We start from the raw sequence: 455,110 nt of genomic DNA, 5'->3' as shown, positions 1-455,110 counted from the left end.
CGGTGCGGGATAGCTGACGCGGCCGTTCGGCGTGTCCACCTCGATGCGGCGCAGATGCGGGTGGTTGGTGAGGTCGGCCATGGTGTTGACCTCGGCAAAGGCGATGTCGGCATCCGACAGCCGCTTCAGCAGTTCGTCGCGCGTCATCTTGCCGAAGGCATCGGCCACCGTCTTGTCGGTGAAATCGCGGTTGCGCACGCGCTCCACCATGTTGGCGACGCGCGGATCGGCCGGCAGGTCGGGCTGGTCAAGCACCTTCACGCAGAGCGTCTTCCACTCGCGCTCGCTCTGGATCGAGATCAGGATGTCCTTGCCGTCCTTCGAGGTGAACACGCCATAGGGTGCGATCGAGGGATGACGCAGCCCCATGCGCTTCGGCGGATTGCCGGCCTCCGAGTTGAGCAGCGGCACGGTGCACCAGTCGGCCATGACGTCGAACATGGAGATGCGAATGTCTGCGCCCTTGCCGGTGCGCCCGCGCGCGATCAGCGCCTCCAGGATCGCCGCATGCGCGGTGGCGCCGGTCGCGACGTCGACAATGGACATGCCGACGCGCGAGGCGCCATCAGGGTTGCCGGTGATCGAGGCAAGCCCGCTCTCGGCCTGGATCAGGAGGTCATAGGCCTTGCGGTGCGCGTAGGGACCCTCGTCGCCATAGCCGGTGATCGTGCACGAGATCAGCTTCGGATAGTCCTTCAAGAGCCGCTCGCGCGAGAAGCCGAGCTTGTCCATCGAGCCAGGCTTGAGGTTCTGGATCAGCACGTCGGCGCTCGCGATCAGCTTCTCCAGTTCGGCGCAGCCTTCCTTGGTGGCGAGATCGACCACCGCCGACTGCTTGCCGCGGTTGAGCCAGACGAAATAGCTGCTCTGGCCCTTGGCTGCCGCGTCATAGCCGCGGGCGAAGTCGCCCTCCGGCCGCTCGATCTTGATCACCTCCGCGCCGGCATCCGCCAGGCGCGAGGAGCAGAACGGCGCCGCCACCGCCTGCTCGACCGCAATCACCCTGATCCCGTCAAGTGCTCCCATGATTGCTGCCTCAGTACGAGCGGGGCATGCCGAGCACATGCTCGGCGACAAAGGACAGCACCAGATTGGTCGAGATCGGCGCCACCTGGTAGAGCCGTGTCTCGCGGAATTTGCGCTCGACGTCGTATTCCTCGGCAAAGCCGAAGCCGCCATGGGTCTGGATGCAGGCATTGGCCGCTTCCCAGGACGCATCCGCCGCCAGCATCTTCGCCATGTTGGCTTCCGCGCCGCAGTCGAGCCCGGCCTCGTATTTGCGGGTGGCTTCCCTCACCATCAGCTCGGCCGCGCGCATCGAGGCGTAGGCTTTCGCGATCGGAAACTGGATGCCCTGGTTCTGGCCGATCGGCCGGCCGAAAACGCTGCGCTCCTTGGCATAGTTCGTGGCCTTGGCGATGAACCATTTGGCGTCGCCGACGCATTCGGCCGCGATCAGGATGCGCTCGGCATTCATGCCGGAGAGGATGTAGCGAAAGCCCTTGCCTTCATCGCCGATCAGATTCTCCGCCGGCACCTTCATGTCGGTAAAGAACACTTCGGTGGTGGCGTGGTTCATCATGGTGCGGATCGGGCGGATCTCGAGGCCGTTGTTCTTGGCCTCGCGCATGTCGACGATGAACACGGAAAGGCCGTCGGTGCGCTTCTTGACCTGCTCCTTCGGCGTGGTGCGCGCCAGCAGCACCATCAGGTCGGAATGCTCGGCGCGGCTGGTCCAGATCTTCTGGCCGTTGACGATGTAGCTGTCGTTGCCTTCCTTGCGCGCAAAGGTCTTCAGCGAGGAGGTGTCGGTGCCGCTGGTCGGCTCGGTGACGCCGAAGGCCTGCAGGCGCAATTCGCCGCTCGCGATCTTCGGCAGATATTTTGCCTTCTGCTCGGCATTGCCGTGCCGCAGCACCGTGCCCATCGTGTACATCTGGGCATGGCAGCCGCCGCCATTGCAGCCTGCGCGCTGGATCTCCTCGAGGATTGCGGCCGCCGCGGACAGCTTCAGGCCCGCGCCGCCATATTCCTCGGGGATCAGCACCGAGAGATACCCGGCCTCGGTCAGCGCGTCGACGAAGGCCTTAGGATAGGCCATCTCGCGATCGAGCTTGCGCCAGTATTCGCCGGGAAACTGCGCGCAGAGCTTTGCGACGGCATCGCGGATGTCGGCGTGATCTTCGCTGTGGTGTTCTTCACTCATGGCGTTTCCCAATTGTAGCGGCAGTTAAGATAACGCCGGCCGATCCTCTGGCGTTGTGAAAACAACGCCCGCCCCCTATGCTCATTTGCTATAGCGTATGGAGTAGCCTTCGAGGATTGGCAAGCATGGATTTCCGGCAGCTCAGGACCTTCAGTTGCGTGGCGGAGCTCGGCAGCCTCTCCAAGGCGTCCGACACGCTGCGCGTGGCGCAGCCGGCGCTCAGCCGCCAGATCAAGCTTCTGGAACACGAGCTGCGCGTCGAGCTGTTCACGCGCAACGGCCGCGGCATGGTGCTGACCGAGGCCGGGCGGCTTCTGCTCGCACGCACCTCCGGCATCGTGCGGCAGATCGACCAGATCCGCGACGACATCCAGTCGGCCAAGGGGCCGCCGTCCGGCCAGGTCGTGCTTGGCCTGGTTCCGACCGTGAGCTGCGTGCTGTCGGCGCGCTTCGCGCGGCGCTGCGTCGAGACATTTCCCGGCATTTCGCTGCGCATTGTCGAGAGCTACAGCGGCCACCTGGTCGAATGGCTGCACCGCGGCGAGATGGATCTCGCCATCCTCTATGGCCGCTCGGCCGATCTGCATCTCAACGTGCAGAGCCTCGGCCGCGACAACATCGTCGCGGTCGGCCCGCGCGGCTGCGGCCTCGCGCGCAAGAAGAGCGTCGAGATCGGCTGGCTGCTCCGGCAGCGGCTGGTGCTGCCCAGTCATTCCCACGGCCTCCGTGCGTTGATCGAGCACGCCGCCGCCCAGCGCAAGATCAAGCTCAACGTCCAGCTCGAGGCGGATTCGTTTCGCGTGCTGACGAGCCTCGTGGAGGAGGGGCTCGGTTTCGCGCTGCTGCCGCCCTCGTCGGTCCACGGCGAGGTCGCGGACGGGCGGCTGGAAACCGCTGTCGTGTCCAGGCCGATGACGCGCGAGCTCATTTTCGCTTCTCCGATCGACCGCCCGGCCTCGACGGCCTCGCTGGCCATCACCGCGCTCCTGCGCGAGGAGGTCGCCGCCTGCCGCAAGGAAGGCCTGTGGGACATCAAGTTGAGTTAGATGCCGTGTCGTAGAACAGCCGCGCGCCATCTTGCCTTCGCATCTGGCGCGACCTGTCATGCCGGAATTTTATAGCTGGGCCAGGGGCCCGATCCTCATCCTGAGGAGCGCGTCTTCGCGCGTCTCGAAGGATGCAGGCCCGGCTCTCGGCCTCGCCCTTCGAGACGCGCGCGAAAGAGCGCGCTCCTCAGGGTGAGGGGATAAAGTCGAATGCGCCGCAAGGACGGCGTAATCGCTACCCCGGAATCCTCACCGGCAGCGACTCATACCCCTTGATGAAGCTCGAATAGATCCGCTTGGGCTCGCCGACCACCTCGATGCGGTCGAAGCGCTTCAGCATCTCCTCCCAGACGATCTTGAGCTGGAGTTCGGCGAGGCGCATGCCGACGCAGCGGTGGATGCCGAAGCCGAAGGAGAGGTGGGTGCGCGGCCGCGGGCGGTCGATGATGAACTCGTTCGGGCGGTCGATCGCCTCCTCGTCGCGGTTGCCGGAGACGTACCACATCACGACGCGGTCGCCTTTCGTGATCTGCTTGCCGCCGATCTCGGTATCCTGCAGCGCGGTGCGCCGCATATGGGCGAGCGGGGTCTGCCAGCGGATCACCTCCGGCACCATGGAGTCGATCAGCGCAGGGTTGGCGCGCAGCTTGTCGTATTGCTCGGGGTTCTCGTTCAGCGCCAGCACCGAGCCGGTCATGGTGTTGCGCGTGGTGTCGTTGCCGCCGACGATGAGCAGGATGATGTTGCCCATGAGGTTGTCGGGGTCCATGAAGCGCGTCGCGTCGTTATGGGCCATCAGGGACAACAGATCGTTGCGCGGGGCGGAGTTGACGCGCTCGTTCCACAGCTTGGACATGTAGGCGTAGCATTCGTCCATCTCGCGGCGGCGCTCTTCGGCCGAGGCGACGATGCCGCTCTTGGGCAGCGCGGTCGAGACGTCGGACCAGCGGGTCAGCTTGCGCCGTTCCTCCCAGGGGAAGTCGAACAGCGTCGCCAGCATCTGCGTCGTCAATTCGATCGAGACGCGCTCGACGAAGTTGAAGGTCTCGTTGCGCGGCAGGTTGTCGAGCACGGTCTGCGAGCGCTGGCGGATCAACTTTGCCAGCTCGTCCAGATGCGTCGGCGTGAACATCGGCGACACCGTCTTGCGCTGCGCCGAATGCCGGGGCTGGTCCATCGCGATGAAGCTCGGATAGTCGTAGCCTTCCGGCACGTCGCGGATCGAGATGCCGCCGAGCGTCGAGTCGGAGGAGAAGATGCCGTGGTTGGTGTCGACATGCATGATGTCGTTGTACTTCACCACCGACCAGTACGGCTCGATCGGCGCGTTGGTGCAGTAATGCACCGGCTCTTCCTTGCGCAGCCGCTCGAACCACGGCCACAGCGTGTCGTCCTGGAACAGCCTGGGGGCGCCTGGGTGGAACTGCGCGAGCGGGGTCGCGTAGGCCTCCTCGCGCGCCCGGCGCATGCGTTCGGCCTTGTCCACTTTCACCGGCGTCTGGATGTTCATGGTCGTGGCTCCAGTTGTCGCTCTTGTTTCGCCTCTCCCCGCGGGCGGGGAGAGGGAGTTGACTCATGCCGCAATCTTCACCGGCAAGGTTTCAAGTCCCTTTACGAAACTCGAATAGACCCGCTTGGGTTCGCCGACCACGTCGATATGATCGAAGCGCTTGAGGATCTCTTCCCAGATAATCTTGAGCTGGAGTTCGGCAAGCCGCAAGCCGACGCAGCGGTGGATGCCGAAGCCGAAGGACAGGTGCGTGCGCGGGCGGGCGCGGTCGATGATGAAATCGTAGGGCTTTTCGATCGCCTGCTCGTCGCGGTTGCCCGAGACGTACCACATCACGACCTTGTCACCCTTCTTGATCTGCTTGCCGCGGAATTCGAAGTCGGAGAGTGCGGTGCGGCGCATATGCGCCAGCGGCGTCTGCCAGCGGATCACTTCCGGCACGAAGCTGTCGAGCAGCGCGGGATTCTCGCGCAGCTTGCGATATTGCTCCGGATGCTGGCTCAGCGCGTAGATCGAGCCCGACATGGTGTTGCGGGTGGTGTCGTTGCCGCCGACGATCAAAAGGACGAGATTGCCGAGGAAGTTCTTCGCGTCCATGTCGCGCGTCGCCGCGCCATGCGCCATCATGGAAAGCAGGTCGCTCTTAGGAGGCTGTTCGATGCGCTCCTTCCACAGGCGCGCGAAATAGCCGGCGCATTCGGTCAGCTCGGCCTGCCGCTCGTCTTCGGTGGCGACGAGGCCGTCGGGGCCGGGAATGGTGGTGGCGATATCCGACCAGCGCGTCAGCTTGCGGCGGTCCTCCCAGGGGAAGTCGAACAGCACCGCCAGCATCTGCGTGGTGAGCTCGATCGAGACGCGGTCGACCCAGTCGAACACCTCGCCGCGCGGCAGATTGTCGAGGCACTCGGCCGAGCGGGCGCGGATGTTGAGCGCGAGATTGTCCAGATGCGTCGGCGTGAACATCGGCGCCACGGTCTTGCGCTGTGCCGCATGGCGCGGCGGGTCCATCGAGATGAAGCTCTCGCGGCGCAGGTCGGGATCGATGTCGCGGATGGTGATGCCGCCGAGCGCGGAGGCCGAGGAGAACACCGAATGGTTGGTCTCGATCTCCATGATGTCGTTGTAGCGCGTCACCGACCAGTACGGCCCGAACATCGAGTCCTTGCAGTAGTGCACGGGGTCTTCACGGCGCAGGCGATCGAAATAGGGCCAGAACGTATCGGTCCTGAACAATTCAGGATCGCCGGGATCGAATTGCTCCAGCGGCAGTGATGTCGCGCGCTCGCGCAATGCATCGAGCTTTGCCGTGCTTTCGATGGTCCCGTGCATGACCGCTCTCCCTGACGTGAACCGCGCGTTCTCGTTGAATTCTGCACTGCGGTATTTGATTTGCAATTACAGCCGGTTGTCTGCGTCGGGGCAAGGGCGAGTTTTGCCACATCCAACCTTTGCGTGAGTATCCGGCTTCCGTCACGCAGATGTGTCAACGTGATCTCCCGCACGCCGTTGGACCGGGAAACGTGCCAGAAATCGACTGGAATCGAGGCAAATCGAACCCACCCGTCTTGGGGATCGACCAATCCCTGATCTATAGTTTGACCGCAACAGGCCAACATCCCGAGGTTGCCGCCGTGAACGACATGCAATGGGCCCCCATCGGCTCCGAGCCCGTCCCGCCGCCACTGCCGCCCACGCGCGTCGACTTCGCCGGCGACCGCTCCGTGTTCCGCAAAATGGTCACCAAAGGTGCCATGCTGGAGCTGGTCACTTTCGGCTTCTACCGGTTCTGGCTCGTCACCGACATCCGCCGTCACTTGTGGTCGAACACGTCGATCGACGGCGACGCCGCCGAATATACCGGCCGGGGCAAGGAGCTGTTGATCGGCTTCCTGTTCGCGCTGGCGATCCTCGTGCCGATCTATCTCGCCTATTTCCTCATCGGTATCGAGTTCGAGCGCTGGCAGGGCTTTGCCTCGACGCCGCTCTTCATCAGCTTTTATGCCTTCGGCCAGTTCGCGATTTTTCGCGCGCGGCGCTATCGCCTGACCCGCACGGTCTGGCGCGGCGTACGGTTCTGGATGGACGGCTCGGGCTGGGCCTATTCGTTCCGGGCCATGCTGTGGGGCCTGCTGGTGTTCCTGACGCTCGGCCTGGCGCTGCCCTGGCGCGAGGCTTCGCTCGAACGCTACAAGATGCAGCACACCCATTACGGTGATCTCTCCGGCGATTTCGAAGGCGATGGCTGGACGTTCTTCAAGCGCGGCTGGTGGCTCTGGCTGCTCAGCCCGATCGCGCTGGTCATCTTCCCGCTCGCCCCGTTCTTCTATGCCGAGTTCAAGGCGCGCGAATGGCGCTGGTGGCTGGACGGCATCCGCATCGGCGGCGTCAGCCTGTCCTCGGAGCTGCCGCATAACGCATTCTACGGCCTGTACTGGAAGGTGATCGGCTGGTGGATGCTGCTCTCGATCATTTTCGCCGCCTATCTCGGCGGTGCCACCATGCTCGTCGTCAAGCTGAGCGGCCTTCCGGTCGAGCAGCTGTTCGGCCCGGACAATACCGCCAAGAGCATTCCGATGCTGGTGATGATGGTCATCGGTTATTTCGCCCTTGCGCTTGCGATCAACATCATCATGCGGGTCTATCTTCAGCGCGATCTCTGGGCCAAGGTGCTGGAAACCGTCGAGGTGCATAACATCGGAGCCGCGGCGGACGTGCGCGGCGGCGGCGAGCTCGCCAGCGCGCTCGGCGAAGGCTTTGCCGATGGGCTCGATGTCGCGGGATTCTGACCTGTGAGTGAGTTGTCCACCGAGGCTCCGGCGCAGTCCGCAAAGCCGACGATCTACTTCGACGGCGTGTCGAGCCGCAGGCGGCAGGTGACGCTGACGCTCGGTGATGCGCTCGAGATCGTTGAAGAGGGCGCGACGCCCGTTCGCTGGGCCTATGCCGACATTCGGCGTGCCGACAGTCCGGCCGGTGTCCTGCGTCTGGCCTCGACGTCCGCGCCGCCGCTGGCACGGCTGGAGATTCGCGATACTGCACTCGCGGCAGACGTGACCGTCCGCTGCATGCGTCTCGACGAGCACCAGACCACGCGCCGCGGTATCGCGAAAATCGTCGGCTGGTCGGTGGCCGCCGCCGTCTCGATCGTCTGTGTCGTGCTGTTCGGCGTGCCGCTCGCTGCCGATCGCCTCGCGCCGCTGGTGCCGAAGCCGATCGAGCGCCGCATTGGCGATGCGTCCGAGGTCCAGGTGAAGACCATCTTCGGCGGCCGCACGTGCGAAGACCCCGCGGGCAAGGCCGCGTTCACAAAACTGGTCAACCGCTTGCGCGATGCCGCCGGCCTCGACGACGATTCCATGACCGCGGGCGTGCTGCCGACCCCGGTGCCGAACGCGTTCGCGCTGCCCGGCGGCAAGGTGTTCTTGCTGCAGGGCCTGCTCGACAGGGCCGAAAGCCCCGACGAGCTTGCCGGCATCCTCGCCCACGAGCTCGGCCATCTCAAGCATCACGACAACATGCGCGGCCTGATCTACAACGGCGGCACCTCGTTCCTGATCGGCCTGCTGTTCGGCGACGTCACCGGCTCATCCGCCGTGATCTTCGCCTCGCGCAGCGTGGTCGAGGCCTCCTATTCGCGCGAGGCCGAGACCGGCGCCGACACCTTCGCCATCGACATCATGCACGCGCTCGGCCGCTCGCCGAAGCCCTCGGCCGAGCTGATGTTCCGCATCACCGGCAAGGAAGGCGGCAGCGGTTTCACGATCCTGTCGAGCCACCCGCTGACCGAGGACCGTCTCGCCCGCATGACCAAGGAAGATCGTCCCGTCAGCGGCCCGCCGCTGCTGACAGATGCGGAGTGGCGGGCGCTGAAGGGCATTTGCGGCAGCGGGAAGATCTAAATTAGGCTTCGCTCTTATCTCGTCCCGTAGGCGCGGTCGCCGGCATCGCCAAGGCCCGGCAAAATAAAGCCGTTCTCGTCGAGACCTTCGTCCACCGCGGCCGTCCAGATTGGCACGTCCGGATGCAATCCGCGCAGCCGCTCTAACCCTTCCGGCGCCGCGATCAGGCAGGCGAGGCGAATGTCCTTGGCGCCGCGCTCCTTGAGCCGGTCGATGGCGGCCACGGCCGTGTTGGCGGTGGCGACCACCGGTGTCACCACGATCGCAAGCCGCTCGCCGAGATCGGACGGCGATTTGAAGAAATATTCGACCGCGGCAAAGCTGTGCGGCTCGCGGTAGAGTCCGATATGCGCGACGCGGGCGGTCGGCACCAGGTCCATCATGCCGTCCACGAAGGTGGTGCCGGCGCGCAGCATCGGCACGAACACCAGCTTCTTGCCGGCGATCTTGGCCGAGTGCATCGTCGCCAGCGGCGTCTCGATGACGGTGTCGGCGAGCGGCAGGTCGCGCGTCACCTCGTAGCACAGGAGCATGCCGATCTCCTTGATCAGCTCGCGAAACGACTTGGTCGAGATGGATTTGTCCCGCACCAGCGTCAGCTTGTGCTGCACCAGCGGATGATCGACGACGGTGACGCCTTCCATGTAACGCTCCTAACGAAATGCGCGTTGATTGAAATGCAACGAGCCGGCGCTTCTTCCTTCTCCCCTTGTGGGAGAAGGTGGCGCGAAGCGCCGGATGAGGGGTCTGTTTCAGCAAACTCCGGCGAGAGATGTGCCCGCAGAGACATACCCCTCACCCGGCTTCGCTCTCGCGAAGCCACCCTCTCCCACAAGGGGAGAGGGTTTAAAAAACCGTGCCGTCGCTGATGACCTTGAGCGGCGGCGAACCGTCGGGACGGCGTGCGAAGGCGATGGCGCGGCCCGCGGCCCAGGTGCCGCCTTCCAGGATGCTGGCGAGCGGCAAGGTCTCAGGCGTGCGGCCGAGCTTGGTGCGAACCAGTTCGGCAAGACGATCCAGCAACGCGACGGTCAGCGCGCGCCACTCGACGACGAGCAGGGAATCCACCGCATGCGCGCGGTCGGCATCAGCGGCATCGCGCAGGCGCAGCACCGCGTGATCGACGAACAGGCCGCCATTGCGGTATTCCGCAAGTCCGGTCAGGCCGTCGATGTCGGTGACCGCGAAGCCGGAGCGCTGGAGCGGCTCGATCAGCGAATAGCTCAGCCATTGCGACAGCTTGTGCAGCGGCACGAGGCCGGCGGTCGCATCATCTGCCTTGATCGCCGGATGGCGCCAGCAATCGCCGAGCGGAATCCCGGCAAGCTCGAGCCGCGATGGCCAGATCGGCCCGAGCTGGTTCAGCACCGCGGACAGGATCGCCGGCGCGGCGATGGCGCCGCCCACAGCCTGCGCCGCGATGTGGTCGAACAATCCGCCGGGCCGCGGCGTATCGTGCAGGCCGAAAACCTCGGCGCGGTCCGCCACCTGCTTGCCCAGACGCCGCAGCAGATCCGTGCGTCCGTCGAGGCCGAGCAGCGGATTGGCGTCGCTGACCTGAAACGCAGAGGTGAGGGCGGCGAGGGGCAATTGCGCGAGTACGTTCGCATCGACCCTGAACGGCGCGCTGGCATCGCTGGAGAAGAGCCCGCTTGCGAACATGTCGAGGCTCGCGATCGCAAGCCCCTCGGACCGGCCGATGCTTTCGCCCGTCACCGCGTCACGATAGCGCCAGGCAGCGCCGGCGCCGGCATCGAGCAGCACGCTGACGATGGCAAGGTCGAACTCCGCGCGCGCCCGCGCCGCGCGATCCGGCCACGACGCGGCGTCGGCAAGGCGCGCCCAGCGATCGCCGCCGCCGAGCACAAAATGCCGCCAGCGGGCGTGGAAGGGGACGTCCAGCGTCGGATAGGCTTTTCGCGTGACCGCGAGCACCGCGTCCGCAACGCCGTCCATGCGGTCGAGATCGATCGTGAAGTGGCTGAGCCCGCCCTTGAGGCCAAGCTCGAGCATCTGCCCGGCGCGCGCGCGAACCGCTGCTGCGGTGAGCAGCGAGCGGGCCTGTTGTTCTCTGGTGTCCGCCATCAATCGATCAGTATTTTTCCAGCGAACGCCCGACCACGCCGTTCACGTCCTTCTCCGGCGCGATGTCGGTCGAGTAGTAGCCGGCAGCCTTCTTGGCCGCGATCTCGACATAGGCGTCGGCGGGAATCAGCTCCGGCGGGATCGGCACGCGCTCGACGATGTCGATGCCCTGCGAGGTCAGCGCGTCGTGCTTCATGTCGCTCATCGACAGGAAGCGGTCGATGCGCTTCAGCCCCAGCCAGTGGATGGTATCCGGCATCAATTGCTGGAAGCGCGCGTCCTGCACGCCGGCGACGCATTCGGTTCGCTCGAAATAGGCGGCGGCGGCATCGCCGTCCTCCTGGCGCTTGCGGGCGTTGTAGACCAGGAATTTCGTGACCTCGCCGAGCGCGCGGCCTTCCTTGCGGTTGTAGACGACGAGCCCGAGCCCGCCCTCCTGCGCGCCGCGCGCGGATTCCTCGATGCCGTGGATGAGATAGGGCCGGCAGGTGCAGATGTCGGAGCCGAACACGTCGGAGCCGTTGCACTCGTCATGGACGCGGCAGGTGATCTTGGTGCGATGGTCGGGCAGCTTGCTGACGTCGCCGAACATGTAGACCGTGGTGCCGCCGATCGGCGGCAGGAACACCTTCATGTCCGGCCGCGTCACCAGCTCGGGGAACATGCCGGCGGTCTGCTCGAACAGCGTGCGGCGCAGCTCGGTCTCGCCGGTGCCGAAGCGCGCGGCGAGGCCCGGCAGATACCAGACCGGATCGATCGCGATCTTCACCACCGACACGCTGCCATTGGCATGCACGACCTCGCCGTCGGCGCGCAGCCGTTTTGCGGCCAGCGCCTCGCGGATCTCGGGCAGGTCGAGCCGGGCGCGCGTCACCGCGATGCTCGGCCGGATGTCGGAGCCCTCGGCGATCTCCTTGCCAAAATTCTCGGCGACGAGATGCCCCCAGGGGTCGAGTGCGACGATCTTGGCCGGATCGTTCCATTGCGGAAACGGCCCGATGGTGGCCGCCGGAAAGGTGTTGGTGAGGTCGGGACGCCTGATGGGATCGAGCGCCCCGGCGGAGACGGCGAGCGCGCGGTACATCGCATAGGAGCCGCCATGGCTGCCGATCACGTTGCGATCCCCAGCGCGCGACACCGTGCCGATGATCGGCCCGCGGGTGCGCGCATCGGCTGCGCCCCAATGGATCGGAAAGGCGGCCTTCCTGCCCGGCTCCGGATGGGAGGTCAGGCGGATGTGATCGGTACGGTTCGCGCGGCTCATGTCCAGGCTCCCAAAAAGCCAACGGCCCGCCGCTCGGACGGGCCTGGCTCACTTTGCGTTACCAATGCGGAGCACCGGCGGCGCAAGCTCAATCCAACATATTGTAGCGGCCGACGGCGACAGACAAGTTAATGGTGCAGCGCCCGGCAAGCGTTCATCGCCAAATTCCATCGTCGGCGAACCAGCCCGGTCCGCGTGAATCCCGCGCCCTCGCTCCGGTCGAACCCTGCCGTTCGATCCGTGCGGTAGACCTAAAGATTTGAAATAGTTTTAGTTTTCCTGTTTTCAAGAGGTGTTGTGGCGATTGCGCCGCGACTGGACAGAACGTATATAATCAGACAAAGCGTATAGATCGTCTCTGCCATGGAGCCTGCCATGCCCGCCGCCAGCTACATCGACCCCCGCACCGGAAAGCTCTATCCGCTCGACCAGCCGCGCTGGTGCTCGGACGAGCGCACGCCGCTGCTGGTGACGCCGGGGGCCGGGATCTCGCGCGAGGAGATCGAGCCGCGCACGCGGTCGCTGTGGCGCTACGGGGCGGCGCTGCCGGTCGAGATCAAGAATCCGATCACGCTCGGCGAGGGCTGCACGCCACTGGTGCAGCAGCAGTGGGGCGACCTGCGCCCGCTGTTCAAGCTCGAATGGTTCAACCCGACCGGCAGCTTCAAGGACCGCGGCTCCTCCGTGATGCTGTCCTTCCTTCGGCAGATCGGTGTCGACGCCATTCTGGAGGACTCCTCCGGCAATGGCGGCTCGTCGATGGCGGGGCTGGGTGCCGCCGGCGGCATGCGCGTGAAGATCCTGGCGCCGGCCTCGACGTCGCCGGCCAAGATCGCGCAGGTGCGCGCTTACGGCGCGGCGGTGCAGCTCGTCGAAGGGCCACGCGAGGAATCGGAGGCCGAGGCGATCCGCCAGTCGAGCCAGACTTTTTACGCCAGCCACAACTGGCAGCCGTTCTTCCTCGAAGGCACCAAATCGCTCGCCTATGAAATCTGGGAAGACCTCGGCTTCCGCGCCCCCGACAACGTCATCGTCCCCGTCGGCGCCGGCAGCAGCCTGCTCGGTTGCGCCTTCGGCTTCCGCGAACTGCTGAAGGCCGGCCAGATCGCGAAGCTGCCGCGCCTGTTCGCGGCACAGCCGCAGAACTGCTCGCCGATCGATGCGAGCTTCAAGGCCGGCGTCGATACGCCGGTCGCGCGCGAGGTGAGCAAGACCATCGCCGAGGGCACCGCGATCAAGAATCCCCTGCGTCTGCGCGAGATCATCGCCGCCTTGCGCGATAGCGGCGGCGGCACCGTTGCGCTCGCCGAGGACGAGATCGTCGCCGCCCTGCGGCGACTTGCGCGGCAAGGCCTGTTCGCCGAGCCGACCAGTGCCAGCGCAGCCGCCGCGCTGGACAAGCTCTCCGCCGCTGGCGCCATCAAGGCGAACGAGGCCACGGTCGCGGTGCTCACCGGCACGGGGCTGAAGGCCGCCACAATCGTCGCCGATCTCGTGCAGTAGGGCCGGGCGATGAGCCGCAGCAAATCCGCGTCCGCCGCATCGGGCAGGGCCACGGCCGAACGAAAGCTGCTGTTCGACCAGTTGCAGCAGATCGCGCAGGGGCTGGGGGAGACCTTTGCGCCGTTCTGCGAGGTCGTGCTGCACGATCTCACCGATCCCACGAACGCGATCGTCGCCATTCACAACAACCTGTCGGGCCGCAAGGTCGGCCAGGACGCGACCGAGCTTGGCCTCGCCCGCATCGCCGATCCCAACTACGCGCAGGTGATCTCGAACTACGCCAACAGCTTCGCCGACGGACGGCAGGCCAAGAGCACCTCGATCGGCATCAAGGGCGCGGACGGTTCATACGTCGCCGCCCTCTGCCTCAACGTCGATCTGACGCTGTTCCAGGGTTTGCAGAGCGCGATCGGCCAGTTCGTCAGCGTCGATGCGCAAAACAATCCGCGCGAATCCCTCAACCCCGTCGGCGCCGACGCCATCCGCGCCCATATCGACCGGTTCGCCGCGCGCCGCGCCACCACGCCCCGCGCGCTCTCCACGGAAGACCGCCGCACCCTGCTGCGCGAATTGCGCGATGCCGGCGGCATGCAGGTGCGCCGCGCCTCCGACATCATCGCCGCCCATCTCGGCGTATCGCGCGCCACCGTGTATGCCGATGCGAGGTGAGGCGGTCCGCCAGCCGGAACGCAGTGCCGTTGCGACCATCAGCCCGCGTTGAACCTTCCGCGTCCGTCGCCCGCCTCATGGAGATCGACCTCGAGCGATGGGAGAGTTCCATGACCGCGCAGGATCCGTTTGCAAGTTTCAAGGCTGTCCAGAAGGAAGCCTGGTCGCTGTTCACGCCGATGGAGGTTTTCACGACACCGACCGCCGCCAAGCTCGTCGGTTTTGCCGGCGTTGCCGCCGGTCAAAGGCTGCTCGACGTCGGATGCGGCACCGGTGTTGTCGCGATCACGGCGGCGCGTCGCGGGGCAAAGGTGAGGGGTCTCGACCTGTCGCCGGTTCTGATCGAGCGCGCCCGCGAGCATGCGCAACTGGTGAACCTCGATGTCGACTTCGTCGACGGCGACGCGGAAAGCCTGCCCTATGGCGACAACGAGTTCGACGTGGTGCTCAGCCAGTTCGGCCACATGTTCGCGCCGCGCCCGGACGTTGCCATCGGCGAGATGCTGCGCGTGCTGAAGCCTGGCGGCACCATCGCGTTCTCCACCTGGCCGCCGCATCTGTATGTCGGACGGATGTTCGCGATGATCGGCCGCCATCTGCCGCCGCCCGAGGGCGTGGCATCACCGGTGTTGTGGGGCGATCCGAAGATCGTCGCCGAGCGTCTCGCAGGGAAAGCGAAGGATCTCTCTTTCGAGATGGACATGATGACGCCGTCGGCACTCAGCCCGCAGCATTTCCGCCGCACCATGGAATCGACGATCGGGCCCTTGATCAAGCTCGTCGCCCAGTACAAGGACGAGCCGGACAAGCTCAAGAGCTTCCGTGCCGAGTTCGAGGCGCTGATCTCGGAGTATTTCGACGCCGGCCACAACGTGATGCGCCAGCAGTTCCTGATGACGAAGGCAAGGAAGGTGTGAGGCGGCGAGAGGTAAGAATCCCTCACTCCTTCAGATCGTTCACCCGCCTCACCCAGGCGCGCACGTCGGTGAGCACGGCGGGCAGCACCGCCTTGACCTCCAGCACGGTCATGCCGGGCTTGATGCGGGGGTCGTAGAGCAGGTTGAGGATGTATTGGTCGTAGACGTCGAAATAGCCCATCGAGACGTTGTCGTTGAACATGGTCCAGGGCACGCTCGTGGTGTCGTTGATCGGACCGAGCGACTGCAGCAGCTCCTCATAGGCGCAGTCGAGGAAGGTGAAGTCGCCGTTGTCGACGGTGAGGATGACGTCGGAATGCTCGATCTCGAAATTGTCGTTCTTGCGGAAGCCGGACAGGCATTGCGGATCGAGTGAGGTGCGGATCTCGCGCGCCTTCTCCGCGCCGTAGAAGCTCGAGATGGTGCGGAACAGATCGCGGTCGCGCACGAGCTTCACCCGCACGTTCGCCGCCTCGCTGCTGCCGGCCATGGCGATGTCGAGATGCTGCACGCGCGTGCCGATGTCGGCGACGACCTTGGCGAGCTGGGTCTTGCGGTCGGCGCGGTCGCTCTCGGCGAACACGCGCACCGGCCCGTCGAACTTGCGGATGCGGTCGACGCGGCCGGCGAGGTGGTATTCGGCGCCGAAAGCGGTCTTGAGAAAACCCTCGACGATCTCGCTGTCGGTAAAGCTCTTCTTCTCGGCGCGCTGGCGCGAGGCGATCGCGGGCAATTCGCCCGCGGCGGCCATGGTAGCGGTGTCAGGCACACCGGTGAGCGCTGCGAGCGCCAGGAGGGCGATGCGGAGGGAAAGCGAGGGCGGATTCAATGCGCTCATCGTCACCCGACGCTGCCGTATTCGCGTCCCGCGCACAAGACCGCAAATTCACGCGCCCTGCGGGTTCCCGCCAATCATCTGTAGCAAAAGCGTGACAGACTTCGTGTGATCCAGCCGAAGCCGCGGCTTCCTCAACCTCTCCCGCTTGCGGGAGAGGTCGCCGCGTAGCGGCGGGTGAGGGCTCTCTCCTCCGGAGGATTGTCCCGTTGCGGTGAGACCCTCTCCCCAACCCTCTCCCGCAAGCGGGAGAGGGAGCACACCACGTGCGTGGAGGCCAATTGCGCTTCAGTTGTTCAGCACGACCACGGTGGTGCCGACCGAGACGCGGCTATAGAGGTCGCTGACGTCGTCGTTGGTCATGCGGAAGCAGCCCGAGGAGACCGCCTGGCCGATCGTCTCCGGCTCGTTGGAGCCGTGGATGCGGTACAGCGTCGAGCCGAGATACATCGCGCGCGCGCCGAGCGGGTTCTCGATGCCGCCCTTCATGTGGCGCGGCAGGTCGGGCCGGCGGGCCAGCATCTGCGACGGCGGCGTCCAGTCCGGCCACTCCTTCTTGGCGGTGATCCTGTGCACCCCGCCCCAGCGGAAGCCGTCGCGGCCGACGCCGATGCCGTAGCGCAGCGCCTGGCCGTTCTGGAGCACCAGATAGAGCCGCCGCTCGGAGGTGTTCACCACGATCGTGCCGGGGGCATAGTTGCCGGAGTAGTTGACGGTGGTGCGGGGGATCGGGCTCGAGCCGCCGCGGAAGAAGTTCGGGCCGCCGCCCATGATGTCGCGCGAGTCGAACTCTTCGGCAAAGGCGCCGCCGGCGGTGGCCGTCAGCAGTGCAATGGCGGCAATCGGCGCGGCAAAAAACCGGATCATTGTTTCCCCCAGCAAAAAAATCGATTCAACGAAGGCCACAGGCCATATTTGCCGGCATTTCGCAAGCCACGGCCCCGTGAGGCAAGTCCTTTCCGAACAAGCCAACCATTAACGAATGGCGTTACCAAATCGGCAACCGGGCCAGTTTGCCAAAAAGCGTTAGCCAAACCAGCGCGTCGCGGCGCGGGGCAGGGCCGCGATGCCCCCTATTGCTTTGACGGATGCCGCGAACAATGATTGGTCAGATGGATCACTCGAAATCGCCGGTTGTGGGAGCAAAAAGAATGAACGGTGCGGAAAGCCTGGTGCGGACGATGGTCAAGGGTGGGGTCGACGTCTGCTTCACCAACCCGGGCACCTCCGAGATGCATTTTGTCGCAGCGCTCGACCGCGTCCCGGGCATGCGCTGCGTGCTCGGCCTGTTCGAAGGCGTGGTGACGGGCGCTGCCGACGGCTATTTCCGCATGAAGGGCACCCCGGCCTCGACCCTGCTGCATCTCGGCCCGGGCCTTGCCAACGGCCTTGCCAATCTGCACAACGCCAAGAAGGCGAATTCCGGCATCGTCAACATCGTCGGCCAGCACGCGGTCTACCATATCGGCTACAACGCGCCGCTGACCTCCGACATCGAGGGGCTCGCCCGGCCGATGTCGTCCTGGGTCCGCACCTCGCCGGATTCCAAATCGGTTGCCGCTGACGGCGCCGCGGCGATTGCCGCCGCCAAAAGCGCGCCGCCGCAGATCGCGACCCTGATCCTGCCCGCCGACACGGCCTGGAACGAGGCCGACGGCATCGCCGAGGTCCCGGCCGAGCAGCAGCGCGCGAGCTATTCGCCGCAGGCGGTCGAGCAGGCCGCAAAAATCCTGCACGGCGACGGCGAGGGCACGCTGCTGCTGATGACCGGCAGCGCGCTGAGCGAGCAGGGCCTCGCGCTGGCCGAGCGCATCGCGGCCAAGACCGGCTGCACCGTGATGGGCCCGACCTTCCGTCCCAAGATGGCGCGCGGCCGCGGCCGCTTCTCGATTGATCGCATCCACTACGTGATCGAGAACGCGCTGCCGATGCTGGCGAAGTTCCGCCATATCGTGCTGGTCGAGTCCGACGATCCCGTGGCGTTCTTCGCCTATCCGAACAAGCCGAGCGTGCTGAGGCCCGAAGGCTGCGACGTCCATCGCATGACCTCCTGGGGCGAGAATTCGGTCGCGGCGCTGGAAGCGCTCGCCGGCGCGGTGAAGGCCAGTGCCAAGGACGTCAAGCCGCAGGCAGTGCAGGAGCTAGTCAAGCCGACCGGCGCGCTGACCCACGCGTCGATCGCGCAATCGATCGCCTATGCGATCCCCGAGAACGCGATCCTGGTCGATGAGTCGCTGACCACCGGCCGCGCCTTCTTCCCGCCGACAGCCGCCGCCGCGCCGCACGACTGGCTGCAGAACATGGGCGGCTCGATCGGCTTCTCCACACCGCTCTCGATCGGCGCCGCGATCGCCTGCCCGGACCGCAAGGTGATCACCATGGTCGGCGACGGCAGCGCGATGTACACGATCCAGTCGCTGTGGACCCAGGCGCGCGAGAACCTCAACATCGTCACCATCGTGTTCGCCAACCGCATCTACCAGATCCTGCGCGGCGAGTTCGACAATGTCGGCGCCGGCGAGCCCGGCCAGCGCGCCAACGACATGCTGCGGCTCGACCGTCCGACGCTGGATTTCGTGGCGCTGGCGAAGGGCATGGGCGTGCCCGGCCGCGCCGTCACCAATGCCGACGAGTTCAACAAGGCACTGGCCGAAGCCGTCGCCGAGCCCGGGCCGCGGCTGATCGAAGTTCAGATGTAGGGCGCATCATAGGGAGCGCCGAGGGCCGGGGGGCACGATGCAGACCGAGCTGAACAAGGTGATCGCGGCGCTCCGGGACTTCTACGCCCACGAAGGATTCCTGTTCGAAAAGGACATCGGCGAGCGCGCGATCACGCATCGCTTCGCCGTGCATCTGGAGAAGCAGTTCGCCGGCTGGTCAGTCGATTGCAACTACGACCGGCTCGGCGAGCGCACGCTGCATCTGCCGCACGGCACCATCGTCTCGACCGACGACCATCTGGACAAGTCGATCTATCCCGATGTCGTCGTGCATCAGCGCGAGATCCCGAACAATTTGCTTAGCGTCGAGATCCGCAAAGCGAGTAATCACACGTCGGTGACGCACGACCAGCACAAGCTGCGGGCGCTGACCGATCCGCATGTCTGGTTCGCCTGTTGGATCGGCGTGCTGCTGGTGCTGGACAAGCACCATGTGACGATGTCGGAGGTCTATGTCGGCGGCCTCGTCGATGAGCCGCTGTCGCGCTGGTTCGCGACGCGCCTCGCGGAGCTCGGCCTCGGGGCTTTGCGCTAGGGTCCGCTTGGCCAGCAGCGACGGCTTGTGACCCGAAGCCGTCGTTAACGAAACAGCGGAGCGTGTCCGCTTCGCGTCACAAGAGTCCGGCGTTAACCACCGTCAACGGGTTCCAGTCTGAGCGGGATCGCTTCGAAGTTTCTTAAATGTTGCCGGGTACCTCTCTTGGGCATGGTGACCTGGGGAAAGACATGAGCAAGCGGGCCAAACGTGGAAAGGCGAAGACGTTCGCACTACCGATGGCCGCGAGAGTTGCAGTTGGCGTCGTGGCCGTCGCCGCGTTGGGGTACGGTTTGCTGTCTCGCCCGGCGAGCGTGCAACCCATAGGGAAGCCGTCCGCACCCCAAGCCATGGCATCGTCATCCCCGGTTTACGTGGCAACTCCGGTTCATGCATCGGCGCCAGCTCCGGCTCCGATTCCGGCCCCGGCCCCGGCGCCTCTGGTCGAACCGCCAAAAGCCGCTGACGGTCCCGGCGCACTTGTCCGGCAGGTGGTTGACTACGCCAGCCACCAGACACCGGGCACTGTGATCATCGATACCCAAAACACATTCCTCTATTTCGTTCTGAACGACAGGCAGGCGATGCGCTACGGCATCGGTGTTGGCCGCGAAGGTTTCGCATGGTCCGGTGAGCAGACTGTGGCTCGCAAAGCAGAATGGCCGGATTGGCGCCCGCCTGCGGAGATGGTCTCGCGTCAGCCTTATCTGCCGCGTTTCATGGCAGGCGGTCCCGGCAACCCGCTCGGCGCCCGGGCGATGTATCTGGGCGAGACCGAATATAGAATTCACGGCACCAACAAGCCCGATACGATCGGGAAGCGGGTTTCGTCCGGCTGTATCCGGCTGACCAATGAGGACGTCGAGGACCTCTATGAGCGGGTGAAAGTCGGAGCGAAAGTGATCGTGCTTCCGGCAACCGCTGCCCGTCGGCCATCCCAGGGAGCGCCGCCTGACGCCGCTTCCCGATCGCCGGACCCGGCATCGCCGTCGAACCGGCCCTCGGCAGCCAACGCGCAGATGCTGTCATCCGGACCGAAGATCGCCGAGGCCCAGTAGCTCAGTCCTCCGTCCTCGGTCTGCAACTGAAGACAGGGAGGCAATTCAAGTCGCCGCTTTTTAGTCAGCTTCTGGACCGATAGCGGACGCTTTGCAGCACTCGGCCCCGACGGCCGCTTTTGACCCATAGGCGACATGCCGAAGTCCTGAGTGATCAGCATCACAGATCCAATACTTGCCTTTCGGCAGGCTCCGCATACGCTGCGCACGTGATGTTCGGGGCTGTGATGGGCGCATTTCGCTGGTTTTCATTGCTATTTGTCGTTTGGCTAACCTGCGGTTCGGCGCACGCCGAGCGTCGCGTCGCGCTCGTTATTGGCAATTCGGCCTACAAGAGCGTGCCGAGGCTTACGAACCCGGTTAATGATGCCACGCTGATCGGTGGCATGTTCAAGAAGGCCGGATTCGACCAGGTCGACATCAAGCTCGATCTCAATGCCGCCGAGATGCGCCGCGCGCTCCGCGACTTCGGCGGCAGGGCGCGTGAGACCGATGTGGCCGTCGTCTATTATGCCGGTCATGGCATCGAGCTCGACGGCACCAATTATCTGATCCCCACCGATGCCACGCTCGAGACGGACAGCGATGTCCTCGACGAGACGCTGCCGCTGGACCGCGCTCTGTTCGCGGTCGAGCCGGCCAAGCAGCTCCGCCTGGTCATCCTCGATGCCTGCCGCGATAACCCGTTCGCCAAAACCATGAAGCGGACGATTGCCGCGCGCGCCATCGGCCGCGGCCTTGCCAAGGTCGAGCCGACCAGCCCGAACACCATGATCGCCTTCGCGGCGAAAGCCGGCTCGACGGCCTCAGACGGGGACTCCAGAAACAGCCCATTTGCGGCAGCCCTGGTCGAGCGCCTCCCAACGCCGGGGCTCGACCTGCGTAAAGCTTTCGGCTTCGTCCGCGACGACGTCCTCAAGAACACCGGCTACAAGCAGGAGCCGTATGTCTATGGCTCGCTGGGTGGTGACGACGTTTCCCTCGTGCCTGCGGAGCCGGCGGCCACAGGACCGCAGGCGAGCCCTGATGATGCAATCCGCAGGGGCTACGAACTCGCACTTCAGGCGGGCGACCGTGACGCATGGGAGGCGTTTCTCAGGGCCTTCCCGAACGGCTTTTATGCCGACTTGGCAAAGGTGCAGCTCAAGAAAATTGCCGCCGAGGAAACACGCGCTGCGGCCGCCGACAAGGCTCGACAGGCCGAAGAGGAGAAAACCCGGCTCGCGGCCGACCGTGCCAAAAAGGTCGAGCAGGAAAAGGCAGCGGTAGCCGCCAAGGCCGCCGAGGATGCCCGTCTGGGCGCTGAGAGGGCTAAGCAGATCGAGGAGGCAAAAGCCGCCGCCGCTGAGCAGCGAAGAAAGGAGGCCGAGGCCGCCGTTGCCAAAGCGCTCGCCGAGAAGCAAGCGGCCGACAAGGCGGCGGCCGAGGCAACCGCCAAGCAGGCTGGCGAGAAACAAATCGCCGCCAACACCGAGCAAAAGGTCGCGGCCGTAGTGCCCTCTTCGACCCCGCCGGCGATGTCGCCCCAGGAAACGACGAAGCTGGTGCAGTCAGAACTCCGCCGCGTCGGTTGTCTGACAAGCTCGGCGGACGGCGACTGGAATGCGGCGTCACAACGCTCGCTGACGCTGTTCAACAAATACGCCGGCACCAAGTTCGACGCCAAGCTCGCGAGCTTCGATGCGCTGGATGCAATCAAGGCGAAGCCGGGTCGCGTCTGCCCGCTGGTCTGCGACCACGGTTTCAGGGCCGACGGCGATGCCTGCGTGAAGATCACCTGCCGCGCGGGCTATCGCGTCAATGACGACAATGAATGCGAGAAGCTGCAGGACAAGAAGCCGGTCGCGACGCGGGATGAGGCAATCAAACGTGATGAGCAGCGGAAGCGGACAGAAACAGCGCCAGCCAAGCCACAAGCGTCTGGTCAGATGATTTGCAATGGTGCGGGATGCAGGCCCGTGGGCAAAGGCTGTCGGATAGCGAGTGGATACAGCCCAGGCAACGGATCGGGTATCCTCATTCAACGCGAGGTGTGCGACTGACCATCGCGCCGGCCGCGTTCGTCGGCATGCAAACGCCTTGCTTAGGAGTGATCCCTGTGACAGATCGGCGGCTTGCCTTCCGCAAGGCTCTGGATACTCTGATCACATTATGATTTTGGGCTGCAATGGGCGTGATGGTGGGCGGTCACGGATTCGAACCGCCGACCCTCTCGGTGTAAACGAGCGCTGAGCAGACATCACTGTTCCGCTGCGCACCTCTCTCGGGGCCGACGAAGCGATGGAATAAGCGGAATGTCAGCTATTGGCCCTTAGCCGAAGGTCGATTGAGCGCGTGTCATGTCGGATGTCGGGGGCAAACCGGACGCCGATCTTACTTGGCGTCCACCGCTGCTTTTGACCCGTTGCGGACCTAGATCGATCTGAAAGCTCTTTCAGGCCGGTTGTGTGGTGCGAGCATTAACGGCTAACGGGGATGAGTGTCACCCTCATGCTTCGGCACTGCGCGAAACGTGGCGTTCGCCCGAGCGATTACACTGTCGTCGGCCTTGATTAGACTTTGCGCGAAGCAGATCGTTCTGCCGGTTTTGATCACCTCACTGTCCACGGTGAGCCATTGCCCGATCTGCGCGATGCCGGTGAAGTCGACCACAAGAGTGATCGTCGCCAGCGACGATGCCCAGCCAATCGCCTGCGCGCAGCTATAGCCCATCGCGTTGTCAGCTAGCGCGGAGATCAGCCCGCCATGAACGTTGCCACGTGCATTGGTGTGCGGCTTGGCCAGCCGTAATCCGATGATCACGGCTTTGTCCGTCTGCTTCGAATAGAGCGGTTCCCAAGGATCGGTGAAAGGGCTCTTACGGAAGTGCGGTTCGAAACCTTCGGGGATACCGGTGCTGTTCATGGTCATGCGCGAGCTCCTTTCTTGGCGAAAACCTGTGCCATTCGCTGACGATCCGCAAGAAACAATCGTACCCGTGGTTCGGCATCCAAGTGCCGCCCAAGAAAGGTGGTTTCCACTGCCGACGAGGTGATCAAACAAAGCGTAGCTCGCTGCGGTGCATAAGTCCGGAATTGATGCTGTGGACGGCTCCTCCACCGGCACGAGAGTGCCAAGGAGTGGGCGCCGTTTGAGGCTCCCACGATTCGGAGGAGCAGCCTATGCAGTCAATTTCGACGATCGGTCTGGACATCGCGAAGTCGGTCTTCCAAGTGCACGGCGTTGATACAGCCGGCCAGGTGGTGATACGCCGCCAGTTGAGGCGCCGGCACGTCCTGGCTTTTTTCCAGAAGCTGCCGCCATGCCTGGTGGGGATCGAGGCGTGCGCATCATCGCACCATTGGTCCCGCGAGCTGCAGGCGTTAGGGCATACGGTGCGATTGATGCCTCCGGCCTATGTGAAGCCCTACGGTGCGCCCCGACGGCGCGTATTACCAGTGGAGGAAGGATCCACCCAGAGAGTTGTCGATTGATCTGGTAGCTGACGAGCGGTTTGGACGAGCAATCGGACGGATCGAAGCCTCGTGACAAAGGTCGCTTTAGGCGGCCGAGCAATCCAGCGGGCCGTAACGTGAGTGAAGCCTGAGCACGCCTCGAAAGTTACGATGTGAATGCCGATCCGATCGTATGGCGGGGAAGGCCGTGCAGACAGGAAAGCAATCGACGCACGCACCTGTCTGGTTCACCGGGGTAATGGGCACGGCACGTTGGAAAGGTAGTACGGGTAATCGGGGGAGACCCGTCTTGGTCGAAGGTCGCGCCTTCAGCATTGAGTAGTCGATGGACCGGACGGGAGTCGGACAGGGTCAAAGGTACCGATGAAACCGGGTAATTCCGGCGGAGGAAAGGACCCTGACTTCAGGTGCGCTTTTGAAGATGGCGAGGGAAAGGGTAGATTGGCGATGAGCCTTGAAACGCCCGATAAGATCAGGAGCCTTCAGAGAAAGCTTTATTGCAAAGCGAAGGCGGAGCCTGCCTTCCGCTTCTATGTGCTGTACGACAAGATCTGCCGCGAGGACATTCTGAGCCATGCCTACAAGCTGGCCCGCGCCAACGCGGGTGCGCCGGGAGTGGACGGAATAACTTTCGAACAGATCGACGCGTCGGGACTCGAAGCATGGTTGGCTGGCCTGCGCGATGAACTCGTCACGAAGACCTATCGGCCCGATCCGGTGCGGCGGGTGATGATCCCGAAGCCCGGCGGCGGCGAACGTCCGCTCGGTATCCCAACAATCCGGGACCGGGTCGTCCAAGCTGCTGCAAAGATCGTGCTGGAACCGATCTTCGAGGCGGATTTTGAGGACGGAGCTTATGGATATCGCCCGCGCCGCAGCGCGGTCGATGCCGTCAAGGAAGTGCACCGGCTTATGTGCCGGGGCTACACAGATGTTGTTGACGCCGATTTGTCGAAATACTTCGACACGATACCGCACTCGGACCTCCTCAAATCGGTGGCCCGACGCATCGTCGACCGGAATGTGCTGCGGCTGATTAAGTTATGGCTGCGAGTACCGGTCGAGGAGCGGGATAGCAACGGGAAACGGCGCATGAGCGGCGGTAAGAGCAACAAGTGTGGCACGCCACAGGGCGGTGTCATCAGTCCGCTGCTCTCCGTCATCTACATGAACCGGTTCCTGAAGCATTGGCGTCTCAGCGGTCGGCGTGAAGCATTCCATGGCCAGATTATCTCCTATGCCGACGACTTCGTCATTCTCAGCCGCGGCCACGCGGAAGACGCATTGACGTGGACGAAAGCGGTGATGACCAAGCTTGGGCTGACACTCAACGAGACTAAAACCTCGGTGAAGAATGCCCGATTGGAAAGCTTTGACTTCCTTGGGTACACGCTCGGACCCCGCCACTTCCGCAATGGGGGGCGGTGGTATCTTGGCGCGGCTCCGTCGAAGAAAAGCGTGCTGCGGATCAAGAGGAAGGTCAGCGAACTGCTGACGCCGGGCAACAAGGGCGCTTGGCCCGAAGTACAAGCACGACTGAACCGCCTTCTGCGCGGCTGGTCCGCTTACTTCAGCTATGGCTCGCTTGCTACGGCTCATCAGGCCGTTGATCGACACGTCTTTGACCGCGTGCTCGCCTTTCTGCGCAGACGACATAAGACGCCAGGACGTGGCGTCAGACGGTTCTCTGATCAGATCTATGGGAACCCTGGCGTACTTGTGCTGAACCGCGTGCGCAAAGTGTCGCCGACGTGCGCCTTGTGACGAAACCTGTCGGAAAGCCGGATGCGGGAAAACCGCACGTCCGGTTTGATGAGCGGGGAGAGGAAACGGAACGCGCAACAAGCGCATCACCGCGCCTCTCCTCGACTCTACTCAAGCGGCAGAAGAACGACAGCACCGACGCGGAGGCGATTTGCGAGGCAGTCACGAGACCCAACATGCGGTTCGTGCCGACCAAGACGGTCGAGCAACAGAGCTGTTTGATGCTTCACCGGGCGCGCCATCTCTTCATCCGCCAGCAGACTGCCGTGATCAACTCAATCCGCGCCTATCTTGCCGAGTTCGGGATCATCGCCCCTGTCGGACGCAGGGGTGTCGAGCAACTGCTGGAAGTCGTCGCCGATTCAGCCGACCACCGGCTCCCCGAGGTGGCCCGTGCGTGTCTTGCTGCTCTCGGCAGTCAGTTGCGGGCACTGAAGGCTCAAATCCTGGAGTTCGACCGACGCATCATCGCCTGGCATCGATCAAGCGCGACGAGCAAACGGCTGGACGCGATCCCCGGCGTCGGGCCGGCGTTGGCAACAGCCTTGGTCGCCAGCATTGCGGATCCCAAGGCTTTCCGATCGGGACGGGACTTCTCGGCCTGGGTGGGGCTCGTGCCGAAGCAGAACTCGAGCGGGGGCAAGGACAAGCTTGGCAGTATCAGCAAGCAAGGCGATCGCTATTTGCGCAGCCTGTTCACGGCTGGCGCGCTCGCCGTGATCCGCTATGCCAAGATCCATGGCACCGATCATCGGCCCTGGCTCACTCGATTGTTGGCCCGGCGCCCCACCAAGGTTGCCGCTATCGCACTGGCCAACAAACTCGCCCGGATGGCTTGGGCGATGATGGCCAGGAACGAACGTTACAAGGAACCCGCCGCTCTCGCGGCGTGAATGAGATCACACGGGAAAACCCGGCGTGACGTAACGGTTGGGAAGGCGAACAGCACGTAATGCAGTGCCGGTCGATCCGGCGATCAGGACAACCCACATGGGCCACAGCATCATCGAATGCGAGGTATTGACCGGGACCTGATCCGCGGAGGGCATTATGGCCAGCGGTCATGAGTACCGCACAAACAGGCCGAACACATGGCTGCTCCGACCACGCTGCAAAGTGAAGATTCTTCTTGCCAACCCGGAGCCGTCCACACATGGCCCAAGGCCGAACTGGTGGCGTGTCGGTCTCGATGTCGCCTTCTGAGAGCAAACCGGACGTGACGAGTTTATGAGGACACGCCCGAGAGCTGACTGATCTTCAGGTCACTCGATGCGCGTTAGGAATCCGGTCGCTTCTCCCCGTCGCGTGCGATGACAAAAGGCCGCTCGCGTGATGCGGGCGGCCCTCGCGTCATCGTCCGCGTAGGCTCAGTGCAGCGGATCGCCCTGGCCGAGTGCGTAGGCAACGATGTCCTTCAGCGCGAAGCCGGAGCCGGAGACCGGCGTCCATTGCGGGTCCTGCGACAGCACCGAGGAATTGTCGCCGAACATCATGCCCAGGAACACCTCGGCGACGATGCGACCGCCCACGGGGCCGAGCTGCGGCGTCTTGACGGTGCCGGGGCCGCCCGTGACGGGGATCGGGACGTCGGCCGGGGACTGCCGCGCCTCGGCGAGGATGTAGGTCCAGAGCGGGCAATTGCCGGCGAACACGCCGTTCGCGATGGTTGCGATCCCGGTTTGTGGATCGCCTGCGCCGGGCTCGTCCACGGCCTTGCCGATGATGATCTGATCGTCCGTCAGCGGCGTCAAATTCATCGCCCTGGCGACCGCCTGGCCCGAGGGCAGGCCGAGCCGCCAGCTGCGTTCGAGATTGCGCAGCGCCAGCGACGACGGATTGGACGCGACTTCCGGCGGCAATTTGCGCAGCGGATCCACCAGCGAGGCATCGATGCGATAGGCGAACTGAAGTCGCTTCTTGTTGTCGGGATTGGTGTCGTCGTCCTCGACGCCGTAAGGGCGCGTGTCCAGATCGATGAAGCGGCCCCAGTCCATGGCGCGGCCCGGGCCCATGGCGCGGAAGCCGGTCAGCGCGTTCGTGTCGGGATTGTGGGGGTCGGGGAAGATCTGCAATAGCATATTGCCCGCATCGTTCAGCCGATAGCCGGGGCGGATCATGGAGTGGCCGAGACGGTAGGCCGCAACCGAGAACTCGACCGGCATGAACGGATAGGTCTTCCAGTGATAGTGGGCGAGCTTGCTGCGGTCGTATTGGCCCGCGGTCTTCAGCTCATCCAGCACGTCGGCCTTGACGATGCGCGGCAGGAAGTCGTTCAGCACGACGTACTGATAGTGGAAGCGGACGCGCTGCTGCACCTCTTCGAACGACAGGCTGTCATTGTCGTCGACCATGCGGTTGTGAAAGCGCAGCATCAGGGCCTGGAACTGCGAGACGATGCTGTTCTCGTCGTTGCGGGGATCGCCGATCAGGGCGCGGCCCTTGAAGCGCGGCAGGTCGCTGGCATCGGGCACGCCCGCGCCGGTCAGCTTCTCGCCGAGGCGGAACTTGATGCCGTCGTACATGTAGGGCTGGTCGTTCGGACCGCGGCCGTAGAGATTGTCCAGATCGAGCGCCGGCGTGCGGAAGTCGACGAGCCCGTCGGGATCCTGCTGCTTGGTCAGCGAACTGACGGGATCGAACGTGATGTCGTGGTCGATGAACTGGCCGAAATAGGTGTAGAGCGCGGGAATGCCGCTCTCCTCCGCGTCCGGTCCGTCCTTCGGCCCATCGAAATCGGCGACCATCTTGTCGGCCAGCGCCGAAAGGTTCGCGACATTGTCGGCGTCGTTGTGGCCGAATTTCGCCGGGGCGAGCTTGCGGAACATGCGGCCGAAGCGGCCTTGCGAAAGCGACGAACGCGTTGCGTTCAGGCCGCGCGGAGTAATGCTGTGGCGGCTGCTCATAAATGACCTCCCTGGAAAATCACGATGGAAACAAATCGAGCTGAAGTTGTTCGCGCTGGAATATGCAGGCTAGGCTAGACCACGCCCGCCGAAAGCGAGATAGATCACAATTGTCAGGCATCGACGATTTTTGGGGGGAGGGAGCGTTGCGGACAAGCTGCGGCAGGGCTTTGCAAATTTTTCCCAAAACGATGACGGATAACATTCTCGTCATCGACGGGCGCAAGCTGCTTGGCGCAACGTCGGTTCGCCGGGCCATCGGCGCAGTGGACCGTCTTCTCGTAAAATTGTGGCGGCGCGCGCGCGTCATGCGCGCACGCCGCAAATTCGTCAGTAATAGCGCTGCTGCGAGAACGCGTAGCGCGGGTTGACGCCGCAATAGGCCGACGTGCCGGAGGCGGTGGCTTGGCACTGCTGATAGGTCGCGAACTGGCAGTTGCCGGGATAGCCCCAGATGCGGCCTTGCAGGCAATATCTGTCGTTGGCGGCGTGGGCCTGGGCCGCCGGGAATGTCGCTGCAATCAAGGCCACGAACGATGCGAGAGTGAGGATGGTGCGACGCATTTCAGTCTCCCTTTGGGAACGGTTGGATGTGGAACACCAGCTCGAACCGCGTGTTCCGGGACTTGCCCGACACTTTGTCGTGCTTGTCTTGGTGTCCGCAGTGGGCGCTGCGTTCGACGTGCGTCTATGATGAGGCAAGCCGCGGCGAGTAATGTGATCTCGGCCACAGTTCGCGGCCGGGTTCCGGCCTACCGTCGGCGGACGTGCCCACGTTGCTCCCGGAGGCCTACGCTTTGCCTCATTCGGGTCAGTTATTTTGGAGGTTCTGATGCAAAGGTCATATTTGCTGGCTGCGACAGCAGCGCTGGCGCTTCTCATGCAAACGCCGCTCGCGCTGGCGCAGAGCGCTCCAGCCGCCGGCGGGACCCCGGCGCCTGCGGCGACGACCGCCGCCCCGGCCGCGACGACGACAACGCCGAGCGCGACCACCGACACGCCAGGCCAGCCGTCCGTTTCCAAGAAGAGCGCATCGAAGAAGCCGGCGAAGAAGAGGATGACGCGGCAGCAGGAGATCGATCATTCGGTCGACACCGGCACGGTGCCCGCGCGCTATCGCAGCTCGGTGCCCAGGCAGTACCAGCAATATATTCCGTTCGAGAAGCAGTGACGGATCGCACGGCAGCGCGGCGCAATTGGACGCGCGCGCCGCCGGTGCAACACGGAGGCGCCCTGGCCAGCGGGAGGCGGACCATACATACGTTGTGGCGATCTGCCGGAGCAGTGCTAGAGTAGGCCAAAGCCGGGGGACGTAATGAGTGACGACGTGAAGGATGCTGGCCTTGTGGCCATGATCAGCAGCATCCTGGGAGGCAACAAGCGCGCAGACGTCGTCGCACCGCCGCCGCTCACCGAGGGTCCACCGACAGCGCCGACGAATGGATTTGAGCCGGTCGAGGCGTCCATCCCCGAAGCGGCACCGGCCAAGCCCGACAATGCGTCCAATGCCGAGCCTGCGGGCGCCAAGCCGGCCGAACCGCCCGCAAAAATCGCCACGACACCGGATGGCAAGCGATTGCTGCCCGCGGAAGCGATTGCCGATCTCGTGCTCGGCGAGCTGCGCAAGCTGGACGACTTTCCCGCGTCCGGCGTCTCGGTCACGGTCTACGGATACCGGCATTGGAACGCGATGATCACCTTCGCGCCGTTCTCGACCACGTTCCAGAACGCGACGCGGTTCCGCCAGGCCATGCCGGACCTCGTCTTCAAGCTGCGCCGTTTCGTCCAGCTTGAGATATAGTCCGGGCAATCGCCCGTGAGGTGCGGACGCGCGATCCCCGGGGATTGCGGCGCGAACGCACCGCCGTTAGCCAAAACAGTACGACAGGATTTACGAATTGAGCGTCGCCTTTACCAAGGAAGAAAGCGCCGAAACCGCGTCCGAGACGCTGTTGCCGGATCGGCCGATCTCGCCTCATCCGAACTTCGTGACCGAAGCGGGCTTGCAGGCCTTGCAGACGCAGCTTCAAGAGGCGCGTGAGGCCTATGAGGCCGCGCAAGCCATCGACGACGTCAACGAGAAGCGCCGGCAGTCCGCGGTCCCCCTGCGCGACGCGCGCTATCTGACGGAACGGCTGCGCACCGCGCAGGTCATTCCCACCCCGGCCTCGACCGACACCGTCGCCTTCGGCAGCACGGTGACCTTCAGCCGCCCTGACGGCCGCGTGCAGACCTATCGCATCGTCGGCGAGGACGAAGCCGACCCGAAGGCCGGCTCGATCTCGTTCGTCTCGCCGGTCGCGAGGTCGCTGATCGGGAAGGCGGTGGGAGACGTCGTGGGAGCGGGCGCGCAGGAGATCGAGATTCTGTCGATCGGATCGTGCTGATATCGATGGTCTGTGCTGTGCCCGCGCAACAAAGCCCGATGGTTGGATGAGACGGTTTCTGTCGGGAGCGTTGCCGTTCTACGCGCTGGCTGGACTAGCCATGTGCATGTACCTCGTCCTGTACAAGACCGATCTCTTCGACTTGAACGCCATTGTCCAGGATGCGACCGGGTCACCGTGGTTTCCGGTCTTCATGTTCGTCTGCGTGCTGCTGGAGTCGGTCTTCCCGTATTTTGGCTATTTTCCCGGGACCGCCCTCATCCTGATGTCCGTGGCGCTCAATCCGAAGCCTGCGGATGTCTCCGTCTTTATCGTGGCGTGGCTGGCCATCATCGTGGGTGCCGTCCTGAGTTACGGACAGGCTCGTTTTTTCAGACCGCTGTTGCAGCGGGTTGCCTCAAAAGCGGCACTGGGCCGGTGTGAGTCCCTGCTCGACGCCTACGGTCCCTACGCGCGCGTTGCCTTGTTCGTTCACCCCAACGCGTGCGCGATGTATTTCACGGCACTCGGACTGCTCGGCCGTAACTTGACGCGAGAGATCGTCCATCTTTGCGTGGGTGCAGCGGCCTCCGTGGGCGTTCTGTTCGTCGTCGTGACCAGACTTGTATCGTCGGTAGGCGCCACCGATGATGGCGAATTGCAGCTGCTGCTGGCGGCAGCGCTGGTCGCCATCGGGACCCTCGTAGGCCTCTACGCAGCCTTGCGGCCGGCTCGGGCCGCTTGAAGCTTGCGTGCGCGTGAACCGGCGCGGTCTCGTCCCTTGCTCCGTCATTGCGAGCGCAGCGAAGCAATCCAGAGTCTTTCCGCGGAGGGATATTGGAATTGCTTCGCTGCGCTCGCAATGACGGGCTCAGGAACTCTCTCCTCGAATGCTGCCATCATGCCCCTGTCTTGCCCGACGGAGCAAGTCGATTCGGAAAAGGCGTAACCCATTGATCCGACTGATGTCGGCTACTGTGCATGGGGTTGTTTTCGACATTTTTGATTTGGGCGGGTGACGATAGCCGCCAGGCGTCGGGGATCGTCAGCAACCGGCAGGGTTCAGGAGGATGGATGGTGGGCGCACAAGGGATCGAACCTTGGACCTCTCCCGTGTGAAGGGAACGCTCTCCCGCTGAGCTATGCGCCCGGGACCATCATGCCGACGGCCGGACTTTCGGCCGGCCGGCGTATCAGAGCCCGCGATTTAGAAGTGCGGGCCGAAGGTGTCAAGTTTCGAGGCGTCCTCCGGCCCGAAAACCTTCCGTGGATCCCGCAATCCAGCGGTGAAGCCGGGTTTCGGCCCGCTTACGCACCCTGCTGGCGGGCGCGGGAGGCGTGGGCCTGGAGCGCGCGGATACGCTCGGCCAGCGTTCCGCCGCCCTCGGGCAGGGTGCCTGCGGCCGCGCCGTTGCTGGCGGCGTCGTTGGCCGGGCGCGGCGCCGGCTTCGGCGGCTGGCCGGCCTCGGCCGCAAGCAGCGCCTCGATCGGCGAGTTCGGGCCTTCGAGCTGCATCGCCAGCTTTGCGACCTCGGCGGCGATGTCGTTGATGCGCTCGCGCAGCAGCGCGTTCTCCATGCGCTCGGTCGCCCAGGAGCTTTCCGCCTGCTGCTGGATCGCGTTGATGTCGCGCTGGAGCTTGGCGCGCTCGTCGCGCGCGGTGCGGAGCTGCTCCTCCAGCGCGGCCTTTTCCGTGCGCAGCTGCTCCATGGCGGCCGACGATTTGCCGTCGCTCAAGGCGGCGATCTCGACGCGCAGCTCCTTGATGGTGCGCTCGGAGCCCTCGCTGGCCTGGCGGAGCTGGTTGTTCTCGTAGTCGCGCTCGGCGAGCAGCTTGCCTTGCGTGGCGAGGCGTCCCTCGAGGTCGGCGACGCGGCCCGAGAGCATCTCGGCCTCCTTCACCTGCACGATGAGCTGGCGATCGAGCTCGTTGACGCGCTGGCTCAGATTCTCGACGCGGCCGCGTGCATCGCCGAGCTCGCGCGAGGCGGTCTCGGATTCGGTCCGCTCCTGCGTCAGCCGCGCCTGCGTTGCGGCAAACTCCTTCTCGGCATCGCCGACGCGGTTCTTCAATTCCTCGATCTGCGCGCGCACCGCGACCAGCTCGACCTGGCGGCTCTCCGCCATCATCGAGCGGTTGGACAGTTCGGAGTTGATCTTTGCCAGCTCGTTCTGCTTGTCGGTCAGCGCATTCTCGGCGCCGCGCAATGCTTCGGTCTTGGCGCTGAATTCCTCTTCGGTGGCGCGGAGCTGCTCCTTCACCGCCTTCTCGCGCGCCTCCAGCGCGAAGATCGTGGCGTTCTTCTCGCCGAGCTCGATCTTCATGCGGTTGATGGCGTCGCTCTTCTTGCCGAGCTCGGCGAGCTGGCTCGTGGTCTTGTTCTTGAGCTGGTCGACGCTCATCTCGAGCCGTCGCGCCGACATGGCGAATTCGGCGCGGAGCTGGTCCTTGTCGGCCTGGATCTCGGCCATCGACAGCGGGGTGGCGGCCTCGAGCCGGCGCGTGGTCAGGCGCACCGCGCGGTTATGCACCAGCGGCACGATGGCAAGCCCGCACAGCATCGCGAGCAGGAAACCGATCGCCAGGTACATGATCGGTTCGACCATGGGCCAGAACTCCCAAAGCTAAGGAAAAATTTACCAACGACAATGCATGGCGGGCCGGCAAAAAGCCAGCCCCGCCCTGTTGTTAACGTGAATCCGGAATTGGACCGGTGGAGGGAGTCCTAGAACGGGTTCCAGGTCGCGCGCGGCGTGTACTTCAGGTAGCCGATATTGGCTCCCAGCCGCAGGCCGAGTCCGGAGCGGATCGGCACCAGCACGATGTTGTTGGCGGTGAGCGCCGTCATGCCGAAGCCGCCGATGATATAGGCCGAGCCGTCGAGGCCGGCGAAGCGCTGGTAGATCGCGTTGGTGGCGGGCAGGTTGTAGACCAGCGTCATGGTGCGCGCGCCGTCGCCGCCCCAGTCGAAGCCGAGCGAGGGGCCCTGCCAGTAGACGCGCAGGTCGCCGGCGTTCTTGGTGTAGAGCGTGCCTTCGCCATAGCGCAGGCCGGCGACGAAGGCGCCGGAGCCTTCCTCACCCAGGATATAGCCGTTCGGCAGGCCCCACTGGCTGACCGCCTTCTCGATGATCGAGGCGAGCCCGCGCGAGACGTTGCCGAAGAAGCGGTGGCCGGCGGTCACGAGCTCGTCCGGCCCATAGGTGGTGGGCGTCGGGGTCCGCTGCGGCGGCGGCAGGTTGGGCGGCGGCGCCTGCTGGGCGGAGGCCGGCACGATCCAGCCGACCATCGCGGCGAGCGCGAGCGCAGCAAGGCGTGATGCGAAAGTCATAAAAGAACCCCTGGTATCGAATCCGATCGCTTCCTTAACCTGACGCCAACAGGCACGGCTCTAGGTTGCGCCGGATGTCCCCTCGACTCGGATGTTATCCGCAGCAACTATGACGGCACAACGGCAGGAAGATAGCCCTTTGCGCCCCGGAATTGCCTTGATCGGCCGCCTCGTCTGCCTGCTGGCGGGCATTTTGATGGCCTGCGCATGGTTGCCCGCCCAGGCTGCCACCACCGAACGGATCGTCGTCAACCGCTTCAGCGGCCTCGCCATCGAGGGCTTCGATCCCGTCGCCTATTTCGTCGATGGCAGCGCCGTGCAGGGGACGGCTGAGTTCGAAGCGAACCTCTGGGGTGCGGTCTGGCGCTTCCGGAACGAGGGCAACCGGGCCTCCTTCCTGGCCCATCCCGAGATCTATGGGCCGCAGTTCGGCGGCTATGACCCTGCCGACATCGCCCGCGGCGTCACCATCGCCGGCAACCCCCGCTTCTTCGCGATCGTGGCGCAGCGACTTTACCTGTTCAGCCGGGAGGCCAATCGCGACGCCTTCGCCGCCAATCCGGAGCGCTTCCTCTACGAAGTCGGCAAGCGCTGGCCGGCGCTTCAGGAGCAGCTCAGTCAGTAGCGGTCTACCGCCTGCGGGTCGCCCCAGGCGATGAACTCCGGGATGATGAAGCCGGTGTCCTGCCGCTGGCCGAACAGGATCTCGCCGCCCTTGCCGTCGGTGACCTTGCCGCCGGCCGCGGTCACGACCGCGCAGCCGGCCCCGACATCCCACTCCGAAGTGGGCCCGAAGCGGGGATAGATGTCGGCGCTGCCTTCCGCGATCCGGCCGAATTTCACGGCCGAGCCGACCGTCCTTCTGACGGCATTGGGCCTGTTGTCGATGAACGCTTCGCTTTTGGGATCACCGTGCGAGCGGCTCACCGCCGCGACCCAGGGCTCGCCCGGCGCCGGCAGCTTGCGGGTATGGATCGGCTCGGCGGCACCGATGGTAGCGCCGTCAAATCTGACGCGCTCGGCGCCGCGGCCGACGATGCCGCGCCAGAGCAGCCCGAGTGCGGGTGCGCTGACGATGCCGAGCAGCGGCACCCCCTGAGTGATGAGGGCGAGGTTGACGGTGAACTCGTCGCGGCCGGCGACGAACTCCTTGGTGCCGTCGAGCGGATCGATCAGGAAGAAGCTGTCGCGGAACGGCGGAGCGGCGAGCTGGGTCCGTTCCTCCGACAGCGTCGGGATGTCGCCTGCGAGCTGCGCCAGGCCGTCCGCAATGACGCGGTCGGCGGCAAGGTCGGCCTCGGTCACCGGCGAGCCGTCCTGCTTGCCGTCGACCCGCATCGCCGCGCGGTTGACCGCGAGGATCGCTTCGCCCGCCTTCACCACCAGCGCGGTGAGCGGCTCCATCAGGCCGGATGCGGCCGCGCCGTCGATGATCCGCTTCACCTGCATGCCTCATTCATCGGCAATTCCGTTCCTGCTCGACTGATTCGCCCTGGCTTTATGGCCGCCCCGAACCGATCGCAAGCTAGCTGCCGCAGGCTTGCGAATGTTAGAACCCGCAGCATCCGTCAAGCATGCGTGATTCGCGGCGTCCAGCGCCGTGCAATTCCAGGAACCCTCCAGGACCCCATTATATGTCTGACGCCTCGTCGCCCGCGACCGCTACTGCTCCCGATATGCTCGAACTCGCCGCGTTGCTGTGCTCGCGGGTCTGCCACGATCTCATCAGCCCCGTCGGCGCCATCGTCAACGGGCTCGAAGTGCTCGACGACGATCCCAAGCCCGAGGACCGCGAGTTCGCGCTCGACCTGATTCGCAAGAGCGCCAAGACGGCCTCCGCCCGCCTCCAGTTCTGCCGTCTCGCCTTCGGCGCCGCCGGCTCCTCCGGCGCCCAGATCGACCTCGGCGATGCCCAGACCATGGCGCGCGGCCACATCGAGGACGGCAAGTGCACGATCACGTGGAATCTGCCGCGGCTGCTGCTGCCGAAGAATCGCGTCAAGCTGCTGCTCAACATGCTGGTCGTGGCCCAGCACACGATCCCGCGCGGCGGCACGCTGACGATCGATCCGGTCGGCGAGGGCGAGACGATGAGCTTTCGCATCACCGCGACCGGGCACAACGCGCGCCTGCCGCAGAACATCGCCGAGCTCCTGAGCGGCGAGCGCGGGCCCGCTGCGGATGCGCACGCGATCCAGCCTTATTATACGCGGCTGCTCGCGCAGGCCTGCGGGCTCACCGTGACGCTCGCACCGGAAGGCGCAGCCATCATCGTTACCGCTTCGTAAACGCGCGCATCGCTCTCAAGACGTTAATCGAATCTTTACGAGGCGCTTCGGCTTGTCCGGAGCGCCTTATCTCTTTGTTGGTTCCGTTCTTTTCCACATACTCAACCATTATTAAACGCTTTGCGGTGAAGCTGGCCTCATTCCGAAATGGCGCATCACGCCTCGTGCGCGCCCTCCCTGTATGAAGGCCTGTTTTCATGGATGATCTGTTGCGGGAGTTCTTGACGGAGACCAGCGAGAGCCTGGACACCGTCGACAATCAGCTGGTGAAGTTCGAGCAGGAGCCGAACAACGCCAAGATCCTGGATAACATCTTCCGCCTGGTCCACACCATCAAGGGGACGTGCGGCTTCCTCGGCCTGCCGCGACTGGAAGCGCTGGCGCATGCCGGCGAGACGCTGATGGGCAAGTTCCGCGACGGCATGCCGGTGACGGGGCAGGCGGTGACGGTGATCCTGTCCTCGATCGACCGCATCAAGGAGATCCTCGCCGGCCTCGAGGCGACCGAAGCCGAGCCGGAGGGCACCGACCGCGATCTCATCGACAAGCTGGAAGCGATGGTCGAGCAGGGCATGGCGGCAATGTCAGCGTCGGCTTCGCCGATCGCGTCAGGCTCGGCGCAGCCGATGCCGGCGGCTGGCAGCGCTACTGCTGTTGCTGACGCCCCGCCGCTGGTGCCGGAAGCTCCGGCCGCCGCTGCGCCGGCCAAGGACATGACCACGGGTTCGCTGATCGACCAGACCCTGGAGCGCCCGCTGCGCCCGGGCGAGGTGTCGCTGGACGAGCTCGAGCGCGCCTTCCGCGAAACCGCGATCGAAGCCCCAATCCCCGCGCCAATCGTCAAGGCCGCGCCCGCGCCCGCGCCGGTTGCTGAAGCTCCGGCCCCTGTTGCCAAAGAGGCTGCCAAGGAAGCTGCCAAGCCTGCCGCCAAGGAGAAGGCCGCGCCGAAGAAGTCGATGGCCGACGAGGGCGCCTCCGAGGGCGACCGCATCGCCAACCAGTCGATCCGCGTCAACGTGGATACGCTGGAGCATCTGATGACCATGGTCTCCGAGCTGGTCTTGACCCGCAACCAGCTGCTGGAGATCTCCCGCCGCAATGAGGACACCGAGTTCAAGGTGCCGTTGCAGCGTCTCTCCAACGTCACCGCCGAGCTGCAGGAAGGCGTCATGAAGACGCGCATGCAGCCGATCGGCAATGCCTGGCAGAAGCTGCCCCGCATCGTCCGCGACCTGTCGAGCGAACTCGGCAAGCAGATCGAGCTGGAGATGCACGGCGCCGACACCGAGCTCGACCGTCAGGTGCTCGACCTGATCAAGGACCCGCTCACCCACATGGTGCGCAACTCCGCCGACCATGGCCTGGAGACCCCCGCCGAGCGCCTCGCGGCCGGCAAGGGCGAGCAGGGCACCATCCGCCTCTCCGCCTATCACGAGGGCGGCCACATCATCATCTGCATCGCCGACAACGGCCGCGGCCTCAACACCGAGAGGATCAAGGCCAAGGCCATTTCCTCGGGTCTCGTCACCGAGGCCGAGCTCGAGAAGATGAGCGAAGCCCAGATCCACAAGTTCATCTTCGCGCCGGGCTTCTCGACCGCGGCCGCCATCACCTCGGTGTCGGGCCGCGGCGTCGGCATGGACGTGGTGCGCACCAATATCGACCAGATCGGCGGCACCATCGACATCAAGTCGGTGGCCGGCGAGGGCTCGAGCGTCACCATCAAGATCCCGCTGACCTTGGCCATCGTCTCCGCGCTGATCGTGGAAGCCGCCGGCGACCGCTTTGCGATCCCGCAGCTCTCCGTCGTCGAGCTGGTCCGGGCCCGCGCCAACAGCGAGCACCGCATCGAGCGCATCAAGGACACCGCCGTCCTGCGCCTGCGCAACAAGCTCTTGCCGCTGATCCATTTGAAGAAGCTGCTCAAGATCGACGACGGCGCGGCCAGCGATCCCGAGAACGGTTTTATCGTGGTGACGCAGGTCGGCAGCCAGACCTTTGGCATCGTCGTCGACGGCGTCTTCCATACGGAAGAGATCGTGGTGAAGCCGATGTCGACAAAACTGCGTCACATCGACATGTTCTCCGGCAACACCATCCTGGGCGATGGCGCCGTCATCATGATCATCGACCCCAACGGCATTGCCAAGGCGCTCGGCGCCGCCGGCTCCTCGGCCCATGACATGGGCGACGAGAACGGGGCCCATCACATCGGAAGTGGCGAGCAGACCACCTCGCTGCTGGTGTTCCGCGCCGGCTCGTCGCAGCCCAAGGCGGTCCCGCTCGGGCTCGTTACGCGCCTGGAAGAGCTCCCCGCCGACAAGATCGAGTTCAGCAACGGCCGCTACATGGTGCAGTACCGCGAGCAGCTGATGCCGCTCGTCGCCATGGAGAGCGTCACTGTTGCCAGCCAGGGCGCCCAGCCGATCCTGGTGTTCGCCGACGACGGCCGCTCCATGGGCCTCGTCGTCGACGAGATCATCGACATCGTCGAGGAACGCCTCAACATCGAGGTCGGCGGCTCCAGCCAGGGCATCCTGGGCTCGGCCGTGATCAAGGGGCAGGCCACCGAGGTGATTGACGTCGGCCACTTCCTGCCGATGGCGTTCGCCGACTGGTTCACCCGCAAGGAGATGAAGCCGTCGATGCATTCGCAGTCGGTGCTGCTGGTCGACGACTCGGCGTTCTTCCGCAACATGCTGGCCCCCGTCCTGAAGGCGGCCGGTTACCGCGTCCGCACCGCGCCGACCGCGCAGGAGGGCCTGGCCGCGCTGCGCGCCCAGAGCTTCGACGTGGTCCTGACCGACATCGAGATGCCCGACATGAACGGGTTCGAGTTCGCCGAGGTGATCCGCTCCGACAACAATCTCGGCGCGATGCCGATCATCGGCCTGTCCGCGCTGGTGTCGCCGGCGGCGATCGAGCGCGGCCGTCAGGCCGGCTTCCACGACTATGTCGCCAAGTTCGACCGTCCCGGTCTGATCGCGGCGCTGAAGGAGCAGACCGCGGGCGCCGCCGGCGCCTCCGAGCTGAGCCGGGCAGCGGCGTAAGAGCATGATCCGGAAAAGTGTGAAGCGGTTTTCCGACGAGATCATGCTCAAAACGAAAAAGCGGGATCAGGAGATACGCTGATGGCCAACAAGACCCAGTCCACCGAAGGCGCCATGGTCGAATACGTCACCGCGATGATCGGCGGCCAGCTGTTCGGCCTGCCGATCTCCCGCGTCCAGGACGTGTTCATGCCCGAGCGCGTCACCCGCGTTCCGCTGTCCTCCCGCGAGATCGCCGGCGTCCTCAACCTGCGCGGCCGCATCGTCACCGTGGTCGACATGCGCGCCCGCCTCGGCCTGCCGAGGCCCGAGGACGGCAAGGTGCCGATGGCGGTCGGTGTCGACCTGCGCGGCGAATCCTATGGCCTGCTGATCGACCAGATCGGCGAGGTGCTGCGCCTGCCCGAGGACGGCAAGGAAGAGAACCCCGTCAACCTCGACCCCCGCATGGCCAAGCTCGCCGGCGGTGTCCACCGCCTCGACGGCCAGCTCATGGTCGTCCTCGACGTCGATCGCGTCCTCGAGCTCGCGCCCGAGATGATGGCGGCCTGATACGGCGGCACTGCCGCCGACGGACTTGCAATTGGAAGTGTCCCCGCGAAGGGGACAGGAAGCAGAGGTTCACATGCGCACTTGTCTCGTCGTTGATGATTCCAGCGTCATCCGCAAGGTCGCGCGCCGCATCCTGGAGGGCCTCGACTTCCAGATCCTCGAAGCCGAGGACGGTGAGAAGGCGCTGGAGGCCTGCAAGCGCGGCTTGCCCGACGCGGTGCTGCTGGACTGGAACATGCCTGTCATGGACGGCTACGAGTTCCTCGGCCATCTCCGGCGCATGCCCGGCGGCGACCAGCCCAAGGTGGTCTTCTGCACCACCGAGAACGACGTTGCGCACATCGCGCGTGCGCTTCATGCCGGCGCCAACGAGTACATCATGAAGCCCTTCGACAAGGACATCGTGACGGCGAAGTTCCAGGAAGTCGGCCTGATCTGAGCGACCGTCCGGAGGCTGAACGGCTCCTTCGGCGTTTGTTTTCAACTGAACCGTTTCAGTCTGAGTTGGTGAGTAATGAGTGTTGCGTTCGCAGGTAATTCGACCACGGGTTCGTCGCGTGAAGCGGGACCGCTGCGGGTGATGATCGTCGATGACTCCGTCGTCATCCGCGGTCTGATCTCGCGCTGGGTCGGTGCCGAGCACGACATGGAGGTCGCAGCCTCGCTGCGTACTGGGCTCGAGGCGGTCAACCAGCTCGAACGCATCAACCCTGATGTTGCCGTGCTCGACATCGAAATGCCCGAGCTCGACGGCATCTCCGCGCTGCCGCAATTGCTGGCGAAGAAGCGCGATCTCGTCATCATCATGGCCTCGACGCTGACGCGCCGCAACGCGGAGATCAGCTTCAAGGCGCTGTCGCTCGGCGCGGCCGACTACATTCCGAAGCCGGAATCGACGCGCGAAGCGTCGGCCGCGGACATCTTCCATCACGACCTGATCCAGAAGATCCGTCACCTCGGTGCACGGCTGCGCCGGAAGCCCGCGGTTGCGAGCCCGCCGCTGGCGCCTGTGAGCCCGGCTCCGGCTGCACGTGCACCGGTTGTCGCGCGGCCCGCCGCGCCTGCACCGGCCGCCAATGCCCTGTCGTCGGGGGCGCTGTCCACGCGCCCGTTCTCGACCCAGGCCCCCAAGGTGCTGCTGATCGGCTCCTCGACCGGCGGTCCGCAGGCACTGATGGCTCTCGTCACCGAGCTCGGCCCGGTGATCGACCGCTTCCCGGTGCTGATCACCCAGCACATGCCGCCGACCTTCACCACCATTCTTGCCGAGCATCTGGCGCGTTCGAGCCGCCGGCCGGCAGCCGAGGCGGTCGACGGCGAGCCGGTGAAGCCGGGACGGATCTATCTCGCGCCCGGCGGCAAGCATATGCGCGTGGTGCGCAGCGGTGCGGACGTGGCGATCGCGCTCGACGACGGCCCCGCCGTCAATTTCTGCAAGCCCGCGGTCGATCCGCTCTTCACCTCCGCCATCGACATCTGGCACGGCGCCATCCTCTCCGTGATCCTGACGGGCATGGGCTCGGACGGCATGCGCGGCGGCAAGGACATCGTTGCCGCCGGCGGCAGCGTCATCGCACAGGATGAAGCCTCCAGCGTCGTCTGGGGCATGCCGGGCGCGGCGGCAAATGCCGGCATCTGCGCGGCGATCCTGCCGCTCAACCAGATCGGCGCCAAGGTCAACCGCCTGTTCGCGGGAGACCGCTCGTGACGCCGGTTGACTACGAGTATCTGCGCAAGTTCCTGAAGGAGCGCTCCGGCCTCGATCTCTCCGCCGACAAGCAGTATCTGGTCGAGAGCCGGCTGCTGCCGCTCGCCCGCAAGGCGAGCCTGCCCGGCATCCCCGATCTCGTGCTGAAGATCAGGAACGGCGATGGCCGGCTTGCGACCGACGTGGTCGAAGCGATGACCACCAACGAGACCTTCTTCTACCGCGACAAGATTCCGTTCGATCATCTGCGCGAGACCATCCTGCCGGGCCTGATCCAGGCGCGCGCCGCGCGCAAGTCGCTGCGTATCTGGTCGGCGGCGTCGTCGACAGGGCAGGAGCCCTATTCGATCGCGATGTGCGTGAAGGAGATGGGCGCGGCCCTGGCCGGCTGGCGCGTCGAGATCGTCGCGACCGACCTGTCGCAGGAGGTGCTGGAGAAATCCAAGGCCGGCGTCTACAGCCAGTTCGAGGTGCAGCGCGGCCTGCCGATCCAGCACCTGATGAAGTACTTCACGCAAGTCGGCGAGCTCTGGCAGCTCAATGCCGACATTCGCGCGATGGTGCAGTTCCGCCAGCTCAATCTGTTGCAGGACTTTTCCCATCTCGGCACGTTCGACGTGATCTTCTGCCGCAACGTGTTGATCTATTTCGACCAGGATACCAAGGCGGTGATCTTCGAGCGCATGGCGAAGGGGCTGGAAGCCGACGGCACGCTGCTGCTTGGCGCCGCCGAATCCGTCGTCGGCATCACCGATGCGTTCCGTCCCATCACTGAGCGCCGCGGTCTCTATCAGCTCAACCCGGCGCGCTCCGGCCGCCCCATGGGCGGACTGATGCCGCAGCCGCTGAAGATCGCCGCGGCGCGGTGATTGCCGAATGACAGGCGCTCTGAGAGAGCGCCGTCGTTGCGAACGATCGACAACATCTGACGAGATATCTTCCGTCATTGTGCGCGACGCTTCACGAGCGCTTGAGCCCTGCGAGTTACTCCGCTACCGCGCAATAGACCTCGCGCCGCGATGCAGCACGGTCGTGACCCTGACCAGCACCTGAAAGACCTGCTATGCTGCCGGGGGTCCCGCGGACGCGGGACCCCATTCCATCATGAACGGATTTGAGGAGGACACACCATGCGAATAGCTTGTGCCTCGTACTTTCTGTTGGTTGCGCTTTCGTTGCCCACGACTGCTCGCGCTGGTGAGCAAGTGCTCGAATTCAAGCTCGTCACCAGGCCGGTGGACGTCAAGGTCACCGAGGTCGCGAATGTTGAAGGTCAGACGGTCATGTCCGGCAAGATGTTTGGCGTTGCCTTTTTCAAGGATGGCCGCATCGCCGTGAAGGACTTCGTCAACTCCAGTGATTTGCTCAAGGGCTCGGGGCCCATGTTCGGCTACAGCACCTACACCTTCGACGATGGCTCCTCGATCACGGCGCGCTACGCCGGTGCGATCAAGGACGGTAAGGCAAAGGGCGAATATACGATCCTGTCGGGCACCGGAACGTACGCAAACGCGACAGGCACTGGCGGCTTCGAAAGTGTGCAAAGTGGGTTCAAGGGCGCCTTCCTGTACGACGGACGATTCATCGTCAAGACGCCCTGAGCCGACACCAGGACCTTCGCGCTCGCGTGCCCTTGCCGACGGCGTCGCGAGCGCATTTCACAAGATCGCATGCGGAAGAAAACGCGAGCCGTTGCCGGTGATCGGACTCTCGTCTTCGCGGATCGACAGGCCGCAGGGTTCGTGGTTCACCAGCCAGCTTCCGATCACCGGATAGAAGCCCGAGAAGTTCGGCAGTGGCGAGAGCGCCTGCCGCACGAAGCCTTCTGCACCATAAGGACCTGCGTGCTCGTCGAGCGGCGTTCCGCCGGACACCAGCGTGACATTGGCGCCTTCGCGCGACAGCAGCGGCTTGCGCACATAGGAGCTGCCGAGCTCTGCTGCGCGCACATCGTCCTCGAAGAAGGCCGGCAGCAGGTTGGGATGGTTCGGAAACATCTCCCAGAGCAGCGGCAGGATGCCCTTGTTGGAGAGCACCGCCTTCCACGGCGGCTCGATCCAGCGCGTCGGCGCGCTCTCGAGCTTTGCGCCGAAGGCGTCGTGAAACATCCATTCCCAGGGATAGAGCTTGAAGGCGAGTGCGATGTCGCGATCGTCGAGATCGACGAAGCCGCCAGCCTCGTCACGCCAGCCGATCGCTTCAATGTCGAGCAGCGTGGTCGAAAGCCCCGCCTGGCGCGCGGTGTCTTCGAGATAGGCCAGCGTGCCGGCGTCCTCCTCATTGCCGGTGGTGCCGGTGAGATGGACATGGCGGCCTGCACCAATCTCTTTCCAGGCTTCGATCAGCCGCTCGTGGATGGAGTTGAACTGGTCGGCGCGCACCGGGATGATACGGCGTTCGATCGCTTGTTCGAGCCAGGTCCATTGGAAGACGGCGGCCTCGAAGATCGAGGTCGGCGTATCCGCGTTGTATTCGAGCAGCTTTGCCGGCCCCTTGCCGTCGAACTTCAGGTCGAGCCGGCCGTAGAGGCTGCGGTCGTCCCGCTCCCAGCTCTCGGCGATCAGGCTCCAGAATGCCTCCGGAATCTTCAAGCGCTGCAGATGGCGCTCGTCGCCGATGATGCGACCGGCAAGTTCGAGGCACATCGCGTCGATCTCGCCGGTTGGCGTCTCGATGCCGCGCTCGATCTCGTCGAGCGTGAAGGCGTAATAGGCGCGTTCGTCCCAATAGCGTTCGCCGTCGATGGTGTGGAAGACGAAGCCGCATTGCGCTGCGGTTTCTCGCCAGTCGTCGCGCTCGGGACAGATGATGCGTCGCATGGATCAGCCACCGCCCGAGAAGCCATGGCCAAACGAGCCGAAGCCGCCGCGGCTCACGCTGCTGTGGCCCGAGTCGGATGACGTGCTCGACGAAGAATGGCTGGAGGAATCGCTGCTGAAGAAGCTCGAGCGCGACGATGAGCCCGAGCCGCCGCTGCCGCCTGAAGAGCTGCTTCTGCTGCTGCACGCGGTGCTCGTCTGCACCGCTGGATCCGTCCCGGGAGGAGAGGGCTCGCAAGTCTGCCGCGGCATCAGCGTGTAGGCGGTGGTGCCGACCGCGATCGTGCCCATCACCAGGAGCGCGACATGGCCGGAGCGCTTCACCGGCGCCCACGGTGTCGGGGGCACCGGCCGGCGTTTCCCGAACTCCCTGCTGGAGCGTTTGTCGGCCATGTCAGTAGATCATGCAGGCGGCGTTCAACAGGCCCGCGGCGAGCGAGGACAGCCCGAGCCAGATCGCGGGGGCAAGCTCGCCGGCGGCGATCCGCGTCGACAGGTTCGGCACCGGGACCTTCACGAGAAAGAACACGATGATCTGGACGATCAGCGCGATGGCCGCCCAGATCAGGCAGTCCAGCACATTGGCCGAATGCGCGATCGCGCTGATCAGCGGGGCCACGAAGCCGAGCAGGCTGAGGCCCAGCGAGATCGCCGCCGCCGGCTCGTTGTCGCGGATGAGCTGGAACTCGTTGTACGGGGTGATGCGGGTGTAGACGAACAGATACGCCACGATCGCGATCAGCCCGGTGCAGAAATAGACCAGGAAGGCGGGCAGGCCGGCGAGTGATTGCAGGATCATCGTTCCCCCATCGTGCAGCGACCATTCGTCGGCGGGGGGAGGATAGCGGTTCAACGGCGGGACGGCGACGAAGCCGCGTTAGCGTCCCCAAAAAACAAAACCCCGCCATTTGCGGCGGGGTCCAGGCTGGGAGGAGCAAGCCCTGCGGCTCGCGACGTAAACCCAGGATCAGGCGGGAATGCGCTCTTCGTGCTCGTGCGGCTCGCGCAGCACGTAGCCGCGGCCCCCACACGGTCTCGATGAAGTTGCGGCCTTCGGAGGCGTTGGCGAGCTTCTTGCGGAGCTTGCAGATGAAGACGTCGATGATCTTCAGCTCGGGCTCGTCCATGCCGCCATAGAGGTGGTTGAGGAACATTTCCTTGGTGAGGGTCGTGCCCTTGCGGAGCGAGAGGAGCTCCAGCATCTGGTATTCCTTGCCGGTCAGATGCACGCGCTGGCCGCCGACTTCGACCGTCTTGGTGTCGAGGTTGACGACGAGGTCGCCGGTCTGGATGACCGACTGGGCATGTCCCTTGGAGCGGCGCACGATCGCGTGGATGCGGGCCACCAGCTCGTCCTTGTGGAAGGGCTTGGTCATGTAGTCGTCGGCGCCGACGCCGAGACCCTTGACCTTGTCCTCGATGCCGGCGAGGCCGGAGAGGATCAGAATCGGGGTCTTGATCTTGGAGACCCGGAGTTGCTTGAGCACGTCATAGCCGGACATGTCAGGCAGGTTGAGGTCGAGAAGGATAATGTCGTAATCGTATAATTTACCGAGATCGACGCCTTCTTCCCCCAAATCGGTCGTGTAGACGTTGAAGCTCTCAGACTTCAGCATCAGCTCGATCGACTGCGCGACGGCGCTGTCATCTTCAATCAGCAAAACGCGCATGCCAGTTCCCCATAGTCGCCGCTCCTGGGCGTCAGGTCGGCCGCATTCGCGGCACTCAACAAAACGCCTTTGAACAACTGATTCGGATCCTGACAACAGATGGTTAACAAATCCTGATTCTGGAACGCAAGTCCCCCCGGTGCAATTTTTGTCGAATCGCCCTAAGGTCTTGCGCAGGAAGCAGCTTTCGTTATCCGGCTCCGTTCAAGTTCCACTTTAAGAGACGGGCCTAACCGACTCCCGCGACTCAGCCTTCTTCTGAAGGGGAGTCACGCTCAGTCACAAAGACAGTGACGCAATGATTAACGATGCGGGTAAACACGAAGTTAAGCGCCGTTCAGAAATATGGCGAAACTTAAGAGTTTCCCCGTGAAGGCCCGGGGATCACGACGACGACCACCTTATGAAGGCCCCTCCTATGAAGGCGCGCCGCTTATGAAGGCCCACCGATGAAGGCTCTGGCCGAACAGATCGGCGACATCGACGGCGTCAATATCTATGGCCGTGTGGTCGGTGTGCGCGGCCTGATGGTCGAGGTGGCCGGCCCGATCCATGCGATGTCGGTCGGCGCGCGGCTGGTGATCGAAACCGGCGCCAACCGTTCCATCCCCTGCGAGGTGATCGGCTTCTCCGGCAACAATGCTGTCGTGATGCCGTTCGCCGGTCTCGACGGCGTGCGCCGCGGCTGCAAGGCGGTCATCGCCAATGCCGCCAATCAGGTGCGGCCCTCGGCGGCCTGGCTCGGCCGTGTCGTCAATGCGCTGGGCGAGCCCATCGACGGCAAGGGGCCGTTGCCGCAGGGGTCCTCGCCGATGCCGTTCCGCAATACGCCGCCGCCGGCGCATTCACGCAAGCGCGTAGGTAGCCCGCTCGATCTCGGCGTGCGCGCGATGAACACGTTCCTCACTTGCTGCCGCGGCCAGCGCATGGGCATCTTCGCGGGCTCCGGCGTCGGCAAATCGGTGCTGCTCTCGATGCTGGCACGCAACGTGGACGCCGCCGTCAGCGTCATCGGGCTGATCGGCGAGCGCGGCCGCGAGGTTCAGGAGTTCTTGCAGGATGATCTCGGCGAGGAGGGCCTGGCGCGCTCCGTCGTCGTGGTGGCGACCTCCGACGAGCCGGCGCTGATGCGCCGCCAGGCCGCCTATCTGACGCTCGCGGTCGCCGAATATTTTCGCGACGAGGACAAGGACGTCCTCTGCCTGATGGACTCGGTGACGCGCTTTGCCATGGCCCAGCGCGAGATCGGCCTGTCCGCTGGCGAGCCGCCGACCGCCAAGGGCTATACGCCGACCGTGTTCACCGAGTTGCCGAAGCTGTTGGAGCGTGCCGGACCGGGCCTGGGGGAGGGCGCGATCACCGCGATCTTCACGGTGCTGGTCGACGGCGACGACCACAACGAGCCGATCGCCGACGCCGTCCGCGGCATCCTCGACGGCCACATCGTGATGCAGCGCTCGATCGCCGAGCGCGGCCGCTACCCCGCCATCAACATCCTCAAATCCGTCTCCCGCACCATGCCGAAATCGGCCGATCCGGAGTTCTGGCCGACCATCCAGAAGGCGCGCCAAGTGATGGCGACCTATGCCGACATGGAGGAATTGATCCGGCTTGGCGCCTACCGGGCCGGCTCCAGCCCCGAGGTCGACGAGGCGATCCGGCTGCACGAACCCCTGGAAGCCTTCCTGCGCCAGCGCAAGGACGAAAATGCCTCATTGGCGGACGGTTACCGCCAGTTGGCGCAAATCCTCGGTAATTTGGAAACGGAACGCTAACTTTGTCAGGTCATCATCCGATCCTACAGAGTAGCAGAGCCGGTCTTGGCCCCGATTGGGCCTGTGGGGAGACCGGTGTTGTCCCACGTGCAGCCAGGGGACTTCTGGGGAGTACGAGTCGATGAAGTCACGTGATACCCTCATTCGCCTGAAGAAGTTTCAGGTCGACGAGAAGCGCCGCCGGGTCACCCAGATCGAGACCATGATCGCCGACTTCCAGCGGATGTCGGTCGATCTCGAACGCGAGATCCAGACCGAGCAGGAGCGTGCCGGGATCAACGATCCCTCGCACTTCGCCTATCCGACCTATGCCAAGGCCGCGATCCAGCGCCGCGAGAACCTGACCCGCTCGGCCGACGAGCTCAAGGGCCAGCTCGACGAAGCCAAGGCCGCACTGGCCGAGGCCTTCGAGGAGCTGAAGAAGGTCGAGCTCCTCGACGAGCGCGACCAGGCCCGCGAACGCGCCGAGGAAAACGCCCGCGAGCAGGCCGACCTCGACAGCATCGGCCTGATGCGGGCTCGCATCGGCGCTGTCGCCTGAGGCGCTAGCAGCAAGAACCGCCGAAAATTCGCGAAACCCGGACCCGCAAGGTCTGGGTTTTCGTATGCGCTGTCCACAGCGTGGCGCCACGCCCCTTGGTGGTCGGCTTGGCCGCGCGCTATGGTGGTGCAGTGCCGGGGGCCTGCGCGGAACGCGCCTGAGCCTACGCGTTGGGGGGCTGAATGCTGACGCCAGCAGAGCTGGTCGGGCTGATTGAGGTGGTGGCGAAGGGCGATCAGGCCGCGTTCGAGCGCCTTTACGTCGCCACGCGCGCGAAACTCTATGGCGTCGTGCTCCGTATCTTGCGTCGGCAGGATCTCGCAGAGGAGGTCATTCAGGAGACCTACGTCAAGATCTGGAACAGCGCCGGCCAGTTCAATCCGGCTCTGTCCTCGCCGATCACGTGGATGGCGTCGATCGCGCGCAACCGTGCGATCGATATCGTGCGCAAGAAGTCGGAAGTCTCCATCGAGGAAGAGCCTCAGGCGATGGAGGTTGCAGCCGACAGTCCCGATCCGCTGGCGCGCCGGGAGATGACCGAGGAGCTGAAGCGGCTCCTTGAATGTATCGGCCGGCTCGAGCCGGACCGTCAGAGGCTCGTGCTTCTCGCCTATTACAACGGCTGGAGCCGCGAGCAATTGGCGGAGAAATTCGCCGCGCCCGTCAACACGGTGAAGACGTGGCTGCGGCGCAGCATGTTGGATATCCGCGAGTGCCTCGGACTATGAGGGTTTATGCTGTGAGGGTGGTTCTGGACTGCAAGTGATGGCCTACACGGAGGACCATATCGCGCTCGCCGCGGAGTATGCGCTCGGTACGCTCGACGCCGATGAGCGCGCGCAGGTCGAGACCATGATGGCGGTGGACAAGGCGTTCGCCGATATCGTGCAGGCCTGGGCCTACCGGCTCGGCGTCCTCAACCAGATGGTCGGCACGATCGAGCCGCGTCCGATCGTGTGGGAGAACATCAGGTCCGAGCTCGCGCGGACGGCCTTCGCGCAAGAGTCCCCCGCGCTGTCCGAGGCCTCGCCACCACCTGTACCGGCGTCGTCCTCGTTCGGAGCCGTCACGCCGGAAACGTCATCGGACCGCACGGAGCAACCGGAGCCGCAGCCTCCCCAAGCAGCGCAGCCCGAAGCCGCGCAATCCGAAACCGCGCGACCGCCGTCCGATGCGCTTTCCGACGTCGCGCCGATCTTCATGCCGCAGGTCCATGCGCCCGATCCGGACGTCGCGCGCGCGCCGCCGGCGCCCGTCGTGGACAACACCAATGTGATCCGGCTCGAGGGCCGCGTGAAGCGCTGGCGCACGATCGCATCCGCCGTCGGCGCGCTCGCGGCAGCGCTGCTGGTGACGCTGTCGCTTCAGATCTTCCAGCCCGACGCGCTGCCGGGGGCCTTGCGTCCTGCGCCGCGCATCCAGACGGTCGAGGTGAAGACACCGGCGCCGCTCGCGGCGTCTGCGCAATATGTCGCGCTGTTGCAGGGCCAGGCCGGCGGCCCGGCCTTCATCCTCACCATCGACGGCGCGACACGGAATTTCACCGTGCGCAAGGTCGGCGCGACGCCGGAGCCCGGCAAGAGCTTCGAGCTCTGGCTGATCTCCGACAAGCTGCCGCGCCCGCGCTCGCTCGGCGTGATCGGCGGCGGCGAATTCACCGCGCGTCCGCTGCTCTCCTCCTACGATGCCGATGTCGTCAACGGCGCGACCTACGCCGTCACCGTCGAGCAGGCCGGCGGCTCGCCCAACGGCCAGCCGACCTCGGCGCCGGTATTTACCGGCAGGCTGATCGAGACCGTGCCGCCGTCTCAGCCGCAGGCGCCGGCGAAGAAGTAGGTTTTCCATCGTCGTCCTGGCGGAAGCCTGGACCCACTACCCCAAGAGCTTGTTGCAAGAGTGAGCTGTGGCCGCACGGGCGAGCAACCGCACAATCCTGTGGTAATGGGTCCTGGATCGGTGCTCGCTCCGCTCGCTGGTCCAGGACGACGCTTAGAGGCATTGGGCGCGTCACCATCGTCGCGGCAGCGCTTGATCGACGCATGTCGCCCCGGTCCACCCCGCTGTCGCATTCCGACAAGCCCGGCCAAATCCAGCCCCGCTTTGAACCTCTCCGCAATTCGCGGCGTCAAATCCCCGGAATTCAGGCGGCGCATGCCGATCATGGTGCCGGAGAGGGGCGAGAAATCAAATGGATGCAGCGAAAACGCCGGGCATCTTTGTTCACCAATATGCGGGCCTGCCGATTGGTCCGGCCTTCGAACAATGGCGCGATCGGGCCTTCGGGGCCTGCGGCCTCGACATCGGGCCGAGCCATGGCGACAGCATCGATTGCCGGCTCCAGATCAGCGTGGTCGACAATATCGCGCTGGCCATTCCCGAAGGCGCCTCCGCGCAATATACGCGCACCCAGAGCCACCTTGCCGACGGCAGCGACGATCTCGTCCTGATCGCGGCCCATGCGGGCCTCGTCCGCGTCGGGCAGAACGGCCACACCGTGGAGCTTGCGCCCGCGCAGATGGTGCTCGTCGACATGGGCATCACCGGCACCGTCGGCCATACCGACGAGGATCGCTTCACCACCATCCGCATGCCGCGCCGCGCGCTGCTCGACATCAATCCGCGCGCCGAGGAGAAGCTGTCGCAAGTGCTTGCCGACGGTGCGGTCGCCGAAACCATCTTCCGCTACCACGCGCTCGCCGCCAATCACGGCCCGCATCTAGACGCCGTCGGCCAGCGCCTGACCGCGCAGCACATGGTCGATCTCGTCGGCCTCCTGCTCGGGACCGATGCCGAGCACGCAAGCCTTATGCGCGGCCATGGGCAGGCGGCGGCCCGTCTCGATCTCATGCGCGCCGACGTGATGGCCGCGCTTGGCCGCAACGATCTCTGCCTGGCGGAAGTTGCGACGCGCTCGGGCCTGAGCCCGCGCCAGGCGCAGCGCCTGTTCGAGCAGGCCGGCACGACCTTCACCGAATTCGTGCTGGAGCAGCGCCTGTTGCTGGCGCGCAAGCTGCTCGGCGATCCCCGCGCGAGAACGCGCAAGATCAGCGACATCGCGCACTCCTCGGGCTTCTCCGACCTGTCCTATTTCAACCGCGCCTTCCGCAAGCGCTTTGGCGCGACGCCGTCGGAACTGCGCGAGGCGTGAGCCGAGATCTTGTGCAGCGGCGCGCGCCGCAGCAGTTGGTCGGCAGGGGCTGTTGAGCTATATCTGCCTGCGCGGGGCAGACCGCTCGATTCTTCGGGATAACGCAGTAGGCGGACATGACGCGTATTGTCGTGCTCGGCGCCGGGTTTGCAGGCCTGTGGGCGGCCATCGGAGCTGCGCGCAAGCGCGACGAGATCGGCGCTGCCGGCCGCGACATCGAGATCCGTGTCGTCGACCGCAATCCCTATCACAACATCCGGGTGCGCAATTACGAGGTGGACCTCAGCGAGGTCGCGCTTCCGCTTGGGCAATTGCTCGATCCGATCGGCGTCACTCACGGCCTCGGCGAGGTCGAAGCCATCGATCCGGCACGGCGCGAGATATCGCTGGTCACGAGCGACGGCGAGGAGACCTTGGGCTACGACCGGCTTGTGCTCGCGCTCGGCAGCGAGGTGACGCGTCCCGACATTCCGGGCCTTGCCGACCACGCCTTCGACGTCGACACCTACATTGCGGCCCTGCGCCTCGAGGATCATCTCGTCTCGCTCGGGCGCAGCGTGCCGTCGCCGGGGCGTTCGACGGTCGTGGTGGTCGGCGCCGGCTTTACCGGCATCGAGGTCGCGACCGAGATGCCGGACCGGCTGGCGCGTGCCGGGATCACCGGCAGCCGCCCCATCATCCTGGTCGATCCCAATCCGACGGTCGGCGTCACCATCGGCGCGCACGCACGTCCCGTCATCGAGACGGCGTTGTCGGCGCTCGACATCGAGACACGCCTTGGCGCGCGTGTCGCATCGGTCGAGGCCGCCGGTGTTCACTTGAGCTCGGGCGAGTTCATCCCGGCCCAGACGGTGATCTGGTGCGCCGGGCTACGCGCGAGCCGGCTGGCCGCGAGCTTTCCAGGCGCGCGCGATCGCCTCGGGCGCCTTCTGGTCGATCCGTTCATGCGGGTTGCCGATCTGCCTGGCGTGTTCGCGGCCGGCGACGTCGCCTCCAGCGTGGTCGACGGACTGCATCCCACCGTGATGTCCTGCCAGTTCGCCCGCCCCATGGGCCGCTTCGCCGGCCACAATGTCGTGGCCGATCTCCTGGGCCTGCCGATGCTGCCGCTGCGGATCGACTGGTACGTCACCGTGCTCGATCTTGGCAGTTGGGGCGCGCTCTATACGGAGGGGTGGGATCGCGAGGTCCGCACCACCGGCGCGGCCGCGAAGGCGACGAAGCAGACCATCAACCGCAAGCGCATCTATCCGCCGCTCAACGGGAGCAAGGACGAGCTGTTCGCTGCCGCAGCTCCAACCGTGCAGACGCCGCCGCCGACCTATGGGGCGCGGTAGTGTCCCACATATCCGGTGTCATCGTCCGCGAAGGCGGACGATCCAGTATTCCAGAGACTGCAGGGGGATACGGAGAAGCCGCGGCGTACTGGATTCCCCGCCTTCGCGGGGAATGACAGCGGTGGTCTTGGCGGCATCCCGCGTGACATCCGCAGTGAAAAACATCACCCCAGACGTGAGAAAGCGCCCGTGGGGGGCGGGCGCTTTCTGTAGTCGACTTGGGGTTGGGGTCGTCTACATATCCACGTGGCGACTTTGGGGGGCTGGTAAAGAGCCGCGTGAATTCAAAAAACTCGTCAGATCTCCTTAGCGAACGAGGGATGCGTTCGAACTGGTGATAACAACCGGCTTGCCGGCCTTGATGACGCGGGCCGTCTGGGTCAGACCTTCGTCCGAACCCGTGCGTGCCGTGATGCCGAAGCCTGCCACCGCGATCCCTGCGACGAGGGCTACGACCACGATCTTCAGGTGGGTCGAGCGATCTGCGCTGTAAATCGAGTGGTTCATGGAAGGCTCCTGCCGCCATCTACCCGAAGTAGTCGCTACCCTGTTCGGGCAGGTTCATGCTTCCGGTGCCCAACAACCTAGTATTGGGGGGATTCGTTCCCAAGGGGCGATCACAAGAGCGTGACAGGACGTGAAAGATCGCGATCAAAAACGATCCTTCATCGTGTAATTTCGTAATTATTTCAATGTCGTAATGTGCTTGTCAGGCGCCTTTTCCGCATCTGGTCGACAAGGCGCCAGGAACTCAAAAACCATTTGCCTGTGGCCGAAAAACACACGGCTTCTTAAGGCAAATCAGATGCTTCCGACCGTTTTCAACCTCGCCCTGGGGTGGATTTCAGCCTGCGACAGCACGGTCGTCTGAGCGCGGAACCGCTCGACGAGAGAGCGGACGAAGGGACGAATTGCCGCAGAGGTGACCAGCACCGGCGCCTCGCCTTCGCGCGCGGCGCGCTCGAAGGCCTCGCGTACGGCGGTCATGAACTCCGACAGTTTCGAGGGCTGCATCGCGAGGCTGCGCTCTTCGCCCTGGCCGATGATGGATTCGGCGAAGGCCTGCTCCCAGCGCGCCGACAGCGCGATCAGCGGCAGATAGCCGTTGTAGGAGGTGTTCTGCGCGCAGATCTGCCGCGCCAGGCGGGCACGGACGTGCTCGACCATGGTGGTGGGATTGCGCGAGAAGGCGAGCGAGTCGGCGATCCCCTCGAGGATGGTGGAGAGATCGCGGATCGAGATGCGCTCGGCGAGCAGCAGTTGCAGCACGCGCTGGATTCCGGAGACCGTGACCTGTCCGGGGACGATGTCCTTGACCAGCTCGCTCTGCTCCTTCGGCAGCTCCTTGAGCAGCTTCTGCACCTCGCCATAGGAGAGCAGGTCCGACATGTTGGCCTTGAGCAGCTCGGTGAGGTGGGTCGAGAGCACGGTCGCGGCGTCGACCACGGTGTAGCCCTTGAGCGAAGCCTCTTCCTTGAGGCTGGCATCGACCCAGGTCGCGGGCAGGCCGAAGGTCGGCTCGGTGGTGTGGATGCCGGGCACCTGAACCTGGCTGCCGCCGGGGTCCATGACCATGAACTGGTTCGGCCAGATCTTGCCGGTGCCGGCGTCGACCTCCTTGATCTTGATGATGTAGGTGTTGGCTTCGAGCTGGACGTTGTCGAGGATACGCACCGCCGGCATCACAAAGCCCATCTCGATCGCGAGCGAGCGGCGCAGCGCCTTGATCTGCTCGGTGAGGCGGTCGGTGCCGTCGGGGCCGTTGACCAGCGGCAGCAGCGCATAGCCGAGCTCGATCTTGAGGTCGTCGATCTTGAGCGCCGCCGAGATCGGCTCTTCGGTCGCAGCGGTGCCCGGCGCACCGGGCATGCCGGCCGCGGGCGCGGCCTTGGCAATTTCGTCAGCCTTGGCGGTTGCGCGGTTGCGGTTGCGCGCGGTCCAGGCCAGCGCACCGGCGCCGGCGCCGAGCACGAGGAAGGGAATGGTCGGAATGCCCGGCAGCGCCGCCAGCACCAGCATGACGGCCGAGGACATCGCGAGCGCCTGCGGATAGCCGGAGAACTGCTTCATCAGGGCCTTGTCGGCGGCGCCGGAGACGCCGGCCTTGGAGACCAGCAGGCCGGCCGCGGTCGAGACGATCAGCGCCGGCACCTGGGTGACGAGGCCGTCACCGACGGTCAGCAGCGTGTAGCTGCGCCCGGCGTCGGCGAAGGACAGGCCCTGCTGCGCCACGCCGATGATCATGCCGCCGACGACGTTGATGAAGACGATCAGAAGGCCGGCGATGGCGTCGCCGCGGACGAATTTCGAGGCACCGTCCATGGCGCCGAAGAAGCCGCTCTCGTCCTCCAGCGCCTTGCGGCGCTCCTTGGCGACCTTCTCGTCGATCAGGCCGGCGGAGAGATCGGCGTCGATCGCCATCTGCTTGCCGGGCATGGCGTCGAGGTGGAAGCGCGCGGCGACTTCGGCGATGCGGCCCGAACCCTTGGTGATGACGACGAAGTTGACGATGATCAGGATGGCGAAGACGATGATGCCGATGACGAAATTGCCGCCCATCACGAAGCTGCCGAAGGCTTCGATGACGTGACCGGCGGCATCCGTGCCCTCGTGCCCGTGCGACAGGATCAGGCGGGTCGAGGCCATGTTGAGCGACAGCCGCAGCATGGTCGAGATCAGCAGGATGGTCGGGAAGGCGGAGAATTCCAGCGGCGCCTGGATGAACAGCGACGTCATCAGGATCAGGATCGAGAGCGTGATCGAGATCGCCAGGAACAGGTCCAGCACGATCGCGGGCAGCGGCAGGATCAGGACCACCAGGATGGTGAGGATGCCGAGCGCCAGCGCGATGTCGCCGCGCTTGAGGATGTTGACGATCTCGGTGAGGGTGGGGACGCCGGCGTTTGTGCTCCCTACGCCCTGTCCCGCGGTGACGTCGACCATGGTAGCTGCCTCCCCGCGCGACTGCCGGCCGCGCGCCCCAAACGTCTGCGCGGCGGCCGAAGGGCCGCCGTTCCGAAAGTGAGGCACCGCACTGGCGTCCACGGGGGACCTCCCGTTTTACGCGGCTGACGACACTCGACTTCACCCGGCAATTCTTGCCGGGTGTATGGTTAGCAAAGGGTTAACGAGAGGTGCGGCGGGAGGTCAGACCGGGGTGTTTCGGCCTTCCGGGTCGTCATTCCGGGGCGGTGCGAAGCACCGAACCCGGAATCTCGAGATTCCGGGTCTGGTCCTGCGGACCATCCCGGAATGACGGGGTAGGTGGCAAAGCTACTTCGCCTTCTCCATCTTCGTCACCGTGTAGCCCGAAGCCGCCTCCTCGGCTTCGAAGGTGACCTTGTCGCCGACCTTCACCTGCTTGAGCAAAGCGGGGTCCTTGACGCGGTAGACCATGGTCATGGGTTCATCCATGCCGAGGCTCTTGGCTGGCCCGTGCTTGAGCGTGATCTTGCCGGCGCTCTCGTCGATCTTCTTGACCTCGCCGCTGATCGAGGCGCCTGGCGCCGCGGCGGCACCGAAGGTCAGGCCGAGCGTCAGCGCGAGCGCGGCGGCGATGCGGGTGATCGATTTCATGGCTCTCTCCATTGCTTCACTTGACGGTGACGTGGCCGACCATGCCGTAGTCGCGATGGTCCGGGATCAGGCAGGAAAATTCGAACGTGCCGGCCTTGCTGAACTTCCAGAGGATCTCGGCGGTCTTGCTCGGGGCGAGCCGGACCCCGTTCGGGTCGTCGTGCTCCATGTGCGGATGTTTCTTCATCACCTCGGCGTGCTCGAGGTTCTCCTTGGTGGTGGCGAGCAGGAATTCGTGGTCTTCCTTGCCGCTATTGCGCAGCACGAAGCGGATCTGTTCGCCGCGTTCGACCGTGATGTTCGACGGCTCGTAGGACATCTCGCTCATCGCGATCTCGACGGTACGTGCCGGCTTCTTGGGATCGCCGGGCTCGCCGGCCGAAAAGGTCTCATGACCGTGCTGGTCATGAGCAATGGCCGGCGCGATCGAAAGCGCAGCCAGCGCGAGGGCGAGTTTGATCGTCTTCATCTTGTTCTCCAGTTGGTGGTTCATCGAAACGCTCACATCTTCATGTTCTTCATCGGCGGCGTGCCGCCTGGCTGCCGCGCCGGTTCCGCGGCCGGCGGCGTCACTTCGTAGGCGACGGTGCCTTGCGGGAATTTGTACGGGCCGGGATCGCGGTAATCGTCGCGCGCGAGGTCCTCGCGGATCTTCATCACCGTGAACATGCCGCCCATCTCGATCGGGCCGAACTGGCCGGTGCCGGTCATCATCGGCAGCGTGTTGTCGGGCGCGGGCATCTCCATGTTGCCCATCGCCATGCCGGTCGAGCCCATCGCCATGCTGTCGGGTGCGAGCTTGCCGACGGCCTTGGCGAGATCCTTGCGCGACACGCCAATGAGGGTGCGCACCTCGTGTCCCATTGCGTTCATGGTGTGATGCGACTTGTGGCAGTGGAACGCCCAGTCGCCGGGATTGTCGGCGAGCACGTCGAACACCCGCACAGCGCCGACGGGGACGTCGGTGGTCGTCTCGGGAATCTGCGCGCTCTCCGGAATCCAGCCGCCGTCGGTGCAGGTCACCGCGAAGCTGTGGCCGTGCAGATGGATCGGATGGTTGGTCATGCTGAGATTGCCGATGCGCACGCGCACCTTGTCGCCGAGCCGCACCGGCAGCGGATCGATCCCCGGAAACACCCGCGAATTCCAGGTCCACATGTTGAAGTCGGTCATCTCGTTGACCCGCGGCAGGTAGCTGCCGGGATCGACGCGATAGGTGCTCATCACGAAGACATAGTCGCGGTCGACGGGCCGGAAATTCGGGTCGCGCGGATGCACGACGACCATGCCCATCATGCCCATGGCCATCTGCACCATCTCGTCGGAATGCGGGTGGTACATGAAGGTCCCGCTCTTCTTCATCTCGAACTCGTAGACGAAGGTCTTGCCCGGATCGATGTGCGGCTGATTCAGCCCGCCGACGCCGTCCATGCCGCTCGGCACGATCATGCCGTGCCAGTGAACGGTGGTGTATTCGGGCAATTTGTTGGTGACGAAGATGCGGACCTTGTCGCCCTCGACGGCCTCGATGGTCGGGCCCGGCGACTGGCCGTTATAGCCCCACAGGTTCACCTTCATGCCTTCGGCGAACTCGCGCACCACGGGTTCGGCGACGAGGTGGAATTCCTTCCAGTCACCGTTCATGCGGAACGGCAGCGACCAGCCGTTCAGCGTGACCACGGGGCGATAGTCCGGGCCGCTGATCGGATGCAGCGGCGGCTGCATCACCACTTTGTCCATGTGAGGTGCTTCCGGAATCGACGCAGCCTGGACGCGGCCGCTGATGGCCGACGCGCTGGCAAGCGCGGCAGTGCCCAAGAATCCTCGGCGGGAATACATGCTGGCCTCCATCTCAGTGGTCGCCGTCGGCAGACGCTGCCGCGGCGATGGTGGTTGACGTGTCGCCGCCGGAAGCGAGCGAACCGCCGCCATTGACGGCGGTCTGCAAGTCGGACTGGGCGAGGAAGAATCTTTGCCTGGCATCGATGGCGCCGCGCAGCGACGCCAGGCGCTGTCGCGCCTCGGTGAGCAACGCAAAAATGTCGACCTGCATGCTGGAGAAGCGCAGCTGCATCTCCTCGGTGATGATTTTGCGCAGGGGGATGATCTCGCGCTGGTAATGACTGGCGATATCGTAGGTGGACCGGTAGGTCCGGTAGGCATCGCGCGCCTCCGAGCGAACGTTCACGGCACGCTCGGTCAGGCGATTGAAGGCGAGATTGTAAGTCTCCGCCGCTTGTCGCACGCGCACCTCACCGCCGTCGAAGATCGGGATCTGGAACTGCACGTCGAAGCCGCGTTCGCGGAACGGCGCCCCTTCCGGATCCTGGGTGCGGCGGGAGATGCCGGCGAGATCGAGCAGCGTCACGAAGCGCGTCGCCTCGGTGAGATTGAGCGATTTGGCCAGCGCCGTCAGCTCGAGCCGCGCGATCTGCAAGTCGATGCGATGGGCGACCGCGTCGGCCTCGATCGAAGGCAGCGCTTGTGGCCGGCGCGGCAATGGCGGCAACTGGTTGGGCAGACGGAAATCGAGGCCGTCGTCCCATAGTCCCATCAGGCGCGCGAGCCGTTCGCGCGTGCTCGTCGCGGCCTGCCGCGCGGTCGCGAGGTCGGCGGTGGTCTCGGCGTAGAATACCTGTTCGCGGGCCTGGTCGAGCTTGTTGATCGAGCCGGTTTCGCCGAGCTTGACGGCGAGTTGGGCCGTCGATTCCGCCGTCGCCTTCGCGTCCGTCAGCAGCACCACCAGCTCGTTGCAGGTGACTGCGCGGACATAGGCGCGGCGCACGTCGGCCGCGAGCCGCAACGTCGCCAGTGCCGCGCGCAATTGGGCCTGGCGAAAGCGGTCGCGGGCGATGTCGGAGCGGAACGGCAGGGTCGCCAGCGCGAGGATGTCACCGACCACCTGGCGCTCGATCTCGTTGGCGCCATTGCCCGATATCCGCGAGATCGAGAACACGGGATTGGGCGGCAGGCTCTGCTCCACCAGCTCGGTTTCGGCCAGCGCCAGCTCGTTGTAAGCGGCTTGCAGCCCCTTGTTGTTGAGCAGCGCGATCTGCACGGCGGTCTCGGCGGTCAGCGTGCGCGCCAGCAACCGGTGGACGGTCGCGTTGACGGCCTCGGCGCCTTCTGCCGATCGGACGAAGGCGACGTCCTTGTTGATGGTCTGGCTGGCGAGGTCCGAGACCGTCGTCATGCCGCCGTCCGGCGAGAACGCCATGCAGCCGGAGAGTCCGAACGCGGTGAGCATGAGCAGGCCGCGCGCAAGATGGTGTGCCATGGCGCGCGCCTACCTGTCCTGCTTGGGCTGCGGCGCGACGGCGTCGTTGCGGTCGCGCCACGGCGCCGGCGTCGCAGGCCGCAGGCTGGTATAGGGCGCGACGGTCGACCGATAACTGGCGCGTGCGACCTTTGCCGAGGGATCGGCAGGATCGGCGTCGGCCACTTGCGTGGTGGCCGGCATGCAGCCGGCCAGCGCGAACGCAATCACGGCCAGCAGCGGCCAGCAAATTAGAAAGAGTCGTCCACGCACCGCGGATGCGGCGCCGGACTTCGCCCCGGAAAGGGTAAGCATGATTCATCCCTGAACTGTCGTGAGACCACAGGCTCGCGCGCGCAGACGCGCGCTGGCCCTGACGTCATCGTGTCAGATCAGGCGATGGGGGGACGGTAGAGCAGGGGCGGCGCCTCGCTACGCAGGCTGACCACGATCTCGGGCGCGCAGGCGGAGATGGGCTGAAGCGGCTTGGCGACGACGGGCAGATCGGCCGGCAGCGCACTCACGCACATCATCGCGCAGCACGGGCCGACTGTTCCCTTGCCGTCATGATGATGCGGAGCAGGCGCGTCCTGCGCCGCGGTCTGGGGATGCGCATGCGGTCCGGCGTGGTCATGCGAGGCGCCGTCATGCATGTGGCCGGCTGGCGTCTGATGATGCACCGGCACGACGTCGGCGAGGAGTGCGTCGTCGAGGCACGGCGCCGGACCATTGCCCCAGGCAAGGCTTGCGGCCGGCGCGAGCACGCAGAACAGATAGGCGAGGGCGATGATCCGCCCCACCCTGATCCGCATCGATCGTGTCAATCGCAACAGCATTCCGCCGATAGGCTCCTCGCGCGGCAGTCTTGCACACGCAGATTGCAAACTAATGGCAAAGCGCGGTTTCGCCAAGCATCTTCTTACCGCAGTGCACCGCGCATGCCCAATATCACGCCACGAAGCTTGACCGTGTTCCGATCCGCGGGCCATGGTTCGGCCCGTGCACGCCCCAAATCATCCCGGACAAACATCAGACTCATTCAGCCCTGATTCCCGTCAGGCCTGGGTGCGGCTTGTCATTGCGCTTCTGATCGGATCGATCGGAGGCGTCGGCATGTGGGCGATCGTGGTCATGATTCCCGCGGTCCAGGCCGAATTCGCCGCCACGCGCGGCGCGGTGTCGCTGGCCTTCACCCTCATGATGTTCGGCTTCGGGCTTGGCGGCGTGATCGCCGGCAAGATCACCGACCGATTCGGCATCGTGCCGGCGATGGCGATCAGCATCGCCTTCCTCGGCGTCGCCAATGTGCTCGCGGGCCTGTCTGGTCAACTCTGGCAGTTCGTGGCGGCGTATTTCCTGATCGGGCTCGGCACCTCGGCGACCTTCGCGCCGCTGATGGCGGAGGCTTCGCACTGGTTCGAGCGCTATCGCGGGCTGGCCGTGACCATCGTCGCGAGCGGCAATTACGTCGCCGGCACAATGTGGCCGCCGCTGGTGAATTGGGGCCTGCAGACGATCGGCTGGCGCATGACCCATATCGGCATCGGCCTCGTCTGCGTGGGCTTGATGACGATCCTGGTGCTTGTCCTACGCGCGCAGATGGGCGGCAACAAGGTTCGCGATCATGCCAATGCACCGCCGCCGCGGGTCGATCTCAAGCTCTCGACCAATACGCTGACGGTGCTGCTCTCGATCGCCAGCATCTCCTGCTGCGTCGCCATGGCGATGCCGCAGGTGCATATCGTCGCCTATTGCGGCGATCTCGGTTATGGCGTGGCGCGCGGCGCCGAGATGCTGTCTTTGATGATGGCCTGCGGCATCGTCAGCCGGATCGGCTCGGGCTTCCTTGCCGACAAGATCGGCGGCGTCCGCACGCTGCTGGTCGGGTCGCTGGCGCAGGGCTTTGCGCTGGTGTTCTACCTGTTCTTCGACAGCCTCGCCTCGCTCTACCTGATCTCCGCGATGTTCGGACTGTTCCAGGGCGGCATCGTGCCGAGCTACGCCATCATCGTGCGCGAGGCGATGCCGGCTGGCGAGGCGGCGACCCGTGTCGGCATCGTGATCTTCGCCTCGGTGTTCGGCATGTCGTTTGGCGGCTGGGTGTCGGGCGTCATCTTCGATGCCACCGGCTCGTATGCCGCGGCGTTCGCAAACGGCGTGGCCTGGAACGCGCTGAATATAGCCATCGTCCTGACCTTGCTGATCCGCTCGCGGATGAATTCGGTCAAGGCAAGACCGGGTTTCGCGACCTAAACCGCCTGTCCCGTCTTCAGCAGCGAGCAGCCGGTGATCTTGTAACTGCCATCGGCCTGCTGCTCGAGCGTGTAGACCGCCTCCCAGGCCTCGCCATTGGCGTCGACGATGTGGACGCGCTGGGCGATCCAGTTGCCTTCGGTCTTGCTGTCGCCGAACTCGAAACTCTTGTGGCGGTAGACCGGCGCGTAGCCGTTTTGCACCATGGACATGAAGATGTCGGGCGCCGGAAAGATCTCCTTGATTGCCGGTGCGGCATAGGAATAGGCGGCCGTGGCATCGTCGCGGACGAACGCCTGCTCCTGGGCGCGGATGATGCCCTGTGCCGCGGCGACGTCGTCGGCCAGTGCGCAGAACGGGCTGAGAGCAACAGCGAGAAGGAGAAGCAAGGCTGCGACGCGCACAACAGGCTCCGCGTTGATATCCCGGCGGCCTTGATCCTAGCACGATTTTGCAGAACGCGGGACGCGCTATCGCTTCCGCTTGGGCGCCGGCGTCGCGGGCTTGGCGGCGGAGCGCGCCTTGGCCTTCGCGACGGGCTGCACGCGCAGCCCGTCGACGAACACGTCGAGCATGCGCAGCACCGAGGATTGCCAGCCGGGCTGGTCGTGCATGTAGCACATGCCGATCAGAGCCCTGAGCAGGTCTTCCGGGCTGACATCGGCACGCATCTCGCCGGCCGCGACGGCGCGGTCGAGCAGCGAGCCGATCGCCTTGGTCAGCCGGTCCATCGAGAAGGCCGCAAGTTCCGACGAGCTCTGGAACGTCAGCGCCAGCGCTGCCGACATGCCTTTTTTCGTGGCCACGAATTCGACCCCGGAACGTAGCCAGCGGCGCAGTGCGTCGACCGAGTCCTTCGCATTCTTCAACTGCTCGGCAAGCTCGCTGAGCTGCTCGACTTCGCGCCGGTATACCGCCTCGAACAGATCCTCGCGCGTCGGGAAATGCCGGTAGAGCGTGCCGATGCCGACGCCGGCGCGTTTCGCCACGGCCTCCAGGCTCGCCTCCGGACCGCCCGCGTTGAACACGGCCTTGGCCGCTTCGAGCACGCGCTCGCGATTGCGCACGGCATCGGCGCGGGGCTTTCGGGTCTGGTCGGTGTGATCGTCCATGCCGGCAATGTAGATCACGAATTGGTTAGATTGAACCCTTGCCTAGCTGCATCGCGTTGTCTGCGCATGGGCTTTTGACGAATTCCAAATATTTTTCGGCGGCCCTTGTTAAGCGGAGGGTGCCTCCGTATCTTCGTTGCGGTGCTGGCCGGTTTCCGCCTGGCCAGCACATGTCGACGGCGGCCACGGCGGTGGCGCGCCGCGCGATCACTCATGTCCATATCTGATCGGAGCCTTGTATGAACCACTCGATCAGCCTCACCGTGAACGGTGCGCGGCGCGACTTCGTCCTCGACGATCCGCGCGTCACGCTGCTCGATCTCCTGCGTGAGCGCCTCCATCTGACCGGAACCAAGAAGGGATGCGACCGCGGCCAGTGCGGCGCCTGCACCATTCTCGTCGACGGCAAGCGCATCAATTCCTGCCTCGCGCTCGCCGTCAGCCATGACGGCGCCGACATCCTCACTATCGAGGGCGTCGCGCGCGGCGACCAGCTTCACCCCGTGCAGGCCGCCTTCATTGCCCATGACGGATTTCAGTGCGGCTTTTGCACGCCCGGCCAGATCATGAGCGCGATCGGCATGATGCGCGAGGCCCAGGCCGGCGACGATCCCGAACGCATCCGCGAATGCATGAGCGGCAATCTCTGCCGCTGCGGCGCCTATGCCGGCATCGTCGACGCCGTGCGCGAGGCGCAAGAACGCATGGACGAATCCAATCAGAGGCGCTCCGCATGAAACCGTTCGATTATGTCAGGCCGGCCACGGTTACCGAAGCCGTTGCCGCCGCCGGCCAGCCGGGCGCTGTCTATCTCGCCGCCGGCACCAATTTGCTCGATCTGATGAAGGGCGGCGTCAGCCGTCCGGATCGCCTGGTCGATGTCACGCATCTCGAAGGGCTCGACGCAATCGAGCATCTCGCCGACGGGTCGCTGCGTATCGGCGCGCTGGTGAGCAACGCCGATCTCGCGCACGATGCCGGCTTCGCGAAGTCCTATCCGGCCGTCGCCGAAGCGCTGCTCTCCGGCGCATCGGCGCAATTGCGCAACGCTGCGACCGTCGGCGGCAATCTGCTGCAACGGACGCGCTGCGCATATTTCTATGACACCGCCAGCCGCTGCAACAAGCGCGAGGCGGGCAGTGGCTGCGACGCCCGCGACGGCGAGAACCGTACCCATGCCGTGCTCGGCTGGAGCGAGAGCTGCATCGCCACGCATCCCTCGGACTTCTGCGTGCCCCTGGTTGCACTTGACGCCATCGTCGAGATCGAGGGCAAGAGCGGCCGTCGCGAGATCGCACTGGACGAACTGCATCGCCTGCCCGGCGATACGCCTCAGCGCGAGGCCGCGCTCGAACCCGGCGACCTGATTGTCGCGGTGCGCCTGCCGGCTGCGGCGCGCGGCTTTGCGGCGCATGCGCGCTACCTCAAGGTTCGTGAGCGCACATCTTACGCCTTTGCCGTCGTCTCGGCCGCCGCTGCGTTGCAGATCGAAAACGGCCAGATCAGGGAGGCGCGGCTCGCGCTCGGCGGCGTTGCCGCAAAGCCCTGGCGTGCCCGCGCAGCGGAAGACGTGCTCAAGGGTGTCGCGCCCACGGCCGACGCCTTCCAGGAAGCCGCCTGGCGCGCGCTCACCGACGCGAAGCCGTCCGGCGACAATGCCTTCAAGATCGAGCTCGCCCGCCGCATCGTCGTGCGCGCGTTGACTCTCGCCGCCGCCGGTACGCCGGCGCGCCTGCCGGCGCTGCCGGCCTCTCCCTTTGCCTCGACCTCCGGAGCCATCCATGCCTGAGCTCAATCTCACCAGCGCTCCCGCCCATCTGCGCCACGGCTCGAGCATCGGCCAGCCTCTGACCCGGCGCGACGGCCTCCTCAAGGTCAAGGGTCAGGCGACTTATGCGGCCGACAATCATCCGCCCGGGATGCTGTTTGCGGTGATGGCGGTCTCGAGCATTGCGCGCGGCCGCGTGGTCTCGCTCGATGTCTCTGCTGCCAAGCGCCATCCCGGCGTCGTCGACGTCATGACACCAGACCACAAGCCGCCACTCGCGATCGACCCCGAGATCAAGACCAACCCGTTCGTGTTCCGGATGGAGGTGCTGCAGAGCGACGAGGTCCGCTACGCCAACCAGCCGATCGCCGTCGTGATCGCCGAGACGCTGGAAGCGGCAACGGAAGGCGCGGTGCTGCTGGCGCCGCGCTATGAGGCGCTGCCTGCGCTCGTCGGCCTCGATGCCGGCGAGAGCTACGTGCCGCCGGTCGTCGGCGTCGGCAATCCCACGGAAAGCCACCGCGGCGATGTCGAGGCGGGCCTTGCCTCGGCCGAGAAGCAGATCGATGCGGTCTACGAGACGCCGCCGCAATATCACAATGCCATGGAGCCGCATGCGATCGTGGCCAGCTGGGACGGGGACAATCTGTCGGTCGACATGCCGACCCAGGGCCTGATGCTCTCGCTCGGGCGCATCGCCGAGCTGTTCGGCATTGCGCCTGACAAGATCCACATCCGCAGTCCGTTCCTCGGTGGCGGTTTCGGCTCCAAGGGGCTGATGTCCGGCCCGCCGACCCTCGGCATCATGGCGGCCAAGCTCGTCGGCCGGCCGGTGAAGCTCGTGCTGCGCCGTGAGCAGATGTACGGCCCGGTCGGCCATCGCGCACCGACCCGCCAGCGGCTGCGCATCGGCGCCGACGGCGAGGGGCGCCTGACTGCGCTCGATCACCATGCGAGAACCGTGTCGAGCACGTTCGACGATTTCTACGAGCCCGCCGCCGATGCCTCGCACACGCTCTATGCGGCGCCTGCGATCCGCACCTCGCACGATGCCGTGCGCGTCAACACCGGTACGCCGCTGTTCATGCGCGCGCCGGGCGAGGCGACCGGTTCGATTGCGCTCGAGAGTGCGATCGACGAGATGGCCTGGGCCTGCGGCATCGATCCGCTCGCCTTCCGTCTGAAGAACTACGCCGAGGTCGAGCCGATCACGGGAAAGCCGTTCTCATCCAAGGCGCTGCGTGCCTGCTACGAGCAGGGCGCCGCGCGCTTCGGCTGGGCCAAGCGCTCGCTCCAGCCGCGGCAGATGCGCGACGATGCCGGTCTTCTGGTCGGCTGGGGCATGGGCACCGCGACCTTCCCGGCGCTGATGTTCCAGGCGGAAGCGCGTGCCGCGATCCGCCGCGACGGCACCGGTGCGATGGAGATCGGCGCGCATGACATGGGGCAGGGCGCCTGGACGGCACTCGCCCAGATCGCAGCCGACGGTCTCGGCCTCGATATCGATCGCGTCACGTTCAAGGCCGGAACGTCCGACCTACCCGACGCCGGCATCGCCGGCGGCTCGGCGCACACGGCGACCGCGGGCGCTGCGATCCACAGCGCCGGCGCGGCCGTAATTGCTAAGCTCGCCGCTCTCGCCACCGGCGACGAGCGCTCGCCGCTGTTCGGCGCCGGTAATGCCGGCGTGGTCGCGCGCGACGGAAAGCTGTTCCGGCGTGACGACGAGAGTCGCGGCGAGAGCTATGCCGAGATCCTCGCGCGTGCCGGCGTCGCGGAGGTCGAGGCGCGTGGCACCGGCGCGCCAAATCCTGCGGCGATGGAGGAGTATGCCATGCACGCCCATGGCGCGGTGTTCGCGGAGGTGAAGGTCGATCCCGAGCTCGGCCAGGTCCGCGTCACGCGCATGGTCGGCGCCTTCGCCGCGGGGCGCATCGTCAATCCGCATCTGGTGAAGAGCCAGCTGTTCGGCGGCATGATCTGGGGCATGTCCTTCGCGCTGCACGAGGAGGCCATCACCGACCGCCGCAGCGGCCGGATCATGAATGCCAATCTCGGCGAGTACCACATCCCCGTGAATGCCGACGTGCCGCCGCTCGACGTGATCACGGTCGAGGAGCACGACCCGCATGTGAATGCGCTCGGGATCAAGGGCGTCGGCGAGATCGGCATCACCGGCAGCGCGGGCGCGGTCGCCAACGCCGTCTGGCACGCGACCGGGGTGCGCGTGCGCCGCTTCCCGATCCGGATCGAGGAATTGCTGACGCAGTCTTGAGCGCTGCGGCGATGTCAACGAGAGCCGGGCGGAGATCGCCGCGCGGCTCTCGCCCCGCGTCGAAGCGTCAGTTCATCTTCCGCCGGAGGGCCTTGATCGCCTCTCTCTGCGTCTCGATGTATGCGGCGATGGCCTCGCGCAGCTCGCGCGAGCGGAGCTTGTCGGCATCGCGCCGAACTTCGTCGAGCGCGGCTTCTGCATTGGCGAGCGTGATCTTCATCGGCGAGCCCTGTTACGAAGCGGCCCCGGAGTGCCTAGGAGTCCGGGGCCATAACCTCAGCACCTCTGCGCCAGGCTGCTCGGCTACGGTTCGTAATATATAGAGGTTCGGCTCGCGGAAATTGAGATGGCTCAAGCTCCGTAAGATTTCGGGGGATTTTGATCCGCGTCAAAACGTCGGCGGCGTGCAGGCCGAGATCACTTCGCACGGCTTGCCGCCGACGCAGCGGAAGCGATGCGGGCGGCGGCTCTCGAAATAATAGGCATCGCCGGGATTGAGGATGCGTCGCTCGTCCTCGACGGTGACTTCGAGCTTCCCCGATATCACGATGCCGCCTTCCTCGCCGTCATGAACGAGATGCACGCGCCCGGTGTCGCTGCCGGGCTCGTAGCGCTCCTTCAAAATCTGCAGGCTGCGGCCGAACAGATTGTCGCCGACTTGCCGATACGAGATCGGCTTCTTGCCGACCTCGGTCAGCTCTTCGGCGCGATAGAAGATCTTGCGCCGGCTCTCCGGCTCCAGTGCGAAGAACTCGGCGAGCCCCATCGGGATGCCGTCGAGGATGCGCTTGAGCGCGCCGACCGACGGGTTCATCTGGTTGGATTCGATCAGCGAAATCGTCGAATTGGTGACGCCGGCGCGCTTGGCAAGCTCGCGCTGCGACAGCTTCTGGCGCGCCCGGATGAATCGCAGCCGTCCACCGATGTCGACGCTCATGCCCCTGGTCCCTGTTGCAGGTGTTGCGGATCGCGCAAATATGGACCCGCGGCCCCAGTGAAATCAATGGCTTGCAGGTCACCAGAAAAGGACTTGTTGCGCTTTGGAAGCCGTGCCTCTGCTATCCCGTCAGCAAAGGAGCGCGGCCGTGACCCTTCATCAGATTCCGAACACTATCAAGACCGACTCGTTCTGGATGCCGTTCACGGCCAACCGGCAGTTCAAGAAGGCGCCGCGCCTGTTCTCCTCGGCCGAGGGCATGCACTACACCACCGTCGACGGCCGCAAGGTGATCGACGGCTCCGCCGGCCTCTGGTGCGTCAATGCCGGCCACGGCCGCAAGCAGATCGCCGCCGCGGTCGAGCGGCAGCTGATGACGCTGGACTTCGCGCCCACGTTCCAGATGGGCCATCCCCTGGCGTTCGACTTCGCCGAGCGGCTCGCCGAGATCGCGCCGAAGGGCCTCGACCGGATCTTCTTCACCAACTCCGGCTCCGAGTCGGTGGACACCGCGCTCAAGATCGCGCTCGCCTATCATCGCGCCACCGGCCAGTCGAGCCGCACCCGCCTGATCGGACGTGAGCGCGGCTATCACGGCGTCGGCTTCGGCGGCACGTCGGTCGGCGGCATGGTCGCCAACCGCCGCGCCTTCGCGACCCTGCTGCCGGGCGTCGACCACATTCGCCACACCCACGATCTCAGCCGCAACGCCTTCGCCAAGGACCAGCCGGAGCATGGTGCCGAGCTCGCCGACGATCTCGAGCGCCTGGTTGGCCTGCACGGCGCCGAGACGATCGCCGCCGTCATCGTCGAGCCGGTGCCGGGTTCGACCGCGGTGCTGCCGCCGCCGAAGGGCTATCTCCAGCGCCTGCGCGAGATCTGCGACAAGCACGGCATCCTCCTGATCTTCGACGAGGTCATCACCGGCTTCGGTCGCCTCGGCACGCCGTTCGCCGCCAATTTCTTCGGCGTCACGCCGGACCTGATGACGACGGCCAAGGGCATCACCAACGGCACCATTCCCTGCGGCGCGGTGTTCGCGAGCCGCAAGGTGCACGACGGGATGATGGTCGGCCCCGAGAACCAGATGGAGCTGTTCCACGGCTACACCTATTCGGCGCATCCGACGGCCTGCGCCGCCGGCATCGCGACGCTCGACATCTACAAGGACGAAGGCCTGCTCACGCGCGGTGCGTCGATCGCCGAATACTGGCGCGATGCGCTGCATTCGCTGAAGGGCCTGCCGAACGTCGTCGACATCCGCAATTGCGGCCTGATGGGCGCGGTCGAGCTGGCGCCGCGCGCCGGCGTGGTCGGTGCGCGCGGTTACGACGTGATGGTCGACTGCTTCAACACCGGCCTCTATTTGCGCATGAGCGGCGATAGCTTCGCGATGTCGCCTCCGCTCATCGTCGAGAAGAGCCATATCGACCAGATGGTCTCGATCCTCGGCGACGCCATCAAGAAGGTGGCCTGATAATTGCTCTCGCCGTTGCGAAAGTTCTTCTTGCAGCGGCGAGCGTGATGCCGCGGGAGTTTGACGAAGCGTGAAAGTTCTGATCCTCGGCAGCGGTGTCATCGGTGTCACCTCTGCCTACTACCTTGCGCGTGCTGGCCATGACGTGACGGTCGTCGACCGTCAACCTGAGCCGGCACTGGAGACCTCTTTCGCCAATGCCGGCGAGGTGTCGCCCGGCTATTCCTCGCCCTGGGCGGGCCCCGGCGTGCCGGTGAAGGCGGTCAAGTGGCTCTTGATGAAGCACGGCCCGCTGGTGATCCGGCCGAAGCTCGATCCGGTGATGTGGGTCTGGCTGCTCAAGATGCTGCGCAACTGCACCAGCGCGCGCTACGCGGTCAACAAGAGCCGGATGATCCCGATCGCGGAATACAGCCGCGACTGCCTGCGCGACCTGCGCCGCGACATCGGCATTCAATATGACGAGCGCTCGCAGGGCACGCTCCAGCTGTTCCGCCACCAGGCGCAGCTCGACGGCACCGGCGAAGACATCGCCGTGCTCAAGCAATATGGCGTGCCCTTCGAGGTGCTGGGCCGCGAAGGCTGCATCGCGGTCGAGCCGGCGCTCGCCGGCGTGAAGGAGAAGTTCGCCGGCGGACTTCGCCTGCCGGAGGACGAGACCGGCGACTGCCACATGTTCACGCAGGCGCTGGCCAAGCATGCCCAGGCGCTCGGCGTGCGCTTCATGTTCAACACCGGCATCGACCGCATCGTCACCGACGGCGCACGCGTCAGCGGCGTCGTGACCAGCGCCGGCGTGTTGCAGGCCGACGTCTACGTCCTGGCGCTCGGAAGCTGGTCGTCGCGGCTGGTTGCGCCGCTCGGTATTTCGCTGCCGGTCTATCCGGTGAAGGGCTATTCGATCACGGTGCCGATCAAGGATGCCTCCGGCGCGCCGGAATCGACCGTGATGGACGAGAGCTACAAGGTCGCGATCACGCGCCTCGGCAATCGCATCCGCGTCGGCGGCACTGCCGAAATCTCGGGCTTCTCGAGCAAGCTCTATGACGCCCGCCGCGCCACGCTGGATCACTCCTTGACTGATCTGTTCCCGCGCGGCGGCGATCTGTCCAAGGCGACGTTCTGGAGCGGCCTGCGTCCGATGACGCCGGACGGCCCGCCCGTGATCGGCCCGACGCAATACGCCAATCTCCACCTCAACACCGGACACGGCACGCTCGGCTGGACCATGTCCTGCGGTTCGGGACGGGTGCTCGCGGACATGCTGTCAGGCAAGAAGCCGGAGGTCGACGTCGGCGCGCTGACGGTGGATCGGTATACGCACCGGTTCGGGTGATTGACGCTGTCATTCCGGGTCGATGCGAAGCATCGAATCCGGAATCTCGAGATTCCGGGTTCGCCTCTTCGAGGCGCCCCGGAATGACGGCAATTGACTACCCCGCCCCCGTCACGCAATTCACCCACAGCACCACGGCCTTGGCATCCTGCGCCGGATTGGAAAACCGGTGCGGCCGGCGGCTGGCGAAGCGAAAGCTGTCGCCCGTCTTCAGCGACCACGTCTCGCTGTCCACCGTCAGCATCATCTCGCCTTCAAGCACGAGGCCGGCTTCCTCGCCGTCGTGGGTGTAGAGCTCGTCGCCCGCGGAGCCGCCGGGATCGATGTGCACCAGGAACAGGTTGAGCCGGTTGTCGCTGCCCGCGGCGCTCAGCAATTGCTTCGAAATTCCGCTGCGCCAGAGTTTCAGTTCCGGCCGCTGAAGCCCGCGCGTCACCACCTGGTCGGAGGCACCGTCGGCACTTGGGTTCGAACCGAACAAAGCCGCCATGCCGACGCCGAGCACGTCGGAGAGCGTTGCCAGCGCGCGCAGCGACGGCGACGACAGGCCGCGCTCGATCTGGCTGAGGAAGCCGATCGACAGGCCGGTGCGCGCGGCGACCGTTTCCAGCGAGAATTGCCTGACGCGCCTGATATCGCGGATGCGACGGCCGACCGCGACGTCCATCGCGGGCTCGGCCGGCTTGGTCATCGCCTTGGCCGGCGCCGTCTTGGCCTTCAGCTTCCTGGCCGGCTTTGCGGCGGCCGGTTTGCGCATTCTTTTGCCACCGCTCACGTCAAACCGCTTCCTTCATGTGCATGAAAACCGCTTGCATCACCTGCGAAAGTGTGACCAAATTTTCATATTGGTGAAAATAGGCCGAAACGGCTTGGCCCGCAATGTCTGCGATCAAGACATCTGCGAGCGCCGCCAGCGGCCGGACCCAAAGGGGGATGCGATGGCGTTGAAGCGTTTTGTCCAGGCCGCAGTCGCGGCGCTCGCGATTGCCGCAGTCGTGCCGGCCTCCGCGCAGCAGGTGCTGAAGGTCGGCTCGACGCCGACGGGCATTCCCTTCACCTTCCTCGACACCAAGACCAATACCATCCAGGGCATCATGGTCGATCTCATCACCGAGATCGGCAAGGACGCCGGCCTCAACGTGCAGATCGAGCCGATGTCGTTCTCGGCGCTGATCCCGTCACTGACCTCGAGCAAGATCGACATCATCGCGGCCGCGATGTTCATCACCGCGCCGCGCAAGGAGGTCGTCGACTTCTCCGACCCGATCTACACTTATGGCGAAGGTCTGGTGGTGCCGAAGAACGACACCAAGGCCTACGCCACACAGGACGACCTGAAGGGCGAGACGGTCGGCGCCCAGGTCGGCACCGCCTTCGTCGACGCGTTGAAGAAGTCCGGCCTGTTTGCCGACGTCAAGGCCTACGACACCATTCCCGACATCCTGCGCGACGTGAACACCGGCCGCCTCAAGGCCGGCTACGCCGACTATCCGATCCTCGCCTACAACCTGAAGCAGGGCGGCTTCCCCGAGGTGCGGCTCGTCGACAGCTACAAGCCGGTCACGGTCGGCTCGGTCGGCATCGGCGTGCGCAAGGGCGACAGCGCGCTGCTCGGCAAGATCAACGCCTCGCTGGCCAAGCTCAAGGCCAACGGCACCATCGACAAGATCCTCGAAAAATGGGGCCAGAAGGCCCAGGGCTGATGGTTAGAGGCTGATCGAAGGCTGCCCGATGAAAGGCTTTTGGCACGACGCTGCCGAGTTCTTCCCGATCCTGATGAGCGGCGTCGCGCTGACGATCGTCGTCACCATCGGCTCGCTGCTGCTCTCGACGGTGCTCGGCCTGATCTGGGCGATGATGCGGGTCTCCGGCATCAAGGTCCTGTCGATGCTCAGCGCCAGCCTGATCAACGTGATCCGCGGCATCCCGATCATCGTGCTCCTGTTCTACCTCTACTTCGTGATGCCCGATCTCGGTGTCACGCTGTCGGCCTTGCAGGCCGCCATCCTCGGGCTCGGCATCGCCTATTCGGCCTACCAGGCGGAAAACTTCCGCGCCGGCATCGAGGCGATCGACAAGGGCCAGATCGAGGCGGCGCAGTCGATCGGCATGGGCTGGTGGCTCACCATGCGCCGCGTGGTGCTGCCGCAGGCGGTGCGCATCGTGCTGCCTCCCTACGGCAACGTCATGATCATGATGCTGAAGGATTCGTCGCAGGCCTCGACCATCACGGTCGCCGAGCTTGCGCTGCAGGGCAAGCTGATCGCGTCCTCGACCTTCAAGAACACCAGCGTGTTCACGCTGGTGGCGCTGATGTACCTCACCATGAGCATTCCGCTGATCCTGCTGGTTCGCCACTTCGAAAAGCGGGCGGGCAAGAAATGATCGAGCTCACCGACGTTCACAAGAGTTTCGGCAAGGTCGAGGTGCTCAAGGGCATCACGGCGAAGGTCGAGAAGGGCGAGGTGGTCTGCATCGTCGGCCCGTCCGGCTCCGGCAAGTCGACCATCCTGCGCTGTATCAATGGGCTGGAAAGCTACGATCGCGGCGAGATCAATGTCGAAGGATTGAAGGTCGACCGCGATGCGCCGTCGATCGTGAACGTCCGCACCCAGGTCTCGATGGTGTTCCAGCGCTTCAACCTGTTTCCGCATCGCACGGTGCTGGAGAACGTGGTCGAGGGCCCGCTCTACGTGAAGAAGGAGGCGCGTGCGCAAGTGCTCGAGCGCGGCCGCGCGCTGCTCGCCCAGGTGGGCCTCGCCGAAAAGGCCGACGCGCACCCGCCGCAGCTTTCCGGCGGCCAGCAGCAGCGCGTCGCGATCGCGCGCGCGCTCGCGATGCAGCCCAAGGCGATCCTGTTCGACGAGCCGACCTCGGCGCTCGATCCCGAACTCGTCGGCGACGTTCTCGGCGTGATGCGCAAGCTCGCCGACGACGGCATGACCATGGTCGTCGTCACCCACGAGATGGGCTTCGCCCGCGACGTCGCCGATCGCGTGCTGTTCATCGACGGCGGCGTCATCGTCGAGCAGGGGCCGGCCAAATCGGTGCTCAACCAACCCCAGCACCCGCGCACGCAGGATTTCCTGCGCCGGGTGCTGCATCCGCTCTGATCGGTCTTCGCCATGACTGCGCGCCTGCCTCTGCCGCCCTCACTTTATGCCGACACCGCTGTGGCGCCGGTCGCCACGCCGCCGCTCGACGTCGACAAGACCGTCTCCGTCGCGATTATCGGCGGCGGCTACACCGGCCTGTCCACCGCGCTGCATCTGGCGGAGCAGGGCGTCGAGGCCCTGGTGCTGGAGGCGCAGGAACCGGGCTGGGGCGCGTCCGGCAACAATGGCGGCCACACCAATCCCGGCCTGAAGCACGATCCCGACCAGATCGAGGCCGATTTCGGCACTGAACTTGGCCGCCGCATGATCGAGTTCTCGTACGGCACGCCGAATTTCACGCACGAGCTGATCCGTCGCTACCAGATCCCGTGCGAGGCGCGGCAAAACGGAACGCTGCGTGCGGCCTATAACGAGGCCAGTGCCGCTGCGATCGAGAAGACGGCGCAGCAATGCATCCGCCGCGGCATGCCGGTGACATATCTGAACCGCGAGCAGCTGCGCGAGATGACCGGCACCGACCGTTATATCGGCGCCATGCTGGACGCGCGTGGCGGCGACCTGCATCCCCTCAGCTATGCCCGCGGTCTCGCGCGCGCCGCGATCTCGGCGGGCGCGAAGGTGCATGGCGAGACGCCGGCGCTGTCGCTGCGCCGCGACGGCGCGCATTGGCGCATCGAGACGCCGCGCGCGGTGGTTCGTGCAGAAAAGGTGCTGCTCGCCACCAATGGCTTCACCGATGATCTCTGGCCGGCGCTTCGCCGCACCATCGTGCCGGTGTTTTCCTCGATCGTCGCCTCCGCGCCGCTCTCCGAGGAGGTCGCCCGCTCGATCATGCCGACGCGTCCCGTGCTCTACGAGAGCGGCCACATCACGGTCTACTACCGCATCGATCAGCACAACCGCCTCTTGATGGGCGGCCGCGGCCCGATGCGCTGGATCAGCTCGCCGTCGGATGTCTCCTATCTCATCCGCTACGCCGAGCGGCTATGGCCGCAGCTGAAGGGCGTCGCCTGGACCCATGGCTGGAATAGCCGGCTCGCGATCACCAAGGACCACTATCCGCATGTGCACGAGCCCGCCGAAAGTATCCTGATCTCGCTCGGCTGTAACGGCCGCGGCGTCGCGCTCTCGACCGCGATGGGCGCGCAGCTCGCCCGCCGCCTGATCGGCGGCGCCAAGGCCGAGATCGACATGCCCGTCACCGGCATCAAGCCGATCCCGATGCATGCGTTCTGGCCGGTGGGGGTGACGACCGCGGTCATCACAGGGCGCGTGCGGGACCGGCTCGGCATATGAAGAAGGCGCCGCCTTGTCAGGGGCGGCGCCTTGCAGGAATTGCAGATCGCGTCAGCAGCGGCCCTGCTTCCACAGTCCGGGCGGGCACCCGTGACCGCGCCAGCCGACCTTGCGTCCATGCGACCATCCGGGCGGCGTGCCATGGTAATGATGGCCCATCGCGTGGCCGTAACCGTGGCCGTAACCGTGGCCGTGACCACCCTTTGCAAACGCAGGGTTGGTCAGTGTGAAACCCGCCGCAATGATCAGCGACGCGGCGAGCGCAAGTTTCTTCATCATGTTCTCCAGTGGGGCGAGCGCACTTGTCCGATCAATGAACGGACTGTGCGCAGCTAAGTTCCCTGCAAATGTGGAGGAGTCGTGACGCTCGCGGAGATGCGCGATCGCGCATCGGCTCAACGCGTGCTGGCACATCCGCGCTTGCGACGTGCCCGCGGTTCACCGCTGGCACGCTCTCTCGTAAACGGACTCAGGCCTCCGCCACCGCATCGGCCCACGGCTGGAAGATCTCGACCGCGCCGGAATTGACCTCGCCCTCGCGCATCACCACGCTCGGGCAGGCGAATTTCTGCGGCAGCGCCTGCACCCGGCTCTCTTCATAGTCGAAGCGTGCGGCCAGCGCCTTGCGTGTGTCTGCCGGCAGTCTGACATCGCCGATCACGACCGCGCCCTCGCTGGCGTCGATGCGCGGCTGGTGGATCGCCGCGTCGAGGTCCATGCCGAAATCCATTGCGAACGATGCGAGTTGCATCACCGCGGGCAGGATGCGGCGGCCGCCGGAGGCGCCGATGGCGAGACGCTTGCCGTCCCTGGTCTCGGCGATGACGGGCGTGTAGTTGGTGAGGCAGCGCTTGCCCGGAGCGAGCGAGTTGGTGGTGCCGGGCGTCGGATCGAACCACATGATGCCGTTGTTCATGGCGATGCCGGTGTGCGGCGTCACGTATTTCGAGCCGAAGGACGAAAGCAGTGTCTGCGTCACCGCGGCGACATTGCCGTGGCGGTCGACGACGGAGAAATGCGTGGTGCAGGCTGGTGCCAGATATTCGGCGCCGAGCGAGCGCTTGCCGTCGGCATCGCCCATGTCCTTGAGCCGTTCGCGATAGGCAGCTTGCAGGGCGAGCGCATATTCGGCGTAGGTGGCGGCATCGGGTGCACCTGCCGGTTTCAGATTTTGCTGCAACAGGCGCAGCGCGTGCGCCAGCGTCGGTCCGGCGGTGAGCTCCGGCGTCGCAAACACCTTGCCGCCGCGATAGGGGATCGCCAGCGGCTCGCGCAGATGGGCGCGGAATGCGGCGAGGTCCTCGACCGACAGCGAGCCGCCGTCGGCCTTGATGTCGGATGCGATGCTTTTGGCGAGATCGCCCTGGTAGAAATCACGCGGTCCGGCTTCGGCGAGGTGCGATAGCGTTGCCTTCAACTTGTCCTGCGGCAGCCGCGTCTCGGACTTGATGCCCCATGGCGCGGTCGGCGGCAGGCCGTCCTTCAGGAACGCCGCCGCGCTCGCGGGATAGCGCCGGAGGTCAGCCGCCGAGCTTGCGATCGTCAGTGTGGTCCACCAATCGGCCAGCAGGCCTTCGCCGGCGAGCGCGGCGGCCGGCGCGACCAGGTCCTTCCACGGCAGTCTGGCGTGGCGGCGATGCGCTTCCTCCATGCCGGCGACGACACCGGGCACGGCGATCGCGCCGGGGCCGTGAATGTTGCGATCGTCCTTCACCCGCGGCCAGGGAAAGAGATCGGACGCTGCGCCTTCGCCGCTGAGCGGATAGTCCGCGACGCGCAGGCTCTGCGGGGCGCACATGCCGTAGTCGATTACCTCGGTGCGATTTTCCCTGGCGCGGTAGAGCACCATCGCGCCGCCACCGCCGATGCCGCTGTTCCAGGGCTCCAGCACGTTCAGCGCCATGGTGGTCGCGACGATCGCGTCGACGCAATCGCCGCCCGCGGCCAGCACTTGCGCGCCCACTTCGGCGGCCCGGCGCGATTGCGCGGCGACGATACCGCCCTTGGTCTTGACGGCAGGCTTGCGGACGGTTTGGGCGAGGCTGAACTGATGAGGCATGATGCGGTCTTGTGTCTGTCTTCGCTGGTCTTGGCTTGGTGGTGCCGACTTGAAAAGCTCCGCATTTGGCGAAGCGCGCGGACAATGGCACATTGCGGCCAACGAGAACATCCAAAGGGAGAAGCGGCATGGCTGGTGTGAAACAGGCGCGGGATGGCGCGGTCGGGATCCTGACGCTGGACGAGCCGGCGAGCCTGAACGCGATGACGCCGGACCTGCTCGGCGCGCTGGCTGTCGCCATCGGCGACATGACGCAGGACGAGGGCGTTCGCGCGCTGATCCTCACCGGCGCCGGGCGCGGCTTCTGCTCGGGACAGAATTTGAAGGCCTCCGAGGCGCTCGGCGAGGACATCGCCGCCGGCGTGATGCGCTTCTACTGGCCGGCCTTCAAGGCGCTCCGCGAATGCCGCGTGCCCGTCGTCGTCGCCGTCAACGGGGTGGCGGCCGGCGGCGGCTTCAGCCTCGCGATGGCCGGCGACATCATCGTCGCGGCGCGGTCGGCGAGCTTCATCCAGGTGTTCAGCCGCATTGCGCTGGTGCCCGATCTCGGCTCGACCTGGCTGCTGCCGCGCCTGGTCGGCCGGCAGCGGGCGCTCGAGCTGATGCTGCTCAACGAGCCGCTGACGGCGGAACGCGCCCAGGAGATCGGCCTGGTGCGGCAGGTCGTCGACGACGAGAAGCTGATGGGAGAGGCGCTGGTGCTGGCGCGCCGCCTGGCGGAGGGCCCGACGCGCGCTTTGGTCGCAACCCGCGCGCTGGTCGAGGAGAGCGAGCACGCGACCTATGAGGCCCAGTTCCGCCGCGAGATCGAGCTTCAGGCCACGATCCGGAAAAGCGCCGACGCCATCGAGGGCCGCAATGCCTTCGTCGAGAAGCGTAAGGCGAAGTTCACCGGGCGGTGACGAGCCGAAGACGTCAATGCCCGGGAGCTGCCCGGGCATAGCGAGTTTGGAGAACCGGTTTGCCGCAAGCGGCGAGACGACAGCTTCAGAGCGCGCGGTTCAGACGGCTGGCCTGATACTTGGCGTGCCATTTCGGGCCGGGGCCGCGCATGTAGTGCAGCTCGGGGCGGTAGGGGTCGCCGGCGACCCTGACCAGCGTCAGCCATTTGGTGGCAACGAAGTTCAAGGGCTGGCGGAGCAGGCTCAAGGACGCGATCAGCATGGCATCACCTCAATGCGGCTTGCCGAGCATGGCGGTGAAGGGGAGGTCGAAAATCTCCTCGCCGTCGTCGCCGCTGACATGGATCACCCAGTCGCGCCAGTCTTCCGCACCGGGCGTCAGGATCATCGAACGCATGATCTGGGCGGCACGGTCACGTGCCTCGGTCAGATTGGCTACCGCCGTGCCGTACCGATCGATCAGCGTGCCTTCGGTATTCGAGCAGTGGAAATACATCTGAACCATACACGCCTCCTGTAGAAAGCGATTGGGACGGCAAACCGATACCATCGGAAACGGTCGAAAAATATTCGGGTCGAGCCCGGTAAGGGAATCTACGGAGGTTGGTCGGCACCAAGGTCGTTACAGGTTTAATCACAGGCGGGTGATCGGCAACTGGACGGCGCGCAGGCGGCATGGAACAACCCTGGACGATACGTCCGGGAGGCCGCTGTGAACGACTTCACATTCCGCTGTGAACGCCCGAGCCTGCGCTTGTTTGCGGCGGCCGTCGTCGCAGTGCTGCTCGGCCTGGCCCCGGCCTCGTCCGAGTCGCTCAGGAAGAGCGGCTATGCGATTGGCACGGAAAGCTGCGGCAGCGGCGATCTCGCCTTTCCCAGACTCCAGATCGACATGAAGGCCGGATTTTGCGCCGGCCTCGTCGCCAGCGAGGAGGATCGCCTCAAGTTTCCGCGTTCGATCGTCCAGGTGCCCGGCCGCGACCTGTTCGTGGTCGCCGACATGGGGGGCTGGGGCCACACCGATGGGCGGCTGCTGCTGCTCGATCCGCATGCGCCGCCGGGGCAGCGATTCAAGGAACTGCTGACCGGCCTCGAATATCCGTTCGGCCTCGTGATCGGCCCGGACAAGAAGCTCTACGCCTCGACCGCGGAGGCGATCTTCCGGTTCGATCCGCTCGCGGACAATCCGCGCGGTACGGTCGAGACCGTCATCCGTCGCATGCCGGGCCGCCGGATCACGCTGCCCGACGGCACCAGGCTCGACGAGAGTGCGCATCCGCTCAAGCAGTTCGTCTTTGACAGGAACGGCCGGCTGTTCGTCAATGTCGGCTCGCACAGCGACGACTGCATCACGCCTGCGCCGATCACAAAGCCCTGTGCGGCGGCCGAGGGTGCCTCCGCGATGGCCGCGATCTGGCTGTTTACGCCGCCGTCAGGCGGCGTCTTCCCGGCATTGAGGCCGAACGACCCTGACCCGCCGCACACCGTCTACGCGCGTGGCCTGCGCAACTCGATGGCGCTGGCGCTGCATCCGAATTTCCCCGATGCCGGCTATGCCTTCCTGCAAGGCGAGAACGGCCGCGACCTGCCAGACATCTTCAAGCCCAACGAGGAGATCAACGCGATCGAGCAGGGCAGGCACTATGGCTGGCCCTATTGCTACGACCTGTCGACGCCGAGCCCCGAGTTCAGGAGCGTGCTGCAATCCGGGACCTACAAGTCGCTCTGCACGGCCAATGCGCTCTACAAGCCGCCGTTCTCGCTGCTGCCGCCGCACGGCGCGCCGCTTGCGATGCTCTACTATCACGGCGCGAAATTCCCGGAGCTCGAGGGCAGGCTGCTGGTCGGCCTGCATGGCTATCGCCCGACCGGCAGCCGTGTGCTCGCCTACGATGTCGACGACCACGGTTTTCCCAGGCCGAGCCCGGCGCCGGTGCGCTACCATGTCAGCTGCGCGGCTGATCCGACCCACAGCTTCCAGACCGACGCCGGCGAGGTCGCTGCCGCGCCGTTCGAGGAGCTGATCGCAGGCTGGCACCGCGTCAACGGCGCGCGGCCGCAAGGTGCGCCGGTCGGCATGACGGTCGCCGACGACGGCGCGATCTGGCTGGTCGAGGACAAGAACCAGACCGTGATCCGCATCGATCGTGCCGCGGGCGATGCGCCTCCGCCGCTGCCCTGCGACACGCGCAGCCAGGCGATGATCGATCAGCTCGCGGCCTTCGTCGCCAGGGACGCGCAGAACAGCGTTCGCCTCACCACGCTGCGCAAGGGCCTCGTCGAGAAGCATTGCCTCGGCTGCCATTCGGATTTCGGCCTGAAGGCAGGACAATCGGAAGCGGAGAAGGATGCGACGGTGCTCCGCTTCATGCTGTCGCAGGACGGCTGGATCTATCCGGGCGACCCCGACGCCGGCAGGCTGCGCACGCGCCTTCGCGGTCTCGGCGCGGAGAAGCTGATGCCGCCGGGCGGCGAAAGCCTGCCGAAGACCGAGCCCGGTTACGCACGCCTGCTCGATACCGCTGACCTGCTCGTTGCCAGAATGGTTCCGGGAACGCGGATGCGGATCAAGGCCGGTCCGCCGCAACGCAAGTTCTTTGGCAAAACCAACAAGGAATGCGGCGAAATACCGGCTGCCAAGGTCGTTGTCGTGACACAAAGGAGCGCTGTAGACAAACCCGGCTTCAGCCGATTCTTCCGGCCGGCCGATCCCTATCTGAATGGCGAGTGCACCGACGACGATGGCTATTACATCCGGCAGGAATTTCTGGTGCCTGTGCAGTAGCATCTTGCTCATCGCGACGCCGCCGGCCGCTGCCGAAACCAAGCTGTTCGACAGCGTGCAGGTGACGCCCGCCAGCGAATACACTTTCGGCATCGAAGGACCCGCCGCCGATCTCGACGGCAATTTGTTCGTCGTCAATCTCGGCAAGGCCGGCACCATCGGCAAGCTGCCTGCGGGCGCTGCGGCTTCGGAGCTGTTCACGACGCTCCCCGATGGCAGCGTCGGCAACGCGATCCGTTTCGATCGGAGCGGCGCGATGTTCATTGCCGATTACAAGAAGCACAACATCTTCACCATTGCGAAGGGAAGCACCGAACCTGCCGTCTGGTTTCACTCCGACGAGATGAACCAGCCCAACGACATCACGGTCGCGCGCGACGGCACGGTCTATGCGAGCGATCCGAACTGGAAGGGCCGCGAGGGCCACATCTGGCGCATCGCGAAAGCCGCCGACGGAACGGTGCAGGGGCAGGTGATGACGGCGCCCCGCGCGATGGGCACCACCAACGGCATCGATCTCAGCCCCGATGGCAAGACGCTTTATGTTGGGGAGTCCAGCTCAGGCCAGATCTGGTCCTATACGATCAGCGGCAACGAGCTCACCGGCGCAAAGCTGGTGAAGTCGTTTCAGCCCGACACCGTCGACGGGCTGCGCACCGACGTTGCCGGTCGCCTCTACGTCGCGCGCATCCTCAAGGGCACGATCGCGCTGATGAAACCCAATGGCGCGGTCGAGCGCGAGATCGCGCTGAAGGGCAAGGAGCCGACCAACCTCGCCTTCGGCGGCAGCGACGGCAAGACCGTCTTCGTCACGCAGCGTCAGGGCGGCTTTGTCGAAGCCTTCCGTACCGATCAGCCGGGCCGCGAGCACTGCCTCCAGCGCGGGCGCTGCTGAGCATCAGGCGCGATCTGCTTGCGACGCAGAGCGGTGCGACAGAGGCGGCATTCTTCTTGCTTGCATCTGGCCGCCGCAGCGATCAAGAATCTGTGGCACCGTCAAAGCGACCACGGAGTGTTTGAGTGAAAGCCGTCCATACCGAACTGCACCGCAGCCATGATCCGCAATTCTTCCTGGTTCGCGGTGTCGTCAAGCGCACCACCGAGCAGCCCGAGCGCGCCGACCGCCTGCTCAAGGGGTTGAAGGACGGCAAGCATCAACTGGTCGAGCCGACGACATTCGGGCAGGGACCCCGCGCGCGCATCCACAGTCCGGAATATCTGTCGTTCCTGAGCGAGGCCTGGGACGCCTGGACCGCGCTCGGCGATTCCGGCCCCGAGATGATCGGCAACATCCATCCCGTGCGGCATGCCGCGACCTATCCGACCCACATCGTCGGCAAGCTCGGCTGGCACACGGCCGACACCGCAGCGCCGATCGGCCCGGGCACCTGGGCCGCGGCCTGCGCTGCGACGGATGTTGCGGTCACCGCCGCGCAGATGGTGATGGATGGCGAGGACGCGACCTACGCGCTCTGCCGTCCGCCCGGCCATCACGCCTATCGCGACATGGCCGGCGGCTTCTGCTTTCTCAACAACAGCGCGATTGCGGCCGCGCATCTGCGGCTCAAGCACGAGCGCGTCGTGATCCTCGACGTCGACGTCCACCACGGCAACGGCACGCAAGGCATCTTTTATGCGCGGCCGGACGTGTACACGGTGTCGATCCATGCCGATCCCGTCGCGTATTATCCTTATGTCTGGGGCTATGCGCACGAGCGTGGCGAAGGCCCGGGCCTCGGCACCAATCTCAACATCCCGCTGGCGATCGGCACCGGCGACGACGGCTACATCCAGGCGATGGATGTCGCGCGCAAGGCGATCGAGTCCTTTGCTCCCGGCGCCCTCGTTATCGCGCTCGGCCTCGATGCCTCCGAGCACGATCCACTGAAGGGCCTTGCCGTTACCACGCCGGGCTTCCGCCGTATCGGCCAGGCCATCGCCAGGATGGGCCTGCCGACCGTGTTCGTGCAGGAGGGCGGCTATCTCTCGGATATCCTGGGTGCGAACCTGACCTCGGTGCTGGCAGGATTCGAAGAGGCGCGGTGATATCTTCGCCTCTCCCCGCGTGCGGGGAGAGGCCGGAATTTGCGACAGCAAATTCCGGGTGAGGGGGACTCTCCGCGAGTCCGACTGTCACCGTCCTCGCGGAGAGCCCCCCTCACCCCCGCAAGCGGGGAGAGAGGGAAAACTCAGAACATCCCGCTCGCCGCAAGCGCCTTGCAGACGTGCTGCATCTCGGCCTCGTCCGCGACCATGTCGAGCATGATCGTGGTCAGGCCCTTCGCCGCGAAATCCTTCAGCTTCGCGCCGATCTCGGCATAGCTGCCGACGAGATAGGGGCAGTCGGCCTGGAAGGTCAGGAACGGCAGCAGCCAATAGCCATTGTCCGCGAACTCTCCGCTTTGCCCCTCGTAAAGCCGCCGCTTCCACACGGAGTCGCTGTTCTCCACGGTGAGCGCGAGCAGCTCGCGATCATCGGGATTGTCGCGAAAGCGCGCCCTGGCCGCCTGCCGCGCCTCGTCGCGGCTCTCGCGCGCGAAAATGCCGAAATTCATCCCGGGGGCATCGAGCCCGCGATCGAGGTCCGGCGGCAGCATCTGCATCTTGATGCAGCCGGTCTCCTTCGCCACGCGCTGTGCCGCCTCGGACTGGCCCGCGATCAGAAATTCAGGCATCAGCTCCGCGGGCAGGCGGGGGCGCAGTTGCAGGTTGCTCGTACGGTAGTACCGGCCCGCGACATTCACCGGCCGCGGGCTTGAGAGCAACTGGCGCATCAGCGCGACGAATTCGCCAAGACGGACGTAGCGGTTCGCATGGGACTGGTCGTCGCCGAGGCCCTGCAAGTCGCTGACCGCGGTGCCCGTGATCATGTTGAGATAGACCTTGCGGCCGTAGAACTGCGCGAAGGAGGAGACGAATTTGGCTGCCGTGAACGGGTGCATGTAGATGGGGTTGACGGCGATCAGCGGCGAAGATCGCGTCGTCCCTGCCATGATGTGCTGGGCCATTGCCCAGGGCTCGACGAACACGTCGTTGCCTTCGAACAGCAGAATGCCTTCGAAGCCGTTGCTGTCGGCGAACTGCGCCACCCGCATCAGCTCGCCGACATATGTCCTGGGGTCGCGGTTGCGCGAGATCGCGGGGAAGACGCGCAGCCGCGAGGTCGTCATTCAGCCGCTTCCTGGAGCGGCCAGGCGTTGCGGCTGATGGGAAGGCCGCCGTCCGCACGGGAGCCGTCGGCAATCGCGAGGCGATGCGAGGGGGAGGGCGAGCACAGCGAGAAGCGCCATCCCGACGGATCGTCGGCGATGTCGGGTTTGAAGCTGATCTCGATGGCCTCGCGCGACACCTGCATCGCGAAGGCGTCGAGCGGCAAATTGAGGCCAAAGCCCCTGGCCTTCAGATAGGCCTCCTTGAGCGTCCAATAGTCGAAGAAGCGCTCGATCGCCGCCGGCTCCGGCAGGCTGCGCAGCGTTTCGACCTCCTCCGGCGCAAAGAAACGATTCGCGGTGGAGAGCGGGGCGACACGCCGCGACACGGTTTCGACGTCGACGCCGACGGCCTCATGCCCGGACACGACGCAGGCGACGCAGCCATCGGCATGCGACAGGCTGAAATGCAGCGCGATCGAGGTCGCGGGCGCAGCGACAAACGGTCGCCCGTAGCGGCCGGCCCCAAAAGACCAGTCGGAGGGAGCGACGTTGGGCGCGACCCGCGACAGTGCCAGGCGCAGCATGGCATGCGCGAAAATATATTGCCGCCGATGCCGCTCGAACACGAAGCGGTCGGCGCGGACTCGTTCGTCGACCGAGAGCAGGCGCCGGCACGCATCGGCCGCGCCCGGCGCGTCAATAGTCTCGATCAGTCCGACAAACAGTTCAATTCTGTCGTCTGCCATCAATCAGGCCCCATGGCGTCAGGCGGAGGCCAAATCCCCCGGTCCTGACGGAAGAATCAATTGAGCAAGAACCAACTGAGCGGAGCGTTGTTATCGGTCCACCCGGGCGAATTCTTGTCGATTTGCAGGCCGGTTTACGAGCTCAAGCTTGTGCGAGACCCCAACTCGCAGGCGAGCGGCCCGTTTTCCGAAAGATTCGTGCGGCGTCCCGGCCGACGAGTCTTACTTTTTCTTCTTGGCCTTCTTCGAGCCGCCCAGCATGGAAAGGCTGGCGTTGACGTCCTTCAGCGCGGACTGGAGCTTCTTCTTCTCGTCGGTCAGCAGCTTTTGCAGGGCCTTGCGGTCCTTGTCGCTCAACGAGGTGCCCTTGGTAAATTTGATGAAACCCATAACACTCCCCCGGATCAAAATAATCGTCCAAATCGAAACGCGAGAATAATCTTGCGCGCTGGCGCCAAATAATCAAGATGCAACTTGGTCATTCACAGCTTTGACGAGTGAATCTGTATTCGCCCGTGCTGTACAGGCGGTCAAGCAGCCCTGCGATCGAGCAATCGGTCGAGCGGCGTGTTGGGTTGGGCGGCGGCGGCCCCCAGCAGCGCGACGAAATCCTCCATCCACTCGCCGACCATACGGGCCTCGAGCAGTTCGCCCTTGTAATTGCATGAACCGGTGATTCCGGTCGGGCGCTCCTTGAGCATCAGCGACAGCCAGGTCTGGTCGATCGGCAGCACCGGCTGCCCCTCGCGCGCGATGTTTCCGATCGATTGCACCGCAATCTCCGGCAGATCGAGCGGCTGGCGCAGGGGATTTTGCAGCGTGAAATACACCTGGAGCAGCGCGGCCGGGTCGATCCCCTGCTGCTCCAGATGGTCGGCCAGCATGTTGAACGGCAACTCCTGCCGCGCATGCGCATCGAGCACGCTCTGGCGCACCTGCACCAAGGCTTGTGCGAACGACAGATCCGGCGTGATTTTCGTGCGGACGATCACGGTATTCTCGAACGGGCCGACGATTCGGTCGGTGTCCGGCTGGGCGCGATTGGCCATCGCGGTGGCGACCGAGATGTCGGTACGGCCGGTCCGTGCCAGCAGCAGGGCCTTCAGGCCGGTGAGCAGGCACATGAACAGCGTGGCGTTATGCTGACCGGCGAACGCCGTGAGCCGCGCGATCAGGTCGGGTTCGAGCCTGAGCGGATGGTGACCGGTGGATGCGCCCGGGCTCGCGTTGCCGTCGAAGATTGGAGCCGCACCGCGCAGATTCTCCGTCCAGTCGGCGGCCTGGCGGCGTGCGGCGTCGGTGCCGCACCACCAGCGCTGCCAGCGTGCGACGTCCGAAAAGGCCGGCGGCAGCTTCGGCAGCGGCGCTGAGGGACGTCCGGCCAGCGCCGCATAGCGGCTCGACAATTCCTCGAACAGCACGCCGATCGACCAGCCGTCGGCAACGGCATGATGCAGCGTCAGCAGCAGCACGTGATCGTCGGCATGGAGCCGCAACAGCCGTGCCCGCAACAGCGGCGGCCGCGCGGCGTCGAACGGGGTGTAGGTCTCCTGCTCGATCAGGAGATCGATCTTCCTGAGTTCGAGGGCCTGGCGCCGCTTGTTGTTGTGCGGCCGCCCGTCGCCAATGACCTCGACGGTGAGGACCGGCCCGAGTTCGCTGGGTGTGGCGATGCGGCTGATCGGCTCCCCGCCGCTCCAGCCGAACGCGGTCCGCAGCGATTCGTGGCGACGCACGATGTCGCCGAACGCCTGGGCGAGGGTGGCCGGATCGAGCGGGCCCTGGAGGCGGAAGGCGAAGGGCAGGTTGAACAGCGGCAGCCCCGGCAGGCTCTGCTCGATGCGAATCATCTGGTCCTGCGCGATCGAGAGCGTTGGAGGGCCGTTTTCAGCCAGCCTTGTTTCAGTGAGTCTTGGCAGGCTTGCAGCAGGCTTGTGCGGCTTCGCCGCCACGGCCTCGTCGACCCGCCGGGCAAGTTCCTCGATCGTCGGCGCCTCGAAGATGGTCTTGATCGGCAGCGAGACGCCGAGCGCGCGGGCGACGCGCGCCATCGCCTGGCCCGCCAGCAGCGAATGGCCGCCGAGATCGAAGAAATTGTCGGTGACACTGAGGTTCTCGACCTTCAGCAGATCGATCCAGATATCCGAGAGCACCTTTTCGGTGAAACGCCGCGCCGGCACGGCCGCATCCGGCTCGGATGCCTCTTGCTGTGCGGGTGCCAGCAGCATGGACCGGTCGATCTTACCATGGGCGTTGAGCGGCACCTGATCCATGAATAGGAATGCGGACGGGATGGCATGGCCGGGCAGTCGGCTCTTCAGGAAGTCGCGCAACTCGCTGGCGCTGACCCGGCTGCCGGGCCTTGCGACGATATGGGCGATCAGCCTGACGTCGCCGCTGGCCTCGCGGCGCGGCTCGACGATGCCGGCGCGCACACTCGGATGGTCAGCCAGCGCATTCTCGATCTCCTTGAGCTCGATGCGGTAGCCGCGGACCTTGACCTGATGGTCGGCGCGGCCGAGGCACTCGATCGTCCCGTCGGCGCGGCGGCGGGCGAGGTCGCCGGTCCGGTACAGCCGGCTAGCAGCCTGGCGCAAGAACGGATCGGGCAGGAAACGTTGCTTGTTCTGCGCGGGATCGTTGATATAGCCGCGGCCGACGCCCGCGCCGCCGATGCAGAGCTCGCCGGTCACGCCGACCGGCTGCGGCTCAAGGTTTGCGTCGAGCACGTAGAGCTGGGTGTTCGGCAGCGGCGCGCCGACCGGAACGTTGCTCGTCGCGGTCGCGGGCGGCTTGGTCAGGCGATGCAGGGAGACGTCGTCGGAACATTCCGATGCGCCATAGGCATTGATCAGCGGCACTTTCGGGCAGCGGGCGAACCAGGCGCGGCAGAGGTCGACCGGCAGCGGCTCGCCGGTCGAGATCAGGAGGCGGAGCCTCGCGAAGGCGCGCAGGATCGGCGCTTCGTCCATGCGATCGACGATCACGCGCAGCAGCGACGGGACGATCTCGAGCACGGTGATGCCTTCGCGCTCGATCTCCCGCGCGAGCAGGTTCGGGTCCTGCACGATCGCGTTGCCGCAGACATGCACGCGCGCGCCGACCATCGGCGCGGCGAGGAACTGCCAGACCGAGATGACGAAGCTTTGCGGCGCGGTTTGCGCGATCACGTCCCTGGCCGACAGCTTCAGCTCGGAAATCAGCGACGCCAGATGGTTCGACAGCCCGCGCTGTTCGATCATGACGCCTTTCGGCGCGCCGGAGGAGCCCGATGTATAGATGAGATAGGCGAGGTTGGATGCCGCGCGCCGCGCGGCGCGGGCCGGCTTGGTCGCCCCCGGCGCGATCGCGTCGTCGAGCTCGGCCACCTGGATGCGCTCGACCAGCAGCTCGAGCAGAGCCTCGACCATGGCCGATTGGGCACGCCCGATCAGCAGCACGCGGGCGCAGCTCGATCCAAGGATGGTCGCAAGCCGCGCCGGCGGCTGGTCGGGATCGAGGTTCAGGAAGGCCGCGCCCACGCGTTGCACCGCGATCATTGCGGCGAGCAGATCGGGTCCGCGCTCCGCGAGCAAGGCGACCACGCTCTCGGCACCGACGCCTTCGCGGGCCAGCCAGCGCGCGGCCGCCTGGCTGCGCCGGGCCAGCTCGCGATAGCTCAGCGATGTGTGTCCGTCCGACACCGCAACAGCGTTCGGCGTTGTCCTGGCCTGACGGTCGAAGCGTTCGCTCAAATTGCCGCGCGTGGTGAAATTGGCCGGCACGCCGTGGCCCTTCGCCAGCAGTTGCCGGCGTTCGGCTTCGGTCAGCAGCGGCAGGCGCGAGATGCGCTGTTCCGGATTGGCGATGACGGCCTTGAGCAGGGTCTTGAATTGAGCAGCCATGTCTTCGATCGTGGCCGCATCGAACAGATCGGTGGCGTACTCGAAGAACCCGGTGAATCGGCCGTCGGCCTCGACCAGCTCGAGCGTGATGTCGAAGCGCGCCACTTTTGGATCGACCTCCAGCCGCCGCGTCGACAGACCTGGAAAGCGTGCCGCCTCGATCGAGGCGTTCTGGAGGATGAACATGATCCGGAACAGCGGATTGCCGTCGCTCCGGCGTGCGATCTGGAGCGCACGTAGCACCTCCTCGATCGGGAGGTCCTGGTTGCGGTAGGCATCCAGCGTGACCTGGCGCACCCGCCGCAACATCTCTCCGAAGCTGGGATCGCCGCCGAAATCGTTGCGCAGGATCAGGGTGTTGGCGAACAGCCCGATCAGACGCTCGCTCTCGATCTGGTTGCGGTTGGCGATCAGCGATCCGGTCGCGACATCCTCATGCGAGGTGTGACGGAATAGCAGGCACTGAAACACCGCGAGCAGGATCATGAAGGGCGTGACGCCCTGGTCCTGGCTCAGCGCGCGGACGTCGCCCGAGAGGGCCCTGGAGAATTCGAAATAGTGACGGGCGCCGTGACCGCTCCAGATCTCAGGCCGTGGCCGGTCGGTCCGCAGCGGCAGCGTAGTGACGCCGTCGAGCTGCGTCCGCCAGTAATCGAGCTGTTCTTTTGCCGCCGGCGTTCGCGCCCAGCTCTGCTGCCACAGTGCGAAGTCGCGATACTGGAAAGTGGGCGAGGGCAGCGCTGCCACGCCCTTCTTGCGTGCCGCGGCATAATGGGCGGCGAGCTCCTCCCAGAACAGCCGCTGCGACCAGCCATCGGTGACGAGGTGATGCAAATTGACCACCAGCGCGTGGCTGGATTTGTCGAACGACAGCAGCGTGACCTTCAGTGGCGGCTCGTGCGCCAGGTCGAACGGATATTGCGCGAGCTTGAGCGTCTCGCGCCGGACGACCGCGACCTGGTTGTCCGCAGGGCAGGGCTTGAGCTTGATCCGCTCGAATTTTGGCGGCGATTGCAGCACAAGCTGCGCCGGCTCGCCCTGCCGTTCGACGAAGACCGAACGCAGCGCCTCATGGCGGGCGCAGATCGCGGTGAGGCTCGCAGAAAGCGCGGCGACGTCGACCAGGCCTTTGAGGAGCGCGACTTCGACGACATTATAGTTGTAGCGGGTCGGATCGAGCCGCGAGAGCAGGTACATCCGCTGCTGCTGGTACGACAGCGGCGCGTCCGCTGTCGCAGCTCCGGCCCGGCGCCAGGCCGGCAGCGCCGCTTCGCGATGGGTTGCGGCGGTCTCCAGCCGGGTCGCAAGCGCGGCGACCGTAGCGCAGTCGAAGATGTCCTCGAACGAGAAGTCGACGTTGAAGCGTTCGCGCAGGCGCGAGCGCATCTGCGTCACCGCGAGCGAGTCCGCGCCGAGCGCGAAGACGTCCTGATCGATGCCGACCTGCGGCAGCTCCAGCAGACCGGCCCAGATCTCCGCGAGCTGCGTCTCCAGCGTGGTGCGCGGCAGGCGCGCCGCATCGGCGTCCTCCGCCGTCGCGATCAGATCAGCCAGTGCGTTGCGCTTGACCTTGCCGCTGGCGCCCTTCGGCAGCGCCGCCACGCTGCGGATCAGGCTCGGCACCTTGTAGGCCGCGAGACGCTTTCGCGCGAACTTGCGCAACTGGTCCGAGGTCGCCTCGGAATTCGCTCGCAACACCACGACGGCGGCGACGTTCTCGCCGAGCTTTGGGTGCGGAACGGCAAAGACGCCGGCCTCCAGCACTGCCGGATGGCTGAGCAGGACCTCTTCCACCTCGAGCGGCGAGATCTTCTGCCCGCCGCGATTGATGACGTCCTTGATGCGGCCGACGATGAAGAGATAGCCGTCGGCATCGAGATAGCCGAGATCGCCGGTCCGGAACCAGCCGTCGCGGAAGGCGGCCTGCGTCGCCGCCTCGTCATTATAATAGCCGCGGCTCATGTTCGCGCCGCGCAGCACGATCTCGCCGTGCCCGCCGCTCGCAAGCGCGCGGCCCGTCTCGTCCATGATCGCGATCTCGGGCCCCGCGGCGCGGCCGACCGATCCGACCTTGCGCAGCTCGAACGGGTTGGCCGCGATCTGCGAGGCCGCCTCCGTCATGCCGTAGGTCTCGAGCACGGGAACGCCGAACGTTGCCTCCAGTCCGCCGAGGATCGCGGGCGCGAGCGAGGCCGAGGCCGAGCGGATCACGCGCAGCGACGAGGCCCGGGCGCGGTCCGGATTCGCTTCCGCCGCCGTCAGCAGCGCGCGATGAATGGTCGGCACCGCCGTGTACCAGGTCGGTTGCAGCTCCCGCATCCAGCCGAAGAAGGACGATGCGTCGAAACCCTCGGTGCAGATCACGCTGGAGCCCGCGGCCAGCGCCGTCAGCAGACCCGAGATCAAACCATGGGCGTGAAACAGCGGCAGGACGTTGAGCAGGCGATCGTGGGACGTGAGCGACAGCACGCGGCCGGCATTGGTGGCGGAAAGGCACACATTGCGATGCGTGAGTGGCACCATTTTCGGCCGCGCCGCCGTGCCCGAGGTCAGGAGGATGAACGCATCGTCGTCGCCGCGCGAGGCGCCGCTCGTGCTCGCCGGACCGACCGCCGGGCCCACGAACGCGCAGCCTCCGAGATCGTCTTGCGGCCCCGGCACGAAATCGATCACCGCGATATCGAGCGCCCTGGCGACGTCGCGACTGGCCGAGTTCATGTCGGCCCGGGTGACGAGCGCCGTCAGCTTCAATTCGCTGAAATAGCGTTGCAGCTCGTCCGCGGTCAGATCGGGATTGACGGGGATGCAGGCGCAGCTTGATGCGACCGCGATCAGTGCCAGCGCGCTGTCCGCGCCGCGCGGCAGCGCAACGGCAATCCGGTCAGCCGGCGCGATGCCGAGCCCGCGCAGCGTGCGGACCAGATCCTGCGTCCGCTCGCCGAGCGCGCCGTAGGTGAGGGCCGGCCGGCCAGGGGCGAGGAGGGCGGGCGCCGCCGGCGTCCTGCGGGCGTAGAAGTCGAGAAGGCCGCCGATATGGGAAAAGATCTTCGTTTCGCCGCTCGCGCCGACCGATCCCGCTCCGGATGCAATGTCCGACAATGCCATTCCTTTTTGATCTGATTGAGCTATTCTTCCTATGAGTTAGGGAACGCGTCCAGTCTGAGGTGAAGTTCGGGCCCCAAAATCTGTGGTTGAGGGGCCTAAAGCCCTTCGACGGAGTGATGGTCGGGCAGAATCACCATGCTGGAGAATGAGCCGAGCACGGGAGCGGAAGGCGGGCTGAAGCGCTGGCTCGAAGGCATCGGCCTTGCGCACTACTCCGATCTCTTCGCGCAGCACCGCCTCGATCTCGATGTCATGGCGGATCTCACCGAATCCGACCTGGTCGAGCTCGGATTGCCGCTTGGCGATCGCAAGCGGCTCCAGCGAGCGATGGCGGCGCTGTTCCAGGCTGAAACCGCGGAGGCGCCGGCCGCCGCGGCGCCCCCGCAGGCCCGGGCGGAGGTCGGGGCCGAACGACGTCAACTCACCACCATGTTCTGCGACATGGTGGATTCCACCTCGCTCTCGGTGCAGTTCGATCCGGAAGACGTGCGTGACTTGATCGCGAGCTTCCGCGAGACCTGCGTCCGCGTGGTCAAGCACTACGAGGGCTTTGCCGCCCGGTTTGTCGGCGACGGAATTTTAGTCTATTTCGGCTATCCGACTGCACATGAGGACGACGCCGAGCGCGCGGTGCGTGCGGGGCTCGAGATCGTGCGGGTGCTGTCGACCGCACGCGCGATCGAGCCGCGTGGCGCGCTCAGCCACTCGCCCGCCGTCCGTATCGGGATCGCGACCGGTCTCGTCGTGGTCGGCGACCTCGTGGGGCAGGGCACCGAAGAGCGCGACTCCGCGGTCGGAGAAACCGTGAATCTCGCCGCGCGCCTGCAAGCGCTGGCGCCGCCCAATGGCGTGGTGATTTCGGCCTCGACGCAGTCGCTGCTGAAGGGGAAGTTCGACTACCGCAATCTCGGCGTCCACGCGCTGAAGGGCATCTCGGAGAAGACGCAGGCCTGGCATGTGGTGCGTGCCTCGCGCGTGGAGACCCGGTTTGCCGCCGCGATGGGCACGCGGCTGACGCCGCTCGTCAACCGCGAGGAGGAGATCGCGCTGCTGATGGGGCGCTGGCAGCAGGTCAAGGATGGCGACGGCCAGGTCGTGGTCAAGTTCGGCGAGCCCGGCATCGGCAAGTCGCGCATCATTCAGGAGATATTCGAGCGGATCGCAGGCGACCGCCACGGACAGGTCTCGTTCCAGTGCTCGCCCTACTACACGTCCACCGCGTTCTATCCGTTCGCCGAGCAGCTCAAGTTCTCCCTCGGCCTCGACCGGGAGGATGCGTCCGCGCACTCGCTGGCGAGCCTGGAGACCGCTATCGCCGCCGCCCATGGCGACATCGAGCAGGTCACGCCGCTGTTTGCCGCGCTGTTGTCCATACCGACCGGAGACCGCTATCCGCCGCTCGAGCTGTCGCCGCAGCAGCAGAAGGACGCGACGGTCGTGGCGCTGGTCAATCATTTCCTCGGCCTCGCACGCGAGATGCCGCTCGTGATGGCCTTCGAGGACCTGCACTGGATCGATCCGACCTCCCGCGAGGTCATCGATCTCTTCGTCGACAAGGTGCAGAACGAGCCGATCCTCGTCATCATCACGGCGCGCTCCGAGTTCCAGCCCAGCTGGAATGCGCATTCGCACATCACCACCCTGGTGCTGAACCGCCTGAGCCGGCAGTTGCGCACGACGATGGTCGAGCGCGTCGCCGGGAGAGAGCTTCCCAAGGAGGTCGTCGAGGAGATCATCGTCAAGACCGACGGCGTGCCGTTGTTCCTGGAGGAGCTGACCAAGACCGTTCTCGAATCCAACCTGCTGACCGAGCGGCATGGGCGCTACGTGCTGTCGGGCCCGTGGCGGCAACTCGCGATCCCGGCAACCCTGACCGACTCGCTGATGGCGCGTCTCGACCGGATGGGGCCGTTCAAACGGATCGCGCAGATCGGTGCCACCATCGGCCGCGAATTCTCCTATGAGACGCTGCACGCAGTCGCCAATACGCCTTCGGAGCAGATCGAGGCGGCGCTCAATCACCTGGAGGAGGCGGGGCTGATCATGCGCCGCGGCCATCCGCCGGATGCGCTCTACTCCTTCAAGCATGTGATGATCCAGAACGCCGCGCATGCGAGCCTGTTGCACAGCGAGCGGCGCAAGCTGCATGCCCGCATCGTCCAGGTGCTCGCCGAGATGTATCCGGAGAAGACCGAGCGCGAGCCGGAGCTGCTCGCCCATCATCTGACCGAATCCGGCCAGAGCGAGGGTGCCGCGAGCTTCTGGCTCAAGGCCGGCAAGCAGGCGGCCAAGAGCGGCGCCAATCTCGAGGCGATCGGCCATCTGCACCGAGGCCTCAGCGTCGTGCAGGCCAATGCGCGCATGCAGGGCGCCGACGAGATGGAGCTCGAACTGCGCATCGCGCTCGGCAACGCGCTGATCGCCGCCAAAGGCTATGCGGTGCAGGAGGTCGAGGAGAACTACGTCCGTGCGCTCGAGCTCGGCCGGCAGCTCGACGATGAGGAGAATACCTTTGCTGCCACGCGCGGGCTCTGGGTGTGCCACTTCATCCGGGCGGATCTGACGCGCGCACACGATCTCAGCGTCGAACTTTTGAAGTTCGCCAAGCGCGAGCGGCTGAGCGAGCGGACGCAGCCGGCGCAGCAGACCGGCTATCTGATCGAGGCGCATCGCGCGATCGCGATGACCATGCTCTATCGCGGGCGCTTTGCCGCCTCGCAGCATCATTTGCACCGCTGCATCAATCTCTACAGCCCCGATCTGCATTCCGACCTGATGGTGCGCCACGGCACCGATCCCGGCGTGGTCTCGCTGTCCTATCTCGGCTATCTCCTGTGGTTCCTCGGCCGGCCCGACGCGGCGCGCCAGCACAGCGAACAGGCGATCGCGAACGCCGAAAAGATCCGCCATCCCTTCACGCTCGCTTTCGCGCTGGTGTTCGGCGCCTATCTCTGCCAGCATTTGCGCGACGTCGAAGGCACGCGCAATCACGCCAACCGTGCCATGATCATCGCCACCGAGCACAATTTCCTGCACTGGAAGCAGCAGGCCGCGATCCTGCGCGGCTGGGCGCTGACCCAGCTCGGCGAGGCCGACGAGGGCCTCAGCCAGATGCGCTTCGGCCTCGACGAATATGAGGCGATGGATTCCTGGCTCGCCGGCTGCTGGTTCCGATGCCTGCTCGCGGAAGCCTACGCCAAGGTCGGCCTGCGCGACGCCGCCCTTCGCGCGCTGGACGGAGCGCTGGCGACCGCAAGGCGGACCGGCGATCACTCCTACCTTGCCGAGGTCTATCGGCTGCAAGGCGAGATCACCCTGTCGGACGGCAATCCGGCGTCGGTGCAGGAAGCGGAAGATCTGTTCGTGCTGTCGCTGGAGACCGCGCGCAAGCAGGGCGCGCTGTCCTGGGAGCTCCGAACCGCCGTCAGTCTCGCGCGCCTGTCGCATGATGCCGGCAAGGGCGAGCAAGCGACGCTCCTGCTGACGCCGATCGTCGGCAAGTTCAGCGAGGGCTTCCTCACGCCGGACCTGAAGCAGGCGATGCAGCTCGTCAACGACCTTCGCGCGGATGCGCCCGTTCGGGAACGGATCGATCCCTGACATGAGCGATCTCGCCGCCGCGCGTGCGCGCTACGTGGAAAGAATCGCAAAGCGCGAGCGGATTTCCTCCAAGCGCCTGCTCGAAGCGCTCGCCGCCGTGCCGCGCGAGGATTTTCTGGCGAGAGGGCCCTGGCGCATCAAGAGCGAGGCGGCGCGGAGCTATCGGCTGACGCCCGACGCCGATCCCGTTCATCTCTACGACAATGTGCTGGTCGCGATCGACGCGCGCCGCAAGCTCGACACCGGCCTGCCGAGCCTGTGGGCGCATTTCATCGATTTGCTCGACGTCGGGGACAAGGACCGCGTGGTCCAGATCGGCTGCGGGCTTGGCTATTTCTCGGCGGTGCTGTCGAAGATCGTCGGTCCGAAGGGCAGCGTGCGTGCGATCGAATGCGACGAGCGGCTTGCAGCCCGTGCCGCGAACTTTCTTCGCGCCTATCGCAATGTCGAGGTCGTCCAGGGCGACGGGTGTGAGGACATCGGCGCGCCCGCCGACGTCATCATCGTGCATGCCGGCTTCTCGCATCCGCATCCGCTCTGGCTCCAGTCGCTCCGCCCGCGCGGCCGCCTTCTGGTGCCGCTGACCCAGCGGGACCGCGAAGGTGCCGTCATCAGGATCACGCGCAGGGGCAAGGGGTTCGAGGCCGAGCCGGTCCAGCAGATCAGGATCTTTCCCGGCCGGGGTCGCGGCACGACCGCGCTCGACGACCGCGTCGCCGACTGGTGGCAGCGCGCCTCCGCGCTGGCGCCGCTGCGGTTTCGCGGCATCGAGCAGGGACTGCCGTCGGATGGCTGATGCTTCGTTTCATTTTACCTTGATTGCGAATGTGAGTATCCAGCGCCCCCCGGTGCGGTTATGACTATGGCTTGATGGCCATTCGAGCACGCTCCATGCATTCCGTTGCACTGCTGACTGCCAGCTATGCCAAGGATATCGAACGCTTTTCGCTGCTCAGCGAGAGCATCGACACCTGGCTGACGGGATATACGCGGCATTATGTTCTCGTTAACGATGAGGACGTGCCGCTGTTCGAGCGGTTCGCTTCCGACAAGCGCGTCATCGTTCCGGCCTCGCGGTACTTGCCGAAATGGCTCTGGGCGCTGCCGCCGGCGCTCCAGTTCATCAGCAAACGACGCGTCTGGCTGTCGCTGCTGTCGTCACCCGTGCACGGCTGGCACATCCAGCAGATGCTGAAGATCGCCGGCGTCCTCAATGCGCCCGAGCAGCGCGTCTGCATCCTGGATTCAGACAATCTGTTCTTCCGCGAATTCGATGTCGGCCAATATGCCGGCGGTGAGAAGACGCCGCTGTTTGTCACGCGCAAAGGGATCGACGCCGACCACCCGTTACACGTGCTGTGGCTCCGCACCGTCGATCAGCTTCTCGGTATCAAGGAGCGCTCGTTTCCGGCGGACGACTATGTCGGCAACGCGCTGGTCTGGGACAAGGATACTGCGCGCGCGATGACCGACGCCATCAAGTCGGCGACTGGCCTCGGCTGGGCTCTCGCACTGTGCCGGAAGAAGAAGTTTTCCGAGTACCTGCTCTACGGCCACTTCGTCGCCAATTCGCCGGAGCATCTGGCAGCACATCGGGTGACGGAAGACAGCATCGCGGTCTCGCATTGGGATGACACGCGTCTCGACCGCCCGGCCATCGAGGCGATGATGCGCGCCGCCTCGCCCGAGCAGGTCGCGCTCTGCATCCAGTCCTATTCGTCGACCTCGATCGACGATATCCGCGATGTGTTTCGTCTCAGCTCGCGCGACCGTCGCGGACCGAGCCTGTCTCCCGATCATATGGGAGACGAAGCCGAGTTCGAGACGCCGAAGACGCGCTAGAACAAGCTGCCCTCAAACGTCCCTCGTGAACCTGCTGATGACGTCCATGAACGGCTTCGGCCTGAATTCGCCGTCGAGCGGCAGGGGACGGTTCGGCTGCTTGTCCGCGCGGGCGAAGGTGCCGTTGATCCAGCTGTAGCGATCCGAGAGGCCCCAGGTCAGGATCGAGCGCACCGGGCCGCTGGTCGAGATCGCGGTCAGGAGATCATCGACACGCTTGGCGACGATGGCGTCGCGCTCGGCCGGGTTGCCCGTCAGCTTCTGATCGTCCACGTCGAGCTCGGTGACGAGAACTTCCAGCCCCCACGAGCGCAGCTCGGTGACGAATTCGGCGAGCCCATGGGTGTCGATCTCGAGCTCGGCATGCAGATGCGACTGCAATCCCACGGCGTGCAGCGGGACACCTTGGTCGAGCAGCTCCATGATCAGGTTGCGGTAGGCAGCGCGCTTGGCGATGAAGGAGTCCTTGGCCGACTCGATGTCGTATTCGTTGATCGCGAGCTTGACGAAGGGATCGGCCGCGGCCGCCGTGCGGAAGGCGAGCGGGATCCAGTTGTTGCCGAGATGCTGCGTCCAGAACGTGTCGCGCCGGTCTTTCGGACTGCGGGGATTGTCCGGGATCGGCTCGTTGACGACGTCCCACGACGTCAGCTTCTCCTTGTAGTAGGAGACGACGGTGCCGATGTGGTCGAGATACGCACGCTCGACGCCTTTGGCGTCCTTGATCTGCTTGGTCCAGTCTGGAATGTCGTGATACCAGGCCAGCGCATGCCCGCGCATCGTCAGATCGTTCGCCCGCGCGAAATCCAGGATCGCGTCAGCGCGCTCGAAGGCAAACGTGTGCGCGTCCGGGCGCAGCATCGGCCATTTCAGCTCGAGCACCGGCACGACCTGCGTGCAATAGGTGCTGATGGCTTCGCCAAGCCGCGGATCGGCCTGCAGGTCCCAGAGCGTTGCCGCTGCACCAAATCCCGGACGGCGCTGGGCAAGTTTCGACGCCGGCAAGGCTGACGCGGATCCGCCCGCCGCAAGCGTTGCGGCAGTGCCGAGAAGGAATTCGCGTCTGTCGAGCCTGGCCACGGCATTCCCTCGGGAACCAATGCGCCATCGTACCAAGCGGCGCCGTGCAATGCCGGGGTTTCGTCGTGTTGGGTTAACCTTTGCCGGGTGTCCGGTGCGTCAACCCATGGGCCGCTGCATCGCTGTTCCGGCGCGTTCACGCGCTGGAAAGCGTCTTAAGGCGCCTGAATGATGGTCTCTTATCAGTGATCTGTGGCTCCGGTTCGAGGAAAGGGCAAATTTAACGCTAACGCGCGAAATCCGCCGTGCTGCTCCATTCGCGGCCCGATTTGCAGACTTATGTGACACTCTTCGGGGATGCTGCGGCGCAGTCCGATCGCCACCCCAAGGTCCAACTGATCAACGGCCGCAAAACTCGCATGACCGCTTCCGGTCCCGTGCCCGCATGCTGAACCGCCATTTCTCCATCTACCTGGTCGCCTATATCCTGCCTGCGGCGGTGGGCTTCTTCGCGGTCACCGCCTACACGCGGCTGCTGACGCCCGCAGAGTACGGCGTCTATGTCGTCGGCATCAGCCTTGCCGGCATTCTGGGTGCGATCTTCTTCGCCTGGATCAAGCTGTCGGTGTCCCGCTATCAGGCGATGTCGGCGGAGGTGGATTTTCGCGCCACGGCGATGGTCGCCTTTGGGCTCACGGCCGCGGTGCTCTGTGCCACGACCCCGCTGGTCTTCCTGTTCCGCAGCGACGTCAGCGTCGAGCTGCTGCTCGCCAGCATGTTCGTCGCGATCATGGCCAATGCGGTCGATGTCGGCCAGGAGTTCGAGCGCGCCAAATTGCGCCCTTACCGGTTCGCGGCGATCTCGATCGTGCGCAGCGTATCGAGCGTGGGCTTCGGCCTGCTCGGGATCTGGCTCGGCTGGGGCGGCATGGGCCTGCTCGCGGCGTTCGGGCTGGGCTCGCTGACCGGCATCATCCTCAATCTCGTGGGCGACCGCACCAGGATCGCGCCTTTCCAGCGCAGCCAGTTCATGCAGCTGGCGCGCTACGGCCTGCCGCTGACGCTGGCCGGTCTCTCGGTCGCGCTGTACTCGACCTGCGACCGCCTGATCGTCGCTTATCTCCTCGGCAAGGACGCCGCCGGCATCTTTGGCGTCGCCGCCGATCTGCCGCGCCAGTTCATGGTGATGATCGCCTCCAGCGTCGCCGCGGCGACCGTGCCGCTCGTGTTCCGATCGCTGTCGGAGAAGAACAATGAGACCACGCGCGAGCGGTTGACCGAAAGTCTCGAACTGCTGCTCGTCGTCGTCGCGCCCGTCGCGATCTGGCTGGCGCTGGCGGCGGACCAGGTCGCAGGCACGCTGGTCGGCGTCGACTTCCGCGCCGGCGTGTCGGCGCTGCTGCCGACCCTGGTGCTGGCCCGCTTCTTCGGCATCGCCAATCAGTTCTACGTCCAGATCAGCTTTCAGCTCGCCGAGCGGCCGTTCATGCTGGCGGCGCAGTCCTTCCTCACGCTGGTGGTGAGCGTCGCGCTGATGTTCGCGCTGGTCGCAGGTTACGGCCTCAACGGCGCGGCGCTGGCGACGCTTGCGACCGAGGCGATCGGCTTCGTCGTCGCACTCGTCCTGATGCACCGTGCCCATCCCGTGCCGTTCGACGTCAATCGTCTCGCCGGCGTTGCCGCCTCCGCCGCAGCCATGGCGGCTGCGATCCTCGTCGCGCGATCGCAGGTCGACGGCACCGGCCTCGTCGCGCTGGTCATCGTGAGCCTTGCGGGCGGTTTCGCTTACGCCGCCGCGGCATGGCTTCTCAATGTCGCGAACGTGCGAACGCTGTCGCTGCGTGTTCTGCGAACCTTCAACCGGAAGGCGCTGGGCGTCTAGCCGCGGTGTCTGCCGAGGCAACCGGGCCGGGCTCCAGGCGGCGGGAACTTTGCTCGAGCGAGCAATATTGACCAGTAACTTCGGCCCCGGCGGCTCATGCTGGCTGTATCACCGCCCCTTATCGGCATCTATCGGTGACTGAGAGTGCTGTAACGCTCCCGCCTGATCTCGAGGGTGCATCGCATGCATTTGCAACATTCCCACTCATTCGGTTCGTCACTTGCATCAGACCGGCGGCCGCGCTGTCCCAGGTGCGGCGAACCCATGAGCTTGGTGAGGATCCCCGGCTCATCCGCCTTTGACATCGGAACGTTCGCGTGCGCCTGCCTTCACATTCGTGCTGCCGCAGTCGAAACCGATCCGATGAGATCGGCCGCGGCCCTCTGGCTCGCCAGTCACGATTTGAGGCCACCGACCTGAGCGGGTGCCCCCGAATGGAGGACCTGGAAGACTTCATCCACCTCGAAAACCTCAAAATCCTCAGACGGCAGATCGATCTGGCCAAAGACGACGTCCGGCGGCAATGGCTCATGATACGTCTGGCCGAGGAGGAGGCGAAAGGCCGGGTTGCGACCCGATAGGCGGTCGCCGGCGTACCGCCAAAGGGCCGTCGATGGGAGATGTGTGGTGAGCGGATACATATTCAACAACAGGGGAATCCGCGCCGGGGTTCTGAACGGCACATCGATCTTCGACCTCACCGGCAAGAAAGTCTACGATCTCCGGGGGAACAATATCTATCGTCTCTCGGGCGAGTTGGTCGGCCATACGCTCGACGCGTCGGGTGCTGACAAGCGTCTGGACCGCGACAGCGAAGCGCTGCTCTCCGTCCTGCGAGCACCGGAGCCTGACGAGCCCGAGAACCGTCCCGCTCCGCAAAGGCAGCCATCTGACAGCTTTGCGGAAGCAATACGTCTGCGCCGGCAGGTCTCGGACACCCCGTCCGATCGTCCCAAGAAAGGATGATCCTGCATTCCGAGAGCTTCACGAACACTTCGCACAGGCCCGCAACGACACCCGATGCGGGCCCGGTCACGCCGAAAATCTATTGCAGCGGCGACCGCATCCCGGTCGCAGCATCGTAGACCAGGATTTGCAGCATTGGGAATCTGCCGAGCAACTCGGCGCCGGCTTCTCGGGCAGCAGTTTCGCTGTCGTAACGGGTCTTGAAGTGGCCATCGACCACAAGCGTGAAGCCATCGGCCGGTGCGACGTCAGCCCTTTGAATGATTCTCGGCGCGATCTCGTCGACGTGCGCGGTCGGCTTTTTCATGGGGTACCTTCATATCGTTGCAGGAGGCGGCTCGAGGCGTTCTTGCCCCCAACTGTCTCAGTCGTCCCTCACGATCTCAGGCTTGTCATACAAGACCGCGTTCAGGAGGGAACTGTGAACCTCGATCTTGCCGTTGTAGGTGATAAAGCCGAGCTTGCGAAATTTGTTCATGAAAAAGCTGACGCGTGAGCGGGTCGTCCCGATCATCTCTGCGAGCGTCTCCTGACTGACCTGCGCCGTGATGGGCTGCGTAGCGCCATCCTTGCCAAAATTCGCCAGGAGCAGGAGAAGACGCGCAAGCCGCTTCTCGCTCGAATTGAACAACTGGTCGATCAGGTCTTCTTCGATGCGGCTGTTTCGACTGAGCAGATACTCCATGAACAACTCGGAGAACTTTGGCTCGCCCTTGAGTATCGCAAGCATAGCCGATTTCGCGATCGACGTGACCAGGCATTGCTCCATCGCCACCGTTGTCGAAATCCGCAAGGGATGGCCGTTCAGGCAACCTTCGCCGAAGAATTGTCCGGGCTCCATGATTCCGACCACGGCTTCCTTGCCCTGCTCGGAGACGACGAGAACCTTGATCCTGCCCTTCTGGATGTAGAAAACCGTGTCCGCGGCGTCGCCCTGCGAGAACACGACCTGGTTCTTGTCGAATTTCAGTATGGCTTTGCCCTCGCCGACCTTGGCGAGAAAGAGTTTTGGATCGAACGAGCTTTTCGCCGCTTTTAGCATAACGTCGTCAAGAACCTGATGGAGGGGGCTTCAGTTTAGCAGGGCCGGGGCCGGGCGCGTTAGGCAAATCTTGCGTCCGCCTTCGGGCCCCCCGGTGATCCCGGCCAGGCAATTGTGGCGGCGGCCTCGGCCGGCTCGCCATACGGCTCGCCTGCGCTCTCAATGCCGTACGACCGTCTGATGCCGGTCCTTCATGAGTGCGGCATCCAGCTCCGTTTGGCTGACCGAGTAGAACTGGATCAGTAATTGGGGGGCAGACCTCGCGGGCGTCTGAAGCAGCGTCGCCACGCGCCGATAGGCGATCCTCGACAACCCTTCGATCTGCTCGTCGTCAGTGACGACGACATATTCACCGGCGGGCTGAGTGCCCTCCAGGCCCTGAAGGACGAAGGGATTGGCGAACGAAACGGTGGTCCGTGTTGTTCTGATAGTCAAGGTGAGATCTCCTGGACGAACTGCAGAGGCGTCAGCCGCGCCACTTGTCGACCCCTCTTCGTGCCGGTCGAGGGACGGCCATCAGAGAGCCTATCGGTTGGCTCGCTCTGCTGCAGAGCAAAATTGCTCAGCTTTGAAGGAATGGTCCGCAACTGATCCTGAGCCGCGCGCCGATCATACGATCGGCATCTGAGCAGTTTTGCACATCATCCGCCCTTGCCCGGGTCTAGTCTGACGGGTGACGGAACACTGCTTGGTCGTCCGTTGGTGAGGTGAAAATGAACATATCTGGTGAAAGCCTTCTCGTCATATTGGCTGTGGGCATCGCGGCCGGTTGGCTTGCGGGCCAGATCGTCATGGGTACGGGCTTGGGCCTGGTCGGCGATCTCGTCGTGGGAATAGCGGGCGCCTTCATCGCGAGCTGGTTATTTCCGCAGCTGGGAATCCATCTCGGTTCGGGGATCGTCTCGCAGATCATCGACGCCGCGGTCGGCGCGGTCTTGCTGCTCATGATCATCGGGCTCGTCCGCGGACGAAGCCGATGGGGCGGAAGCTGGGGCGGCGTTTGGCGCAAACGCTGGTAGGCGGGCATCGTGAGAGTCTGCCTGGAACGAACGTCGCCGGGACTACTTGGTGATGGCGACCGGATATGATGCCCACTCATCATACCCGATGAATGGCGGCCCCGGTTCGCACCCCCGTGCTGGGGCCGCTTCCTTGAGCGTTCCCCTTCAGCTGCTATTTGGCTGATCTCATCGGGTCGTCCATGGATATCTTGTGGACGTTCCCGCATTTGGCACATTCGAAGATTCGAAGATTGGGACCGTCGCAGCTTGCCCCGACGTGGATCAGCATCATGCGGCTCTGGCAGGCCGGGCAGAGTGGCCGGGGTATCGGAATCAGCGTCGGTTCTGGACGAGCATAGACCTCGGACATATGAAGCTCCTGCCCATATGGCGGGGTACGCTGTACCCGAAGCCGCCGCCGATGACAGCCGATTCGCCGGCTGCGTCATGGCCAGCATGCCGCGCTCGCGTGTCAGCTTCAGTTCAATATTGCTCACATTGCCGGAAAATCGCCGGCCGGTCGGTGAACATCTCCGACCTGCGTCCCTTCCCATCTCAGTCGCGGTGTGTCATGGGGGGCAGGCCAATTCGGCGGGACGCCGGCTCCCGGCGTGAGCAATATTGCTCAGCAGGACATCCAGGCTCGGATCAATATGAGTGCGTGCGGGGCAGGACCTCAGAACTGCTGCCGGAGGCGTCCGTGGGCGATAACGATACTTCTTCGGCGGACATCGGGAACAGACCAGAAATGACTGAGAGAACGCCGGAGATCCGCGCGACGGCGCGGATGCTCGCCCGCTACCGCGAGCCCGACAGTGCGCGCGGTGTCCTCGAGCTGGCGATCACGGCGGTGCCGCTCGTCATCATCTGGGTTCTGATCTGGGCCGCTCTTGATCACGGCTATTGGTTTGCCCTGCTGCTCGAGGTGCCCGCGGCGGGTTTGCTGGTCCGTCTCTTCATGATCCAGCACGATTGCGGACATGGCTCGTTCTTCCGCGGCCGCGTTGCGAACGATTGGGTCGGCCGCGCCATCGGCGTGATGACACTGACGCCATACGATTACTGGCGACATAACCATGCACGCCACCATGCGAACTCCGGCAATCTCGATCACAGAGGCTCGGGCGACATCGATACGTTGACCGTGCGCGAGTTTCGCGATCAGCCCCTATGGGGTCGGATGCTGTACCGTTTGTATCGCCATCCCCTCGTGATGTTTGGCGTCGGTCCCTCGTATTTGTTCATCTTGAAGCATCGCTTGCCGGTCGGGCTGATGCGTGTTGGCTGGAAGCCCTGGCTGAGCACAATGGGCACGAACGTCGCGATCGCGGTTCTCGTCGGCGCGATGATCCGGCTGGTCGGCTATGGGCCGTTCCTGCTGGTTCACCTGCCGATCATCGTTCTGGCGGCGTCGATCGGTGTCTGGCTGTTCTACGTCCAGCACCAATTCGAGCACACCCACTGGTCCCACGACGAGAACTGGAATTTTCACGACGCTGCGCTGTACGGCAGCTCGCACTACCAATTGCCGGGTGTCTTGCGATGGTTCACGGCGAATATCGGCGTCCACCACATCCATCATTTGTGCAGTCGAATTCCCTGCTATCGCCTGCCGGACGTGTTGCGGGACCATCCGCAACTCGCCGGCGTCGGACGGATTACGCTGCTCCAGAGCTTGCGGACCGTGCGGCTGACCTTGTGGGATGAGGAGCGCTTGCGGCTTGTCTCCTTTGGAGAGGCAGCCTTGACCTCAATCGCCTCGCCGACGCCGGCGGCCGCCTCGCGGCGAGGCCGCTGAGGGTCGTGAAGGTGCGCGCCCCGCAGTGGTGTTTACTGCCGAGGTTCGGCCGGAAGGTGCCGGGCGTTTAGCCACCATTCTCAACCAAAGCCTGCCGGTTCAAAGAATATAGGCCGGTTTGCGCCGCACCGTTGTGATCCGGGTCGTGATCGCCGCGGCGCTCCACCGCAACGGGGGGAAAACCGGCGGATCCGCCCCCTCCAAGGCGGACATTCTGCCGCAGCGATCGCCGCCAGCCTCGGACCAGCCTTGGCCGGGAGCCACCCTTCCGCCCGCGCGAGCCGTCGTATATGAGAGATTTGTCGTTGGAACGTGCCAAATATCGCCACAGACGGAACGTATGGCGGCTGCGATTTCTTAATCCAAAGATCGCAATCTGAGACCTAATCGACATGAGCGCGGACTGGCATTTCGACCGGGGCATGGCATGAAAAACCGACTGACGACGGCGCAATCCACCCTGGCGATGCGGCGTTGGGCCCCTCCCGGCAGGATCGCGCTTGCGGCGTTGGCCGTGCTTGCCGTGGTGAACCCGGCGGCCGCGGCCAAGCAGGCGCGCCAGCCGGCCGAGGCGGTGGCGCCGCGCGAGGCCGGCGAGCCGATCATGGCGATCGTGTCGATCAAGAGCCAGCAGGTCACCTTCTACGACGCCGACGGCTGGATCCTGCGTGCGCCGGTGTCCACCGGCACCACCGGGCGCGAGACGCCGGCCGGCGTCTTCGCCGTCGTCGAGAAGGACAAGGACCACCACTCGACCATGTATGACGATGCCTGGATGCCCAACATGCAGCGCATCACCTGGAACGGTATCGCGCTGCATGGCGGGCCGCTGCCGGGCTATGCCGCCTCGCATGGCTGCGTGCGGATGCCCTTCGGCTTTGCGGAGGGGCTGTTCGACAGGACCAACATCGGCATGCGCGTGATCATCTCGCCGAACGACGCGGCCCCGGTCGATTTCAACCATCCCTCGCTGTTCGTGCCGAAGCGCGAAGCCATTGCGGCGGTGCCGAGCCGGGCCGACAAGCTCTCCGCCGAAGCCGAGGAGGCGACCCGGGCCGCCGACGAGGCCAAGAAGGCCGCGGCGATCGCCGCGAAGGAGGCCGCCTCGCTTCCCGCCTCGCTGCGCAAGCTGGAACAGCAGAAAGCCCGCGCCGATGCCGAGCTTGCTTTTGCCGACAAGTCGCTCGCGGCGGCAAAGACCGATCAGGCCCGCGCCAAGGCCGAGGAGCTGAAGCAGAAGGCCGCCACCAAGGCTGCCGATGCGACAACGCAGCTCGACACCGCCAAGGCCGCTGCGCAACCGAAGCGCGACGCCGTCGCCGCCACGAAGGAGGCCGCGAAGGCGGCTGCGACCAAGAAGGCCGAGATCGTGAAGGCTGCGACCGACGCAAAGCTCGCGCTCGAGCCGGTCTCGGTCTACGTCAGCCGCGCCACGCAGAAGCTCTATGTGCGGCGGAACACGCACAAGCCGGCGCCGGATGGCGGCGGCGAGGTGTTCGACACCAGCATCGAGGTCCCGGTCACGATCCGCAATCCCGACCAGCCGCTCGGCACGCATATCTTCACGGCGATGGCGAAGAACGATACCGGCCTGCGCTGGAGCGTGGTCACGATCGAAAACGGCGACGATGCCAAGGACGCGCTCGATCGCATCACCATTCCGCAGGACGTTTGGGATCGCATCGCGCCGACCGCATTGCCGCGTTCGTCGATCATCATCTCGGACGAGCCACTGAGCAGCGAGACCAACTACCGCACCGAATTCGTCGCAGTGCTGAGCAACCATCCCCAGGGCGGCTTCATCACGCGCAAGCCGACCGCGCCTCCGATGGACATTGCGAGCGACGACAGCTGGGACAATGGCGGCAACGGCTTCGGCTTCTTCTTCCAGCGCGATCCGAACCCGCAACCGGTCAATCCGCGCCGGCAGCGCGGCGGCCAGTACCCGTACTATCAGCCGGCGCAGCCGATGCCGCGGAGCTTCTGGTAGGACGCGCAGCCGTCGGGGAGCGAGCTCTCCTTCGACTAAGGTCGCGCCGTGATCACCAGGGCCTGAATCCTGGCTTCGACGGGGCCGGGCCCATGGCGCATTCGGATCGCCTCGGCAACGGCGTCCGTCGCGGCCTCAAGCTTGCTCGCATCCCTTGCCTCGATCTCGTTTCGCAGCGGCGTCCCCTGGCAGTATGCGAACGCCACATATTCGGGTGTCGGCGCGCGGCTCACGGCAGGAAGCGTTTCGATTGAGATGTGGCGGAAGCCCGCTTGCTCCAGATCGGCGTTGATGACGGCCTTGTCGTGATAGCCGTGCGGCGTCCGCGCCATGAAACGCGGCGGATCGTCGGGAAAGATCTTTCCGAGCACGGCCGTCGCCTCGTCGGCGAACACGTTCTCCTCGATGCGGTCCCAGACGTTGAACACGAACGTGCCTTCCGGCCGTAAGACCCGCTTCGCCTCGGCGTAACCCTTGATGCGATCCGGAAAGAACATGGCGCCGAACTGGCAGCAGACCACGTCGAACGCTGCGTCGTCGAACGGCAGCGCGATGGCATCCGCCGGGCGCCAGGTAATGCGATCGTCATCGGCCTGGCGCTGCGCCGCGACCGCGAGCATCGGCTCGTTGAGATCGGTCGCGACGTAACGGATGCCGGGAGGCAGCGCTGCCGTCACGGCCCGCGTCACGGCGCCGGTGCCTGCGGCGGTTTCCAGCAGCGTTGATGGGGAGAGCGCGGCGACACGCCTGGCGATGTCGGCGGCGTAGTGGGCGAAGATCAGCGGGACGAGATACTCGTCGTAGATTTTCGGGATCGAGCCGGCGAAGACCTTGTCGGTAGAGGACATGTTTGCCTCGCTGAAGGTTCGGACACGGGATCAAGCTACCATGGAACGCCATCTACCGGGCGAGCAGCGATGTGAACCCCGCCGGTTCCTGCATCGCCTTGCGCGCTTCGAGAAGGTCCGCGTCGTTGGTGGCATTCGCGAGCTTGGGTGCGCGTTGATAGGCCGAATTGCCCATCACCAGCGCTATGCGCTGGTCGGCCAATGCTGCGGTCGGCTGGAAGGCGAGCGCCAGGCGCTGAGAAGAAATAGAAAAAAGAACTTCATCACGGCCCCCGAGCCGGGATTGCAATGTCGGCGAGAATATCCGACCGGGGCCGCAATACAATTTCTATTTGATTTCGTCCGGCGCTTGCTGTCGCCGCAAACCGGCGAAGGTTCTAGGACTTACCGCCGCCGACCTCCCGGATCGGCCGCGATCCGTCCCAGTTCATCGCCGCCTGCCGGACCTTCTCGAAGAACGGCCCCTTGGTGCCGCTGGTGTCGGAGATCTCGATCACTGTTCCCGGATGCGCCTGGGTGTCGAAATAGGCAAAGCGTCCCTTGTCGCCGCCGATCTGGCCCTCGTGGCCGATCCTGTAGCCGAGCGCGAGCGCCTTGTCGTAGAGCGCCTGATAGTCGTGGCTCCAGTACGACATGTGCTGGAGTCCTTCGTGGCCGGCGTCGAGGAATTCCTTGTACAGCGAGGGCGCGTCGTTGCGCTGCTGGATCAGCTCGATCTGGAGATCGCCGGAATTGGCGAGCGCAATGCTCATCTCTATGCGAGAGTCCTGGCCGCGATGGCGGAACCAGTCGGTCCGGACGCGGTCCATGTAGTACCAGGGGCCGACGCCCATCACCTCGATCCAGTGCCTCATCGCGGCGTGGATGTCCCGCACCACATATCCGTTCTGGCGCACCGCGCCGAAGATGCGGCTCATGCCCGCGCTCCTCTTGCCTTGTTCACTTGACCTGGGTTCACTTGACCTCGATGCCGGCGTCCTTGGCAACCTGCTTCCAGGCCGCGATGTCGCGCGCGTTGATGTCGCGCTGCTCCTCGCCGGGGACGAATTGCGGCGTGATTCCGAGCGCCAGCAGCTTCTCCTTCACCTCGGCATCGCCGAGCGCGTCCTTCAGGGCCGCCGAGAGCTTCTTGGCGACCGGCTCGGCAAGGCCCGCCGGCGCATACATCGCCCAGGACAGGCTGCGGTCGAACGCCACGCCCTGTTCCTTGTAGCTCGCGACGTCGGGCAGGCTCGGCGAGCGCTCGCCGCAGGCGGCCAGCGCCTTGATCGAGCCGTCCTTCACCAGCGGCGTCGCGGTCGCCATGTCGAGTGTCGCAAGCGAGATGTGGCCGCCGAGCAGGTCGCCGGCGAGTTTCGCGATGCCGTTGAAGGGCACGTGATCCATCTTGATGCCGCTCTGCTGCATCAAGATCTCCGCGCAGAATTGCCCGGTCGAGCCGACGCCCCAGCTGCCATACTGGATCGGCTCGCCCTTCCTGGCGAGCGCAATCAGGTCCTTGATGTCATTGGCGGCAAAGTCCTTGGTCGCCACCAGCATGATCGAGGAGGTGCCGACGCGGCCGATCGTCGTGAAATCCTTGATCGGATCGTAAGCCAGCTTTGGATAGATCGCGGGCGCCAGCACATGCGTGGTCATGCCGCCGACGGTGATGGTGTAGCCGTCGTTCGGCGACGCCGCGACCATTTGCGTGCCGAGCGTACCGGCCGCACCCGTGTGGTTCTCGATATAGATGCTCTGCCCGAGCGTCTTGCCCATCCTGTCCGCGAGCAACCGGCCGACCACATCGCCGCCGCCGCCAGCCGCGTAAGGAAGCAGCATCCTGATCTTGTGGGTGGGGTAGGCGGCGGGATCCTCGGCCCGGACGGGCAACGCCGCCGACAGCAATGCGAGAAACGAAAGCGTGACGGTGCGCAGCATCATGATGGCTTCCCCTAATCCTCGAAACGAAATCTGTAAGTGTCGCCATGCCGGATCACGCGTCCGGCGGTCGGCGCGGGAAAATGGCCGGTGAGCAGATAGCTCGGCGTATCTGCGAGCTCTTCCAGCAGCGCCATCCGCGTCGCGACCGCCGCGGCCGGATCGACATCGGCGGCATTGGACAGCCACGGTGCGGCGCACTGGATCGGGTGATGGATGACGTCGCCCGACATGACGGCGTGATCGTGGCCGCCGTTGAGGTGGATCTGCATGTTGCCGGCGGTGTGGCCCGGCGCCGGCGCGAAGCGCAAGGCCGCGTCGCGGTCATCGAGCAGGCGATGGTCTGTCTCGACGAATTCGGCGAGGCCGGCCGCGACCACCGGCAGCACGGAGTCTTCGAACGAGCCGTGGTTCACCGGGTGCTTCGGTGCGGCATAGTGCGCCGCCTCGAAATGCCGGTACTCCTCGCGTCCCATCAAATAGCGCGCGTTGGGGAAGGTCGGCACCCAGCGGCCGTCGAGGAGCCGCGTGTTCCAGCCGACGTGATCGACATGCAGATGCGTGCACATCACGAAGTCGACCTCTTCAGGCGCAACGCCAAGCGCCCGCATGTTTTCGAGATAAGGCTGGTTGAGGTCGTTCCAGACCGGGACGCGCGGCCGTTTCTTGTGATTGCCGCAGCAGGTATCGACGATGGCGGTCCAGCGCGGCGCGCGCACGAGATAGGAGTGGTGGCTGAGGATGAAGCGGCCGGTCCCCGGCTCGATATAGCGGTGATCGAGCCAGCTCCGGTTCTCCGCGATCACGGCTTCGGTGACGTTGGCGAACAGCCAGCTCTTGTCGAAGGCAAGCGAAGCGATCTCGCTGATGAGATCGACCCGCATGCCGCCGACCTTGACCTGCCGCATCGCTCAGTTCTTCAGGAGTTCGCTGAACGGCACCCAGCGCGTGCCGTCGAAGCGGATCAGTTGGAGGCTCGTCATCGGCGTATAGCGCTCCGGCGAGTTGTTCACCGTGGTGCCGTTAATCAGCATCGGCAGCTTGACGTCCTTGAGCGTCGTCGCCTGCTTCATCACATTGGCGCGGGTGAGGTCGTTGCCGGATGCCTTCAGCACGGTGACCAGCGTCTGCGCGATGGTATAGCCATAGACGTTGAGCCAGTCGCTCTTGTTGGCTTCAGGCAGGTACTTGTCCATAAAGGCGAGCCACTCCTTGTAGCCGGCATCGTCCTTCAGCGCGGGGTCGGTCGCGTCCTTCAGGTACTGGCTGGAGATGATTCCGGTGGAATTGTCCCTGCCGGCGGGCTCCAGCACGCCGCTGATCGAGGCCGAGACGTTGGAGATGATGGTCACGGGCTTCCACCCGATCTCGCCGATCTTGCGGATCGCCTGCGCCGCAAACTTCGGCGTCGCCGCAACCAGCACCACATCGGCGCCAGCAGTCTTCAGTTGCAGGATCTGCGTGTCCACGGTCGGCGCCGTGGTCTCGTAAGCGGCGCGCGCCACGATCGCTTCGCCACCGCCGAGCCCTTCCTCCAGCGCCTTCAGATAGTCCTTGCCGAGATCGTCGTTCTGGTAGAGCACGCCGATCTTCGCATTGGCATGGCTTGCCTTGATGTACTTGGCATAGGCGATCGCCTCGTCGCGATAGGTCGGCTGCCAGCCCACGGTCCACGGAAAGTTCTTCGGATCGTCCCACTTCGCGGCGCCCGAGCCCAGGAAGAGCTGCGGCACCTTGCGATCGTTGAGGTATTTGTGCACGGCGCTGTTGGTCGGCGTGCCGACGCCGCCGAAGATCAAGAGCACTTCCTCGCTCTCGACCAGCCGCCGCGTCTGCTCCACCGTCTTCGGCGGGCTGTAGGCGTCATCGGCGATGATCATCTGGATGCGCCGCCCGTTGACGCCGCCATCGTCGTTCACCTTGCGGAAATAGGCCTCGGCGGATTTCGCGATCTGCGCGAAAGCCGAGACCGGGCCGCTCAGCGGCGCGGTGGTGCCGATCTTGATGGTCTTGTCGTCGGCGCCGGGATCGTATTTTGCGCTTTGCGCCTGGGCGATGCTTGCCGCGAGCATGGGCAACAGGATGCAGGCCGCGGCCAGGCGAAGGCGGGCAAAGCGCGCCATGAGGTCGTCTCCCCAGATTTGCTCTCCGCCTCTCAAGGGAGCGGAGTTGAAACGCGAGAACAGGGCCCGCAACCGGATTTGCGGGCCGCGACCGTAGCCGCCAGACTGGCAAACGAACGATCGTTCGTACGGTTGACTAGCGAACGATCGTTCGTTAGTCAAGTCGCATGGCTGTCCACACCTCCAGCGCGGCGGCAGCGGCTGCGCCCACCACCCGCGAGCGCATCCTCTCCGAAGCGCTCAACCTGTTCGCGCAGAGCGGCTATGGCGGCGCCTCGATGCGCGAGCTCGCGCGCCGTGTCGGCATTCGCGAGAGCAGCCTCTACAATCATTTCGCCGGCAAGGCCGCGATCCTGGAAGCGATCGTTGCCGAGCACGGCCCTGCCAGCTCGGCGAGCCGGCTGGAGGAGCCGCGCTACAAGCAGCTTGCGCGCCAGCCCGCCGCGTTCTGCCGGCAGTTTGCCTTGGACCTCGTCGAGCAATGGTCCGATCCGCGCGAGCATCAGTTCCAGAAGGTGATCACCGCCGAGCGAAACCGCGTGCCCGGCATCCGTGCCAAGTTCGCCGACCATTTTTACGCGCGCGAGCAGAGCCTGATGACGGATTACTTCCGCGGCTTTGCGCTCGCGGGCCTCGTCTCGACGCCGGACCCGCGCGAGACCGCGCGGCTGTTCGCGGCGGGCCTCATCTATATCCGCCTCGAACATTACGTGATGGGCGCGACGCCGTCGTCGCGGCCGAAGGTGATCGAGGCGATCGACCGCTACCTCGCCTTCTTCCTGTCGCTGATCGCGGCAGGCAATGACGACAACAAGAAACGAAAGCCCAAGGGAGAAACGCGTGGCAAGGCTGCCCCTGATTGATCCGGAGACGACGAGCGGCGACATCCGCGCGTCGTTCGACCGCATGCCGGTCAAGCTGAACATCTTTCGCATGATGGCTCATGCCGAGGCCAACATGATCCCGGCGATGCGGCTCGGCAATTCGATCCTGCACAAGCAGAAGCTCAGCGCCGTCAACCGCGAGCTCTTGATCCTCCAGGCCGCCCAGCTCGAAGGCGGCGCCTATGAGTGGCGCCAGCATGTTCCGATCGCGCTCGGTGTCGGCTGTACGCAAGCGCAGATCGATGCGGTCGAGCGCAGTGACTACGATGCAGCCGGCTTAAGCGAGGCTGAGCGCGCGCTGCTCAAATTCGGCCGCGAGGTCGTCGAGAACGTCCGCGTTCCCGAGGCGACCTTTGCCGCCATGCGCCGCCACTTCAGCGACCAGGAGGTCGTGGAATCCATCGTCGCGCTCGGTTTCTACATGATGATGGCGCGCGTCACCGAGGCAACGGAAACCGATCTCGATCCCGCGGCGGGCATGAAGGTCTATGACGGCGGTAAGAAGCAGGGCGGCTGACATGACGGAAACCGAGACCAAGCCGGAGCGTTACGTCCGTCCGCCGAGCGCGGAATCGCTGGGCGAAGCGCCGGGCAGGGGGCGCCTGAGCGGCCGCCGCATCCTGATCGTCGGCGGCGGCCAGCGCGTGTTCGATGCCTTAACCGATCCGATCGGAAACGGCCGCGCCATGAGCATCCTTTGCGCGCGCGAGGGTGCGAAGGTCGCGGTCGCCGATCTCAACCGCACCTCGGCCGAACAGACGGTGAGGCGCATCACCGCCGAAGGTGGTGAGGCATTTGCCATTGCCGCCGACGTCACGTCCGAGCCCGACGTCGTCCGCATGATCGACGAAGCGCACCGCGCGATGGGTGGGCTCGACGGCATGGTGCTCAACATCGGCACCTTCGGCAAGGTCGGTCTCGATGCCGTCAGCCCCGAGGAGTGGAACCGGATCTACGACGTCAATGTCCGCGGCCCCATGCTGTGCTGCCGCGCCGCCATGCCGAGATTCGACGATGGCGGCGCCATCGTCTTCATTTCCTCGATCGCCGCGCTGAAAGCCGGTTCGCAGATGGCGGTGTACGATTCCTCCAAGGCCGCGCTCGGCGGCCTCATGCGCAACATCGCCCATCTCGGCGCGCGCCGCGGCATCCGCGCCAACCTCATCTATCCTGGCCTCGTCGACACTCCCAACGGCCGCGAAGCCGGCGCCGGCCGCCCCTCGCGCGGCAAGGGCCATGTCCCCTTCGGCCGCCAGGCGACCGCGTGGGAGATCGCCTATGCGGTGCTGTTCTTCCTGTCGGACGAAAGCGTCTATGTCACCGCGCAGACGCTCGCGGTGGATAGCGGCCTGAGCGGGATGTGATCGGAGCGGTCACTGCGTGGCGAGGCTACGACCGCGACGAGTGCCTGGAAGCACGATGCCCCTTCAGCGTCGCCCTGGCGAAAGCCAGGACCCATAACCACCGTCGGATGTGGCTACGGGAACTCGCAGTTGCCCCTTCGCACCACAACCTCTCCCTGGGCTAATGGGTCCTGGCTTTCGCCAGGACGACGGCGCGTCCCCAGATTCAGATTGCACGCGCTAGCCATTCCCTCTAATTACTTTGTACAACTGACCAAATAAGATGGTCGCACGCCGAATGGCGCGATCGAGGATGGAAGCGCAGCATGTCGCAGGACGGATTTGGACTGGCGGGTGTCATGGGCATGCCGGTTGCGCATTCGCGCTCGCCCGTCATTCATAATTATTGGCTGAAGGCGCACGGTATCCGCGGCAGCTATGTCCCGCTGGCGGTGAAGCCGGAGCGGCTGGAGGATGCGCTTGACGGGCTGATTGCGCTCGGGTTCCGCGGCTGCAATGTCACCATGCCGCACAAGCAGACGGCGATGCCGATGCTCGACTGCGTCAACCAGACCGCGAAGCGCATCGGCGCCGTCAACACCATCGTCGTCGAGGCGGACGGCACGCTCTCCGGCTTCAATAATGACGGCAACGGTTTTGTGCAGAGCCTGCGCGACGCCAAGGCTGACTGGCGCGGCGATGCCGGGCCGATCCTGCTGCTCGGGGCAGGCGGCGCCTCGCGCGCCGTGGTGGTGGCGCTGCTCGAAAATGGCGCGCGCGAGATCCGCATCGCCAACCGCACCGCGCAGAAGGCGCAGGCGCTCGCCAGGGATTTCGGCTCCGCAATCAGCACCGTCGCGTGGGATGACCGCGGCGCTGCGCTCGGCGATGTCGCCCTGCTCGTCAACTGCACCGATCGCGGCATGGTCGGCAAGGCCGCGCTGGAGATCGACCTGTCGCGCTTGAGGCCCGAAACGCTCACCGCCGATCTCATCTACACGCCGCTGGAAACGCCGTTCCTGGCCGAAGCCCGCGCGCGCGGCTGCATCACCGTGAACGGGCTCGGCCTCTTGCTCAATCAGGCCCGGCTCGCTTTCAAGGCTTGGTTCGGCGTCATGCCCGACGTGACGCCGGAGTTGGTCAAGGCCATCGAAGCGACGTTCTGAACCGCCGGGGAGCTTTGCGCCATGACGCTGCCGGTGTCCCCCAGGATCGACTGCCACATCCACGCCATCGATCCCGCCCGCTTTCCCTATTCCGCCGATACGCCGTACCGGCCGAGCGGGCAGGAGATCGCGCCCGCGGTCCAGCTTCTGCGCGCGCTCGACGCCTTCGATGTCCGCCACGCGCTCGTCGTCGCCACCAACACCGGCTATGGCAGCGACAGCCGCATCCTGCTCGATACGTTGCAGCAGGGCGGCGGCCGCTTTCGCGGTGTCGCCGTCGTCGAGAACGACGTCGACATCAGCGAACTCGAACGGCTGAAGGCGGCCGGCGTGATCGGCGTCGCCTTCAACGTGCCGTTCCACGGTGCCGCTTACTACCAAGAGACCGCACCACTGCTGGAGAAGCTGACCAGCCTCGGCCTGTTTCTCCAGATCCAGGTCGAGCAGGACCAGTTGCTCGACCTGTTACCGCTGATCGACAAATCAAATGTGCGTCTGGTGTTCGATCATTGCGGCCGGCCCTCCGTTGGGCAGGGATTGCAGGGCAAGGCCTTCCAGGCGCTGCTCGAGATCGGCCGCGAGCGAGACGCGCATGTCAAGCTGTCAGGCTATTACAAATTCTCGCAGCAGCCGCATCCGTATCAAGACGCCTGGTCGTTCATCACGGCGCTGGTCGAGGCCTTCACGCTCGACCGTTGCGTCTGGGGCTCGGACTATCCGTTCCTGCGCGCCCCAGAGCGGCTCGATTACGGTCCGCTGCTCGCGGTGCTGACACAACTGTTTCCCGACCCCGGCGATCAGCATCGCCTGTTGTGGCGAACGCCGGCACGGCTGCTCGGCTTCGACGGCGGGACGGATCAAGCGAGATAACAACAGAGCAAAATGGGAGGGAGGACGTCATGAGGCACTTTGCAGGGCCGGTTAGCATCGCGGTTGCGGCATCGCTGTGGGCGAGCGCGGCCTGCGCGCAGAGCACGGTCTACATCCCCGACGTCATCGAGCTGTCCGGCCCCGGCGCCGTCTCCGGCACCAACTGGCGCGACGGCGTCGCGCTCGCGGTCGACGAGATCAACAATGCCGGCGGCATTCTGGGCCGGAAAATCCAGACCGAGCATCTCGACACCCAGAGCAATCCCGGCATCTCGCGCGCGCAGGTGCAGAAGGTTTTGGACAAGGACCCTTACGTCGTGCTCGGGCCGATCTATTCAGGCTCGGTCAAGGTCAACATGGCGCTGACGCAGGCAGCCGAGATTCCGCAGATCGTCGGCGCCGAGGCCGCCGACATCACCACGCAAGGTAACCCCTGGATATTACCGCACGGCCTTCGGTCAGCAATTCTCGATGCCGAAGATCGCCAACTATCTGCACGACAAGCTCAAGGTGAAGACGGTCGCGCTGGTCTGGGTCAACAATGATTTCGGCAAGGGCGGCCACGACAACTTTCTGAAGGAGATGAAGGCGCGCAATATCGAGATCGCGGCCGATATCTCCACCGAGCAGGGCCAGGTCGATTTCGGCTCCGACGTCATCAAGCTGAAGAGCGCCAAGGCCGACGCGATTTTCGTCTATACCAATGAAGAGGAGTGCGCCCGCTTCCTGATCGAGGCGAAGCGGCAGGGCTTGTCGACGCCATTGTTCGGCGAGACCACGCTGCTGAGCCAGAAGGTGGTCGAGCTCGCCGGCCCCGCCGCCAACGGCGTGCGCGGCCATGTCGGCCTTTCCGCCGACGCTCCGATTCCCGCCATCGAGGACTTCACGAAGAAATTCAGCGAGCGCTACAAGTACCGGCCCGACCACAACGGCATCAAGGGCTACACCGCGGTCTATCTGGTCAAATACGTCACCGAAAAGATCGGCAAGTTCGACAGCAAGGCTTTTGGCGCCGCGATGAAAGGCCTGACCCTGAGGCCCGACAAGGCGCCGGGCATGCTGATGGAAGCGAGCTGGGACCAGAACGGCGACATCGACCGCGCCAGCTTCCTCGCCGAGATCATCGACGGCAAGCAGAAGATCATCGAGACATTGCCGAAGCTGAAGGCGGGCAAGGGCGAGTGAGGAACGCCTCGCCCGCGCGATCGCTCCGCCCTCAGAGTTCGTCGAGCGCAGCCCAGTGCGGGACGTGCGCGGCGAGCTTGTCGAGCAGGCGCTCGAATTCATTGCGCTCGGCCCGCGTGAGGCACGCGAGCATGGCACGCTCCCGCTCGCGCAGGGCCGGGATGTATTGTGCGTAGAGCGCCCGCCCGGCCGCCGTCATGAACAATTGCTGGCGGCGGCTGTCCGTCTTGTCGGCGGCACGCCGTATCAGCTTCTTCTTCTCGAGCGCGATGATTCCGCGGCTGATGTTGGCCTTGAGATGGCCGGAGAATTCGCAGATCTCGCTCGCGGTCACGCCCTCTCGGAAATCCAGGAAGATCAGGGTGACGATCTCCGGCCGCGTCAGGCCGAATTCCATCTCGATCCGCCGGAATGACGGCTCGCGATAGAAGTTCAGCACGTAGCCCATCCTGTAGGCGATCTGGAGTTCGGTGCCGCCTATCACCGCCGCGAGCGGTTTTCGCTCGGGTGAATGGCTCCCGGTGGTGCCGTTCGTCGATTTTCGAGATGGTCTCATATGAGACTTTCTGGTTGCTTTTCGATCCGGCTTGATCTTAACATCGCTGCGAGGCCCGCAAGAACGGCCGTCGACGATAGTTGTGGAGGATCGCAGGAGCATGCCGCTGGCCGGGCAGAGGGTGATGGACCTGTCGTGCGACGGCGAGGTCCGGTGCTTCCATGCGGGAACGCCGGAGCATCCAGTCTATGTCGACCAGGTGCGATCGTCCCACGTGGCCTTGCGCAAAATGCCTGTTGTCATGGTCCATGGCGCCGGTCACACCGGGACCTGCTATCTCGCCACGCCGGATCGGAGACCGGGTTGGGCGCCGCGCTTTGCTGCGGCTGGCCGGGACGTGTTCGTGCCGGACTGGCCCGGTCACGGCCGTTCGCCGTCAGGTCCGGACTTTTCGCGGCTTGGAACGCGGGATGTGGCGACGTCGCTGCTGGCGCTGATCGAAGAAATCGGGCCGGCCGTGCTGCTGGTGCATTCGGCGAGCGGTCCGATGGCCTGGTGGATGGCCGAGCGGCGTCCCGATCTGGTCCGCGCCGTGGTCGGCATCGCCCCCGGTCCACCGGCCAATCTGTTGCGCGATCTGCCCGACGATCCGGCAGCGATCCGCGCGCTGCGCGATGACGCCAGCGCCGGTCATCCCGTTTACTCGAGCGAGGATGCGCCGGTATGGCTGACGGCGGACTTTGCCGCCGCCTATTGGGCCAACGGGCCGCGCTTTCCGCATCACGCGTTCGAAAACTACTGCCGCTCGTTTGCGCCGGAGAGCGCGCGAATCCTGAACGAGCGCTTCAACATCGGCGGACGGGGGCTCAGGATTGCTGATCCCGAGCGTCTGCGGGAAAGGCCGATCATGATCGTGACCGGGGACCGCGACCCGCGCCATCCGCGCGAGGTGGATGCGGCGACGGCGAGCTATCTCGGCGCCGAGTTCGTCTGGCTTCCGGATCGCGGCATCGAGGGGAACGGCCACATGATGATGATCGAGGACAACAGCGATGATCTCGCCGCCATGATCCTGGCCTGGCTCGATACGGTCGGATGCTGAGATCCCGCGCCTTGCAGGCACATTGGAGGATACCAAGGATGAGACGGATTGCATGTGTCCTTCTGCTGCTGGCGCAGCCCGTCGCGGCACGGGCGCAGGTCAGTGGTGACGTCGTCAAGATCGGCGTCCTCACCGACATGGCCGGCGTGACCGCCGACATCACCGGCAAAGGTTCGGTCGTCGCCGCCGAGATGGCGGTGAGCGAGATCGGTGGCGCGGTTCTCGGCAAGCCGATCCAGATCGTCTCGGCCGATCACCAGCACAAGGCCGATGTCGGCACGGCGATCGCCCGGCGCTGGTTCGATGTGGAGGATGTCGATGCGATCGTCGATGTGCCCAATTCCGGCGTTGCGCTCGCGGTCCAGAGCCTCGCACGCGAGAAGAAGCGGATCGTTCTCTATTCGGGGCCGGGGACGACGGCGTTGACCAACGAGCAGTGCTCGCCCTACGGCTTCCACTGGACCTACGATACCTATGCGGTCTCGCACGGGACCGCGTCCGCGGTCGTCAAGGCGGGAGGCGGCACCTGGTTCATCCTGGCGTCGGACTATGCCTTCGGCCATCAGCTCCAGCAGGACGCGACCAGCGTGATTGCGGCCTTGGGCGGCAAGGTGCTGGGCAGCGCGCGCCATCCGCTCAATACGCCGGACTTCTCCTCGTTCCTGCTGAGCGCGCAATCCTCCGGCGCCAAGGTCATCGGCCTCGCCAACGCCGGCAATGACACCGTCAACGCGATGCGGCAGGCCGGTGAGTTCGGGCTGGTGCAGGGTGGCCAAAGCCTCGCCGCGCTGATCCTCTTCCTCCAGGACGTGCACGCGCTCGGCCTTAGGGATGCGCAGGGCACCTACCTGACGACGGCCTCCTACTGGGACATGAACGAGGCGACGCGTGCATGGTCGAAGGCGTTCTTTGCGAAGACCGGCATGATGCCGTCGATGCTGCATGCCGGCGTCTACGGCGCGGTGCGTCACTATCTCAAGGCCGTCGCCAGCGCCGGCACCGACGATGCCGGCCGGGTTGCGGCCGCCATGAGGACGATACCGGTCGAGGACGTCTTCTCGGAGGACGCAAGCATCCGTGAGGACGGCCGCGTCACGCGCACCATGTACCTCGTTCGCGTCAAGAAGCCGTCCGATTCGAAATATCCCTGGGACTACTTCGACATCGTGCGCAAGATCCCGCCTGAAGAGACCGTCTGGCCGCTCGCGGAGAGCAAATGTCCGCTGGTAAAGGCCTCCAGCCGCTAGATCGGAAACGGCCGTCGAACGGGTTGGCAAAGCGGGTTCGCCACGCGCATGATGCGTGCGTGATATCTCGCCCTCTTGCGATCCCGGACGACCCAGGAACATGAAAACCACGCTGCTGAACTCCGAAGACTACACCCGCTCGCCCTGGAAGAACGGCGGCGGCATCTTCACCGATATTGCGGATGCGCATCGTGCAGGCAGCCCGACGAAGGATTGGGACAGCCTGCTCTGGCGCTTTGCGTCCACGCCGATCGTGGCGCCCGGTCCGTTCTCCTACATGCCCGGCATCGACCGCTTGCAGATGGTCGTGGGTGGGCGCGGGCTGGTGCTGAAAGCACCGGGGCGGGAATTCGACGAGCGCGAGCCGTTCACGACCGTGCGCTTCACCGGCGAGCTCGAGATCGTGACCGAGCTCGAGGCGGGTCCGGTCGAGGTCGTGAACCTGATGGCCCGGCGCGGTGCGGCGGAGATCGAGCTCCTGGCGCTCCGGGAGCCCGGCGATCGGCCATTGTCCGCCGGCACGCATCTGGTTTACGCGGTTTCCGGCCATTGCAGCATTCGTCTCAATAGCGAGGAGTTTGCGGTTCCCCACGGCAGCACGCTGAAGGTCGAACTGACCGAGCCGTCCAGGCTGGCGCTCGTCTCGGGGCTGGCGGTGCTGGGATCGATCCGGCTCGCCGGTTAGATCACAACTGTTGCTGATGCGCACGATCCGTGCAACTGGCTAGGTTGACGCGGCCCCGCCAGCGCACGATATCTGCCTTGATGCAAGCCGCCGCGAAGGGCAGGATATGAGCGCACCAGACAAGAATCCCCCCGCGACGCTGTCCGATGGTGTCGTCGACTGGCTGACCAACGGCACGCGCGACGAGCGCTTCATCGACAATATCTTTGCGCAGATGTGCATCCGCCTCCAGCAGGCCGGCATTCCGCTGAAGCGGTCCACGCTTCATGTCCTGATCCATCATCCGCAATGGCTGGGGGCCCGCTTCATGTGGTCCGACGGCATGCGCGAGGCCGAGATTGCGCGGGTCGATTATGACGTGCGCGAGCGGTCCGAATTCATCGGCAGTCCCGCCAACGAAATGTTCGACGGGGCGACCGAGGTGCGCGAGAACCTCGAACGCGATCCGGCGCTCGGCCGCAAGCACGCCCTCTATGACGAGATGCGGACGAAGGGCCTGACCGACTATGTGGCCTGGCCGCTCTACCACACCCTCGGCAAGCGTCATCTCATCACCTTCGCGACCGACCGGCTCGGCGGCTTCGAGGAGGCGCATATCGCTGCGCTGAAGAAGCTGTTGCCGGTGCTGGCGCTGGTCAGCGAGATCCGCGTCAAGAACCGCCTGGCGCGGACCCTGCTGGAGACCTATGTCGGCGCCCACGCCGGCGAGCTGATTCTCGCCGGCGCCACCCGGCGCGGCACCGGCACGACGGTTCGCGCCGCGATCATGATCTGCGACCTCAGGGATTTCACGAAAATCTCCGACAACTGGCCGCGCGACGACGTCATCGACCTCCTCAACGACTATTTCGACGCGATGTCCGAGCCGATCGCGCGGCACGGCGGCGAGATCCTGAAATTCATCGGCGACGGCCTCCTTGCCATCTTCCCGCTCAGCCAGCCCAACGCCTGCGCAAACCTGCTGCATGCCGTGACCGAGGCTCGAGCGGCCATGGCCGCGCTCAACGAGCGGAATAACGGCAGCGGCCGCGCGCCGCTGAACTACGGCATCGGCGTCCATGTCGGCGACGTCATGTACGGCAATATCGGCTCGACCACCCGGCTCGACTTCACCGTGATCGGCCCCGCCGTCAACATGGCCTCGCGTCTCGAAGCGCTCACCAAGCAGGTGGGACGACCGGTGCTGCTGTCGCGCGACTTCGCCGAGCTGGTGGAGCGAAAGTCCGAGCTGGAGCGGGTGGGCGAGTACGAGGTGCGCGGCTTCAGCGATCCGATCGAGCTGTTCGCGTTTCACGGCTGAAAGCGCCGGGCGAAAGGCCTAGTAGAATCCGGCGAAGAACCGGATTGCGAGATATGCCCCTGCGACGACAGCCGCGGTGGCGCCGATTGCAAAGACGACCCTCAGGCTTTCGTCCATCGATCATTGTCTCCTTGAGACGACCCCGACTCCGCAAGGGGGGCTGAGAGCCGGAGCCGCCAAAGTGCCGGTGTCTTGTGGGACCCGGCCTGCGCCAACGTCCGAGCGATGCGCCGGTTCCTGTCAGCCTCATTCCAGGATCAGGCGATTGCGCGAACGCACGGTTGCTGCGGTGCGCCCTCCCTGCGCGCGTCGCAAGTCGTGCGGATGGGCAATATCGGACGCATTGTCAAAAGAAATCTCCGCGCAGAACTCCTAGGTTGGCTTTACTGGCGGCCCTGCCAATGGTGCCGCATGAACGCGTCGACGACAGTCAATGCTGCCGGCGCGATGCAACAGAAAAGGTGATCGACGCATCGGATGCGATCCCAAGAGGAGACGCCAATGCCAAGCTGTTCCGAAGATATTCGCAGTCGAACCGGGCGCTGTGCCGTGTGCGACGGCAGGTTCGGTCTGGTCCGCTACTACTCTTGGCGAAAGCCCCTTTGCTCGAAAAGGTGCCTCGAACGTTTCACGGTGCGCCGGCAGGGTGACTGCGACTGGGTGGGCCGATTTCCGTTGGCTTTCGACACGCTTTCAGAGAACCGCGCGAGGCCCCTATGACCATGCTGATGTCGCGACGAGGAAAGGAATATCTCGAGACGGCGCAGAGCCTGTTGCGCGCGGCCCGGACCATGACGGACGCCGTGGTCGCGGCTCGGCTCGAGATGCTCGCCACTGACTATCAGCGGCGCGCCGAGAAGGCATCAACGGTCGATGCGGCGAAATCATCGGCGCGTTCGACCGGCACTGGATACGAAGGGTACCCGTGAGGGCGGGTTGCGCCGCCGGTTTGGTCGCTTAACCAGGCCGGCTTGCCAGTTTCCTCTCTTGCCACCTGTGGAGCCGATATGGGCGAAGTTGTTCGACTGGTCACAAGGGCCGAGCGCGAACGAGCGCGTTTGATCCGGGAAGCGCGCGCCATCTGTGACGCCGTCTTTCCACCGACCGATCCCGACGGCATGCAGCCTGTCAGGCCGCGGGTCGACCACCCGGGCGGCGATGCAAGACCCGAGCAGGTCGAAGGAGTTCTCGTGACATGATCAAGATCATTGCCGTGCTCTGCAGCCTCTCGTCTCCGACAGACTGCCGTGAGCAGATCGTCACGACCTCGGACTTCGCGGACGTGACGATGCAGTCCTGTCTGATGGGCGCGCCGCAGCTTGCCGAATGGATGGCGCAGCATCCAGCCGAACGTCTCGCGGCGTGGCGCTGCACGATCGGCAGGCAGGAGGCTCGCAGAGGAGCGTAGGGTGCGAGTTGTCGAGGCTCGCTGATTGCGTCCGTCACATCAGGAGAATGGGAGCCGCCACCAGGCGCCGGCCGCCGCGCGCCGGACGGCTTCACGCCGGATCGTATTGCAAACGCGAGGGTGTACCACTACGCTTTGAACTCGGTAGCCCAAACGTTCCTACGATTGGCCGCGCGTTCATGCCAAAATTTCTTCGCATCGGAGTCCATTGGTCGAACGTATCGGGGTACACGTCGAAGGCGTGGTGCGTCAGGCGCGTTGGCCCGGTGATTTTCCTGAAATGGGGTGCCGTTGAGGTCCATGGCACCGGTGCCGGGCGAAAGGTCTGCTGGACGCGTCTGCCGCAGGAGAAGACAATTCGCTGCGGCACCGTGCAGCGCGCCCAGGACTATGCCAAAGCCGCGATCGCGCGGCGGCGGAACCACCGCTACGAGCCGTTGACCGGGCCCATTGCGAACCGGCGCCGGTCGGCCGACGGTAGCGCCGAGCCCAAGCAGGCGCTCGCCACCATCCTGATCGTCGATATCGTCGGCTCCACCGCAAAGGCCGCGAAGCTCGGCGATGCGCGCTGGACCAAGATCATGGGCCACTATTACGCGGCCGTCCGCAAGGAGCTGAAGACCTCGCGCGGCAAGGAAGTCGTGACGACGGGCGACGGGGTGCTCGCGACGTTCAAGGCGCCGGCGGCGGGCGTCAGTTGCGCGACCGCGATCCGCGAAGCCGTGCGTACGCTGGGCCTCGATGTCAGGGTGGGGCTGCATGCCGGCGAGTACACGGTGAGCGGCGGCGAAATGGTCGGGCTCGCCTTCCACATCGGCACCCGCGTCGCCGCCAAAGCGCGCGCCGGCGAGGTTCTGGTGTCGAGCGCGGTCAAGGACCTGATGAAGACGCAGTCAACGTTCAGCTTCAGGGATCACGGTGTGCATCAGCTCAAGGGCGTGCCGGAGCGGTGGCGGCTGTATCGGGTGGAGGGGTAGGTACCTCCGGCTCGCAAACCCTGACCTCGCCTTGAAAATCAAGCGACTTCCGTTGCTCACTCGGTCGCCTCCATGTGGTTTCGGTCCACCACCCGCAGCGTCCTCCGCACCATGCCGTCGACAATTGCCGCCGACTCGCTTGGACGCAGATAGATCGCCGTGGACTTGAGCAGCCATGGCAACACCGCCTGCTCAAGCCGCTCCTCATAGGCGAGGCGCATCATGTCGAATGCCTGCAGGCCGGGCCCTGCCAGAATGACATGGTGTGGGCGCAGCACGGATATCGTTGCCGCCACCGCCTCGGCAAGCGCGCGACCTGCCTGCTGGAAGAGGTTCTCGAGGCGCGGATCGCCGCCCAGCGCCCGCTCGCGCAGCAGAGCCATCTGCGCCTCGGACGGCTGCTGCGAGTCCGCCGGCGGCAGGTCGAGAAAGGTGCGGGCGTCGCGGTAGAGCGCATAATCGGCTAGATAGGCCTCGATACAGCCGCGCTGGCCGCATCGGCATTGCGGACCGTCCGGCGCCAACTTGACATGGCCGATCTCGCTGCCGGCGCCCCAGTGCGCTTCACCATCGGCGACAACACCCATGCCGATGCCGTGACCGACCATGATCGTGGCCGAGAGGCCCTCCGCCAGCGCCGGTTCGGCGGCCGTGAGGGCGAGCGCAACTGCGACGGCGTCGTTCGCCATCACGACCTCGACCCCGAACGCCTGACGTATCGGCGTCGCCAGATCGACGTCGGTGATCGACAGCGCCGGGCTCCACAGCGTCCGGCCGGTATCGGCGTTCACGATACCCTGCAGCGCAAGCCCGATTCCCAACAGCTGATGGCGCGGCGTCGCCGTCGCATCAAGCATCGCATTGATCTGCGCGATGACCAGATCGCGCAGTGCGCCTGCATCGAGAGCGCGCGTCGGGAGAGCTAGTCGCGACTGCGCCAGGCCAGAGCCTCCGAAATCGGCGATCAGCGTCTCAATCAGGTTCATGCGTACGGAGACCGCGATGATGCGCCCGAACTCCGGGTTCAAGGTCAGCAGCACGACCGGCCGGCCACGGCGGCGGCCATTCAGCCCGTCCGCATCCTCGTCGTCGGTATCGTCGGACCATGACGTTGCCGCTGTCTCGGTCTCGCACAACAACTCTTCCGCCATCAGTCTCGACGTCAGACCGGAAACGGCGGGGAAGCTCAGTCCCGTGCTCCGGGCGAGCGCCACACGGGGCAATGGCCCCTGGCGTCGCAAGAGTTCGACGAGGCGGCCGCGGTTCGACCCGCGGGCCAGGCTGGAAACGCGTCGCGGTGGCTCAATCTGGTCAACCATGCTGTCCATTTAATTCTGTTAGTGAATTTAATAGGTGCGTGTTTCGGTAGTGTTGTTGAAAAAGCACAGCCGAAGGGAGTCGTTATGCGTCATATTTACTATTATAATACCCCATGTACTATCTAAACTCGAAGAGTGAGCAAGTGCATCCTGATTTTTCTGTTTTGCTCTGCGGCATTTCTTCGCTGTGTGAATAAAATAAGGCGCAAAAAGCGCCGTGAAGTCGCCTGATGCGGGGCGACCAAAGGGAGGTGCACATGAACGGATCAAGGACGAAATTGATAGTGCCGCTGCTCGCGGCCGCCGCGCTCGCGATGACCGCGGGGATGGCGCAGGCGCAGCAGAAAAAGACCGTCGCGCTGGTTACCAATGTCGCGGCCGATTTCTGGACCATCGCCGGGCGCGGGCTCGAAAAGGCGCAGAAGGAGCACCCGGACTACAATATCGAATTGATCGTCACCAACGAAGGCACGGCGGCGGGCCAGCGGCGCGAGCTGGACGACCTCCTGGTGCGCGGCGTCGCCGGCATCTCCATCTCGGTGGACGACGCGCCGCACGCAACCGAACAGCTCAACAAGGTTGCGGCCAAGACCGTCTTGATCACGACGGACAGCGACGCGCCGCAGAGCAATCGCCTCGCCTATATCGGCACCGACAACGTCGCGGCCGGGCGGCAGGCCGGCGAGGAGATCAAGAAGGCGTTGCCGAACGGCGGCAAGATCGCGCTGTTCGTCGGCACGATGGACGCGGACAACGCCCGCGAGCGGGTGCAAGGCATCAAGGAAGCGATCGCCGGCACCAAGGTCGAGCTGGTCGACGTGTTCACCGACCAGGTGGACTTCGCCAAGGCCAAGGCGAACATGGAGAACGTGCTCGTCAAATATCCCGACATCGCACTGCTGTCCGGCCTTTGGAGCTACGAGACACCGCTGATCTATGACGCGGTCAAGGCGGCGGGCAAGGCCGGCAAGGTGAAGATCGTCGGCTTCGACGAGGACCAGCGCACGCTGCGGGGCGTTTCGGACGGCACGATCGAGTCGACGGTGGTGCAGCAGCCGTACGAGTTCGGCTATCTCTCCGCCACCAACATCATCAAGACGCTGAACGGGGACAAGTCCTGGATCCCGGCGGGCGGCAAGCTGATCGTACCGACCAAGGTGATCAGCAAGTCCAACGTCGCGGAGTTCACCGCAGATCTGAAGGCCCTGCTGAAGAAGTAAGTAGCACCGCCTTTCGACGCCCGGCTGGCACTGCCGCCGGGCGTCGTGCGGGAGGAGATGAATGGCGGAAATCCTGTTCGAACTCGCCGGGATCAGCAAGTCCTATCCCGGGGTCATGGCCCTCGACGATGTCAGCCTGCGCGTGTACCGCGGCGAGGTGCTGGGCCTGATCGGCGAGAACGGCGCCGGCAAATCGACGCTGATGCGCGTGCTGGGTGGTGTGGTCGCGCCAACCCAGGGCGTGATCCGCATCGGCGGCATCGACCGCGCCCGCATGACGGTGAGCGAGGCGACGCAGGCCGGCATCGCCTTTGTGCATCAGGAATTGAACCTGTTCGAGAATCTCGACGTCGCCGCGAACGTCTTCATCGGACGCGAGAAGCTTGTCGGCGGCCCTTTGAAGCTGGTGGACAATGCCGAGATGCGCGCCCGCGTGACGCCGCTGCTGGAGCGGCTGGGTGCCGATTTCGCTCCCGACACACTGGTCGACAATTTGTCGATCGCCGAGCGCCAGATGGTGGAGATCGCCAAGGCGCTTTCGATCGATGCCCGCGTGATCATCATGGACGAGCCGACCTCCAGCCTGACGATTTCGGAGACCGAGCGGTTGCTCGAGGTGATTGCCGATCTGAAGGCGCACGGCATCGCGGTCATCTATATCTCGCATCGGCTCGGCGAGATCATGACCTGCGCCGACCGCGTCGTGGTGCTGCGCGACGGGCGCACGGTGGGGGAGCTGGCGCGAGACGAGTTGAGCCATGCCGCAATGATCCGGCTGATGATCGGCCGCGACCTGAAAGCGCTGCATACGCCGCCGAAACGGCCGCCGCAGCCGGGTGGCTGCGACATCCTCGGCCTCGTGACGTCGGCCTTTCCCGACCGGCAGATCGATCTCTCCGTGCGGCATGGCGAGATCCTCGGACTGGCGGGGCTGGTGGGTGCCGGTCGCACCTCGCTTGCCCGCGCGGCCTTCGGCATCGATCCTCTGCTGGGTGGCGAGATCAGGATCGACAACGCGCCGGTCGATGTCGCATCGCCGCGGGACGCGATCAGGCAAGGCATCTATCTGATGCCGGAGGACCGCAAGAAATCCGGGCTCGTGCTGGAGCTGCCGATCCGGGAGAACGTGACGCTGGCAAGCCTGCTGAATTATGCCCGGATGTGGCTGGTCAGCGGCGCGGCCGAGCGCAAGGTGGCGAAGGAGCAGGTCAGACGCCTCTCCATCAAGGCGCCGAGCATCGATATCGAGGCCATCACGCTCTCCGGCGGCAACCAGCAGAAAGTCGTGCTTGGCAAGTGGCTCTCCATGCAGCCGCGCGTGATGTTCTTCGACGAGCCGACCCGCGGCGTCGATGTCGGTGCCAAGAGCGAGATCTACGCGCTGATGCGCGAGCTCGCCGACCACGGCGTCGCGATCGTGATGATCTCCTCGGACATGGAGGAGGTCATCGGCGTTTCCGACCGGATCGCGGTGATGCATGAGGGGAGTGTCAGCGGCGTGCTGGAGCGCCCGCAGTTCAGCGAATACAACGTGTTGCAGCTCGCAATGGGCCAGGCGCCGGAAACCGTGGAAGCGGCGGCGCCATGATCAAGAAGGAACTCGGCCTGGGCCTGCTGCTCGTGGTGATTTCCGCCATCACGGGCCTGATCAATCCGGCCTTCCTGTCGCTGGTGAACCTGCTGAACATGGCCAATCTGATTGGCCTGTTCGGTGTGTTTGCGTTGGGCGAGGGGCTCGTGATCATCACCGGCGGCATCGACCTTTCGCTCGGCTCGATGTTCGCGCTGCTCGGCGTCATCTTCATCGATCTTCTGACGACTCATCAGGTTCATTGGCCGCTGGCGCTGCTGGCCGTGTTGCTGGGCGGGCTCGTGCTGGGCGCCATTCAGGGTCTTCTCGTCACCCGGCTGAAGATGCAGCCCTTCATCGTGACGCTGTGCGGGTTGCTGATCTATCGCGGCGCCGCGCGCTACTATACGAGCGACTCGACGCGCGGCTTCGGCTACGGCGACGAGGCCGGGACACTGAGCAACATTGCCTCCGGCAACTTGGCGGGCATCCCGAACACCTTCATCCTTTTGATCGTCCTTGCGCTCGTCCTCGGCGTGCTGCTGCATCGCTCGGTCTACGGGCGCTGGCTTTATGCCGTCGGCAAGAACGAGGAAGCGGCGCGCTTCTCGGGCATCAACACGAATCTCGTGATCGCAACCGCCTATATCATCAGCGGTGGACTGGCCGGCGTTTCAACAGTCCTGTTCGTGTTCTACACGAACTCGGTGTCTCCGAGCTCCTTCGGCAATTTCTATGAGCTCTACGCGATCGCAGCTGCCGTCCTGGGCGGGTGCAGCCTGCGCGGCGGCGAGGGCTCCATTCTCGGTATCGTGCTGGGGACTGCGCTGCTGCAGGTGCTGCAGAACCTCGTGAATATCCTGGGCATCCCCAATTCCTTGAACTTTGCGGTGATGGGGACGGTGATTCTGATCGGCGTGCTGGCGGATCAGCAATTGCAGGCGCGCCGGCGGCGCAGGCAGGCCCTCGCGGGCCTTGCTCGCACGGCGCCGAGATCGACACCGGTGCAAGGACAAGGCGCGTCACCGCGCGCCGCGGATGCCCTGCCGGTGAGAACGAGTGATCAAGCATGACGGATCCACGCTCCAGTTGACACAAGGCCGCTTCGTCGGCGGCCGCTGGGGGAGGGAGCGCGTTCCAGGCTCGAGGGCTTTGGGCCGGAACGTGAGGCAAGACAAGCAAAGCCTGAGACGGCGGGAGGACGAGTAAGATGTTGCGCAGGTTTGTAAACACCGCACGAGTGTGCAGTGTGGGGATTGCTTTCTCTTCGCTGCTGGGCGGCGCGGTGCATGCGGCCGATTTTTCGACGAAAGCTGCTCCTGTTCCTTATGCTGCCGACGATTTCTGGACGAGACCGTATCTATTCGGCGATCTCGGCAGGACGAAGCTGAAGGAGCAGGGCATCGAGCTGGGCCTGACGCTGGGTAACGAATCTGTCGGCAACGTCACGGGTGGAAGCAGGAACACCGCAGCCAACGCTGGTCAGCTGTGGTTCGGCGCGAAGCTCGATATGGGGAAGCTTGCCGGCATCCCGGGCGGCACGGTCGGTCTGACGCTGGTCGACCGCTTCGGCAAGAATCTGAACACCGAAGCGGACATTCCCGCCTTGCAGCTGACCAACGAGGTGTTTGGCCGCGGCAATATTCTGCGCCTGACACAACTCTACTACTCGCAGAAGCTTTTCGATGACCGCCTCGAACTCAAGGGCGGCCGTCTTCCGGTCGGCTCCGACTTCTTCTTCGGCCTGTGCGAGTTCATCAACCTGACCTTCTGCGGCGGCCAGCCCGGCAACATCCAGGGTGGCTACATCTACAACTGGCCGGTGAGCCAATGGGCCGGTGTCGTCCATTACAAGCTGGCGCCGGAATTCACGATTTCGGTCGGCGTCTACGATGCCAATCCGAATTATCTGACGACGTCAGACCCTGCCATCTACTTCCTGCCGGGCATCCCCGCCTCAAGCCGCGCCAGCGGCGTGATGGTGCCGGTGGAGTTGGTCTGGGCGCCGTCGGGGCCGCTGAACGGGACCTGGAGATTGGGCGGCTGGTATGACAGCGCATCGACCATTGATGGTGGCCTTCCCGGGGTCATCTCAACCATCCCCGGCATTGGAGGCGTCCCGGATCAAAATCTCGGGGATCAACGCGGGCGCTACGGCGTCTACGAGTCCATCCTTCAACGCTTGACCGTCGACGGTCCGGGCGCGCAGGGCTGGTACACTTTCCTCAACACGACCGTTGCCGATCACCGGACGTCGTATCAGGACTACCAGATCGCCCTGGGCTTCCGGCATACCGGAACGTTTAGCTGGCGTCCCCAGGACGAAGTCGGCTTCGCGGTGGGCACGACCCACGTGAACTCGGCTGCCCTCAGCCCCAACGCCGGCGGCAACGAAGTTCCGATCGAAGTCTGGTACGGATGGCAGGCGACCGGCTGGCTGAACCTCAAGTTCGACGCGCAGTATGTGATCAATCCCGGCGGGCGTGGGTATAACGCCGTGGGCGTGAAGACGGACAATGCCGTGGTTCTTGGTATGCGCACCGAGGTCCACTTCTGATTCACGGCAACCTGCCCGGATCAGGACATCGAGCGAGCCGGCAGTGAGAGGTGCATGCCCCTATCGGGGCATGCACGAAAGTCACCGTTCCAGATCGAGGATCCTCATCACCCGGTTCAGCTCAGCCCGCGCGTTTCGGTACCGGTGTGTTGAGCAGCTGCTGCTCCCACAGGAACGCGATGCCGCTCCCGCCGGCATGCTGCAGGATCACCTCCGTCAGCTTGACGGCTTGATCGGCCCTGGCCCAGTCGCGCTGCCATTCGGCCGCCACTGCCAGCCAAGTCATCATGTTGGCGCCAGCCGTAATCATGCGCTGGATGGCGACCTCGTGGGCCTCGACCGAAACGGCGCCGGACGCATCTGTGACCACAGTGACGTCCCAGCCTTCGCCGAGGGCCTGGATCGTCGGCATCGCGACGCATATCTCGGTCCACAGACCGGCGATGATCAGCTGCTTGCGGCCCGTGGCCTTGACCGCGTCCACCACCTTCTTATCCTGCCAGGTGTTGATGAACGTCCGGTCGATCACCTCCTGTCCGGGGAACACTTCGGTGATCTGGGGGAAGAGCAGGCCACCCCGCTCGGCAATCACGCTCGTCAGGATCGTGGGGACACCGAAGGCCTTTGCCGCCTTCGCGAGAGCTGCCGTGTTGTTGATCACCATCTGCGGTTCGTGGCTGTTCACGTTCGCAAGCTGGTAGGGCTGGTGGTCGATCAGGACGAGCACTGAGTCTTCGGGACGAAGAAGCGAAGCAAGGCCGTTACGAAGTTTCATCATGACATCCTTTGTTGCCGTTCAATGCGGCATCGGTTTTAGGGAGATGCTCGCCAAAGGCGGGCCACCTGCAGGGCTTATTGCCGTTCCCGCGTTCGATGCGGTAGTACCGTTTTGAGGCAAGCTGTGTCGCGAAATGAGGAACGCCAAAGTGGACATCGAGGAGCTGCGGACATTCGTAGAAGTTGCTGATGCTGGCGGAGTTTCGCCTGCTGCGCTCCGGCTCGGCGTCTCCAAGTCAATCGTCAGCCGACGGCTCTTGCGGCTTGAATCGGAACTTGGTGTCCAGCTTCTTGCACGAACCACCCGCGGCGCCGCTCTAACGGAAGCTGGGGCGACGTTCCGAGACTATGCTGCCAGAGTCTGCACCGAGATCGACGTAGCCAAAGAGACGATCCTGCCTGCCGGCGAGCTTCGTGGACGCTTGCGAGTTGCTGTGCCGCTGTCCTTCGGCTCGAACTACTTCGCCCCCATGATGGCGGAAATGGCGCGACGACACCCTCAGCTCCAAATCCACACCTGCTACAGTGACCAATTCGTCGATCTCATCGCAGGAGGTTATGACTGCGCGATTCGGATTGGCTATCTTCAAGACTCCAATTTGATCGCCAAGCGCGTCGGACCGATCTACGGCAAGTTCGTTGCGAGTCCTGGCTACGTCAAAGAGCACGGGTCGCCTGAGACACCCGAGGAACTCGTCGCCCATCAAGCGCTCATGCAGGGCACCGAAACTTGGCAGCTCGTGGACGGCGACAAGATCATCACGGTTCGTCCACAGGGTCGCTTCAAGGCCGACAACGGCACTGCTCTGGCGGCCGCCGCAACAGCAGGGCTCGGGATTGCCTACCTCCCCGATTTCCTTACCAATGAATTGCTGGCATCGGGTGCGCTTGTTTCCGTCATGACCCGTCATCCACCACCTCCGGCGGGTGCCTATGTCATCCGCCCGCCGGGCCAGCATCCCGCGCGGAAGATCCGGGTCCTCACGGAATTGCTGATCGAGCATTGCAATCCGGTCTCGGGATAACGATCAGCTTCGCCTTCACGGCAAAACGACCCGCGGACCTTACGCAGAGCTGCCCAGCTCGGAACGCGATCTCTCGATATCCCGCCAAAGCCCTGCAGGCCATCGTAGCCCTTCTACCCGCGGCGAGAATGCCGTAGGAAATGGCAGCGACGAGGATTGGACATGGCAAAGCAGACCGAGAAGAAGCCGCCTGCACTCAAAGGCGTATCGGCAGCCGAACGGGCGTTAGCGGTATTGACGGCATTTCGCCGGGGCGACGGCGCCTTGAGCCTGGCTGAGTTGGCCGAGCGGACCGGTCTGGTGAAGAGTACGATCCTGCGGCTAGCTCTATCGCTGCAACGTTACCGGCTGCTCGCGCGCCTGCCGGACGGCTCTTATCGGCTCGATGCGGAGACCTTGCGTCTGGGGACAGCCTATCAGCAGGCGTTTCGTCTGTCCGATCATGTCATGCCTGTGCTTGAGCAGCTCGCGGCGAAAACCGGCGAGACGACGTCCTTCTATGTTCGAAACGGCGAGGAGAGGCTGTGTCTTTTCAGGGTGGAGACCACCAATCGGATCCGGATGACCGTGCAGCCGGGCGACACCCGTCCCATGGACAAGTCCGCCATTGCCCAAACGCTCCGCCGCTACGAGTCCGGGCCACCTGGGGCGGATGACGAATTGCCGCTGTTCACCTCCGGGATCACGGATCCTCATGCGGCCGCTCTCGCCATGCCCGTATTCGGCATCGGCGACTCCCTGGTCGGGGCGCTGGCCATCTCCGGGCCGGTCAGTCGGCTGACGGCGGCGCGCGCAGAGCAAATCAAGGGCGCGCTGGTCGAGGCTGCAAACAGGCTCACTGTGGCATGCGGGGGAACCCCGCCATCTGGAGCCGGAAAGAGCACCCGCAAACGGGCGGCCAGCGTGTCTGCGTAAAACGCAACGTCGTTTCATTTTTTATTGCCTGGTCCGTCGACGCGACTTATAAGGCTCGCCATAACAAAGTATGGGGAGGACGAACGTCGTGGCTTCAGCTTCGCTCACGCGGAGGACGGTCTTGGCCGGACTCACTGCATCCGCGCTTCCCCGGTTTGCGACAGCGCAGGAGGTGCGCTGGTCGAGCGGCTCGGAGAAGCCGCACTTCGTTCCGCCGCCGGGCGCGACCGATTGCCATTTCCATACCTATGACAAGAGCTATCCGGTCATGAAGGGCGCGACGCTGCTGCCCGATGACGCCTTGCCCGAAGACTATCGCGCCCTGCAGCGCCGGATCGGCACGACGCGGGGCGTCATCATCCAGCCCTCGACTTACGGTACGGACAACCGGCTGCAGATTGCGTCACGACAGGCGCTTGGGCCGGAGAACTTTCGCGTGGTCGCCGTTGTGTCCGAGGACATATCGGATACCGATCTGCGACGGCTCGACGAGCAGGGTGTCCGCGGTGTCCGCTTCAATCTCGGTTTTCCGGGAGCGTTGACGGTGGACTCTCTCAAGTCGCTCGCCCCGAGACTGGCCAATCTCGGTTGGCACTGCCAGATCAACATGCGTCCCAAGCAGATTGAGGACAATGCGGACCTTCTGGCGTCTTTGCCCGGGGGCCTCGTCCTTGACCATTTGGCCCAGATACCGCAGCCGGCTGGCCTGGAGAACGCGCCTTACAAGATCATCCGCGGCTTGCTCGACCGCGGCAAGACCTGGGTGAAGCTGTCAGGTCCCTATGTGTCGAGCAAGCAGGGGGCGCCGGACTACGCTGACGCCGGAGCCGTCGCGGCGGCCTATGTCAAGGCGGCGCCCGAGCGAATGGTCTGGGGCAGCGACTGGCCGCACCCTTCCGAGAAGGAGCGCAAGCCTGACGATGCGCATCTGCTCGATCTTTTCGCCGTATGGGCGGGAGGCGAGGCCGTGTTCAAGCGCATCCTCGTCGACAACCCTGCCGAACTCTACGGTTTTCCCAAGGTCGCGCCATGACGTTCTTCACCCCACCGCGCCGGATCGAAACCAGCATCTTCACACGGCTTCCGGACCAGTTCCGCAAGCCACGCCGCACCGCCTGGGCGGACGCCAATCAGGGCGGACGTGAGATCGACTCCTTCCTTGAAGGGCCATCCTTCGATCGGCAGGGCCGACTGTATGTCACCGATATTCCGTATGGACGCATCTTCCGTGTCAGTCCGGAAGGCGCGTGGGAGCTCGTGACCGAGTATGACGGGTGGCCGAACGGGCTGAAGATTCACCGCGACGGCCGCATGTTCATCACCGACTACAAGCGCGGGATCATGCTGCTGGACCCGGCCAGCGGCAGCGTAACGCCATTTCTGGAGACGGCGGCAAGCGAGAGCTTCAAGGGCGTGAACGATCTCATCTTCGCGCCGTCGGGTAATCTTTACTTCACCGATCAGGGCCAGACCGGGATGCACGATCCCACGGGCCGGGTCTGGAAGCTCGCGCCCGATGGCCGGCTCACCTGCCTGATCAACACGATCCCGAGTCCGAACGGCATCGTCGTCGACCACGAGGAGAGCTTCCTGCTGGTGGCCGTGACACGGGCCAACCAGGTCTGGCGCGTGCCACTGCCGGCCAGCGGCCTGACGACGAAGGTCGGCATATTCTCGCACCTGCACGGCGGTCCCGGCGGCCCCGACGGCCTGGCGCTGGACCGCGGCGGCAACCTGCTGGTCTGCCACACCGGCTTCGGCTCCGTGTGGCGGCTGTCTCCCCTGGCCGAGCCGCTTGACCGCATCGTTTCCTGCGCGGGCGTGGGCATGACCAATCTTGCGTTCGGTGGACCGGAACGAAAGAGCCTTTTCATTACCGAGAGCCGCACGGGAACACTGCTCCGCGCCGAACTCGAAACGCCGGGCATGCCGCTGTTCTCGCACGCCGACTAGGTCAGCGCCCGGCTCGCGATCAGTTCGGTATGCATCGGAGCAGGTGCCCGCATATCGGAAACGCGCGGCAGCCTGTCTCTCTCCAGGCCTCCCGGACACCGTAACCGGCGGCCAGCACTCCACTTTTCCAGGGGAGCGCCTCCGATCGGCGACGCAAGCGCTTCGCTGTAACTTCTATAAAATGAAACGGCGTTTCATTATAAATTGCAACGTCGTTCTATTTTTGCTATGGCGCGTCATGGCCGGGAAACATCGGCCGGTCTCGGAGGGAACAATGGCAAGTGTCTCTGCCGCGTCGGTCGGCGCCGGCTTCACACCCGAGCAGGAGAAAATCCTCTCGAAGTTGCTGTGGCGGATCGTGCCGTTCCTGCTGCTCTGCTACATCGTCGCTTATCTCGATCGGGTGAACGTCGGCATCGCCAGCCTGACGATGAACCGCGATCTCGGCATCTCGCCGTATGAATTCGGCTGGAGCGCGGGGCTGTTCTTCTTCGGCTATTTCCTCGCAGAAGTGCCGAGCAACCTTGCCTTGCAGGCGATCGGCGCCCGTAAGTGGATCGCGCGCATCCTGATCACCTGGGGCCTGATCTCGGCCGCAACGGCATTCGTGGTCGGTCCCGTCAGCTTCGGCGTCATGCGCTTCCTGCTCGGCCTCGGCGAAGCCGGCTTCACGCCGGGCGTATTCCTCTATTTTACATACTGGTTTCCGGCGCGCGTCCGGGGCACGGCGACTGCGGCGTTCCTGCTCGGCATTCCGATCGCGAACATCGTGGGCGCCCCGATCTCGAGTTCGCTGCTGACGCTCGACGGCTTGGCCGGCTTGCATGGTTGGCAGTGGCTTCTGATCCTGGAAGGCCTGCCGGCGACGCTCCTTGGCTTCGTGTGCTTCTTCACGCTCACCGACAAGCCCGAGCAGGCCAAGTGGCTGAGCCCCGAGGAGCGGAGCTGGCTCGCGGAGGTGCTGGCGGCGGAGCGTCAGGCCATCGCCGCCAAGCACTCATCGCGGCTCAAGGACGCCTTCGTCAATTGGCGGGTCCTTGTCTGCGCCGCCGTCAACTTCTGCGCCATCATCGGCTCCGTCGGGCTTGGCCTGTGGATGCCGCAAATCATCAAGGGCCTCGGCTTCAGTGTCGTTGCCGTCGGCTTTATCGCGGCAATTCCCTACATCTGCGGCGCCGTCACGATGATGCTGTGGGCTCGCCTGTCGGACAGGGGCGGGGAACGAAGCTGGTTCGTGGCATCCGCGCTGCTCGTGGGCGCAGCGTCACTGATTGTCTGCGGCTATGCAACATCGTCCGCGCTGATCTCGATCGTCGCGCTCTGCGGCGCCGTGATCGGGATCATGTGTTACCAGTCCACTTTCTGGCCGATCCCGTCGAGCTTCCTCACCGGCAGCGCTGCCGCCGGCGGCCTCGCGATGATCGTCTCGATCGGCAATCTCGGCGGCTTCGTCGGTCCCTATCTCATCGGCATGATCCGGCAGTCGACCGACAGCTTCTCATGGGCCCTGATCTCGGTGGCCGCATTTCTCACCTTGGCCGCCATCCTGATCCGCGTGGTTGGTGCCAGTCTCCAGCGACCGGGCGGGGCGACTGACCGCCACACCAGCCCGATCGCAAGCCTCTCGAAAGGAATCTGAAGATGAGCGAAAAACAGCAGTTCCGCCTCGGTCTGGTCGGCTATGGCGAGATCGGCAGCACGTTGGGAAAAGGGCTGCGCGAGGCGGGACTGAAGCAGATCTTCTGCTACGACAAATACGCCTTCGACGGTCCATACGCCGACTTGATCCAGAGCCGCGCCAAGGCGGCAGGCGTCACGCTGGTCAAGTCCAACAAGGAATTGGCCGATACCGCGGAGCTGATCTTCAGCGTCACGCCGGGCTCGGCGTCGCTCGAGAGCGCGGATGCGTTTGCACCCGTGCTCGATGGCCGCCACACCTTCCTCGACTTCGCCTCCGCCACTCCGAAGGTGAAGTACGGCGTGGCCGAGCGGCTTGCCAGGACGGGCGCCACGCTCGGTGACGGCTCCATCATGGGGACGCCCAAGCACGGCTATTCGATGCACATGATGTCGAGTGGTCCCGCCGGGCAGCGCGTCGTCGATCTGCTCGTGCCCTGGGGCATGAGCATCGCATTCGCGGGCGAGAAGCTCGGCACGGCTTCGGGCATCAAGATCCTTCGCTCCGTCCTGATCAAGGGCATCGAGGCGCTGATCGACGAGACGCTGTTGGCGGCCCGGTCCTACGGTCTGGACGAAACCGTATTGGCCTCGGCGTCGAAGACGCTCACGCGTCCGTTCATGGACACCGTCGAGAGCCTGACGCCCTCCGGCGTCATCCATGCCAAGCGGCGCACCGAAGAGGTCGAGATGGCCGCCGAGGCGGTCGCGGATGCCGGAATCGAGCCGCTGATGGCGCGCGCCACGGCGGCGCGGCTCCGCTGGAAGGACAGCCTGGGTCTGAAGGAGCATTTCAAGGGCGTCGTTCCCGAAAACTACAAGATCGCCATCGACGCGATCGTGGCCAAGACGCAGGCCGGGGCGAAGGCGGCCGAATAAGGCCAAGCCCGCCGGGAAGACAACAGGGAGAGAAACGTGACGGCCGCCCGAACGGAAATCGACCAGATCGAAAAGGTGACGATGCGCAGGGTCATCCTGCGCCTCGTGCCGTTCCTGATGATCTGCTACTTCTTCGCGTTGCTCGACCGCGTCAACGTCGGCTTCGCAGCGCTACAGATGAACAAGGATCTGGGGCTGACGCCGGCGATGTTCGGCTTCGCCGCCAGCCTGTTCTTCGTCTCCTATTTCCTCGTCGAGGTGCCCAGCAACCTGGCTTTGCAAAAGGTCGGCGCCCGGCGCTGGATCGCCCGCATCATGATCACCTGGGGATTGGTGACCGCGTGCATGGCGTTCGTCGTCGGGCCGTACTCGCTCTATGCGATGCGCTTCATTCTCGGCGCGGCCGAAGCCGGCTTCTTTCCCGGCGCCATCCTCTACCTGACCTATTGGCTGCCGTCGCAGTATCGGGCGCGCATCCTGGCGACGTTCACGGTTTCGATTCCGCTCGCCACGTTCCTGGGCTCGCCGCTTTCGGTCGGCCTGCTTGAACTCGACGGCGCGCTCGGTCTGCGCGGCTGGCAGTGGCTGTTCATTCTGGAAGGGCTGCCGACGGTTCTGCTGGGTCTTGCGTGCCTGTTCGTCCTGACCGACAAGCCCGCGCAGGCGTCCTGGCTGACCGTGGAACAGCGGGAATGGCTGACCCGGCGCATGGAGGCGGAGGCCGCCGCGCGCAAGCCGGTCGGGCATCTCACGCTCTGGCAGCTCGCCACCAACAAGCATTTTCTTGTCATGGCGCTGGTCTGCTCCGGCGCCTCCGCCACGGGCAGCGTGCTGTCGGTCTGGCAACCGCAGTTGCTGAAGTCGTTCGGCCTCTCCAACCTGCAGACCGGCTTTGTCAATGCGATCCCGTACGGCATCGCGACCGTGCTCATGGTGTTGTGGGGCCGCCATTCGGACAGGACGGGCGAGCGCCGCTGGCACACGGCGATCCCGCTCTTGTTCGCAGCAGGTGGTTTTGCGGCACTGGGCATGACCGGGACTGCGGTTGCGCCGACCATCGTCATGGTGACGTTCTGCCTGGTCGGCGCATATGCCTTCAAGGGACCGTTCTGGGCACTTTCGGCAAGCTGGCTTTCGGCGAGCACACTCGCGGCGGGGCTCGCCGGGATCAACGCGATTTCCAACCTGATCGGCGGCGGCCTGATGGTGAACGTCGTCGGAGTCGTCAAGGAGCGGACAGGCAGCTTCGTGCTCGGGATGTTGCCGCTTGCGCTGCTGTGTGCCGTGGCCGCAGCCTGCGTCCTCGTGCTTGGACGCAACGTCGCGCGCGCGGCGGAAATGGCGGCGGTGAAGCCATGAGCGCACGCATCAGAGGACCGCAGCGCGCCATCACGCGACGCGGCGTTGTCATGGGCATGCTGGCTTGCAGCACAGGCGCCTTGGCTGTGGGCGCGATGGCTGCCGGGGTGGAGCAGGCGGTGCCCAACAGCACCGGGTCGGCGGCTCCACGCCTGGATGCGCCGGCGGGCGCGTGTGACTGTCATCATCACATCTATGACGGGCGTTTTCCCGTCTCGCCGCATTGGCGCCAGGGCTTTCCGCCGGGCGCAACGGTCGCCGACTATCGGCTGCTGCAGCGGCGGCTCGGCACCACGAGCAGCGTGGTGGTCCAGCCGTCGACATATGGGATCGACAACCGGTGTCTTGTGGACGCGCTGGGCCAGCTGGGTGCCTCGTCGCGAGGGGTTGCCGTCGTTGACACGGATGTCAAGGATGCGGAGCTGCGGGCGCTTGCCGATGCCGGCGTTCGTGCCATCCGCGTCAATTTCGTTTCTCCGCAGACCTGGGGCACGACGACGCCGCAGATGCTGACCACGCTCGCAGCGCGGGTGAATCCGCTCGGCTGGCACGTGCAGATCCTGATGACGGGCGATCAGATCGCCACCCATGAGAGCGTGATCCGGTCGCTTCCCACCAGGGTGGTCATCGACCACCTCGGCCGTATCCCTCAGCCGGAGGGCGTCAAGCATCCGGCATTCGCCGCGATACGCCGCATGCTGGATGGCGGCCGCACCTGGGTGAAGGTGACCGAGCCCTATGAGGACAGCAAGCTCGGGCCGCCCTATGCCGACTCCGGCGAGGTTGCGCGTGCCTACGTGCACGCAGCGCCGGAGCGCATCCTGTGGGGCACGGACTGGCCGCATCCCACCCAGCGCGGGACCAAGCCGGATGACGCCCAGCTGCTCGATCTCCTCGCGGACTGGGCGCCGGACGAACATACGCGCCGGCGCATCCAGGTCGAAAATCCTGCCGAGCTGTTCGGCTTTTAGCCACTAGGCGACAGGCATCTCAATCGATGCCTTCGCATTTCAACTCGCGCAATTGCCGGTCCACCCAGGAGGCATCGTGCGCGCCGGCCTCGATGTTGGCGATCTGCTTCTGCTCGGCCTCGAACTTCGCCGTTGCGGCCTTGAACACCGCGCCGGTTTGATCGAACGGCACGCAGAGCAGGCCGTCGTCGTCGCCAATGATGAGGTCACCCGGCTCGATCACCATCCCGTCGATCGCGATCGGCACATTGATCTCACCAGGCCCGTTCTTGTAGGGGCCGCGGTGCGTGACTCCAGCCGCGAAAACCGGGAGCTTTTGGCCGCGAATATGACCGGCGTCGCGGATCGCGCCGTTGATGACCACGCCGGCCACCCCTCGCCTGGCCATTTGCATCAGCATCATCTCGCCGATGATTGCGTTGGTCAGATCGCCGCCGGCATCGACCACGATGATGTCGCCGGGCTCGGCGAGCGCGATCGCCTTGTGCACCATCAGATTGTCACCGGGAGGTGCCTTCACCGTCAGTGCGGGGCCTGCGAGCCCGCCACCCTGATGCATGGGACGAAGCCGGGCGCCGGCTGCCGTCAGACGGGACATGCTGTCGCTCACATTCGCGACGGGCAGGCGGGCAAAGCCTGCGACGACGTCTTCGCCGACCTTTCGTTTCCGCGGCAAAACTCGAAATCCGGCAGACATCGGTGTTCCTCCACTCGAAGGCGACTATATTTTAGAACGACGTTTCATTATCAGAAAGACGGGCGTTGACGCAAGGCGATCCACCTCGCGTCAGAGTTCCCCCTATGCTCGCGGTCGAACATGGCGCGGGACGCCTCTGCGGCGCCGCGGCAGGTTGCCGACACAGCGGCAGCGAAACGAAAGTCCGATAATCCGTTGACGTACTGGTGGGCAGCTAGCGGCTCTTACCTTGGTATTGGAGAGGTCATCAGCTCAACATCACCGCACGCCAGTGCCCTTGCAGCGCTGGCACTTCACCACCTTGTCGCCCTTCTTGAGCAAACCTTTGCCTTCACAGTTTTTGCATTTCTGCTTCTTCTTGATGTTCGGGCCTTTTTCACTGGTCATGAAATTCTCCTGCCGCGAGAGAGCGGTCTTGTCCGGTAGCTCAGCGGAACAGCCGGGCGTCGCCGGGTCAACCCCGAACGGTCATCTATGCCGGCTTCGGCACCACCAGCACCGGAATGCTTCCGTCCACCAGGACCTCGGATGTCTGGCTGCCCAAAAACAGCTTCCTGAGGCCGCGTCGTCCATGAGAGGCCATGACGATCAGATCGCAGCCCCTGGACTTCGCCGTTTCAATGATCGCAGTCGCCGGGTGCGCATTCGGAACGTGCAAAAATTCTGCAGGCGCACCGATCTGCTCCGACATGGCGCGGGCGTCATCAAGCACTTTGCCCGCACGGGCCTTGCAGGCCGCGTTAAAGCTGTCAATCTCGTCCCGCGTCGGAATCCATCCCGAGTCGTGTCCGCCCCCATAGTCAACCGGCATCGCTTCCGTCACGGTGATGATTGTCAACCTGGCGTTCAAGGCCTTCGCCAAGGCAATACCATGCTCAACGCCTCTTCTCGCGACGTCCGATCCATCCGTGCTCAAGAGAATGTTGGCGTACATTCATTGGCTCCCTTGCTCGTCGAACAAAGTGATGCCTGGGGAGTATGGGCCGATAAGCGCCGCGGGTCTATTGCCGCGGTGACAACTAATACGGGTCGTGCGTTAGATTCATGAGCCTTCGAACCCGCGAAGCGGCGGGAGCCCACGGTTTGCCTCTCGTTCTCCGCGCGGCTGCGCCACGCGTAGCCCGCAGGGTTCAGATACACGCCTTCGCCCTTTGGGCTTCGGCGCGGCAGCCTCACTCGCTTCGCCTTGGATGTGTGGCGCTGGCTCGCGCGGTGGGCCCGGCAGGACTCGAACCTGCAACCAGACCGTTATGAGCGGCGGGATATGGTGCAGCTTCGTTGATCTTGCTGTGCCGTTGTTCGGGTTGGATCGCGTTCGTTGCATTTTGGCGCGGTCGTTTCTGGTGCGAAACTGGTGCGGTGCGCGTGGTGGTTGGTGGGAACGGCGATTGCGTCGATCTCCGTAAGCGAGCAGCAAGAGCTGCGTCGCGGTACGGAGCGCTGTCGACCTCGCCTTGCGGACAAGGGAAAGCGACCCCGCATCAACCATCTGCAACGCCGGCTCACGGCCGTTCTTGTGGCAGAGGTGGTTAGCTACCTGTCGGCGCAGCCCCAGATCACGCGTCCCGCCTCAATTCAATGTCGGCGCCACTGCTCGCCATTTTTTGTGATGCGACAGGTAGGCTTGGGTGCTAAATTGTTCTTCAGGCGTCTATTTGGAAGTCTCGGCAAGCGGTACTCACAGTCCGGCTCGAGGCGGTGCGATGCCCAAGATCCTGCTGGTCGAAGACAACGAGATGAACCGCGATATGCTCTCGCGACGCCTCGTGCGCGGTGGGTACGAGGTCATCATTGCCGAGGACGGAGCGCGCGGCGTCGCGATCGCGACGAGCGACAGGCCAGATCTCATTTTGATGGACATGAGCCTACCGGTGATCGACGGTTGGGAGGCGACGCGCCAGATCAAGGCGACGCCCGAACTGCGCAAGATCCCTATCATCGCGCTCACGGCGCACGCCATGGCGACCGACCGGGACAAGGCCCTCAAGGCCGGCTGTGACGACTACGACACAAAACCGATCGAGCTGCAGAGGCTGTTGGGCAAGATCGAGACGCTGCTCGCAGCTACGGGACAATGGAGGAGCTAGAAATTCCGGACAGATGACGAGCTAGCTACACGGCTTCAGGAGGTTGTCGTCGCCATATTGCGGCCGGCGTAAGACGCACAAAATGGCCGCTCGCCGCGCTCCAGATGGGATGGACTCTGGCCAGGCGGTGGGTGCAGTCCTGCGAATTTCATCGCCGGCACCGGCGATCAGCTACCCTGCTCAGGCGGACGACCTGACCGGGGCAGAGGCCCGATCGGGGCGGAGAGTTTGTCTTTGTGATGGAGACGACTCATGAAAACAGCGCAGTACGAGTGGTCCAAAAGTGACGGGTGGCGGCCGAATTTGCCAACTGGCGAAGTCGGACGTCTCGGACGTCAGAGTGTCGTGTTCGTTTTCGGTGCTAGGTCGTTGGTGCAGGCAGGCAGCCTCGTGGGCGAGTTGCGCGACCACTTCAAAGGGGCCGCCATGCTTGGTTGCTCAACTTCCGGCGAGATTCTCGGCGACGTGGTCGTCGACGACTCTGTGAGTGCCACCCTTGTCGACTTCGAACATACGCGACTGCGGTTCGCCTCCGCTACGATTGGTGACGCAAAGGCAAGCTACAACGTCGGCAAGGAGCTCGCGCAGCAGTTGAACGACGCCTCGTTGCGCCACGTGTTCGTGCTTTCGGACGGCTTGCACGTCAACGGCTCCGACCTGGCGCGCGGTCTCGCGAGCGGCGTCTCGGAAGGCGTGTCGATCACTGGCGGCCTTTCCGGAGATGGAACCAACTTCGCCGAGACTTGGGTCATTGCCGACGGTGGCGCTGGCCCTCAGCGCGTGGCGGCGGTCGGTCTGTATGGCGACGATTTGCGCATTGGCTACGGATCGATGGGCGGCTGGCAGGCATTTGGGCCCCTGCGCACCATCACACGGGCCGAAGGCAACATCCTCTATGAGCTGGATGAGCGTTCGGCGCTCGATCTCTATAAATCGTACCTGGGCCCCCACGCCGACCAGTTGCCAAGCTCTGCCTTGCTTTTTCCCATCCTGGTTACCGAGGCAAAGGGCGGCCAGGGTGTCGTCCGAACCGTCCTGTCTGTGGACGAGCAGAAAAAGTCAATGACGTTCGCGGGCGACATCCCACAGGGCGGAACGGCGCAGTTGATGAAGACCAATGTCGACGATCTGGTCGACGGCGCGACCGCTGCCGCCAACGCCAGTCTCAGCGGGCTCGGCGGCAGGCGACCGGACCTTGCAATTCTGGTGAGCTGCGTCGGTCGTAAGCTCGTGATGAAGCAGCGCACCGAGGAAGAAATCGAAGCAATTCGAAATGTCTTCGGGGCGGATGCGAAGATTTCCGGGTTCTACTCGTACGGCGAGCTTTGCCCCTTCATGCATGGCGGCGACTGCCGCCTTCACAATCAAACCATGACAATTACAACTTTCGCCGAGGACTGAACGGTCACAGGGCACAGATGCACAGGCTGCTACGACGCCAGCTCAGAAAGCACCTCGGTATGGAGGGCGAAGTACCGGCTGCGCTGCAGTCTTTCGTGGCGGCCGTCGATTCCGCATACACCGATTTCGATAGCGATCGGGCGATGGTCGAGCGCTCGCAAGAGCTGAGCTCGAAGGAGTTGTCGGAGGCACGCGACAAGGCAACAGAGGCGCAGCGCCGGTTGGTCGACGCGATCGAGAGCATCTCCGAGGGTTTCTCGCTCTACGATGCCGACGACAAGCTGGTTATATACAACCGGCGGTACCGGGACATGCACGGCACCGCCAGCATCAATGTCGTGAATCAGGGCGTATCGTTCGAGACAATCCTCCGCAACGCGACCGCGAGCGGCGAGATCCGCGACGCGGAGGGGCGCGTCGAAGCCTGGATCGAGCAACGCCTCGCTCAGCATCGCGATCCCAAGGGCACGCATGTGCAACGCCGCTCCGACGGGCGCTGGATCCAGATCAACGAGCGCAAAACCGACGACGGCGGCACCGTGGCGACCTACACCGACATCACCGACGTGAAGAAGGCGGAGCAGGCGATCCAAGAGAGCGAACAGCGGCTGCGCGTCATCGCCGAGGCCGCGCCTATGGCGGTGGCGATCGTAACCTTTGATGACGGGATCATCCGGTATGCCAATCGGCGCTTCAGCGAGATGTTCGAGCTCGAAGGTTCGTCTGCCCTGGGCCTGCAAGCGAAAACCCTCTACGCAGACCCGCAACATCGCGAGCGCTTCATCGGCGCGCTCACCGAGCACGGCCATGTGGAGGGCATGGAGATGCTGCTCAAGCGGGTTGGAGGCGAGGAGTTCTGGGCGCTCATAGCTTCTCAGCGCGTCGAGTTCGAAGGGCGCCCGGCGATGATCAACGGCCTCGCCGACATCAGCGACCGCAAGCGCATGGAAGGCGAGCTGCACAAGGCGATCTGGGCGAGCGAGCAGGCGACACGCGCGAAGTCGGACTTCGTAGCCAACATGAGTCATGAACTGCGCACACCCTTGAACGCGATCATCGGTTACAGCGAGATCCTGTTCGAGGACGCCCAGAGCGCCGGCCGCGAATCGGAGATGGCGGACCTGCGCAAGATTCAGGATGCCGGCAAGCATCTGCTCGGCCTGATCGACAACATCCTCGATCTTTCCAAGATCGAGGCTGGCAAGATGACGCTCTATCTCGAGACCTTCGAGCTCCGCCCCATGATCGATAGCGTCGCGGCGACCGTCACCCCGCTGGCCAACAAGACCGGCAACGCTCTGGTGGCGAACTGTGCTGACGAGATCGGCACGATCCACAGCGATCTGACCAAGGTGCGGCAGACCCTGTTCAACCTTCTCAGCAATGCCTGCAAGTTCACGCGGAACGGGACGATAACGCTGACCGCGCTGCGTGACACGAATGCGGCTGGCGAATGGATCGAGTTCCAGGTGCGCGATACCGGCATCGGCATGACGCCAGATCAGCAGGCCAAGGTGTTCGAGGCCTTTACTCAGGCGGACGACTCGACGACCCGCGTCTATGGTGGTACGGGGCTGGGCCTCGCCATCACCAAGAGCTTCTGCCGGCTGATGGGTGGCGACGTGACGCTGACGAGCGAAGCCGGCAAGGGGACGGCGTTTGTAGTTCGTCTGCCGGCGGTAACACGCGCTGCATCGGACACTACAGTCTCGGCGGCAGACAAGCGTTCCGAGGGTCCGCAGGCTGCCGAGCCCGAGCATGCGCCGATCGTTCTCGTGGTCGACGATGATCCCAATGCGCGTGAGCTGCTTCGCCGACACCTGCAGCGCGGCGGCTACGCCGTTCGCCTGGCTGCAAATGGCGAGGAGGCGATGCAACTCGCCCGCACGCTGCACCCCGATGTCGTCACGCTCGACGCTCTGATGCCGCAGATGGATGGCTGGGCCGTGCTCAGCGCCATGAAAGAAGATGCGGTACTCGCGGAAATTCCTGTGATCATGGTCACGATCGTCGACAACCAGGGCATTGGCTTCTCGCTCGGTGCCGCCGATTACCTGGTCAAGCCGATTGATCGCGACAGACTGGTCAGCGCGGTGGAAAAGTGCTGCCCAAGGGGCGCGCCGCGACACGTGCTGATAGTCGAGGATGACGCGTCGGCCAGCGAGCTGATGGGGCGCGCCTTGCGGCAGATCGATTGCATGGTGACGCAAGCAGAGAATGGTCGGATTGGTCTTGAGCGTTTGAATGAGGCTTCACCCGATGCAATTCTGCTCGATCTGATGATGCCGGAGATGGACGGGTTCGAGTTCATCGCACGGGTGCGAGCCGAGTCCCGCTGGCGGAGCATCCCGGTCATCGTCGTCACCGCAAAGACGCTGACCGTTGAGGATCGCTCGCGCCTTAACGGCCAGGTACAGCATTTGGTGCACAAGGGCGAATACAGCGGCAAGGCCGTGCTCGCGGCGCTTGACGAGCTGGTACCCCTGCACGCCCGGCGCGCACGCGCGGATCGGCCATGAGTATCATTGACACCGACAGCGCGCGCGCTTGGCGCATTCAGCTTGCCCATCTTCGCCAGGAACTGCAGTCCCCGGTCAACGCCTTGCTCGGCTACGCAGAGATCCTGCACGAAGAGGCGTCACGGAACGGGCGCTTGGACATCCTCCCCGATATGAACCGTATCCTCGGCGCAGCCCGGGATCTCGCCGGCAAGGTCGACCGGCTGATGGACGGCGATCGCGCCAAGAGCCCGCCCGGCTCAGCGGCCACCACGCAAGAACAGGATCTTCGTCACGAGCTGCGCACGCCGCTCAACGCGATCAAGGGCTATGGTGAGATGCTGCGCGAGGATGCAGCCAGTTTCTCAAGCGACTCCCTGAGGGCGGATTTCGATCGCCTGCTGGCTGCGGCCACCGACCTGTTGCTGCGCCTCGATCGCATCGTGCGATTCTCGGTTGATGTCGAGGAGACGAGCTTGGCTCCCGATCAGACTGGCGCGGTCATGGTTAGCGACCTGATGCGCAGCCTCGGGCCGGTCCGGCAGTATGCTGCCACCGAAACCGGTTCTATTCTCGTCGTGGACGATATCGAGGCCAATCGCGACCTCCTGTCGCGCCGACTGACCCGCGACGGCCATCGCGTCTCTTCGGTGGCCGGCGGCCAGCAGGCGCTGCAGGCGCTCGCCAACGATGAGTTCGATCTCGTCCTGCTCGATTTGATGATGCCCGATATCAACGGGCTTGATGTGCTGGTGCGCATGAAGGCGGATGAGCGGCTGCGCCGCATTCCGGTGATCATGATCACGGCCTTGGCGGAGACAGAGAGCGCCGTCCGCTGCATCGAGGCCGGGGCCGAGGACTATCTGCCGAAGCCGTTTGATCCGATCCTGCTGCGCGCGCGGATCAATGCTTGCTTGCACAAGAAGCGCTGGCGCGACCGCGAGCAGAAGTATCTTCGCCGCATCGAGGAGGAGACCGCCAAGTTTGAGCGGCTGCTGCTGACAATCCTGCCAAGACAGGTGATTGGCCGTCTGAACCACGGCGAAGCCATGATTGCCGACCGCTTCGAGGGTGTGAGCGTTCTGTTCGCCGATCTGGTGGGCTTCACCGAGCATTCGTCACGGGTCACGCCTGCAGCGATGGTCGAGTACTTGAACCGGTTGTTCTCGGAATTCGACGCGCTTGCCCGTGAGCTCGGTGTCGAGAAGATCAAGACCATCGGCGACGCCTACATGGCCGTCGCCGGTTTGCCCGATCCGAACCCCGATGCGATCGCAGCGATCGCGAAAATGGCACTTGGCATGATCGATCGGCTGGGACGCGTCAACAGCCATTTCGGCTGGCCGTTGCAAATCCGGATCGGCATACATTCGGGCCCCGTGGTTGCCGGCATCATCGGCGCACACCGCTTCATCTACGACGTGTGGGGCGATACCGTAAATGTCGCCAGCCGGCTCGAGGCCTACTCTCTGCCCAATCGAATCCATGTGTCCCGGGATATCGCCCGCCACCTCGTCGGTCGCTTCGCGCTGGAGCCACGCGGCAGCATTGACGTGAAGGGCAAGGGCAAATTGGAGACTTTTTTCTTGAGCCGGATTTAGGCTCGGCGTGGCTGCGCCACGCGTAGTCCGACGAAGGGCGAAGCGTGGTGGGCCCGGCAGGACTCGAACCTGCAACCAGACCGTTATGAGCGGCCGGCTCTAACCATTGAGCTACAGGCCCCGCCGCGAGACGGCCGCGGGACTACGCGGCCGGCAACGGTGCGCGGTTCGTTTACAAGGCTGGAGGCGAGGGTGCAATGCCGGCCCCGGTCGATGGAAACGCCGGCGCAGCAATGCCTGCGAGTTCTAAAATACCGAAATTGGCGATGATGCCCTTATAATCCTGTTTTGCCCGACGGGTCAAACCAGCCCCGCCTAGGCTCGTTTTCCTGGATTTTGTAACCCCTTGTGATCGCTTGATCTTTCTACTGTGCATGGGGTTGTTTTCGATGTTTCGATGGGAGGGCCTTCCTGGGGCCCCTCCAATGTCTTGCCGGCGAGCTGCAAGCTCGCCGCAGATCGTTGTCTAATCCACCGAAACCCCGGCGAACTCCACCACCTTGCGCCACTTCTCGGTCTCGTCCGCGACCAGCTTGCCGAACTCGGCTGGTGTCATCGGCTTGGGGATGCCGCCGGTCTCGGCGAGGCGGGCGACCAGCTTGGGGTCCTTCAGCGCTTCGCCGACGGCCTTGTTGAGGATCTCGACCACGTCGGGCGGCGTGCCCTTCGGCGCGGAGATGCCGTAGAAGCCGACCGATTCGAATCCCGGCACGGTCTCGGCGATCGCGGGCACGTCGGGCACGATCGGCCAACGCTGCGGCGAGGTCACGCCGAGCGCGCGGACATTGCCGCCCTTCGCCTGCTCCAGCGCGGACGGCAGATTGTCGAAGATCAGCTGCACCTTGTTGGAGATGATGTCGGGGAAGGCGATGGCCGAGCCGCGATAGGGCACGTGCACCATGTCGCACTTGGTCATCACCTTGAACAGCTCGGCCGACATGTGCACCGAGGTGCCGTTGCCGGACGAGGCAAAGGAGATCTTGCCGGGATTGGCCTTGCAGTAGTCGATGAACTCCTGAACCGTCTTCACCGGCATCGCGTTGGAGACCACCAGCATGTTGGTGAGCTGCATGATGCTCGCGACCGGCACGGTGTCGCGCAGGAAGTCGTAAGGCAGCTTCTTGTAGAGCGAGGTCGAGATCGCGTTGTTCGGCGCGACGAACAGCAGCGTGTAGCCGTCGGGGGCTGCGTTGATCGCGGCGGCGGCGGCGATGTTGCCGCCGGAGCCGGCGCGGTTCTCGACGATGAATTGCTGGCCGAGACGGTCCGACAACCACTGCGCCATGATCCGCGCCACGATGTCGACGGGGCCGCCGGCGGCAAAGCCGATCATCCAGTGCACGGGGCGGTCGGGATATGCGGCGGAGACGGGAGGTGCGGCGCTGAAAAGACTTGAGAGGAAAACCAGCCCGAAAACACTGTTACGCAAAATTCGCAACATGACGCCTCCCATTGCATTATTGTCGTTGGGCTGCATGCTTTCACAAAATCGGGCCGCTGCCTACATCGCCGCAAGTCGGTGTTGACGCAGGTCCGCCGGGAACGACCATGAGATTCGCGATCATCCTTCTCGCAGCAGTGCTGCTCTTAAGCCCCGCTGCTGCTCAAACCGGAGGCACGGCCATTCCGACCACGACACTCAGCCTCGGCACCGCAACGCCCGGCGGCGGCTTCCCGCTCTACGGCAACGCCTTCGCGGAGGTGATGAACGCGGCCGATCCGCAAATCACCATCGCCCCGCGCAACACCAAGGGCAGCAACGAGAACATTCCGCTGTTGGAGAAGGGCGAGCTCGATCTCGCGCTGGTCGCGGGCGAGCCGGCCTATGAAGCCTTCGCCGGCATCGGCCGCGCGCCAGTTCGGCTGAAGATCCTCACCGCGATCTATTCCAACCCCGGCATGTTCGTGGTGCGGGCGGACAGTCCGTACAAGACCATTCGCGATCTCGCTGGCCAGCCCGTTGCGTTCGGTGCCAAGGGCTCGGGCCTGCCGATCCTCGCGCGCTACGTGCTCGATGGCCTCGGGCTGAGGCAGGACGAGGATTTCAAGGCCGTCTATCTCGACCGCGCCGGCGACGGCCCCGCGATGGTCGAGGACGGACGCGTCGCAGCGCTGTGGGGCGCCGGCATCGGCTGGCCCGGCTTTGCCGCGGTCGCATCGAGCGCGTCAGGCGCGCGCTTCATCGCCCCGAGCGCGGAAGAGATCGCGCGCATTCGCGCCAAACATTCGTTCCTGAAGCCGATGATCGTGCCCGCCGGCAGCTACCCGAAGCAGGCCGAGCCGATCGCCTCGCTCGGTTCGTGGAGTTTTGTCCTCACGCGCGAGGATCTGCCCGACGATGTCGCCTACCGGCTGGCGAAGACGCTGCATGGCGTGGAGGCGACGTTCTGCAAGAAGCTCGCACAGGCCTGCGAGACGACCGCGGCGAACACCGTCGCGGCCGCGCCGAAGCCGGAGCTGATCCATCCGGGCGTGATGAAGTACTTCCGCGAGATCGGCGTGGTGAAATGACGATCGCTTTAAGCGATCGTCACTTCTTCACCATCGCACACGCCGGGTCCGGCGGCCCGAACGCCTTGTCGCCCGAGATGGTCGTGAGGATCTTGTAATAGTCCCACGGATATTTGCTCTCCTCCGGCGTCTTCACCTGCACCAACCAGAGATCGTGCACCATCAGATTGTCCTCGCGCAGCTTGCCGTTGCGGGCGAAGAAATCCTCGATCGGCTTTTCCCGCATCTTCGCGGCCACCTTCAGCGGATCGTCGGTGCCGGTCTCCTTGATGGCGTTGAGATAGTGCATCACGCTCGAATAGACGCCGGCCTGCCACATCGACGGCATCTTGTTCATCTTGGCGAAATAGCGCTTCGACCATTCGCGCGTCTTGTCGTCCATGTCCCAGTAGAACGAGGTGGTCAGCAACAGGCCTTGCGCCGCCTGCAGGCCGAGGCCGTGGATGTCGGTGATCAGCGCCAGCAGCGCCGCCATCTGCTGGCCGCCCTTGAACACGCCGAACTCCGAGCCGGTCTTGATCTCGTTCATGTTGTTCGGGGGGCCTGCCGCAATGCCGATGATCTTGGCCTTGGAGGCCTGCGCCTGCAGCACGAACGATGAGAGGTCGGGCGTTGCCAGCGGCGGCTTCACCGAGCCCAGCACCTTGCCGCCATTGGCGGTGACGACGCTGGAGGCATCGCGCTCCAGCGAATGGCCGAAGGCGTAGTCGTCGGTGATGAAGAACCAGCTGTCGCCGCCGCGCTTGACCACGGCATCCGCGGTGCCGACCGCGAGCGCGCGGGTGTCGAACACCCACTGGATCGCGTAAGGAGAGCAGAACTTGCCGTGGAAATCGGCGGTGCCGGTGGAGTGGGTGATGAACAGCCGCTTCTTCTCGTTGGCGATGTTCTGCACCGCGAGCCCGACCGCCGAGACCGGCACGTCGACGATCAGATCGACCTGGTCGACGTCGTACCAGCGCCGCGCGATGGCGCCGCCGATATCGGCCTTGAGCTGGTGGTCGCCGATCACGATGCTGATCGGCTTGCCGAGCACGGTGCCGCCGAAATCGTCGATCGCCATCTGCGCCGCCGTCACCGAGCCCTGGCCGGTCGGCGCGGAAGCGGGACCGTTCATGTCGGTGAGCACGCCGATCTTGACGACGTTGTCGGAAACCTGCGCCATTGCGGCGCCCGGCAGCAGGGCTGCCGCCAAGAACGTCGCTGCAAAGCCGGCTGCGACCGGCACTCCAAATCTTGCTGGATTCACGCTTGTCCTCCCCTGATCCGGCTCGTTGGCCGGTGTTGCCCGGGTATGCCCGGCTGAATTGGTTTCTTTTGCAACTATTTGGGGGCGGGCGTCAATGTCAGGCCGCGAAGCGGATCTGCCCCGCCGGCGAGGGGTCGTAGCCGGTCAGCTCCTCGGCGCGCTGGCGCAGCCTTCTTTCGCTCAGGAACCGGATCAGGGCCTGCATGGTGGGGCGGAAATAGCTGCGCTGCCGCATCGCCAGATCGAGATTTTCCCAGACCAGCGGCACGAAATCGAGGCCGGCCGAGCGCGCCGCCGCGCGTGTCGCCACCCCGCAATCGGCCTGGCCGGCGCGGACCATTTCGGCAAGATCGGGCCCGGTCAGGGCCGGCGTCTCCACCCGGCGCAAATCGCGGGTGGTGGCGTCGGCGCGCTTCAGGAGCACGTCGAGCAGCATCTGCGCGCCTGTGCCCTGTTGTCGCATCGCCATCCTGGCGCCGAGCGCGAGCACGTCGGCGAGACCGCGCAATCGCTTCGGATTGCCCGGCGGCAGCAGGAGACCCTGCTCGCGGCGCGCGAATGCGACCAGCAGCGCGTCATGCAGGTCCGGAGCGTCTCGCAGCGCCGTCACATTGGCGTCGGAGGCAAGATTGCCCGAGGCATCCAGGCTGTGGAAGTGCACTGCGACAGCCGTCACCTCGTCGCGCTGCAGGCGCTCGAGCCCGCGCGCGCTTCCCTCGCTCATCGATCCCAGGCCGGAGCCGGATTCGCGCAGGCTCCAGTCCAGGAGCTCGTCCTGGCTCCCGCCCACGACGGGTGGCGGCTCCGTGGCCAGCATGCCCGCAGGGCGCGCCAGTCCGGACAGCACCCAGAGATCGAGTTCGTGCCGCGGGAAGAGCCACTTCCCGGTCACCTTGCTACAGGGGATCGCGCCGGTGGTGACGAGTTCGTAGAGCTTGCGTTCGCCAAGTCGGAGATAGTCAGCGGCTTCACTGGTCGTCAGGAATTCCATCCTGCATTCCTATGCAAATTCTTGCTTCTTTTTGGACTTTCGTCGCAGGTGGAATTCTGCAGTTCATTTTCGGTCCGCGGGAACCATGCCCGATCATCTCGTTGCTTTGCAACACATCCGCAGGCGCCTCTTCCGCTTTGGTGAACGATCCTGAAGCGCTCACATGGTGCGGGCCTTGCTGTCGCGCGCGCGATGGCAATCGGCTGCCGCTCAGTGCATTGCCGGAATTTCCCGAATGGTAGCGCGCGAGGGGCAAATGCGTCACGAGCGCGGCGCAATCGATCCTCATGATCGTGGCCGTATCCAATGGGAACCAGCTCATGGCCTTTCGCCGCCTGTCCGTTGCACTCGCGCTTCTCTGCGGTTTGACCGCGGACATCGCAGCGTCGTTCGCGGAGGACCGCGCCATCGTCCTGGCCTCCACCACAGCGACACAGGATTCGGGCCTGCTCGATCATCTGCTGCCGATTTTCCGTGACAAGACCGGCATCGACGTGAGGGTGATCGCGCAGCGCGCCGACGAGGTGCTCAACGAGGCGCGCAAGGGCGATGCGGACGTCGTGCTGACGCATGCGCGGCCACAGGAGGAAAAGTTCGTCGCCGACGGTTTTGCCGTGAAGCGCTTTGACGTGATGTACAACGACTACGTGCTGATCGGGCCGAAGAGCGATCCTGCCGGCGTGAAGGGCAAGGACATCGCGACCGCACTCAAGGCGATCGAGGCCAAGGGCGCGCCGTTCGTGACGCGCGGCGATCGCTCCGGCACCCACGCCGCGGAGCTCGCGCTCTGGATCGTCGCCGGCATCGACATCGCCGCTGCCAAAGGCGCCTGGTACCGCGAGGCGAAGGAGGGCATGGGCGCCGCGCTAGAAGCTGCGCGTGCCGCAAATGCCTATGTGCTGTCGGACCGCGGCAGCTGGATCGCCTTCAGGGAGCGCGGCGATCTCGACATCATCGTCGAAGGCGACAAGCGGCTGCTCAACCAATACGGCGTGATGCTGGTCAACCCCGAGAAGTTTCCGAGCGTGAAGAAGGAGCTGGGGCAGACCTTCATCGACTGGCTGATCTCGCCGGACGGGCAGGCGGCGATCGCCGGCTACAGGGTCGACGGGCAGCAGCTGTTCTTTCCGAATGCGGACAAGTCGGCCGGCTGACATCTGCATCTCCGGCGGTTGCCAAACGCAGCGTTGCATGGTCCATCATGGCGCATGACCCAGCGCCTGCCGCCATCGCTGACGCCGCTCGACACCGCGCTTGCCGCATTGCTGCGAGACGTTGAACCGATCGCACCTGTTGCGTTGCCGCTGACTGAAGCGATCGGCTGTATCGCGGCGGACGCTCCGCTGCTTGCGGCCTATCCGCCGCATGACATTGCCGGCATGGACGGGTGGGCGTTGCGCGCCAATGATCTCGTCGGTGCGTCCGCCTATTCGCCGTCGCCGCTGGCGACGGCGCCGGCCTGGGTCGATGCCGGCGACGCGATGCCGGCGGGATGCGACTGTGTGCTCGATGCCGACGCCGTCGAGATGTCTGGACCGCTCGCGCAGGTGCTGGCGGAGGGCGTGCCGGGGCAGGGTGTCCGCCGCGCCGGAAGCGACATCGCCGTTCGCACGCTTGCCGGCACAGAAGGATATCCGGTCGGTCCGGCCGCGCTGATGCTCGCCGGCGTCGCGGCGGTGGACAGGCTGAGCGTGCGGCGGCCGCGGCTGCGCATCGTCAATGTGCCTGATACGACGACGACGGCGCATATGATTGCCGGGATCGCGCGCGCCGCGGGACTGGATGTGCAGGCGTTCGAGGCCGCCGCGCGCGATGACGCATCGATTGCGGATGCGCTCGATGCTTCCTCCTGCGACCTGCTGCTGATAGTCGGCGGCAGCGGCGTCGGCCGCCGCGATGCAGCTGTCACGGCGCTGGCCCGGCGCGGTGACGTGATCGCCCATGGCATTGCGCTTCAGCCCGGCCGCACCGCCGCGGTCGGGCGGCTCGAAAAAGTTCCCGTCGTTGCCTTGCCCGGCTCGCCGGATCATGCGCTCGCAGCCTGGCTCGCGCTCGTGCTTCCGCTCGTCGATCGTTTGTCGGCACGGCAGCTGCGCCGGCACGTGACACAGCCGCTCGCGCGCAAGATCGCATCCAGTGTCGGAATTACCGAAATCGCACTGCTGGCCGAGGAACATCATGCCTGGATGCCGCTTGCGGTGGGGGAGTGGCCGTTCCAGGCCATTGCCCGTGCGGATGCATGGCTGATCATTCCAGCCAGCCACGAGGGATTTGCAGCGGGCGCATCCGTCGATGCCTATCTGATGCGGGAGTGATATGGGTTCCGGCATGACGATGATCCCGCAATCGCAAGACCGCAGCGCGCTCGAACAGGAGCAGTTCCTCAAGATCCTCTCGCGCGAGGAGGCGATGGCGCGTTTCGAGGCGGCGCTGTTTCCCCGCGCGATTCCGAGCGAAACGCGCAAGCTTGCCGATGCACTCGGCACGGCGCTCGCCGAAGACGTCACCGCACCGATCGACGTCCCGCCGTTCGACCGTTCCAATGTCGACGGCTTTGCCGTCCGCTCCGCGGACCTCGCCGCGGCCGGCGAAGGTGCGCCTGTCCGCCTTGCGTTGAACGGCGAGACTATCCACTGCGGCACCGCACCGAGGATGCAAGTTGCCACGGGCACCGCAACGCCGATCGCCACCGGCGGCCCGCTGCCGCGCGGCGCCGACGCCGTCGTCATGGTCGAGCACACCCAGCCGGCCGGCCCGGATGCGGTCGATGTCCGCCGTGCCGCGTCTCCCGGGCAGTTCGTCTCTTATGCGGGCTCCGACATCGCACGCGGCGAAGCGCTGCTGCGCGCCGGCACGCTCGTCGGCTCACGCGAGATCGGCATGCTGGCGGCCTGCGGCATTGCCGAGGTGGCCGTCGCGCGCAAGCCGCGGGTCGCCGTGATCTCGACCGGCGACGAACTGGTTCAGCCCGGCGAGGTGCTCGCGCCCGCGGAGATCTACGACACCAACGGCGCGATCGTCGCGGCCGCGATCGACGAGAATGGCGGCGAGGCAATCTTCCTCGGCGCCATTCCCGACGACGAAGCGAAGCTCGAAGCGGCGATGCGCCGCGCGCTGGCGGACGCCGACATGCTGGTGCTCTCCGGCGGCACGTCGAAAGGCGCGGGCGACCTGTCCCACCGCATCATCAGCCGGCTCGGCCAGCCCGGCATCGTCGCGCATGGCGTGGCGCTCAAGCCCGGCAAGCCGCTGTGCCTCGCGGTCTGCGACGGCAAGCCGGTGGTGATCCTGCCGGGCTTTCCGACCTCGGCGATGTTCACCTTCCACGACATGATCGTGCCGGTGCTGCGCAGGATGGCCGGCCTGCCGCCGCGCTCCGATGCCAAGGTCAGCGCGACCGTGCCGGTGCGCATTGCCTCCGAGCTCGGCCGCACCGAATTCGTCATGGTCTCGCTGGTCGAGGGCAGGGGCGGCCTGATCGCCTATCCCTCCGGCAAGGGCTCCGGTGCGATCACCTCCTTCGCGCAGGCCGACGGCTTCCTGCGCATCGATGCGCTCGCCGATCAGATGCCCGCGGGGACCGAGGCCGAGGTGACGCTGTTCACGCCGCATGTGCGCGTGCCTGATCTCGTCATCGTCGGCAGCCATTGCACCGGCCTCGACCTCGTCACCGCACAGCTCGCGCATGCGGGCCTCACAGTGCGCTCGATCGCGGTCGGCAGCCTCGGCGGGCTTGCGGCGGCGAAACGGGGCGAGTGCGATCTCGCGCCGATCCATCTGTTCGACGACAGAAGCGAGACCTACAACACGCCTTACCTTGTCGAAGGGCTCGAGCTCGTGCCGGGCTGGCGGCGGATGCAGGGCATCGTGTTCCGCAAGGGCGACAAGCGCTTCGAGGGCCTCAGCGCAAAGGACGCCGTTGCCGCCGCGCTCACGGATCCCCCCTGCATCATGGTCAACCGCAACCAGGGCGCCGGCACGCGTATCCTGATCGACCGGCTGCTCGGCGGTGCGCGCCCCGAAGGCTATTGGAACCAGCCGCGCTCGCACAACGCCGTTGCCGCCGCCGTCGCGCAGCAACGCGCCGACTGGGGCATGACCATTGCGCCGGTCGCCCATGCGGTCGGCCTCGGTTTCATTCCGCTCGCGGAAGAGCATTATGACTTTGCGTTGGTGACGGCGCGCAAGCAGCGTCCGGCGGTACAGGCCTTTCTCGACGCACTCGGCTCGGGCGAGGCACGTACGGCACTGGAGCGAGCGGGCTTCCGGCCGGCGTAGACGATAGACGACGACGCGGCGTTCAAGCCGTGCGACAGGTTGGGGGACGCGATGGCAAGGCCGCTTTCGGTTGCGATCGTCGGTGCCGGCATGGGCGGGCTTGCGACCGCCGCGGCGCTCCGGCGCGTCGGCATCAATGTGATGGTCTACGAGCAGGCCTCCCAATTCGCCCGCATTGGCGCCGGCATCCAGATCGGCTGCAATGCCATGAAGGTGTTGCGCGCGCTGGGGCCGGAGGCGCGGATGCGCGAGGCTAAGCCGCGTCATCCAGCGCCGCGAGCCGCTCGGCCTCGGCGATGTCCTCGACCGTATTGGCGTTGAAGAACGGATCGAGCGGCTCGGCTGGCCACGTCACCGTCGCGAGCGGATAGCGTGCGGTCCAGCGGTCGATCTTGCGCAGGTCCTCGACGACGAGGGCGTGGCGCAATTCGTCGCGCAAGGTAACGCGCCACAGCCCGATCACCGGATGCGTCTGGTCGCCCGATGCGGCGACCGCGAGCTGCGCGCTCTCCCGCTCACGGGCTTCATGCAGGCGCGCGACGAGATCGCGCGGCAGGAACGGGCAGTCGCCGGCGGCACTGAGCACCCATTCGATCTCCGGCCGGTTCGCCGCGGTCCAGTCGAGCGCGGCGAGGATGCCGGCGAGCGGGCCGGGAAAGCCGGGCACGTCGTCGGCGATCACCTGCAAACCGAACGCGGCGAAGCGGGCGGGATCGCCGTTCGCATTGAGGATCAGCCCGCTGCACTGGGGCGAAAGGCGTGCGATCACGCGCTCCAGGATGGTGCGTCCGCCGATGGTGCGCATCGGCTTGTCGCCGCCGCCCATGCGTCGCGCGAGACCGCCGGCGAGCAGCACGCCTTGCGTCGGAATTCTAGTCGTCACCACCTTCACCCTTGCGCTTGTGCTTGGCCGACTCCTCCTCGACATAAGCAAGGTTCTGGTCGTAGACGATGCGTTCCTCGCCAGCGAGCGCGATGAAGCGCTTGCCGCGGGTGCGGCCGATCAGCGTCAGGCCCACCTGTCTTGCGAGATCGACGCCCCAGGCGGTGAAGCCGGAGCGCGACACCAGGATCGGAATGCCCATGCGTACCGTCTTGATCACCATCTCCGAGGTGAGACGTCCCGTGGTGTAGAGGATCTTGTCGCCGGCATCGACGCCGTGGCGGTACATCCAGCCCGCGATCTTGTCCACGGCGTTGTGGCGGCCGACGTCCTCGGTGTAGCAGAGCGGCTCGCCCTCCTTGCACAGTACGCAGCCATGGATCGCACCGGCCTCCAGATACAGCGAGGGCATGGTGTTGATGGTCTGCGTCATCTGGTAGAGCCATGAGGTGCGCAGCTCCGCCTTTGGCAGCGCGACGCTCTCGACCGCTTCCAGCAGATCGCCGAAGGCGGTGCCCTGCGCGCAGCCCGAGGTTTGCGTGCGCTTCTTCAGCTTGGCCTCGAAATTGGTGTGATGCGAGGTGCGCACGACCACGACCTGGAGGTCGTCGTCGTATTCGACCTCGGTCACCGCGTCATTATATTTCAGCATGTTCTGGTTGAGCAGATAGCCCAGCGCCAGATATTCCGGATAGTCGCCGATCGTCATCATGGTGACGATCTCCTGGGAATTCAGGTAGAGCGTCAGCGGCCGCTCCATCGGCACCTTGATCTCGACCCTGGCGCCGGTCTGGTCGGTCCCGGTCACGCTCTGGGTCAGGCGCGGGTCATCCGGATTGGGGACGATCAGGGGCACCGGCGCTTTGTCGATCTTCATCATGGCCACGACGTTAGCATGACATTCGGGTCAAGCCGATATAAGCATGCTGGCGGAAAGCGAAAATGCTGCCTCGCCGTCATTGCGCGCGGCGAAGCAATCCAGAACTATACCGCGGTGGCAGTCTGGATTGCTTCGCTACGCTCGCAATGACGGGGAGAGGCCGGCGGTTCCACCGGCAGGCGCGTCGTTGGCGGAGACGGATCGGTTATGAAAGTCATCGGCCTTGCAGGCTGGAGCGGTGCGGGCAAGACCACGCTGTTGACGCGGCTGATCCCGTATTTCAGCGCGCAAGGCCTGCGCGTCTCCGTCATCAAGCATGCGCATCACCAGTTCGACGTCGACGTGCCCGGCAAGGATTCCTGGCGCCATCGCGAGGCGGGCGCGGCAGAGGTGCTGGTTGCCTCGTCAAATCGCTGGGCTCTGATGCACGAGTTGCGCGGCGCGGCGGAGCCGCGGCTGCCGGAACTCCTGAGCAAGCTTTCCGCGGTCGATCTCGTCGTGGTCGAGGGTTTCAAGCGCGAGCCGCACCGCAAGATCGAGGTCCATCGTGCCGGCAACGGCAAACCGTTGCTGTTTCCCGACGATCCCGGAATTGCCGGGATCGCGACCGACGCTGCGATTGACACCCGGCTGCCGACCGTCCATCTCGACGATATCCCGGCCGCGGCGTCGCTGCTGTTGCGTGTGGCGATGCCGGTCGAGGAAGCGGTCGCGAAAAGCGCTGCTATGCGCTGACGAGGCACCATGGCGCAACTGTCTGACGATTGCTTTGCCTTTGGCGGACCGATGATGTCGGTCGACGAGGCCGTTGGCCTGATCACGACGCGCGTCAACGCGATTGCCGATCTCGAAACCGTGGCGCTGGTCGATGCGGACGGGCGCGTGCTGGCCCGAGACATCGCCGCGCCCCTGCCGCTGCCACCCTTCACCAACTCCGCCGTCGACGGCTATGCCGTGCGCGACGCCGATCTCCCGGACAGCGCGGAACGGGCGCTGCCGCTCGATGGCCGCATCCAGGCCGGCGGCCTTGCTCACGCGCCGATCAGGCCCGGCCACACCGCGCGCATCTTCACGGGTGCGCCGATGCCGCCGGATGCCGGGACCGTCTTCATGCAGGAGGATGTCCGCACCGATGACGCCGCCAGGATCGTGCTGCCGCCGGGGCTGAAGCCGGGCGCAAACGTCCGGCCCGCGGGCGAGGACATCCCTCAAGGGCACGTCGCGCTGCGCGCCGGCCAGCGCTTGCTGCCGCAGCACGTCGCGCTCGCCGCGGCGTTCGGCCTGACGCGGGTCGACGTCGTCAGGCGCATCCGCGTTGCGGTGTTCTCGACCGGTGACGAGCTGGCGTCGCCGGGCGAGCCGCGCGCCGCCTCGCAGCTGTTCGACTCCAACCGCTTCATGCTGATGGCGATGCTGCGCCGGCTCGGCTGCGAGGTCAGCGATCTCGGCATCCTGCGTGACGAGCGGACTTCCCTCGCGAATGGCTTGAAGCAGGTTGCAGGCAGCCACGACCTGATCCTCACCACCGGCGGCGTCTCGACCGGCGAGGAGGACCACGTCAAGGCGGCGGTCGAGAGCATCGGCTCGCTGGTGCTGTGGCGGATGGCGATCAAGCCCGGCCGGCCCGTGGCAATGGGCATCATCGGCGGCACGCCGCTGATCGGCCTGCCCGGCAATCCCGTCGCGAGCTTCGTCACCTTCGTCCATGTGGTGCGGCCGACGGTGCTGGCGCTGATGGGTGGTTTGCCGGAGCCGCTGTTGCCGATCCCGGTGCGCGCGGCGTTCACCTACAAGAAGAAGATCGGCCGCCGCGAATATGTTCGTGTCTCGTTGCGGCGGGGAGAGGATGGCGCGCTGGAGGCAATCAAGTTCCCGCGCGAAGGCGCCGGGCTGTTGTCGTCGCTGGTCGAGACCGACGGCCTCGTCGAGCTCGGCGAGGACATCACGCGTGTCGAGCCAGGGCAGGGCGTGGGGTTCCTGTCCTATGCCGATCTGCTCTGACCGGTTGCGTTGACGCCATTGATCGGTCCCGCCATGTTGCGCCCATGACCAGAACCACGCTCGATCTCACCGGACTGAAATGCCCGCTGCCCGCCCTGAAGACACGCAAGGCGCTCAAACCGTTGCAGCCGGGCGATCAGCTCGAGGTGTACTGCACCGATCCGCTGTCGGTGATCGACATTCCGAATCTGATTCGCGAGACCGGCGACACGGTGGAGATCACCGAGCGCAACGACGCGCGCATCGTGTTCTTGATAGAAAAGGCAAATGGTCCGATAGGCAACACCAATGGTGCGCTGCGTTCCTGACGCGTTACCGCGTTGATACCGACCTTTTGTCTATCGACATCGATCATGGCTTCTGCCCAAATTGACTTTCTCCGTGCGGGCGCGGAGGTTGAGTGTTGTCTGCGATACGCGGATCAACGGGCCAAACACGAAGCCTGCACGTGGTATCGGGCATAGAGCCCCGCTCGAGGGGTTAACTTTTCGGAGGTGCGTGACCGATCCTGGCGCGCGCCGGATGATGATGCGGGGCAGCGGGGACAGCTGGCTGCACCGTGAATGGCTGAGGATCAGGATCTTAGCGGCAGGCTGCTCAGAAGGGCGGCTTAGGGGAGGACTGTATGTCTACTATTGAGAGCGCTGGAACGATATCGGGCGCTGGCTCTGGCTTTCTTGATCGTGAGCGGACGATTGCGACCGCCGGCTTCAATCGCTGGCTGGTGCCGCCTGCGGCGCTGTGCATCCATTTGTGCATCGGCATGGCCTACGGCTTCTCGGTGTTCTGGCTGCCACTGTCGCGCGCGATCGGGTTGAACGCGCCGAAGGCGTGCCCCGACATCTCGCTGTTCCAGGAGTTGTTCTCCACCACCTGCGACTGGAAAGTCGCGAGCCTGGGCTGGATGTACACGCTGTTCTTCGTGCTGCTCGGCGTTTCGGCCGCGATCTGGGGCGGCTGGCTCGAGCGGGTCGGTCCGCGCAAGGCCGGCTTCGTTGCCGCGTTGTGCTGGTGCGGCGGCCTGTTTCTCGGCGCGATCGGCATCTACACCCACCAACTCTGGTTGATGTGGCTGGGCTCGGGCGTGATCGGCGGCATCGGTCTCGGCCTTGGCTATATCTCACCGGTGTCGACGCTGGTGAAGTGGTTCCCCGACCGCCGCGGCATGGCGACCGGCATGGCCATCATGGGCTTCGGCGGCGGCGCCATGATCGGCGCGCCGCTGGCGAACCTCTTGATGAACTACTTCAAGACCCCGACTTCGGTCGGCGTCTGGGAGACCTTCGTCGCGATGGGCGTCATCTACTTCGTGTTCATGATGATCGGCGCGTTCCGTTATCGCTTGCCGCCGCCCGGCTGGCAGCCCGAAGGCTGGACCCCGCCGTCCAAGGCCAACGCGATGATCTCGAAGAACAACGTTCATCTCAATGACGCACACAAGACGCCGCAGTTCTGGCTGATCTGGTGGGTGCTCTGCCTGAACGTGTCGGCGGGTATCGGCGTGATCGGCATGGCCTCGCCCATGCTGCAGGAGATCTTCGCCGGCAAGCTGATCGGCCTGCCGGACGTCGGCTTCAACGCGCTCGATGCCGGGCAGAAGGCGCAGATCGCCGCGATCGCCGCGGGCTTCGCCGGATTGCTGTCGCTGTTCAACATCGGCGGCCGCTTCTTCTGGGCATCGCTGTCGGACAAGATCGGACGCAAGAACACCTACTACACCTTCTTCATCCTCGGCATCGTGCTCTATGCACTGGCGCCGACCTTTGCGGCGATGGGCTCGAAGCTGCTCTTCGTGCTCGGCTTCGGCATCATCCTGTCGATGTATGGCGGGGGCTTTGCGACCGTGCCGGCCTATCTCGCCGACATGTTCGGCACGCAGTTCGTGGGCGCCATCCACGGCCGGCTGCTGACGGCATGGTCCACCGCGGGCATCATCGGCCCCGTCGTGGTCAACTACATCCGCGAGTTCCAGCTCGCGGCGGGCGTGCCGCGCGATCAGCTCTACAACACCACCATGTACATCCTGTGCGCGATGCTGATCGCGGGCCTGATCTGCAACTACCTGATCAAGCCGGTCGATCCGAAGTGGCACATGAAGGAGGCCGATGTCGCCAAGTTGCAGGCGGCGAGCGCCAGCGCCGCCGCAGCCGGGCCGCACGGCTCCTACGGCATCGGGTTTGGCGGGCTTGACGCCAAGGCGGCGCTGTTCTGGGCCTTCGTCGGCATTCCCCTGCTCTGGGGTGTGTGGAAGACGCTGGAGAGCGCGGTCAAGATATTCTGATCGCCATCAAGACAGCCGCGGGATGCTCATCATCGGTGTCCCGCGGCGTTCGCCTTTCAGACATCATCAAGACTGGTACTTAGGGGATTTAAATGCTTCGCACCCGAATTTGCCTTGCGGCCGTGTTGCTGGTCGCCGGCCTTCATGCAGCGTCCGCGCAAACCGCGGCGGCGCCTGCCACCACGGCACCGGCCGCGACGACGGAGGCCAAGCCGGGCAAGATCAAGCCCACCATGCAGAAGCTGAAGGACATGAAGGCGAAGTGGTCCGCCAACAAGCCGAAGCTCAAGGCCTGCCGCGCCGACGTGAAGTCCAAGGGCCTCGCCGGCGACGATCGCTGGTTCTACATCGAGGAGTGCATGAACAAGACCTGAGGTCGGGTTCCACCAACAGTTCGAGGCAAGGGGCGTGGGGCTTGTTGGCCCCGTGCCCCTTAAATGCTTATCGGAATGGATGAATTCTCTTGGCATCTGGTATGCCAACGGCTAGACTTGGACGTGTTTTAAAGAAGGTTTACGAGACTCATCGATGAGCCATGACGTGCACGAGGTCCGCTCGTTCGAACATCCGGGCGAGGGGCGGAAGCGAGCCAAGGCCACGCCCAAGGGGCGGCAGGTCGATCCCACCGCCGCACACGAGATCGAGCAGCTGCTCGGCGATCGCCCGCGGCGGCGCGACCTCCTGATCGAATATCTCCACCTGATCCAGGACAAATATCACCAGATCTCGGCGGCGCATCTTGCGGCCCTCGCCGACGAGATGAAGCTCGCCTTCGCCGAGGTGTTCGAGACCGCGACCTTCTACGCGCATTTCGACATCGTGAAGGAAGGTGAGCCTGATATCGCGCCGCTGACGATCCGCGTCTGCGATTCGTTGACCTGTGAGATGCTCGGCGGTGGGCAGCTGTTGCAGGATCTCCAGCGCAGCGCCGGTCCCGGCATTCGCGTCGTACGCGCCCCCTGTGTCGGATTGTGCGACGCGGCCCCGGTCGCGGAAGTCGGCCATCATTTCGTGCATCAGGCTACGGCCGCCGAGGTGCTGGCCACGGCAGCGCGCGGCGACGTTCACGCGCACATTCCTGCTTATGTCGACTACGACGCCTATGTGAAGGACGGCGGATACAAGCTGCTGGAGCGGCTGCGCTCCGGGGCGGTCAGCAAGGACGATATCCTCAGGCTTCTCGAGGATTCCAGCCTGCGTGGTCTCGGCGGCGCGGGCTTCCCGACGGGACGCAAATGGCGCGCGGTGCTTGGCGAGCCCGGCCCGCGGCTGATGGCGGTCAACGGCGACGAGGGCGAGCCGGGCACCTTCAAGGACCGCGTCTACCTCAACAACGACCCGCACCGCTTCCTCGAGGGCACCCTGATCGGTGCGCATATCGTTGAGGCGTCCGACGTCTACATCTACATCCGCGACGAATATCCGGCCGCACGCGAGATCCTGGAGCGCGAGATCGCAAAGCTGTCGCCGGGCGGCCCGACGCTGCATATGCGCCGCGGCGCCGGCGCCTATATCTGCGGCGAGGAATCTTCGCTGCTCGAGAGCATCGAGGGCAAGCGCGGCCTGCCCCGGCACAAGCCGCCTTATCCGTTCCAGGTCGGCCTGTTCGGCCTGCCGACGCTGATCAACAACGTCGAGACGCTGTGGTGGGTGCGCGACATCGTCGAGAAGGGCGCCGACTGGTGGAAGGGCCACGGCCGCCACGAACGTCATGGCCTGCGTAGCTTCTCGGTCTCCGGCCGCGTGAAGAATCCCGGCATGAAGCTCGCGCCATCAGGCATCACCGTGCGCGAGCTGATCGACGAATATTGCGGCGGCATGGCCGACGGCCACACCTTCTACGCCTACCTGCCGGGCGGCGCGTCCGGCGGCATCCTGCCGGCGTCGATGGACGACATCCCGCTCGATTTCGGCACGCTGGAGAAATACGGCTGCTTCATCGGCTCGGCCGCGATCGTGATCCTGTCGCAGAAGGACAGCGTGCGAGCAGCGGCCCTGAACCTGATGAAATTCTTCGAGGACGAGAGCTGCGGCCAGTGCACGCCGTGCCGCGTTGGAACCCAGAAGGCGGCGCTGCTGATGCAGAAGCCGGTCTGGAACCGCGCGTTGCTGGAAGAATTGAGCCAGGCGATGCGCGATGCCTCGATCTGCGGGCTCGGACAGGCGGCATCGAATCCGCTTACCACCGTGATCAAATATTTCCCTGACGAGTTCAAGGAAGCGGCCGAATGACGAAGATTACGTTCGAGCTCGACGGTAAGCAGGTCGAGGCCAGTCCCGGCGAGACCATCTGGCAAGTCGCAAAACGCCAGGGCCGCGAGATCCCGCATCTCTGCTACTCGCCGGCGCCCGACTATCGTCCCGACGGCAATTGCCGCGCCTGCATGGTCGAGATCGAGGGCGAGCGCGTGCTGGCTGCCTCGTGCAAGCGCACGCCGTCGGTCGGCATGAAGGTGAAGACCGAGTCCGCGCGTGCGGTTTCCGCGCAGAAGATGGTGATGGAGCTGCTCGTCGCCGACCAGCCGGCGCGCGAAACCTCGCACGATCCGGACTCGAAGTTCTGGCACTGGGCCGAGACCACCGGCGTCACCGAGAGCCGCTTTCCCGCCGCCGAGCGCTGGGCGACCGACGCGAGCCATCCGGCGATGCGCGTCAATCTCGATGCCTGCATCCAGTGCGGCCTGTGCGTGCGCGCCTGCCGCGAGGTCCAGGTCAACGACGTCATCGGCATGGCCTACCGCAGCCATGGCTCGAAGATCGTGTTCGACTTCGACGATCCCATGGGCGAGTCCACCTGCGTTGCCTGCGGCGAATGCGTGCAGGCCTGCCCAACCGGCGCGTTGATGCCGGCCGTGATGCTCGACGAGAACCAGACCCGCGTGACTTATGCGGACAAGAAGGTGGATTCGCTCTGCCCGTTCTGCGGCGTCGGCTGTCAGGTCACCTACGAGGTCAAGGACGAGAAGGTGATCTATGCCGAGGGCCGTGATGGCCCCGCCAATCACAACCGTCTCTGTGTGAAGGGCCGCTTCGGCTTCGACTACATCCACCATCCGCACCGCCTGACCAAGCCGCTGGTGCGGCTGCCTAATGCGAAGAAGGATGCCAACGACCAGGTCGATCCGGCCAATCCCTTCACCCATTTCCGCGAAGCGAGCTGGGAAGAGGCGCTCGACATCGCCGCCAAGGGGCTCGTCAAGATCCGCGACACGAACGGCGCGAAGGCGCTCGCCGGCTTCGGCTCGGCCAAGGGCTCGAACGAAGAGGCCTATCTGTTCCAGAAGCTGGTGCGCACCGGTTTCGGCTCCAACAATGTCGACCACTGCACCCGGCTGTGCCACGCCTCGTCGGTGGCGGCGCTGTTCGAAGGTCTCAGCTCGGGCGCCGTGTCGGCGCCGTTCTCCGCGGCGATGGACGCCGAGGTCATCATCGTGATCGGCGCCAACCCGACCGTGAACCATCCGGTCGCCGCGACCTTCATCAAGAACGCGGTCAAGCAGAACGGCGCCAAGCTGTTCGTGATGGACCCGCGCCGGCAGACGCTGTCGCGCCATGCGACCAAGCATCTGCAGTTCAAGCCCGGCTCCGACGTCGCCATGCTGAACGCGATGATCAACACGATCATCACTGAAGGCCTGACCGACGACCAGTACATCGCCGGCTACACCGAGGGTTTTGAGGACCTCAAGGAGAAGATCAAGGAATTCACGCCGGAGAAGATGGAGGCGATCTGCGGCGTCCCGGCGCAAACGCTGCGCGAGGTTGCACGCACCTATGCGCGGGCAAAATCGTCGATCATCTTCTGGGGCATGGGCATCAGCCAGCACGTCCACGGCACCGACAATGCGCGCTGCCTGATCGCGCTCGCGCTGATCACCGGCCAGGTCGGCCGCCCCGGCACCGGCCTGCATCCGCTGCGCGGCCAGAACAACGTGCAGGGCGCCTCCGATGCCGGCCTGATCCCGATGTTCCTGCCGGATTACCAGCCGGTCGGCCGCGACGACTTGCGCGGGGCCTTCGAGAAGCTGTGGCAGCAGGATCTCGATCCCGTGCGCGGCCTCACGGTGGTCGAGATCATGAACGCGATCCATGCCGGCGAGATCAAGGGCATGTATATCGAGGGCGAAAACCCCGCGATGTCGGACCCCGATCTCCAGCACGCACGCCACGCGCTCGCCATGCTCGACCATCTCGTGGTGCAGGATCTCTTCGTCACCGAGACCGCGTTCCACGCCGACGTCATCCTGCCGGCCTCGGCCTTCGCCGAGAAGGAGGGCTCCTTCACCAACACCGACCGCCGCGTGCAGCTCGCGCGACAGGTGATCAAGCCGCCGGGCGATGCGCGGCAGGATCTCTGGATCATCCAGGAGATCGGCAAGCGCATGGGCCTGCCGTGGAATTATGCCGGCGCCGGCGATGTCTACACCGAGATGGCAGAGCTCATGCCGTCGCTCAAGAACATCAGCTGGGAACGGCTGGTGCGCGAAGGTGCCGTCACCTATCCGGCGGACGATCCGAACAAGCCGGGCAACGAAATCATCTTCACCACGGGCTTCCCGACCGCGAGCGGCCGCGGCAAGATCGTGCCGGCGAAGGTCATCCCGCCGGATGAATTGCCCGACGCCGAATATCCGATGGTGCTCTCGACCGGCCGTGTGCTGGAGCATTGGCACACCGGCTCGATGACCCGCCGCGCCCAGGTGCTCGACCAGATCGAGCCGGAGGCGGTCGCCTTCATGAGCCCGAAGGACATGCACAAGAAGCAGCTCGCGCCTGGCGATTTCATTCGCCTGGAGACCCGCCGCGGCGCCGTCGAGGTCAAGGTCCGCTCCGACCGCGACGTTCCGGAGAACATGGTGTTCATGCCATTCTGCTACGCGGAGGCGGCGGCGAACCTCCTGACCAACCCGGCGCTCGATCCGTTCGGCAAGATCCCGGAATTCAAGTTCTGCGCGGCCAGAGCCGAACGCGTGGAGATGCGCGACGCTGCGGAGTAAGGGCGGCGCTCGTTGGGCGGCGCGATATCCGCCAAACACTCCGATGTCGTCCTGGCGAAAGCCAGGACCCATACCGCGGAATCTATCGAGCGCGGACGGTGGCAATACCCAACGACAAGTCTTCGCCAAACCGCTCCCTGGGGTAATGGGTCCTGGCTTTCGCCAGGACGACCCGGGGAGAGTTTGCGCCGTACTCGTCGCTTCGCTCCCAGCAATGACGGTGGTAAATGTGACCCATGTCCAAAGTCACTCCCGCCACACGCGCGCTCGCGGCCGCCGATGTAGCCTTCACCGTCCACGCTTACGACTATGATCCCGATGCGGAGAGCATCGGGCTCCAGGCGGCGTCGGCCCTCGGTGAGAATCCGGCGCGCGTGTTGAAGACGCTGATGGCGCTCGTCGACGGCAAGCCGGTCTGCGTGATCGTTCCGTCCGACCAGGAGGTCTCGATGAAGAAGCTCGCCGCCGCCGTGAGCGGAAAGTCGGCGCAGATGATGAAGCCGCTGGAGGCGGAGCGCGTCACTGGCTTCAAGGTCGGCGGCATCAGCCCGTTCGGGCAGCGCAAGCCCGTGCGCACGGTGATCGAGCAGAGCGCGCTCGCGCATGACTACGTCTATCTCAATGGCGGCCAGCGCGGCTTGCAGGTGCGGCTCAAGCCCGCCGACGTCCGGGATGTCTCGAAGGCGGTCGCCGCGGATGTGCTGGCGTGAGCGCAGCGCTCTACTGCTTCTGCAACAATTTGAGCCGGCAGCGCAGCGCCTCGCGGATGTGTGCGCGCGCCAGCTGTTCGGCCCTGTCGCCGTCGCGTGCGGCGATGGCGTCGATGATGGCCTGGTGCTCGCCGTGGCTGGTCGTGGGGCGTCCCGTCACCGTGAAGGTGGTCGGGCCGAGCAGGGCGATCCAGTCCTGCAGTTCGCGGGAGGCGTTGTCGAGATAGCGGTTGCGCGCGGCGCGGCAGATCGCCTCGTGGAAGGCGCGGTTGAGCCGCGCCATCTCGATCGCGTCGGTCGCGGACGCCTCGACGAAGGTCTGCTCGATGTCCCGGAGCGCGTCGATTTCGGTCGCCGAGGCGTGCTCGGCGGCGAGGCGCGCGGCGGCGCCTTCCATGATCTCGCGCATGGCGTAGAGCTCGAGCACCTCGGAGATATCGAGGTTGCGGACGATCAGGCCGCGGCCGCCGGCGGGCTCGACGAAGCCGCGCGCCGCGAGGCGGCCCAGCGCTTCGCGAACCGGCGTGCGACTGACCTTCAGCCGCTGCGCCACTTCCTCCTCGCGCAGGCGATCGCCCGCGCGGTAGCTGCCGGCCTGGAGCGCCTCGCAGAGTGAGCGGAACACCGCTTCGCCCAGCGCGACGCCCGCGCCGCGCGCGATCGATCCTGCCTTTGCCGGGCGTCTCGACATGCATCCTCGAAGCAAAAAGCGCATCCTGCCCATGCAGAGATGCGGCTTGCGCAGCTTCTGTATATCTTTGTATACAAAAGTACGCAATGGCAGACCGGTTGACCGAGGCCGCCGGCGGGCAGAATGTCTCCAACTTCGTCGCATCGGGCAGACGGCATGAGCAGCAAATACGACGTGCTGGTGATCGGAGGCGGCAACGCGGCGCTGTGTGCGGCGATCGCGGCGCGTCGTGGCGGCGCCTCGGTGCTCGTGCTTGAAGGCGCGCCAAAATTCTATCGCGGCGGCAACACCCGCCACACCCGCAACATGCGCTGCGCCCATGACGCTGCCACCGAAATCCTCACCGGCCCCTACACCGAGGAGGAATTCTGGAAGGATCTGCTGCTGGTCACCGGCGGGCAGACTGACGAGGAACTTGCGCGCCACATGATCCGGGAGTCCAAGGACATCCTGAACTGGATCGTGGAGCAGGGCGTGCGCTGGCAGCCCTCGCTCGGCGGCACGCTGAGCCTCGGCCGCACCAACTCCTTCTTTCTCGGCGGCGGCCGCGCGATGCTGAATGCGCTCTACCTCACCGCCGAGCGGCTCGGCGTCGATGTCGAATACGATGCCGAGGTCACGGACCTGGTGATCGAGGACGGCATGTTCCTGGCCGCCCGCCTCAAGCGGCCGATCAAGGGCGAGACCGAGATCCGCGCGACGTCGCTGGTCGCCGCGGCCGGCGGGTTCGAGGCCAACATCGAATGGCTGAAGCAGTATTGGGGCGAGGCGGCTGACAACTTCCTGATCCGCGGCACGCCCTATAACCGCGGCTCGATCCTGAAAATGCTGCTCGACAAGGGCGTGCAGGAGGTCGGCGATCCCACCCAGTGCCACGCGGTGGCGATCGACGCCCGCGCGCCGAAATTCGACGGCGGCATCATCACGCGTCATGACTCGGTCGTGTTCGGCATCGTCGTCAACAAGCACGCCCAGCGCTTCTATGACGAGGGCGAGGACATCTGGCCGAAGCGCTATGCGATCTGGGGCCGGCTGGTCGCGGCGCAGCCCGATCAGATTGCCTATATCATCTTCGATTCCACCGTCGTTACCTCGTTCATGCCGACGCTGTTCCCGCCGATCGCCGGGCAGACGGTCGCGGAGCTTGCCAGCAAGCTCGAGCTCGATCCGGCCGCGCTGGAAAAGACCATCACCGAGTTCAACGCCGCGGTGAGGCCCGGCACGTTCGACCACACCATCCTGGACGACTGCCGCACGGAGGGCATCACGCCGCAGAAGACGCATTGGGCGCGGCGGATCGAGACGCCGCCCTATCTCGCCTATCCGGTGCGGCCCGGCATCACCTTCACCTATCTCGGCACGCGCGTGACCAAGGAAGCGCGGATGCTGATGGCTGACGGCAAGCCATCAGGCAACATGTTCGCGGCCGGCGAGATCATGGCCGGCAACGTGCTCGGCAAGGGTTATGCGGCGGGCATTGGCATGACCATCGGCAGCGTGTTCGGGCGGATCGCAGGGCGGGAAGCGGCACGCCATGCGAAGAACTAGGGACCAAGAAGAAAGGTGATGGGAGAAACCATGTCGCGTATTGTCATTGCCTCGATCACGGCGCTGCTGATCGTCGGCCACGCCCGCGCCGCCGAGCCGATCACCCTGCGCGACATGGGGTCGTTCCATGTCGGCGGGCGTCTTGTCGAAATCTCCGGCAAGCCGGTGAAGGAGGTCGTGTTCGCGCCTGGCGGCGTGCCGGCCAACGTCGATCCCAATGGCACGTATCAGGTCGAGCAGATGTACGTGCAGTATTTCCTGCCGGCCAACGAGAAGGGGGCTTATCCGCTGCTGATGTGGCACGGCGGCGGACTGACCGGCGTCACCTACGAAACCACGCCTGACGGACGCGAAGGCTGGCTGAATTATTTTCTGCGCAAGGGATGGGCGGTCTACAATTCCGACGCGGTGGAGCGCGGGCGCGCAGGCTGGGCGCAATATCCTGATATCTTCAAGAGCGAGCCTGTCTTCCTCACCACGGCCAATCCGTTCGAGCGTTTCCGCATCGGTGATGGGCCAAACTCCTACGATCCCGATCCCGCCAAGCGAAAGGTGCTGCCGGGCAACCAGTTTCCGGTCGAGGGCTACCAGAATTTCGTCAAGCAGAACGTACCGCGCTGGACCACAACTGATGATGCGACCATCGCCGCCTATATCGCCGAGCTCGATCGCGTCGGCCCCTCGGTGATCCTGTTCCACAGCCAGGCCGGCAGCTTCGGCTTCAAGGTCGCGCAAGCCCGGCCTGACAAGGTCAAGGCGCTGATTGCGATCGAGCCGGCCGGCATCGGTGATCCCGCGAGGGCGGATGTGCTGAAGAACATTCCGACCCTCATCATCTACGGCGACTATATCGAGCGCGATTCGCGCTGGCCCAAGATCCGCGCCAACGGCATCGCCTTTGCGGACGCCATCAAGGCGGCCGGGGGCAACGTCGACATCGTCGACCTCCCACAGGCTGGCATCAAGGGCAATTCGCATATGGTGATGATGGACAAGAACAACCTCGAGGTCGCGGCCCTGATCCAGAAATGGCTCGAGGGCAAAGGCCTGACGAAGTAGAGCCATGCACGGAACCCAAATTCTGGACGAAGCCGACCGCCTGATGACGGTCTGCAATTCCTGCCGCTACTGCGAGGGTCTTTGCGCGGTATTTCCCGCCATGGAGATGCGCCGCGCCTTCTCCGACGGCGATCTCAATTATCTCGCCAACCTCTGCCATTCCTGTGGCGCCTGCTACGTCGATTGCCAGTTCTCGCCGCCGCACGAATTCGACGTCAACGTCCCGAAGACGCTCGCGGTCGCGCGCGCGGAGTCTTATGCGGCCTACGCCTGGCCGCGGGCGTTGTCCGGCGCCTTCGCGCGCAATGGTCTCGTGATCAGCATCGTCGCTGCGCTCAGCATGGCCGCCTTTATCTTCGGCTTTGCTGCGCTGAACGATCGCAGCGTGCTGTTCGGTGTCCATACCGGGCCTGGGGCGTTCTACAAACTGATGCCGCACAACGCGATGGCTGCGTTGTTCAGCGCTGCATTCCTCTATGCCATCCTTGCACTTGTCATGAGCGTGCGTGCCTTCTGGCGCGATATCGGCACGCCGATCGGCGGCAGAGCGGACGGCGGCTCGATTTTCCAGGCGATCCGCGATGCCGGCGAGCTGCGCTATCTCCATGGTGGCGGCGTTGGCTGCTACAACGAGGACGACAAGCCGACCGACCGGCGCAAGCTCTATCATCACCTGACGTTCTACGGCTTCCTGCTGTGCTTTGCCGCGACGTCCGTCGCCACGCTGTATCACTATCTCCTCGGACGCGAGGCGCCGTATCCGTGGTGGGATCTGCCCGTCGTGCTCGGCGCGCTCGGCGGCATCGGCCTCATCGTCGGGCCGATCGGCCTGTACGTCGCGAAATTGCGCAGGGCGCCGGAACTGCTGGACGAGAACAGCTACGGCATGGATGTCGGCTTCATCGCCATGCTGTTCCTGACCGGTCTCACCGGCATGCTGCTTCTGCTCCTGCGCGAGACCGCGGCCATGGGGCCGTTGTTGGCGCTGCATCTCGGCGCCGTGTTTGCGCTGTTCATCACCATGCCCTACGGCAAGTTCGTGCACGGCATCTATCGCTTCGCGGCGCTGGTTCGCTATGCACAGGAACGGCGGACGGCGCCGTGACCCGTTACCTCGGCCGAAAATGGCCGTTGCGCAGAAAAGCGATCGTCTGCGCGATCGCGGCGGCGTGACGCGGCAGCCCGGTGTGGGACGCCTTCACGACGACATGGTCGGTCATGCCGGCAAGCATCGTGCTCTGCACCGACACCCGTCCGTCATTGGGCTTCGGCAGAACGAAGAGACCGGCGACAGGATCGATGAAGCGGTTTCCGGCGATCACACCGACCGGATAGCCGATGGCGGGGAAGGCATTCGGCGCGGTCGCGGGCGTGGTGGTGAGCTCGAGGCCGGCTGGCCCGTAGAATGCGCGGTAGGGCAGAAATCCCTGCAGGAGATCAGCGACCTCGCTGCCGCTGTTCGGCGTGCCCAGCATCACGACGCGGGCAAGCCGGGCCGGGCGGTGTCGTGCGATGTAGGCGCGCGCGACGAGGCCGCCCATCGAATGCGCGACGAAATGCAGCGGCGCGTCACGTTCGGCGAAACGGGCGATCGCCGGATGAATGTCGTCTGCGATCGCCGCGATCGGCTTGCTGCGGCTGGAATAGTCGACGTTGAGCGTCGTGAACCCGCTGGCCCGGAGCGCCCGCTCCAGCTTCGTCAGGGACGCCGAGGTCCGCGCGATGCCGTGAAGCAGAACCACTCCGGGGCATCGCGCGTCGCCTGGCTCAGGCGCCTCCTGCATCTCGTTTACGCCACCTCGCGCTCCGGCGAGGACGCCTGCTCGCGGGCCATCGTCGTTGCCGTGACATAGTCGGTCTTGCCGGTGCCGAGCAGCGGCACCTTGTCGACCAACATGATCGCGGCGGGCACGGTCAGCTCGGACGCGCCGATCGCCTTGGCCTGGCCCTGCATCGCGCTGCGCTCGGCGGTCTTCTCCGTCGTCAGCAGCACGATGCGCTCGCCCTTGCGCTGGTCGGGGATCGACACGGCGACCGAGCCGGCCTGCGGCCACAGCGTCGCCGCGATGCTTTCGACCGCGGACAGCGAGACCATCTCGCCTGCGATCTTGGCAAAGCGCTTGGCGCGGCCCTTGATGGTGATGAAGCCGGCCGGGTCGATTGCGACGATGTCGCCGGTGTCGTGCCAGCCTTCCGCGAGCACTTCGAGCACGCCGGGATTTTCGGCCCTGAGGTAACCGAGCATCACGTTCGGTCCGCGCACGGAGAGGCGGCCGCCGTCCTCGATGCCGGGGACCGGATCGAGGCGGCTTTCCATCAGCGGCGACAGGCGGCCGACGGTGCCGGGGCGGTTGGCCATCGGCGTGTTCATCGCCAGTACCGGCGCCGTCTCGGTGACGCCATAGCCCTCGAGGATGCGGATGCCGTAGCGCTCCATGAACACCTGCCGGGTGCGGTCCTTGACCGCCTCGGCGCCGGCGATCACGAGACGCAGGGTGCGGAAGTCGTAAGCATGCGCCGAGCGCGCGTAGCCGGTGAGGAACGTGTCGGTGCCGAACAGGATGGTGGCGCCGGTCTGGTAGATCAGCTCGGGCACGATCCTATAGTGCAGCGGGGACGGGTACATGTAGATCGGAATGCCCGCGAGCAGCGGCATCATCATCCCGCCTGTCAGCCCGAAGGAGTGGAACACCGGCAGCACGTTGAACACCTTGTCATTGGCGTTGGCATCGACCCGCGCCAGCGCCTGCGCCGCGTTGGCGAGGATGTTGCGGTGGGACAGCACCACGCCTTTGGGCGTGCCTTCCGAGCCCGACGTGAACAGAACGACGGCAGGATCGTTGGCCTGGCGGGTGACCCGCGGCGCTGTACCTGCGAGCAGGCCCTTGATCTTGTCGGCCACACCGATCGAGGCGCGGACGTCCTCGAGATAGACCACGCGCGCCTCCGCGGAGATTGCGGCCATCAGCTTGTCGAGCTTGCCCTTCTCGATGAAGGCTTTCGAAGTCAGTACGGTCTTGACCTGCGCGGCCTTCATGGCGGCGAGGACGTTGACCGGACCGGCCGAGAAGTTGAGCATCGCCGGCACGCGGCCGATGTTCTGCAGGGCCATGAAGACGACGGCGACGCCCGCGGAGTTCGGCAGCAGCACGCCGACATTCTCGCCGACGGCGGTGCCGTCTTCCAGCTTCCGGCTCAGGACCTGCGCGCCCAGGATCAGCTTGCGATAGGTCAGCTTGGTGCCGAGCGCGTCCTCGACGATGACCTTGCCGGTGTCGCGGTCGCGATAGGCGTGTCCGAGCGCTTCGAACAGCGAGTGATCGAGCATGGCGTTCTTGACCAGAGCGTCGATCATCACGTCCTGGAGTGCGGCGCCGGCGGCATTGCGGCGCGCCTTGCCCTTCAGCGCCGGGTCGACCGGCAGCTTGACCGGCGGCAGGATCGTGACCGTCACCCGCGGAAACCACGAGCGCTTGATCTGGCTGCTGTTGAGATAGCTGAGATGCGAGCGCTGCGCGCCTTCGATGCGAACCGGCACGACCACGGCGTCGGCCTTGTCGGCGATCATCGCGGTGCCATCATAAACCTTCATCAGCGAGCCGGAGACGGTGATGCGTCCTTCCGGGAAGATGACCACCGGCTCGCCGGCGGCAACCAGCTTGATCAGGTCGCGCGCGGCCAGCGGCTTGGTGGGGTCCATGGTGTAATGCTTCACCACCCGCAGGAACGGCTTGGCCCACCAGGCCTTGGCGATGCCGGTATCGACCGCGAAACTCGCGTCGATCGGCAGCACGGCGTGCAGCAGCGGGCCGTCGATCAGGCTGACATGGTTCGGCGCGATCAGCATGCGCGTGCCGGATGGCGGCAGGTTCTCGAGGCCGCGGATCTCGGTGCGGAACAGTGCGCGGAACAGCAACCCGCCGAAATCGCGCACGCCTTCCTTGCCCCATTTCGTCAGCACGAACCACACCGCGCCGAAGCTGGCGACGCCAAGGCCGAAGAAGATCCAGCCGACATGGAGGCCTGCGGCCTGCAGCAGCGCGACGAACAGCGAGCCGACCACCATGAAGGCGGCCTGTAGCACATTGCCGGCCGCGATGATGCGGGCGCGCTCGGAGGGGACCGACCAGGCCTGGACTGCGGCGAAGGAGGGGACGACGAACAGGCCGCCGCCGAATGCGAAGGCGACGAAGTCGATCAGCATGCGCAGGCCCGCGAACGAGGTTGCGAAGTCGAGCGCGGTGATGTCGTGACCCTTGGTGGTCACGCCGATGGCCCAGGCGAGATCGAGGCCGGCAAACCCCATGATGATGGCGCCGATCGGCACCAGGGCGAGGTTCGGGCGAACGTGGCTCAGTTGCGCCGCGAACAGCGAGCCGATGGCGATGCCGATCGCGAAGATCGCAAGACACAGCGTCACCACGCCTTCGGTGCCGCCGACGACCTCCTTGACCAGCGCCGGCAGCAGCGACAGCACGATGGCGCCGACCAGCCAGAACCAGGAGACGATCACGGTCCCGTCCCACAGACGGTGGTCGGCGTGCAGCGTCTTCAGTAAGCCGAGCGTTGAGGTCCAGGGATTGGCATCGACGGGCAGATCGGGCGCGGAGGGCGTGGTCTGCGGAATGCGGGAAGCGAAAGCCCAGGACAGCAGAGCCAGCACCACCACGGCGGATGCGACCCAGCCCATATGGGCGGAGCCGGCCACGAACTGGCCGCCGGCGACGGTGCCGAGCAGGATGGCCATGAAGGTCGCGCCTTCGACCAGCGCATTGCCGGTCGCGAGCTCGCCGAGCTCGAGCTGGTCCGGCAGCATGGAATATTTCACGGGGCCGAACAGGGCGGCGATGATGCCGAACAGCGCGAGCGCTGCGAACAGCAGCGGCACCGAGTGCAGGAAGAAGCCGGCGGCGGCAAAGCCCGCGGCGAAGATCTCGGTGAATTTGAGTCGCCTTGCGACGACGGATTTGACGTATTTGTCGGCGAGCTGTCCGCCGAGCCCGGACAGGATGAAATAGGGGAAGATGAAGACGGCGCCTGCCACCGTCACCAGCGCGTCGCCGTGGCCGGTCGCGGCACTGTAAAGCAGGATGATGACGAGTGCGTTCTTGAGCACGTTGTCATTGAGCGCCGAGAAGAACTGCGCCCAGAACAGCGGCGCGAAGCGGCGTGACGACATCAATTCCCTGATCATGACTAGTCCTGTTTTGGAAAGGCAGCCTGAGGTTGCTTCGTGGGCGGTGAAAGCGTCACGACCGGAAGGGAATGGGACGAACGATTGCAGAGTGACGATGGTCGTCGGCCTGCTCTGTCCCCTCGATCCCTCCGATCCTGTTGGTCTCCAAATGGTCTCGTTAGGTTCGCAAATTTCCGGTTGCGGCCGCGTCGGCTTTGGACGGAAGGGCCGCGCTGACCCGGATATGCGACGGGCCGTGAGCAAAAACTGAACCGCACCGGTAAGGCCCGCGACATCGGCCGCGAATGTCGGAAAATGGTAAGTCCTTCATTGCGGCCTTTTCTTGCATTCGAACCGCTTCGCGGCGGGTGCCTCAGGTGAGGTGAGCGAGGTGGCGAAAGGGGGAGAAGCGACCAAGCAGGCTGAACCTGCGGCCTTCGCGACGGGTGCGGCCACGGTTGGCGCGCCACATCCGGAAGGTCGCGCGACGCTCAGCGAGCACGCCGGCAATGTCGCAGGCATTGGCGATGCGATCGATCGGCGCCATCGCGCGCTTGAGGATGGCCCGGCCGAGCCCGGTCACGAGGGCTGCGGCGTCGTCGACGAAGGTGGTGGCAATATCAACAGCGAGGGTTTGCATTTTGCAGGTCTCCGGGTTAATTTGAACAATGTTCACATGAGTAGCTTGAAAATGAACAATGTTCAAGAAGAATCGCTGCGCGACCAGAAAAAAATTCGGCGACGGCTCCTGATCCTGGAGATCGCCCGCACCATAATTTCTTCTAAGGGTTTGAGATCATTGAAGGTTCGTGACGTCGCCGAAGCCGCCGGCTGCTCGGTCGGCAGCGTCTATAACGAGTTCGGCGACTTCGACGGGGTGATCCTGACCGTCAATCGGGAGACCGTTCAGGCGCTCACATCGCGGCTTTCGGGGGTTCCGGCCGAGGATCCGGTCGGCCAGCTCTACGGGCTTGCCGAGGCCTATCTCGAATTCTTTGCGGAGCACGCCAATTTGCTGCGTTCGCTGTTCGAGCATCGGATGGAGGACGATCGCCCCTATCCGGACGACATCCTTCAGATGGTGATGGACGCCTTCGCGCTGATGCACCCGCCGCTGGTGCGGCTGCTGCCGGATGCGGATGACGTGAAGATCGCGCTGTTGTCGCGCACCCTGTTCTCCGCGGTGCACGGCATCATCTCGCTCGGTCTCGAGGAGCGCATGGTGGCCGTGCCGCCCCAGTTGCTGCGCCAGCAGGTGGAGCAGTTCCTCGACGCGCACCTTGCGGGCCTCGGGATTCTGCCTTTGCGCCGATAGGGCGGGCGGCCTCAAGCGCGGGCCGCTTCGCGTGGCCGTGCTGCAACGAGGACGACGTCGGCCCGCACACCGTCGACCTGAACCCGATTGCGTCCCTTTTCCTTGGCGCGATAGCAGGCGGCATCCGCGCGCCGCATCGCGTCCTCGAGCGTGGTGTCGCGGTCGGTGATGCAGGTGATGCCGATGCTGGCGGTCACTGCAAAGCAGCGATCGTCCCAGGCGAAGCTGAACAGCTCGAGCGCTCGTCGCAGCCGTTCGGCGATGTCCGTTGCGTCGAACGGCGAGCACCGCGGCAGGATCAGGCCGAATTCGTCGCCGCCGAGCCGGGCCACCAGATCATGCGGGCGCCGGTCCTGTTGCAGGAGGCGCGAGACCTGGCAGAGCAGGCGGTCGCCCGCAAGATGGCCGCAGCTGTCGTTGACGTTCTTGAACTGGTCGAGGTCGAGCAGGATCAGGCCCAGCGAGCCTGCCGCGATATTGTCGAGCTCGCCTTGCAGGCGCGTCTCGAAGGCGCGGCGGTTGGCAAGGCCCGTCAGCCAGTCGTGCGACGCCTGCCAGGCCAGGCGCTCCTTCTCGGCATGCAGGGCATCCTCGAACGCCTTTCGTTGCAGCACCAATCGCCGCGTGTGCCAGATCAGCAGCAGGATCAGCGTCACGGCGGTGAGGATGTTGATGCTGGTCAGCGTCAATTTGATCGCGCGGGAGCCTTCGCCGAGGACGGTGGAGAAGCGGTTGGCATGCACCGTGAACTGGGTGTTGAGCTCAGAGAGCCGCGACGACAGGAATCGCAGGCGGCCGCTGTCCTGAACAGGGCCCTTCTCCAGCTCGGACCGGATGACCTCGCCGAACACGCTCAGCTCCAGCAGCATCGGATCGGTGGCCGCCCACTCGCGGATCGCTTCCTGGAGGAAGCTGACGCGGTTGAAATAGCGAAACAGCCAGATCAATCCCGGAACGTCATCGGGATGGTTGCCGCCTTGCAGGAAGCCGATGCGGGCGGCTTCGACGTCGACGGGATCTCGCTCGAGCGCCCAGCGTGCGAACTCGTCGCCGATCGGAACGGCGAGCGAGGCCTGGTATTGCGCGAACTGGCTCGGTTCGCCCGAATGCAAATAGCTATTGAGGAAATAAACGGCGTTCTTCTGCGAGCGCGACCACAGCGCTTCGCCCGCGACATAGGCGCGGACCGATGACATCACCTCGAGGCTGAATCCCGCAATCGCCGCCTGAAGCACGACGACCATCACGAAAGGCGAGACGAGCTTGATGACATGAAGGAAGCTGTGTCCCTTCGTCGACGCCGATGTCCTGCGAAACACCCTTAGTTCCCCAAATCGATCAACGACCCCAGCGGAGCGTTGCGCCTGCAACGTCAAGTAGAAGGGATGGTTGCTTAACTCGACCTGAAAGACGCGGGGGACTGCGCCGTAGGGTGAAGGCGTCGTGACGTGGATGCGCGCAGATCGCTTCAAATACTGAGGAAGCGGAACTGGCGCGGTATTGGCGAACCAATGCCGCGCATTCGTGGCGTGCGGTTTACCCGATCGAGAGAATTGCTAGACCAGCACCGGCTTGCGCACGCGGCCGACGTCGCCGAACACGCGCAGGTAACGCTCGATCTCCGAGGGGAGGCCGGTTGCCTTCTCCGGATTGTCGGAGAGCTTGACCGCCGGATGGCCGTCGACCGACGACACCTTGCAGACCAGCGAGATCGGATCGAGATTGAACGAGCCGTCCGGGGCGCAGCCGACGAAGTCGTTGGTGAGGTTGGTGCCCCAGCCGAAAGAGAGCCGCACGCGGCCGGTGAAGTGGTGATAGGTCTCCTCGATCGAGCCGACGTCCATCGCGTCGGAAAAGACGAGCAGCTTGTCCCTGGGGTTGCGGCCCTTCTTCTCCCACCAGGCGATGATCTCCTCGCCGGCCTGGATTGGCGGCGCGCTGTCGGGGCGGAAGCCGGTCCAGTCGGCGACCCATTCCGGCGCATCGCGCAGGAACGCTTTCGTACCGAAGGCGTCGGGCAGTGCGATCAGGAGGTTGCCGCCGTAGGTCTGACGCCACTGGTCGAGAATGCGATAGGGCGCCCAGCGCAACTCCTCGTCGTCCTTGGCGAGCCCGGCCGCGACCATCGGCAGCTCGTGCGCGTTGGTGCCGATGGCCTCGAGGTCGTTGTCCATCGCGAGCAGCACGTTGGAGGTGCCGATGAAGGAGGAGCCGAGGCCTTCCTTCACCGCCTCGACGCACCAGCGCTGCCAGAGAAAGCCGTGACGCCGGCGGGTGCCGAAGTCGGAGAGCCTCAGGTTCTCGAGCTTGCGCAGCCGCTCGACCTTGGTCCACAGCTTGGCCTTGGCGCGGGCGTAGAGCACGTCGAGCTCGAAGCGGCCGCGGCCCTTGATCGCCGCGCGCGAGCGCAGCTCGTTGAGAATCGCGAGCGCCGGAATCTCCCACATCGTGGTGTGGGTCCACGGCCCGTGGAAGTGCAATTCGTACTGCCCCTCGACCTTGCGCAGCTCGTATTCGGGCAGGCGGAATTCGGCCAGCCAGCGGATGAAATCCGCCGAGAACATATGGGTCTTGCCGTAGAAGGTGTTACCGGCGAGCCAGATCAGCTCCTTCTTGGTGAAGCGGATGGTGCGGGCGTGGTCGAGCTGGGCGCGCAGCTCGCCCTCGTCGATGATCTCGGCGAGCCGCACATGGCGCGAGCGGTTGATGACCGAGAAGGTCACCTGCTGATTCGGGTAGTCATCCCGAATCATCTGCAACATCAATAGCTTATAGAAGTCGGTATCGAGCAGGCTGCGGATGATGGGATCCAGCCGCCAGCTGTGATTGTAGGTCCGGCTCGCAATATCGGTCACTGTCATGGCCGAATTCTAGCGTGGCGGTCCGCGCGCAACCAGTGGGTTTGGCGAAGGGCGGCCTGAATTTGGGAAAGGCCTGTTGGAAGGCTGCCTCCCGTCACCGCCGGCCCGTACCGGAAGATGGCTTCGGCCTGATCCGGCAACGACGCCGAACATCCTGATATCGAGGGCGGTGCGAAGACGCGCCTATCCGCGGCCGCTGCGCGCGCAGCTGATTGCCTCCGCGAGCACGTCGCGGTCGCCGATGTGATTGGCGAGCAGCAGGATCAGCCGAGCGTTCATGCGCAGCGCTTGCTCTTCGTTCAAATCCCGCTGGCTGCCGATCAGTTCGGCATAGAATCCGTCTGGATCGGCGATATTCGGTGAGCGGTTGAGCATCATGCCGCAATCTCCTTCTGCCGTACGGCGTCTTGAGCAGTAGCGCGCAACAGCGCCGCGGAGATCTTTCCTTCGTCGAAGCCAGCCCAGCGCGCGGCGACATATTGGTCGGGCCGGAAGAGGTATGTGGTGCCAGTCGACGTGCCGTAGCGACTCGCCAGAACACCCCTGGGATCATCAATGTCACGCCCGACACGGATGACCCGTGCCGCGATTGGCCCGACCTCGATCCGCTCGTTGTCCACCGCTTGGTCGAATGTCACGACGACGAAGCCCGCGCCAAGGCAGTTGAGAAACCAGTCGGGCTTGCCGCCAGCCGTCACCGGAGCGTCCGCAGCGTTGGTGCCGGGCCGCATCTCGCCGTCGAGCAGGCTGTCGTCCAAGGTATTGAGGGGCGAGGTAACGTAAGGTGTCGGTGTCGACAGCCGGCCGCTGTTGACCAGTGGGCGCGCAAAGCCGTGATGCTGCGCGAGTTCGAGCACGGCGTCGCGGAAATGGCGGCTTACCTTGGTTTTTGGTGTGATGAAGTCGGTCGCTCGCGTCGAGTTCAGGATGTTGTCATCGGCGGCGTATGCGCGTTCGTCGTGATAGCTGTCGAGGAGCGCCTCCGGCGCCTCTCCACGCAATACCATAGCGAGCTTCCAGGCGAGATTGTCGATGTCCTGCACGCCGGTGTTGGCGCCGCGGGCACCGAACGGTGAGACCTGGTGTGCAGCATCGCCGGCAAACAGCACCCTGCCGTGGCGGAACTCGTCGATCCGCCGACAGGCGAACTGATAGATCGAGACCCATTCGAGCTCGAACTCCGTATCCTCGCCCAGCATCGCCTTGATGCGCGGGATGACCCGCTCCGGCCGCTTCTCCTCGTCGGGATCTGCGTCCCAGCCGAGCTGGAAGTCGATGCGCCATATGTCGTCGGCCTGCCGGTGCAGGAGCACGGACTGCGCGGGATGGAACGGCGGATCGAACCAGAACCAACGCTCGGTCGGGAAATCCGCCTTCATGGCAACGTCGGCGATCAGGAAGCGGTCCTCAAAGTACTGCCCCTTGAATTCGGCGCCTACCATCTTGCGCGTATCGGAATTGGCGCCGTCGCAGGCGATCACCCACTGCGCCTCCATTGTGAAGATGCCATCGGGCGTCTCCACCGCGAGCTCGGCATGATCGGCCGCCTGCTTGAGGCTGATCAGCCGGTGCTTCCAGCGTAGATCGATGAGTGGGCTGGCGCGGCACCTGGCGACCAGGATCTCCTCCAAATGATATTGCTGGAGGTTGATCATGGCGGGCCACTCGTGGTCGCTCTCGGGCAGGAGGTCGAACTGGTAGGAAAGCTCGTCGCGAAAGAATACCTTGCCGACGTTCCAGCTCACGCCGCGTTCGACCATGGGATCGGCGCAGTCGAGCCGGTTCCAGATCTCCAGCGGGCGCTTGGCATAGCAGACGGCGCGTGAGCCGATGCTGACGGTATCGTTGTCGTCGAGCAAAACAACCGGCTGGCCGCGCGCCGCGCAATCGAGGGCCGCGGTGAGCCCAACGGGACCTGCGCCGATGACGACGATCGGGTGCCGTTTGACGATGCCCTCGGCCTGTTCTTTCGAGCGCAAATAGCCGAACTTCGGATAGATGTAGTTCGTCATGTCCGGTTCCTCGCGAGTCGTGCCGAATTCAATGCGCGTCCTGAAACTCTTTCTCGTGCATCCAGGCATTATGACGTGGCGGACGCTTGGTGCGTGACCATTCCTCGACCATCTCGTGCGCGACCGATTTCATGCGGTCGATCTGGTCCGGCGTGGCGGTCCAGGCCGCGATCTCGAGGCGGTGGCCGCTCGGATCGCGAAAGTAGATGGACTTGAAGATGGTGTGGTCGGTGACGCCGACGACGTCGAGGCCGGCAGCTTCCGCGCGCGCCCGGGCTTCCTCGAGCTCGGCGAGGTCCTTGACCTGAAAGGCGATGTGCTGGGTCCATTCCGGCGTGTTGGGATCGCGGCCCATGGGCGGCGAGTTCGGCAGCTCGAAGAAGGCGAGGATGTTGCCGTTCCCTGCATCGAGGAAAATGTGCATGTACGGATCGGGTGCCTTGGTGGAAGGCACGCGATCCTCGGCGATCGCGCCGAGAAGATCCATGTTCAAGACCTTCTTGTAGAACTCGACGGTTGCCTTGGCGTCGACGCAGCGATAGGCGACGTGATGGATCTTCTCGATTTTCATGGCGGCGTCACTCCCTTTGATGGTTGCGGAATTAGTATCAAATGTTACAATCTCCTGGGTTGATCTGGATCAATCTGCCCGGAAAACTTTTGGAGGAATGCAAGCCAGGGACTGAGCGGCATGGCGGGACGTTTGCGCGAAGCACGAAATAGGGCAGCGGGTCCGGCGCAGGATGCCGGCGCCGAGCTCGATCTGCAGCAGTATTTTCCGTATCGGCTGGCGCGTCTGGCCGAACAGGTGTCGCTGGCCGTGGCCGAAGTCTATTCGGAACGCTTTGCGCTGACGCGTCAGGAATGGCGTGTGCTTGCCATTCTTGGCGCGCGGACCCAGATTGCGACCAAGGAAATCGGGCCGCTCACCACGCTCGACAAGATGCAGGTCAGCCGCGCCGTCCAGGGACTGGAGACGCGCGGCATCGTCAGCCGAAAACATGCTTCTGATGACCGTCGCGAGCTGATCGTTTCGCTGACGTCAGCCGGCCGCGCGCTTTTCCGCAAGATCGTGCCGTTCGCGCTGGAACGGGAGACGAGGCTGCTTGCCGTGCTGACTTCGGAGGAGGTCGAGGTTCTCGACCGCGCGATGCGTAAGCTGTCGGCGGAATTGACCTGAAGTTCGGGCGTTCCCGATTCTGCCGTTCATGCTCCTGCGGCGGTCTCTGCTACCGTCTCGAGCTGGTTCCTGATCCAGCGATGGGCCGGGTCTTTCTGGTAGCGCTGGTGCCAGACCATGAACATCGGCAGCTCGGCCAGGGTCCGAGTGCCCGAGGCCAGCGGAATTCGGGCATGTGCGAAGCCCTGCATGACACCGGACGCGAGCAGGCTCGGCATGCTCGCGAGCATCTGCGTGCCGCGCAGGAACGACGGCACGCCTGAAAAGCTCGGCACGGAGATGGCGATGTCGCGGTGGAAGCCGTTGGCCGCCAGCCGGCGGTCGAAGTCGAGCCGCTCATTGTCGGTGTAGACCACGGTGATGTGGCGCGCTGCGAGATAGGCGCTGCGACCGGCGGGCGCGGTACGTGCCTTCGGGTCAAAGTAACAGACGTAGTGGTCGCTCAGCACGCGCTTCTGCACGATGTCGACGCCGGACGGCGGCAACGGCGTGATCATGAGATCGCACCGGTTCTCGCGCAGCATCGCGGGTGAGGGGGACTGCGAGGGGATTACCCGCAGGTGCAGGCTCTTCACCTGTTCGCTGACATGGCCGAAGAAGCGCGGCAGCAACAGGTCGCGCTGGAAATCGTTGGCGGCGATCGTCAGCGAGAGCTGGGCCTGCGCCGGCTCGAAGCTGACGCCGCCGGCAAAGCTGCGCATCTCGTCGATCAGCGCACGCGCCTTCGCCGCGAGGGCCTGGGCGTGCGCGGTGGCGACGATGCCGCGGCCGGACTTGGCGAACAGCGGATCTCCAGCGATCCGCCGCAGCTTGTTCAAGCTGTGGCTGACGGCGGATTGCGTCAGGCCGAGCCGCGTTGCCGCCGCCGTCACCGAGCCTTCTTCCAGCACGGCGAGGAACAATTCGAGGGCATGGCCGTCGAGGGCCAAATGATCGATTTTCTTCATGGAATTCATTATAATCGATCTATTTATCTTGAGAATAGGTGGCGGCATTATCGTTCAATAAGCCGCGCACCCGGACCCCGGGATGCCCTAGGGAGAGACAACGCCGATGAATGCCCAGGCGACAGCCTTGCAGGATCCCCGCCTCAACCGCCCCGAGCCGCTCACGCCGCCGCTCGGCGACGGCGGCTTCTTCCAGCGCGACCGTTCCATCCATCCGCCCGCGTATGCCCCGGGCTACAAATCCTCGGTGCTGCGCTCGCCGCGCCAGGCGCTGCTGTCACTGGAGAATTCGGTCTCGGAAATCACGGGACCGGTGTTCGGCCACAACGATCTCGGCCCGCTCGACAACGACCTGATCCGCAACTACGCCAAGGACGGCGATCCCGTCGGCGAGCGCATCATCGTCCACGGTCGCGTGCTGGACGAGACCGGCCGCGGCGTTCCGAACACGCTGGTCGAATTCTGGCAGGCCAATGCCGGCGGCCGCTACCGGCACAAGAAGGACACGTATCTGGCGCCGATCGATCCGAATTTCGGCGGCTGCGGCCGCGCGCTGACTGACGACACCGGCTATTATTATTTCCGCACCGTGAAGCCGGGTCCTTATCCCTGGCGCAACTTCGTCAACAGCTGGCGTCCCGCCCACATCCACTTCTCGGTGTTCGGCTCGGGCTTTGCGCAGCGGCTGATCACGCAGATGTATTTCGAGGGCGATCCCCTGATCCCGGTCTGCCCGATCCTGACGACGATTCCGGACAAGGATGCGCTCGATCGCCTGGTCGCGCCGCTCGACCTCAACGCCTCGACACCGTTCGACTCGCTCGCGTACCGCTTCGACATCGTCCTGCGCGGTCAGCGTTCCACCTATTTCGAAAATCGCACCGCGGGGAACTGAGCAAATGCCGCAGCCGCTCAACTATCTCAAGGAAACCGCCTCGCAGACCGCCGGCCCCTACGTCCACATCGGCCTGATCCCGGCCATGGCCGGCTTCGATATCTTCGAGAAGAACTTTTCCAACGTGCTGGTGACGCCGAACACCCGGGGCGAACGCATCACGCTGGAAGGCAAGGTGCTTGACGGCACCGGTACGCCGCTGCGCGACGTGCTGCTGGAAATCTGGCAGGCCAATGCGGCCGGCCGCTACAACCATCCGGCCGACCGTTCGGCCGGCGAGCTGGAGCAGGAGTTTCGCGGCTGGGGCCGCGCCGGCTCCGACTTCGACAGCGGGCTCGTGACCTTCGAGACCATCAAGCCCGGCGCCATCGCCGACAAGGCGGGGCGCAAATGCGCGCCACACGTCAATGTCTGGATCGTCGCGCGCGGCATCAATATCGGTCTCAACACGCGGCTCTATTTCTCGGATGAAGAGGCTGCCAACGCCGGAGACCCCGTGCTCAACCTGATCGAACAGCCGGCGCGGCGCAAGACGTTGATCGCAACGCGAAGCGAGCGCGCCGGCAAGGTCGTGTATTCCTTCACGATCAATTTGCAGGGGCCCGAGGAGACCGTGTTCTTCGACGTCTGAGAGTCGTGCGGCCTCCCGCAGGATCACTCCACCTGGTCGCCGCGATCGATCGCTACGCGCGCGAGGAATTGCGGTAACTGGCGCATCTCGCGCGATCCCGGCCGATTGGCCGGATCGCGCCCCACTTTTGGTTTCAGTTCTGCCAAATCAATGAATACGTCCGCCTGTCGGCGCAGGTCGTCGGCGACCATGGCTGGCTGAGTGGAGAGTGTGGAGACGACCGTCACGCGGACACCGCGGCGCTGCAGCGCTTCCACCAGCGAACGAAAATTCCCATCGCCCGAGAACAACACGATCTGATCGACGTGCTCGGCGAGCTCCATCGCATTTACGGCGAGGTCGACATCCATGCTGCCCTTCACCTTGCGGCGGCCGGTGATGGCGTCGACGAATTCCTTCGTGAACTTGGTGACGACGGTGTATCCGTTATAGTCGAGCCAATCGATCAAGGGGCGGATCGACGAATACTCCTGATCCTCGATGAGGGTCGTGTAGTAGAAGGCCCGCAACAGCGCACCTCGGCTTTGGAATTCGCCGAGCAGACGCCTGTAGTCGATGTCGAAGCCGAGCGCCTTGGAGGTGGCATGGAGATTGGAGCCATCGATAAAGAGTGCGATCTTCTCAATCGAAGACATTATGCGTAAATCTCCAGTTGCACGCGAAAGGCGGCCGATCCCACCGCCAGGGCGCGGTGTGTCGGCCGGAAGAACAATGAAGGCACCGATGGCTTGCCGAAAAAGCAGCGCAGACGACCGGACAGGGGCGGCCGTCTTGCGCCCAGGTTAGGGAGGATCCAATGCCACTAGCGCCAGGGCGCCGAATGCAGCCAGGCTAAGGCGCGCGCGTTCCCTACTCAATTGTACTGAGGTAAAGGGCCTCTATCCAAAGGATAGGGCCCGATATACGAAGGTAAGTGGCAGCGCGGGCAACAAAGGCCATTGCGGTTCCCAGCGTGGCCTTCGACCATGGGCGCGGCTGTTCGATCGGCTGATGTGTCAGCCTTCATCACCATGCAGCCGGGTGCGAAAGGCGCGCGGCGATAGCCCCGTGGCGGCGGCATAAACGCGGCTGAAATAGGCGGGGTCCTCGAAGCCGAGCGCGTAAGCGATCGTCGAGACCGGCAGGTTGGTGTAGACGAGGTTGCGCCGTGCCTCGCGGATCAGGCGGTTGAGGATCAGGTGCGAGGCGGTGTCGCCGGTCGCCGCCCGCGTCACCCGGTTGAGATGGGTCGGCGTGATCGACAGCGCGCCTGCGTAGTCCGCGACGCTCCAGCGTTCCAGATGATGCTGCTCGAGCAGCGCCTCGAAGCGGCGGAACAGGCCGGATTCGGCAGTGCCATTGCCACCGGTCTCGCTCGTGAGCGCGCGGGCCACCAGCCCGATCATGGCTGCCGACAAAGCGCGCAGCACATGTGCGCGGCCGAAATCGCGGGCGGCGTGTTCGGCGAAGATCTGCTTCATGGTGGCGCGGATCTGCGGGGTGCCGCGCACCACGCCTGATTGTGACAGGGCCCCGCGCAGGCCTTCGGCGGCGAGCAGCGCCTCGTCCAGAATCTCCGCCGCGATGGTCAGCACCCAGCCTTGGGTCTCAGGCACGAAGCGGAAGCCGTGGACGTGTCCGACGGGTACGTTGACGATCTGCATCGGCTTCAACGGCACCACGCGTCCGTCGAGCGTCGCCTCGCCGCCGCCGCGCTCGATCAGCAGGACCTGGTGCAGCCGGGCATGGCGGTGCACGGCCAGGGTCCAGTCGTGAAGTACGGAGCGGGACGCGATCGTCTCACAATGCACGACGTCGGGCAGGTCGCCGGACTCGCCGAACAGATTGTAGACGCGGATCGCGGGGGCAGGGGCGGCGCTTTTCATGTTCGAATAGTACAAGACAAAGACGAAACCCTCCATCGGTTTGCGCGGCTGAATCTGCAAAAAAGTGCCGACGGGAGGACGCGAAAATGAAAGTTCAGGTCTGTATCATCGGTGGCGGGCCGTCCGGGCTGCTCTTGTCCCAGCTCCTGCATCTGAAGGGCATCGACACGGTCGTGCTGGAGAAATACAGCCGCGACCATGTGCTGGCCCGGATCCGCGCCGGCGTGCTCGAGCACGGTTTTGCGAAACTGATGCGCGAGGCGCAATGCGGCGAGCGGATGGACCGCGAAGGCGAGATCCACCGGGGGTTCGAGATCGCCCATGACGGGGTGCTCTCCCACATCGATCTGCACAAGCACTCCGGCGGCAATTCGGTGCTGGTCTACGGCCAGACCGAGCTGACGCGCGACCTCTACGAGGCGCGCGACCGCCTTGGCGGCAAGGTCGTGCACAATGCCGAGGACGTGACGCCGCATGATCTCGCGTCGGACCGCCCCTACGTGACGTACCGCTCGAACGACGAGATCGTTCGCGTCGATTGCGACTACATCGTCGGCGCCGACGGCTTCCACGGCGTCAGCCGCAGGTCGATCCCAAAGGACGTGCTGCGCGAATACGAGAAGGTCTATCCGTTTGGCTGGCTCGGGGTGCTGTCGCGCACCAAGCCGGTCTCGCCCGAGCTGATCTATGTGAAGCACGAGCGCGGCTTTGCGCTGTGTTCCCTGCGTTCACAGGTGCTGAGCCGCTACTACATCCAGGTGCCGCTCACCGACAAGGTCGAGGACTGGTCGGACGACGCGTTCTGGGCCGAGCTGAAGCGCCGCCTGCCGGAAGAGGTCGCCGGCCGCTTGATCACGGGGCCCGCGATCGAAAAGAGCATCGCGCCATTGCGCAGCTTCGTCGCCGAACCGATGAGCTATGGCCGCCTGTTCCTCGCCGGCGATGCCGCCCACATCGTGCCGCCCACCGGCGCGCGCGGGCTGAACAGCGCCGCCTCCGACATCTACTATCTCTACCATGCCATGCTCGCACATTATCAGAGCGGCGATGATTCCGGCCTCGAAGGCTATTCCGCCAAGGCGCTGGCGCGGATCTGGAAGGCGCAGCGCTTCTCCTGGTGGATGACGATGCTGCTGCATCGCTTCCCCGATCGTCTCGACTATGAGGATCGTCTTCAGCAGACGGAGCTGGAATATCTGTTCTCGTCCGAAACGGCGCAGCGCCTGCTCGCGGAGAACTATGTGGGCCTGCCGTTTTGAGCGAGATGATCGCGCAACACGCGATGCTGCCCTCCCTTCTCCCCTTGTGGGAGAAGGTGGCGCGAAGCGCCGGATGAGGGGTATGTCTCCGCGAATTCAAGTGAGAGTTGGATGCGCCGAGAGAAACCCCTCACCCGTCTCGCCGCCTTGCGGCGAGCCACCCTCTCCCGCAAGGGGAGAGGGGAAGCTAGCGCTCTCGGCTGACGCGGCTACTTCCCTTCAAGCGTGTTGACTGGTGTCCATTCCAGCGACGGTGGATTTGCGACAAGCGCTCTGGCGCGCTTTGCAAACATGGACGATGGCGGATCGACCTTGGCTAGCCGGTCGAACACATCAACCGCCTTCGCGAACTCCCGTGCGCGCCAGCAGGCCAGTCCTTCCGCATACAACGCCGTCACCTTCTTCTGCTCGGCACTCTCCCCGTCTCTCTCCGCCAGCGGCTCGAACACCTTGATCGCCTCGCCGCGGCCCAGCACCCTGATTGCGTCGAGCTCGCGCCAGGCGAAGGCGTCACCTGTCTGCGCCACTGTCGCCTCCGAGGCCATGATCGCGGTGCCGTAATATTTGTTCGCACCCTCGAGCCGCGAGGCGACGTTCACGGTGTCGCTCATCACGGTGTAGTTGAAGCGGCGGCGGGAGCCGATATTGCCGACCACGGCTTCGCCGCTGTTGAGCCCGATGCGGTGCGACAGGCCGTGGCCCGCGAAGGCGGCGTTGTTGGCGTTGAGGTCCGCCAGCTTTTCGTGGCACTTCAGCGCCGCGCGGACGGCATTGCGCGCGTGGGCGGGATCGTCGGCCGGCGCGCCGAACATGGCGACGATGGAATCGCCGATATATTTGTCGACATAGCCGCCATGGCCTTCGATGATGTCGGTCATGGCGGAGAGATATTCGTTCATCAGCGTGACCAGCTCGCCCGGCGTCATCGTCTCTGCGATCGAGGAGAACCCGCTGAGGTCGGAGAAGAACATGGTGACGTTGCGCATCTCACCGCCGAGCGCCGGCATCTTGCCGGAGGCTACCATCGTCTCGATCACCTCGGGCGCGAGATAAAAGGCGAAGCTCCTGCGCAGAAAACGCTCGTCGCGATCGGCCAGCATGAAACGGTAGCCGATCATCATCGCGAGCGCGGCCAGGCTCGCGAGCGCGGGCTCCGTCAAGGGCAGCGCCAGGGCATGCTCGAACGCGGCGACGGCCACACCGGCGTAAACGGCGGTGAGGGCGAGCCAGGCGATCACAGCGCCGCCAGGCGCGAGCATGCAGGCCGCGCAGGCGATGATCGCCGCGAACGCAATTGTGAGGATGGTCCGCGCCGGAAAGCCGAGCTCGGTCACGGCGTCGCGCTCGATCAGGTTTCGCACGACGGTGGCATGCACGAACACGCCGGCGATGTCGCTGCGGGCCTTCTGCGCGGTGCCCGCCGGGGCGGGCAGGGCGCAGCGCGGCGCGGGCGAGCCGTCATATCCGCCGGAAAGCCGCATCGAGGTGAGCTTACGGTCCTCGAAATTGAGGACGGTGCCGAGCAGGACGACCTTGCCCTCGAAGGCACGGCGGAAGAAATCGTGGTCGCCCTTCTCGACGCAGGCACGCAGGTCGGCGAAGGAATAGGCAGGGATGTCGCGGCCCATGGCACGGTAGTTGAGCGTCAACGTGTTGGGGACCGCGCTCGGGATCGTGTAGCCGGACAGCTGCATCGCGCCGGATGGTCCGGTCCCGGGCGTCGTGCCGAGCGCGCGCGCGGCGAGTTCGATCGCCATCGCAGGGACCGGCTTGCCGTCGATGGCAAAGCTCAGCGGCATCCGCCGGATCACGTCGTCGGGGTCGGTATGGACGTTGAGGGCGCGGATATTGTTTTTCACCGCCAGTTGCTGCGCGCGGTAGGGCCTGTCCGGATGGTCGTTGCTCAGGATCTCGCCGAGCACCAGCTTGCCGCTGTCGGAGAGTTGCCGGAGTGCGATGAGGTAGTCCCGGTCAAAACCCTTCATGCGGCTGCCGAGTGGCGCGTCGCCGAAGGGAATCTCCGACTGCTCGATCGAGCTGGGAAAGATGACGTCGAAGCCGATCACCTTGGCGCCGCCCTCAGTGATGCTTCCGAGCACGCGGCCAATTTCGCGCGTCCAGGTCAGCGTCGGCGATCCCTTGAAGGGCGGAGTGTCGTAGGTCTCCCCGTCGATGGCCACGACGACGACCGGCGATGTCGCGGGATCGCGGCGGTCGCCGACCAGCTTGCCGCGCATCGCGGTGAGGATGTCGAGCGACAGGCCCTGCAGCGTCTGAAGCGGCGGAGACGTGAAGACCGCGCCCGCGAAGAGCGCAATCAGGATCGCTGCAACGATGTCCCGCCTTCCGATCCGCCGCATCGCCCCGTCGCAAGCCGCCTATTCGAGCCGCAGCAGGCGGCCGACGATCGGCGTCGGCGATGAGGTGGCGCTGGCGTCGACCTGGAAGGCATAGCGCTTGGCGCCGAGGATGGCGAGATAGCTGCCGCCGGGGGTCAGTGATTTCCCGGCTTTGGCAAAATCATAGAACTTGCCGCCGATCATGACCTCATTCTTCAGCGGCACGGTGATCGTGGGTTCCTTGCCGTCGGTGCGCTCGATCACCAGCGTGCTGCCGCTCTTGGCCTGCACCAGCGGTGCGACGCCGTAGATCGTCGGCAGCTTGGCCGGCGCGCCCTTGGCGTCCGAGCGCATGGTGCGGAAGGTGGTCGCGGCGCTCTGGTTGGCCTCTCGCTCGGACAGCTTCGCCGCGTTGGTGTCGCAGGGCACCTTGTCCCGCTTGACCTCGCCGAGCTGTACGGTGCTCTGCTCGGCGCCGACCAGCACGACGCCTTCGCTGATCGTCTCGCGCAGGCAGGATTTGAGATAGCTGAGCGTGACGCTCGCCTTCGGGCCGAGCTTGATGATCTTGCCCGGCGCCACATAGTCCATGAACGCGATGCCGTCGACCTTGCCCTGGACGTCCTCGACGATCGCGGCCGGGGTCTCCGCCAGGGCGGGGGTCGCCACACAGAGCGCGCCGACAACGGCGCCGATCAGGCTTCTCATGGGGATTCTCATTCAATTCTACCGATGCTCTACCGGTCCCGTCCTGGTTCGATGTTTAGCAGCGGAGCGCCCAGGCAAGTGTGACCGGAATCACTCTTAGACATTGGTGCACTCTATCAGGAACAGGTTCAAACCGGCGACCGGAGAAAACAGAGCCGCGGCAAGCTGTTGCCGGGATATGCGATCTCAGGCGGCCGGAACGGCCTGCGGCGAACGGTCTTCGGCCGGCCGGCCCTCGACGGCTCTCTCCATGACTGGGGCGAGCGTCGCCTCCGTCTTCTGAAATGGCGTCGCCTGCTGCCCGGCAGCGATCTCCATGACTTCGTTCCAGCGCGACAGAAAAGCCTCGACGCAGGCCGGGTCGAACTGCCGTCCCTGGTTCTCGACCAGGTAATTGCGCGCCGCCTCGAGCGGCATCGGCTCTTTATATGGCCGCCGCGTCGTCAGCGCGTCGAACACGTCGGCGACCGCGACCACGCGTGCGGCCACCGGGATCTCGTCCGTCTTGAGGCCGTTCGGATAGCCTGCGCCGTCCCAGCGCTCGTGGTGGCCTGCGGCAATTTGCGCACCGAGCTGGATCAGCTCGCAACTGGAGTCCGCCAGGATCCGTTCGCCGATCGTGGCGTGGGTGCGGATCACCGCCATCTCCTCGTCGGTCAGCCGGCCGGGCTTGAGCAGGATATTGTCGGGAATGGCGACCTTGCCGACGTCGTGCAGCGGTGCGGCGAGATAGATGTCGCGGCAGAGCCGGGCCGGCAGGCCGAGCTGCTCGGCGATGATGCGGCTGTAGCGGGCGACCCGCAGGGTGTGCTCGCCGGTGTCGTTGTCGCGGTATTCGACCGCGAGCGCGAGCCGCAGGATGATCTCTTCCTCGCGCTCGCCGAGCTTGCGTATCGCGGCCGCGACTTCACTGGCCAGATGCGCGGCGCGATCGTTGAGCTTGCGTACGGCTGCACCAAGCTGAATCAAATTCCGTAGACGCACCGTCATCTCGACGCTCTGCGGCTGCTTGGGCAGGAAATCGGTTGCACCGGCCTGCAGCGCTTCCATCTTGACGTCATCGGTCTGCCGCGACGTGATCATCGCGATAGGGATGTCGACGCAGCCGGGAAGGGTGCGGAGCGTGCGGATGAAGCTGATGCCGTCCATGTGCGGCATCTCGTAGTCGACCAGCACGAGGTCGAAGACGCGCTCCCGTGCGCAGGCCAGTGCCTGCACGGGATCGAGGAAGGTGGTGGCTTCGACCAGACCTTCGGCCTCGATGTGACGTTTCAGGAAGTTGAGGACGGAACGGCTGTCGTCAACCAGAAGCGCTTGGGTCAGCATCGGCGGCCGGGGCTCTCTTCGCTGGCAAGGGCACGAACCGACTGCATAACCCGTGCGAATTTAACGCGAAGCAAGTGCGCCGTGCGTGCGCACGCGCTGCGATATGCGCGCCTCGCATGCGATTTCAGCAGGCTATGCACCGTTGCATGCAATTGCGCGAAGTCCTCGGGAATGTGACCCGTAGTTGTACGGACCTCTCCGTTAGGGGTTTGCTCACTTGATTCGCGTCAAACGTGTATCGGAATTTTGCAAGGGCGGGGGCAGCGATGGCGCTCAATCCGACGGAGCCGAAGTGGTCGTTGCGGTTACCCGCCGATTGCAGCATCGCGGCCATTCGCAGCGTCTATGACCTCATTCGCGAGGCGTTCGGCCGCGAGCAGCGGCTCGAGATCGATTGTTCGCGCGTCGACAAGGCCGACGTGACCTCGATCCAGCTTCTGCTGTCGACCGCCAAGACGGGCGAGGCCCAGGGCCGCCCGGTGGTGCTCACCGCATTCTCCCAATCTCTGCGCAACACCCTTCGCCGCGCCGGCTTCGCCAGCGAGGCGATGATCGAACAGCACTTCCCGCAAAAGAAAGATGGCACCTGATGGCCACGATTCTGACCGTCGACGATTCCCCCAGCATTCGGCAAATGATCAAGGTCGTGCTCGAGCCGGCCGGTCATAACGTGATCGAGGCCGGTGACGGTGCGCAAGGGCTCGCCAAGGCCCAGGCCGGCAAGCTCGACCTCGTGATCACCGACCTCAATATGCCGGTCATGAACGGGCTGGAGCTGATCCGGGCGCTGCGCAAGCTGCCGAGCGCGGTCGGCATGCCGATCGTGTTCCTGACCACCGAATCCAACGACACGGTGAAGCAGGAGGCCAAGAGCGCCGGCGCCACGGGCTGGATCACCAAGCCCTTCAAGCCGGAGCAGTTGCTCGCCGTCGTCGGCAAGCTGGTGCGCGCATGAGTGCAATGGACCCGACCGAGGTCTTTCGTCAGGAAGCCAGTGAGCTCTTCGAAGTTCTTGAAGGAGCCCTGCTCGATCTCGGCCTGCGTCCCGATGACCGCGAACTCGTCGATTCCGCCTTCCGCGCCCTGCATACGATCAAGGGCTCGGGCGCCATGTTCGGCTTCGACAAGGTCGCCTCCTTCACCCACGAATTCGAGACCGCGTTCGATCGCGTCCGCAAGGGCGAGATCAAGCCGACGCAGGAACTGATCTCGGTCGCGCTCGCCGCCAAGGACTATATCCGCGCCCTGATCGAGGATCCCCAGTCGACCGATGACGTCATCGGCGAAGGCATCCTCGACGACCTCAAGCGCTTTGTCTCGTCCGACCAGCCTGTTGTGCCGGTCGCCGGGATCGCGGAGGCGGCGGCGCCGGTCGAGAGCAAGCAGGCCGGCTGGCACCTGTATCTGGAATTCGAATCCCACATCCTGCGCAACGGCTCGAACCCGCTCGACCTCCTGGAAGACCTCTGCAAGCTCGGCCCCTGCTTCGTCGTGCCTGTTACCGACGGCATCCCGTTCCTCGACGAAATGGAGCCGGAGGATTGCTATCTGAAGTGGGACGTCAAGCTGCACGCGGCCTGCGACAAGGACGCGATCGACGACGTCTTCATGTTCGTCCAGGACGAGATGAAGCTGACCCTCTCGCCCTTGGAGCATGTCGAAGCGCCCGCGCCGATGCCGCTATTCCAGCTCATCGACGAGGAGCCGGCGCCTGAGGCCGAGATGCCTGCGCCGGTGGTCGAGGCTGCTGCCGCGCCGATCGCCGCGCAGCCCGCCGCAAAGGCGGAGCCCAAATCTGAACCGAAGCCGGAGCCGAAGGCCGAGGCCAAGCGCGACGATCGCGGCATCGCCACCGTTCGCGTCCAGGCCGAGCGCCTCGACGAACTGATGGACCGGGTCGGCGAGCTCGTCATCGCCCAGGCGCGGCTGACCCAGCTCGCATCGTCCGGCTCCGACCTCTCGATCAAGATGATCGCCGAGGAGATCGAGCGCCTCGCGTCTTCCTTGCGCGACACCACGATGGGCGCGCGCATGGTGCCGATCGGCTCGCTGTTCGGCCGCTTCCGCCGCCTGATCCACGATCTGTCGCGCGATCTGTCGAAGCCGGTCGAATTCGTCACCACGGGCGAGGACACCGAACTCGACAAGACCATGATCGAGTGCCTGGCCGATCCGCTGGTGCACCTGATCCGCAACGCCATCGACCACGGCATCGAAGACACCGCAACGCGCGCCGCCAACGGCAAGACTGAGCAGGGCCGGATCGAGCTCGCCGCCGTTCATTCCGGCGCGCAGGTGCTCGTCACCGTGAAGGACAATGGCGGCGGCCTCAACACCGCGCGCATCCGTGCCAAGGCGGAAGAGCAGGGCCTGATCGCAGCCGGCGCCGTGCTGACCGATCACGAGATCCACCAGTTCCTGTTCCACCCGGGCTTCTCGACCGCACAGACCATCTCGGCGCTGTCGGGACGCGGCGTCGGCATGGACGTGGTCAAGCGCACCATCGAGAACATGCGCGGCACCATCGACCTGTCGACCAAGCCGGGCCAGGGCACCACCGTGACGCTGCGCCTGCCCTTGACGCTCGCGATCATCGAAGGCCTGCTGATCCGCGTCGGCGAAGGCCGCTACATCATTCCGCTGTCGGCGGTGGAGGAATGCGTCGAGCTGACGGCCGAGGACGAGCGCTCGCGCGGCCGCAATTTCCTCAACGTCCGCGGCAACCTCGTTCCGTTCCTGCGCCTGCGCGAGATCATGTCGTCGTCGGGGGCGCCCGACCGGCATCAGAAGACGATCATCATCTCGACCGGTGAAAGCCGCGTCGGTCTCGTCGCCGATCAGATCATCGGCAACCACCAGACCGTGATCAAGTCGCTCTCCAAGCTGCATTCGGATGTCACGATCTTCTCGGGCGCGACCATCCTGGGTGACGGCACGGCGGCGCTGATCCTCGACGTCGCGCAGCTCGTCGCGCTGGCGCAGTCGAAGGTCGAGAAGCAGCACATCAGCGAGGCGGCGTGATGAACGAGACTTTGGCCGGCGAGCATCAGGCCGACGCGATGCAGGTCGTGATGATCGGCCTCGGCGAGGAGAAGTTCGCGCTCGACGCGGGCCTCGTGCGCGAGATCATCGATCCCGTGCCGGTGACCAAGGTCGCCGGCGCACGGGCTTTCGTTCCCAGCGTGATCAACGTACGCGGCAACGTCATTCCGCTCGCGGACCTGCGCATCCGCTTCGGTATGCCGCAGCTCGACAACTCGGCCGACACGCGCATCGTCGTCATCGAGCTGGAGCTCGACGGCGAGCCCGTCCTGGTCGGCGTCACCGCCGACAAGGTCTATGAGGTCACGGAGATCTCGCAGACCGACGTGCAGCAGACGCCGCGCGTCGGCATGCACTGGAAGCCGGAGTTCATTCGCTTCATCGCCAAATGGCGTGAAGAGTTCGTCATCGTTCCCAACATGGAACGCATTCTGAATTGAAATGAGTCCCAGGGGTGGGACTTGAGGTTTAGGGGCTGGAAATGAGATTTACGGTCAAAGCGAAGCTGGCCAGCGCATTCGGCCTGGTCATTGTCCTGTCCATGGTCGCCGGCGGTGTCGCGTACATGAAGCTCGGCGACATGATGGCCACTGCTGACAGCATGGTCCTGCGCGCGACCCGGATGGAGAAGGCGACGCAAATCGAAAAGGATATCCTGCTTCAGCTGCGGGCGGAGAAGAATTCAATTCTCGGAGCGGAAGCCCAGGCCGAACAGTTTGCCGCCGATGCCGCCAAGATTCGTGACCAGGCGCTGAAGACCAAGGACGAGGTCTACGCGTTGGCGAGCGAAGCCGGCAGGAAGCTGCTCGACAGCTTCGCTGTGACATACGCCAAGATGAATGCGTATCAGGAAGAGACGTTCAGACTGGCCAAGACCGACAAGGCAAAGGCGACCGAACGCTCCATGGGCGACGGTCGCAAGGTCGTCGCGGACGCGATGGAAGCCATGAGCGCCTATGTCGGCAACACGAAAAAGCAGATGGCGGAGCAGGCGGTCCAATCCAAGGAGGAAGGCCACCAGGCGCAGTTCGTGCTGATGACGCTGCTCGGCATTTCGCTGGCGATTGCGATCGGGGCTGCGCTCTGGATTTCCATCTCGATCAGCCGTTCGCTGGGCCGCGCCGTTGGCCTTGCCGGCGCGGTTGCGGAGGGCGATCTCAGCCAGACCATCCCGTCCGCCAGCAACGATGAGATTGGCGACCTCGTCAGGTCCCTGAACGTGATGGTCGAGAAGCTCCGGCAGATCGTCGCGGAGGCGTTGACCGCCGCGCAGAACGTCTCGGCCGGCAGCCAGGAGCTCTCCGCCAGCGCCGAGCAGCTCTCGCAGGGCGCGACCGAGCAGGCCTCGTCCGCCGAGGAAGCTTCCTCCTCGATGGAGGAGATGGCCTCGAACGTGAAGCAGAACGCCGACAACGCCAACCAGACCGAGAAGATTGCCGCGCAGTCCGCCAAGGATGCGGAATCCAGCGGCGCGGCCGTCGGTCGTGCGGTTAACGCGATGCAGACGATCGCCGAGAAGATCACCATCGTGCAGGAAATCGCACGGCAGACCGATCTGCTGGCGCTCAACGCCGCGGTCGAGGCCGCGCGGGCCGGCGAACACGGCAAGGGCTTTGCGGTGGTCGCTTCCGAGGTCCGCAAGCTCGCCGAGCGCAGTCAGGCGGCCGCGGCCGAAATCGGCACGCTGTCCACGGAGACGGTGAAGGTCGCCCGGGAGGCCGGCGACATGCTGTCCAAGCTCGTGCCCGACATCAAGAAGACGGCTGAGCTGGTCCAGGAGATCACCGCCGCTTGCCGCGAACAGGACGTCGGTTCGGCCCAGATCAACCAGGCGATCCAGCAGCTCGACAAGGTCGGCCAGCAGAACGCCAGCGCCTCCGAGCAGGTCTCCTCGACCTCGGAGGAGCTCGCTTCGCAGGCCGAGCAGCTCCAGTCCACAATCTCGTTCTTCCGCATCGACCATGCCGGCCGCGGCGAGAGCGCGGCGCCGGCGCCGATCGATCGTGCCGTTACCCAGCTCCGCGCCAAGGCGGCGCACATGGCTGCGGCGGATCGCGGCGTGAAGAAGCTCGCGCCTGTCCGCAAACCCGCACGTGCGATGAAGGTCGCCGGCGGTGGCGGCTTCGCGTTCGACATGCACGACGGCGAAGACGACCGCGACGCCGAATTCCAACGCTGATCAGGCGGTCCGGCCTCGTGCCGGATCGTGCTCATTCGCAAACCCCGGGACCCCTGGACTGCAGCATGGCCGCAACCTCGCAATATCTGACGCTCGGACTCGCCGGCGAGACGTTCGGCATCAGCATCCGCAACGTCCGCGAAATTCTCGACATGCGTCCGATCTCGCGGCTGCCGCATGCGCCGAACTTCCTGCTCGGCATGATCGACGTGCGCGGCAGCGGCTATCCGATCGTGGACCTCCGGACCAAGCTCGGCCTGCCGAGCGTGGCGACGACCGAGGCGACCCGCATCATCATCCTCGACGTGCCGATGAAGGACCGTCTGGTCGGTGTCGGCTTCGTCGCTGATTGCGTGTTCGAGGTCACCGACATCGACGAGCAGGCGATCGAGCCCATCCCCGAGGTCGGTGGCAAATGGCAATCCGACTACGCCGCCGGCATCGGCCGCAAGGGCGAGAAATTCGTCGTGATCTTCGATCTCGCCAAGCTGATGGCGCATGACGAGATCCCGGAAGGGCGCGACGCGCCCCGCGCCGCCTGAGTTTGCAAGAGTAAGCATGGTCAAGCGTATGCCCCCCAATTCGAACCAACGAGATTGACATGAGATTTACCGTCAAAGCCAAGCTTGCCAGCGCCTTCGGCGTCGTCATCCTGCTCTCCATGATCGCCGGCGCGGTCGGCTATGTGAAGCTGTCGGACATGGTCGGCACCACCGAGACTCTGGTTAGCCGCGCGGGCCGCATGGAAAAGGCCGCGGAACTCAAGGAAGGCATCCTGTTTCTGGTGCGCGCCGAAAAGAACTCGATCCTCGCAGCGACCGATGCTGAATACGATCAGTTCGTAGCCGACCTCGCCAAGAATCGCGAAGCGCTCATCAAGTCCAAGGACGAGATCCACGCCGCCGCCAGCGAAGGCGGCAAGAAACTGATGGAGAACTTCTCCACGGCGTTTGCCAAGCTGAGCGCCTATCAGGATGAGACGGTCAGGCTCGCGAAGTCCGACAAGCCGAAGGCCCTGGACCGGTCCATGCATGACGGCCGCAAGGTCGTCGCGGACGCGCTGGAAGCAGCCGACGGCTACATCAAGAACGTCAAGAAGAACATGGCGGAGCAGGCCGAGCAGTCCAAGCAGGACGGCGCCCGCGCCGAAATGCTGCTGATGAGCCTGGTCATTGCCTCGCTCCTGATCGCCGCTGTTGCCGCCACCTGGATCGCCCTCAACATCAGCCGCGCGCTGGCACAGGCCGTCGGCCTCGCCGACGCGGTGGCGATCGGCGATCTCAGCCGTAAGATCGAGTCGTCCAGCAATGACGAGATCGGCGATCTCATCAAATCGCTGAATGCGATGACCGTGAACCTGAACGCCACTGCGGCCGTCGCCAACGAGATTGCGCAGGGCAATCTCATGGTTGAGGCCAAGCCGCAGTCGGACAAGGACACGCTGGGCCTTGCCCTCGAGCGCATGGTGGAAAAGCTCCGCCAGATCGTGTCGGAAGCTCTGACGGCAGCGCAGAACGTCTCTGCCGGCAGTCAGGAGCTTTCCGCGAGCGCCGAGCAGCTTTCGCAGGGCGCGACCGAGCAGGCCTCGTCCGCCGAGGAAGCTTCGTCCTCGATGGAGGAGATGGCCTCGAACGTGAAGCAGAACGCCGACAACGCCAACCAGACCGAGAAGATCGCCGCGCAGTCGGCCAAGGACGCGGAGGCCAGCGGCGCGGCCGTCGGACGCGCCGTCAACGCGATGCAGACCATCGCCGAGAAGATTACCATCGTGCAGGAGATCGCGCGCCAGACCGACCTGCTCGCGCTGAACGCGGCGGTCGAGGCCGCGCGCGCCGGCGAGCACGGCAAGGGCTTTGCAGTCGTCGCTTCCGAAGTGCGCAAGCTTGCCGAGCGCAGCCAGGCTGCGGCGGCCGAGATCGGCACGCTCTCGACTGAAACAGTCAAGGTCGCGCAGGAAGCCGGCAATATGCTTGCCAAGCTCGTTCCTGATATCAAGAAGACCGCCGAGCTGGTCGAGGAGATCACCGCGGCCTGCCGCGAGCAGGACGTCGGTTCGGCCCAGATCAACCAGGCGATCCAGCAGCTCGACAAGGTCGGCCAGCAGAACGCCAGCGCTTCCGAGCAGGTGTCCTCGACCTCGGAGGAGCTCGCCTCGCAGGCCGAGCAGCTCCAGTCCACTATCGCTTATTTCCGCATCGAGCAGGGTGGAAAGGGCCGCGCGGCCGCACCGATCGACCGGGCGGTCAATCAGTTGCGCGCCAAGGCGGCCACCATGGCGGCCGTCGAGCGCCCGGCCAGGAAGCCGCCGGCCAAGCCCGCGCGTGCCATGAAGGTTGCGGGCGGCGGTGGCTTCGCCTTCGACATGAACGACGGCGAGGACGATCGGGACGCCGATTTCCAGCGCTAAGGCTCTCTGAGGGATCGGCCCCCACCGGGGGCCGATCCGTCTTCAGTGATTGCGGTAACGTGTAGGATTCAAGATGGCCCGGGTGGCCCGACATTCAGTGCAGGCGGCCATCTCGGACCGGGGCCGGCGACCATGATGCCCGCCGTGCAGGACATGGCCGTGCATCTGTCGGACCGCCACTTCCGGACCATTGCCGAATTGATCGAGGGCCAGGTCGGCATCAAGCTGCCCCAAGGCAAGCGGCTGATGCTGGAGGGGCGGCTGCACAAGCGCGTGCGCGCGCTGAACTTCTCCGACCTCAACGAATATGTCGACAACCTGTTCGGGGCGGAGCATTTCGACACCGAGCTCACCCATTTGATCGATGTGGTGACGACCAACAAGACCGACTTCTTCCGCGAGCCCCAGCACTTCACTTTCATGCGGGACGTCGCAATCCCGGCCCTGCTCAAATTGCATGGACGGAAGAACGCGAACCTGAAGATCTGGAGCTCGGCGAGCTCCACCGGCATGGAAGCCTACACGACCGCGATGGTGCTGGACGACATGACGCGGAACGGCTCGCGGTTTCAGTACCGCATCCTCGGGACCGACATCTCGACCGCGGTGCTGCGCCTTGCCAAGACCGCGATCTACACCCGCGACGTTCTCGCGCCGGTGCCGGAGCCCTTCGTGAAGCGGTACTTCCTGTCGTCGCGGGACAAGTCGCGCGGCGAGGTGCGGGTGGTGCCGGAATTGCGGCGCATGACGCATTTCATGCGGATGAACCTCATGGATGCGTCCTATCCCGTCGACCGCGACGTCGACATCATCTTTTGCCGCAACGTCCTGATCTATTTCGAGCGCGAGACGCAGCGCAAGGTGATCGAGCAATTGTGCAGCCATTTGCGGCCCGGCGGCTATCTGCTGGTCGGACATTCGGAATCGATGATTCACAGTGCAGTGCCGGGTTTGAAGCAAGTTCAGCCAACCATTTTCAAGGTCTAGCCGGAGCGCAACCAGAATGCCGAGGGAGAAAGTTCGCGTGCTGATCGTGGACGATTCGGCGTCGGTGCGCCAAATCCTTCAGACGATCCTCAATGACGATCCGGACATCGAGGTGATGGGGACCGCGTCCGACCCGTTCGCAGCCGCGCGCCGCCTCCAGAACGAGATCCCCGACGTCATGATCCTCGACATCGAGATGCCGCGCATGGACGGCATGACGTTCCTGCGCAAGATCATGGCGCAACGTCCGATCCCGGTGATCATCTGCTCCTCGCTGACCGAAGAAGGCTCGAACGTGATGTTCGAGGCGTTCGAGGCGGGCGCGGTCGACATCGTGCCGAAGCCGAAGATCGACACGCGGCAGGCGCTGCTCGAATGCTCCACGCGGCTGCGCGAGGCCGTCAAGTCGGCGGCGCGCGCCCGCGTGCGCCCGCGTGCGGAGCGCCGGGTGGTCGAGAAGAAGCTGACGGCCGACGCCATCATCCCGCCGCCGGTGCAGGGCAAGGTCCGGCCGACGACGGAGCGCATCGTGTGCATCGGCGCATCGACGGGCGGCACCGAGGCGCTCAACGACGTCCTCGAGATGCTGCCGCCGCACTGCCCTCCGCTTCTCATCGTCCAGCACATGCCGGCGGGGTTCACCGCGGCGTTTGCCAGACGTCTCGACAGCGTCTGCCAGATCCGGGTCAAGGAGGCCGAGGACGGCGAGCCGGTGCTGCCGGGCAGCGCCTATATTGCCCCGGGCGCCCGTCACATGCTGCTTCAGCGTATCGGGCTGCGCTACCAGATTGCGATCAAGGACGGTCCGCCGGTGTCGCGGCATCGCCCCTCAGTCGACGTGCTGTTCCGCTCGGCGGCCCAGCACGCCGGCGCCAACGCGCTCGGCGTCATCATGACCGGCATGGGCGACGATGGCGCGCGCGGAATGCTGGAGATGCGCAAGCTCGGCGCCTCGACGCGAGCACAGGATGAAGACAGCTGCGTGGTGTTCGGCATGCCCAAGGAAGCCATCGCCCATGGCGGGGTCGAGAAGGTCGTGCCGCTGCACCATATTCCGCGCGAGATCATGCTCTGGTATCAGGCCGGGCACGTCGCGGTGGCAGGTTGATTGCAATGTCCGCCATTCCGGCCACCACGCTCACTGAAGCGACCGCGGCGATCGAGGATGTCTCGTCGCGCATCGAGGATGTCTTTGCGCGCGTCGGTCGGGAGCTCGGTCGCGGCCACATCATCTTCAAGGAGCTGAACCAGGGCCTCGCCACGCTCTCCGAGGAGCTCTCCGGCGCCGAGATCGAGGGCGCCGCGACCGCGCTGCAGGAGATCGCCGCGCGGCTCAGCGAGCTGGCGCAGACGCTGCCGGCCGAGAGCGCACTGCTTGCGACGATCGGCAAGAGCACGGAGGAGGCGTCCTCGCTGCTCAAACCGCTGTTCAAGCACATCGGAATGATCACCATCATCGCGCGCAGCGCGCGGATCGAGGCGGCTTCGCTCGATGGCGACCGTGAAGGCTTTCTCGCCTTTACGCAGGAAGCCTACGATCTCGGCAAGGCCGTGCAGCGCTCGATCGAGGGCTGCGCACGGGACCAGCAACGTCTGTCGGAAGCCGTTGCCACCGCCTCCGGCCGGCAGAAGGAGTTCGAGAGCCGTTACGGGAACCAGCTGGTCTCGGAGAGCGCCGAGCTCGGCGAGGCCTATGGCGGATTGCGCGACCAGCGCAGCAAGAGCAGCCATGTCGCCGATCTCGCCAGCGCCAGCACCAGGAAGATCGCCGAGGCGGTCGGCAGCGCGATCATTTCCTTGCAGGCCGGCGACAGTACGCGCCAGCGTCTCGAGCATGTCTGTCACGGTCTCGGTCTTGCGTCAGGACCTTCACCAAGCCTCGTTCCCGAACCCGTCACGAGCGATGACGGCGCGCGCGCCATCTGCCTGTTGCAGGCCGCCCAGCTGAGGGACGCCCAGCGCGAGTTCGGTGGCGACATCGGCCAGATCGTTCGCGCGCTGGCGGCTATCTTGAATGATGCGGCCAGCGTCGTCGGCCACGGCCGCACCCTGTTCGGCGGTGAGGATGGCGGCTCGTCGTCGTTCCTGACGCGCATCAAGCAGATATTGGCGCATGCCTCGACCCTCATCGCCACCTGCGAGGGCGCCGGCCGTGCGGTCGATGACGCGCTGGCCATTGTCGAGGATACGCTGGCGAAATTTCGCCAGGCGATCGCCGGGCTCGCCGATGCGACCGTCGACATCACCCTGATCGGGATGAATGCCGGTCTCAAGGCAAGCCATCTCGGCAGCCGCGGCAGCGCCTTCGTCGTGATCGCCAACGAGCTCAAGGCGACTGCGGACCAGGTTTCGGCGGGGGCGGGGCGCCTCCGGCCCGTGCTCGACGGCATCGAGCGCTCGGCCAAGGCACTGAAGGAGCTTCGCGTGCAGGGCGATCCCACGCAGCTTGCCAACCTCGAGCCGCAGATCCTCCAGGCGCTGCGCGAGGTCGAGGCCGGCAACGAACGGCTCGACAAGCTGATGAGCCGGCTCGTCGACGAGGGAGCGGAATTCGAGAGCCTGATGAATTCGGCGCAAGGCCTGATGAGCAAGCTCGGCGAAAGCTCCGCGACTTTGCCTGCGGTGGCCGCGCGCCTCGAGACTGCGAGTGCGGTCGCCCGGCGGCCGCAACCGGGTGCGCAGGACGAGGCCATGCTCGACGATCTCTTCGCGCGCTACACGATGGAGCGCGAGCGGGACGTCCACCGGGAGTTCCTGCAAACGCTCGGGCTTGCGTCGGTCGCCGCCACGCGGCGCATCGAGGCGGTCGAGACCGCCGACGACGGCATAGAATTGTTTTGACGTCGGTGCCGTCGCGTCGCGCGCCGGCGGCAATTCGATGGATCGGGTTTTCGGGGCGTTAACCCTGCCGAAAGCGCTGGCGGTTTGGTCATTGTCGCGCCCCAGAGTTGGTTGCAAATACCCGTCAATTTTCACGCCGAGAAATTCGTATGTTGAGAGACGGCAAATACGCTGCCTGGTTCAGGACGCCGCGCGGCCAGGGCACCGGCGTCGTGGATCTGATCGAGGGCCGGATCTCGGGTAGCGACAGCTTCTTCACCTATGGTGGCTCTTATCGTGTCAATGAGAAGCACTTCTCGGCCGTCTTGACCGTGAACCGGCACACCGATGGTCCGCCGAGCGTGTTCGGGCCGGACGAGGTCGAGGTCGATCTTGCGGGTGTGTGCAATGGCCTGGTCGCGACCTGCTCGGGCACGGCCAAGGAAGCACCCGACGTCAAATTCGAGGCGACGCTGATCTACAGCCAGGAAGATGCGCCTGCCGCCGACGCTCGATGCGCGGTCGTGAAGCTCAATGCCGACAAATTGCCCAAGAATCTCGACAGCCGCTCCCGGCCGCGCCATCCATTTGCGTCGCCCAAGGATACAGCAAAGGATACAGCAAAGGATCCCGCGTCTTAGCTTTGCATTGACGCTGTTGTCGCGAAAACCCTTCGTCACCGCATTGCGGCAACCGTGCCTTTAGAGGTGAAATCTAGGTTGAGGTCCATAACAAAAGACGGACAGGGACATGCCTCAAATCTGGATGACATATGACGAACTCGCGACGCTCAACGGCTGTAGTGCTGCCGAAGCCCGGCTTCAGGCGCAGCATCTGTCGCTCGATCGCCGCAAGAGTCGCGACGGTAACACCCGCGTCAAGCTGAACCTCGCCTTGATGGCCCGGTTCTTCGAGACCATTCGCGAAGCCGAATTCGGTCTCGATGATGCGATCGCGGCGTTGCGTGAAACCCATCGGCAGATGTCGGGAGTTCTCGCGACCCAGCAGGAAAGCCTCAGGCGCGGAGTGGCGTAGGTCCGCCGCGCCCTCGGCCGCGCTAAGACGGCGGCCTTGGCAGGAAAGCCAGGATGGTTTGGGCCAGAAGGACGCCGACGGTGCCGCCGGCGGCCTTTTGCAGCACATCGATGAGCCGCGGATCACGATCCGGCGTCACCGCCTGCAAAACCTCGAGACCGACTGCAACGGCCACTACGAACGCGCAAGCCAGTTTGACGCGCCCCGGCAGCAGAAACGACAGCAGGAAGCCCAACAGGCCGTAGGCGCTGAAGCGCTCGATGACGACGACCGAGTAGGCCTCCGCATGGCCCATGAGCGCCGGCCTGCCCGCGAGCTTGGCCAGCGTGGCATAGATGATGAGCGCGAGGCAGATTCCGGCGGCTGCGATGAGATGATTGCGGCGCATGGCGCCAACATAACCGGTCGGCCCGCTGGTCGCTTTCGAAAGCCAGGAACATCGTTAAGGTTTATAGACCTTCGCGGGCATGAACCGAGGTTCACGAGCGAACGGCAGAGACGGCCCATTTCGGCGGTTGCGCATCTGACGACGTCAAGCGTGGCGATGCAGTCGCGATTTCATGCTGAATTGGCTGGGGGCGTCATCAACTCGCCGGCTCCCCGGTCTTGTGACCCACAATCTCACGGCCACGAACAGGATGTTGATGCCAAGCCAGATCGACATCACGATCAGGAAAGAGCTTGCCATGGCGCCGCCTCCCGCATTCCTTTCGGGAACAATGCGGGGCGCGGTCGAGAGTTCCGGCTTTGCGGAGGGGCAGCCGATCGTCCCTGCCCAAATTCTCGTCATTGACGAGCCGGGCCAGCCGGGTCAGGCACGAAGCCGCGCGCCCGACCGCATGACGAAGTCGTCGGCAGGAGGGCGACGTTCAGCGCCGATTGTAGGACCAGCCCTTGTCGACATCGGTCGGGTAGTGGGCTGCGAAGTACGGATTCTTGAGGCAGTTTCGCGCAGGATCATAGATCCAGTCCGCGCACTCGCGGTAATTCAGAAATCTGCAATCGAAGCCAAAGGCACACCATGGCGCGCCATTCGGAAATCCGAACCGCACGGGGACTTGCGCCGACGCCATCGAGGGCAGAGCCAGGAGCAAAGCTACAGCCAGTGCGCGGGACAACATGATCCATTCCTCCAACAAACGATCGGGCGGACATCGAAGCCCGTCGATGATCAATCTTCATCGCCGGGCAGCTTAACATCCAGGCGCGGAGAGATCGAGTGCGCTGAAGGCGTTCGGGCTGCGTCGATTGGCGGCTTTCCGCTCACCGGTCGATCGGGCAGGCGCGCACGTCCGTGAACTGTCGCGCACGGCCGGCGCGACGGACGCTAGTTCTTCTTGCTGCCCTTGGATTTCAGCGACAGGCCGAGACGCAAGGCCATGCGCTTGATCGCATCGGGCGAGCGACCGAGAAGCTTTGCCGCCTCTTCCAGCGAAGTCGAAGACTTGGCCAACTCCATCAGCCGGCGGTCTTCCTTGAACGACCAGGGCCTGCGCGCCATAACCGAATTCATCCTCTCGTCGACACAACGACAAAGCCGCCAAGCGGACCCATGTTCGCTCGACGGCTTTGCTTGGGTGGGGCCGGGCTTGGGGCAGCCCGGTGTGAAGATGGATATGCGATCCCTCGGCATTCGCAACAAACAACGCGGATTAAGCTAACCGCTCAACCTTACCGCGATGAAATCGGCGCGCGGCGCTCCGTAGTACCACGGTGTTTTTGTGAACCGCGGTCGATCCGCGCGCTCCGACAGCCGCGATCGAGGATGTTCTGTCATCATGTCCGGCTGTCGCAGAGCCTGCGGACGGCCTTCGCCAAGCCCGCTTTCGAAGCCTCGCGGGGACGCCGGCCGGGCTCGCGTCCGGCCTTGCCGGAATCCACGGCGTCGCGGAGATCGTGGCCGGACCGATCCGCCACGAAGCCGGCCTCGTCGCGTACCCGTTGTGCGGAGCCGGGTCGCCGCATCCTCGACTGACGGGCGCCATACCCGGAGACATCATCTTGCAGCGATCACTTGATCTTGCCGCGATCACCTGCGCGCGATTGCAGAATCGTCGTCGCGGCGGCTGCGTCGCGCGGAATCAATTTGAATTGAATCACCGCGCGGTGTCGATCGCAACCGCTCCGAACGAGAAGCGATCCAATCGCGACGACGCGCAAGGTGCAAGCAAATCCCGACAAGCAGCATTGCACTTCGCTCAGACGACTCGTCACGAGATCGTCGAATTCGTTCGGCTATGTTCGCGCGAACGGCGAAGAACAAATCAAACAAACAATCAGAAGACCGAGATGCTTCAGAGAGCGCGAGCGGCACTTCCCCTCACGAAGATCAGAGAGTGGGCATTCGAAGGCGCATTTTTCAGCGTTGCGCTGATTGCGATGGCGGGCTGGGTGTACTTCATCACGCTGTTGCTGGTGCGGTTGTTCCTCTGGTTCTTCGGCTGAGCGCGCGGCGGACCACTTCGCAAGCACGGTGCTGCCCAAAAAATCTCGGGCGTGGCAAGAAAATCAGCGGCGCTCATCATGATCTCGACACAACTCGAAGATGACACTGGCGCATCGTGTTGGCGATGGCGCGGACGTGTATTCCGATGATTTACAACCGGCGTGGCACGGTTGTAGGCAGGGGCGTGGATGCAGGGGAGTGGATCATGACGGGAACGCGGGTAGACGCCATCACCAGTTCGACGAACACGGCGCCGCGGCGCTATTTCGTCGATGCGGGTGGCCGGCGTGTCCTGATTGGCCTGACGCCCGAGGAGACGTTCGAGTTCGAGCGGCTCGACAGTGGCCAGGCGCCGGGCCGGGTGCAGGTCGCGTCCGGCGGCCGTGACGTGTGGCCGGATGCCGGTGAGCGGCGCCGGCTCGAGCTCTACGAGAAGCACGAGGGCGCCTGGAGGGCCTGGATGGCGCAAAGCCGCACCGAACGGCGCGAAGGCTTCAATCTTTATTAACCATCCCGGACCCATTTTCTGGTCTGGCGCCTCGAACCGGAAAGTGCACGCATGTTTCAGCTCTTCTTGCGGGCCCGCACCCATAACTTCCTGAAGGACCGTTTCGGGGGAGAGCAGACGTTCCGTGCGCGCTCGCCCGAGCGCGACGCCGAAACCGATCGTACGCGGGTCGAAGCCATCATGATCGCGATCGAGGACGCGCTCCATGCGGCGGAGCGGGAGCAATCGGGCCTCAATCGCCGGGTGGAAGACGTGCTGGCGCGTGCGGCCGTGACCTTCGGCAACGGCGATGACGAATATCTTGAGCGCGAGGCGCTCGACAATCACCACCAGGATCTGTTCGACAAGGAGATCCTGAACGGCCAGCGCCGGCTCAAGGAGCTCGGTGCCTCGATCGCGCATTTCAAGTTCCTGAAGGCGGCGATGCTGAGCCGCTTTCCGGAATATCGGCCTCCGGCAAGCTCCACCAATTAGAGTGTGGCGCGCGAGCGCGGGCGGCTAGATCGCGAGCATGCTGTTGCCCTGGATGGACAGCAGCGTCAGATTTCCGGTGGCGTACGCTCCGGTATCGATGTTGGCGCGGTTCTCCAGCAGCTCGGCCTGCCGCACCGGCGTGTGGCCGTGCACGACGTACTTGCCGAAACGCCTCTTGCTCTGGAGGAATTCGTCCCTGATCCACAACAGGTCGGATTCGCGCTGTTCGGAGAGCGGAATGCCCGGGCGCACTCCGGCATGGACGAAGAAGAAGTCGCCGCATGTGAATGTCGGCCGCAGCTGGCGCAGGAACGCGATGTGCTCCGGCGGCATCGCGGATGTGAGTTCGCGCACGAGATCGGACTGTTCGTCCTTGCTGAGGCCCGGCGCGGCCGACACGCCATACGACATCAGGGTCTGGAGTCCGCCGAACTGAAACCAGTCGGTGGCGCGCGAGGGGTCCTCCAGCACCGAGGTGAAATAGGCCTCGTGATTGCCCTTGAGGAAGACCGTGTTGCGGCGGCGGCTGCGCCTGATCAGGAGGTCGAGGGTGTGGCGCGAGTCCGGTCCGCGATCGATGTAGTCGCCGAGGAAGACCTCGATCGCGCGATAGGGCCGGCTGTTCGCCATGTCCGCATCGATGACGGCAAACATCTGTTCGAGCAGGTGCGCGCAGCCGTGGATGTCGCTGAGCGCATAGATGCGCACGCCGTTCGGTAGCTTCGGCCGGGGCGAATTTCGGGGCGCTGTCGTGGGCATGGGGCCCAACTCTTTCAGAGAGCTTCGCCCGGGATGTCAATATGCTATCGACGGAATCGGGGTGCCAAGAGCCGCTTTTTTCCCGCCTTCTGATGCTGAAGGCTCATCCGGAGCTCTGTAAATCGCCGATCGTCGCTGCTTCCAGGCGGACTAGCCGAAGCTCCGGCTGTCGAACGATGGCGCGGCCTTGCCGCGATAGGCTGACGCTCGCACGCGGACCAGAGCCGCGCCGCAGAAATAGCCAAACTGGAGCACCGCCGCAAAGACGAGAATCGTAACAACGGTGTGACCCGAATCATGTCCCTGCCAGACCGCGCCCGCGCCGAGGATCGCTGCACCGAGAATGATGGCAGGCGGCAGGATGAAGACTCGGAATCGGCCTCCCAGCAACGATCCGATCAGCAGGCTGAAGACGACGACGGTACTCACGACACAACTCCTCGAATTGGTCACGAGTGTTAATGGCCGCGGGCTAATAACGACTTAAGCGGCATGGTTGAACAGTCGTTCAAATGCGCGCGACGCGCTGCGCGAAAATGACGCGATTTGACAGAAATCGCGGCGCATTGCCCGCATAATTGTCACGTGTGTGACAGCAGTTTGAGCATTCTCTCGATGCGATACTGCGTTGCAGAAAAATCGATTTGATTTTTTCGGTGCACTGCCGCAATGTCGCTTTGTTTAGTTAAGATATACTTCGGCGCACGTCGAAAAATTTCGATCGATTTGCTCGCAATCGTGATTGCGGGTGCGTGACGAGGCAGCGAGGTTCGGATGGCTGTAGCAACTTACGGTTCGGAAAACTATTATTCGGCTATATCGAACCGACGCGGTGCCCTCCAGAGACCCCTCCAGGTGGCTTTGATCGCCGGCGACTTCCTCGCCGTGCTGCTCAGCTATTTCGTCGCGAGCGGTTTGTATCGCGTGCTTGTCGTCGAGCAGGATTCGTCCGTCGGAGCCGGTCTCGTCGTCGGCGCGGTGTTCGTGACCATCGCCTATTTCCAGGGCGTCTACGATCATCACCGCCTGTTGAGCACGGTCTGGCAGCTGCGCAAGGCCCTGGCGGTCTGGCTGATCTCGTTGACCATCCTCGCGGTCGAGGCGTTCCTGCTCAAATCGTCCGCGGATCTGTCGCGCGGAACTACGCTGCTGTTCGCTGCGACCGGCGGCGTTGCCTTGGGCGGGCTCCGCGTGTTGTGGCGCCTGGCCCTGACCTCGAGCTATGCCAAGGGCCGTCTGGTCGATCGCAAGGTCGTGCTGCTCAGCCTCAAGCCGCTCGATTTCACCTCGACCCGCTTCAAGGATCTGCGCAAGCATGGCTTCAACGTCGTGCGGCATTTCGTGCTCGAGCCGTCCGAAGAGGGCGCAGGCTGGGATAGCGAGATTCGCGACATCATTCGTCAGGGCCGGACGGCGGACGTGGAAGAATATCTCCTGGTCATCGACTGGGACGAGATGCCGCTTCTCCAGAAGCTGAGCCAGCATCTGCGCGTCGTTCCCCAGCCGATTCGTCTCCTGCCGGATTTTCCGATCGCGGATCTGGTGTCGCGTCCGTTCCAGCCGGTCAGCGGCACGGTCGCGATTGAGATCCAGCGTGCGCCGCTCAGCGTGTTCGAGCAGGCGCAGAAGCGCTGCCTCGATATCGGCCTTGCCTCGTTCGCCCTGCTGCTGCTGGCGCCGCTGCTGGTGACGGCCGCGATCATGATCAAGCTCGATTCCAGGGGCAACGTGATCTTCAAGCAGTCCCGGCGCGGCTTCAACGGCAAGCAGTTCGAGATCTGGAAGTTCCGTTCCATGACGGTGGCGGAGAACGGTCATGTCGTCACGCAGGCGACGAAGAGCGACGCGCGTGTCACCCGTGTCGGCCGCGTGCTGCGTCGGACCAGCATCGACGAGCTGCCGCAGCTCTGGAACGTTCTTCGCGGCGAGATGTCGCTGGTCGGGCCGCGCCCGCACGCGCTTGCGCATGACAATTACTACGACCAGCTCATCAGCAATTACGTGTACCGGCATCACATGAAGCCGGGCCTGACCGGATGGGCCCAAGTCAACGGCTTCCGTGGCGAGACGCCGACCATCGATCTGATGGAAAAGCGGGTCGAGTATGACGTCTGGTACGTCAGCAACTGGAGCATCTGGCTCGACATCAGGATCATCCTGAAGACCGCGCTGGCGCTGATTCATCAGGAAGCCTACTGAGCCGGACTGAATCTGGCGCGCATTCGTCGCGCTGGATGCCGATCACGTCCGTGCGAGGCGGAGACGGCCTGCATCTTGCAGCACGCGATCTATCGCCCCCCATCGGCCATTGGAGCCACCGAAACGCGGAGCCTTGCAGATTGAGCCATCGCCTTGTCAGGTCAGCCCTCATGCTGTTGCTGCTCGCCGTCGCGGTTGTCGCGTCCTGCTCCGATGCGCTCGCATTGGAATGGGGCGTCGGCGGACCGCCGCAGAAGCGCAGGGATCTCGAGCCGATCTTTCAGCTGATGAAGGCGCGAGGGCTGACGCAATACAGGACTGGCCTCAATCTCACGCAGGATGCCGAGCCGGTCGAAGCGCCGATGTTCCGGAAAACCGTCGCGCTGGCCAAAAGATATTCGATCACGCTTCATCCTCTCATCAACTTCCCCTTCCGCTATGGCGACCGCACAGACAGAGGGCGCTATCCGAAGGGAGACGGGGAAGCCCTCTACAGGCAGGGTTACGATCGGACCTACGCGTTCGTCCGGCAGTTCAGCACAGATGTCCTCGACTGGGAGCTGGAGAACGAGATCAACCTGCTCGCTCTCGATTCCGACGGGAAAAAGCTGTTCGGGCGCGGGATGACGGCGGCTGACTTCGAAATGCCGGTGATGGAGGATTGGGCCCAGGTGTTGCATGGCGCCTCCGATGCCATCGACCAGATCAATCGCGAGACCGGAAGCCATCTGCGCAAGGTGTTGAACACGACCTCGACGATGCTGGGCTTCCTGGACTTCATGGAGTCCAGGGGCGTGAAATACGACGTGATCTCCTACCACTATTACGAGGTGGCGGGGCAGAATCCGCATCGGCACTGGAATGGACGAAATTTGCCCTTCGACCTGTTCAAGAAGCTCGCGTCCTATCGCCGCCCGGTGACGTTCAACGAGGTCAATTGCGGCGAGATCTACAAGCCGGCCTATGGAAACCAGCCTGGCGATGCTCTGACGGAGCAATGCCTGCGGACGTTGCGGGACACCTTCCAATATCTGAAGAACCAGAAAGACGTCGAGATCGAAAGCGTCATGGTCTACGAGCTTTTCGACGAGCCGCAGAAGAAGCCTCCGGAGAACAGGTTTGGGCTGATGTACGAGATCGACAGGCCCAAGGTCGCGCTCTTTCTGCTCTCGGAGTTTGCGGGCGGCCGTCTGTCGGCTGAAGAATTGACAGAGTTGAGAACCAGGGGACTGTAGCTCTCGGTCTCCGTGCAAAGAGAAGAACCAGCAATGTCCCTACTTGGATCCGACCGCCCCAACGCCGAAAAGTCGGGCAGTATTCTAGGCTTCAACGGACTGCGCGGTCTTTCGGTCGTTCTGGTCTATCTCAATCACAAGTGCGGACTGCAGTTCTACTCAGGCAGCGTCGGCGTCTGGATCTTCTTCATCCTGAGCGGGTTCCTCATCATCGGCGAGCTCAACCGGCAGCGCAGCAAGGCCGAGACGGCCGCGTCCCGGCCTGCAGCTGAAATCGTCACCTTCTGGGTGAAGCGCGCGACGCGCATCTTTCCCGCATATTATGCGCTTCTCGCCATCCTGTTCCTGACCCGGGCGTATTTTCAGCACGCGGGGCCCGACCTCGGCTTCCGCTATCACGTCGTGTACCTGTCCAACTACTGGATCGGCAGCGTCATCGGCGGGACCGCAGGTCCCTTCGGCGTGCTCTGGACGCTCTCGGTCGAGCAGCAGTTTTACGTGGTCGCGCCCTTCCTGTTCATCCTGCTTCCTCTGGAGCGCCATTTCGTCACCTGCATGTGCGTCGTCGCCCTCGGGCTGGTCGGCCATTTCCTGATGTATTCGTCGGGCTTCAATCACACCGCCATCCACACCTTGTCGCCCTGGAATTTCAGCCTGATCGCGTTCGGTGGCGCGATCACGATCCTGCATCTGCACAGGCAAGGATGGGCTCCGAACGGAAACGGCACGTTCGCGTTTCTCCTCATTTTGGCGTTCGCGTTGTGCTCGAACGGCGTGATTTACGACGCGCCTTCGTATCTTTTCCCGGTGATCGACACTGCGATCGGGCTTTGCCTAGTCGCCCTGGTGTGGTGGGTTCGCGCCAACCAGGAAAGTGTCGTTGTTCACGCACTGGAGTGGAAGCCGCTCGAGCATCTCGGGAAGATCAGCTACGGCTTCTATCTCGTGCATAACTTCATCCCGAACCCGCTCGGCAAGGCGCTCACGCTCTATGGCGGGATGTCGGTGCCCAACAGCGTGAAGATCAGCGCGGGCGCAGCCATCGGCTTCGTGATCTCCTACGCGGTCGCGCATGTGTCCTGGAAGTACTTCGAGTCGCCGATCCTGCGCAGCCGCCGCGGGCTGACCAAATTCTTCCTGCAATACCTGCCCGACAGCCCTTCCCAAGGCGTTCCGCGAACCGAACTCAAATAGGCGAGGTGTTTGCGTGGCGCCGAATGTCGCGGACATCGGCGCACACGCCGCGAGCCCCTGCCAACCTCAACGGCTCGTTCGAACGCCGTCGCCGTCGGTTGGATAGCAGCGATGGCGGACCCGCAGGCCTTTCTCCGCGACGAAATGCGAGAACAGGTCCCGATCGGCTTCCGGCGCCGCGCAAGTGCGTTCGAGCAGCGCGACGCGCGCCTCCATGCCCGCCGCCTGATAGAGCGTGGCGGCGCTGGGGAACAGGCGGGCCTGGAAGATGTCGGCGAAGTCCTGTGTGGCGTAGTCCTTGAGCTCCGGCGAGACCGCGTTGAAGACGCGAAGAGCCAACGGTGCGCGGATGAGCTGGAGCCAGGCCTCGTGCGGCGCGAAGCGATAGGAAAGATCCAGCAACTCCGCTGTGCGCGGCCCGAAGCCGACCTGGCGGATTTCGGCCCAGTAGCGGCCGAACCAGCCCAGTCCTTCCGTCGGTGCGCACGTCAGCAACGCGAGGCTCGTGGACGCGACGGCGTCTGCGTCGATGTCGATCTGCTTCAGATCGCCTGCGCGGGTCGAGTCGTCGGCGATTGCGAGCTGGAGCAGCAGGAGTTCGCGCAGCGTCTTGGCGCTGCATAGCCGGCGGGCGGACGGCAGATTGTCCCCCACGATCCGCCTCAAGCTATCGGTTTCATAGCGTTCGCCGCGCGCCACGCGGCCGGCGATCTGCGGGACCGCGGGATTGGTCACATCCGGGACAACCGATGCGACCCAGAGCAGCGCGACAGCGGCGAGAGCGATGGTCGAGCCGCGCAGAAGCCAGCGAAACGCGGATCCCGCCGGCTGCTGTGCCGGCGGCTCGGCGCTAGGCGCCCTCGACATAATAGCTGTTGTAGTGCGAGCCCTTGTACGCCTCGATCCGCTTCAGCATCTTCGGATTGGCGCGATTGAGCACGGCGCCCAGGAGCTTCTTCTGGATGCCCTCGGAGCTGGCCATCGATTCCTGGAGCGCATTGCGGCTCGTGCGACCCCACTCGATCACGTAAACCATCGCATCGACGAGGTGGCTGACGGCCTTGGCGTCGGCCACCGGCATCACCGGCGCCAGATCGATGACGATGTACTCATACTCCTCGCGAACCACCGCGAGCAGGTCGGCCATCGACTTCGAGGCAATGACGTCCGCCGAGTTCACCATGCGCGAGGCGACGACGGAGGGCAGGAAGTCGAGCCCGCTCTCCTTGCTGCGCTGGATGTGGTAGCCGAACGAGTGCGGATCCTTGAGGGCTTCGACCAGACCGGTCTTGGAATGTGGAGCCAGCGCCCGCGTCAGCGAGCGAGTGTGAAGGTCGCCGTCGATCAGCAGTGTGCGGTGGCCGGTCAACGCGGTCAGATGACCGAAATTGGCGGCGACCGTGGTTTTTCCTTCCTTCGGCAGGGACGACAGGATGCCGATCACCTTGACCTCGCGCGAGAGGCGCGCGACGTCGATCGACACCTTGATGTTCCGCAGCGTCTCCGCAAACCGCGAGAACGGATGCTCGACGACGTAGCTCGATATGTTTGCTTCCGGATGATCCGCCGAGGCTCTCGCCGGGCGAATGTCGGGAAGGACGCCGAGGCATTTCACCCCGAGCTGGTCCTCGACGTCGTTCGGAGACCGCAGTACGTCGCTCATCAGCTCCTTCGTGAAGGCGGCGCCGAAGCCGAAACAGAGGCCGCCGAGCAGGCCGCCGGCCAGCGCCAGCAGCGTCTTGGGCGAGCTCTTCTTGTCAGGCTTGACCGCCGTGCTGATGATGCGCGCTTCGCTGATCGGGAAGCTCTGGTTCTGCGTCGCGTTCTGAAGCTTCTCGAGGAAGTTGTTGTAGAGGTTGCGATAGGTGTCCGCCGCGCTCTCGAGATCGCGCAGCTTGACCTGCGCCTGGCTGGTGCTGCCGGCCTGGGACACGAGATTCTTGAGGTTGTCCTCGAGTGCCGTCTCGCGGCTCTTGGCGATCTCGTATTCGCTGCGATACGCGTCCGCGATACGGCGCACTTCGTCCGCGATGGCCTTGCGCAGCTCGTCCATGCGGTTGGACAGGTTGACGGCCGCCTGGTGGGTCTTGCCGTAGCGGGTCGACCAATCGGCATATTGGGCCGCAAGGTCGAGATACTGGGCGCGCAGGCGGGTGATCACGGTGTTGTTGAGGGCGTCCGTCACCGTCGGCTGGACCAGGTCCTTGTCCAGCAACGCCTCGATCCGGTCGAGACGGGCCTTGGCCTCCGCGGTTGCCGCATGCGCGGCGATGAGCTGAGAGTTGACGTCGGCGAGCTGCTGCTCGCTCATCAGGCCCCGGCTGGTGCCGACGATGTTGTTCTGCGCCTTGAACGTTTGCACGGCGCGATCGCTCGCTGTCGCTTGCTCACGCAGCTCGGCGCTGCGTTGCTGGAGCCATTCGCCGGCGCGCTTGGTCGACTGATATTTCGCTTCCAGCGCGCCCACGATGTAGGCGTCCGCGATGGCGTTCGCGATCTGCGCCGCCTTGTTCGGATCGATCGAGCGGAAGTTCATCGAAAGGACATAGGTCGTCAGCACGCGCTCGACCTTGAGATTCTTCTGGAGCAGCTCGACCGCGCCACGCTCGACGCGCTCCTTGCTCGGAGGGCCATCCGATCCGAACATCGCGATGACCTTGCCGATGACCAGCGGAATCAATCCTGGGTCTGAACCGTTGAACTCCGAATCCTCGGTGAGCTTCAGGCGCCGGACGATCGACAGGAGCAGGTCGTCGGACTGGAGAATCTCGACCTGGCTGTCGACGAAGCCCGGGTCGATCAGCGCGTTGGCGGTTCCGCTGTCCTTGTCCAGCACCTGGGTCTGACGCGTATCCATCAGAATGCGCGCATTTGCCGTGTACATCGGCGTCGCAACGATCAGGTAGACGAGAACGAGCGCGAGCGTACCGGCCACGATGGCGACGATCAGCGGCCATTGGCGACGTACGATGTCCAGAGCGCGCTCGGCGCTAAGCGTCGTGCCACCGACCTCGATGGCATATCTCGGACGTTGCGGAAACTGGTCTCGTGGCTGAAACATCTCTGGGAATCTTGAGGTTGTCACTCAGGGAGGGGAACGGGCTTGAACGGGTCGGCGAGTTCGGTCTTCCATTCACCCGACATCAGGCCGGCGCCCTGGCTCGAGCCTGCCGGCTGGTTATTGGCTGTAGATGGGGCAGGGCTCCCCGAAGCGGGCGCAACCGCCGTATCCTGATCCGCGAAATATCCCTTAAGCACGGAGCCGTCGTGCAGCTTGGCGACGAATTCGCTGATCCTGCGCGCGACGTCGGGTTTGGTCGCGACGCAGCGCTCCTCGGCACGGTGAAGCCCGGCGCCGATTGCGATGCGATCGGCCTGGCTCGCCTCGCGCAACATGTCCCGGACCGGCTCGAGCGCCGCGATGTCGGTCACCAGCAGCCCGGTTAGCCGTCCCGAGAGCTTGTCCCTGTCGTTCTTCGACTGCCGCAACAGAACCGAGGGATCCGAGACGAAGGCACTGATCGCGGCCGATGGGGCGCGTTCGCCGCGATCGACGCATTGCGCATGCGCCGGCGTTGCAAACGCTGCGAACAGCGCAACGGCGACGGCAATCGGCGAAGCCCGGAGAGGACCACGCAACAAGCTATCGAGTTTGAGGAGGATCGCGCTCATATCTCGTTGCGAACTATGGATGGCGTATCGATTTAGACCGTAGGTCCTTGATGGCCCAAAACTATGTCAAATTCTTGTGCGGCGCAAAATATAACCCAGCGCGGACCGAATTGCCATCCTCCGCACCGCGATTCAACATCAACGAAGCTGCTGCTGCGATCAGACGCAGATTCAGCAAATGATTGCATCAAGGTCGCATGCCTTAAGCACGATTCTTAGGCAAACGCCATGGTCAAGACAAAGGCGAGGGAATGGTCCAGGGACCATCACCTCGCGCCTGTCGATTGGGGGCGGGTAGAGTGGAACGCGCGATCTATTGGACGGTTCGCAGCATCGCGAGACGCGTGGCGCGCAGGCGCTCGCCATGCTCGCCGATCGCGACCCAGAATTGCGGGTTGCCGCCGGACTGCATCGAGATCCATTCATAGTCCGCCGCGTTCCAGGGGCGCACCGAAGCGGAAAGATTGTCGAGAACGAAGTCTCCGTCGGCGAGACGCGCGACCAGCACAAGGTGGCCCCTGCCGCCCGTCAGGACAACTGCAAGTCGCAGCGCCGATCTGGGCCAGCCCATCTCGATCAGCTGATGGCGCTTGGTGACCGCGTAGTCGTTGCAATCGCCGGCGGACGGCGCAAGCGTCCAGCGCGCCACCATCGGATTGGTGGATTTCTGCATCGGAGTGATGGACGCGTTGACCGAACTGTTGACCTCGCGCAGCATGCTCATTGCCCGCTCGCCCGAAGGCAGGGTCCGTTCGGCGGTGTCGGCGGCGCATTCGGTGTCGTAGTTCATGCAGAACTTGACGAATTGCAGCGGCGCGAGCGCATTGTCGTACTCGCTGATGAATGCGCGCTTTGCCTGGTTTTGTGAACCGTCGTTCAGCGTGTCGGCCTTGGCTGCCGCACCGGCCGTCGCGACCCCGATCGCAACCAGCGATTTGATAATCCAGCTCATGACATCCCCATTTCGCGTTTTCTTTTTGACGCTACGGGTATCTCACAAACGATTTGAGCTTTGGTTCCGCGGAAATTTACAATTGTAGCGAAATCGGCCGGTCTCGAGACCGGCCGGGCAGGGGTGGTTAATCCGCTGTCAACGCGGCGGTTCCAGTCGTCAACGCGACGGGCTTACGGAGGTCAGAACCGCGGTCGACGTCGCTGCAAACAGCGTTTGCGTCTGCGACTGGGCGCTGCCGCCGCTCTGATTCAGCACCACGGGCACGGTCGAGGTTGCCGCGCCACCGCGCGCCTCCGCGGCGGTCGAGCCCGGTCCGCCTCCGGCAGTGGTTTCGCCCGTCGGATCGGCGCCCGCCGTCACTTCGGTGGCGATATCGCCGGTGATGCTGGTGAACGACTGGATCAGATCGGGATTGTCTGTCTTGAGAACCGCCTGCTGGATCAGCTGGGCAACCTGAGGCTGCGTCAGCACGCAAGTGGAAGCCGCAGTGCCGAGTCCGGCGCCGATGGCGCGGCTCTGATCCGCGCTGCTGGCCTTCGCTAATGAGGCAATGCCCTCGACGGTCTCGGGACGTGCGGTCAGAAGGTCGCGGACAGCCGATGCGAGACCGCCCTGGCCGTCCTTGAACTGATCGAGCAGGCCTCCGGGATTGGCCAGAAAGTCGGTGGCTCGCTCCGCGGAAACGATTCCGGTGTTGGCGATACAGCCTGCACTCACGCCGGTCGCAGCAAATGCAGCCGGCGACCCACCAAATAATGTTAGTGCTCCGACAACCACAGCGAAGCGCTTACCAGAATTCCAACTCATTGCCCTGCCCATTTCCATTCTTTTTACTTTAACTCGATTTGCGCAGATTTGCCACGTTCTTTTCGCAATTGTGACGGCAGCGATTGCGCGAGGCCACATCCGACGATAGCCGCGAAAAACACGCCATATCCTGGGATTTGCAGTGAAAAATCGATGCAGCTATGTGATACGCCCAATACGGCGACGCTCGCGCCGATGACGGGTATGTAGCGATCGCGCTTCCTGCGCAAGCTTCCGGTAAGCAAATGGTAAAAGTACCAGAGGCTGACGAGCGCGATCACGGCAAAGGCGGGAATGCCCAATTCGACGGCAATTTCCACCGGCGTGCTGTGGGCGCGATCCCAGATGCCGAGACTGCCGAGCACTGTGGGTCTGTAGGCGGGAAAAACAGCCTCGAAATTGCCGAGCCCGATTCCGAGCAGCCGATGATCGGCGATGATCCCTAATGAGGCCTGGTAGGCTGCAATCCTCTGGGGATCGATCAGCCCATGTTCGACGATTCGCCCTGCGACGAGGCCGCCGACGAGTTGCAGGAGCACGAGCCCTGCAGCCGCCGAGCCGCCAAGGACCAGCCATTTCCGCGATCTGCCGAGTTCGAGCGGCACGAGATAGAGGATGATGGCCAGCACGAATGTGCCGACCGACAGCAGAAGGCCCGCGCGCGATCCGGTCATGGCAAGCGCAATCGTGCAGATCGCGAAGCCCGCGCCAAGCGCCACCGGCGTGGAGAGCATCTGCTCCAGCTGCGCTCGCCAATCCGGTTGCTCCGGCGGCCCGCTCTCCTGGCGGTGCATAGTGCGCAGGAGCGGCACCAGAAACAGCAGGGCGCAGGTGCCCCAGAACGTCGCCGCCGTGTTTCGGTTGACAAACGTTCCCGTGACGAAGCCGAGATAGGCTTCCTTCTGCCGGAATAGGACCACGTCAGGCGCGATCAGCTCCGCCAGGATTCCGTAGAGTGCATACAGGCACCCGGCCCATGCCAGTATTCGTAGTAGTGAACGGGCAGCTCTCGCATCGCTTGCAAGAATCACCGCGCGCGTGAAGGCGAGTGACAGCAGCAGGACCGACCCGAACGCCAACCACGGTCCGCGTGCGGTCATAGAAAGGCGGTCAGGCAGGGCAAGACCGAACGACCGTCGCGGCAGTTCCCAGATGGTTGCGGATTGTGCAGGAGGGCCGCTCCACATTTGCAACGTGACGATGACGCCCACTGTCGCGACGGTCACTGCCGCCGGAATCAGCAGCATGGCGTTGCGACGGCTCACCGCTGAGAGATCGGCGGTCAGCAGGCTGCAAACGAGCAGAAAATTCCAGAAGCAAATCCACGCGAGGTCGAGGGATCCGAGCGGAAGTGGCGCCAGCACAAACACGGCTGCGGCGAAAAATCGCGATATCGCGCCCAAAGGCCCCTCTGTCGTTCTGCTCAGCGCCGACGGAGCTATCAGAACCTCGCATGAGATCAAGTTAATGCAAGCTGGCGTGTTGACCGTCATTCGCACGATTGCACGGAATGCGGCGGAGGTTCGCGCGCGCAGCCCTGATCTGTTCCAAACGCAATGCCCGTTGCCTCACGAAAGCTGAATTGAAGTTTATGAGCACGTTGCCGAAGCCGGAGCACAGATGTGTCCGGCTTCTTGCTGCCGCATCTTGTGTGCAGTGTCCGGCGCCGGAGATCGGCGGTTCGGCTCTTTTCAGTTGAATAAACCACCCGGTGGAGGCATTATATTGCACCGCAGCATTTCGCTTTGGTCGAATCGTAGAGCGTCTTTCAAGTGCTAGCTCATCAAACAAAGGCGCACTACGTTCCACTGGACAGCGTCCGCGGCCTCGCCGCCCTCTGCGTCGTCGTCCATCACTTCGTCGGATCGGATCCGCTCGCCGCTGCGCTGCCTCACCGCGCCTGGATCGACGTCGCGTTCTTTCACAATTCCTGGCTCTTCGTCGATTTGTTCTTCGTGCTGAGCGGCATCGTGATCTCGATGAGCTACGTTCAGTCGGAATTCAGCGAGTTCGACTTCCGAACGTTTACCCTGCGTCGGATCGCACGCATCTATCCGCTGCACATCGTCATGCTGTTCGCGTTTCTGGCGTTCCGCCTGATGCGGCTATCGCTGACCGAAATGGGCCTGCTGCACTTCTCCACCAACGAATCGGCGGATCTCCAGGTTAACAACGTGTACTCGTTCGTCGCGAACGTGTTTTTGCTCCATGCCATGGGCGTGCTCGACTATCTGAGCTGGAACGGCCCGAGCTGGAGCATCAGCGCCGAATTCTACACCTACATTGTATTCGCCGGCGTCGTCGTCATGGCGCAGCGGCTCGGCTACATCAGGCTCGTCTATGTCCTCAGTGCCGTGCTGGCCGTCCTGGGCGCGGCGCTCATCATCTTCGTGCTCAAGAATGAAACGCTTGATTTCCAGACCAACGGCTTCACCCGATGCTTTCTGGGTTTCTTCATCGGCGTGCTCACGCTTCGCTTCGTCACCGGGAGAGGCCGCGCGGTGAGCCCTCTCGTTCAGTCGGTTTGCCAAATTGGACTGGCCGCCGTTGCCGTCGTGCTGGTCTGTGTCGTCGGCTTCGATGAACGGCTCAGCTTCGTCGCGCCGATCGTTTTCGCCGCTCTGCTGGGCTCGCTGATGGCGTTTCCCGAGCGGCTCCTGCCGAAGCTGTTGTCTGTTCGACCCCTGGTGTGGTTGGGCAAGCGCTCCTATTCGATCTACATGGTGCACGCCCTCGTCCTCGTTCTCATCCAGTACTTCGCGCGGGGCGTGGGGCCGGCGCGTCTGCAGGTGGTGGACAACCTTCTTCCCGGACTGGCGGCGTCGCTGCTGCTGGCCTTCTTCGTCGTGGCCGTGCTTGCGCTTTCCAACTTCACCTATCTCCGGGTCGAGATGCCCGGTTCGCGGTTCGTGCTTCGGCTGTTCAGCCGCCGTGCCGTTCCCTCTGTTGCCGCGGCGGAGTGAGGCGCGATGTCCAGCAGCTCTTCGGCTCTCCCGAGTTCGGACTGGCGCATCGTCGATCCGGTGCGGATGCCTCTGCATCATCAGCAGGAAGGCAGTGCATTCTTCAATCTCGAGGCGATCGCACTCCTGCTTTATTTCTACCGCGACGCGCTCGCGGGCGCGCTGCGCTATTATCTGGCGGTCCTCAAGATCAGTCCGTTGTGGTTCCTGCCCGACATTTTTGCCCTGGTCTGCATTTTCGCCTTCGTGCAGCGCTACATCCTGATGGGACGGAACCTCGTCGCCATCCTCACGCTGTTCTACATCTGCTTTGCGCTCTACCTCGGATATGTGTTCCTGGGTTATTTCAGCGGCATGATGTCGTCGTTCAAGATGATCGCGCCGGTGTTCGTCGGCTTCTGCTTCTGCGGGCGTAATTTCGGCGATTACGATCGACTACAGCGCTGGCTTCACCCGATCTTCTACCTGACGATCGTCGGGATCATATTGTCGTCTCGCTTCCAGATGCCGTGGGTGGGCTATGCCTACGAGACTTTCGGCACGACGCGGCAGGCGACGCGGCTGTGGTGGTCGGCTTCCGAGACACGCCTGGCGGGACTGGCTGCCGACAGCACGATGGCCGCGTTCTTCGTGTTCATTTCCTTTGTGATCATCTCGGTGCGCCGAAGTCTGCCGTGGTGCCTGTTCTGGACGCCCATCGGTCTCTACGCCATCAAATTGACCACAAACAAGACGTCGCTCGGCGTGATGGTGATCTACGTTCTTTGCCTGATCATCGTTCGTCTCGTTCCCGAGCGCGAGAAGTTTCCCATGCTGCGGCGGATGGCGCTTCTTTCGTTCCTGTCGATCCTGGTGCCGGCGGTGCTGATCGCCTTGTTCTCCGGCAACGGCCTCGTCAGCATGTCGCGCGGCCTGTTCAGCCTGCAGGACCGCGTCAACAACAGCTGGCAGCTGCCGTTCGTCTACATGGCCGATCTCATGCCGGTCGGCTTCTTCGTCGGCTGCGGCCTCGGTTGCTTCAACTATCCGCAGCTGCTGTTCTCGAACAAGCTCAGCTATTACGTCCCGGTGGATAATTTCTACCTCGGCACCTACCTGATGTTCGGGCCGATCTTCGTGGTGTTCATGATCCTGGTCATCCTCGCGGTCGCAAGGACCAGGGACATCTACAAGCTGTCTTTCGCGGTCGCCATGAACCTCTTCACCATCACTGTCTTGGCCTATGGCCCGGCAAGCGGTCTGATCATGCTGGGCGTGGCCTTCAGCGAGGTCTTTGCGCGGGAGAAGGGTGACAGGACCGCCTCGAGTGCGGCACCGCTCGCGCCTGACGTCGAGGATCTGGTTTCGCGGCCGGCATGATCGCCATGGTGCTTCATGCAATGAGCTGCGGCGCGCAGCGCGGGCTCCGGTCCGTCGCCTTCTTTCATCTTGAGATCGGATCGTGGTGGTGAGCGGAGACAGCAGGAATTTCGTAGAGGCGATACAGGGGCTGCGCGGTGTCGCGGCGCTCAGCGTGCTGATCGTGCACCTCCAGGACATGCCGCTTCTGGCGGGCTTCCTGCCCCCCATCTGGCCGTGGCTTGAAGCGACGGTCAACATGGGCGGGCACGGCGTCGAGCTGTTCTTCATGATCAGCGGCTTCCTGATTCCGGCGAGCCTCATGCGCCACCGCAGCGTCGGGAAGTTCTTTCTCGATCGCGCCCTGCGTATCCTTCCCGTGTTCGTGATCCTGCACCTGATCCTGTTCACGGCAGGGCCCCTGGTTGGCTACAAGTTCTTCAAGGGGATCGATCTGCCGACATATCTCAAGCTGTTCCTTGTCAATCTGGCGTTCCTGCCGGACGCACTGGGATTGCCTATCGGCCAGCAGAACGCCTGGACCCTGAGCTACGAATGGGCGTTCTACATCCTGTTCGCGCTGGTCTTCGTGACGGTGGTGCGGCGGAAGAACTGGCTTCTGGCGGCGCCTTTTATCCTGCTCGGTCTCGCGGGCATCGCCTTTCGGCCGATCGCCGCGTTCTTCCTTGTCGGATTGCTGTTCAGTCTCGTCAGCCTGCGGATCCGCGTCGTCGGCTGGCCCGGGTTGCTGGCCGGCATCCTTTGCGGGGCCGCGATGTACGTTTCGATCGAATATGTGCATCCGCTGGTCGGCTTGCTCCCGGGGGCGCTGCTGTTTGGAATGGTCCTTGCTCCAGACTCCGGTGTTGCCGTTGCTCTGAGCGGCAAATTCCTCCAGTTCCTTGGAAAGATCAGCTATAGCCTCTATTTGGTCCATCCTTTTGCGCTATTCCCGTTGCAGGTGATCGGAGTGAAGCTGGCCGCGCACGGAGTCAATCTCTGGCTCCTCTGGGCCGGATTTGCAGGTCTTGGCTTAATTGCCGCGCTGATAGCGGGTGCGGTCAGTTACGAGCTGATCGAAGTGCGACTGCGCCGTTTGCTGGATCCGGCGCTGCGAGGACTGTTTTTCGGAGTGCGTCGTGAAGCCCGTTATGTCGCCTGAGCGCATGCGCTCGCCATCGTTTCAGCCGGATCACATGCGGGTAACGTCATGATCATCAAGAATCTGCTCTCGATGTCGAGCGTGAACGTCGTGAAGTCGGCGGTTCAGTTCCTCATCACGCTGCTGATCACCTATTTCGTGACGCCGACGGAATTCGGGCTCGTGGCGTTTTCGCTGCCGTTCATCGCCTTCATCTCCATGCTGACCGACCTCGGGCTGTCGAGCGCGATGATCCAGAGGACGTCGCTCACGAAGGAGGAGGCCGGTGCGGCGACGACGCTGATGGTCGCGATCGGGATCGGCTGTGCATTGGTGCTGGCCGCCGCATCGAAGCCGCTCGGAGCCGCCGTCGACATGCAGGGACTGCCGGCCGTGCTGGCCGCGCTCTCCGGTTCGGTCGTCTTGTCCATTTCCGCGATGGGACCGCGTGCGGTTCTGGAGCGCTCGCTGCAATATCAAACGATCGCCCTGATCGAAGCCGGGGCCGCGATGGCGTCCGCGACGGTGGGCGTGGTCGGCGCCCTGCTCGGGTGGGGGATCTGGGCGTTGATCGCGTACTATGTCCTGATGCAGGCGGTGCGCGCCGTCGCGTTCTATGTGAACACCAGACGCCACATTCATCTGAACTTCAAATGGCGCGGCGTCGCCCTGATGCTGTCGTTCGGCGGCTGGGTGCTGGCCTCGAACGTCCTCAACTTCACTGCCAGAAACGTCGGCAATCTCCTGATCGGCGCCAAGTTGGGCGCGGCGGCGGTCGGCCTGTTCGGTCTCGCCTTCCAGTTCATGACGCTTCCGCTGATGATTCTCTCCTGGCCGGGCGGAGGGGTTCTCATGGCCACCTTGAGCCGGATGAGCGGCGAGCGGGAACAGGACCGGCGCAAGGCGGCAATTTGCGCGGTGCTCGGCATGACGGCGATGATCACGTTCCCGGCGATGATCTATCTGACCTTCGGGCTGAAATATCCCGTTGCGACATTCCTTTCGCCGCATTGGCAGGAGGTGCTGCCGCTGATCGCCATTCTCGCGCCCGCGGGTGCCGCGCAGTCGATTGCGGCCTATGCCGGCCCGATCCTGCTGGCCCACAACCAGGCGCGGCTCCAGTTTTGGGTGAGCAGCGCCAATAGCGCCAGCATGATTCTTGCTTTTGTCGTCGCACTGCCGTTCGGACTCACGGCCGTCGCCGTGGTGTACCTCGTCGTATCGATCCTGGTTTGCGCTTTCATGCTGATGATCGGAGCCCGCAACTGCGGGGTTCCCTATGCGTCGTTGTTCGGTTCCCTGATGCCCGCCACTGTGGGGACGTCCCTGGGGACGTTGTGCGCGCTCGTGGCGACGAAGGGCGAGGTCGCAAGTCTGTCGCATTGGCTGATCGCGACGGCCGTTTATGCGGTCGTCGTGCTTTGCAGCTACGTGATATTCAGGCGTCGTATCTGGAACAGCATGCAGTCGCTGCTCGGCGGATCGGTTCCGCCGATGCAGGCAAATCTTCCCTCGGCAGGTTAGTAGAGATCGGTTGATGTCTTCAGGAGAAGGAATGGACGACAAGTCCCAGCCGGGAATTCCGTGGCGCGAGGACCTGATGGCAAACACCGGCAGGTCCGGCGTTGGAGCCGCTATCGTCGCCTTGCTGACGAGCCCGGGCTTTGCCGTGATCACGACGTGGCGGATCGCCAAGATGCTGCGCTTCCGGACGCGCTGGGGTCATCAGATCACCTGGCTGCTCGTGAGGGCGCTGATGCGGCGAGGCTGCTACATCTCGGTTCTCGCAGAAATCGGACCGGGACTGATCCTGCCGCATCCGACCGGAGTCGTGATCGGTGAGGGGGCGCGGATCGGCCGTTCCGTGATGCTGTATCACAACGTCACGCTTGGCCGGCGCGCCTGGGATGAGCCGGGTTGTCCGACCATCGGGGACGATGCCGTTATCTATACCGGTGCCGTAATCGTCGGCCCCATTTCGATTGGCGCAGGAGCAAACGTCGCCGCCAACGCGGTTGTGACGCGTGACGTTCCGCCGCGTTCCGTCGCTGCGGGAGCACCTGCGCGGATCGTGCGCTCGGAAGCACCCGATCGGATGCGCGCTTAAAGCAGCAAGGCGGGGCGCAGGGCCGTGTCGGGTTATCGGGGCATTGCGCTCAAAAGAGGCTCTTGTTCAACACCTGCTTTTCGGGCGGTTCAGTGTTGTTCGGAACCGTCACCCGTTCCGCGCTGCTCGTTTGTTCGCGGACCGGCGAACCGTCCTACGCATGGGCCTGAGCAGGTTCCGTTGGTTCGAGCGATGTCGCGGCCGCCCATGATGCGACAAGCGGCAAATTGCATAGATTCCGGCCATCATCGTGACGCCCTTCTAGTCGGCCTTGGCGGCAAAGCGGTCACAATTCTGATTGCTGGCTATGTATAGTTGTGTCGGGAAACGTCCAATCATGTAACCGAGGGCCAGCCGATGTCGTCGATCATTACCGATTTTTCGCAAGTCTATCCCTATCTCGACGGCTCGAAGTTCAAAGACACCATCGTCGTGCAGTATCGGGGCGACGGCGACGTCAGATACAGATGCGACGTCCTGGTGGATATCTGTCGGGGCAAGCGGGTCTTGCATGTCGGGTGCTGTGACCATCTGCCGCTCATCAAGCGCAAGATCGACAACCGGGATTGGCTGCACGGCCTGATTACGGAATGTTCCGAATACACCGTCGGCGTCGATATCGATGCGGACGCGGTGCGGGAAGCGTCACGAGTTTCCGGCCTCGACAACATGGTCGCGGGAGACGTGACGTCGGGTCAAAAGATCGAAGCAATATCCGGCCGGAAGTTCGACATCGCCGTGTTCGGCGAAGTCGTCGAGCACATTCCCAACCCGGTCTCGTTCCTGTCGCGCTTCAGGGAGAACTACGGCGACGTCGTCGACCAGATCGTGATCACCGTTCCGAACGCCTTCAGGGGCGGCAACATCAAGGGTATCCTGAAGAACGTCGAGACGATCAACAGCGATCACCGGTTCTTCTTCACGCCCTATACGATCGCCAAGGTCGCAATCGATGCCGGGTATGCGCCGGTCGAGGTGAAGATGGCGACCTTCATGCGCGCCGGAATGCTGAAGTCGATGCTGCTGCGGCAGCTTCCGCTGCTCGCCGAGGACATCATCTTTATCGGTGCGGCCACGCGGCCGCACTGACGTCGTTTCATCCGCTCATCCGTGTTCCGCCATCGGGCCGGCAGGCGTACCTGCCGGCCCGATGCGTCGTCAGACGAACAGGAAGTTGCCGTGATCGAGCGTCGCCGAATTCACATTCTTCAGCAGGATGGAATCGGCCGAGGTGAGCTGGATCAGCGTGTCGGAGCCCGATTGCGAAATCTGGAGGTGGCTGTAGTCGGCCACCAGTGATTTCAGGATTTCGATCGTGTCGTGGTTGGACGCGGTTCCGGCGTGGAAGCTCTTGATCTGGTCGTTGCCGCCGTCGAACATGACGGTAGTCGTGCCCGGTGCGGAGGAGAAGACGTCGTTGCCGGTGCCGCCGGCCAGCGTCAGTCCCGCAGTCACGGCCGTGACGGTGTGGGTGCCATCGGTGTTGAGGACGTCGATCGAGAGCAGCGAGCCGCTGGTATTGTAGCTGTCGTGTTCGACGGCGCCCGGCAGGCCGGAGACCTTGAACTTGAAGACATCCGTCGTTCCGTCGGCGTTGTTGAGGGTCTCGGTCGTCTTGACCCCGGTAGAGTCGTAGACATCGGTGACCTTGCTGCCGTCCGACTTGATGACTTGCGTGTAGTCGAGCGTGCCGTCTGCGTGCGAACGGATGAGCGACGTCATCTTGCCCGCAGCGTCGATGTGCTGCTGCTCCGTGACGTAGCTCTTGCCGGTGATGTTGTAGATCGTGTTGTCGTGCGAGCCGTCGGTGTTGTTGGCATAAACCGCGGTCTTGACGCCCGACGTGTACACCGTCGTCGAGTTCGAGCCGTCTTTGTTCAGCACGTAGTCGCTGGTCAGGCTGCCGCTGCTGTCGAACAGCTTCGTCTCCTTGGAGCCGTCGGCGTTGACGACGTAGATCGAAGCGTTCAACCCGTTCGCGTAGTTCGTGGTCGTGACGTCGCCGCCCGCTGTCTTGTGGATCTCCTGGCTCAGGGCTCCCGACGAATCATAATTGTCCGTCGTGGTCGAGCCATCGGTTGAGTTGAGGATCTCGCTGGTCTTGTGGCCGGTGCTGTCATAGAGGTCGGTGACCTTGCTGCCGTCGCTGTTGATCACCTGCTTGTAGGCAAGCGTGTCATCGGCATGGAGGCGGGTCAGGGTCGTGAGCGTGCCGGCCGCGGTGAGGTGCTGGATCTCGGTCGTGTAGCTCTGGCCCGTGATGTTGTAGAAGGAGTTGTCATGGCTGCCGTCAACATTGGTGACATAGAGCTTGGTCTTGACGCCGGCCGAATAGACCGTGTTCGAGGACGAGCCATCCTTGTTCTGGACCAGGTCGCTGGCGATCTTTCCGCTGGAATCATACAGCTTGGTGTCCTTTGACCCGTCGGCGTTGACGACGTAGACCGACGCCAGCAGCGAGCCATTGTAGTTGGTCGTGGTGGTGTTGCCGGAACTCGTCGTGACGATCTCCTGTTTCAGTGCTCCGGACGCCGCGTCATAGATGTCGGTCGTCGTGGCCGACGACGTGACGGTGACGACGGAGATCTTGTGACCCGTGGAGTCGTACTGGGTCGTGACCTTGCTGCCGTCGCTGTTCAGCACCTGGCTATAGGCCATCGTGCCGTCGGCGTGGGTGCGGCTGACCAGCAGCAGCTTTCCGCTCGGGTCGATGTGGTCGTGCTCGGTCGTGTAGGACTGGCCGGTGATGTTGTAATAGTAGTTGTCGCGGCTGCCGTCGGCGTTGGTGACGTAGGCCTTGGTCTTGACACCGGCCGTGTAGACCGTGTTCGAGGACGATCCGTCCGTGTTCTGAACCAGGTCCCCCGAGATGATGCCGTTGGAGTCGTAGAGCTTCGATTCCTTCGAGCCGTCGGCGTTCACCACGTAGACCGACACCAGCAGCGAGCCGTTATAGTTGGTCGTTGTCACGTTGCCGGAGGTCGTCTGCACGACCGTCTGCTTGAGGACGCCGGCGGTGGTGTAGAAATCGGTCGTGGTGGCCGTCGACGTCGTGGTGACGACCGAGGTCTTGTGACCCGTGGAGTCGTACTGGGTCGTAACCTTGCTGCCGTCGCTGTTGAACACCTGGCTGTAGGCCATGGTGCCGTCGGCATGGGTCCGGCTGACCGACAGCAGCTTGCCGCTTGCGTCGAGATGATCGTGCTCGCTGGTGTAGGACTGGCCGGTGATGTTGTAATAATAGTTGTCGAGGCTGCCGTCGGCGTTGGTGACGTAGGTCTTGGTCTTGACACCGGCTGTGTACAGTGTGTTCGAGGACGAGCCATCAGCATTCTGGATCAGGTCGCTCGCGATGATGCCTTGGGCGTCGTACAATTTCGACTCTTTTGACCCGTCGGCGTTGACGACGTAGACCGACACCAGCAACGTGCCGTTGTAGTTCGTCGTGGTGACGTTGCCGGAGGTCGTCTGCACGACCGTCTGCTTGAGGACGCCGGCCGTGGTGTAGAAATCGGTCGTGGTCGCCGACGCCGTGACGGTGATCACCGAGGTCTTGTGGCCCGTGGAGTCGTACTGGGTCGTGACCTTGCTGCCGTCGCTGTTGTAGACTTGGCTGTAGGCCATGGAGCCGTCGGCATGCGTGCGGACGACGGACAGCAGTCTTCCGCTCGCGTCGAGCTGGTCGTGCTCGGTCGTGTAGGACTGGCCGGTGATGTTGTAATAGTAGTTGTCGTGAGTGCGGTCGGCATTGGTGACATAGACCTTGGTCTTGACGCCGGCCGTGTAGAGCGTGTTCGAGGACGATCCGTCCTTGTTCTGGACGAGGTCCGCGATCAGATTGCCGCTTGCATCGTAGGTCTTGGTGTCCTTGTCGCCGATCGGCGAGACCGTGACGTCACGCACCATCTTGCCGTCGGTATAGGCGATGTTCTCCGACGAGCCGTCGGTATTGAGCGTGACCTTGCTGGTGATGACGCCGTTCGTGAAGTTGGACGTGCTGGTCGATACAAGCCTTGCCGAGGAGTCGTAGACCCTGGTCACGCTCCAGGTATCAGTCGAGTTGGTGACGGAGAACTGGTAGCCGCCCTGGATCGCCGCCAGCGCGTTGGTATAGTGCGAGATCATGTACTCCATGGTCGCGATCGAGGCGACCGGAAGCACGTGCGTGTCGGTGAGCGTGATGGTCTGAAGCGAGGTCGAGGCGTTCAGCTCGGACATCTGCGACACGATGTCCTCGGCGGTTCCGCTGACGTCGGTCACGGCGGGCGGTGTCGTGCCGCCTCCTGTCGGAGCGTCGATCTCGATGATCAGGGGATGATCCGTGATCGGAACCACGATCTGGCTGACGTCGGTGTAGGTGGCGATCGGCGAACTGCCCTTCAGCGGGTCGTAAACGTTGATCAGATGGTGGACGCTGCCGAGGTTCACCGTGACCGAACTGGTTGGGTTCGAGATCTCGGTGTCGGTGGCGTCGTTCCAGATCTTGGGTTCCGCCCAGACCACCAACTCGTAGGCGCCGTTGCTCTTGCCGAGAACCATGCTGTTCCCGGACGCCGGCAGACCGTCGAGCGTGTAGTTCAGCGAAGCCGTCGGCGTGTGGCCGCCGGTGCCGTCGTCAGCCAGGATTGTCGTCAGATTGTGGATCGCGGTCGCCGCCAGCTTCGGGGTTCCGTCGCCGTTGAACAGGCCCCAGTGCGATTCCGGATCGGTGGGGTCGTTGCTCGCCGAAGCGTCGAGCAGCTGATAGAGATAGGTGGTGCTGACGCCGTCCTTGTAGGCGTCGACCAGCGTGTTCAGGATCGACTTGGCCTGCACGTTTTCGCTGGCGCCAACATAAGGTGTATCGCTCTTGGTCGTATAGCCGGTTTCCGTGATGACGACGGGATCGCCGGGTGTGATCGACGTCGCGTTGCCGAGCAGAGCCTGGAGGGCTGCCGCGGGGGTCAGGCTGGTGCTGACATAGGCGTGGGAGTTGGCGTAGTCGGTCGCTCCCGACATATCTCCAAGTTTGGCGTAGTCGGTCGTGTCGTTGTAGCCCAGTGACAGATTGTAGACGGGGATGTCCTTGAGCGCGGCGTCGGCCTTGATTGCGTTATAGTAGGCCGCCTGGAACTGTGCCGCGGCGGAAACGCTGGAGCTGCCGTTGTAGCTGAAGCCCTGGATGTTCGCCTCGTTGAGGCCTTCCAGCGCGATGACGCTGCCGGGATGACTGGCCGCAAACTCCTTGACGGACTCGAGATAGGCTTGGAGCGCTGCGGTTCCGCCTTCTGGAACACCCGACGGAACCACGAGATCGAATTTGTATCCGTCCTTCGCGAGTCCTTCGACGATCGGTTGCGCCTCGGGGCTCGTGGCGAGTCCGCCGCGCAGTTTGGTCACCCCGAGATATTTGAGGTCGTCCTCTACGAGGGCGAGGTTGTCGTAGGCGCCCCACGAATAACCGACATGGACATTGACGCCGATGGAACTGATGAAGGTGCTCGCCGACAGGATCGTTTGATCTGGTGATGCGGTGGTCATCGGTATTTCAGAGCCTTTTCTGGAACGCGAGAGTTCGTTGCCGCCTGTGTCCGTCGTATCGGCCAATCTCTGTTTTTCGAGTTGGTGAGATCGGTAAAAATGGAAGCACCCCGGAGATTCTCTCGCCGAGACTTTCCTGCGCGACGCTCACAGCGCACGAATCTGCTTAGACTGAGCTTCATCTGTGAAGACCACGCTAATGTGCTTGCAGCATGACGTCGCGATGGCGATGCAACGACGATGTTCGAGCGATGTTGTGCCGATGCCTAATCGCAACGCATTTGCTTCTCGTGCGGGCAGATTTGTTTCCAAAGTCTTGCGTCAAGCGCTGTTAGGAGTCGTAGAAACACGGATCAAGCGTCGAATGTGACACTTGGTCTTGCGCCGAAGTCGAGCAGTGCCACGGCACTTTCGCACGCAATTTCTTTTCTTCTCTCCTGGTGTTGTGGTGGTCGCGTCGATGTCGATGAAATTTTCGTCTGCCTTCCGAACGGGCAGGGGTGATCTTCACTGGCATTGAAGCGGGAGGTCGAACGAACGACACGATCGGACGGACGGGCGTCGCGGAGGCGGGGCGAATATCGAGGATGTGCAACCTGGCGTTGCTTTCGCGATCCGCGTGGCACGCTCACCCCGACCGAGGCGGCGGGGGCGCGTGAAGGCAACGTCGAGCGATGCGGCCATGCCGGGCGGAGTGTCGCAGATCCGCAACGTCAATATGTTAGGCGCGCAAAGCTATGGCGGGCAAACCGCTGGCACGGCACGAATTTTGCCGCTAAGCACTGGTTAAAGTCTCGTTGATCGAACGGAGTAGAAGGCCATTCCTATGCAGGATCCCATGTCGGGCGCCCCGAATGTCATGTTTCTGGTTGAGGTCGTGAATTGCAATGACGGGATTGCATCCTATTGCGAGACCTTGGCCACGGGGCTGCACGCCCGCGGCGTGCAGATCCACCTGGTCTCCGGCATCGTGCGGTCGGACGAGAAGTCCGAATACAAGCGCCAGAAGCTGGCGGCGGCGGTCAAGCAGTGGCACGTCGTTCCCGGACTTCGCAAGCTGCCCTCGCTGTCGATCTTCATGCAGCTCTGGAAGCTGATCCGGGAGAACGACATCACCGTGATCAACGTCCATGGGCTCGGCATGCTGATGTGGGGCAGGCTGCTCTCCCTGCTCACCGGCGCGCGCTGCGTCGCGACCTATCACCCCTCGGTGCTCGGGAACATCGAGAAGGTGCAGAATGCGCCGCAATCGACTTTCAGCCCGGTCCAGATCCTGTTCTTCAATCTTTTCTTTCCGCACACCCTCATCCTGATGTCGGAGGAATCGCTCCGGCATCTCAGGCGCTACGTCTTGTTCGGCAAGAACCGGATCGCCAAGGTGTATGGCGGCGTCGATACGGTACATTTTCGGCCGCCGTCGGATGCCGAGCGCCGCGATGCGCGCGCGAAATTCGGGGTTGCCGAGGGTGAGTTCATGTGCCTGCTGGCGGCCCGTCTCGCCTGGGTGAAGGGCCATGATTTGCTCATCAAGGCGGCGCGCAGGATCCGCGACGGCGCCAGTCCTTCGCCCATCGACATCAAATGCTACTTCGTCGGCAGCGGCGGCGCCGAGCGCGAGAAGGAAATCAAGTCGTTTGCCTTCGCCGACGAGAAGGACAAGGACACGTTCAAGTTCCTCGGGTTCATGGGCGACGTCCGCGAAATCCTCTGGGCCGCCGATGTGTTCGCGCTGCCGAGCCGGTTCGAAGGATTCCCGCTCGGCGTCGCCGAGGCCATGGCGACGGGGCTGGTCCCGGTGCGGACCCCGGCAGGGGGCGCTTCGGATCAGATCATCGACGGCCAGACCGGCTTCATCGTGCCGTTCGAAGACGTCGACGCGCTCGTGGGGGCGCTCGAGAAGCTGGCCGATCCCGCGTTGCGCGCCGCGCTGTCGCGCAATGCTCTTGCGCGCGCCCAGCAATATTTCGGTGTCGGGCCGATGGTTGACCAGACCCTCAGGATCTACGGTTTGGCGGGCGATGCCAGCGGGAATCCGCTGGCCCATCCGATGCAGGCCTAGTTCGAACTGCGTGCCGAGGCCAGCAGATCGCCTCGCCACGTCACCAGGACGACGGCGAGCCCGGCGAAGGCGATCTTTCCCGCGAGCCAGAGCAGAGAGGCCGACGGAGCTGCCGCGAGCATGGCGATCGCGGCGGCCGCGACGGTTGCCTCCACGATCAGCAGCGCCCGTGGCGCAGCGCGGAACCGGATCAACGGGCCGCTGGCGAAGAGGATGATGAGTGCGGTGGCCAATGCCGCACTCGCGATTTGTCCGGCGACCGATATGTGCAGCAAGGCGCCGATCGAAGCGGCCGCCGATACCAGCACCAGCTGGCACGCCGCGACGACCACCAGCCTGGTGGCCGATTTGGTCAGATGCGGCACCACTGCGAGCGTGGCCTGAAGGTGAATGTGGAGGAAGTAGAAGACCGCCGCGACCGGCGCAGCGTTGAGAAAATCGACCAGCAGATCGGCCGGGACGAACAGATGCGCCGCATCGGGCAGAAGGCCGATCAGCCCCCCCAGCATCACGATCGTCGCGCAGAGGATGAAGTCGAGCATGCGGGCGGTTGCTCTGCGCGCCTCTCCGTCGATGTCGCGCTCGAACTGCACGACGACATTGGGGTAGCTGACGGTGTGAATGGCGGTCACCAGAACGGAGAACGGCCGCTGCAGGAGGTCGATCGCCATCGAAAAACCGGCGGCACCCGTCGACGTCCGTCCGAGCGTGGCGATCACGATCAGGCGCAAGGTGACGGGGACGGAGAGATGGATGACGGAGGCGGCCGCGGCCATGATGCCGTATCGGCAGAAATTGCGCCAATCCGTCAGCAGGGCGTGTCGCGACGCCCGCTGTAGCGAGGTGCGATGCACGATCAGGCTCACCAGAAGCGCCGCGCCGTAGCCCGCGGCGATGCCGCACAGCGTCGCCGCCGCGGTGCCGTAGAGCAGCGCCGCCGTGACGGCGCCGGCCAGGAGCACGCTGGCGCGCAGGATCAGGAGGACGGATGCGGTCGCCAGCCGATCGGACACGCGCACGATCATGAAGTACAGGTCGGTGGCGCCCTGTAGCACGGCCATCGCCAGCGCGAGGGCGACGACGCTTGTCTCGAGCGTGCCCACCAGCCCCGCCACGCTGCCGACGAGCAGCAGAACCAGCGCGCTGAGCAGTCCCGCGCTGAACAGCGAGAATCGCAGACGCGCCGCCTCTTCTCCGGAAGCGGCGGCGAGGAAGCGAACGCCGGCCAGTTGCAGCCATTCGAACACGAAGACGCAGAACAACTGGCTCGCCGCCAGTGCCAGCGAAAACGAGGTGTACTGGGCTGGCGAGAGGATATGGCTGACGGCGAAGATCAGAATGATCGCGGACGCACTCTGGTAGATGTAGCTGCCGAATGCGAGCAGGCTGATCATTTCTGGCTACGCGTGAAGGAAAACATGGCGGGATGATTGAAGGCCGTCGGTGGCATCTGCGTCCGCCCCCATTACGTGCGAGGCATGCCGCGGCCGCGCATGAGCTGGTCGTAGACGTTGCGATAGCCGGTGACCACGTCGTCAAAGGCCCATTTGTTGATGCCGGATTTCAATCGTCCGCTCATCTCCACGATCTGCTGGGGAGCCTCGACGATCGCCGAAATGCTCTTGGCGATCGAGTCCGGATCGGGAGACGTCAGCCAGCCGGTCAGGCCCGGCTTGATCGCCTCCTGGATGCCGCCGAACGGCGTGCCGAGCAGGGGCTTGCAGGCGGCCTGGGCATCGGCGACGACGAGCGGGCTTGGATCTTCCCAGACCGAGGGGACGACCACGACGTTCACCTGTTCGTAAAACTCCTTCGGCTGCACGAAGCCGAGAAACTCGATCCGCGCATTGGGGGCGAGCCCCTTGATCTGCTTGCGCTGGCTCTCGGAGGCATGACCCGCGATGACGAGCCGGATCCGCTCAGGCGGGATCGTCGCGATGGCGCGAACCAGATTGTAGATGCCTTTTTCTTCGGTCAGTCGCCCGATGAATCCGAATGTGACGGTGCCGTCGAGCATCGCCGTCTCTTCGCTGCCGACGTCGGCCGTCGAGGCGTTTCGAATGACGATCTTCAGCGGTGTCTGCGTGAAGAGACCGAGCCCGGTATGGATGTCGAGAATGCGCTGGCTGACGCCGACGACGGCGTCCAGATGTCGCGTCGCCCCGCGGCGGCGAAAGGTCAGGATCTGGCAGCTCATGCAGCTCGCCTTGCAGGCGTGTCCGTCCGAGAAGCGCGAGCAGCGGGGGCAGGTGAGATAGTAGTCGTGAAGCGTGTGCAGGACCGGAATGCCCAGTTCCGCCGCGGTTCGCCACACCGCCGTCGTCAGGCCGGAGAGATTGTTGGAATGCAGGATGTCCGGTTTGAATGCCTTGATCCTGGCGGCGACGAGCTCCGACATCTGCTGCCAGTCCTCGATCGCGTGCCAGATGCCGCGCACGGGCGCGCTGTGCTGCTTGGCGAAGGGAAAGTAGATGTTGTGCACGGCCGCCGAGTGCACGTCGATGCCGTTGCAGGTCTCCATCTGCTGGTTCGGTGTGGAGGCAGCACGTATCACTTCCACGCTGTCGTTCTGGCCGACCAACGTCTCGGCGAGGCGACGGACGAAAGTTTCCGCGCCACCGACCACCTTCGGAGCCAACGGCGTCGGATAGAGGGATGACGTGATAAGGATCTTCATCGAAAAGGTCTGTCCAGCTATCCTGCCAAATGGCTTCGTGAAATCTCCGTTTCGGCCTATTGCCGGCTCGTTCGACTGTTATTCAAATAGACGTCCAAATATTGACCTGTCACTGAATCGGCAGAGAACCTCTCGGCAAACCCGGGCTGCGGAGGCCGGGCGAGCTTCCAGCGTGATCTCTCGTTGACGGCCTTCAGCATCAGTTCTCCCAGTCGCTTATGATCGTTGGGCTCGTAGGACCCAACCATGTTGGAAAACCCCGCGATCTCGGGAATCCCTCCTGCTGTGGAGCAAATAGTTGCCCGGCCGGCGTTGATGCTTTCGATCAACGTCCGGGGGAGCGGCTCCGGCCAGACCGAACTCACCAGGCATACGTCGATGCTGGCATAGAATTCGGCCGCCTTTGCAAAGCCAAGCCATTCGACGTTCCTCCCGCTGCGGCTTTTGAGCCCCCGGACGTAATCCTCAAGCCCCTTTCCGGCAATTTTCAGTTGCCATCCCTGGTCGGGGAGCTGCTCGGCGGCTTTTAGTACCACTTCGATACCTTTTTCCGCCTCGAGCCGGCCGATGAACCCGAATATCAGGTCATCCGAGCTCGAGGGAGGTGAGGGTACTACGGAGCTTGGATCGGCGATGTTGAAGATGACCCTGCCATCGGTGCCCGGGAAGTATTTCAGCCTGGTATGCTGGTCGAGCACGAACTGGCTGTTCGAGACCACCGCATCGACCATGCGCGAGGCCAGCAGATAGGGAGACGTCATGGCCGCGCAGAGGGTGCAGCGCTGCGCACATGTCGCGTCTCCGCGAAACAACGTCGAGCGTTTGCAGAGCAGGGAATAGTCGCGCAAGGTGTGCACGATCCGGATGTTGCGCCGCCTGGCTTCCGCCCACAACGAGACCGAAAATCCGGTGAGGTTGTTGGTGTGGACGACCTCGGGCTTTTCGAGATCGAGAATTTCGGCGAAACGCGCCGCGGACTTGCGATTCCACGTGTCCTGGAGATGCCACTTCAGGCGCTGGACCGAGGAGGGCTTCCTGTCGTTGCCGAACGGCCAGTAGTCGTTGTCCAGCGGCACCCGGTAGATGCGCACGCCCCTGAGCTCGTTGACGGTGCGATCCTGCTTGTTCTGAAGGCAGACCACGGCAACCTGGTGGCCGCGCTGAACCAGCGCCTCCGCGAGCAGCGACACAGACACTTCGGCGCCGCCAATGATTTCGGGCGGATAGAGCGTGTTAACGATCAGTATCTTCAAGGATAGCCCCGGATTGCGCAGTTCGCCGCAGCGTCAGTTCGATGGCCGAATCTCGAAATCCGGCACGGCCGTGCCCTTGACACTGACAAGCAGGGGCGTCGTCGATAACGCCGTCCAGGCGCCGGCGGCAGGGCCCGGTGCTTGCTGACATACATAGCTGATCTCGGCATTCGGTTCCGCATTTTTTAATCGAACTTCGAAGCGCTTCGACGGATTCTCCGACCAGAGCGCCACTTTCGTCTCGGATCCGCTGTCACTGCGGATCTGCACGACGCCCGGCATCGGCGTGGTTCGCGCCGCCTTCAGGCTCGTGCGGATGAAGGCCCAGCTTTCGCGAATGGAACACACCGCGGGCTTCGGCGAATTGTCGAAATGATAGATGCCGAAATTGTCCTCGAGTTCGCCGGGCTTCGTCCCGCTGTCCTTGAGCTCGTAGAGCCATATCCCCTTGAGCCAGGGACCCGCGGTCGATGACCAGAGGATGATCTGCGCCATGTTGTCGGCGGAGAGCTGCTCGTTCACGCCGCATTTCGCGGTCGGGGTCGGCCAGCCCGTTTCGGTCAGGTAGATCGGATAGTTCGGATTGCCGGTCGCCTGTGCGACGCGTTGATGAAAATTTTCCAACCGCTCGATCGCCTCAGCCGCGGTGCGCCCGGCCGGCGGCAGGCAATGGTTGTAGATGTGGATGGACATGCCGTCGGCGATGCGAGGCAGGTCGGTCTTCAGCAGGGCGTCGGTCCATTTCCAGCCCGGATCGTCGCCGAGTGCGCCCACCACGAAGGGCGCAGACGGCGCCGCCTGCTTGACCGCCGGCTGCACCAAACGGGCAAGCGTCACGTAATTCTCGACCGTGAATTGCGGCTCTGCGCGCGCTCGGAGATTGTACTCGTTCCACAATTCGAAGATGGGCTGCCGCGCAGCGACCGCTTGCGCGGCCGCCGCAGCATAGGTGACGAATCTCTGGCGCGCTTCGTCGGTCGTCGGCGGATCGGAGTTCGGGACGAGGTGATGGCCGGCTCCGAGGATGAGCAGAGGAATTCCGACACCGGACCTGATCTGGGTCTCGAGGCGGCCGTTCAGGGCGTTGAAGCCGAGCCGCTTGCCCGGCAACTCGAAATCCGACCAGGGGAAGTCGTCCCGGAACGCGGTGACCCCGAGCTCCTTCATTTGCTTGATGGCCGTCGCAGGTACGTAACCGCGAGCGCTGGTGACGCCGCCCAGGCCCTGGTGCGTACCGACGCCCAGCAGGAAACGTTGGTCGAGCGGTTGCGCGGTCTGCGCGTTCGCAGGATACGAGAGGCCGGTTGCGGCGCAGAGACCGCACATCAGCATCCGGAAACGACGCAAGGCTCGTTTCCTCTTTGGCTCCGTCACGCTCGTATCCACTCCTGCTCGCGTCAACTCGACAAGGCTAATCCTCTTCTGTGGCCCGAATTGGGTGAGGCGACCTTGTCCGCGCGCCCCCACGGAGCGCGCCGAGTTGGGCTATTTGGAGTTCACGATCACCGTGCTGATGTTGTCCGCATTCGTGGTCGCCGCGTTCAGCGGGTTCATCAGCTTGACGAATTCGGTCGACGGCGATTCCGCCACCGAAATCACGTCATGATCGCGCATCCTGAACGTATCCGCCTGGAACCAGCCGTCGGGCTTGCTCATGTCGAACTTGTAGACGGCGGGGATCGTCTTGGTCGGGAACTGGGATACTTCGACCCCGATACGCTCCAGGAGCGGCTTCGGCTCGAAACGGTAGACGTAGATGGACTTGGAATCCGCACGGTTGCCGTCGAGGCCGCCCGCCTTCGCGATGGCTTCAGCCAGCGACATGTTGTCGTTCTCGAACGAGAAGCGGCGATTGTTGGTGCCGCCGATCGATCCCGGCGATGGCGTCGAACCGAACACCATGTAGACGCGCGGAATGCGGGTCAGGAAGACGACGTCGCCCGGCGCGAGCAGGACGTCCTCGCCGGGGTGGTGCACCACGGTCGACATCGACTCATTGTAGGTGCGGCCCTCGCGCTTGATCGTGATCGTGCTCTCGTAGGAAGGGTATTTCGGGCCGCCGGCGCGCGCGATCGCGCCCATCAGGCGAATGCCGCCGGGGTCGACCGGAAAGCGGAGCGGCGAGTTGACCTCGCCGAGCACGCTGATCTGGTTGCCGCGCTGCTCGGCGACGCTCACGACCGCCTGCGGATCGATGGCGCGGTCCTTGAGGCGTTCGCGGATGATGTTCGACACGGCGCGCGGCGTCAGCCCGGCGACCTTGATCGATCCGGCGTAGGGAATGTTGATGTTGCCGGACTGGTCGACCTGCTGGCGCGGAATGTCGACGAAGTTACCCGGGCGCACGCCCGCTTCGCGCGGAATGAACAGGCCGCCCGCCTGCGCTTCGTACACGGTTACGGTGACGATGTCGCCGATGCCGATCGTGACGTCGCGATAATTGCCGCCGGGAAGACGCGAGAACACCATCCCAGAGGAATCGGTGAAGGCGTTGGTCGCCTGAACGATCGCCGGATTGACCGGCATCAGGGCATAGGCGAGCGGTGCGGTCGGCTCGGTGACCAGCGCAGCGTTGGTCTGCGTGGCAACGGCATCCGGAGAGTCCAGAGGGATGAAGCCCGCGCAACCCGCCAGCGAGATGCCGACAGCAGCCAGCGCCAGGATTCGACTAATCCCGAAATCAAAAGAAAAACGTTCGGTCTTAGCCACCACCATTCCCTCGTACTCATTTAAAATCGGAATCACCGTACCAACCATCGTGCGGGTGAGTCACTGCTGCCTCTTCGACTTTATGGTAAAGCACTTATGGCTGTGACCTTATTGCAACTTGTGAACCGAGATACACGTCAGAATCGCTGTGCAAAATTTGTGCGCGACGTACTCTTTTATAAGCAGTTCGCAAACTAGACATACACGTGTCCGATCGATGTCACGATTGAGGCCGCGGCTGAACTAGTAAGCTGCGGCGCGGAGATGGAATTGCATCGTCGCGAGATGAGATCGCCTAAACTTCAAGTCTTGGATCCGATTTTGAGTGACCCTGCGTTGTGTTTTCGTCGTCCTGCGGCGGACATGGAGCCTGAGCGGACGCCCTCGCCGGGTCGTCGCACCGATATTTCTGCGGCGGAATTCCACCTCCGTTAACGCTTAGATTCGGAAGCTGGCCGCGCGCTGGCGTCCGTAAGGTCTTCCTAATCCTGATCCGCCTAGTTGTCGGTCAAACCAAAAGGGAAGGCGAAGACAATGTTGCACACCGGATCACTGCTGTTCGCAGCCGGCTTTCTCACCTGCGCGATGATGGTCGCCTCCGCAATTGCGTGGTCGTTCTCCGACAACCGTGTGAGTGACGGCGAGTTCGCGCAGGGCGATGCCCGCCGGATGGCTTGATCGCACGGCCGCTACGACCGCAGATTGTTCGGGAAGTCGGACTGCAGCTTCGCCTGCTGCCCGGATTCGCTTGTCCGCACGTGCAGGACGTCGGCATAGACCTGGCTCAGGGTGCGGTGCGTCTGCTCGATGTCGTAGAGGCGGCTGAAGCGCTCATATCCGGCCCGGCCGACCGCAGGCAGGTCCAGCCGGCTTGCGCGCTGAAAACCTTCAACCAGCTTTTCCGCCGAGACCTCGTCGCACAGCACACCCGTCGCATTGTCTTCGACGATTTCCGGCAGGGCGCCGATGCGGAAGGCGATGATCGGCTTGGCCGCCCGCATGGCCTCGATCGCCACCAGGCCAAACGCCTCCCAGCGTGACGGAATTGCGACCATGTCGGCCTGGTCGAGCTCGGCCTCGATCTGGTTGCGGTTCATCCAGCCCAGGAAGGAAACGTTTGCCGGCAGGTCGCTTTGGTGGAATTTGCTGACGACCGACGCGCCGATCAGGCGCACATCCAGCGTGTTTCCGAGCGCGCGGGCCGCCTCGATGAGGAGATCATACCCCTTCTGGCGGTCGAGGCGTCCGATGAAGAGGACCTTGATCTTCTCCGATCGCCACGGCGCTGCGCGCGTGTCGAGCACGGGCCGCTGCTTGGAAATCCCGTTGTGCACAAGAACGAGGCGGTTCGCCGCGATCCCGACCTGCATCGCATCGGTCCGCTCGCTTTCCGAGATGCACACGATGCGGTGGGTGAATTTCGACAGCACGAGCTCGGTGAACTTCGTGACTTCGCGGCTGAGGCGGCCGGTCTCGCGGCCGAAGGCCCATCCGTGCGGGCAATAGACGATGCGTGAACGCCGATAGGTCAGCCAGAGCACCGGGCGCACCACGAGCCCGGCGAAGGACGAGTGAAGATGGATGACGTCGGGCCGAAACTCCCGGACCGCACGCATGGTCGCAGACAGCATGCGAAACAGGCCGACCGCGTTGCGGCCGTCGCGCGGAAACGTGGTGATGGCATCATCCTCGATGTTCACCAGATCGCTGCGATGATCGGACGGGACGACATAGTTGACGTTGCCGCGCCCGAAGCTCGCGCATTGATGCGGATGCAGCTCGTTGAGGTAGGTCGCGATGCCGCCTCTGACCGTTTCGGCGACATGCAGGACTTTCAGGCCGCTGGACAACGGTCATTCCTTTCTTGGCTTGCAGGCGCCGGATATTGCAGGCGCGCGTCTAACGTCTCGAAGCAGCAATATTTGGGCCGCGTCATTGTGTCTGACGGCTGGATGCGGCGTGGGGAGCGGGTTTGGCGAGGAATTCGAGCATCGCTGCGGCGGACTTGGCCCAGGAATATGTCGCCAGTCGCCTCTGCTGCTTCTCCTGTTCCGCCGGCGAGATCCGGCCGAGTGCAATTCTTTCGTGCATTCGTGCCGAAAGCTCGCCCGCGTTGAGGGGGTCGAAATAAACGGCCGCGTCGTCGCAAGTTTCGCGCACGGCTGCGGCCGAACTCGCGATCACCGGGCAGGCGAAGTACATCGCCTCCAGGGGAGGTATGCCGAAGCCCTCGTAGAGGCTGGGAAAAACGAACGCGGCAGCTCGAGCGAACAGCGCCGCGATCTCCTCGTCCTTGAGGCGCCCGGCGACGACGACGCCGGTTCTCGATTCCATGGCGTTGCCGCCAAAGACCTTGCTGTTGTCGCCTCCGACCACGACCAGCGGAAAATCCGCGCGGCCAAGCCGCTCGGCGGCGCGAATGGCGGTGTCGACATTCTTGTTCTTCGTCATCGAGCCGACGAAGAGGAAGAACCCGTAGGGCGCAAGATGCAGCTTTTCGATGATCGAGAAATCGGGCACGACGGTGGCGAAGTGCTCTGCGCTGTTGGGGATGACGGGGATCGACGCAGGATCAAGCGACAGCGCCTCGGCAAGTTCGTTGCGCGAAAACGTGGAAACTGTTGCGATCGTTGCTGTGCGTGCCAGCAAATGGCCGAGCGTCCGATGCAGGGCGAGGTAGCGCCAGCTGAAGAAGTCCGGACGTTTGAAAACCTGCGCATCGTGAATCACGACCAGGTGGTCGCGATGAAGCACGGGGCCGGAATTGGCGAGGCTGATGAGGCGCGTGCCGGCGGCCGCGCGTGCCAGATCGATCTGGTCCCACGCGTGCCCCTGCAACGATCCGACCTGCCTGACGTTGATACGGCGAAGACCGGGGAGCGGCTGCGCGTTCGGCGGCGACAGCACTTGCCACTCTGCGTCCAGGAGTTGTCGCGGAGCCTCTCCGCTCGCCAGCAAACGGTCCATCGCCTTGACGATTTCGGCGGCATAGCGCTGCACGCCGGTTAGCGACTGTGACAGGAACCTGCCATTGATGGAGAGTTTCAAAGCCGATCTTTTTCTTCGTGAGTGTCTTGTTTTTCGTGGGTGTCTTACGGTGGGTATCCTGCGCGAACGTTGCCTCAAGACTGAGCATTCGCGCCGAATATACGATCTATGCGGTGTAACACATGTGGAGCTATCGTCCGAGCATCCTCGCAGGCGGATAGCATGCGAGGATGCATGGCGCCATCATGTTTCCTACACATTTCGATGCGCTTACATGAGCGCCTGATTTGACGATTGTCGTGATCGTCCGAACCTTGCCTCTCATGTCCTGGTCTGGCATTGCATTCGCGGAATCAACGAGGTGACAAATTTGCGGCCAGTGATCGTTACCGGTGCTGCCGGCTTTATCGGAATGCACGTTTGTGAACGGCTGTTGGCGCGTGGCGAGCAGGTCGTTGGCATCGATGCGCTCACTCCGTATTATGATCCCGCGCTGAAACGTGCACGCCTTGCAACGCTCGAGCACCGTCCCGGGTTCAGCTTCCACGAGATCGATCTTGCGGACTTCGCCGCGGTGACGCGCGTTTTCGACGAGGTCTCGCCCGATCGGGTCGTGCATCTGGCGGCGCAGCCAGGCGTGCGTGCGTCGATCGACGATCCCATCACCAGCATCCGCGCCAATTGCGACGGCTTCGTCACCGTGCTCGAAGCCGGCCGGCGCCATGGTGTGGCGCATCTCGTCTACGCCTCGTCGAGCTCCGTCTACGGCGCCAACCGCACCTTGCCGTATTCGACCGAGCATTCGGTGAACCATCCGGTCAGCCTTTACGCCGCGAGCAAGAAGGCCAACGAATTGATGGCGCACACCTACGCCCATGTTCACAAGCTGCCGGTGACCGGTCTGCGCTTCTTCACCGTCTACGGTCCGTGGGGCCGGCCCGACATGGCCGCCTGGCTGTTCACGCGCGCGATCTTCGCCAATGAGCCGATCAAGATTTTCAATAATGGCGACATGTGGCGCGACTTCACCTATGTCGACGACATCGTCGAGGGCGTCATCCGCACCCTCGACCGGCGCGCGACGCCGAATCCCGCGTGGAACGCGGAAGCGCCGGAAAACTCGACGAGCTATGCGCCGTATCGCGTCTACAACATCGGCAACAACAGGTCGGTCAATCTGATCGAGTTCGTCGAGACACTGGAGAAGATCATCGGCAAGCCCGCGATCCGCAAGCTGCTGCCGATGCAGGCCGGCGACGTCCTGGAGACGCGCGCCGACATTTCCGCGCTCCAGCGCGACGTCGGATTCGCGCCTTCGACGCCGCTTGCGGAGGGTCTCGGCCGCTTCGTCGAGTGGTATCGAAAGTACCACGGCGTGTAACCCCGCGATCGCGCCCACACCGTGTTCCGCATGCGGACCGATGGTTAAGTGCAGCGCACCGGTCGCATATGTCGACTGCATTGCGTGCATGCGGCGCGTTTTGGGAAATGTCCGCCGTTGCCCCCGCGCAAGGCGGTGAAGGTTTGTTCGACAGGTGATGCAGGCTGCCCTAATGTTGGGCGTGCGGTCGGATAGAGAATTGGTCTAGGGTGTTCAGTGGAGCATCCGTCTTCAACGGAAAGAGTCTTTCATGCGAATCGCGATGATCGGAGCGGGCTATGTGGGACTGGTGTCCGGGGCCTGCTTTGCGGATTTCGGTCACGACGTCACCTGCGTCGACAAGGACGAGAAGAAGATCGCGGCGCTCCATCGCGGCGAGATCCCGATCTACGAGCCCGGGCTCGACGAGCTGGTCGCGACCAACGTCAAGGCCAAGCGGCTCGACTTCACCACCGACCTGTCGAAGCCGGTCGCGGACGCCGATGCCGTCTTCATCGCGGTCGGCACGCCGTCGCGCCGCGGTGACGGGCACGCCGATCTGTCCTACGTCTACGCCGCCGCGAAAGAGATCGCGCAGTCGCTGTCGGGCTTCACCGTCGTCGTGACCAAGTCGACCGTGCCGGTCGGCACCGGCGACGAGGTCGAGCGCATCATCCGCGAAACCAATCCCAACGCCGACGTCGTCGTCGCCTCCAACCCCGAATTCCTGCGCGAGGGCGCGGCGATCCGCGACTTCAAGTTCCCGGACCGCGTCGTGGTCGGCACCTCCGACGAGCGTGGCCGCAAGGTGATGGGCGACATCTATCGCCCGCTGTCGCTGAACCAGGCGCCGCTGATGTTCACGGCGCGCCGCACCGCCGAGATGATCAAATACGCTGCCAACGCGTTCCTCGCGACCAAGATCACCTTCATCAACGAGATCGCGGACCTTTCCGAAAAGGTCGGGGCCAACGTGCAGGAGGTCGCGCGCGGCATTGGCCTCGACAACCGCATCGGCACCAAGTTCCTGCATGCAGGTCCCGGCTTCGGCGGCTCGTGCTTCCCGAAGGACACCAAGGCGCTGATCAAGATCGCGCAGGACTACGACGTGTCCTTGCGCATCGTCGAATCCGTGCTGGCCGTCAACGAGAACCGCAAGCGCGCGATGGCGCGCAAGGTCAGCCAGGCGCTCGGCGGCTCGCTGCGCGGCAAGACCATCGCCGTGCTCGGCCTCACCTTCAAGCCCGACACCGACGACATGCGCGATGCGCCGTCGATCCCGCTGGTGACCGGCCTGATCGACATGGGCGCCAAGGTGAAGGCCTTCGATCCCGTCGGCATGGAGCAGGCCAAGGGTGAGCTGCCCAGCATCACCTATTGCGAGGACGCCTATTCCTGTGCGCAAGGCGCCGATGCGCTGGTTGTCGTCACCGAATGGGTGCAGTTCCGCGGCCTCGATCTCGACCGGCTGAAGAGTGTCATGGCGCAGCCCGTCGTCGTCGACCTCCGCAACATCTACAGCCCCGAAGACATGCACGCCGCCGGCTTCACCTACGAGAGCGTCGGCCGTCCGTCGTCTCAGGCCTAGTACACGAGCCGCGGGGCACTGAGCTTCGCGACCTTTCGCCCGCCTCGTCCCGAGGCGGGCGAAATCGTCTTCGATGCGATATGATCGGTCACACGAAGCGGTCGCGCCCGGCCCGTCGGCCTCGCTGCCGCTATGGAGATTGTCATGACCGACGACACGCACTCGATCCGCAGCGGCGGGCTGACCGCGACCATCAAGGCGCACGGCGCCGAAATGTGCTCGCTGAAGAGCGATGCCGGCCTCGAATTCGTCTGGCAGGCCGCACCGGCCTGGCCGCGCCACGCGCCGCTGTTGTTTCCCATCGTCGGGCGTCTCGCCAACGACGAGCTGCGGCACCGGGGCAAGACATACCGGATGACCCAGCACGGCTTTGCGCGCGACAGCCGCTTCACGTGGGCGGAGCGCGGCGAGAGCCGCTGTGTGCTCGTGCTCGAAGACAGCGAGACGACGCGCGCGCTTTACCCGTTCGCGTTCCGCCTGACGGCCACCTATGCGATCGACGACGCCGGTCTCGATCTCTCGCTCACGATCGCCAACACCGGCAAGGAAACATTGCCGGCTTCGCTCGGTGGCCATCCCGCATTCAACTGGCCGCTTGAGCCCGGCGTGTCCAAGGAAGACTATGCGCTGACCTTCGCGAACGCCGAGTCGTCGCCCGTCCGCCGTCTCGACGGCGGCTTGCTGCGCGCGGCAACGGAGCCAAGTCCCGTCAGCGGCACCGTGCTCCCCTTGTCCGAATCCCTGTTCGTCGATGACGCCATCATCTTCGATCGCATCGACAGCAATTCGGTGCTTTATGCGGCCGGGCCGAGTGCATCCAGCGGGCCCTGGCTAAAGATGTCCTGGCGCGGCTTTCGCGAGCTTGGCGTCTGGTCGAAACCATCGGGCGCGCCGTTCCTCTGCATCGAGCCATGGCGCGGCTATGCCAGCCCGGCCGGCTTCGACGGCGCGTTCAGTGACAAGCCCGGCCTGATGCATATCGCAGCCGGCGCCGAAGAGCGCTTGTCGTTCCGGATCGAGGTCGCATCGTCCTGAGATCGGTGGCCTTCAGACCTCGATCCGCGTGAGGTCCTCGCCGAGCACGACGGGACCCGAATAGTCCTGCCGGACATCCGCGAGCAGCGCGTTCAGCATGGAATCGTCGGTGCGCGGCCGGTGATGGGTCAGCGCGAGCTTCTTCACGCCGGCCTTGGCCGCGACCTTGCCGACCGTGTCGCCGCAGGCGATCGTGAATTTCGCAAGCCGGCGGAGGTGCTCGTTGTTGATCTCCGGCGTCGCGAGAAAGCAGCACTGCACCAGCAGGTCGGCTCCCTCAGCCAGTCGTTCCAGACCGGGGCAGGGGACCGTGTCGCCGGATATCGCGATGACCTTGCCCTCCGCCTCGAAGCGGTAGCCGAGACACATCCAGCGCGCGAGGAAGGCCGGCGGCATGTCGAGGCCATCGCCATGCGAGACGAGCTCGGCGCTGATCTTCCAGCGCCCGGTGTCGAGAACCGGGCCCGGAATGATGTCGGTTGCGATGACCGGCTTCCAGCCGCCGAAGGTCGGCTCGCCCCGATCCCGCCAGGTGATGTCCTTGTCGTAGACCTGTGTGACCAGCGTGTTGACCAGCCGTTCGGTATCCGGCGGCCCATAGATGCGCAGCGCGTCCTTGCGCCCGTGCATCCATGAATTCAGCATCACATCGTAGAGGTCGCCGATATGGTCGAAATGGTGATGGGTGAGAAAGACCGTGTTGATGGCGCCAAGCGGCACGCCGGCCTTGCTGAGCTGCACCATGACGCCGCGGCCCGCATCGAACAGGATGTTCTCTTCGCCGAGCCTGATCAGCGTGGTCGTCGCCATGCGGCGCGGGTCCGGGCGCGGGCCGCCGGTGCCGAGCAGTATGACTTCCATGGCGCCTACTCCAGCGTCCAGATCCCCCGGGGACTCACATTAGATTTGAAGTCCGCGGCGGGGCAAGCCGCATCGGGCGTCGGAGGCGCTGCCGTTTCTCCGAAGTGACGGGCTTCTTTGCATAAGCCGGTGGTTGAATCCGGGTCCCGATGTGCGCGGTCGGCCGTCTTGGGCCGGCTCCCGGCGCTCGCGCGAGCCGTGCCTGCGCGATGATGCGCGGGATGAGAATTGTGGGCCAATTCATACTTTATACGTCGAGACTGTGACCAATATTGTTTAGGCAACACAACACGCCTAGTATTCCAGCAGGCAATTTCGGGGGCTCGAACCAGTTGTGAATGTTCGTTCACAGGACAGCGCGTTGCGCGACGACTTGAACTTTCAGGCTGGGCCGCAAGCACACAGGACATCCACCATCGTGGCTGATCCCGCACGTCAGGACGTGCGTCCCGCAGGCCGCGAGCGGCTGATCGTCGTCGAAGACGATCCGGTGACGCGGACGATGCTGGTCGGCTACTTCGGCGAGAACAATTTCGACGTGGTCGGCGCCGGCTCCTGCGCGGAGTGCCGCCAGGCGCTGCGCGGGCGCGCCGACCTCATCTTCCTCGACGTGCAGTTGCCCGACGGCGACGGCTTCGAGCTCGCCAAGGAAATCCAGGCGACCAGCAACGCGGGCATCATCTTCGTGACCCGCCGCGACACCGACGTCGATCGCATCCTCGGCCTCGAGATCGCGGGCGACCACTACGTCACCAAGCCGATCAATCTGCGCGACCTGCTCGCGCGCGCCCGCAGCGTGCTGCGGCGGCGCTCGATCGACCGCAAGGCGGCGCGCAACCACAATTCGATCGCCTTCGGCGACTGGATCATCGATCTGACGCGGCGCGAGCTGCTCGGCAACGACGGCAAGCCGGTGTCGCTGACGCGGGCCGAGTTCGACCTGCTGGCGGCGCTTGTCGGCGCCGACGGCAGGCCGCTCAGCCGCGACTATCTGATCGAGGTCGTCAGCAACCGCCAGGCCGAGGTCGACATCCGCACGGTCGATGCGCTGGTGGCGCGGCTGCGCCGCAAGCTCGTCGGCAGCGGCACGCCCGTGATCGCGACCGTCACCGGCGTCGGCTACAAGCTCGCGCTCAGCGAACGGCTCTAGCCTCATCCGTCGAAAGACCTGATCGCCCTCGCGCCTACCGCGCGCGGGCGCTCTGGTCCGTTATTGTCCTTTGCGCGGCCCCGACCAGCCGGTCATCGACCGCGTAGAGCGCGCAGGTGGGCGACCATTTCATGCAGGCGCTCAGCGAATCGCGCTGGGCATCGTCGGCCGTCGCGCGCCCCGAACGCCAGCCGTAACCGCCGTTGGGCGACACCGCAAAAGCCTTGTGCGGCACGGTGCTGGCGAGATAGCGCGCGAACTCGGCGCGCGCGGCCTCGTTGAGCTGGCTCGGCGGCGGCAGCGGATCGGGCGGACTGAGGACGTCGTGGCCGAGCCCGCGCTCGCGCAGGAAGGCGTCCATATACGGCGTCCATTGCGGACGGCCGACCACGGAATAGAGATAATGGCCATCGTCGCCGTAAGGCGCCGCCGCGACGAATTTCACGTTGCCGCCGCCGCCGCGAAACCCGTCATAGAGCCGGTGGGCGAGATCGGGCCCGAAGAACAGGTCGTTGGTCGCGTAAACCCACAGCATCGGCACGCGGGACGTCTTGCCGAAGGTGGCGAAGGCCTGCACCAGCCCACCCTCGTTGCAGACGTCGTCGTCCTCGCGCGAGCCGCGGCCGCCGGCAAAGCTGATCGCGGCGACGAGACCGGCCGGTGCCTGCGCCGTCAGCGCGACGGTGGCGAGCCCGCCGGCGGAATGGCCGGCCGCGATCATGCCCGATGTCGTGACGTCGGCCCGACGCGCCATCGCATCGATCGCCGCGCGCAAATCCGCGACCGCAACCGCCGCCGCGGGCAGGTAGGCCGCGTTGGCGCAGCCGCCGACGCTGTCGACGCGTCCACCGGGCGAGGTGCCGTAGCCGCGCCGCATCACGATCAGCGCAGCAAAGCCGCGCCGGGCGTATTCCAGCGCGATGCCGTAATATTTGTGCGCGGACATGGTCGCGCGGTCGTCGAAATTGCGCGGCGAGCCGTGGCTGAGCAGCGCGAGCGGATAGCGCTTCGTCCCCGCCGGGCGCACCAGGAAAGCTTCCAGCCCCTGCGGCCCGGCCTCCGTCATCGGGATGCGGAGGTCCTCGGTGTAGAACTCGGCGGCGTTCGCGCGAGCCGCAGCCCCCGCGATGGCGAGCAAGATAAGCACGGGCAGATGCCAGCGCGCGAGGTCCATGCGTGGATGATTCTCCGTGGCCGCGCGGATCATAACAGAACCGCATGACCCGGCGAACGGGCGTTGCCCGGATCTAGCGTCCGCCCCGATCGTTCATCTCAACGTCTGAAGATAGGCGATGACATTGGCCCGGTCTGCGGGGTTCGGCAGCCCCTTGAAGAACATCTTGACGCCGTGGACGTCGCCGCGGGGGTCGGCGAGATAGGCGTCCAGCGTTGTTGGCGTCCAGGCCTGCTTGTTGGCCTTCATTGCATCAGAATAGGCGAAGTCCGGGACGATTGCGGGCTTGCGGTCGATGACATTCCAGAGACTTGGGCCGACCTTGTTCACCCCGATCACCGCCGCGTGGCAGTTCTCACAGGTTCGCTGGAAGACGGCCTTGCCCCTCGCCGGATCGCCCTCCGCGGCGGAGGCGGACGACGTGGCCAAAGACGATGTGGCCAAGGCCAGCATGAGCACGAAGATCAGACGACCGGTCATCTTAGTCTACTCCCCCACGGAATCAGCCAAGGAATCAGCCAAGGGATCAGGCGGCTAATCCCGCAAATCCCCCGCCTTCGTTCATCAATCGGAAAGCAGCGTGCCCTACGCGGCGCGGCGGCGTCTTTGTCCTGCATCAACCGATATCCGGGACCAAAGTACGAGGGCGCGCCATGCGTAATCGCCATGGATCATCCTGTGCGGATTGGCGTTGTCGGTTGATCGTTGACCGGAGCGCGGCATCGGGCCGGTTTGGCGACGGGCTGGCCGATGGTATGGTGTTCTAGTGCGTCGTTCGAAGGGTACAGGGGAGTTGCAGTGGCAGAAGTTGATCCCGCGGCGGGTAAGCCGGTTGCGCCGAGCGCGCTCGCCAATATTCCGCGGCTGGTGACGGCCTATTTCGCCGGCAAGCCGGACGTGGCTGATCCGGCGCAACGGGTGGCGTTCGGCACCTCCGGCCATCGTGGCACCTCGTTCAGGAACACCTTCAACGAGGGCCATATCCTCGCGACCACGCAGGCAATTTGTGACTACAGAAAGGAGAAGGGGCTGACCGGCCCGCTCTTCATCGGCATCGACACCCACGCGCTGGCCGAGCCGGCGCTGGTCAGCGCCGTCGAGGTGTTCGCGGCGAACGGCGTCGACGTCATGATCGACAAGGACGGCGGCTACACGCCGACGCCTGTCATCTCGCACGCGATCCTCACCTACAACAAGGGCCGCACGTCGGGCCTCGCGGACGGCGTCGTCGTCACGCCCTCGCACAATCCGCCGGAAGACGGCGGCTACAAATACAATCCGCCGCATGGCGGCCCGGCCGACACCGATGCGACCTCCGTCGTCGAGAAGCGCGCCAATGCCTATCTCGCCGACGGGCTCAGGGGCGTCGCGCGCATGGACTATGCCAGGGCGAAAAAGTCCGCGACCGTCCACGCCTACGACTTCATCACGCCCTACGTCGCCGATCTCGGCAACGTCGTCGATCTCGATCTCGTCAAATCTGCCGGCATCAATATCGGCATCGACCCGCTCGGCGGCGCCGCCGTGCATTACTGGCATCCGATCATCGAGCGCTACGGCCTCAAGGCCACGGTGGTGAACGAGGCGATCGATCCGACCTTCCGCTTCATGACCGTCGACTGGGACGGCAAGATCCGCATGGACTGCTCCTCGCCTTACGCGATGGCGAGCCTGATCGCGATGCGCGACCGCTTCGACGTTGCCTTCGCCAACGACACCGATGCCGACCGCCACGGCATCGTGACGCGCACCGGCGGCCTGATGAATCCGAACCATTATCTGGCGACCGCGATCTCGCATCTGTTCGCGCATCGCCCGAACTGGAGCAAGGACGCCGCGATCGGCAAGACCGTGGTGTCGAGCTCGATCATCGACCGCGTCGCCAAGAAGCTCGGCCGCAAGCTGGTCGAGACGCCGGTCGGCTTCAAATGGTTCGTCGACGGCCTCCTCACGGGCGGCTTCGGCTTCGGCGGCGAGGAGAGTGCAGGGGCCTCGTTCCTGCGCCGCGACGGCACGGTGTGGACGACCGACAAGGACGGCATCATCCTCGGCCTGCTCGCCGCCGAGATCATGGCGAAGACCGGCCGCGATCCGAGTCAGCTGTTTGGCGACCTCACGGCCGAGTTCGGCGTGCCGCATTACGCGCGCATCGACGTCGCGGCGACCACACCGCAGAAGAACATCTTGAAGTCCGTCACGCCCGAGCAGCTCGGCCTGAAGGATCTCGCCGGCGATCCCGTCCGCGCCACGCTGAGCAAGGCGCCCGGCAACGGCCAGCCGTTCGGCGGCATCAAGGTCGAGACCGATTTCGGCTGGTTCGCAGCGAGGCCGTCGGGGACCGAGGACGTCTACAAGATCTACGCGGAGAGTTTTCGCAGCCCCGAGCACCTGAAGCGGATTCAGGAAGAGGCCCGGGCCGGGCTGGCGAAGGTGTTCGGGGCGTAGTTGCCCTTAAGAGCAGAGCAAAATCACACGCGCTCACGATAGATCGTCATGCCCGGGCTTGTCCCGGGCATCCACGTTCTTCGCACCGCGTGGCAACGCGTGGATGGCCGGGACAAGCCCGGCCATGATGCTATTGAGGCGCTAGTGACTAAGCTCTCAGGCCATATGCGGTAGTGATGTATACTGGGTAGCCTATAATGGTAATTTAGTAGGGCTATTTCGGCCTTGAATGGCTCTTTTTCCTCCTTTATTGTATACATAACGTATTCATAAGCCGTGGGAGTGAGATCGATGACAAAACCCTTCCCGATGAACGCCTGGTACGCCGCCGCCTGGGACGCCGAGGTGAAGCCGGCGCTCTTGCCGCGGACGATCTGCGGCAAGCACGTGGTGATGTACCGCAAGGCCGACGGCTCGGTGGCCGCGCTGGAGGATGCCTGCTGGCATCGCCTGGTGCCGCTGTCCAAGGGCCGGCTCGAGGGCGACACCGTCGTCTGCGGCTATCACGGCCTGAAGTACAATGCGCAGGGGCGCTGCACCTTCATGCCCTCGCAGGAGACCATCAATCCCTCGGCCTGCGTGCGCGCCTATCCCGTGGTCGAGCGGCATCGCTACATCTGGCTCTGGATGGGCGACCCCGCGCTGGCCGATCCCGCGCTCGTGCCCGACATGCACTGGAATCACGATCCGGCCTGGGCCGGCGACGGCAAGACCATCCGCGTCAATTGCGACTACCGTCTCGTGCTCGACAATCTCATGGACCTCACCCACGAGACCTTCGTGCACGGCTCCTCGATCGGCAACGACGCGGTCGCCGAAGCCCCCTTCGACGTCACCCATGGCGAGAAGACGGTGACGGTGACGCGCTGGATGCGGAACATCGAGCCGCCGCCGTTCTGGGCCAAGCAGCTCGGCAAGCCCGGCCACGTCGACCGCTGGCAGATCATCCGCTTCGAGGCGCCCTGCACCATCGCCATCGACGTCGGCGTGGCGCCGACAGGCACCGGCGCGCCGGAAGGCGACCGCTCGCAGGGCGTCAACGGCTTCGTGCTCAACACCATCACGCCGGAGACGGAGAAGACCTGTCACTATTTCTGGGCCTTCGTCCGCAACTATCAGATCGGCGAGCAGCGCATCACCACCGAAATCCGCGAGGGCGTCTCCGGCATCTTCCACGAGGACGAGCTGATCCTCGAAGCGCAGCAGCGCGCGATGGACGAGAACCCGGATCGCGTCTTCTACAACCTCAACATCGACGCCGGCGCGATGTGGACGCGCAAGCTGATCGACAAGATGGTGGCGAAGGAAAACGCGCCGCAGCACCTTCAGGCCGCGGAGTAGCGATATGGCCGAGCGCGAGGTCGACCGCTCCGTCTCGCAGACCGTGAAGGCGCAGCTCGCACTGCGCGACCAGATCCTGTCGGGGTCCTTGCGTCCCGGCGAGCGCATCTCCGAGCTTCAGGCGGTGGAGACGACGGGTGCCTCGCGCACGCCGGTGCGCATGGCGCTGGTGCGGCTGGAGGAGGAGGGCCTGCTCGAGGCGATCCCCTCCGGCGGCTTCATGGTGAAGGCGTTCTCCGAGCGCGACATCTCCGATTCCATCGAGCTGCGCGGCACCTTAGAAGGACTCGCCGCGCGCTTTGCCGCCGAGCGCGGCGTCTCCGCGCGCGAGCTCGAGCCGTTGAAGGAATGTCTCGCCGCGATCGACGAATTGCTGCGCCAGGTGCCGATCTCGGTCGACGCCTTCTCGTCCTATGTCACGCTGAACGCGCGCTTCCACGCGCTGCTGACGGAATTGTCGCGCAGCCCGCCCTTGATCCGGCAGATCGACCGCGCCTCCGCGCTGCCATTCGCCTCGCCAAGCGGTTTTGTGATGGCGCAATCCGCATTGCCCGAAGCCCAACAGATCCTGATCATCGGGCAGGAGCACCACCGCGTCGTCATCGACGCCATCGAAAACCGCGAGGGCGCGCGCGCCGAAGCGATCATGCGCGAGCACGCGCGGCTCGCCGTGCGAAACCTGCGGCTCGCGCTGCGCAACCGGACCCATCTCGACCTCTTGCCGGCGCTCGCGCTGATCAAGACCGCAACCGACCAGGGCTAGTCACCATGCGCTTCATCGAAACCTGGACCCCGGCGACGCTCGTCTCGACGCGTGACCTTGCGCCCGGCATCCGCGAATTCCTGATCCTGCCCGACCAGTTCGACGGCGCCGCCTATCCGGTCGGCAGCCACATCAATGTCAGCGTGACCATCGACGGCCTGCCGGAGACGCGGTCCTATTCGCTGGTCGGCGAGGCCTCCTCGCGTGGCTTGCGGATCGCGGTGCGCCGCGCCGAGGATTCCCGCGGCGGCTCGCGCTATATGTGGCAATTGGCACCGGGCGCGCGGCTCGACATCACGCAGCCCGCCTCGCTGCTCGCGGTCGACTGGGCGCGCGACAATTATTGCTTGATCGCCGGCGGCATCGGCATCACCCCGATTCTCGGCGCGGCGCAGGCGCTGGCGCGGCGAGGGGCAAACGTCACGCTGCACTATGCCGTGCGCTCGCGTAGCGAGGCCGCCTATCTCGACGATCTTGCCGGGATGCTCGGCGACCGCCTGGTGGTCCATGCGAGCGACGAAGGCCGCCGGCTCGATCTCGACGCGCTGTTCGCGTCATTGCCGCAAGGTGCGCTGGCGCTGTTCTGCGGCCCGATGCGGATGCTGGATGCCGCGCGCCACGCCTGGATCGGCGCCGGCCATCCGCTTCCCGATCTCCGCTACGAAACCTTCGGCTCCAGCGGCACGCTGCCGACCGAGACGTTTCGCGTGCGCTTGAAGGACACGGACATCGAGCTCGAAATTCCCCGCGAGCGCTCGATGCTGGACGTGCTCAATGCCAGCGGGCATGACGTGATGTACGACTGCAAGCGCGGCGAATGCGGGCTGTGTGCCATCGACGTGGTCGAGGTCGATGGCGAGATCGACCATCGCGACGTCTTCTTCAGCGACCATCAGAAACAGAGCAACCAGAAGATCTGCGCCTGCGTCTCCCGTGCCCGCGGCACCATCACCGTGGACACGTTGCTGCGCGCGGACGCGATCTGACCGGGCTGGAAGGCGTACCCGGAAAACGCGATCGGCCTGAAGGCTTGCGCATCCGCTCTGCGTGACGAAGCGGGCTTCGTTTGCCGCGCCAACGAGCCGGCAAGAGCGCTTCGTACGGTCCACCAATCATGATAGGATTGCTCTCGGCAGTCAAAGTGTTCAGCCGGTCTTGGACAACAAGGGTGGAGGTTCTGCCATGAAATCCAATTCGGTCTCGCGGGCAGTCGATGAGTTCGCCACAGGGAGTGCCGACTCGCTGATTTTGATCGGCCGCGTTCTGCTCGCGTGGGTATTCGTCGGAAGCGCCTACGGAGCAATATCCGACTTCAGCGGCTCCGTGGGTTATTTCAGGTCCCTGCACCTTCCAGCACCTGAGCTGTTCACCATGACGAACATCGCACTGGAAGTATTGATATCCGTTGGTTTGATATTGGGCGTCGGCACGCGCTACTGCGCAATTCTGACGTTTGTGTTCGTCGTGGCGGCAACGGCTATCGCGCACCGCTACTGGGAGTATCCCGCGGGCGCGCAGCAGATTGGTCAATACAACCATTTCCTGAAGAACATCTCGATCATGGGAGGCGCGATGTTGATCTTCGTCACCGGGGCAGGCCGGTTCAGTTTCGATCGGGCATCGTAGCCGACATCACTTCAAGTTGGGCTTGAAAGCTTCCGCGATCACGCGGCGGACGCTCTTTGAGAGCGGTTTCAGGGCCTTGCTCAGGAAGGCGAACAGAAGCATCAGCCATGTCGCAAGCGCGGCGCACCACAGCACGACGTCAAATATCTCAGGCATGATGATGCCCCTCAAAAATGACTACTCTGAAATGGGGGCAAGTGTTGCTTAGTGGAGCCGACACAGCAAGTCATCTTTAGAGGTAGCGCGCCGAAACACTCGGAAACCACTCTCAGAACAGCGGGTAGCCTTAGGTCATGGAAGCAGACCAATCCCATGATACCGGCGACTTTCCGACTGTATGCTCTACGCCGCGTAGGTCGCCACCAACTTTTTCGTGTCGAGCAGCGCGAGCACGCCATCGGCCGACACCGGCCGGCTGATCAGATAGCCTTGGACTTCGTCGCAACTGATCTGGCGCAGATATTCGAGCTGGTCGGCAGTCTCGACGCCCTCGGCGACCACGGCGATGCGCAGGTCGCGTGCGAGCGAAATCACCGACTTCACGATCGCGGCACAGTCGGGCTGCACCAGCATGTCGCTGATGAAGGACTGGTCGATCTTGATGCGGCTGAACGGCAGCTTGCGCAAGTAAGTCAGTGACGAGAACCCGGTGCCGAAATCATCCAGCGCCACGGTGACGCCGAGTTGCAGCAGCGCGTTCAGGATCGACGCGGCCGAGCCGTATTTCGACAGCAGCATCGATTCCGTGATCTCGACCTCGAGCCGGCTGGGCGAGACCTTCGCGTCGGCCAGCGCCTGCACGATGGTCTGGAGGATGCCGGTGTTGTGAAACTGCGCCGCGGAGAAATTCACCGCGACCCTGATCTCTTCGGGCCAGTCCGCCAGCGTGGCGCAGGCACGCCGGATCACCCATTCGCCGATCTCGTGGATCAGCCCTGTCTCCTCGGCGATGGGGATGAACTCACTCGGCGGCACCAGTCCGCGCGAGGGATGCTGCCAGCGCAACAGCGCCTCGAAGCCCGTGATCCGGTTCTCGGCGAGGTCGAGGAACGGCTGGAACGCCAGGAACAGCTCGTCCCTGGCGATCGCGCCCTCGAGGTCCGATTGCAGCGCCTTGCGGTCGCGCGACACCCTGTCGTCGCTGTCCTCGAAGAAACAGACCGTGCCGGGTCCCGCCTTCTTGGCGCGGTAGAGCGCGGCGTCGGCATTCTTCATGACGTCGAGCGCCGTGTTGCCGTCCCGTGGCGCCAGCACGATGCCGACGCTGGTTGCGCCCACGATCTGGCGGCCTTCGATCGGGAACGGCTCGGCGAACGACGCGACGAAGCGCTCGGCGATCTCGAGCGCATCTTCGGGCCGTGCCAGATTGGCCATCACCAGCGCGAACTCGTCGCCGCCGATGCGCGCGACGTGCTCGGCTGCGCGGGTGCAGCGTTGTAGGCGGCTTGCGACCTGGACCAGGAATTCGTCGCCGGCGGGATGGCCGAACTTGTCGTTGACCTCCTTGAAGCGATCGAGGTCGAGCAGCAGCACCGCGAACTCTTCGCCCGACAGGGCCAGCCGCTTCAAGGCGGCATCGAGCGTCTCGTTGAAGGCGAAGCGGTTGGGCAGATGCGTCAACGGATCCTGCCGCACCGTGCGCTCGGCCTCGACCTGCCGTATCACGCGCCGCGCAAACGAGAACGAATTGACGAACACGGCGCGGAGCAGCACGGTCCCGTAGACCGCCACCAGGATGGCGATCAGCAAATAGGCCACATCGTTGCTGCGTCCAAGGCAGATGGCGATCCCGAGGAAGAGGGGCGCCGTGAATGCGATCGCCGCGATCGGAATCGTGGCGAAGGCAAATGCACCGCCGGCAAGCATCCCGGAGCACAGGCAGGTGATGACGAGTTTTCCGCCGGTGTCGGCGTCGGCGAAGAAGGCGACCGGTACGATGCCCCAGACAGCCCCGAGCACGAAGGCATTGCGCACCAGCCGGTGCACGGCGCGCCGCGAGACGAATTGCGGCTTGGTGATGCGGCGCGAGGCATGGGATTGCACACCGAACGCGATTGCGGCGCCGGCCACGGTGACCGCCCAGATCAGGGCGAACGCCCTGTCCGGCGACTGCCACAGCGCGATCGCCAGCACGGCGGCGTTGCAGGCATTGGCGAGCATGATGCCGACCGAATAGCCGAGCACCAGCGACATCTGTTCTGCGCGGATGTGACCGGCCAGCGCCTCGTCGGTTGCGGGACCGCCGAACGCTGACAGATCGCCGGCGAACAGCCGCGCGAAATAGGTGGTCAGTTGAGTCCGCATTCCAGAGCCTAGCAGGATGGGCCGTTCGTCCGGCTCGATCGGGAGAATTCGCTGCAAACCTTTGACGAACTATGAATTATCCCCGCTTGGCACGGTCGCCGCGACCACTTCTGCGTGTTCCAATCGACAGTATCGATAACAAATCGATACAAATGCGGCACCCCGCGTTACGGTTGTAACGCGAGGAACATTTCGCCACCAATTCTGCTGTCATGCCCCGCGAAGGCGGGGCATCCAGTACGCAGCGGCCTATCGGATCAATCACCGGCGCTGGTGGAATACTGGATCGCCCGCCTTCGCGGGCGATGACACCGGTGTCCGGGAGACGCGATCACCGCCCCAGCTGCTTCGGGTCGTAATAGAACCGTTCTTCGATCAACTCGTCACCCCGCCAGGTCTGCCACGCGATCTCATCCAACGTTCGGACGACCCCTTCAGCACTGGTGAAGCTGAACCGCCAGCGTGTCGCGACAGTGTCGCCCTCGATCAGGCTCGGCCCGATGCGCGCGGCCTTGACCTCCTTGGTCGCTGCCAGCACACCGCGCTCTTTCGCTGCCAGTGCTTCCCGGCCGACAGTCGGCGCGGCGTTGTTTTCATAGGTGGCGGCGCCGGGCGCATAGAATTGTTCGATCGCGCCGACGAAGTCCCCGTCCTCCAGCCGCTTTGCAAAAGCTTCGACGATCTCACGGCTCGGCATGGCGCACCTTTCGATTAAAACCGACTGTTGGTCGGTAAATACCGACCGGTAGTCGAAAAGTCAACTGGCTGCGTGAAGCGAATTCGATTACACGAGATTGATGAGATGAAGCCCAGCCAGTGCCTCAACGAAGATGCGTTCCCCCCTTGTGGGGGAGGGCTAGGAGAGGGGTAGCTCAGCAAAGAGTGCCAGTTGTTGATGATGCACCGAACGGATGCGCGATCGATGGAATCCCCGCGTGGCACCCCCCTAACTGACCCTCCCCCACAAGGGGGGAGGGAACGGAAAGAGCGTCGCTCGTGGCCGAACTCGCTTCGATCTCAACTCACCGCGCTATAGACGAGACGACATGGCGAAACAGGCGGAGCGGCGGGCGGCGACATCGGAGGCGATCCTGGCGGCGGCGCGCCGCCTGTTCGGGACGCAGGGCTTTGCCGCCACCACGATGGACGAGATTGCACAAGCGGCCTCCGTCGCCAAGGGCGCGGTCTACCATCACTTCAAGACCAAGGAGGCAGTGTTCGAGGCCGTATTCGACCTGGTCTCGCGCGACCTCGTCGCGGAGATCGACAGCACCGCGCGGGCCGAGAAGGACGTGCTCGCCGCGATGGTCGCCGGCACCCAGCATTACTTTGCAGCGACCGCCAAGGGCCCGACCGGTCAGATCATCCTGCGCGACGGCCCGGCCGTGCTGGGCTGGGAGCGTTGGCGAGAGATCGACGCGCAGCATTTTGGCGGCAAGCTGCCGCGCGCGATCGCGGCCGCGATGGAGGCCGGCCTGATCGCGCGGCAGCCGGTCGAGCCGCTGGCGCGGCTGCTGCTCGGTGCGGTCACGGAGGCTGCGGTCGCCTGCGCCGGACGCGCGGATATCGCAAGGGCGGGCGCGGAATATGCCCGTGCGTTCAAGTCGCTGGTCGAGGCGCTGCGTCTGCGCGCATGATCGTGGTAAGTGACGAAACTGGAAACGCCCACACCAACAAGAACACTGGCAAGACATGACCGCAAACTCCTCTCTCGCACCAATCGATCCCGAATTCGACTACATCATCGTCGGCGCCGGCTCCGCCGGCTGCGTGCTCGCCAACCGCCTGTCTGCGGACGGCAAGCACAGCGTGCTGCTGCTCGAGGCCGGCCCGAAAGATTCCAACATCTGGATCCACGTGCCGCTCGGCTACGGCAAACTGTTCAAGGAGAAGAGCGTCAACTGGATGTACCAGACCGAGCCGGAGCCCGAGCTGAAGGGGCGCCAGGTGTTCCAGCCGCGCGGTAAGACGCTGGGCGGCTCGAGCTCGATCAACGGCCTGCTCTATGTTCGCGGCCAGCACGAGGACTATGACCGCTGGCGCCAGCGCGGCAACACCGGCTGGGGCTATGACGACGTGCTGCCCTATTTCAAGAAGGCCGAGAGCCAGTCGCGCGGCGCCGACCAGTATCACGGCAGCGACGGCCCGCTGCCGGTCTCCAACATGACCGTGACCGATCCGCTGTCGAAGGCCTTCATCGACGCCGCGGTCGAGACCGGTCTGCCCTACAATCCCGATTTCAACGGCGCCACGCAGGAAGGCGTCGGCCTGTTCCAGACCACGACGCGCAACGGCCGCCGCGCCTCGACGTCGGTCGCCTATCTCGGCCCGGCGAAGACGCGCGGCAACCTCAGGATCGAGACCGAGGCGCTCGGCCAGCGCGTGCTGTTCGAGGGCCGCCGCGCCGTCGGCGTCGAGTATCGGCAGGGCGCAACTGTGCGCCGTGCCCGCGCGCGCAAGGAGATCGTGCTATCGAGCGGCGCCTACAATTCGCCGCAGCTGCTGCAACTCTCCGGCGTCGGCCCCGGCGATCTGCTGCGCAAGCACGGCATTGACGTGGTGCTGGATGCGCAAGGCGTCGGCCACGATCTCCAGGACCACATGCAGGTCCGCATCGTGATGCGCTGCTCGCAGAAGATCACGCTCAACGACACCGTCAATCATCCGCTCCGCCGCACGCTCGCCGGCGCGCGCTATGCGCTGTTCCGGAAGGGCTGGCTGACGATCGCGGCCGGTACGGCGGGCGCGTTCTTCAAGACCAGCCCGCGGCTCGCCTCGCCCGACATCCAGGTCCACTTCCTGCCGTTCTCGACCGACAAGATGGGCGAGAAGCTGCACGATTTCTCCGGCTTCACCGCCTCGGTCTGCCAGCTCCGCCCCGAAAGCCGCGGGACCTTGCGGATCCGGAGCGCCGACCCGACCGTGCCGCCGGAAATCCGCATCAACTACATGTCTACCGAGACCGATCGCACCACCAACGTCGAGGCCCTGAAGATCCTGCGCAAGATATTGAATGCGCCGGCGCTGAAGCCGTTCGTGGTCAGCGAATACGATCCCGGGGCGAAGGTATCCACGGATGGAGAGCTGCTCGATTATTGCCGCGAGCGTGGCAGCACCATCTACCATCCGACCTCGACCTGTCGTATGGGCAACGACGCGCTCGCGGTGGTGGACCAGCGGCTGAAGGTGAGGGGGCTCGAAGGCCTTCGCGTCGTCGACGGCTCGGTCATGCCGGACCTCGTGTCGGGGAACACCAACGCGCCGATCATCATGATCGCCGAAAAGGCCTCTGACATGATATTGGAGGATGCGCGGTAAAACCCGCGCGAGAAGGAGCAGACAGTTTGGCTACGCGACTGAAGATCGGCACACGCAAGAGCGCGATGGCGCTGGCACAGACGGAAGAGATCGCGCGCCGCCTGACCGCCGCCGTGCCCGGTCTCGACGTCGAGATCGTCAAGTTCGACACCACGGGCGATCTCGACCAGACCAGCAAACTGTTGCCGCATGGCGGCAAGGGCGGCGCCTTCGTGGCGCAGATCCGCGCCGCCGTTCTGTCGGGTGAGCTCCAGGCGGCGATGCATTCGCTGAAGGACATGCCGGGCAACGAGGACACGCCCGGCCTCGTCATCGGCGCCACGCTGTCACGCGATCCGCCAAGCGATGCGCTGGTGCTGCGCGACGGCGTGACGCTGGAGGCGCTGCGCCAGTCGCGCGGCAAGGGTTTCAAGATTGGCACCAATGCCGTCCGCCGGGCCGCCTATGCGCGGCGGTTGTTCCCCGATGTAGAAGTGATCCACTTCCGTGGGGCTGCTGACACGCGCGTGCGAAAGCTCGACAATGGCGAGAAGCAGCGCCTGCCGGATGGCGGCGCGGTGGGGCCGGCGGATGCGCTAATCATGGCGCGCTCGGGCCTTGATCGCGTTGGTCTGGCGAGCCGCATTGCCTGCGAGTTTACGCCGGCGGAGATGTTGCCGGCGGCGGGGCAGGGCATCGTCGCCGTCGAATGCGCCGCGCAGGACTGGCAAACGCGAAAAATCCTGTCATCGATCGACGATCCCTCTGCACACGCCTCTGCCGATGCCGAGCGCGAAGTGCTGTGGGTGCTGAACGGCCACTGCAATTCGCCGGTGGCGGGCTTCTCGACCATCGCAGGCGGTCAGATGTCGCTCACCGCATCCGTGCTCGACCTCTCCGGCAACACCATCATCGAAGCCTCGCGCACAGGCCCCGCTAACCGGCCGCGTGAGCTTGGCCGTGCGGTGGGACTTGAACTGCTGGGGAAGGGCGCTGCCGAGATCATCGAGCGCAGTCGGCCGCGCTAGCCTGCTGCTAAACGATCGTCGGTGCGATCATGTAATTCTGCGCCTGTCTTGCCCGACGAGTCAAACGTGACCGCGGCAGGGCTCAGAACCATGCCGACCGAAATTCTCCAATGATTTGTACTGTGCATCTACTGTGCATGGGGTTGTTTTCGCGTTTTTTGTTTCCGCCCCTTCGGGGGCGGGACTTGTCACCCCCGCACGCGCTTCAGCATCTGCTCTACATGGGCGATCGGCGTTTCCGGCTGGATGCCGTGACCGAGATTGAAGATGAAGCGCCCTTGCGCAAAGTTCGCCAGCACGTTGTCGATCGCGCGGTCGAGCGCGGCCCCACCCGTGATCAGCACCAGCGGATCGAGATTGCCCTGCACGGCGACGCGTGATTGCACGCGCTCGCGGATGAAGGCCGGCTCCGCGGTCCAGTCGATGCTGACGCCGTTGACGCCGGTCGCCTCGACATAACCAGGCAATTGCGCGCCGGCGCCGCGGGGAAAGCCGATGATCTTCGCGTCCGGCACTTTTGCGCGCACGCCCTCGACGATGCGCCGCGTCGGCTCGACCGACCAGCGCGCGAACTCGGCGGGCGGCAGCACGCCGGCCCAGGTGTCGAAGATCTGCAAGGCATTGGCACCGGCTGCGAGCTGCGCCAGCAGATACTCGATCGAGTTGTCGACCAGCACGTCGATGATTTTCGCGAACGCGTCCGGATGCCGGTACGCCATCATCCGCGCCGGGGCCTGGTCGGGCGTGCCGTGGCCCGCGACCATGTAGGTCGCCACCGTCCACGGCGCGCCACAGAAGCCGATCAGCGCGGTCTTGGGATCGAGTGCGCCGCGCACGATCTTCAGCGCATCGAACACCGGCGCGAGCTTGCCGAAGTCGGCGCGCGGGGCGAGCGTGGCGACCTTCGCAGGATCATCCAGCGGCTCGAGCCGCGGACCTTCGCCGACCTCGAAGCGCACGGACCGGCCGAGCGCGTAGGGGATCACCAGGATGTCCGAGAAGATGATCGCCGCGTCGAAGCCGAATCTCCGGATCGGTTGCAGCGTGACCTCGGCGGCAAGTTCCGGGTTGAAGCAGAGATCGAGGAAGCCGCCGGCCTTCGCCCGCACCTCGCGATATTCCGGCAAATAGCGGCCGGCCTGGCGCATCATCCACATCGGCGGGATGGCTTGGCGCTGGCCGGAGAGCACGTCGATGAAGGGCTTTGTCGCTGACTGGGGCACGAAGGATCCTGAGCAAGGTTACGGCTCCTGATACACCGCCGCGGCCTTCAGCGGAACAGGGGAACAAGCGCAATTGGGCCGCGTTGACCAACCAATGGAGGAGATCATGGTTGAGTCATTCAATCCCGCGCCGCACGACAAGCACGCCGACGATCTGCATGAGGCACTCGTCGCCGATCGCCATGCCAAGCTCGATACCGGGCTCAAGGACAGCTTCCCGGCGTCCGATCCCGTGAGTGTCGCCCAGCCGACACCCTCGAAGGCCGATGCGGATGCGGACAATCCCTCGCTCTGGGACAAGGTTAAGGCCATCTTCAGCTAGCGGGAGGGGCGCCGGATTCCGATAGGTTCGCTAATACCCTGTTAGCGATGCGCTGATCCTTGCGTCCGTAGGACTACGGGAAAGCGCAGGTATCACGGTGTATTTCGGCAGTCATTTCAGAGTTCAATAACAGAAGCGGCAGAGTTTCCGAACGATCGGAGAATTCTGCCGCATGAGCGCTGCTACCCAACGAGCCGGATGGAGCCGCCTGCCGCTACGCGCGGCGGCGTTTGTCGTGCTGACCTGCGCGACCATCCTCGGCGTCAGCGCCTGGCGTGAATGGGCAGCTCGCGACGCGGTGCTCAAGGGCGCCGAGACCGAGATGGCGAACGTTGCGCGCTCGCTGACGCAGCATGCCGAGGACAGCCTCGATCTGCTCGATTCCGGCGTCGTCGGCGTCGTCAGCCGGCTGGAGATGGACGGCACCGACCCTGCCACGATCGCCAAGCTCAGAAACCTCATGGAGGTGCGCAAGAAGGCGACGGAGCGCGTGCACAGCTTCGCCATCATCGACGACCATGGCAACTGGCTGACCTCGCCCGGCACGATCGGCTCGACGCTCAGCGACGACGCGTTCTTCCGCCATCACCAGCTCTCCCCGAAACGAGAGGCCCATCTCGGCCGTCCCGTGAAGAGCCTGCTCGATGGCGAATGGGTCCTCACCCTGTCGCGCCGCTTCAACAAGCCGGACGGCAGCTTTGGCGGCGTGGTGCTCGCGACCATCAGCTCCGGATATCTGTCGCATTTCTACGAGCAGTTCGAGATCGGCCGCAACAGCTCCGTGGCGCTGACGCATGGCGACGGCCTGATCGTCGCGCGCTACCCGAGCAACGAGAAATTCGTCGGACGCAGCGTCGCCGACAAGCCGCTGTTCCGCAACCCGAGCCTGCAACGGCCGAGCGGCGCCTATCACTTCAAGTCGCCGCTGGACGGCGCCGAACGCGTCAGCTTCTTCAAGCGCTCTGGCCGCTATCCGTTCTTCCTGCTCGCCACCGTTGACAAGGACCAACTGCTGGCGCCCTGGCGCGCCGCCGCGATTTCCCGCATGCTGTATGTGCTCGCGCTGGTCATGTTGATCGCGATCATCGGCGCGGTGCTGGTGCGGCAGTTGCAGCGGGGCCAGCGCATGGCGGCGGCCCTGGTCGAGAAGGAAGCACATTTCCGCCTGCTCGCAGAAGGCTCCAGCGACATGGTGACCCGTATCGGGCTCGACGAGCGGCTGCGCTATGTCTCTCCCTCGTCGGTCCGCGTCGTCGGATGGCGGGCCAGCCAGTTGATCGGAACGCCCGCGCTCGCGGGCGTTCACGCGGACGACCTGCCGCAGGTCCAGGCCCTCGTCGATGCCATGAAGCGCGGCGAGAAGGACGAGGTGCGCGTCACCTATCGCAACTCGCACCGGCAGAAGGGCGAAGTCTGGCTCGAATCGACCATGCGGGTGACACGCAAGGACAACGGCAACGTCGACGGCGTGGTCGCGATCTCGCGCGACATCACCGAGCAGAAGACGCTGGAAACCAGGCTCGAGACGCTCGCGACCGAGGACAGCCTCACCGGGCTTGCCAACCGCCGCTGCTTCGACGACCGTCTGAACGACGAATGGGCGCGTGCCTATCGCGACCGCTCCAGCCTCGCCCTGCTCATGATCGACGTCGATCATTTCAAGGCCTACAACGACGAATATGGCCATCCCGCGGGTGACGCCTGCCTGCGCGTGGTCGCAAGGATCCTCGCGGCCGAGATGCACCGCGCCGGCGATCTGGCGGCGCGCTACGGCGGCGAGGAATTCGCCATGCTGCTCCCCAATACCGATGCGGCCGGCTGCGCCCGGATCGGCGAGCGGATCCGCGAGGCCATTCACCAGGCAGGCCTCGTCCACGCCTCGAGCCCGATTTCGGCATCTGTGACCGTCTCGCTTGGCGGCGCGACCTGCCGGCCGTCGTTCGAGCGCACCGCAGGGTCCGCTTCGCTGGTGGAGGCCGCCGACCGCGCGCTCTACGCCGCCAAGGATATGGGCCGTGACCGGCTGATGATGTCGGGCGAGGTCATGAACTTGCTGCCCAAAGCGTCCGGTCAGTAAAGGCCGTCCGGCAGCAATATCGCTCAATAATGCGGCGGGCGCTCGTTGGCGGGGCCCGGCGCATTCGTCTCGGCCTCCTGCAGCCGCTCACTGAGCTGCGCGATCTGCCGCGTCAGCGCGTCGATCTGCTTCCACTGCGCGGTGATGGTCTGGTTCAGCGTCTCGATCGTGTCGTCCTGGTAGGCGAGGCGTGTCTCCAGCGTGTCGATGCGCTCGCTCAGCGTCTTGATCTCATTGGTCACGTGTTGCGTCCTTGTCCCGTTCCCGCAGTCCGTGGCCGAGCGCGACGCGCTCGTCGAACACGAAGCATTCGCCGCGCCAGCGGCTCTGCGCTTCCGGCACTTCTTCCAGATATTTCAGGATGCCGCCCTTGAGGTGATAGACCTCGGCAAAGCCGCGCGCGAGCAGGTGCGCGCTCGCCTTCTCGCAGCGGATGCCTCCGGTGCAGAACATCGCGATCCTGCGGTGTTTTGCCGGATCGAGCCGTTCCGCGGCAAAGTCCTTGAACTGGCCAAAGCTCTTGATACCGGGATCGACCGCGCCCTCGAACGTGCCCATCGCCACCTCGAAGGCGTTGCGGGTGTCCAGCACCAGCGTGTCCGGCGCCGCGATCAGCGCGTTCCAGGCGGCGGCATCGACATAGGTGCCGACCTGCCGGGTCGGATCGGCAGCCGCGTCCCCGAGCGTGACGATCTCCTTCTTCAGCCGCACCTTGAGCCGGCCGAACGGCATCGCCTCGGCGGTCGAGAATTTCAGCTCGAGATTGTCCAGCCGGCCGCCGAACATGACGCCATGGGCGAGCTCATGGGCGAAGGCGTCGATGGCGTCAGGCGCGCCGGCGATCGTGCCGTTGATGCCCTCCTGCGCCAGCAGCACGCTCCCCTTCAGCGCCAGGCCAGCGCAGAACGCGCGCAGCGGCTCGCGCAGCTCGCGGTAATCGGGCAGGTCGGCGAACTGGTAGAAGGCGGCGACCTTGGTGACCGAATTAGTGTCAGACATGGGGCTCGTTTAGCAGGCGGCCGGCGCCCAGAAAACCCGCATGGCCGGAGCTTGCAAAAGGTCTATACGCCCAGCGGATGGCAGCCATTTCCCTGGCATGCCAGCATTGCCCCGGCGGGCCGGAATGTGTCATGTAAGCCCGGTTTTTCCGAGAGGGCGCGCCGTGCGCGTGCACGGCCCAAGAGAGCAAGAATTCGCATGAGAAACTTCCATTTCCCCGGCAGGTCCACGGTTCACGCCACCAACGCGATGGTGGCGACCTCGCATCCGCAGGCCTCGCTGGCCGCGATCGAGGTGCTGCGCGAGGGCGGCACGGCAGTGGACGCGGCTGTGGCCGGCTCGGCCGTGCTCGGCGTGATCGAGCCGCAATCGACCGGCATCGGCGGCGACTGCTTCGCGCTGATCCAGCCGCGCGGTGAAGGCAAGATCATCGCCTATAACGGCTCCGGCCGGGCACCGAAGGCGGCGAATGCCGACTGGTATCTCGAGCGCAAGATCACGTCCGTGCCGCTGACCTCGGCGCATGCGGTCTCGATCCCCGGCGTGATCGACGCCTTCGCGACCGTGCTGCGCGATCACGGCAAGTTCGGCTTCGACCGCCTGCTCCAGCCCGCGATCAAGGCGGCCGAGGAAGGCTACGTCGTCGCCCCCCGCATCGCGTTCGACTGGAAGAACCAGTTCGAGAAGCTGAAGGGCGGCACCAACACCGTGCGTTACCTGTTGCCGGGCGGCAAGCCGCCGGTGGCCGGCGACGTCATCCGCCAGGCCGAGCTCGGCAAGACGCTGCGCGCGATCGCCAAGGACGGCCGCGACGCCTTCTACAAGGGCGCGATCGCGGAAGACATGGTCGAGACCCTGCGCGGCATCGGCGGCCTGCACACGCTCGACGATTTCGCCGCGCATACCACCGAAGTGACGACGCCGATCGGCACCATGTATAAGGGCTACGACGTCTGGCAGTGCCCGCCGAACGGCCCGGGCGTCACTGCGCTTCTGATGCTCAACATCCTGTCGCGCTTCGACCTGACCAAGTATGCGCCCGTCAGCGTCGAGCGCTTCCATCTTGAGGCTGAAGCCGCGCGCATCGCCTACATGAACCGCGAGATGCATGTCGCCTCGCCCGACCACATGAAGATCAACGTCGCAGAGATGCTCGAAAAGGGCTTTGCCGACGAGTGCATCAGCAAGATCCGCATGGACGGCATGCTCGACCTGCCGAACGTCGCGCCGCCGATGAACCCCTCGACCATCTACATCACGGTGGTGGACAAGGACCGCAACGTCTGCTCGTTCATCAATTCGGTCGCGCATTCCTTCGGCTCGGCGATCGTCTCGAACAAGACCGGCGTGCTGCTCCAGAACCGCGCCGGTGGCTTCCGCATCCAGCCGGGCCATCCGAACTGCATCGAGGGCGGCAAGCGCCCGCTCCACACGATCATGCCGGGCCTGCTCACCAAGGGCGGCCGTTCCACGATGCCGTTTGCGGTGATGGGCGGCCAGTACCAGCCGACCGGCCAGACCCATCTGTTGACCAACATCCTCGACTATGGCTGCGACGTGCAGGAGGCGATCGACATGCCGCGCGGCCTGCACTACGAGGGCCAGTACCAGCTCGAGGACAGCGTGCCGGCCGACATCGTCGAGGGCCTGAAGAAGCTCGGCCACAAGACCACCAGCGTGGTCGGGCCGCTTGGCGGCGCCCAGGCGATCTGGATCGACTGGGACAAGGGCACGCTCACCGGCGGTTCCGATCCGCGCAAGGACGGCTGCGCGCTCGGGTATTGATCGAGGGCCAGAGCTGCAACGTTACGGCTGGAAACTGCACCCTCGTTGCGCTAGACACCTCCCGCCTCAAACGGAAGGTGTCTTATGCAGCGTTTCCAGCGCGTGCTCCTCGCCATCATGTCGGCACTCGCGATCACCGTGATCGCCGGCGTGTCCGATTTCGTTTCCACCACGGCCTCGGCCCAGACCGCAGGAAAGACCATGACCACAGCTTCAGGCTTGCAAATCATCGACACCGCCGTCGGCACCGGCGCCTCGCCGCAGCCCGGCCAGATCTGCGTGATGCACTATACCGGCTGGCTTTATGAAAACGGCCAGAAGGGCAAGAAATTCGACTCCTCGGTCGATCGCAAGGAGCCGTTCGAGTTTCCGATCGGCAAGGGCCGCGTGATCGCCGGCTGGGACGAAGGCGTCGCCTCGATGAAGGTCGGTGGCAAGCGCACGCTGATCATCCCGCCGCAGCTCGGCTATGGCGCGCGCGGCGCCGGCGGCGTGATCCCGCCGAACGCGACGCTGATGTTCGACGTGGAATTGCTCGCGGTGAAGTGACGCGCAGCGTCATTCCGGGATGGTCCGCAGGACCAGGCCCGGAATCTCGAGATTCCGGGTTCGCTTCGCGCCCCGGAATGACGGTGCGAATGGACAAAACAAAAAGACCGGCCTTGCGGCCGGTCTTTTCGTTTGCAGCTCTGCGCGCGTCACTCTGCCGCGCGCCTCGCTGCAGCCGCGGCGCGATCGATCGCTTCCTTCGCGGCGTCCTTGGCATCGCCCATGGCCTGCTGGCCCTTGCCCTTCACCTCCTGGACTGCGCCTTCGCCCTTCAGGCGGTCGGAACCGGTTGCCTCGCCGATGCCCTGCTTGGCCTTGCCGATCGCCTCGTTGGCGTTGCCTTTGATCTTGTCGGTCGTGCTACCCATGAAACTCTCCTTCCAGTTCTATCGCGGGGACAACACGGGACGACTACGAGCGTTCCTTTTTTGGTATGGCTTGATGCCGCGGCTTTGGTTAGTTTGCCGCGCACGGAACCAACAGAAAGCAAGATCATGACGGGCCATGACCACACGCATTCCCACCATGAACACGATCATGACGATCGCTGGAAACATGACGGCGTGCGCGTCATTCCCGGCAACCAGCTCGATACCAACGTGCCGTCGACGGCCGGCATGGACCGCGCGGCCGCCATCAATTTTGCACGCGTCGGTGCGCAGAAATTGTGGGCGGGCACGGTCAGCATCAAGCCCGACGCCAAGACCGGTGCACATCACCACGGCCATCTCGAAAGCGTCATCTATGTGGTGAAGGGCAAGGCGAGGATGCGCTGGGGCGAGAGCCTGCAATTCACCGCGGAGGCCGGCCCCGGCGATTTCATCTTCGTTCCGCCCTACGTGCCGCACCAGGAGATCAACGCCAGCCCCGATGAGGTGCTGGAATGCGTGCTGGTGCGCAGCGACGGCGAGGCGGTGGCGATCAATCTCGACATCGAGCCGGTCGAGAAGCCGGAGACCGTGCTGTGGATCGATCCGGTGCACCGGGACCCGAACGAGAAGAAGTAAGGCCGGCCCGGGCCTGCCGGTTCTGTGCGACAGAACTACGGCAGGCGGGCCTGAAAAAAATATCCGGAAGCCGTGTCGGATGGCCGTCTGCCCGTCCGTCCTTGGGCAGAACCCCGCCCAAGGAGCTTCCGATGCCCAAGATGATCTTCGTCAACCTGCCGGTGACCGACCTCAAGCGCGCCACGGCCTTTTATGAGGCGGTCGGCGCGGTCAGGAACCCGCAGTTCTGCGACGATACGGCGAGCTGCATGGTCTTCTCCGAGACCATTTTCGCCATGCTCCTGACCCACGACAAATTCCGCCAGTTCACACCCAAGCCGATTGCGGATGCGAAGACCTCGAACCAGGTGCTGCTCTGCCTGTCGGCCGACAGCCGCGACGAAGTCGACGCCATCGTCGGCAAGGCCGAGGTCGCGGGCGGGGTGGCCGATCCCAGCCCGAAGGATGAGTACAGCTTCATGTACGGCCGCAGCTTCGAGGATCCGGATGGCCATATGTGGGGTGTGAATTGGATGGACCTCGCGGCATTCGCCGCGCAGTCCGAGATGGCGAACGCCTGATCGAAAATCCGAGAGCATTGAAAACCTGAAGAGGAGCGTTCTCCATGTCCAAGCTCGTGCCCTGCATGTGGTTCAACGGCGATGCCGAGGAAGCCGCGAAGTTCTACGTCTCGCTCGTTCCGAATTCGGAGATCACGCACGTCCAGCGCAACGTTTCGGACGGCCCATCCGGCAAGACAGGCTCCGTGCTCGTCGTCGAGTTCACGGTGGCCGGGCAGCCCCTGGTCGCGCTCAACGGCGGCATGAAGATGGAGTACACCCACGCGATCTCGCTGATGATCCATTGCGACGACCAGGCCCAGGTCGACAGCGTCTGGAACGCCTTCATCGCCCATGGCGGCAAGGAAGAGCAGTGCGGCTGGCTCAGGGATCGCTGGGGCGTGGCCTGGCAGGTCGTGCCGAAGGTGATGTTCGAATTCCTTACGAGCCCCGACAAGGCCGCGGCCGCGCGCGCGATGCAGGCCATGATGAAGATGGTGAAGCTCGACGTCGCCGTGTTGCGTCAGGCGTTCGAGGGCAAGTCGGCGGCGTGACGGCGGCACAGGTGCCGTAGGGTGGGCAAAGGCGCTATTGCGCCGTGCCCACCATCTGTCCCCAGTTGAGAGAGGAGTGGTGGGCACGCTTGCGCTTTGCCCACCCTACGAGACCGGGGCTGCGCGTACCAAGCCGCCGCTAATAATTAATCCTTAGCCCCACGCCGCCGTGGATGGTGTTCCCCACCGGCTGCGGACCCAGCGTGCCGTTCGCAAACAAGTCCACGATCCAGCCCTTCTGCACGCGGAAGCCGAGGCGGCCGCCATATTCGAACCAGCCCTGGTTGCCCATGGTCGGCACCACCATGCCGTCGCCGGTCACGGTGGCGACGATGCCGCTATGGCTGGCGAACGACTGCACCCAGCCGCCGTTGATGTTGGCCTCGATGTTGCTGCCGAAGAGATGCGTCCACTGGCCGCCGATCTTGACCAGGCTGGTGCGGTCGGTGCCGGTCGCGATCGTGGCGTCGAACGGATTGAACGCCACGGCGCTGTCCGAATAACCGGACACGCGCTGCCAGAGCTGCCAGACCTCGATTGAGGCGGCGACCTCGTCGCGCGGCGAGATGCGGCTCATCCAGCCGGCGCGGCCGTAGACGGCGTAGTTGGAGGCGTTGGTGGAGCTCGTGACGCTCACCGGGCCGAGGCTGGTGTTGTAGCTGCGGGTGTAGCGCGCCTTCTCCCACGGCGTCAGGATCGTGCCGATGTCGAAGAACGGGCGCGACGAGCCCCAATCGGTGAAATCATAGCGCAGCGCGAAGGCGCCGATCGGTGCGCTGGTGATGTTGTAGCCACCCTCGCTGTATTGCGTGTAGGCGATGCCGGCGAGCAGCGACAGATTGTTGGTCAGCTCCTTGCGGCCGTGGATGCCGGCCGAGAACGAGCCGGCCGAGCCGAACGCGCTGATGCAGTCGCTGCAATTGACCTGCTCGTTGACGCCGAGCAGCACCGTGCCGAGCACCCGGTTGGTGATCATCTGGTTGAAGCGCTGGTTGGCGAGACCGCCGATCGAGTTGCCGCTGGAGTCAGCGCCGGTCGGCGTCGGGCTCGGCGCGGGATACGGACTCGGCGACGGATACGGGCTCGGTGACGGATACGGGCTCGGGGACGGCGCCGGCGAGGGCGAATATGTCGGTGACGGGGTGGGCGTCGGTTCGCCGCACTCGGACTCGCAGGCCGCCTGCGCAGCCGCTGGACGGGCATCGAACGCGACGAGCGCAAACGCAGCCATTGCGGTCAGCACGCCGGCGAGAATGAAGCGCCTCAGGTGGAGTTTCGCCATCGTCACCGTCCGCACAGCATGCCGTCGTCATGGACGGCGGGCGTGATGGTCGGCGAGGCGTTGGCATATTGGTTGACCGAGCATAGCCCGGCATTCGCGGCGCAGGTCGCGGCAAAGGTCCAGGGCGGCGTGTTGGTCTTGGTGATGCTGACCTTGCCGCCCGTCGAGGTGATGATCGCGGTATCGCCGGGCTGGGTGAGCTGCACGCACTGGAAGCTCGTCGTGCAGACGCTGGCCGCGCCGTCCTGAAGCACGACGACGGAGCGGCCGCGCTGGGACAGGATGTCGAGCGTGGTGCCGCGCACGCCGATGGTCGCGAGCGGCGTCGTGATCTTGTAGGCGGTCTTCTCGGAATGTCCGGTGACGAAGCGGAATGCGCCTGTCGTCATGCGGATCGCGACGTCGCGATAGCTGTGCTCGTCGTTGAAGACGGTGCGGTCGAGCTTCAGCGTGGCGCTGGGACCGAGCGACAGATTGGTGCTGTCGGCCATGACGAAGCGCGCCGCGCTGTCGGCGCCGGTGCGCACGGTCTCGTCGCGCAGCATGCTGTCTCCGACGCTGATCGGCGTCGTGGTCGCGGCGACGCGCACCACCTCGTTCTGGATCACGACGGCTTCGCCGACGCGCGTCTGCGCCTGCGCGCAAGGCGCCGCGCACACTACGGCCGACAACAGAGAGAGGAAAAGCCAGAAACGCAAATTCATTTCGCAACCGATCGATGTGTCCCTGATCGTACCGGATCGCGCGCGCTTGCGATGTGGCGAAATTATCACAAGCGGCGCGGGACATGCGCTATGCTTAGTGACAGTTGCGGCAGAATGCGTTCAATGAAAAGCGTCATCCATAGTTTTCTCCGCGGTGAAGCAGATTTGCCACGCAAAACATCCCCACAAAAGCCGCTTGAATTGCCTGCGGTTCCGAAGATGTCGCGGAGCGCAGTGATTGCTGTCGCAATTTTCCTGATGGCGCATCTGGCGCTGCTGATCGGTCTTACCGCGCCGGAGAAGTTCGTTTTCGACGAGGTGCATTACGTCCCGGCGGCGCGGCAGATGCTTGCGCCAGTGATGTCGCAGCCGATGCTCAATCCGATGCATCCGCCGCTGGCCAAGGAGCTGATCGCCGCGTCGATTGCGACGTTCGGCGATAACGCGCTCGGCTGGCGCTATCCGGCGACCTTGTTCGGCGCGCTTGCGATCGTCGCGATCTATCTGTGCGGCCTCGCGCTGTTTGCCGCGCAAGGGCCCGCGGTCGCCGCGGCGCTGATCGCGGCCTTCAACCAGATGCTCTACGTGCAGGCGCGCATCGCGATGCTCGACATCTTCGCGCTCGGCTTCGGACTGCTCGCGACCGCCGCCTTCATGCATGGCTTTCGCAGGGAACGGCCGCATGCGCTGTTCGCGCTCGCGGGCAGCCTGTTCGGCTGTGCTGCGGCCTGCAAATGGAGCGGCCTGTTTCCGCTCGGCATCTGCATCGTCATCGTCGCGGTGATCCGCCTGATGCAGGGCTGGCGCACGCTGTTCGCCGACGCAAGGCCGGACGATTGGTATCGGCCCGACCTCTGGCCCGACTTCAGGGCGCCGCATGTCGCGCTCTGCTTCGCGGTGCTGCCGGCGATGACATATCTTGCCGCTTTCGTTCCGCTCTATGGATTGTCGCTGCCCGATCTGATCGAGGCGCAGCGCCGGATCTTTGCCGACAACACCACCACTGCGATCGCTGGACACACCTACATGAGCTTGTGGCCATCCTGGCCGCTGCTCGCCCGCCCGGTGTGGTTCCTGTTCGACAAGACGGCGGAGGACAGCGTGTCGGCTATCGTCTTCCTCGGCAACCCGCTGGTGCTGTGGCCGGCGCTGGCCGCGCTCGCGATCGTGCTGCGCGACGTCGTCGTCGCGCGCCGCTGGGACGCGTTCCTGATCGCGGCGTTCTATTTCGGCCCGTGGCTCGCCTGGGCGCTGCTGCCGCGCACGCTGGGTTTCATCTACTATTATCTGCCGGCCGCGACCGCGGCGTCGCTTGCGCTGGTCTATGTGCTGCGCCGGAACGGCCTGCCGCGCTGGCTGCTGTGGGCCTATGTCGGCCTCGCCGCGATCGGATTTGCGATCATGCTGCCGATCTCCGCAGCCTTCATCGGAACGTCGATGCAGGGCTTCAACCGGCTGATGCTGTTCCAGAGCTGGATCTAGTGCCCGCTCGCGTGCATAGGCCCGGTAGAATTCTCTTGCCTGAATCAATCAGCGCGTGTGGACTGGCCGCGATCTTCGGAATCGGAGAGGCGGCAGGTGGGAACGGCGGAGCGCATCGCCAGACCGGATCAATCCAACGCCGACTGGCTGCGCGCCGTCGTCGATACCGCGGTCGACGGCGTGATCCTGATCGACGCCCGCGGAACCATCCTGATGTTCAATCCGGCCTGCGAAGGCCTGTTCGGCTATCCCGCGGACGAGGTGATAGGCCGGAACGTCAAGGTCTTGATGCCGCCGTCCTACCGCGACGCTCATGACGGATACCTGCACAATTATCACACGACCGGCGACCGCAAGATCATCGGTATCGGCCGCGAGGTGGTGGGTCAGCGCAAGGGCGGCTCGACCTTCCTCATGCATCTCTCGGTCGGTGAGACCAAGCGGGCCGGGGAAGAGTCGATCTTCGTCGGCATCATTCACGATCTCACCGGGCGCGAGCGGGTCGAGCGGGAGCTGCGCGAGAGCGCGGCACGGCTGCGCGCGGTCGTCGATACCGCCGTCGATGGCGTAATCCTGATCGATTCCGACGGCATCATCCTGAAGTTCAATCCGGCCTGCGAGAGCCTCTTCAAATATCACGCCGACGAGGTCCTCGGAGAGAACGTTCGGATGTTGATGCCGGAGCCCTACCGCTCCGGGCATGATGGTTATATTCGCAATTTCGTCGCCACCGGCGAGAAGAAGATCATCGGCATCGGCCGCGAGGTGGTGGGCCGGCGCAAGGACGGCTCGACCTTCCCGATTGATCTTTCGGTCGGCGAGGCCAAGCAGGACAGCTCGTCCATCTTCGTCGGCATGATCCATGACCTGACTGACCGCAAGCGTACCGAGGCCCAGCTGATGCAGGCGCAGAAGATGGAGGCGGTCGGGCAGCTCTCCGGCGGCATCGCTCACGATTTCAACAATCTCCTCACGGTGATCGTCGGCAACGCCGAACATCTGGCCGAGCAGTTGGTGGCGCGCGGGGATTTGAGGCGGCTTGCCGACGACATCTGCAGCGCCGGCGAGCGCGGCGCGGAGCTGACGCAGCGCCTGCTCGCCTTCAGCCGCAAGCAGCTGCTGCGGCCGGTGGAGACCGAATGCAGCAAGCTCGTCGAGTCCATGCACAAGCTGCTGCGGCGGACCCTTCGCGAGGATATCGAGATCTCCACGCATTTCGATCCCGCGCTGCGGCAGGCCTTCGCCGATCCGGTGCAGCTCGAATCGGCGATCCTCAACCTCGCGCTCAACGCTCAGGACGCGATGGTATCAGGCGGGCGCCTGACCATCTCGACGGCGAACGCATCGCTCGATGTGGGCGATCACAACACGCATCCCGACGTCGGGCCGGGCGAGTATATCGTGATCGCCGTGACCGACACCGGTTCCGGCATGCCGAAGCGGGTGCTGGAACGGGCGTTCGAGCCCTTCTTCACCACCAAGGAGGTCGGCAAGGGCAGTGGGCTCGGGCTCAGCATGGTCTACGGCTTCGTCAAGCAATCCAACGGCCATGTCACGATCTACAGCGAGCCGGGCCTGGGGACGACCGTGCGGATCTATCTTCCGGCCGTGCTGGCGAAGACGCAGAGCGCGCCGCTGGCGGTCGAGAAGGAGGTGGTGCAGAGCGGCTCCGAAACCGTGCTGGTGGTCGAGGACGATCCGTTCGTCCGCTCCTATGCGGTGATGAGCCTGGAGAGCCTGGGCTACAGGGTGATCTCCGCGGTCGACGGCAAGGAGGCGCTCCAGACGCTCGCCGCAGCGCCGCACATCGACCTGCTGTTCACCGATGTCGTGATGCCCGGAGGCGTGAACGGCTGGGAGCTTGCAGGGCTCGCGCGCAAGGCAAGGCCCGAGATGCGCGTGCTGCTGACGTCGGGTTACGCCCTCGAAACACTGGCGGCGAACGGTCACGTCCAGCAGGGCGCCCCGATCCTTGAAAAGCCTTACCGCAAGGCGGAGCTTGCGCGCTTGGTGCGGGAGGCACTCGCCGCAGCGGTGCCGGTCTGAGCCGGGGTCCGCCTGCCGCGCGGGCGGCGGGCGGTGGGTCGGCACGACAGCGCGATGAGATTGAAATGAATCGTCATCGCGCTGTAGTTCATTGTCTGAGCATGGTCTTTTCGGAAAGCCGCTGCGCACTTTGCGCTAGCGCGGCCCTCCGGGTCCGGATCATGCTCTAGATCATTTCGACGCGGTCTTGGTGTCCATGTTGACGACCTGAACGCGGCGGTTGATCGGGTCGGCGCCGTTGGCGGTATCCTTCAGCTTGGTCTTGCCGTAGCCGACGGTGACGAGATCGGTGCCGTTGAGGCCGTAGTTCTGCACCAGGTACTTCTTGATGGTGTCGGCCCGACGTTCGGAGAGCCCTTGGTTGTACTCTTCGCCGCCGATCGCGTCGGTGTGTCCGGCGACCACGAAGGTCGAGCCCTTCAGCGCCGGGTCGGAGAGCGCCTTGCCGAGCGCCTGCACTGACGGCACCGACGTCTTGGCGATGTCGGCCGAGTTGTAGTCGAACTGGATCTCCAGATCGATCTTCGGCTTGGTCGCAGCCAACTCGGCGATCTGCTCGCGTTCGCCGGTCGAGAGCGACCGGGTCGAGCGGTTGCGCACGGTGTTCAGGAACGTCGCTTCCTTGGCCTGCACCGCCGGATCGGCCTGCGGACCGGCGGACAGACCGCGGGTCACCGGCTTCGGCTTCAACGCATCCAGGATCTTGTCGGAAGAGATGTTGTTGTCGCCGGCCAGTGCCAAGCCCGCCGTCATTGACAGCGCGGCCGTGAGCGTAATCGCCTTCAGTGCAAAAAACTTATCAAAACGGGTCATTGTGGTATCCTCGCTGTTACGCCTGATGACGATTTGATGCTGCGAGCATAGGGCAGGTTCAAAGCCCCCGATGTGATCCTGGTCACGGTGGCTGCAGGAGCCTGCGGGCTCATCCTAGCGCACTTTGCGCCGTTTCGGAGTGCGCGACCGGGCTGCTTTGCTTCCGGAGGGAAGGTCAGGCTCGGCAGGCCAGCAATTATCGTCGCGTCTTCTTTGAGGCCGGTTCGATCCTTCACGACCCAAACGTGATCTAAATCACATTTCTCTTCCGTGGAAGAGATCACACTGGGGGCGTCGGTGGTTCTTGATCTCTGGAGAAAGACCATGCGTTTCCTGATCGCGGCAGTGTCCTTCGCAGCCTTCGTCTTCAGCGGTAACGCGGCGTTCGCCGACAAGCGCGTTGCCTTCGTGGTCGGCAACGCCGCCTACAAGAATGTCCCACAGCTTCCAAACCCCGCGATCGACGCCAGGTCGATGGCACGGGTGCTGCGCAATGTCGGCTTCGACGTGGTCGAGGGTAGTAACCTCAGCCGCGACGCCATGACGGCGAAGCTGCTCGAGTTCGGCAAGAAGAGCGAAGGCGCCGATGTGGCGCTTTTCTTTTATGCCGGCCACGGCATCGCTGTGAACGGCACCAATTACCTGCTGCCTGTCGACGCCGACCTCAAATCCGAGATGAACGTCAAGCTGGGCGCTGCCATCAACGTCGATCTGACGCTGGAGCAGACCATGGCGGATGCCAAGGTGAAGCTGGTGTTCCTCGATGCCTGCCGCGACAATCCCTTCGCCGCAAAGATCCGCTCGGCCAGGGCGACGCGGTCGGTCAATGTCGCGAGCGGCCTTGCCGAGATGAAGTCGGGCGAGGGCACGCTGATCGCGTTCGCAACCGGCCCCGGCCAGACCGCGCTCGACGGCGAAGCCGGCACCAACAGCCCGTTCACCCGCGCGCTTCTCGCCAATATCGCCCAGCCCGGCATCGAGATCCAGCAAGCGATGACCAGGGTCCGGGCCCAGGTCAACGACGAGACCAACAAGGCGCAGCTGCCTTGGGGCCACACCAATCTCACCGGCACGGTCTATCTCAATCCGGCGGCCATGGCAGCGCCCGATGCCGCAGCGTCGGCATCCGTCGTCGCGCAGGCCGGCGAGGTCGAGCTCGAGTTCTGGCGCTCGATCAAGGACACCAACAAGGTCGAGGAGCTCAACGCCTACCTCACCAACTATCCGAACGGCACCTTCAAGCCGCTGGCGCTCGCCCGCATTGCCGCGCTCCAGGACGGCCCCTCGACGACGACGCGCAACCTCACTGCCGGCGTCGATCCCGCGACCTTCACGGATACGGCCGACCAGGTCTCCGAAGACCAGATCGGTCTCGACAAGAACCAGCGCCGCGACGTGCAGCGCCGCCTCACCGGCCTCGGCTTCGACGTCAGGGCGACCGGCAAGTTCGACGAGGAGACCCGCACCGTGATCAAGCGCTGGCAGGCGGCGCGCGGCTATCCCACGACCGGCTATCTCAACAAGCTTCAGCACAAGGCGATGCAGTCCGAGATCGTCTCTGCCCGCGTTACCGCCTCCGACGAGTCCGAGGACGAACTCGCCCGTCGCCGCGCGTCCGGTGGTGGCGGCCGCCGTGCTCACGGCGGTGGCGGTGGCATGGGCGGGCCGGGCGGCTTGTTCGGCCACATGATGGGCGGCCTGTTCCGGCGGTAGTTCGGCGAACGGCGATGCGTGAAGGCAGCTCGATCCCGGGCCGCTTCCGCTTTGGAAACCCTTGCACACCGATGGCCGCAAAGCCGTCTCCGCAGGGCCCGCTCGCGAACAAGAAATCGGCCAGATGCAAGCCTAGCAGAGTTCTTCGCCATCAACCGCAGACGAAGGGGAGCCGAGTTCCATCCAGTGCCGAGGCCGAGTGATTATCAGTCCTATCGCAGCGGCCCGCCGGATCGGTCTGTGTCCCTGAGCTCCATGCCCATCTATATCGGCGCGGCGATGATCGCGGTGGCGATCCTGCTGTCGACCCTGATCACGGGCCTGACCTCCCGGTATGTCGGCCTCGACGGGCCGAACGACGAGAACATGTGGCTGGTCGACCGTCTCACCGGCAACGTCTACCGCTGCCAGGCGGAGGGGCGCGGCAAGGCCTCGTGCGAGCCCGATATCGCCACCGGTAGCCTCAGCGATCGGCCCAGAGCGCCGAAAGACGGCCGTTGAGGCCCTTCGTCTTCGCAGCGCAGCAAGAAAATTGTCTTCGCCGCGAAACGTCCGCGCGAGAGAATACGTAATTGCGAAGGCCGGCATGACGCCGGTTTCGTTTTACGGAGGAGACTTTTCCATGAAGATGTTGCTCACGACCGCAGCTTTTGTCGCGTTCACTCTTTCGTTGTCTCCCGCCTCCGCCGCCATGATGGCGTGCACCGGCGAGAACATGATGAAATCGACGGCCATGATGATGGGCACCGCCGACACGCCGGCCAAGATGGCGGCCAACAAGGAAATGGCCATGGCCAACACCGACATGAGCAACGGCAAGATGAAGAGCGGCTGCATGCATTACATGAAGTCGCAGAAGGCCATGATGGCGAAGTAGGCCTCGTTCATGCCGAACGGCCGCGCTGTCAGCAGATGGCAGCGCGGCATTTTCTTTTGTTGCTCCTGGTCCGCTGCTTTCTCCCGGTGCGAATCCCGCTAAATTGCTTCCTGCAATGTCACGCGCGCCGATCCCACTCACCACGACACAGGCCCGGCAGATCTGGCTGCACGCCCAGCGGCTTGATGAGCGCACCCCCTTCGGCGAGGGTGCGCAGGCCGTTGCGGATGCGACCGCTCATCTCGGCTACGTGCAGATCGACACCATCAACGTCATCGAGCGCTGCCACCACCACATCCTGTTCAGCCGCATTCCGTCCTACCGCCGCGCCGATCTGCGCCAGGCCCAGAGCGTCGACAGGAGCGTGTTCGAATACTGGACCCATGCGCTGTCCTACATCCCCTCGAACGATTTCCGCTTCTTCCTGCCGGCGATGCGCGAGCACCGGCGCGAAGGGCACAAATGGTTCGCCTCGGTGAAGCCGGCCGACACGCGCAAGGTGATGCGGCTGGTGCGCGCCGGGCCGCTGACGATCCGCGACATCGAGGACGACGTGCTCACCGAGAAGGAGCACCTGTGGCAGAGCCGCAAGCCCTCGAAGCGCGCGTTGCAGCTTGCCTTCTACACCGGCACCGTGACCATCAGCGAGCGCCAGGGCATGCTCAAGACCTACGAGCTGATGACGCGCCATTTCGGCTGGGACAAGCTGCCGAAGCCGGCATCGGCAAAGGACATCACGGCCTATCTGCTCGATCGTGCGCTGCGGTCGCAGGGCGTGGTGAGTCTCGATTCGGTCTGCCATCTCGACGCGCCGAGCAAGAAGGCGGTCGCGCGCCTGATTGCCGCGCGCGTCCGTCGCGGCGAGCTCGTCCCTGTCGCGATCGACGGCGCCGGCAAGCAGGAGCATTGGGCGGCGCCCGCGGTGCTGGAGGCCGGCGGTGAGGGGCCATCGCCCGATCTCGTCCACATCCTCTCGCCGTTCGATCCCCTGATCATCCAGCGCAAGCGCACCAGTCTCATTTTCGGCTACAACCATCTGTTCGAGGCCTATGTGCCGAAGGCCAAGCGCAAGCTCGGCTATTTCGCGCTTCCGGTGCTGGTCGGCGACGAGATCGTCGCCGCGCTCGATCTCAAGACCGACCGGCAGGCGAAGAAGCTCTTGATGCAGAAATGGACCTGGGTCGGGGAGGGGAGGAAGACCGCGGGGCGCAAGGAGCTCAAGCGTGTGATCGAGGAAGAGCTCGATCGCTTCGAGCGGTTTCAGCTGGCGGAGTAGGCTTCGTACGACGGCAGTCTCGTAGGGGGCAAAGCGAAGCGTGCCCACCACCGGCGCTACCTGAAGGAAAATGGTGGGCACGGCGCTAGGGCGCCTTTGCCCACCCTACGAAAGCACGCCTCTCAACGAGCCGATCGATCCAGACGCCGAACGCAATCCCAGCTGCGTAGGCGACCAGATTCCACAGCGAGAACATGCGTCCGAGCAGCAGCGCGCCGGCGGTGGTCAGCCGGAACGCATCGAGCCACGGCGTGTGCACCAGCCGGGAAAATTCGACGACCACCGCGATCGCCGCCGCGATGGCTGCAAGCTGCATCCGCGACAGCCGCGGCAGCAAAACCCCGACCAGCAAGAACACCATCGTGGCCCACAACAGCGAGCCGCCATACTTCACGACGAAGGCGGGAAGGCCGAGCGGGAAGCCGTACCAGCGCAGGGACAGTCCGCAGGCGATCACGACCAGCGCCAGCCCGGCCCGGACCAGGGATGTCCGAAGCGGCGCAACCGGTTTGACCGGTTGCGCCCCATGCATTGCTTGCTCCATTGACTCTTTCGCGGCGATGCTCAAAACCCCGGATCAGCCCATAAAAGCAACAACCCCGGGGGGAAGCCATGAGCCAGACCACGACCTATGCCGGTTCCGCCGGCACAGCCAAGACGGAAATCGAGACCTCGACCATCCGCGCCATCTCCTGGCGCCTGATCCCGTTCCTGGTGCTGGCCTACTTCTTCTCCTATCTCGACCGCGTCAATCTCGGCTTCGCCGCGCTGACCATGAACGCGGAGCTGAAATTCACGCCGCTGATCTTCTCCTGGGGCGCCGGCATCTTCTTCATCGGCTATTTCATCTTCGAGGTGCCGAGCAATCTGGCGCTGGAGAAGTTCGGCGCCAGCCGCTGGATCGCCCGCATCATGGTGACCTGGGGCATCATCTCGGCGCTGATGGCGATGGTCAGCGGCGTGACGAGCTTCTACGTCCTGCGCTTCCTGCTCGGCGTCGCCGAAGCCGGGTTCTTCCCCGGCATCATCCTCTATCTCACCTATTGGTATCCGGCCGAGTATCGTGCCCGCTTCCTCGCGGCCTTCGCCATCGCCGTCCCGGTCTCGACCGTGATCGGTGCGCCGGTCTCGGGCCTCTTGCTCGGGCTCGACGGCGTGATGGGGCTGAAGGGCTGGCAGTGGCTCTTCATCATCGAAGGCATCCCCTCGGTGCTGCTCGGCATCGTCACCTGGTTCTACCTCACCGACAGGCCGGAGAAGGCGGATTGGCTCTCGGCCGAGCAGAAGGCCTGGCTCAAGGCGAAGCTCGATTCCGAAATCGCCGCCAAGCAGGCGGTGAAGCATCTGTCGCTCGGCGAAGCGCTGTCCTCGCCCAAGGTGATCGCGCTCAGCCTGATCTATTTCGGCTTCGTCGGCGCGCTCTACGGCATGCAGTTCTGGCTGCCGCAGATCGTGAAAGCGTTCGGTCTCACCAATGCCCAAACCGGCTTCGTCACCGCGATCCCGTATTTGTTCGGCACCGTCGCGATGATCCTGTGGGCGCGGCATTCCGATGCGACGCGCGAGCGCGTGATGCATGTCGGCGCGCCGCTGCTGCTCACCGCGGTCGCGCTCGGCGTCTCCTCCTATCTCACCGACCCCACCCTGACGATGGTGGTGCTGACGGTGGCCGCGATCGGCGTGTTCTGCTGCTTCGGCGTGTTCTGGACGCTGCCGACCGCCTGGCTCTCCGGCACGGCCGCGGCCGGCGGCATCGCCCTGATCAACTCGATCGGCAACCTCGCCGGCTTCGGCGGGCCGTATTTGATCGGCTGGGTCAAGGAAGCCACCGGCCAGACCTCGACCGGCCTGCTGGTGCTCGCGGTGCTGCCGCTGCTCGCCGGCATTTTGGTGTTTGTCGGCGGCCACGACAGCAAGCACGAGTTCGCCGGGCAGGGGCGGTAAAGCACCACTCACGACTGCGCAGCCTGGATGGAGCAAAGCGAAATCCGGGACCACGCGCACGATGCTCCAAAGGCCCCGGATTGCGCTGCGCCCCATCCGGGCTGCGAGCTGTCTCCTCCAACGTCGCCCTGGCGCAAGCCAGGGCCCATACTCCGCGGCTCCTCTTGGGCACGCGGGGAGACGGCCTCTTCCAGCAACCGAGTTCAGGGGTAATGGGCCCTGGCTTTCGCCAAGGCGACAGGGATCGCCACCCCTTAACGATCACGCTTTCCTGATGACTGACGATTATTGACTTTTATCAGTGATTAGTCGACATTCCTCTCATTGCAGTCGCAGGAGTGTCCTCCGATGTTCGTCCGGTCAGTTTTATCCAGCTATTCCAAGCTCTTGGCGGGTGTGTCGCTGGCCCTGATGGCCGCGGCGCTGGCCGGGTGCAATGACACCGTCGCCGAGAAGGCCGAGCCTCCACGGCCGGTCCTGGTCGCGACTGCGCATTATGATGCAGAGACCCCGGAGCGCAGCTTCGTCGGGACCGTCAGGCCCCGGATCGAGAGTGATCTCGGCTTCCGTGTCGCCGGCAAGGTCGCCAAGCGCCTCGTGGAGGTCGGCCAGACCGTCGAAATCGGCCAGCCGCTCGCCACCCTCGACGAGGTCGACCTCAAGCTCCAGGCCGAGCAGTCCGTGGCCGAGCAGACCGCGGCGACCGGCGTGCTGGCCCAGGCCGCCGCCGCCGAGCAGCGCGCCAAGGATCTGAAGGCCAAGGGCTGGACCACGGACGCGCAGATGGATTCGAGCCGCGCCGCCGCCGATGAGGCCCGCGCACGGTTGAACCGGGCCGAGCGCTCGGTCGAGCTGACCAAGAATTCCCTTTCCTACGCGACGCTCAACGCCGACGCCCGTGGCGTCGTCACCGCAACGCTGATCGAGCCCGGCCAGGTGGTTGCCGCAGGCCAGGCTTCGATCCGTGTCGCCCGCTTTGCCGAGAAGGAAGCGGTCGTCGCGATCCCTGAGACGCTGGTCGGACGTGCCAAGTCGGGCGCCGCCAGCGTCACTCTTTGGTCGGAGCCGGGCAAGAAATATACGGCCAAGCTGCGCGAGATCGCGCCCACCGCGGATACCGCCACGCGCACCTATCTCGCAAAGTTCTCGCTGCCCGAGGCCGACGACAAGGTTTCGCTCGGCATGACCGCGACGCTGACGCTGTCGGACGCCGCCACCGAGCGCGTCGCGCGGCTGCCGCTGTCGGCGCTGTTCAACGAAGGCGGCAAGCCCTCCTTCTACGTCGTCGACGACAACGGCGCGGTGACGCTGAAGCCGGTGGTGGTGAAGTCCTACGAGAGCAACGACGTCATCATCACCAGCGGTGTCGAAGAGGGCGCCAGGATCGTCGCTCTCGGCGTGCAGAAGCTCGATCCGGGCCAGAGGGTGCGGGTCGTCTCGTCACTGTCTTTCTAGGGGCGCCCCGAAGGGCGAACTCTATGGTGCGCAATTGCGCACCTGAGAATCTCGAGATTCCGGGTCTGGTCCTTCGGACCATCCCGGAATGACAAGAGAAGTCGAGTTTCGTCGTGTGAGGTGAGTTTCGGCCCAAGCGCAAATGCTGGGGCTGAAGCGGCGAAGCGATCCAGAACCTGCCCAGCCCCCTGGATTGCTTCGCTGCCTCGCGACGACGGGTTGAACTGGGTGGCTGTCGTTTTTGCAACTGGATCGTCTTTTCGGAGAGAGCGATGAAGCGCTTCAACCTTTCGGCCTGGGCCGTCAGCCATCCGACGCTGGTCCTGTTCCTGATGCTCGTGCTCGGCGTCGCCGGCTTCTTCTCCTATCAGAAGCTCGGCCGCGCCGAGGATCCGTTCTTCACGGTGAAGGTGGTCAACGTCTCCGTGATCTGGCCGGGCGCGACCGCGCAGGAGATGCAGACCCAGGTCGCCGATCCCATCGAGAAGAAGATCCAGGAGCTGCCCTATTTCGAGAAGGTGCAGACCTATTCCAAGCCGGCCTTCACCGCGCTCCAGGTCACCTTCCGCGACTCGACGCCGCCGAAGGACGTGCCGTACCTCTTCTATCTGCTGCGCAAGAAGCTTGTTGACGTGCAGGGCCAGCTGCCCGCCGGCATCCTCGGACCCGTCGTCAACGACGAGTTCTCCGACGTCGATTCGATCCTCTACATGATGACCGGCGACGGCGCCGACTATGCCCAGCTCAAGAAGGTGTCCGAAGGCTTCCGTCAGCGCCTCCTGAAGGTGCCGGGCGTGACCAAGGTCGACGTCTACGGCAATCAGGACGAGCGCATCTTCGTCGAGTTCAGCCACGCCAAGCTCGCCACCCTCGGCATCACGCCGCAGGCGCTGTTCGACTCGCTTGCCAAGCAGAACAACGTGACCCCGGCCGGCACGGTCGAGACCTCCTCGCAGCGCGTGCCGCTGCGCGTCACCGGCGCGCTCGACGGCGCCAAGGCCGTGGCCGAGACCCCGGTCGAGAGCAACGGTCGCGTCTTCCGCCTGGGGGATATCGCCACCGTCACGCACGGCTATGTCGATCCGCCGAGCTTCGTCGTGCGCCAGGAAGGCAAGGCCGCGATCGGCATCGGCGTCGTCACCGCCAAGGGCGCCAACATCCTCGATCTCGGCAAGGAGGTCGAGAAGGCCACGGCCGAGTTCATGAAGGCGGTGCCGCAGGGCATCGATGTCAAGCTGATCGCAGACCAGCCCAAGGTGGTCGAGCACGCCGTCGGCGAGTTCGTGCACTCCTTCATGGAGGCGCTCGTCATCGTGCTGTTCGTCTCGTTCCTGGCGCTCGGCTGGCGTACCGGCATCGTGGTCGCGCTCTCCGTGCCGCTGGTGCTCGGCATCGTCTTCATCGTCATGAACACGATGTCGCTCGACCTGCACCGCATCACGCTCGGCGCTCTGATCATCGCGCTCGGCCTGCTCGTCGACGACGCCATCATCGCGGTCGAGATGATGGTGGTGAAGATGGAGCAGGGCTGGGACCGTATGCGGGCGGCATCCTTTGCCTGGGAATCCACTGCGTTTCCGATGCTCACGGGAACGCTGGTCACGGCCGCTGGCTTCCTCCCCATCGGCTTTGCCAATTCCGCGGTCGGCGAATATGCCGGCAGCATCTTCTGGATCGTGGCGATCTCGCTGGTCGCCTCCTGGTTCGTGGCGGTGATCTTCACGCCCTATATCGGCGTCAAGCTGCTGCCCAACATCAAGGTGCACCACAACCACGATCCGCACGCGGTCTATGAGACCCGCATGTATCGCGGCCTGCGCGCCGTCGTGCAGTGGTGCGTCAATCACCGCATCACGGTGGTGGTCGCGACCGTCGGCGTCTTCGTCGCCTCGATCGTCGGCTTCGGCCATGTCCAGCAGCAGTTCTTCCCGCTGTCGGAGCGGCCCGAGCTGTTCCTCCAGCTGCGCCTGCCGGAAGGCACGGCCTTCAACGTCACCGAGAAGGCGGTGAAGAAGGCCGAGACGCTGCTCAAGGACGACCAGGACATCGAGACCTATACCGCCTATGTCGGCCAGGGCTCGCCCCGATTCTGGCTCGGCCTCAACCCGCAGCTGCCGAACGAGGCCTTCGCCGAGATCGTCATCGTCGCCAAGGGCGTCGAGGCGCGCGAGCGCATCAAGGCCAAGATCGAAAATGCGGCTGCCGAAGGTTTTCTGTCCGAGGCGCGCGTCCGCGTCGACCGCTTCAACTTCGGTCCGCCGGTCGGCTTCCCCGTGCAGTTCCGCGTGATCGGTCCCGATGCCAACAAGGTGCGCGAGATCGCCTACCAGGTCCGCGACGTCATGCGCGAGAACAAGAGCGTCAAGGATGTCCAGCTCGACTGGAACGAGCAGTCGCCCTACCTCAAGCTCGTCGTCGACCAGGACCGCGCCCGCGCCATGGGCCTGACCCCGCAGGACGTGTCGCAGGCGCTCGCAATGCTGATCTCGGGCTCGCAGGTCACGACCGTGCGCGACGGCATCGAGAAGGTCGGCGTGGTCGCCCGTGCGGTCCCGTCCGAGCGCCTCGACCTCGGCGGCGTCGGCGACCTCACCATCACCTCGCGCAATGGCGTTGCCGTGCCGCTGCAGCAGATTGCCAAGATCGAGTACTCCCACGAGGAGCCGATCATGTGGCGGCGCAACCGCGACATGGCGATCACCGTGCGCTCCGATGTCGTCGACGGCGTGCAGGCGCCCGACGTCACCAACCAGATCACACCGAAGCTGAAGGCGATCAAGGATCATCTCGAGCCGGCCTACCGCATCGAGCCGGGCGGCGCGTTCGAGGAATCCGCCAAGGGCAACGCCTCGATCTTCATCCTCTTCCCGGTGATGGTCATGGTGATGTTGACGCTCTTGATGATCCAGCTTCAGAGCTTCTCGCGCCTGATCCTGGTGTTCCTGACCGCGCCGCTCGGCATCGTCGGCGCGTCCCTCGGCCTCAACGTCGCCAACGCCCCGTTCGGCTTCGTGGCGCTGCTCGGCCTGATCGCGCTCGCCGGCATGATCATGCGCAACGCGGTCATCCTGGTCGACCAGATCGAGACCGACGTTTCTCATGGCTTGACGCGCCGGGAGGCGATCGTGGAGGCGACCGTCCGCCGGGCCCGTCCGGTGGTGCTGACGGCGCTGGCCGCCATCCTCGCCATGATCCCGCTGTCGCGCTCGGCGTTCTGGGGCCCGATGGCGATCACCATCATGGGTGGCCTGTTCGTGGCGACCTTCCTCACACTCCTGTACCTGCCGGGCCTCTATGCCCTGTGGTTCAGGAAGAGCCTGGACGAGGCCGGCACCCCCGAGCAGCCTGCCGCGCCGCAGCATGGGAGCGATGACCCGCACGCAATTCCGCTTGCTGAAGCGGCTGAATAAGTGAGAAGAAGTGCTGATTGACGAGTCCTGACAGATGACACTGATTGCGGAACATATCGAAGGTGACACCCGGGATCGTATCCTCGAGGTGGCCGAGCGGCTGTTCCGCCAGATCGGCTACCAGAAGACCACGGTCGGGGACATCGCCAAGGAGCTCAGGATGAGCCCCGCCAATGTCTATCGCTTCTTCGAATCGAAGAAGGCGATTCACCAGGCGGTGGCCCGTTCGCTGATGGGCGAGGTTGAGATCGAAGCGCAGCGGATCGTGGCGAGGCCCGGTCCGGTGCTCCCGCGCTTCCGCGAGCTGCTCACCACCATCCATCGCATGAACACCGAGCGCTATGTCGGCGACAACAAGCTGCATGAGATGGTCGAGATCGCGATGCAGGAGGACTGGGACGTCTGCGTCGCCCATATGGAGTGCATTGCCGGGGTGATCGGCCAGATGATCGCGCAAGGCGCGGCCTCCGGCGAGTTCGAGGCCCCGGACCTGCAATTGGCCGCGCTCTGCGCCTCCACGGCGATGATGCGCTTCTTCCACCCCCAGATGATCGCCCAGTGCGCCACCAAGCCGGGCCCGACCATCGACCAGATGATCGATTTCGTCATCGCGGGTCTGTCGCCCTGATCAATGTTTTGAGTTGACCGTCATTCCGGGGCGATGCGAAGCATCGAACCCGGAATCTCGAGATTCCGGGCTCGGTCCTGCGGACCGCCCCGGAATGACGGAAAACGGAGAAGCAAGCGCGTGACCGACAAAGACCTCTACTTCTACGAACCCTCCAAGGGCCACGGCCTCAAGCACGATCCGTTCAACGCCATCATTGCGCCGCGGCCGATCGGCTGGATCTCCTCCCGCGACACCAGGGGCCACGTCAACCTCGCGCCCTACAGCTTCTTCAACGCGTTCGCTTACGTGCCGCCGATCATCGGCTTCTCCTCCACCAACTGGAAGGACACGGTCGAGAACATCAAGCAGACCGGCGAGTTCGTCTGGAATCTCGCCACCATGGATCTTGCCAGGCACATGAACGCGACTGCCACGCATGTCGCCCCCGAGGTCGACGAGTTCGAGGTCGCCGGCCTCACCGCCGTGCCCGGCAAGCTCGTCAACGTGCCGCGCGTGGCTGAGAGCCCGGTCGCCTTCGAGTGCAAGGTGTCCGACATCGTCCGCCTCAAGGGCGCCGACGGCAGGGAGGCCGATGCCTGGCTGACGCTGGGCGAGGTCGTCGCCGTCCATATCGACAAGGCCATGATCAAGGACGGCGTCTACCAGACCGCCGCCGCCCGCCCAATCGTCCGCGCCGGCCGCCGTGGCGACTATTTCGAGATCAAGCCGGAAAACATGTTCGAGATGGTCCGGCCGGATTAGGTCCGGCCACCGCTCTCTCCACACGTCATTCCAGGGCGACGCGTAGCGTCGAGCCCGGAATCCATACTCCCGATCGTGGTTATGGATTCCGGGTTCACGCTACGCGTGCCCCGGAATGACGGTGGCAAAAGCGGCTCTCCATCCCTCCCGGAACTGCCCCCACGCCTGGCCGTTATGGCCCCTGGGGCGGCCGCCCGGCCGCGTCAATTTCGCAGGGGAAGTGTTCACCTCCGCCAGCCACTTTCCGCTAAAATGCCCGACATCCGCGCCGATGCATGAGGTCCGCCATGAGCTTCCGCCGCGACACCATCACAAAGCCGGTCTTCTCCTGGGCGCGCGGCGTGCTGCCGGCGATGTCCGAAACCGAGCGCGAGGCGCTGGAGGCCGGCGACGTCTGGTGGGACGCCGATCTGTTCACCGGCAACCCCGATTGGGCGAAGCTGCTGAAGGTCCCGCAGGCGACCCTGACCGACGAGGAGCAGGCCTTCCTCAACGGCCCGGTCGATGAGCTCTGCGCCATGCTCGACGAGTGGAAGATCTTTTGGGAATGGCGCGATTTGCCGCCGGATGTCTGGCATTTCGTCAAGCGCGAAAAGTTCTTCGGCATGATCATTCCGAAGGAGTTCGGCGGCCTCGGCTTCTCGCCCTATGCCCATTCGGAAGTCGTGCGCAAGATCTCGACCCGCTCGATCGCTGCCGCCGTCACGGTGATGGTGCCGAACTCGCTCGGCCCCGGCGAGCTCCTGATGCGCTTCGGCACCAAGGAGCAGCAGGCGCGCTGGCTGCCGCGGCTGGCCAACGGCCGCGACATTCCCTGCTTCGGCCTCACCAGCCCGGAAGCCGGCTCCGACGCCGCCTCGATGGTGGACAGCGGCGTCATCTGCAAGGGCACCTTCGAAGGCCGCGAGGTCGTGGGCCTCAGGCTCAACTGGCACAAGCGCTACATCACGCTCGGCCCCGTCGCGACGCTGCTCGGACTCGCCTTCAAGGCCTATGACCCCGACCACCTCGTGGGTCAGCAGGAAGAGCTCGGCATTACCGTGGCGTTGATCCCGACCAATCTGCCCGGCGTCGAGATCGGCCACCGCCACCTGCCGTCGATGCAGGTCTTCCAGAACGGCCCGAACCGGGGCCGCGACGTCTTCATTCCGCTCGATTACGTCATCGGCGGCAAGGAGCGCCTCGGGCAGGGCTGGAAGATGCTGATGACGGCGCTTGCCGCCGGCCGCGGCATTTCGCTGCCGTCGCTGTCGGCCGCGGGCGCTGCCTATGCCGCGCGCACCACCGGCGCCTACGCCCGCATCCGCGAGCAGTTCGGCATCTCCATCTCCAAGTTCGAAGGTGTCGAGGAGCCGCTCGCGCGTATCGTCGCCACCGCCTATCAGCTCGACGCGGCACGGCGGCTGACCTGCGCGGCGCTCAATGCCGGTGTCCATCCCGCCGTCATCTCCGGCATCATGAAGCTGCACGCGACCGAGCGGATGCGCACCGCCGTCGACGACGCCATGGATATCCACGGCGGCAAGGCCGTGATCGACGGTCCGCAAAACTATCTCGGCAATCTCCACCGCGCAGTTCCGGTCGGCATCACGGTCGAGGGCGCCAATATCCTCACCCGCAATCTCATCGTGTTCGGGCAGGGCGCGATCCGCGCCCATCCCTATCTGCTCGACGAGATGAACGCGCTCGCCGACACCGACCGAGAACGCGGTTTGACGGCATTCGACACCGCGTTCTGGAAGCATGTCGGCCACAGCTTTCAGACACTCTTTCGTGCCTTCGGCCGGAGCTGGACCTTCGGCGCGTTCGCGTCGGCGCCGGATGCGGGCGACGCCACGCCATTCTATCGCCAGCTCTCGCGCTATTCGGCGGCGTTTGCGCTCTGTGCCGACATGGCGCTGCTCACGCTCGGCGGCGCGCTCAAGCGCAAGGAGATGCTGTCGGCGCGCTTCGGCGACATTCTGTCCGAGCTGTATCTGCTCTCGGCCGCGCTGAAACGCTGGCAGGACGAGGGCCGGCAGACGGAGGACTTTGCCGCGCTGGAATGGTGCATGGCGACCGGCTTCAAGACCATTGAAAATCGGCTCGCCGAAATTCTCGCCAATCTGCCGAACCGCTTCGTCGCGGGATTCCTCAAGCTCGTGGTCCAGCCTTTTGGCGCCCGTGTGCTCGGCCCGTCCGACCGGGTCGTGCATCAATGCGCGAGCCTCGTGCTGGAGCCGTCGGCGGCACGTGACCGCCTGACGGCCGACCTCGCTTATGTCGACGATGACGGCGGCTTTGCCCGGCTGGAGCGCGCCTTCAAGCTGGTCGCGGGCACCGATGCGATCGCCAAGCGCATGCGCGCCGCGCACATCAGCGACTGGAAGGAGGCGGTCGCCAAGGGGGTGATCACACAGGCCGAGGGCGAGCAGCTCGCCGCAACCTGCGAAGCCGTCGCGAAGGTGATCGAGGTCGACGATTTTGCGCCGGAGGCGCTGTCGCCGATTTACAAGAAAACCGGAGATGTGCATCAGTTCTTCCAGGAACTCGGTGAACAGAGGGCGGCGAGCTGATGGCACGACCGGTATTCATCGTCGACGGCAGCCGGACGCCGTTCCTGAAGGCGCGCTCGGGGCCGGGGCCGTTCACGCCGGTCGATCTCGCCGTGCAATGCGGCCGGCCGCTCCAGGCGCGCCAGCCGTTTTCGCCCACAAGCTTCGACCAGGTCATCCTCGGCTGCGTCAACGTGATCGCGGACGAGATGAACCCGGCTCGCGTCGCGGCGCTTCGGCTCGGCATGGGCGAGGACATGGTCGCCTTCACGGTGCAGATCAATTGCGGCTCCGGCATGCAGTCGATCGACACCGCCTACCGCTACATCCGCGAGGGCCACGCCGACATGATCCTGGCCGGCGGCACCGAGGCGCTGAGCCACGCGCCGCTGGTGTGGCCGAATTCCGGCGTGCGCTGGTTTGCCGGTCTTGCCACGGCGAAGGGCGTAGCCGCGAAGCTGGCCGCCGCCTTCAAATTGCGGCCGCGCTATCTCAAGCCGATCATCGGCCTCGAGCGCGGCCTGACCGACCCCATCACAGACTTGAACATGGGCCAGACCGCCGAGGTCGTCGGCCATCTCTTCGGCATTACGCGCGCACAGTCCGACGCCTACGCAGCCGAGAGCCATCGCCGGCTCGCACATGCGCAGGGCGCGGGTTTTCTGAAGGGCGAGGTCGAGACCGCCTTTTCCCGCGACGGCAAGTTCTTCGACCATGACGACGGCGTGCGGCCGGACTCCACGGCCGAGACGCTCGCAAAGCTGAGGCCGGTGTTCGAGCGCCCCTGGGGCCAGGTCACCGCCGGCAATTCCTCGCAAATCACCGATGGCGCCTCCTGGGTGATCCTCGCCTCCGACGCGGCAGTCGCAAAGCACAAGCTGACGCCGAAGGCCGTCATCGTCGACAGCAACTGGGCCGCGCTCGATCCCAGCATCATGGGGCTTGGTCCCGTGATGTCGGCGACGCCGCTGCTTGCGCGCAACAACCTCACCATCAAGGACGTCGAGACCTGGGAGCTGAACGAAGCTTTCGCAACTCAGGTGCTCGGCTGCCTCGCCGCCTGGAACGACGACAAGTTCTGCCGCGAGATTTTGGGGCTCGACGGCGCGGCCGGTGAGATCGACCGTGACAAGCTCAATGTCGACGGCGGCGCGATCTCACTTGGCCATCCCGTCGGCACCTCCGGCAACCGCATCGTGCTGCATCTGGTCAACGCGATGAAGCGGCTCGGCACCCGGCGCGGCGTTGCCACCGAATGCATCGGCGGCGGGCTCGGCGGCGCCATGCTGATCGAGGCGGTGTGACCATGGATTCCAGGATCATGACCGCGCTCGGCGACCGCGTGCTGACGCTCGGGCCTCAGCCCGCGGCAGACAGTCCATACAAGCACTTCAAGCTCACGCGCGATGCCGACGGTGTCGCCTGGCTGCTGTTCGATCGCGCCGATGCGAGCGCCAATACGCTCTCCTCCGACGTGATGGAAGAGTTCGACGCGGTGCTCGCCGCGATCGAGACCGAACGCCCCGCAGGTCTCGTGATCCGCTCGGCCAAACCGTCCGGCTTCATCGCCGGCGCCGACGTCAACGAATTCCGCGGTGCCAGCGATCCCGAGATGGTGGAGACGCGCATCCGCGCCGCGCATGCCGTCGTCGACCATCTGGAGGCCTTGAGGCTGCCGACGGTCGCGGTCATCCACGGCTTCTGCCTCGGCGGCGGGCTCGAGGTCGCGCTCGCCTGCCAGTCGCGCATTGCCATCGAGGGTGCGCGCTTCGGCTTCCCGGAGGTAATGCTCGGCCTGCATCCCGGTCTCGGCGGCACTGCCCGTTTCACGGCGCTGGTCAATCCGACCCAGTCGATGGCCTTGATGCTGACCGGCCGCACCATCGATGCGCGCCGCGCCAAATCGCTCGGCCTCGTCGACACCGTGACGCAGGAACGCCACGTCCGTGGCGCCGTGAAGGACGTGCTGTTCGGCCGGCTGAAGCGGGCCAAGCCTGGCCTGCTGACGCGGGCGGCCAATCTCGGGCCGGTGCGTGGACTGCTGGCCAAGCGCATGCGCTCGGAGGCGGCGAAGGCCGCACCGCGCGAGCACTATCCGGCGCCTTACGCGCTGATCGATCTCTGGGAAACGCATGGCGGCAGCAAAGCCGCGATGTTGGCGGCCGAGCAGGCCTCGTTCGCCAAGCTGATGGTGACGCCGACCGCGCAGAATCTGATCCGCGTCTTCTTCCTGCGCGAGCAGATGAAGAAGGCGGCAGGCGCCGGCAACGCGGTGAAGCATGTCCATGTCATCGGCGCCGGCGCCATGGGCGGCGACATCGCAGCATGGTGTGCGGGGCAGGGGCTGCGGGTCTCGCTCGCCGACATGAAGGCGGAGCCGATCGCAGGAGCGGTGAAGCGCGCGGCCGAGCTTTACGGCAAGATCATCCGAAAACCCACCGAGGTGCGCGACGCGCTCGATCGCCTGATTCCGGACATGGACAGGGAGGGCGTCCGCAACGCCGATCTCGTCATCGAGGCGGTGCCGGAAAAGCTGGAGCTCAAGCAGAAAGTCTATGCCGGTCTCGAGCCGAAGATGAAGCCGGGTGCGATTCTTGCGACCAACACCTCGAGCATTCCGCTTCAGGATCTGCGCACCACGCTGGCGCGGCCCGAGCGGCTGGTCGGGCTGCACTTCTTCAATCCGGTGTCGCGGCTGCAATTGGTCGAGGTCGTCAGCCATGACGGCAACGAGCTGGAGGTGCTGAAGGATGCGCTCGCCTTTGTCGGTGCGATCGACCGCTTGCCGCTCGCCGTGAAGAGTTCGCCCGGCTTCCTCGTCAACCGCGCGCTGACGCTCTACATGCTGGAGGCAATGGTGATGCTGGACGAGAAGACCGACCAGCGCCTGATCGACGCCGCGGCCGAGCAGTTCGGCATGCCGATGGGACCGATCGAGCTTGCCGACCAGGTCGGGCTCGACATCTGCCTCGATGTCGGCGACATGCTGCGCACCAAGTTCGGCGATCTGCTGCCGCCGACGCCGGCCTGGCTGCGCGAGAAGGTCGCCAAAGGCGAACTCGGCCGCAAGACCGGCAGGGGCTTCTACACCTGGAAGGACGGCAAGGCCGAGAAGGTGCCGCTTCCCGAGACCGGCCCGCGCGTGACCGACCAGATGATCGACCGCCTGGTGCTGCCGATGTCCAACGTCTGCGTCGCGGCGCTGCGCGAGGGCATTGTCGAGGATCCCGATGCGGTCGACGGCGCCATGATCTTCGGCACGGGGTATGCGCCGTTCCGCGGCGGCCCGCTGAACTATGCGCGCACGCGCGGCGTGGATAATGTCGTGTCGACTTTGCGCGAGCTTGCCGATCGATTCGGCGGACGTTTCGCGCCCGATCCGGGCTGGGACAATTTGAAATAGGGATGATGTCGGCAAAAGGTGCTATCATGGGTAGTGGAGCCCGTGGAGGAGCATCGCCGATGCCGACGATCCCGTTCTTCAAGCATGCGACCTTGCGCGAGATCATCATCACGCGGCTGTGCTGTGCGGCTGATGCCGTCGTGATCCTGTGCTGCGCAATTTATCTCGTCGAATGTTACCACGCGGCAGGATTGCGCTGGCCGTGGCTGATCGTGGCACTCCTGATCGGTTATTTCCTCGCTGATTTTTTTTCGGGGCTGGTGCATTGGGCGGTCGACACGTGGCTCGACGAGGGGGTGCTCGGCCGCGGCATCGCGATGACGCGAGAGCATCACACCCATCCGAGCCACGTCCTGCTCTACGAATTCCTCGACCAGGCTTCCCTCGGTGCGGCACCGAGCGCCGTGGTGGTCGGCATTGCGGCCGCGATCACGGCGTTGTTCCCGGTTTCCGCGCTCACTTACGCGCTGATGATCGTCTGGTTCGTGATCGCGACTTGCATGCTGTTTGGCATGAGCTTTCATAATCTTGCGCATTGGCGGGTCCGCCCGCCGCTCCTGCGCATGGCGCAAAGGCTGCATCTGGTCTGCTCACCCGAGCATCATTTGCGTCACCACCGCGACCACACTGTCCGCTATTGTGTCATCAATGGATGGGCCAACTATCCGTGCGACCGTCTCCGGCTTTGGAGCAGGCTGGAACGGCTCGTGACGGCAACGACAGGGCGCACGCCGCGGGCCGACGATGCGGAGTGGCAACGCAAGCTCAACGATACCGGAATCTTCGTCGGGACGCCGCGGCCGGCTGGATAGCGCAAGCTTGTCGCGTGCCGATGTTGCGCAAGGCGCCGCGGCTTTGTATCCAGAGCCGAGAGCCGCGGAGATCAACCATATGACCGACACGCACGTCAAAAACCCCTATCAGCTCCGGTACCGAGCCGAGCGGCGATCTCTGCATTCGCACGCTGGCGATGCCGGCCGACACCAACGCCAACGGCGACATTTTCGGCGGCTGGTTGCTCAGCCAGATGGACGTCGGCGGCGGCGTGTTCGCCTCGAAGATCGCGAAGTCGCGCACCGTGACGGTTGCGATCGAGGCGATGAATTTTCGCAAAGCGGTGTATGTCGGCGATCTCGTCTCTGTCTACGCCAATCTCGTGCGGGTCGGGCGCACCTCACTCACCGTGCATCTCGAAGCCTGGGCGCTTCGCCGCAGGGAGGCGCACCCGTTCCTCGTCACCGACGGCAACTTCACCTATGTCTCGATCGACGATCACGGCCGTCCGCAGTCGATAACCCCCACCGATACGCCGATCGCGACGTAGCCGCCGCGGCGCATCACCGCGCGACGTTGCGTCCGCGGTCGTCGCGTCTTCGCCAAGAACAAGTCATAAAACGGATGAGGTCCCAGCGTACTCAATTGCGTGTCGATTCGGGGTGGAAACGGCCTCAAATGCCCAGGAACCTTTGGGCAGAAGTGTCGTTATTTGCCCGCACTTGAGGAATCCACGGGCCATGCCGGACAGCTACATCATCGAAGTTAATTCACAGACCGCAGGTATCGTCGTTCGCTCTCAAGGAGGCTATTGCTTCTTCGCCTCATCCGACCGCTTCTACCGCCTCGAAGGCCAGCTCTTCCGCAACGCCCGCGAAGCCGAGCGCGCTGCGCGCAAGCTGGTTAACGGCGATGTGAAAGAAGCGGCGTAGCCCCTGTCATTCCGGGGCGCGCGTAGCGCGAACCCGGAATCTTTTGCCGCGCACTTCGCCTTACCCCCTCCCGCAAGGGGAGAGGGTAAGAAGCGACATCACAATTTCGTCGCCGCGCGTGACAGCAGCTTCCAGTCGTCGCCCTGCTTCTGCCAGTTCATCAGGATGTGAAGGTTGGTCGGCACTTTTTTCCCATCGGCCGCCATCTCCTGTTCCGCGACCCAGTGGAAGCGCACGATCGCGGCCGGGCCGACGACCTTGATGGTCGGGTCCTTGTATTCGATCGACAGGAATTTCGATTTGCCGTCGGTGGCGTTGGTGATGAAGGTCGCCTTGTCCTCCACCTTGCCGCTGGAATGGCTGTAGCTCAGATCGTCCCAGCACAGCGCGCCGAGCGCCTTCGGATCGGCCGCGATCTGGGCGAGGCGGAAGGCCTCGACCTTCTTCGCCACGGCTTCTTCGTCCGCCGCCGCGGCCAGCGCCGGTGTCGTAAGGGCGAGCGCAGAGATGGCAAGAGCTGGAACGGCAAGGGTCGAGAGAGCCAGATCGCGTCGGTTGATCGTCATCGTTTCCTCCTTTTTGCTCTTGATGAGAGTGTTACAGCCGCGCGCGGCTTTGTCGAGTGGTCACGTCGTCGTCATGCGCATGCGTCATTGCGTGATCGCAGCCATATTGATACGTGTCGCGCATCGATGCGTCGTGCATTTGGGAAAGTACGGAAATGATCGAGGCCAAGGACAATGCGACGGGCAGAGCATTGCTGTTCGACATCGACGGTACGCTTGCCAATACCGACCCGCTGCACTTGAAGGCTTTCAACGAGGTGCTCGGCCCTCGCGGCCATGTCTTCGATCACGCGCGGTTCTCGAGGGAGCTGCAAGGGTTCGCCAATGTATCGATCGGTGAGCGCTTTCTGCCCGACGAGGCGCCGGAACGGCGCGCCTCGATCCTCGATGAAAAGGAGGAAGTCTTCCGCGCGCTCGTCGCCGGGCAGATCGAGCCGCTGCCGGGTCTGATGGCGCTGCTCGACCGGGCGGACGCGGCCGGCGTTCCCATGGTTGCCGTGACCAACGCGCCGCGTCTCAACGCCGAACTGCTGCTCTCCGGCCTCGGCATCACGGACCGTTTCAAGGCGCTCGTGATCGGCGACGAGCTGCCGCACGGCAAGCCGCATCCGCTGCCCTATCAGGAAGGCTTGCGCTTCGTCGGCGCGAGGCCGGAAACCTCGGTCGCATTCGAGGACTCCCGCACCGGCGTGCAATCGGCCACCGCGGCCGGCATTCCGACCATCGGCATCCGGACCAGCCTCAGCCATGCCGACCTGGTTGCCGCCGGCGCGGTCGCCTCCGCCGGCGCCTTCGACGATCCGGCCCTGCTCGCGCCTCTGGCTGCCGCGATGGCGTGGTGAGAGGCCTCATCCGTTAACCGTGATCGGCGGGCGCATTGACCGATGGCGCGAACCGCCGCACCATGCACCTTCCTGATTTGAGGCCATTGCCGTGACCGGATTGACCCATCGCCAAGCCGAAATCCTCAACATCGCGCGCGCCTCCGGCCGCGTCATGGTCGAGGAGCTCGCGCGCCGGTTCGAGGTCTCGGCGCAGACCATCCGCAAGGATCTCAACGATCTCTGCGAACGGCGTTCGCTGACCCGCATCCACGGCGGCGCCATCATCGCCTCGGGCGTGGAAAACCTCGCCTATGAGGCGCGCCGCTTCGTTGCCGCCGAGGAGAAGAAGGCGATCGGGGCTGCGGCCGCATCGCTCATCCCGAACGGATGCTCGCTCTTCATCAACATCGGCACCACGACGGAGGAGGTCGCGAGCGCGCTGACCTCGCATGAGGATCTCCTCGTCATCACCAACAACCTCAACGTCGCGATGCTGCTCTACCGCCATCCCCGCATCGAGGTGGTGGTTGCTGGCGGCACGGTGCGGCGCGCCGACGGTGCGGTGGTCGGCTCGACCGCGACGCAGCTGATCGGCCAGTTCAAGGTCGACTATGCCATCATCGGCGCCTCCGCGATCGACGAGGAGGGCGCGCTGCTGGATTTCGACTATCGCGAGGTGCAGGTCGCGCAGGCCATCATCGCCAATGCCCGCAGTGTCATGCTGGTCGCCGATTCCACAAAACTCCGCCGCAGCGCGCCGGTGCGCATCGCCCACATGACCCAGATCCAGACCTTCGTCACCGACCAGGAGCTTCCCGAACGCCTCGCCACCATCTGCCACAGCAAGGGCATCGAAGTGGTGGAGGCGATGCCGAAAGGGGCGGATATTGATGATGTGCAGGCCGATGCTCAGGAAGCTGCACCCGAAGCGGCGCCGGTGGTGCGGTTAAGATAGGACTATCGGTCGTCCCACGGATTGAGCAGCGGGACGCCGAATGCGGCAAAATCCTTCACATTGCGCGTGACGAGCATGAGATCGTTCGCAAGCGCGGTTGCGGCAAAGAAGCCATCCATCACGGACAGAGCAACGCCGCTGCGGCGGCTCTGAGCCATCAGGTCGCCCCAACGCTCGGCCACCGCCTGGTCGATCGGCAGGACACGTTCGCCAAAGCGCGTCGGCAGATCATCGGCAAGCCAAGCGGCCAGTGCCGAGCGCCGGCGGCCATCCTCCAGCAATGCGATGCCGCGGCGAAGCTCGGCGATCGATGCGACGCTGATGAACGCACGATCTTCATCGATCGTGTCAAGCCAAGCCAAGACTTTCGGCGAGGGGGCTGGCCGCTGAACTTCCGACAGTACGTTGGTGTCGAGCAGCAGGTTCACGGCGTCTCGTCGCGCGGCGCATCGTGCGTGCGATCAAGTGCGAGGTCGGCGCCGCGCAGCGGAGAGGCGAGCAGGAATTCGGCCAGCGTGCCTTTGCGTGCGGTCTTGCGGGCCCATTCCTCTGCGGAAACGATCACGGCGTTCGGCTTGCCGTGACGGGTGATGATCTGCGGGCCGGTTTGGGCGCGGTCGATCACCTCGGACAGTCGTGCCTTGGCGTTGGCAAGCGTCCACGTGTCATCAGCCGGAAGCGTGTCGGGTGCAGTGTTGTGATCGGCCATGCCAGCAAGAACCAATATGACTATTATGACTATAATCTATCGTGGCTGACCATTCAAGCGCGCTATTGCTTCTCGAATTGCCGTCTAAGCTGCTCATTTCCTCGTCCGATTGCCCACTAAAAAGTTCCGCTTTCACTTCCCTTCGCCTCTCTTTCATCTTGCTTTCGCTTTTCGGTGTGATCTAATCAAAAACGAAAGTAGTCGCTCGAAGGAACGAGCGAGTCGCCGGGGGATGCGTCTGTTGGAGCGTATTTTCGACCTCGCCATTATTGGAGGCGGTGTTAACGGCTGCGGCATCGCGCGCGACGCGGTGGGCCGCGGCAACACGGTTTTCCTGTGCGAAATGAACGATCTGGCGAGTGGGACGTCGTCCTGGTCGACCAAGCTGGTGCATGGCGGCCTGCGCTATCTCGAATATTACGAGTTTCGCCTGGTCCGCGAGGCGCTGATCGAACGCGAGATCCTCTGGGGCATCGCGCCCCACATCATCCGCCCCCTGCGTTTCGTTTTGCCGCATCACGCCGGTTTGCGGCCCGCCTGGCTGCTGCGGCTCGGCCTCTTCCTCTATGACCACATCGGCGGCCGCCATCTGCTGCCGGCGACCCGTTCGGTCGATCTTGGGCGTGACGAGGTCGGCCGCCCGCTGATCCCGAATCGCTACAGCCGCGCCTTCGAATATTCCGACTGCTTCGTCGATGACGCCCGCCTCGTCGTGCTCAACGCGCGCGATGCCGCCGACAAGGGCGCCGAGATCCGCACCCGCACCCGTGCCACCGAGATCCGCCAGGCCGACGGCGTCTGGACGGTCAGCATGGTCAACACGCTGACCGGTGCGCGCTCGCAGGTCCAGGCCCGGGCGCTGGTCAATGCCGGCGGCCCCTGGGTCGAGGACGTGCTCGGCCGCGGTGCCGGCGTCAACGCGAAAGCCAAGGTCCGCCTGGTGCAGGGCTCGCACATCGTGGTCAAGAAACTCTACGACCACGACCGCGCCTACATGTTCCAGAATGCCGACGGCCGCATCATCTTCGTGATCCCGTACCAGGACGATTTCACGCTGATCGGCACCACCGACCGCGACTATGACGGCGATCCCGCCAAGGTGAAGGCGACGCCGGAGGAAATCCAGTATCTCTGCGCCGCCGCGAGCGAATATCTGGCCAAGCCGGTGACCTCAGAGGACGTGGTCTGGACCTATTCCGGCGTGCGGCCGCTCTATGACGATGGCGCCAGTGAAGCCAAGGCCGCAACGCGCGACTACGTGTTCGAGCTCGACACGCCCGGCGGCTCGCCGCTGCTCTCGATCTATGGCGGCAAGATCACGACCTACCGCCGCCTCGCCGAGGAGGCGCTGGAGCGGCTTTCGCCCTATCTTCGCAGCGCGAAAGCGCGCGAGGGCTGGACCGGCAAATGGCCGCTGCCCGGCGGCGACATGGATGTGTCCGACATCGACGGGCTGATCGCCGAGCTCCAGCGCGGCTATCCCTTCCTCGGCCATGCGCATGCGCGTCGCCTCGCGCGCGCCTATGGTACCCGCGCCATCAAGCTGCTTGGCGATGCGAAATCGCCCGCCGATCTCGGCCAGGCCTTCGGCGCGACGCTCACCGAGCGCGAGGTCCGCTACCTCATGGCCAACGAATGGGCTGTTACCGCCGAGGACATCGTCTGGCGCCGTTCCAAGCTCGGCCTGCGACTATCTGCCGACGAGATCGCGGCGCTTGACGACTGGATCAGGACCAACGCCGTGCTGCAAAGTCCCCTGCTGGAAGCGGGAGGACGCTCATGACCGTCACGCTCGATCACGTGACCCGGACCGTCGATGGTGTCGCGCACATCCGCGACGTCTCGCTGACGCTCGATAGCGGCACGCTCAACGTCCTGCTCGGGCCGACGCTGTCGGGCAAGACCTCGATCATGCGGTTGCTCGCCGGCCTCGACAAGCCGACCACGGGCAAGGTGCTGGTCAACGGCAAGGACGTCACCGGCGTCGATGTGCGCCAGCGTTCGGTTGCCATGGTCTATCAGCAATTCATCAATTACCCCTCGTTCACGGTCTATGAGAACATCGCTTCGCCCTTGCGCGTGCAGGGCAAGCCGCGCGAGGAGATCGAGGCGCGCGTGGCGGAAGCCGCAAAGCTGCTCAGGCTCGAGCCGTTCCTGAAGCGCACGCCGCTCCAGCTCTCGGGCGGCCAGCAGCAACGCACTGCGATGGCGCGTGCGCTGGTCAAGGGCGCCGATCTCGTGCTGCTCGACGAGCCGCTCGCCAATCTCGATTACAAGCTGCGCGAGGAGCTGCGCGCCGAGCTGCCGCGCATCTTCGAGGCCTCGGGCGCGATCTTCGTCTATGCCACCACCGAGCCGACCGAGGCGCTGCTGCTCGGCGGCAACACGGTGTGCATGTGGGAGGGCCGGGCGCTTCAGATCGGCGAGACGCCCAGCGTCTATCGCCGTCCGCAGACGCTGCGGGTTGCCCAGGTATTCTCCGATCCGCCGCTCAACCTCGTCGGCATCGAGAAGAAGAACGGTTCGGTGCAATATGCGGGAGGTATCGCCGCGCCGGCGTCCGGCCTCTATTCCGCTCTCGCCGACGGCGCCTATCGCGTCGGTTTTCGCGCGCATCAGCTTGCGCTCGCCAATGGTGAGACCGACCGCCATGCCTTCCACGCCACTGTCACGGTGACCGAGATCACCGGTTCGGAGAGTTTCGTGCATCTGACCCGCGACGGATCGAACTGGGTGGCGGTGCTGCACGGCGTGCACGAGTTCGAGCCCGGCCAGACCATCGATGCCGTGCTCGATCCCAATGATGTCTTCGTATTCGACGCGGCTGATCGCCTCGTCGCAGCTCCAAGCCAGTGAGGGGGATGCGCCATGGCCCGCATTGACCTCGTCGATCTCGCCCACTCCTACGGCGGCAACGCTGCGCCGCAGGAAAGCTTTGCGCTGAAGCCGGTGACCATGACCTGGCGGCAGGGCGGCGCCTATGCGCTGCTTGGGCCGTCCGGCTGCGGCAAGACCACGCTGCTCAACGTCATCTCCGGCATCATCACGCCGTCGCGGGGGAAAATCCTGTTCGACGGGGTGGACATCACACCGCTGTCAACCCAGAAGCGCAACATCGCCCAGGTGTTCCAGTTTCCGGTGATCTACGACACCATGACGGTGGGGGAGAACCTGGCGTTTCCGCTGAAGAACCGCGGCGTGCCGAAAGCCGAGATCGACAGGCGCGTCGCCGAGATCGGCCGTCTGCTCGACCTCGATCCCTATTTGAACCGCAAGGCGACGCGGCTCACGGCGGACGCCAAGCAGAAGATCTCGCTCGGCCGCGGCCTCGTGCGCAACGACGTCGCCGCGGTGCTGTTCGACGAGCCGCTGACCGTGATCGATCCCGAGCTGAAATGGCAGCTGCGCTCGAAATTGAAGGCGCTGCATCGCGAGCTCGACCTGACGATGATCTACGTCACCCACGACCAGACCGAGGCGCTGACCTTCGCCGACACCGTCGTCGTCATGCATGACGGCCGCGTGGTGCAGAGCGGCACGCCCGCCGAGCTGTTCGACAAGCCAGCGCACACCTTCGTCGGCTATTTCATCGGTTCGCCCGGCATGAACATCCTGCCGGCCGAGGTGAGGGGCCGCGAGGCGCGCATCGGCGGGAATGTCATCGCGCTGGGCCGCAGCTACGACAATCTGCCCGCGGGCGCGAAGATCGAGATCGGCGTGCGTCCGGAGTTCGTCGACGCCGTCGCGCCGGCACCTGGCCTGCTCACCGCAAAGGTCGAACGCATCGACGACCTCGGCCGCATCCGCTTCGCGCGCGTCCGCATCGGCGAGGCCAAGATCGCGGCGCGCGCGCCGGCGGGCTTCACCAGCGCGGACGGCACCGCCGGGCTGAAGTTCGATCCGTCGCATGTCCACGTCTATGCCGACAGCCTTCTGGTGGAAGGAGCCGCCTGATGGACAAGACCATCAACCAAAAAGCCTGGTTCCTGGTGCTGCCGGTGTTCCTGGTCGTCGCCTTCTCGGCGGTGCTGCCGCTGATGACGGTGGTGAACTATTCGATGCAGGACACGTTCGGCAACAACCAGTTCTTCTGGAACGGCGTCGGCTGGTTCAAGGAGCTGCTCGATCCCTCGACCGATCTCGGCGGCCGCTTCCTCGCGTCGCTCGGCCGCAATCTGTTCTTCTCGCTGGTGATCCTCGCCATCGAGGTGCCGCTCGGCATCGTCGTTGCGCTGTCGATGCCGCGCGACGGCTGGACCGTCGCGGCCTGCCTCGTCATCCTCGCGCTGCCGCTGCTGATTCCCTGGAACGTCGTCGGCACCATCTGGCAGATCTTCGGTCGACCCGACATCGGCCTGCTCGGCTATACGCTCAATGCGATGGGCCTCGACTACAACTACGTGTCCAACGCAGTCGACGCCTGGGTCACGGTCATCGTGATGGACGTCTGGCACTGGACCAGCCTGGTCGCACTGCTCTGCTACGCCGGCCTGAAGTCGATCCCGGACGCCTATTACCAGGCGGCGCAAATCGACGGCGCCTCGCGCTGGGCCGTGTTCAAGGCGATCCAGCTGCCGAAGATGAACCGCGTGCTCTTGATCGCGGTGCTGCTGCGCTTCATGGACAGCTTCATGATCTACACCGAGCCGTTCGTCGTCACCGGCGGCGGACCCGGCAACTCGACCACCTTCGTCTCGATCGAGCTGGTCAAGATCGCGCTCGGCCAGTTCGACCTCGGCAAGGCCGCCGCGCTGTCGCTGGTCTACAATCTGATCATCCTGATCGTCTGCTGGATCTTCTACACCGTCATGACCAATGCAGGCGTCGAGCGTAAGGCACAGGCGGAGACGGAGCCGGCGGCGGAGCCCAAGCCCGCAGGCGCGCTCCAGCCTGCGCCCGCGCTCAAGCCGAAGGAAGGAGTGGCCTGATGCATTCGATTCCCGGCCGCCGCCTCATCATGGGGCTGTTCCTGGTCTTCCTGCTGCTGCCGATCTACTGGCTCGTCAACATGAGCTTCAAGACCAACAGCGAGATCGTCTCGACGATGACGCTGTGGCCGCACGCCCCGACGCTCCAGCACTACAGGCGCATCTTCACCGATGAGAGCTGGTACTCCGGCTACATCAATTCGCTGGAATACGTCGTCCTCAACACCCATCATCTCGATCTCGGTGGCGCTGCCGGCGGCCTACGCCTTCTCCCGCTACCGTTTCCTCGGCGACAAGCACCTGTTCTTCTGGCTGCTGTCGAACCGGATGGCGCCGGCGGCGGTCTATGCGCTGCCGTTCTTCAACCTCTATTCGGCGATCGGGCTGTTCGATACGCCCTGGGCCGTTGCGCTCGCGCACTGCATCTTCAACGTTCCGCTGGCGGTGTGGATCCTGGAAGGTTTCGTCTCCGGCGTGCCGCGCGAGATCGACGAGACCGCGTTCCTCGACGGCTATTCCTTCCCGCGCTTCTTCATCAAGATCCTGGTGCCGCTGATCGCCAGCGGCATCGGTGTCGCCGCCTTCTTCTGCTTCATGTTCTCCTGGGTCGAGCTCTTGCTCGCGCGCACGCTGACCTCGGTGCAGACCAAGCCGATCGCGGCGATCATGACGCGCACGGTGTCGGCCGCGGGCATGGACTGGGGCCTGCTGGCAGCGGCCGGTGTGCTCACCATCATTCCGGGCGCGCTGGTGATCTGGTTCGTCCGCAATTACATCGCGCGCGGCTTCGCGCTCGGCCGGGTGTAGGGAGGCATCGATGGAATCTATTGCATGGATGGCCTGGACGCTGCCGACCGCGATCTTCTTCGCGGCGCTCGCCTGCACCCTCGCGGTCATGACGTACCTCGCCGCGGTCTATCCCGAGGCCGAGCGCGTCGGCGTGCTCAGTATTCCGACCACGCGCGGCGACCGCCTGTTCATCTCGCTGATTGCGGCCGCCGTCATCCATCTCGTGTGGATCGGCCTCGTCGGCACCGACGCGCTCGCGACGCTGCCGATCGGCGAGGATGGTTTTGAGATTTCGAGCCTGTGGCTCGCAAGTGGAATTTCGCTGGCCACGGCCGTGCTCATTTTCCGCACGGTCTGAAGCTCGCGAAGGGACGGCCAGATCCGGGGGCAACCCGGGCCTGTATAAAATTTTGTCGCTGCAACGGAGGAACAACATGCGACAGTTTAGGAGAAGGAAAGGTCCATTGACCAAGAGCAGTTTTCTGACCATGTCCAGCACTGCTGCGCTTCTGGCGGTGTCGTTCACCGTCTCGGCGCCGGTTCGTGCTGCCGACGACGCCGCGATCCAGAAGTGGATTGCGGAATTCCAGCCCTCGACGCTGTCGAAGGACGACCAGAAGAAGGAGCTGGAGTGGTTCGCCAAGGCTGCCGAGCCCTTCAAGGGCATGGAGATCAACGTCGTCTCGGAAACCATCGCGACTCATGAATACGAGTCGCAGACGCTCGCCAAGGCGTTCTCCGAGCTGACCGGTATCAAGCTCAAGCACGACATCATCCAGGAAGGTGACGTCGTCGAGAAGCTGCAGACCCAGATGCAGTCCGGCAAGAACGTCTATGACGGCTGGATCAACGATTCCGACCTGATCGGCACGCACTTCCGCTACGGCCAGACCATCGCGCTGTCGGACTACATGACCGGTGAGGGCAAGGACGTCACCGACCCCATGCTCGACGTCAACGACTTCATCGGCAAGTCGTTCGGCACGGCGCCGGACGGCAAGCTCTACCAGCTGCCCGACCAGCAGTTCGCCAACCTCTACTGGTTCCGCTACGACTGGTTCACCAACCCCGATTACAAGGCCAAGTTCAAGGCCAAGTACGGCTACGAGCTCGGCGTGCCCGTGAACTGGTCCGCCTATGAGGACATCGCCGAGTTCTTCACCAACGACATCAAGGAGATCAACGGCGTCAAGGTCTACGGCCATATGGACTATGGCAAGAAGGACCCGTCGCTCGGCTGGCGTTTCACCGACGCCTGGCTGTCGATGGCCGGTAACGGCGACAAGGGCATTCCGAACGGCCTGCCGGTGGACGAGTGGGGCATCCGCATGGAAGGTTGCCGTCCGGTCGGCTCCTCGGTCGAGCGTGGTGGCGACACCAACGGTCCGGCCGCGGTCTACTCGATCACGAAGTACCTCGAGTGGATGAAGAAGTACGCGCCGCCGCAGGCCCAGGGCATGACCTTCTCCGAATCGGGTCCGGTGCCGGCGCAGGGCAACATCGCCCAGCAGATGTTCTGGTACACCGCCTTCACCGCCGACATGGTGAAGCCGGGCATCGCCGTGATGAACGCGGACGGTACGCCGAAGTGGCGTATGGCTCCGTCGCCGCACGGTTCGTACTGGAAGGAAGGCATGAAGCTCGGCTATCAGGACGCGGGCTCGCTCACGCTTCTGAAGTCGACCCCGGCGGATCGCCGCAAGGCGGCCTGGCTGTATCTCCAGTTCATCGTCTCCAAGACGGTGTCGCTGAAGAAGAGCCATGTCGGTCTCACCTTCATCCGTGAATCCGACATCTGGGACAAGTCGTTCACCGAGCGTGCGCCGAAGCTCGGCGGCCTGATCGAGTTCTACCGCTCGCCCGCGCGCGTGCAGTGGACCCCGACCGGCAACAACGTGCCCGACTATCCGAAGCTGGCACAGCTGTGGTGGCAGAACATCGGCGATGCGTCGTCCGGTGCGAAGACGCCGCAAGCCGCAATGGACGCGCTGGCCGCTGCCCAGGACTCCGTTATGGAGCGCCTGGAGAAGTCCGGCGTGCAGGGCGCCTGCGGTCCGAAGCTGCACAAGAAGGAGTCGGCCGAATACTGGTTCGCCAAGGCCCAGAAGGACGGCACCATCGCTCCGCAGCGCAAGCTCGCCAACGAGAAGCCGAAGGGCGAGACGGTCGACTACGACACGCTGATCAAATCGTGGCCGGCCACCCCGCCCAAGCGCGCCTCGCTGCAGTAAGCTACGCCTCATCACGACGAGCAAAGGCCGGGAGCAATCCCGGCCTTTTTTCTTTGCGCGCGCACCGACGCGCTGGACGAAAGAGCCTGCCTACGGGTCGGGATTGGCGCCGTCGGACCGGCGATCACACCAGGAAATCGTGATGGTGATTGACCGGCGCCACCTTCTCCACGAAGTCGATGATCTGCGCGAAGGTCTGGTGCGCATTCTGCGACAGCGTGACGTCGTGCCCGGCATTCTTGACCACGAGTTGTTCGAAGTCGGACGAGTTGGGATAGAAGGCGCGTTCTGCCGCAAAGGTTGAGGGATCGGTCTGAAACAGCAGGTCGTGATCGCCGACGACTTCGAGCACCGGCGCTGTGATTCCCACCGAGCGCGCCGGATCGAGCGCAAATGCGAAGTTCAGTTCGGCGGCCGTGCCCGTGCCGATATGCGAGGCATCCCCGGCAAGGATCTTGGGCGAGGTGTTGTTGCTGTCAAACAGGAAGCTTCGATCGCCGAAGGTCAGGTACCCGTCGGGCTGGCCGGCGGCCGGGTGAATGGCGTTGGCGAACTCGCCGGCGCCGGCCGGGTTGACCTCGTGCCGAAAGCCCGTGAGCACGAGCGCGTCGGCATCGTGGTATGTGCCGGCCTCGGTTTGCGCGATGCCTGAACCCAGGGAGTGACCGACCAGGACGATCTTGGAGAACCCGTAGCTGCTCAGGGCGCCACTCTTGATGGACTGAATGATCTGATGCAGCTCGTCGGCCTGATCCTGGATCGTTGTCAGATCGGCGGGCGGTTTGTCGCTGGTTCCCGTCCCCAGCCGATCGAGATTCAAGGTCGCGTACCCGGCGTCATTGGCCGCATCGACGAACGAATATTTTCCGTTGCCGACCGGGGGATCCCAATAGGTGTGGTCATACGAGAAGCCGGGCAGCAGGATCATCAGCGGCCGGCCCTCGGTCGACCCGGGCGAATCCAGCACTGCGTGCATGTTGAAGTCGCCGGACGTCGCCGTCGGAGCGACCGACAGAACCAGGTCCTTGTGAATGGCATGGTGGTCTTCGTGGCCACGGAAATCGAACCGGTGACTTTCGCCTCCCCATCCGGCGCCATCGTCGTCCCATCGTACGTCATCGTCGTTCAAATGGCCGGACCGGCCGAAAGCAAACTGCCTAGAACTCGTCATGAGATTTCCCCTTCGACCCGGCTGCAACAGACTTCGCCGTTCACATCTCCGGCGCTTCGCTCTTGAAGAGCGCGCGTCTCATCGGGGGCCTGCGCAGCAGAGGCGTACGCTCTGCATGCGACCCCACGTGCAAGGCGCACCCGTCAGGCACGCGGATGTTCGCGAAATTGCCCGTGCTTGACGGGTTGAACCCTATGTTCCAAGGTATCGGTCGCCTATCCCTGTTTTCTGGGATGCCCGGCTTCACGATGATGGCATGGGGTGGTGATGGCGATTTCACTTTCTGCGCGCGAAGTGACGCTGCTGAAACGCGTCGGCGAAGGGCTTCTGCAGCCCCTGCGACCCGATTGGCTTTTGGCCATGCCGGATATCGCTGCGGATTTAAAGCGCCTGCTGGCGATGGATTTCATTGGAACGACGCGGTGGAATCAGCGAACCGGCCGCTACGAGAATCCGGCATGCTCCGGACGCGGAGTGGAGATGGCGCGCGCCTATGTCGAGGAGTTTCAGCGTTGCGATCCGATTTCGCCACGGCTGCGCTCCCGTCGCGGGCCGACCCCGATCTATTCGGTCATCAACCGAACCGAGCTCGAGCGCACGCGATATTTCAATGAATTCCTGCGCGTCCACCAGACGACGGATGGTATCGATCTCCACCTCTACGACGGTGACACGAGTGTCGGCGACTTTCGCTTCTGGCGTGCTCCCGGCCGGGCCCCCGTCGGATCTCGCGAAGTGGCGCTGCTGACCTTGCTGCAGCCGATCCTCCTGCGCGCGACCAAGGACGTGCACAGCACCAGCACGGCAGCAGGCCACCGCCTGCCGCAACTAACGGATCGGGAGAACCAGATCGTCGGTCTGGTCGCCGACGGCCTGACGGACGGCATCATCGCCCGGAAGCTGGGGATCAGCTACTGGACCGTCCGCTCACACCTCGACCATGTTTTCGAGAAGCTACAGACGCCCAATCGGGCGACTCTCATCGCGCGTATCCACCGCGAGGGTCGGTGACGCCGTTTCCGCGGCCCGCGGCGGACGCGACGCCGATCCAGCTCGATCTCCACCGAGCCGGTCTGGATCGTGTCGTCGCTTCGCTCACAATGATGGCGTGGAAGGCGCGCAGCCTCTACTGCGCCGCTTCCGCCGCTTCGAGCGTCGGGTAATCGGTGTAGCCCTTCGCGCTGCCGCCGTAGAACGTGTTCTTGTCCCAGTCGTTCAGCGCCGCGCCCTGCTTCAGCCGCTCCACAAGGTCGGGGTTGGAGATGAACGGCTTGCCGAAGGCGATGAGATCGGCCGCGTTCGCGTCCAGCACCTTGGTCGCCAGATCGAAGTCGTAGCCGTTGTTGGCGACGTAGGCGCCGGAGAAGCGCTTGCGCAAGGACGCATAGTCGAACGGTGCGAAGTCGCGCGGCCCGCCGGTGGCGCCCTCGACGACGTGGAGATAGACCAGCTTCAGCGCGCTGAGGCCGTCGACGATGTGATCGAACAAGGCTTGCGGATTGCTGTCGGAGACGTCGTTGGCGGGCGTCACCGGCGAGATGCGGATGCCGGTGCGCTCAGTGCCGGCCTCGGCGGCAACCGCCCTGGAGACCTCGAGCATCAGCCGCGCGCGGTTCTCGATGGAGCCGCCGTAAGCGTCGGTGCGCTTGTTGGCGCCGTCCTTGGCGAACTGGTCGAGCAGGTAGCCGTTGGCGCCGTGAATCTCGACGCCGTCGAAGCCGGCCTCCAGCGCATTCTTCGTGGCGCGCTTGAAGTCGTCGATGATCCCCGGAATTTCGGAGAGCTCGAGCGCGCGCGGCTCGGAGACGTCGGCAAAGGTGCCGTTGACGAAGGTCTTGCCCTTGGCGCGGATCGCGCTCGGCGCAACCGGCGCTGCGCCATTCGCCTGCAGCGCGACATGCGAGATGCGGCCGACATGCCAGAGCTGGATGAAGATCTTGCCGCCGCGCTCATGGACCTTGTCGGTGACCTTGCGCCAACCGGCGACCTGGTCCTTGGAGTAGATGCCGGGGGTGTCCTGGTAGCCCTGGCCCTGCTGCGAAACCTGGCTCGCTTCGGTGATCAGGAGGCCCGCGGACGCACGCTGGCCGTAATAGTCGGCGGCGAGCGCGCCGGGGACGAACGTGCCGGGAACGGCGCGGTTGCGCGTCAGCGGCGCCATGACGAGGCGGTTGGCCAGCGTGATCGGGCCGAGCTTGTAGGTCTCAAACAATTTGGTCGAACGGCTCATGGGAGTGCTTCCAGGCGGTGAGAGGTCCGGAACACTTGTGCATCGCGGCAATCAGCGCAAGGGAGGAGCCATACGGAAAGTGCAGGCGAGCTACGCGGCAACGCCCGCGTAGCATAATTCATGTGCAATCTTGGCCGCGACAGCGGATTTCGGCTATCGCGGCCGTGCGATTTCGCAAATCAGCTCGCGCCGAGGAAATCGCGCTTGCCGATCTCGACGCCGTTGTGGCGCAGGATGCCGTGCGCGGTCGTGGCGTGGAAATAGAAGTTCGGCAGCGAGAACGCGCTGAGGAATTGCTGGCCCTTCATGGTGATGGATTTGTCGGGGCCGGCCGGGAAGGTGACGTCCTTGGTGTCGGCGCCCTCGAACTGCGCGGGCTTGAACGACTTGACGTAGTCGATCGTCTTGGCCAGCCGCTGCTTCAGCTCCTCAAACGTCTTTTCCGTGTCGGGCGTCGAGGGCACCTCACTATGGGTCAGCCGCGCGCAGCCCTTGGCGGCGAAGTCGCTGACGAGCTGGATCTGCTTCGACAGCGGCAGCATGTCCGGAAACAGGCGGGAGCCGAGCAGGACGCTCGGGTCGACCTTCTTGGCCGCGCAATGCGCCTCGGCTTTCGTGAGCAGGCCGGTGAGGCTGTTCAGCATCTGCAAATAGGCGGGGACGACGGCGTCGTAGAAGGACATGTGATGCTCGCTTCAATGGTGAGGAATCTCAGGAGAAAACCTGATCCACTCACATGGGAACGTCATGGAAAAATACAATCGCAGGAGCCGCTTTTGCGGTGCGAAAATTCTATTGCCCGCGGCCCATCCTTCGAGACGCCCGCCTATGGCGGGCCCTCAGGATGAGGTCACGTTCTGCGGCGAAAGATTAGACCCTCATGGTGAGGAGCCCGCCAAAGCGGGCGTCTCGAACCATGCAGGCCGAGCTCTTCCGGCGAACTCTCGCCGCCATATGCGATGATTTTGCTCTCAAGGGCATGAGGGCGCGCAGGGGCTACCGCACCACCCCCGCTGGCTGCGCCTGCGCCGTGCTGCCGCGCATGCGCGCGAGCAGCTCCGCGGTCGGCCAGGAATCGGCCGGCAGGCCGTATTTGATCTGCATCGCCTTCACGGCGGCGCGGCTCTGCTGGCCGAGCACGCCGTCGACCTTGCCGACATTGAAGCCGGCCTGGACCAGTAGCTGCTGCAATTGCTTGAGCTCATTGAATGGCAGCTGCGCGACCGGCGCCGCCGGCTTGCGCATCGGCGCGGCGCCCGCGATGCGGGTGGCGAGATAGCCCGCGGTGGTCGAGTAGATCAGCGAGTTATTCCACTCGGTGTAGGCGGCGAAATTCGCATATGCCATGAAAGCCGGCCCGAAGCGTCCCATCGGCAGCAGCACGGACGCCGCGAGATTGTCGTTCGGCAGCGGCCGGCCGTCGGGATAGGTCACGCCTAACTGCGCCCATTTCGAGCGCGGCTGCTGCACGGTGAGATCGGTCTGCTCCCACGGCAGGTTCTGCGGCACCTTGATCTCCTCCAGCCATGGCTCGCCGCGCCGCCACTTCAAGCCGTTGGCGATGTAGTTCGCGGTCGAGCCGATCACGTCGGGCTCGCTGCGCAGGAGATCGCGCCGTCCGTCGCCGTCATAGTCGACGGCGTAGTTGACGTAATGCACGGGCAGGAACTGTGTCTGTCCGAGCTCGCCGGCCCAGGAGCCGATCATCTCGTCGGCTGTGAGATCGCCGCGGTCGATGATCTTCAGCGCGGCGATGGTCTCGTTCACGAACATCTCCGAGCGGCGGCAGTCATAGGCGAGCGACACCAGCGATTTCAGCGTCGGCAGGTTGCCCATGTTGGCGCCGAAGTCGCTCTCCAGGCCCCAGAACGCGGCGATGACCGCCGGCGGCACGCCATATTCCTTTTCGGCGCGCGCGAAGGCAGCTGCGTGGGCCTTGATGTGCTGCTGGCCGTTCTGCATGCGATAGGGCGCGGCCATGCGGCCGGCGAACTCGGTGAAGAGCTGGCCGAACACGCGCTGGCCGCGGTCGCGGTTGACGATGCCCTGGTCGTAGACGAGGTAGGGCGAAGCCTCCGCGATCGTCCGCTGCGACACGCCGGCGGCCACCGCCTGCTGTTTCACGTCGGCCAGGAAGCGATCGAAGCTCGCCCCATTGTGGCACGAGGCCGCGCGCGGCGAGGGCGCGGTGGCCTTGGGCGCCGCAGGCCTTGCGGGCGGCGGCGCGAACTGGGCGGAGGCAGTGGCGGAGCATGCGAGGAGCGCGACGGTTGCGATCGCAAATCGGGTCTGGACCATTGGGGTTCCGGCGGGGAGGGAAGGCGTGGATTCGCTTGAAGTCTAGGTGAAGTGACGGCCTCAGGCCATCCTTTCCATGCCATGCCAATAAGCGGAATGCGAGGGAGCGGATGCCGCGCCAGCCTAGCCGAACAGACGCATCAGCAGCGCTTTTCCGACTGGAAGCGCCCTGACGCCCTGATAGGCGCGGACATACTCGCCGGCATAGAACGCCCGGATCGCATGCACGCGCGTATCCATGCCTTCCTCGAACCGCACCGCGAATCCGTCCGTGGTTCGTCGCACAACGATGGCCGCGATCGAGCGGCCATAGATGCGGCAGTCGATCGTGCTGCCGGGTGCCGGCGGATCGGGATCGATCAGCCGGGCGCCGGTAATGGAGATGTCGGCGAGCCGCGCCAGATGCCACTTGCCGTCCTGACGCAACAGGATCGGCTCATTGCGATCGAAGCGCTCCGCCTTGCGCTTGCGTGGCTGCTCGATGCAGACGAAGCAGACCACGGTGAGGATGAGCGCGTTGTAGAGGCTCCAGGCCAGGGCCAGTCCGCCATACGCGATGTTCTCGCCGCGCAGGTGCAGGATGAAGGCATAGGCAATGGCCGCCAGCGTGATGAGGAGTGCGCAGCCATAGATCCGCAGCAGCGGCCATTCGACAAATCTCCTGTCGCGGTCGCCGCCCTTCGCCGTGACCTTGAACTTGTGTCCCTTCGGCTTCAACAGGCCGGCTGCCACCGCCTTGAGCACCGCGGGCGCGGCAATGAGTTGCGAGACGTCCGTCATCATGGCGAGCGAACGGCCGTGTGACAGCCAGGCCATGCTGAGCCCGTGCCAGACGTAGAACGGCAGGAAGAAGCGCAACAGCTCGGTGAGATCGGCCTGCACCGCCTTGATGCCGAACAGCAGGAACAGCCAGGGCACCATCAGTCCCGCGACCTTCGACGTGTAGACCGCAGACCAGCTCATGAAGGCATCGACCAGCGAGAGCCGGTCGATAAAGGACAGCTTCGAGTCCTGCGAGAACGGTCCGCTGCGGCCGCGCACGATTTGCATCAGGCCGAGGCACCAGCGCGCACGCTGGGTGATGTATTCCTTCAGCCCCTCGGGCGCGAGTCCGATCGTCAATCGTTCGTTGAGATAGATGGTGTTGAAGCCGCGCTCCTTCAGGCGAAGGGTGACGAGGTAGTCTTCCGTGACGGAGTCGGTTGGAAAGCCGCCGATCTGCACCAGCCCGGCGTAGCGAATGAGCGATGAGGTGCCGCAACAGAAGGCGACGCCCCAGGCGTCCTTCGCCGGCAGAAGGATGTCGAAGAAGAAGCGCTGCTCGTCGGGCCATACATCGGTTGCAGCGAGGTTGGTCTGGATCGGGTCGGGATTGATGAAGTGCTGCGGCGTCTGCACCACGCCGACCGAAGCGTCGTCCATGAGGGAGATGGTGCGCGCGAGGAAGTCGGGCCGCGGCACGAAGTCCGCGTCGAGAATGGCCACGAAATCCGGTCGTTCCGGCAGGGCGCCGACGTGCTTGAGCGCATGGTTGATGTTGCCTGCCTTGGCGTGGTGGTTGTCGGGCCGCGCGAGATAGTGGCAGCCGAGTTCGCTCGCGAGGCGCCGCAGCCAGGGGCGCCTTCCGTCGTCGAGCACCCAGACGCGATAATTGCCGTACTCCATACCGGTCGCGCCGATGATCGTGCGCTCGAGGATGGATCGTTCCTCGTTGTAAGTGCAGATCAAGACGTCGATCAGCGGCGCGTGTGGATCGATGGCTCGGCCGTCTATCCTGGCCGCACCTGTGCGGTCGAGGGTCCGGCTCAGAAACAGCAGGGACAATGCGACCGCGACGAGCGAGGCCGCCTCCAGCAGCATGAAGGGATAACCGATCACGGCGTCCGCCGTCAGATGCGGTGGTGGGAGTGTCGCGGTGACACGCCAATAGAGATAGCGGAGCAGGAAGACCAGCGACACGACGGCCAGGAACGAGCGCGCCATCGTGCTGTCGCGCCGGAGCAGCGGCACGACCGCCATGAAGGCGCCGAGCGTAATCAGGCCTGGCGTCAACGCCGTCATCACGGCGCGGTCTCGCGCCGGGCAAACACAACGCGGCCGGTGCGCCCCACGGTGCAGGCGTGGGCAGCGGCATCGCCAGGCGCCACGGTCACGCGATAGGGCTCCTTGCTCAGGGCATCCGGATTGATGGCGAGATTGGCGGGCGCGCCGGCGGCGCCGGTCAGATTGACCACGGTGCCGGAGATCGGCTCGCCGCCGTCATTCGGCTCGAAGCTGGCGCGGTCGCCGAGCTGCAGGCGATTGTAGACGTTCTCGGTGACATTGGCCGTGATGACGGCGCCGCTGCAATCGAGGATCTTGAGCAGGGGTTGGCCGGCCTGCACGTCCTCGCCCGGCGAGGTCATCATCTCCCAGACGCGGCCCGCAACGGGTGTCGTGATGTTGGCTTCGGACAGATCGGCGAAGCGGGCCTCCTCGATGATGATCTCGTTGGCGAGCCAGGCGATCTCGGTGTCGGTGCGCGCGAGATCAGCCTCGAGATCGCCGGCGCGCTGACGCATCTCCTCCTCGCGCTGCACCGAGCTCGGGCGGTCGTTATAACTGTCGCCGAGGAACGAGCCGTTCTGTGCCGCCGTGAGCTCGACCTTCGCGGCATCCAGCCGCTTGCGCGCACCGAGCTCGGTTTGCTGTGCCACGGAAAGCTCGCGCGTCAGCCGCGCCAGCTCGACCGTCGAGACATTGCCGGACTTCGCGAGCGAGGATGCGCGCTCGACGGCGGCGCTGGCTTCGTCCCGCCGCGCTGCCGCCGCCTCGATCGAGGTCTGGATCTCGGCGATGCGGGCCTCGAGCTGAAGCACGCGTCCCTCGCGGAATTGCGTGGCCTGCCGCGCCAAATCCTTTTGGGCTGCCTGGGCCGCGGCAAGCTTGGCGGCAACGCTCGGCCGCTCGATCTCCAGGCGCGATTTCTGCCGTCGCAGATCGTCGAGCCGGGTGCGATCCCCGCGCGAGTTCACGACGCGCAGGAGCACGGTTCCGGCGTCAAGTTTGGCCTGATCGGTAATGGGCTGGGCGGCGACCACGCGGCCGCCGATCGGCGTGCGCAGGGTGACGAGACGAGAATTCAGCACCGCCTCGACGCTCGAATACTCCCAGATAGCACGCAGCGGCAGCCAGCCGAACACGGCGATGATGGCAAGTCCAATGGCGATCTTGGCGCCGCGTCGCAGATGCGGCCAGCGCGGCCCTGGTTCCGGCGCCGTCTGCGCCTCGCATGCGTGGCCGGTTTCGTCATCGGCGAACAGCTGCTCGTGCAGCGCCTCCTGTAATCCCTTCGCGTCGGTCTTGGTCTCGTGAGGGGAAGGAGTGGATGCGGGGTCGATGGAAGCGGCGCGTAAGCGGTCTACCATGACGGTCACCTGGTTGACGGGAAGCCAACGGAACCGGTCAATGCGCGAGGGCCGCGCAGCGTGCCCGGTTATCGCGGATTAAGCCGACGCTGAGCTTTCCAGGTTGCTAAGCGTCCGCGCGTGTTTTTGCGCAAATCCCGGTCAAGCTTTAGCGACGGGTGAAAGGCTGGCCGCGCGGCCCTATAGCTGCGGCTCCGCGCCGCATGAACCCTTGCGTTGCCCGGCGGCATTCATACTTCGAAGACGCCGGCTGGAGGCTCGCCCGCGGCCGGTTCAGGAGACGGCCATGAACTATCTTCGTACCGCAATGCTGCTCGCAGGCCTCACCGCCCTGTTCATGGGCGTGGGCTATCTGATCGGCGGTGCCTCCGGCGCCATGATCGCGCTCGTCATTGCTGCGGCGACCAATCTCTTCACCTACTGGAACTCCGACCGCATGGTGCTCTCGATGTACGGCGCCCATCAGGTCGACCGTTCGACCGCGCCGGAACTGGTCGGTCTCGTCGCCGAGCTTGCGGGCCGCGCGGGCTTGCCGATGCCGCGCGTGTTCCTGATGGACGAGGCGCAGCCCAACGCGTTCGCGACCGGCCGCAATCCGGAGAACGCCGCCGTTGCCGTCACCACCGGCCTGATGCACCAGCTCAGCCGCGAGGAGCTCGCCGGCGTGATCGCGCATGAGCTTGCGCATATCAAGCACCACGACACGCTGCTGATGACGATCACCGCGACCATCGCGGGCGCGATCTCGATGCTGGCGCAGTTCGGCATGTTCTTCGGCGGCCACCGCGACAACAACAACGGCCCGGGCATCGTCGGCTCGATCCTGATGATGATCCTCGCTCCGCTCGGCGCCATGCTGGTGCAGATGGCGATCAGCCGCACCCGCGAATATGCCGCGGACAATCTCGGTGCGCGCATCGTCGGCCAGCCGATGTGGCTGGCCTCGGCGCTGGTGAAGATCGAGGGCGCCGCACATCAGGTCCCGAACTTCGAGGCCGAACGAAATCCCGCGACCGCGCACATGTTCATCATCAATCCGCTGTCGGGCCACGGCGTGGACAATCTCTTCGCCACCCATCCCTCGACGCAGAACCGCATCGCGGCGCTCCAGCAGCTCGCGGCCGAGCTCGGCGCGCAGGCGGCGCCGTCGGTCGGCGCCAACGAGAACTATCCGCCGGCGAGCCCGTGGGGCCGCTCATCTTCGCGCGGTCCTTGGCGTGGTCCTTCGCAAGGTCCTTCTCGTGGGCCTTGGGGCTAATCCGGAACCGGCAAGGATTTGCGCGCTGCTTTGTGACCTGGCGCACACAGGATCGTCCCGGCCGGTGCTAACACCTCGCCGTGACACTTCCTTCGAAAGGGGATGCGTGGCCGGCCCGTCGCCGGTCACCGTCGAAGATGACCAGAGCTGCCGTACCATTGCTGATCGTCCTGGGCGTGCTGATCGGCCTGTCCACGCATATGGTCGTCAATTGCGGGGACGAGGACGAGCCCGACATCTGCGCGGCCGTGATCGGTTTCTCGCCGCTCCGCGGTTCTCTGATCGCCTTTGCCTATGAAGGGCGCGGGCGGATCGCGCTGCGCCACGGCGACTGGCGGCGGGCGATCGCGGATTTCGACGAGGCCATTCACCTCAATCCCAATCGCGCCTCGCTCTATCGCGACCGCGCGGAGGCGCGCCGGCAGAACGGCGACCTCGAGCTCGCCATTGCGGATTACGACGAGGCGATCGCGCATGATCCCAAGCTCGCCGCGCCCTATCACCAGCGCGGTCTTGCGCTCGCCGCCACCGGCGATCTCGATCGCGCCATCCTGAGCTACAACACGGCGGTCCGTCTCGCCCCCTCCGATGCGCAGGCCCGGCTCGACCGTGGCCTGGCGTTCCTCGCCCGCGGCCAGGCCGACGATGCGCGCGCCGATTTCGAAGCCGCTCTCGCGCTTCCCGCCGGCAAGGATGCCCGCACGCGCGAGGCGGCGCGCGCCAAGCTTGCCGAACTCGCCAGCGCCGAGCCGACCCGGGTTTCAGCACCGCGGCGGTGAGGGGAGTTGTCTCCCTCTCCGTTCTTACGGGGAGAGGGGCTCTCTCCACGCATGAGGCTGTCGAGAGACCGGTCCCCCCTCACCCGGATCGCACCGGACGATGCTTCGCATCGCCGAGGCGATCCGACCTCTCCCCGCAAGCGGGGAGAGGTGAAGGGCGCAGGCGCGCCTACTTCGCCTTCTTGGCTTTCGCCTTCTTCGCCTTGGCCGCCTTCTTCGCCGGCTTCTCTTCCTTCGCCTTCTTCTCCACCTTCGCCGCGATCGGCGTGCTGGCAGCGATTCGCATCGATCGTGCGTAGCTGTCGGCGACGTTGTCGGCGGACATCTGGAGGCGCTTGGCGGCGGCGGTGGCCTGCTCCATGGTGGCCTTGGCCATCATCTTGAAGCGGTCGCCGGTCTCCTTGCCCTTGGCCTTGGCCGCAAGGCCGTTGAAGCGATCCCGCCGCTCCTTGGCGCGGGTCATCAGGCCCGTATGCAGCTGTCTGGCCAGTTGCCGGATCACGACATCCAGGTCGGCGTCCGCCATGTTCTTCTATCCCCTTGAAAACAGTATCGATGCGGGCGGGACTATGCAGATCGGGCCCCGCCTTGGCAATTCCCGGCCGGGCGTCATCCGCAGCTTCCGGGACCCAAAACAAGAAAAGCCGCGCATTTTGCGCGGCTTTTTGCCTGGTTGGTGCAGATGGGCTAGGTCCGCCTCACTTCAGCGAGGCCACCGGGCCGCTTGACGCAGTCGGGTCGGGGTCGAAGCCGAACACGCCGACCAGGTATTTGTAATAGTCCGGCATCTTCTCCTTGAGCGTCTCGCGCGACTTGGGATCGTGGAATTCGCTCTTTCCGGCCAGGAAGATGCTGGCGGTCACGGCAAAGAACTCCATGGGATTCTTCAGCGCATAGGATTCCTTGGGCAGGAGGTCCTTGGACTTGGCCAGGGCATAATAGCCGATCACGCCCTTGTTGGCGTAGCCGTCCGGCAACAGGCGCGCGTGATAGGCGTGCAGCAGTTCGTGCAGCAGCACCGCCTCCTTCTCGTACCGCATCATGTCCGGCCGCAGCATAATCACGCCGAGCCCCGAATCGACGGCGAGGTCGATGGCATTCGGATTGGTCCAGCGCTGCTTGTTGGGGTCCCAGACCGTCAGCGTCCGAGGAGCGGTGCGCTGGATGTCCGGCGTGACCCTGCCGTAGCATGCGGTCGCGGCGCCTTCGTCGAGGCAGGCCAGCTCGCTCGCGACGATCGGAACGGTATGGAAGAAGCGCAGCACGCGCGGAGAGAGGCCGGCGCCTTCGACGACGTCGATCTGGCGCTTCAGATTGTCGGTGAGCTTGTCGACATCCTTGCGATCGGAATTCTCCGACAGGTCGAACATGTAGCCGCGGTAGCTCTGGAAGCCCGGCGGCAGCGCCTGCGCTGCCTCGGCGGATGCATCGAGCGATCCGGCATTGGATGGACTGGCGAAAAGCGCGCCGACAATGGTTGCGGTCAGCAGCAACGCAATGCGCATGATGAACCCCCTGATGTCACTTCGCCCGGCAGAATAAGCCACCGTTGTTTGCGAAAAGTGAGTGGGGCGAGACTAGGGCAGCGATGTTGAGGCGTGCTTAACCATTGGTTGCAGATCGCGCAGACGGATTAGTGCCGGGTTAACCAAGGAGGGTATCCGGGCCCCGCGCTTCGGCGTAACATCAAGTCCGGGCACAAAGCCCACATCAATAGCCGGGAGGAGGAAGCCATGTATGCCGCCATCCGTCAGGCCAAGGCGAAAAGCGGGAGCGCGGAGGAGCTGGCGCGCCGCATCAAGGACGGCGCCGTTCCGATCATCAGCGACGTCGACGGTTTCCGCGCCTATTACGTCGTCTATGCCGGCGACGACACGGTCACAGCGATCTCGATCTTCGACAAGTTCGAGCAGGCGGAGGAGGCGAACCGGCGCGCGATCGCCTGGATCGAGAAGGATCTCGGCCCGCTGCTCGCCGGCGACGCGCGCGCCGCCGCGGGGCCGGTGATCGTGCATACGCTGGCGTAGTTGGACGGATCGCTGCCTCCCAATGTCGTCCTGGCGAAAGCCAGGACCCATTACCCCAGGGAGGAGTTTTGCGACGCGTGGCCGCCACCTGCGCTTGCATGATAGTTCGGTGGTTATGGGTCCTGGCCTTCGCCAGGACGACAGCGAGTTTGTGGCTGCATCTAAAGCCAAGCGCGAGCCTTCGCCCTCACAACTCCCGCGCGTTCGAGAACGCGAAACTCGACACCCGCCGCGTCGTCTCGTCCAGGATCAGCGTACGCGTGATCGGCGGCTCGGCGCGCTGGGCGCAGTTTTCGCGTTCGCAGAGGCGGCAGTTGACGCCGATGGGCGTGCCTTCCGTCTTCTCCAGGTCCATGCCGGCGGCGTAGACGAGGCGCGCGGCGTGGCGGATCTCGCAGCCGAGGCCGATGGCGAAGCGCGGCTGCGGCAGCGGGTGCGGCGCGACCGGGCGGCGCACCATCTGCGCGATCGAGAAATAGCGCGTGCCGTCGGAGAGCTCGATCACCTGTTTCAGCAGGCGATCCGGCGTGTCGAAGGTCGAGTGCACGTTCCACAGCGGGCAGGTGCCGCCGAATTTCGAGAACGGGAAGGTGCCGGACGAGAAACGCTTGGAGACGTTGCCGGCATTGTCGACGCGCAGGAGGAAGAACGGAATGCCGCGCGCGTTCGGCCGCTGCAAGGTGGTGAGGCGGTGGCAGACCTGCTCGAAGCCGGAATTGAAGCGCTGCGCCAGCACATGGATGTCGTAGTTCAGCGCTTCCGCTGCGGCGAGGAAGGCCGGGTAGGGCATCATCACGGCCGCTGCGAAGTAATTGCCGAGCGTGATGCGGAACAGCCGCCGCGGCGCGTCGTCGAGCGGGCCGGCGCGGTTGATGATGGTCTCCAGCTGCTGCGCGCATTCGCCAAGGCCGAGCTGGAAGGCGAGCTGGAACGCGCGGCCGGGCGGGTCGACCAGTTCCGAGATCAGGAGCTGGCGGCGGTGGCGGTCGAAGCGCCTCAGCGTCTCGCGCATCACGTCGACGGGCATGATGCGGGTCTGGATCGAATGCTTTTCGCGCAAGCGCGCGGCAAGGGCCGCGTAGAGCCCTTCGGCCGGCACGTTCAGCTCGTCGCGAAGCGTCTCCGCGGCCTGCTCGAGTTCTGGAAAATAGTTGCGGTTCGCCTCGATCAGCTCGCGCACGCGTTCGACCGGATTGGCCTCATAGCGCGTGCCGACGTCGCGGTCGGCCATTTGCGCGGCTGCCAGCGTCTCGCCCTGACGGGCCTCGGTATAGGCCGCGTAGAGCCGCTGCAGCGCGTGGGTGACGCCGGGACAGAGTTCGGCGAGGTCGCGCAGCTCCTGCTTGGGTACGTCAATCTGGCGGAACAGGGGATCGGAGAAGATCTCGTTGAGCTCGGCAAAGAATCGGTCCTCGTCGGCGGTGGCGAGGTCGCGCAGGTCGAGGTCGTAGGTTTCGGCCAGCCGCAGCAGGATCTGGGCGGTCACCGGGCGCTGGTTGCGCTCGATCAGGTTGACGTAGCTCGGCGAGATCCCGAGCCCCTCGGCGATCTGGGTCTGCGACAGGCCCAATTGCTGCCGGATCCGCCGGAAGCGCGGACCGACGAACAGTTTCTTCCCGGATTCGGCGGGCATTCTTCAGATCTCCAAGGCCATTAAGGACAGTCTCGCTGACCTATAATTTACAAACTTTACAAAATAACATCTATTACATGTTCTGATGTTACATGACATCACCAATAAAAAACAAGCCATCTATACGAAGTTTCCGTTTTCGCGTTTACGTCGTGACACGCATTTCGCAATGCACTGTCAAGAATGTCGATGGCCAGCCATCGCCATCGTCAGCGAAAGGATCAGGCACATGAACTACCAGCCCCGTGGCATCAGCACTTTCCAGGCGCCGGCCTCGTATCAGAGCGAGATCGATGCAGCGAAGGCGCTCCTCGAGACCCAGCCGACCTGGAACGGGGTGTCGGCCGAGGCCGTCGCGCGCATGCGCCTGCAGAACCGCTTCAGGACCGGCCTCGACGTCGCCCGCTACACCGCGGCGCTGATGCGGGCCGACATGGCGGCCTATGACAACGACCCCACCAAGTACACCCAGTCGCTCGGCTGCTGGCACGGCTTCATCGCCCAGCAGAAGCTGATCTCGGTCAAGAAGCACTTCGGTGGCAGGACCGATCGCACCTACCTGTATCTCTCGGGCTGGATGATCGCGGCGCTGCGCTCCGAGTTCGGACCGCTGCCCGACCAGTCGATGCACGAGAAGACCTCGGTGCCGGCGCTGATCGAAGAGCTCTACACCTTCCTGCGCCAGGCCGACTCGCGCGAGCTCAACGACATCTTCCGCAGCCTCGACAAGGCCCGCAAGGAAGGTGACAAGACCCGCGAGAAGGAGCTGATCGAGAAGATCGACGGCTTCCAGACCCATGTCGTGCCCGTCATCGCCGACATCGATGCCGGCTTCGGCAACGCGGAGGCGACCTACCTGCTCGCCAAGAAGATGATCGAAGCGGGCGCCTGCGCGCTCCAGATCGAGAACCAGGTCTCGGACGAGAAGCAGTGCGGCCACCAGGACGGCAAGGTCACCGTGCCGCACGACGTCTTCCTGGCGAAGATCCGCGCCTGCCGCCACGCCTTCCTCGAGCTCGGCGTCGAAGACGGCGTCGTCGTGACCCGCACCGACTCGCTCGGCGCTGGCCTGACGCAGCAGATCGCCGTCAGCCACAAGCCCGGCGACATCGGCGACCAGTACAACAGCTTCCTCGATTGCGAGGAAATCACCGCGGAGAACGCCCGCAACGGCGACGTCATCATCAACCGCAACGGCAAGATGATGCGTCCGAAGCGGCTGCCCTCCAACCTCTACCAGTTCCGCCCGGGCACCGGTGAGGACCGCTGCGTGCTGGACTGCATCACCTCGCTCCAGAACGGCGCCGACCTGCTCTGGATCGAGACCGAGAAGCCGCATATCGAGCAGATCGCCAAGATGGTCGATCGCATCCGCAAGGTGGTTCCGAACGCCAAGCTGGCCTACAACAACTCGCCGTCGTTCAACTGGACCCTCAACTTCCGTTGGCAGGTCTACGACGCGATGAAGGAAGCCGGCAAGGACGTCAGCAAGTACAACCGCGCCGAGCTGATGAAGGCGGAATATGACGACACGCCGCTGGCGAAGGAAGCCGACGAGCGCATCCGCACCTTCCAGGCGGATTCGGCCAAGCGTGCCGGCATCTTCCACCACCTGATCACGCTGCCGACCTACCACACCGCGGCGCTCTCGACCGACAATCTGGCCAGGGAGTACTTCGGCGAGCAGGGCATGCTCGGCTACGTCAAGAACGTCCAGCGCGCCGAGATCCGTCAGGGCATCGCCTGCGTGAAGCATCAGAACATGGCCGGCTCCGACATCGGCGACGACCACAAGGAGTACTTCGCCGGCGAGGCCGCCCTGAAGGCGGGCGGCGCGCACAACACGATGAACCAGTTCGGCTAACGGCGGAATTGATCAGTCCGGGGTCCCCTCGGAGCCCGGACTGGTCACGCACCTCAACAGGAGACTGACAATGACCAAGGGCAGCAATTTCTGGGTGATCGGCGGCGAGTTCGGCTCGATGAACTTCCACAAGCTCGTGGAAGGCTCGGCCCAGGTGCAGGGGCCGTTCAAGACCCGCAAGGAAGCCGAAGATGCCTGGCGTACGGTCTCGGAAGAGAACCGCCACAAGGCCGGCGTCCGCTTCTCCATCGTTGAAGAGCCGTCGCGCGTCTCGGCCTGACGGCTGCCTGAAAATCTAAGAAGACGTCCAAGGACGGAGGGTCCCATCCGGCGCAAGCCGGGTGGGATCGTCTGTTTTTGGCACAGGTGAGACAGCTGTGGGTGCCGTAAGTATCTGGAATTGTGGACCCTTTGCGGAGGGTGTGGTTGCTGATAGGTTAATGGAGGCAAGTGAGGACGAGGCCGACAATGTCAGAGCCCGAGACCAGCGGGACCCATCCCAGCCAGCCGCGCCCGGTGCGGCTGCGCGACGCGCTGCTGCGCGCGCGGATCGAGGCCGCCGACCGGACCGGCGTCGTCGTCGATTTGCGCGATGCCGAGGTGGCGCGGCTCGAGATCCTCAACGACGCGCTCGATCCCCTGTTTGCACAGGTGCCCGAGCAGATCGACCTGTTCGACCGCGGCATCAGCCAGGGCGATACGCCCAGACTCTGGATCGACGTCGTCGCGCACATCATGATGGGGCGCGACAAGCGGATGTATCGCTTCGTCCAGGACACCCGCTTCGGCCGCATCGTGCTCGCCGAATCGCACGACACGTCCGTGATCGTCGAGGCCGTCACCGACTATGTCGCCCGCCGCATGATCGAGCGCGAGCATGCGATGGTGGTCCTGCCCGAGCCGAAGCCGGAGGCCGCGGAGCGGCCGGCGCGCTCGCGCGTCTGGCCGTTCGTGTTCGGCTTCATCCTCGGCGCCGCCGCCTTGTTCGGCTTCGCCGTTCTGGCGGCCTTGCGGAGCTGGTGAATTTCCCACCGCCGTCATTCCGGGGCGCGCATCAGCGCGAACCCGGAATCCATCGGGCCACAGCGTATGCGGCTGAATGGATTCCGGGCTCGCGCCTTTCGGCGCGCCCCGGAATGACAGTGGCCTCAAACCAACCTCGCATGCTTGATCTGCCCAATCTGAAATCCGGACCCGAGCCCGCGCACCGTCTGCTCGCAGCGCCAGCCGGCATTGTCCTTCTCGATCGTGAACAGATTATACGCCGCCGCCGGGTAGCGCCCGTGTGCGAGCGCGGACGCCGACGGCACGCCGATCGCGGGAATGTTGCCGTTGGGGCCCTCGAACCACATCGTCGAATGAATGTGGTCGTGGCCGTGCAGGACCAGCTCGACACCGTGGCGCTTCAAGAGCGCCAGCAGATCGGCCGCGTCCGTCATTCGCTTGTGGCGCGCATCGGACTTTAGCGGATGATGCACCAGCAGCACGCGGAAGACGTCTTCGGTCGCGAGCCGCTCGAGAACTCGTTCGAGCGCTGCGAGCTGAGCGCGCCCGAGCGTGCCCGTCGCCATCAGCGGCAGGGTCGGCACCGCCGTGGACAGGCTGATGAGCGCGAGCGGCCCGCGCCGGCGCAGGGCCGGAAAGCCGGCGCTTCCGTTGTCGCTTGCAAGATAGGGCGCAAAGGTCTCGCCGAAGCGATGATAGGTGGCGCGGACATAGGCGTCGTGGTTGCCGGGAATCGTGGTGACGCGGTCGGGCGGGCCGACGCCGTCGAGCCAGGTGCGCGCCGGCGCGAACTCCGCGTCCAGCGCCAGATTGACGAGATCGCCCGTCACCGCGATGTGGTCGGGCGCCTGCGCCTTGACGTCGGCAACGAGTGCGTCGAGCACCTCGCGGCGCTGGTACTTGTGGCGGTTGCGCGTCCAGTTGACGTAGCCGAATACGCGCTTGCCGGCGAGCTCGATCAGCCGCGGCTTCGGCAAAGGCGGCAGATGCGGGTCGGACAGATGGGCGAGCGTGAAGGAAGCCATGGCGCGCGATTGCCTCGCTATTGCTCCGCTGTAATGGCAAGGTCGCGAGGACTGCGCAAGCGCAGCCTGAAGAGGGGACCAAAGAGAACCTGATGGGAGATCGTCTGAACCGCATCCGACGGAAGTTCGAGCCGCTGCTGCGGCGAATCTTCCACGCCTATTTCCTGCTCGTTCGCGGCATGACCCTCGGCGTTCGCGCCGTGGTGCTGGATTCCGACAACAGGGTGTTCCTGGTCAGGCACAGCTACATCTCCGGCTGGTATCTGCCCGGCGGCGGCGTCGATCTCGGCGAGACCATGGAGCAGGCGATGCGGCGCGAGCTCAAGGAGGAGGGCGACATCGACCTCACCGCAGACGCCGCGCTGCACGGCATCTTCCTCAACAGTCACGTCTCCCGCCGCGACCACGTCGCGGTCTACGTCGTCAGGCAGTTCAGGCAGGATCGCCTGCCCGAGCCCAACCACGAGATCGTCGAATGCGGGTTCTTCGCGATCAATGCGCTGCCCGAGGGCACCACGCCGGGCACGCGGCAAAGAATCGTGGAAGTGCTGGATGGCACGCCGTTGATTGCGACATGGCGGTGAGATCAACCGCCGCGTTGGCCGTTGGCAGGGGCTCGACACCAGTCTCGCCCGTGCAACCGATGGCTATCTCGCGGACAAGCTGCGCAGTATCGGTTATCCGGACTGGAGCTTCGCGACCATCCTCAGCCGCAGCCCGGCCGGCAGTTCGGCCCGGTATGAGCCCGATGGACCGCAGCCCTCCGAGATGTTATCCCGCTCCCCTCATTGACGCGTTTTCATGACGCGAACCCGGGTCCACTTCGCTCGAAGACGCATGCCGACATGAACGATCTCTCGCTCACCATCCTTCCCGAAGCTGCCGGCGACGCCCAGGCGATCGAACGGCTGCACGAGCGCACCTTCGGCCCCGGCCGCTTCGTGCTCAGCGCCTACCGCATCCGCGAGCACGTCGACCATCTGCTCGAACTGTCCTTCACCGCTCGCATCGGCACGTTGCTGGTCGGCTCGGTCAGGCAATTGCCTGTGCTGGTCGGCGAGACGCCGGCGCTGCTGCTCGGGCCGCTCACCGTCGAGCCGCCGTTCCGGGACCGCGGCATCGGCCGTCTGTTGATGGAGCGCGCGCTGAAGGACGCCAAGGAGCGAGGTCACCGCCTGGTGCTGCTGGTCGGCGACGAGCCCTATTACAGCCGCGTCGGCTTCAAGCCGGTCCCCAAGGGGCGCGTCACCATGCCGGGCCCGGTCGACGCCGCCCGCATCCTGGTGTTCGAGCTCGTCGACGGCGCCTTCGAGGGCGTGTCGGGAGCGGTCGTGCCCGACTGGAGCAAGGCGCGGGGGTAGCGGCGTGTGATGCCGCGACAGCCCGCTCGCTCGACGTGGGTGTACCGGGGCCCGCAGGCCCCGGCTGGAGGCGATCAGAACTTGAAGTTCGCGAACGCCCGCACGCCGATGCCGGGCATCAGCACCTCGTCCTTGGTGTAGGACACCGAGTTGCGGATGCTCTCGTTGAGGAGATTGTTGCCGACGACGCCGGCAATCATCTCGCGCGCACCGAACCAGTTGCGGTCAAGCTTGGTCTTGTAGCTCACCTCGGCCTTCAGGAGGTTGTAGCCTGCCGTCGGCGTCTCCGCGATCACGGCGACGTTGTTCTGCGCGAAGGCGTGCAACAGGTTGACGCGCATCAGCCAGTTGTCGTCGCGCCAGAACACACCGCCGCCCATTCTGAGCGGCGGAATCCGCGGCACGTTGGTGCCGTCGGTGAAGGTGGCGCGAACCACGTCGAGCTGGTTCTCGATGCCCCAGATGCCGCCCTGGAACGCGCCGACGTCGAGCTGCGACTGGAATTCGCCGCCGCGGAAGTTGGCATTGCGTTGCGAGTAGACCGCCTGGTTCAGCTCGGCCCCGGGCGTGCCGCACGAGGCGAAGTCGTCGCCGCACATCACGCCGGTGAGGCGGCGGAAGATGAAATTGTCGAAATGCGTGTAGTAGACGGTCGCCTCGAACCGGAACGGCCCCGTCGCCTTGCGCACGCCGAGCTCGACGGACTTTGCGGTCTCGATCGTCAGGTTCGGATTGCCGATGTCGAAGGTCGCGGTCGCATCATGCGCGCCGCGCGAGAACAGTTCCGCCGCCTTCGGCGCGCGCTCGACATATTGCGCGGTGATGCTGCCGACCATGCCGCCCGGCAGGTCCTGCAACAGGCCGATGCTGCCGCTCTTCGGCGTGTAGGACGGATTGCGCGCGATCGCCACCTGCGGCGTGCCGTCGGGCAGGAAGTCGGCCGGGAAATTCGGCGTGGTGCCGTGCAGCTCGACATGCTCGATGCGGCCGGCGATCTGCGCCCGCGTCGCGTCGGTGAACTTGAACTCGTTGAAGGCGTAACCGGCAACGCGCGTGCTGTTGTTGGGGTCCCACAGGCCGTTGAACAGCGTGCCGGGATTGTCCGGGCTCGGCGCGCTCAGCTCCTGATGCCCGACCTGGAAGCCCAGCGCCGTCGTCACCTCGGCGAAGCGCGCGTTGAACGGCATCAGCTGCACCTCGGTGCGAATCTCCTGCTCCTTGTTGGTGAAGGTCTGCCGCACGCCGTCGCTGTTGGGGTCGGCGGGATCGGCAAGCCCGATCTCGTTGTGCCGGTAGTCGGTCGCGCCGGCCCAGAACCGGATCGTGTCGATCGCGGCCGCATCGGGACGGTACTCGCCCTTGACGTTGATCTTGGTCTGGTGACCGTCGATGCGCGTGTTGTGGTCGGCGCCGTCGATGCCGGGGATGTGGTAGAGCGAGTCGTTCTGCGTGATCGCAGCCCCGATATAGCCGCCCTGGAAGAAGTAGGAGCCGCCGATCGAGGCGCCGTCCGAGCGCGTCGCCGAGTTCGGCTGGCGGCCGTTGGCGACGGATCGCGTCTGGTCGTTCAGATAGGGATAGCTCGGGATGCCGTAGTCCGTGGTGGTGCGGCCATAGACGTCGGCATGGAAGGCAAAATTGCCGCCGCCGGTGTCGAGCAGCACGCCGCTTTCGACGCCGCGATCGACCGAGCTGAATGCGGAGCGCGTCTCGGCCGTGACGCAAGGCGAGGTCTCGGCGGTTGCCAGCGGCGCCTTGGTCGGGAGGCCGTAGGTCTGGAACGACGGAGCGCAACTCGGCAGCGCATCCGGAATCCGGTTGTTGGTCGCGCTGACGACGCCGCCGATCGAGGTCGAGCCGTAGCGGAGCGCAGCCGGCCCGCGCACCACCTCGACCTGGTTGGTCGCGAGCGGATCGATCGGGACGAAGTGATCCTCGCCGAGGTCGGAGGCGCCACCCGAATTGGTGCCGTTCTCGACGATGCCGACGCGGTTGACGTCGAGCCCGCGGATGATCGGCCGGCTGGAGGCGCCGGGCGCGAAGCTCGAGCCGGTGATGCCCGGCTTGGAGAACAAGAGATCGCCGAGCTGACCGCCGCCCTCGCGGCGGATCTCCTCGTTCGGCACCACCGTGACGGTGGCGAACTGGTTGGTCACGATGGGCAGCACGCCTTGCTGAGGCGCGGCGGCAGACGCCGCGGCTGGCGGCGTAGCTTCGGCCGCGTGTTGCTGGCTCCGCGACCGTCCGGTGCGCGCGACATGGACCGGGCTGCGGGTCGGTACCACCCTGCGCACGATCGGGCTCGGCGCCGTCACGGTGATGGCGGGGAGCTCGGCCGACGACTTGTCCTGCGCAGGCTGTTGTACCGGCTGTTGTACCGGTTCTTGGGCGAGCGCGGATGTGGCGGCGGCGCCGAGCAGGAGCAGGCTTGCTCCTGCGAGACGCTGCACGCGTCGCAATTCAAATGACATGGTCCTGATTCCAGTCAGGCGCCGTCCGCATGCTTGTCTGATGATCGGAGGCAGCCTGCCGTCGCGGCGCGACGGAATTCGACTTCAACGGCTCCCGGGCGATCGTCCGCGCGTGTGGCGCGGCGAGCCCGGGCGTGATCAAGCGATGTCGAGAGTCAGGACGCTGGTGGGGCGCGGGGCTGGAACGCCGTGCCGGCCGATTTCAGATGGATGAACTCGGCATCTAGGGTGCGGTGGAGCAGCTCGATCGCCTGCGGCAGCGCAAGGAGAGGCGGCGTCGCGGACACCACGGTGCCCGCCATCGCGACCACGGCGCAGATCGCGCAATTGTCGTCGCCCGGCTGCTCCCGGTCGGATCCTGAAGGAGATTGCTTCTGGACCGCAGCGCGGTCGGTCGAAGCGATCGCCTTGGCGGTGTCGGTCTGCTGGAGCGAGGCTTGGGAGAGGGAGGCGGCCTGGACGAACCAGTGGCTGTGGCCGAATGTCAGCGCGAATTGCACCAGCATCGCGAACAACGCGAGCCGGGCGCCGTGCCTGATATTCGACCGGAACCACTTCATCTGGAAACGCCACCCCACATCGCGAGGATCATCCCCTGATACCGCGATGTTATAATGTAACATCGCAGGAACGAGGGACGGATGTCAACGGCGGTCCGACCATCTTGTGTTGGTGGCCGCGTGATGTGTCGTTCGGGCAACTAACGCGAAATGGCTTTAGGCTGAATCGATTGGCCGCAGTCTCGTTCAACCTCTCCCGCTTGCGGGAGAGGTCGGCGCGAAGCGCCGGGTGAGGGTTCTCTCCACACCGGGGTTCTCGATTGTGGAGACACCCCCACCCCAGCCCTCCACCGCAAGCCGGAGAGGGAGCGCACCTCCGTTGTTGCGGCAATCAAACCTGATCTCATCGGGCTTCACCGCCCTTCGCGGACCCAGGTCGCGGCGAAGGCGCCGAGCAGCAGCAGCAGGCCGATCAGGCCGGCGAAGATCGGCAGCACGCCGACGCCCTTGACGACGCTGGCGTCGCGCATCCGCACGCCCATCCAGCCGTCGCCATGGAAGACGCTCACCGAGCGCACCGGCACGATGCGCGGCAGCTCGACGCTGGCGCCGTCGACCACGCGCACGGCATTGCCGCCGGTCGCCTGTGTCAGCGGCTTCAGGGTCTCGGTGGTGGAGGTGACTTCCGAAAACTCCTTCGGATTGGTCGGGCCGACATTGATCAGCGCCTTCAGCGTGCCGTCGGTCGCCTGCCACAGGCCGAGCTCGTTGGCCGGCAGGCTGGCGCGCCACTCGCCGGGATCGCCGGCGCTGAGCGTCAGGTCGCGCGACACGCCCGACGGCGAGGTCACGCTCACCGGCTGGACGCTGTCCGACATGGTCTGGCGCACCACCACGAGATCCTTGCCCTGCACCTGGAGGCGCAGCGCTTCTTCATCAAGATCCGGCTGCTTCATCAGCCAGTGCGACATCCGCCTGAGCAGGTCGAGATGCGGGCCGCCGCCCTCATAGCCGCGCGCCCACAGCCAGATGTGGTCGGAGAGCAGCAGCGCGACGCGTCCCTCGCCGAAGCGCGACAGGAACAAGAGCGGCTTGCCGTCGACGCCCGTCATGACCGGCGGGTTGACGGAATTGCGGGTGTCGACGGTGCGGAAGAACCGGCTCCAGCGCGGCGGCTCGCTGGCCGAGCCCTCCAGCCCGCGCGTGACGGGATGGCGTTTGCCGATGTCGGACAGGTGCGCATAGAACGGCTTCTCGGTCACGCCGACCGGCTCGGCCGGCAGCACCGAATCCAGCGGCGTGCGCCAGATGCTGGTGTTGGAGGCATAGTCGGGACCGGCCGAGACCAGCACCGCGCCGCCCGCGCGCACATAGCGCGCGATGTTGTCGAAATAGGCGATCGGCAGCACGCCCTGGCGGGCGTAGCGGTCGAAGATGATCAGCTGGAATTCGTTGATCTTCTGCTGGAACAGCTCGCGGGTCGGAAACGCGATCAGCGACAATTCGTTGATCGGCGTGCCGTCCTGCTTCTCCGGCGGGCGGAGAATGGTGAAGTGCACGAGATCGACGCTGGCGTCGGACTTGAGCAGATTGCGCCAGGTGCGCTCGCCGGAATGCGGCTCGCCGGAGACCAGCAGCACGCGCAGCTTGTCGCGCACGCCGTCGATGGCGACGACGGCGCGATTGTTCACCGGCGTCAGCTCCCGCTCGAGCGGCGAGGCCTCGATCTCGACGATGTTCGGGCCGGCATGCTTGATGTCGACGTCCACGCTCGCGGTCTGGCCGCTCGAGAGCGTGCGCTCGTTGATGACCTCGCCGTCGCGGCGAACCGTGACCTTGGCGCGCTCGCCGGAAACGCCCTGGTCGTCGAGCCGGTAGGTGATGGTCTGGTTTTGCCCGACGATGCCGAAGCGTGGCGCCGCCGTGATCGCGATGCGGCGGTCGCGCTCGTCCTTCTGCCCGGTGATCAGCGCGTGCACCGGCGCCTGGAAGCCGAGCGCGGCGGCATTCGCGGGAATGTCGTGGACGCGGCCGTCGGTGATCAGGAACGCACCGGCAACGCGGTCGACCGGCACGTCCGACAAGGCCGAGGCGAGGGCGCCGAACAATCTCGTGCCGTCGGTCTCGCCGTCGGCCTGTCCGGCGTCGACGACGCGGACCTCGAGGCCCTTGATCTTCTTCAGTCCGTCGACCAGCGCTTCCTGCGCCTGGGCCGCCTCGCGATTGCGGTTGCCGAAATTCTGGCTCGGGCTCTTGTCTACGACGACCGCGGCGACCGAGGTGAGGGGATCGCGGTCCTCGCGGGTGAAGGAGGGATTGGCGAGCGCCAGCAGGAACAGCACCAGGGCGGCCACGCGCACCGCGGCGCCGCGCGCGCGCGCCAGCACCAGCACGAGCGCGATGACGACGATCGCGGCCAGCGCGAGCCAGAGGACGATCGCGGGAACAAGCGGCGTGAACGCGATGCCGTAATTCATCAGACAGACCTATCAACGTCATTCCGGAGCGATGCGAAGCATCGAATCCGGAATCTCGAGATTCCCCGGTGCGCAGTGCGCACCTGCGGTCTGGTCCTTCGGACCATCCCGGAATGACGGGGCGTGTAGCTCAAGCTCGTCACGCGCATCTCTATTGCCCCAACCGTTCGATCAGGGCCGGTGCGTGCACCTGGTCGGCCTTGTAGTTGCCGGTCAGCGTGTACATCACGATGTTGGCGCCGGCACGATAGGCGAATTCGCGCTGGCGGGTGTCGCCGCCGGTCACCGGCAGCATGTACTGGCCGTCGGGGCGCACGGCCCAGGCGCCGGCAAGGTCGTTCGAGGTGATGATGATCGGCGAGACGCCGTCGCCGCCGCGCGCCGGACGCTGCGCGCTCTCGTCGTCGTCCTCGCGCGGCAGGGTCTCGACCCAGGTCTGGCCGGAGTTGAAGCGGCCGGGGAAGTCGCGCAGCAAATAGAAGGTCTTGGTCAGCACGTGCTCGCGCGGCACCGGCTCGAGCTCGGGCACGTCGAGCGAGGACAGGATCTCGCGCAGCGCCCGCATGCCCGGCGTCTGCGAGGCGCCGTTGTCGCCGGGCGGCGCCTCGATCGCGTCGCGGGTGTCGAACAGCACGGTGCCGCCCTGCTTCATGTAGGCGTCGATCTTGTTGATGGCGTCCTGCGGCGGCTTGGGCGCGCCGGGCACGATCGGCCAGTAGATCAGCGGGAAGAAGGCGAGTTCGTCGCGCGCCGGATCGATGCCGACGGGATCGCCGGCCTCGAGCGCGGTGCGCTGCGCCAGGAACAGCGTCAGCCCGGTCAGGCCGGCCTTGACGATGGAATCGACGTCGGCATTGCCGGTCACGACATAGGCGAGGCGGGTCTGCGACACCGCCTTCATCGCGAACTCGTCCGCGGCGCTGTCGGCGCGCGCGGGCGCCGGCGGCAGTGCGGAGAGGCCCGCAAGCGCGATGCCGAGCAGGATCATTGCGGGCGCGGCGCGGCGGCGCAGCAGCGCGGCGAGGCCGCCGCCGAGCACCGCGACGATGATGGCGTCGATCAGGAACAGAGCGAGCGCCGTCGACAGCAGCCAGCCGCGCAAGTCGCGCGGCTCGGCATTGGTGTAGGTGGCGTGCCGCGCGCGCAGGCTCGCGGTGTTCAGGGCTGCGATGCGGTCGGCGCTAGCAAGCGTGTTCACGGCGAGCGGTCCTTCTGCAGGACCATAGAAGCCCGGCGGATGATCGGGTGTGGCGCGGTCGCGATAATCGGCCGGAAGCGGCTTTGCCGTGGCCGGCGGCGGACCGAAGGCGCCGAAGCCGTCGAGCATGTGCAGCGGCGCCACCGTCTCGGTGGTCGCCTCGCTGGCAACGCCGGCGCCGGGCTTGGTGGTGTAGCCCGACATGTCGACGACCCGCCGCAGCATTTCGACGAAGATGCCCGACATCGGCAGATCCGACCAGCGCATGTCGGCGCTGACGTGGAACAGGCTGACGACGCCCTTGCCGCGATGCTCGCCGGTCACCAGCGGGGTGCCGTCTTCCAGCGACGCCCAGCTCTTGGTGGCGAGCACGGCATCGGGCTCGGCCAGGACCTGGCGGCTCACGGTGACGTCCTTGGGGACCACGACGCCGGCAAACGGACCGTCGGCCGCGAAGGCGGCGAGGTGCTGCGGCTTCTCCCAGGTCAGGCTGCCGCCGAGCGTGCGGCCGCCCTTGCGCAGCTTGACCGGCACGAGATCGTCTTCGGCCTGCGCCAGGCGGGGCCCGGCGAACCGCACCAGCACGCCGCCCTGGTCGATCCAGGCATTGAGACGCTCGCGGATTTCAGGCGCGATGGTGCCGACATCGGCGAGGATGATCATCGGCAGCTTCTGGTCGAGGAACTGGGTGATGCCCTGCTGCGGCGAGCCCTTGTCGGCGAGCCGCACGTCGGCGAACGGCGCCAGCGCGCGGGTGAGGTAGAAGGTCGGCGCCAGCAGCGGCTGCGCGGTCTCGCTGGTCGAGCCCGAGACGATGCCGATGGCGCGGCGGCGCCAGCGCTTGTCGAGCAGCTGCACCGCGCCGGCGGAGCGCTCGCCCGATATCTCGAGCCGCGTGATGTCGTTGCGCAGCTCGACCGGCAGGTCGAACGCGGCCTCGGTTTCCTTGTCCTGCGGGCCGAACGAATAACGGGCTTCGCCGATCGGCGATGCCTTCTGGTCCAGAGCGCGCACGGTGCCGACGGCGATGCCGCCGTCGGTGCGCAGCACCTTCACCGTCATCCTGGCGGCGGCGTTCTCGGCCGCGACCAGCGCCAGCGGCGAGGAGGTGCCGCCTTCGAAGATGGTCAGGCTGCGATCGCCGATGGTCTTGCCGAGGGCCAGCACGAATTCCTCGCCGCGGCCGGTATCGACACCATCCGACAGCCAGACGATCTCGCAGTCGCCGGTGGCCTTGAGGAAGCGATCGACCGCTGCCAGGGTTTCGACGCGCTCGATCGAATAGGGCTTTGGTACCAGCTGGCGCAGCGCGACGCGCGCCGCACCCGCCGGCATCAGGGTGATGTCGCGGTTCGGCTCGGACAGCGGCACCAGCGCGATGGCGCGGCGGTCGTTGTCGGCGTTGGCGATCAGTTCGTCGGCGGCCCTGATCCTGACGTCCCAGTTCGAGGCCGCGCTCCAGCCGTCGTCGAACATGATCATCAGCGGCGCCTTGCTGCCGGCGAGCCCGGTCTGCGGATTCCAGATCGGGCCGGCGGCGGCGAATATTACGAGGGCCGCAGCCAAAAGCCGCAGCGCAGTCAGCCACCACGGCGTCCGCGAAGGCGTCTCTTCTCTTGGCGCGATGTCGAACAGCAGGCGCGTCGGCGGAAACTCGATCCGGCGCGGCCGCGGCGGCATCACGCGCAAGAGCCACCACAGCACCGGCAGGCTGACGAGGCCGATCAGGAGCAGCGGTTCGGTGAAGGCGAGCGGCAATCCCATCATGCGGCCGGCCCCGCTTTGATGGAGGTGGTGCGCGCGCCCGACTTGCTCACCTGCATGCCGGCATGCAGGAACAGCAGCAGCTCGGCGGCGGAGCGGTCGGTCGCGTGGGTCGTGAACAGCCAGTCGAGCTTCGAGGTCTCGGCGCGGATCTGGTCGCGGTGCAGCGCGAGCCGAGCGGTGTAGTCCTGCGCCCAGCTTTCGGCGCGGCCGGCGGTGATCACGCCAAAACCTTCCGGCTCGACGAACTCGACGCGGCCGGAATAGGGGAAGGACTCCTCGGCGGGATCGACGACCTGCACCATCGTGCCATGCGCGCCGGAGCCGGAGAGCCCTGCGAGCGTCGTCCTGATCTCGGCGATCGGCGACCAGAAATCCGACAGCACGATGATCTCGGCGAGCGCGGAAGGAACGAAGGAGGGCGGCAGGCTCAGCCGGTCGGCATCGTCATGCAGCATCGCCTGCGCCATCTTGTCGATGACGCTGCGGCTCGCGGTCGGCGCCATCAGCCCGGGAATGCCGACGCGCTCGCCGCCGGAGACCAGCAGTTCGGCCAGCGCAAAGGCGACGATCAGCGTGCGTTCGAGCTTGGACTCGCGCGCGGTCTTGGAGGCAAACGCCATCGACGGCGAGCGGTCGGGCCAGATCCAGACCGTGTGCGAGGCTTCCCATTCGAGCTCGCGGACATAGAGATGGTCGTCGCGCGCCGAGCGGCGCCAGTCCACGTTCTGCGACGGCTCGCCGGAGACGAAGCGGCGGTATTGCCAGAAATTTTCGCCGGAGCCGGCGCGGCGCCTTCCGTGCAGGCCGTGGATGACGTTGGCGGCGACGCGGCGGGCTTCGAGCACCAGGCGCGGCAAGGAAGCTGCGAGCGTGCGGCTTTCGCCATCGGCACGTCGGATCGCGATGATCTCCTTCGCTGTGTGCCCGTTCTCGGCGGCCATCAACCGATCCGTGTTTTCAACTGCCGGATCACGTCCGGAATCGTGCGCCCCTCGGCGCGCGCCTGGAAGGTCAGCGCCATGCGGTGCTTCAGAATAGGTTCGGCGAGGTCGAGCACGTCGTCGACCGAGGGCGCGAGCCGTCCGTCGATCAGCGCACGGGCGCGCACCGCCAGCATCAGGGATTGGCTGGCGCGCGGGCCGGGGCCCCAGGCGATGAACTTGCCGGTCTCGCCGCTGTCCGGACCCGGACGGGCCGAGCGCACCAGCGACAGGATCGCCTCGACCACGGAATCGCCGACCGGCAGGCGCCGGATCAGCCGCTGCGCGGTGATCAGCGCATCCGCGGTCATCGATCCCTTCGCCAGCGTCTCCTCGGCGCCGGTGGTCTCGAACAGGATGCGGCGCTCGGCGTCGCGATCGGGATAGTCGACGTCGATCTCCATCAGGAAGCGGTCGAGCTGCGCTTCGGGCAGCGGATAGGTGCCTTCCTGCTCCAGCGGGTTCTGGGTCGCGAGCACGTGGAACGGCTTCGGCAAATCGTGCCGCGCGCCGGCAACGGTGATGTGCTGCTCCTGCATCGCCTGGAGCAGCGCCGACTGCGTGCGCGGGCTGGCGCGGTTGATCTCGTCGGCCATCAGGAGCTGCGCGAACACCGGACCTGCGATGAAGCGGAAGGAACGCTTGCCCGCGGTGCTCTCGTCAAGCACCTCGGCGCCGAGGATGTCCGACGGCATCAAATCGGGCGTGAACTGGATGCGCTTGGCGTCGAGACCGAGCGTGACGCCGAGCGTCTCGACCAGCTTGGTCTTGGCAAGGCCCGGCACGCCGATCAGCAGCGCATGGCCGCCGGAGAGGATGGTGACCAGCGTGTTCTCGATCACGCGGTCCTGGCCGAAGATGACGGACGCGATCGCGTCCTTTGCCGCCCGAATCTGGCTCGAGACCTGCTCGGCCGAGCGGACGATTCCATCCTCGAGTTTCTCGACACTCTCCGCCATCCGTTAGCTCCTTCAGCCTGCCGCGCGGCTCGCTCGCGTCGTCATGTCATCGCATCAGGTCAGATGCATCAAATCTTCACTTCAAGCGAAGACGTCAAACCAAGTCATGGCCCCTATGCTAGACTTGCAGGAAGGCCATGTATTCGTTGAATTAACCTATCCCCACCTTATCGGCTTAAGGGTATGTAGGGCATCACGAAGTGGCGACCTCCACACCGGACTAATCCGGGGTGGAACCGTTCGCCGATGGACAGCGTAGACCTGCACCAATCGTGCCAAAGGACAAAGTCAGGGCAAACCATGGCGAACCAAGGGCAGAGCGCCGATCGTGGTCTTGAGGGGCTGACTGCCGCCGCCAAGAGTGCTGCCAGTGCCGAAGGCGCCAAAAAGGGCCTGCCTCCGGTGCATCTGTGGAATCCGCCGTTTTGCGGCGATCTCGATATCCGAATCGCGTCCGATGGTACTTGGTTCTACATGGGGACGCCAATCGGGCGTCACGCGCTGGTCCGGCTGTTCTCGACCATCCTGAAGCGCGAGGGCGACAAGCATTTCCTCGTGACGCCGGTGGAGAAGGTCGGCATCCGCGTTGACGACGCGCCGTTCATGGCGGTCGAAATGCAAGAGGACGGCGAGGACAACCATCGCGTGCTGCGCTTCCGCACCAATGTCGACGACTGGGTCACCTGCGATGCCGCGCACCGGCTGCGCTTCGAGCAGGCAGTGGACGGCGGGCTGACGCCCTATCTGCACGTCCGCGCCGATCTCTGGGCCAAGGTGACCCGCGCGCTCTATTACGATCTGGTTGACATGGGCGAGGAGCGGATGGTCGATGGCCAGCCGATGTTCGGCGTCGAATCGGCCGGCGAATTCTTCGCCATGGCCGATGCGGACGAGGTGAGGGCCGCGCTTTGAACAAGCCTATCCTGAAAAGCGAGCCTGTCGCGCTTGGCGCGGCGGATTTCTTTGCCCGTTCCAGGGCGAAGCTCGGCTTCGACGTTCCGTCCGGCCTCTACGATCCGAACATCATTCCGGCCTCGGGCGATCCCGGGACCGACAAGATGCTGGAGATCGTCGCGCGCGAGCAGCCGGTGCGGCCGGCGGCGGTCCTGATCGCGGTGGTGGACCATCCCGAGCCGACCGTCCTGCTGACGCAGCGTTCGGCGCATCTCAACGACCACGCCGGCCAGATCGCCTTTCCCGGCGGCAAGATCGACGCGACCGACACCTCGCCGCTCGATGCGGCACTGCGCGAGGCCGAGGAGGAGGTCGGGCTGTCCAGAGACTTCGTCGAGCCGATCGGCTATCTCGATCTCTACGGCACCGCCTTCGGCTTCCGCATCCTGCCGACGGTCGCGAGGGTCCGGCCCGGCTTTGCGCTCACGATCAACCACTCCGAGGTTGATGATGCGTTCGAGGTGCCGCTATCCTTCCTGATGAATCCGGCGAACCACCAGGTGCACAGCAAGGAATTCCGCGGCATGGAGCGCTTCTACTATGCGATGCCGTTCGCGGAGCGTTACATCTGGGGTGCAACGGCCGGAATGCTGCGTGTGCTGTATGAGCGGATCTACTCATCATGATCCGGACGGTTCTGACCGAGATCGGAATTTTCCTCGTTCCCTTTGCCGTCTATGCGTTGTTCCTGGCCGCCAGCCGGTCCGGCCTGTTCGTGCAATCGTCCTGGCCGGTCACCATCGTCGCCCGCCTTGCCCTCATGGCGATCGTGCTTGTGATCGCGGGTCTGATCGGCCTGGCGCAATTCTCCGGCGCCGGCCCGGAGTCGACTTACGTTCCCGCCCATATCGAGAACGGCAAGTTCGTGCCGGGCACGGAAAAATAGGGGCCTGCCGATGAGCGCGGAGCCGATCCTCGCCGATGCGCCATGGCTGATCTCCGGCGGCACCGCGCGCGTCCTGCAATTGCTCGATGCGGATGGCGAGGAGGCGCGGGTGGTCGGCGGCGCGGTGCGCAACGCGCTGCTCGGTCTTGTGCCCGGCGACATCGACATCGCGACCACGGCGCGGCCGGAGGAGGTGGTGCGGCGCGCCAAAGCCGCCGGCATCAAGAGCGTGCCGACCGGCATCGACCACGGCACCGTCACGCTGGTCATCGACGGGCATCCCTACGAAGTCACGACCCTGCGCGAGGATACCGAAACCTTCGGCCGCAAGGCCAAGGTCGCGTTCGGCCGCGACTGGGTGAAGGATGCCGAGCGGCGCGACTTCACCATGAACGGCCTGTCGGTCGATGCGACCGGTGTCGTGTACGACCATGTCGGCGGGATCGCGGACGCCAGAGCGCGCCGCGTGCGCTTCATCGGCGACCCCGACCAGCGCATCGCCGAGGATTATCTGCGCATCCTGCGCTTCTTCCGCATCCACGCCGCCTTCGGCGCCGGCGAGCCCGACCGCGACGGCTATCTCGCCTGCATCCGGGGACGTGGGGGCCTTGCCAGCCTGTCGGCCGAGCGGGTGCGCATGGAGATGCTGAAGCTGCTGGTGGCCGGCGGTGCGTCCGCCGCCGTGCTGGCCATGGCCGAGGGCGGATTGCTGCAGGCGCTGATCGGCGGCGTCGCCTATACCGGGCCGCTGGCGAGCATGGTCGCGATCGAGCGCGAGCTTGGCCTGCCGGCGAGCGTCACCCGGCGCCTGGCCGCGCTGACGGTGGCCGTGACGGAAGACGCCAAGCGCGTCGCCACGCGCCTGCGGCTCTCCAATGCCGAGGCCAAGGCGCTGGATTCGATGGGGCACCGCTGGTGGCGGTTTGCCGCCAAGGACGAGGCCAATGCACGGCGGCTGCTCTACCGGCTCGGTGCGGAGCGCTATCACGATCGCGTGTTGCTCGGCTGGGCTCGGGCGGCGGGCGACGTGCATTCGTCGCGCTGGCGCGAACTCGCCGAGCTGCCGCAGCGGTGGACTGCGCCGAAATTTCCGCTCCGCGCCGCCGACTTCATCGCGCGCGGGATGGCGGAAGGGCCCGCGCTCGGACATGTGTTGACGCTCGCCGAGGACGCTTGGCTTGCGGCGGATTTTCCACTAGAGGAAGCCGCGCTCGCTTCCATCGCAGATCAAGCTGCGGCACGCGTCAGCCGCGAACGGAAAACGTGACCATCGTCTCGGGCTTCGCCGACATCTCGATCTTTCAGCTTCTGCTGGTCGCGTTGATGGCGTTGTTTGCTTCGATCATCGGTGGTCTCGCCGGCTACGGCACCGGCGCGCTGATGCCGCTGGTGCTGGTGCCCCTCGTCGGCGCCGAGCCCGTGGTGCCGATCATCGCGATCTCCGCGATCTTCACCAATTCGAGCCGTGCGCTCGCCTATGTCCGCTATGCCGACCGCCGCCGCGCGCTGATCGTGCTGGCCTGCGCGGCGCTGACGACCGCGCTCGGCGCCTACGGCTATACGCGCCTCACCAATGCGGGCGCCGCGCTCGTGATCGGCACCATGCTGATCCTGAGCGTGCCGCTGCGCCGCGTGCTCCGCCGCCGCCAGGTCAGGATCGGCGACACCGGCCTTGCCGCAGGCTCCGTCGGTTACGGCGTGCTGGTCGGCGGCACCTCCGGCTCCGGCGTGATCCTGCTCTCGCTCTTGATGGCCGCAGGCCTCGAAGGCGCCGCCGTGATCGCGACCGATGCGATGATCTCGCTCGGCACCGGCCTGATCAAGATCTCGGTGTTCGGCCTCGCCGGCGCCGTGAATGCGCAGGTGCTCGCCTTCGCACTCTTGATCGGAGCGATCGCGATCCCCGGCGCGTTCCTTGCCAAAGCGTTCGTCGAGCGGATGCCGGTGCATATCCACACCGCGATCCTCGACGTCGCGGTGATCACCGGCGGGCTGGTGATGATCTCGGCGGCGGCGCGGCAGCTCGTCGCGTAGGTGATCCTCGCGGCATTTGCGTCTGGATCGCGGATATTGGCCCCGTCGTCATTCCGGGGCGCGCCTCTTGGCGCGAGCCCGGAATCCATTCATCCATCGACGCTGCAGCCTGATCGATTCCGGGCTCGCGCGGCGCGCGCCCCGGAATGACGAGACGGGCCAGGGCGTGTGCCCAGGAACGTCAGGTTTCGCGCCCAAGCCGGAAATCGCCCGGCATAACCGCCATCGGCGGCTTGACCCAACTCAGACACTGGCGCGAGCTTCCGTCTCGCGTTTTGCGTTCAGGACCACGGCGGCTCTTCGCCCGCCGCGGCTGCCTCGTGGTTGATCGTGACGCCCGCCGAACGCAACCCGGTCAGCAAGACAGTTCTTACCGAGGCGGGATCAAATCCAATATCCTTGGCGTTTGGTGGATGTGCCTCGCTGTCCTTCAATCGGAGCGCCAGGTGCAATTGCTCGCAAAGGTGCTGAACGACGCGATTGACTTGATCGTCAGTCATCGTTGGCTTCCTCCTGCTACCTTTTGTTCGACTAGGTAGCACAAAATAGGGCGGTACGCGATTGGACGGCCCCAAGCCCAACCCCACACTCGTGGACGGGCCGGCCCGTCTGGTACGCCGGAAGTGACTGGCAGCGATGGGACATTGAGTCCAATCAGCGCATGCGGATGAGCTTGACTAGTGCCGTTCGGCTTCGGCTTCCTGTTCCAACTGCAGGATGCGCGCCCGTAACGCGTCGAACGTCTCTTCGGCGGCCTCGCTGAACAGCGGATCCTCAGGATTGGTCATGGCCGAGGCGATCTCCGTCCAATCCTCAGGCTCGAGAGCCTTCAGGGCGGCGGGAAAGAAATCGCGATCTTCCTTCATGATATGGCGCCGCTCGTGCTCGATGAAATCGCGAACGATGGCATCCACGTCCTGCCGAAGCAGTTCGCGGTCGGCAAGAACGTTGTCGACCGCATGAGCGACGCGGCGCAAGAGTTCGGCCCCTTTCTGGTGTTCGCGGGCGAGATCACCGACCTTCGCAGCCGCAGCCGGATCGCGAATTTGCAACTTGGCGAAGACCAGGTCTTCCTGAGGGTGGTGGTAAACCTCCGGGTAAAGCTCGAAGTAGCTGATAACCGCGCCAATAACCTCATAGTCGGGGCGGTCGCCGCGGTCGAAAACCTCAAGTTCCCGCTCGAGGATGGCGAGCAGTTTCTCAATGTTGCGGTGCTCTTGGCTTAAGCGCTCAATGATCATTGGTGCGATCCACAAGGTGACCGATTGAGAAGCTCTTGAAAGCTTAGCCCCAAGTCGCCTCGGCGCTTTGCGCTAGATCAAGCTCCGACGTCGGCTTTCCGACCTAACCGGAAGTCGCCCGGCTCAGCCGTCATCGGCGGCTTATGACCCCGAAGCGGACGTTGGCGCCGATGAGGCGATTGAGATCGCTGCGTCGCCACAGCATGCTTCGCTACGTCAGACTGATTGCTGCTTATGCCCTCCGAGTTGCAAGCCGGAACACTGCAGGTCGTCGATTGCTGTCGGCTCCGGCTCGTGGCCCCCTGCGACCTCGGAGCGCCCAGCAGATTTGAGACCACTCCACGAGGAGGAGAGCGTGCTCCTATTTGGAACTCCTGCGTTGACCATGGCGGTTATCATTTTATTGACCGTCCTAGGCAGTCAGCTATTCGACCAGCACGCATTAGGAATTCATTTTCGACCGGTACACATTAGGAATTCATTTGCAAATAGCGGCAATCTTCAGTTGCACAACCAAAGGTGGGGCTGCGGGAGATGCGCTATCGGTCAATCGGGGATGACAGATTGCTGTCAACCGTCACGTGGCAAGCCACCCTAGCAATTGCGCTTTTGGCGGCGCTCGCGCTGAGCCTTGTCGGCTTGAGTTTCAGCGTTGACCTGTCAGCCGATGCCCTCGTGCTAATGAGCCTGTACGCATTTCTCACAATCTATTTCAGCTTCGTTCGGCCAAATGCGGAGGCCGCGCGTATTCTCACCTGCTTTGGTCAGCTCGTTGTTGTGGTCCTCATGGGAATCGCGCTGAGCTACGCCGCATCCACAGTGCCACTGCCTTACCGCGACGTGGAACTTCACGCCATAGATCGATGGCTTGGATTTGATCGCGCCAATTATCTCGCTTTTTTGAGAAGGCACGACGGGCTCCTCAGCGCTCTTTCGTTCGCCTACAACTCCATGATGCAACAAAATATCTTGGTGTTGGTCGCCGCCGTTCTGACCCGGCGCTATGATCGATTGCAGTTGTACATCGTCGCATTTGCAGTTGCCGTGACGGCTACTGCCGCCATTGGATGCTGCATCCCGGCCGCGAATGCAATGATCTATGTGGATAGGGCTCCTACCGAACTCTCAACCCTGCCGGATGGCGGGCATAGCTATTTCCCGACCCTCGAAGGTCTTCGCAACGGAACGCTCTGCGTCATCGACTTTCGTTCCTTGGAGGGGCTTATCTCTTTCCCGAGCTTTCACACGGCGAATGCCATTCTATTCATGTGGGCTCTTTGGCCAATCCGCATCTTACGTTTTCTTTTAGTGCCGTTGAATCTTCTTCTTATCGCCGGCACGCCCCTCTGCGGCGCACATTATGCCGTGGACATTATTGGCGGCGTTGCCGTGGCATGCGGAGCTATCGCCGCAACGGCCTGGCTCATCCATGCCGGTCGGATCGGGCGTCGCGAACGATTAGTTCTCGCCCGAAGCTGACGCTCTAGCCATCGTGTGGATCGATCGCCGCGATCTTCATTAGCAGAACCGTCCGTTTATCGTAAATCGACGAGGGGGCGATTGAACGGACATGATTTCTCATCATCGACCATTCGCTGGAGCCCGTTTGCTCCCGACATTTTTTCAATCGGCATCCGCGGATAAAGAATCTTTCCTGTCAGGATTCATGCAACCTTAACTTGTTGAACCGTAGTTCTACGCATGTAAATCGGAATTCGGCAATGCGGCCCGCAAGCGTGCTTTTTGCGTCACGACCCGTCCTCGAGGAAGGTTGCGGTCACCGACTTGGTAAGCACGGGGAAATCGGCAATACGGTACACGGCGGGCTCGCTGCAGCGATGCCGGCTGCGCGCTTCGAGCAGCAGTTGCCCTCGTGCAAGCGTGCCGATGACGAAGTTACGGCCGCTTGGAGGTTGCTGCAGTTCAATTGGCGAGTTCTAGCCAGTACCGCAGGCATCGTGGTGGCTTGGCTCGTCGCGACGCAGTTCTATATCGAGCCGTCAGGCTATCTCGTCGCGTTCGCGCTGGCGGCGCTGTATTGGTGGACCGGTCTGCGTAACGCCCGATCGGACGCCAGAGCAAATCCCAGGGTTTTTCTCTGTCTCACGGCGTCGGCGCAGATAACCCTGGCCATCCCGGTTCTGCTCACGTTGACCTATGTGGCCACTTCCATCGGCTTTCCGCTCCAAGACGCCCGTTTGCTGGCTTGGGATCGCGCGCTGGGGTTCGACTTCAGGAGTTTCCTCAATTTCATAAATCGTCACCCGGAATTGATCCCGGTCCTGGCACGATCTTACACTTCCATTACGCTCCAGATGATCCTGCTGGTTCTCGTTCTTCCCCTGGCGGGATGCTACCGGCGCGCTGCGGAGGCGCTATGCGCGTACTTCCTTGCCCTCCTCGCAACAACCTTCATCTCAGTCTTCGTCCCGGCCATCGGGGTCTACCATGTGCTCGAATTGCAAGCCTCCGATTTCTCCTACTTCGAACCTTCGGGCTACTATGACACCTTGCGCGACGCGCCGCTCGTGCGCGCGGGGCTGCTCCAGAAGCTGCATCTGCCGGGTCTTGTAGGCGTCCTTACGTTTCCGAGCTTCCACGCGGCATCGGCAATCCTCTACATGTGGTCGTTCTGGCCGCTGCGCTGGCTCAGGCTGGCCATCGTTCCCTGGAATGTCTTGATGATCGTCGCGACGCCGCTGGGGGGAGGCCACTATCTGGTCGACATCCTCGCCGGGGTCGCAGTGTCAACCTTCGCGATCGTCATCACGGCAGCGATCAGCGCAGCTTGCTCGTCGGGGCGGATCATGAGTGCCACCAGCCTCGCGCCTAAGCCGGCTTCGCGAGTGCGGTTGCATATCGGGAAGGTCCCCAGCAACACTAGGAACAAATTCTTCACCAATAGAAACGATAGTATTTATATCACAATGCAACCTAACGATGCGCATGCTAGAACCGCCAAAAGGTAGCGCGAAGTTGCAGTCTGCCGTCGCAATTGGGAATTTGGAATGTTCAGTGGGTCGGCCTACGCGCGAGCCATAGTAGGGTCGCTCCTCCGCATTGGAACGTCGGAAGATGTGCAGATCGCGGGTTCAGGTGTGCTCGGAATACGCCACGCGTCCCGTCAGCGGTCCGTGAAGTGCTGTTGGTCGATCGCCGCTTGGGCGTGCGGTCTTGCGGTGTTTCCTTGAGAAGCACAACCATGTTCAGCCTGGCTGATCAGCTGGCTCTTTCGCGCAGTCGGCCCGCTGGTTTCGACTACATGCGGATTGTGCTGGCGGCTACGATTATCTGCCTGCACAGCGCGAACGTCACCCTTGGGCTCGATCGGGCGATGGAAATAGTCGGCCATCTTCGCATGCTGAACGCAATGATCCTTGCGCTCTTCTTCGCCTTGAGCGGGTTTCTGGTGACGGCTAGCTTATTGAGGTGCAAGAGCCTGATTTCATTTATCGGCCTGCGCGTGCTTCGCATTGCGCCCGCGCTCGTGGTCGAGACGATGCTCTCAGCCATCATCATCGGCCCGATCTTCACCGCGATGCCATTGGCTCAGTACTTCGCGGACTCGAAGTTCCATGTCTATTTTCTCAACATCGTCGGCCACATCCACTTTGAACTCCCGGGCGTATTTCTTCACAATCCGGTGCCTGATCTGGTGAATGCTCAGCTTTGGACGGTACCGTATGAGCTGTGGTGCTACGTCATCCTGGCGCTTCTTGCTGTGACCACGATTTGCTTCAACAGGGTGCTATACCTTGGGTTCCTCGTGTTCGCCCAGCTCGGGCTCGCCTGCTACGATATCTACCATTGGAACGAACTGTTCATTCACCTTCGTCCGCACCTTCTTGTGTTCTGCTTCCTTCTAGGTGTCGGCTTCTACCTCTGGCGCGACAGGGTACCCTTCAATCGGGCGACGTGTCTGTTCGCGCTTCTGCTTTGCACTGCCGGCATGGCCAGTGGACGCTGCGACGCGATTTTTGCCGCGCCCGCTGCCTATGTCGCGTGTTATCTGGGCCTCATGAATCCGCGGCGGAGCTGGATCGTGTCGTCCGGCGACTACTCCTACGGGATGTACCTCTATGAATTCGTCATCCAGCAGTGCATAGCAGCGTTCGGCCCATCGGTTCAGTATTGGTATCTGAACGTCCTGATCAGCCTGCCAATTGCCTTTGGCGTTGCTGTCGCCTCTTGGCACCTCGTCGAGAAACTTGCACTTCGACTCAGAGGTCAGCTCGAACGATTTGAGGCGGCCGTTCTGTCGCGGATTTCGATTGTTCGGTTTTCGCGCAGGTCACCGCGACCGATCGAATTAGGCGCGACGCTTGGCAGTAGCGCATCAGGCTGACGGCGCTGCCTAGAACTCGAACTGTTTTGTTCATGGCGGCATCCATGCATCGAGCAGATCTACAGCCCGCTGCTGCTCGAGGACAAGCCGCGCCCGCCGAATAGCGTAACAAGACGGTCTGACGATGTCTGGCGCCTCTCAAGACGCGCAATCCAGCCTCAGCGGACAAGGTGAACTACGCCTTGGAGGAGGCTTGGGGAGATGTTGAATATCCAGTTCTATGTCCGCTTCTGGCGCAGAAGCGGACATAGACGCGCCGGAGCCGAGCGCTCCGATCTCATGAGGACGCGGCCTTAGCCGCGCCTATTCCTCGTCTTCGTCGTCCTCGTCCTCTTCTTCATCCTCGTCCACCTCTTCCAGGTGTTCGAGCACGGCGAGCGGCAGCGTCTCGCGAAACAGGTCGCCTTCCACGCCCATCCAGAGGCAGATTACGTCGTCGCCTTTGACTTCCGCGACGGTCAGCGGCTGGCCGCCGGATTTGAGCATGACGATATCGCCGGCTTTCAGTTCCATGGATGGTCCTTTCGGGTTGATTGACTTGAGAGGCTAGCAAGCCGGCATGACACGCCGATCACGGACTGCGGGATCAGTGGATGTGCTGCGGCAGCGCGCATCCGCTGCCAAGGCTGCTGAAACGCCGACGACGGAGCTTCAGGCCGGGAGCGGGACCATGACGGAGGCAAGGGCGCCTGCGCGATGGGTTGCGCAGGGGCTTGTCTGTCCCATGCGCCGCGATGATGGCATCATGCGCCTGTTTCGCCCGACGGGTCAAACGGTTTCGTAAAATCCGTAAGCCGTTGATTTTGCTGCAGCCGGCTACTGTGCATGGGGTTGTTTTTCGAGTTTTTGTTTCGCGCCCTGGTTACGACCGGTCCGGCACCAGCTCGGTCAGCGAGCGGATGATGCGATCGGGCTTCACGGCCGAGCCTTCGGGCAGGCCGTCGCCATGCACGTCGATCCAGATCGAATAGATGCCGAGGCGCTGCGGCGTCACGACTTCCCATTCGAGGTTGTCGCCGATCATCCAGGTATCCTCAGCGGCGACGCCGAGCGCGTCCATCGCGTGCAGATAGGCGCGCTCCTCGGGCTTGCCGAAGCCGTGCTCGCCCTCGATCTGGATGTGGTGGAAGCGGTGCGCGAGCTCGAAGCGCTCGACCTTGGCGCGCTGGGTGTCGGCGGCGCCGTTGGTCACCAGTGCGAGCTTGATGCCGAGCGCCTTCAACTTGTCGATCGCCTCATGCGCGCCGGGGAAGACGAACATCTCCTCCTCGCGATAGGCGGTGAAGCGGTCGGCGAGGCGGACGGCGAGATCATCTGGCAGGGCGCGATGGCCGGCGGCCGCGAGCGCGGCGAAGCCGCCCTTGACCGTGAGGTGCCGGGCCTCGGCGAGCTTCATCCGCCAGGCGGCTTCCGCATTGGCCCAGAAGTTTCGCGCGAAAGCGAGCACCGCGGTCGCGACCTCTTGCGGCGGCAGCGGCGCAAGCTCCTCGGCAAACTCGTTCGCGATCGTGTTCCAGGCGATCTCGGGCCGGCCATAGGCCGACAGGATGGTGTCGTCCATGTCGATCAGCATGGCGCGGGGGAGCGGCCTCACGATGGTCATGGCCATTTCACCTCCGGCGGCAGCGACGACAGGATCGAATCCACATTGCCGCCGGTCTTGAGCCCGAAGATGGTGCCGCGGTCGTAGAGCAGGTTGAACTCGACATAGCGGCCGCGCCGGATCAGTTGCTCCTCGCGGTCCGCAGCGGTCCAGGCGCTCGCGAAATTGCGCCGCACGATGTCGGGATAGATCTTCAGGAAGGCGCGGCCGACGTCCTGGGTGAAGGCGAGGTCGGCGTCCCAGTCGCCGCTGTCGTGCCAGTCGTAGAAGATGCCGCCGATGCCGCGCGCCTCTTTGCGGTGCGGCAGGTAGAAATACTCGTCGCACCATTTCTTGTACTTGTCGTAATCGGCAACGCCGTTCGGCTGCACGCAGGCCTCTTTCATCGCGGCGTGGAAGGCGATGCTGTCGGCGTCGTCCTGCGTGCGCCGGCGATCCAGCACCGGCGTGAGATCGGCGCCGCCGCCGAACCAGGCCTTGGTGGTGACGACGAAGCGCGTGTTCATGTGCACGGCGGGCACGTGCGGATTGCGTAAGTGCGCGATCAGCGAGATGCCGGAGGCCCAGAACCGCGGATCGTCCGCCGCGCCCGGAATCTGAGCGCGAAACTCGGGCGCGAACTCGCCGTGCACGGTCGAGCAATGCACGCCGACCTTCTCGAACAGCCGGCCCGACATCATCGACATCACGCCGCCGCCGCCGGCCGCACCGCTATGATCGGTGCGCTGCCAGGGCGTCCGCGTGAAGCGGCCAGCCTCGCCCGGATAGAGGCCTTGCGGGGCGTCGTCCTCCAGCCGCTCGAAGCTCGCGCAGATGTCGTCGCGCAAAGCTTCGAACCAGGCGCGGGCGCGCGTCTTGCGGTCTTCGATTGTCGAAACGTCCATATCCAATTCCAAACCGGATCTCGTAGGGTGGGCAAAGGCGCCCTTGCGCCGTGCCCACCATCTATCACCATTTGTCTTGATGGGTGGGCACGCTACGCTTTGCCCACCCTACGAAATCTAACCTTGCGGACCGTAATAGGTGCAGCTCTCGTTGCAACTGTCACGGTGGATGCTGACGCGGGTGAGCTTGCCGATATGCGCCAGCCGCTCCCAGACGAAGCGCGAGAGGTTTTCCAGCGTAGGCTTGCCCAGCGCCTCGATCTTGTTGAGGAACTTGTGGTCCAGCATCAAGCGCACGTCCTCGATGGCGCGCTGGAGGAGGCCGAGATCGACCACCATGCCGGTCGCAGGGTCCGGGGTGCCGCGCACCGTCACCTCGGCGCGGAAGGAGTGGCCGTGGATCTCTTCGCTCGCCGCGCCGAACGTCGTTCCCGACAGTGAATGCGCCGCCTCGAAGCGGAACGATTTCGTCAATTCCCACATCTGTTCGAAAACCAATCCTATCTGATGCCGAGCGATTTGTGCGTCTGCACGCTGAGCCGCCATTGCGGATGCTGCAGGCAATAGTCGATCGCCCGTGCGGTGTTCTCGGCGACCTCCGGCCCGTCCATCGGCTGCAGCGAGAAGCGCTCGAAGGCGAGGCCTTCGAAGGTCTCCGGCGCGGCGAGGGCCTGCGGATAGACCAGCTTCAACTCGTGGCCACGGCGCAGCACCAGCTCGCTGCCGCCCTTGGGGCTGACGCAGATCCAGTCGAGGCCATCCGGTGCGGCAATCGTGCCGTTGGTCTCGACGCCGATCTCGAAGCCTCGCGCATGCAGCGCATCGATCAGCGCGTCGTCGACCTGGAGCAGCGGCTCGCCGCCGGTGAGCACCACGTAGCGGTTGTCGTTGGAGGCGGTCCATTGCGCCGCGATGGTGTCGGCGAGCTCCGCGGCCGAAGCGTAGCGGCCGCCGAGCGTGCCGTCGGTGCCGACGAAATCGGTGTCGCAGAACTTGCAGGTCGCTGACTGCCGGTCGGCCTCGCGTCCGCTCCACAGATTGCAGCCGGCAAAGCGGCAGAACACGGACGCGCGCCCGGCATGGGCGCCTTCGCCTTGCAGGGTCAGGAAGATTTCCTTGACCGCGTAACTCAATGGTCTCTCCTCAACATATCAACCTTGCGGGTTCCGGATCTGCCGCAGCGCCTCGCCTGCGGCCATCGCCGCGGTCATGGCGACATTGAGCGACCGCAGTCCCGGGGCGATCGGGATCACCAGCCGCGCATCCGCGGCCTCGACCACCGCGTCGGTGACGCCGGCGCTCTCGCGCCCGAATAGCAGGATGTCGGACGTCTGGTAACGGAAATCGCGGTAGTCGGTGGCGGCCTTGGTGGTGAACAGCAGCAGCCGGCAGCCCTGCGCCGCGCGCCACTCCTCGAATTGCGGCCAGGAGACATGGCGGGTGATGCTGACTTGGTCGAGGTAATCCATTCCCGCCCGGCGGAAATGCCGGTCGGAGACCGGGAACCCTGCCGGTTCGATGATGTGGGCGGCCAGCCCCAGGCAGGCGCAGAGCCTGAGAATCGTGCCGGTGTTCTGGGGGATGTCGGGCTGGAAGAGCGCTATCTGCATGGGCGGCGGCGGGTTGGTTGTGGGCCGGAAATGTCTCAATAAAACATCGCTGGCCGCGGAATTCGTGCATTGCACGCTTCCCCGCCGTTAGCGGGCTTGCGCTCGCCCGGCAAGGGTGCCAATAGAACGATTCTGGACTGCTGTTTTCGCTTGTTTTGGCGGGGACAAGCGAAGTTCTGCCGCCGCGGGGGGTCGCGGGCGCCGGCAGCCAGTTCTGGGGACCTTGGGGGCCCCCGGAGCGGTTCCACCGGTAGCATAAGAAGAAAGGGTTGGAATCGTGACGACAGCGTCTTCGGCGGACCATCCGACACGCCGTGATTTCTTATTCGTTGCAACGGGGGCAGCTGCAGCAGTAGGGGGCGCAGCTGCGCTCTGGCCCTTCATCTCCCAAATGAATCCTGATGCCTCGACCATCGCGGCCGGTGCGCCGATCGAGGTCGATCTCAGCCCGATCGCCGAGGGCCAGGACATCAAGGTATTCTGGCGCGGCAAGCCGATCTACATCAGCCACCGCACCAAGAAGCAGATCGACGAGGCGCGCGCCGTCAACGTGGCGAGCCTGCCCGATCCGCAGAGCGACGAGGCCCGGGTCAAGTCCGGCCATGAGCAGTGGCTGGTCGTGATCGGTATCTGCACCCATCTCGGCTGCATCCCGATCGCTCATGAGGGCAACTACGACGGGTTCTTCTGCCCCTGCCATGGTTCGCAGTACGATTCGTCCGGCCGCATCCGTCAGGGGCCCGCGCCCGCGAACCTGCCGGTGCCGCCGTACCAGTTCGTTTCCGACACCAAAATCCAGATCGGCTGAGCTTCGGACCCTCGTCCGAAGCTTCGCGCCGTCTCGTCGTATTATTTCCTCAGGATCGCATCATGAGCGGACCATCCGACTACCAGCCGAGCAATCCGGCCCTGCAATGGATCGAGCGGCGCCTGCCGATCCTCGGCCTCATGCACTCCTCCTTCGTCGCCTACCCCACTCCGCGCAATCTGAACTACTGGTGGACGTTCGGCGCCATCCTCTCCTTCATGCTGGGGATGCAGATCCTGACCGGCGTGATCCTGGCGATGCACTACACGCCGCATGCCGATCTCGCCTTCAAGTCGGTCGAGCTGATCGTCCGCGACGTCAACTACGGCTGGCTGCTGCGCAACATGCATGCCTGTGGCGCGTCGATGTTCTTCTTCGCGGTCTACGTCCACATGCTGCGCGGCCTCTATTACGGTTCCTACAAGGAGCCGCGTGAGGTGCTGTGGATCCTCGGCGTCATCATCTACCTCCTGATGATGGCGACCGGCTTCATGGGCTACGTGCTCCCCTGGGGCCAGATGAGCTTCTGGGGGGCCACCGTCATCACCAACCTGTTCTCCGCCATTCCCTATTTCGGCGAGAGCATCGTGACGCTGCTGTGGGGCGGCTATTCGGTCGGCAATCCGACGCTGAACCGCTTCTTCTCGCTGCATTATCTGCTGCCGTTCCTGATCGCGGGCGTCGTCGTGCTCCACGTCTGGGCGCTGCATGTCGCCGGCCAGAATAATCCTGAGGGCGTCGAGCCGAAATCGGAAAAGGACACGGTGCCGTTCACGCCGCATGCCACCATCAAGGACATGTTCGGTGTCGCCTGCTTCCTGCTGCTCTACGCCTGGTTCATCTTCTACATGCCGAACTATCTCGGCGACGCCGACAACTACATTCCGGCGAACCCGGGCGTGACGCCGCCGCACATCGTGCCGGAATGGTATTACCTGCCGTTCTACGCGATCCTGCGCTCGATCCCGAACAAGCTCGCGGGCGTGATCGGGATGTTCTCGGCGATCATCATCCTGTGCTTCCTGCCCTGGCTCGATGCCGCGAAGACCAGGTCGTCGAAGTACCGTCCGCTGGCCAAGCAGTTCTTCTGGATCTTCGTCGCGGTCTGCATCCTGCTCGGCTATCTCGGTGCGCAGCCGCCGGAAGGCATCTACGTGATCGCCGGCCGGGTCCTGACGGTCTGCTACTTCGCCTATTTCCTGATCGTGCTGCCGCTGCTCTCGCGCATCGAGACGCCGCGGCCGGTGCCGAACTCGATCTCGGAGGCGATCCTGGCCAAGGGCGGCAAGGCGGTAGCCTCCGTCGCCATCGCGCTTGTTGCCGCCGGCGCGCTGTTCCTCGGCAGCTTGCAGGACGCGCGCGCCAACGAAGGCAGCGACAAGCCGCCGGGCAACAAATGGTCGTTCGCCGGTCCCTTCGGCAAGTTCGACCGCGGCGCGCTCCAGCGCGGCCTGAAGGTCTACAAGGAAGTCTGCGCCAGCTGCCACGGCCTGTCCTACATCGCCTTCCGCAACCTCGCGGAAGCCGGCGGCCCCAGCTATTCGGTGGCGCAGGTGGCGGCGTTCGCGTCGGATTACAAGATCAAGGACGGTCCGAACGATGCCGGCGACATGTTCGAGCGCCCGGGCCGGCCGGCCGACTACTTCCCCTCGCCATTTCCGAACGAGCAGGCAGCCCGTGCGGCGAACGGCGGTGCGGCGCCGCCCGACCTGTCGCTGATCACCAAGGCGCGCTCCTACGGCCGCGGCTTCCCCTGGTTCATCTTCGACTTCTTCACCCAGTACCAGGAGCAGGGCCCGGACTACGTCTCGGCGGTGCTCCAGGGTTTTGAGGAGAAGGTGCCGGAGGGTGTGACCATTCCGGAGGGCTCCTACTACAACAAGTACTTCCCGGGCCACGCCATCAAGATGCCGAAGCCGCTCAGCGACGGCCAGGTGACCTATGACGACGGCTCGCCGGCCACGGTCGCGCAATATTCCAAGGACGTCACCACGTTCCTGATGTGGACCGCCGAGCCGCACATGGAAGCGCGCAAGCGCCTGGGCTTCCAGGTGTTCGTGTTCCTGATCATCTTCGCCGGCCTGATGTACTTCACCAAGAAGAAGGTCTGGGCCGACTCGCACTGAGCGGCGTGAGACGAGAATGAAAAGGCCCCCGCTAGGGGGCTTTTTTGTTGCCGTCATTCCGGGGCGATGCGTAAGCACCGAGCCCGGAATCTCGAGATTCCGGGTTCGCACTTCGTGCGCCCCGGAATGACGGGACTGTGGATTGCGCCGCGCGCCCCCAGCGGCCAAAATGCCGCCAACCGCTCCCTCAGAAACTCACCGGAGGACACCATGGGAACCGCCATCACCTTCAAGCGCCCGGACGGCAAGGACGCATCGGGCTATCTCGCCAATGCCGCGCGCGGCAACGCGCCGGGCGTGGTCGTGATCCAGGAATGGTGGGGGCTGTCGGACCAGATCAAGGGCCTGTGCGACCGCTTTGCGCTGGCCGGCTTCGACGCGCTCGCGCCCGACCTCTACAAGGGCAAGGTGGTGCCGTATCACGACATGGAGAGCGCCAACAAGGAAATGAACTCGCTCGACTTCATGGACGCCACCACGCAGACCGTGCGCGGCGCCACGCAATATCTGTCGCGCAACGGCGCCAAGGTCGGGCTGACAGGCTTCTGCCTCGGCGGCGCCGTCACCATCATCGGCGCGACCAAGATCCCGGAGCTTGCGGCCGGCGTCGTGTTCTACGGCATTCCGCCGGAGCAGGCGGCCAAGCCCGCCGACGTCAAGATTCCGCTCCAGGCCCATTTCGCCAACAAGGACGATTGGTGCACGCCGGAGCTGGTCAACGGCTTCGAGAAGGCGATGAAGGCCGCCGGCAAGTCGCTGGAGCTGTTCCGCTATGACGCCGAGCACGCCTTCGTCAACGAGCAGCGCCAGGCCGTGCACGACCGCGAAGCCGCCGAGCTCGCCTGGGGCAGGGCGACGGAGTTCTTCCGGAAGCATCTGGGGTAACGGGGGCGGCCTGCGGCGCGAGCCAACTAACGTCTCTTGCTGGACCACGACTGCAATTGCCTTTTGCAACTATAAGCCGTAGTTGCATGGCGTTTCGCCATGGTGAACGTGGGAGGCGTAATGATCGAAGGAAGCCGGTTAACAACAGTTGTCGTGTCTCTCGATGCGCTGGAGGCGGCTCAAGCACCTGAGAAGGCTGACTACCTGACCGAGGCGGTGGTCTACTACGTCAATGAAATTCAACGCGTCGGCGTCTACAAGGGACGTGAACTGCCGGCTGTGGCCATGCAGGCCTATCACGCCGACTACTATCTCGCTCAGGTCAACAACGGCGGTCACAGTCAGTTCATCGGTAACACGGGCGTTGCGATGCTGCCGACGACATCTGGCGATGCGCTCGCTGGACTGAAGGCTATGGGAGCGGCCGCGCAACACCAGATCCTGCATGAAATGATGGACTGGGTGAAAGCCAATCCCGGCGAGGCTGCACTGCAAAACGGCTTCGGGGAGCGCGCCGCGCCGCTCGATGCGCTTGACCGTCGCTTCTATGAGGCCGAACGACAGCAACCAATGACGCAGCTGGCAGCCCGGTGGATCGCGAGCTGGCCCGAATTGCGCGCCGTAGCCAAGCAGCAATACGCATCCGAAATCCTGCGGCTTGCGCAACTTAATCCGCATCTGTCGCAGCGACGGATCTGGCGAGGCGTTCGCCAGATCCGCTTCCAGATGACTGACCGCTTGCAAATCACGGTCGCCGCAGCATGCGGGGCGGTGGCGCCCGAGCCAGAGCTCAAGCTCATGGTTCTTGCAGGAAGCAGTATGGAGGTGGAAGGGCAGCAATGCATGGCCTTCGGCGTTAAGACAGACAAGGGCGCGCGACTCTGCGTTTATGAGGATGCGGGTGGACAACTTTATGAGTACGGCCCGGGCAGCCAGAGCCCGAAGCCTGCGGAAATGCATGAAATTTTGAAGAGCTTTCCGCCATCACTGGTGGGCGGGCGGCTATCTGTTGTGGGGGCTGACGCGATCCGGAATTTCTCGAGGATCGCCGAGCAAAACCTTGCAGCCGAAGCCATCGACCTGCTGTTGCGGAAGTCGGGTCTGGATCCGACCGCGATGATCACGGCGTTGGACGTGGGCGACGACCGGGCGGCATGGCATGCGGTCACAGGAAAGACCTGCGTTTTGATTGAAACCTTGGGCGACCGCGCCAACATGATCGGACCTGACGGCAGGCCCGCGCTCACGGTCAGGCGGGCCGAAATCGAACGACATGCCGCGGAGGCGGCTGTGGGGCGCGACAGCCTGGAGATCCAGGCATAAGCCGCAAGGCGATCCGCGCCACTTTTGTGATCGAGGCCGCCCGGCCGCCCTTGACGCCGTCCCCATGCCATGGTGAGTATCCGCCCATGAGCACCGCCGTCCGCCCAGCCCGTCGTTGGTGGCGCACCTCCTAAGAGGTGGCCGGTGCGATTTCTTTTCCCAAAATCGTCGAAGGTCGCCCACGCAGTGCGGCGGCCTGATCGTTTGTCCTGTGTGGCGTTCCCTCGGCAAGTTTCGTAAGAGGACGACATGAACAGGACAGTCTTTGCCCTCCCGGCCAGAAGCGATTACGTGACCCGCAGCGGTCTCGCGATCACGCGCGTGGCGGAGCAGTTTACCGGCGGCGCGAGCCGGCTCGACGATCTCGTCAACCTGCTCGACCGCCGCCGCGGCGTGGTGCTGTCGTCGGGCACGACCGTGCCGGGCCGCTACGAGAGTTTTGACCTCGGCTTCTCCGATCCGCCGCTCAAGCTCGAGACCACGGGCATCAATTTCAAGCTGGAAGCGCTGAACGAGCGCGGCCAGGTCCTGATCGCCTTCCTTGCCGACGTCCTGCGCGAGCCCTGCGTGGTGATCTCGGAGAAGACCGCTTCGCGCCTCGCCGGCCACATCATCCGCGGCGATGCCCCGGTCGAGGAAGACCAACGCACCCGGCGCGCCAGCGTGGTGTCGCTGGTGCGCGACCTCGTCGCCGCCTTCTCCGCCAATGACGACGGGCTGCTCGGCCTGTTCGGCGCCTTCGCCTACGATCTCGTGTTCCAGATCGAGGATCTCGTGCAGAAGCGCGCGCGCGAGAGCGACCAGCGCGACATCGTGCTCTACGTTCCCGATCGCCTGCTGGCCTATGACCGCGCCACCGGCCGCGGCGTCGTGCTCAGCTACGACTTCACGTGGAAGGGCAGATCCACCGAGGGCCTGCCGCGCGAGACCGCCGACAGCCCGTACATGAAGACACCGCGCCAGGGCTTTGCCGATCATGCGCCCGGCGAATACCAGGCCACCGTCGAGACCGCGCGCGCGGCCTTTGCCCGCGGCGATCTGTTCGAGGCCGTGCCGGGCCAGCTGTTCGCCGAGCCCTGCGATCGTTCTCCGGCGGAAGTGTTCCAGCGCCTCTGTGTCATCAACCCGTCGCCCTACGGCGCGCTGATGAATCTCGGCGACGGCGAGTTTCTCGTCTCCGCCTCGCCCGAGATGTTCGTGCGTTCGGACGGCCGCCGCGTCGAGACCTGCCCGATCTCGGGCACCATCGCGCGCGGCACCGATGCGATCGGCGATGCCGAGCAGATCCGCCAGCTCCTGAATTCGGAGAAGGACGAGTTCGAGCTCAACATGTGCACCGACGTCGATCGCAACGACAAGGCGCGCGTCTGCGTCCCCGGCACCATCAAGGTGCTGGCGCGCCGGCAGATCGAGACCTACTCAAAACTGTTCCACACCGTCGACCACGTCGAGGGCATGCTGCGTCCCGGCTTCGACGCGCTCGATGCCTTCCTCACCCACGCCTGGGCCGTCACCGTGACAGGTGCGCCGAAGCTCTGGGCGATGCAGTTCGTCGAGGATCACGAGCGGTCGCCGCGGCGCTGGTATGCGGGTGCGATCGGCGCGGTGAATTTCGACGGCAGCATCAATACCGGCCTCACCATCCGCACCATCCGCATGAAGGATGGTCTGGCCGAGGTGCGCGTCGGCGCCACCTGCCTGTTCGATTCCGATCCCGCTGCCGAGGACCGCGAATGCCAGGTCAAGGCTGCGGCGCTGTTCCAGGCGCTGCGCGGCGATCCGCCAAAACCGCTCTCGACCTTTGCGCCCGATGCGACCGGAAGCGGCAAGCGGGTGCTGCTGATCGACCACGACGACAGCTTCGTCCACATGCTCGCCGACTATTTCCGCCAGGTCGGCGCCAGCGTCACCGTGGTCCGCTATGTGCATGCGCTCGACATGCTCAAGCAGAAGAGGTGGGATTTGCTGGTGCTGTCGCCCGGCCCGGGCAGGCCCGAAGATTTCGGGATCAGGAAGACGATCGATGCGGCGCTGGAGAACAAGCTGCCGGTGTTCGGCGTCTGCCTCGGCGTGCAGGCGATCGGCGAATATTTCGGCGGCGAGCTCGGCCAGCTCACGCATCCCGCCCACGGTCGGCCCTCGCGGGTGCAGGTGCGGGGCGGCCGCCTGATGCGCAATCTGCCGAACGAGATCGTGATCGGCCGCTATCACTCGCTCTATGTCGAGCGCGACAGCATGCCGGAGGTTTTGTCCGTCACCGCCAGCACTGAGGACGGCGTCGCCATGGCGCTGGAGCACAAGACCCTGCCGGTCGCGGGCGTGCAATTCCACCCGGAGTCGCTGATGTCGCTCGGCGGCGAGGTGGGCTTGCGTATTGTCGAGAACGCGTTCCGGCTGGATGCGCGTGTTGATTGAGAGGCACCAATGACCTTTGACCACGATCTGAAGGCGAGCGTTCGCACCATCCCCGACTATCCCAAGCCGGGGATCATGTTCCGCGACATCACGACCCTGCTCGCGGATGCGCGCGCATTCCGCCGCGCCGTGGACGAGCTCGTGAACCCCTGGGCCGGCAACAAGATCGACAAGGTCGCCGGCATGGAGGCGCGGGGCTTCATCATCGGCGGCGCGGTGGCGCACCAGCTCTCCGCCGGCTTCGTGCCGATCCGCAAGAAAGGCAAGCTGCCGCACACCACCGTGCGCATCGCCTATTCGCTCGAATACGGCATCGACGAGATGGAGATGCATGTCGACGCCATCCAGCCCGGGGAGCGCGTCATCCTGGTCGACGACCTCATCGCCACCGGCGGCACCGCGGAAGGCGCGGTGAAGCTGCTGCGCCAGATCGGCGCCAATGTCGTCGCCGCCTGCTTCATCATCGACCTGCCCGAGCTCGGCGGCGCCGCCAAGCTGCGCGCCATGGACGTGCCGGTGCGCACGCTGATGACGTTCGAGGGACATTGAGCGACGGCGGGCGCAAGATATCGCCCGGGTAAATTCTGGTCGGTGCAGGCCGAGGACCGGCTTTCCCGCTGGGGAGAGGTGAACACCGAGTTCGCCGGCCGAGTGCTCTACGACCGCTGCAGGATCAGGCTGAGCTCGAGCTCGCGGAACGCGAGGTAGTTGCGCCGGGTCCACTGGTGCAGCTCGGTGGAGGCGTCCTTCTCCTGGCGCAGGTAGCCGGTGAAGGAGAAGTTGAGCCGGTCGATATAGGTCTTGAGGAAGCCGGGCAGGGCGGGGAGGCGGAACAGCCGGCCGCCTGCCATCGCGGCGGGCAGCTCGCCGCGGACGACGTATTCGTTGTCCACCGTGATCAGGTTCATCCGCGGGATCTGCTCGCGCAGCATCTCATGGGCGCGGGCCGAGACGCGGTCGGTGTCGGCCACGAACAGGATCTGTGGTGCGACGTGGCGGCGGGCCGCCTCCTTCAAGAGGCCGATCTCGTCGGCCATCTTGAAGAACTCGTCGAAGGCGTGGAAGCCGAGGTCGATCACCTTGGCAACCCCGTCATCGACGATGACGCGGTCCATCAGCTGCATCTTGCCGTAGGTGTCGATCACGTCGGCGGTCTCCGTGATCTTCGGCAGATAGTCGAGCAGCGACGGCTCCTTCAGGTTGACGTCGAAGGCCGCGACGTTGCCGTTCTTGAGCAGCAGGAACTCGCTCAACAGCCGCGCCAGCAGCGTCTTGCCGACCTGCGGGCGGGGCGAGCAGATGATGTAGACGGGTGTCGCGGGCATCACGAACTATTATCTGAGCGAACTCACCGCCCAATCCAGCCGTATCAGCCCGGACTCCGCAACTATTTTTCGCTGCTGCGGGCGCCGGGCTTTGAACCGACGATGTCGGTCAGGCGGATGCGGTCGAACTCGCTCCAGACATTGGCCAGCCAGTGCCGGACATAGCCGCGCAGCACGAAGGAGTAGTTGGCGGCCTCGTCGTTGATGCCCTTGTTGGCGACGAATTTCAGGAACGGGACGGAGGAGACCTCGACCTGCTCATAGGCCATTTCGTTGAGCTTGGGGATGGTCAGCTCGGTGGCGTCCTTGATGCGGTGGAAGTAGGAATTATAGGTCGCCTGGTCCCACTGGAAGAACTGGGTGTCGTTGATGAAGTTCTTGACCAGGAAATATTTTGCGCCGGTCATGAAATTCGCGGTCTCGGCGATTTCGTCCAGCGAGGCGATCGAGGGGCCGAGGATGTGGAACACCGCGAAGGTGATCTGCCCGGCCTTGGCGGCGTCGAGGAAACCGATGTCGCGCAGCGAGGCGAGCGCCGGGGAGAGCAGGCCGGCGCGGACGTCGATCACTGTGACCGACGGGCTGGTCGCGTTGAGCGTATCGAAGATCTTCATCTGATCGGCCGTCGTCGTCATGTCGACGATCTCGGTGATGCCAGGATGGAAGCGCTTCAGCGTTCCGCGCGGGGATTCCGTGTCGAAGGCGCGGGTCGGCACGTTGTTGGCGGAAAAATAATCGAGCAGGGTGCGCGATACCGTGGTCTTGCCGACCCCGCCCTTGTCCGCGCCCACCACAACCACTGCCGGCTTTGCCATTGCTGTCCCCTAACGCGCGCCCCCGATCGCGAGGTCGCAATCGGCCGGGCCCCAAATCGATGTCCCGAGTCTGCTGTTGGGCGCGAACATGGCAGAAACAAGGGAGAATTCAATTCCGCAGGCCCCGGTTGCGGCAATTCCCGAGGTTTTTCCAGATTGCCGTGAAACTGGCCATGGGCGCGCGCTTAGTGGCGGCCCCAGGGCCCCATGGGATTCCCGATCGGGTTGCCGGCCGCGGTTCCGGAGGGGCTGGGCGCGGACACGGGCGGATTGGCCGGGCTGCCTGCATCGCTCCATGGCCCCTGCGACAGCGGTGGCGGGGTGTTCTGCGGGGCGGCCTGCGCCTCGGGCTGTTCCGTCTCGTCGGTCGGGTCCGGCAGCGGACCTGGATCATGGCCGCCGGCGAATTTGACCAGCGCGTCGACCCGGGACTGCACCGACGGGTGGGTCGCAAACAGATCGGCAAAACCCTCGCGCGGATTGTCGACGCAGAGCTCCATCACCGCCGAGGTCGCGCCCGGCAGCTCGCCGCGGTTCTCGATCTTGCGTAGCGCCGAGATCATGGCGTCAGGGTCTTTCGTCAGCTCGACGGAGCCGGCGTCGGCGAGATATTCGCGCGAGCGCGACAGCGCCAGCTTCACCACCTGCGACATCAGCCAGGCCACCACGATCAGCACGACCGCGATGATGATGACGATCACGGCGCCGCCCCCCGAGTTCTTGCTGTCGCTCGACGACGAGGACGACCGCGACGACGACGAACCCGAGGACCATGAGCCGCCGGAGTTCCAGCTCAAATTCGTGAACAGGCGGAAGAACAACTCGCCGAAGAAGCCGACCACGCCGGCGATGATGACGGCGACCACCATGAGCTGCACGTCGCCGTTCTTGATGTGGGTCAGCTCGTGGCCCAGTACCGCCTCGATCTCCTTGTCGTTCAGGGCATTGAGGAGGCCGGTGGTGACGGTGATTGAATATTGCCGCGGGTTGAGGCCGGTCGCGAACGCGTTCAGCGCCGGGCTTTCCATGATCTTCAGCTTCGGCATGGTGATGCCGCGCGAGATGCAGAGGTTTTCGAGCAGATTGTAGAGCCGCGGCTCCTCCTTCCGGGTGACGTCGTGTCCGCCGGTCACGGCATCGATCATCGACTGGTGGAAGAAATAGGCGATCACGACCCAGACCGCCGTCACGACCGTCGCAACCGGCGCGGCGACTTTCAGGTCTAGGAAGGCGTGGCTCAGGTAGAAGGCGACGGTCTCATTGCCGTTGATGACGACTTCGGCGACCAGCGCGCCGGCATAGACCAGCACATAGACCAGCGCGAACAGGCCGGCGAGCAGCAGCATCGAACGTAACTTGTTCGAGGCGATGTGCGTGTAGAGACCATACGCGGCCATGGCTGCTTCCGTTAGCTCCCGTCATTCCGGGGCAGGCCGCAGGCCTGAACCCGGAATCCAGAGCTTAGTGTCTCAGGCGAGGTTCCGGGTTCGCGTCTTCGACGCGCCCCGGAACGACAAAGATGAGAAACCGGTCACGCGACAATCAGAACTTCACCTGAGGCGCGGCCTCGACCTCGGTGCGGCTGGCGCCGAGATCGAAGAAGTCCTTCTTGGTGAAGCCGAACATGCCGGCGAACAACGCGGCGGGCATCTGCTGGATGCCGGTGTTGTATTCCTGGACCGCGCTGTTGAAGAAGCGGCGGCTCGCCGCGATCTTGTTCTCGAGGTCGGAGAGCTCGCTGGCGAGCTGCTGGAAGTTGGCGTTGGCCTTGAGGTCGGGATAGGCCTCCGACAGCGCGATCAGCCGGCCGAGCGCGCCGGAGAGCTGGTTCTCGGCGGCGGACACCTGCGCCGGGCCTTGCGCCGACATCGCCGAATTGCGCGCCTTGATGACGTCGTCGAGCGTGCCGCGCTCATGCGAGGCGTAGCCCTTCACCGTCTCGACCAGGTTCGGGACCAGGTCGTGGCGCTGCTTGAGCTGCACGTCGATATCGGCAAAGGCCTGGCCCACGCGCTGGCCCAGCGCCACCAGGCGGTTGTAGGCGCTGAAGGCCAAGAACACGAGGACGACGATGACGCCGAGAACGATCCAGCCGGTCGACATGGAGAACTCCTGAAGGGGATTTAAGGCGGGCGCAGCCTAGACCAAAATGGCGCAGGGCGAGAGCCCCGGCGCGGAGGGGAGGTAAGACTTGGTCGGATCAGGAACCATCCGAGTTCAAGGCAAAACCGCCGATCGAGGTTAACTTTCGGCAATGACGGTGTCGCCCCAGCGCCAGCGCCGGGCACTTGCATAGGCGGCCTTGTCGCGCCGTGGGATCTTGGCGAGTTCGACATCTTCCCCGGTGCAAAGCTTCGCCGTGATCTCGGCCTTGCCGACATCCGGCGGCGCCAGCACGCGGGCGGCGCGCGTCGCGGGCGGCGTGCGGGTCAGGGCGACGTAGATGAAGCGCTCGTCCTCGAACGGCACGTCGGCGCCCTTGATCTGGCGGTGGGCCTGGGAGCGCGGCAGGCGCTGGGAGAAATGGCACCAGTCGGGCGCAGTCAGCGGGCAGGGCCTTTCGTGCGGGCAGGGCGCGGCGACGTAAGCGCCGGCTGCGATCACCTGCTGGCGCAGCGCGAGGATGCGCGCGTAGCCGGCCGGCGTGCCGGGCTCGATCACGACCAGCGCATGGCGCGCTTTCGCCCACATCGTTTCCGCGAGTTTGCGTTGATCGGCCTCACCGAGCTCGCCGATGATGTAGCTCGCGACGACGAGATCGGCTGGCGAGACCTCGGCAAGGTTGCCGCCGGCATCGCCGGGCAAATAGCGGCAGTCCGCCAGACGCGTGCTGTCATGCGCGAGTTCGAGGGCAAGCCGGCTCAGGGTGGCGTTGGCGTCGAGCAGGGTGAAGTCCTGCAGCGAGGGAAACGCCTCTGCGGCGGCCCAGCTTGCGGTGCCTGGACCTGCGCCGACGTCGAGCAGCGTCTCCGGGGCGAAGTCCGGCGCGATCTCGGTCAGCGCATTCAGGCTCGCCGCCACCGCCGCGTAGGTGGCCGGCATCCGCGCCAGCGCATAGGCGAGCGCATCGGCTTCGGACTTGATCGTGCCGGAGCCGCCGCCGGCGCGATAGGTGGTCGAGATCTTCTGGGAGCGCTGCGCCGCGTCGCTGCGCGAAAAGCCCTGGAGCTTGCCGTCGAGGGCGGCCTTTAGCTCAGCGGGAAGCGTGGGCGAGATCATTTTCATTCGCCGTCATTCCGGGGCGCGCGGAGCGCGAACCCGGAATCTAGAGATGGTGGCGCCAGATTCCGGGTTCGATGCTGCGCATCGCCCCGGAATGACGGCCAAGAACGTCACGCCACGTTCTGGTCGAGAATGTCCACCGCCTCTGAGAGGCTCACCGACACGAGTTGCGAGACGCCGCGCTCGGCCATGGTGACGCCGAACAGGCGGTTCATCCGCGCCATCGTGATCGGGTTGTGCGTGATGATGATGAAGCGCGTGTCGGTCGAGCCGGTCATCTCGTGCAGCAGGTTGCAGTACCGTTCGACGTTGTGGTCGTCGAGCGGTGCGTCGACTTCGTCCAGCACGCAGATCGGCGAAGGATTGGTGAGGAACACGGCGAAGATCAGCGCCATCGCGGTCAGTGCCTGCTCGCCGCCCGAGAGCAGCGACAGTGTCTGCGGCTTCTTGCCCGGGGGCTTGGCGATGATTTCGAGGCCGGCCTCCAGCGGGTCGTCGCTCTCGATCAGGTGCAGTGCGGCCTCGCCGCCGCCGAACAGCTCGACGAACAGGCGCTTGAAGTGGTTGTTGACGACCTCGAACGAGGTCAGGAGGCGCTCGCGCGCTTCCTTGTTGAGGCTCTGGATGCCCTGGCGCAGCCGCTTGATGGCTTCGACGAGGTCGTCGCGCTCGGTGACGAGGCCGGTGTGCTGGGTCTCGACCTCGCGCAGCTCTTCCTCGGCGCGCAGGTTGACTGCGCCGAGGCGCTCGCGGTCGCGGCGCATCTTTTCGAGGTCTTCCTCGATGTCGTGCAGCGGCGGCAGCTCCGCGCCGGGCTCGATCTCGGCAAGGCCGGCGACGGCCTGCGGCTCGACCTCCAGCATGTCGCGGATCTCGCGCTCGATGTCCTCGAGCCGGCGCCGCGCGCCTTCCATGCGCTCCTCGGCGCGGGCGGTGGCCTCGCGGGAGCTGGAGAGCGCCTCGAGCGTCAGCTTCGCGACGCGGTCGGTCTCCGCCATCGCGCTTTCCGCGGTGGCGAGCGCGTCGGCGGCCATGCGGCGGTCGTTTTCCGCGTATTCGATCTCGGTGATCAGCGCGCTGCGCTTCTCTGCGAACACGGCGGGGGCGTTTTCGAGCTCGCTGCGCTCGATCGTGAGTTCGGCGATGCGGGCCTGGATGGTGTCGATGTGGGAGGCCGCGCTCTCCTTGCGGTTCTGCCACTCGGTGCGCTCGGCGAGGATTGCCTGCACGCGGCGGTCGGCCAGCTCGGCCTCGCGCGCCAGCGCCTGCGCCTCGGCGCGGACCTGGGCGGCCATGCGGCGATGGGCTTCGATGTCGCTGCGGACGGCGGCGAGACGGGTCTCGGTGTCTTCGCTCGACGGCAGCTCGCTGATGCCGGCCTCGGCGTATTCGTAGGCGGCTTCGGCCTCGGCGCGGTCGGCGGCGAGACGGCTGTGCGCTTCCGACAGCGTCGCCTTGCGCGCGGCGTGGCGGCTGATCTCGCGCTCGGCCGTGGCATGGCGCTCGCGCGCGACGTTCAGCTCGCGCTGCGCGGCGCGCCAGGCTTCGCGGCTCGCGCCTTCGGTGCTGGCCGCAATCTGCAGTTCGGACTCGGCATTCTCCAGCGCCTGGCGCTTGATCTGCGCGTCGATGCGGGCCTGCTCCAGCTCGTTCTCGATGTCGACGAGGCGGGCGCGCTCGGCAAGGCGGCGTGCGGCGCCGGTCGGGGCGTGGGCCGCCGCGACGAAGCCGTCCCAGCGCCAGACGTCGCCCTCGGGCGAGACCAGCCGCTGGCCGGTCTTGAGCTGCGAGACCAGCTCGGCGCCGCGCTCGCGCGGCACCACGCCGATCTGCGCCAGGCGGCGGGCCAGCTCGGCCGGGGCCTGCACATGGTTCGCGAGCGGCACCACGCCTTCGGGCAGCTCCGGATCGCCGTCGGTCTCGCCGACATTGGTCCAGCGCATCGGCGCCGACGGGTCGATCGGCGCATCGAGATCGTCGCCGAGCGCGGCGCCGATGGCCTTTTCAAACCCCTTGTCGACGGTGATGCCGTCGATGATCGGCGGCCACAGGTTCTTGGTTTCGCCATTGACGATCTTGGAGATCGTGCGCGCCTCGGTCTCGAGCCGCTGCACGCGCTTGTCGGCTTCGTTCAGCGGCGAGCGCGAGGATTCCAGCGTCTGCCGCGCGGCGACGTGCGCGGCTTCGCTCGCCTGCGCCGCGGCCTCCGAGGCCGCCAGCGTCTGCTCGGCGGTCTCGACCGTCGCGGTCAGCTCGTCGAGGTCGCCGAAGCCGCCCGTTTCATCGGCAAGCTTCTGCTCCTCGGCGGTGACGTTCGCGATCTCCTGGTCGAGCCGGGCAAGCTTGTCGCGGTGGGTGCGGACATTGGCTTCGAGCTGGTTGCGCTTGGCGGTGAGGTCGGCGAGCGCCGTGGTGAGCTCGGCGAACTGCTGCTCGGTTTCGGTCAGCACCGCCTCGGCTTCGCCGACGCGTTCATCGACGCCGGAGCGCTTCTCGACGCGCGACTTGATCTCTTCCTTCAGCTCGGCGTCTTCGCTGTCGAGGCGCTGGAGCGCGACGTCGGCGTCCATGGTTTGTTGCTGAGCACGGGAAATGTCGCCTTCGAACTGGGCGAGGCGGCGTTCGAGCTCGGCGACGCGCTCCTTGGCGCGCTCTTCCTCGCGGTCGAGCAGTTCGCGGGCATTGGTCAGGCGCTGGAGCCCGGCCGCGGCGCGCGCCTCGGCATCGCGCAGCGCCGGCATTTCGGCGGCGCGGATCGCCTGGATGCGGGCGGCTTCGGCCTGGTGCTGGGTGCGCTCGGCCATCTCGCGCACGGCGAGATCGTGGGTCTGGCCGGATTCGTTGACGTCGGCATGGGCGCCGATCCAGCGCAGATGGAACAGGGTGGCTTCGGCCTTGCGGACCTTGGCGGCGACCTCGCGATAGCGCACGGCCTGGCGGGCCTGCTTCTTCAGGCCTTCCATCTGGCCGGAGAGCTGGCCGATCACGTCCTCGACGCGGGTGAGGTTGGTTTCGGCCGCCTTCAGCCGCAGCTCGGCTTCGTGGCGGCGGGCATGGAGACCTGCGACACCGGCGGCGTCTTCCAGCACGCGGCGGCGCTGCTCCGGCTTGGCCTGGATGATCTCGCCGATCTTGCCCTGGTGGACGAGGGCGGGCGAGCGCGCGCCGGTGGCGGCGTCGGCGAACAGGATCTGCACGTCGCGGGCGCGCACGTCGCGGCCGTTGATGCGATAGACCGAGCCAGCCTCGCGCTCGATGCGGCGGGAGATCTCCAGAAGCTGGCTGTCGTTCATCGCCGCCGGCGCGGTGCGATCGGCGTTGTCGATCGTCATCGTCACTTCGGCGTGGTTGCGCGCCGGACGGTTGCCGGATCCGGCGAAGATCACCGCGTCCATGTCGGCGGCGCGCAAGCTCTTGTACGAGGTCTCACCCATCGCCCAGCGCAGCGCTTCGACGAGATTCGACTTGCCGCAACCGTTGGGTCCGACCACGCCGGTCAGGCCGGGCTCGATGACGAAGTCCGTGGGCTCAACGAAGGACTTGAAGCCGTGAAGGCGCAGGCGGGTGATTTTCATAAGCACGCATCTCTGTTGGCAGGCGCGAATCCCCCTGCCGGGACAATACCATGGAAGGCAATGTCGCTATCCGGGCGAGTCGCGCGAGGCGCCTCATGCGGCTGGACAATGGCCGCGGTGCGCCGCGAGGGCAACCGGCGAAAGCCGCTTTTCCCAAGGGATTTATCCCGGGAATGATACGGCTTTCGAGATGCGAATCAGGCGTTGAGGGCGAAGAATCAGCTCTTCAGCAGCGGATTGATCTTCTTGGCGAATTCCTCGAACGAGGCCTCGCCCTTGATCTTCTCGCCGTTGATAAAGAAGGTCGGCGTCGAATCCACCTTCAAAACGTCGCTGGCGTATTTCTGGTCGGCGGCGATCTTGTCGAGCAGCGCCTGGTCCTTCAGGCAGGCTTCGACCTGCTGCTGGGTGAGGCCGGCCTGCTTGCCGATCCGCGTCAGGGTCTCGGTGGTGTTCTTCATCACCCAGTCGTTCTGCTGCCGGAACAGCATGTCGGTGACAGCGAAGTATTTCGGCGCATCGCCATTGGCGATGCAGCGCGACAGCATCGAGCCGGCGGCGGCTTTGATGTCGAGCGGGAACTCGCGGAAGACGTAACGGATCTTGCCGGTGTCGATGTATTCCGCCTTGATCTTGGGGAACACCTGCTCGTTGAAGGCCGCGCAATGCGGGCAGGTCATCGAGGCGAATTCGGTGATGGTGACGGCGGCGTCCTTCGGGCCGAGCGCCATGTCGGGCAGCGACACGGGCTTGGCCACGTCACCGGCGGCCTGCGCCATGGCGTCGGAGATGAACCGCAATGGGGAGAACCCGGCGACCGCGGCAAGCCCGGTCAGCGACAGCATCGTGGTGAAGGCGCGGCGGGTGATGATCAAGGTCGGCTCCCGGATTGGCGTGGTCTTGCCCGAAGTTCCCATTTGGGCGGCCTGTCGCTAGCTTGAAACGTCGTTTGAGGCAATGGCGGGCCGCGGGAACGGGTCCAGATTGACCGCGAAATGAGGCTCAATTTCGCTTGATGGCCGCCCCGAGCCGCGCCAGCGCCGACTTGAGCTGTTCATCTTCGATGTCCCCGAGGGTCTCCTCCACCTTGGCGACACTCTTGGGGTCCGGCGGGCCCGGCCGGACCGGCCGCTTGGCGCGCGACAGGGGGGCCTGGCGGAAGGCGAGCTTGCCGACCGCGCTCCAGCCGAAGAAGCGGTTGACCCGTTCCAGGATCACATCCGCGGAATGCTGGATCTCCAGCGCCATCGGCCCCTCGACCCGCAGCACCAGCGTGGCCGGCTCCTGCGGCTGGCCCTCGACCGGTCGCGGCCATTGCATCTTGAGGGGCTCGGCATGCGCCGCGATCTCTGCTCCGGCAATCTGCGCCCAGCGCGTCACCAACTCGCGCGCGGCAAAGCCCTGTTTGGCGTACGCCTCGGCAAAGACGTCGTTGAGCAGCAGCGAGAGCGGCTTGGCGCTGATGGGGCCCGGCTTGGGTGGGAATTTGGACATGGACCCTTATAGCACTGCGGCGTGAGAGCCACAGGCTCTTCGCCGTCATGGCCGGGGCTCGCCCCGGCCATCCACGTTCTCTTGCGAAGAAAGACGTGGATGCCCGCGACAAGCGCGGGCATGGCGTGGAGAGGTCGGTGCGTTGTCGTTACAGTGGGAGCATGAGCCCCAAATCCGCCCTGAAGGCGAAATCGGAACCCAGTCAGCCGGAGACCGCATCGCGCCCCTTGGCGCTGCTCGCCTGGTACGACCGCCACCGCCGCCGCCTGCCGTGGCGGGCGGCGTCGGGTGAGGCATCGGACCCTTACCGCGTGTGGTTGTCCGAGATCATGCTCCAGCAGACCACGGTAAAGGCGGTCGGCCCTTACTTCGAAAAATTCGTCGCGCGCTGGCCTGATGTCACCGCGCTGGGGCGGGCCTCGCAGGACGACGTGCTGCGGATGTGGGCGGGGCTCGGCTATTACTCCCGTGCGCGCAATCTCCATGCCTGCGCGGTCGCGGTGACGCGCGAGCATGGCGGCGTCTTTCCCGACACGGAGGAGGGGCTGCGCGCGCTGCCGGGCATCGGGCCTTACACTGCGGCTGCGATCGCCGCGATCGCCTTCGATCGCCGCACCATGCCGGTCGACGGCAATATCGAGCGCGTGGTGTCGCGCCTGTTCGCGGTCGAGGAGGAGCTGCCGCAATCAAAACCGCTAATCCAGCAACTGGCGGCGACGCTCCTTGCCGACGCCCGCGCCGGTGATAGCGCACAGGCATTGATGGATCTCGGCTCTTCGATTTGCACGCCGAAGAAGCCGGCCTGCTCGCTGTGTCCGCTGAACGATGATTGCATCGCACGCGTGCAAGGCACGCAGGAGAGTTTTCCGCGCAAGGCGCCGAAGAAGAGCGGGACGCTGCGGCGCGGCGCTGCCTTCGTCGTGACGCGCGGCGACGAACTGCTGGTCCGCAGCCGGCCCGAAAAGGGCCTGCTCGGGGGCATGACGGAGGTGCCGGGCTCGGACTGGCTCGCCGGTCAGGAGGACGCGACGGCGAAGCAGCAGGCGCCCGCGCTGAAGGGCCTGTCGCGCTGGCAGCGCAGGGTGGGCGTCGTCACCCACGTCTTCACGCATTTTCCGCTGGAACTGGTGGTCTACACCGCCCAGGCAGAAGCTCGCACGCGGGCACCCGCGGGCATGCGCTGGGTGCCGATCGCGACGCTGGCCGGCGAAGCGCTGCCCAACGTCATGCGGAAGGTGATCGCGCACGGATTGCGCCTCCCGCCGGCCCCATCCTCCTGACACCACGCTGGCAGCAGGGCCGCGTTAACAGGGGCGACACGGAGGCTCCCCAATGGTCAAGACCGCGCTCGACAACTTTCCCAGGCCGCCTTGTGCCGAGCTGCTGGGATGGCGCCTGTTCGATGCCCGTCCGGAGGAGGGCTGGATCAAGCTCAGCTTCGAGGGCAAGCCCGAATTCTGCAATCCGGCGGGCTTCATCCAGGGCGGCATGCTCTCGGCCATGCTCGACGACACCATGGGCCCGGCCGTGCTGGTGATGAGCGAGGGCCGGCTCTACACCACCACCATCAGCATGACCGTGAACTTCCTGAGCCCCGCAAAGCCCGGCCCGATCATCGGCGAGGCGACGGTGACGCAACTCGGCAAGACCATTGCCTTCGTCGAGGCCAGGCTGATGACCGAGGACGGCACCGTGCTTGCCACCGCGACCGCGAGCGAGCGGCTGCTGGAAGCGGCGAGAGTGGTTCGCTGATCCAGGTGCGGCGGGCCCATTCTGCTCGAATAGGAGGGGACGCCTCGCGCAGCGCGGAAGCGGACAGAGATCTACCCGCGCGTGCAATCGCAGAATTTGCTCGCGAATTCCTTGCGCACGCAATGAGCGTGCGGCTCGTTGTCGGCTCTAGCAACGCGAGCATTTGACTCGCGCATATTGTCGCAGCCCGCAGAGAAAACAGGTGGATACGCGCAATCCGCAGGCGAATCGCGACGGTCGAGGCGTCATCGACGTGACTTGCGGCAAATTGACCAATTCATATTTTTGGCGGAAACTTTGAATGTTGCTGCCCCGATAAAAATTTCACAAACCTGAACGGGATGATTGTCAAGCTGCGCGTTATTTGAGGCCTTGAGGTGAGTCATGGCGCTTGCGCTTATTGAGACCGGCCACACCAACGTCGATCTTAAACCGTCCCCGATTGAGCCATCCTGGATCATTGAAGGAAATCCGGAAGCGCGCTCGCACCTGCTGTCAACCAGCGCGTGCGGCACCGCCACGACCCTGATCTGGTCCTGCACCATGGGCAAGTTCAACTGGTACTACGATCTCGACGAGACGATCATGATCCTTGAAGGATCAACGGTGATCGAGAGCGATGGCATGCCACCGAAGCGCTACGGTGTCGGCGACGTTGTCTTTTTCCGCGAGGGCGCGCACGCCAAATGGCACATCGAAGACTATGTGAAAAAGGTCGCCTTCCTGCGCCAGACCAATCCCGTCGGGCTCGGTTACGCTATCCGTGCCATCAACAAGCTTAAGCGCATGTCGTCAACCTTGGGCGGTCGTCGCTCCACCTAACTCGCACCCGTCAACGGCATTGCGGAGTGTGAAGCAACGACCTAGGTGCTCGCGCCTCTCGCATCGGCGCGCCGCGGCACGATCGGCGGCTTGGTATTCAGCGCCTCGACCTGGAACCCCGCGACGCGCTTGTAGTTCGCGGCGATGTCTTCCAGCTCGTGCTGCGACAGCACGTCGGTGACGACCTCAAAGCCGTCGGGCGCGCGCTCTTCGACCAGTTGCATCACCTGCTCGGGTCCGTTCTTGCGGTTGAGCAGGACGAGGTCGGTGGTCGCCGGCCTCCGCTCGGCCTCGTAGGCGAGCAGCGCTGCCTGCGTCGGGCCATGCGCCAGGATCTCGCGGGTGATGACGCGGGCATCGAGGATCGCCTGCGAGGCGCCGTTCGATCCGATCGGGTACATCGGATGCGCGGCATCCCCCATCAGCGTGACGCGGCCGAACGTCCACTGTGACACCGGATCGCGGTCGACCAGCGGATATTCGTAGGCGTGCGGGCAGTTCCGGATCAGGCCGGGCACGTCGAGCCAGTCGAACTGCCAGCTCTCGAACCACGGCAAGAACTCCTCCAGCCGCGCGGTGCGGTTATAGTCCTCGCGTCGCCACTGGTAGGTCGGCGGCATGTGGCGCTCGGCGACCCAGTTGATCAGATGGTTGCCCGCCGCATCCGGCACCTTGCTGATCGGATAGCAGACGAATTTCAGGATCTCGTGCCCGGCCATGATCATGGTGCGGCCGGTGAGGAATGCCTTTGCCGGCGTCACGCCGCGCCAGAGGATGCGGCCGTTCCAGATCGGCGGGCCTTCATCGGGATAGAGCTTTTCTCGTGCGGCGGAATGGATGCCGTCGGCGGCGATCATGATCGCGCCTTCGTAGGTGCCTGCGGCCTTGCCGGTCGCCTTGTCGATGAAATCGGCGCGGACGCCGTCCGCTGTCTCGGTCCAGCCGGTCAGATGATGGCTGGTGAGGATGCTGTCGCGGCCGAGCCGCTCGATTGCGGTGTCGAGCAGGAGCTGCTGCAGCGTGCCGCGATGGATCGAGAATTGCGGCCATTTGTAGCCGGCCTCCAGCCCGCGCGGCTCACTCCAGATCGGCTTGCCGTGCTTCGAGAAGTAGGCGAGCTCGCTTGTGCGCACGCCGCTGGCATCGAGCTTGTCGATCAGCCCGAGCTCGATCAGCTCGCGCACGGCATGCGGCAGCACGTTGATGCCGACGCCGAGTGGTTTCAGCTCCGCGACGCTCTCGAACACTTTTACGGGAACGCCGATTCCGTGCAGGCTGAGCGCAAGCGTTAGCCCGCCGATGCCGCCGCCGGCGATGAGTACCGTCATGACAAAGCCCCTCCGATTGCGGGCGTCTTGGCACAGGCGGGCGGATGTGGGCAACTGCGAAGAGGATGTCGTGCTATGGACCTCGGGGCCGACAGTCGTTAATTTCCAATTTTCCCATGAGGTCCGACATGCTCAAGCTCTACTACGCCACCGGCACCTGCGCGCTCGCTACCTACATCACCCTGGAGGAGGCCGGCGCCGACTACACGGCTGAACGGCTGAGCTTCAAGGACAATCAGCAGAACAGCCCGGACTATCTCGCCATCAACCCGAAGGGCCGCGTGCCCGCGCTGGTGACCGACCGCGGCGTCCTGACCGAGACGCCGGCGATGCTGGCCTATATCGCGCAGACCTTTCCCAAGGCGAAGCTCGCGCCGCTCGACGATCCCTTCGACTTCGCCCAGGTGCAGTCGTTCAATTCCTATCTCTGCTCGACCGTGCACATCAACCATGCGCACAAGATGCGCGGCGCGCGCTGGGCGACACAGGAGAGCTCGTTCGCCGACATGAAGGCGATGGTGCCGAAGACCATGGGCGCCTGCTTCGCCCTGATCGAGCAGAAGATGTTTAGGGGGCCGTGGGTGATGGGCGATCAGTTCACGATCTGCGATCCCTATCTTTACACCCTGTCGACCTGGCTCGAAGGCGACAGCGTCGACATCAACGCCACGCCGAAGATCGCCGATCATTTCAAGCGGATGTCGGAACGGCCTGCCGTGCGCAAGGTGATGGACGCGCAGAAGGCGTAAGGTTCTTGTGGGGTGGGCAACGGCGCGAAGCGCCGTGCCCGCCATCTTTCCACGTCATGAAAGAATTGGTGGGCACGCTTCGCTTTGCCCACCCTACGACGAAGCCCTCCGCTTCTCCAACTCCCGTCCCGTCTCCAGCATCAGCCGCCGCAGCCAGATCGAGCCGGAATCCATCTGCGCGCGGGTCGGATAGAACATGAACTGCTCGTCGATGCCGGGGTCGAGCGGTGGGGTCACGGTGTCGAGGCCGAGCTGCCTCGACAGCGCCGCGATCAGCCGGCGCGGCACGAAGGCGACAAGGTCGGTGCGGGCGGCGACGTGCAGCGCTTCGAGATAGCCTGACACGACGAGTGCAATGTGCCGCTCGATGCCCTTGGCTCGCAGCCAGGTGTCGATCAGATCCTCACTATTGCCCCGGATGATCACGCCGACATGGCGCGCGGCGAGGAACGTCTCGCGCCGCTTCAGCTTGGCTCCCATGGGATGGCCGCGCCGCACCGCCAGCGCGTCGCTGTCGGTGTAGAGCAGCTGGCGGTGAAAGCCCTTGAAGGCGTTGCCGATCGAGATCACGAGGTCGATGGTGCGGGCGAACTCGGCGTGGAAGATCGCAGGCCCCCGCCACGGCACGACATCGACGCGAACGTTGGGCGCGGCCCGCGTCACTTTCTCCATCAAGGGCGGCATCAACAGCTCGACCGCGAGGTCCGGCATCATCAGGCGGAATTGCCGTTCGCTGCGCGCGGCGTCGAATTCATCCGGCACGAACAGCCCGCGCACCTGATCGAGCGCCTGTGCCAGCGGCGCGCGCAGGGCCTGTGCCCGCGGCGTCAGCTCCATGCGCGCGCCGGTGCGCACCAGCAGCGGGTCGCCGAAGATGTCGCGCAGGCGTTGCAACGCGTGGCTCGTCGCCGGCTGTGACAGGCCGATCCTCATGGCCGCGCGGCTGACATTGGCTTCGCGCAGCAGCGCGTCGAGTGCGGTCAAGAGGTTCAGGTCAAGCGAATTCAAATTCATGAGGCGAATAGATATCATATTGGCTATCGATTTGAAGAATGCTGATCGGCGGACGATGATCTCCCCGACGCCACCACACGGAGATGCCGCCATGAGCGCTGCCGCCAACAAGAAACTGATGCAGGATATTTTCGCCGCCGCCGCCAACCCCGATCCGGGCGCGCGCGACCGCGCCCTGTTCACCGCAAGCCTCGCCGACGATGCCAGATGGGTCGTGACCGGCCAGTATTCCTGGTCGCGCACCTTCACCGGCAAGGAAGCGATCCTCAACGATCTGCACGGCTATGTGCGCACCCGCCTGCGCGACCGGACGCGCACCGTTGCCCACCGCTTTATCGCCGATGGCGACATCGTCGTGGTCGAAGCCAAGGGCGACAACGTCACGCCGGAAGGCGTGCGCTACGACAACGATTACTGCCTGGTGTTTCGCCTGGAGGGCGGCAGGATCAAGGAGATCCGGGAATATTGCGACTCGGTCCTGACCGAGAAGGCGCTCGGCCCGTTTCCGCAAACACCCGCGAGGGCCGCGAGCTGACCGGATTGATCGACGTCGCGCCGACCGACCGACCCGGTCCGTTACGGCCGTCAATGGTCGTGCGGGCCTGGCGGACGCTGGTGGAGATCATGCGGATCCGGCGGGAGCGGTCCCGGGCCCGGTGCCAGCTCGCTGCCATGACCGAGCGGGAGCTGCAGGACTGCGGGATGACCCGGTCGGAGATTGCGTACGAGCTGCATAAGCCCCGCCGGCGAAGTTAAGATCGGAAGGCGTTGCCTCGCCCCCGCTGGAAGCGGTCGAGAACGCGCTTGGCAAAATGACGCAGGGGCGGCCTGACGAACGTCCGTCGGGACGCTCCATGCAGCGATCTGCATGCGCCTGCGGGCCTTGCGCCAAAACCTTGCGCAACTGCCGATAAAATCAGCAGTTCTGCTGCGATCCTTCGCGCGCGCGCGCGAAGGATTAGAAGGTTCAATTAACGAGTGTCCCCCATTGTGTCGCGGTGCAGCGTGGGTCGCCGAGCAACGACTCGCGGCTGCCAGGGTGGCCGGTGACGATCGCCGGACGTTCGGCCGCTCGAATTCACATGCATCTGGGTGGACAGTGGGAATGCCGAAATTTCGTTTGCGGATCAGGGGACGCCTGTACGCAGGCTTCATGGCCTTGGTGGCGGTCGGTCTCGTGATGGCGGTGGTCGCCATCTGGAACTTGCGGGCCGTGCAGGATCAGGTCGCAAAACTCTCGGCGTTCTCGGACAGCACGGCGCGGGTTCTGGAGATCTCGACCCATCTCCAGGCGATCCAGCGGGCCAATCTGCGCTACATCTACGACGCCAGCGAACCTGCGATGAAGGAAGCTTCTGAACGGGAAGCCGCGGCGACCGAGCTGTTGAAGGTCGGAGCGCAGGGGACGGCCTCCGAGGAGCGGCGCAAGCTCTACGAAGATCTCATCACCGACATCGCCAGGATGCGGAGCCTGCGTGACAATCTCGGGGACGCCGTCAACGAGGCGAGAACCGGCAAGGCGACGCTGCTGCCCAGCGGCGACGAGCTGACCGTCAAGATGGGCAAGCTGGTCGATACGGCGCGCGCAGCCGTTGACGAAGACACCGCGGCCCTCGTCGCGGACCTCGAATCCAGGCTCCTTCTCGTCCAGATCGCGAACTGGCGTTTCCTGGCCCTGCGCGACACCAAGGGGCCGGCCAACTTCAGGACGAATGTCGACAGGGCCATGCAGCGGCTCACGGCGCTCGAAAAGAGCCCGCAGGCGACGGAATTGCGCGCCACGCTCGCGCCGGTGAAGACCTCGCTCGGAATCTACAAATCCGCGTTCGAGACGACGTCGGCCGCGATGCTCCAGGCCGACGAGATCTATCACAAGAACCTCGCCCCGCTCATCGTCGAGAGCATCGGCAAGCTCAAGGTCGCCGAAACCACCCTGAAGAAGGACTACAAGGATTCGCGCACCACCGCCGAAGCCGTGATCGAGGGCACGACGTCCGTGCAGGCGATCGCGGGCGGCCTCGCCGTTCTGTTCGGGTTGATCGTCGCCTTCCTGATCGCCCGCAGCATCGTCGGTCCCCTGACCTCGATGACGCGCGCGATGGGGCTGCTCGCCGGTGGCAATCTCGAGGTCGAGATTCCCGGCCGCGGCAAGGCCGACGAGATCGGCGACATGGCCAAGGCGATCGAGGTGTTCAAGAACAACATGGTCGACACCGAGCGCATGCGCGCGGAGCAGGTGGAGGTCGAGGCGCGGCAGGCCGAGGGCCGCAAGAAAGACATGGTCCGGCTCGCCGACCAGTTCGAGCAGGCGGTCGGCGAGATCGTCGACACCGTGTCGTCGGCATCGAACGAGTTGGAGGCCTCGGCCGGCACGTTGACCACGACCGCCTCGCGGGCCCAGGACCTGTCCACGGAAGTCGCCAGCGCCTCACAAGAGGCCTCGGCCAACGTACAGGCGGTTGCGTCCGCGACCGAGGAGCTGTCCTCCTCGGTTTCGGAGATCGCCCGCCAGGTGCAGGAATCCGCCCGCATCGCCAGCGAGGCGGTGGGGCAGGCGAGCAGGACCAACGACCGGGTCGGCGAGCTCTCCAAGGCGGCCGCCCGCATCGGCGACGTGGTCGAGCTGATCAGCACCATCGCCGGCCAGACCAATCTGCTGGCGCTGAACGCCACCATCGAGGCGGCGCGCGCGGGCGAGGCCGGCCGCGGCTTTGCCGTGGTCGCCTCCGAGGTCAAGGCGCTGGCCGAGCAGACCGCGAAAGCGACCGGTGAGATCGGCCAGCAGATTTCCAACATCCAGGCCGCTACCGAGCAATCCGTCGGCGCCATCAGGGAGATCAGCGGCACCATCGAGCGGCTGTCGGAGATTTCCTCGACGGTCGCGGCGGCCGTGGAGCAGCAGGGCGCGGCGACGCAGGAGATCTCCCGCAACGTCCAGCAGGCGGCCCACGGCACCCAGCGCGTTTCCACCAATATCGGCGACGTGCAGCGCGGTGCCTCCGAGACCGGTTCGGCCTCCTCGCAGGTGCTCTCGGCGGCGCGCTCGCTGTCGGCCGACAGCAACCGGCTGAAGCAGGAGGTCGCCAGGTTCCTGAACTCGGTCTACGCCGCCTGATCGGCGCGGGCGTTTCAAAAGCAAAGGTCCACGCGCAGGCGCGTGGACCTGCGATGGCGGCGCGCCGGAAGTTGCTTGATGCCCGGATAAATTCGTCGATACAATCGGGCGTGTGACTCGCGCCGCATCCTGGCGCAAGCCGCGCCGGACAAATTCGATTGCCACTTTCCTGTTCAGATGATCGCAGAACTGGCGGCGCCTGCCATCACCACGGCATCTTTCGTGCGATCCTCCGTAGTCGACGCGTGGCAAATGCAGCATTGAATTAAGAAGTATTCTTCATGGTGTCGCGGTGCAGCGCGATCTCCGAAAGGTGATTGCGGCTGGGCGGGGGGCCGCTGCGACGTCGGGGAGTCGTTCGGTTACTCCATCTCTCTTGCTATGGATGGACGGTGCAGATGCCGAGCTTGCGTTTCAGAATCCGGGGGCGTCTCTACGCCGGATTTTCGGTTCTCGTTGTCGTTGGCTTGATCATGGCCGCGGTCGCGATCTGGAATTTGTGGGCGGTCCAGGGCCAGATGGCGCGGCTATCCGCACTCTCGGACAACTCGGCCCGCGTCCAGGAAATCTCGATCAACCTCCAGGCGCTGCGGCGCGCCAATCTCCGCTACATCTATGACGCCAACGAGCCGGCCTTCAAGGAGGCTGCGGAGCGGGAGGGGGCGACGGTGGAGCTGCTGAAGGACGCGGCCAAGTCGACGGTCTCCGAGGAGCGGCTCAAGATCTACAATGGCCTGATCGGTGACGTCGAAAAGATGAAGTCCCTGCGCGAGCGCATGGGCACCGCCGTCAACGAGACGGCGAAAGGCAAGGCTGTTCTGCTCGCCGGCGGCGATGAGCTGACCGCCAATACCGGCAAGCTCGTCGACGCCGCGCGTGAAACCGGCGATACCAGCGTGACCGCCCCTGTCGCCGATCTCGAATCCAAGATCCTGCTGGTTCGTGTCGCAAACTGGCGCTTCCTCGCCGTCCGCGACGCAAAGGGGCCGGCGACCTTCAGGACCAATGTCGATCGGGCGCAGCAAGCGCTCAAGTCACTGGAGGGGGCCGGTCTGCCGAACGAGGTCAAGGCCGCGTTCGGACCGATCAAGAGCTCGCTTTCGGCCTACAAGGCGGCGTTCGAGACGACCTCCGCCGCAATCCTCCAGGCCGATGAAATCTACCGCAACAGTATCGCTCCCCTGATCGGCGAAAGCGTCGACAAGCTCAAGGTGGCGGAGACCGGATTGAAGGCCGACTACCAAAAGTCGCGCGCGGCCGCCGATGGCGTCATTGCCAATACGACCTGGATCCAGGAAGTCGCCGGCGGCCTTGCGATCCTGTTCGGCAGCCTCGTCGCCTTCCTGATCGCGCGCAGCATCGTCGGACCGCTGACCACGATGACCCGGGCGATGGGGCTGCTCGCCGGTGGCGATCTCAAGGTCGAGATTCCGGGCCGTGGCAATCGCGACGAGATCGGCGACATGGCCAAGGCGATCCAGGTTTTCAAGGAGAGCATGGTCGAGACCGAGCGCCTGCGTCACGAGCAGGTCGAGGTCGAGGCGCGGCAGGCCGAGGGCCGCAAGGCCGACATGAGAAACCTGGCCAACCAGTTCGAACGTGCGGTCGGCGAGATCGTCGACACCGTATCATCGGCGTCGAACGAATTGGAGGCCTCGGCCGGCACGTTGACCACGACCGCCTCGCGGGCCCAGGACCTGTCCACGGAAGTCGCCAGCGCCTCACAAGAGGCCTCGGCCAACGTACAGGCGGTTGCCTCCGCGACCGAGGAGCTGTCCTCCTCGGTTTCGGAGATCGCCCGCCAGGTGCAGGAATCCGCCCGCATCGCCAGCGAGGCGGTGGGGCAGGCGAGCAGGACCAACGACCGGGTCGGCGAGCTCTCCAAGGCCGCCGCCCGCATCGGCGACGTGGTCGAGCTGATCAGCACCATCGCGGGCCAGACCAATCTGCTGGCGCTGAACGCCACCATCGAGGCGGCGCGCGCGGGCGAGGCCGGCCGCGGCTTTGCCGTGGTCGCCTCCGAGGTCAAGGCGCTGGCCGAGCAGACCGCGAAAGCTACCGGTGAGATCGGCCAGCAGATTTCCAACATCCAGGCCGCTACCGAGCAATCCGTCGGCGCCATCAGGGAGATCAGCGGCACGATCGAGCGGCTGTCGGAGATCTCGTCGACGGTCGCGGCGGCCGTGGAGCAGCAGGGCGCGGCGACGCAGGAAATCTCCCGCAACGTCCAGCAGGCGGCTCACGGCACCCAGCGCGTCTCGACCAATATCGGCGACGTGCAGCGCGGCGCTTCCGAGACTGGTTCGGCCTCCTCGCAGGTGCTCTCGGCGGCGCGCTCGCTGTCGGCCGACAGCAACCGGCTGAAGCAGGAAGTCGCGAGGTTCCTGAACTCGGTCCACGCCGCCTGATCGGCGCGGGCATTTCAAAAGCAAAGGTCCACGCGCAGGCGCGTGGACCCGGGTTGAAGGCGTGGCGCGATCAGGCGACCTTGGTCATCATGTGCTTGAACATGTTGGCGCGCGCTTCGTCGTCCATCTCGGCCTTGAAGGTGAACTTGTCCTTGAGCCCGATCGCGCGCACAGCCGCAGGGCGCGCCGAGATCTCGTCGACCAGGCGCTTTACGTTCGGATATCGTGCAAAGGCGTCGTCGCCGAGCTTGAACGGCACCATCCGCGCCCAGCCCCACAGCGCCATGTCGACGATCGAATAGCTGTCGCCGACCATGTAGCGGTGGTCTTTGAGGTGGCCGTCGAGAATCTTGTAGTGGCGATCGGTCTCGTACTGATAGCGGTTATGGGCGTAGTCGTGGTTCTGATCCTTCGGCGCGAAATGCTTGAAGTGCACGGCCTGGCCCGAATACGGGCCGACGCCGGTGGCGATGAACATCAGCCATGACAGCGTCTCGCCGCGCAACGACGCGGCGGGCAGGAATTTTCCGGTCTTCTCGGCGAGATAGAGCAGGATGGCGTTCGAGTCGAACACGATCGTGCCGCCGTCGTCGATCGCCGGCACCTTGCCGTTCGGATTGATCTTGAGGAAATCCGGCGTGAACTGCTCGCCCTTGCGGGTGTCGATCTTCACCGGCTCAAAAGGAAGGCCGGACTCTTCGAGATAAAGCGCGACCTTGGTCGGGTTCGGCGAACCGTTGAAATAGAATTTGAGCATCACACATCTCCCCAGTGTTTCTTGCCGAGAGTGAACGCAGCGTCATTGCCGCGGGGCCGGCCTGTCTTGCCTGAAGCTCGTCGGGGAGGGCAACCGGCGAGTTTGCCGGGCGGTACCTGCGCGCCGCGCAGATCAGCCAGCGTAACAAAGGCCGATCGCCGCCGTAATAATCATCCCGGCGCCGACGGCTTCCAGCCGCAGCCCGAGCCGCGCGGCAAGATGCATGTCGGAGGCCCGTGCCGATCGCTCCGATCCGCGCGAGTAGCCGTGCACGATGACGTCGTGATTGAAATCGTCGTGCGCCTCGTTGCTGCTGGCGAGCCCGACGCAGACCACGAGCACGCCGAACAGAGCGAGGCCGAAAAATCCCAGCAGCGCGATCAGGAACATCGGAAACATGCCGAGCAGGAAGATCGGCAGCAGCGGCACCAGCAGCAAGGTCTCGGACTGTCGTCGCATGAGAGCCAACCGGTCAGGACGGGGCTGATCGGTCGAATCTAGTCCTGGTTCCGCTGGCTTTCAACCACCGCTGTCACTCCGGGCGCGCCTCTTGGCGCGAGCTATGATGCGCAATTGCGCATCTGAGAGTCCATTGGGCGGCGTGTGCTTGGGTTCGATGGATTCCGGTTCTCGCTTCGCGAGCCCCGGAATGACGGAGGAGAGGGAGGACTACTCCGCCGCCATGCCGGAGCGGATCTCGGCGCGGAGCTCGTCGATCAGCTTGAGACCCTTCTTGGTCTCGACATGCCAGAAGGTCCAGCCGTTGCAGGCCTGCGCGCCCTGCGCCACCGCGCCGATGCGGTGGATCGAGCCGACCTTGTCGCCGAACATGATGGCGCCGTCGGCGCGGACCAGGGCGCCGAGCTTCTTCTTGGCGTCGAACAGCTTCGTGCCGGGCATGATCATGCCGCGCTCGATCAGCTCGGAGAACGCGACCCGCGGCGCCTCGCGCGCGGTCATGAACGGGGCAAGGCTTGCCTCCGGCAGCGGCTCGACCGCGGCGATGCGGGCCTCGGCGGCCTTGGCGTAGGTCTTGTCGCGCTCGAAGCCGATATAGGAGCGGCCGAGACGTTTGGCGACGGCGCCGGTGGTGCCGGTGCCGTTGAAGGGGTCGATCACGAGATCGCCGGGCTTCGATGACGACAGCAGCACGCGCGCGAGCAGGCCTTCCGGCTTCTGCGTCGGATGCACTTTCTTGCCGTCGGCGCCCTTGAGGCGCTCCTCGCCGGTGCAGAGCGGGATCAGCCAGTCGGAACGTGCCTGCACGTCCTCGTTGGCGGCCTTCAACGCTTCGTAGTTGAAGGTGTAGCCCTTGGCCTTCTCGTCGCGCGCGGCCCAGATCATGGTCTCGTGCGCGTTGGTGAAGCGGCGGCCGCGGAAGTTCGGCATCGGGTTGGTCTTGCGCCAGACGATGTCGTTCAGGAGCCAGAAACCGAGGTCCTGCATGATCGCGCCGACGCGGAAGATGTTGTGATAGGAGCCGATCACCCAGATCGTCGCCGACGGCTTCATCGCGCGGCGGGCGGCAAGCAGCCAGGCGCGGGTGAAATCGTCATAGGCGGAGAATGAATCGAACTTGTCCCAGTCGTCGTTGACGGCATCGACATGGGATTCGTCGGGGCGCTTCAGATCGCCCTTGAGCTGGAGATTGTACGGCGGATCTGCGAACACCAGATCGACCGAACCAGCCTGAAGCTTCGACATCTCGGCGACGCAATCACCGAGGATGATGCGATGCGACGAAGACTCAAAATTTGTGCGGGGCGCCCTTGCAGACGCCCCGCGACGCGACTCTACCATGACTCAAGAACTCTGACTCAGGCGACGCTGTCGGCGACGCGGGACCAAACAACCGACTGACCGTTACATTGAAGGGGCAAAGTAAAAATCGACTTAATCCGCCGCTTTCGTGTGCAGGCCTCGCATCGCGCGTCGTGCGTGGTTCGCTGTTCGCATTCGCCGAGTTTTACAGTGAATTTCGCGTTTCTTCGCGCTGCGGGAGCCGCTGGAGCTGCGAAACGACTCCAAATTTCTCTCGGAAAAAATTGCTCAACCCTCGGAAAAAATTGCTGGCATCGGCATGCTGTCGCACTAGGCAATAATTGCCGAGCGGGATATTGATAAAGGCAACGGAAATTTTACGTATGTGGCGCGTTGAGCTTTGTCGCATTTGCGCCCAATTGACGCCATCAAGGACTTAAGGGAAGCCCGCCATGCGCTACGATGATTTCCGCCGCAGCGACGACATCGAGGATCGTCGCGACGAAGGCGGCGGCGGGTTTGGCGGCGGCGGAGGCGGCGGGTTCGGCCTGCCCATGGGCGGCGGCGGGCTCGGCATCGGCACCATCATCGTGCTCGGCCTGATCGGCTACGCCTTCGGCATCGATCCGCGCATCCTGATCGGCGGCGCCGAGATCCTCACCGGCGGCGGCCAGGCGCCGAGCTACCAGACCGATCGCCAGTCGACGTCGGCCAAGCGCGGCGCGCCGACCGACGAGATGGGCAGCATGATCTCCGGCATCCTCGGCGAGATCGACGACCGCTGGAGCGAGATCTTCCAGGCCAGCGGCCAGTCCTACACCGGTCCGAAGATCGTGCTGTTCCGCAACGCCACCAATGGCGGCCGCTGCGGCATGGCGCAGTCGGCGATGGGCCCGTTCTACTGTCCGCCGGATCGCACCATCTTCCTCGACACCGGCTTCTTCCGCGAGGTCGAGACGCGCTTCCGCGGCTGCTCCGGCAAGTCGGCCTGCAATTTCACCACCGCCTACATCATCGCGCATGAAGCCGGCCACCACATCCAGAACCTGCTCGGCATCATTCCGCGCGTGACGCGGCTTCAGCAGCAGGCCGGCAGCAAGGCCGAGGCCAACGCGCTCCAGGTCAAGGTGGAGTTGCAGGCGGACTGTCTGTCCGGCGTCTGGGTCAACCGCGAGGCGAAGAAGCGTCCGAACTTCCTGGAAGCCGGCGACATCGACGCCGCGCTGACCACGGCCAGTGCGATCGGCGACGACACGCTCCAGCGTCAGGCCACCGGACGCGTCGTGCCCGATTCCTTCACCCATGGCTCGGCCGCGCAGCGCAAGCAATGGTTCATGACCGGCTACCAGCAGGGCACGGTCCAGGCCTGCAACACGTTCGGCGGCGGGTCGTAGTACACTGGACTTCGTGCCCCGGACGTAGCGCAGCACGAACTATGATGCCCAATTGCGCATCCGGGAATGCAGGAGTAGTGGCGTCATCCTGAGGTGCTCGCCTCTTCGGCGAGCCTCGAAGGATGGCGAGCTCCCGGCCCATCCTTCGAGGTGCGCCCTTGCGGTGCGCTTGCGCCGCACGAGCGCGCATCTCCCGAGCGAACGCAAATGCGTTCGTCCGGGGATGACGGCGGTGGCCGGGGAAACAGGAGTGAAGTCGTGGCCTCGATCGACGAAGCAAAACAGTTCATCCCGCTCAACATCGCGGTGCTGACCGTCTCCGACACGCGCGCGCTCGCCGACGACAAGTCCGGCCAGACGCTGGCCGACCGCCTCACCGGCGCGGGCCATCATCTTGCCGCGCGCGAGATCGTCACCGACGACGTCGAGGCGATCCGCGCCGTCATCCGCCGCTGGATTGCAGATCGCGGCGTCGACGTCGTCATCACCACCGGCGGCACCGGCTTCACCGGGCGCGACGTCACGCCGGAGGCGATCGAGCCCTTGTTCGAGAAACGCATGGACGGTTTCTCGATCGCATTCCACATGCTGAGCCACGCCAAGATCGGCACCTCGACGATCCAGAGCCGCGCCACCGCGGGCGTTGCCGGGGCAACCTACATCTTCTGCCTGCCCGGCTCTCCCGGCGCCTGCCGCGACGGCTGGGACGGCATTCTCGCCGCTCAGCTCGACTACCGCACGCGCCCCTGCAATTTCGTCGAGATCATGCCGCGCCTCGACGAGCATCTGCGCCGGCCGAAGGCGCAAGGCGCGACGGTGTAGTTGCCGGCGTTGACGCTTTCTTCCCTTCTCCCCCTTGTGGGAGAAGGTGGCGCGAAGCGCCGGATGAGGGGTTCCCTCCGCGGAGACCTGTGCTCGTGGAGACACAAGGGGCGAGGGCACAGCGATGCGCATCTCGCTCTTTGCGACACTCGTTCTCGACTAGAATTTGTTGGTCAGCGAACTCCACACCATCAGCCACATCTGCCGGCACGCCTCCGCGTGCAGGCGTCGCGCCCGGCGCTTGTAGAGATCGACGAGCTCTCCGGTGATGCGGTGCGCGGATTGGTGCCGCTGGTGCATCAGAGATCGCGCTCCCAGGTTTCGCCGACGAGGTTCTGGCCGAAGCTGCGGTGCGGCTCGGTGGCGACCAGCTTGAAGCCGGCATCCTGATAGATCTTTCGCGCGGCTGTGAGATTGCTCTGCGTCCACAGTGTCATCCGCCGATAGCCGCAGGCCCGTGCGAACGAGACGCATTCGGCGACCAGCCGCTGGCCGAGACCCTGCCCGCGTGCGGCGGGGTCGAGCAGCAGCAGCCGCAGCTTGGCGACGTCGTCGCTGGCCTTCACCAGGAACACCGAGCCGACCGGGCGGCCCTCGATGTCGGCGATCCAGCAGCGCTCGCGCGAGGCATCGTAGGAGGTCATGTATTTGGCGACGATCTCGGCCACCAGCGCCTCGAAGCCGGAATCGAAGCCGTATTCGCCGGCATAGAGCGCGCCGTGGCTCTGCACCACCCAGCCCATGTCGCCGGGGCGGGGATCGCGCAGGATCGCGCGCGGCGCCGGCGCGCGTGGCAAAGCGAGCAGCCGCTCGATCGTCTCCATCGCTCCGGTGAGCCGCCTGCGCTCCTCGTCCGGCAGCGGCCGCAGCATCGCGGCGACGTCCTCCTGGGACGAGCGCTCCAGCTTGGCGAAGGCCTGGCGGCCCTTTGCGGTCAGGCTGAGCTGAACCTGCCGGCGGTCGCTGGCAAGCGGCTTGCGCGCGATCAGGCCGCTCTCGTCGAAATTCTGCACGATGCGGCTGAGATAGCCGGCGTCGAGCCCGAGCGCGATGCCGATCTCCTTGGCCGATTGCTCGCCTCCATGGGCGAGCTCGTAGAGCACGCGGGCCTCGCTCAGCGAGAACGGGCTCTTCAGGAGCTGCTGGTCGAGAACGCCGAGCTTGTGGGTGTAGAAGCGGTTGAAGGCGCGGACCGCCTGAACCTGGTCGTCGGCGACCTGTCCGGCCGCAGCGCTTGATGACGACGAGCTTGATGGCAGAGGGCTTGATGGCATGGGTCACCTCAACACTTGCCATTGTCAAACAATTATTTGACTTTGGCAAGTATCAAGAGTGAGTATAAAAAAGTGGCTTCAGCCGACCATGACGATCCGGCTGCGCAGCATGGTCCGGGACGAGCGGCCGAGCCGGCGCAGCAGCCGCGCCTCGGAGCGGCGGGCTTGGGGCGGGTAGCCGCCGATCCGGTCGTAATGGTCACGCGCGATCAAAAGTCCCTGATCGCCGAGCGGGCCGACCAGCTTGCGGGCCACGGCGCGGAGCATGTCGCGGAATCCGGTGTCGGCGTAGGGCGAGCGGGCGTAGCGGAACACCGCCGCACGGTCCCGGCCGCTGCTCGCGACGGCCTGGATGAATTGGGTGGTCTCCTCGATCCAGCCGGTTTCCAGCACCGCGCCTGCGGGCAGGAACATCAGCCAGGCCGACCGGGCCTGGAGCGCACCGGCGGCCAGCGCCGCGCCCTGCGAGGATCCCTCGAAGCCGATGAAACGGCAGCCGGCGACGTCGGCCACGCGCTCGATGACGCCGTTGCGGGTGCCGTCGACCAGGAGCACTTCCCGGACGATGCCCGCGGCGGCGCCGGGGACCAGCGCGGCCAGAGTTGCGACCGCCGTCTGCTCGACGCCCTCGGTCGGAATGATGACGCTCAGCATGGTTGAGGCTTCGATGTCCGCACTTCGGGAGAAGCGTAACTTGTTATGATGTTGTCATAAACACGCGGCAATGCCGAGTGCAACTTTTCGGCGGGGCTCCGCCGTTCGATGGTAAACTGCCAGAGCCATCGCATCCAAAGATGTCCCGCGCGGGACGGCAATGTTGCTGAATATTTCGGCGCAGCTTTGTCTTGACCGTATTAACCCGGAGTTTCGTTCCGATATTGCGCGCCACGCAGGCGGATCGCAATCCTACGAGAGGAGGATGCGAGTGGAACGACGCCCGGGAACGGGAAAAGCAGGCAATCCATTGTGCTGAAGAGGGCTTCGTATGACTGCCGATCAACTTGCTGTTAGCGCGCCGTCGACATCTCCCAGGCCGGCCGCCGCGCCGACCTTGCGGATCCGGGCGCTGATGCTGGGCGACCGCATCAATGCTTCGGGCCTCGAGCTCGGCGCGCTGGTGTCGTCGACGCCGGCCGCCTTCCGCGTCCATGCCGGCCTTGCCGTGATCTTCCGCTACGGCGTCGTGGTGCTGATCGGCCTGTTGCCTTCGGAGGAGAAGGTGCTGATCGACAGCCTGAAGCCGCGCGTGATCGGCGAGCTCAGCCCCTATGAGGAAGAGACCGCGCAGGCGCAGCTCTGCAACGACGAGAACGCCGAGGTGATCCAGCCGGGCGGGCCGATTTGCCTCGCCAAATTCTCCGACGACCGGTTGCTTCTGGTTGCCGACGCGCTCGCCAAGAGCACGTCGCTGGCGCGCGACGAACGGCGTGTCGCGGCCGTGTTCGACGTCATCGAGCCGTTCGCGCGCGAGCTCGCCGAGCGCGGCCGCACGCCGCGCCGGCGCAGGGCCATTCTGCAACTGATCGGCAACGCGCTGCTGGTGCAGCAGCGCGTCGCCGGCCGCGTCGCCGTCGCCGAGAAGCCCGACGTGCTCTGGGAGAAGCCCGAGCTCGACCGGCTCTATGCCCGCCTCGAAGACGAGTACGAATTGAAGGAGCGCCTCGACACGCTCGAGCGCAAGCTCACCGCCGTGTCCGAGACGGCCAATGCGCTGACCGACATCATCGACACCGAGCGCTCGTTGCGTCTCGAGATCGCCGTGGTGGTGCTGATCCTGATCGAGGTCGCGATCGGGTGTATCCAGATCTTCGCCGGCATTCACTGAGCCGCGGCGGCGCGTGCCGGCGGATCGAGGTCGCCGGCCTGCGATTGCCATTTCGCGATCTCCGCGAGTTCGGCATCGGGGCGCGTCTCCACCGTGCGGCAGCGTCCGAGATAGAGTTGTCCCGCATCGCCCTCGATCGTGATCCAGTCGCCCTCCGACAATGTCGCGTCGGCAAGCTGGGCCTGCCGCGCGACAGGATCGATCTTCAGCGCGTGACAGCCGACCACGCAGGGCTTGCCCATCTGCCGCGCCACCAGCGCCGCATGCGAGGTCCGCGCGCCGACCGCCGTGACGATGCCGGCCGCCACCGCGAAGCCTGCGACGTCCGCGGTGCTGGTATCGGGACGCAGCAGGATGACCGGATCGCCTGTGGCCGACAGGCGCTGGGCGCTTTCGGCGTCGAAGACCGCGCGGCCGACGCCGATGCCCCCGGACGCGCCGATGCCGATCGCCGCCGGCTCGCCCGCGCAGACCAGTGCGGTCTCGGCGAGCGAGGCGAGGTCGATCCCGGCGATCCGCTCCAGCGCCTCGTGCTGCGTGATCAGCCCCTCATGCACGAGGTCGATCGCGATCCTGACCGCCGCACGCGGCGTTCGCTTGGCCGCGCGCGTCTGGAGGATCCACAGCCTGCCATCCTCGACGGTGAACTCGACGTCCTGCACGTCGCAAAATTCACGCTCGAGCCGCTTCAGGATATCGCCAAGCTCGGCCTCGGTCCGCGGCAGTGCGCGCACGATCGCATCCTCGGCGTCGGGGGAGCGGCGCCCGGACACGACGTCCTCGCCCTGCGCATCGAGCACGAGATCGATCATCGGGCGCGGTGCGCCGGTCGAAGGATCGCGCGAGAAGGCCACGCCGGCACCCGATGTCAGCCCGCCATTGCCGAACACCATCGCCTGCACCGTGACGGCGGTGCCCTGGAGCCCTTCGAGTTGCTGGAGTTTCCGATAGGTCTTCGCCCGCTCGCTCGTCCAGGACCGGTAGACGGCTTGCGCCGCGGCCTCGAGCTGCGCGACCGCATCCTCGAGCCACCCATCGGCGTGATCCTCGACCAGCGCCTGTTCGTCGCCGGCAAGCCGCTCCAGCGCTTCGCTGTCGAGCGCGCGATCGTTCTCGGCACCTTCGGCCTCGACCAGTTCCGAGATGCGGGCCGCGAATGCGGCGGCGTCCAGCCCGAGCACCGTCTCGCCAAAACTCTCCAGGAAGCGCCGCCGGCAGTCCCAGGCGAGCCGCGGCCGGCCGGTCGCACGGATCAGGCCGTGCACGGCATCCGACGTGCAGCCGACATTGAGCACGGTGTCGAGCATGCCCGGCATCGATCGGGCGGCGCCCGAGCGCACCGAGACCAGCAGCGGCAGCCGCCGGTCGCCGAACCGCCTTCCGGTCGCGCTCTCCAGGAAGGCAATTCCTTCCTTGAGCCCGTCGCTCAGATGACGCTCCGCATGCGCGTGCCCTGCGACGATGTCGGCGCAGAGCTTGACCGGCAGCACGAAAGCCGGCGGCACCGGCAGGCCCAGCGCCGCCATCCGGGCGAGGTTGGCGGCCTTGGCGCCGATCTCCTCGGCGGGACGCAATTCGGTCGCCTCGGCGCCGATACGCACGATATGCATGGTGCTTCCCCCTAGGCTGCGAGATCGATCATGATGTGCCGGCGCAACAGATGCCCGAAGCCGGCGAAACGGTCGGTGGCGCGCTCGATGGCGCGGGCAAGCTCGAGCACCGAGAGCGAGGTCGCGACGTCGAAGCCGCCGCCGAAGACCAGCGCGGTCGTCGCACGCTCGTGGCCGTCCGCGGCATGTTCGGTATCGATCAGGCGGCTCACGGCGGACAGCGCATCCTCGGAATCGGCGCGCCGCCCTTCCGGCACGTCGGTGGCCGCGGCGACGCCGCTGGCCGCGACCTCGGTCGCGGTCATCGCCACCGCACAGAGTTCGGCGAGTGCGGCCAGCAGCGACGGATCGGTTCGCTCCGGCATCAGCGAGGCGATGAAGGCCGCCTGCTCCAGTTCGTCGACGGCCTCTTCGGCGCGATCGATCAACTGGGCGATCGTTGGCCGGGCGTTGAGCCGGTCGACTTCCTTCCGCGTTTCGAGCGCAATGCGATCGGCCTTCTGTTCGATCGCGCCGCAGCGTACCGCCAGCAGCTTGCGATCGGCCGGCTGACCGGCCCGAAGCGTCGCAATATGGCGGGAGATCGCCGCAACGAGATCATGGGCAAGCCCGATCTGGCGCAGCACCGCGGCGAGCAGGGTGCCGTCAACGCGCTCCAGATGCCGCACCAGGTCGGCTTCGATCTGGTCGCGGACCGTCCTGACGGAGCGACCTGCGAGCAGCGCCTCGGTGGAGGCGCGCAGTGCCGCCTTCAGAAAATCGATCGCGGCGGCGCGGCCGAGCGCCTGGTCGAGCCGCTCGCCGAAGCCGATGCGCGCGGGGGCGGCGTTGCGCACCGCCGACCCCAACAGCTCGTTGCCGCCGAGCTCGAGAAAGCCGCGATGGCCGATCCGCTGTCGCGCCGCCCATTCCAGGATTCGTGTGGCGTCGTCCTTGGCAACCCAGGTCCGCAGCAGCTTGCGCGCCTTGTTCCAGTCGATCAGGAACACCAGCGCGGCGCCCACGGCTGCGAGGAATTCGTTGCGATCCGCGGCGTGAGCCGGCTGATGCTGGCCGGTGACGAGATAGAATGAATTGTCTTCGCCGAGGCCCGCGGCGGTGTGGCGGTCGAGCCCGCTCCAACTCGCCTCGAACTTGTCGAACAGCGAGATGAAGAATTTTGCCCGCGCCAGGTGTACGTCGGTGTAGGTGACAGTGACCGCGTTCTTCTTGACCGCGATCACCACGACATGGGCGTCCGTGGTGCCGATGTCGTTCTGGATCAGCAGCCGGCCGCCCGAGCGGGTCGCCATGGTGTCGAGACCAGGGTGGTTGAACTTCAGCCTCCGCGTCTGGTTCAGGCCCTTCATGAAGGCCTCCACCGCGCCGCGATCTTCGCCGTGCAGACCGAACACATGGGCACCGTCGAGCGTTTCCTCCGAACAGTTCGCCGCAAGCTTGTTCAGCGCCTTGTGCAGATCCATCACCAGCCGATGGAGGCTGTCGCCGGACGCCTCGGCAACTCCGGTCAGACGGGCAATGCGGGAAAGATCGATTTCGTTGGTGGCATCGAGCAGGCCCGCGCTTCGGACGGCCGTCAGCCGCGCGTTCGCCTTGTCGCCGTCCGGCGGTGCGCCGGCGCTGACGGCGCGGATCATGGCTGCAGCGTCGTCTAGGATCTCCTTCATCAGCTTGGCGAGGTTCGGCGCCGCGAGCCGGGACGGTCCGACCAGATGGGCGCCGCCGATCAGGGTTGCGATTGCGGCCGGTGCAATGCCCGGCGGCGTGACTCTCGACCGCAAGCTCGCTGGCGGGACGATCGGGGTCTTGCGCATGCCGAGCCGCCGCCTGGAGCGCGCTCATCCGCACCTTGATGCGGTCATTGGCGGCAAGCCCTTCCGCCACCAGCGCGGGCAACAGGATGTCGCCCTGTCCGAGTTCTTCGATGATCTGGGTTTTCATGGTCTGTCCGCGCAACGGTTGATGCCGTCCTTATGCCGCGAAGTTGCGACGGCCTCATTGCGTCAGATCATTCATAAAACCGTCACGCAGCGTGTCGTTCGCGCAGCAGCGCGGCGCAATGGCGCGCGATCGCGATCTCTTCGTTGGTGGGAATGATGAAAATGTCCACCGCACTGTCGCCGGCGCCGATCCGCTCGCGTCCCTCGTCATTCGCCGCTGCATCGATGCGGACGCCGAGCCAGGCGAGACGCTCGCCGATCGCGCTGCGGATCTCGCTGGCATGCTCGCCGATGCCGCCAGTGAAGACCAGACAGTCCAGCCCCTGAAGCGTGGTCGCCATCATCGCGATCTCCTGCGCCGCACGGAAGGTGAAGAGATCGATCGCGTCCCGTGCCGCAGCCTCGCGGCTCGCAAGCAGCGTGCGCATGTCCGCGGACATGCCGGAGACGCCGAGCAGGCCCGACTCGTGATAGAGCAGGTGCTGGACGTCTTCGACCGACATCCCCTCGTGCTGCTGCAGATAGAGCAGCACGCCGGGGTCGATCGTGCCGCTTCGCGTGCCCATCACGAGGCCGTCGAGCGGCGTCAGTCCCATCGTGGTGTCGACGCTGCGGCCGTTGCGGAGTGCGCAGAGACTTGCGCCATTGCCGAGATGCGCGATGACGGTGCGCTTCGCAACGAGCTGCGGCGCGATTCCGGCGAGGCGGCCCGCGACATATTCGAACGACAGCCCGTGAAAGCCGTAGCGCCTGACGCCGCGCTCTTCATAGCGCCTCGGAATCGCAAAGCGGCTCGCAGGCGGTGCAAGTCCGTGATGGAAGGCGGTGTCGAAGCAGGCGATCTGGGTCAGCGCGGGACGGATCGCGGAGAGGGTGCGGACCGGCGCGAGGCAGCGCGGCTGGTGCAGCGGCGCCAGCGGCGTCAGGGCCTCCAGCTTCGCGGTGATATCGTCCGTCAATTCGACCGGGCCTGAATGATCCGGCCCGCCGTGGACGATACGGTGGCCGACTGCGCGCAAGCTGTCTTGGCCGAACCGGTCGTCGATGAAGGCGAGCGCGTCGGCGAACAGGTGGCCGCCGTCGGCATCGGCCTCGTCCCGCCGCTTCTCGAACAGGTCTTCGCCCGCAGCGCCTTTCACGACGAGCCGGGGCCTGGCCTCGTGCTCGTCGAGCAGGCCCTTGCAGAGCAGCGCGGGCTCTGCTGTCGAGATATCGAACAGGCCGAACTTGATGCTCGACGAGCCCGAGTTGAGGACGAGAACCGCCTCTGGCGCCGGCATGGCGTCAGCCCGGCTTGCCCGGCCAGACCCAGTCGCGGATCTCGGGCATGTCCTCGCCGTGCTCGCGCACGTAACGTGAGTGCTCGATCAGCTTGTCGCGGAGCCGCTGCTTCACCTGCGCGGCCCTGGTCGCAAGACCCGGCACGCGTTCGATCGCCTCGATCGCAAGGTGGTAGCGGTCGAGCTCGTTGAGCACGACCATGTCGAACGGCGTCGTCGTGGTGCCTTCCTCGGCGAAGCCGCGCACATGCAGGCCGGCATGGTTGGTGCGGTTATAGGTCAGCCGGTGGATCAGATGGGGATAGCCGTGATAGGCGAAGATCACCGGCTTGTCGCGCGTGAACAGGCTGTCGAAGTCGCGGTCGGACAGGCCGTGCGGATGCTGGTCCTGCGGCTGCAGCGTCATCAGGTCGACGACGTTGACGACGCGGATTTTCAGATCCGGCAGCGCCTTGCGCAGCAGGTCGACGGCGGCAAGCGTCTCCAATGTCGGCACGTCGCCGGCACAGGCCATCACCACATCGGGCTCGCCGCCCGCGTCTTCCGTGCCCGCCCAGCTCCAGATGCCGATGCCGACATCGCAATGCGTGGCGGCGTCCTGCATCGACAGCCATTGCGGCGCCGGCTGCTTGCCGGCGACGATCACGTTGATGCGGTTGTACGTCCGCAGGCAATGATCGGCGATCCACAGCAGCGTGTTGGCGTCAGGCGGGAAGTAGATGCGAACGATGTCGGCCTTCTTGTTGGCGACGAGGTCGACGAAGCCGGGATCCTGATGGCTGAAGCCGTTATGGTCCTGGCGCCAGACATGCGAGGTCAACAGATAGTTCAGCGAGGCGATCGGCCGCCGCCACGGCAGGTGCCGCGTCACCTTCAGCCATTTGGCGTGCTGGTTGAACATGGAATCCACGATGTGGATGAAGGCCTCGTAGCAGGAGAAGAAGCCGTGGCGTCCGGTGAGCAGATAGCCCTCCAACCAGCCCTGGCAGAGATGCTCGCTCAACACCTCCATCACGCGTCCGTCCTGCGCAAGATGCACGTCGTAAGGCTCGATCGGCTCCATCCAGACACGTTCGGTCGTCTCGAACACCGCATCTAGCCGGTTTGACGCCGTCTCGTCCGGACCCATGATGCGAAAGTTGCGCTCTTGCGCATTGAGGCGGATGACGTCGCGCAAAAATTTGCCGAGCTCGCGCGTCGCTTCTCCCGTGACGGCGCCGGGCTGCGGCACTTCGACGGCAAAGCTGCGGAAGTCCGGCAGCTTCAGCTCCTTCTTCAGCAACCCGCCATTGGCATGCGGATTGGCGCCCATGCGGCGATTGCCCTCGGGTGCCAGCGCCTGGAGCTCGGGGACGAGCGCGCCGCTCGCGTCGAACAGTTTCTCCGGCTCGTAGCTGCGCATCCAGTCTTCGAGCACCTTCAGATGCGCAGGGTTCTCGCGGCAGCTTGCGACCGGCACCTGATGCGCGCGCCAAAAACCTTCGACCTTCTTGCCGTCGACTTCCTTCGGACCGGTCCAGCCCTTCGGGCTGCGCAGCACGATCATCGGCCAGCGTGGCCGCTCGACGTTTTTGCGCCCGTCGCGGGCGTGCTGCTGGATCGAGCGGATGCTGGCGAATGCGACGTCGAGCGCATCCGCCATGATCCGGTGCATCAATTTGGGATCGTCGCCCTCGACGAACAGGGGCTCGTGGCCGAACCCGCGGAACAGATCGCGGATCTCGCTGTCAGACATTCGTCCGAGCACGGTCGGGTTGGCAATCTTGTAGCCGTTCAGGTGCAGGATCGGCAGTACCGCGCCGTCATGCGCCGGGTTCAGGAACTTGTTGGAGTGCCAGGACGCCGCGAGCGGGCCGGTTTCGGCCTCGCCGTCGCCGACGACGCAGGCGACGACCAGGTCGGGATTGTCCAGCGCCGCGCCATAGGCGTGCACCAGCGCGTAGCCGAGCTCGCCGCCTTCGTGGATCGAGCCGGGCGTCTCCGGCGCGGCGTGGCTCGGGATGCCGCCGGGGAAGGAGAACTGCCGGAACAGCTTGCGCAATCCGTCCGCATCGCGCGCGATGTTAGGATAGATCTCGCTGTAGCTGCCTTCGAGATAAGTGTTGGCGACCATGCCCGGGCCGCCATGGCCGGGACCGCAGACATAGAGCACGTTGAGGTCCAGCGCGCGGATGACGCGGTTGAGATGGGCGTAGATGAAGTTCAAGCCGGGCGTCGTGCCCCAATGGCCGAGCAAACGCGGCTTGATGTGCTCGGCCCGCAGCGGTTCGCGCAGCAGGGGGTTGTCGAGCAGGTAGATCTGCCCGACGGAGAGGTAGTTGGCGGCGCGCCAGTAGCGATCAAGGAGATCGAGGTCGCTGCTCGCGGCGGCCGATTGTTGTTGATTTGTCATGTTCCTGCCGACCTTCACCCGGGATCGTCACCAACCGAGTTCCGGCGCGATCGATCCTTCGCGGCATCAAACGAGATCGTGGTGACGGCGATGTTGCGTGAGGTCAAAGGCAGGCGCCCGAAGTTTGGGCGCCTCTACTGTGCATGGGGTTGTTTTCACGTTTTTTGTTCTTGTTCTTGATTTGTTCCTTTGGCGTGCTATCTTGGCTTCATGAGTCCAGCATCCTCTCATGCTCTCAAGCACCCGCCGGTCACGGCGCCCTCCGAGCCGGCGGGTGCGCCTTCTGATTTCCCCGAGCTCGCTGTCGCCATCGACAAGCAGCGCAGGCGGGGGCGGGGCGCGCAGTCCAACGCCAGCGGCCGCTATGAGGCCGAGGCGCGCGTCGCCTTCGACGACGGCTGGCAGAGCCTGGAAGAGCTGCCGCCATTCAAGACCACGGTCGCGGTCGACACCTCGCGCAAGGTGATCACCCGCAACGATTCCCCCGATATCGGCTTCGACCGCTCGATCAACCCCTATCGCGGCTGCGAGCACGGCTGCGTCTACTGTTTCGCGCGGCCGACCCATGCCTATCTCGGCCTGTCGCCCGGGCTCGACTTCGAGTCCAAACTGTTCGTCAAGCCGGAGGCCCCGGCGCTGCTCGAGAAGGAGCTCGCAGCAGCAGGCTATGAGCCGCGGATGATCGCGATCGGCACCAACACCGATCCCTATCAGCCGATCGAGCGCGAGCGAAAAATCATGCGCGGCATCCTGGAGGTGCTGGAGCGCGCTGGTCATCCCGTCGGCATCGTCACCAAATCGGCGCTGGTGGTGCGTGACATCGACATTCTCTCGCGCATGGCCAAGCGCAACCTCGCCAAGGTCGCGATCTCGGTGACTTCGCTCGATCCAAAGCTGGCGCGCACCATGGAGCCGCGGGCCTCGACGCCGCCGAAGCGGCTGGAGGCGCTGAAGCAGCTCTCCGATGCCGGCATTCCCACCACCGTGATGGTCGCGCCAGTGATTCCCGCGCTGAACGATTCCGAGATCGAGCGAATTCTCGATGCGGCCGCCCATGCCGGCGTCAAGGAAGCCTCCTACGTGCTGCTGCGGCTGCCGCTGGAGGTGCGCGACCTCTTCCGCGAATGGCTGATGGCGAACTATCCGGACCGCTATCGCCACGTCTTCACGCTGATCCGCGACATGCGCGGCGGCCGCGACTACGACGCGAAATGGGGCGAGCGCATGAAGGGCACCGGCCCGATGGCCTGGACCATCGGCCGCCGCTTCGAGATCGCCTGCGACAGGCTGGGGCTCAACAAGCGTCGCGCAAAACTGACGATGGATCACTTCGCGCGGCCGAAGCGGAACGGCGATCAGCTCAGCCTGTTCTAGGAGCCGAGGCGAACGAGGTGTGTCATGAGTAAGGAACTGCCGCCCCCGGTGCCGCGGCTCACGGTCATCACGCTGGGTGTGAGCGACATTCGCGCCAGCATCGCGTTCTATGATGCGCTGGGCTTTTCGCGCCGGCTGAAGGCGACCGGCGAGGCCGTCGCCTTCTACGATACCGGCGGTCCGGTGCTTGCCCTGTTTCACTGGGACCAGCTCGCGGCCGACGCGGCCTTGCCGGATAAGCCCAGGCGACGACCTTCCGCGGCATCACGCTCGCCTGGAACTGCGCCACGCGCGAGGAGGTCGATGCGGTGCTGGCCTTCGCTGTCGACAAGGGCGCCGCGCTGCTGAAAGCGGCGCACGAGACCGACTATGGCGGTTATTCCGGCTATTTCGCCGACCCCGACGGCCATCCCTGGGAGGTCGTGGTCGCGCCGGGCATCGAGGTCGGTGAGGACCGGCGGGTGCATCTGGCCGAGTAGGCGGCTCGCCTGAATAACGGGAATTGCGAGGGGTTCCCGGTTGCGCAAGCAGGGCCGCTTGCGCACGATCCCCGCCATGATTCGGGATAAATCCGCCAAAAGACCGGCCAAGGACGCGCCAAAGAAGGCTGCTGTAAAGGAGGCCGCGCCCGTCAAGGCGAGCTTCCGCCGCGAGCGCGCGCTGATCAAGCGCGGCATCTGGCCGGTTGCGGGCTGCGACGAGGCCGGCCGCGGGCCGCTCGCAGGTCCCGTGGTGGCGGCCGCAGTGATTCTCGACCCCGACCGCATTCCCCGTGGCATCGACGATTCCAAGCGCCTGACGGCGGAGCAGCGCGAAAAGCTGTTCGACAAGATCTGCGCCACCGCGCAGGTCTCGGTCGCGGTCGCCTCGCCCGCGCGGATCGACCGCGACAACATCCTGCGCGCCTCGCTGTGGGCGCTGAAGCGCGCCGTGGTGGCGCTGCCCGAGGCGCCCCGCCACGTCTTCGTCGACGGCCGCGACCGGCTCGATACGGCATGCGACTGCGAGGCCGTGATCGGCGGCGACGGCATCGTCCTGTCGATCGCGGCGGCGTCCATTGTCGCCAAGGTGACGCGCGACCGGCTGATGTGCGCGCTGGCGCAGGACTGCCCGGGCTACGGCTTCGAGCAGCACAAGGGCTACGGCGTCCCCGAGCATCTCGACGCGCTGAACCGCCTCGGCCCGACCGTCCACCACCGCAGCTTCTTCGCCCCCGTCGCCGCCGCCCGCGCCAAGCACATGCCCTGGACAGCCGAGCCGGTGCGCGACTTGTTCGCGGCGACCGAGGTCGAGGTGCAGGTGGAAGCAAGCGTTGAGATCGACGCGTCGGCGAATCTCTAGGGTTTAGTCCCGCAACCTCCACATCGTCATGGCCGGGCCTAGCCGTCCGAAGAATGGCGTCGCTTCCGCTCGCCTATGTCTCGGCCATCCACGTCTTTGCCGAGGTACGAAGAACGTGGATGCCCGGGACAAGCCCGGGCATGACGAGCAGACGGTCGTTGCCACAACGCGTAGCGCCCTTTATCAAAACACTCGTGAGCGAATAGGGCCGGCTGGACGGGTTGGCTGCATCTTTCGGGCGTTGCATGCGGTTTACCTCCCTGGTCATCGAGCTCATTCGCGCCCGGCCGCGGCTGATCGTGTGGATCGTCGTGCTGCTCCAGGCCGCGATGTGGCTGTTCGTGGCGCTGGCGTTCTATCGCAGCCCGCCCGGCACCCTTGCGACCCTCCTGGCCTTCGGCAGGGAATACCAGGTCGGCACCGATCTCGGCCCGCCGCTGCCGGTCTGGCTCGCCGACATCGCCTATCGCGCCGCGGGCGGCCACATGTTCGGCGTCTATGTGCTGGCCGAGGTCTGCGAGATCGCGACCTTCATCGCGCTCTACCATCTCTCCCGCGCCGTGGTCGGCTCGCAGCAGGCGGTGCTGGCCGTGCTGCTGACGATGACGGTGCTGGCCTTCTCCTCGCCCGCGCTCGATTTCGGCCCGCTGGTGCTGGCGCGGCCGCTGTGGGCGCTGCTGCTGCTGCATTCCTGGCAGATCATCGGCCAGCGCCGCGGCAACGCCTGGTTCGCCTGGTCGATCGAGGCCGGGCTCTTGCTGCTGACGACGCCCGCGGCGGTCTTCCTGCTCCTGCTGCTCGTCGTCTTCGCGTTTGCGACCGCCGGCGGCCGCCGCACGCTGCTCGCGCTCGATCCGCTGTTCGCGCTGATCGTTGTCGCCGTGCTCGCGCTGCCCTATGCGGTCTGGCTGATGCGCGCCGAGACGCTGGTCCTGCCGGCCCTGCCTGCGGTCGCCGAGCTGAGCGCCCGCGCGATCCACGCGGCCTGGCTGCTCGGCGGGCTCGTGCTTGGCGCGGCGGCGATCCCGGCGCTGACTTTCCTCAACACCGGCCTGTTCCTCGCCAAGGGCGAGGAGGCGCCGATCATCTACCGCCCGCCGGTCGAGCCGCTGGCGCGCAACTTCGTCTATTTCTTCGCGCTGGCGCCGGCGCTCGGTGCGGTGCTGATCTCCGGCCTGTTCGGGCTCGAGTCCGTCGTCGGCGGTGCCGGCGTGGTACTGGTGATGGCGGGGCTCGCCGTGGCGGTGGGTGCCGGCGATCTCATCGCGATGCGCCGCGCGCGGATGCTGCGGACGGTGTGGGCCGCCGCCGTCGTGGCGCCCGCCGCCGGCGTCGTGCTCGCCGTCCTGTTCCTGCCCTGGACCGGCGCCAATGAGATCGCGACCTCGATGCCGGCGCGTGCGATCTCGGATTTTTTCGATGACAGCTTTGCCCGCCGCACCAACCATCGCCTGCGTGCGGTGGCCGGCGAGACCCAGCTTGCGAGCCTGATCGCGCTGCACTCCGGCCGCCCACATCTGTTCATCGATGCCGAGCCCGCGCGCACGCCGTGGATCAATCAGGCCAAGTTCAGCGAGACCGGCGGCGTCGTGGTCTGGCGCGCCGCCGACACCGCGGGCACGCCGCCGCCGGACATCCTCAAGCGCTTTCCCGGCATAGTGCCGGAAGTGCCGCGCGCCTTCGAATGGCTGGTGACCGGCCGCCAGCAGCTGCTGCGCATCGGCTGGGCCATCGTGCGGCCGAAGGGGGCCTAACCCGTCATTCCGGGGCGCGGCAAAGCCGCGAACCCGGAATCCATTCATCCACCAACTCTGCCGCTCGATGGATTCCGGGCTCTCGCTTCGCGAGCCCCGGAATGACGGTGTGTGTGGTTACACCGTGCCTTGCCCCAGCACCTTCGCGATCGCCCGCAGATCCTGCCAGGCCAGCCGCTTGTAGGACGGCGAGCGGAGCAGATAGGCCGGGTGGAAGGTCGGCAGCGCGCGGATGGTGCGCCCAGCGGTCTCGTAGTCGAACCAGCGGCCGCGGGTGCGCATGATGCCTTCGCGCGTTCCGAGCAGCGTCTGCGTCGAGGGATTGCCGAGCGTCACCAGCACGTCGGGGTTCACCAGCTCGATCTGGCGCTGGATGAAGGGCAGGCACACTTGCGTTTCCTGCGGCGTCGGCGTGCGGTTGCCGGGCGGCCGCCACGGAATCACGTTGGCGATGTAGGCCGTGGTGCGGTTGAGGCCTATGGCCCCTATCATCAGATCGAGCAGCTTGCCGCTGCGCCCGACGAAGGGCAGTCCCTCGATGTCCTCGTCGCGGCCCGGCGCCTCGCCGACGAACATGATGCGCGCCTGCGGATTGCCGTCGGCGAACACCAGCCTTGTTGCGGTGTGCTTCAGCGCGCAGCCCTCGAAGCCCTGCATCAGCTCGCGTAGCGCCTCGAGCGTCGGCGCGGTGCGCGCAGCCTCGCGTGCCGAGGCGATCGCGACGTCGGGCGCGGGTGCGGCCTCGCCGCGGATCACCGCGGGCGCGGCGACCGGCCGCGGCGCCTCGACCGGCGCTGCTGCGCGCGGGACCGGCGGCGGGGCGTCCATTTCCGCCAGGCGGTCTATCGGCTCCTCCGCGAGCGCGCAGTCGACACCGGCCTCCAGATAGAAGGCGAGAAGCTCTCGGACGGTGGGGGCGGGTTCGGGGATCATGCGAAAGTCAGACTTTTATATCAGTTTGGGGCGCCATGCATCCCACCGGAACGCATTTCCGTGGTTGTCCTATCCGGAAAAATCGGAAACAAGAGGGCGCAAACGACCGAGGACCGTCTCAAGGGCTGAGATCAGATGAGCACCGAAGAACTTCCCCCGCGCGAATCCATGGAATTCGACGTCGTCATCGTCGGCGCCGGCCCCTCGGGCCTGTCGGCCGCGATCCGGCTGAAGCAGCTCAACGCCGATCTCAACGTCGTCGTGGTGGAGAAGGGCTCCGAGGTCGGCGCGCATATTCTCTCCGGCGCCGTGATCGATCCGGCCGGGCTCGACAAGCTTGTTCCCGACTGGCGCGAGGATTCCGACTGTCCGCTGAAGACGCAGGTGAAGGACGACCGCTTCTACTGGATGACGGGCGGCGGCGCGATCAAGCTGCCGAACTTCATGATGCCGCCCCTGATGGACAACCATCACTGCTACATCGGTTCGCTCGGCAATGTCTGCCGCTGGCTGGCGCGCAAGGCCGAGGCGCTCGGCGTCGAGATCTATCCGGGCTTCGCCGCGGCCGAGGTGCTCTATGACGAGGAAGGCAAGGTCAGGGGCATCGCCACCGGCGACATGGGCATCGGCCGCGACGGCAAGCCGAAGGACTCCTTTACCCGCGGCATGGAATTGCTAGGAAAATACACGCTGTTCGCCGAAGGCGCCCGAGGCAGCCTGACCAAGCAGCTGATTGCGAAGTTCGCGCTCGACGCCAAGAGCGAGCCGGCGAAGTTCGGTATCGGGTTGAAGGAAGTCTGGCAGATCGATCCCGCCAAGCACCAGAAGGGTATGATCCAGCATTCATTCGGCTGGCCGCTCGACCTGAAGACCGGCGGTGGTTCGTTCCTCTATCACTACGACGACAATCTCGTCGCCGTCGGCTTCGTCGTGCATCTGAACTACGACGATCCCTATTTGTCGCCGTTCGACGAGTTCCAGCGCTTCAAGACCCATCCGTCGATCCGCGGCACCTTCGAAGGCGGCAAGCGGCTCGCCTATGGCGCGCGCGCCATCACCGAGGGCGGCTATCAGTCAGTGCCGAAACTGAGCTTCCCCGGCGGCGCGCTGATCGGCTGCGCGGCCGGCTTCGTCAACGTCCCGCGCATCAAGGGCGTGCACAATGCGATGGGCACCGGCATGCTGGCCGCCGAGCATGTCGCAGCAGCGCTTGCGGCCGATCGCGCCAATGACGAGATCGTCGAGTACGAGAACGCGTGGCGTTCCTCCTCCGTGGGCAAGGACCTCTTTCTGGTCCGCAACGTCAAACCGCTGTGGTCGAAGTTTGGCACCGTGCTCGGCGTCGCGCTCGGCGGACTCGACATGTGGTGCAACACGCTGTTCGGCGCCTCGCTGTTCGGTACCCAGTCGCATTCCAAGCCCGATCGCGCGACGCTCGATCCGGCCAAGAGCCACGCGCCGAGGAACTACCCGAAGCCGGACGGCAAGATCTCGTTCGACAAGCTGTCGTCGGTATTCCTGTCCAACACCAATCACGAGGAGGACCAGCCGGTCCATCTCCGGGTTGCCGACATGAACCTCCAGAAGACCTCCGAGCACGACGTGTTCGCCGGTCCCTCGAATCGCTATTGCCCGGCCGGCGTCTACGAGTGGGTGGAGGAGGGGGCGAGCCCGCGCTACCAGATCAACGCCCAGAACTGCGTTCACTGCAAAACCTGCGACGTGAAGGACCCCAACGGCAACATCACCTGGGTTCCGCCGGAGGGCGGCGGCGGTCCGAACTACGAGGCGATGTAGGGCGGGCCAATCAGCGCGGATCTGGTCACAAAGGGTGATCTGCCGCACGTTCGCGTGAGAACCGGGCCGCGGCCACCTGTCGCGGCCACGATAAGGCCATAGTGGCGGCGTCTTGGGGCGCTCTTGTCCGATTTGGGGCGTTCGGAGGCGATCGCCCGGTCCGAATCCTTGCGGTAAACCGCCAAAAGCGGCATTGTCCGACCTGACGGTTCCGGGTCCCGATGCCACCGGCCGCGTTCGCATGCGAGACGGCTTTCTGCTGCAAACCCAGGCACTACCAACTCAAGGCGAGCCCCGATGCTTTCAAATCGTTTCAACCGCTGGACTGTCGCCGCCATCGCCCTCATGGGCACAGCGATCGCGACGGTCCCCGGCAGGGTCCTGGCGCAGACGCCGGATCATCCGTCCGATACGGCGGCGCAGTTTCCGACCCGGAACGATCTGAAGTCGCTCACGACCTCCGGCAGCTATCTCGCCGCCCGCCACGCCAGCGTCGAGCGCGACGCAACCTCGGCCGCCGCATTCTACCGCTCGGCGCTCCGCACCGATCCGAAGAACAACGAGCTGCTCGACCGTGCCTTCATCTCCTCGGTCGCCGACGGCGACATCGACGAAGCGGTCAAGCTCGCCGAGCGTGTCCTCACCATCGACAAGACCAACCGCGTCGCGCGCCTCGTCGTCGGTGTGCACGATCTCAAGATGAAGAAATACGCGACTGCGCAGACCAACATCAACCAGTCGATCCGCGGCCCCATCACCGATCTCGTCGCCACGCTGCTGTCGGGCTGGGCGGCCTATGGCGCCGGCGATTCCAAGGGTGCTGTCGCCACCATCGACAAGCTCGCCGGTCCGGAATGGTATCCGCTGTTCAAGGATCTCCACGCCGGCATGATCCTCGAACTCGCCGGCAAGGAGAAGGACGCCGGCACGCGCTTCGAGCGCGCCTACAAGCTCGACGATTCCATGCTGCGCGTCACCGAGGCCTATGCGCGCTGGCTGTCGCGCAACAAGGATGCGGCCGCCGCGACCACCGTCTACCAGGCCTTCGACAAGAAGCTCGCCCGCCATCCGCTGATCGTGGAAGGGCTGCGCGACACCAAGGCCGGCAAGAAGCTGCCGCCGCTGGTCGATTCCGCGCAGGCCGGCGCTGCCGAGGCCCTCTACGGCATCGGCGCCACGCTGACCCGCCGCGGCGGCGAGGATCTGGCACTGGTCTATCTCCAGCTCTCGCTCTACCTCCAGCCGACCCATCCGCTGGCGCTGCTCTCGCTCGCCGATCTCTATGAATCGGTGAAGCGGCCGCAGATGGCGATCAAGGTCTATGAGCGCGTGCCGTCGACCTCGCCGCTGAAGCGCAACGCGCAGATCCAGCTCGCCATCGATCTGGATTCCGCCGACCGCACCGATGAGGCGATCAAGATCCTCAAGGGCGTCACGTCAGAGGATTCCAAGGATCTCGAAGCCATCATGGCGCTCGGCAACATCGAGCGCGGCCGCAAGAAGTTCGGCGACTGCGGCGCGACCTATTCGCAGGGCGTCGACGTGCTGCCGGCCGGCAACGACAAGGCCAACAGCGTCTGGTACTATTATCGCGGCATCTGCGAGGAGCGCTCCAAGCAGTGGGCCAAGGCCGAAGCCGACATGAAGAAGGCGCTCGAGCTGCAGCCCGACCAGCCGCATGTCCTCAACTATCTCGGCTATTCCTGGATCGACCAGGGCGTGAACCTCGACGAAGGCATGAAGATGATCAAGCGCGCCGTCGAGCAGCGTCCCGACGACGGCTACATCGTCGACTCGCTCGGCTGGGCTTACTACCGCATCGGCAACTACGAAGAGGCGGTGAAGAACCTCGAGCGCGCGATCGATCTCAAGCCCGAGGATCCCACCATCAACGATCACCTTGGCGATGCCTATTGGCGCGTCGGCCGCACGCTGGAAGCCAAATTCCAGTGGTCGCACGCCCGCGATCTCAAGCCCGAGCCGGATGAGCTTCCGAAGATCGAGGCCAAGATCGCCAACGGCCTCACCGAGGACAATTCGAACTCTTCGGCCGCGCAGGCGGAGAAGAAGAAGGACGACGGCAAGGGCGGCTAAGCTGAGTGAAGTTGGGGGCGTGTCGCCGATGCCGGCGTTGATTGAAGAGGGGCGCGCGAAGGTCAATCTGAGCCTTCGCGTGGTCGGCCGTCGTGCCGATGGTTATCATGATCTCGAAAGCGTGGTGGCGTTTGCCGACTGCGCTGACCGGCTCACGCTGGAGCCGGGCGGCGAGCTGAAGCTAGCCACCACGGGACCGCTGGCCGCAGCATGCGGCGAGACGTCCGACAATCTCGTGTTCAAGGCCGCAAAGCTTCTCGCCGAGGCCGTGCCGAACCTGAAGCTGGGCGCCTTTGCGCTCGACAAGGTGCTGCCCGTCGCGGCCGGCATCGGCGGTGGCTCGGCGGATGCAGCGGCAGCGCTGCGGCTGCTGGCGCGACTCAACAACCTGTCGCTCGATGATCCCCGCCTCCAGAAGGTCGCGCTCGCGACCGGCGCCGACGTGCCGGTGTGCCTGTATTCGCGCGCCTGCGACATGACCGGCGTCGGCGAGCAGCTGCTGCCGCTGGCGCTGCCGAGCATGCCCTGCGTGATGGTCAATCCGCGCGTGCCCGTCGCCACCAAGGATGTGTTCCAGGAGCTGGGCCTGCGCAACGGCGAGCTGCTGGTTGGTGCCACCTCCGTGCTCGGAGCCCCGGCCTGGCCGGAGGAGGGCGCCTCGATTGCCGACTGGGTCGAAGTCCTCGACAGTGTCCCAAACGATCTCGAAGCGCCTGCGCTGCGCATCGAGCCCGTGATCGGCGAGGTGCTGGAAGCCTTGCGCGATTCCGCGGGCGTCAAGCTCGCCCGCATGTCCGGCTCGGGCGCGACCTGCTTTGCGATCTATGGCGCGCCGGCCGAGGCCCATGCTGCCGCGGAAAAGATCCGGCGCGATCACCCCGGCTGGTGGGTGCATGCGGGGACGTTGAGCTAATTTAGGTATTTCTCCGACGACACTGCCGTAGGGTGGGCAAAGGCGCGATAGCGCCGTGCCCACCATGCATCCAAGTGACGTGATCGAAGTGGTGGGCACGCTTCGCTTTGCCCACCCTGCGGCAGTGGAACTAACCCGCGCCGTCCTCGGCGAGCCCGAGAAATGTTCGGATCTCACCCAACACCTCCTGCGGCTTGTCATGCTGCAGCCAGTGCCCCGCGCCGGCGATGGTCTCGACACGCGCCTGCGGGAAATAGCGCTCCAGGCCTGCGGCCCTGGCACCCGCCAGAAAGCTTTCGCCGGCATTCAGCAACAGCGTCGGGCAGGCGATGCGCGACCAGAGTTCGACGTGATCGTCCGGCCAGAGCCGGTGCGGCGCAGAGGCGCGCTGGTAGGGATCGAACTTCCAGCTATAGGTGCCGTCCTCGTTCCGTCGCGCGCCGTGCGTTGCAAGATGCAGCGCGAGGTCGCGGGAGAGCCGCCTGTTGTGAAGCACCATCTGCGCTGCGGCATCCGCGAGGGTCGAATAGCGGCGCGGCGTGCGGTCGTGCAGCTTGTCGAGCTGGCCGACCCATTTGCCGATGCGCTCGTGCGCCGGCGGCTTCGGCGCGTCCGGCAACATGGTCACGCCGTCGAACACGACCAGCTTCGCGACCTGCTCGGGGAACGACCCTGTAAAGATCAGGCTCACCATGCCGCCCATCGAATGGCCGACGAGAGTCACTTGGGGCGCTGCGACGCCGCGGACGAGCTGGGCGAGATCGTACACATATTCCGTCAGCGCGTAGCTGCCGCCCTTGGTCCAGTCGGAATCGCCGTGGCCGCGCAGGTCGGGCGCCAGCACGTGAAAATACGGTTGCAGCGATCTGGCGATGACGTCCCAGCTGCGGCAATGATCGCGGCCGCCGTGGACCAGGATGAGGGGCGGCGCGCCCGCGTTGCCCCAATCGGCATAGTGCAGCCGCAGGCCGTGCGACTCATAGAAGCGGCTTTGCGGGGCGCTAGCCATTTGCCGGCCGCCGCGCCAGCGCGAGCGAGAGTCCGAGGCCCGCGATGAAGACGCCGGAGCCCTGGGTGAGGCGCCGCATCAGGTGCGGCCGTCCGATCAGTTGCGTGCGCGTCGCGGACGCCATCAGCACCACGACGACATCGGCGAGCGTGTTCAGCGTCACCGAGATCGCGCCGAGCACGATGAATTGCAGCGTGGGGTTCGATCCCATGGGATCGAGGAATTGCGGAATGAAGGCGAGGAAGAACGCCGCGGTCTTCGGGTTCAGCGCCTCGACCAGCACGCCGTCGCGGAACGCGCGCCTGTCGCCGACGGGCTCGCTCTCCAGTGACAGTGCGCGGCCGGCGCTACGAAACGTCTTGATGCCGAGCCAGACCAGATAGAGCGCGCCGACGAATTTGACGGCGCCAAACAGCTCGGCGCTGGCGAGAATGATGGCGGAGATGCCGAGACTGCCGGCGACGACATGAACCAGCCCGCCCAGCGCCGTGCCTGCGGTCGAGGCAAAGCCGCTGCCGCGCCCCTCGGACAAGGTCCGCGCCGCGACGTAGAAAATGCCGGGGCCGGGAATGGCGGCAATGAGAGACGCCGCGGCAAGGAACAGCCAGAAATTCGTGTCGGTCATCCTGCTGTCGTAGCGATGCTTGGGGCGATTGCAAGGCCCGTCGTTTAGTCCATCCGGCGGAAGATCACGCTGGCATTCACCCCGCCGAAGCCAAATCCGTTGGAGATGGCGTGCCGCATCGGCATCGGCCGCGCGCTACCTGAGACGATGTCGATGCCATCAGCGCTCGCGTCGGGGTTCTCGAAATTGAGCGTCGGCGGCGCGACCTGGTCGCGCAAGGCGAGCACGGTGAAGATCGCCTCCAGCCCGCCGGCGGCGCCGAGCAGATGGCCGGTGGCCGATTTGGTCGCGCTCACCGCGATGCTGCGGCTACGGCCGAACAGCGCGCCGATCGCGCCAAGCTCGCTTTCGTCACCGGCGGGCGTCGACGTCGCATGCGCGTTCAAATGCTGCAATTCGCCGGGCTCAAGCCGCGCCTGCCGCAGTGCGATCTCCATGGCGCGGCGCGCGCCGTCGCCATCGGGCGGCCCCGACGTCATGTGGTAGGCGTCCGCCGTCGTGCCGTATCCGACGATCTCCGCGATCGGTGTCGCGCCGCGCGCCAGCGCATGCTCGAGCGTCTCGATCACCAGGATGCCGGCGCCTTCGCCCATGACGAAGCCGTCGCGGTCGCGATCGAACGGGCGCGAGGCGCGCCTCGGCTCCTCGTTGAAGGAGCTCGACAGCGCGCGCGCCGCGGCGAAGCCGCCGAGGCTGACGATGTCGATGCAGGCCTCCGCGCCGCCGCAGATCGCAACGTCGGCCTCGCCGGCGCGGATCATGCGTGCGGCATCGCCGATCGCCTGGACGCCGGCGGCGCAGGCCGTGACCGGCGTTCCCAGCGGTCCCTTGTAGCCGTATTTGATCGAGACGTGGCCGGCGGCGAGATTGGCGAGGAACGAGGGGATCGTGAATGGCGAGAGCCGGCGCACGCCGCGCTGCTCGGTGATGCGCACCGCCTCCGCCATCGCCGGAAAGCCGCCGACGCCGGAGCCGATGACCGTCGCGGTCCGTTCCAGCGCGCTCGCATCCTGCGGCGTCCATTTGGCCTGCGCGACCGCCTCGGCGGTGGCGAGCAGCGCAAACAGGATGAAGCGGTCCATCTTGCGCTGGTCTTTCGGCGCGGCGGCCTGCGCGGGATCGAAGCCGCCGTCCGCATCGCCGGCCTTGTCGGGCACGAGGCCCGCGATGCGTGCGGGGAGCGCCTGCGCCCATTCGGGCAGGGGACGCAGCCCGCTTTGGCCGGCGAGCAGCCGGCGCCAGGACAGCTCGACACCGCAGGCGAGCGGCGACACCGCGCCCATTCCCGTCACGACGATACGACGCATGTCAGTCTCCAGCCGGCGCAATGGCCGGGTTCATGGCCTTGAGCGAAGCGAGCCGTTTGCGCATCCCGCGGCTGGCGCCCGGCCCAGCGATGATGACCGCATTGTCGAGCGTGATCGGCTGCATGTCGGCGGCATCGACCACGACCGGGTCGAACGGTCGACGATCGGCCCGGCTCGCCAGCAGAATGGATTCACCCTTCGGTGCGAGATGCCTGTTGCCCCAGGCGAGCAGCGCGGCGACCACGGGGAAGAAATCCCGCGCCTTGTCCGTCAGCACATATTCGTAACGCGGTGGCCGCTCGCTGTAACGGCGGCGGACGAACATGCCTGACGCGGTGAGATGGGCGAGGCGCCGCGACAGGATGTTCGGCGCGATCCCGAGATTTTGCGAGAACTCGTCGAACTTCGTCGCGCCCTGGAACGCATCCCGCAGGATCAAAATGCTCCACCATTCGCCGACCGTCTCCACGGCGCGGCCGACCGGGCATTCCAGGATGGAGGGGGATTTGGGCTGCATGGCGGGAGGATAGGAGAGTAACTTGCAAAATGCAAGTTACTAGGTGAGCAGCTTCATCGCGCGCGGGCGAGTTGTGCGATTGCGAACCTGTCTCTGTGATTTGAAAATGCGAATTGGCGAGCAGGGCTTGCGCGCCTTGCTCCGTCGTTGCGAGCGCAGCGAAGCAATCCAGACCGTTTCCGCGGAGGGACTCTGGATTGCTTCGCTGCGCTCGCAATGACGATCTGGGGGCAATGCGCACTGATCGAACACCGTCACCCTGAGGTGCTCGCCTCTTCGGCGAGCCTCGAAGGGCGACGGCCCGGGCCGTGCATCCTTCGAGGCTCCCGGCGCGATGCTTCGCATCGCGCCACTCGCGCCTCAGGATGACGGGGTTGATAGCAGAAGCAGAAAGACCCTCAGGCCGCTAATGCGACCGCGCCAGGCAGAACGCCACGACCTGCTCCAGCGCGCTCTTCATCGGCGACGACGGGAACAGCGCCAGGGCGTCCACCGCCATTGCGCCGTAGTGCTGGGCGCGGCTCAGCGTGTCCTCGAGCGCGCGGTGCTTGTTCATCAGGCCGATGGCGTGGTCGAGGTCGGAATCGCCGATCTCGCCGCGCTCCAGCGCCTTGATCCAGAAGGCGCGCTCGGTGTCGTTGCCGCGGCGGAAGGCGAGCACGACCGGCAGCGTGATCTTGCCCTCGCGGAAATCGTCGCCGGTGTTCTTGCCGAGCTTGGCGCTCTTGCCGCCATAGTCGAGCACGTCATCGACGAGCTGGAAGGCGATGCCGAGATTCATGCCGACCGAGCGGCAGGCGGTCTGTTCCGCCTTCGGGCGGTTCGCGATCACGGGGCCGACCTCGCAGGCGGCGGCGAACAGCTCGGCGGTCTTGCCGCGGATCACGGCGAGATATTCGTCCTCGGTGGTCGCGGTGTTCTTGGCGGCCGCAAGCTGCATCACCTCGCCCTCGGCGATGGTGGCGGCCGCCGCGGAAAGAATGTCAAGCGCGCGGAGCGAGCCGACCTCGACCATCATGCGGAACGCCTGGCCGAGCAGGAAGTCGCCGACCAGCACGCTCGCCTCGTTGCCCCAGAGCATGCGCGCCGACAGCTTGCCGCGGCGCATCTCGCTCTCGTCCACGACGTCGTCATGGAGCAGGGTGGCGGTGTGCATGAACTCGACGGAGGCCGCCAGCTTGATGTGGCCGTCGCCGGTGTAGCCGGCAAGGTTCGCCATGGCGAGCGTCAGCATCGGCCGCAGGCGTTTGCCCCCGGAGGAGATCAGATGGTTGGCGACCTCCGGGATCATGGTTACGTCAGAACCGGTCCGCGACAGGATCGTGGCGTTGACGCGCTCCATGTCACCGGCGACAAGGGCAACCAGCTCTTCGATCGACGCGCCGGGAGTTTCGAAAGGTACGATGACGGCCACGCCGGTCTCCAATATTTGCCCCGGAAGGGCTATTCTGATGGAAATACAATAGAAACTGGAGGCGGACGCGGCAAGTGCCGCGGAACCATTGACATTTGCCGCTTAACCCCTTTCAGGCAGGAGACCTGCGTTTTGCGTGAACTGGTTCGGACCAACGATATGGTGCTGGTGTCGGCGATCGGCGCGCTGCTCGACGGCGCCAATATCCATCATCTGGTGCTGGACCAGAACATGAGCATCATCGAGGGCTCGCTCGGCATTTTGCCGCGGCGGATCCTGGTCCATGAGGACGACGCCCAGGAGGCCCGGCAGCTCCTGACCGAGGCGGGGCTCAGCCACGAACTGCGCGGCGATGATTGAGGCCGACATCACCGAGGACGCCTTTCTCGGCGGCCAGTTGCGGCTGAAGCAGAAGCGGTCCGGGCATCGCGCCGGGCATGACGCCATCCTGCTCGCGGCGGCGACGGAGGCGAGAGCGGGCGACCGCGTGGTCGATCTCGGCGCCGGCATCGGCACGGCCGGGCTGGCGCTTGGCCGGCGCGTGGCGGGGATCAGGCTCAGCCTGGTCGAGATCGATCCGGAACTGGCGGAGCTCGCGCGCGCCAATGCGGCGGCGAACGCGATTGCCGCCGAGACGATCGTGCTCGACGTCACGGCCGATGCGCAGGCTTTCGTGGCACATGGGCTCGTGCCCGACAGCGTCGATAGTGTGCTGATGAACCCGCCCTTCAACGATCCGGTGCGCCATCGCGGCTCGCCGGACCAGGCGCGCCATATCGCGCATGTGGCGACGGAGGAGACGCTGCATGCGTGGGTGCATGCAGCGCGGCGTATCCTCCGGTCGAACGGTGTGCTGACGTTGATCTGGCGCGCGGATGGAATCGCCGAGATTTTGGCAGCGCTGTCACGCGGCTTCGGCAGCCTTGCGATCCTGCCGGTTCATGGCGAAGCGGGACGGCCCGCGATCCGCGTGCTGGTGCGCGCGATCAAAGGCGGCAGGGCGCCGACGCGCCTGCTGCCGGGCCTCATGCTTAACGAAGAGTCACACGTGCCTAAAAAAGAGGTGACGGATATTCTGGAGGGAAGGGCAGTCTTGCCGCTGGCGGAGCTGTGACGGCCTACTGCGGCAGCGATTCCGACTGCTGTTCTTGCGGGGACGTAAAGCGAATCGCCGTGAAAAGCGCACCGATCAGCATCAACAGCAGATAGATCTTCATGGCGTTTCCTCCGCTGCTTCATTGCAGCTTCCCGACGGGAATTCTGCAAAACACGTTCCAGGCACTTTCAATGACAGTCGCGTGATAAAAAATGGTTAAACAGAGGTAACGGCATGGCCGAACAATTGAACGATCGTGAGAGTTCCGGCCTGGCCGACAAGCTCATGCAATATCTGCCGGCGCGCTTCCGCCCCGGCACGGCGGTGGTGCCGGTGGTGCGGCTGTCAGGCGTGATCGGTGCAGTGACGCCGCTGCGTCCGGGCATGACGCTCGCAGGCGTCGCGCGGGTGCTGGAGCGGGCCTTCTCGATGCGGAACGCCAAGGCGGTGGCGCTGGTGATCAATTCGCCCGGCGGCTCGCCGGTGCAGTCGCGCCAGATCTATCTGCGCATCAAGCAGCTCGCGGCGGAGAAGAAGCTGCCGGTGCTGGTGTTCGTCGAGGACGTCGCGGCGTCGGGCGGCTACATGATCGCCTGTGCGGGCGACGAGATCTTCTGCGATCCGTCCTCGATCCTCGGCTCGATCGGCGTGGTCGGCGGCAGCTTCGGTTTCCAGGACGCGATCAAGCGGCTCGGCATCGAGCGGAGGCTCTATACCGCCGGCGCGCACAAGGCGATGCTCGATCCGTTCCTGCCCGAAAACCCCGACGACGTCGCCAAGCTCAAGGCGCTCCAGCGCGAGATCCACCAGATCTTCATTGCGCTGGTGAGGGAGAGCCGCGGCGCGCGGCTCAAGGGCGAGGACGACACCTTGTTCACCGGCGAATACTGGGCCGGCGCGAGTTCGATCGCGCTGGGGCTGGCCGATGGCATCGGCGATCTCCGCTCAACTCTTCGTGCCCGCTATGGCGAGAAGGTTCTCACCCCCGTGATCGCGCAGCCGACCGGGCTGCTGTCCGGCCTTCTGGGGCGCAAATCGCCCGGCGCAGGCCAGCTTTCGGCCCTGGAATCAATGGCCGGGCTGCCGGACGAGCTGATCTCGGCGGTCGAAACGCGGGCGATTTGGGCGAAATTCGGGTTCTAGGGCGCGGTCTTCCGCGCCATTTGGTCCCAAGGAGACTTGAAGCCGGGCCAATTGCGGCGCGGCCCGGTCTGCGCAAGAATGTCCGTGGGGGCTGAGCACTAGACAAGGATCGACAGATGCCGCCGTTCGTCGCTTTCGCGGGCGTCCTGGGCGGGCTTGCCGTGGTCCGCTGGGCCTACAAGACCGCTGTCCGGATCAACCAGGAGCTGGAGGAGATGCGCCTCGCGCGCGTCGCCGAGGCCGCCCATATGGGGGACATCCAGACGCTGAAGCGTGACCCCGTGACCGGGGCGTATCGGCCGGGTTAGCTGCACCTTCCACACGGCGTCATTCCGGGGCGGTCCGCAGGACCGAGCCCGGAATCTCGAGCTTCCGGGTTCGCCCTTCGGGCGCCCCGGAATGACGGCCATTTCCACCCCCTTTGCCTTGATTCCCATCCCTGCCGTCGATACGGTCCCGCGCGATTCAAAACCCCCCGCGAGAGCCTGATCTGACGATGGACGCCTCCTTGCCCGCCCATATGCGCCCGGAACGCTCGTTCCAGGGCTTCATCCTCGCGCTCCAGCGGTTCTGGGCCGAGCAGGGCTGCGTGATCCTGCAGCCCTACGACATGGAGATGGGCGCAGGTACCTTCCATCCGGCGACCACCCTGCGCGCGCTCGGGCCGAAACCCTGGAACGCCGCCTATGTGCAGCCCTCGCGCCGGCCCAAGGACGGCCGCTACGGCGAGAACCCGAACCGGATGCAGCACTATTACCAATTCCAGGTGATCATGAAGCCGTCGCCGCCGAACCTTCAGGAGCTGTACCTGAAATCGCTCGCCGCGATCGGCATCGATTCCGCCGTGCACGACATCCGCTTCGTCGAGGATGATTGGGAGAGCCCGACGCTGGGCGCCTGGGGCCTTGGCTGGGAATGCTGGTGCGACGGCATGGAAGTCTCCCAGTTCACCTACTTCCAGCAGGTCGCGGGCTTCGAATGCGCGCCGGTCGCGGGTGAGCTCACCTACGGGCTCGAGCGCCTCGCGATGTATGTGCAGGGCGTCGACCGCGTCTACGACCTCAATTTCAACGGCCGCGACGGCGACGCCAAGGTCACCTATGGCGACGTCTTCCTCCAGGCCGAGCGGGAATATTCGAAGCACAACTTCGAAGTTGCCGACACCGCGATGCTGTTCGAGCAGTTCAAGATGGCGGAAGCGGCCTGCCGGAAATATCTCGACGCGGGCTGGCGCGAGGGCAACCGGAAAGAGCACCTGATGGCGCTGCCGGCCTATGACCAGTGCATCAAGGCGAGCCATGTCTTCAACCTGCTCGACGCGCGCGGCGTGATCTCCGTGACCGAGCGGCAGAGCTATATTCTTCGCGTGCGCGAGCTGGCAAAGGCCTGCGGCGAGGCCTGGATCCATACTGAAGCGGGCGGAGCGGCCTGATGCCCGATCTTTTGCTTGAACTGTTCTCGGAAGAAATCCCCGCGCGCATGCAGGCGAAGGCGGCCGACGATCTGCGCCGCATGGTCACCGACAAGCTGGTCGCCGAAGGCCTCGTCTACGAGGGTGCGAAAGCCTTCGCGACGCCGCGCCGCCTTGCGCTCACCGTGCACGGAATCCCTGCGCGCCAGCCCGACCTGAAGACCGAACGCCGCGGACCGAAAATGGGCGCGCCCGATGCGGCCGTGCAGGGCTTTCTGAAAGCGACAGGTTTGAAGTCGCTGGACGAGGCCAAGATCCAGCGCGATCCGAAGGGCGACTTCTACATCGCGCTGATCGAAAAACCCGGCCGCGACGCGATCGACGTGCTTGCGGAGATCCTGCCCGTCATCATCCGCACCTTCCCCTGGCCGAAATCGATGCGCTGGGGCGCGCGTTCGGGCAAGCCGGGCTCGCTGAACTGGGTGCGTCCGCTGCACGCGATTACCGCGACGTTTGGGCTCGAGACCGAAGAGCCCGATGTCGTGAAGTTTGCGGTGGACGGCATCGAAGCCGGCCAGACCACCTACGGCCATCGCTTCCTGGCGCCCGCCGCGATCAACGTGCGCCGCTTCGAGGACTATGAAGCGAAGCTGCTGGACGCGAAGGTCGTGCTCGATCCCGAGCGCCGCAAGGACGCGATCCTCACCGACGCCAAGCAGCTTGCGTTCGCGCAGGGTTTCGATCTCGTCGAGGACCAGAACCTGCTCGACGAGGTCGCCGGCCTCGTCGAATGGCCGGTCGTGCTGATGGGCTCGTTCGAGGAGGAATTTCTGGCGACGCCCGCGGAAGTAATCCGCGCCACGATTCGCAACAACCAGAAGTGCTTTGTCGTGAGCGATGCCAAGACGGGCAAGCTCGCCAACAAGTTCATCCTGGTCGCCAACATCGAAGCCACCGACGGCGGCAAGACGATCATCGCCGGCAACGAGCGCGTCATCCGCGCGCGGCTCTCCGATGCGAAGTTCTTCTACGAGACGGACCTCAAAACCAAGCTCGAGGACCGCTTGCCGAAGTTCGAGCAGATCGTGTTCCACGAGGAGCTCGGGACGCAGGCCGCGCGCATCACGCGCATCGAGCGGCTCGCCGCCGAGATCGCGCCGCTTGTCGGCGCCGATGTTGCCAAGACGGCGCGTGCCGCGCATCTGGCGAAGGCGGATTTGCTGACCGAAGTCGTCGGCGAATTCCCGGAGGTGCAGGGCCTGATGGGCAAGTACTACGCGCTGGCCCAGGGCGAGGATGCCTCCGTCGCGGCGGCGTGCGAGGAGCACTACAAGCCGCAGGGCCCCGCCGATCGCGTGCCGACCGACCCGGTCAGCGTCGCGGTGGCACTCGCCGACAAGCTCGACACCCTCGTCGGATTCTGGGCGATCGACGAGAAGCCGACGGGCAGCAAGGACCCGTATGCGCTGCGTCGCGCGGCGCTCGGCGTGATCCGGTTGATTGCCGAGAACACGTTGCGGCTGTCGCTCATGAAGGTGGCTGCGTCCGCACTCGCCGGCTTGTCGGTGAAGCCAGCCGATGTGCAGAAGCTTCCGGGTGACCTGCTTACCTTCTTCGCCGACCGCCTGAAGGTCCAGCTCCGCGAGCAGGGCGCGCGGCACGATCTCGTTGACGCCGTGTTCGCCCTCGGTGGCCAGGACGACCTGCTGATGATCGTTCGCCGCGTCGATGCACTCGGCAAATTCCTCGAATCCGACGACGGCAAGAACCTGCTGGCCGGCACCAAGCGCGCCAGCAACATCCTCTCGATCGAGGAGAAGAAGGACAAGCGCACGTTCGATGGTGCGCCGGATGCTGCGCTCTACAGCCTCGGCGAGGAGAAGGCGCTGGCGAAGGCGATCAGTGAGGTGCAGGCGGAAGCAAGCGCCTCCGTCGCCAAGGAAGACTTTGCCGCCGCGATGAGCGCGATGGCGAAGCTGCGTCCGCCGGTCGATGCGTTCTTCGACAAGGTCCGCGTCAATGACGATGATCCAAAGGTGCGCGAGAACCGCCTGAAGCTGCTGAACGAGATCCGCAGCGCCACGCGTGCGGTCGCGGACTTCTCGAAGATCCAGGATTGAGGCGCGGCCGAGCGGCAAACACTACTGTCATTCCGGGGCGCGCGAAGCGCGAACCCGGAATCCATCGTGCCGCGCGTGATGCAGAGAAATGGATTCCGGGCTCGCACCAAATGGCGCGCCCCGGAATGACGAAGCGCAAAAAAGCCCCACCCGGCGGGGGAAACCGGGCGGGGCCTGATGTCCGATTCTAACACTGCACGCGTCAGCCTGATTTGACGCGCCGGACATCGAGTTGAACGATGCGTTTTCGAGCGAAGTGGATACCGGTTCGCTCGAAAGGAACGTGTCCGTCGAGGATCTAGTCCAGCACCTCGACGATGCGCCGCGAGCGCGGCTCGACCAGCACGGTCTCGCCGTTCACGACGGTGTAGCGATAGGTGGTGGCGCCGAAACGTTGCGGCACGTCATAATAGGTCACGCCGCTCTCGGGTAAGGTGGCGCCAACCACCACGCGATCCGGAATGCGAAAGGCCGGTACACGTTGTTCGACCACATAGTCGCGGAATGCTGGCCGCTGCTCGACCGCAATCGTCGGGCCGCCGTCGACCACGACGGGCGCGCGTCCAACCGTAATGCCTGTTTGCGCCTGTGCCGCAATCGGCGCACCGAGCGCGACGCCAAGCGCTGCGAGAGCGAGAATCCTGTTCCGCATGGGCAACTCCTTCGACATGATTTCAGCCGGCGCCAGTGGCGCGACCGGTTGCCAATGCTGCGACGCGCGCGATGTTCCGGAAAATGCCTTGCCGCATTCGCGGCATTTTTGGGCAGTTTTCGCGAAGGGGGGAACTCGTGCGACCCCTAGTGCGTCTCTACCCGCGGAACCGGGTCCGCTATGATCCGCCCGCGATTCGCCCCACCACCACGGAAAGATAATTCATGCACATCACTGTCGCCCACATTTCGCCGATCCTGTCGTTGATTGCGGGCGTGCTCATCCTGATCATGCCGCGGCTTCTCAACCTCATCGTCGCGATCTTTCTCATCATAAATGGTGCGATAGGGCTCGGATTGTTGAAGTGGCTCCATCTCTAGGCCTTCATTTTCCGGAACTCTTCGACTTGCGCGGGCCTGCCCAAAGTGGTGTAAGGCGCGCGATTTCCCTTTCCTCTCGCAGGTTGTGTGCAAGCTATGGCCAAAGCCGCCTCGAAGCCTAAGAAAATACCAGCGAAATCAAAGTCCTCCGTCAAGGCGAAAGCCGCGCCGGCGGCTCGCAAGGCGCTTTCCAAGAGCGCCCCGAAGCCGATTGCCAAGCCCGCGGCCAAGTCGGCTGCGAAGTCCGCCGTCAAGGCGGTTTCAAAGGCTGCGACCAAGCCGGTTGCGCCGAAGGCCGCTGCCAAGGTCGCTCTGAAGCCGACACCGAGCAAGCCTGCGCCAGCTGCGGCCAAGGCCGGCAAATGGGTGTTCACGTTCGGCGACGGCAAGGCCGAGGGCCGGACGGAGATGCGCGACCTGCTCGGCGGCAAGGGCGCCAACCTCGCCGAGATGGCCAATCTCGGCCTGCCGGTGCCTCCCGGCTTCACCATCCCGACCTCGGTCTGCACCTACTTCTACGCACACGGCAAGACCTATCCGAAGGAGTTGCAGTCGCAGGTTGAGAAGGCGCTCGACCATGTCGGCAAGTTGACCGGCAAGGTGTTCGGCGACACCAAGAACCCGCTGCTCGTCTCCGTGCGCTCCGGCGCGCGCGCCTCGATGCCGGGCATGATGGATACCGTGCTCAATCTCGGCCTCAACGACGAGACCGTGGAAGCGCTCTCGGAACTGTCGGGCGACCGCCGCTTCGCCTATGACAGCTACCGCCGCTTCATCACCATGTATTCCGACGTGGTGCTCGGTTTCGAACACCATCACTTCGAGGAAATCCTCGACACCTTCAAGGACAGCCAAGGCTACACGCTCGACACCGACCTGTCGGCTGAGGACTGGGTCGAGCTGGTCGGCAAGTACAAGGACGCGGTCGCGCGCGAGACCGGGAAGAATTTCCCGCAGGATCCGCACGACCAGCTCTGGGGCGCGATTGGAGCGGTGTTTTCGTCCTGGATGAACGCACGCGCGGTGACCTATCGCAAGCTGCACGACATTCCGGAATCCTGGGGCACCGCGGTCAACGTGCAGGCCATGGTGTTCGGCAACATGGGCGAGACGTCGGCGACCGGCGTCGCCTTCACCCGCAACCCCTCGACCGGTGAGAGCAAGCTCTACGGCGAGTTCCTGATCAACGCGCAGGGCGAGGACGTGGTGGCGGGCATCCGCACGCCGCAGGACATCACCGAGGAAGCGCGGAAGGAATCCGGCTCCGACAAGGCGTCGATGGAAGCGGCGATGCCCGAGGCCTTCAAGGAGCTGACGCGGATCTACACGCTGCTCGAGAAGCACTACCGCGACATGCAGGACATGGAGTTCACGGTCGAGCAGGGCAAGCTCTGGATGCTCCAGACCCGCGGCGGCAAGCGTACCGCCAAGGCGGCGCTGCGCATCGCGGTCGAGCTCGCCAATGAGGGCCTGATCACCAAGAAGGAAGCGGTGACGCGGATCGATCCGGCTTCGCTCGACCAGCTGCTGCATCCGACCATCGATCCCAACGCCAAGCGCGACGTGATCGCGACCGGCCTGCCGGCGTCGCCCGGTGCGGCTTCCGGCGAGATCGTGTTCTCCTCGGACGAAGCGGCCAAGCTTCAGGCCGACGGACGTAAGGTGATCTTGGTCCGCATCGAGACCAGCCCCGAGGACATCCACGGCATGCACGCCGCCGAAGGCATCCTCACCACCCGCGGCGGCATGACCTCGCATGCGGCGGTGGTCGCGCGCGGCATGGGCAAGCCATGCGTCTCCGGCTGCGGCACCATCCGCGTCGACTACGGCCGCGGCACCATGAGCATCGGCTCGCGCACCTTCAAGACCGGCGACGTCATCACCATCGACGGTTCGCTCGGCCAGGTGCTCGCCGGCCGCATGCCGATGATCGAGCCGGAGCTGTCCGGCGAGTTCGGCACGCTGATGAAGTGGGCCGACCAGGTCCGCAAGATCGGCGTTCGCGTCAACGGAGATACGCCGGACGACGCCCGCACCGCGATCAAGTTCGGCGCGGAAGGCATCGGCCTGTGCCGCACCGAGCACATGTTCTTCGAGGAGACCCGCATCCGCACGGTGCGCGAGATGATCCTCTCGGAGGACGAGCAGTCACGCCGCGCAGCGCTCGCCAAGCTGCTGCCGATGCAGCGTGCCGACTTCGTCGAGCTGTTCGAGATCATGAAGGGCCTGCCCGTCACGATCCGGCTTTTGGATCCTCCCCTCCATGAATTCCTGCCGCATACCCATGCCGAGGTCGAGGAAGTGGCGCGTGCCATGAACACCGACCCGCGGCGCCTGGCCGACCGCGCGCGCGAGCTGTCGGAGTTCAACCCGATGCTCGGCTTCCGCGGCTGCCGTATCGCGATCGCTTACCCCGAGATCGCCGAGATGCAGGCGCGCGCGATCTTCGAGGCCGCGGTCGAGGCCGAGAAGCGCACCGGCAAGGCCGTGGGCCTCGAGGTGATGGTGCCGCTGATCGCCACCAAGATGGAGCTCGACCTCGTCAAGGCGCGCATCGACGCCACCGCACAGGCCGTGATGCGCGACACCAACACCAAGCTCGCCTATCAGGTCGGCACCATGATCGAGCTGCCGCGCGCCTGTCTGCTCGCGGCCGAGATCGCGGAGAGCGCCGAGTTCTTCTCGTTCGGCACCAACGATCTGACGCAGACCACCTACGGCATCAGCCGCGACGATGCCGCGAGCTTCCTCGGCACCTACGTGTCCAAGGGCATCCTTCCGATCGATCCCTTCGTCGCGCTCGATCAGGAGGGCGTCGGCGAACTGGTCAAGATCGGCGTCGCGCGCGGCCGCAAGACCCGCCCGAAGCTCAAGGTCGGCATCTGCGGCGAGCATGGCGGCGATCCCGCTTCCGTCGCCTTCTGCCACAATATCGGCCTCGACTACGTCTCCTGCTCGCCCTACCGCGTGCCGATCGCCCGCCTCGCCGCGGCGCAAGCCGCACTCGGCAAGGCGGTCGCGAGCCAGGCGTAAGGCGATTTGAAATGTTGAATGCGAAGAGGCGGGGCCCAACCCCGCCTCTTTCATTTTGAGCGGCACTCTTGCCACGCCGTCATTGCGAGCGCAGCGAAGCAATCCGAAATCCCTCCGCGGCGGCAGTCTGGATTGCTGCGCTCCGCTCGCAATGACGAGACTGTTGAACGCGCATGCCGCCACACTCTCGGTGTCATCGCCCGCGGGGCATGACTGCTGTGGTGTGGAAGCGCTGTGTGCAAACGCCAACACCGGGAACTCGTCGCGCGTCCCGTAATGATACGTGCGCGCAAGAGTTCCTTCACCATTCGCGTTGACCAGATGTTTACCGCTTCGCGTGAGGCGGCATTTACCAAGGCGCATCATTGCCCCGTGAAAACACCTGCAATCGCTTGAGTGTGCCGCGCGCGCAACGCCGATTAACGCCCCGGCAACCTAAATTGGATACTTACGAAAAAGATCGAATTGCACGGATGTACTGCGGTTCGATTTGTCTGGCGTTAGCGTAGCGTGAGCGTATCGATGTCAGTGTTGCGTAACCATCCGAAGGGCGCGCGGTTCGCGTCCTTCGGCATCGGTCTCTGCATCTTCGCATTGATGCCGAGAGAGACCGGCTATCAGGATATTGCCTCGCTGCTGGCGCGTCAGCCCGGCGTCGCCGAGCGTTGGCAGAAGCAGGTGTATTCCGCGGCGTCCTCGATCCAGCTCGCCACCTACAGTTTTTCCCGCCCCATCGGGACCTCGGTTCCGCAGAGCGCGATGGTTCGCCTCGCCAGCCTCGATGGCCGTGACGTCACCGGCGCGATCAGCCGCAATCCGGCGCTTCAAGCGCCGCCGCGCTACCAGGCCGCCGACTTTCCCAAGGTCGATCGCTCCATGAAGGGTGATCGCCTCGCTATCGTACCACCGACGACGTCTCCCGACGCTGCCGCTCCGACCGCAGCCCCCGCGCAGGAAGATCCCGCGACGTCGAACAGCTCGGTGTTCGGCGCCAAGACTGCCGCGTTGCCGCAGGCGATGTCGCCGGAGTCCGCAGCCGCGCTCGACCCCGAGCTCCAGGAAGCGCTTCGCGCGCCGCCGTTGCCGCAATATGCCAATCCGCCGAAGGCCAGCGACCTTGCGCGCTCGTTCGCGGTTCAGCCGCTGGAGGCGCTGAAGCGGGCCGCAGCGCCCGCCGCGCCGGCGCGCGATCCCTTCAGCGTCAAGACCGCGAACCTGTTCTTCGGCAGCTCCTCGCTCGGCGGCAATCTCGAGAGCATCGAGAGCTGGCAGCCCGGCGCCGAGCCGCTGATCGTGATGCCCGACCCCGACATGAAGGTGACGGCCTCGCTGACGCCGCCGTCGGAAGAGATTGCCAAGGACATCGAGAGCGGCGAGAGCGTCGCGCCGAAGGGCGAGGTCAATGCCGACAACCAGCGCGCCAGGTCGCCGGCGGAGCGGCTCGCACTCGACGACAAGTCGCGCGCGAAATCCGAGAAGTGCCTCGCGGAAGCGGTCTACTTCGAGTCCCGCGGCGAGGCCGTGCGCGGCCAGATGGCGGTCGCGCAGGTCGTGATGAACCGCGTGTTCTCCGGCAAATATCCCGACACGGTGTGCGGAGCAGTCTATCAGAACAAGCACCGCCATTTCGCCTGCCAGTTCACCTTTGCCTGCGACAACAATCCCGACGTGATCCGCGAGCCCGAGATGTGGGAGCGCGCCAAGAAGATCGCGAAAGCGATGCTCGACGGCCAGATCTGGCTGCCCGAGGTCGGCAAGTCCACGCATTACCACGCCTATTGGGTGCGCCCGTCCTGGGTCGCCGAGATGAAGAAGATGTACAAGACCGGCGTGCACACCTTCTATCGCCCGCGCGCCTGGGGCGACGGCAGCGAGGAACCGAGCTGGGGCTCTCCGGCTCAGACCGCCGCACTCTCCGCCGAACTCACGCAGGAAGCCAAGAGCTCCGCCGAGATGGGTGTGAGCGAGCGGCGCTGAGATAGCCTACGGCTGTCGCCGCAAGCGCAGCCGTGCTCCCTCGCCCCGCTTGCGGGGAGAGGGTTGGGGTGAGGGGGACTCTCCACGGGGACGGTGAGAGTTAGACTCGCGGAGACTCCCCCTCACCCGGAATCCGCGCTTTCAGCGGGAATTCCGGCCTCTCCCCGCAAGCGGGGAGAGGCAAAGAAATCACGCCTCGATATCCAGTGCACAATCGAAATTCGGCGCCGAATGCGTCAGCGCGCCGGACGAGGCGTAGTCGACGCCGGTCGCTGCGATTGCGGCGATCGAGTCCAACGTGACGCCGCCGGATGCTTCCAGCTTGAGCCGTCCCTCGCTCATCCGCACCGCCTCACGCAGCGTCGCAAGGTCCATGTTATCGAGCAGTACGGCGTCAGCCATCCCCGTGTCCAGCACCTCGCGCAGTTGCGCCAGCGTATCCACCTCGATCTCGATCTTGATGAGATGGCCGGCGTGGGCGCGTGCGCGCTCCAGCACGGGGCGGATGCCGCCGGCGACCGCGATGTGGTTGTCCTTGATCAGGATCGCGTCGTCGAGGCCGAAGCGGTGGTTGAAGCCGCCGCCGCAGCGCACCGCGTATTTCTCCAGTGCGCGCAAGCCCGGCGTGGTTTTTCGCGTGCAGCAGATCCGCATCCTGCTGCCTTCGGTGCGCGCGACATAGTCCGCCGTCAGCGTCGCGACGCCCGACAGCCGCCCGACGAAGTTCAGCGCGGTCCGCTCCGCGGTGAGAATGGCGCGCGCGGGACCGGAGATCGTCAGCACGTGCTGCCCGCGGGCCATGCGCGCGGCGTCGCGAACATGCGCGCGCACCTCGATGTCGGACGACAGCTCTTGCAGCGTCGCCAGCGCCAGCGGCAGGCCGGCGATCACGCCGGACTGGCGTGCGACCAGGATCGCCTTTGCTTTTGTCGCCTCCGGGATCGTCGCGAGCGAGGTGATGTCGCCGGCGCGGCCGAGATCTTCGTCGAGCGCGCGGTGCACGGCCTCGTCGATCGCGAGCGGCGAGAGGAAGGCGTCGGGATAGAGCAGGGATGTCGGGGTGATCATAGAGGACTCCGTCAGGCGATCATGGGTTGCGCGATGCGCGGCATTGGGCGTTCGGTGAGGTTTTCTGCGACCTCGCGCGCTGCTGCGAGGGTGGTCATCGTTCTCTTCGCCTGCGCGGGGAGATCAGCCGGATGATCGGAGCGGAAATGCGCGCCGCGGCTCTCGCACCGCGTCCAGGCCGCAGCGGCGACGAGCAGGGCTGTTGTCGCCATGTTGCGGACGGCGATGCTCGTTGCGTCACCTTCGAGCGCAGCGAAGCTGCGCACGGCCTCCGCAAGCCCGTCACCGTGACGGATCACGCCGACATGCGCGCTCATCGTCGCGCGCAGCCGCTTCACGGCCGCGGCATCCGGTGTGCCGCCGCGCGGCGCCACCAATGCGTCGGGAAGGCGGGCAGCCGAGGGGATGGCTCGGCCGGCGATGTCGTCGGCGATGCGTGCGGCGTAGACCACGGCCTCCAGCAGCGAATTCGAGGCGAGGCGGTTCGCGCCATGCGCACCGGTGGAGGACACTTCGCCGCCGGCCCATAGCCCGTCGATCGAGCTGCGGCCGCGCCCGTCCACCGCGATGCCGCCCATGTGGTAGTGCGCGGCGGGCGCGATCGGGATGGCCTGCGTGGCGGGATCGATGCCGGCGGCGATGCAGCTCGCATGCACGGTCGGGAATTTGTCGGCGAAGCGTGCGCCCAGCGCCTGCCGTGCGTCGAGGAACGCGCCGCGCCCGGCCGCGATCTCGGTGAACACGCCGCGGGCCACGATGTCGCGCGGCGCGAGCTCGGCGAGCGGATGACGCGTCAGCATGAAACGCTCGCCATCGGCGTTGATCAGCGTCGCCCCTTCGCCGCGCAGCGCCTCCGTCGCCAGCGGTGCCGGATCGCGGCCGACCATGATGGCGGTGGGGTGGAACTGCACGAATTCAGGATCGGCGATCAGGGCGCCGGCGCGCGCGGCGATCGCAAGGCCCGATCCGCTTGCTTCAATCGGATTGGTGGTGACTGCATAGAGATGGCCGAGGCCGCCGGTCGCGAGCACCACCGCGCGTGAGGCGAGCAGGACCGGCGGGGCGGCAGGATTGCCGGCCTCGCGCAACTGAAGGCCGGAGACGGCGCCGTTTTCCGTCAACAGCGCTTCGGCGACGAAACCCTCGATCAGCCGGATCGACGGCGTTCGGCGCACAGCCTCGCCCAGCGCCGCGATGATCGCTGCGCCCGCGCCGTCGCCGCGCACATGCACGATGCGGCGCGCCGAATGCGCAGCTTCCCGCCCCACCGCGAGCCTGCCTTCGAGGTCGCGATCGAACGGCACGCCATAGGCGAGCAGGTCATGGATGCGCGGCGCGGCCTCGCGGGCGATCCCGAGCGCGACCGCCTCGTCGACGAGGCCGCCGCCGACGGCAACCGTATCTGCGGCATGCGCTTCCGGAGTATCGCCCTCGGCCACGGCCGCGGCGATGCCGCCTTGCGCCCATGCCGATGAGGCGCCCTGTCCGAGCGGTGCCGCCGAGATCAGCGTCACCGGCCGCGGGGCGAGTTTTAGCGCGCAGAACAGTCCGGCAAGGCCGCCGCCGACGATGACAACATCGTCGGTGCTGCGAGTGAAGTTGTGGATGTTGTTTGTTGTCATGGCTTTCTCCAAGCTCTCAACCGTCGTCCCGGCGAAGGCCGGGACCCATACTCCGCAGCAGTAGTTGTCTGGCTAAGCTGCTTGACGTCGTTCTCTGCAACCACACTGTGGTTATGGGTCCCGGCCTTCGCCGGGACGACACTGTGGGTGTTGCTGCTGTTTGATGCTCAATTCTTCAGATTGATCATCCGCTCGACCGAGCGTCGCGCGCGCTCTGCAAGCGCGGGATCGATCGTCACCTCCTCGCGCAGCGTCAGCAGGCTCTCCAGAATGTTGGCGAGCGTGATGCGCTTCATGTGCGGGCAGAGATTGCAGGGGCGAAGCATCTCCACGTCGGGCAGCTCGGCGCGCACATTGTCGGCCATCGAGCATTCGGTGATCATCACCAGCCGCCGCGGCCGCTTCGCGCGCACCCAGTTGATCATGTGTGCGGTCGAGCCGGTAAAGTCGGCCTCGGCCAGCACGTCGGGCGGGCATTCGGGATGGGCGATGATCTGCACCGAGGGATCGGCCTCGCGAAGCTCACGCAGCTCTCCGCCGGTGAAGCGCTCGTGCACCTCGCAGGCGCCCTTCCAGGCGATGATCTTCACGTCGGTCTTCGAGGCCACGTAGGTCGCGAGATAGCGGTCGGGCAGGAAGATCACACTCGGCGCATTGAGGCTCTCGACCACCTGCACCGCGTTCGATGAAGTGCAGCAGATGTCCACCTCGGCCTTCACCTCCGCCGAGGTGTTGACATAGGCGACGACAGGAACGCCGGGAAATTTTTCCCGGAGCAGGCGAACGTCGGCGCCAGTGATGCTGGCGGCAAGCGAGCAGCCGGCGCGCGGATCCGGAATCAGCACCGTCTTGTCCGGGTTGAGCAGTTTCGATGTCTCCGCCATGAAGTGCACGCCGCACTGGACGATGATGCCGGCCTTCACCTTGGTGGCTTCGACGGCGAGCTGGAGCGAGTCGCCGCCGATGTCGGCAACGCAGTGGAAGATCTCCGGGGCCTGGTAATTGTGCGCGAGGATCACTGCGCCTCGCGCCTGCTTCAGCTCGTTGATCGCCTTGATGGTCGGCGCCATCAGCGGCCACTCGATCGGCGAGATCACGTGCTTCGCGCGCTCATAGAGCGGCGCGGTGGCGCGCTCGACCTCGTCAGTCCATTCCAGCGAGGGCATCGGCAGTATGGATCCCGTTCGCGCCGGCGCGGCGCGTGGGAAGGGCGTGATCTGGTTCGTGGCTTGGCCCTGCGGCCGGTTGGCAAAGTCGTCGGGGCCGTAAAGTCCAGTGATCGGCATCAAAGCCTCCCGCTCGTGTTATTATGCTCAATGTGAGTATATTCGGGGCCCGAGAAATCCGGCCGAGAGGCCGGGTCACGTCGTCATCGCCCTAATATGCTCAATCTGAGTAAATCAAAGATATCACGCATGGCCGGGAGTTGCTAGGTCTCCTCGCACACATTCCCGTCAAGTCGCGCTCCGCGGCGCCGGACCAGGTCTGGTTGAAACGCAATGCTCGCGCGGCAGCCCTTCGGAGAACGCAATCATTTTTGACTTGGGATGTTCATGCATTTGCATTAAACGAGCTGACCTGTGGCTGCCTATTTCGGATCCGCCAACGACAAGATGAGGAACACCATGTCGACACAAGTGGGCGAACTCGGTCCGGTCTCGCGTTCCTCCACCTGGCGCACGCCGGCAATCATCATCCTCTGCGGCTGCGCCATCGGCATGCTCGGCTTCGGCCCGCGCTCGGCGCTCGGCTTCTTCGTGCAGCCGATGAGCCATGAGTTCGCCTGGGGGCGTGACGTGTTCGGCCTCGCCATCGCCGTGCAGAACCTGTTGTGGGGATTGGGCCAGCCGGTCGCCGGCGCGGTCGCCGATCGATTCGGCCTGTTCCGGGTGATGTGCGTCGGCGCGCTGCTCTATGCCGGCGGCCTGCTCCTGATGCGCTACTCCTCGACGCCGCTGTCGCTGAACCTCGGCGCGGGCGTGATGGTCGGCTTTGGTCTTGCCGGCTGCTCGTTCAACCTGGTGCTGTCGGCGTTCAGCAAGCTGCTGCCGGCCGAGAAGCGCGGGCTTGCGCTCGGCGCCGGCACGGCGGCGGGCTCGTTCGGACAATTTCTGTTCGCGCCGATCGGCGTCGCGCTGATCGACAATTTCGGCTGGCAGCAGGCGCTCACCGTGTTCGGCTTCCTGATGCTGCTGATCATTCCGCTGTCGCTGGCGCTCTCGACGCCGCCGGTCGCAAACACGGCGAACGCGGCGCCCGCGGATGAGCAGACCTTCATGAAGGCGCTCGCGGAAGCCTTTGGCCACCGCTCCTACGTGCTGCTGGTGCTCGGCTTCTTCACCTGCGGCTTCCAGCTTGCTTTCATCACGGTGCATCTGCCGGCGTTCCTGGTCGATCGCGGCATCTCGACACAAACCGGCGGCTGGGTGATCGCGGCGATCGGCCTGTTCAACATCATGGGATCGCTCAGCGTCGGTTATCTCCAGAACTCGCTGCCCAAGCGCTACATCCTCTCGACCATCTATTTCACCCGCGCGCTTGCGACGCTGGCCTTCATCTCGTTCCCGATCACGCCGTTCTCGGCGATCGCGTTCGGTGCGATCTCCGGCCTGACCTGGCTGTCGACGGTGCCGCCGACCTCGGCGCTGGTCGCGCTGATGTTCGGCACGCGCTGGCTCGCGACGCTCTATGGCTTCGCCTTCGTCAGCCATCAGGTCGGGGGCTTCCTCGGCGTCTGGCTCGGCGGCATCGTGTTCGAGCGGTTCGGTTCCTACACGCCGATCTGGTGGCTCTCGATCCTGTTCGGCGTGCTCTCGGCGCTGATCAATCTTCCGATCGTGGAGAAACCCGTCGCGAGAGCGGTTGCGCAGCCTGCCTGATCGGCTAAACATCCCGGTCAAACAAGTCAGGGAGTTCAGCTGTGGCAACGTTCAAGGCGATCCGGATCGACAAGGCTGACAAGGGTACCACCGCGCAGCTTGCGCAGTTCGACGAAGCCGAGTTGATGGAGGGCGACGTCACCGTCCGCGTGGAATGGTCGACGCTGAACTACAAGGATGGCCTTGCGCTCACCGGCAAGGCGCCGGTGGTGCGCCGCTTCCCGATGATCGCCGGCATCGACTTCGCCGGCACGGTCGAGCAGTCCTCGCATCCGCAGTGGAAGGCCGGCGACAAGGTCGTCTGCACCGGCTGGGGCATGGGTGAGACCCATCTCGGCGCCTATGCCGAGAAAGCGCGGGTGAAGGGCGACTGGCTGGTCGCCCTGCCGCAGGGCCTGTCGGCGCGCGACGCCATGGCGATCGGCACTGCCGGCTTCACCGCAATGCTCTCAGTGCTGGCGCTGGAGAAGCACGGCCTGTCGCCGAAGAGCGGCCCCGTGGTGGTGACGGGCGCGGCCGGCGGCGTCGGCTCGGTCGCGACCGCCGTGCTGTCCAAGCTCGGCTATCACGTCATCGCCTCGACCGGCCGCACCTCGGAAGCGGATTACCTGAAGCACCTCGGCGCCGCCGAGATCATCGACCGCAACGAATTGTCGGCGCCGGCCAAGCCCCTCGCCAAGGAACGCTGGGCGGGTGGTGTCGACAGCGTCGGCTCGACCACGCTGGCCAACCTCCTGTCGATGACGAAGTACGGCGGCGCGATCGCGGCGTGCGGCCTTGCCGCCGGCATGGACCTGCCGTCTTCTGTCGCACCTTTCATTTTGCGCGGAGTGTGCCTTCTCGGCATCGATTCCGTGATGTGCCCGATCGAGCCCAGGAAGGCCGCATGGCAGCGTCTGGCGTCCGATCTGGACCGGTCTAAACTATCTGAAATTACTCACGAAATTCCGCTCGCCGAGGTTTCCGAATGGGGCGCGAAAATCCTGTCCGGCCAGGTCCGCGGCCGGATCGTGGTAAAAATTGTCTAACGGCGTTCAGACTTTACCAACCAAGCTGCTTCAATGTCGCCATGGTTAGTATGGTAAGCAGCGGGTAAAGAGATAAGGCATCGCCCGCTGCGGGGGTCGGTTCGGAGTTGAGCATGCTTGCGCGTATTGTGTTGGGGGCTGTCACGGCTGCGGCGACGATTGCGCCGGCCATTGCTGGAGGCATGAACGCCGACGAGGCACGTCGCTTCGTCGCCGGCAAGGTGTTCGCCTTCACCTGTTTCGACGGCACCCGCGGCGCGGGCCGAATCCTGGATGACCTCGGCGCCGCCGGCGCCGTGCAGTTCTCGGGCGCGGGCCCGGTCCGCCATCTCCGCCTGCCCGGCAACACGCTCCAGATCCGTGGCCAGAACGTCTGCGCCTCGATCAAGGGCATTCCGTTCGAGCCCTGTTTCAACCTGGAAAAGACCGACGATCGCAGCTTCCGCGGCTCGGTGTCGGGCATGGGCTTCGCCTATTGCGACTTCCACCACCAGGGCGGCAACCAGATGCTGATGGCGCGCGCCGTCGCGCGGCCGCGCTCGCTGCGCTCTTCGGAGCACACGGGGTCGGTCGCTACGCCGAACACCGAGGTCGCCGCGCGCGTCGAGACCCCGCGTGTCGAGAGCAGCCGGCTCGAGCCGGTGAAATCGGAAAGCAAACCGGAGCCCGCGAAGAACGAAGGCCCGCTGGAGCTGCGCCGCTCGACCCAGTGAGCGGCTGCGCGGGACCGTCCGCGCACTTTCTCGTTGAAGACGTCCATCGAACACGAAGCCGCCGCGCCGTAGTCATACGGACGGCGGCTTTCATGCGTTGGTAGCTGTTCGCGTCCCAGTTTGCGTACGGCCGGGGGGCGCGGCCCGATAAAAGGGTTCAACGATGTCGCTGTACTTCTTCCGCATCAGTACCGGTCGCTATTCCGGCGCCGCCGATCAGCCGTATGAGTTCGAGGATCGCGCGGCCGCGTGGACCGAGATGACCGAGGTCTGCGCCAATCTGCTCGGCGGCATCTCGCGCACCCTGAAACCGAACGCCGAGTGGTGCATGGAGCTGCTCGACGAGAACAAGAAACCGGTGTTTCGCATCAGCCTCGTCGGGGAGACGGTGAACTGACACCGCCGCGAATGACGGCGCGGGCGTTAACGAACGCGAAGCATGCAAATCCGAGAAGCTTCATTTCGCTGCGCGTGAAACGTGTGGAAGTCCACAGATTTAAGCTGCGTTTTCCGTACTTCTACCTAAGACGCGAGGGCCCCGCTTAACGTTAATGAGTAACCTGCCGGTTAGCCTTCCCGGGATGTTCACGCGCTTCGTCGCGGCAATGCGTATCCCGGGGAAAAGTTCGATGATGGTCATTCAGAATCTGCGAATCGGCACCAAGCTCGCCATCACCTCCGCGCTGACAATCGGGCTCGTCGCGCTGATGATCTTCCTCCAGATGAGCGGCAGCACAGAGGTTCAGAGGCTCGGCAACGGAGTATCGGGACAGCAGACGATCGCGCAAAACGCCGCGGAAGCGAAGGCCTCGGTGCGAGGGATGCAAATCGGCATTCGCGACATCCTGACCTCGTCCTCGCCCGCCGAGATGCAGAAGGCGGTCACCTATTTCAACGACCGGCAGACGGCGGCCCTGAAATACTCCGGCGAAATGGCCAAGCTCTCGCGCTCGGCGGAAAATCGCAAGCGGATCGATCGCCTGACCGTGCTGATCGGCGAATTCGGCAAGGGTGAGCTGCAGATCGAAGCCATCCGCAAGCAGGAGCTTGCGCTCGATGGGAAGAAGGACGGCGAAGCGGCGGCGCAACTCGCAAAGCTCGTTGCCGAGGTCGATCGCATCCGCAAGGGGACGCTGGCGCCGATCAACGAAGAGATCTCCGAGCTGGCCAATCAGATCACCGACTTCGCCAAGCAGAGGAGCGTCGAGACGCGCACCGAGGCAGAGGCCGAAGCCGCGTCGGTTGCGCGGACGTCGCTCGTCACCGGCGTGCTGGTCGCGCTGGTTCTGATCGGTGCCTGCATCTTCTCCGTCTTCAGCATTGCGCGGCCGATGCGCGCACTCACGGCCGCGATGGAGAAGCTCGCCGGCGGCGACTTTTCCGTGGTGCTGCCAGGCCTCGGCCGCAAGGACGAGGTTGGCGAGGTCGCCGGTGCCGTCGAGAAATTCAAGATCGTATCCGAGCAGAAGGCGCGCGAGGAAGCGGAGGCCAAGATGCGGCAGGATCAGATCGCGGCCGAGCAGCGCAAGGCCGAGATGCGCAGGCTCGCCGACAGCTTTGAAGGCGCCGTCGGTGAGATCGTCGGCACGGTGTCGTCGGCCTCGACCGAGCTCGAGGCATCCGCGACGACGCTGACCTCGACCGCCGAACGCACGCAGCAGCTCACCACCGTGGTTGCAGCAGCCTCGGAGGAAGCTTCCACCAACGTGCAGTCGGTGGCGTCCGCGACGGAGGAACTGTCGTCCTCGATCACCGAGATCAGCCGGCAGGTGCAGGAATCCGCGCGCGTGGCGAGCGAGGCCGTCGGCCAGGCCCGCACCACGACCGAGCGCGTCAGCGAGCTGTCCAAGGCGGCGACGCGGATCGGTGACGTCGTCGAGCTGATCAACACCATCGCGGGCCAGACCAACCTCCTGGCACTCAATGCCACGATCGAGGCGGCGCGCGCCGGTGAAGCCGGCCGCGGCTTCGCTGTCGTTGCCTCCGAGGTCAAGGCGCTCGCCGAGCAGACCGCGAAGGCGACGGGCGAGATTGGCCAGCAGATCGCCAGTATCCAGACCGCGACCGAGCATTCGGTCGGCGCGATCAGGGACATCAGCGACACCATCGAGAAGCTGTCGGAGATTTCCTCGACCATCGCAGCGGCCGTGGAGGAGCAGGGCGCGGCGACGCAGGAGATCTCCCGCAATGTGCAGCAGGCCGCGCAAGGCACACATCAGGTCTCGTCCAATATTACGGACGTGCAGCGTGGCGCGAGCGAGACCGGATCGGCCTCCTCGCAGGTGCTGTCCGCCGCGCAGATGCTGTCCGGCGACAGCAATCGCCTCAAGCTCGAGGTCGGCAGATTCCTGGAGACGGTGCGCGCCGCCTGAGGGCGGCCGTCCTCACTGGTCACCCGACGGCTGCAACCGTCGCGCGAAGGTGCACGGTGTTCGCATGCGTTCGCGGCTGGATGCGCGATCAGAAGAGCTGCACGGTTAACCTTCCGGAAAAGCGATGCAGGCATCATCTCCGCAATATTCCGCGCGCCCAGCCGCCCTCCCTGCATTGCGTATCAATCGTCTTGGAGCACATTCCATGAGTGGCCTCTCCATTCGCCTCACCCACAAGGTCATGGCGATCGGACTGTTCGGACTGTTAGGTCTCGTCGCCTTCGGCGCGATCTACGAGATCGGCAGCCTTTCCCAGGACGCATCGCGCGACATTGCCAATCGTGCCCGCGCGATCGCCGATCTCGACAAGCAGCTCTCGATCGAGATGCTGGAGGCACGCCGCAACGAGAAGAACTTCTTGCAGCGCCGGGCCGAGAGCTACGCCAAGGCGCATGCCGAGCTGATCGGGCCGATCAACCGCGATTTCGATGAGGTGCAGCGGCTGATGGCGGCGGGCGGCATGAGCGTGCTGTCCGACAAGATGAAGCAGGCCCAGGACGGCTTCAAGCGATACGCGTCGGACTTCGGCGCATTGGTGGCCGCCGAGACCAGGCTCGGTCTGAACGAGACGGTCGGCCTGTCCGGTTCGCTCCGCGCCGCGGTGCACGACATCGAGGCCAAGCTGAAGGAGATCGACGATCCCAGGACGACGACCTGGATGCTGATGATGCGCCGGCACGAGAAGGACTTCATGCTACGGCGCGACCCCAAGTACATCGCCGAGGTGAAGAAGGCCGCGGTTGAATTCTCCAAGGCGATAGAGGTCGTCGCAATTCCGACGGCGGCGATGAACGACATCATGGCCAAGCTCCAGAAATACCAGTCCGAGTTCACGGCCTGGGCCGAGACCGCGCAGCAGAGCGCGGCCCTTGACGCCAGCATGATGAAGACCTTCCGCGAGGTCGAGCCTGTCATGGCGGAGGTGCGGACCGCGGTCGATGCGATGTCCAGGCGGGCGGACGCCGCCGAAGCTGCCACGCGCGAGGCCGTGCGTCTTTGGATGGTCGTCGCCTTCGGGGTCACCGTCATCGTGCTTGCCGCCGTCGGCTTTTTGCTGGGACGCTCGATCTCGAAGGCACTCGGTGCGATGATCGGTGCGATGACCCGGCTTGCGCGCGGCGAGCTCTCGATTTCCGTTCCCGGCGCCGGCCGCAGGGACGAGATCGGCGAGATGGCCGGTGCGGTCGAGGTGTTCAGGACCAACATGGCGGAAGCCGAGCGGCTGCGCGCCGAACAGGCGGAAGCGGACGCGCGCGGGCGCGAACAGCGCAAGGCCGACATGCAGCGGCTCGCCGACAGGTTCGAAGGCGCGGTCGGCGAGATCATCGAGATCGTGTCGTCGGCGGCAACCGAGCTCGAGGCGTCTTCCAACACGCTGACGCAGGCCGCCGAGCGCGGCAACGGGCTTGCCACCGCCGTGGCGGCGGCCTCGGAAGAGGCGTCCGCCAACGTGCAGTCGGTGTCATCCGCGAGCGAGGAGATGACCTCCTCGATCTCCGAGATCAGCCGCCAGGTGCAGGAATCGGCGCGCGTCGCCGACGTCGCGGTCGGGCAGGCCCAGCGCACCAATGCGCGCGTCGCCGAATTGACCAAGGCGGCCTCCCGGATCGGCGACGTGGTGGAGCTGATCAACACCATCGCCGCCCAGACCAACCTGCTGGCGCTCAACGCGACGATCGAGGCGGCGCGGGCGGGCGAGGCCGGCAAGGGCTTTGCGGTGGTCGCAACCGAAGTGAAGGCGCTCGCCGAGCAGACCGCGAAGGCCACGGGCGAGATCGGCCAGCACATCGGTGCGATCCAGGCCGCGACGGACGACTCCGTCGGCGCGATCAAGGAGATCGGCGACACCATCGCGCGGATGTCGGAGATCTCGTCGACCATCGCGGCCGCGGTGGAGGAGCAGGGCGCCGCGACGCAGGAGATCTCCCGCAACATCCAGCATGCCGCGCACGGCACCTCCGAAGTCTCGGCGAATATCGCCGACGTCCAGCGCGGTGCCGGCGAGACCGGAGCCGCCTCGGCGCAGGTGCATTCGGCCGCGCATTCGCTGTCTCAGGAGAGCAACCGGCTGAAGAGCGAGGTCGCGCGCTTCCTGGAGTCGGTGCGGGCGGCGTGACGGCGTTCCGTTCGGGGTTGCGCTGCGTCGACCGCATCGCAACACGAGATATCAGTGCTGCCGCAACAGATAGTTGCAGGGAAAATAACGACGACGCGGGCGGTCCCGTAATTTTACGTAGGTTCCTGTTAACGCCTGTTTGCGACTATTAGGCGCAATCTCATGGGATAAGAACCAGCCAGCATCGATGAATTGACTTCCGCCCTGTCGTCCGTCGCGACGATTGCGGCGCAGGTGATTCACGCGTTGCCGGGTATCATCGGGATTTGTCGTGATGTCGAAGTTGTCGATCGTCTTCAAGCTTCTGGCCGTGTTGTCGGTCCTCGTGCTGTCACTCGCCGGCGTCGGCGTGACCGCGATCGGCACCATGCAGAACATCAATGCGCATACGGTCGAGATCGCGGAGAGCTGGCTGCCGAGCGTGCGCGCGCTCGGTTCGCTTCGCGCCGACATCAATGAGCTGCGCGTCGCGCTCCGTCTGCATCTGATGGAGGACAGCGCAGAAGGCAAGGATGCGGCCGAGAAGCGCCTCGCCTCGCTGCAGGGGCGCATCGACCAGACGCGTAAGGTCTACGAGCCGCTGATCACGACCGCCGAGGAGCGCTCGCTCTACGGGCAATGGACCAAGGCGTGGGCCGAGTATCTGAACGGCGTGCAGGACGTGATGGCGCTGTCGCGCAAGAGCGTCGGTCGTTTCCCGACCGAGGCCAACGAGCTGTTGCAGACCAAGGTCGCCAAGATGGCCCAGGCGGCCGATCCGTTGCTCCAGAAGGGCATCGAGCTCAACAACCGGGGTGCAGAGCTGGAGACCAAGCAGGCGGCCGACAGCTACGCCATGATCTTCCGCGTGCTGGTCGGCATCATCGTGTTCTCGGTCGTGATTGCGATCGCCGCCGCCTATTATCTCGTGCGCGACGTTTCGCGTGGTATTGCCTCGATCATCCGTCCGATGCAGTCGCTCGGCGAGGGCGACCTTTCGGCCGAGGTGCCGCATCGCGGCGAGAAGACCGAGATCGGCTCGATGGCGGATGCGCTCCAGATCTTCAAGGAAGCGCTGATCGCCAAGAAGGCTGCCGACGAGGCCGCCGCCGCCGACGCCGAAGCCAAGATCGAGCGCGGCCGCCGTGTCGATGCCATTACCCGCAAGTTCGAAGCCATGATCGGCGAAGTCGTCGGCACCGTCTCCTCGGCCTCGACCGAGCTCGAGGCGTCGGCGTCGACGTTGACCAGCACCGCGCGGCGTGGGCAGGAGCTCGCGACCGTCGTGGCGGCAGCCTCCGAGGAAGCCTCCACCAACGTCCAGGCCGTGGCCTCCGCCTCGGAGGAGCTGTCGTCCTCGATCACCGAGATCAGCCGCCGCGTGCAGGATTCGGCGCGGATGGCGGCGGAAGCCGTCGAGCAGGCGGCGCGGACCAACGAGCGCGTCAACGCGCTGTCGCAGGCCGCCTCCCGCATCGGTGACGTCGTCGAGCTCATCAACACGATCGCAGGCCAGACCAATTTGCTGGCGCTGAACGCGACCATCGAGGCGGCGCGCGCCGGCGAGGCCGGCCGCGGCTTTGCGGTCGTCGCCTCCGAGGTCAAGGCCTTGGCCGAGCAGACCGCGAAGGCGACCGGCGAGATCGGGGCCCAGGTTTCGGGCATCCAGGCTGCAACGCAGGAATCCGTCAGCGCTATCCAGGAGATCGGCGGCACCATCGAGCGGCTGTCCGAAGTGTCCGCGGCGATCGCCGCGGCGGTCGAGGAGCAGGGCGCCGCCACGCAGGAGATCTCGCGCAACGTCCAGCAGGCCTCGGTCGGCACGCAGGAGGTCTCGGCGAACATCACCGACGTGCAGCGCGGTGCGATCGAGACCGGCGAGGCCTCGACCGAAGTGCTGTCGGCGGCGAAATCGCTGGCGACCGACAGCACGCGCCTCAAGGTCGAGGTCGCGCAGTTCCTGGATTCGGTCCGCGCGGCCTGATCTTCAACTTCCCGTCTGTGGAGCCGGCGGCGGAGCCTGCCGCCGGAACAGGATGCGCTGGTAGAGCCATCCGATCGCGACCAGCACGACGCCGAGGCACATGAACGACAGCGCGCGGTAAACGCCTGTCAGCGTCGACATGTCGATCACGAAGGCCTTCAGGATCGTCAGCGCGATGACGGCGGCGGATGCAAGCCGCGCGCGCTCCGAGTTGACGAGGATGCCGACGCCGAGCAGCACCACGCCGAAGGCGAGCCAGCCGATCGAGTAGGTGTATTGCTCTGCCCCCGTCGTCTCGCCGCTGGACAGGATCGGGCCGTGATAGAAGCGGCGGATCTCCAGCGTGACATAGGCGAGCGCGAACACGAGCGCGCCGCCAGCGATGGTGTTGGCATAGGCCTTGCCACGCTCGCCGACCACCGCATAGGACAGCAGCAGCATCAGCACCGCCGGCAGCGCGTAGCCGAGCAGCAGCAGGTTGAACACGGCGCCGCCGACGTCGATATGCCACAGCAGCGGGTTCTCCAGGATCAGTAGGCCGAACACGCTGATGAGCCCGCCGATGGCCGTGAGCACCACCGCGCCGACATTGTGCACGATACTGCGGCTGCGCAGCCTCAGCCGTTCCAGCCCGATCGCCATGGCGAACGCGACGCAGACTTGCAGCGCGCATTCGAGCAGCGACGGCGCAGACGTCATCTGGCCTCCAGTCGCAAAGTGCCGGATCTCCATGAAGGCGAGCAGCGCGGTGAACAGGATCGCGGCGGCTTCCACCACGCGCAGCGGCGCGTCGTCAGCGCGGCGGCGCAGGAAGATGCTCGCGCCCCAGAACGAGGCCGCCGGCAGGCCGTAGCCCCATAGCAGCCAATTGAAGATCGGCGTCGTGCCGACGGCATCGCCGACGATGCGCGGATCATAGACGATGCGCGCGGTGACGATCGCGGCGAAAATGGCCGCGAGCCGGCGCAGGACCGGGATCGGGCGCTGCAGCGAGATCCAGGCGGTGCCGAGCGACATCAGCGCCAGTGCAATCGTGAGCCAGCCCTTCTCGAGCGCGAAGGTCAGCGCCAGCGCCAGCGCGCCGAGCGTGCCGGTCGCGAACAGCGCGACGGAGGTCGCAGCGCCCGGCCGATCTTCGCGGCGCGCAAGCGCTTCGGTGGCGGCGGCAAAGGCCGCGGCAAGCAGCACCGCGAGGATCGCGAACGGGATCGAGCGATCCAGATGGGCAATGCGTGCATAGAGCGCAACGAGGATCGCAATTGGCGTGGCGACACCCGCCGCCGACCACACCACCGGAATGATCGCCGAGTTCGAGCGGCCCTGCGCGAAAAAGCCGGCCATGCCGAAGCCGGCGGCGAAGATCGCGGCCGTCACCAGATGCAGCGTCACGGAGCTGTCGGTCGCGACCGGTCCGATGCCGGGCAAGGGGCCGCCGGGCAGCACCAGCATGTCGGGATTGGCGCGCACCGCCCACTCGGCGAACACGATGAAGACGGTCGCCGCGGCCGCGCCCAGCGCGCCGGTCGCTGCCGGCGCGCGCCAGGCGACGAACAGCGTCGCACCGACGAGAAGCGTGAAGGCGATCAGCGCCAGATCCGCATGCGCGCTCGACAGCACGATCAGCATCGCGCCGAACAGATAGGCGCCGAGCGAGCTCGACGACACCGGCTCGATCTCGCCGTCCTCGATGCTGGGCCCGAACATGAAGCCGCAGACGACGAGCAGCGCAGCCAGCACGAATCCCGCGATCGCATGGAAGGCGTGCGGCGCGACCTGCACGTCACTGGTGTCCAGACCCGGGAAGATCCAGAGCACAGCGAAGGCGATCGTGGTCACCGCAAGCCAGCGCCACAGCCGGATGCGGGCAAGGCCGAAGCTCGCGGCGGTGACGATCGCAAGATAGATGTAGAGCGCCCAATAGTCCGGCTTGCCGCTGGAGACGAGGAGCGGGGTCACGAACGCGCCGACCACGCCGAGGCCGGCGAGCGCGGGCCCGTGCAGCAGGGCGGCGGCAAGCGTGCCGAGTGCGACGAGGCCGAGCAGCACGAAGGCGGTCGCAGGCACGAGGAAGCCATAGAGCGCGTAGGCGGCATAGATGGTCGCGAACGCGACGGCCGTGCCGGCCGCGGTGAGGATCGCGGGAATATTGGCGATCGGCAGCGCCGCGATGTTGGAGATGCTCTCCTTGCGCCGCGACCATTCGCCGGCGCCGAGCAGCGCGGCTGCGAACAGGCCGCCGAGGAACACGCGCACGCCGGGGCCGACGAGGCCGGCCTCGATCGAATAGCGCACCATGAAGAAGCCGCCGAGCGCGAGCGCAAGGCCGCCGATCCACACCACCCAGCGCGTGCCGAGACGCTCCTCGAAGCCAGGCTCTCTAATATCAAGCGCCGGCAGCGGAGGCGGTGCATCGGCTCCGGTGCCCGCTTCGAGCGGTGGCGGCGCAGCCACTTCGGTGACGAGCGGCGGCGGCGCCTCGGCCTCGGGCGCGAGCGGCGGTGGCTCGGCCGGAGTTGTCGCGGGCGCTTCAGCCTGCACCGGTGCGGGCATCAGCGGCGGCGGCTGCACTCGCCGTTGCGTGTAAACCATCTCTTCGAGCGAGCTCAGCCGGCGGCGCAGCTCGGCCGCCTGGTTGGAGGCCTTGATCGCGATCAGGAAGGCGATGATCGCAATGATCAGCGCAAAGACGTCAAACGGGCCGTCGAACATGAAGCCTCCAGGCAACCGGCGGGCAGGGGCCGATCGCGCAAATGTCGTATCTAGCGCCGGGAGCGCATGCGCAAGCCCGGCGCGGGCCGCTCCTGGAGCACGTCGCGGCGGAAGCGGTAGAGCGCCGCCGGCCGTCCGCCAGTCTGTGTCGACATCACGCCGGTCGGTTCGACCAGGGCTTCCGTTTCGACCAGGCGGCGGAAATTCTGCTTGTGCAGGTGCCGGCCGGAGATCGCCTCCACCGTATGCTGCAATTCGGTGAGTGTGAACTCGGCGGGCAAAAGTTCAAAGACCACAGGACGATACTTCAGTTTTGCGCGCAGCCGCGCGATCGCGGTGGCGAGGATCCGGCGATGATCGAACCGCATGGAGGTGCCGAGTGCGGGAAGCGCCTTGCGTGCTAATGCCGCAGGTCGGCCGTCGCGCCGCGCCTCCTCGATCAGCCCGGCCTCATAGAGCAGCTCGTAGCGGTCGAGCACGCGCTCCTCGTCCCAGGGCGCGCCATCGAGGCCGAAATAGAACCGCACGCGGTCCCTGCGCGGCAATGCGCGCGTCGTCTCCGGCGTCTCCTGTTCCGCCCATGTCGTCAGCGCCGGGATGATGTCGCGGGCGATGATCGCCGGCGGCTCCTCGCGCCAGTCCTCCCAGGGGAGGAAGCGATACCACGGCTCGAAGCTCGCCCCGGTTGCTGCGAGTTCGCCGTCGACGGCGCGGGTGAGTGCGAGATATCCGATCGACACCATATGCGCGCCGGTGTCGCCGGCCTCCGCATGACGGCCGCGATCGCCGAACGTATAGAGCTGCTCGACATAGCCGAGCCGCAAGCCCGCCTGCTCCTCGACCCAGGCGCGCAGGCCGATCTCGAAGGTCCGATGGCTCAGCGCATCGAACGGGCCGAACGGCAGGCCCGCCAGGCCGTCGCTGCCGCGCGCGGTGAGGATCAGCGGTTCATGGTCTTCGATCGCGACGATCGCGGCGGTCAGGCCGATCTCGATCGGCGTCAGCAGCGTCTCGCTCATGCGGCTCACTTCGCTGCTGTCATTCGAGCTCGATCACGAAGGGGCGACCCTCGACCATCATCGCGCCCGGGCCCATCTCGTCGAGCGCGCGCAGCATGCGGCCCTCGCGTCCCAGCGCGCGGTCGGCGAGGCCGACGATGCGCCGGTTCGGCGATGCGATCGGCGAGGCCGCGCGGATCTTCTTCGCGATCTCGATCTCGTCGCGATGCGGATTGAGGGCGCAGGCCGCGGCGAAGGCGCTCGCGGTGGAGCGGCTGATGCCGGCGTAGCAATGCACCACCAGCGGCGCGCTGCGTTCCCAGCGGCGCACGAAGTTCAGCACCTGGTCGATATGGGCCTCCGACGGCGCGACAAAGCCGTCCATCTCCTCGGTGATGTCGTCCATCGACACCTTGAGATGGTTGGCCGGCAGCACCGACACCGGCCGCGCCACCTGCTCGACATTGGCCATCACGGTCAGCACGTGGCTGGCCCCGGTGAGGCGGACGGTTTCGGGAAGCGCGGCGAGGGAACAGACGTGGATCATGGCGGACCTTTTCGTTGATTATAGCCGCGGCCGTAGGGTGGGCAAAGGCGCATCGCGCCGTGCCCACCATTTCGCAACTGCGCTCATCTCGCCTTGTTTGGTGGGCACGCTTCGCTTTGCCCACCCTACGAAGGGATGATGCTACGCAAACACCGCGCCAAACCGCTCCAGGAACTGCTTCTCAGCCCGCGCCGCCGTCCAGGGCGTGAGATAGTCGCGCCGGACGCTGTCGGGCAGGCCGGGATCCTTGCCGAACAGGCGCCTCGCCTCGGCATCGCTGAAGCCGGCGAGCTCGGTCGCCTCGAGGTAAGCCGCGCCGCGATCGGCGGCCTTGATGGCCAGCGTGATCTCGTCGGGCAGCACCGGCGGCAGGCCGAAGCGGATGTGGATGGCGCCGAGCAGGCGCTTCTCGACCGCCTTGTAATGGCCGTCAAGCACGGCCTTGAACGGCGAGATCATGTCGCCGATCACGTATTCGGGCGCGTCGTGCAGCAGGGCTGCGAGCCGCACGCGCTGGTCCACGCGCGGCGTTTCGTGCCGCATCACGGTCTCCACCAGCAGCGTGTGCTGCGCGACCGAGAAGATGTGCGCGCCTGTCGTCTGCCCGTTCCAGCGCGCCACGCGCGCCAGCCCATGCGCGATGTCGGCGATCTCGATGTCGAGCGGAGAGGGATCGAGCAGATCGAGCCGCCGGCCCGACAGCATGCGCTGCCAGGCGCGGGACTCCGCGCCGCGTGCCGACTTCTTCGCGCTCATTTGACCTTGAGGCGCGGCTTGCGCTGCGTCTTGCCGCAGCTGGCGTGACAATGGCAGTCGACGAGATGGTCGTTGACCATGCCGGTCGCCTGCATGAAGGCGTAGACGATGGTCGGGCCGACGAACTTGAAGCCGCGCGAGGACAGCTCCTTGGAGATCTGCACCGACAGCGGCGTGGAGGCCGGCACGCTCGCCGTGGTCTTGAAGTTGTTGACCTTGGGCCTTCCGTCCATGAAGTCCCACAGCAGCTTCGAGAAGCCCGGCCCCTTCTCCATGATGTCCAGATAGGACTTCGCACTCAGGATCGCGCCGTCGATCTTGGCGCGGTTGCGCACGATGCCGGCATCGTTCATCAGCGCGTGCACCTTCTTGGCATTGTAGCGCGCGATCTTCTCCGGCTGGAAATCGTCGAAGGCTTTGCGGAAATTGTCGCGCTTGCGCAAAATCGTGATCCAGGACAGGCCGGCCTGGAAGCCATCGAGGATCAGCTTCTCGTACAACGCGCGGTCGTCATATTCAGGCACGCCCCACTCGGTGTCGTGATAGGCGACATAGAGCGGATCTTCGCCCGGCCAGGGGCAGCGGGTCAGGCCGTCGGGATGCAGGCGAGGGGCGCGGCTCATGCGGTGGGCTGCTTGGCTGGAATGCGTACGACTTCAGGTTCGGCGAGCGTCAAGGCAAGCCCGCCAGCCGTGAGCGGCTGGCCGGCATCGAGCGCGTCGGCGACGCGGTCGATGCGCACCAGCGCGATGCCCTTGCCATCGGCAGAAGAGCCAATGGTGCCGACCGGCTTGTCGCCGGCGAGAATGGCAGCACCAATCTCGGGCGAGGGTCCGTCGAGCAGCACCTTGACGCTGCGGGTGCGCGCGGTGCCGCGATGCTGCATGCGCGAGACGACCTCCTGGCCGACATAGCAGCCCTTGTCGAAATCGACGCCGGCGAGGCGGTCCATATTGGTCTCGTGCGGGAATGCATCGCTGTACATGAAGTCGAGCCCGCCGCGCGGCACGCCAAGCGCGATGCGATGTGCCTCATAGGCGGCCGCGTCGACCAGCTCGGCGCCGATGAGGTCGGACAGCTTCTGCTTGAGATCCTCGGGGATCAGGATGCGGGTGCCGAGCCCGTCATGGCGCGGATCGGCGAAGGCAAGGTCCGGCTGGGCCGCGAGCGCGCCGTCCCAGGCGGCGAGCACGCCGAGATCGTCGGAGAGGTTTTCCACGGTGGCCTTGGCGCGCAGCTTGTAGAATTTCAGCTTGGTCGCGAGGCCCTCGGCCAGCGCTTTGGGGCAGTCGATCAGGAACCCGCCGCCATGGCCGGCCGGCACCTCCGTGATCAGGAAATCGACGATGATCTTGCCCTGCGGCGTCAGCAGCGCGCCGAATCGCCCCAAGCCCGGCTTCAGCCTGTCGAGGTCGGTCGTGACGAGGCCGTTGAGGAAGTTGCGCGCATCCTCGCCCGCGACCTTGACCACGCCCCGGTCGGGAAGAAACGCTGATTTCATGAGAAAATCTCTTGCGACATGTTGCTCCGGAACGTAAGCCCGCAGCGCATAAACGACAAGACCTCGAGCCCTGCGCTTGGGGATGAGAGGGGCCTTCAGCCATGACCCAGCGTTTCGATGTGATCCTCAGGGGCGGCACTGTCGTCAACCAGGACGGCGAGGGCCTGCGCGACATCGGCATTGCGAGCGGCCGCATCGCCGAGATCGGCGCGCTGTCGCAAGCCTCCGCCGCCGAGGTGATCGACTGCAAGGGCCTGCACATCCTGCCCGGCGTGATGGACACGCAGGTGCATTTTCGCGAGCCCGGGCTGGAGCAGAAGGAAGACCTCGAGACCGGCTCGCGCAGCGCCGTGATGGGCGGCGTCACCGCCGTGTTCGAGATGCCGAACACATCGCCGCTCACCGTGACCGAGGCCAGCTTCACCGACAAGGTGAAGCGCGCCCGTCATCGCATGCATTGCGACTTCGCCTTCTTCATCGGCGGCACCCGCGAGAACGTGCAGGACCTGCCGGTGCTGGAACGCGCGCCCGGCTGCGCGGGCGTCAAAGTGTTCATCGGCTCCTCGACCGGCGCGCTGCTGGTCGAGGACGACGAGAGCCTGCGCCGCATCTTCCAGGTGATCCGCCGCCGCGCCGCGTTCCACGCCGAGGACGAATACCGCCTCAACGAGCGCAAGCCGCTGCGCATCGAGGGCGATCCGCGCTCGCATCCGGTCTGGCGCGACGAGACCGCGGCGCTGATGGCGACGCAGCGCCTGGTCAAGCTCGCGCATGAGACGGGCAAGCGCATCCACGTGCTGCACATCTCGACCAAGGAAGAGATCGAGTTTTTGCGCGACCACAAGGACGTCGCATCCTGCGAGGCGACGCCGCATCATCTCACGCTGGTCGCGCCCGAATGCTACGAGCGGCTCGGCACGCTGGCGCAGATGAACCCGCCTGTGCGCGGGGCCGATCACCGCGCCGGCATCTGGCGCGGCATCGAGCAGGGCATCATCGACGTGCTCGGCTCCGATCACGCCCCGCATACGCTGGAAGAAAAGCAGAAGACCTATCCCGCTTCGCCCTCGGGCATGACCGGCGTGCAGACGCTGGTGCCGCTCATGCTCGATCACGTCAACGCCGGCCGCCTGTCGCTGGCGCGGTTTGTCGATCTCACCAGCGCCGGCCCCGCGCGCCTCTACAACATGGCCTGCAAGGGCCGCATCGCGGCCGGTTACGACGCCGATTTCACCGTCGTCGACTTGAAGCGCAGCGAAACCATCACCAACAAATGGGTGGCGTCCAAGGCCGGTTGGACCCCTTACGACGGCGTCCGCGTCACGGGCTGGCCCGTCGGCACCTTCATCCGCGGCCGCCGCGTGATGTGGCAGGGCGAGCTGGTGACGCCATCGCAAGGCGAGCCGGTGCGGTTTCTGGAGACGCTGAAGGCGTAGGGCTTGGCGCGCCGCGGCACGGTGCGTGCCTCAGACTCGGTGTCATCCTGGCGAAAGCCAGGACCCATAACCCCGACCGGATATTGTTGCGAAGACTGGTGGCCAGATCTGCCCGCAGCCATATAGTGCTGTGGTAATGGGTCCTGGCTTTCGCCAGGACGACGTTGGAGAGGTCATCGCATGCCCCAACCGGCACCCCTCATCTCCACCGAACAACTCGCCGCCATCCTCGGCGATCCCGCCTTACGCCTCTACGACTGCACGACCTATAACGAACCGGTGCCGCCAGGCAGCGACTTGCCGTATCGTGCCGTTCCCGGCGACAAGACCTTCGCGGCGCGCCACATCCCCGGCGCCGATTTCCTCGATCTTCAGGGCGAGTTCTCCGACGCCTCCGCGCAGCAGTTCTTCATGATGCCCGGTGTGGCCCAGCTCGAAGCTGCCTTCGGCCGCCATGGCCTCGATGCGTCCAAGACCATCGTGCTCTACAGCATCGGCACGATGATGTGGGCGACGCGGTTCTGGTGGATGCTGCGCTCGCTCGGCGTCGACGCGCTTGTGCTCGACGGCGGTTTCGACAAATGGAAGGAAGAGGGGCGACCGGTCGAGACCGGCACACCGAAGGGCTACCCCGCCACGACCTTCAAGGCCACACCGCGCGCGGGCTTCTTTGTCGACAAGAATGTCGTGAAGGCGCGGATAGGCGATCCCGCGACCGTGATCGTCAATGCGCTCGGGCCGCAGTTTCATCGCGGCCTCGAGCCGAGCCGCTACGGCCGGCCCGGCCGAGTTCCAGGCAGCGTCAACGTATCAGCCGCAACGCTCACAAATGCGGACAAGACGCTGACGAGCCTTGCCGATGCCGAAGCGAAATTCGCCGCCCAGGGCGTTACGCGCGACAAGACCGTGATCTGTTATTGCGGCGGTGGCATCTCGGCGACGATCGACCTGTTGCTGCTGACGCAGCTCGGCTTCGACAAGCTGACGCTTTACGACGCATCGATGGGCGAATGGGCGAGGGATCCGTCGCTGCCGATCGAGACCGACTAGGGGAAGGTAAGAAAGTTGGGAACCTTTCCCTTGGGCCGGCATCCAATGTCTGGAACCAATGGAGACAAGCAGGTGACCGCAATGCAACGGACCGCAGCCGGCCTGTCCGCCGGCGCCAAGACTTCAGAATTCAGGGCCTCGGAGGCGGAACTGGTCGATCGTGCGCGAGGCCGCGACGAGTCCGCGCTGCGCGAGATCATGCAGGCCAACAACCGCAGGCTCTACCGCCTCGCGCGCGGCATTCTGCGCAGCGACAGCGAAGCCGAAGATGTGGTGCAGGAAACCTATGTCCGCGCCTTTACCCATCTCGATGGCTTCCGCGGGGAATCCGGGTTGTCGACCTGGCTGTCGCGCATCGCCATCAACGAAGCGCTCGGCCGGGCGCGAAGTGCCAGGCCCCATGTCGAGCTCAGCTCGGTGCCCGAAGCCGCGCTCGAGGCGCAGATCATCAAATTTCCCGTCTCACCCGCAGGCGATCCGGAAAGGACCATGGCCCAACGTGAAATCCAGCGCGTCGTCGAACGCGCAATCGACGAGTTGCCGGATGTCTTCCGCATGGTCTTCATCGCACGCGTCATGGAGGGCATGAACATCGAGGAGACCGCCGATCTGCTCGGCGTGAAGCCCGAAACCGTGAAGACGCGGTTGCACCGCGCCCGCACCATGCTGCGCGAGAACGTCGAGAAGGAGATCGGTCCGGTGATGATGGATGCGTTCCCGTTCGCGGGCTGGCGCTGCGAGCGCCTGACCGTGTCGGTGCTGAAGCGGCTCGGCGTCGGCGGCTGAAGTTTTTCGGGAACGTTTGCGCGAAATTCCCATCCAACACCTGTGAAGCAACGCGCCGGCGGACCCCGTCCGGCAGCACAGGAGTGTCAAACCATGTTCATTCGACGGAGCGCGGCTGTTGCCGCAGCAATCTTGTTGTCGAGCCCCGCGCTGCTGCAAGGCGCCGGCGCAGCCGACAAGCCGACCGATCCGCAGATCGCCCATATCGCCTACACCGCGGGCGTGATCGACATCAACGCCGCCAAGCAGGCGCAGAAAAAGGCGCAGAACAAGGACGTCAAGGCGTTTGCCGAGGACATGCTGCGCGACCACGAGGCCGTCAACAAGCAGGCGCTCGCGCTGGTCAAGAAGCTGAACGTCACGCCCGAGGACAACGACACCAGCAAGGCGCTGTCGAAGCAGGCGAGTGACAAGCTGGCTGAGCTCGACAAGCTGAGCGGCGCGGCCTTCGACAAGGCCTATGTCGTCAACGAGGTCGCCTACCACAAGGCGGTCAACGGTGCGCTGGAGACCCAGCTGATTCCGTCGGCGAACAATGCCGAGCTGAAGAGCCTGTTGCAGACCGGCCTGAAGATTTTCCAGGGCCATCAGCAGCACGCCGAGCACGTCGCGGCCGAGCTGAAATAGGGAGCGTGGGATGAAGCCGGGACGCCTCGCTTCGATCGCGCTTGCGATCATCTTCCTGCCGATGGCCGTCCCGGCGCACGCGGCGACCATCGAGATCACGATGGAGAATCTCGTGATCTCACCGACTGAGGTGTCGGCGAAGGTCGGGGACACCATCAGGTGGGTCAACAAGGACGTCTTCGCCCACACCGCCACCGCGAAGAACGGCGATTTCGACGTGACGTTACAGCCCGAGAAATCGGCGACGTTCGTTCTGAAGAAGGCGGGAGCGGTCGACTATTACTGCCGCTATCATCCCAACATGAAAGCGACGCTCAAGGTCGAGCCGTGAGGGAGGAGGGAGTGCATTCCCAATCGTGGCGGGAATATCTCCCGGTCATCGCGAGACTAATGCTTGTCCGGGGGAGCCGGCTTCCGTGCGATAAACGCAGCAGACTTCGCGAACCTGTTCACCAGATCCCGTTCGCCAAGTCATTCATCCGTCAACTGGCCCCGCCCGCGTGGCGGGGTCATTTTCGAAAAGGCGCTTACTGCCGGGAGATGTCGACGGAGAATTCGCCGTTGCGGATCCGGCCGGGAAAGCCCTCGACGAACTTCGCTACCGCGTCCTCGCCATAGGTGCCGACGAGCTCGGCAAAGGCCGCAAACAGGCTCGCCTGCGCCAGGCAGTCGCCGTCGACGCCGTCATGGCGCGCTTCGGCCCAGGCCTCGTTGAGATAGCTCAGTGCGGCCTGTTTCTGCTCGTGGTCGGGCAGCGGCGCGCGGGCGGGGGCGTAGGAAATCGGCTGGCTCATGAAACTCGATCAGGGCTGGGGCGCGATCCACGGCGATGCGCTGTGCGAGTGGTGTAGCACGCGTATTAACGCCGCTAGGCCACATCTTTAAGAACGGTTAATGGCTGTGAACAAAGACGATGACAGGGTTCCCGTCGCCGTCATTCCGGGCTCGTACTACGCGCGCCCCGGAATGACGGCGAGATCAGTTCGCGTAGCGCGCCGTGAGATCGCGCGAGATCTTCGAGCCTTCCTCGATGTAGCGGCGGATCGCGACGGTGGCGGCCGGCGTGCAGCTCCGGTAGGTCTGCTGGAAGCCGTTATAGCCGCGGTTGAAGCCGGCGATCATGCGGGTGCGGCGCTCTCCGGAGGGGGTTTCGGCATCGATCAGCGCCTGCATCTCGCTGCGCCATTTGTTGCCCTCGTTGGACCCGCAAATGCCGCGCAGATAGTGCAGGCCGCCGAGGATCTCCGCCAGCCGCTGCAAATCGGCGTCAAACGGCGCCGCCACGTCCTGGGCCCTCGTGGGCACCGAGGCGCAGGCGAGGATCAGGGCAAAAATGGCCAGAAATCGCGTCGACATCGGCGGGGTGTATGCCCCCTCAGGGCGGCGGGCGCAAGGCGGGCTGCGCGAGCGGTGTGCTCCCTCCCCCGCTTGCGGGGGAGGGTTGGGGAGAGGGTGCCTCCGCTAGCGAGAACCCCCCAGAGGAGAAAGCCCTCACCCGCGCCTTCGGCGCGACCTCTCCCGCAAGCGGGAGAGGTATAGCGGCGCCCGCGGCTCGGCCTATGCCTCAATCAAGCGCGCGGCGGATTGAATGACCTCCTCCAGCCCCCCGGTCAGCTTGATGTCGCCGAGGCTCGCCAGGGCATCGGGGGCGATCCAGCGGTAGTCGTCGAGCTCGTCGTTCAAAACCGGCTCCCGGGCCGCCCAGCGGGCGGCAAAGGACATGATCAGGTAGTGGCCGGCGCCGGCCGTGGCCGGCAGCACCTCGCGCCAGCCGGCAAGGCCAATGATCTCGATGGCGAGCCCGGTCTCCTCGTCCACCTCGCGCACCAGGGCCTGGTGCAGCGATTCGCCGAACTCGACCCGGCCGCCGGGCAGCGAATAGAACCCCTTGGCGGGCGATCGGGCGCGGCGGGTCAGAAGCACCTTGCCATCACGAAAAATCGCGGCGCTGACCGCAATCTGGGGATGGGTGGGCTGGACGACCGCAGACACGGCTCAGTTTGCCATGATGGTGTCGACGTCGGCTTCCGCCCCGCCATTGATGATGCCGCCGCAGGCAGCGATCAGCGGCTTGACCCAGAGGGTGGCCTGCTCGGCCAGGCGGACGCGGGTGGTGTCCTTCTCGACCTCGCGCATGGCCGAGCCGACCGCGGTCAGAATCGAGGTCATCGTGTCGGTGAGGTGGTCGAACTGGGCGCGCACGTTGGGATCGGCCTTCTCATAGGCTTCGATGGCGAGGTCGCGTGCCTTGAAGTTCGACGCCGTGAAATGCTCGGCATAGGACAGCGGCGACCAGGTCAGAAAGTCTTCGGCGCATTCCGGCATGTCCGGGACCATTTCGAGCAGCATCACCGCTTCATTGAAATGGTTGAGATAGTCGGTGGCAAGCCCGGTCCGCGGGTTGATGTTGGCCACGCGCAGCCGTTCGGCCCAGGCCGCTGCCTCGGGGCCCGTCTGTACATGCGTCCGCGCGGGTTGGGAGGCCAT

General features: G+C 64.9%; 410 protein-coding genes, 3 tRNA genes and 5 pseudogenes (2 of these 418 cut by a window edge). 238 read left to right on the top strand and 180 right to left on the bottom strand.

The window, feature by feature from the left end; all coding sequences use genetic code 11:
- Window positions 1–1,026 carry the 5' portion of a CaiB/BaiF CoA transferase family protein gene (locus tag ACVWW6_RS41600; RefSeq protein ID WP_456682816.1) on the bottom strand. The gene continues 75 nt to the left of window position 1, outside the view, so only the first 1,026 of its 1,101 coding nucleotides appear in the window; it begins with the start codon at window positions 1,024–1,026; the stop codon falls past the left edge of the window.
- A 10-nt stretch (window positions 1,027–1,036) separates the two neighbouring features.
- Window positions 1,037–2,206, bottom strand: coding sequence for an acyl-CoA dehydrogenase family protein (locus ACVWW6_RS41595; protein ID WP_456682815.1), 1,170 nt, complete (start codon window positions 2,204–2,206; stop codon window positions 1,037–1,039).
- Between the two features lie 125 nt (window positions 2,207–2,331).
- Here ACVWW6_RS41595 and ACVWW6_RS41590 point away from each other — a divergent pair, with 125 nt between their 5' ends.
- Window positions 2,332–3,252 carry a LysR family transcriptional regulator gene (locus tag ACVWW6_RS41590; RefSeq protein ID WP_161536253.1) on the top strand — a complete coding sequence of 307 codons (921 nt, stop codon included), beginning with the start codon at window positions 2,332–2,334 and terminating at the stop codon, window positions 3,250–3,252.
- A gap of 235 nt (window positions 3,253–3,487) precedes the next feature.
- Here the strand turns inward: ACVWW6_RS41590 and ACVWW6_RS41585 are convergent, their stop codons facing one another.
- Window positions 3,488–4,762: a cytochrome P450 gene (locus ACVWW6_RS41585; RefSeq protein ID WP_404523902.1), complete on the bottom strand. Its 1,275-nt coding sequence runs from the start codon at window positions 4,760–4,762 to the stop codon at window positions 3,488–3,490.
- A 63-nt stretch (window positions 4,763–4,825) separates the two neighbouring features.
- The gene (locus ACVWW6_RS41580; protein ID WP_456682814.1) at window positions 4,826–6,091 is read right to left on the bottom strand and encodes a cytochrome P450; all 1,266 of its coding nucleotides are present in this window, start codon (window positions 6,089–6,091) and stop codon (window positions 4,826–4,828) included.
- Window positions 6,092–6,393: 302 nt separating this feature from the next.
- Between ACVWW6_RS41580 and ACVWW6_RS41575 the strand changes: the two genes are divergently transcribed.
- Together ACVWW6_RS41575 and ACVWW6_RS41570 are read left to right on the top strand one after the other, a co-directional pair.
- Window positions 6,394–7,548, top strand: a complete 1,155-nt coding sequence (locus tag ACVWW6_RS41575; RefSeq protein WP_039187289.1) for a YjgN family protein — start codon at window positions 6,394–6,396, stop codon at window positions 7,546–7,548.
- A gap of 3 nt (window positions 7,549–7,551) precedes the next feature.
- Complete coding sequence (locus ACVWW6_RS41570; protein ID WP_028172949.1) at window positions 7,552–8,661, top strand: M48 family metallopeptidase; 1,110 nt, start codon at window positions 7,552–7,554, stop codon at window positions 8,659–8,661.
- A 14-nt stretch (window positions 8,662–8,675) separates the two neighbouring features.
- Here the strand turns inward: ACVWW6_RS41570 and upp are convergent, their stop codons facing one another.
- The 3 genes from upp to ACVWW6_RS41555 all read right to left on the bottom strand — a co-directional run bounded on the left by upp (window position 8,676) and on the right by ACVWW6_RS41555 (window position 12,010).
- Window positions 8,676–9,305, bottom strand: coding sequence for a uracil phosphoribosyltransferase (gene upp, locus ACVWW6_RS41565; protein ID WP_456623846.1), 630 nt, complete (start codon window positions 9,303–9,305; stop codon window positions 8,676–8,678).
- Window positions 9,306–9,507: 202 nt separating this feature from the next.
- Window positions 9,508–10,746: a URC4/urg3 family protein gene (locus ACVWW6_RS41560; RefSeq protein WP_456682813.1), complete on the bottom strand. Its 1,239-nt coding sequence runs from the start codon at window positions 10,744–10,746 to the stop codon at window positions 9,508–9,510.
- A gap of 7 nt (window positions 10,747–10,753) precedes the next feature.
- Window positions 10,754–12,010, bottom strand: coding sequence for a GTP cyclohydrolase II (locus ACVWW6_RS41555; RefSeq protein ID WP_028172951.1), 1,257 nt, complete (start codon window positions 12,008–12,010; stop codon window positions 10,754–10,756).
- Window positions 12,011–12,385: 375 nt separating this feature from the next.
- Here ACVWW6_RS41555 and ACVWW6_RS41550 point away from each other — a divergent pair, with 375 nt between their 5' ends.
- The 3 genes from ACVWW6_RS41550 (at window position 12,386) to ACVWW6_RS41540 (ending at window position 15,099) form a co-directional block, all read left to right on the top strand.
- The gene (locus ACVWW6_RS41550; RefSeq protein ID WP_456682812.1) at window positions 12,386–13,513 is read left to right on the top strand and encodes a threonine synthase; all 1,128 of its coding nucleotides are present in this window, start codon (window positions 12,386–12,388) and stop codon (window positions 13,511–13,513) included.
- A gap of 9 nt (window positions 13,514–13,522) precedes the next feature.
- Window positions 13,523–14,182, top strand: a complete 660-nt coding sequence (locus ACVWW6_RS41545) for a helix-turn-helix transcriptional regulator (protein WP_456682811.1) — start codon at window positions 13,523–13,525, stop codon at window positions 14,180–14,182.
- 110 nt (window positions 14,183–14,292) lie between these two features.
- A complete protein-coding gene (locus tag ACVWW6_RS41540) occupies window positions 14,293–15,099 on the top strand; it encodes a class I SAM-dependent methyltransferase (protein ID WP_028172953.1) in 807 nt (268 codons plus the stop codon).
- Between the two features lie 22 nt (window positions 15,100–15,121).
- Here ACVWW6_RS41540 and ACVWW6_RS41535 read toward each other — a convergent pair whose 3' ends face one another.
- Window positions 15,122–15,937 (bottom strand): DUF2927 domain-containing protein, encoded by an 816-nt coding sequence (locus tag ACVWW6_RS41535; protein ID WP_028172954.1) that lies wholly within the window; start codon window positions 15,935–15,937, stop codon window positions 15,122–15,124.
- 285 nt (window positions 15,938–16,222) lie between these two features.
- Window positions 16,223–16,801 (bottom strand): L,D-transpeptidase, encoded by a 579-nt coding sequence (locus ACVWW6_RS41530; protein WP_028172955.1) that lies wholly within the window; start codon window positions 16,799–16,801, stop codon window positions 16,223–16,225.
- A gap of 284 nt (window positions 16,802–17,085) precedes the next feature.
- On the opposite strand from ACVWW6_RS41530, the gene ACVWW6_RS41525 reads away from it, so the two are divergent.
- From ACVWW6_RS41525 to ACVWW6_RS41510, 4 genes are all read left to right on the top strand, one after another.
- Complete coding sequence (locus ACVWW6_RS41525; protein ID WP_028172956.1) at window positions 17,086–18,633, top strand: acetolactate synthase large subunit; 1,548 nt, start codon at window positions 17,086–17,088, stop codon at window positions 18,631–18,633.
- A gap of 37 nt (window positions 18,634–18,670) precedes the next feature.
- Entirely contained in the window at window positions 18,671–19,189 is a 519-nt protein-coding gene (locus ACVWW6_RS41520; RefSeq protein WP_060910664.1) for a hypothetical protein, read from the top strand.
- Between the two features lie 191 nt (window positions 19,190–19,380).
- Complete coding sequence (locus ACVWW6_RS41515) at window positions 19,381–20,247, top strand: L,D-transpeptidase (RefSeq protein ID WP_161536243.1); 867 nt, start codon at window positions 19,381–19,383, stop codon at window positions 20,245–20,247.
- A gap of 227 nt (window positions 20,248–20,474) precedes the next feature.
- On the top strand, window positions 20,475–22,289 hold the full coding sequence (locus ACVWW6_RS41510) for a caspase family protein (RefSeq protein WP_404523893.1): 1,815 nt from the start codon (window positions 20,475–20,477) through the stop codon (window positions 22,287–22,289).
- A gap of 424 nt (window positions 22,290–22,713) precedes the next feature.
- Here ACVWW6_RS41510 and ACVWW6_RS41505 read toward each other — a convergent pair whose 3' ends face one another.
- Window positions 22,714–23,151 carry a PaaI family thioesterase gene (locus ACVWW6_RS41505; RefSeq protein ID WP_060912627.1) on the bottom strand — a complete coding sequence of 146 codons (438 nt, stop codon included), beginning with the start codon at window positions 23,149–23,151 and terminating at the stop codon, window positions 22,714–22,716.
- A gap of 257 nt (window positions 23,152–23,408) precedes the next feature.
- On the opposite strand from ACVWW6_RS41505, the pseudogene ACVWW6_RS41500 reads away from it, so the two are divergent.
- From ACVWW6_RS41500 to ACVWW6_RS41490, 3 genes and pseudogenes are all read left to right on the top strand, one after another.
- Window positions 23,409–23,657: pseudogene (locus ACVWW6_RS41500) on the top strand (IS110 family transposase); the annotation flags it as partial.
- A gap of 492 nt (window positions 23,658–24,149) precedes the next feature.
- Window positions 24,150–25,466 carry a group II intron reverse transcriptase/maturase gene (ltrA, locus tag ACVWW6_RS41495; RefSeq protein ID WP_202633193.1) on the top strand — a complete coding sequence of 439 codons (1,317 nt, stop codon included), beginning with the start codon at window positions 24,150–24,152 and terminating at the stop codon, window positions 25,464–25,466.
- Window positions 25,454–26,359: an IS110 family RNA-guided transposase gene (locus tag ACVWW6_RS41490; RefSeq protein WP_456682810.1), complete on the top strand. Its 906-nt coding sequence runs from the start codon at window positions 25,454–25,456 to the stop codon at window positions 26,357–26,359. Before ltrA ends, ACVWW6_RS41490 begins: the two co-directional genes overlap by 13 nt.
- Window positions 26,360–26,833: 474 nt before the next feature.
- Here ACVWW6_RS41490 and ACVWW6_RS41485 read toward each other — a convergent pair whose 3' ends face one another.
- Together ACVWW6_RS41485 and ACVWW6_RS41480 are read right to left on the bottom strand one after the other, a co-directional pair.
- Window positions 26,834–28,369 carry a peroxidase family protein gene (locus tag ACVWW6_RS41485; RefSeq protein ID WP_456682809.1) on the bottom strand — a complete coding sequence of 512 codons (1,536 nt, stop codon included), beginning with the start codon at window positions 28,367–28,369 and terminating at the stop codon, window positions 26,834–26,836.
- Window positions 28,370–28,699: 330 nt separating this feature from the next.
- Window positions 28,700–28,933, bottom strand: a complete 234-nt coding sequence (locus ACVWW6_RS41480) for a DUF3551 domain-containing protein (protein WP_060910666.1) — start codon at window positions 28,931–28,933, stop codon at window positions 28,700–28,702.
- A gap of 268 nt (window positions 28,934–29,201) precedes the next feature.
- Between ACVWW6_RS41480 and ACVWW6_RS41475 the strand changes: the two genes are divergently transcribed.
- From ACVWW6_RS41475 to ACVWW6_RS41460, 4 genes are all read left to right on the top strand, one after another.
- Complete coding sequence (locus ACVWW6_RS41475) at window positions 29,202–29,540, top strand: hypothetical protein (protein ID WP_456682808.1); 339 nt, start codon at window positions 29,202–29,204, stop codon at window positions 29,538–29,540.
- 144 nt (window positions 29,541–29,684) lie between these two features.
- Window positions 29,685–30,170: a hypothetical protein gene (locus ACVWW6_RS41470; RefSeq protein WP_011089960.1), complete on the top strand. Its 486-nt coding sequence runs from the start codon at window positions 29,685–29,687 to the stop codon at window positions 30,168–30,170.
- Between the two features lie 97 nt (window positions 30,171–30,267).
- Window positions 30,268–30,756 carry a transcription elongation factor GreA gene (gene greA, locus ACVWW6_RS41465; protein WP_271553111.1) on the top strand — a complete coding sequence of 163 codons (489 nt, stop codon included), beginning with the start codon at window positions 30,268–30,270 and terminating at the stop codon, window positions 30,754–30,756.
- Between the two features lie 46 nt (window positions 30,757–30,802).
- Window positions 30,803–31,480, top strand: a complete 678-nt coding sequence (locus ACVWW6_RS41460; RefSeq protein WP_271553110.1) for a hypothetical protein — start codon at window positions 30,803–30,805, stop codon at window positions 31,478–31,480.
- Between the two features lie 330 nt (window positions 31,481–31,810).
- On the opposite strand, the gene ACVWW6_RS41455 is transcribed toward ACVWW6_RS41460, so the two are convergent.
- From ACVWW6_RS41455 to ACVWW6_RS41445, 3 genes are all read right to left on the bottom strand, one after another.
- Window positions 31,811–31,885 (bottom strand) — tRNA-Val (locus ACVWW6_RS41455).
- 158 nt (window positions 31,886–32,043) lie between these two features.
- Window positions 32,044–33,342 carry a hypothetical protein gene (locus ACVWW6_RS41450; RefSeq protein WP_456682807.1) on the bottom strand — a complete coding sequence of 433 codons (1,299 nt, stop codon included), beginning with the start codon at window positions 33,340–33,342 and terminating at the stop codon, window positions 32,044–32,046.
- A gap of 119 nt (window positions 33,343–33,461) precedes the next feature.
- Window positions 33,462–34,067: a DUF1134 domain-containing protein gene (locus tag ACVWW6_RS41445; RefSeq protein ID WP_028176026.1), complete on the bottom strand. Its 606-nt coding sequence runs from the start codon at window positions 34,065–34,067 to the stop codon at window positions 33,462–33,464.
- 139 nt (window positions 34,068–34,206) lie between these two features.
- Here ACVWW6_RS41445 and ACVWW6_RS41440 point away from each other — a divergent pair, with 139 nt between their 5' ends.
- Window positions 34,207–34,692, top strand: a complete 486-nt coding sequence (locus ACVWW6_RS41440; RefSeq protein WP_456682806.1) for a YHS domain-containing (seleno)protein — start codon at window positions 34,207–34,209, stop codon at window positions 34,690–34,692.
- On the opposite strand, the gene ACVWW6_RS41435 is transcribed toward ACVWW6_RS41440, so the two are convergent.
- The gene (locus ACVWW6_RS41435; protein ID WP_456682805.1) at window positions 34,686–35,516 is read right to left on the bottom strand and encodes a 3'(2'),5'-bisphosphate nucleotidase CysQ family protein; all 831 of its coding nucleotides are present in this window, start codon (window positions 35,514–35,516) and stop codon (window positions 34,686–34,688) included. The two genes, ACVWW6_RS41440 and ACVWW6_RS41435, sit on opposite strands and share 7 nt — an antisense overlap.
- A gap of 185 nt (window positions 35,517–35,701) precedes the next feature.
- Between ACVWW6_RS41435 and chpT the strand changes: the two genes are divergently transcribed.
- The 7 genes from chpT (at window position 35,702) to ACVWW6_RS41400 (ending at window position 43,266) form a co-directional block, all read left to right on the top strand.
- Window positions 35,702–36,355, top strand: a complete 654-nt coding sequence (gene chpT / locus ACVWW6_RS41430; RefSeq protein WP_038967810.1) for a histidine phosphotransferase ChpT — start codon at window positions 35,702–35,704, stop codon at window positions 36,353–36,355.
- Window positions 36,356–36,552: 197 nt separating this feature from the next.
- Window positions 36,553–39,405 (top strand): hybrid sensor histidine kinase/response regulator, encoded by a 2,853-nt coding sequence (locus tag ACVWW6_RS41425; RefSeq protein WP_456682804.1) that lies wholly within the window; start codon window positions 36,553–36,555, stop codon window positions 39,403–39,405.
- Window positions 39,406–39,486: 81 nt separating this feature from the next.
- Window positions 39,487–39,957, top strand: a complete 471-nt coding sequence (locus ACVWW6_RS41420; protein ID WP_011084983.1) for a chemotaxis protein CheW — start codon at window positions 39,487–39,489, stop codon at window positions 39,955–39,957.
- Window positions 39,958–40,030: 73 nt separating this feature from the next.
- The gene (locus ACVWW6_RS41415; RefSeq protein WP_007600538.1) at window positions 40,031–40,396 is read left to right on the top strand and encodes a response regulator; all 366 of its coding nucleotides are present in this window, start codon (window positions 40,031–40,033) and stop codon (window positions 40,394–40,396) included.
- A 75-nt stretch (window positions 40,397–40,471) separates the two neighbouring features.
- Window positions 40,472–41,665 carry a protein-glutamate methylesterase/protein-glutamine glutaminase gene (locus ACVWW6_RS41410; protein WP_028175154.1) on the top strand — a complete coding sequence of 398 codons (1,194 nt, stop codon included), beginning with the start codon at window positions 40,472–40,474 and terminating at the stop codon, window positions 41,663–41,665.
- On the top strand, window positions 41,662–42,534 hold the full coding sequence (locus tag ACVWW6_RS41405) for a CheR family methyltransferase (RefSeq protein WP_011084985.1): 873 nt from the start codon (window positions 41,662–41,664) through the stop codon (window positions 42,532–42,534). Before ACVWW6_RS41410 ends, ACVWW6_RS41405 begins: the two co-directional genes overlap by 4 nt.
- A gap of 336 nt (window positions 42,535–42,870) precedes the next feature.
- Entirely contained in the window at window positions 42,871–43,266 is a 396-nt protein-coding gene (locus ACVWW6_RS41400; RefSeq protein ID WP_236842187.1) for a hypothetical protein, read from the top strand.
- Window positions 43,267–43,323: 57 nt separating this feature from the next.
- Here ACVWW6_RS41400 and ACVWW6_RS41395 read toward each other — a convergent pair whose 3' ends face one another.
- The 4 genes and pseudogenes from ACVWW6_RS41395 to ctrA all read right to left on the bottom strand — a co-directional run bounded on the left by ACVWW6_RS41395 (window position 43,324) and on the right by ctrA (window position 46,154).
- On the bottom strand, window positions 43,324–44,484 hold the full coding sequence (locus ACVWW6_RS41395) for a glutathionylspermidine synthase family protein (protein ID WP_456682803.1): 1,161 nt from the start codon (window positions 44,482–44,484) through the stop codon (window positions 43,324–43,326).
- 3 nt (window positions 44,485–44,487) lie between these two features.
- Entirely contained in the window at window positions 44,488–44,877 is a 390-nt protein-coding gene (locus ACVWW6_RS41390) for a hypothetical protein (protein ID WP_456682802.1), read from the bottom strand.
- A gap of 1 nt (window position 44,878) precedes the next feature.
- The gene (locus ACVWW6_RS41385) at window positions 44,879–45,283 is read right to left on the bottom strand and encodes a DUF350 domain-containing protein (protein WP_161536234.1); all 405 of its coding nucleotides are present in this window, start codon (window positions 45,281–45,283) and stop codon (window positions 44,879–44,881) included.
- A gap of 168 nt (window positions 45,284–45,451) precedes the next feature.
- Window positions 45,452–46,154, bottom strand: a pseudogene (gene ctrA / locus ACVWW6_RS41380) (response regulator transcription factor CtrA).
- A 449-nt stretch (window positions 46,155–46,603) separates the two neighbouring features.
- On the opposite strand from ctrA, the gene fliI reads away from it, so the two are divergent.
- From fliI to ACVWW6_RS41350, 6 genes are all read left to right on the top strand, one after another.
- Entirely contained in the window at window positions 46,604–47,929 is a 1,326-nt protein-coding gene (gene fliI, locus ACVWW6_RS41375) for a flagellar protein export ATPase FliI (RefSeq protein WP_060910703.1), read from the top strand.
- Between the two features lie 121 nt (window positions 47,930–48,050).
- Window positions 48,051–48,470: a flagellar export protein FliJ gene (gene fliJ / locus ACVWW6_RS41370; protein WP_011084990.1), complete on the top strand. Its 420-nt coding sequence runs from the start codon at window positions 48,051–48,053 to the stop codon at window positions 48,468–48,470.
- Window positions 48,471–48,652: 182 nt separating this feature from the next.
- Window positions 48,653–49,198 carry a sigma-70 family RNA polymerase sigma factor gene (locus ACVWW6_RS41365; protein ID WP_028175161.1) on the top strand — a complete coding sequence of 182 codons (546 nt, stop codon included), beginning with the start codon at window positions 48,653–48,655 and terminating at the stop codon, window positions 49,196–49,198.
- Between the two features lie 37 nt (window positions 49,199–49,235).
- Window positions 49,236–50,306: an anti-sigma factor gene (locus ACVWW6_RS41360; RefSeq protein WP_456682801.1), complete on the top strand. Its 1,071-nt coding sequence runs from the start codon at window positions 49,236–49,238 to the stop codon at window positions 50,304–50,306.
- Between the two features lie 352 nt (window positions 50,307–50,658).
- Window positions 50,659–51,618, top strand: coding sequence for an AraC family transcriptional regulator (locus tag ACVWW6_RS41355; RefSeq protein ID WP_456682800.1), 960 nt, complete (start codon window positions 50,659–50,661; stop codon window positions 51,616–51,618).
- A 116-nt stretch (window positions 51,619–51,734) separates the two neighbouring features.
- Window positions 51,735–52,955: an NAD(P)/FAD-dependent oxidoreductase gene (locus ACVWW6_RS41350; protein WP_456682799.1), complete on the top strand. Its 1,221-nt coding sequence runs from the start codon at window positions 51,735–51,737 to the stop codon at window positions 52,953–52,955.
- 306 nt (window positions 52,956–53,261) lie between these two features.
- On the opposite strand, the gene ACVWW6_RS41345 is transcribed toward ACVWW6_RS41350, so the two are convergent.
- The 8 genes from ACVWW6_RS41345 to ACVWW6_RS41310 form a co-directional block, all read right to left on the bottom strand.
- On the bottom strand, window positions 53,262–53,462 hold the full coding sequence (locus ACVWW6_RS41345) for a hypothetical protein (RefSeq protein ID WP_011084994.1): 201 nt from the start codon (window positions 53,460–53,462) through the stop codon (window positions 53,262–53,264).
- Between the two features lie 294 nt (window positions 53,463–53,756).
- Window positions 53,757–55,898, bottom strand: coding sequence for a flagellar biosynthesis protein FlhA (gene flhA, locus ACVWW6_RS41340; protein ID WP_456682798.1), 2,142 nt, complete (start codon window positions 55,896–55,898; stop codon window positions 53,757–53,759).
- A gap of 330 nt (window positions 55,899–56,228) precedes the next feature.
- The gene (locus tag ACVWW6_RS41335; RefSeq protein WP_028175166.1) at window positions 56,229–56,531 is read right to left on the bottom strand and encodes a copper-binding protein; all 303 of its coding nucleotides are present in this window, start codon (window positions 56,529–56,531) and stop codon (window positions 56,229–56,231) included.
- A gap of 16 nt (window positions 56,532–56,547) precedes the next feature.
- Entirely contained in the window at window positions 56,548–57,000 is a 453-nt protein-coding gene (locus tag ACVWW6_RS41330) for a cupredoxin domain-containing protein (protein WP_028175167.1), read from the bottom strand.
- Window positions 57,001–57,032: 32 nt separating this feature from the next.
- A complete protein-coding gene (locus ACVWW6_RS41325; RefSeq protein WP_404525803.1) occupies window positions 57,033–58,370 on the bottom strand; it encodes a copper oxidase in 1,338 nt (445 codons plus the stop codon).
- A 13-nt stretch (window positions 58,371–58,383) separates the two neighbouring features.
- The gene (locus ACVWW6_RS41320) at window positions 58,384–59,808 is read right to left on the bottom strand and encodes a TolC family protein (RefSeq protein ID WP_456682797.1); all 1,425 of its coding nucleotides are present in this window, start codon (window positions 59,806–59,808) and stop codon (window positions 58,384–58,386) included.
- A 9-nt stretch (window positions 59,809–59,817) separates the two neighbouring features.
- Complete coding sequence (locus tag ACVWW6_RS41315; RefSeq protein WP_456682796.1) at window positions 59,818–60,102, bottom strand: hypothetical protein; 285 nt, start codon at window positions 60,100–60,102, stop codon at window positions 59,818–59,820.
- A 77-nt stretch (window positions 60,103–60,179) separates the two neighbouring features.
- Window positions 60,180–60,623, bottom strand: coding sequence for a hypothetical protein (locus ACVWW6_RS41310; protein ID WP_456682795.1), 444 nt, complete (start codon window positions 60,621–60,623; stop codon window positions 60,180–60,182).
- 151 nt (window positions 60,624–60,774) lie between these two features.
- Between ACVWW6_RS41310 and ACVWW6_RS41305 the strand changes: the two genes are divergently transcribed.
- Window positions 60,775–62,040 carry an MFS transporter gene (locus ACVWW6_RS41305; protein ID WP_456682794.1) on the top strand — a complete coding sequence of 422 codons (1,266 nt, stop codon included), beginning with the start codon at window positions 60,775–60,777 and terminating at the stop codon, window positions 62,038–62,040.
- On the opposite strand, the gene ACVWW6_RS41300 is transcribed toward ACVWW6_RS41305, so the two are convergent.
- Both ACVWW6_RS41300 and ACVWW6_RS41295 read right to left on the bottom strand, forming a co-directional pair.
- A complete protein-coding gene (locus ACVWW6_RS41300; RefSeq protein ID WP_456682793.1) occupies window positions 62,037–62,444 on the bottom strand; it encodes a DUF4864 domain-containing protein in 408 nt (135 codons plus the stop codon). The genes ACVWW6_RS41305 and ACVWW6_RS41300 overlap by 4 nt on opposite strands.
- 66 nt (window positions 62,445–62,510) lie before the next feature.
- Complete coding sequence (locus ACVWW6_RS41295) at window positions 62,511–63,152, bottom strand: TetR/AcrR family transcriptional regulator (protein ID WP_028175174.1); 642 nt, start codon at window positions 63,150–63,152, stop codon at window positions 62,511–62,513.
- 239 nt (window positions 63,153–63,391) lie between these two features.
- Here ACVWW6_RS41295 and ACVWW6_RS41290 point away from each other — a divergent pair, with 239 nt between their 5' ends.
- From ACVWW6_RS41290 to ACVWW6_RS41280, 3 genes are read left to right on the top strand one after another with little or no spacing between them, the layout of a single operon-like run.
- The gene (locus ACVWW6_RS41290; RefSeq protein WP_011085005.1) at window positions 63,392–63,889 is read left to right on the top strand and encodes a (2Fe-2S)-binding protein; all 498 of its coding nucleotides are present in this window, start codon (window positions 63,392–63,394) and stop codon (window positions 63,887–63,889) included.
- Window positions 63,886–64,941, top strand: a complete 1,056-nt coding sequence (locus tag ACVWW6_RS41285; protein WP_456682792.1) for an FAD binding domain-containing protein — start codon at window positions 63,886–63,888, stop codon at window positions 64,939–64,941. The genes ACVWW6_RS41290 and ACVWW6_RS41285 overlap by 4 nt, the downstream gene beginning before the upstream one ends.
- Entirely contained in the window at window positions 64,934–67,195 is a 2,262-nt protein-coding gene (locus ACVWW6_RS41280; RefSeq protein ID WP_456682791.1) for a xanthine dehydrogenase family protein molybdopterin-binding subunit, read from the top strand. The genes ACVWW6_RS41285 and ACVWW6_RS41280 overlap by 8 nt, the downstream gene beginning before the upstream one ends.
- 67 nt (window positions 67,196–67,262) lie before the next feature.
- On the opposite strand, the gene ACVWW6_RS41275 is transcribed toward ACVWW6_RS41280, so the two are convergent.
- Window positions 67,263–67,415 carry a hypothetical protein gene (locus ACVWW6_RS41275; protein ID WP_171901232.1) on the bottom strand — a complete coding sequence of 51 codons (153 nt, stop codon included), beginning with the start codon at window positions 67,413–67,415 and terminating at the stop codon, window positions 67,263–67,265.
- Window positions 67,416–67,583: 168 nt separating this feature from the next.
- Entirely contained in the window at window positions 67,584–68,132 is a 549-nt protein-coding gene (locus ACVWW6_RS41270) for a cupin domain-containing protein (RefSeq protein WP_011085008.1), read from the bottom strand.
- A 148-nt stretch (window positions 68,133–68,280) separates the two neighbouring features.
- Between ACVWW6_RS41270 and ACVWW6_RS41265 the strand changes: the two genes are divergently transcribed.
- Both ACVWW6_RS41265 and ACVWW6_RS41260 read left to right on the top strand, forming a co-directional pair.
- Complete coding sequence (locus tag ACVWW6_RS41265; RefSeq protein WP_039185890.1) at window positions 68,281–69,609, top strand: aspartate aminotransferase family protein; 1,329 nt, start codon at window positions 68,281–68,283, stop codon at window positions 69,607–69,609.
- 70 nt (window positions 69,610–69,679) lie between these two features.
- Window positions 69,680–70,945: a D-amino acid dehydrogenase gene (locus ACVWW6_RS41260; protein WP_456682790.1), complete on the top strand. Its 1,266-nt coding sequence runs from the start codon at window positions 69,680–69,682 to the stop codon at window positions 70,943–70,945.
- 97 nt (window positions 70,946–71,042) lie between these two features.
- On the opposite strand, the gene ACVWW6_RS41255 is transcribed toward ACVWW6_RS41260, so the two are convergent.
- Entirely contained in the window at window positions 71,043–71,702 is a 660-nt protein-coding gene (locus ACVWW6_RS41255; protein WP_456682789.1) for a helix-turn-helix domain-containing protein, read from the bottom strand.
- Window positions 71,703–71,883: 181 nt separating this feature from the next.
- Between ACVWW6_RS41255 and ACVWW6_RS41250 the strand changes: the two genes are divergently transcribed.
- Genes ACVWW6_RS41250 through ACVWW6_RS41235 form a run of 4 tightly spaced genes read left to right on the top strand, consistent with a single transcriptional unit; the run spans window position 71,884 to window position 75,357 of the window.
- Window positions 71,884–72,648: an ABC transporter substrate-binding protein gene (locus tag ACVWW6_RS41250; protein WP_456682788.1), complete on the top strand. Its 765-nt coding sequence runs from the start codon at window positions 71,884–71,886 to the stop codon at window positions 72,646–72,648.
- Between the two features lie 28 nt (window positions 72,649–72,676).
- Window positions 72,677–73,330, top strand: a complete 654-nt coding sequence (locus ACVWW6_RS41245) for an amino acid ABC transporter permease (protein WP_011085013.1) — start codon at window positions 72,677–72,679, stop codon at window positions 73,328–73,330.
- Window positions 73,327–74,058: an amino acid ABC transporter ATP-binding protein gene (locus ACVWW6_RS41240; protein WP_011085014.1), complete on the top strand. Its 732-nt coding sequence runs from the start codon at window positions 73,327–73,329 to the stop codon at window positions 74,056–74,058. The genes ACVWW6_RS41245 and ACVWW6_RS41240 overlap by 4 nt, the downstream gene beginning before the upstream one ends.
- A 12-nt stretch (window positions 74,059–74,070) precedes the next feature.
- Complete coding sequence (locus ACVWW6_RS41235) at window positions 74,071–75,357, top strand: NAD(P)/FAD-dependent oxidoreductase (protein WP_456682787.1); 1,287 nt, start codon at window positions 74,071–74,073, stop codon at window positions 75,355–75,357.
- Between the two features lie 51 nt (window positions 75,358–75,408).
- Here the strand turns inward: ACVWW6_RS41235 and ACVWW6_RS41230 are convergent, their stop codons facing one another.
- The gene (locus ACVWW6_RS41230) at window positions 75,409–75,633 is read right to left on the bottom strand and encodes a hypothetical protein (RefSeq protein ID WP_304550910.1); all 225 of its coding nucleotides are present in this window, start codon (window positions 75,631–75,633) and stop codon (window positions 75,409–75,411) included.
- Window positions 75,634–75,826: 193 nt separating this feature from the next.
- Window positions 75,827–77,416 (bottom strand): gamma-glutamyltransferase family protein, encoded by a 1,590-nt coding sequence (locus tag ACVWW6_RS41225; protein WP_304566229.1) that lies wholly within the window; start codon window positions 77,414–77,416, stop codon window positions 75,827–75,829.
- Between the two features lie 128 nt (window positions 77,417–77,544).
- Between ACVWW6_RS41225 and ACVWW6_RS41220 the strand changes: the two genes are divergently transcribed.
- Entirely contained in the window at window positions 77,545–78,318 is a 774-nt protein-coding gene (locus ACVWW6_RS41220) for an enoyl-CoA hydratase-related protein (RefSeq protein WP_456682786.1), read from the top strand.
- Between the two features lie 85 nt (window positions 78,319–78,403).
- Here the strand turns inward: ACVWW6_RS41220 and ACVWW6_RS41215 are convergent, their stop codons facing one another.
- Window positions 78,404–78,580: a hypothetical protein gene (locus ACVWW6_RS41215; protein ID WP_166466030.1), complete on the bottom strand. Its 177-nt coding sequence runs from the start codon at window positions 78,578–78,580 to the stop codon at window positions 78,404–78,406.
- A 9-nt stretch (window positions 78,581–78,589) separates the two neighbouring features.
- Window positions 78,590–78,823: a DUF6894 family protein gene (locus ACVWW6_RS41210; protein ID WP_028175186.1), complete on the bottom strand. Its 234-nt coding sequence runs from the start codon at window positions 78,821–78,823 to the stop codon at window positions 78,590–78,592.
- A gap of 207 nt (window positions 78,824–79,030) precedes the next feature.
- Here ACVWW6_RS41210 and ACVWW6_RS41205 point away from each other — a divergent pair, with 207 nt between their 5' ends.
- From ACVWW6_RS41205 to ACVWW6_RS41195, 3 genes are all read left to right on the top strand, one after another.
- The gene (locus ACVWW6_RS41205; protein ID WP_456682785.1) at window positions 79,031–81,103 is read left to right on the top strand and encodes a PQQ-dependent sugar dehydrogenase; all 2,073 of its coding nucleotides are present in this window, start codon (window positions 79,031–79,033) and stop codon (window positions 81,101–81,103) included.
- Window positions 81,060–81,998 (top strand): SMP-30/gluconolactonase/LRE family protein, encoded by a 939-nt coding sequence (locus tag ACVWW6_RS41200; protein ID WP_456682784.1) that lies wholly within the window; start codon window positions 81,060–81,062, stop codon window positions 81,996–81,998. The genes ACVWW6_RS41205 and ACVWW6_RS41200 overlap by 44 nt, the downstream gene beginning before the upstream one ends.
- A 125-nt stretch (window positions 81,999–82,123) precedes the next feature.
- Window positions 82,124–83,149: a histone deacetylase family protein gene (locus ACVWW6_RS41195; protein ID WP_135176798.1), complete on the top strand. Its 1,026-nt coding sequence runs from the start codon at window positions 82,124–82,126 to the stop codon at window positions 83,147–83,149.
- Window positions 83,150–83,292: 143 nt separating this feature from the next.
- Here the strand turns inward: ACVWW6_RS41195 and ACVWW6_RS41190 are convergent, their stop codons facing one another.
- The 4 genes from ACVWW6_RS41190 to ACVWW6_RS41175 form a co-directional block, all read right to left on the bottom strand.
- A complete protein-coding gene (locus ACVWW6_RS41190) occupies window positions 83,293–84,273 on the bottom strand; it encodes an LLM class flavin-dependent oxidoreductase (protein ID WP_456682783.1) in 981 nt (326 codons plus the stop codon).
- Complete coding sequence (locus ACVWW6_RS41185) at window positions 84,270–85,001, bottom strand: 4'-phosphopantetheinyl transferase family protein (RefSeq protein WP_011085024.1); 732 nt, start codon at window positions 84,999–85,001, stop codon at window positions 84,270–84,272. The genes ACVWW6_RS41190 and ACVWW6_RS41185 overlap by 4 nt, the downstream gene beginning before the upstream one ends.
- A 222-nt stretch (window positions 85,002–85,223) precedes the next feature.
- Window positions 85,224–85,391 carry a hypothetical protein gene (locus ACVWW6_RS41180; RefSeq protein WP_165448140.1) on the bottom strand — a complete coding sequence of 56 codons (168 nt, stop codon included), beginning with the start codon at window positions 85,389–85,391 and terminating at the stop codon, window positions 85,224–85,226.
- A 140-nt stretch (window positions 85,392–85,531) separates the two neighbouring features.
- Entirely contained in the window at window positions 85,532–91,990 is a 6,459-nt protein-coding gene (locus ACVWW6_RS41175; RefSeq protein WP_456682782.1) for an amino acid adenylation domain-containing protein, read from the bottom strand.
- A 135-nt stretch (window positions 91,991–92,125) separates the two neighbouring features.
- Between ACVWW6_RS41175 and ACVWW6_RS41170 the strand changes: the two genes are divergently transcribed.
- The 3 genes from ACVWW6_RS41170 (at window position 92,126) to ACVWW6_RS41160 (ending at window position 97,432) form a co-directional block, all read left to right on the top strand.
- Window positions 92,126–95,590 carry an ATP-binding protein gene (locus ACVWW6_RS41170; RefSeq protein WP_456682781.1) on the top strand — a complete coding sequence of 1,155 codons (3,465 nt, stop codon included), beginning with the start codon at window positions 92,126–92,128 and terminating at the stop codon, window positions 95,588–95,590.
- 1 nt (window position 95,591) lies between these two features.
- The gene (locus ACVWW6_RS41165) at window positions 95,592–96,386 is read left to right on the top strand and encodes a protein-L-isoaspartate O-methyltransferase family protein (protein WP_456682780.1); all 795 of its coding nucleotides are present in this window, start codon (window positions 95,592–95,594) and stop codon (window positions 96,384–96,386) included.
- Window positions 96,387–96,481: 95 nt separating this feature from the next.
- On the top strand, window positions 96,482–97,432 hold the full coding sequence (locus ACVWW6_RS41160) for a DUF6492 family protein (protein WP_038966521.1): 951 nt from the start codon (window positions 96,482–96,484) through the stop codon (window positions 97,430–97,432).
- A 12-nt stretch (window positions 97,433–97,444) separates the two neighbouring features.
- Here the strand turns inward: ACVWW6_RS41160 and ACVWW6_RS41155 are convergent, their stop codons facing one another.
- Entirely contained in the window at window positions 97,445–98,512 is a 1,068-nt protein-coding gene (locus ACVWW6_RS41155; protein ID WP_161536211.1) for an endo-1,4-beta-xylanase, read from the bottom strand.
- 385 nt (window positions 98,513–98,897) lie between these two features.
- Between ACVWW6_RS41155 and ACVWW6_RS41150 the strand changes: the two genes are divergently transcribed.
- The 3 genes from ACVWW6_RS41150 to ACVWW6_RS41140 all read left to right on the top strand — a co-directional run bounded on the left by ACVWW6_RS41150 (window position 98,898) and on the right by ACVWW6_RS41140 (window position 101,300).
- Window positions 98,898–100,334 carry a lipopolysaccharide biosynthesis protein gene (locus tag ACVWW6_RS41150; RefSeq protein WP_304550931.1) on the top strand — a complete coding sequence of 479 codons (1,437 nt, stop codon included), beginning with the start codon at window positions 98,898–98,900 and terminating at the stop codon, window positions 100,332–100,334.
- A gap of 434 nt (window positions 100,335–100,768) precedes the next feature.
- Window positions 100,769–100,915: a hypothetical protein gene (locus ACVWW6_RS41145; RefSeq protein WP_156149857.1), complete on the top strand. Its 147-nt coding sequence runs from the start codon at window positions 100,769–100,771 to the stop codon at window positions 100,913–100,915.
- 46 nt (window positions 100,916–100,961) lie between these two features.
- Window positions 100,962–101,300: a hypothetical protein gene (locus ACVWW6_RS41140; RefSeq protein WP_049832558.1), complete on the top strand. Its 339-nt coding sequence runs from the start codon at window positions 100,962–100,964 to the stop codon at window positions 101,298–101,300.
- Between the two features lie 79 nt (window positions 101,301–101,379).
- Here the strand turns inward: ACVWW6_RS41140 and ACVWW6_RS41135 are convergent, their stop codons facing one another.
- From ACVWW6_RS41135 to ACVWW6_RS41125, 3 genes are all read right to left on the bottom strand, one after another.
- Entirely contained in the window at window positions 101,380–101,607 is a 228-nt protein-coding gene (locus tag ACVWW6_RS41135; protein ID WP_028175197.1) for a hypothetical protein, read from the bottom strand.
- 57 nt (window positions 101,608–101,664) lie between these two features.
- Entirely contained in the window at window positions 101,665–102,342 is a 678-nt protein-coding gene (locus ACVWW6_RS41130) for a Crp/Fnr family transcriptional regulator (RefSeq protein WP_011085032.1), read from the bottom strand.
- Window positions 102,343–102,501: 159 nt separating this feature from the next.
- A complete protein-coding gene (locus ACVWW6_RS41125) occupies window positions 102,502–102,777 on the bottom strand; it encodes a hypothetical protein (protein ID WP_011085033.1) in 276 nt (91 codons plus the stop codon).
- 278 nt (window positions 102,778–103,055) lie between these two features.
- Between ACVWW6_RS41125 and ACVWW6_RS41120 the strand changes: the two genes are divergently transcribed.
- The 3 genes from ACVWW6_RS41120 (at window position 103,056) to ACVWW6_RS41110 (ending at window position 107,131) form a co-directional block, all read left to right on the top strand.
- Window positions 103,056–103,361, top strand: coding sequence for a GlsB/YeaQ/YmgE family stress response membrane protein (locus ACVWW6_RS41120; RefSeq protein ID WP_038966522.1), 306 nt, complete (start codon window positions 103,056–103,058; stop codon window positions 103,359–103,361).
- Between the two features lie 730 nt (window positions 103,362–104,091).
- On the top strand, window positions 104,092–105,141 hold the full coding sequence (locus ACVWW6_RS41115) for a fatty acid desaturase (RefSeq protein ID WP_456683236.1): 1,050 nt from the start codon (window positions 104,092–104,094) through the stop codon (window positions 105,139–105,141).
- Between the two features lie 427 nt (window positions 105,142–105,568).
- Complete coding sequence (locus ACVWW6_RS41110) at window positions 105,569–107,131, top strand: L,D-transpeptidase family protein (protein WP_456682779.1); 1,563 nt, start codon at window positions 105,569–105,571, stop codon at window positions 107,129–107,131.
- A 35-nt stretch (window positions 107,132–107,166) separates the two neighbouring features.
- Here ACVWW6_RS41110 and ACVWW6_RS41105 read toward each other — a convergent pair whose 3' ends face one another.
- From ACVWW6_RS41105 to ACVWW6_RS41080, 6 genes are all read right to left on the bottom strand, one after another.
- A complete protein-coding gene (locus ACVWW6_RS41105) occupies window positions 107,167–107,979 on the bottom strand; it encodes a class I SAM-dependent methyltransferase (protein WP_060910728.1) in 813 nt (270 codons plus the stop codon).
- 52 nt (window positions 107,980–108,031) lie between these two features.
- Window positions 108,032–108,268: a hypothetical protein gene (locus ACVWW6_RS41100; RefSeq protein ID WP_456682778.1), complete on the bottom strand. Its 237-nt coding sequence runs from the start codon at window positions 108,266–108,268 to the stop codon at window positions 108,032–108,034.
- 88 nt (window positions 108,269–108,356) lie between these two features.
- The gene (locus ACVWW6_RS41095; protein WP_060910730.1) at window positions 108,357–108,896 is read right to left on the bottom strand and encodes a VOC family protein; all 540 of its coding nucleotides are present in this window, start codon (window positions 108,894–108,896) and stop codon (window positions 108,357–108,359) included.
- Between the two features lie 37 nt (window positions 108,897–108,933).
- On the bottom strand, window positions 108,934–109,902 hold the full coding sequence (locus tag ACVWW6_RS41090) for a Bug family tripartite tricarboxylate transporter substrate binding protein (RefSeq protein ID WP_456682777.1): 969 nt from the start codon (window positions 109,900–109,902) through the stop codon (window positions 108,934–108,936).
- Between the two features lie 11 nt (window positions 109,903–109,913).
- Window positions 109,914–110,807 (bottom strand): MBL fold metallo-hydrolase, encoded by an 894-nt coding sequence (locus ACVWW6_RS41085; protein ID WP_456682776.1) that lies wholly within the window; start codon window positions 110,805–110,807, stop codon window positions 109,914–109,916.
- Between the two features lie 3 nt (window positions 110,808–110,810).
- Window positions 110,811–112,022 carry an ABC transporter substrate-binding protein gene (locus ACVWW6_RS41080; RefSeq protein ID WP_456682775.1) on the bottom strand — a complete coding sequence of 404 codons (1,212 nt, stop codon included), beginning with the start codon at window positions 112,020–112,022 and terminating at the stop codon, window positions 110,811–110,813.
- A 167-nt stretch (window positions 112,023–112,189) separates the two neighbouring features.
- Between ACVWW6_RS41080 and ACVWW6_RS41075 the strand changes: the two genes are divergently transcribed.
- The 6 genes and pseudogenes from ACVWW6_RS41075 to ACVWW6_RS41050 all read left to right on the top strand — a co-directional run bounded on the left by ACVWW6_RS41075 (window position 112,190) and on the right by ACVWW6_RS41050 (window position 117,470).
- Window positions 112,190–112,885, top strand: a complete 696-nt coding sequence (locus tag ACVWW6_RS41075) for a TetR/AcrR family transcriptional regulator (protein WP_060910734.1) — start codon at window positions 112,190–112,192, stop codon at window positions 112,883–112,885.
- The gene (locus tag ACVWW6_RS41070) at window positions 112,863–113,423 is read left to right on the top strand and encodes a carboxymuconolactone decarboxylase family protein (protein WP_038966526.1); all 561 of its coding nucleotides are present in this window, start codon (window positions 112,863–112,865) and stop codon (window positions 113,421–113,423) included. The genes ACVWW6_RS41075 and ACVWW6_RS41070 overlap by 23 nt, the downstream gene beginning before the upstream one ends.
- Before the next feature lies 1 nt (window position 113,424).
- Window positions 113,425–114,270 carry an SDR family NAD(P)-dependent oxidoreductase gene (locus ACVWW6_RS41065; RefSeq protein WP_456682774.1) on the top strand — a complete coding sequence of 282 codons (846 nt, stop codon included), beginning with the start codon at window positions 113,425–113,427 and terminating at the stop codon, window positions 114,268–114,270.
- A gap of 305 nt (window positions 114,271–114,575) precedes the next feature.
- The gene (locus ACVWW6_RS41060; RefSeq protein WP_456682773.1) at window positions 114,576–115,415 is read left to right on the top strand and encodes a shikimate dehydrogenase; all 840 of its coding nucleotides are present in this window, start codon (window positions 114,576–114,578) and stop codon (window positions 115,413–115,415) included.
- Between the two features lie 21 nt (window positions 115,416–115,436).
- Window positions 115,437–116,285, top strand: coding sequence for an amidohydrolase family protein (locus ACVWW6_RS41055; protein WP_456682772.1), 849 nt, complete (start codon window positions 115,437–115,439; stop codon window positions 116,283–116,285).
- 29 nt (window positions 116,286–116,314) lie between these two features.
- Window positions 116,315–117,470 (top strand): annotated as a pseudogene (locus ACVWW6_RS41050) (ABC transporter substrate-binding protein).
- A 31-nt stretch (window positions 117,471–117,501) separates the two neighbouring features.
- Here ACVWW6_RS41050 and ACVWW6_RS41045 read toward each other — a convergent pair.
- The gene (locus ACVWW6_RS41045; protein ID WP_249162866.1) at window positions 117,502–118,026 is read right to left on the bottom strand and encodes a MarR family winged helix-turn-helix transcriptional regulator; all 525 of its coding nucleotides are present in this window, start codon (window positions 118,024–118,026) and stop codon (window positions 117,502–117,504) included.
- A 100-nt stretch (window positions 118,027–118,126) separates the two neighbouring features.
- Here ACVWW6_RS41045 and ACVWW6_RS41040 point away from each other — a divergent pair, with 100 nt between their 5' ends.
- The 8 genes from ACVWW6_RS41040 (at window position 118,127) to ACVWW6_RS41005 (ending at window position 124,685) form a co-directional block, all read left to right on the top strand.
- Window positions 118,127–119,068 carry an alpha/beta fold hydrolase gene (locus ACVWW6_RS41040; RefSeq protein WP_246740340.1) on the top strand — a complete coding sequence of 314 codons (942 nt, stop codon included), beginning with the start codon at window positions 118,127–118,129 and terminating at the stop codon, window positions 119,066–119,068.
- Window positions 119,069–119,106: 38 nt separating this feature from the next.
- Window positions 119,107–120,315 (top strand): ABC transporter substrate-binding protein, encoded by a 1,209-nt coding sequence (locus ACVWW6_RS41035; RefSeq protein ID WP_060910739.1) that lies wholly within the window; start codon window positions 119,107–119,109, stop codon window positions 120,313–120,315.
- 100 nt (window positions 120,316–120,415) lie between these two features.
- Complete coding sequence (locus tag ACVWW6_RS41030; protein WP_456682771.1) at window positions 120,416–121,000, top strand: HutD/Ves family protein; 585 nt, start codon at window positions 120,416–120,418, stop codon at window positions 120,998–121,000.
- Window positions 121,001–121,106: 106 nt separating this feature from the next.
- Window positions 121,107–122,300 (top strand): adenylate/guanylate cyclase domain-containing protein, encoded by a 1,194-nt coding sequence (locus ACVWW6_RS41025; RefSeq protein WP_456682770.1) that lies wholly within the window; start codon window positions 121,107–121,109, stop codon window positions 122,298–122,300.
- Window positions 122,301–123,016: 716 nt separating this feature from the next.
- Window positions 123,017–123,229 carry a hypothetical protein gene (locus ACVWW6_RS41020; RefSeq protein ID WP_028174239.1) on the top strand — a complete coding sequence of 71 codons (213 nt, stop codon included), beginning with the start codon at window positions 123,017–123,019 and terminating at the stop codon, window positions 123,227–123,229.
- A gap of 78 nt (window positions 123,230–123,307) precedes the next feature.
- The gene (locus ACVWW6_RS41015) at window positions 123,308–123,499 is read left to right on the top strand and encodes a hypothetical protein (RefSeq protein ID WP_246740339.1); all 192 of its coding nucleotides are present in this window, start codon (window positions 123,308–123,310) and stop codon (window positions 123,497–123,499) included.
- The gene (locus ACVWW6_RS41010) at window positions 123,496–123,708 is read left to right on the top strand and encodes a hypothetical protein (protein WP_038966536.1); all 213 of its coding nucleotides are present in this window, start codon (window positions 123,496–123,498) and stop codon (window positions 123,706–123,708) included. The genes ACVWW6_RS41015 and ACVWW6_RS41010 overlap by 4 nt, the downstream gene beginning before the upstream one ends.
- A 179-nt stretch (window positions 123,709–123,887) precedes the next feature.
- Entirely contained in the window at window positions 123,888–124,685 is a 798-nt protein-coding gene (locus tag ACVWW6_RS41005) for an adenylate/guanylate cyclase domain-containing protein (protein ID WP_456682769.1), read from the top strand.
- Between the two features lie 56 nt (window positions 124,686–124,741).
- Here ACVWW6_RS41005 and ACVWW6_RS41000 read toward each other — a convergent pair whose 3' ends face one another.
- Entirely contained in the window at window positions 124,742–126,004 is a 1,263-nt protein-coding gene (locus ACVWW6_RS41000; RefSeq protein WP_456683235.1) for an ROK family protein, read from the bottom strand.
- A 257-nt stretch (window positions 126,005–126,261) separates the two neighbouring features.
- Here ACVWW6_RS41000 and ACVWW6_RS40995 point away from each other — a divergent pair, with 257 nt between their 5' ends.
- The 4 genes from ACVWW6_RS40995 to ACVWW6_RS40980 all read left to right on the top strand — a co-directional run bounded on the left by ACVWW6_RS40995 (window position 126,262) and on the right by ACVWW6_RS40980 (window position 131,351).
- Window positions 126,262–127,224, top strand: coding sequence for a sugar-binding protein (locus ACVWW6_RS40995; RefSeq protein ID WP_161536196.1), 963 nt, complete (start codon window positions 126,262–126,264; stop codon window positions 127,222–127,224).
- A gap of 61 nt (window positions 127,225–127,285) precedes the next feature.
- A complete protein-coding gene (locus tag ACVWW6_RS40990) occupies window positions 127,286–128,812 on the top strand; it encodes a sugar ABC transporter ATP-binding protein (RefSeq protein ID WP_161536195.1) in 1,527 nt (508 codons plus the stop codon).
- Window positions 128,809–129,867 (top strand): ABC transporter permease, encoded by a 1,059-nt coding sequence (locus ACVWW6_RS40985; protein WP_161536194.1) that lies wholly within the window; start codon window positions 128,809–128,811, stop codon window positions 129,865–129,867. Before ACVWW6_RS40990 ends, ACVWW6_RS40985 begins: the two co-directional genes overlap by 4 nt.
- Before the next feature lie 137 nt (window positions 129,868–130,004).
- The gene (locus tag ACVWW6_RS40980) at window positions 130,005–131,351 is read left to right on the top strand and encodes a carbohydrate porin (RefSeq protein WP_011085060.1); all 1,347 of its coding nucleotides are present in this window, start codon (window positions 130,005–130,007) and stop codon (window positions 131,349–131,351) included.
- 121 nt (window positions 131,352–131,472) lie between these two features.
- Here ACVWW6_RS40980 and ACVWW6_RS40975 read toward each other — a convergent pair whose 3' ends face one another.
- A complete protein-coding gene (locus tag ACVWW6_RS40975) occupies window positions 131,473–132,126 on the bottom strand; it encodes a hydrolase (RefSeq protein ID WP_028174245.1) in 654 nt (217 codons plus the stop codon).
- A gap of 151 nt (window positions 132,127–132,277) precedes the next feature.
- Here ACVWW6_RS40975 and ACVWW6_RS40970 point away from each other — a divergent pair, with 151 nt between their 5' ends.
- From ACVWW6_RS40970 to ACVWW6_RS40935, 8 genes are all read left to right on the top strand, one after another.
- Window positions 132,278–133,153, top strand: a complete 876-nt coding sequence (locus tag ACVWW6_RS40970; protein WP_456682768.1) for a LysR family transcriptional regulator — start codon at window positions 132,278–132,280, stop codon at window positions 133,151–133,153.
- A gap of 162 nt (window positions 133,154–133,315) precedes the next feature.
- Complete coding sequence (locus ACVWW6_RS40965) at window positions 133,316–134,068, top strand: IclR family transcriptional regulator (protein ID WP_456682767.1); 753 nt, start codon at window positions 133,316–133,318, stop codon at window positions 134,066–134,068.
- Window positions 134,069–134,189: 121 nt separating this feature from the next.
- Window positions 134,190–135,101, top strand: a complete 912-nt coding sequence (locus ACVWW6_RS40960; protein WP_456682766.1) for an amidohydrolase family protein — start codon at window positions 134,190–134,192, stop codon at window positions 135,099–135,101.
- Window positions 135,098–136,021, top strand: a complete 924-nt coding sequence (locus tag ACVWW6_RS40955) for an SMP-30/gluconolactonase/LRE family protein (RefSeq protein WP_456682765.1) — start codon at window positions 135,098–135,100, stop codon at window positions 136,019–136,021. The genes ACVWW6_RS40960 and ACVWW6_RS40955 overlap by 4 nt, the downstream gene beginning before the upstream one ends.
- Window positions 136,022–136,295: 274 nt before the next feature.
- A complete protein-coding gene (locus ACVWW6_RS40950) occupies window positions 136,296–137,660 on the top strand; it encodes an MFS transporter (protein WP_038966539.1) in 1,365 nt (454 codons plus the stop codon).
- 2 nt (window positions 137,661–137,662) lie between these two features.
- Window positions 137,663–138,577 (top strand): NAD(P)-dependent oxidoreductase, encoded by a 915-nt coding sequence (locus ACVWW6_RS40945; RefSeq protein WP_161536190.1) that lies wholly within the window; start codon window positions 137,663–137,665, stop codon window positions 138,575–138,577.
- A 36-nt stretch (window positions 138,578–138,613) separates the two neighbouring features.
- Window positions 138,614–139,936 carry an MFS transporter gene (locus tag ACVWW6_RS40940; RefSeq protein ID WP_304550975.1) on the top strand — a complete coding sequence of 441 codons (1,323 nt, stop codon included), beginning with the start codon at window positions 138,614–138,616 and terminating at the stop codon, window positions 139,934–139,936.
- Entirely contained in the window at window positions 139,933–140,907 is a 975-nt protein-coding gene (locus tag ACVWW6_RS40935) for an amidohydrolase family protein (protein WP_456682764.1), read from the top strand. Before ACVWW6_RS40940 ends, ACVWW6_RS40935 begins: the two co-directional genes overlap by 4 nt.
- 19 nt (window positions 140,908–140,926) lie before the next feature.
- Here ACVWW6_RS40935 and ACVWW6_RS40930 read toward each other — a convergent pair whose 3' ends face one another.
- The 4 genes from ACVWW6_RS40930 to ACVWW6_RS40915 all read right to left on the bottom strand — a co-directional run bounded on the left by ACVWW6_RS40930 (window position 140,927) and on the right by ACVWW6_RS40915 (window position 142,889).
- A complete protein-coding gene (locus tag ACVWW6_RS40930; protein WP_456682763.1) occupies window positions 140,927–141,604 on the bottom strand; it encodes an RraA family protein in 678 nt (225 codons plus the stop codon).
- A 258-nt stretch (window positions 141,605–141,862) separates the two neighbouring features.
- Window positions 141,863–141,991 (bottom strand): hypothetical protein, encoded by a 129-nt coding sequence (locus ACVWW6_RS40925; RefSeq protein WP_007600646.1) that lies wholly within the window; start codon window positions 141,989–141,991, stop codon window positions 141,863–141,865.
- An 85-nt stretch (window positions 141,992–142,076) separates the two neighbouring features.
- Window positions 142,077–142,538 carry a universal stress protein gene (locus ACVWW6_RS40920; protein WP_011085072.1) on the bottom strand — a complete coding sequence of 154 codons (462 nt, stop codon included), beginning with the start codon at window positions 142,536–142,538 and terminating at the stop codon, window positions 142,077–142,079.
- Between the two features lie 279 nt (window positions 142,539–142,817).
- A tRNA-Met gene (locus ACVWW6_RS40915) sits at window positions 142,818–142,889 on the bottom strand.
- 418 nt (window positions 142,890–143,307) lie between these two features.
- Between ACVWW6_RS40915 and ACVWW6_RS40910 the strand changes: the two genes are divergently transcribed.
- The 4 genes from ACVWW6_RS40910 to ACVWW6_RS40895 all read left to right on the top strand — a co-directional run bounded on the left by ACVWW6_RS40910 (window position 143,308) and on the right by ACVWW6_RS40895 (window position 149,191).
- Window positions 143,308–143,691, top strand: a complete 384-nt coding sequence (locus ACVWW6_RS40910) for a response regulator (protein ID WP_011085073.1) — start codon at window positions 143,308–143,310, stop codon at window positions 143,689–143,691.
- 252 nt (window positions 143,692–143,943) lie between these two features.
- Window positions 143,944–145,092, top strand: coding sequence for an FIST signal transduction protein (locus ACVWW6_RS40905; RefSeq protein WP_028174254.1), 1,149 nt, complete (start codon window positions 143,944–143,946; stop codon window positions 145,090–145,092).
- A gap of 95 nt (window positions 145,093–145,187) precedes the next feature.
- Window positions 145,188–147,611 (top strand): response regulator, encoded by a 2,424-nt coding sequence (locus tag ACVWW6_RS40900; protein ID WP_456682762.1) that lies wholly within the window; start codon window positions 145,188–145,190, stop codon window positions 147,609–147,611.
- Window positions 147,608–149,191 carry an adenylate/guanylate cyclase domain-containing protein gene (locus ACVWW6_RS40895; protein WP_011085076.1) on the top strand — a complete coding sequence of 528 codons (1,584 nt, stop codon included), beginning with the start codon at window positions 147,608–147,610 and terminating at the stop codon, window positions 149,189–149,191. Before ACVWW6_RS40900 ends, ACVWW6_RS40895 begins: the two co-directional genes overlap by 4 nt.
- Before the next feature lie 45 nt (window positions 149,192–149,236).
- Here the strand turns inward: ACVWW6_RS40895 and ACVWW6_RS40890 are convergent.
- Window positions 149,237–149,312 (bottom strand) — tRNA-Ile (locus ACVWW6_RS40890).
- Window positions 149,313–149,657: 345 nt separating this feature from the next.
- Complete coding sequence (locus tag ACVWW6_RS40885; protein WP_456682761.1) at window positions 149,658–150,632, bottom strand: Bug family tripartite tricarboxylate transporter substrate binding protein; 975 nt, start codon at window positions 150,630–150,632, stop codon at window positions 149,658–149,660.
- 107 nt (window positions 150,633–150,739) lie between these two features.
- Here ACVWW6_RS40885 and ACVWW6_RS40880 point away from each other — a divergent pair, with 107 nt between their 5' ends.
- Window positions 150,740–151,702 (top strand): TAXI family TRAP transporter solute-binding subunit, encoded by a 963-nt coding sequence (locus ACVWW6_RS40880; protein WP_456682760.1) that lies wholly within the window; start codon window positions 150,740–150,742, stop codon window positions 151,700–151,702.
- 19 nt (window positions 151,703–151,721) lie between these two features.
- On the opposite strand, the gene ACVWW6_RS40875 is transcribed toward ACVWW6_RS40880, so the two are convergent.
- The 3 genes from ACVWW6_RS40875 to ACVWW6_RS40865 form a co-directional block, all read right to left on the bottom strand.
- Window positions 151,722–152,951: an ABC transporter substrate-binding protein gene (locus ACVWW6_RS40875; protein ID WP_456682759.1), complete on the bottom strand. Its 1,230-nt coding sequence runs from the start codon at window positions 152,949–152,951 to the stop codon at window positions 151,722–151,724.
- Between the two features lie 97 nt (window positions 152,952–153,048).
- Complete coding sequence (locus tag ACVWW6_RS40870; RefSeq protein WP_456682758.1) at window positions 153,049–153,942, bottom strand: substrate-binding domain-containing protein; 894 nt, start codon at window positions 153,940–153,942, stop codon at window positions 153,049–153,051.
- A complete protein-coding gene (locus ACVWW6_RS40865; RefSeq protein WP_456682757.1) occupies window positions 153,920–154,264 on the bottom strand; it encodes a hypothetical protein in 345 nt (114 codons plus the stop codon). The genes ACVWW6_RS40870 and ACVWW6_RS40865 overlap by 23 nt, the downstream gene beginning before the upstream one ends.
- On the opposite strand from ACVWW6_RS40865, the gene ACVWW6_RS40860 reads away from it, so the two are divergent.
- The 4 genes from ACVWW6_RS40860 to ACVWW6_RS40845 are packed head-to-tail and all read left to right on the top strand — an operon-like array spanning window position 154,263 to window position 158,541.
- Window positions 154,263–155,096: a substrate-binding domain-containing protein gene (locus ACVWW6_RS40860; RefSeq protein ID WP_456682756.1), complete on the top strand. Its 834-nt coding sequence runs from the start codon at window positions 154,263–154,265 to the stop codon at window positions 155,094–155,096. The two genes, ACVWW6_RS40865 and ACVWW6_RS40860, sit on opposite strands and share 2 nt — an antisense overlap.
- 54 nt (window positions 155,097–155,150) lie before the next feature.
- Complete coding sequence (locus ACVWW6_RS40855) at window positions 155,151–156,257, top strand: molybdopterin-binding protein (protein WP_456682755.1); 1,107 nt, start codon at window positions 155,151–155,153, stop codon at window positions 156,255–156,257.
- Between the two features lie 13 nt (window positions 156,258–156,270).
- Window positions 156,271–158,220 carry a molybdopterin biosynthesis protein gene (locus tag ACVWW6_RS40850; protein ID WP_456682754.1) on the top strand — a complete coding sequence of 650 codons (1,950 nt, stop codon included), beginning with the start codon at window positions 156,271–156,273 and terminating at the stop codon, window positions 158,218–158,220.
- 51 nt (window positions 158,221–158,271) lie between these two features.
- Entirely contained in the window at window positions 158,272–158,541 is a 270-nt protein-coding gene (locus tag ACVWW6_RS40845) for an FAD-dependent monooxygenase (protein WP_271555339.1), read from the top strand.
- Here ACVWW6_RS40845 and mobA read toward each other — a convergent pair.
- Complete coding sequence (gene mobA, locus ACVWW6_RS40840; protein WP_456682753.1) at window positions 158,474–159,148, bottom strand: molybdenum cofactor guanylyltransferase MobA; 675 nt, start codon at window positions 159,146–159,148, stop codon at window positions 158,474–158,476. The two genes, ACVWW6_RS40845 and mobA, sit on opposite strands and share 68 nt — an antisense overlap.
- On the bottom strand, window positions 159,093–159,983 hold the full coding sequence (gene fdhD / locus ACVWW6_RS40835) for a formate dehydrogenase accessory sulfurtransferase FdhD (RefSeq protein WP_028174264.1): 891 nt from the start codon (window positions 159,981–159,983) through the stop codon (window positions 159,093–159,095). Before fdhD ends, mobA begins: the two co-directional genes overlap by 56 nt.
- Before the next feature lie 207 nt (window positions 159,984–160,190).
- On the opposite strand from fdhD, the gene mobB reads away from it, so the two are divergent.
- From mobB to ybaK, 8 genes are all read left to right on the top strand, one after another.
- Window positions 160,191–160,718: a molybdopterin-guanine dinucleotide biosynthesis protein B gene (gene mobB, locus ACVWW6_RS40830; RefSeq protein WP_028174265.1), complete on the top strand. Its 528-nt coding sequence runs from the start codon at window positions 160,191–160,193 to the stop codon at window positions 160,716–160,718.
- Window positions 160,719–160,727: 9 nt separating this feature from the next.
- The gene (locus tag ACVWW6_RS40825; protein WP_028174266.1) at window positions 160,728–161,984 is read left to right on the top strand and encodes a molybdopterin molybdotransferase MoeA; all 1,257 of its coding nucleotides are present in this window, start codon (window positions 160,728–160,730) and stop codon (window positions 161,982–161,984) included.
- 44 nt (window positions 161,985–162,028) lie between these two features.
- Entirely contained in the window at window positions 162,029–162,292 is a 264-nt protein-coding gene (locus ACVWW6_RS40820; protein ID WP_028174267.1) for a sulfurtransferase TusA family protein, read from the top strand.
- 317 nt (window positions 162,293–162,609) lie between these two features.
- Complete coding sequence (locus ACVWW6_RS40815; RefSeq protein WP_161536175.1) at window positions 162,610–164,265, top strand: OFA family MFS transporter; 1,656 nt, start codon at window positions 162,610–162,612, stop codon at window positions 164,263–164,265.
- 92 nt (window positions 164,266–164,357) lie between these two features.
- Window positions 164,358–164,639 (top strand): hypothetical protein, encoded by a 282-nt coding sequence (locus ACVWW6_RS40810; RefSeq protein ID WP_456682752.1) that lies wholly within the window; start codon window positions 164,358–164,360, stop codon window positions 164,637–164,639.
- Window positions 164,640–164,793: 154 nt separating this feature from the next.
- A complete protein-coding gene (locus ACVWW6_RS40805) occupies window positions 164,794–166,497 on the top strand; it encodes an NADH-ubiquinone oxidoreductase-F iron-sulfur binding region domain-containing protein (RefSeq protein ID WP_456682751.1) in 1,704 nt (567 codons plus the stop codon).
- Entirely contained in the window at window positions 166,494–169,262 is a 2,769-nt protein-coding gene (fdhF, locus tag ACVWW6_RS40800; RefSeq protein ID WP_028174270.1) for a formate dehydrogenase subunit alpha, read from the top strand. The genes ACVWW6_RS40805 and fdhF overlap by 4 nt, the downstream gene beginning before the upstream one ends.
- Window positions 169,263–169,498: 236 nt before the next feature.
- Window positions 169,499–169,972: a Cys-tRNA(Pro) deacylase gene (gene ybaK / locus ACVWW6_RS40795; protein WP_011085106.1), complete on the top strand. Its 474-nt coding sequence runs from the start codon at window positions 169,499–169,501 to the stop codon at window positions 169,970–169,972.
- A 10-nt stretch (window positions 169,973–169,982) separates the two neighbouring features.
- Here ybaK and ACVWW6_RS40790 read toward each other — a convergent pair whose 3' ends face one another.
- Window positions 169,983–170,663, bottom strand: coding sequence for a GntR family transcriptional regulator (locus ACVWW6_RS40790; protein WP_038966590.1), 681 nt, complete (start codon window positions 170,661–170,663; stop codon window positions 169,983–169,985).
- 156 nt (window positions 170,664–170,819) lie between these two features.
- Here ACVWW6_RS40790 and tcuA point away from each other — a divergent pair, with 156 nt between their 5' ends.
- Genes tcuA through tcuB form a run of 3 tightly spaced genes read left to right on the top strand, consistent with a single transcriptional unit; the run spans window position 170,820 to window position 174,375 of the window.
- Window positions 170,820–172,211 carry an FAD-dependent tricarballylate dehydrogenase TcuA gene (gene tcuA / locus ACVWW6_RS40785; protein WP_211434132.1) on the top strand — a complete coding sequence of 464 codons (1,392 nt, stop codon included), beginning with the start codon at window positions 170,820–170,822 and terminating at the stop codon, window positions 172,209–172,211.
- A gap of 30 nt (window positions 172,212–172,241) precedes the next feature.
- Window positions 172,242–173,270: an alpha/beta hydrolase family protein gene (locus tag ACVWW6_RS40780; protein WP_161536171.1), complete on the top strand. Its 1,029-nt coding sequence runs from the start codon at window positions 172,242–172,244 to the stop codon at window positions 173,268–173,270.
- 4 nt (window positions 173,271–173,274) lie between these two features.
- Window positions 173,275–174,375 carry a tricarballylate utilization 4Fe-4S protein TcuB gene (gene tcuB, locus ACVWW6_RS40775; protein WP_456682750.1) on the top strand — a complete coding sequence of 367 codons (1,101 nt, stop codon included), beginning with the start codon at window positions 173,275–173,277 and terminating at the stop codon, window positions 174,373–174,375.
- Between the two features lie 4 nt (window positions 174,376–174,379).
- Here tcuB and ACVWW6_RS40770 read toward each other — a convergent pair whose 3' ends face one another.
- The 3 genes from ACVWW6_RS40770 to ACVWW6_RS40760 all read right to left on the bottom strand — a co-directional run bounded on the left by ACVWW6_RS40770 (window position 174,380) and on the right by ACVWW6_RS40760 (window position 179,086).
- Window positions 174,380–175,054, bottom strand: a complete 675-nt coding sequence (locus ACVWW6_RS40770; protein ID WP_456682749.1) for an esterase/lipase family protein — start codon at window positions 175,052–175,054, stop codon at window positions 174,380–174,382.
- Window positions 175,055–175,059: 5 nt separating this feature from the next.
- Window positions 175,060–178,464 (bottom strand): acyl-[ACP]--phospholipid O-acyltransferase, encoded by a 3,405-nt coding sequence (locus ACVWW6_RS40765; protein ID WP_456682748.1) that lies wholly within the window; start codon window positions 178,462–178,464, stop codon window positions 175,060–175,062.
- 355 nt (window positions 178,465–178,819) lie between these two features.
- Window positions 178,820–179,086: a hypothetical protein gene (locus ACVWW6_RS40760; protein ID WP_028174278.1), complete on the bottom strand. Its 267-nt coding sequence runs from the start codon at window positions 179,084–179,086 to the stop codon at window positions 178,820–178,822.
- A gap of 51 nt (window positions 179,087–179,137) precedes the next feature.
- Between ACVWW6_RS40760 and ACVWW6_RS40755 the strand changes: the two genes are divergently transcribed.
- Window positions 179,138–179,761: a TetR/AcrR family transcriptional regulator gene (locus tag ACVWW6_RS40755; protein WP_404526005.1), complete on the top strand. Its 624-nt coding sequence runs from the start codon at window positions 179,138–179,140 to the stop codon at window positions 179,759–179,761.
- Window positions 179,762–179,772: 11 nt separating this feature from the next.
- On the opposite strand, the gene ACVWW6_RS40750 is transcribed toward ACVWW6_RS40755, so the two are convergent.
- From ACVWW6_RS40750 to ACVWW6_RS40730, 5 genes are all read right to left on the bottom strand, one after another.
- Entirely contained in the window at window positions 179,773–181,080 is a 1,308-nt protein-coding gene (locus tag ACVWW6_RS40750; protein ID WP_456682747.1) for a GGDEF domain-containing protein, read from the bottom strand.
- A gap of 237 nt (window positions 181,081–181,317) precedes the next feature.
- Entirely contained in the window at window positions 181,318–182,622 is a 1,305-nt protein-coding gene (gene pncB / locus ACVWW6_RS40745) for a nicotinate phosphoribosyltransferase (RefSeq protein ID WP_060910765.1), read from the bottom strand.
- Window positions 182,623–182,805: 183 nt separating this feature from the next.
- The gene (locus tag ACVWW6_RS40740; RefSeq protein WP_011085116.1) at window positions 182,806–183,000 is read right to left on the bottom strand and encodes a DUF2783 domain-containing protein; all 195 of its coding nucleotides are present in this window, start codon (window positions 182,998–183,000) and stop codon (window positions 182,806–182,808) included.
- Window positions 182,997–184,634, bottom strand: coding sequence for an FAD-dependent oxidoreductase (locus ACVWW6_RS40735; RefSeq protein WP_456682746.1), 1,638 nt, complete (start codon window positions 184,632–184,634; stop codon window positions 182,997–182,999). The genes ACVWW6_RS40740 and ACVWW6_RS40735 overlap by 4 nt, the downstream gene beginning before the upstream one ends.
- A gap of 28 nt (window positions 184,635–184,662) precedes the next feature.
- Window positions 184,663–185,205: a VOC family protein gene (locus ACVWW6_RS40730; RefSeq protein WP_011085118.1), complete on the bottom strand. Its 543-nt coding sequence runs from the start codon at window positions 185,203–185,205 to the stop codon at window positions 184,663–184,665.
- A 120-nt stretch (window positions 185,206–185,325) separates the two neighbouring features.
- On the opposite strand from ACVWW6_RS40730, the gene ACVWW6_RS40725 reads away from it, so the two are divergent.
- Window positions 185,326–185,814: a MarR family winged helix-turn-helix transcriptional regulator gene (locus tag ACVWW6_RS40725; RefSeq protein ID WP_161536166.1), complete on the top strand. Its 489-nt coding sequence runs from the start codon at window positions 185,326–185,328 to the stop codon at window positions 185,812–185,814.
- A gap of 26 nt (window positions 185,815–185,840) precedes the next feature.
- Here ACVWW6_RS40725 and ACVWW6_RS40720 read toward each other — a convergent pair whose 3' ends face one another.
- The gene (locus tag ACVWW6_RS40720) at window positions 185,841–186,770 is read right to left on the bottom strand and encodes a LysR family transcriptional regulator (RefSeq protein ID WP_028174284.1); all 930 of its coding nucleotides are present in this window, start codon (window positions 186,768–186,770) and stop codon (window positions 185,841–185,843) included.
- A gap of 97 nt (window positions 186,771–186,867) precedes the next feature.
- Here ACVWW6_RS40720 and pcaH point away from each other — a divergent pair, with 97 nt between their 5' ends.
- Entirely contained in the window at window positions 186,868–187,656 is a 789-nt protein-coding gene (gene pcaH, locus ACVWW6_RS40715; protein ID WP_161536164.1) for a protocatechuate 3,4-dioxygenase subunit beta, read from the top strand.
- A gap of 4 nt (window positions 187,657–187,660) precedes the next feature.
- A complete protein-coding gene (gene pcaG / locus ACVWW6_RS40710) occupies window positions 187,661–188,287 on the top strand; it encodes a protocatechuate 3,4-dioxygenase subunit alpha (protein ID WP_456682745.1) in 627 nt (208 codons plus the stop codon).
- A gap of 23 nt (window positions 188,288–188,310) precedes the next feature.
- On the opposite strand, the gene ACVWW6_RS40705 is transcribed toward pcaG, so the two are convergent.
- Together ACVWW6_RS40705 and ACVWW6_RS40700 are read right to left on the bottom strand one after the other, a co-directional pair.
- Complete coding sequence (locus ACVWW6_RS40705) at window positions 188,311–188,922, bottom strand: LabA-like NYN domain-containing protein (RefSeq protein WP_161536163.1); 612 nt, start codon at window positions 188,920–188,922, stop codon at window positions 188,311–188,313.
- 360 nt (window positions 188,923–189,282) lie between these two features.
- A complete protein-coding gene (locus tag ACVWW6_RS40700; protein ID WP_011085124.1) occupies window positions 189,283–190,188 on the bottom strand; it encodes a helix-turn-helix domain-containing protein in 906 nt (301 codons plus the stop codon).
- A 50-nt stretch (window positions 190,189–190,238) separates the two neighbouring features.
- Here ACVWW6_RS40700 and pobA point away from each other — a divergent pair, with 50 nt between their 5' ends.
- On the top strand, window positions 190,239–191,411 hold the full coding sequence (gene pobA / locus ACVWW6_RS40695; RefSeq protein WP_456682744.1) for a 4-hydroxybenzoate 3-monooxygenase: 1,173 nt from the start codon (window positions 190,239–190,241) through the stop codon (window positions 191,409–191,411).
- 209 nt (window positions 191,412–191,620) lie between these two features.
- Here the strand turns inward: pobA and ACVWW6_RS40690 are convergent, their stop codons facing one another.
- The 3 genes from ACVWW6_RS40690 to ACVWW6_RS40680 all read right to left on the bottom strand — a co-directional run bounded on the left by ACVWW6_RS40690 (window position 191,621) and on the right by ACVWW6_RS40680 (window position 195,784).
- Window positions 191,621–193,771 carry a CHASE2 domain-containing protein gene (locus ACVWW6_RS40690; protein ID WP_456682743.1) on the bottom strand — a complete coding sequence of 717 codons (2,151 nt, stop codon included), beginning with the start codon at window positions 193,769–193,771 and terminating at the stop codon, window positions 191,621–191,623.
- Between the two features lie 18 nt (window positions 193,772–193,789).
- Window positions 193,790–194,458, bottom strand: a complete 669-nt coding sequence (locus ACVWW6_RS40685; RefSeq protein WP_060910768.1) for a hypothetical protein — start codon at window positions 194,456–194,458, stop codon at window positions 193,790–193,792.
- 186 nt (window positions 194,459–194,644) lie between these two features.
- On the bottom strand, window positions 194,645–195,784 hold the full coding sequence (locus ACVWW6_RS40680; protein WP_456682742.1) for an HD domain-containing phosphohydrolase: 1,140 nt from the start codon (window positions 195,782–195,784) through the stop codon (window positions 194,645–194,647).
- Window positions 195,785–196,050: 266 nt separating this feature from the next.
- Between ACVWW6_RS40680 and ACVWW6_RS40675 the strand changes: the two genes are divergently transcribed.
- The 12 genes from ACVWW6_RS40675 to ACVWW6_RS40620 all read left to right on the top strand — a co-directional run bounded on the left by ACVWW6_RS40675 (window position 196,051) and on the right by ACVWW6_RS40620 (window position 208,254).
- Entirely contained in the window at window positions 196,051–196,374 is a 324-nt protein-coding gene (locus ACVWW6_RS40675; RefSeq protein WP_038966600.1) for an STAS domain-containing protein, read from the top strand.
- The gene (locus tag ACVWW6_RS40670; protein ID WP_008142319.1) at window positions 196,374–196,739 is read left to right on the top strand and encodes a response regulator; all 366 of its coding nucleotides are present in this window, start codon (window positions 196,374–196,376) and stop codon (window positions 196,737–196,739) included. The genes ACVWW6_RS40675 and ACVWW6_RS40670 overlap by 1 nt, the downstream gene beginning before the upstream one ends.
- Entirely contained in the window at window positions 196,736–198,805 is a 2,070-nt protein-coding gene (locus tag ACVWW6_RS40665; protein WP_161536160.1) for a chemotaxis protein CheA, read from the top strand. Before ACVWW6_RS40670 ends, ACVWW6_RS40665 begins: the two co-directional genes overlap by 4 nt.
- On the top strand, window positions 198,805–199,266 hold the full coding sequence (locus ACVWW6_RS40660) for a chemotaxis protein CheW (protein ID WP_162185819.1): 462 nt from the start codon (window positions 198,805–198,807) through the stop codon (window positions 199,264–199,266). Before ACVWW6_RS40665 ends, ACVWW6_RS40660 begins: the two co-directional genes overlap by 1 nt.
- Window positions 199,267–199,307: 41 nt before the next feature.
- The gene (locus ACVWW6_RS40655) at window positions 199,308–201,005 is read left to right on the top strand and encodes a methyl-accepting chemotaxis protein (protein ID WP_456682741.1); all 1,698 of its coding nucleotides are present in this window, start codon (window positions 199,308–199,310) and stop codon (window positions 201,003–201,005) included.
- Between the two features lie 65 nt (window positions 201,006–201,070).
- A complete protein-coding gene (locus ACVWW6_RS40650; protein WP_028174296.1) occupies window positions 201,071–201,547 on the top strand; it encodes a chemotaxis protein CheW in 477 nt (158 codons plus the stop codon).
- A gap of 59 nt (window positions 201,548–201,606) precedes the next feature.
- Window positions 201,607–203,412 (top strand): methyl-accepting chemotaxis protein, encoded by a 1,806-nt coding sequence (locus ACVWW6_RS40645; RefSeq protein WP_028174297.1) that lies wholly within the window; start codon window positions 201,607–201,609, stop codon window positions 203,410–203,412.
- A gap of 132 nt (window positions 203,413–203,544) precedes the next feature.
- A complete protein-coding gene (locus ACVWW6_RS40640) occupies window positions 203,545–204,399 on the top strand; it encodes a CheR family methyltransferase (protein ID WP_011085135.1) in 855 nt (284 codons plus the stop codon).
- Window positions 204,400–204,415: 16 nt separating this feature from the next.
- Window positions 204,416–205,507 carry a protein-glutamate methylesterase/protein-glutamine glutaminase gene (locus ACVWW6_RS40635; protein ID WP_011085136.1) on the top strand — a complete coding sequence of 364 codons (1,092 nt, stop codon included), beginning with the start codon at window positions 204,416–204,418 and terminating at the stop codon, window positions 205,505–205,507.
- A 5-nt stretch (window positions 205,508–205,512) separates the two neighbouring features.
- The gene (locus tag ACVWW6_RS40630) at window positions 205,513–207,240 is read left to right on the top strand and encodes a chemotaxis protein (protein ID WP_304551064.1); all 1,728 of its coding nucleotides are present in this window, start codon (window positions 205,513–205,515) and stop codon (window positions 207,238–207,240) included.
- A gap of 149 nt (window positions 207,241–207,389) precedes the next feature.
- Window positions 207,390–207,860, top strand: a complete 471-nt coding sequence (locus tag ACVWW6_RS40625) for a hypothetical protein (protein ID WP_028174299.1) — start codon at window positions 207,390–207,392, stop codon at window positions 207,858–207,860.
- Window positions 207,861–207,969: 109 nt separating this feature from the next.
- Window positions 207,970–208,254, top strand: a complete 285-nt coding sequence (locus ACVWW6_RS40620) for a hypothetical protein (RefSeq protein WP_028174300.1) — start codon at window positions 207,970–207,972, stop codon at window positions 208,252–208,254.
- A gap of 22 nt (window positions 208,255–208,276) precedes the next feature.
- Here the strand turns inward: ACVWW6_RS40620 and ACVWW6_RS40615 are convergent, their stop codons facing one another.
- Window positions 208,277–208,642, bottom strand: coding sequence for a VanZ family protein (locus ACVWW6_RS40615; RefSeq protein ID WP_011085140.1), 366 nt, complete (start codon window positions 208,640–208,642; stop codon window positions 208,277–208,279).
- A gap of 939 nt (window positions 208,643–209,581) precedes the next feature.
- Window positions 209,582–209,767 (bottom strand): hypothetical protein, encoded by a 186-nt coding sequence (locus tag ACVWW6_RS40610; protein WP_129557530.1) that lies wholly within the window; start codon window positions 209,765–209,767, stop codon window positions 209,582–209,584.
- Between the two features lie 383 nt (window positions 209,768–210,150).
- Here ACVWW6_RS40610 and ACVWW6_RS40605 point away from each other — a divergent pair, with 383 nt between their 5' ends.
- From ACVWW6_RS40605 to ACVWW6_RS40595, 3 genes are all read left to right on the top strand, one after another.
- On the top strand, window positions 210,151–210,699 hold the full coding sequence (locus tag ACVWW6_RS40605; RefSeq protein ID WP_304551066.1) for a hypothetical protein: 549 nt from the start codon (window positions 210,151–210,153) through the stop codon (window positions 210,697–210,699).
- A gap of 206 nt (window positions 210,700–210,905) precedes the next feature.
- Window positions 210,906–211,208 carry a hypothetical protein gene (locus tag ACVWW6_RS40600; protein ID WP_028174304.1) on the top strand — a complete coding sequence of 101 codons (303 nt, stop codon included), beginning with the start codon at window positions 210,906–210,908 and terminating at the stop codon, window positions 211,206–211,208.
- A gap of 51 nt (window positions 211,209–211,259) precedes the next feature.
- Entirely contained in the window at window positions 211,260–211,682 is a 423-nt protein-coding gene (locus ACVWW6_RS40595) for a hypothetical protein (RefSeq protein ID WP_456682740.1), read from the top strand.
- Window positions 211,683–211,706: 24 nt separating this feature from the next.
- Here the strand turns inward: ACVWW6_RS40595 and ACVWW6_RS40590 are convergent, their stop codons facing one another.
- Both ACVWW6_RS40590 and ACVWW6_RS40585 read right to left on the bottom strand, forming a co-directional pair.
- On the bottom strand, window positions 211,707–212,441 hold the full coding sequence (locus tag ACVWW6_RS40590) for a metallophosphoesterase family protein (protein WP_304551067.1): 735 nt from the start codon (window positions 212,439–212,441) through the stop codon (window positions 211,707–211,709).
- Window positions 212,442–212,591: 150 nt separating this feature from the next.
- On the bottom strand, window positions 212,592–212,870 hold the full coding sequence (locus ACVWW6_RS40585; protein WP_231166650.1) for a hypothetical protein: 279 nt from the start codon (window positions 212,868–212,870) through the stop codon (window positions 212,592–212,594).
- Between the two features lie 345 nt (window positions 212,871–213,215).
- Here ACVWW6_RS40585 and ACVWW6_RS40580 point away from each other — a divergent pair, with 345 nt between their 5' ends.
- From ACVWW6_RS40580 to ACVWW6_RS40570, 3 genes are all read left to right on the top strand, one after another.
- Window positions 213,216–214,640, top strand: a complete 1,425-nt coding sequence (locus tag ACVWW6_RS40580) for an undecaprenyl-phosphate glucose phosphotransferase (RefSeq protein WP_011085145.1) — start codon at window positions 213,216–213,218, stop codon at window positions 214,638–214,640.
- 170 nt (window positions 214,641–214,810) lie between these two features.
- Window positions 214,811–215,875: a glycoside hydrolase family protein gene (locus ACVWW6_RS40575; RefSeq protein WP_404523678.1), complete on the top strand. Its 1,065-nt coding sequence runs from the start codon at window positions 214,811–214,813 to the stop codon at window positions 215,873–215,875.
- A 33-nt stretch (window positions 215,876–215,908) separates the two neighbouring features.
- On the top strand, window positions 215,909–217,069 hold the full coding sequence (locus ACVWW6_RS40570) for an acyltransferase family protein (protein ID WP_038966607.1): 1,161 nt from the start codon (window positions 215,909–215,911) through the stop codon (window positions 217,067–217,069).
- A gap of 66 nt (window positions 217,070–217,135) precedes the next feature.
- Here ACVWW6_RS40570 and ACVWW6_RS40565 read toward each other — a convergent pair whose 3' ends face one another.
- From ACVWW6_RS40565 to ACVWW6_RS40540, 6 genes are all read right to left on the bottom strand, one after another.
- The gene (locus tag ACVWW6_RS40565; protein WP_456682739.1) at window positions 217,136–217,936 is read right to left on the bottom strand and encodes a hypothetical protein; all 801 of its coding nucleotides are present in this window, start codon (window positions 217,934–217,936) and stop codon (window positions 217,136–217,138) included.
- Entirely contained in the window at window positions 217,920–220,130 is a 2,211-nt protein-coding gene (locus tag ACVWW6_RS40560; protein WP_028174309.1) for a GNVR domain-containing protein, read from the bottom strand. Before ACVWW6_RS40560 ends, ACVWW6_RS40565 begins: the two co-directional genes overlap by 17 nt.
- 20 nt (window positions 220,131–220,150) lie before the next feature.
- A complete protein-coding gene (locus tag ACVWW6_RS40555) occupies window positions 220,151–220,708 on the bottom strand; it encodes a hypothetical protein (RefSeq protein WP_231166652.1) in 558 nt (185 codons plus the stop codon).
- Between the two features lie 346 nt (window positions 220,709–221,054).
- The gene (locus tag ACVWW6_RS40550; protein ID WP_028174310.1) at window positions 221,055–221,693 is read right to left on the bottom strand and encodes a transglutaminase-like cysteine peptidase; all 639 of its coding nucleotides are present in this window, start codon (window positions 221,691–221,693) and stop codon (window positions 221,055–221,057) included.
- Between the two features lie 159 nt (window positions 221,694–221,852).
- Window positions 221,853–222,503 (bottom strand): hypothetical protein, encoded by a 651-nt coding sequence (locus tag ACVWW6_RS40545; RefSeq protein ID WP_028174311.1) that lies wholly within the window; start codon window positions 222,501–222,503, stop codon window positions 221,853–221,855.
- Window positions 222,504–222,526: 23 nt separating this feature from the next.
- Window positions 222,527–223,996, bottom strand: a complete 1,470-nt coding sequence (locus ACVWW6_RS40540) for an O-antigen ligase family protein (RefSeq protein WP_456682738.1) — start codon at window positions 223,994–223,996, stop codon at window positions 222,527–222,529.
- Between the two features lie 279 nt (window positions 223,997–224,275).
- Between ACVWW6_RS40540 and ACVWW6_RS40535 the strand changes: the two genes are divergently transcribed.
- The 6 genes from ACVWW6_RS40535 to ACVWW6_RS40510 all read left to right on the top strand — a co-directional run bounded on the left by ACVWW6_RS40535 (window position 224,276) and on the right by ACVWW6_RS40510 (window position 231,141).
- Window positions 224,276–225,466, top strand: coding sequence for an acyltransferase family protein (locus ACVWW6_RS40535; RefSeq protein WP_456682737.1), 1,191 nt, complete (start codon window positions 224,276–224,278; stop codon window positions 225,464–225,466).
- Between the two features lie 6 nt (window positions 225,467–225,472).
- Entirely contained in the window at window positions 225,473–226,825 is a 1,353-nt protein-coding gene (locus ACVWW6_RS40530) for a hypothetical protein (RefSeq protein WP_456682736.1), read from the top strand.
- An 88-nt stretch (window positions 226,826–226,913) separates the two neighbouring features.
- A complete protein-coding gene (locus ACVWW6_RS40525) occupies window positions 226,914–227,966 on the top strand; it encodes an acyltransferase family protein (protein ID WP_304551073.1) in 1,053 nt (350 codons plus the stop codon).
- A 48-nt stretch (window positions 227,967–228,014) separates the two neighbouring features.
- Complete coding sequence (locus tag ACVWW6_RS40520) at window positions 228,015–229,469, top strand: lipopolysaccharide biosynthesis protein (RefSeq protein WP_011085157.1); 1,455 nt, start codon at window positions 228,015–228,017, stop codon at window positions 229,467–229,469.
- Between the two features lie 31 nt (window positions 229,470–229,500).
- Window positions 229,501–230,052 carry a serine O-acetyltransferase gene (locus tag ACVWW6_RS40515; protein WP_304551074.1) on the top strand — a complete coding sequence of 184 codons (552 nt, stop codon included), beginning with the start codon at window positions 229,501–229,503 and terminating at the stop codon, window positions 230,050–230,052.
- Window positions 230,053–230,409: 357 nt separating this feature from the next.
- On the top strand, window positions 230,410–231,141 hold the full coding sequence (locus tag ACVWW6_RS40510) for a class I SAM-dependent methyltransferase (RefSeq protein WP_028174315.1): 732 nt from the start codon (window positions 230,410–230,412) through the stop codon (window positions 231,139–231,141).
- A 69-nt stretch (window positions 231,142–231,210) separates the two neighbouring features.
- Here the strand turns inward: ACVWW6_RS40510 and ACVWW6_RS40505 are convergent, their stop codons facing one another.
- The gene (locus ACVWW6_RS40505; protein WP_456682735.1) at window positions 231,211–235,572 is read right to left on the bottom strand and encodes an RHS repeat protein; all 4,362 of its coding nucleotides are present in this window, start codon (window positions 235,570–235,572) and stop codon (window positions 231,211–231,213) included.
- 838 nt (window positions 235,573–236,410) lie between these two features.
- Here ACVWW6_RS40505 and ACVWW6_RS40500 point away from each other — a divergent pair.
- Window positions 236,411–237,631 (top strand): glycosyltransferase family 4 protein, encoded by a 1,221-nt coding sequence (locus ACVWW6_RS40500; RefSeq protein WP_456682734.1) that lies wholly within the window; start codon window positions 236,411–236,413, stop codon window positions 237,629–237,631.
- Here ACVWW6_RS40500 and ACVWW6_RS40495 read toward each other — a convergent pair.
- From ACVWW6_RS40495 to ACVWW6_RS40475, 5 genes are all read right to left on the bottom strand, one after another.
- Window positions 237,628–239,025 (bottom strand): hypothetical protein, encoded by a 1,398-nt coding sequence (locus tag ACVWW6_RS40495; RefSeq protein WP_456682733.1) that lies wholly within the window; start codon window positions 239,023–239,025, stop codon window positions 237,628–237,630. The genes ACVWW6_RS40500 and ACVWW6_RS40495 overlap by 4 nt on opposite strands.
- Window positions 239,026–239,096: 71 nt before the next feature.
- Window positions 239,097–240,308: a glycosyltransferase family 4 protein gene (locus ACVWW6_RS40490; RefSeq protein ID WP_011085163.1), complete on the bottom strand. Its 1,212-nt coding sequence runs from the start codon at window positions 240,306–240,308 to the stop codon at window positions 239,097–239,099.
- Between the two features lie 56 nt (window positions 240,309–240,364).
- The gene (locus ACVWW6_RS40485) at window positions 240,365–241,561 is read right to left on the bottom strand and encodes a glycosyltransferase family 4 protein (protein ID WP_456682732.1); all 1,197 of its coding nucleotides are present in this window, start codon (window positions 241,559–241,561) and stop codon (window positions 240,365–240,367) included.
- A gap of 33 nt (window positions 241,562–241,594) precedes the next feature.
- Window positions 241,595–242,887 carry a glycoside hydrolase 5 family protein gene (locus ACVWW6_RS40480; protein ID WP_304553704.1) on the bottom strand — a complete coding sequence of 431 codons (1,293 nt, stop codon included), beginning with the start codon at window positions 242,885–242,887 and terminating at the stop codon, window positions 241,595–241,597.
- 159 nt (window positions 242,888–243,046) lie between these two features.
- Window positions 243,047–244,276: a polysaccharide biosynthesis/export family protein gene (locus tag ACVWW6_RS40475; RefSeq protein WP_039183945.1), complete on the bottom strand. Its 1,230-nt coding sequence runs from the start codon at window positions 244,274–244,276 to the stop codon at window positions 243,047–243,049.
- Window positions 244,277–244,804: 528 nt separating this feature from the next.
- On the opposite strand from ACVWW6_RS40475, the gene ACVWW6_RS40470 reads away from it, so the two are divergent.
- Entirely contained in the window at window positions 244,805–244,948 is a 144-nt protein-coding gene (locus ACVWW6_RS40470) for a hypothetical protein (protein WP_165448142.1), read from the top strand.
- Between the two features lie 11 nt (window positions 244,949–244,959).
- Here the strand turns inward: ACVWW6_RS40470 and ACVWW6_RS40465 are convergent, their stop codons facing one another.
- Together ACVWW6_RS40465 and ACVWW6_RS40460 are read right to left on the bottom strand one after the other, a co-directional pair.
- A complete protein-coding gene (locus tag ACVWW6_RS40465) occupies window positions 244,960–246,120 on the bottom strand; it encodes a glycosyltransferase family 4 protein (protein WP_161536146.1) in 1,161 nt (386 codons plus the stop codon).
- An 82-nt stretch (window positions 246,121–246,202) separates the two neighbouring features.
- Window positions 246,203–247,318 (bottom strand): glycosyltransferase family 4 protein, encoded by a 1,116-nt coding sequence (locus ACVWW6_RS40460; protein ID WP_028174324.1) that lies wholly within the window; start codon window positions 247,316–247,318, stop codon window positions 246,203–246,205.
- A gap of 310 nt (window positions 247,319–247,628) precedes the next feature.
- On the opposite strand from ACVWW6_RS40460, the gene ACVWW6_RS40455 reads away from it, so the two are divergent.
- From ACVWW6_RS40455 to ACVWW6_RS40445, 3 genes are all read left to right on the top strand, one after another.
- Complete coding sequence (locus ACVWW6_RS40455; RefSeq protein WP_456683234.1) at window positions 247,629–248,639, top strand: NAD-dependent epimerase; 1,011 nt, start codon at window positions 247,629–247,631, stop codon at window positions 248,637–248,639.
- Window positions 248,640–248,889: 250 nt separating this feature from the next.
- Window positions 248,890–250,206: a UDP-glucose dehydrogenase family protein gene (locus ACVWW6_RS40450; protein ID WP_456682731.1), complete on the top strand. Its 1,317-nt coding sequence runs from the start codon at window positions 248,890–248,892 to the stop codon at window positions 250,204–250,206.
- A gap of 144 nt (window positions 250,207–250,350) precedes the next feature.
- A complete protein-coding gene (locus ACVWW6_RS40445) occupies window positions 250,351–251,241 on the top strand; it encodes an aldose 1-epimerase family protein (protein WP_028175095.1) in 891 nt (296 codons plus the stop codon).
- A 12-nt stretch (window positions 251,242–251,253) separates the two neighbouring features.
- On the opposite strand, the gene ACVWW6_RS40440 is transcribed toward ACVWW6_RS40445, so the two are convergent.
- The gene (locus ACVWW6_RS40440) at window positions 251,254–252,102 is read right to left on the bottom strand and encodes an MBL fold metallo-hydrolase (RefSeq protein ID WP_011085172.1); all 849 of its coding nucleotides are present in this window, start codon (window positions 252,100–252,102) and stop codon (window positions 251,254–251,256) included.
- Window positions 252,103–252,436: 334 nt separating this feature from the next.
- Between ACVWW6_RS40440 and ACVWW6_RS40435 the strand changes: the two genes are divergently transcribed.
- Window positions 252,437–253,252, top strand: coding sequence for a response regulator transcription factor (locus ACVWW6_RS40435; protein ID WP_011085173.1), 816 nt, complete (start codon window positions 252,437–252,439; stop codon window positions 253,250–253,252).
- A gap of 34 nt (window positions 253,253–253,286) precedes the next feature.
- Here the strand turns inward: ACVWW6_RS40435 and ACVWW6_RS40430 are convergent, their stop codons facing one another.
- Together ACVWW6_RS40430 and ACVWW6_RS40425 are read right to left on the bottom strand one after the other, a co-directional pair.
- Window positions 253,287–254,426, bottom strand: coding sequence for an alpha/beta hydrolase family protein (locus ACVWW6_RS40430; RefSeq protein ID WP_456682730.1), 1,140 nt, complete (start codon window positions 254,424–254,426; stop codon window positions 253,287–253,289).
- A 93-nt stretch (window positions 254,427–254,519) separates the two neighbouring features.
- Window positions 254,520–254,906, bottom strand: a complete 387-nt coding sequence (locus ACVWW6_RS40425) for a c-type cytochrome (protein WP_011085175.1) — start codon at window positions 254,904–254,906, stop codon at window positions 254,520–254,522.
- 318 nt (window positions 254,907–255,224) lie between these two features.
- Between ACVWW6_RS40425 and pgm the strand changes: the two genes are divergently transcribed.
- The 5 genes from pgm (at window position 255,225) to ACVWW6_RS40400 (ending at window position 260,601) form a co-directional block, all read left to right on the top strand.
- Window positions 255,225–256,871, top strand: a complete 1,647-nt coding sequence (gene pgm / locus ACVWW6_RS40420; RefSeq protein WP_456682729.1) for a phosphoglucomutase (alpha-D-glucose-1,6-bisphosphate-dependent) — start codon at window positions 255,225–255,227, stop codon at window positions 256,869–256,871.
- Between the two features lie 291 nt (window positions 256,872–257,162).
- Window positions 257,163–258,212, top strand: coding sequence for an aromatic ring-hydroxylating dioxygenase subunit alpha (locus ACVWW6_RS40415; protein WP_456682728.1), 1,050 nt, complete (start codon window positions 257,163–257,165; stop codon window positions 258,210–258,212).
- 4 nt (window positions 258,213–258,216) lie between these two features.
- Window positions 258,217–258,975, top strand: coding sequence for a GntR family transcriptional regulator (locus ACVWW6_RS40410; protein WP_060910794.1), 759 nt, complete (start codon window positions 258,217–258,219; stop codon window positions 258,973–258,975).
- A gap of 5 nt (window positions 258,976–258,980) precedes the next feature.
- Window positions 258,981–259,961, top strand: coding sequence for a PDR/VanB family oxidoreductase (locus tag ACVWW6_RS40405; protein ID WP_456682727.1), 981 nt, complete (start codon window positions 258,981–258,983; stop codon window positions 259,959–259,961).
- A 196-nt stretch (window positions 259,962–260,157) separates the two neighbouring features.
- Window positions 260,158–260,601, top strand: a complete 444-nt coding sequence (locus tag ACVWW6_RS40400) for a DoxX family protein (protein ID WP_038967373.1) — start codon at window positions 260,158–260,160, stop codon at window positions 260,599–260,601.
- 6 nt (window positions 260,602–260,607) lie between these two features.
- Here ACVWW6_RS40400 and ACVWW6_RS40395 read toward each other — a convergent pair whose 3' ends face one another.
- From ACVWW6_RS40395 to ACVWW6_RS40385, 3 genes are all read right to left on the bottom strand, one after another.
- On the bottom strand, window positions 260,608–260,757 hold the full coding sequence (locus ACVWW6_RS40395; protein WP_166466020.1) for a hypothetical protein: 150 nt from the start codon (window positions 260,755–260,757) through the stop codon (window positions 260,608–260,610).
- 186 nt (window positions 260,758–260,943) lie between these two features.
- Window positions 260,944–262,905: a putative bifunctional diguanylate cyclase/phosphodiesterase gene (locus ACVWW6_RS40390; protein ID WP_161536140.1), complete on the bottom strand. Its 1,962-nt coding sequence runs from the start codon at window positions 262,903–262,905 to the stop codon at window positions 260,944–260,946.
- A 331-nt stretch (window positions 262,906–263,236) separates the two neighbouring features.
- On the bottom strand, window positions 263,237–263,602 hold the full coding sequence (locus tag ACVWW6_RS40385) for a nuclear transport factor 2 family protein (RefSeq protein WP_456682726.1): 366 nt from the start codon (window positions 263,600–263,602) through the stop codon (window positions 263,237–263,239).
- Window positions 263,603–263,951: 349 nt separating this feature from the next.
- Here ACVWW6_RS40385 and ACVWW6_RS40380 point away from each other — a divergent pair, with 349 nt between their 5' ends.
- From ACVWW6_RS40380 to hemC, 3 genes are read left to right on the top strand one after another with little or no spacing between them, the layout of a single operon-like run.
- Window positions 263,952–264,542 carry a TetR/AcrR family transcriptional regulator gene (locus tag ACVWW6_RS40380; RefSeq protein WP_161536138.1) on the top strand — a complete coding sequence of 197 codons (591 nt, stop codon included), beginning with the start codon at window positions 263,952–263,954 and terminating at the stop codon, window positions 264,540–264,542.
- Between the two features lie 55 nt (window positions 264,543–264,597).
- Window positions 264,598–266,223 carry a GMC family oxidoreductase gene (locus ACVWW6_RS40375; RefSeq protein WP_028175085.1) on the top strand — a complete coding sequence of 542 codons (1,626 nt, stop codon included), beginning with the start codon at window positions 264,598–264,600 and terminating at the stop codon, window positions 266,221–266,223.
- Between the two features lie 26 nt (window positions 266,224–266,249).
- Window positions 266,250–267,230, top strand: a complete 981-nt coding sequence (hemC, locus tag ACVWW6_RS40370) for a hydroxymethylbilane synthase (RefSeq protein WP_456682725.1) — start codon at window positions 266,250–266,252, stop codon at window positions 267,228–267,230.
- Window positions 267,231–267,418: 188 nt separating this feature from the next.
- Here the strand turns inward: hemC and hemE are convergent, their stop codons facing one another.
- Window positions 267,419–268,453: a uroporphyrinogen decarboxylase gene (hemE, locus tag ACVWW6_RS40365; protein ID WP_161536136.1), complete on the bottom strand. Its 1,035-nt coding sequence runs from the start codon at window positions 268,451–268,453 to the stop codon at window positions 267,419–267,421.
- Between the two features lie 106 nt (window positions 268,454–268,559).
- Between hemE and ACVWW6_RS40360 the strand changes: the two genes are divergently transcribed.
- Both ACVWW6_RS40360 and ACVWW6_RS40355 read left to right on the top strand, forming a co-directional pair.
- Window positions 268,560–268,775 carry a hypothetical protein gene (locus ACVWW6_RS40360; protein ID WP_060912948.1) on the top strand — a complete coding sequence of 72 codons (216 nt, stop codon included), beginning with the start codon at window positions 268,560–268,562 and terminating at the stop codon, window positions 268,773–268,775.
- A gap of 172 nt (window positions 268,776–268,947) precedes the next feature.
- Entirely contained in the window at window positions 268,948–270,852 is a 1,905-nt protein-coding gene (locus ACVWW6_RS40355; RefSeq protein ID WP_456682724.1) for a sensor domain-containing diguanylate cyclase, read from the top strand.
- Window positions 270,853–270,875: 23 nt separating this feature from the next.
- Here ACVWW6_RS40355 and ACVWW6_RS40350 read toward each other — a convergent pair whose 3' ends face one another.
- Both ACVWW6_RS40350 and trhO read right to left on the bottom strand, forming a co-directional pair.
- A complete protein-coding gene (locus ACVWW6_RS40350) occupies window positions 270,876–271,094 on the bottom strand; it encodes a SlyX family protein (protein ID WP_011085189.1) in 219 nt (72 codons plus the stop codon).
- A complete protein-coding gene (gene trhO, locus ACVWW6_RS40345) occupies window positions 271,084–271,851 on the bottom strand; it encodes an oxygen-dependent tRNA uridine(34) hydroxylase TrhO (RefSeq protein ID WP_456682723.1) in 768 nt (255 codons plus the stop codon). The genes ACVWW6_RS40350 and trhO overlap by 11 nt, the downstream gene beginning before the upstream one ends.
- 198 nt (window positions 271,852–272,049) lie before the next feature.
- Between trhO and ggt the strand changes: the two genes are divergently transcribed.
- Window positions 272,050–273,636, top strand: a complete 1,587-nt coding sequence (ggt, locus tag ACVWW6_RS40340) for a gamma-glutamyltransferase (RefSeq protein WP_456682722.1) — start codon at window positions 272,050–272,052, stop codon at window positions 273,634–273,636.
- Window positions 273,637–273,720: 84 nt separating this feature from the next.
- Window positions 273,721–274,185, top strand: coding sequence for an FKBP-type peptidyl-prolyl cis-trans isomerase (locus ACVWW6_RS40335; protein ID WP_011085192.1), 465 nt, complete (start codon window positions 273,721–273,723; stop codon window positions 274,183–274,185).
- A gap of 149 nt (window positions 274,186–274,334) precedes the next feature.
- Here the strand turns inward: ACVWW6_RS40335 and ACVWW6_RS40330 are convergent, their stop codons facing one another.
- Window positions 274,335–274,553: a CsbD family protein gene (locus ACVWW6_RS40330; protein ID WP_060910803.1), complete on the bottom strand. Its 219-nt coding sequence runs from the start codon at window positions 274,551–274,553 to the stop codon at window positions 274,335–274,337.
- A gap of 126 nt (window positions 274,554–274,679) precedes the next feature.
- Between ACVWW6_RS40330 and ACVWW6_RS40325 the strand changes: the two genes are divergently transcribed.
- The 3 genes from ACVWW6_RS40325 (at window position 274,680) to ACVWW6_RS40315 (ending at window position 276,285) form a co-directional block, all read left to right on the top strand.
- Window positions 274,680–275,192 carry a cupin domain-containing protein gene (locus tag ACVWW6_RS40325; protein ID WP_456682721.1) on the top strand — a complete coding sequence of 171 codons (513 nt, stop codon included), beginning with the start codon at window positions 274,680–274,682 and terminating at the stop codon, window positions 275,190–275,192.
- A gap of 131 nt (window positions 275,193–275,323) precedes the next feature.
- Window positions 275,324–275,752 carry a VOC family protein gene (locus ACVWW6_RS40320; protein ID WP_028175078.1) on the top strand — a complete coding sequence of 143 codons (429 nt, stop codon included), beginning with the start codon at window positions 275,324–275,326 and terminating at the stop codon, window positions 275,750–275,752.
- 44 nt (window positions 275,753–275,796) lie between these two features.
- On the top strand, window positions 275,797–276,285 hold the full coding sequence (locus ACVWW6_RS40315) for a VOC family protein (protein ID WP_011085196.1): 489 nt from the start codon (window positions 275,797–275,799) through the stop codon (window positions 276,283–276,285).
- A gap of 139 nt (window positions 276,286–276,424) precedes the next feature.
- Here the strand turns inward: ACVWW6_RS40315 and ACVWW6_RS40310 are convergent, their stop codons facing one another.
- Entirely contained in the window at window positions 276,425–277,567 is a 1,143-nt protein-coding gene (locus tag ACVWW6_RS40310) for a hypothetical protein (protein ID WP_038967379.1), read from the bottom strand.
- Window positions 277,568–277,569: 2 nt separating this feature from the next.
- On the bottom strand, window positions 277,570–278,271 hold the full coding sequence (locus ACVWW6_RS40305; RefSeq protein ID WP_456682720.1) for a FecR family protein: 702 nt from the start codon (window positions 278,269–278,271) through the stop codon (window positions 277,570–277,572).
- Window positions 278,272–278,322: 51 nt separating this feature from the next.
- On the opposite strand from ACVWW6_RS40305, the gene ACVWW6_RS40300 reads away from it, so the two are divergent.
- Both ACVWW6_RS40300 and ACVWW6_RS40295 read left to right on the top strand, forming a co-directional pair.
- On the top strand, window positions 278,323–279,753 hold the full coding sequence (locus ACVWW6_RS40300) for a phospholipid carrier-dependent glycosyltransferase (protein WP_456682719.1): 1,431 nt from the start codon (window positions 278,323–278,325) through the stop codon (window positions 279,751–279,753).
- 96 nt (window positions 279,754–279,849) lie between these two features.
- Window positions 279,850–281,799 carry a PAS domain S-box protein gene (locus ACVWW6_RS40295; RefSeq protein ID WP_456682718.1) on the top strand — a complete coding sequence of 650 codons (1,950 nt, stop codon included), beginning with the start codon at window positions 279,850–279,852 and terminating at the stop codon, window positions 281,797–281,799.
- A gap of 171 nt (window positions 281,800–281,970) precedes the next feature.
- Here the strand turns inward: ACVWW6_RS40295 and ACVWW6_RS40290 are convergent, their stop codons facing one another.
- Complete coding sequence (locus tag ACVWW6_RS40290; RefSeq protein ID WP_011085204.1) at window positions 281,971–282,612, bottom strand: OmpA family protein; 642 nt, start codon at window positions 282,610–282,612, stop codon at window positions 281,971–281,973.
- Window positions 282,613–282,936: 324 nt separating this feature from the next.
- Here ACVWW6_RS40290 and ACVWW6_RS40285 point away from each other — a divergent pair, with 324 nt between their 5' ends.
- From ACVWW6_RS40285 to ACVWW6_RS40270, 4 genes are all read left to right on the top strand, one after another.
- Complete coding sequence (locus tag ACVWW6_RS40285; protein WP_456682717.1) at window positions 282,937–284,325, top strand: caspase family protein; 1,389 nt, start codon at window positions 282,937–282,939, stop codon at window positions 284,323–284,325.
- Between the two features lie 255 nt (window positions 284,326–284,580).
- Entirely contained in the window at window positions 284,581–284,826 is a 246-nt protein-coding gene (locus ACVWW6_RS40280; protein ID WP_028175072.1) for a hypothetical protein, read from the top strand.
- Window positions 284,827–284,947: 121 nt separating this feature from the next.
- Window positions 284,948–285,202 (top strand): hypothetical protein, encoded by a 255-nt coding sequence (locus ACVWW6_RS40275; RefSeq protein WP_038967382.1) that lies wholly within the window; start codon window positions 284,948–284,950, stop codon window positions 285,200–285,202.
- A gap of 115 nt (window positions 285,203–285,317) precedes the next feature.
- On the top strand, window positions 285,318–286,478 hold the full coding sequence (locus ACVWW6_RS40270; RefSeq protein WP_456682716.1) for a winged helix-turn-helix domain-containing protein: 1,161 nt from the start codon (window positions 285,318–285,320) through the stop codon (window positions 286,476–286,478).
- 85 nt (window positions 286,479–286,563) lie between these two features.
- Here ACVWW6_RS40270 and ACVWW6_RS40265 read toward each other — a convergent pair whose 3' ends face one another.
- The gene (locus ACVWW6_RS40265) at window positions 286,564–287,010 is read right to left on the bottom strand and encodes a ribosomal maturation YjgA family protein (protein WP_456682715.1); all 447 of its coding nucleotides are present in this window, start codon (window positions 287,008–287,010) and stop codon (window positions 286,564–286,566) included.
- An 80-nt stretch (window positions 287,011–287,090) separates the two neighbouring features.
- Between ACVWW6_RS40265 and ACVWW6_RS40260 the strand changes: the two genes are divergently transcribed.
- The 11 genes from ACVWW6_RS40260 (at window position 287,091) to ACVWW6_RS40210 (ending at window position 302,302) form a co-directional block, all read left to right on the top strand.
- Window positions 287,091–288,422: an MFS transporter gene (locus ACVWW6_RS40260; RefSeq protein ID WP_011085208.1), complete on the top strand. Its 1,332-nt coding sequence runs from the start codon at window positions 287,091–287,093 to the stop codon at window positions 288,420–288,422.
- A 348-nt stretch (window positions 288,423–288,770) separates the two neighbouring features.
- On the top strand, window positions 288,771–289,877 hold the full coding sequence (locus ACVWW6_RS40255) for an efflux RND transporter periplasmic adaptor subunit (RefSeq protein WP_011085209.1): 1,107 nt from the start codon (window positions 288,771–288,773) through the stop codon (window positions 289,875–289,877).
- A 272-nt stretch (window positions 289,878–290,149) separates the two neighbouring features.
- Complete coding sequence (locus ACVWW6_RS40250) at window positions 290,150–293,287, top strand: efflux RND transporter permease subunit (protein ID WP_011085210.1); 3,138 nt, start codon at window positions 290,150–290,152, stop codon at window positions 293,285–293,287.
- 34 nt (window positions 293,288–293,321) lie between these two features.
- Window positions 293,322–293,915 (top strand): TetR/AcrR family transcriptional regulator, encoded by a 594-nt coding sequence (locus ACVWW6_RS40245; protein ID WP_456682714.1) that lies wholly within the window; start codon window positions 293,322–293,324, stop codon window positions 293,913–293,915.
- A 120-nt stretch (window positions 293,916–294,035) separates the two neighbouring features.
- Entirely contained in the window at window positions 294,036–294,659 is a 624-nt protein-coding gene (locus ACVWW6_RS40240) for a flavin reductase family protein (protein ID WP_456682713.1), read from the top strand.
- 287 nt (window positions 294,660–294,946) lie between these two features.
- On the top strand, window positions 294,947–297,214 hold the full coding sequence (locus ACVWW6_RS40235) for an acyl-CoA dehydrogenase (protein WP_456682712.1): 2,268 nt from the start codon (window positions 294,947–294,949) through the stop codon (window positions 297,212–297,214).
- Complete coding sequence (locus tag ACVWW6_RS40230; RefSeq protein ID WP_456682711.1) at window positions 297,214–298,497, top strand: acetyl-CoA C-acetyltransferase; 1,284 nt, start codon at window positions 297,214–297,216, stop codon at window positions 298,495–298,497. Before ACVWW6_RS40235 ends, ACVWW6_RS40230 begins: the two co-directional genes overlap by 1 nt.
- Window positions 298,498–298,499: 2 nt before the next feature.
- Entirely contained in the window at window positions 298,500–300,596 is a 2,097-nt protein-coding gene (locus tag ACVWW6_RS40225) for a 3-hydroxyacyl-CoA dehydrogenase NAD-binding domain-containing protein (RefSeq protein ID WP_456682710.1), read from the top strand.
- Window positions 300,597–300,655: 59 nt separating this feature from the next.
- Window positions 300,656–301,408, top strand: a complete 753-nt coding sequence (locus tag ACVWW6_RS40220; protein WP_249163015.1) for a fatty acid desaturase family protein — start codon at window positions 300,656–300,658, stop codon at window positions 301,406–301,408.
- Between the two features lie 158 nt (window positions 301,409–301,566).
- Window positions 301,567–301,920 carry an acyl-CoA thioesterase gene (locus tag ACVWW6_RS40215; RefSeq protein WP_304566118.1) on the top strand — a complete coding sequence of 118 codons (354 nt, stop codon included), beginning with the start codon at window positions 301,567–301,569 and terminating at the stop codon, window positions 301,918–301,920.
- Between the two features lie 190 nt (window positions 301,921–302,110).
- Complete coding sequence (locus tag ACVWW6_RS40210; protein ID WP_028175062.1) at window positions 302,111–302,302, top strand: single stranded DNA-binding domain-containing protein; 192 nt, start codon at window positions 302,111–302,113, stop codon at window positions 302,300–302,302.
- Window positions 302,303–302,400: 98 nt separating this feature from the next.
- Here the strand turns inward: ACVWW6_RS40210 and ACVWW6_RS40205 are convergent, their stop codons facing one another.
- Window positions 302,401–302,868, bottom strand: a complete 468-nt coding sequence (locus tag ACVWW6_RS40205) for a nuclear transport factor 2 family protein (protein ID WP_011085218.1) — start codon at window positions 302,866–302,868, stop codon at window positions 302,401–302,403.
- A gap of 155 nt (window positions 302,869–303,023) precedes the next feature.
- Here ACVWW6_RS40205 and ACVWW6_RS40200 point away from each other — a divergent pair, with 155 nt between their 5' ends.
- Both ACVWW6_RS40200 and ACVWW6_RS40195 read left to right on the top strand, forming a co-directional pair.
- The gene (locus tag ACVWW6_RS40200) at window positions 303,024–303,710 is read left to right on the top strand and encodes an HAD family hydrolase (protein WP_038967389.1); all 687 of its coding nucleotides are present in this window, start codon (window positions 303,024–303,026) and stop codon (window positions 303,708–303,710) included.
- 91 nt (window positions 303,711–303,801) lie between these two features.
- Entirely contained in the window at window positions 303,802–304,647 is an 846-nt protein-coding gene (locus ACVWW6_RS40195; protein ID WP_060910813.1) for a DeoR/GlpR family DNA-binding transcription regulator, read from the top strand.
- Window positions 304,648–304,649: 2 nt separating this feature from the next.
- Here ACVWW6_RS40195 and ACVWW6_RS40190 read toward each other — a convergent pair whose 3' ends face one another.
- On the bottom strand, window positions 304,650–305,075 hold the full coding sequence (locus tag ACVWW6_RS40190; protein WP_456682709.1) for a PIN domain-containing protein: 426 nt from the start codon (window positions 305,073–305,075) through the stop codon (window positions 304,650–304,652).
- Window positions 305,072–305,356 carry a type II toxin-antitoxin system Phd/YefM family antitoxin gene (locus ACVWW6_RS40185; RefSeq protein WP_456682708.1) on the bottom strand — a complete coding sequence of 95 codons (285 nt, stop codon included), beginning with the start codon at window positions 305,354–305,356 and terminating at the stop codon, window positions 305,072–305,074. The genes ACVWW6_RS40190 and ACVWW6_RS40185 overlap by 4 nt, the downstream gene beginning before the upstream one ends.
- Before the next feature lie 232 nt (window positions 305,357–305,588).
- On the opposite strand from ACVWW6_RS40185, the gene glpD reads away from it, so the two are divergent.
- The 7 genes and pseudogenes from glpD (at window position 305,589) to ACVWW6_RS40150 (ending at window position 313,304) form a co-directional block, all read left to right on the top strand.
- The gene (gene glpD, locus ACVWW6_RS40180) at window positions 305,589–307,139 is read left to right on the top strand and encodes a glycerol-3-phosphate dehydrogenase (RefSeq protein WP_456682707.1); all 1,551 of its coding nucleotides are present in this window, start codon (window positions 305,589–305,591) and stop codon (window positions 307,137–307,139) included.
- On the top strand, window positions 307,136–308,212 hold the full coding sequence (locus tag ACVWW6_RS40175; protein WP_456682706.1) for an ABC transporter ATP-binding protein: 1,077 nt from the start codon (window positions 307,136–307,138) through the stop codon (window positions 308,210–308,212). The genes glpD and ACVWW6_RS40175 overlap by 4 nt, the downstream gene beginning before the upstream one ends.
- Window positions 308,213–308,224: 12 nt before the next feature.
- Window positions 308,225–309,310: an ABC transporter ATP-binding protein gene (locus ACVWW6_RS40170; RefSeq protein ID WP_011085225.1), complete on the top strand. Its 1,086-nt coding sequence runs from the start codon at window positions 308,225–308,227 to the stop codon at window positions 309,308–309,310.
- Window positions 309,310–310,284 (top strand): carbohydrate ABC transporter permease, encoded by a 975-nt coding sequence (locus ACVWW6_RS40165; RefSeq protein ID WP_060910819.1) that lies wholly within the window; start codon window positions 309,310–309,312, stop codon window positions 310,282–310,284. The genes ACVWW6_RS40170 and ACVWW6_RS40165 overlap by 1 nt, the downstream gene beginning before the upstream one ends.
- Window positions 310,284–311,091: pseudogene (locus tag ACVWW6_RS40160) on the top strand (carbohydrate ABC transporter permease). Before ACVWW6_RS40165 ends, ACVWW6_RS40160 begins: the two are co-directional and overlap by 1 nt.
- A gap of 10 nt (window positions 311,092–311,101) precedes the next feature.
- Window positions 311,102–311,431 carry a DUF2160 domain-containing protein gene (locus ACVWW6_RS40155; protein WP_028175055.1) on the top strand — a complete coding sequence of 110 codons (330 nt, stop codon included), beginning with the start codon at window positions 311,102–311,104 and terminating at the stop codon, window positions 311,429–311,431.
- 130 nt (window positions 311,432–311,561) lie between these two features.
- Window positions 311,562–313,304: an ABC transporter substrate-binding protein gene (locus ACVWW6_RS40150; RefSeq protein WP_039184952.1), complete on the top strand. Its 1,743-nt coding sequence runs from the start codon at window positions 311,562–311,564 to the stop codon at window positions 313,302–313,304.
- Window positions 313,305–313,428: 124 nt separating this feature from the next.
- Here the strand turns inward: ACVWW6_RS40150 and ACVWW6_RS40145 are convergent, their stop codons facing one another.
- The gene (locus ACVWW6_RS40145; protein ID WP_456682705.1) at window positions 313,429–314,475 is read right to left on the bottom strand and encodes an alpha/beta hydrolase; all 1,047 of its coding nucleotides are present in this window, start codon (window positions 314,473–314,475) and stop codon (window positions 313,429–313,431) included.
- A gap of 267 nt (window positions 314,476–314,742) precedes the next feature.
- Between ACVWW6_RS40145 and ACVWW6_RS40140 the strand changes: the two genes are divergently transcribed.
- On the top strand, window positions 314,743–315,486 hold the full coding sequence (locus ACVWW6_RS40140; protein ID WP_028175053.1) for a helix-turn-helix transcriptional regulator: 744 nt from the start codon (window positions 314,743–314,745) through the stop codon (window positions 315,484–315,486).
- A 115-nt stretch (window positions 315,487–315,601) separates the two neighbouring features.
- Here the strand turns inward: ACVWW6_RS40140 and ACVWW6_RS40135 are convergent, their stop codons facing one another.
- The 5 genes from ACVWW6_RS40135 to ACVWW6_RS40115 all read right to left on the bottom strand — a co-directional run bounded on the left by ACVWW6_RS40135 (window position 315,602) and on the right by ACVWW6_RS40115 (window position 322,410).
- On the bottom strand, window positions 315,602–316,705 hold the full coding sequence (locus ACVWW6_RS40135) for an alkene reductase (RefSeq protein ID WP_060910824.1): 1,104 nt from the start codon (window positions 316,703–316,705) through the stop codon (window positions 315,602–315,604).
- A 179-nt stretch (window positions 316,706–316,884) separates the two neighbouring features.
- Window positions 316,885–317,388, bottom strand: a complete 504-nt coding sequence (locus ACVWW6_RS40130) for a DUF1993 domain-containing protein (RefSeq protein WP_011085233.1) — start codon at window positions 317,386–317,388, stop codon at window positions 316,885–316,887.
- A gap of 313 nt (window positions 317,389–317,701) precedes the next feature.
- Window positions 317,702–319,003: a lytic murein transglycosylase gene (locus tag ACVWW6_RS40125; protein ID WP_456682704.1), complete on the bottom strand. Its 1,302-nt coding sequence runs from the start codon at window positions 319,001–319,003 to the stop codon at window positions 317,702–317,704.
- Between the two features lie 123 nt (window positions 319,004–319,126).
- The gene (locus ACVWW6_RS40120) at window positions 319,127–321,064 is read right to left on the bottom strand and encodes a glycosyltransferase (protein ID WP_456683233.1); all 1,938 of its coding nucleotides are present in this window, start codon (window positions 321,062–321,064) and stop codon (window positions 319,127–319,129) included.
- A complete protein-coding gene (locus ACVWW6_RS40115; RefSeq protein ID WP_456682703.1) occupies window positions 321,064–322,410 on the bottom strand; it encodes an HlyD family secretion protein in 1,347 nt (448 codons plus the stop codon). The genes ACVWW6_RS40120 and ACVWW6_RS40115 overlap by 1 nt, the downstream gene beginning before the upstream one ends.
- A gap of 286 nt (window positions 322,411–322,696) precedes the next feature.
- On the opposite strand from ACVWW6_RS40115, the gene htpX reads away from it, so the two are divergent.
- Both htpX and ACVWW6_RS40105 read left to right on the top strand, forming a co-directional pair.
- On the top strand, window positions 322,697–323,668 hold the full coding sequence (htpX, locus tag ACVWW6_RS40110) for a zinc metalloprotease HtpX (RefSeq protein ID WP_028175047.1): 972 nt from the start codon (window positions 322,697–322,699) through the stop codon (window positions 323,666–323,668).
- 137 nt (window positions 323,669–323,805) lie between these two features.
- A complete protein-coding gene (locus ACVWW6_RS40105; protein ID WP_028175046.1) occupies window positions 323,806–324,447 on the top strand; it encodes a tetratricopeptide repeat protein in 642 nt (213 codons plus the stop codon).
- Window positions 324,448–324,616: 169 nt separating this feature from the next.
- Here the strand turns inward: ACVWW6_RS40105 and ACVWW6_RS40100 are convergent, their stop codons facing one another.
- The gene (locus ACVWW6_RS40100; RefSeq protein ID WP_028175045.1) at window positions 324,617–324,973 is read right to left on the bottom strand and encodes a hypothetical protein; all 357 of its coding nucleotides are present in this window, start codon (window positions 324,971–324,973) and stop codon (window positions 324,617–324,619) included.
- A 172-nt stretch (window positions 324,974–325,145) separates the two neighbouring features.
- Complete coding sequence (locus ACVWW6_RS40095; protein ID WP_060910827.1) at window positions 325,146–325,952, bottom strand: hypothetical protein; 807 nt, start codon at window positions 325,950–325,952, stop codon at window positions 325,146–325,148.
- 228 nt (window positions 325,953–326,180) lie between these two features.
- On the opposite strand from ACVWW6_RS40095, the gene ACVWW6_RS40090 reads away from it, so the two are divergent.
- The gene (locus tag ACVWW6_RS40090) at window positions 326,181–326,474 is read left to right on the top strand and encodes an antibiotic biosynthesis monooxygenase (protein ID WP_027543691.1); all 294 of its coding nucleotides are present in this window, start codon (window positions 326,181–326,183) and stop codon (window positions 326,472–326,474) included.
- 187 nt (window positions 326,475–326,661) lie between these two features.
- On the opposite strand, the gene ACVWW6_RS40085 is transcribed toward ACVWW6_RS40090, so the two are convergent.
- Window positions 326,662–328,107 (bottom strand): helix-turn-helix domain-containing protein, encoded by a 1,446-nt coding sequence (locus tag ACVWW6_RS40085; protein ID WP_011085241.1) that lies wholly within the window; start codon window positions 328,105–328,107, stop codon window positions 326,662–326,664.
- Between the two features lie 229 nt (window positions 328,108–328,336).
- On the opposite strand from ACVWW6_RS40085, the gene ACVWW6_RS40080 reads away from it, so the two are divergent.
- From ACVWW6_RS40080 to ACVWW6_RS40070, 3 genes are all read left to right on the top strand, one after another.
- On the top strand, window positions 328,337–329,971 hold the full coding sequence (locus ACVWW6_RS40080) for an isocitrate lyase (RefSeq protein WP_038967398.1): 1,635 nt from the start codon (window positions 328,337–328,339) through the stop codon (window positions 329,969–329,971).
- Between the two features lie 70 nt (window positions 329,972–330,041).
- The gene (locus ACVWW6_RS40075) at window positions 330,042–330,251 is read left to right on the top strand and encodes a DUF4170 domain-containing protein (protein WP_018323282.1); all 210 of its coding nucleotides are present in this window, start codon (window positions 330,042–330,044) and stop codon (window positions 330,249–330,251) included.
- A gap of 188 nt (window positions 330,252–330,439) precedes the next feature.
- Complete coding sequence (locus ACVWW6_RS40070) at window positions 330,440–330,994, top strand: hypothetical protein (RefSeq protein ID WP_038967399.1); 555 nt, start codon at window positions 330,440–330,442, stop codon at window positions 330,992–330,994.
- 125 nt (window positions 330,995–331,119) lie between these two features.
- On the opposite strand, the gene ACVWW6_RS40065 is transcribed toward ACVWW6_RS40070, so the two are convergent.
- Window positions 331,120–332,001, bottom strand: a complete 882-nt coding sequence (locus ACVWW6_RS40065; RefSeq protein ID WP_011085244.1) for a metallophosphoesterase family protein — start codon at window positions 331,999–332,001, stop codon at window positions 331,120–331,122.
- 92 nt (window positions 332,002–332,093) lie between these two features.
- Here ACVWW6_RS40065 and ACVWW6_RS40060 point away from each other — a divergent pair, with 92 nt between their 5' ends.
- Together ACVWW6_RS40060 and ACVWW6_RS40055 are read left to right on the top strand one after the other, a co-directional pair.
- Window positions 332,094–332,585, top strand: a complete 492-nt coding sequence (locus ACVWW6_RS40060) for an NUDIX domain-containing protein (protein WP_011085245.1) — start codon at window positions 332,094–332,096, stop codon at window positions 332,583–332,585.
- Window positions 332,586–332,846: 261 nt separating this feature from the next.
- The gene (locus ACVWW6_RS40055) at window positions 332,847–333,362 is read left to right on the top strand and encodes a GNAT family N-acetyltransferase (RefSeq protein WP_011085246.1); all 516 of its coding nucleotides are present in this window, start codon (window positions 332,847–332,849) and stop codon (window positions 333,360–333,362) included.
- A 74-nt stretch (window positions 333,363–333,436) separates the two neighbouring features.
- Here ACVWW6_RS40055 and ACVWW6_RS40050 read toward each other — a convergent pair whose 3' ends face one another.
- The 6 genes from ACVWW6_RS40050 to ACVWW6_RS40025 all read right to left on the bottom strand — a co-directional run bounded on the left by ACVWW6_RS40050 (window position 333,437) and on the right by ACVWW6_RS40025 (window position 343,714).
- Window positions 333,437–335,833, bottom strand: coding sequence for a TonB-dependent receptor (locus tag ACVWW6_RS40050; RefSeq protein ID WP_161536106.1), 2,397 nt, complete (start codon window positions 335,831–335,833; stop codon window positions 333,437–333,439).
- A 155-nt stretch (window positions 335,834–335,988) separates the two neighbouring features.
- Window positions 335,989–336,393 (bottom strand): DUF2946 family protein, encoded by a 405-nt coding sequence (locus tag ACVWW6_RS40045; RefSeq protein WP_028175038.1) that lies wholly within the window; start codon window positions 336,391–336,393, stop codon window positions 335,989–335,991.
- A gap of 353 nt (window positions 336,394–336,746) precedes the next feature.
- Window positions 336,747–338,810 (bottom strand): hypothetical protein, encoded by a 2,064-nt coding sequence (locus ACVWW6_RS40040; protein ID WP_304551141.1) that lies wholly within the window; start codon window positions 338,808–338,810, stop codon window positions 336,747–336,749.
- A gap of 151 nt (window positions 338,811–338,961) precedes the next feature.
- Window positions 338,962–341,775, bottom strand: coding sequence for a DUF4159 domain-containing protein (locus ACVWW6_RS40035; RefSeq protein WP_456682702.1), 2,814 nt, complete (start codon window positions 341,773–341,775; stop codon window positions 338,962–338,964).
- A complete protein-coding gene (locus tag ACVWW6_RS40030; RefSeq protein ID WP_028175035.1) occupies window positions 341,772–342,716 on the bottom strand; it encodes a DUF58 domain-containing protein in 945 nt (314 codons plus the stop codon). Before ACVWW6_RS40030 ends, ACVWW6_RS40035 begins: the two co-directional genes overlap by 4 nt.
- Complete coding sequence (locus tag ACVWW6_RS40025; RefSeq protein WP_011085252.1) at window positions 342,716–343,714, bottom strand: AAA family ATPase; 999 nt, start codon at window positions 343,712–343,714, stop codon at window positions 342,716–342,718. Before ACVWW6_RS40025 ends, ACVWW6_RS40030 begins: the two co-directional genes overlap by 1 nt.
- A 300-nt stretch (window positions 343,715–344,014) precedes the next feature.
- Between ACVWW6_RS40025 and ACVWW6_RS40020 the strand changes: the two genes are divergently transcribed.
- The 5 genes from ACVWW6_RS40020 to ACVWW6_RS40000 are packed head-to-tail and all read left to right on the top strand — an operon-like array spanning window position 344,015 to window position 347,588.
- On the top strand, window positions 344,015–344,626 hold the full coding sequence (locus ACVWW6_RS40020) for a DUF1285 domain-containing protein (protein WP_028175034.1): 612 nt from the start codon (window positions 344,015–344,017) through the stop codon (window positions 344,624–344,626).
- Entirely contained in the window at window positions 344,623–345,294 is a 672-nt protein-coding gene (locus tag ACVWW6_RS40015; RefSeq protein WP_038967402.1) for a CoA pyrophosphatase, read from the top strand. The genes ACVWW6_RS40020 and ACVWW6_RS40015 overlap by 4 nt, the downstream gene beginning before the upstream one ends.
- Complete coding sequence (locus tag ACVWW6_RS40010; protein WP_011085255.1) at window positions 345,291–345,554, top strand: DUF6111 family protein; 264 nt, start codon at window positions 345,291–345,293, stop codon at window positions 345,552–345,554. The genes ACVWW6_RS40015 and ACVWW6_RS40010 overlap by 4 nt, the downstream gene beginning before the upstream one ends.
- 10 nt (window positions 345,555–345,564) lie before the next feature.
- A complete protein-coding gene (locus tag ACVWW6_RS40005) occupies window positions 345,565–346,821 on the top strand; it encodes a CCA tRNA nucleotidyltransferase (RefSeq protein ID WP_161536102.1) in 1,257 nt (418 codons plus the stop codon).
- Entirely contained in the window at window positions 346,818–347,588 is a 771-nt protein-coding gene (locus tag ACVWW6_RS40000) for a TSUP family transporter (protein ID WP_456682701.1), read from the top strand. Before ACVWW6_RS40005 ends, ACVWW6_RS40000 begins: the two co-directional genes overlap by 4 nt.
- 281 nt (window positions 347,589–347,869) lie before the next feature.
- Here ACVWW6_RS40000 and ACVWW6_RS39995 read toward each other — a convergent pair whose 3' ends face one another.
- Together ACVWW6_RS39995 and ACVWW6_RS39990 are read right to left on the bottom strand one after the other, a co-directional pair.
- Window positions 347,870–348,088: a hypothetical protein gene (locus ACVWW6_RS39995; RefSeq protein ID WP_039183971.1), complete on the bottom strand. Its 219-nt coding sequence runs from the start codon at window positions 348,086–348,088 to the stop codon at window positions 347,870–347,872.
- A 177-nt stretch (window positions 348,089–348,265) separates the two neighbouring features.
- Window positions 348,266–348,829 (bottom strand): hemerythrin domain-containing protein, encoded by a 564-nt coding sequence (locus ACVWW6_RS39990; RefSeq protein WP_011085258.1) that lies wholly within the window; start codon window positions 348,827–348,829, stop codon window positions 348,266–348,268.
- A gap of 564 nt (window positions 348,830–349,393) precedes the next feature.
- Between ACVWW6_RS39990 and ACVWW6_RS39985 the strand changes: the two genes are divergently transcribed.
- The 3 genes from ACVWW6_RS39985 (at window position 349,394) to ACVWW6_RS39975 (ending at window position 353,174) form a co-directional block, all read left to right on the top strand.
- Complete coding sequence (locus tag ACVWW6_RS39985; protein WP_456682700.1) at window positions 349,394–350,308, top strand: phosphatase PAP2 family protein; 915 nt, start codon at window positions 349,394–349,396, stop codon at window positions 350,306–350,308.
- A gap of 242 nt (window positions 350,309–350,550) precedes the next feature.
- A complete protein-coding gene (locus ACVWW6_RS39980; RefSeq protein WP_161536100.1) occupies window positions 350,551–351,798 on the top strand; it encodes a phosphatase PAP2 family protein in 1,248 nt (415 codons plus the stop codon).
- Window positions 351,799–352,031: 233 nt separating this feature from the next.
- The gene (locus ACVWW6_RS39975) at window positions 352,032–353,174 is read left to right on the top strand and encodes an acyltransferase family protein (RefSeq protein ID WP_456682699.1); all 1,143 of its coding nucleotides are present in this window, start codon (window positions 352,032–352,034) and stop codon (window positions 353,172–353,174) included.
- 303 nt (window positions 353,175–353,477) lie between these two features.
- Here the strand turns inward: ACVWW6_RS39975 and ACVWW6_RS39970 are convergent, their stop codons facing one another.
- The 6 genes from ACVWW6_RS39970 to ACVWW6_RS39945 form a co-directional block, all read right to left on the bottom strand.
- Window positions 353,478–353,687, bottom strand: a complete 210-nt coding sequence (locus ACVWW6_RS39970; RefSeq protein WP_011085266.1) for a YodC family protein — start codon at window positions 353,685–353,687, stop codon at window positions 353,478–353,480.
- 349 nt (window positions 353,688–354,036) lie between these two features.
- Window positions 354,037–354,783: an HAD family hydrolase gene (locus tag ACVWW6_RS39965; RefSeq protein WP_404523598.1), complete on the bottom strand. Its 747-nt coding sequence runs from the start codon at window positions 354,781–354,783 to the stop codon at window positions 354,037–354,039.
- Entirely contained in the window at window positions 354,774–355,661 is an 888-nt protein-coding gene (gene hemF / locus ACVWW6_RS39960; RefSeq protein WP_028175030.1) for an oxygen-dependent coproporphyrinogen oxidase, read from the bottom strand. The genes ACVWW6_RS39965 and hemF overlap by 10 nt, the downstream gene beginning before the upstream one ends.
- Window positions 355,662–355,778: 117 nt before the next feature.
- Window positions 355,779–356,144, bottom strand: a complete 366-nt coding sequence (locus tag ACVWW6_RS39955; RefSeq protein WP_060912954.1) for a 6-pyruvoyl trahydropterin synthase family protein — start codon at window positions 356,142–356,144, stop codon at window positions 355,779–355,781.
- A gap of 17 nt (window positions 356,145–356,161) precedes the next feature.
- Complete coding sequence (queE, locus tag ACVWW6_RS39950; RefSeq protein ID WP_456682698.1) at window positions 356,162–356,794, bottom strand: 7-carboxy-7-deazaguanine synthase; 633 nt, start codon at window positions 356,792–356,794, stop codon at window positions 356,162–356,164.
- Window positions 356,795–356,812: 18 nt separating this feature from the next.
- Window positions 356,813–357,271: a tRNA (cytidine(34)-2'-O)-methyltransferase gene (locus tag ACVWW6_RS39945; protein ID WP_011085271.1), complete on the bottom strand. Its 459-nt coding sequence runs from the start codon at window positions 357,269–357,271 to the stop codon at window positions 356,813–356,815.
- Window positions 357,272–357,548: 277 nt separating this feature from the next.
- Here ACVWW6_RS39945 and petA point away from each other — a divergent pair, with 277 nt between their 5' ends.
- From petA to ACVWW6_RS39915, 6 genes are all read left to right on the top strand, one after another.
- Complete coding sequence (gene petA, locus ACVWW6_RS39940) at window positions 357,549–358,079, top strand: ubiquinol-cytochrome c reductase iron-sulfur subunit (protein ID WP_011085272.1); 531 nt, start codon at window positions 357,549–357,551, stop codon at window positions 358,077–358,079.
- A 62-nt stretch (window positions 358,080–358,141) separates the two neighbouring features.
- The gene (fbcH, locus tag ACVWW6_RS39935) at window positions 358,142–360,205 is read left to right on the top strand and encodes a cytochrome b/c1 (protein WP_011085273.1); all 2,064 of its coding nucleotides are present in this window, start codon (window positions 358,142–358,144) and stop codon (window positions 360,203–360,205) included.
- 210 nt (window positions 360,206–360,415) lie between these two features.
- Window positions 360,416–361,090, top strand: coding sequence for a dienelactone hydrolase family protein (locus ACVWW6_RS39930; RefSeq protein ID WP_011085274.1), 675 nt, complete (start codon window positions 360,416–360,418; stop codon window positions 361,088–361,090).
- A gap of 120 nt (window positions 361,091–361,210) precedes the next feature.
- Entirely contained in the window at window positions 361,211–362,413 is a 1,203-nt protein-coding gene (locus ACVWW6_RS39925; RefSeq protein ID WP_456682697.1) for a DMP19 family protein, read from the top strand.
- 249 nt (window positions 362,414–362,662) lie between these two features.
- Window positions 362,663–364,828 (top strand): anthranilate synthase component I, encoded by a 2,166-nt coding sequence (locus ACVWW6_RS39920; RefSeq protein WP_456682696.1) that lies wholly within the window; start codon window positions 362,663–362,665, stop codon window positions 364,826–364,828.
- Window positions 364,829–364,837: 9 nt separating this feature from the next.
- Entirely contained in the window at window positions 364,838–365,377 is a 540-nt protein-coding gene (locus tag ACVWW6_RS39915) for an adenine phosphoribosyltransferase (RefSeq protein ID WP_011085277.1), read from the top strand.
- A 107-nt stretch (window positions 365,378–365,484) separates the two neighbouring features.
- On the opposite strand, the gene ACVWW6_RS39910 is transcribed toward ACVWW6_RS39915, so the two are convergent.
- From ACVWW6_RS39910 to ACVWW6_RS39875, 8 genes are all read right to left on the bottom strand, one after another.
- Window positions 365,485–366,153 (bottom strand): hypothetical protein, encoded by a 669-nt coding sequence (locus ACVWW6_RS39910; protein ID WP_038967970.1) that lies wholly within the window; start codon window positions 366,151–366,153, stop codon window positions 365,485–365,487.
- 62 nt (window positions 366,154–366,215) lie between these two features.
- The gene (locus ACVWW6_RS39905; RefSeq protein WP_011085279.1) at window positions 366,216–366,968 is read right to left on the bottom strand and encodes a P-loop NTPase family protein; all 753 of its coding nucleotides are present in this window, start codon (window positions 366,966–366,968) and stop codon (window positions 366,216–366,218) included.
- Window positions 366,969–367,153: 185 nt separating this feature from the next.
- Entirely contained in the window at window positions 367,154–368,365 is a 1,212-nt protein-coding gene (locus ACVWW6_RS39900; protein WP_304551160.1) for a M48 family metallopeptidase, read from the bottom strand.
- Between the two features lie 145 nt (window positions 368,366–368,510).
- On the bottom strand, window positions 368,511–369,071 hold the full coding sequence (locus tag ACVWW6_RS39895) for a LemA family protein (protein WP_011085281.1): 561 nt from the start codon (window positions 369,069–369,071) through the stop codon (window positions 368,511–368,513).
- A gap of 138 nt (window positions 369,072–369,209) precedes the next feature.
- Entirely contained in the window at window positions 369,210–370,187 is a 978-nt protein-coding gene (locus tag ACVWW6_RS39890; protein WP_456683232.1) for a small ribosomal subunit Rsm22 family protein, read from the bottom strand.
- A gap of 113 nt (window positions 370,188–370,300) precedes the next feature.
- Window positions 370,301–373,765, bottom strand: a complete 3,465-nt coding sequence (gene smc / locus ACVWW6_RS39885) for a chromosome segregation protein SMC (protein WP_011085283.1) — start codon at window positions 373,763–373,765, stop codon at window positions 370,301–370,303.
- 218 nt (window positions 373,766–373,983) lie between these two features.
- Window positions 373,984–374,640: a DsbA family protein gene (locus ACVWW6_RS39880; RefSeq protein WP_038967973.1), complete on the bottom strand. Its 657-nt coding sequence runs from the start codon at window positions 374,638–374,640 to the stop codon at window positions 373,984–373,986.
- A gap of 127 nt (window positions 374,641–374,767) precedes the next feature.
- A complete protein-coding gene (locus tag ACVWW6_RS39875; RefSeq protein ID WP_011085285.1) occupies window positions 374,768–375,259 on the bottom strand; it encodes a DUF721 domain-containing protein in 492 nt (163 codons plus the stop codon).
- Between the two features lie 161 nt (window positions 375,260–375,420).
- Between ACVWW6_RS39875 and mutY the strand changes: the two genes are divergently transcribed.
- The 3 genes from mutY (at window position 375,421) to ACVWW6_RS39860 (ending at window position 377,833) form a co-directional block, all read left to right on the top strand.
- A complete protein-coding gene (mutY, locus tag ACVWW6_RS39870; protein WP_456682695.1) occupies window positions 375,421–376,539 on the top strand; it encodes an A/G-specific adenine glycosylase in 1,119 nt (372 codons plus the stop codon).
- 52 nt (window positions 376,540–376,591) lie between these two features.
- Complete coding sequence (locus ACVWW6_RS39865) at window positions 376,592–377,011, top strand: PaaI family thioesterase (protein WP_456682694.1); 420 nt, start codon at window positions 376,592–376,594, stop codon at window positions 377,009–377,011.
- A 384-nt stretch (window positions 377,012–377,395) separates the two neighbouring features.
- Window positions 377,396–377,833, top strand: coding sequence for a cupin domain-containing protein (locus tag ACVWW6_RS39860; RefSeq protein WP_011085288.1), 438 nt, complete (start codon window positions 377,396–377,398; stop codon window positions 377,831–377,833).
- Window positions 377,834–377,874: 41 nt separating this feature from the next.
- Here the strand turns inward: ACVWW6_RS39860 and ACVWW6_RS39855 are convergent, their stop codons facing one another.
- Window positions 377,875–379,161 carry a flavin-dependent oxidoreductase gene (locus ACVWW6_RS39855; RefSeq protein ID WP_456682693.1) on the bottom strand — a complete coding sequence of 429 codons (1,287 nt, stop codon included), beginning with the start codon at window positions 379,159–379,161 and terminating at the stop codon, window positions 377,875–377,877.
- A gap of 128 nt (window positions 379,162–379,289) precedes the next feature.
- Here ACVWW6_RS39855 and ACVWW6_RS39850 point away from each other — a divergent pair, with 128 nt between their 5' ends.
- Window positions 379,290–379,910 carry a glutathione S-transferase family protein gene (locus ACVWW6_RS39850; RefSeq protein WP_011085290.1) on the top strand — a complete coding sequence of 207 codons (621 nt, stop codon included), beginning with the start codon at window positions 379,290–379,292 and terminating at the stop codon, window positions 379,908–379,910.
- A 93-nt stretch (window positions 379,911–380,003) separates the two neighbouring features.
- Here ACVWW6_RS39850 and ACVWW6_RS39845 read toward each other — a convergent pair whose 3' ends face one another.
- Entirely contained in the window at window positions 380,004–380,924 is a 921-nt protein-coding gene (locus tag ACVWW6_RS39845; RefSeq protein WP_304551166.1) for a LysR family transcriptional regulator, read from the bottom strand.
- 91 nt (window positions 380,925–381,015) lie between these two features.
- Between ACVWW6_RS39845 and ACVWW6_RS39840 the strand changes: the two genes are divergently transcribed.
- The 4 genes from ACVWW6_RS39840 (at window position 381,016) to ACVWW6_RS39825 (ending at window position 386,447) form a co-directional block, all read left to right on the top strand.
- Window positions 381,016–381,459, top strand: coding sequence for a nuclear transport factor 2 family protein (locus tag ACVWW6_RS39840; RefSeq protein WP_038967975.1), 444 nt, complete (start codon window positions 381,016–381,018; stop codon window positions 381,457–381,459).
- A 53-nt stretch (window positions 381,460–381,512) separates the two neighbouring features.
- Complete coding sequence (locus tag ACVWW6_RS39835) at window positions 381,513–381,680, top strand: DUF1127 domain-containing protein (RefSeq protein WP_082757218.1); 168 nt, start codon at window positions 381,513–381,515, stop codon at window positions 381,678–381,680.
- Between the two features lie 349 nt (window positions 381,681–382,029).
- Entirely contained in the window at window positions 382,030–384,039 is a 2,010-nt protein-coding gene (locus ACVWW6_RS39830) for a HAMP domain-containing methyl-accepting chemotaxis protein (protein ID WP_456682692.1), read from the top strand.
- A gap of 398 nt (window positions 384,040–384,437) precedes the next feature.
- Window positions 384,438–386,447 (top strand): methyl-accepting chemotaxis protein, encoded by a 2,010-nt coding sequence (locus ACVWW6_RS39825; protein ID WP_456682691.1) that lies wholly within the window; start codon window positions 384,438–384,440, stop codon window positions 386,445–386,447.
- A 70-nt stretch (window positions 386,448–386,517) separates the two neighbouring features.
- On the opposite strand, the gene ACVWW6_RS39820 is transcribed toward ACVWW6_RS39825, so the two are convergent.
- The 3 genes from ACVWW6_RS39820 to ACVWW6_RS39810 all read right to left on the bottom strand — a co-directional run bounded on the left by ACVWW6_RS39820 (window position 386,518) and on the right by ACVWW6_RS39810 (window position 389,004).
- On the bottom strand, window positions 386,518–387,204 hold the full coding sequence (locus ACVWW6_RS39820) for a glutathione S-transferase family protein (RefSeq protein ID WP_456682690.1): 687 nt from the start codon (window positions 387,202–387,204) through the stop codon (window positions 386,518–386,520).
- A 132-nt stretch (window positions 387,205–387,336) separates the two neighbouring features.
- Window positions 387,337–387,663, bottom strand: a complete 327-nt coding sequence (locus tag ACVWW6_RS39815; protein WP_028175588.1) for a hypothetical protein — start codon at window positions 387,661–387,663, stop codon at window positions 387,337–387,339.
- A 210-nt stretch (window positions 387,664–387,873) separates the two neighbouring features.
- Window positions 387,874–389,004, bottom strand: a complete 1,131-nt coding sequence (locus tag ACVWW6_RS39810) for a site-specific DNA-methyltransferase (protein ID WP_011085296.1) — start codon at window positions 389,002–389,004, stop codon at window positions 387,874–387,876.
- Window positions 389,005–389,417: 413 nt separating this feature from the next.
- On the opposite strand from ACVWW6_RS39810, the gene ypfJ reads away from it, so the two are divergent.
- On the top strand, window positions 389,418–390,359 hold the full coding sequence (gene ypfJ / locus ACVWW6_RS39805) for a KPN_02809 family neutral zinc metallopeptidase (RefSeq protein WP_011085297.1): 942 nt from the start codon (window positions 389,418–389,420) through the stop codon (window positions 390,357–390,359).
- Between the two features lie 258 nt (window positions 390,360–390,617).
- Entirely contained in the window at window positions 390,618–391,181 is a 564-nt protein-coding gene (gene moaB, locus ACVWW6_RS39800; RefSeq protein WP_060910851.1) for a molybdenum cofactor biosynthesis protein B, read from the top strand.
- Between the two features lie 159 nt (window positions 391,182–391,340).
- Here the strand turns inward: moaB and ACVWW6_RS39795 are convergent, their stop codons facing one another.
- From ACVWW6_RS39795 to ACVWW6_RS39785, 3 genes are all read right to left on the bottom strand, one after another.
- A complete protein-coding gene (locus ACVWW6_RS39795) occupies window positions 391,341–391,481 on the bottom strand; it encodes a hypothetical protein (RefSeq protein ID WP_157839392.1) in 141 nt (46 codons plus the stop codon).
- Window positions 391,481–392,455, bottom strand: coding sequence for a bifunctional helix-turn-helix transcriptional regulator/GNAT family N-acetyltransferase (locus ACVWW6_RS39790; protein ID WP_011085299.1), 975 nt, complete (start codon window positions 392,453–392,455; stop codon window positions 391,481–391,483). The genes ACVWW6_RS39795 and ACVWW6_RS39790 overlap by 1 nt, the downstream gene beginning before the upstream one ends.
- 78 nt (window positions 392,456–392,533) lie before the next feature.
- Window positions 392,534–393,109, bottom strand: a complete 576-nt coding sequence (locus ACVWW6_RS39785) for a glycosyltransferase family protein (RefSeq protein ID WP_011085300.1) — start codon at window positions 393,107–393,109, stop codon at window positions 392,534–392,536.
- 331 nt (window positions 393,110–393,440) lie between these two features.
- Here ACVWW6_RS39785 and ACVWW6_RS39780 point away from each other — a divergent pair, with 331 nt between their 5' ends.
- Window positions 393,441–394,280, top strand: a complete 840-nt coding sequence (locus tag ACVWW6_RS39780; protein WP_028175591.1) for an RMD1 family protein — start codon at window positions 393,441–393,443, stop codon at window positions 394,278–394,280.
- Here ACVWW6_RS39780 and ACVWW6_RS39775 read toward each other — a convergent pair.
- From ACVWW6_RS39775 to ACVWW6_RS39760, 4 genes are all read right to left on the bottom strand, one after another.
- A complete protein-coding gene (locus ACVWW6_RS39775) occupies window positions 394,274–395,890 on the bottom strand; it encodes a PEP/pyruvate-binding domain-containing protein (protein ID WP_456682689.1) in 1,617 nt (538 codons plus the stop codon). The genes ACVWW6_RS39780 and ACVWW6_RS39775 overlap by 7 nt on opposite strands.
- 11 nt (window positions 395,891–395,901) lie before the next feature.
- Window positions 395,902–397,704: a hypothetical protein gene (locus tag ACVWW6_RS39770; RefSeq protein ID WP_456682688.1), complete on the bottom strand. Its 1,803-nt coding sequence runs from the start codon at window positions 397,702–397,704 to the stop codon at window positions 395,902–395,904.
- Between the two features lie 209 nt (window positions 397,705–397,913).
- A complete protein-coding gene (locus ACVWW6_RS39765) occupies window positions 397,914–399,110 on the bottom strand; it encodes an acetate/propionate family kinase (protein WP_456682687.1) in 1,197 nt (398 codons plus the stop codon).
- Between the two features lie 4 nt (window positions 399,111–399,114).
- Window positions 399,115–401,502 (bottom strand): phosphoketolase family protein, encoded by a 2,388-nt coding sequence (locus ACVWW6_RS39760; protein WP_456682686.1) that lies wholly within the window; start codon window positions 401,500–401,502, stop codon window positions 399,115–399,117.
- A 210-nt stretch (window positions 401,503–401,712) separates the two neighbouring features.
- Between ACVWW6_RS39760 and ACVWW6_RS39755 the strand changes: the two genes are divergently transcribed.
- The 4 genes and pseudogenes from ACVWW6_RS39755 to ACVWW6_RS39740 all read left to right on the top strand — a co-directional run bounded on the left by ACVWW6_RS39755 (window position 401,713) and on the right by ACVWW6_RS39740 (window position 405,971).
- Window positions 401,713–402,876: a PA0069 family radical SAM protein gene (locus tag ACVWW6_RS39755; protein ID WP_097531883.1), complete on the top strand. Its 1,164-nt coding sequence runs from the start codon at window positions 401,713–401,715 to the stop codon at window positions 402,874–402,876.
- Between the two features lie 24 nt (window positions 402,877–402,900).
- A pseudogene (locus tag ACVWW6_RS39750) lies at window positions 402,901–403,355 on the top strand (VOC family protein).
- A 76-nt stretch (window positions 403,356–403,431) separates the two neighbouring features.
- On the top strand, window positions 403,432–404,217 hold the full coding sequence (locus ACVWW6_RS39745) for a ribonuclease HII (RefSeq protein ID WP_456682685.1): 786 nt from the start codon (window positions 403,432–403,434) through the stop codon (window positions 404,215–404,217).
- Window positions 404,218–404,462: 245 nt separating this feature from the next.
- The gene (locus ACVWW6_RS39740) at window positions 404,463–405,971 is read left to right on the top strand and encodes a glycosyltransferase family 39 protein (RefSeq protein ID WP_456682684.1); all 1,509 of its coding nucleotides are present in this window, start codon (window positions 404,463–404,465) and stop codon (window positions 405,969–405,971) included.
- Window positions 405,972–406,088: 117 nt separating this feature from the next.
- Here the strand turns inward: ACVWW6_RS39740 and ACVWW6_RS39735 are convergent, their stop codons facing one another.
- Window positions 406,089–406,904 (bottom strand): uracil-DNA glycosylase, encoded by an 816-nt coding sequence (locus ACVWW6_RS39735; protein WP_028175600.1) that lies wholly within the window; start codon window positions 406,902–406,904, stop codon window positions 406,089–406,091.
- Window positions 406,905–407,039: 135 nt separating this feature from the next.
- Here ACVWW6_RS39735 and ACVWW6_RS39730 point away from each other — a divergent pair, with 135 nt between their 5' ends.
- From ACVWW6_RS39730 to ACVWW6_RS39720, 3 genes are all read left to right on the top strand, one after another.
- Window positions 407,040–408,701: an electron transfer flavoprotein-ubiquinone oxidoreductase gene (locus ACVWW6_RS39730; RefSeq protein WP_028175601.1), complete on the top strand. Its 1,662-nt coding sequence runs from the start codon at window positions 407,040–407,042 to the stop codon at window positions 408,699–408,701.
- 297 nt (window positions 408,702–408,998) lie between these two features.
- Window positions 408,999–410,795, top strand: coding sequence for a tetratricopeptide repeat protein (locus ACVWW6_RS39725; protein WP_011085312.1), 1,797 nt, complete (start codon window positions 408,999–409,001; stop codon window positions 410,793–410,795).
- Window positions 410,796–410,823: 28 nt separating this feature from the next.
- Window positions 410,824–411,708: a 4-(cytidine 5'-diphospho)-2-C-methyl-D-erythritol kinase gene (locus ACVWW6_RS39720; RefSeq protein ID WP_456682683.1), complete on the top strand. Its 885-nt coding sequence runs from the start codon at window positions 410,824–410,826 to the stop codon at window positions 411,706–411,708.
- Window positions 411,709–411,838: 130 nt separating this feature from the next.
- Here ACVWW6_RS39720 and ACVWW6_RS39715 read toward each other — a convergent pair whose 3' ends face one another.
- From ACVWW6_RS39715 to ACVWW6_RS39695, 5 genes are all read right to left on the bottom strand, one after another.
- Window positions 411,839–412,717, bottom strand: coding sequence for an alpha/beta fold hydrolase (locus ACVWW6_RS39715; protein WP_456682682.1), 879 nt, complete (start codon window positions 412,715–412,717; stop codon window positions 411,839–411,841).
- On the bottom strand, window positions 412,710–413,342 hold the full coding sequence (locus tag ACVWW6_RS39710; RefSeq protein WP_011085315.1) for a LysE family translocator: 633 nt from the start codon (window positions 413,340–413,342) through the stop codon (window positions 412,710–412,712). The genes ACVWW6_RS39715 and ACVWW6_RS39710 overlap by 8 nt, the downstream gene beginning before the upstream one ends.
- A gap of 44 nt (window positions 413,343–413,386) precedes the next feature.
- A complete protein-coding gene (fabF, locus tag ACVWW6_RS39705) occupies window positions 413,387–414,649 on the bottom strand; it encodes a beta-ketoacyl-ACP synthase II (protein WP_028175604.1) in 1,263 nt (420 codons plus the stop codon).
- Window position 414,650: 1 nt separating this feature from the next.
- Window positions 414,651–415,166: a winged helix-turn-helix transcriptional regulator gene (locus ACVWW6_RS39700; RefSeq protein WP_304551198.1), complete on the bottom strand. Its 516-nt coding sequence runs from the start codon at window positions 415,164–415,166 to the stop codon at window positions 414,651–414,653.
- Between the two features lie 406 nt (window positions 415,167–415,572).
- A complete protein-coding gene (locus tag ACVWW6_RS39695) occupies window positions 415,573–416,580 on the bottom strand; it encodes a polyprenyl synthetase family protein (RefSeq protein ID WP_028175606.1) in 1,008 nt (335 codons plus the stop codon).
- 132 nt (window positions 416,581–416,712) lie between these two features.
- Between ACVWW6_RS39695 and ACVWW6_RS39690 the strand changes: the two genes are divergently transcribed.
- The 6 genes from ACVWW6_RS39690 to glyS all read left to right on the top strand — a co-directional run bounded on the left by ACVWW6_RS39690 (window position 416,713) and on the right by glyS (window position 422,350).
- On the top strand, window positions 416,713–416,940 hold the full coding sequence (locus ACVWW6_RS39690) for a putative signal transducing protein (protein ID WP_011085319.1): 228 nt from the start codon (window positions 416,713–416,715) through the stop codon (window positions 416,938–416,940).
- Complete coding sequence (locus tag ACVWW6_RS39685) at window positions 416,933–417,694, top strand: tRNA1(Val) (adenine(37)-N6)-methyltransferase (RefSeq protein ID WP_011085320.1); 762 nt, start codon at window positions 416,933–416,935, stop codon at window positions 417,692–417,694. Before ACVWW6_RS39690 ends, ACVWW6_RS39685 begins: the two co-directional genes overlap by 8 nt.
- Before the next feature lie 216 nt (window positions 417,695–417,910).
- Window positions 417,911–418,819 carry a S49 family peptidase gene (locus ACVWW6_RS39680; protein ID WP_011085321.1) on the top strand — a complete coding sequence of 303 codons (909 nt, stop codon included), beginning with the start codon at window positions 417,911–417,913 and terminating at the stop codon, window positions 418,817–418,819.
- Between the two features lie 116 nt (window positions 418,820–418,935).
- A complete protein-coding gene (locus ACVWW6_RS39675; RefSeq protein WP_028175609.1) occupies window positions 418,936–419,127 on the top strand; it encodes a hypothetical protein in 192 nt (63 codons plus the stop codon).
- A gap of 188 nt (window positions 419,128–419,315) precedes the next feature.
- Complete coding sequence (locus tag ACVWW6_RS39670; protein WP_011085322.1) at window positions 419,316–420,251, top strand: glycine--tRNA ligase subunit alpha; 936 nt, start codon at window positions 419,316–419,318, stop codon at window positions 420,249–420,251.
- On the top strand, window positions 420,251–422,350 hold the full coding sequence (gene glyS, locus ACVWW6_RS39665; RefSeq protein ID WP_011085323.1) for a glycine--tRNA ligase subunit beta: 2,100 nt from the start codon (window positions 420,251–420,253) through the stop codon (window positions 422,348–422,350). Before ACVWW6_RS39670 ends, glyS begins: the two co-directional genes overlap by 1 nt.
- 298 nt (window positions 422,351–422,648) lie before the next feature.
- Here the strand turns inward: glyS and ACVWW6_RS39660 are convergent, their stop codons facing one another.
- Window positions 422,649–423,002 carry a DUF1236 domain-containing protein gene (locus ACVWW6_RS39660; protein ID WP_038965925.1) on the bottom strand — a complete coding sequence of 118 codons (354 nt, stop codon included), beginning with the start codon at window positions 423,000–423,002 and terminating at the stop codon, window positions 422,649–422,651.
- 224 nt (window positions 423,003–423,226) lie between these two features.
- Here ACVWW6_RS39660 and ACVWW6_RS39655 point away from each other — a divergent pair, with 224 nt between their 5' ends.
- The 3 genes from ACVWW6_RS39655 to ACVWW6_RS39645 all read left to right on the top strand — a co-directional run bounded on the left by ACVWW6_RS39655 (window position 423,227) and on the right by ACVWW6_RS39645 (window position 428,392).
- Window positions 423,227–423,382: a DUF3096 domain-containing protein gene (locus ACVWW6_RS39655; protein WP_074077234.1), complete on the top strand. Its 156-nt coding sequence runs from the start codon at window positions 423,227–423,229 to the stop codon at window positions 423,380–423,382.
- A gap of 96 nt (window positions 423,383–423,478) precedes the next feature.
- On the top strand, window positions 423,479–426,415 hold the full coding sequence (gene ppdK, locus ACVWW6_RS39650; RefSeq protein ID WP_063921419.1) for a pyruvate, phosphate dikinase: 2,937 nt from the start codon (window positions 423,479–423,481) through the stop codon (window positions 426,413–426,415).
- 522 nt (window positions 426,416–426,937) lie between these two features.
- Complete coding sequence (locus ACVWW6_RS39645; RefSeq protein ID WP_456682681.1) at window positions 426,938–428,392, top strand: cell wall hydrolase; 1,455 nt, start codon at window positions 426,938–426,940, stop codon at window positions 428,390–428,392.
- A 189-nt stretch (window positions 428,393–428,581) separates the two neighbouring features.
- On the opposite strand, the gene nadC is transcribed toward ACVWW6_RS39645, so the two are convergent.
- From nadC to nadA, 3 genes are all read right to left on the bottom strand, one after another.
- Window positions 428,582–429,460: a carboxylating nicotinate-nucleotide diphosphorylase gene (gene nadC / locus ACVWW6_RS39640; protein WP_161536065.1), complete on the bottom strand. Its 879-nt coding sequence runs from the start codon at window positions 429,458–429,460 to the stop codon at window positions 428,582–428,584.
- Window positions 429,461–429,471: 11 nt separating this feature from the next.
- The gene (locus tag ACVWW6_RS39635; RefSeq protein WP_456682680.1) at window positions 429,472–431,082 is read right to left on the bottom strand and encodes an L-aspartate oxidase; all 1,611 of its coding nucleotides are present in this window, start codon (window positions 431,080–431,082) and stop codon (window positions 429,472–429,474) included.
- 167 nt (window positions 431,083–431,249) lie between these two features.
- A complete protein-coding gene (nadA, locus tag ACVWW6_RS39630; protein WP_456682679.1) occupies window positions 431,250–432,368 on the bottom strand; it encodes a quinolinate synthase NadA in 1,119 nt (372 codons plus the stop codon).
- A 339-nt stretch (window positions 432,369–432,707) separates the two neighbouring features.
- Between nadA and ACVWW6_RS39625 the strand changes: the two genes are divergently transcribed.
- The 6 genes from ACVWW6_RS39625 to ACVWW6_RS39600 all read left to right on the top strand — a co-directional run bounded on the left by ACVWW6_RS39625 (window position 432,708) and on the right by ACVWW6_RS39600 (window position 440,250).
- A complete protein-coding gene (locus ACVWW6_RS39625; RefSeq protein ID WP_456682678.1) occupies window positions 432,708–433,961 on the top strand; it encodes an MFS transporter in 1,254 nt (417 codons plus the stop codon).
- Between the two features lie 41 nt (window positions 433,962–434,002).
- Window positions 434,003–434,989 carry an acrylyl-CoA reductase (NADPH) gene (gene acuI, locus ACVWW6_RS39620; RefSeq protein WP_028175618.1) on the top strand — a complete coding sequence of 329 codons (987 nt, stop codon included), beginning with the start codon at window positions 434,003–434,005 and terminating at the stop codon, window positions 434,987–434,989.
- 113 nt (window positions 434,990–435,102) lie between these two features.
- On the top strand, window positions 435,103–435,702 hold the full coding sequence (locus tag ACVWW6_RS39615; RefSeq protein WP_011085332.1) for a hypothetical protein: 600 nt from the start codon (window positions 435,103–435,105) through the stop codon (window positions 435,700–435,702).
- A 163-nt stretch (window positions 435,703–435,865) separates the two neighbouring features.
- Window positions 435,866–436,099, top strand: a complete 234-nt coding sequence (locus tag ACVWW6_RS39610; protein WP_028175619.1) for a DUF6894 family protein — start codon at window positions 435,866–435,868, stop codon at window positions 436,097–436,099.
- A gap of 232 nt (window positions 436,100–436,331) precedes the next feature.
- Complete coding sequence (locus tag ACVWW6_RS39605) at window positions 436,332–438,074, top strand: methyl-accepting chemotaxis protein (protein WP_028175620.1); 1,743 nt, start codon at window positions 436,332–436,334, stop codon at window positions 438,072–438,074.
- A gap of 205 nt (window positions 438,075–438,279) precedes the next feature.
- Window positions 438,280–440,250: a methyl-accepting chemotaxis protein gene (locus ACVWW6_RS39600; RefSeq protein WP_456682677.1), complete on the top strand. Its 1,971-nt coding sequence runs from the start codon at window positions 438,280–438,282 to the stop codon at window positions 440,248–440,250.
- 51 nt (window positions 440,251–440,301) lie between these two features.
- On the opposite strand, the gene ACVWW6_RS39595 is transcribed toward ACVWW6_RS39600, so the two are convergent.
- Window positions 440,302–440,550: a hypothetical protein gene (locus ACVWW6_RS39595; protein WP_271558114.1), complete on the bottom strand. Its 249-nt coding sequence runs from the start codon at window positions 440,548–440,550 to the stop codon at window positions 440,302–440,304.
- Here ACVWW6_RS39595 and ACVWW6_RS39590 point away from each other — a divergent pair.
- A complete protein-coding gene (locus tag ACVWW6_RS39590; RefSeq protein ID WP_456682676.1) occupies window positions 440,525–442,213 on the top strand; it encodes a methyl-accepting chemotaxis protein in 1,689 nt (562 codons plus the stop codon). The two genes, ACVWW6_RS39595 and ACVWW6_RS39590, sit on opposite strands and share 26 nt — an antisense overlap.
- A gap of 3 nt (window positions 442,214–442,216) precedes the next feature.
- On the opposite strand, the gene ACVWW6_RS39585 is transcribed toward ACVWW6_RS39590, so the two are convergent.
- The 6 genes from ACVWW6_RS39585 to ygfZ form a co-directional block, all read right to left on the bottom strand.
- On the bottom strand, window positions 442,217–444,922 hold the full coding sequence (locus ACVWW6_RS39585) for a DUF2339 domain-containing protein (protein WP_456682675.1): 2,706 nt from the start codon (window positions 444,920–444,922) through the stop codon (window positions 442,217–442,219).
- Between the two features lie 50 nt (window positions 444,923–444,972).
- Window positions 444,973–445,941, bottom strand: coding sequence for an NUDIX hydrolase (locus ACVWW6_RS39580; protein WP_028175624.1), 969 nt, complete (start codon window positions 445,939–445,941; stop codon window positions 444,973–444,975).
- Window positions 445,942–445,960: 19 nt separating this feature from the next.
- A complete protein-coding gene (locus tag ACVWW6_RS39575; RefSeq protein ID WP_011085338.1) occupies window positions 445,961–446,467 on the bottom strand; it encodes a tyrosine phosphatase family protein in 507 nt (168 codons plus the stop codon).
- 141 nt (window positions 446,468–446,608) lie between these two features.
- On the bottom strand, window positions 446,609–447,223 hold the full coding sequence (locus ACVWW6_RS39570; protein WP_011085339.1) for a YfbR-like 5'-deoxynucleotidase: 615 nt from the start codon (window positions 447,221–447,223) through the stop codon (window positions 446,609–446,611).
- On the bottom strand, window positions 447,220–447,846 hold the full coding sequence (locus ACVWW6_RS39565; protein WP_011085340.1) for a DNA-3-methyladenine glycosylase I: 627 nt from the start codon (window positions 447,844–447,846) through the stop codon (window positions 447,220–447,222). The genes ACVWW6_RS39570 and ACVWW6_RS39565 overlap by 4 nt, the downstream gene beginning before the upstream one ends.
- The gene (ygfZ, locus tag ACVWW6_RS39560; protein WP_011085341.1) at window positions 447,843–448,724 is read right to left on the bottom strand and encodes a CAF17-like 4Fe-4S cluster assembly/insertion protein YgfZ; all 882 of its coding nucleotides are present in this window, start codon (window positions 448,722–448,724) and stop codon (window positions 447,843–447,845) included. Before ygfZ ends, ACVWW6_RS39565 begins: the two co-directional genes overlap by 4 nt.
- Window positions 448,725–448,825: 101 nt before the next feature.
- On the opposite strand from ygfZ, the gene ACVWW6_RS39555 reads away from it, so the two are divergent.
- The 5 genes from ACVWW6_RS39555 (at window position 448,826) to ACVWW6_RS39535 (ending at window position 452,954) form a co-directional block, all read left to right on the top strand.
- Window positions 448,826–450,160 carry a dihydroorotase gene (locus ACVWW6_RS39555; RefSeq protein ID WP_038965914.1) on the top strand — a complete coding sequence of 445 codons (1,335 nt, stop codon included), beginning with the start codon at window positions 448,826–448,828 and terminating at the stop codon, window positions 450,158–450,160.
- 180 nt (window positions 450,161–450,340) lie between these two features.
- Window positions 450,341–451,210 (top strand): sulfurtransferase, encoded by an 870-nt coding sequence (locus ACVWW6_RS39550; RefSeq protein WP_011085343.1) that lies wholly within the window; start codon window positions 450,341–450,343, stop codon window positions 451,208–451,210.
- Window positions 451,211–451,291: 81 nt separating this feature from the next.
- Entirely contained in the window at window positions 451,292–451,996 is a 705-nt protein-coding gene (locus ACVWW6_RS39545; RefSeq protein ID WP_038965913.1) for an RNA polymerase sigma factor, read from the top strand.
- Window positions 451,997–452,089: 93 nt separating this feature from the next.
- Window positions 452,090–452,623, top strand: coding sequence for a DUF4142 domain-containing protein (locus tag ACVWW6_RS39540; protein WP_162603500.1), 534 nt, complete (start codon window positions 452,090–452,092; stop codon window positions 452,621–452,623).
- A 10-nt stretch (window positions 452,624–452,633) separates the two neighbouring features.
- Window positions 452,634–452,954, top strand: coding sequence for a cupredoxin domain-containing protein (locus ACVWW6_RS39535; protein ID WP_011085346.1), 321 nt, complete (start codon window positions 452,634–452,636; stop codon window positions 452,952–452,954).
- Between the two features lie 196 nt (window positions 452,955–453,150).
- On the opposite strand, the gene ACVWW6_RS39530 is transcribed toward ACVWW6_RS39535, so the two are convergent.
- The 4 genes from ACVWW6_RS39530 to ACVWW6_RS39515 all read right to left on the bottom strand — a co-directional run.
- Window positions 453,151–453,417 (bottom strand): hypothetical protein, encoded by a 267-nt coding sequence (locus tag ACVWW6_RS39530; RefSeq protein WP_008135624.1) that lies wholly within the window; start codon window positions 453,415–453,417, stop codon window positions 453,151–453,153.
- 184 nt (window positions 453,418–453,601) lie between these two features.
- Entirely contained in the window at window positions 453,602–453,979 is a 378-nt protein-coding gene (locus tag ACVWW6_RS39525; RefSeq protein ID WP_011085347.1) for a TIGR02301 family protein, read from the bottom strand.
- A 201-nt stretch (window positions 453,980–454,180) separates the two neighbouring features.
- Window positions 454,181–454,615 carry an NUDIX hydrolase gene (locus tag ACVWW6_RS39520; protein ID WP_011085348.1) on the bottom strand — a complete coding sequence of 145 codons (435 nt, stop codon included), beginning with the start codon at window positions 454,613–454,615 and terminating at the stop codon, window positions 454,181–454,183.
- A gap of 3 nt (window positions 454,616–454,618) precedes the next feature.
- Window positions 454,619–455,110, bottom strand: the 3' portion of a protein-coding gene (locus ACVWW6_RS39515; protein ID WP_011085349.1) for a hypothetical protein. 9 nt of this gene lie beyond the right edge of the window; 492 of the gene's 501 nt are visible here — the last part of the coding sequence; its start codon lies off the right edge, out of view; it ends in the stop codon at window positions 454,619–454,621.

It is taken from the genome of Bradyrhizobium sp. USDA 3311 (assembly GCF_054062495.1).
The sequence above is the reverse complement of the archived record's forward strand: the minus strand, read 5'-3'. Positions and strand labels throughout refer to the sequence as shown.

Coding starts and splice junctions, on each gene's coding strand:
- ACVWW6_RS39540 (WP_162603500.1), top strand. CDS start 452,090: ATGTTCATTCGACGGAGCGCGGCTGTTGCCGCAGCAATCTTGTTGTCG.
- ACVWW6_RS41220 (WP_456682786.1), top strand. CDS start 77,545: ATGGCTGGTGTGAAACAGGCGCGGGATGGCGCGGTCGGGATCCTGACG.
- ACVWW6_RS40895 (WP_011085076.1), top strand. CDS start 147,608: ATGAGTATCATTGACACCGACAGCGCGCGCGCTTGGCGCATTCAGCTT.
- ACVWW6_RS40615 (WP_011085140.1), bottom strand. CDS start 208,642: ATGCGCCGCAATCATCTCATCGCAGCCGCCGGAATCTGCCTCGCGCTC.
- ACVWW6_RS39635 (WP_456682680.1), bottom strand. CDS start 431,082: ATGACAACAAACAACATCCACAACTTCACTCGCAGCACCGACGATGTT.
- ACVWW6_RS41230 (WP_304550910.1), bottom strand. CDS start 75,633: ATGAAGAAACTTGCGCTCGCCGCGTCGCTGATCATTGCGGCGGGTTTC.
- ACVWW6_RS40055 (WP_011085246.1), top strand. CDS start 332,847: ATGAACGATCTCTCGCTCACCATCCTTCCCGAAGCTGCCGGCGACGCC.
- ACVWW6_RS41520 (WP_060910664.1), top strand. CDS start 18,671: ATGCAGACCGAGCTGAACAAGGTGATCGCGGCGCTCCGGGACTTCTAC.
- ACVWW6_RS41345 (WP_011084994.1), bottom strand. CDS start 53,462: ATGAACCACTCGATTTACAGCGCAGATCGCTCGACCCACCTGAAGATC.
- ACVWW6_RS39890 (WP_456683232.1), bottom strand. CDS start 370,187: ATGATCTCGCCCACGCTTCCCGCTGAGCTAAAGGCCGCCCTCGACGGC.
- ACVWW6_RS40315 (WP_011085196.1), top strand. CDS start 275,797: ATGTCCAAGCTCGTGCCCTGCATGTGGTTCAACGGCGATGCCGAGGAA.
- ACVWW6_RS41170 (WP_456682781.1), top strand. CDS start 92,126: ATGCTGGAGAATGAGCCGAGCACGGGAGCGGAAGGCGGGCTGAAGCGC.
- ACVWW6_RS40210 (WP_028175062.1), top strand. CDS start 302,111: ATGCCGGACAGCTACATCATCGAAGTTAATTCACAGACCGCAGGTATC.
- ACVWW6_RS40440 (WP_011085172.1), bottom strand. CDS start 252,102: ATGGAAGTCATACTGCTCGGCACCGGCGGCCCGCGCCCGGACCCGCGC.
- ACVWW6_RS41130 (WP_011085032.1), bottom strand. CDS start 102,342: ATGCTAAAAGCGGCGAAAAGCTCGTTCGATCCAAAACTCTTTCTCGCC.
- ACVWW6_RS40505 (WP_456682735.1), bottom strand. CDS start 235,572: ATGACCACCGCATCACCAGATCAAACGATCCTGTCGGCGAGCACCTTC.
- ACVWW6_RS40175 (WP_456682706.1), top strand. CDS start 307,136: ATGACCGTCACGCTCGATCACGTGACCCGGACCGTCGATGGTGTCGCG.
- ybaK (WP_011085106.1), top strand. CDS start 169,499: ATGTCCAAAGTCACTCCCGCCACACGCGCGCTCGCGGCCGCCGATGTA.
- ACVWW6_RS40560 (WP_028174309.1), bottom strand. CDS start 220,130: ATGTTTCAGCCACGAGACCAGTTTCCGCAACGTCCGAGATATGCCATC.
- tcuA (WP_211434132.1), top strand. CDS start 170,820: ATGAGCAGCAAATACGACGTGCTGGTGATCGGAGGCGGCAACGCGGCG.
- ACVWW6_RS40205 (WP_011085218.1), bottom strand. CDS start 302,868: ATGACGATCAACCGACGCGATCTGGCTCTCTCGACCCTTGCCGTTCCA.
- trhO (WP_456682723.1), bottom strand. CDS start 271,851: ATGTCTGACACTAATTCGGTCACCAAGGTCGCCGCCTTCTACCAGTTC.
- ACVWW6_RS39680 (WP_011085321.1), top strand. CDS start 417,911: ATGGCCGAACAATTGAACGATCGTGAGAGTTCCGGCCTGGCCGACAAG.
- ACVWW6_RS41235 (WP_456682787.1), top strand. CDS start 74,071: ATGACTGCGCGCCTGCCTCTGCCGCCCTCACTTTATGCCGACACCGCT.
- ACVWW6_RS40920 (WP_011085072.1), bottom strand. CDS start 142,538: ATGTACGCCAACATTCTCTTGAGCACGGATGGATCGGACGTCGCGAGA.
- ACVWW6_RS40060 (WP_011085245.1), top strand. CDS start 332,094: ATGGGAGATCGTCTGAACCGCATCCGACGGAAGTTCGAGCCGCTGCTG.
- ACVWW6_RS40360 (WP_060912948.1), top strand. CDS start 268,560: ATGGTTGAGTCATTCAATCCCGCGCCGCACGACAAGCACGCCGACGAT.
- mobA (WP_456682753.1), bottom strand. CDS start 159,148: ATGTCGAGGAGGAGTCGGCCAAGCACAAGCGCAAGGGTGAAGGTGGTG.
- ACVWW6_RS39895 (WP_011085281.1), bottom strand. CDS start 369,071: ATGTCGACCGGCTGGATCGTTCTCGGCGTCATCGTCGTCCTCGTGTTC.
- ACVWW6_RS40910 (WP_011085073.1), top strand. CDS start 143,308: ATGCCCAAGATCCTGCTGGTCGAAGACAACGAGATGAACCGCGATATG.
- ACVWW6_RS40080 (WP_038967398.1), top strand. CDS start 328,337: ATGAACTACCAGCCCCGTGGCATCAGCACTTTCCAGGCGCCGGCCTCG.
- ACVWW6_RS41200 (WP_456682784.1), top strand. CDS start 81,060: ATGGCTATTACATCCGGCAGGAATTTCTGGTGCCTGTGCAGTAGCATC.
- ACVWW6_RS40145 (WP_456682705.1), bottom strand. CDS start 314,475: ATGACGAGTTCTAGGCAGTTTGCTTTCGGCCGGTCCGGCCATTTGAAC.
- ACVWW6_RS39815 (WP_028175588.1), bottom strand. CDS start 387,663: ATGCGACGACAGTCCGAGACCTTGCTGCTGGTGCCGCTGCTGCCGATC.
- glpD (WP_456682707.1), top strand. CDS start 305,589: ATGCGTCTGTTGGAGCGTATTTTCGACCTCGCCATTATTGGAGGCGGT.
- ACVWW6_RS40085 (WP_011085241.1), bottom strand. CDS start 328,107: ATGCCCGCCGAATCCGGGAAGAAACTGTTCGTCGGTCCGCGCTTCCGG.
- ACVWW6_RS40870 (WP_456682758.1), bottom strand. CDS start 153,942: ATGGAATTCCTGACGACCAGTGAAGCCGCTGACTATCTCCGACTTGGC.
- ACVWW6_RS41025 (WP_456682770.1), top strand. CDS start 121,107: ATGAGCGCACCAGACAAGAATCCCCCCGCGACGCTGTCCGATGGTGTC.
- ACVWW6_RS41585 (WP_404523902.1), bottom strand. CDS start 4,762: ATGAACATCCAGACGCCGGTGAAAGTGGACAAGGCCGAACGCATGCGC.
- ACVWW6_RS40590 (WP_304551067.1), bottom strand. CDS start 212,441: ATGCCCACGACAGCGCCCCGAAATTCGCCCCGGCCGAAGCTACCGAAC.
- ACVWW6_RS41150 (WP_304550931.1), top strand. CDS start 98,898: ATGCTGAACCGCCATTTCTCCATCTACCTGGTCGCCTATATCCTGCCT.
- ACVWW6_RS40975 (WP_028174245.1), bottom strand. CDS start 132,126: ATGAAACTTCGTAACGGCCTTGCTTCGCTTCTTCGTCCCGAAGACTCA.
- ACVWW6_RS40845 (WP_271555339.1), top strand. CDS start 158,272: ATGGCAAGGCCGCTTTCGGTTGCGATCGTCGGTGCCGGCATGGGCGGG.
- ACVWW6_RS40065 (WP_011085244.1), bottom strand. CDS start 332,001: ATGGCTTCCTTCACGCTCGCCCATCTGTCCGACCCGCATCTGCCGCCT.
- ACVWW6_RS41420 (WP_011084983.1), top strand. CDS start 39,487: ATGGCCAACAAGACCCAGTCCACCGAAGGCGCCATGGTCGAATACGTC.
- ACVWW6_RS41060 (WP_456682773.1), top strand. CDS start 114,576: ATGTCGCAGGACGGATTTGGACTGGCGGGTGTCATGGGCATGCCGGTT.
- ACVWW6_RS41250 (WP_456682788.1), top strand. CDS start 71,884: ATGGCGTTGAAGCGTTTTGTCCAGGCCGCAGTCGCGGCGCTCGCGATT.
- ppdK (WP_063921419.1), top strand. CDS start 423,479: ATGGCCAAAGCCGCCTCGAAGCCTAAGAAAATACCAGCGAAATCAAAG.
- ACVWW6_RS40580 (WP_011085145.1), top strand. CDS start 213,216: ATGGCTGTAGCAACTTACGGTTCGGAAAACTATTATTCGGCTATATCG.
- ACVWW6_RS40645 (WP_028174297.1), top strand. CDS start 201,607: ATGAGATTTACCGTCAAAGCCAAGCTTGCCAGCGCCTTCGGCGTCGTC.
- tcuB (WP_456682750.1), top strand. CDS start 173,275: ATGCACGGAACCCAAATTCTGGACGAAGCCGACCGCCTGATGACGGTC.
- ACVWW6_RS40415 (WP_456682728.1), top strand. CDS start 257,163: ATGACAAAACCCTTCCCGATGAACGCCTGGTACGCCGCCGCCTGGGAC.
- ACVWW6_RS41335 (WP_028175166.1), bottom strand. CDS start 56,531: ATGAAATCGATCACCCGCATCGCCGCCGCGCTCGCGCTGACGCTCGGC.
- ACVWW6_RS40935 (WP_456682764.1), top strand. CDS start 139,933: ATGAGCGCACGCATCAGAGGACCGCAGCGCGCCATCACGCGACGCGGC.
- ACVWW6_RS40905 (WP_028174254.1), top strand. CDS start 143,944: ATGAAAACAGCGCAGTACGAGTGGTCCAAAAGTGACGGGTGGCGGCCG.
- ACVWW6_RS41450 (WP_456682807.1), bottom strand. CDS start 33,342: ATGGTCGAACCGATCATGTACCTGGCGATCGGTTTCCTGCTCGCGATG.
- ACVWW6_RS39605 (WP_028175620.1), top strand. CDS start 436,332: ATGATGGTCATTCAGAATCTGCGAATCGGCACCAAGCTCGCCATCACC.
- ACVWW6_RS41090 (WP_456682777.1), bottom strand. CDS start 109,902: ATGATGCTGCGCACCGTCACGCTTTCGTTTCTCGCATTGCTGTCGGCG.
- ACVWW6_RS40430 (WP_456682730.1), bottom strand. CDS start 254,426: ATGGACCTCGCGCGCTGGCATCTGCCCGTGCTTATCTTGCTCGCCATC.
- ACVWW6_RS39570 (WP_011085339.1), bottom strand. CDS start 447,223: ATGAGCGCGAAGAAGTCGGCACGCGGCGCGGAGTCCCGCGCCTGGCAG.
- ACVWW6_RS39755 (WP_097531883.1), top strand. CDS start 401,713: ATGAGTCCAGCATCCTCTCATGCTCTCAAGCACCCGCCGGTCACGGCG.
- ACVWW6_RS39550 (WP_011085343.1), top strand. CDS start 450,341: ATGCCCCAACCGGCACCCCTCATCTCCACCGAACAACTCGCCGCCATC.
- ACVWW6_RS41510 (WP_404523893.1), top strand. CDS start 20,475: ATGGGCGCATTTCGCTGGTTTTCATTGCTATTTGTCGTTTGGCTAACC.
- ACVWW6_RS39585 (WP_456682675.1), bottom strand. CDS start 444,922: ATGTTCGACGGCCCGTTTGACGTCTTTGCGCTGATCATTGCGATCATC.
- ACVWW6_RS40235 (WP_456682712.1), top strand. CDS start 294,947: ATGAGCTTCCGCCGCGACACCATCACAAAGCCGGTCTTCTCCTGGGCG.
- ACVWW6_RS40030 (WP_028175035.1), bottom strand. CDS start 342,716: ATGGCCGCCGAGAACGGGCACACAGCGAAGGAGATCATCGCGATCCGA.
- ACVWW6_RS40610 (WP_129557530.1), bottom strand. CDS start 209,767: ATGAATTCGGTTATGGCGCGCAGGCCCTGGTCGTTCAAGGAAGACCGC.
- ACVWW6_RS39790 (WP_011085299.1), bottom strand. CDS start 392,455: ATGCCATCAAGCCCTCTGCCATCAAGCTCGTCGTCATCAAGCGCTGCG.
- ACVWW6_RS40025 (WP_011085252.1), bottom strand. CDS start 343,714: ATGGCGGAGAGTGTCGAGAAACTCGAGGATGGAATCGTCCGCTCGGCC.
- ACVWW6_RS40470 (WP_165448142.1), top strand. CDS start 244,805: ATGTTGCACACCGGATCACTGCTGTTCGCAGCCGGCTTTCTCACCTGC.
- ACVWW6_RS39915 (WP_011085277.1), top strand. CDS start 364,838: ATGACCTTTGACCACGATCTGAAGGCGAGCGTTCGCACCATCCCCGAC.
- ACVWW6_RS40230 (WP_456682711.1), top strand. CDS start 297,214: ATGGCACGACCGGTATTCATCGTCGACGGCAGCCGGACGCCGTTCCTG.
- ACVWW6_RS40685 (WP_060910768.1), bottom strand. CDS start 194,458: ATGAGAAGCCTGATCGGCGCCGTTGTCGGCGCGCTCTGTGTGGCGACC.
- ACVWW6_RS40490 (WP_011085163.1), bottom strand. CDS start 240,308: ATGAAGATCCTTATCACGTCATCCCTCTATCCGACGCCGTTGGCTCCG.
- ACVWW6_RS41085 (WP_456682776.1), bottom strand. CDS start 110,807: ATGCGGCAGGTCAAGGTCGGCGGCATGCGGGTCGATCTCATCAGCGAG.
- ACVWW6_RS40930 (WP_456682763.1), bottom strand. CDS start 141,604: ATGTCTGCCGGATTTCGAGTTTTGCCGCGGAAACGAAAGGTCGGCGAA.
- ACVWW6_RS40810 (WP_456682752.1), top strand. CDS start 164,358: ATGCTTCGCACCCGAATTTGCCTTGCGGCCGTGTTGCTGGTCGCCGGC.
- ACVWW6_RS39675 (WP_028175609.1), top strand. CDS start 418,936: ATGCCGCCGTTCGTCGCTTTCGCGGGCGTCCTGGGCGGGCTTGCCGTG.
- ACVWW6_RS40705 (WP_161536163.1), bottom strand. CDS start 188,922: ATGTCTTCGATTGAGAAGATCGCACTCTTTATCGATGGCTCCAATCTC.
- ACVWW6_RS41485 (WP_456682809.1), bottom strand. CDS start 28,369: ATGAGCAGCCGCCACAGCATTACTCCGCGCGGCCTGAACGCAACGCGT.
- ltrA (WP_202633193.1), top strand. CDS start 24,150: ATGAGCCTTGAAACGCCCGATAAGATCAGGAGCCTTCAGAGAAAGCTT.
- ACVWW6_RS40625 (WP_028174299.1), top strand. CDS start 207,390: ATGTTGAGAGACGGCAAATACGCTGCCTGGTTCAGGACGCCGCGCGGC.
- ACVWW6_RS41045 (WP_249162866.1), bottom strand. CDS start 118,026: ATGAGACCATCTCGAAAATCGACGAACGGCACCACCGGGAGCCATTCA.
- chpT (WP_038967810.1), top strand. CDS start 35,702: ATGTCTGACGCCTCGTCGCCCGCGACCGCTACTGCTCCCGATATGCTC.
- ACVWW6_RS40820 (WP_028174267.1), top strand. CDS start 162,029: ATGACCAGAACCACGCTCGATCTCACCGGACTGAAATGCCCGCTGCCC.
- ACVWW6_RS41065 (WP_456682774.1), top strand. CDS start 113,425: ATGACGGAAACCGAGACCAAGCCGGAGCGTTACGTCCGTCCGCCGAGC.
- ACVWW6_RS41355 (WP_456682800.1), top strand. CDS start 50,659: ATGGATGCAGCGAAAACGCCGGGCATCTTTGTTCACCAATATGCGGGC.
- ACVWW6_RS39580 (WP_028175624.1), bottom strand. CDS start 445,941: ATGAGCGAGACGCTGCTGACGCCGATCGAGATCGGCCTGACCGCCGCG.
- ACVWW6_RS40325 (WP_456682721.1), top strand. CDS start 274,680: ATGACGGGCCATGACCACACGCATTCCCACCATGAACACGATCATGAC.
- ACVWW6_RS39775 (WP_456682689.1), bottom strand. CDS start 395,890: ATGCATATCGTGCGTATCGGCGCCGAGGCGACCGAATTGCGTCCCGCC.
- ACVWW6_RS39525 (WP_011085347.1), bottom strand. CDS start 453,979: ATGTCGACGCGATTTCTGGCCATTTTTGCCCTGATCCTCGCCTGCGCC.
- ACVWW6_RS40600 (WP_028174304.1), top strand. CDS start 210,906: ATGACGGGAACGCGGGTAGACGCCATCACCAGTTCGACGAACACGGCG.
- ACVWW6_RS40660 (WP_162185819.1), top strand. CDS start 198,805: ATGAACGAGACTTTGGCCGGCGAGCATCAGGCCGACGCGATGCAGGTC.
- ACVWW6_RS39670 (WP_011085322.1), top strand. CDS start 419,316: ATGGACGCCTCCTTGCCCGCCCATATGCGCCCGGAACGCTCGTTCCAG.
- ACVWW6_RS41285 (WP_456682792.1), top strand. CDS start 63,886: ATGAAACCGTTCGATTATGTCAGGCCGGCCACGGTTACCGAAGCCGTT.
- ACVWW6_RS39720 (WP_456682683.1), top strand. CDS start 410,824: ATGCCGGCGTTGATTGAAGAGGGGCGCGCGAAGGTCAATCTGAGCCTT.
- ACVWW6_RS41425 (WP_456682804.1), top strand. CDS start 36,553: ATGGATGATCTGTTGCGGGAGTTCTTGACGGAGACCAGCGAGAGCCTG.
- ACVWW6_RS41435 (WP_456682805.1), bottom strand. CDS start 35,516: ATGCAGGTGAAGCGGATCATCGACGGCGCGGCCGCATCCGGCCTGATG.
- ACVWW6_RS41210 (WP_028175186.1), bottom strand. CDS start 78,823: ATGGTTCAGATGTATTTCCACTGCTCGAATACCGAAGGCACGCTGATC.
- ACVWW6_RS40290 (WP_011085204.1), bottom strand. CDS start 282,612: ATGACCCGTTTTGATAAGTTTTTTGCACTGAAGGCGATTACGCTCACG.
- ACVWW6_RS40995 (WP_161536196.1), top strand. CDS start 126,262: ATGAACGGATCAAGGACGAAATTGATAGTGCCGCTGCTCGCGGCCGCC.
- ACVWW6_RS40225 (WP_456682710.1), top strand. CDS start 298,500: ATGGATTCCAGGATCATGACCGCGCTCGGCGACCGCGTGCTGACGCTC.
- ACVWW6_RS41145 (WP_156149857.1), top strand. CDS start 100,769: ATGGAGGACCTGGAAGACTTCATCCACCTCGAAAACCTCAAAATCCTC.
- ACVWW6_RS40760 (WP_028174278.1), bottom strand. CDS start 179,086: ATGCAAACCCTCGCTGTTGATATTGCCACCACCTTCGTCGACGACGCC.
- ACVWW6_RS40300 (WP_456682719.1), top strand. CDS start 278,323: ATGTGGCGAAATTATCACAAGCGGCGCGGGACATGCGCTATGCTTAGT.
- ACVWW6_RS39685 (WP_011085320.1), top strand. CDS start 416,933: ATGATTGAGGCCGACATCACCGAGGACGCCTTTCTCGGCGGCCAGTTG.
- ACVWW6_RS39785 (WP_011085300.1), bottom strand. CDS start 393,109: ATGCTGAGCGTCATCATTCCGACCGAGGGCGTCGAGCAGACGGCGGTC.
- ACVWW6_RS41445 (WP_028176026.1), bottom strand. CDS start 34,067: ATGACTTTCGCATCACGCCTTGCTGCGCTCGCGCTCGCCGCGATGGTC.
- ACVWW6_RS41020 (WP_028174239.1), top strand. CDS start 123,017: ATGACCATGCTGATGTCGCGACGAGGAAAGGAATATCTCGAGACGGCG.
- smc (WP_011085283.1), bottom strand. CDS start 373,765: ATGAAAATCACCCGCCTGCGCCTTCACGGCTTCAAGTCCTTCGTTGAG.
- ACVWW6_RS39825 (WP_456682691.1), top strand. CDS start 384,438: ATGCCGAGCTTGCGTTTCAGAATCCGGGGGCGTCTCTACGCCGGATTT.
- ACVWW6_RS40925 (WP_007600646.1), bottom strand. CDS start 141,991: ATGACCAGTGAAAAAGGCCCGAACATCAAGAAGAAGCAGAAATGCAAA.
- ACVWW6_RS40620 (WP_028174300.1), top strand. CDS start 207,970: ATGCCTCAAATCTGGATGACATATGACGAACTCGCGACGCTCAACGGC.
- ACVWW6_RS40650 (WP_028174296.1), top strand. CDS start 201,071: ATGGCCGCAACCTCGCAATATCTGACGCTCGGACTCGCCGGCGAGACG.
- ACVWW6_RS41360 (WP_456682801.1), top strand. CDS start 49,236: ATGGCCTACACGGAGGACCATATCGCGCTCGCCGCGGAGTATGCGCTC.
- ACVWW6_RS41010 (WP_038966536.1), top strand. CDS start 123,496: ATGATCAAGATCATTGCCGTGCTCTGCAGCCTCTCGTCTCCGACAGAC.
- ACVWW6_RS40965 (WP_456682767.1), top strand. CDS start 133,316: ATGGCAAAGCAGACCGAGAAGAAGCCGCCTGCACTCAAAGGCGTATCG.
- ACVWW6_RS40700 (WP_011085124.1), bottom strand. CDS start 190,188: ATGGAGGGTTTCGTCTTTGTCTTGTACTATTCGAACATGAAAAGCGCC.
- ACVWW6_RS40220 (WP_249163015.1), top strand. CDS start 300,656: ATGCCGACGATCCCGTTCTTCAAGCATGCGACCTTGCGCGAGATCATC.
- ACVWW6_RS40400 (WP_038967373.1), top strand. CDS start 260,158: ATGAAATCCAATTCGGTCTCGCGGGCAGTCGATGAGTTCGCCACAGGG.
- nadC (WP_161536065.1), bottom strand. CDS start 429,460: ATGATCACCCCGACATCCCTGCTCTATCCCGACGCCTTCCTCTCGCCG.
- ACVWW6_RS40450 (WP_456682731.1), top strand. CDS start 248,890: ATGCGAATCGCGATGATCGGAGCGGGCTATGTGGGACTGGTGTCCGGG.
- ACVWW6_RS41395 (WP_456682803.1), bottom strand. CDS start 44,484: ATGCGACGCATCATCTGTCCCGAGCGCGACGACTGGCGAGAAACCGCA.
- ACVWW6_RS39955 (WP_060912954.1), bottom strand. CDS start 356,144: ATGTGGGAATTGACGAAATCGTTCCGCTTCGAGGCGGCGCATTCACTG.
- ACVWW6_RS40635 (WP_011085136.1), top strand. CDS start 204,416: ATGCCGAGGGAGAAAGTTCGCGTGCTGATCGTGGACGATTCGGCGTCG.
- ACVWW6_RS40950 (WP_038966539.1), top strand. CDS start 136,296: ATGGCAAGTGTCTCTGCCGCGTCGGTCGGCGCCGGCTTCACACCCGAG.
- ACVWW6_RS41280 (WP_456682791.1), top strand. CDS start 64,934: ATGCCTGAGCTCAATCTCACCAGCGCTCCCGCCCATCTGCGCCACGGC.
- ACVWW6_RS40395 (WP_166466020.1), bottom strand. CDS start 260,757: ATGCCTGAGATATTTGACGTCGTGCTGTGGTGCGCCGCGCTTGCGACA.
- ACVWW6_RS39850 (WP_011085290.1), top strand. CDS start 379,290: ATGCTCAAGCTCTACTACGCCACCGGCACCTGCGCGCTCGCTACCTAC.
- ACVWW6_RS41270 (WP_011085008.1), bottom strand. CDS start 68,132: ATGAGCGTCGACATCGGTGGACGGCTGCGATTCATCCGGGCGCGCCAG.
- ACVWW6_RS40665 (WP_161536160.1), top strand. CDS start 196,736: ATGAGTGCAATGGACCCGACCGAGGTCTTTCGTCAGGAAGCCAGTGAG.
- ACVWW6_RS39625 (WP_456682678.1), top strand. CDS start 432,708: ATGTCGACACAAGTGGGCGAACTCGGTCCGGTCTCGCGTTCCTCCACC.
- mobB (WP_028174265.1), top strand. CDS start 160,191: ATGAAAGTCATCGGCCTTGCAGGCTGGAGCGGTGCGGGCAAGACCACG.
- ACVWW6_RS41275 (WP_171901232.1), bottom strand. CDS start 67,415: ATGAAGATCACGCTCGCCAATGCAGAAGCCGCGCTCGACGAAGTTCGG.
- ACVWW6_RS41535 (WP_028172954.1), bottom strand. CDS start 15,937: ATGAGCGCATTGAATCCGCCCTCGCTTTCCCTCCGCATCGCCCTCCTG.
- pcaG (WP_456682745.1), top strand. CDS start 187,661: ATGCCGCAGCCGCTCAACTATCTCAAGGAAACCGCCTCGCAGACCGCC.
- ACVWW6_RS39900 (WP_304551160.1), bottom strand. CDS start 368,365: ATGGCCGCGTATGGTCTCTACACGCACATCGCCTCGAACAAGTTACGT.
- ACVWW6_RS41515 (WP_161536243.1), top strand. CDS start 19,381: ATGAGCAAGCGGGCCAAACGTGGAAAGGCGAAGACGTTCGCACTACCG.
- ACVWW6_RS40475 (WP_039183945.1), bottom strand. CDS start 244,276: ATGGTGGTGGCTAAGACCGAACGTTTTTCTTTTGATTTCGGGATTAGT.
- ACVWW6_RS41350 (WP_456682799.1), top strand. CDS start 51,735: ATGACGCGTATTGTCGTGCTCGGCGCCGGGTTTGCAGGCCTGTGGGCG.
- ACVWW6_RS40215 (WP_304566118.1), top strand. CDS start 301,567: ATGCCGGCCGACACCAACGCCAACGGCGACATTTTCGGCGGCTGGTTG.
- ACVWW6_RS39965 (WP_404523598.1), bottom strand. CDS start 354,783: ATGGCCATGACCATCGTGAGGCCGCTCCCCCGCGCCATGCTGATCGAC.
- ACVWW6_RS40070 (WP_038967399.1), top strand. CDS start 330,440: ATGTCAGAGCCCGAGACCAGCGGGACCCATCCCAGCCAGCCGCGCCCG.
- ACVWW6_RS39945 (WP_011085271.1), bottom strand. CDS start 357,271: ATGCAGATAGCGCTCTTCCAGCCCGACATCCCCCAGAACACCGGCACG.
- ACVWW6_RS40255 (WP_011085209.1), top strand. CDS start 288,771: ATGTTCGTCCGGTCAGTTTTATCCAGCTATTCCAAGCTCTTGGCGGGT.
- ACVWW6_RS40135 (WP_060910824.1), bottom strand. CDS start 316,705: ATGAGCCGTTCGACCAAATTGTTTGAGACCTACAAGCTCGGCCCGATC.
- ACVWW6_RS41180 (WP_165448140.1), bottom strand. CDS start 85,391: ATGGGTTTCATCAAATTTACCAAGGGCACCTCGTTGAGCGACAAGGAC.
- ACVWW6_RS40425 (WP_011085175.1), bottom strand. CDS start 254,906: ATGACCGGTCGTCTGATCTTCGTGCTCATGCTGGCCTTGGCCACATCG.
- ACVWW6_RS40090 (WP_027543691.1), top strand. CDS start 326,181: ATGTATGCCGCCATCCGTCAGGCCAAGGCGAAAAGCGGGAGCGCGGAG.
- ACVWW6_RS40630 (WP_304551064.1), top strand. CDS start 205,513: ATGTCCGCCATTCCGGCCACCACGCTCACTGAAGCGACCGCGGCGATC.
- ACVWW6_RS40100 (WP_028175045.1), bottom strand. CDS start 324,973: ATGGCGGACGCCGACCTGGATGTCGTGATCCGGCAACTGGCCAGACAG.
- ACVWW6_RS40945 (WP_161536190.1), top strand. CDS start 137,663: ATGAGCGAAAAACAGCAGTTCCGCCTCGGTCTGGTCGGCTATGGCGAG.
- ACVWW6_RS39645 (WP_456682681.1), top strand. CDS start 426,938: ATGTCAGTGTTGCGTAACCATCCGAAGGGCGCGCGGTTCGCGTCCTTC.
- ACVWW6_RS40755 (WP_404526005.1), top strand. CDS start 179,138: ATGAACAATGTTCAAGAAGAATCGCTGCGCGACCAGAAAAAAATTCGG.
- ACVWW6_RS40170 (WP_011085225.1), top strand. CDS start 308,225: ATGGCCCGCATTGACCTCGTCGATCTCGCCCACTCCTACGGCGGCAAC.
- ACVWW6_RS40815 (WP_161536175.1), top strand. CDS start 162,610: ATGTCTACTATTGAGAGCGCTGGAACGATATCGGGCGCTGGCTCTGGC.
- glyS (WP_011085323.1), top strand. CDS start 420,251: ATGCCCGATCTTTTGCTTGAACTGTTCTCGGAAGAAATCCCCGCGCGC.
- ACVWW6_RS40850 (WP_456682754.1), top strand. CDS start 156,271: ATGACGATGATCCCGCAATCGCAAGACCGCAGCGCGCTCGAACAGGAG.
- ACVWW6_RS41290 (WP_011085005.1), top strand. CDS start 63,392: ATGAACCACTCGATCAGCCTCACCGTGAACGGTGCGCGGCGCGACTTC.
- ACVWW6_RS39725 (WP_011085312.1), top strand. CDS start 408,999: ATGCTTTCAAATCGTTTCAACCGCTGGACTGTCGCCGCCATCGCCCTC.
- ACVWW6_RS40480 (WP_304553704.1), bottom strand. CDS start 242,887: ATGTGCGGTCTCTGCGCCGCAACCGGCCTCTCGTATCCTGCGAACGCG.
- ACVWW6_RS40355 (WP_456682724.1), top strand. CDS start 268,948: ATGAGCGCTGCTACCCAACGAGCCGGATGGAGCCGCCTGCCGCTACGC.
- ACVWW6_RS40640 (WP_011085135.1), top strand. CDS start 203,545: ATGATGCCCGCCGTGCAGGACATGGCCGTGCATCTGTCGGACCGCCAC.
- ACVWW6_RS41390 (WP_456682802.1), bottom strand. CDS start 44,877: ATGGCCGACAAACGCTCCAGCAGGGAGTTCGGGAAACGCCGGCCGGTG.
- ACVWW6_RS40595 (WP_456682740.1), top strand. CDS start 211,260: ATGTTTCAGCTCTTCTTGCGGGCCCGCACCCATAACTTCCTGAAGGAC.
- ACVWW6_RS40115 (WP_456682703.1), bottom strand. CDS start 322,410: ATGGTAGACCGCTTACGCGCCGCTTCCATCGACCCCGCATCCACTCCT.
- ACVWW6_RS40670 (WP_008142319.1), top strand. CDS start 196,374: ATGGCCACGATTCTGACCGTCGACGATTCCCCCAGCATTCGGCAAATG.
- ACVWW6_RS40270 (WP_456682716.1), top strand. CDS start 285,318: ATGTCACGCGCGCCGATCCCACTCACCACGACACAGGCCCGGCAGATC.
- fdhD (WP_028174264.1), bottom strand. CDS start 159,983: ATGATGAAGATCGACAAAGCGCCGGTGCCCCTGATCGTCCCCAATCCG.
- ACVWW6_RS39780 (WP_028175591.1), top strand. CDS start 393,441: ATGACTGCCGATCAACTTGCTGTTAGCGCGCCGTCGACATCTCCCAGG.
- ACVWW6_RS39995 (WP_039183971.1), bottom strand. CDS start 348,088: ATGACTGACGATCAAGTCAATCGCGTCGTTCAGCACCTTTGCGAGCAA.
- ACVWW6_RS41365 (WP_028175161.1), top strand. CDS start 48,653: ATGCTGACGCCAGCAGAGCTGGTCGGGCTGATTGAGGTGGTGGCGAAG.
- fliI (WP_060910703.1), top strand. CDS start 46,604: ATGAAGGCTCTGGCCGAACAGATCGGCGACATCGACGGCGTCAATATC.
- ACVWW6_RS39860 (WP_011085288.1), top strand. CDS start 377,396: ATGGCGCTTGCGCTTATTGAGACCGGCCACACCAACGTCGATCTTAAA.
- ACVWW6_RS41550 (WP_456682812.1), top strand. CDS start 12,386: ATGCCCGCCGCCAGCTACATCGACCCCCGCACCGGAAAGCTCTATCCG.
- ACVWW6_RS40530 (WP_456682736.1), top strand. CDS start 225,473: ATGTCCAGCAGCTCTTCGGCTCTCCCGAGTTCGGACTGGCGCATCGTC.
- ACVWW6_RS40040 (WP_304551141.1), bottom strand. CDS start 338,810: ATGAATTACGGCATCGCGTTCACGCCGCTTGTTCCCGCGATCGTCCTC.
- ACVWW6_RS39735 (WP_028175600.1), bottom strand. CDS start 406,904: ATGATCCCCGAACCCGCCCCCACCGTCCGAGAGCTTCTCGCCTTCTAT.
- ACVWW6_RS40105 (WP_028175046.1), top strand. CDS start 323,806: ATGACCAGAGCTGCCGTACCATTGCTGATCGTCCTGGGCGTGCTGATC.
- fliJ (WP_011084990.1), top strand. CDS start 48,051: ATGAAGTCACGTGATACCCTCATTCGCCTGAAGAAGTTTCAGGTCGAC.
- ACVWW6_RS39925 (WP_456682697.1), top strand. CDS start 361,211: ATGATCGAAGGAAGCCGGTTAACAACAGTTGTCGTGTCTCTCGATGCG.
- ACVWW6_RS40520 (WP_011085157.1), top strand. CDS start 228,015: ATGATCATCAAGAATCTGCTCTCGATGTCGAGCGTGAACGTCGTGAAG.
- ACVWW6_RS41320 (WP_456682797.1), bottom strand. CDS start 59,808: ATGGCACACCATCTTGCGCGCGGCCTGCTCATGCTCACCGCGTTCGGA.
- ACVWW6_RS40805 (WP_456682751.1), top strand. CDS start 164,794: ATGAGCCATGACGTGCACGAGGTCCGCTCGTTCGAACATCCGGGCGAG.
- ACVWW6_RS40655 (WP_456682741.1), top strand. CDS start 199,308: ATGAGATTTACGGTCAAAGCGAAGCTGGCCAGCGCATTCGGCCTGGTC.
- ACVWW6_RS39795 (WP_157839392.1), bottom strand. CDS start 391,481: ATGCACCAGCGGCACCAATCCGCGCACCGCATCACCGGAGAGCTCGTC.
- ACVWW6_RS41215 (WP_166466030.1), bottom strand. CDS start 78,580: ATGCTGATCGCGTCCTTGAGCCTGCTCCGCCAGCCCTTGAACTTCGTT.
- ACVWW6_RS41330 (WP_028175167.1), bottom strand. CDS start 57,000: ATGAAGACGATCAAACTCGCCCTCGCGCTGGCTGCGCTTTCGATCGCG.
- ACVWW6_RS41255 (WP_456682789.1), bottom strand. CDS start 71,702: ATGCGCAAACCGGCCGCCGCAAAGCCGGCCAGGAAGCTGAAGGCCAAG.
- ACVWW6_RS40770 (WP_456682749.1), bottom strand. CDS start 175,054: ATGCAGGAGGCGCCTGAGCCAGGCGACGCGCGATGCCCCGGAGTGGTT.
- ACVWW6_RS41525 (WP_028172956.1), top strand. CDS start 17,086: ATGAACGGTGCGGAAAGCCTGGTGCGGACGATGGTCAAGGGTGGGGTC.
- flhA (WP_456682798.1), bottom strand. CDS start 55,898: ATGGTCGACGTCACCGCGGGACAGGGCGTAGGGAGCACAAACGCCGGC.
- ACVWW6_RS39760 (WP_456682686.1), bottom strand. CDS start 401,502: ATGACAAATCAACAACAATCGGCCGCCGCGAGCAGCGACCTCGATCTC.
- ACVWW6_RS40410 (WP_060910794.1), top strand. CDS start 258,217: ATGGCCGAGCGCGAGGTCGACCGCTCCGTCTCGCAGACCGTGAAGGCG.
- ACVWW6_RS41055 (WP_456682772.1), top strand. CDS start 115,437: ATGACGCTGCCGGTGTCCCCCAGGATCGACTGCCACATCCACGCCATC.
- ACVWW6_RS39905 (WP_011085279.1), bottom strand. CDS start 366,968: ATGGCAAAGCCGGCAGTGGTTGTGGTGGGCGCGGACAAGGGCGGGGTC.
- ACVWW6_RS40140 (WP_028175053.1), top strand. CDS start 314,743: ATGGCGATTTCACTTTCTGCGCGCGAAGTGACGCTGCTGAAACGCGTC.
- ACVWW6_RS40130 (WP_011085233.1), bottom strand. CDS start 317,388: ATGTCCTTCTACGACGCCGTCGTCCCCGCCTATTTGCAGATGCTGAAC.
- ygfZ (WP_011085341.1), bottom strand. CDS start 448,724: ATGAAATCAGCGTTTCTTCCCGACCGGGGCGTGGTCAAGGTCGCGGGC.
- ACVWW6_RS41545 (WP_456682811.1), top strand. CDS start 13,523: ATGAGCCGCAGCAAATCCGCGTCCGCCGCATCGGGCAGGGCCACGGCC.
- ACVWW6_RS41000 (WP_456683235.1), bottom strand. CDS start 126,004: ATGGTTGACCAGATTGAGCCACCGCGACGCGTTTCCAGCCTGGCCCGC.
- ACVWW6_RS40390 (WP_161536140.1), bottom strand. CDS start 262,905: ATGCGGACTCAACTGACCACCTATTTCGCGCGGCTGTTCGCCGGCGAT.
- ACVWW6_RS39535 (WP_011085346.1), top strand. CDS start 452,634: ATGAAGCCGGGACGCCTCGCTTCGATCGCGCTTGCGATCATCTTCCTG.
- ACVWW6_RS40545 (WP_028174311.1), bottom strand. CDS start 222,503: ATGAGTTGGAATTCTGGTAAGCGCTTCGCTGTGGTTGTCGGAGCACTA.
- ACVWW6_RS41295 (WP_028175174.1), bottom strand. CDS start 63,152: ATGGACGATCACACCGACCAGACCCGAAAGCCCCGCGCCGATGCCGTG.
- hemF (WP_028175030.1), bottom strand. CDS start 355,661: ATGGACGTTTCGACAATCGAAGACCGCAAGACGCGCGCCCGCGCCTGG.
- ACVWW6_RS41115 (WP_456683236.1), top strand. CDS start 104,092: ATGACTGAGAGAACGCCGGAGATCCGCGCGACGGCGCGGATGCTCGCC.
- ACVWW6_RS39980 (WP_161536100.1), top strand. CDS start 350,551: ATGCGGCCCGCAAGCGTGCTTTTTGCGTCACGACCCGTCCTCGAGGAA.
- ACVWW6_RS40150 (WP_039184952.1), top strand. CDS start 311,562: ATGTCCAGCACTGCTGCGCTTCTGGCGGTGTCGTTCACCGTCTCGGCG.
- ACVWW6_RS40730 (WP_011085118.1), bottom strand. CDS start 185,205: ATGAAAATCGAGAAGATCCATCACGTCGCCTATCGCTGCGTCGACGCC.
- ACVWW6_RS39730 (WP_028175601.1), top strand. CDS start 407,040: ATGAGCACCGAAGAACTTCCCCCGCGCGAATCCATGGAATTCGACGTC.
- ACVWW6_RS40780 (WP_161536171.1), top strand. CDS start 172,242: ATGTCGCGTATTGTCATTGCCTCGATCACGGCGCTGCTGATCGTCGGC.
- ACVWW6_RS41590 (WP_161536253.1), top strand. CDS start 2,332: ATGGATTTCCGGCAGCTCAGGACCTTCAGTTGCGTGGCGGAGCTCGGC.
- ACVWW6_RS40200 (WP_038967389.1), top strand. CDS start 303,024: ATGATCGAGGCCAAGGACAATGCGACGGGCAGAGCATTGCTGTTCGAC.
- ACVWW6_RS40540 (WP_456682738.1), bottom strand. CDS start 223,996: ATGACGGTCAACACGCCAGCTTGCATTAACTTGATCTCATGCGAGGTT.
- ACVWW6_RS40385 (WP_456682726.1), bottom strand. CDS start 263,602: ATGCCGAGCCGTGAGATCGTCGAAGCTTTTGCAAAGCGGCTGGAGGAC.
- ACVWW6_RS41225 (WP_304566229.1), bottom strand. CDS start 77,416: ATGCCTCATCAGTTCAGCCTCGCCCAAACCGTCCGCAAGCCTGCCGTC.
- ypfJ (WP_011085297.1), top strand. CDS start 389,418: ATGCGCTACGATGATTTCCGCCGCAGCGACGACATCGAGGATCGTCGC.
- ACVWW6_RS40035 (WP_456682702.1), bottom strand. CDS start 341,775: ATGATGGGATTGCCGCTCGCCTTCACCGAACCGCTGCTCCTGATCGGC.
- ACVWW6_RS41080 (WP_456682775.1), bottom strand. CDS start 112,022: ATGGCGCGCTTTGCCCGCCTTCGCCTGGCCGCGGCCTGCATCCTGTTG.
- ACVWW6_RS40185 (WP_456682708.1), bottom strand. CDS start 305,356: ATGGCCGATCACAACACTGCACCCGACACGCTTCCGGCTGATGACACG.
- ACVWW6_RS40280 (WP_028175072.1), top strand. CDS start 284,581: ATGCCCATCTATATCGGCGCGGCGATGATCGCGGTGGCGATCCTGCTG.
- ACVWW6_RS41030 (WP_456682771.1), top strand. CDS start 120,416: ATGAAAACCACGCTGCTGAACTCCGAAGACTACACCCGCTCGCCCTGG.
- ACVWW6_RS39770 (WP_456682688.1), bottom strand. CDS start 397,704: ATGCGCAAGACCCCGATCGTCCCGCCAGCGAGCTTGCGGTCGAGAGTC.
- ACVWW6_RS39855 (WP_456682693.1), bottom strand. CDS start 379,161: ATGACGGTACTCATCGCCGGCGGCGGCATCGGCGGGCTAACGCTTGCG.
- ACVWW6_RS40405 (WP_456682727.1), top strand. CDS start 258,981: ATGCGCTTCATCGAAACCTGGACCCCGGCGACGCTCGTCTCGACGCGT.
- ACVWW6_RS40955 (WP_456682765.1), top strand. CDS start 135,098: ATGACGTTCTTCACCCCACCGCGCCGGATCGAAACCAGCATCTTCACA.
- ACVWW6_RS39975 (WP_456682699.1), top strand. CDS start 352,032: ATGTTCAGCCTGGCTGATCAGCTGGCTCTTTCGCGCAGTCGGCCCGCT.
- ACVWW6_RS40740 (WP_011085116.1), bottom strand. CDS start 183,000: ATGATGCTCAACCGCTCACCGAATATCGCCGATCCAGACGGATTCTAT.
- ACVWW6_RS39555 (WP_038965914.1), top strand. CDS start 448,826: ATGACCCAGCGTTTCGATGTGATCCTCAGGGGCGGCACTGTCGTCAAC.
- ACVWW6_RS39930 (WP_011085274.1), top strand. CDS start 360,416: ATGGGAACCGCCATCACCTTCAAGCGCCCGGACGGCAAGGACGCATCG.
- ACVWW6_RS40885 (WP_456682761.1), bottom strand. CDS start 150,632: ATGTTGCGAATTTTGCGTAACAGTGTTTTCGGGCTGGTTTTCCTCTCA.
- ACVWW6_RS41470 (WP_011089960.1), top strand. CDS start 29,685: ATGAGTGACGACGTGAAGGATGCTGGCCTTGTGGCCATGATCAGCAGC.
- ACVWW6_RS40675 (WP_038966600.1), top strand. CDS start 196,051: ATGGCGCTCAATCCGACGGAGCCGAAGTGGTCGTTGCGGTTACCCGCC.
- ACVWW6_RS40275 (WP_038967382.1), top strand. CDS start 284,948: ATGAAGATGTTGCTCACGACCGCAGCTTTTGTCGCGTTCACTCTTTCG.
- mutY (WP_456682695.1), top strand. CDS start 375,421: ATGAGCCCCAAATCCGCCCTGAAGGCGAAATCGGAACCCAGTCAGCCG.
- ACVWW6_RS40985 (WP_161536194.1), top strand. CDS start 128,809: ATGATCAAGAAGGAACTCGGCCTGGGCCTGCTGCTCGTGGTGATTTCC.
- ACVWW6_RS39600 (WP_456682677.1), top strand. CDS start 438,280: ATGAGTGGCCTCTCCATTCGCCTCACCCACAAGGTCATGGCGATCGGA.
- ACVWW6_RS41165 (WP_456682780.1), top strand. CDS start 95,592: ATGAGCGATCTCGCCGCCGCGCGTGCGCGCTACGTGGAAAGAATCGCA.
- ACVWW6_RS39875 (WP_011085285.1), bottom strand. CDS start 375,259: ATGTCCAAATTCCCACCCAAGCCGGGCCCCATCAGCGCCAAGCCGCTC.
- ACVWW6_RS40265 (WP_456682715.1), bottom strand. CDS start 287,010: ATGCATGGGGCGCAACCGGTCAAACCGGTTGCGCCGCTTCGGACATCC.
- ACVWW6_RS41190 (WP_456682783.1), bottom strand. CDS start 84,273: ATGACGACCTCGCGGCTGCGCGTCTTCCCCGCGATCTCGCGCAACCGC.
- ACVWW6_RS41580 (WP_456682814.1), bottom strand. CDS start 6,091: ATGCACGGGACCATCGAAAGCACGGCAAAGCTCGATGCATTGCGCGAG.
- ACVWW6_RS40500 (WP_456682734.1), top strand. CDS start 236,411: ATGTCGGGCGCCCCGAATGTCATGTTTCTGGTTGAGGTCGTGAATTGC.
- ACVWW6_RS40305 (WP_456682720.1), bottom strand. CDS start 278,271: ATGAATTTGCGTTTCTGGCTTTTCCTCTCTCTGTTGTCGGCCGTAGTG.
- ACVWW6_RS40095 (WP_060910827.1), bottom strand. CDS start 325,952: ATGCGCATTGCGTTGCTGCTGACCGCAACCATTGTCGGCGCGCTTTTC.
- pncB (WP_060910765.1), bottom strand. CDS start 182,622: ATGACAGTGACCGATATTGCGAGCCGGACCTACAATCACAGCTGGCGG.
- ACVWW6_RS39835 (WP_082757218.1), top strand. CDS start 381,513: ATGGTCGTGCGGGCCTGGCGGACGCTGGTGGAGATCATGCGGATCCGG.
- ACVWW6_RS39745 (WP_456682685.1), top strand. CDS start 403,432: ATGATTCGGGATAAATCCGCCAAAAGACCGGCCAAGGACGCGCCAAAG.
- ACVWW6_RS40310 (WP_038967379.1), bottom strand. CDS start 277,567: ATGGCGAAACTCCACCTGAGGCGCTTCATTCTCGCCGGCGTGCTGACC.
- ACVWW6_RS40005 (WP_161536102.1), top strand. CDS start 345,565: ATGAGCGCGGAGCCGATCCTCGCCGATGCGCCATGGCTGATCTCCGGC.
- ACVWW6_RS41415 (WP_007600538.1), top strand. CDS start 40,031: ATGCGCACTTGTCTCGTCGTTGATGATTCCAGCGTCATCCGCAAGGTC.
- ACVWW6_RS39810 (WP_011085296.1), bottom strand. CDS start 389,004: ATGGTAGAGTCGCGTCGCGGGGCGTCTGCAAGGGCGCCCCGCACAAAT.
- ACVWW6_RS41530 (WP_028172955.1), bottom strand. CDS start 16,801: ATGATCCGGTTTTTTGCCGCGCCGATTGCCGCCATTGCACTGCTGACG.
- ACVWW6_RS40865 (WP_456682757.1), bottom strand. CDS start 154,264: ATGAGCTGGTTCCCATTGGATACGGCCACGATCATGAGGATCGATTGC.
- ACVWW6_RS40790 (WP_038966590.1), bottom strand. CDS start 170,663: ATGTCGAGACGCCCGGCAAAGGCAGGATCGATCGCGCGCGGCGCGGGC.
- ACVWW6_RS41185 (WP_011085024.1), bottom strand. CDS start 85,001: ATGGCAGACGACAGAATTGAACTGTTTGTCGGACTGATCGAGACTATT.
- ACVWW6_RS39700 (WP_304551198.1), bottom strand. CDS start 415,166: ATGCAGCCCAAATCCCCCTCCATCCTGGAATGCCCGGTCGGCCGCGCC.
- ACVWW6_RS40320 (WP_028175078.1), top strand. CDS start 275,324: ATGCCCAAGATGATCTTCGTCAACCTGCCGGTGACCGACCTCAAGCGC.
- ACVWW6_RS40165 (WP_060910819.1), top strand. CDS start 309,310: ATGGACAAGACCATCAACCAAAAAGCCTGGTTCCTGGTGCTGCCGGTG.
- ACVWW6_RS39820 (WP_456682690.1), bottom strand. CDS start 387,204: ATGCTCAAATTCTATTTCAACGGTTCGCCGAACCCGACCAAGGTCGCG.
- ACVWW6_RS39575 (WP_011085338.1), bottom strand. CDS start 446,467: ATGATCCACGTCTGTTCCCTCGCCGCGCTTCCCGAAACCGTCCGCCTC.
- ACVWW6_RS39865 (WP_456682694.1), top strand. CDS start 376,592: ATGGTCAAGACCGCGCTCGACAACTTTCCCAGGCCGCCTTGTGCCGAG.
- ACVWW6_RS39710 (WP_011085315.1), bottom strand. CDS start 413,342: ATGACCGACACGAATTTCTGGCTGTTCCTTGCCGCGGCGTCTCTCATT.
- ACVWW6_RS40375 (WP_028175085.1), top strand. CDS start 264,598: ATGACCGCAAACTCCTCTCTCGCACCAATCGATCCCGAATTCGACTAC.
- ACVWW6_RS39845 (WP_304551166.1), bottom strand. CDS start 380,924: ATGAATTTGAATTCGCTTGACCTGAACCTCTTGACCGCACTCGACGCG.
- htpX (WP_028175047.1), top strand. CDS start 322,697: ATGAACTATCTTCGTACCGCAATGCTGCTCGCAGGCCTCACCGCCCTG.
- ACVWW6_RS40335 (WP_011085192.1), top strand. CDS start 273,721: ATGCAGCGTTTCCAGCGCGTGCTCCTCGCCATCATGTCGGCACTCGCG.
- ACVWW6_RS39655 (WP_074077234.1), top strand. CDS start 423,227: ATGCACATCACTGTCGCCCACATTTCGCCGATCCTGTCGTTGATTGCG.
- nadA (WP_456682679.1), bottom strand. CDS start 432,368: ATGCCGATCACTGGACTTTACGGCCCCGACGACTTTGCCAACCGGCCG.
- ACVWW6_RS41595 (WP_456682815.1), bottom strand. CDS start 2,206: ATGAGTGAAGAACACCACAGCGAAGATCACGCCGACATCCGCGATGCC.
- ACVWW6_RS40980 (WP_011085060.1), top strand. CDS start 130,005: ATGTTGCGCAGGTTTGTAAACACCGCACGAGTGTGCAGTGTGGGGATT.
- ACVWW6_RS40020 (WP_028175034.1), top strand. CDS start 344,015: ATGGCGAACCAAGGGCAGAGCGCCGATCGTGGTCTTGAGGGGCTGACT.
- ACVWW6_RS41505 (WP_060912627.1), bottom strand. CDS start 23,151: ATGAACAGCACCGGTATCCCCGAAGGTTTCGAACCGCACTTCCGTAAG.
- ACVWW6_RS41105 (WP_060910728.1), bottom strand. CDS start 107,979: ATGTCCTCTACCGACAAGGTCTTCGCCGGCTCGATCCCGAAAATCTAC.
- ACVWW6_RS41095 (WP_060910730.1), bottom strand. CDS start 108,896: ATGAGCCGCATCTTCGGCGCGGTGCGCCAGAACGGATATGTGGTGCGG.
- ACVWW6_RS41310 (WP_456682795.1), bottom strand. CDS start 60,623: ATGCTGTTGCGATTGACACGATCGATGCGGATCAGGGTGGGGCGGATC.
- ACVWW6_RS40515 (WP_304551074.1), top strand. CDS start 229,501: ATGGACGACAAGTCCCAGCCGGGAATTCCGTGGCGCGAGGACCTGATG.
- ACVWW6_RS40690 (WP_456682743.1), bottom strand. CDS start 193,771: ATGCGGCGGATCGGAAGGCGGGACATCGTTGCAGCGATCCTGATTGCG.
- ACVWW6_RS41245 (WP_011085013.1), top strand. CDS start 72,677: ATGAAAGGCTTTTGGCACGACGCTGCCGAGTTCTTCCCGATCCTGATG.
- ACVWW6_RS39610 (WP_028175619.1), top strand. CDS start 435,866: ATGTCGCTGTACTTCTTCCGCATCAGTACCGGTCGCTATTCCGGCGCC.
- ACVWW6_RS40680 (WP_456682742.1), bottom strand. CDS start 195,784: ATGCTGACCCAAGCGCTTCTGGTTGACGACAGCCGTTCCGTCCTCAAC.
- ACVWW6_RS40720 (WP_028174284.1), bottom strand. CDS start 186,770: ATGAATTCCATGAAGAAAATCGATCATTTGGCCCTCGACGGCCATGCC.
- ACVWW6_RS40570 (WP_038966607.1), top strand. CDS start 215,909: ATGTCCCTACTTGGATCCGACCGCCCCAACGCCGAAAAGTCGGGCAGT.
- ACVWW6_RS41315 (WP_456682796.1), bottom strand. CDS start 60,102: ATGCTTACCCTTTCCGGGGCGAAGTCCGGCGCCGCATCCGCGGTGCGT.
- ggt (WP_456682722.1), top strand. CDS start 272,050: ATGAGAAACTTCCATTTCCCCGGCAGGTCCACGGTTCACGCCACCAAC.
- ACVWW6_RS41005 (WP_456682769.1), top strand. CDS start 123,888: ATGCCAAAATTTCTTCGCATCGGAGTCCATTGGTCGAACGTATCGGGG.
- ACVWW6_RS39590 (WP_456682676.1), top strand. CDS start 440,525: ATGTCGAAGTTGTCGATCGTCTTCAAGCTTCTGGCCGTGTTGTCGGTC.
- ACVWW6_RS39565 (WP_011085340.1), bottom strand. CDS start 447,846: ATGAGCCGCGCCCCTCGCCTGCATCCCGACGGCCTGACCCGCTGCCCC.
- ACVWW6_RS39660 (WP_038965925.1), bottom strand. CDS start 423,002: ATGCGGAACAGGATTCTCGCTCTCGCAGCGCTTGGCGTCGCGCTCGGT.
- ACVWW6_RS40765 (WP_456682748.1), bottom strand. CDS start 178,464: ATGATCAGGGAATTGATGTCGTCACGCCGCTTCGCGCCGCTGTTCTGG.
- ACVWW6_RS41160 (WP_038966521.1), top strand. CDS start 96,482: ATGCATTCCGTTGCACTGCTGACTGCCAGCTATGCCAAGGATATCGAA.
- ACVWW6_RS39715 (WP_456682682.1), bottom strand. CDS start 412,717: ATGGCTAGCGCCCCGCAAAGCCGCTTCTATGAGTCGCACGGCCTGCGG.
- ACVWW6_RS40045 (WP_028175038.1), bottom strand. CDS start 336,393: ATGAAGTGGTTCCGGTCGAATATCAGGCACGGCGCCCGGCTCGCGTTG.
- ACVWW6_RS40860 (WP_456682756.1), top strand. CDS start 154,263: ATGGCCTTTCGCCGCCTGTCCGTTGCACTCGCGCTTCTCTGCGGTTTG.
- upp (WP_456623846.1), bottom strand. CDS start 9,305: ATGGAAGGCGTCACCGTCGTCGATCATCCGCTGGTGCAGCACAAGCTG.
- ACVWW6_RS40245 (WP_456682714.1), top strand. CDS start 293,322: ATGACACTGATTGCGGAACATATCGAAGGTGACACCCGGGATCGTATC.
- ACVWW6_RS39970 (WP_011085266.1), bottom strand. CDS start 353,687: ATGGAACTGAAAGCCGGCGATATCGTCATGCTCAAATCCGGCGGCCAG.
- ACVWW6_RS40565 (WP_456682739.1), bottom strand. CDS start 217,936: ATGTCGAGGGCGCCTAGCGCCGAGCCGCCGGCACAGCAGCCGGCGGGA.
- ACVWW6_RS41015 (WP_246740339.1), top strand. CDS start 123,308: ATGGGCGAAGTTGTTCGACTGGTCACAAGGGCCGAGCGCGAACGAGCG.
- ACVWW6_RS40550 (WP_028174310.1), bottom strand. CDS start 221,693: ATGAGCTGGATTATCAAATCGCTGGTTGCGATCGGGGTCGCGACGGCC.
- ACVWW6_RS40735 (WP_456682746.1), bottom strand. CDS start 184,634: ATGACGAACTACATCTATCCGAAGTTCGGCTATTTGCGCTCGAAAGAA.
- ACVWW6_RS41035 (WP_060910739.1), top strand. CDS start 119,107: ATGAGACGGATTGCATGTGTCCTTCTGCTGCTGGCGCAGCCCGTCGCG.
- fbcH (WP_011085273.1), top strand. CDS start 358,142: ATGAGCGGACCATCCGACTACCAGCCGAGCAATCCGGCCCTGCAATGG.
- ACVWW6_RS40120 (WP_456683233.1), bottom strand. CDS start 321,064: ATGACGGCGTTGACGCCAGGCCTGATTACGCTCGGCGCCTTCATGGCG.
- ACVWW6_RS39740 (WP_456682684.1), top strand. CDS start 404,463: ATGCGGTTTACCTCCCTGGTCATCGAGCTCATTCGCGCCCGGCCGCGG.
- ACVWW6_RS41555 (WP_028172951.1), bottom strand. CDS start 12,010: ATGAGCCGCGCGAACCGTACCGATCACATCCGCCTGACCTCCCATCCG.
- ACVWW6_RS40725 (WP_161536166.1), top strand. CDS start 185,326: ATGGCGGGACGTTTGCGCGAAGCACGAAATAGGGCAGCGGGTCCGGCG.
- ACVWW6_RS41410 (WP_028175154.1), top strand. CDS start 40,472: ATGAGTGTTGCGTTCGCAGGTAATTCGACCACGGGTTCGTCGCGTGAA.
- ACVWW6_RS41305 (WP_456682794.1), top strand. CDS start 60,775: ATGGTTCGGCCCGTGCACGCCCCAAATCATCCCGGACAAACATCAGAC.
- ACVWW6_RS41460 (WP_271553110.1), top strand. CDS start 30,803: ATGAGACGGTTTCTGTCGGGAGCGTTGCCGTTCTACGCGCTGGCTGGA.
- ACVWW6_RS40155 (WP_028175055.1), top strand. CDS start 311,102: ATGGAATCTATTGCATGGATGGCCTGGACGCTGCCGACCGCGATCTTC.
- ACVWW6_RS41110 (WP_456682779.1), top strand. CDS start 105,569: ATGAAAAACCGACTGACGACGGCGCAATCCACCCTGGCGATGCGGCGT.
- ACVWW6_RS40260 (WP_011085208.1), top strand. CDS start 287,091: ATGAGCCAGACCACGACCTATGCCGGTTCCGCCGGCACAGCCAAGACG.
- ACVWW6_RS40990 (WP_161536195.1), top strand. CDS start 127,286: ATGGCGGAAATCCTGTTCGAACTCGCCGGGATCAGCAAGTCCTATCCC.
- ACVWW6_RS41075 (WP_060910734.1), top strand. CDS start 112,190: ATGGCTGTCCACACCTCCAGCGCGGCGGCAGCGGCTGCGCCCACCACC.
- ACVWW6_RS41175 (WP_456682782.1), bottom strand. CDS start 91,990: ATGGCATTGTCGGACATTGCATCCGGAGCGGGATCGGTCGGCGCGAGC.
- ACVWW6_RS40575 (WP_404523678.1), top strand. CDS start 214,811: ATGCTGTTGCTGCTCGCCGTCGCGGTTGTCGCGTCCTGCTCCGATGCG.
- ACVWW6_RS40010 (WP_011085255.1), top strand. CDS start 345,291: ATGATCCGGACGGTTCTGACCGAGATCGGAATTTTCCTCGTTCCCTTT.
- ACVWW6_RS39530 (WP_008135624.1), bottom strand. CDS start 453,417: ATGAGCCAGCCGATTTCCTACGCCCCCGCCCGCGCGCCGCTGCCCGAC.
- ACVWW6_RS41120 (WP_038966522.1), top strand. CDS start 103,056: ATGAACATATCTGGTGAAAGCCTTCTCGTCATATTGGCTGTGGGCATC.
- pobA (WP_456682744.1), top strand. CDS start 190,239: ATGAAAGTTCAGGTCTGTATCATCGGTGGCGGGCCGTCCGGGCTGCTC.
- ACVWW6_RS41135 (WP_028175197.1), bottom strand. CDS start 101,607: ATGAAAAAGCCGACCGCGCACGTCGACGAGATCGCGCCGAGAATCATT.
- ACVWW6_RS41480 (WP_060910666.1), bottom strand. CDS start 28,933: ATGCGTCGCACCATCCTCACTCTCGCATCGTTCGTGGCCTTGATTGCA.
- fdhF (WP_028174270.1), top strand. CDS start 166,494: ATGACGAAGATTACGTTCGAGCTCGACGGTAAGCAGGTCGAGGCCAGT.
- ACVWW6_RS40855 (WP_456682755.1), top strand. CDS start 155,151: ATGACCCAGCGCCTGCCGCCATCGCTGACGCCGCTCGACACCGCGCTT.
- ACVWW6_RS39920 (WP_456682696.1), top strand. CDS start 362,663: ATGAACAGGACAGTCTTTGCCCTCCCGGCCAGAAGCGATTACGTGACC.
- ACVWW6_RS39840 (WP_038967975.1), top strand. CDS start 381,016: ATGAGCGCTGCCGCCAACAAGAAACTGATGCAGGATATTTTCGCCGCC.
- ACVWW6_RS40285 (WP_456682717.1), top strand. CDS start 282,937: ATGCGTTTCCTGATCGCGGCAGTGTCCTTCGCAGCCTTCGTCTTCAGC.
- ACVWW6_RS39990 (WP_011085258.1), bottom strand. CDS start 348,829: ATGATCATTGAGCGCTTAAGCCAAGAGCACCGCAACATTGAGAAACTG.
- ACVWW6_RS39765 (WP_456682687.1), bottom strand. CDS start 399,110: ATGCCGGCGCCAGAGGCGGTTCTCGTCCTCAACTCGGGCTCGTCGAGC.
- ACVWW6_RS41560 (WP_456682813.1), bottom strand. CDS start 10,746: ATGGCGGACACCAGAGAACAACAGGCCCGCTCGCTGCTCACCGCAGCA.
- ACVWW6_RS41385 (WP_161536234.1), bottom strand. CDS start 45,283: ATGATCCTGCAATCACTCGCCGGCCTGCCCGCCTTCCTGGTCTATTTC.
- ACVWW6_RS40510 (WP_028174315.1), top strand. CDS start 230,410: ATGTCGTCGATCATTACCGATTTTTCGCAAGTCTATCCCTATCTCGAC.
- ACVWW6_RS40330 (WP_060910803.1), bottom strand. CDS start 274,553: ATGGGTAGCACGACCGACAAGATCAAAGGCAACGCCAACGAGGCGATC.
- ACVWW6_RS40825 (WP_028174266.1), top strand. CDS start 160,728: ATGGCGCAACTGTCTGACGATTGCTTTGCCTTTGGCGGACCGATGATG.
- ACVWW6_RS40380 (WP_161536138.1), top strand. CDS start 263,952: ATGGCGAAACAGGCGGAGCGGCGGGCGGCGACATCGGAGGCGATCCTG.
- ACVWW6_RS41325 (WP_404525803.1), bottom strand. CDS start 58,370: ATGTATTCCCGCCGAGGATTCTTGGGCACTGCCGCGCTTGCCAGCGCG.
- ACVWW6_RS39910 (WP_038967970.1), bottom strand. CDS start 366,153: ATGCCCGCGACACCCGTCTACATCATCTGCTCGCCCCGCCCGCAGGTC.
- ACVWW6_RS39615 (WP_011085332.1), top strand. CDS start 435,103: ATGCTTGCGCGTATTGTGTTGGGGGCTGTCACGGCTGCGGCGACGATT.
- ACVWW6_RS41040 (WP_246740340.1), top strand. CDS start 118,127: ATGCCGCTGGCCGGGCAGAGGGTGATGGACCTGTCGTGCGACGGCGAG.
- ACVWW6_RS40075 (WP_018323282.1), top strand. CDS start 330,042: ATGACCAAGGGCAGCAATTTCTGGGTGATCGGCGGCGAGTTCGGCTCG.
- ACVWW6_RS41540 (WP_028172953.1), top strand. CDS start 14,293: ATGACCGCGCAGGATCCGTTTGCAAGTTTCAAGGCTGTCCAGAAGGAA.
- ACVWW6_RS40495 (WP_456682733.1), bottom strand. CDS start 239,025: ATGATCAGCCTGCTCGCATTCGGCAGCTACATCTACCAGAGTGCGTCC.
- ACVWW6_RS40250 (WP_011085210.1), top strand. CDS start 290,150: ATGAAGCGCTTCAACCTTTCGGCCTGGGCCGTCAGCCATCCGACGCTG.
- ACVWW6_RS41475 (WP_456682808.1), top strand. CDS start 29,202: ATGCAAAGGTCATATTTGCTGGCTGCGACAGCAGCGCTGGCGCTTCTC.
- fabF (WP_028175604.1), bottom strand. CDS start 414,649: ATGCGTCGTATCGTCGTGACGGGAATGGGCGCGGTGTCGCCGCTCGCC.
- ACVWW6_RS40125 (WP_456682704.1), bottom strand. CDS start 319,003: ATGGTCCAGACCCGATTTGCGATCGCAACCGTCGCGCTCCTCGCATGC.
- ACVWW6_RS39545 (WP_038965913.1), top strand. CDS start 451,292: ATGCAACGGACCGCAGCCGGCCTGTCCGCCGGCGCCAAGACTTCAGAA.
- ACVWW6_RS40050 (WP_161536106.1), bottom strand. CDS start 335,833: ATGTCATTTGAATTGCGACGCGTGCAGCGTCTCGCAGGAGCAAGCCTG.
- ACVWW6_RS40445 (WP_028175095.1), top strand. CDS start 250,351: ATGACCGACGACACGCACTCGATCCGCAGCGGCGGGCTGACCGCGACC.
- pcaH (WP_161536164.1), top strand. CDS start 186,868: ATGAATGCCCAGGCGACAGCCTTGCAGGATCCCCGCCTCAACCGCCCC.
- ACVWW6_RS41240 (WP_011085014.1), top strand. CDS start 73,327: ATGATCGAGCTCACCGACGTTCACAAGAGTTTCGGCAAGGTCGAGGTG.
- ACVWW6_RS40880 (WP_456682760.1), top strand. CDS start 150,740: ATGAGATTCGCGATCATCCTTCTCGCAGCAGTGCTGCTCTTAAGCCCC.
- ACVWW6_RS39830 (WP_456682692.1), top strand. CDS start 382,030: ATGCCGAAATTTCGTTTGCGGATCAGGGGACGCCTGTACGCAGGCTTC.